Raw genomic sequence first — 357,693 nt, forward strand, 5'->3', positions numbered from 1 at the left:
ATGTGGATGATGACGGCTTAACAGTTTTAAACCTTGAAGATAAAATTCCTGAAATTGTTACTAGCACATCAGGATTAAATATAGATTTTTTTACATCTATAGACGATGCCAACAACAACACAAATGCCATAACAAACAGAACTACTTTTGAAACCTCAACTCAAACCATCTACGTTAGGGTAGAAAGTCCAGGATCTGGTTGTTATGCTATAGCAAATTTAGATATTATAGTAAACACGCTTCCCGTTATAACGGCTATTAGTAATTTTCAATTATGTGAAGATGATAACGACGAACGTACGGAATTTATATTTTCAGATTGGGATTCAGAAATTTTAAACGGTCAAGCAGGTAAAGAGGTATATTATTTTGAGGATGCGGCTTACACATCGCCAATAGATAAAACCCTACCCTACACAAACATATCTAGTCCGCAAACCATTTATGTAAGGGTGGAAAATATTACCGATGCCAGTTGTAATGCCACGGCATCGTTTTTAATTGAGGTTGGTGCAAACCCAGATTATAATGTACCTACCTCGTTTTTAATTTGTGACGATGAAAGTAATGATGGTTTTGGTGTTTTTGATCTTAACAAAAAAATTAATCAAATCTCACTAGGATCCACAACAAACCTAGATATCAACTTCTTTACAAGTGAACAAAACGCCATTGATAATACTAATGCTATTCCTTTAGAATTTACAAATACCATAAACCCGCAAACCATTTACGTTAGAATAGATAATCAAGATTCAGATTGTTTTATTATTGAAGATTTTGGTATTAATGTAGTTGCTGCCCCAGATCTTTCTGATGCTGAAATATATACGCTATGTGATGATGATTACGACGGGTTTACAATATTTAATCTAGACGATGCCCAATATGAAAACTTTGATAGAGTACAAACCGGCACCGTAGTAAGCTACTTTGAAAATATTGAAGATGTTGACAACGATGCACTAGCCATTACCAATCCAAACACATATAATTCTGATTCTAAAACGGTTTATATTAAAGTTTTAAATACGCTTACCACATGTTATACTGTATTACCCCTTCAATTAGTAGTAACACCATTACCGCCAATACAATTTAATGGCACCTATGAAATTTGTGATAATGATACTGATACTTTCGATTTAACAATAATGAACGATTTAATTGTGGAAGACCTAAGTAATGTATCTATAAGTTATTTTAGCAATGCAACAGATGCCCAAAATAATAGTAATGTGCTAAACAATACTTTTAATTACAGTGCCAGTAGTCACATTATTTATACTAGAATGGAAGATTTAAATACCGGTTGTATAGGTTATGGTAGTTTTACATTACAAATAAACCCAAACCCAATAGCTAACAAACCAAATGATTTAAGATACTGCGATGATGATTTTGATGGTATTTTACAGTTTAATTTATTTGAAACTGCTAATGAAATTTTAGGCTCTCAAAATTTTTCAGAATATGAAATCACATACCATACAACTCTAATTGATGCAGAGGAAGATACAAATCTTCTAGATTTTTCACATGAAACAAACCAAAGCGAAACCATATTTGTTAGGCTAGAACATAGAAATACTGGCTGCTACGATACTACTGAGTTTATTACTACTGTTTTACCGTTACCTGTAATTCCCGTAGAAGATGTGGTAGCATTTTGTACTGATGATTTACCTTTAGTAATAAATGCAAATACTGGAAATAGCGGCGATACCTACCTTTGGTCTAACGGAGCAACCTCACCAGAAATAACGCTTAACAGTGTTACCGAAATTGGCGATTACTGGGTTAATGTAACCAAAGCTGTAACGGGCTGTAATTTTACTAAAAACTTTTCTGTAATAGAATCTCAACAAGCCCCACTCAACCCAAGTACCACTGTTAATTTTACAGATCCTAACAGTATTACTGTAAATATAGACCAAACAGCTACTGGCGATTATAGATTTATTTTAGATAATGGTGAACCACAAACCTCCAACGTTTTTGATAATGTACCTATAGGACGCCATGAAATTACAGTAATAGACCTAAATGGCTGCAACCCAGCATACGATACGGTATTTATATTCGATATTCCTAAGTTTTTAACACCTAATAATGACGGTTTTTTTGATACTTGGCACATTACAGGCGCTAGCCAACTTCCAGGAACAGTAGTATATATTTACAACAGGCACGGTAAACTATTAAAAATGTTACCACACACCGCTCTTGGATGGGATGGCACGTTTAATGGACAGCATATGCCTGCCGATGATTACTGGTTTTCAGCAGACATTGTTCATGATGGTGAAAGCTTTAATATTAAGGGACATTTTGCATTAAAGCGATAGTAAAAACATCCTTCTATTAATATCTATTTTAAAAATTAATTTTAGTTTTTCAACACTAAAAATTAAACCTTAAACGTTTATTTCAGTCTAAGTAAATTTAATATTTTACATTAGTATCCATTTCTTTATAAACGCTTACTTATTTTAAATGATTAATAGCTATCTTTTAAAAAACATCCTAGTATGTTTGGTTGTTTTAATAAGCTACCAAGGCTTTTCCCAATTAAGTAAAAAGCACTATATACCACCATTAACAAGTTCGGAATTTGGAAATGCAAATCCAGAAGATCAATATATTTATTTATCTACCCCAAGTAGTGGTAACGTTCCCTATACTATAATACCTGTTGGTCAACCACCTAGTGGTTATATAACCGGTACGGTTTCTAATGCAAACCCAGTTGAAATTAGCTTAGGTAGCGGTAACGGACAGTTATTTATACCTTCTCCACAAACTAGTTTAGTTACAAACAACAGAGGGTATATTATTGAAGCAGACGCCCCTATTTATGTATCTGTTAGAATGAATGCAGGCAATGGAGCCCAAGCTGGTGCTCTAGTTAGTAAAGGCGCTTCTGCTTTAGGTACCACTTTTAGAGTTGGAACCTATACTAACGAAAATCCTCAAGACAACTATCTTAGTTTTGTATCTGTTATGGCTACAGAAGATAATTCTCAAATTACGTTTGATAATCTTCCTGCAGGATTGGTTATAAAAAATTATACAGGTACTTTTCCTATAACTGTAACACTTAATGAAGGTGAAAGCTATACACTAGCATGTAATAGCTTAGACCAAACAATAACAAACAGAGACGGATTAATTGGATGTTTGGTAACATCAAATAACCCTGTAGTAGTAAATTGTGGTTCTGCAAACGGAAGTTTTGGTGATGGTGGCGGAAGAGATTATGGGATAGACCAAATAGCAGGTTTATCTAAAGTTGGTAGGGAATACATTTTTGTAAAAGGCGAAGGAAATAATAATTGGGAAAATGTTTTAATTGTTGCTCATTTTAATAATACAAGCATTAGTATAAACGGCAATGCCCCAATTACAACGATTAATGCAGGAGAATACTACGTAATTGAGGGCAACTTGTTTAATACTGCTGGCAACATGTATGTGGAAACGTCGCAAGATGTGTTTGCGTACCAAGGTGTTGGCTCTACTTCTGAAGCTAATCAAGGTATGTTTTTTGTACCGCCTTTAAGTTGCGAAACCAGAGGAAACATAGATAATATTGCAAACATTGATAATATAGGAACCACCATATACAGTGGTGGTTTATCTATAGTTACCAAGGTTGGCGCTACTGTTACTGTAAATAACCTCCCACTCACAAACTTTGCTACAATTGGCCCGAGCAATGTAGACGGAAAACCAGATTATGTTACTTACAAAATCACAGGTTTGTCCAATAATATTTCGGTTCAGGGCAACGACGAACTTTATGTAGCCTATTTTAATGTAAATGGCGCAGCTACCTCAGGAAGTTTTTATTCTGGGTTTCCTTCAAATCCTGAAATAAATTTCGATGCGCAATTTGCTACCCTTGGTAATTGTATACCAAATATTACATTAGAAGCGGCTAATGCACAAAACTTTGATAGTTACGAATGGTTTTACGATGATGGCTCTGGCTACCAATCCTTAGCGCTAAATGTGCCATCAATAACGCCAACTATTCCTGCCAAATACAAATTAATTGGTATTATTACCTGTACTGGAGAAACTCTAGAATCTGTAGAAGTCCCAGTAAGTATATGTCCAGATGATAGAGATAATGATGGTATTATAGATAACTTAGACATAGATAACGATAATGATGGTATTGTAAATTGCGACGAGTCTAAAGGTGATGTTGTAATAAATTTATCCAATATAAATGCCCCCATATTAACGTTTAACGATGGCACAGTTAATACCTCGATTGCCAGTAGCAGCTACTCGCAAACCAATAGTTCTGGAAATACAAATACCTTAACAGGAAATAATTTAGGCGAATTTACTAGTACAGTGCTTGCTGGTGCTGTTGCCGAAAATAATTATAATATTAGCTTTACAGAACCTGTGAATATAAAATTTTCAGAAAATACAGCTGTATCCCACAATATTATAGCCGAAGAATTCTTTATTGCACGCATAACACCTTCAAACAAAAACATTACACTTGTTGACCCAAACGACAGGTTACTAATAGACACAAATTTTGATGGAATTTTTGAAACGGGTATCACCCAAATTTCAGGCTCTGAGATTCATTTCAAAATAAACCCAAATCCAACAGGAACCGCACCTTATGAGTTTTTTGCAAGTGAGGTTAACAGTTTCACCTTTACACACAAATCGGTAAGTCTAACCGAATCTTCCACTTATAATGGTACTCTTGCACTTACCTGTTTTAGTAATGACAATGATAGTGATGGTATAAAAGATGAATTTGATTTAGATAGTGATAATGATGGTATTCCAGATTTTGTTGAAAATCAAGGCGTATTAGTGGCACTTTCTGGAATTGATACCGACTTAAACGGTTTGGATGATATTTTTGACATCACATTAAGTCCTATAGACACAGATGCAGATGGTGTATTAGATTTTTACGATTTAGATAGTGATAATGATGGCATAACAGATTTAATTGAAACCGGAGAACTTGGTTTATTATCCGATACAGATTTAAATGGTATTGTAGATAGCCCAACAGTTGGAGTAAATGGTTGGGTAGATGCTGCTGAAACTGCTCCAGATAGCAATACTATAGGTTATATAATAAACGATTTTGATGCCGACTCTATTTTTAGCTATATTGATGCAGACAGTGATGGCGATGGTTGTAGCGATGTTATTGAAGCTGGATTTTCTGATGCAAACAACGATAATTTTCTTGGAGACATTACTCCTACTGTAGGTATTAACGGACTGGTTAATAATGCTTCAGATGGTTACACAATACCCAATGCCGATTATTTAGATACCGCCACTATACATATTGATACGCAACCTAGTGATATAGTTGTGTGTGAAGGATCAGACAATAACATTTCATTAATTTCTTCAACCTACGATAGTATTCAATGGGAAATATCAACCGATGGTATTAACTGGACTACAATAATTGATGATGCAACATATTCTAATTCTCAAACAAACAGCTTACTCATTTCAAATACTCCATTAACGTTTAACGGCAATAGATATAGAGCTTTTCTAAATTTAAACGGTAATAGTTGTGGACTCTATTCAGATGAAATGAGCTTACAGGTTGATGTTTTACCCATTGCAAACACAGCGCCTACTCTACGCTTGTGCGATAATGACAATAATGGCACAATGCCTTTTGATTTAACTTCTCAAAACAACAACATAAGCACGCAACCAAATATAACCATTAGTTATCATGAAACGCAAACTGATGCAGATGCAAACCTAAATCCTATTTCTAGTCCTTTTGAAACTGGTACTACTACTATTTATGCAAGAGTAGAAAACACAAGCAATACAACGTGTTACGCCACTTCCAGTTTTAATGTAGAAGTTTATGAATCTGCTATTCCAACTGAACCTTTAAATATGACAAGGCTTCAGGATTGCGACAATACCTCTGTAGGCACTGATGTGGATGGATTCATTACTTTCGATTTAACCCAAAAGGAAATAGAAATCTTAAACGGACAATCTGCAACAGATTTCAGTATATCATATTTTACCGATGCCGCGTATTCAAATATAATTACAACACCTTCAAATTTTAATAATACCGTTGCAGGATTACAAACCATATATGCAAGAGTTTACAATAATGCTTTTACCGATTGTTATACAGATACCGCTTTTGAAGTTGAAGTGTTTAGTTTACCTCAAGTAGCTGCTCCAAACACTTATGCGCAGTGTGATGATAATAGTAACGACGGACAAGCATTTTTTAATCTTACTTTAGATAATATAAAAACAGAAATTAACCCTAATTTTATTAATGAAAATCTAACGTTCACCTATTACGAAACTCAAACAGAAGCAGAAAATGAGGTCAACCCTATTGTTGCTCCAGAGGCATATCAAGATGCTTTAGGGTTTACACCAGAAACTAAATGGATTAGGGTAGAAAACCAAAATGGCTGTTACAGGGTTACACCAATAACCATAGAAGTTAATCCTAGCAGTGCAGCTTTAGCATCCTACAATCCCACACCAATTTACCAATGTGATGATGGTGCAGATAATCGTGATGGTACTGCATTTTTTGACATGACTCCAATAAGAAATGAAATTGTATCATCCATATTTCCAACAGTTAATGTTTCTGTACATTTTTATGAAAGCCAAACAGATGCTGAATTAGAGATAAACGAAATAGCGGATATAGCAAATCATGAGAATATAAATTCACCTAATACACAAAACATTTGGGTTAGGGTAAAGAGCGATTTGGGTAACGATTGTTTAGGTCTTGAAGAATTTCCTAACTTATTAAATGTGGAAGCTTTACCCATTGCAAATCCTGTAACAATAGCAAGACAATGCGATTACGATTTAAGCGATTCGGTTTTAAGCTACCCCTTTGATGTCTCACAACTAGAAGCTGATATTTTAAATGGTCAAAACCCATTAGATGTTACCATCACTTATTTTAATGCTAGTGGCAATCCATTACTTTATAATGATGGCACTCCTGTAATTAGTCCGATACAACCCGTTTTTCTATCAGAAAATCAAACCATAACGGTTAGAGTTACCAATAACAATACCTTAGACCCTGATGGCGCTTGTTATGATGAAACCACGGTAGATTTTATTGTAGATGAACAACCAAGAGCTTTCAATGTTACTCCGCAAATTGTGTGCGATGGAAGTGCAGGAGATATTGATGATGACGGTTTTTATCCATTTGATACCTCAACATTTACATCTGCAATTCTTGGCAACCAAACTGGTATGCTAGTATTTTATGAGTATATTGATGAAAATGGAAGTGTAAATTCTGGAGAACCCACTTTACCAAATCCATTTGTATCTGCAACCCAGAGCGTTATAGTAGAAGTTATAAATCCTAATAATCTCCTTTGTCAGGCAATAACAACAATAAATTTAGTTGTAAACCCATTACCCGAATTTACAGTAATGTCGCCACAAATTGTATGTACTTCAGATCCTACGTTCGAGATTACCTTAGAGCCTTTTGAAGATAACCCAGGAGAAGTATTCAATTACGAATGGCTTTGGACAAGTTTAGATGGTGCTACAACAAATCAATTTATATCAAACGATAGAGCTATTAATGTTTCAAATCCGGGAACTTATACCATTACGCTAACAAAAACCGATGGTACAGGTTGTTCCAGATCTAGAGAAATACGTGTTGCCGCTTCTGAACAAGCTACAATTACCATGGATGATGTTACCGTAGTAGATCTTTCAGAAAATAATTCTGTTACTATAGATCCTACAAATTTAGGTTCGGGCGATTACGATTATGCTTTAGTTGAGGCTGGTTCGAGTTTTATAAATTATCAAAGCGATCCGTTTTTCGATAGGGTAAAACCAGGGTTTTATACCATTTATGTTAGAGATGCTATTTGTGGCGTTACCACTTTAGATATTTCGGTAATTGGGTATTCTAGGTTTTTCACACCCAATGGAGACGGCTTTAATGATGTATGGCAAATAAAAGGTATTGATGAAAACAACCAAGGCAATAGCACAATATACATTTACGACCGCTACGGAAAACTATTAAAGCAACTGTTAACATCTTCTGATGGTTGGGATGGCACCTATAACGGGCAGCTAATGCCTACTGAAGACTATTGGTTTAAGGTTAATTTAGAAGATGGCAGGACATTTATGGGGCATTTTACCTTAAAACGTTAATCTTTATTTTTTCAATAGTTAAATTTCTATTCTCATCTACTTTAAGTAATTTAGATGTTTTGAATATTTAGGCAACTCCCTTTTATGAAATTTAAAATTGAATCAGAATTTAGTCCAACAGGCGATCAACCCCAAGCCATACAACAACTTACAGATGGCATTACTGGCGGTGAAAAATACCAAACGCTTTTAGGGGTAACTGGTTCTGGTAAAACCTTTACTGTAGCTAATGTTATAGAGGAAGTGCAACGGCCCACTTTAGTTTTAGCACATAACAAAACGCTTGCAGCTCAACTCTATTCAGAGTTCAAACAATTTTTCCCTAATAATGCTGTAGAATACTTTGTATCGTATTACGACTATTATCAACCCGAAGCTTATATACCAGTTTCTGGCGTTTATATAGAAAAAGACCTTTCTATAAACGAGGAAATAGAAAAAATGCGATTAAGCACAACTTCTTCGCTGCTCTCTGGAAGACGCGATGTTTTGGTTGTTGCTTCCGTTTCATGTTTATATGGTATAGGAAATCCCATAGAATTTCAAAAGAATGTGATAACTATAAAAAGAGATCAGGTTATTTCAAGAACACAGTTACTACATCAATTGGTACAAAGTTTATATTCTAGGACCGAAGCCGATTTTCGTCATGGAAATTTTAGAATTAAAGGAGATACCGTAGATATATTTCCCAGCTATGCAGATGATGCGTTTCGCATTCACTTTTTTGGTGATGAAATTGAAGATATAGAATCTTTTGATATTCAAACTAACGAAGTTTTAGAAAAATACGACCGACTAAATATCTACCCCGCAAATATGTTTGTTACCTCACCAGAGGTACTTCAAGGTGCTATAAAAGAGATACAGGACGACTTAGTTAAACAACACGACTATTTTAAGGAAATTGGTAAACATTTAGAAGCAAAACGATTAAAAGAGCGTACAGAATTTGATTTAGAAATGATTAGAGAGTTAGGCTATTGCTCTGGTATAGAAAACTATTCTAGATACCTAGATGGTAGAGCCCCAGGAACTAGACCTTTCTGTTTACTAGATTATTTTCCTGATGATTATTTAATGGTGGTAGATGAAAGCCATGTTACCATTTCGCAAGTACATGCCATGTATGGTGGCGATAGAAGTAGAAAGGAAAACTTAGTAGAATACGGGTTTAGGCTTCCTGCCGCTATGGATAATCGCCCTTTAAAATTTGAAGAATTTGAAGCGCTTCAAAACCAAGTAATTTACGTGAGTGCCACTCCTGCAGATTATGAGTTACAGAAAACCGATGGCGTTTACGTAGAACAAGTAATTCGTCCCACAGGATTATTAGACCCAATTATTGAAGTACGCCCAAGCTTAAACCAAATAGATGATTTAATTGAGGAAATTCAGCTTCGTGTTGAAAAAGACGAACGTACTTTAGTTACTACCCTAACCAAAAGAATGGCAGAAGAACTTACCAAATATTTGGAAAGAATTCAAATTCGCTGTCGCTATATACATAGTGATGTAGATACGCTAGAGCGTGTAGAGATTATGCAAGATCTACGCAAAGGTTTGTTTGATGTATTGGTTGGTGTAAACTTACTTCGTGAAGGACTAGATTTACCTGAAGTATCACTTGTTGCTATTTTAGATGCCGATAAAGAAGGATTTTTACGTTCTAACCGCTCACTAACACAAACTGTTGGTAGAGCCGCGAGAAACCTAAATGGAAAAGCTATAATGTATGCCGATAAAATAACAAACAGCATGCAAAAAACTATTGATGAAACCAATTACAGACGCGAAAAACAAATTGCCTACAATACAGAACATAATGTAAAGCCAAAAGCCTTAAACAAAAGTTTAGACAATGCACTATCTAAAAACTCGGTAAGCACTTATAGCTATGAATTAGAAGCTGCTAGAGCTGCAGAACCCGAGAGCGAATATTTAACTAAACCAGAATTAGAAAAGAAAATTCGCGAAAAACGCAAACTTATGGAAGAAGCTGCTAAAGCATTAGATTTTATTATTGCGGCACAGTTAAGGGACGATATAAAAACCTATCAAGAAAAATTAGAAAAGCTAAAAGTGTAACCTTTTAGCTTTTCCTAAAATCAGCCGAATTGCGACTTACTTTTGTCAACATTAATTAGTTATACTGTGTCTTAAAAATATCTATTAAAACATCAGGAGGGACTATTTTATTTGGAAAACTTTCCATTAAATACAATACTTTTGAGATTGACTCGTGACTTAAGCCCATACGCAATCCAAAATTATAGAGTTTTACTACACCAGCCGAAGCTTTGTTAGCACAATGCTCCTGTTCAATATTCATAAGTAAAACCAATCTATGAAACTGAACAATACGTTCGCTATGAGACTTTAAATGTGTGTAATTTATTGGATGATTGATTAAATAGTCAAAATCTTCACGAGAAATATCTAATTGTTTAGCTACTCCAAGTAAAAAATTATATTCAATTTGCTGTATGTCTTTATCATATTGCGCAAAAGCAATCATTTCTGATAAAAGACTCAATTTTTCCATTCTATTAATCATTCTTTTGAGGGTAATTTTGTTATAATATAAATTTACACAGAAAGATTTTGTACTAATCGTTGATATAGCACCTCTTATCGAAAAGCAGAACGTTATTTATCGGCTATTTTATTGTTTTTATCACATAGTATCTTTTTTTGTCTAAAAAAAACGCATGTTATCATTCTGATAATCAAGATTATTAATTCAAATAAATTGTTTTAAATATTTGGTTTTCAATATTTTACATACAAATATCACAATTAAAATTTTGAAAAAAAACTTCTAATAATTAAGGTATCTTTGAAAAAATTAAAAAAACGCTAGAAATACATACATTGCTTTACAAAATCGATGAAATGCAATAACAAAATCCAAATAAGATTAAATTATGACTAACAATGATGTTTTAAAAAAATTAAGAGTGGCTTTAAAACTGCGTGATGACGATATTGTAAAAATATTAGCGCTGGTAGACTTTAGAATTTCTAAAAGCGAACTAGGTGCTTTTTTTAGGCGAGAAGATCACCCAAAGTATATGGAATGTGGCGACCAAATTCTTAGAAATTTTTTAAATGGCTTAGTTATTCATTTAAGGGGACCAATGCCAGAGAAACAAAAATCTAAACCTAAAGGGGAGAAAAGAACACAAAAAAAGAGCGACACATAATTGGTCGCTCTTAAAATATTATAAGTTATAATTTTTTTATCCTAAAACAGCTTGCACCTTATCGGCAGCCTCTTGGAATTGAGTTGCACTAAGCACATCTAAACCAGAATTATCTATTAATTCTTTTGCTATATCTGCATTAGTACCTTGTAACCTTACTATAATAGGCACGTTAATATTACCCATATTTTTGTAAGCATCTATTACGCCTTGTGCTACACGATCACAACGCACAATACCACCAAAAATGTTAATTAAAATCGCCTTAACTGCTGGATCTTTTAAAATAATTTTAAATGCAGCTTCTACCCTAGCAGCATCGGCTGTACCACCAACATCCAAGAAATTTGCTGGTTCTCCTCCTGCTTGTTTAATTAAATCCATAGTTGCCATGGCTAAACCTGCTCCATTTACCATACATCCTACATTACCATCTAAATCCACATAATTTAAACCAACTTCCTTCGCTTCAACTTCTATAGGGTTTTCTTCACGTAAATCCCTTAAGTTAACATAGTCTTTGTGTCTGTATAAGGCATTGTCATCTATAGTAACTTTAGCATCAACAGCCATAATTTTATTATCGCTTGTTTTTAAAACAGGATTTATTTCAAATAAAGAAGAATCAGATTTTACATAAGCTGTGTATAAAGCAGTAACAAACTTTGTCATTTCCTTAAATGCCATACCAGATAAACCTAAATTAAAGGCTACACGTCTAGCTTGAAATGGTAACAAACCTACAGCTGGATCTATTTCTTCAGTAAAGATTAAATGAGGAGTTTCTTCAGCAACTGTTTCAATGTCCATACCTCCTTCAGTAGAATACATAATCATATTTCTACCAGTACCTCTGTTAAGTAGTACAGACATGTAAAATTCATCTGTCTCGGTTTCTCCAGGGTAGTATACATCCTCAGCAACTAAAACTTGGTGTACCTTTTTGCCTTCTGCTGAAGTTTGAGGTGTAATTAGGTTCATTCCAATAATTTGTCCTGCAATTTCCTCAACTTCTTTTAAGTTTTTAGCTAGTTTAACACCACCACCTTTTCCGCGTCCACCAGCGTGAACTTGTGCTTTTATAACATGCCAACTTGTACCGGTTTCTGCTGTTAGCTGTTTTGCAGCAGCTACAGCTTCATTAGCGTTTTGTGCAACGATACCTCGCTGAATACGTACTCCAAAATTGCTTAATATTTCTTTTCCTTGATATTCGTGTAAGTTCATAATTTCCTATATCGGTTTTAAGAATAGCAAAAGTAAATAATCACTATTAATTATTCTAATATTTAACGCAGTATTGAACTTTTTAAGAAAATTACATAATATTTTATATGTTAAATAATTAACAAGATGTTTAATTTGTATAATTTTTAGTTATTTGTTTGTTTTTGAAACGAAAAAAATATCTTTGCCAAAAATTATTAAAAACTGATGAAAAATAGCGAATTAGTTACTATTGCAAACGAATACGGAAGTCCTGTATATGTATATGATGCTGAAAAAATAGAATCTCAATATAAAAGACTAACTAATGCTTTTAAAGATGTAAAGCATTTAAAAATAAATTATGCGGTTAAAGCCTTATCTAACATATCTATTTTAAAACTTTTTAAAAAATTAGGCTCTGGAATTGATACAGTTTCCATACAGGAAGTACAATTGGGTTTGGCTGCTGGGTTTTCGCCAGAACAAATTATTTACACACCCAACGGTGTATCGCTTGATGAAATTGAAAGTGCTGCAACACTTGGAGTTAAAATTAATATCGATAACTTATCTATTTTAGAGCAGTTTGGGACAAAACACCCAAATACCCCTGTTTGTATTCGCATTAACCCTCACGTTATGGCTGGTGGTAATGCCAATATTTCTGTAGGGCATATAGACTCTAAATTTGGTATTTCTATTCATCAAATTCCACATTTGCTTCGTATTGTAGAAAATACCAAGATGAATATTAACGGTATACACATGCATACCGGTAGCGATATTCTAGATATTGATGTTTTTCTTTATGCAAGTGAAATATTATTTGATACTGCCAAACATTTTAAAAACCTAGAATTTATAGATTTTGGTTCTGGTTTTAAAGTGCCTTATAAAACGGGAGATATTGAAACAAATATTGAAGAGTTAGGAAAAAAACTCTCAGCTAAGTTTAATACGTTCTGTAAAAGCTACGGTAAGGATTTAACCTTAGCTTTTGAACCTGGTAAGTTTTTAGTGAGCGAATCTGGTCATTTTTTAACTAAAGTAAATGCTGTTAAACAAACTACATCTACTGTTTTTGCACAAGTAGACTCTGGGTTTAATCATTTAATAAGACCAATGTTTTATGGCTCTCATCACGAAATAGATAATATTTCTAACCCTAAAGGGCGTGAACGTTTCTACTCTGTGGTAGGCTATATTTGCGAAACCGATACCTTTGGCAACAACAGGCGCATTAACGAAATTAACGAAGGTGATATTTTAAGGTTTAAAAATGCTGGGGCTTATTGTTTCTCTATGGCAAGTAACTATAATTCTAGATTTAGACCCGCCGAAATATTATGGTACAATAACAAAGCCCACTTAATCAGAAAACAAGAAACCTTTGATGATATAATACATAACCAAATAGAGGTTAATTTTTAAATACTTTAAGCGTTACTAAATTTGGTAACGCTTTTTTTTATATCTTTAGTTTTTCCCTAAGTCATTTAATTCTAATTGTTGAAGTTTATGACTAAAACCAACCTCTCACTTTTACTTGTATGCTTATTTGTATACAACAGTTTCTCTCAATCTCCAATCTTAACGCCTAAAGATTTTCAAACAGTAGCCATAGATTCGTGTTTGTCTTGGATGCGCAATAATGCTTACACAGGAAAAGATTTAGATAATTATCATGCCATAGGCTTACAGACGCTAAAGCGAAGCTTAGCAACCAAGGAAACACAAACCATTCTACAAGTTCATGAAACATTAGCAAATTGGCATGGTTATAATGGCATTTTTCCTCCCGATTCGGTTGTATATCATTCTGAAAAAGTACTTGAATATCAATTGTTAGGTAATGACAAAAAGAAAATAGCCGATACGTACCGAACACTTGCCATAGACTATATAAATGTACGAAAGTTAGATAAATCTCAAGATGTTTTATTTAAAGCCATTGCACTCTATGAAACATTAGAAGACGAACTGGGTTTAGCCAGTGCCTACAGAACATTGGGCTCGCTTCACCAAGTTATGGAAGATTTTCAGAAATCTGTAGACTACACCCTAAAAGCCATACCTATTTTAGAAAAAAACAAAAAATATGCCTCAGTAGCAATTGCGCAATTCAATTTAATTATTGGTTACGGCGAACTTGGTGAGTTTGATAAAGCATACAATGCTGCCGATTATTGTTTAAATCTTGTAAAAACAAAAGCTTCAGAAGAAATTTTTATTCCTGTAAGAGCACACTCCTACAGAGGGGAAGTATATGTAAAAGCTAAAGATTACAAAAATGCGCTTAAAGACTTTATAAAAGCGTGGGAATTATGTGTTGCAAATATTGGAGAGGAACGTTGTGCCACCTACAGAACAGAAATAGGACAAGTTTATCTACTTCAAAATAACTATAAAAAAGCACTAGAACATCTTTCTGCTGGTGTAAAAGCATACGAAGACAAAGGACAAAGTTCTATTATACAACAGTATTTAGACCTAGCTGAAACCTACGCTAAATTAGGCAATTTTGAAAAAGCACTATTTTATAAAGATAAAGCCAATGCTAACTCACAAAAAGCACTAGAAGACAAAATTGCAAATCTAGAAGCAGAAACTATTGTTAAATACGAAACTGGCAAAAAAGACGAGGCTATAGCTAGTCAAGCCTTACTAATAGAACAAAAAAGTAAAGCCCAAAGTTTAATTTTTGCAGTTGCCCTACTATTAGGTTTATTATTATTATCGTTACTCTACTTTTTTAACAAGAATAAAAAAGCCACTAAAATAATACGTGCAAAAAATGCCGAAAACGAACTCTTATTGAAAGAAATTCACCATCGTGTTAAAAATAACCTAGAAATGGTTAAGAGCTTAATTGCATTACAATCTGCACAAATAGAAGACGCTGCAACTAAAGATGCTATGATTGCTAGCCAAAACCGCGTACAGTCCATGGGTATTATTCATCAAAAACTATATCAGGGTAATAATTTGGGAAGCATAGAAATGAAAGATTACTTTTTAAACTTAAGTGAAGGTATTTTAGATACGTTTAATGCTGAAGATAAAGTACAAATAAAATGTGCTATGGATCATCTAAATTTAGATGTAGACACAGCCGTACCAATAGGCTTAATTGTTAACGAGTTATTAACTAATGCATTAAAATATGCATTTCCTGAAAATAAAAAAGGTGAAATTTCTATAAGCTTAGAAAAATTTAAAAGCAACCATTTAAAATTAAAAGTATCTGATAATGGTGTTGGAAAAATTAATGGTATGGCACCAAAAGGCACAGGCTTTGGCTCTCAGCTGGTAAACTTACTTACACAGCAACTTAACGGAAAAATGGTTGAACGTTCCGAAAAAGGGACTTTAATAGAATTCGATTTTTTAATTGATACGGCAGCATAATGGAGGAGAAAACCAAAATATTGATTGTAGAAGACGAAATGGTTATAGCTGCCAACATTTCACTTCAACTTAACGAACTGGGTTACGAGGTTACGGGAATTGTTCCTAGAGGCGAAGAAGCGTTGCATCATATTAAAGATAATCCACCAGATATTTTGCTGCTCGATATTAATTTAAAAGGAAATTTAGATGGCATAGAAACGGCGCAGACAATGCAAAAAACGCACAATATTCCCATTATTTATTTAACAGCCAATATTGATGATGCCCATTTTAACAGAGCCAAACAAACGCATCCTTACGGGTTTATTTCTAAACCCTATAAAAAATTAGATTTGCAACGCGCCATAGAGCTTACCATAAGTCAACTCGAGCTACAACCTAAATCCCCTACAAATCATTTAAAAACAGAATCGCAATCCTTTATATTAAGCGACAGTATTTTTGTTCGACACCATAATAGCATGGTAAAAGTTGATATTAGGGATATTTTATATATAGAAGCAGAACGCAACTATTGCCGCATCTATTCAAAATCCAAAGAATATCTTTTAGTAATGACCCTAAAGGATATAGATGAAAAATTACCCACAAAGTACTTCCTAAGAATTCATAGGTCATTTATTATTAACATTTCCCAAATAGACGAAATTGCAAATAGCCATATAACCATTGGCAAAAAAGCAATACCAATTAGTAAGTCTTTAAGAAACGAATTATTTAATCGTATTCAGACTATCTAAAGGACCAGTATTATCATAATAATACTTGGATAAATAAAAACTAATGTTCGGATAGAATAAACCACTATTCGTCCTATATCGGTTTTATTTCATTCTCATTATGACGTACTTGAGAGTGGAATTTTAATCATGAATTCTTTTATCATTAACCATTTAAATACTATCAATTATGAAAATTTTTAAAACAATTCTATTAGTTGCATGTTTCACAATCATGCTACCAACCGCTACACAGGCCCAAGAAAACGAAAGTTTTATAATGAACTTAACAGAGTTTACTGTAAAATTTGGCCATAACTCAGTTTTTACCGAAGGTGTAAAAAAATGGAATAAATGCTATAAAGAAAATGGCGGAAAAGACACATGGAACGTATGGCACCGTTTACAAGGCAAAGGCAATGTTTACGTAATGGCTTCACGTATGAACAAATGGGCAGAAATGGATGAAAGCGATCCTGCAGGAAAAGCTTGCCGCTCAATTGCTTTAGATTTTATAACACCACATATTGAAAGCGCTGAATACAATACAGCTAGATCCATACCAGAATATAGCCGTAAAACTGCCCTAGAAGGTATGTCTATTGTTTGGGTAAACAGTTTTAAGGTTAAAAACAGTATGGTTTTTAACGAAATTGTTAAAGAGGTTACATCTGTTATTAAATCACAGGAAGGAGACAACCGTGGATATTGGTATCGCCAAATGGCTGGAGAGGGTGTTAATTATTTTGTTTCCACACCATTTAAAGATTTTGCAGATTTAGATAACGATAAAGACGGTGTTTGGGCAGTTTTTGAAAAAGCTAAAGGAAAGGCCAAAACTAAAGAAATACGCGAAAAGTTTTCGGCCGTTTTAGAAAATTCACAAAGCTACACTTACACCTTAGAGACTGATTTGAGCATGATGTAAAAACAGTTATAAAGCAAGTTTAAAACCTGTAAAGAGTAAATAACAGAAGACTCTCTGTTAGAAATAGCAGCGAGTCTTTAAAAAAAATTGAACATGAAGCACTATTAAATCTTAAGTGATTTTTTAGTAAACCATTCAACCAAAAACCCATAACAATGAAAAAACTAGTTTTATTAAGTTTTGCAGCGCTACTCATTATGGCATGCCAACAAAAAGATACACGCTATACACAAAACTCACCAGAGATTGATGTTGTAAAAAAGCATATAGAAAATTACAATACCAAAAATTACGATACGAGTATAATGGCTGATACTTGCAAATCCTATTTCAATACAAAAAACAAACCAATATTAAGGAAAGATATAATTGCTTACCATAAAGCCAATGATGTAAACTATACAAAGCGTGGTTTTCTTAGTGAAGATCAAGAATTTGAAATGGTAGTAACCGATAATGGCGAAACATGGGTAAATGCTTGGTTAGATTGGAGAGCTACACTTAAAGAAAGCGGAAAGGTTGTAGATATGCCCATACACCTCACCTATCGTTTTATAGATGGTAAAATAGTACGGGAAGTGGGCTTTTGGGATCCAACCGAAATTGTATTAGCACTTCAAGAAATTGAAGCCCAACGTAACATAACTGTAGAATAAATACCTATTAAATAATACCCTTTTGTTTTATAATTAACCAACCAAATTTCAGAAAACACTGTACTGGCACCAAAAGCTATAAAATTTGACTGTTAGTATGGTGTTTTTGAATTTTGAAACTAACTTAATTATACTCCATAAAAAACTCTAGATGTGCTTTAAACTCTAGTACAAAATCCACATTAAAAACATAAACAGTACAGTATTAACTATTATTAAGTATTAAACCGTGTTAAAACTAAAGCAAAACTTAAACCAGAAATTTAGCCGTAGCCTAACTACGAGTGAGTTTTCTCGTTACTTTTCGTTTTCAGCGCTATACATTGCACAAGGTATCCCAGAAGGTATTACATTTTTTGCTATACCTGCTTGGTTGGCTATGAATAACAAAACACCCTTAGAGATAGCTTCTTTTTTAGGTATTATAGGCATACCATGGAGTTTTAAAATTATAGCTGCGCCTTTAATGGATCGTTTTACTTATTTACCTATGGGTAGAAAACGTCCATGGGTAATTCTAGGCCAATTGTGTTTAATTATTAGTTTTTTAAGTATAGGCTTTGTTCCAGACCCCTTAAATAATTTAACAGGACTTTCCGTTATTGGTTTTTTAATTAGTCTTTTTGGTGCTTTTCAGGATGTTGCTACAGATGGAATGGCTGTTGATGTAATTCCCGATAATGAACAAGCTAGAGCCAATGGCTTAATGTGGGGCACTAAAATAATTGGAACATCACTATCGCTAATGGTAGGAACCGCATTAATTAATAATATTGGTTTTAAATCTGCTATTGCATCATTATCTGTAACCATAGGTGTAATTATGATGGTGCCAATTTATTTTACCGAACGTCCAGGAGAAAAAACAATGCCTTGGACTAAAGGGCAAGCCAATAAAAAATCTAAACAAACACAACTTAAGAGTTGGTCGCAAATATTAAAGAGTTTATATCGTGTTGTTAAACTAAAAGCAAGTATAGTTTTTGGTATAGCTTCATTTATCATAGGAATTATGTATGGATTAATGGATACATTGTTCCCTATTTTTACAGTTCAAGAATTGGGGTGGACTAATACATCGTTTTCTAACGTATTTTCAATCGCTTCGGTTATTGCTGGTATTTTAGGAATGTTTATAGGGGGATACTTAGTAGATTATTTTGGTAAAACAAAAATGTTATTACTATACCTTGGAATAATTGCAATTGTAATATTAGTATTTGCTTTGGCTACTAACTTTTGGAGCAATAATTTTTTTATATATGTGTTTATTGTTACTTACTACACATTATATACTTTTTTATGTGTGGCCGTTTTTGCCTCGGCAATGCATTTATGCTGGAAGACCGTAGCTGCTACACAATTTACATTATATATGGCTTTATCTAATATGGGGCGCGCTTTTGGCTCTGCGTTACTAGGTGTTTTAAAAACGAATTTTACTTGGGATTACGTATTTTTATTTATAGCAATACCACCAATAATTATGGCTATAATGATGAGGTTTATATGCTTTATAAAACACAGAAAAAAAATAGAAAGCTTTACAATTTTAGATAAGGTACTAATAACTCCACAAGTAATAAAAGATTAAATATGATGCAGGCAATATCTTAATAAAGAATCAGTAATAGCAAATCGATACACTTTAAAAAAACGTTTTTAGTGTTAGAAGTTATTGTAATTAGTTAATGATAAAACTATTACTGATTTTGCCTGTTTATTCAATGTAATAGAAATAGTGTAACTTTTCAAGATTTAAAGAACCTTAAAATTTACCTTCAATATTTTATATGGCAATAGTAAAATCTACCCGAATAGAATCTATAGACATCCTTAGAGGCTTGGTAATGGTGTTAATGGCTTTAGACCATACTAGAGACTATTTTCATTATGGCTCTTTTTTTTCAGATCCTACAAATTTAGAAACTACTACCCCTATTCTATTTTTTACAAGATTTATAACACATTTTTGCGCACCGGTATTTGTTTTTTTAGCGGGGACTTCGGCTTATTTATATGGAAGCAAAAAAACTAAGCATAACTTATTTAAATTTTTAATTACCAGAGGGTTTTGGTTAGTATTTTTAGAAATAGTTGTTAATAATTTTTTCTGGTGGTTTGATGTTACGTACAGTTTTATAGTACTACAGGTAATTTGGGCTATTGGCGTAAGTATGATAGCACTATCATTTTTAATTTTTGTTCCTAGAAAACTGCTTCTTGGTATTGGCTTGCTCGTTGTTTTTGGCCATAACTTATTAGATAATATAGAATTCCAAAGTAATAGTTTCCAAGCCATACTTTGGTATGTTTTACATCAAGGCGGACAAGTAGCAACAGGTTCTAATTCCATTATTGGAGCATATTACCCTGTTTTACCATGGATTGGTATTATAGTACTAGGCTACTGTTTTGGCTATTTGTATCAAAAAGATTTTAATGTAATCCTAAGAAAAAAATGGTTATTGGCTTTGGGCTTTGGTTCTATATCTATGTTTTTTATTATTAGAGGGTTTAATATATATGGTGATGCAGTACCATGGGTAAACTATGGCTTAAACACAAAATCTATAATGTCCTTTTTTAACGTATCTAAATATCCACCTTCTTTAGCCTACTCCTTAATAACATTAGGGCCTTCATTTATATTTCTTTACGTTGTAGAATCTTTACAAAATAAAGTGTCTCGTTTCTTTTTAGTCTTTGGAAGGGTGCCGCTCTTTTATTACTTCATACACATTTTGCTTATTCATATTTTAGCAATAATTGGTATATTAATTTTTGGAGGTAATTGGCAATATATGATAATTACCTACGATGGATTTATTAACCCTAAACTCCTAGATTATGGTTATTCGCTTTTTGTAGTGTATTTGGTTTGGATATTTGTTGTAGCATTACTTTATTTTCCAAGTAAAAAGTACATGCACTTTAAGGCAAACAATAAAGATAAGTGGTGGCTTAGTTATCTTTAAAACTAATTACGTATTTTAGTTTAAATATCTAACAAAAGCGTAAATATGAATACTCCTTCTAAATCAAATTCAGTATTAATACTATTGTTTTGGGCTCTACTAATTTTCCCTAAACTTTCTCAATCTCAAGAAACACGGTTAATGTCACAACCTGCAATAAGCGATGCACACATAGCTTTTATTTATGCAGAAGATTTATGGATAGCCAATAAGGACGGCTCTAACCCTAAACGCTTAACTATAGACGAGGGTGTGGAGTCTAACCCAATATTCTCACCAGATGGTAAAACAATAGCATTTAATGCAGAATACGATGGTAATCTAGATGTATATGTTGTACCTGTTACTGGTGGTGTGCCCAAACGTTTAACGTGGCATCCTTATGCAGATTTGGTACGTGATTTTTCATCAGATGGATCGAAAGTATTATTTGCATCGCAACGCAACACACACACAAACCGACATTTTAAATTATTTAATGTTTCTGTAGATAATGGTACAGTTACAGAATTAAAGGTGCCACATGCCTATTGGGCTTCCTATTCAAATAACGATAATTATATTGCATATACGCCAATATTTGATGCTTTTAACCAATGGAAGCATTACAGAGGAGGAAGAATTTCAAGAATTTGGATATATAATTCTAAATCGCACAATGTTGAGGAAATCTCTAAACCAGCCGGGGGAAGTAATGATAGTAACCCACAATGGTCTGGAGATTACGTTTATTTTAAAAGCGATAGAAATGGTGAGTTTAACCTCTTTAGCTATAACGTTAACACCAAGGAGATTTCCCAACTTACTAATTTTAAGGATTTCCCGGTTATAAGCTTAAATGCGAACAAAAATGAGGTAATTTTTGAACAAGCTGGATATTTACACACCTATAATATAGCAACAGGTAACACCAAAAAACTAAACCTAAATATTAAAACAGATTTATTGGAGTTAAGACCACGCTTTGTATCAGGAAACGAATATATTAGAAGCAGCTCTATTTCGCCTTCTGGAGTTCGCGCTGTATTTGATTTTAGAGGAGATATTATTACAGTTCCAGCAAAAAAGGGCGATCCTAAAAACTTAACGAATTCTACAGGAACTCACGAAAAATTCCCTGCGTGGTCTCCAAACGGAAAATTTATAGCTTACTTCTCTGACGCATCTGGAGAATATGCACTTCATATAAAAAACATTGCTAACGAAACCGTAAATAAAATTCCATTAAACGGAAATGGATTTTATGCAAACATTCATTGGTCGCCAGATAGTAAAAAGGTATGTTTTGTTGATAATGGAAGAAGCCTATATCTCACCCTTATTGAATCTGGTAAAACAACGAAGATAGCCTCAGACGAATTATACACTCCTGGTGTTTTTAGGGAGCTTTTTGGAGATTGGTCTGCAGACTCTAACTGGATATCGTACACCACTATTAACGAGGCTAATTTTGAACAAGCATATTTGTACGCACTTTCAGAAAATAAATCCTATAAAATATCAGATGGTTTATCAAATGTTACTAGTCCTGTTTTCGATCCTAGTGGCAAGTACTTATACATGCTTGCCTCTACAGATGCTGGACCAGTAGTGAATTGGTTCGACCAGTCTAATCAGGACATGGAATTAACCAGTTCTATTTATTTATTAACACTGCAAAAGGAAACCATTTCACCATTTGCTAAAGAAAATGATACTGAAGACCTAAAACCTGAAACAACCGAAGAAAACAAAAAGGATAAGAAAGATGATAAAAAACCAGAACTATTAAAAATTGATTGGGATGACATACAAAATAGAATTGTAGATATTCCAATTTCATCAGGTATGTATTACAGTTTAAGCGCTCCAAAAGAAGGAGAACTTTATTATTTGGCATACACGCCTCACGGTGGGTCAGCACACCTTCATAAATATAGTTTAAAAGATAGAAAAGATGAAACCATTATGCCTGCAGACGATTATGAAATTGCTGCAAAAGGCGACAAAATGCTTTACAGTTTAAATGGAAAAATAGGAATTACCGATACTGGCAAAAAACCAGACAATAGTGAATTAAACACCTCAGCTATTCAAGTTAAAATAGATCCTAGAGCAGAATGGGAAAATATTTTTAACGAGGCGTGGCGCGTAAATCGCGATTATTTTTACGATCCTGGAATGCATGGTGTAGATTGGGATGCCATGAAAAGCAAATACAAAATATTTCTACCACATCTAACCACTAGAAGCGATTTGTACCGAATGATGGGATGGATGTTTAGCGAATTAGCTGTAGGGCATCACCGTTTTTCAAGTAAAGGAGACCGCATGAACAACCCTAAAAAAGTAGATGGAGGCCTTTTAGGTGCAGATTATGAAGTACAAAATAATCGTTACCGAATAAAAAAGATTTATGGTGGTTTAAATTGGAATCCAGATTTACGCTCTCCATTAACCGAACCTGGAGTAAATGTTAATGTTGGAGATTATATAATTGAAGTAAACAATAAAAATGTTACATCAAAAGATAATTTATTCAGCTTTTTTGAAAATACTGCCAATAAAATTACCACACTTAAAGTAAGCCCCAATGCCAATGGTACTAATGCTAGAACAGTAAAAGTTACACCAATAAATTATGAAGGCGGTTTAAGAAATAGAGATTGGGTTGAGGGCAATATTAAAAAAGTAGATGAGGCTACCAATGGTAAAGTAGCATATGTTTATGTGCCAAATACAGCTGGCGCCGGACACGAATATTTTAAACGTTACTTTTTTCCTCAAGCTACCAAAAAAGCAATTATTATAGATGAACGCTATAATGGTGGCGGACAATTAGCCGATTATTACATAGACATACTAAAGAAACCTGAACAGGCTTATTGGAATTTCCGATATGGTAAAGATTTAAAATCACCAAGTGCATCAATTCAAGGCCCAAAAGTGATGATAACAGATGAAACTGCTGGTTCTGGTGGAGATTACTTACCTTGGATGTTTAGAAAATTTAACTTAGGAACTATTGTTGGTAAAAGAACTTGGGGCGGATTAGTTGGTGTTTTAGGCTATCCAGAATTTATTGATGGTGGTATAGTAACAGCTCCTAATGTAGCCTTTTACACAAAAGATGGTTTTAGGGTTGAGAATGAAGGTGTTGCACCAGATATTGAAGTTGAGCAATTACCTGAAGCAGTAGTTAAGGGACGCGACCCCCAATTAGAAAAAGCCATTGAAATAGCCTTAAAACAACTAAAAGAAAATCCTCCAAAAGTTATGGAGCGACCTGAATATCCTATAAAAACTAAAAACTAAAAACTAAAAACTAAAAATACTAAAATAGGCTGCCTACTAAAATCACTTAAGGGCAGCCTCTTTTTATTCCCGCAATTTACCTGCAAACACACTAACTTTAGAGTTAAACGGATTTCCAGAAGCACGACGCAATAGTACCACTTGCCCACAGTGCCATAGAGCATCGGCTATTGGTCCGTTTATAACATTCCAAAAAGGGAATTTATTATTATCGAATTTACAAATATCATCTGTCACCTTTAAAATATCAGATGCTGTTTTAAAGTTTAGCAAGGTTTGTTTCCGTTTCTCATCAAACATCATTTCTGTGCTTTCTACAGGCGTAAAATCCTTTATAATTGTGCTTAATATAAAATTAGACAATCCATATAAATGTTCTATAGTTTCTCCAGAAGTTCTTCCAGAATCACTTGCTTTATAGGCTAAATCTTCAGATCTTAAACCTTCAGTTGCCCAATAATACCTAAAGCCTAAACCATCAATCATTCTAGCAACAGAGGTACCTGCTGTATAATTTTGGGGAGCTTCTGGTATTTCATAATAAGGTAATTTTTTGTCGTGTTGCGCCATTATAGATGTGGTTATAAATATGAAGGAAATCAATATGTAAGTTTTCATGTAATTTTAAAAATTTTAGGTAAAAACACCTTTAGTATTTTAATCTTTAAGAGTTGAAGGGTTTGGAATAGGGTTTACACCATAGGTATCATAGAGGTATACTAAAGCAGTCATGGTTGCTGCGCCTAACTCTAGTTCGCGTTTGTTTACCGCATCAAAGGTATCGTTACTGGCATGGTGATGATCGAAATACCGTTGCGAGTCTGGTCTTAATCCTGCAAGCACATTAGTTTCGCTTTTTAAAGGGCCTACATCTGCCCCACTACCGCCTTTTTCAAAATAATGTATTAAATAAGGTTTAAATAAAGGTTTCCAACTTAACACTTGGTTAAAATTAGCCTCATTACAATCAAAAGAAAAACCTCTTGGTGTAAATCCTCCAGCATCACTTTCTAGAGCAAATATGTGGTTTTCACCTTTTGTTTTGGCTTCTTCGGCATATTTTTTTCCTCCACGTAAACCATTTTCCTCGTTCATAAACAACACTACCCTAATAGTACGTTTGGGAGTAATATTTAAAACCTTAAACAATCGTAATACTTCCATAGACTGTACTACACCTGCTCCATCATCGTGCGATCCATCACCTAAATCCCAAGAATCTAAATGGCCACCAACGGTGATAATCTCGTCTGGATATTCACTGCCTTTTATTTCCCCAATAACATTATAAGATTGCACATCTTTTAATTGTTTACAGTGCTGACGGAAATAAAATTTAGCACCAGTATCTAATTTAAGCATACTACTCAACAATTCTGCATCATTGGTACTAATTGCTGCCGATGGTATTCTTTTATCGTTTGGTAAATCCTCATAAGTCATACTGCCTGTATGTGGTAAGTCGTCTAACCTTAAATTCATTGAGCGCACAATAACTCCTGTTGCACCGTATTTAGCAGCTTCAACAGCGCCTTTGTAACGTTGGTTTACACAACCGCCATATGCTTGAAATGTTTGTATTAAATCGGCTTGCATTGGGCGGTTATAAAACACTATTTTTCCTTTAATATTTGCCTCACCTAATGTTGCGAGTTCTTCAAAACTCTTTACCTCTACAACCTCTGCTTTAACTCCTATACCTGGTGTTGCCACAGAACCGCCCAAAGCACAAATATTTACGGTTGTTGTTTTACCTTCACTACTCTCTATATACGCATATTCTTTAGCGCCCCTTACCCATTTTGGCACCATAACAGGTTGCAGCCATACTTTAGTTAAGCCTAATTTTTCTAGTTCTGTTTTGGTATAATTTACGGCAAGTTCTGCATTGTAAGACCCTGATAAACGTCCGCCAATTTGATTGGACAAATAGTCTAACCATTGGTAACTATTACCATTAGTTAATGAGGTTTTGTAAATATCCTTGATTACAGCTTCATCGGTTTGTGCTTGAAATTGTAAAATTGCTGAAATTACAAATACTAAAAGTAGAGTTCTGGAAAGTTTCATATGTACATTTTAAAAAAATTAAATATAAGGCTTACAAATTTTTGATAACCTAAAAGAAATCTTAAAGTTTTGTGGAATTATAGTATGCTTTAATTTTGAAGCTATATTTAAAAAAATTAAAATTGAATGGCCTATGTTGTTACCGATTTAACGATATCTTTTCATCATGATAATAAAAACAGCCAAAGCATGCTAAAAAAGCAAAAAAATAAAAAGCCCGAAAAACTAATTTCAGGCTTAATACGTGTTTTGTGGTACTGAAACTAGTTCAGCATAAAATATTGTTCTACACAAACAAAGGCTTATCCTTCATCATTGCGTTTACGCGTGCTTTAACTGAAGCTAAAACTGCTTCGTTGTCGTAATTTGTTATAACTTCATCAATTAACTCCACAATAGCTTTCATATCGTCTTCTTTACAACCGCGTGTAGTTATTGCTGCTGTACCTAGGCGAATTCCAGAGGTTACAAATGGCGATTTATCATCAAAAGGCACCATGTTTTTATTTGCAGTAATATCGGCTTTAACCAAAGCTTGTTCTGCATCTTTACCTGAAACATTTTTATTTCTCAAGTCTATTAACATCATATGGTTATCTGTTCCTCCAGAAATAATATTATAACCTTTGGCCATTAATGCTGCTGCCATAGTAGCCGCATTCTTTTTAACTTGTAGTTGGTAATTTAAAAAATCATCAGTTAAGGCCTCACCAAATGCAATAGCTTTTGCTGCAATAATATGCTCTAATGGGCCACCTTGATTACCTGGAAATACTGCAGAATCTAATAAAGACGACATTTTTCTTAAACTACCATTTTTTAACGTAATACCAAACGGGTTTTCAAAATCCCTACCCATCATAATCATACCACCTCTTGGCCCTCTTAAGGTTTTATGGGTAGTTGTTGTAACAATATGACAATGCGGTAGCGGATCGTTTAAAATACCTTTTGCTATTAATCCTGCAGGATGAGAAATATCTGCCAACAATATAGCACCAACGCTATCGGCAATTGCTCTAAAGCGCTTAAAATCTATATCTCTAGAATATGCAGACGCTCCGGCAATAATTAATTTTGGTTGCTCCTTAGTAGCTATCTCTTGAATTTTATCATAATTCAATACGCCCGTTTCTTTTTCAACACCGTAAAATACCGGGTTATATAAACGTCCAGAGAAATTTACTGGAGAGCCATGTGTTAAATGACCACCATGAGACAAATCGAAACCTAAAATGGTATCACCTGGTTTTATGCAAGCGTGGTATACCGCAGTGTTGGCTTGACTCCCAGAGTGTGGCTGTACGTTTACATATTCAGCATTAAACAAAGTTTTTGCACGCTCTATGGCAATGGTTTCAACTTCATCTACAACTTCACAACCACCGTAATAACGCTTTCCTGGGTAACCTTCGGCATATTTGTTGGTTAATACAGAACCTCCGGCTTCCATAACCTGGTCGCTTACAAAATTCTCAGATGCTATAAGTTCAATACCGTGTAATTGGCGCTCTTTTTCAGCTTGTATAAGTTCAAAAATTTGTTCGTCGCGTTGCATAAATATAAATTGTCGTTAAATAATGCGCAAAAATAACAAATACCAACTTTAAAAACATCAAAATACATATATTTACTGATGAAGTTATACACCGATTTATCAACGTAATAATGAAACTTACATTTTATTGTTTTTTCTGTAATTAAATAAAAAAAATGTGTAGGTTTGAATAGCAATTAAAAAAGAAAAATATGCCTTTATCAGCAAATAATCCAGATAGAACGTCGTGGTTACACGTCGCTAAAAATTCAGATTTTCCAATACAAAACATTCCGTTTGGTGTGTTCTTAACCCGTGATGATATTATAACCATTGGTACTCGTATTGGCGATACCGCTATAGATTTAGGTGCACTGCATCAATTAGGTTACTTTGATGGCATTCCATTAACTGATGATATTTTTCTTCAGGACACCTTAAACGACTTTATTGCTGACGGAAGAAAAACTTGGCGCGCTGTAAGAAACCGCATTGCAGAAATTTTTGATTCTGAAAATACTACTTTAAAAAATAACGTAAAAGATAAAGAAACCGTATTATTTAGATTGGATGAAATTGAAATGCAGCTACCTGTACAAATAGGAGATTTCACCGATTTTTACTCTAGCATGGAGCACGCCACCAATGTGGGTAGCATGTTTAGAGATCCAGACAATGCGTTGTTACCAAACTGGTTACACATTCCTGTTGGGTACCATGGAAGAAGCTCTTCTATTATACCTTCTGGCATTCCAGTACACAGGCCACAAGGGCAAACACTACCTAATGGAGCCGATACACCTGTATTTGGCCCTAGCAAACTAGTAGATTTTGAATTAGAAATGGCATTTATTACTACAGATGCTAACGATTTAGGCGAGCCAATTCCCGCAGAAGAAGCCGAAGAATACATTTTTGGTTTGGTATTGTTAAACGATTGGAGTGCGCGCGACATACAAAAATGGGAATATGTACCCTTGGGCCCATTTTTGGCCAAAAACTTTGCATCGTCCATATCACCTTGGATTATAACTTTAGATGCCCTGGAACCTTATCGCGTACAAGGGCCTAAACCACAAAAAAAGCAACTGCCTTATTTACAAACTAAAGGCGCTAAAAGCTTCGATATAAATTTAGAAGTTTCCATACAGCCAAAAGGCGCCAAAGAAACCGTAGTTAGTAAATCTAACTTTAAATATATGTACTGGAACATGTCGCAACAACTGGCACACCATACTGTAAACGGTTGCCCTGTAAATTCTGGCGATATGATGGGAAGTGGCACCATTTCTGGCCCTACCGAAGATAGCTACGGCTCTATGCTTGAGTTAACATGGAAAGGCGAAAAACCTCTAAAAATGGCCGATGGCACCGAGCGTAAATTCATCAACGATAACGATACCGTAATTATGCGCGGTTATTGCGAAAAAGATGGCACACGCATTGGTTTTGGAGAGGTATCAACAAAACTATTACCGGTTTACAAGAAGAAATAATATAACCTTTTAATAAACAATCCCAAAGCTTTTAGAGTTTTGGGATTTTTTTTGTCTGCCTTACTGAAAGGGGCAGGTAGGTTTTCCCGGATAAGGTTCGGGCTTTTACTGCTATTAATATACTTCCCCAATTATTATAAGGCTTAAACATACCGTTGAATACTTAAAATGGGATGTTGGTTGCTGGTAAATTGAGAGAAAAAAATCGAAATGAAAAACAAGCTAACAAACAATCTAAACCCTAACACATTCAAGGAATAGAATGCCAAGGTACAGCATGATTGTTTCCCACAAATACGAAACGAAAATAGGAGATTGAAAGTTGATAACGGTATTATTAAAGCGGTTTTTTAGCCTTATTCTAAAAGGTTGAAAAAGTTCTCAACTTAATCTTGTTTTTAGGGTTTTGTATTTTAAACGCCTTCTAAATCTTCAAAATAAAATAGTACACTAAATCAAAATGAATGAGAAAGTCCATTAATTTAAATAAAGTAGAAAATCAAATAAAATAGCAAAACAAAACTTAAAAAAGAAAGAATAAGACTTCAATAATAAATAAATTTATGCATTTCAACCTTATTTATTAGCATTTCATGGGTATTCTTAGTATTTTGGCACCACAATTGAATAGGTAACCAAAACCTTAAAATTTAGACCCCATGAAAAAAATATTACTCTCAGCGTTAGTTTTAGTATTTCTTATGTCTTGCAGCACGCGACGACAAATGGAAAAAACCATAAGTTATGGCAATTACGATCGTGCCATAAATAATGCTATTGGTAAACTAAAAATAAATAAGGACAGAAAAGGAAAAGCAGACATTATTATGCTTTTAGAAGAAGCCTATTATAAGGCGAATGCTCGCGATTTAGAAAACATTAATTTTTTAAAGAAAGACAACAACCCAGAAAGCTATCTGCGTATTTTTGACGCTTATGTTAGTTTAGATAACCGACAAGAAGCCATTAAACCCCTATTGCCATTATATGTTAAAGGTAAGGAAGTTAATTTTAATTTTAACGATTACAGCGACGAGCTTATTACTTATAGAAACAGTGCGTCTTTACAATTGTATAACAACGCACAAGCCTTATTAAACTCAAATAATAAGTTTGATGTAAGAGCAGCATACAATCAACTTCGAGACATTGAAGATATGAACCCTAACTACAAAGACACCCGAGAGTTAATGGCGGTAGCACACCAAAGAGGTACCGATTTTGTACTTGTAGATATGATTAATGATTCTGGTAAAATTATTCCGGAGCGCTTAGAAAACGATCTTTTAAATTTTAGCAGTTATGGTATCAATAATTTTTGGCTACAATTTCATAGTGTTCCAGACGATAAGGTAACCTATAACTTTAATATGAAAGTAAACCTTAGGGATATTAACATTTCGCCAGAGCAAATAAAGGAACGTCAAATTATAAAGGAGAAGCAAATTGCTGATGGTAAAATGGATTTAATTGAAAACGGTAAAGTAGTAAAAGACAGTTTAGGAAATGCTATTAAAATAGACCGTATGAAAACCGTACGTTGCGAATATTACGAATTCACCCAGTTTAAAGCCTCACAAATTACTGGGAATGTGGAATATTACAATTTAAGCAACAACCAATTGGTAGATACATTCCCTATAACTAGCGAATTTGTGTTTGAACATATTTACGCCACATCTCGAGGCGATAGAAGAGCGTTAGAAACTAATTTAGTACCATTTTTAGAACGTCGTGCTATACCCTTCCCTACCGAAGAACAAATGATTTTTGATACAGGCGAAGATTTAAAAATGCAGTTAAAACAAATTATAAATTCTTACTCTACCGCCGTAGCAGGCATTTAAAATGTAAAGAAGCCGTCTCTTTTATTAAAACGAGACGGCTTCTTTCACTCATATTTTTAACTAAATAAAAAAGCTTATTTTTTAGTTTTAATTATTATCACACCATTAGGCGCGTTATATTTTTTAATCGCTTCTTCACCCTTAAAAACACTCACACTTTCTATAGTATCGGGCGACATAGTTTCTAACGTAGCTTTATCTGTTATTTTACCATCAACAATAACCATGGGCTTTTTACTATCGGCAGTTTTTATTTTAAAGTCTTCCGATTCGCTTTTCATTTTTGTAGTAATAAACACTAAACCATTTGGGGCGTTGTATTCTTTTAATGTTTTGGTATCCTTTACCACAAATACAGCAGAAATTTTACTTTGATCTATTAAATCCAAAGGGAAATCAAACTTCTTTTCATCTACGTAAATATCGGGTTTAGCACTATCTTTTAATTTTACAAATAGCTTGCTTATATCGGTTTTGGCATCTTTTATTGTAGTTGTTTCCTGTGCTTGTACCATGGCTACAGATACTAATATTGCAAAAATTGTTGTTATTAAGTTCTTCATGTTTTTAAAAATATTTAACTGTTAGTATTTTTTAGTTTTTTGGTCTATACTTTACTCTGGTGATGTATAAACAATTACCAAATCGTCTTCGTAAAGTATATGTTGTGCGCGCTGTATCTGTTCTGTTTCGGGAAACATACTTAGGGCTTCGTCTAGTAAAGCCTGTTTCTCCGCATAGCTTAACGTTTTTGGTTGCAAACTATATATGGCAATCATAATCAACACTACTACAGAGGCTGCTGCAGATAACATTACTACACTAAACCTGCGCTTTCTAGAGGTTTTGCCTTCAAAAGATGTCCAAAGTCTATCGTTAAAATCTTTAGGTGGTGCTTTTTTATGTGCTTTTTTAAAAGCCCCCAACGCCTTAAGTTTAGGTGTTGATGTATTGCTATTTTTAAACAAAATTTGCTCTTCTTCTAAAGTACTATTACCAGCTTCGTACTTTTCCATAAGGGTTTTAATAGTCTCCTCTTTCATAGCTGTATGTGTTTTCTAATACTATACCTATTTGTTTCCTTGCGCGCGATAATAACACTCTTGCATGTTCTACTGTAATTGCCATAGCCACAGCTATTTCTGTAAACGCATAGCCATCTATATCACGCATCATAAATACCTCTTGCTGCTGTTCTGGAAGGGCTTTTAACACATTTTGAATAATAGTATTTAACTCCTCCCATTCCACGTCTTTATGGTCTTCTCCTGATTTTAAAACTTTTAGATATGGTGTAGCATCATCCACAATACTCTTATTTTTTCGCAACACATCAATACAATAATTGCGAGCCGTAAGGAATACAAAACCTGTAATATTAGGATGATGCTCAAGATGCTTGCGTTTGTCCCAAAGCCTCATCATAATATCCTGAATGGCATCTTCTGTACTAGTAGCGTTTCCAAGCATACGCGCAACCATTGGGTATAACCTTTCGGATAAGGAAAACACTTTAAGTTTAAAATCGTTCTTGTTCATTCTATTTTAATAACGCTAAAATAGATGTATACATAACAGCTTTTATTGATTTTTTTTTGAAGTAGGTAAAATGAAGGTTAAAAAGGTGCGTCGCAAACCACCTCCAAAACCTCTTGTGTTACTGGGTGGGTAAGGCTTAACATTTCTGCATGTAAATGCAAACGCTCGCCTTTTGTACCATATAAATCATCGCCAACAATAGGCGTATTTAAGCCATTTACGTGTGCCGCATGTACCCGTAATTGATGTGTACGACCTGTTATAGGGTAAAAATGAATGCGTGTTTTATTGTTTTCAATACCAACCACCTCATATTTAGTTTTGGCTGGTTTACCATGTTTATAACATACCAATTGTTGTGGGCGGTTATCTAAGTCTACACGCAATGGCAAGTCCACAAAGCCGTTAGAGGTTTTAATTGTACCATCCAATAAGGCCACATAACGTTTTGTTATGGTTCGTTCCATGAACTGCTTTTGGAGGTTTTTATGGGTTTTTTCGTTTTTGGCCACTAATAGCAATCCAGAAGTGGACATATCTAAACGATGTACCAACAATGGCCCTTTGGCCTTTGGCAAATATCGTCGCATTCTGGTTAATACCGACTCTTGAATATGTTTCCCAGGAACAGATAAAAACTCATGCGGCTTGTTTACCAAGAGTAAATATGCGTCTTCATAAACAATTTCCAATGGTGCTTTGTGTTCAACGATATGCTGAATAGGATTGTCTTCAACATTTAAACCTTGCATCATGTGCCCTAAAATAGGCTCGCATTTACTTCGGCATGAGGGATAGAACTGTTTATGTTTCCGTACTTCAGATTTTGGGGAAGCACCCCACCAAAACTCTGCCATGGCCACAGGTTTTAATCCGTTTTCATACGCAAATTGAAACATTTTTGGAGCAGCACACTCTCCTGAACCTGCCGGTGGTATTGGGGTTACCGTGTCTTTAAAAATATCCAGTAAATCCTTAGTAGTGTTATTGGCGTTTAAAAAACGGTATTGTTCGTGTAAGCGTTTTTGTAATGTGGCAGAAAGTGTTGCTCGCTTTTCCTTTAGGGTTTCTATGGTACTTTTAAAGGTATTCAGATAGTGTTCTGCCTTTTGTATTTTAGTATTCCAGTCTGCCTTTAAATCTTTCAACCTAAAATGATAGTAAATACTTTGATGTTTTAAATCGTGGTCTAACACCTTATAAGCTTCTGGTGATAATGTTTTTTTGGCTTGATCTCGCTGCGCTTTTCGTGCCTTTTTTTTAGCCTTTATATCTTGTTTAAAAGCCTTTAACTCTGCTTTAAAATTGGTTTTAGCCTCTTGTAAACCTAATTGTGCTGTTATATATTCGCTGGCTGTTTCTAAAGTTTCAATTTCTTTATTTAATGCGTTTAATTCAGCTTCACCTTTTTTATAAAACCCATTTTCATCTAAGGTATCGTAAACGGTAGGCACAAATCCTTTTACAAAATTACTTTCAGCCAGTTTTCCAGAAAATGCTGCCAAATAACCCAATGCACCTACTTTGTCTTGCACAACCATAACACCAAACATCTTACCTATTGGCAGTCCTTTTGTTTTTGAATCTAAACCAAAATTATGCTTAAAATCTGTTTGCTGTTCCAAATAATTCTGAACATCTTTTGCGGCAAGAATACACAACCTATGTGGTTTGTAATAAAAAGGAAAGGTGAATTTTTTTGGTAATTCAACCTGTTCATTTAATATCAAGGGGTGTACTAGTGTGTTTGTAAAATCTTGCATGTGGCATAAACGGATGGCTGCAAAGAAACAACTTTAATAAGTGGAAATCAATTCAAATAATCGCCAGAATAAATACGCTTTTTATCGGCAATAGAACGGTTATAAATATACACCCAAGTTTTTAAGGTGTTACCAGAGCTTAAATGGGCATTTACTGCAACACGCTTAAACAAATGTTCTTCAACACCTTCGTACCTATCTAATACTTTAAACACATTCGCCTTATTAGTAATTTTATAAATACTGCCATACACCCTTTCGGAAGCATTGGTACTTAAAATTGCACCAGGGTAATCATGGATATTGTATAGTTTTCCTATAAAATATGCTTTTCCCACGTACTCGGAATTCGCAGATAAAAACCGAGACATACTGTTTTCAATATTACTTAATAAGGTACCGTAAACAAAGAGATAATCTAATTTCAAAATGCTTAAACAATTTAAACAAGCCTATTTAAATCCACCTGATTAATTTGCCCATGGGAGGCATGCGTTACCAACTCACCATTTTTAATCACCAAAAGTTGTGGCGATTCGTGTACTAATTGAAACGCGTAACCTACCTCATTAGAGATGTTTCGGTAGCTCAAAATATCTAAATAATACAGATCTAATTCCTTTTCGCTAAAATTATAATCGTTAATAAACTGGCGTTGTACCATACTGCTAATACCACAGCGCGTAGAGTGTTTAAAGATAACTTGGGTTTTAATACTAGATTTTTTCTTTATGTAGTCAATTTGCGCCAAATCGTTTAATGGAATCCACGGCAAAACTTTTTCATCTTTCTCTACTTTTTCTCCTCCAAATAATTTATTCAATAATCCCATAAGTTGCTATTAATTGTTCTTCTTTTTTATTGAAACGTAAAGTTTCAATTTTCATTGTGAAGCATAAGTCGTAATTCAACACAACGGCTTACACCTGACTAAAAGTCATTTTATTTAGGGATATTCAAGACATTTTGTCTTAAAACACTTCACTTTTAGAATTGGTAAGGTAATTGACTTATACTAGGCGTAAAGTTAAGCAAAAAGACAAGAAAAATATAAACCATGAATTTTAATAATTATACCATAAAATCTCAAGAAGCCATACAACAAGCGCAACAAATTGCGCAAGGCTTTGGGCATCAACAAATTGAAAACGAGCATATTTTCAAAGGCATTTTTGAAGTTGATGAAAACGTACTACCGTTCATATTAAAAAAACTGAACGTAAACATTACCATTTTACAACAAGCACTAAACAAGCAACTAGAAAGTTTTGCCAAAGTCTCTGGCGGTGAGATAATGCTATCTCGTGAAACTGGAAAAACACTAAACGAAGCATCTATTATCGCTAAAAAGATGAAAGATGATTATGTTTCTATTGAGCATTTAATTTTAGCTGTTTTAAAATCTAACAGTAAAATTGCGCAAATGCTAAAAGACCAAGGTGTTACCGAAAAAGGCTTAAAAGCGGCTATTGATGAGTTAAGACAAGGTGGCAACGTTACGTCACAAAGTCAAGAGGACACCTATAACTCATTAAATAAATATGCTAAAAACCTTAATCAACTCGCTAAAGATGGTAAGCTAGACCCTGTGATTGGTCGTGATGAAGAAATACGTAGAATTCTTCAAATTTTATCGCGACGTACCAAAAACAATCCCATTTTAGTTGGTGAACCTGGAACTGGTAAAACTGCTATTGCCGAAGGTTTAGCACATAGAATCGTAGATGGCGACATCCCAGAAAACCTAAAGGAAAAGCAAATTTTTGCTCTAGATATGGGAGCCCTTATTGCTGGTGCTAAATACAAAGGTGAGTTTGAAGAGCGTTTAAAAGCCGTTATTAAAGAAGTAACCACTAGCAATGGCGATATTGTATTGTTTATTGACGAAATACATACGCTTGTTGGCGCTGGTGGCGGACAAGGCGCTATGGATGCAGCCAATATTTTAAAACCTGCATTAGCGCGTGGCGAGTTAAGGGCTATTGGCGCTACAACTTTAGATGAATATCAAAAATATTTTGAAAAAGACAAAGCTCTGGAGCGTCGTTTCCAAAAAGTAATGGTAGACGAACCTGATACCGAGAGTGCTATTTCAATTCTTAGAGGTATTAAAGAAAAATACGAAACACACCATAAAGTGCGCATTAAAGATGATGCCATTATTGGTGCCGTAGAATTATCGCAACGCTACATTACAAACAGGTTTTTACCAGATAAGGCCATAGACCTTATGGATGAAGCTGCCTCTAAAATGCGTATGGAAATTAATTCTAAACCAGAAGAATTGGATGTTTTAGATAGAAAAATAATGCAGTTAGAAATTGAAATTGAAGCTATTAAGCGTGAAAAAGACGAGATAAAATTAAAATCCTTAAGAGCAGAATTAGCTAATTTAAAAGAGCAACGCAACGATTTAAATGCCAAATGGAAAAGTGAAAAAGAAGTTGTAGACAACATACAAAACACAAAACAAGATATTGAAAACTATAAGTTAGAAGCTGAAAAGGCCGAACGCGAAGGCGATTATGGCAAAGTAGCAGAGTTACGTTATGGTAAAATTAAAGAAGCCCAAGAGCAATTAGAAATCTTGCAAAAACAACTGCAAGAACAATCTGAAAATTCTTTAATTAAAGAAGAAGTAACTTATGATGATATTGCAGAAGTTGTAGCAAAATGGACAGGAATTCCTGTTACAAAAATGTTACAAAGCGAACGCGAAAAACTTTTAAAACTAGAAGACCAACTACATAAACGTGTGGTAGGACAAGATGAAGCTATTGAAGCGGTTAGTGATGCTGTAAGACGAAGTCGTGCTGGTTTACAAAACCCACAAAAACCCATAGGAACATTTTTGTTTCTAGGCACAACAGGTGTTGGTAAAACAGAATTAGCAAAAGCACTTGCAGAATATTTGTTTGATGATGAAAACGCTATGACCAGAATTGATATGAGCGAATACCAAGAACGTCATGCAGTAAGCAGACTTGTTGGTGCACCTCCTGGATATGTGGGTTACGATGAAGGCGGACAACTTACTGAGGCCGTTAGAAGAAAACCATATTCTGTAGTGCTTCTAGATGAAATTGAAAAAGCACACCCTGATACTTTTAATATCTTATTGCAAGTGCTAGACGAAGGCCACTTAACAGATAACAAGGGTCGTGTAGCCGATTTTAAGAATACAATTATAATTATGACGTCCAACATAGGAAGCCATATTATACAAGAACGTTTTGAAGCTACAAAAGATATAGATTCGGCTATAGAAGCTGCTAAAATTGATGTAATAGCATTATTAAAACAAAGTGTAAGACCAGAATTTTTAAACAGAATAGACGATACTGTAATGTTTACACCTTTAACTAAAGAAAACATCATAAAAATTGTTGGATTACAATTAAAAGGTGTTACAAAAATGCTTGCAGAACAAAATATTACTTTTGATGCCACAACCGAAGCTGTAAACTATTTGGCCAACAAAGGGTATAACCCCGAATATGGTGCAAGACCTGTAAAACGGGTTATTCAAAAAGAAGTTTTAAACGCTCTAAGCAAAGAAATTCTAGCAGGTAAAGTAACTACAGATAGTATTATTTTACTCGATGCTTTTGATGATGAATTGGTTTTTAGAAATCAAAACGACTTAGTAAAAAACAAATAAAATTTAGTTTAGTTTGGTTGGTTAATTGAGAAGCAACGTATGCCTTTAGTTAGGTAAACGTTGCTTTTTTTTAGTACAAAAACATAAAAAAACATAACCCACTAAATTTCAAACGTTAAACTAAAACTGTAGTTCCTTTCGTCGAAAACTACCTTAAAAAAGGCAGAAACATTACAATAATGTTTACTTTTAAATGTTTATTACTATGTTGATAAAAATGTAAACCTACCGCCATTGGTTTGGCGGTTATTTTTTAATTTCACACAGTGCTTATAGCCCCAATAAGCTTAAGTAATAAGTATTAATTTTTAAAGGAAACCTACTTTTATTTTATGAATTTATCTAACTATATAGATTATACATTTTTAAAGCCCACTGCCACAGAAAGAGATATTATAAATCTGTGCAAAATAGCAAAAGCCAACACCTACCATTCAGTTTGTATTAACGGCTGCTATGTAAAATTAGCCAAAGAACTTTTAAAAGATACTAATGTTAAAATATGCACCGTGGTTGGTTTCCCGCTTGGTGCAATGTCTACTGAAAGCAAAATTTCTGAAGCAACACATGCTATTGAAGACGGCGCGGATGAAATTGATATGGTTATTAATTTAAGTTACCTTAAAAGTAGAAATTACGTTTCTGTTTTACGAGATATATCTGATGTGAAACGCGCTATTGGCAACGTTACATTAAAAGTAATTATTGAGATTTCAGAATTAAATAAAAATGAGATTGTAAAAGCCTGCGAAATTGCAGTTGATGCCAACGCAGACTTTGTTAAAACATCAACAGGTTTTGCATCTGGCGGCGCCACTTTTACCGCAGTAAAAATTATGAAGAAAACCGTAAAAGACAATGCTAAAATTAAAGCGTCTGGTGGTATTCAAGATTTTGAAACAGCTGTAAAATACCTAGAATCTGGTGCAGATAGAATTGGCACTTCAACCATGCTTAAACCAGAGAAAGATACCTTACAAAAACGAAATTCTAAAATTTACAGACGCTACATGGAAACATCGCAAAAAAGTGAAGTGTCTTTAGATGTTTTAAAGGATATAAAAGTTAATCTTTAACTTATAAGCTTAAATCCTATTAAATTTCCTGTGTATTTTTGTGCCAATATATTTATTGCAACGTCCGTTAATTGCAACACTCTAGGATAACCTCCTGTAGTTTGGCAATCTCGCATTAAAACAATTAATTTTCCCGCTGGTGTTAATTGTACCGTACCTGGCAACACAGGCGATGTAATAATGGGGTCTAGGTTATTTTGTAGTATTTCCCCAAGTTGATATGCCATACGGTTATTTTCTTTTGAAACAGTAAACGTATTCTCAAAAAGTTGTTTTTTTTGAGTTACACTTAACCTGTGAAACTCAGGACCTTTTAAAACCTCTAGTGTAGAAGATTTTAAATAAGCATCATTTACTGCTACAGTAGCATAGCGTTTTTGCTCTAAAGTGGTTTTTTGGGCAATTTCTAAAACATCACCATTTTGTATGGTTTGATGTTTATATATGTAAGGATACATGCTTTTGCTACCTAAAACTTCTCTAGTTAAAAAACCTCCAGAAACTGCCAAATAACTACGAAAACCAGAAGTTAGTTGTCCAAAACTTAAAACATCGCCTTTATTTACCGCTATCAACTTATTATTTTTTACGGTAATGCCATTTAACTTAGGACTTAAATCTCCTCCTGCGATGGCGATAACCGACGAACAATTAAACTTTAATGTAGGGCCACTCATAGTTATTTCTAATACCGCAGCATTTTCTTGGTTTCCAACTAAAGTATTGGCTACTCTTGCGGCTCTTTTGTCCATAACCCCAGAAATGGGAACACCGTAATGCTGATGTCCTAGGCGTCCAAAGTCTTGAATAGAGCTATAAAACCCAGCTTTTATTATCTTAATCATCCAACTCCTCGCTTTCTATTTTAAAAGTGTTTGTGTTAACTAAGGTTTTAATCTCTTTATAATCGTTTAAGGCAACAGGATAAAACTGGATAGCATCACCAGCTTTTGCAAAACAAGGCGCTTCTTTTAAAACATCGAAAAAGCAAATGGGGGAATTTCCAATAATGTGCCAACCACCAGGGCTTTCAACAGGATAAACTCCAGTTTGTGCGCCACCTACAGCTACAGCACCTTCTTTAATCTTTAATCGTGGTGAAGCCCTTCTTGGAGTAGTTAGTAATTCATGTAAGCCTCCTAAGTATAAAAACCCGGGCAAAAATCCTATAAAATAAACAGTGTAGATCGCACTTGAGTGTGTTTCAATAATAGTATCAATACTCATTTTCTTTTCTTCTGAAAGCCACTCTAAATCAATGCCAAAACTTAAATCGTAACACACGGGTATTTTCCATAAATGCCTTTTTGGTAGGTTTTTTACTTCTAACGTTTCATAAATCGCTTTTATGCGTTTCAGTTCAGAAGAGAAATTAAAATTTCTTCTATGGTAAGTGATTAAGAGTGATGCATAGGCATGGGTTAAACCTTCAATAGTAAAAAAATTACTGTTTTCTAGCTTCGCTTTAAAAGCTAAAATATCGTAGAGAATTGTTTTGTTGATGTTTTGAGGCCATTCCACAAGAATTGAACAGTCACCAAATTGTTTATATTTCAATTCAAATTTCATGGGCTATTGTATACGTATCCCTTTGGATTCTAGTGTTTTTTTTAATCGATTTAGCAAACCAATTGCTTTTGGATTATCGCCATGTATGCAAAAGGTTTGTGCTTTAATTTCTACACACTTCCCCGTAATTGTTTTTACCTTTCCTTCCGAAATTATCCTATAAACATGCTGAAATACAGCATCTTCATTTGTTAATACAGCGTTTTCCTTATCTCTTGAAACCAATGTTAAATCATCATTGTAATTTCTATCGGCAAAAGCTTCATAGGTAATTGGTATTTTATTTTTAATAGCAATGTCTGCAATAACCGATGCATATGGTACATAAAGATTTACTGGCAAGTGCATACTTTTCATTACTTCAACCATTATTGTTGCAATCCTCTCGTCTTTAGCTGCCATGTTATATAAAGCTCCATGTGGTTTTACATGGTGAAGAATGGCGTGCTCTTGGTTTAAAATATCTATTAACGTACGTATTTGGGTTTCTATAGATTGAAATAACGCCACACATGGCATATTCATAGGTACTCTACCAAAATTTTCAGTATCTGGAAACGAAGGGTGTGCCCCAATTTTAACACGATGTTGGTTGGCCAGCATTACTACTTTATGCATTACACTTTCGTCTCCAGCGTGTCCACCACATGCAATATTGCAAGAGGAAATTAAAGGCATAAGTTGCGCCTCATTCCCAATACCTTCACCCAAATCTGCATTTATATCTATTGATTTTGGATACATTAAAACACATTTAAGTTAAAAACCTTGTTTATAGCAGCTACTGCTAAAAGCAAACTAATTAAAAAGATAAGCCCTCCAAATATATTATTTACTTTGCTATTTTTATATGTGCCCAATAATGTATTTCTATTCATTACCCATAACAAAAACCCAACAATAACTGGTAGCAAAATACCATTAGCCACTTGAGCAAATTTAATAATTTGAATTGGTTTTAAACCAGAAGACGATAGCAACACTCCTAAAACTAAAACAATACTCCATACCGCTCTAAATCTAGCAGATTTTAAACTAGAATGCCAACCTAAGCAGCCTGTTGCCACATAAGCCGCTGCTAAAGGTGCTGTTATAGCACTTGTTATTCCCGCAGAAAAAAGCCCTGTAGCTAAAACGTATTTTGCAAAACCTCCAAATAAGGGCTCTAGAGCCAAAGCTAAATCGGCAGCATTACTAACTTCCGCGCTTGTTATTGCCGCTGCTGAAATTATTATACTCATAGACACTATACCACCCAATGCTATTGCAATAATAGTATCTTTTCTTGCATAACTTAAATCGCTTACCGCTTTCCACTTTTCTTTTACTAATGATGCATGCAAAAATAAGTTATAAGGCACAACGGTAGTACCTATTAGAGCAATGATTAAAAAGGTACTGCCCTCTGGAAACTTTGGGATTAAAGCGCCTTTAAATAATGCTGACACATCTGGTTTTGTAAGTATTGCTGTTGTTAAAAACGCTAAACTCATTAAAATGACCAAAAAAACAAGGAAACGTTCTATAATTTTATAATTACCAGTGTAGAGTAACACAAAAGCAATTACACCTATAATTAAACTATAACTGTTTAGCTGTAGATGACCAAAATTAATAGATGATGCGCCAAATAAGGTTTCTAAACCCAAAACGCCACCACTAATATTACCGCCTTGGTAAGCTGCATTTCCAATAACAATAGCAGACAATATTAAGATAATTGAAAATCCTCTAACAAGAGGTGTGCTTAGTTCTTGCCTAATAACTTCAGACAAGCCTTTTTTGGTAACCAGCCCTAACCTTACCGTCATTTCTTGGAGTACTATTGTTGCGATAACCGACAAAACCATAGCCCATAGCAAGGTAAAGCCAAATTGAACGCCCGCTAGCGTACAGACCGTAACTGTACCTGGGCCAATGAAAGCTGCCGCTACCAATGGCCCAGGACCAATATTTTTAAAAAAGGTTTTCAAATTAAAATAGTTTCCTCAATATACTATTTTAATTGACTCAATAATTCATCTACTGCTTTTTTAAGTTGCGTATCTCTATGTTTTGCCTTATCGTCAGGATTGTTATATACCACAATATCGGGTACAGCAGGCCCTAATTCCATGTTAGATTTAGTAGCTTTAACATACCAGCCCCTAAATGGCATTCTTACATAAGAACCATCAATTAAACCTGTACCACCTGTAGATATTACTGCACCAAACGTTGGTACGCCTACAAGTGTTCCAATATCTAAGGTTTTGTACGCATGCGAAAATATTTCTGCATTAGAGTAACTGTTTTGGTTACATAATGCAATTGATGGTTTTGTCCATGCCGCTAAAGGCAAACGCTCACTGTAAGGATAATGGTTGATGAATTTAGTATGTTCAGCTTCTAGATTTTTAGCTGCACCTCTTGGCACTGTATATGCATGTTGTTTTACATTCAAAACGGCCATAAGGTAATCGGTAGTCCAACCTCCACCATTAAATCTTACGTCTATAACAATACCTTCCTTACCAAGTCCCGCAGCAGTTAATTCACGCTCAAAACGCTCAAAACTGGTCCAGTTCATACCTTGAATGTGAATGTATCCTAATTTTCCTTTAGAATATACTTCGGTTAAACGCTTACGCTCTTTTACCCAAGCATTATAATTTTCTGTACGATTACTACTTTTGGGTCTAATTACAACTTCTTTTGAAGCACTACCGCGAGTTATTTCAAGGTAAATTTTCTCATTTGCAGTACCTTCTAAAAACTCGTAAATATTGGTTGATTTGTTAATGCTATTACCATTTACAGCGGTAATAATATCGCCCACTAAAATTTCACTAGCACTCCTATCCCCTGGCATTGTGGGTACTACCGAAGTTACTTTTAAAGTCCCTTTAGTTGTCGGCTCCAGTTCAACACCCAATAATCCCGTTGTTTCCCTTTGTAAATCTTCTCTAGTTTCTACACGATACAGCCCCATGTGGCTTGCATTAATTTGTCCAAGCATCCAATTAAATATGGATTGAAAATCTGTTCGGGTTGAAGCATTTAAAGCTAAAGTCTCGTACTTTTTTCTTAAAGTGTCCCAATCTTGCCCATGAAAATCTGGATCGTAAAACCCGTCTTTTATAGCTTTCCAAGCTTCGTTAAATATTTGTTGCGACTCTACATTATAATCAATATCCAACTTCGCCGAGAATGACAAAGCTTCACTTTTATCGTTAGATAAGCTAATACTAGAAAGACTTCCGCCTCTTTTGGTTAAATATAGCTTTGATAATTTTTTATCTACTGTAATATTAGAAGGTCTTGTATTATTAGTAGTTATTGCCTTTTTATCTTTACCATCCCATTGAATTTTAAACAAGTCTGATTCTACATCTGCATCACCTCTACTCCCATTTCCTGTGGTATAATAAATAGTTTTAGAATCTTTAGAAAACAATTGCCCAAACTCGCCACCTACGAAAGATGTTACCTGCACTTGACGTTCGTGTATATCTTCAAAATCAATAACCACATCCTTTACTTTTGTGGTGTTATCTTTTTTATCGCTTTTTTTGTCGTTTCCGTTTTCATCTTCATCTGCAGCTTCTTCCCAATCTTCGGTTGTTTTTTCCCAATCGGCTTTTGTTAACCAAGTAAACCAAACATCATAATCACTATTATTTCTATTTGAAGAAAACATTAATTTTTTTCCATCAGGACTCCAAACCGGACCTCTATCCTGTTTTGGATGCATTGAAATATTTACTGGTGTTTTGCTATTATCAGCTTTATGAATATAGATTTCAGAATTAAAATCTAAATCGCTTAAACTATATGCTAACCATTTAGAATCTGGAGACCAAGACACACCACTTGCTGTTGCCCAACCATCTAACAAGGTTTTTTTATTAGAGAGTTTACCTTTACTATCAATATTAGCTACCACTAATTGTCCTCTACCAAGATTGTAAGCAATTGCATTTCCATTAGGAGACAAAACCAGGTTGCTTTCATCCTCAGCTGTTTTAGTAACGCGTTCTATTTTATGCTTTAAGGTCTTAAATAAATCTGATTCCTCTTCATTGTCAGATGTTACCAAATACACATCTTTTTGTCCGTCTCTATCAGAAATAAAAAGTAATGTTGAATCGTTTAACCACGTTGCATTTGTATCTCTAAAAGACGATCTTGTTACATTAACCGTTCGTTTTTTATCTTTTGAAGTTTCGCGAATAAAGATTTCACCCCTGATATTGATAGCTGCATAATCGCCATTGGGCGAAATAGCTATTTCGTCAACATCACTACTGTAAGTTTTATGCACAACAGGATCAAACCTATAATCTGCTTCTATAGTAATACGTATTGGGTTTTGTGCTTTTGTGTTAGCATTAACCACATACACCATATTACCTTTGGTTAGCACAATATCTTTTCCGTTCTTACTTACTTGAAACGAAAAAATACCCATATCGGTAAAATTAGTAATTTGTGATATAGTGCCTTGTTTATCACCAGCATCGTTTATGGTAAGTTTATGCACATTATACTTGCCTGTTCTAGAAGATTGAAAATAAATAGTATTGTTGTCTCCCCATTGCGGGTAAAAGTCGTTACCATCATAATCGGTTAGTTTTGTGTAACTGTCTTTTTTAATGTTGTACAACCAAATGTCTCTATTTGCAGGCCCTCTATACGCTTCTCGCTCTAACCTACAACTTCCCTTAACAAACACTACAAACTTTCCGTTGGGTGATAGCGCCGCATCAAAACCAGTAGCGTCTAAAAAGCGCCTTGGTGTACCGCCATCTTCATTAACTATATGTGTTTCGTATTCGCGTTCTACTTGCACAAAGTTTCGTCTTGTTGAAAAAAGGATGTTGCCCTCTGGGGTATAATCTGTTACAATGTCAGAAGTAGAATGGTATGTTATTCGTTTGGGTGCTCCTCCTGTAGCGGGCATTACGTATACATCGTTATTTCCAAATCGCTCACTAATAAAAGCTATAGACGTTCCATCTGCACCCCAAACAGGTTTAGTATCATAAGCTTCATGAACGGTTAAACGTTTTGGGTTTTCGCCATTAATGTTTGCTGTCCAAATATCACCTTGATAGTTAAAGGCTATGGTTGTACCATCCGGACTAATTGCTGGAAAGTTAATTAAAGGATTTTGAGCCATCCCAAAACTTGTAAATACTACTATAGCTAATGTAAAGAGCTTTAAGGGTAATTTCATTTTTGTGGGTTATTTTAGTTATAGCCATAAAAATAAAACTTCCAACGTTAAAACTTTGAACAATTAAAATTTGTTTAACAAAAAACAGTTACAATTTAGAAGCGTTCAATGCATAAATAGCAAAACTCCCCAACCAATGGCCTCCCATATAGTCATCACCAAAAATGCTTGGTAATGAATAATTAATATGCTGATTTGCTACAGGTTTAAGATGATTATACTCTGGCAAATCTTCAGCTATTTTATACAAATTCCATGCTCGTGAAAAATTAACACCATCTAAATGCACCAAATGGCCATCGGTTCTATCAGATACCAAACCTACTTCAATGTTAAAATCGTGTTGTTTTAGTTGTGGCAAAAAATCATCTAACCATACTTTAAAATCTTCAAGCGGTAGTAAACGTTTCATTAATGCTGCTTCCTCAAGGCATGGCGATAAAAAATCGCTACCGCTGGGTTCCCAACTCATAGGGCAATTTTGGTCTTTTGCGTAAAAAAATAGCGCACGGTCTTTAATAGCTTTTTTTAAAGCATCATTATTAACAGTTTGGGCATAATCGTAAGCAAACGATAAACCAAAAGCAGTATTGGTATGAGTACCCACCCGTAACGGGTAATTTAATTTTGGTAAAAACTCCATGTACTTCTCAATAATTAAATTGGTAAGCGGCTGTAAGTTTTGTTCTAACTCTCTTGCGGTATCGTCATCCCAAGTATGTAATGCTTCAGCGAGTTTTAACAACCACGCCCAACCATAAGTTCGCTCGTAAGACCCATTGTGTTTTCCCTTAAAATAAGCAACTTCTGCCTCTATATTTTCTTTTGAAATGTTATTGAGCAAACGTTGCTTTATGGTTTTGGCATTACTAATGTTTGGAAACGACTTTAATAAACTTACCAAACTCCAATGTCCGTGAACCGACGAATGCCAATCGAAACATCCATAAAACGCAGGGTGTAACGTTGTGGGCGATTTTAAATCTTCATCACTTCCCAAAGTTTGTGATAAACGGTTTGGATATTCTATATTTATACAATGCAAAGGCAATTCTGCCAACTTAAGTGCTTGCTCTAAATCTAGCTTTGGGGCTGCTACACTTATATCTTTATTTATGGTTGAAGTTGTATTAGAACCCGCTACTTGATTGGTTTCTTTTTTTGAAGAATTACAGCTATACAAAATGGCTGTTAAAATGATAATGAAAGACTGTTTCATAAATATATTTTAAAAAATAGAACTTGATAAATTTACCTTACCTAGCAAGATTTAGCAAATAATTATCAACTAACATTTTTTTATTAGCAGATATTAGAGGGTTTGTTTTTAAATATTGAATAATTTTTGTGTTATAAAACTGCAATACAACTATAATAAATACCTTTGTAAAAGGCTAACAGCTTATTTGAAATAAAACCTTAATATATATGAAATCTTTAAATCGCTATATAGACCATACACTCTTAAAGGCAAACGCCACAAAACAAGAGATTATAAATTTATGTGAAGAAGCCAAAACCCATAATTTTTTCTCGGTTTGCGTAAATAGCGCTTATGTTGCTTTAGCCAAAGCACAACTAAAAGATAGTAATGTAAAGGTATGCTCCGTAATAGGTTTTCCTTTAGGTGCCGCTAGTACAAGTGCTAAAGTAGCCGAAGCTAAAACTGCTGTTGAAGATGGTGCTGATGAAATTGATATGGTGATGAATATAGGCCTTTTAAAAAGCAAAGATTTTGATGCAGTTTGGAAAGATATTGAAGCCGTAAAAAACCAATTACCCAACACCATTTTAAAAGTTATTTTAGAAACCTGTTATTTAGACGACCTAGAAATAATAAAAGCCAGTGAATTGGCGGTACACAGTGGTGCAGATTTTATTAAAACATCCACCGGTTTTGGTACAAGAGGCGCCTCAATACACGATGTTAAACTTATGAAAAGCGTGTGTAAAGACTGTGTAAAAATAAAAGCTTCGGGTGGTATTAAAGATGCTAAAACCGCCTTAGAGTATATTAACCTTGGCGTTGAGCGCTTGGGCACATCATCAGGTATTGCTATAGTTAGTGGTAAAACATCAAATTCAACCTATTAATTTAAAGTTTATGAGTATTCATATAGAAGCAAAAAAGGGAGACATTGCCGAAACCATTTTACTTCCAGGAGACCCACTAAGGGCAAAATGGATTGCAGAAACCTTTTTAGAACACCCCGTTTGTTTCAACAAAGTAAGAGGTATGTTAGGGTATACCGGCACTTACAATGGTAAACCTATTTCAGTTATGGGAACAGGCATGGGCGTACCTTCCATATCTATTTATGCACACGAACTTATTACCGATTATGGTGTAAAAAACTTAATTCGCGTGGGCAGTTCTGGTTCTTACCAAAAACACATAAAAATAAGGGATATTGTTTTGGCCATGGCAGCGTCCTCAAATTCTGGTGTTAACGAACTTCGCTTTAGCGGTGCAGACTACGCACCCACTGCAAACTTCGAGTTATTTCAACAGGCAGTAGAAACTGCAAAAACAAAACACATCCCCATAAAGGCGGGCAATGTGTTTACTTCAGACGAATTTTATGCAGATGATTTCGAATCTTACAAAAAATGGTCTAAATTCGGAGTACTTTGCGTAGACATGGAAACTGCTGGTTTGTACACTATTGCAGCCAAACACAACGTTAAAGCACTAACCATTTTAACCATTTCTGATTCTTTGGTCACAGGCGAACGTACCACAGCCAAAGAGCGTGAAACTACCTTTAAAGGCATGGTAGAAATTGCGCTAGAACTGGGTTAACTAAACCATTAAAAATTGAAGGCTACTAACTTTGAAACAGCAACGAAGTTGAAGGGTTTCAACCTTTAACCAAATAATAAACTTAAGTGTTTTTAGCGGCTACACATCTGAAATATGGCAAACAGATTACCCTATAATATCTTGTTTAAAAAGCTTTTAAAATCTCCATTGTTTTTGTACGCCAACTAAGTTTTTTCATGTAGTGCTATAGTTTTTCTACTAGCTTTATTTCTTTATTTCCCTTTCCGTAATTTCATTAAATTCTATCTCAAAAATAGGCTTGATTGCTTTCGTTTATATCATAAATAATTATTATGATAATCATTATAAATATTAATAAAAATATATGTTAAAACTTGATTAATTTAGAGTTTTAAAATAAACTATTATAAACAAAATAAAAAAAAGAAAAATCGTTATGAAAACAAAAATTATTCATCTAGCAGCATTAGCGCTAATTTGCTCTAGCTGTGCCGTAGTAAGGCCTGGTGAGGCAGGTGTAAAACAAACATTAGGTAAATTTTCAAAAAATATTTCTACACAAGGTACCATTTTCTATAATCCATTTGTAAGTAAGGTTATAAAAGAATCTACGCAAACAAATAACATAAAGCTTATTCTTAATCTGCCCACAAAAGAAGGATTAAGTGTGGAGTCTGAAATATCTATTCTATACCGGTTAGAACTTCAAAAAATACCCATAATTTTAGAAAATTTAGGTCAGGACTACGAATCCATCATTACCAGTGTTTTTAGGTCTGCGTCATCCGATGTTTGTGCAAAATTCTATGCCAAAGATATGCACTCTGGAATGCGCGCAAATATAGAAGAAGAAATAAAGCAGAAAATGCTAATAAACCTCGAAAAACAGGCTGATGGCATAGAGCTTATAGCAGTACTTATGAAGAGCATACAACTACCCAGAGGTTTAGCCAGTTCTATTGAACAAAAACTCCAAGCGGAACAAGATGCTATGCGAATGGAATTTATTATACAGCAAGCAAAATTAGAGGCAGAAAGAAAGGTTATTGAAGCTAAGGCAGAACGTGATGCTCAAAAAATTCTTGCAGAAGGCTTAACAAAAGAAATTATTCAGTTACGTAGTATTGAAGCCTTTAATAAACTATCAACATCTAATAATAGTAAGGTGATAATCACTGATGGTAAAACACCAATGTTGATAAATCAGTAGTCTTCCTCTAGTTTGCAAAAACTTTAATAGTAACTTGTAAATAACGTCTAGAACATTGTTTTTAGACGTTATTTATATTTATTTCATTCTTAAAAATTATTAAATGCACTTATTTAGATGCGCTACTTTAACAATAGGCTTGTTTTAATAACAGGGACTGTAAACTGATTCTTTAATCAGCTTTTCTACCTGCTCCAAGTAGCCCCAAAAAAATCGTAAAGCTCATTAAAACTTGTGGATATCCCTCATTTACAATTGAAGCTACAGTTAAACACAACATTACAAACGCCCCTAAATACCAATAGATTTTCTTACCATAATCCTTAGTTAAAGTGCCTTTCTTTTCTCTGTATTGTGAAAATTTGTCGATTAAAAAAGTTAATAAAATTAAAAACACACCAACAATTAAATTGATGTAAGCTGTAGAAAACCCATCGGAAATCCACAAACCTGGAAAAACAATTAGAACGTTTAAAATTCCAAGGAAATATAATATGTTGGATAAAACCTTTAACACTTCAAATTTGTCATAAAACTAAAAATATATTGATTTTGTCATTTTGAAGCAACGAGGGATATCATTGATTCTCAATAGATGCTATACTTCGTATTTAATAATAAAATATCATCATGGGTGATTGTGGAGCTTCAGTTAAACTATAATTCAAATTAGTGCTTCGTTTTTAAATGTATAAACAATCAAAAAGATTCCTGCTTTCGTAGGAATGTGTTACCCCAACCATCCCTCTCTATCCAAACTACGATACTGAATTGCCTCACTAATATGAGCGCCGTTTACCTGTTCGCTACCTTCTAAATCGGCTATGGTTCTAGACACTTTTAAAATTCTATCATAAGCCCTCGCCGATAGATTCAAACGTTCCATGGCTGTTTTTAAGAGTTCTTTTGAGGCGTCATCCAAAACGCAGTGCTTTCTTATTTGTTTCACATTCATTTGCGCATTATAATGTACGGTTTCAGAATCCGCAAAACGCTTGCTTTGTATATCTCTTGCTGCAGTTACGCGTTTTCTTATATCTACCGAAGTTTCGCCTTTTCTATCATCGCTCAATTTTTCAAAAGGAACTGGTGTTACTTCAATATGAATATCGATACGATCTAATAACGGACCAGAAATCTTCCCTAAATACCGCTGCATTTCTGCTGGACTAGACGTTACAGGTGCATCGGGATCGTTAAAATAACCACCCGGACTAGGGTTCATACTCGCCACTAACATGAAGGACGATGGATAAGTTACCGTAAATTTTGCCCTAGATATAGTTACCTCCCGATCTTCCAACGGTTGACGCATTACTTCTAAAACTTCGCGCTTAAATTCGGGCAATTCATCTAAAAATAACACACCGTTGTGTGATAACGAAATTTCTCCGGGTTGGGGATAGCTTCCTCCGCCAACAAGTGCTACGTTGGAAATTGTATGGTGAGGGCTCCTAAACGGACGTTGTGCCATTAACCCTGTGTCTTTTACGCGCCCTACAACAGAATGTATTTTTGTGGTTTCTAAGGCTTCGTGCAGTGTCATAGGTGGTAAAATACTGGGTAGGCGTTTTGCCAACATTGTTTTTCCTGCGCCTGGTGGCCCAATTAAAATGATGTTGTGCCCGCCAGCTGCCGCAATTTCCATACAGCGTTTTATGCCTTCTTGTCCTTTTACATCGGCAAAATCGAATTCTGGATAATTTAAGTTTTTTTCAAACTCTTTTCGGGTATCTATTATAGTTTGTTCTAAAGCTTCACCTTTGTCAAAAAAATGAATTACCTGTTTAATATTTTCAACACCATATACTTCCAAATCGTTTACAATGGCTGCTTCTTTTGCATTTTGAATGGGTAAAATAAAGCCTTTAAAACCTTCTTCCCTAGCCTTTACCGCTATAGGTAGCGCTCCTTTTATGGGCTGTAAACTTCCGTCTAGAGATAATTCGCCCATAATTAAATACCTATCTAAATCCTCAGCTTTTATTTGACCCGTAGAGGCTAAAATACCAATGGCTAAAGTTAAATCGTAAGCGCTTCCCTCCTTACGTAAATCGGCAGGCGACATGTTTATGATAATCTTCTTTCCTGGAATTCGATATCCGTTATTCTGAAGTGCAGCTGCAATTCTAAAATTACTTTCTTTAATGGCATTATCTGGCAATCCTACCAAATGATACCCAATACCCTTATCTACATTTACCTCAACCGTAATTGTGGTAGCCTCTACGCCAAAAACGGCACTACCAAAAACTTTTTTAAGCATATAATCTATTTACTGCTTAAATGTAAGAAATGTATTTGTAATTAAAAACTAATTAAAAGTGCCATTTGGCATCTTTTCTGCATTTTTAACTATAATAGTGTAAGATGCAATAATATCTTCATCAATTTTAGCATGCACATCAAATTCTCCTTTTTTATGAAACTGATACGCCATTTGTAATATGTTATGTTTGTAGTTCTTACCCTTAAATGACATTACTTTATTGCGTAAACCACCACTAAAAACAAAATTTACATCTTTTAAAGCAGCTTTATTTGAAATCTTAAACTTAAACATCACAGTTTCCCCAATATTTAGGGTTGTTACCAAAGTAGTGGGAAATATTGGTATAATATCATATTTATAGGTATTGCCATAAATTATTGGTGCTTCTACAAATTGTTTTAAAGTAGGTTTTTCATCTAAAAGCAGCCAATTTTCATCTAATGGATAATGGTTTTTAACAAACAATTCAGGAGTTGCTAAAAAATAGCCTTCATTATAATTCTTAACAAATGCTTCGTCGTCTAAATTATAATAACCGCTAGCTTGGGTTGTATCAGCAAAATACCATTTACCGTTTAACTTTACAACATTCCAAGAATGGTTTGGAAAATCCACAGTATTCACATTTGTTCTTACGGTACGTGCATAACCATCAACAATTTCACATTCAATATCGGCAAGATTGGTTAAAGCCTTTAAAACATAAGCATACCCAGAACAAATTGTTTTTTTATCTCTTACCAATCGTTTAAAAACTTTGGTTTGTTGTTTTGTATTCCATTTTTGAAGAGCCGACTTATTATTGAGTAATTTTCTGCGCTTTTTAAGCGTAGCTTCGCTAAAATAATGATCGCTTTCAATATTATAGCACACCCAAGTATGAATGGCCCGAAATTGTTCCACTTGGGTGTTTAAATTATTTGTGAGTTGATGTACTAACAAAGGCATGTTTTTCAAAGTCATTTCACTACATGATTTTGCTATGCTATCAGCCTTACCAAAATCAATATGCTTAAAATCAGATTTTTGTGCAGATAGTGCTATGCAAAAAAAGAAAAGTAAAATGGTGAAAAGACGAATCATAGAAATTGATAAAACGGGGCTATTTTGCTTTTCGTTTAGAGCTATACACCTCATTTACCTCAACTTCGCCCATTAAGTTGATATCGTCACCCGATAATTCAACCTTTAAAAATTTTTGATTTTTTTTAATAACAAACTTTTGGGTTTCATAACCAATATAACTTACCAAAAGCACATCGCCTTCTTGTAATACTTTTGGAAATTTAAACTTACCATCAAAATCTGCTGTTACGCCTATTTGTGTGCCTTTTAATAAAATATTGGCACCAGCAAGCGGGCCAGATTCATCTAAAACGACACCAGATAATAAATTGTCTTGAACCACCTCTTTTTTTACGGTTTTCGAGGCTACCGTATTTTCCTGGGCTTTAATAGAGTGTAAGGACAATAACGAAAAAATTGCTACTGTTGCTACTCGTAAAAAATTGAATTTACTCTGCTTTATTTTTTTAACTTCCATAGTGCTTTTTAATTGAGATGATTTGAAAATACCACAGGTGTTTTCAGGTCTATTATGTAAATAATCTAATAATGCTGTGTCGGACATTTGTCTGAAATCAACAACTTCTTTTTTACATGAATTACAGAATCCACCAATAGCTGTTTTTTTAAACGCACTGAATTGTTCTGGGCACGGGTTACTAATCGAGATACTAAAATGTGTTTTCATACTAGTTAAATTTTTATGTTATCCCGAAACTAAAAATAAGAAATATTATAGACTATTTGGTTTTAGGGAACTCCTATTATGAATGAGTAAACCATACACTAACTTGTTTTTTATATTAACACAAAAAAACAGCCTCTTTAAAAAAGGCTGTTTTAAAAATAGATAGAAAACTATATCATAATTTATTTATTAAACGTATAACTAAGCCCTACCATAACCATAGACGTAGTCATATCATAAGATACCGAAGTACCAGGAACAGCACCATTGGGATTACTAGGACTTATAAATTGTGGATTCAACATTTGCCCTGTTGTTTTGCCATCACTTGCTCCATAATGATAAACCGCATCTATTTTCCAATTATTACTTACTTCATAGCTTAAACCAAATTGATAAGCATTTTTAATTATTGCAGTTGCTGGAATGGAAAAGAATGCTAAATCTTCATTTATTGGATTTGAACTATAGGTATACCCAACACGTAATGGTAATTTATCAATTCCCTTGTATTGAAGACCAACTGAAAGAATAGAAATATTTTCCCATCCAAAACCATTAACAGCACCAGTAGGGAATCCGTTACTTGCAAATTGCCATCCGCTTGCTTCAAAACCTTCTGTATCTTCATACATTACTCTTCTAAAATCAAAAGCAAAATCAATATCTCCTTCAGAATACCCTAAACCGAGAGACATAATAGCTGGATAATCCATTTGAAAATTAACATCTGAGGCTTGAGAACCATCTAAATAAGTGTTTTTAAATTCAAACTCTTTAAATCTTTGAGCTGTTTTATAAGATGCCCCTAGTTTTAAGCCAAAACCGGAATCAAAAAACAATCCAAATTGGGCACCATAACCAATAGCTGATGCTTTATCGGTTGTTGGGTAACCTTTCCCAGTGCCTCCCATCATTGCAGGAAAATCGGGTGCTGCTAATGGATTTGGTGCCAATTCTAAAGCAGCATAGTTTATAGTTGGTTGAATACCGATAGAAAATTTATCGGATAACTCGTAAGCATAAGCTAAACCTACTTGTAATAGCATATAATCTGATTCTATATGACCAAAACCCCCATCACCATTAGGAGATTGAGGAAAGGAAATTGGATTAGTCATATTTTCAGGAAAAGTAACACCGAAGCCACTAATACCAAAAGCTGAAACACCAAAGGTATGCTTACTCTCTTCCTTACCCCAAACCATAGCTAACGCTGGCATTGGTGAAACGCCTCTGTCATCTAAAGTATTTCCACTAAATGGGCCTGCTGGTGTTGGTACTGTTGAATATAGTTCTGGTGATGAATAGAATAACCCAATGTCTAACTTTATTATTTTATCATTAAAAGTAGATATCGCAGCAGGGTTCCATTGTAATGTACCAGAAATATCTAAAGGTTGAGCTGTTGATGCGCCTCCCATAGACATATTAACCGCTCCTACCCCTTGCATAATATGGCCTGCTTGTGCAATTGCCACTGAAGAACATAATAATAACAAAAATTTTAAAGTATTAGTTTTCATAATAATATAAGTTTAGTTAGTATAATCTTATAAAATTACTGATAACCAATACATATATCTATGACTTTTATCATAAGATTAATTTTTCAAACAACATTTTAATTGCTGGGAAGTACACAAGATGCACTTAATCTGTTAAGGGCTGATGCTATACCAAGTTCTAAAGTTTGCTGCATAACTTTAGAATTATCTTTATGGCATTGTAAACAAGCACCAACAAGAAGTAGTTCTTTTTGCTCTTCTACCGTAAATGGTCTAAAATCTGATCTTGTAGAATTAACAACACCTTTATCTGTCTGTTTTAAAAAAGGAACCCAAGCATCTTCGGGCAAACCATCATTTGGGTTTAAGGCGTACTCTGGGGTAAATACCCATGTGCCTTTACCATTATTAATATTATAAACCAATGTACCATTACCATAACCTAAAGTGGCTGAATTAGCATGACAAGATTTACAATCGCGAACAGATTTAGTGGTTGTATGTGGTGCATTTGGAGCATACAATCTATGAAACGAAATATCGCTTTCTGGCTTACCAACGTAACTTCCTTTATCAATAGTTAAAATCATGCCCGGAACCGCTGGTTCAATAAGGTTTTTATCTTTATGCACTCTTACTCCTAAAGCTGGTTGTGAAGATGAAAATTCTGCCACATACTCCTTCCACGACCCTTTTACATATTTTTTTTCTAATAAATCGTAAGCATTGGGCGCTTCACTATCAAATTGATTATGGCAACCAATGCAACGGGAGGTCCAGGACGAATGGCAAGCACTACAACTCACATTTTTATGAGCATGGTCTCTAGAACAAATGGTTGATTGTGGTTTAAGTTCGTGCAAATTTCCATCTTTCTTACCAATTAAAAACGCATTACCAGTAGTGTCTACAAAAGTATTCACTAGCGGATGACCATCTTTTTCAACAGCTATAATTTGTTTGTCCTCATGCTTATAATCTCGATGTAGAAATACGAGCATGCTTTCTCCATCTAAAGAATCATAAGGCATCGTATTTGGTTTTTCTTTAAAATGGCAATCACTACATTGTAAAGTAACCGCATCTTCTTGATGAGCGTACCTAATACCATTACCCATAACTTCGTGGGATGAATGACAATCTATACACAATAAACCTTTTGCGTGATGTACATCGTCTTCTAAATGCTTATATACTCTTTGGTCTTCTAATACAGAATAGTTTTCCATGTTAACTACCTCTTCTTTTTCGAGTAATGTTTCTTGTAATCCCATATAATTTGTAGAAATTCTACTGGAACGACTATGGCACCCAAAACAATGCGTATCATTTACAAAAATATCTGTAGACGGGTGAAATTGTGGCAATTCAGTTTTATTTGAAGCTAAATAGTTTTTAAGATCTTTTTTAGCAGCATTAGAATAGTTTAAATGACAGGCGTTACAGCCACCGCCTCTGCTTAACTGGTTTATTTCTCCATAAGATGATTTTTTTGCCCCCAAATGGCAATTGGCACACAAATCCCTTAAGTGTTTATCGGCAGCAGAATATTGTATATCTTTAATATGATAGTGATAATTTAAACTATCAGCTTCTCCAAAAACAAATTTATCTACGGCAACAATACCGCTATTGGTAGTCATTAACGAATTTTCAATTTTATGTAACTCATTAGGGTGGCATTTGCCACAAGTATCTTTGGCATCAGATAAATTGCCAGGTATTAAAATCATGCCAGCATGAGCCTCTTCTTTATTATTAGAAGCTGTATTTCCTAAATGGCAACTAGTACACCCTATAAATTCTGGGTTATGATATTCTGAATACCCTTTGGTATTATTATGACATTGTAAACAAGATTCCGAAGCAACCAATTTAATAGCTGAATGCTCTGTATTGATGTAGACAGGAGCTTCAAAAAAAGTTTTATTTCTTATTAAAAAAAGTAATGCAAAAAGTAATACAGCTACTATAATAATCCAAACTGGAAATGTCTTGTTCCTCATTATCAATTAATTGCTCAAATTTACAATAATAAAATTATTTATTACCCTAATTATTTTAAAGCTTATGTAACAAATGTTACATATAACATGTTGATTTTATGACAATTATCATAATTATATAGCAGATTTAAAAATATATTTACGCTTGAAAAACAAATAGAATTATGGTCACTTCTCGACGAAAATTTATAAAAATTTCTGCACTAGGATTAGGAGGTTTGGCAGCAACTTCAACAGCGTATAAACTATTTGCAACAAACCCAATATTACAAGCTAGTAATAAAAATAATAGCAGTGATAAATTTATTAGGTCTGCCACTTATTGCGAGGTATGTTTTTGGAAATGTGCTGCTTGGACATATACTGATACGAATGGTAACATAAAAAAAATTATAGGCAATGAAACCGATCCACATTGTTACGGAAGACTTTGCCCTAGAGGAACAGGTGGTGTAGGAATGTATACTGATGAAGACCGACTAAAAACACCCTTAATTAGAACCACAATTAATGGTGAACAAACGTTTAGAGAGGCAAGTTGGGAAGAAGCGTTAGACTTAATTGCTTCAAAATTCAAACATATTAAAGATACTTATGGAGCAGAATCCTTCGCGTTATTAAAACACGGTTCTCCCGGAAAACATTTAGAACATTTGTTTAAAGCTTATGGCTCTGATACTATTGCTGAACCTGCTTATGCACAATGCAGAGGCCCAAGAGAGGCTGGTTTTGCATTAACTTATGGATCTTGGGTTGGCTCGCCAGAACCCACAGATATTCGCGATACGAAATGCTTGGTGTTAATTGGTTCCCATATAGGCGAGAATATGCATAATTCTCAAGTACAGGAAATGTCTGATGCTATTGATAACGGCGCTACCATAATAACCGTAGACCCTAGATTTTCAACTGCTGCTAGTAAATCCCAACATTGGCTTGCCATTAAACCAGCTACCGATATTGCCTTAATGTTAGCTTGGATGCATGTAATAATTGAAGAAGGTTTATACGACAAAGACTATGTAAAAAGATATACTACTGGGTTCGAAGAGTTAAAAGACCACGTTTTAAACTTCACCCCAGAATGGGCTTATGGCATTACAACCATTAAACCAGAAGATATTAGAAAAACTGCCAGAAAAATGGCCAGTGCAGCGCCTTCTGTAATTATCCACCCTGGGCGTCATGTAAGTTGGTATGGCGATGATACACAACGCGCAAGGGCTATGGCCATATTAAATGGATTATTAGGATCTTGGGGGCGACGTGGTGGTTTCTATTTTAAAGAAAGTATAAAGGTTCCAAAATTTCCACATCCAGAATATCCACACCCAAAATGGGATTGGAGAAATATTGGAGAAAAATACCCGCTGGCACAAATGGGAATTACTACTGAAGTTATTAAGTGTGCCATACCAAGTAAAACCAATAAGTACCCTGTAAAAGCTATGATGGTTGCAGGTACTAATATTACCAAGTCTATTCCTAATAAAAAACTACTAGAAGAAGCGATGAACAATCTAGAGTTTATGGTAGTAATGGACACTATGCCAATGGACGTAACTGGTTATGCCGATGTTGTATTGCCCGAATGCACATATTTAGAACGGTATGACGATATACGCTCTGCAACCAACAGAGCACCCTCTATTGCTGTTAGAGTTCCTGCTGTACCACCAAAATACAATTCTAAACCTGGTTGGTGGGTTGCAAAACAAATAGGTGAACGTATTGGTTTAGGTGAATATTTTAAATATAACGATTACGAAGAGGTAATTGAATGGCAATTAAATAAAATGGGCACTTCGCTAGAAGAAATGAAAAAAATTGGTGTTAAACATTTTCCTCGTACATCTGGCCCATTATACTTAGAAGAAGGTAAAAACTACGAATTTCCAACTGCAAGTGGTAAAATTGAATTATACTCTAACGAATTGAAAAATTTAGGGTTTGATCCGCTTCCTGTCTATACCAAGCATCCAGAACCCCCTCAAGGGTTTTATAGATTAAATTACGGCAGAGCACCTATGCACACTTTTAGTAGAACAGCGAACAATCCTAATTTAAACGATTTAAAAAGTGAAAACAATCTTTGGGTAAACCCAAAAGTTGCAAGAATTTTAGGTTTAAAAACTGGGCAATCTGTTTGGTTAAGAAATCAAGATAAAATTGTCTCTACATTCTCAATAAAAGTGAGAGTTACCGAACGTATTCGTTGGGATTCTGTATATATGGTTCATGGTTTTGGACATGACAACAAAAAATTAACTAGAGCTTTTGGCAAAGGTATTAATGATACCCAAATGATATCTAAAGTTGCTGTAGACCCTATTATGGGAGGCACAGGAATGCGAGGCAACTTTGTTGAAATTTTAACCCAAAATCCACATAAAACTGTAGAAATATGAGATATGCCATGGTAATAGACACATTAAAGTGTGTTGGTTGTAGTGATTGTGTAGTTGCATGCCAAACAGAAAACGATGTTCCTATTGGTTATTGCAGAGACTGGATTACCGAAACCGTAAGCGGCGCCTACCCTAGCATTGAGTTAGAACTAAAATCTGAGCGTTGTAACCACTGTGAAAACGCTCCGTGTGTAAGATGCTGCCCTACTGGTGCTAGCCATATTGTTGAAGGTGGTATTGTTTTAGTAACCGCGAACGAATGTATAGGCTGCGGTGCCTGTATAGAATCCTGCCCTTACGATGCTAGATATCAGCACCCAGACGGATATGTGGATAAATGCACCTTCTGTCATCATAGATTAGAAAAAGGGCAGCTACCAGCATGCGTAGCAGTTTGTCCAACAAAGTGTATGTATTTTGGAGATTTAGACAACCCAAACAGTGAAGTATCCAGACTATTAAAAAACAGAAAGTGGAAAACCTTAGCGCCAGAAGCTGGAACTAAACCACACGTATATTATTTAATTTAATATTGAGATTATGCAAGAAGAAATTTTCGTTAGCGGAAGAAACATTCCTAATATAGATCCTTCATTAGAAATTTGGCATTGGCCTATTTCACTCTATCTTTTCTTAGGTGGTCTAGCAGCAGGCATATTATTTTTTGCAAGTGTAGTTACCATTTTGGGTAAAGACAAAGACTACCCTACAACAGTTAAATATGCATCCTTGGTGCCTCCAATTGCTTTAACATTGGGGCTATTGGCTTTGGTTTACGATTTAACACACCCTTTGTACACTTGGCAACTATACACAACAATTCGTTTAGAATCACCAATGTCTTGGGGTGCATGGGTACTGTTAATCACTACACCTTTATCTTTTCTGTGGGTGTTTAGCTATTATTCTGAATTATTCCCAAAGCGGGAACTTAAGTTTAAGTTCCTTAATACTTTTGAAAAATTCTTGAAGAACAACCGCAAAAATATGGCCTATGCATTGGTGCCCTTATCAATAATTTTGGGTGTGTATACTGGTATTTTATTATCTGCTTTTAATGCAAGACCTTTATGGAATAACGCTATTTTAGGACCACTGTTCCTAACTTCGGGTTTATCAACTGGCGCTGCTACAATTATTCTTTTGGCTAAAAACACCAAAGAAATACAGCTATTTAGCAGAATAGATTTAGCATTAATAATTATAGAGCTAGGGCTTATTGTACATATGATTATGGGAATGTACGCAGGTTCTGAAGTACAACTAGATGCCATGAACTTATTGATTGGTGGTGAGTTTACACTAATGTTTTTTGGTTTTGTTGTTATACTAGGATTAATTGTTCCAGGTATACTAGAAGCACTGGAAATTAAAGGTTTTAAAGTTCCAGTTGCAATACCTGCCATACTCATTTTAATTGGTGGATTAATATTTAGGTTTGTAATGGTAGAAGCAGGACAAATAACAAGATATCTCTATTAAACATATATTATGAAAACAAAAAAACAAAACAAACACATCTATTGGAATCCGTATTTTGGAGGGTTTCTTCTAGGAATATTAATCATTTTTACATTTTTCATAACTGGTAGAGGATTAGGCGCAAGTGGCGCCATGAAAAGTAGCGTGGTAACTATTGTAGATGCAGCTGCCCCAAAACATGCAGAAAAGAATTCGTATTACAGCAAATTTGTGGAAGATGGAGAATCTCCAATGAACAATTGGCTGGTGTTTGAAACCTTAGGTGTTTTAATTGGCGCTTTTATTTCTGGATCATTATCTGGAAGAATTGGATGGCGCGTACAACACTCTCCAAAAATTACACGCAGACGCCGTTTAATTTTTGCTTTTAGTGGCGGTATTTTATTCGGAATTGGAGCTCAGATAGCTAGAGGCTGTACTAGTGGTGCTGCTTTAAGCGGAATGGCTGTATTGTCTACCGGTGGTTTTATTACCATGCTTTCCATTTTTGGTACTGCTTACTTATTCGCATATTTCTTTAGAAAAAATTGGATTTAAAAATTAAAAAATAAAAATTATGGGACCATTAATTCCTAACGATATAATTTCATTTGAATGGAGCAGCATAATAGCCATTATTATTGGCATTTTCTTTGGGTTTATATTAGAAGCATCGGGGTTTTCGTCTTCTAGAAAATTGGCTGGTGTTTTTTATGGCTACGATTTTGCTGTTTTAAAAGTATTTTTCACAGCAGCCATAGTATCATTAATCGGGTTATTATATATGGATTATTTAGGTTATGTAGATATGAGCCGTTTATATGTTCACCCAACCTATTTATGGGGTGCTATTATTGGAGGCGCTATAATGGGCATAGGATTTGTAGCTGGAGGCTTTTGCCCAGGAACTAGCTTATCGGCAGTAGCAATAGGTAAAATAGATGCCATGGTTAATGTTGTTGGTATTATGGTTGGCGTATTTATTTTTTCAGAATTATATCCGCTTTTCGAGCCAATTTACAATGGATATTTTCAGGGCAATATAACCCTAGTAGATTCCTTAGGCGTTAACCCTTTCTGGTTTGTATTTTTATTAACAATAGTTGCTATAATTATGTTTTTTGCTACCGATTTAATTCGTAAGCGCGTGAAAAAAGTATTTTACTAACAACTAAAATTACACAATATGGTAAATAGAAAATTAGTTAGGTTTTTGTCTTTCCGTTATATAATTCTCGCATCTATTTTAATAGTATTGGCTGGTGGCTTAGTATTATTACCAAAATACGAAAAACGCGAAGGCATTAGTCCAGAAACATTACTAAGTAATGTTATTAGTCCTGAGCGTTACATAACTACCGATGAACTTGCTGATAGGATAATTAATCAAGACCCGTCATTACTATTAATCGATGTTAGAGACAAGAACAACTTTAACAAATACAGTTTGCCAAATGCGGTAAACATACCCTTAAAAAATGTTTTAGATGTAGATTCTGAACCGTATTTAAATCAAGACCAATACGATGTTATTCTCTTTTCTAATGATAATTTATACTCAGATCAAGCATGGGTATTGTGCAATAGAAAAGGCTATAAAAACCTTCATGTTCTCAAAGGTGGTATCAATACCTGGTTTAGCACTATTATAAACCCAAAACAACCAACGGAGGATATGCCTTCAAACGCATTTAAACAGTATGCTTTCCGTAAAGCCGCTAGCATGTATTTTGGTGTAGCTTATCCTAAAAAAGCGCAAAAACAAGCTGTTATTACAAAAAATACAAATACTGTAAGCGTACCCAAAAAAATAGTTCCAAAGAAAAAAAAGAAAAAAATGCCAGTTGAAGGTGGTTGTTAATGTATTTGTTATTATAAAATTACTTAAGCATGAAAGAATTAGAAAAAACAAAGCGTATATCTATTGCACTAACGCTATTTATTTTGGCGATTTTAATTGGTCTTTTAACCTTCAAACGTCCAAAAAACACTTATGCTATAAATACTCAAGAAACATTACATAAAATTACCAATACAAATGTTCTTGTAACGTTAAATAGTCTAGAAAACCCCAATTATATACCAGTTGATGTAAGAAGTCCATTTGAATTTGAAAAAGGCCATCTTGAAAATGCAATAAACATTCATACACCCGATATTTTGAATGAAAAAAATATTGCTTTTTTTAATGAATTAAAAGCAACAAATAAAACAGCCATATTATATGGTAATACGCCTCAAGATGCTAATGTACCTTTTGTTTTTTTATATCAATTAGGGTATGATAACATTAAAATATTGACTATTGAAAATAGTTACGCTCAAAATAAACTTGTTTCTAAAAATTGTGAGGTTGAAACACTAAAAACAGATATTAGAGCCTTTATAGATGAATCTGTAAAAAATTCAGAGGTAAAAGTGATTCCCAAAAAAATAATTCAACCCCCAAAAAAAATTATTCCTGTGCAAAAAAAGAAGAAAAAAATTCCCGAAGGGGGTTGTTAATTCCACAAAAAAATAAAGCTGCTTAATTTTTATTAAGCAGCTTTTTTTGCTTAAAAAACGCTTTCAAAATCTCTATCTAGCGCTATTAAAACAGCTTTTACTTAAAACTACAAACTTAAATAATTTGCGCTTTTTCTTCTATTGCTTCAAATTCTTTTAAAATACTGTTTTTCAGGAAGTTACTTTGTAACAAATGTTACAGATTTTATCAATTATTTATAGGTAAAAATTGACAAAAGTCATGAAAATTTTAGGGGTTACTATCTAATTTAATTCGTAATAAAATCAAACTAATATTTTGAATCTTAAATAATTAAACCATGAAAAAAACACCTTTCTTTTTGTTAGTATTATCAATTTGTGCAACTGTTTTATTTAGCAGTTTTACAAGTTTAGATAATGTTATTGAACAAGACAATAACACGCCTCCTGATGAATTCGAAATATTGCTTAATTATCTTAAAAGCAACAACGCTTTTATTAATGGCGAATCCCTACCAATAATAATGGCAGATGAGGTTAGAAAAAACATTAAAAATCCTAAATTTCATTTAATTGACATTAGAACCGAAGCTTGGTTTGAATATGGGCATATTAAAAACGCTGCTAATGTAAAGCCAGAAAACTTACTTACCTATTTTGAAACCTCCATTAAGCCTCAAGATTTTGATAAAATAGTTTTAATATGTTATTCTGGGCAATCTGCAGCATATTATTCAAGTTTATTGCGGCTAGCTGGATATAACAATGTGCATAGTATGAAATGGGGAATGAGCTCTTGGAGGGAAGACTTTGCAGACAATGCTTGGAACAAAAACATAAAAAACGACTATGCTACAAAACTTGAAACCACAGAAAAAACAAAACCAGAACATACGTCGCACCCAAAACTAAATACTGGTAAAACAGAAGCCAAAGAAATTCTAAAAGCAAGATTGGAAACTTTATTTGCTACGCCTTACAAGGAATATATTATAAAGTCGATAGATATTTTTGAAAACCCTGATAATTATTACATAATTAATTACTGGGATGAAGATAAATGTACCGGCCATATTCCTGGAACACTTCACTTTCAACCTAACGCATCATTTAGCGATAATCTATTAACACTACCTACTAATGAAAAAATAGTTGTATACGAAGCTACTGGCCAAAAAGCAGCATATATCGTAGCATACCTAAATGTACTAGGTTATAACGCAGGTAATTTAGCCTATGGTGCTAATAGCTTTATGAATGAACTCTTAAAAGAACATGGTCTAGACGCCTTTTCTAAAAAGGAAATTAACATGTTCCCTGTAATAGAATAACAACATAAAACATAACATCATGAAAAAATTAGCAATTTACTTTATAGTATTATTAATTGTTCCTGCTCTATTTCTAACATCATGTGACAGAGGTGACGATCTTGGAGAAGATACCGCCGTTGCTACACCTGCATTTACGCTTATGACAGATTTTATGGTGCTAAACAATCGAGACATTGGTAATATACTTACTAACACAGACAATGAAAAATTTGTTGTTGGGCCACCAGCAGCTGCAGATCTTCAAACTTTCCTTGATACCTATTATATCATGGATTTAAGAAGCAGTTCAGACTTTGCAACAGCACATATTGAAGGCGCTAACAACGTAGCTTTTTCTGATATTCTCACTACTGCAGCCACTACTAGTAAACCCATATTAATGGTTTGCTACACTGGTCAAACAGCGTGTTACGCAACAGCCTTATTGAGGCTTTATGGCTATCCTAGTACAAGATCGCTTAAGTGGGGCATGTCTGGTTGGAATGCTTCAACAGCAGGACCATGGAACAGTAAAATAGGCAGTAACCTTGCAGACGGCCATAGTAACTGGTCTCATCAAGGTGCTCCAGCCACATTAGTGTTTGATGATCCTATAATTTCAACAACATTAACCGATGGCGAAGCAATTTTAAAACAACGCGTAGAGGCATTAGTTGCAGCAGGTTTTGGCTCTGTTACAGTAAGCGGATCTGATGTGCTAAACAATCCTTCGCAGTACTTTATCAACAATTATTTTAGCGAAGCAGATTATTTAGGTTTCGGACATATTAATGGTGCATATAGAATACTTCCATTAACTCTTGGAGATAATTCTTATTTAGGCTTAAACCCAGATGCTAACGCCAAAATTGTTACGTATTGTTACACTGGTCAAACCTCTGCGGTAATTACTGCTTGTTTAAGGGTTTTAGGCTACAATGCCTACACCATGACATTTGGTATGAATGGTATTTACAATACCAACCCATCTTGGACTACAAACCAATGGGGAGGCGATTCAAATCCTAAAAACTTACCTGTAACCAACAATTAATAAGCTCCAAACACAAACGATATGAAAAGCATATACAAATTGCTCATTATAGCACTGTTATTTTTTTCAAACACAGTGCTTTCTCAAGGATGCGATGTAGACGACCCCACATCAACCGATTCTACAAGTACAAGGGCTATAAAAATATTTGGTTATATACAGCCAGAATACGATTATAATTTTACCGAGGGCGACCAAGATAATACCATTAGATTTAAAAGAGCTAGAATAGGTGTTCGAGGAAAAGTCCTAAATGATTTCTCGTACTATTTTATGCTAGAAGCTAGTCCGTTTATAGGCGGAACCGCAGATACGTATTTAATGGATGCATTTGTAACTTATGAAGCTGATAATTGGGCTCGTTTTTCTGTTGGTACTTTTAAACAACCATTTAGTTTAGATGTTGCCACACCATGCCACATGCTTAAAACCATTGAACGCTCTGTAGTAGCAGATCAACTGGTTGCACCTCAACGCGATTTTGGACTTGCAGTCTTTGGCGGTAATCCATTCAATAAATTAAATTATTCAGTAGCAGTTATGAATGGTACTGGTCTTAACCAAGGAGACAATAATACCAAAAAAGATATAATGGGTAGAGCTACCTATAAAATAACGCGTTATTTAACAATAGGTGGTAGTTTTAGGTTTGGATACCCTATACCTAACAACAACGAAGACGATCGTTCCTCATACGGAGGAGAAGTATTGTTAGAATTAGATAAACTACGCGTACAAGCCGAATACATCTACGACGAGGGCGCCTATTTTGCAGGTGCTGCAGGCGGTTGCGGTACTACACCAATAGCATTGGGCCAAAAACGAGATGGTGCTTACATATTAGCAACCTACGCCGTTAATGAAAAGTTTGAACCAATATTTAAATATGAATATTTAGACCCAGACATAGAAGTAAAAAATAATATTGGCTATTTAGAAAGAATGACAGTTGGGTTTAACTACTTTGTAAATAACAAGGTAAGGTTTCAATTAAACTATCTCGCAAATATTGAAACTGTTGTTAATGTAGATAACGATCAATTACTAGCTCAAGTACAAATAAGATTTTAAAATAACACTTGTTTACTTTTTTTTTAATTTTTTTACCATGCCCTTCTAGCGCTTGCTAGAAGGGTTTATGCTATATAATTAACTATCTTTGTTTTTAACCATACTATACTAAAAATGAACAGTCAAGAATTAATACTAAAACAAAAACTCGAAGATTGTTATTCTGAAATTTTTGAAAACGAGTTAATAGATGAAATTATTAAGGTAGGCCATTTAAAGACAATTAAAGATGGTGAACTTCTAATTGATATAGGAAGCGACCTTACGCATATTCCCCTAATACTAGAAGGGGTTGTAAAAATTGTAAGAAAAGAAAAAAATGGGGAGGAAATAGTACTTCATTTTTTAGAGCGAGGTAGTACCTGTGCAATATCATTTGCCAACTGTATTAACCACAAAAAAAGTATATTTAAAGGAGTTGTAGAAACTACAATGGAGGGTGTTTTTTTACCTGTAGAACATATAGATGAATGGCTAGTAAAATATAAAACCTGGCGCCATTTTATTATAGATAGTTACCATTTTAGGTTATTAGAAATGGTGGATTCTATTGATGGTTTAGCATTTATGAAAATGGACGAAAGAACATTGAAATTCTTGTCAGACAAGGTGAAAATTAACAATAGTTTTGATTTAAGAATAACGCATCAAGAAATAGCCGACGATTTAAATACATCAAGGGTTGTTATAACTAGAATATTAAAACAACTACATGATGAAAACAAAATTTATTCAACAAGAAATAAAATTAGGGTTTTACAGTTATTTGACTAACCCTATCGCCTTTTCTCATACATAATACAGCCTTAAAACTTTATTTTAATTCAGGTAAAATCGTTATATTTGTTTATATATAACGATACATAAATGATTAGTATAAAAGACGCTGTAAACTTAGTAAAATTAAATACAAGTCCACTTTTAAAAAAAGCCACCAAATCAGTTGAAAAGGCTGGTGGTTACAAATTATTTGCAGATATTCTGTCTCCTATAAACATGCCCCCATTTAGGCAATCGGCCATGGATGGGTATGCGCTACATCGTCATGATGATTTATCATATAAGCTAATTGGCGAAGTAAAAGCTGGTGATGGGCATGAACCAGAATTAAAAAAAGGAGAAGCCGTTAGAATTTTTACAGGCGCACCTGTTCCAGATTCTGCAAATGCAGTGATAATGCAAGAGAAAGTGGTTGTTAATGGTAAAACTATTACGATTTTAGAACAGATACCTTTAGAACATAATATTCGTCCGCTTGGTGAACAAGTAAAAGCTGGAGCCATTGCTTTAAAGAAAAACACCAAACTCACCCCAGCAGCAATAGGCTATTTGTTATCCTTGGGCATTACCGAAGTTTCAGTTTATAAAAAACCAAGTATAGCAATAGTAACCACAGGTAACGAGTTGGTAGAACCAGGACAAGACTTACCGCATGGTAAAATTTACGAAAGCAACTCCAAAATGTTGTTAAGCGCCCTTTACAATCTTAAATTTTACGATGTAACGCTTTATACTGTTGAAGATAATTATCCTAAAACTGTTGAAAAACTAAACGCCGTAATAAACACAAACGATCTGGTAATTATTACTGGTGGTATTTCGGTAGGCGATTACGATTTTGTTGGAAAAGCCCTAAAAGATTTAGATGTTGAAGAATGCTTCTATAAAGTAAAGCAAAAACCTGGCAAACCTTTGTTCTTCGGAAAAAAAGAAGACACCCAAATTTTTGCATTACCTGGAAACCCAGCTGCTGCCCTATCGTGCTTTTATGTGTATGTATATATCGCATTACAAAAAATGATGAACTGCGAGGATGTAGAATTACCACGAATTACAGGAACATCTATTTCAAATTTTGAAAAGAAGGGCGACCGCCCTCAATTTTTAAAAGCTATTTACAATAAAGGCAAGGTTGAAATTTTAGAAGGCCAAAACTCATCGATGTTACAAACTTTTGCCCTATCTAATGCCTTGGTGTTTGCCCCCGAGGATATAACAAAAATTAAAAAAGGCGACACGCTTGAAGTGATACAACTGCCCATTTAAAATAACTATTATGAGCTATAAAATAAAAAGTCGCATATGGATAGAATCTAATGGCAATGTACTCCTTGGCGAAGGCCGCGTGCATTTATTAAAAGCCATTCAAGAAACAGGTTCGCTTTCTAAAGCTGCAAAATCCTTAAACCTATCTTACAAAAAAGCATGGCATCTTTTAGACTCCGTAAATAAATCTGCAAAAAAGCCAGTAACCATAAACAGTATTGGTGGTAAAGGTGGTGGTGGTGCTGAATTGACCGATTACGGAAAATCTTTAATTATTGCTTTTGATGAGATTAATAAGAATTGTTGGGACTTTTTGGATAAGGAATTGGCAAATTATGAGTGCCTAAAGTTTTAAGTACTTAAAATACTAAAAGTTATAGATATTATTTTTTATTAAAAATTCATAAAGAAATATGACCAATAAAGAATTTGCACTGAATTTAGAAAAGCGTACGGTTAAATTTGCGATAGCCATAATAAAATTATCAGCAAGTCTACAAAACACCCCAGAGGCTTTAGTGTTACGAAATCAGCTAACAAAATCTGGCACAAGCATTGGTGCAAATTACAGAGAAGCCAATCGTTCCAGAAGTCCAAAGGATTTCAAAAATAAAATAAAAATAAGCCTAGGGGAAGCAAGTGAAACAGATTATTGGTTAGAAATCATTGAAGAATTAAACTGGAAAAAGGAAAGCATTAAAGAATTAAGAAAAGAAGTAAGGGAATTTATTGCAATTTTTACTTCAATCGCAAACAAGCTCTAACTATAAACACTCACAACTTTAAATACTTTAGGCACTTTAAATACTTATAACTTTAAATACTTTAGGCACTCTAAGTACTTTTAACTTTAAAATGTTACAAAACGAAAACATATACCTTTTTTTAATCATACTGCCCATAGTATCGTTTTTATATTCTAGTGTGGGGCATGGTGGCGCGAGTGGTTATTTGGCGCTAATGGCATTGTTTTCTTTTGCACCAGAGACCATGAAACCAACAGCACTACTGCTTAATATTTTTGTGGCTGGTATTTCTTTCTATTACTACTATCGGGAAGGCTACTTCAACAAAAAATTATTTTTATCATTTGCTGTGGCTTCAATTCCACTAGCCTATTTTGGTGGTACTTTAGAAGTTAACGCATCAATCTATAAAAAGATATTAGCTGTTTTACTAATCTTCGCCATTCTAAAGATGCTAAATGTTTTTGGAAAAGAAAGCGAGAACATAAAGGAAATGAAACTTTGGCAAGGCCTTGTAGTTGGTGCTATTATTGGTTTCTTTTCTGGGCTTATTGGTATTGGTGGCGGCATTATACTAACGCCTGTTATTTTGGTGTTGCATTGGGGTAAAATGAAAGAAGCCGCAGCAGTTTCGGCATTATTTATTTGGGTAAATTCTGTGGCAGGTCTTTTGGGACAATTTCAAAGTGGTATAGCGCTAGAAAATGGTTCGTTTTTATTGGTAGCCATAGCACTTATTGGCGGTGTTTTGGGTGGTTATTATGGCAGTAAAAAAATAAATAATAAAAAACTAAGATATATTTTGGCCTTTGTGTTAAGTATTGCCTGTGCTAAATTATTTTTTACTTAGAATGATAGAAAAAAAGAACATAACAGGAATTATTCTCGCTGGAGGTAAAAGCTCCAGAATGGGAACAGATAAAGGGTTTTTACTGTTAAACCATAAGCCATTTATTCAATACAGTATAGAAGCCTTACAGCCTTTGGTTTCTGAAATTTTAATTGTTTCAGACAATACTAAATATGATACTTTTAAATTAAAACGCATAAATGATATAAAGAAAGATGCTGGTCCTGTTTCTGGAATTTACTCAGGATTAGAAGCATCAAAAACTGAATACAACTTGGTTTTGAGTTGCGATATTCCTTTAATTACTTCTCAAGTATTAAAACAATTGCTTGATGCTGTAGATGATAATTCAGAAGTTATTCAGGCTGAAAGTAATGGTAAATCCATGCCGCTTGTTGCACTTTACAAAACGTCTATTAAAAATACATTTAAAAGTGTTTTAAAAGAGGATGAACGCCGACTAAGAGTAGTTATAAAAGGATGCAACTATAAAAATGTGGTTTTAGATGAAGCACACCAAAACGCCACATTAAACGTAAACACAAAAGAAGAATTAAAACAAATTGAAGATGCTTATTACGATTAAATATTTTGGACAAATAGCAGAAGTGACTCAAAAAGATGAGGAACAAATCGAGACCTCTAAAGGTTCTATTTTAGAGCTTTTAAGTACTCTGAATGCTAAATATTCTGATTTAAAACATAAAGAGTTTCAAATAGCGCAAAATCAAGAACTAGTTGGCTTAGAAGCTAAATTAACAGGAGCAGAAATTGCGTTATTACCGCCTTTTTCGGGAGGCTAGTCATTTCGACCTAAAGGGAGAAATCACATAATTTTGATGAGATGTTTCCTATCGTAGACATGACAAAAAGAGATTAAAACAAATTAGATTATAATATAAAATTTACAATTGGCAGGATGAGATTCCTGCCTTCGCAGGAATGACAAGCAGATATAACAGACATATCATAGTATCAGAAATCGGGCAAGCAGGTCAAGATAAAATTTCCAATGCCAAAGTTTTAGTAGTTGGTGCTGGCGGTTTGGGTTGTCCTGTGCTACAATATTTAACGGCAGCTGGAGTTGGTACGCTTGGTATTATTGATTTTGATGTGGTAGAACTTTCCAATTTACAACGGCAGGTTTTATTTGGAACAAGTTCTATAGGACAAAACAAAGCTGAAGCCGCAAAAAAGCGATTAGAGGATTTAAATGATGGAATTTCTATTATCGCTTACGCGGAAAAACTAACACATAAAAACGCCATTAGCCTATTCGACACATACGATATTATCGTTGACGGATCCGATAATTTTGAAACGCGCTATTTAGTAAACGATGCTTGCATTATTACCAACAAACCTTTGGTATATGGCGCTATTTACAAGTTTGAAGGTCAGGTCTCTGTGTTCAATTACGAAAACGGACCGAGTTATCGCTGTATGTTTCCTAAACCACCACAAAGCGGCAGCGTTCCCAATTGCTCAGAAATTGGGGTTTTAGGCGTGCTTCCTGGAATAATTGGCAGCATGCAAGCCAATGAAGTTTTAAAAATTATACTAAAAATAGGCACTACACTTTCTGGTAAATTATTATGTTACAATGCCTTAACACTTCAAAATTCAATATTAAAAATCAATAGAAATCAAACCATTATACAATCTGTTTTAAAGCATAAAGCAGATTTTAATACTACTAAAACCAATTTTAACTGTGGCACTAAAATTACATCGGTTTCAATAGAAAATTTTCTATCAGAAAAAAATATTCAATTTATTGATGTTAGGGAACATCACGAACAGCCTAAAGTTGAAGCCTTACCTGTAACCCACATGCCTTTAAGCGAATTAAAAAGTAGTTTGAACAAAATAGATATCACTAAAAAGAAAGCTATTTTTTGTCAGTCGGGAATACGTAGCAAGCAAGCAGTAGAATTATTGCGAAAATTAAATATTCAAGATTGTTTTAGTATCGCTGAAGGCGCTTCAGAAATAAATAATATTTTATTATCAACAAGACCTATCTGGTCTCAAAATGCAAAAAAACTATGACACATAAAAAACCAAAAAACGTATTCCAGCAAGGTGCAATTACCTCCGAATTTATAGGCAATTCCATTTACAAACACCAAACCAAAACCAGCATTGGCGCGCATAATATTTTCTTAGGTCAAGTGAGAGCCGATGAAATAGATGGTAAAACTGTTTCGGCTATTGAATATACAGCTTATGAGGATATGGCGAATCAGAAATTTCATGAGATCCGTGAAAGTGCATTTGAAAAATTTGATTTAACCTGCATGCATATTTATCATAGTCTTGGAACTGTAAAAGCTGGAGAAATATGCTTATTCGTATTTGTATCATCACCTCAAAGAAAAGTAGTTTTTGAAGCTTTAGAATTTATTGTAGAAGCTATAAAAGCCGATGTTCCCGTGTTTGGGAAGGAAATTTTTGAGGATGAAAGTCATCAATGGAAGATTAATAATTGATTATTGACTAATTATTATTGATTATTGCCACTCAAACTGAAAAACAATACTATGAAAGAAGCTTTAAAAAAACGGACTAAATTGTTTGCACATAATTGTATTAAAATAACACAGCAGTTACCAAACAATTATCTAGCAAATCATATTAAAGGTCAGCTTATTAGATGTTCTACATCTGTTGCAGCAAATTATAGAGCTACTTGTATAGCGCAATCAAAAGCTAGCTTTATTGCTAAAATCAGTATTGTAATTGAAGAAGTAGATGAAGCGAATTTTTGGTTAGAATTTACTTTAGATGAAAATTTAATCCAGAAAAATAACATTGAAAAATTATTGAAAGAATCTAGCGAACTCACAGCAATCTTTATGGCATCCAGAAAGACAGCAAGCAGGAAATAATCAATTTTCAATAATAAATAATAAATTACTAATGGTAGATATAACAAATAAAAATACAACATTAAGAACAGCAGTTGCGCAAGCAGTAGTAAAAGTAAGTAAACCCGAAACCATTGCAGCGATTAAAAACGATACTGTTCCGAAGGGAAACGTATTCGCTATGAGTAAAGCTGCGGGACTCTTGGGTGTAAAACGCACACCTGATATTTTACCCGATTGCCACCCCTTGCCTATTGAGTTTACTAGTGTGGAATATAAAATTAATGGGTTAGAAATAACGGTGCTTTTCACAGTAAAAACCATCTACAAAACAGGTGTGGAAGTTGAAGCAATGCATGGTGCGAGCGTTGTTGCTTTAAATATGTACGACATGCTAAAACCCATAGATAAAGGCATTGAAATCCATAATATTAAATTGCTACATAAAAAAGGCGGAAAGTCTGATTTTAGAGACACATTTAGAAAAGATGTAACCGCTGCTGTTGTGGTGTGTAGCGATACCATTTCCGCAGGACATAAAGAAGATAAAGCTGGAAAAGCGATTATTAAAAAACTAGAGGAATGTGATGTTAAGGTTTTGGAATATGTTATTATTCCTGATGAAAAAGATACCATTCAAGAAAAAGCTAAATCCTATCAAAAACAGGGTTTAGATTTGGTAATTTACACTGGAGGCACCGGACTTTCTGGTAGAGATGTAACACCAGAAGCATTACTGCCTATTTTAGACAGACGTATTCCTGGAATTGAGGAAGCTATTCGTAATTACGGACAAGAACGCATGCCTTTTGCAATGCTCTCTAGAAGTGTGGCTGGAACACTTGGAGACACCTTAGTTTTGGCATTACCTGGTTCAACAAACGGTGCAAAAGAATCTATGGACGCTATTTTTCCTGCGGTGTTGCACAGTTTTAGAATTTTAAAAGGGGCAAGACATGATTAAAGTGTTTATGCGCGGAATCGTTAAATCGTTTAATTGATTAAACAGTTTAACAATTCAATGATTAAACAAAGTGAAGATATGAGCGAAAACAAAAATATATTAACAGATTCACATGGCAGGGACCACACATACCTGCGCATTTCGCTAATTGAGCGGTGTAATTTACGGTGTACCTATTGCATGCCCGAAGAAGGCGTAAAACTATCGCCCAAAAGTAGTTTAATGACCTATGAGGAAATCTACGATATTGCTAAAACCTTTGTAGAACATGGTGTTACCAAAATAAGGCTAACGGGAGGTGAACCTTTAATAAGAAAAGATATTCCCGTAATTTTAGAAAAACTGGCAGCACTTCCTGTGGAACTTTCAATAACTTCTAACGCTGTTATTATTGATAAATTTATTGATGTTTTAAAAGCAAATGGCGTTAAAAAAATAAATGTGAGTTTAGATTCCTTGGATGCTGCAAAATTTAAACATATTACCAGAAGACATGAGTTTGAAAAGGTTTATAACAATATTTTATTATTAGTAAAAGAAGGGTTTGAGGTAAAAGTTAATGCAGTGTTGATAAAAGGCTTTAACGATAATGAAATTATCGATTTTATCAACTTTACTAAAGATTTACCAATTTCTGTTCGGTTTATAGAGTTCATGCCTTTTGATGGGAATAAATGGGATATGGGTAAAATGGTGTCCTATGCTGAAGTGATGCAATATGTGAACGCTTCTTTTTCCGAAGAAAACATAGAACGTTTACAAGATGCGCCTAATGATACCTCTAAAAATTATAAAATAAAAGGCTACAAAGGTAGTTTTGCTATTATAAGCTCTGTTACCAATCCGTTTTGCGATTCTTGCAACAGATTGCGCTTAACGGCTAATGGCCAGTTAAAAAATTGCTTGTTTTCATCTACAGAATCTGATTTATTATCGACACTTCGCGCAGGAAAGTCCATTGAACCTGTTATTAAAAAAGCAGTACAAGCAAAACTAAAAATGCGCGGTGGCATGGATACTTTAGAAAAATTGCAAGAACCTATGCTACATAACAATAACAGAAGTATGACTGCAATTGGAGGATAAGATTTTTTAGCTGCATATTCTAGTAATGAAAGTTATGATGACTATTACGTTTAAAATACAAACTAAAATTTCTCAACTATTGATACGAACCAAAAACACACTTTATCTTTTATTCTCGTTAATTGTAATGCATGCTATTTAGTACCTTTAAACAGTGTTATAATTTGTCTTATTTTTAATATATTAATTATTTTTTCAGCTTTAACTAATCCAAAACGACGTATCAACTTTAATCTTTGAATAGATAGAAATGACATCCAAGCATTGTTGTAATGATGGATGGTATATGTTTTTTCTGTTATAAATATTATACCTGTTTGATGATTTTTGGGACTAAAATATTCAGAAGGAAATAAAAAGAACGAATTTTTATTTTCTATCAATTTAGAAATATTCCTTACCTCTTCTAAATTTAGTTGAATTATTTTTTTATTTCTTTCAATTTGAGATTGCATTATTTCAGGCAAAACTAGCATATCAAAAAAACCGTCTTGTTTTATAAAATGACGATTCTCATAATATTTGATACAATCTAGTAACCAATCGGATTTTTTTTCAGCACCAAAAACAGCTGCTTCCAAAAGATCATCGTATTGGCTTCCAATAAAATATGGCAAAGTTAGGAGGTCATCAAAAGTTTTTAAAACTTCAACGTCTGTGTCTAAATAAATCCCTCCATATGTATATACCGCAAGTAATCTGATATAATCTGATGCAAATGCGTATTTTTTGCTTTGATAGGCTTGTTTTGTCCAAATAGTTGTTTCTACGTTAAATTTATTAATATCCCATAGAATAAAGTCATAATCAGGTAATTTAGCTTTCCAAGATTCAATACATTTTTTTATTAGTTTAGGATACTCATCCTCACTAAGCCAACAAAAATGAATTATTTTAGGAATCATATTTTACTTTTTTTATATTTCGATTGTATATCCGTAACTATAAACAATCTGTATTGTTTGAAATAACCAACCTATAAATATGTTTTCTACAAATATCTACGATTTAGTGTGTAAACATTTTTTTAAGTATTATTTTAGATATTTCTTTTTAATTTTATGATATAATTTAACCATATTTATTTGACATAGGCTGTAGTGATATTTAACCGAAATATTTAAAAGCTAAGGTCTAAACGCCCTATCATGTTTTATATTAAATCAATTAATATATGTGCCTACTAGCTCTAATAATTAGTGTTGGTATATAAAAAAAACCAGCACTTTAAAAAAATGCTGATTTGTAAATTGCTATTAACTATAACACCTCTAAAATGATATAGATTTTTAAATTTAAAAAACATATTAATGATTAAATTTTAATTTTCGATATGTAACAATTAACTATAGATAATTAACCATTTTTTTAAGACCAATTGAATTTAATATTGTTTCATCCGCTTTAAAACTTTTAAGTCAAATAATCAAAAAAAGCTTTGTTTTAATTCTAAGTGATTTAAACTTTCACATAGAAAAAGAGAAAAAAGCACTTTTTTTAAGATAGCTTTAATCAAAGGTTTATTAATAAACAAACATTTACTAGGATGTATAATTTTAGAATGCTTTATTTCGGTCTTTTTCATTACATTCTTTTATTAAGTAAGCATTATTTAACTTTTGCGTTTATTTTACTAAAAGTCTAAATGATTTCATTGACACTTCTCAAAGTAAAACCAGTATGACACATCGTAAAAAAGAAGGTACAACAAAACTAAAAATGTATAACAATGAAGGTTTTTAGAGAAACTATAAGGACTTGGATTACACATTAACACGAGTGCCTGTTGCAATTAAAAATATAAAGGCCAATACCATGAAATATTGACCTTTGATTGCCTATAACAATATCGTCTCTCAGGTGATATGTTGACTCAAATATAAAATAAACCAATAATGATTTTTTGATTTTTCGATATATGACCATTAACCGTAGGTAGTTTGCTGTTACATAAAGTTAAATGACGTTATCTTAAATCCTTTATTGTATTTAACATTAACGATGTGTACTATCAATACTATAGTTTTCAACTAGATAATTAAAAATATTTTGATTTTTTTTACAAAATTTATAGTACGGCAAATAGTATTTTACCCCATAAAACTTAACACTTTTATGGTACTCATTCATAAGCTTGCTGTATACCTCTGATTCGTTATTGTCTACCTTTACCCCAAACTCAATTAAAAACCCAACTATAGCCTCATAACTTATAGTATTCTGTATTGCTGCGACAGGTTTTTGTACATTATTTAAATTTGTACCACATTTGCTTTCAAAATTAATCACCTCCCTATTTAAAGGAGTATTTAATTTTCTGTAACTATGAAGGCTTATAACTTTTACACCCATAACAAAACTAAATAAAAAAAATTCTTATTATGATGAACTATAATTGAGAGATTGAAACAAAAAAACCTCGATAAAAATCGAGGCTTTTATTAACACTAAAGAGTTTTTAGTTAGCTATTAATCAATATAAACTCAATTTTAGTATAAATTTAAATAACAATTTAAGGCCCTATAAAAAACTCTTAATCTACTACCTCTCATTTTAATAGGCCCCAAACCTGAAAAAAAATGTTCGATTAAGAGTTTTATTTGGATATCTCAATAATTTTATAATTCAAATATATACACTTTTGGCAACCCATAGTTTAAATATTCGACAGTTAGACACTATGTGAAGGTAAGTAAACATAAACTAGGGTTAAACGGTAATTACAAAACATCATAATTTAATGAAAATAATACTATAACAAACTAACACGTTTCATTAACTCGGTTCTGCTAGATCTACCAATAGGGTATTAGTGCTTTATTAATTAGTACGGTGTTATCTTCTATTTCTAAAATTTTATTGATATTTATTGTATAAGATCTATGTACTCTAAGAAATAGAGCGTCTGGTAATTTATTGTTAATTTTTTATGAATTTAATTGTATTTCCACTATCGAATTTTAATAAATATATTCCATTAGCGAAATTGCTAATATCAATTTGTGTATTGTTAGAAATAATTCCGTTTTTAATTTTATTACCAAAAATACTAAAAATGGTATATGACTCATTTGAATTTATATTCGAAATTTGGATAAATTGACTTGACGGATTTGGATAAATTTTAACATTATTAGTTGTAGCATTATTAATATTTAATGTTGAACTTAGTACTATGTCATCAAGACCAAATGATTCATTACCTTGTGAACTTGTTATAGTGAATGAATTGACACTTGTCCAATTCAAAGTTACTGTTGCACCTGTAGACGATGAAATAAATTGATCAACACTTGAGTTACTACCACCAGAAGGAGTAAAGGTCCAGGTTGAGCCAATAGAGGCGTCTGCATCTAATCCAAACACCGTAGCGATGTTAACTGGTGCGCTAAAAGAAACAGTTACTGAAGTAGTTTGATTAGTAGCAAAAACAACATTGCCTGAAGAACCAGCATATCCAGCTCCGTTTAAGATACTATGGCTGTTAGAAGATGTTGTAAATGTTGCTGTTATACCATCAACAGTTTGAACGACTCCGTTTTCGGTATCAATTCCAGTTTCCCAATCGAAGGTTTGTGAGAATGACATAAAACTGATTAATGCAAAAAATAAAGTTGAGTAAATTTGTTTCATTTGTAAATAATTTAATTGTTAATATATGGTTTTAATGTTTGCTAACGTTGTGTATAATCAATACTATAGTTTTCAACTAAATAATTAGAAATATTTTGGTTTTTTTTCAAAAGTTATAGTACGGCAAATAATATTTTACCCCATAAAATCTAACACTTTTGAGGTACTCGCTCATAAGCTTGCTGTATACCTCTGTTTCGTTATTGTCTACCTTTACCCCAAAATCAATTAAAAAACCAACTATAGCCTTATAACTTATAGTATTCTGTATTACTGCGACAGGTTTTTTTTTAGATTATTTAAATTGTTACCACATCCGCTTTCAAAATTAATCGCCTCCCGCTTCTTTAAAGGAGTATTTAATTTTCTTTAACTATAAAGGTTTATAACTTTTGCGCCCATAAAAAAACTAAATAAAAAGAATTATTATTAAGACGAACTAAAATTATATTATTAAAAAACCTCGATAAAAAAATCGAGGCTTTTATTAACACTAAAGAGTTTTTAGTTAGTTATTAATCAATATAAACTCTATCTTAGTAAAAATTTAAAATAACAATTTAAGATCTTAAAAAACTCTTAATCTACTACCTTCCATTTTAATAGGCCCCAAACCTGAAAAAAAATGTTCGATTAAGAGTTTTATTTTAGATACCTTAGTTTTTTCGCAGGTCAAATTTATGTGCTTTTGGCAAGGTGAAATTTAATAATTCGACAGATAAACAATATGTGGAGGTAAGTAGTCATAGACTAGGGTTAAAAGGTAATTAAGAAACATCATGATTTAATAAAAGTACCCTTATAACAAATTAATACGTTTCATTAACTCAGTTCTGCTAGATCTACTAATAGGTATTACTTCTTTATTAATTAGTACGGTGTTATCTTCTATTCCTAAAATTTTATTGGTATTTATTATATAAGATCTATGTACTCTAAGAAACAGAGCGTCTGGTAATTTATTTTTAATTTTTTTTAAGGAAGAGTGTACTATATAATTATTCTTTTCTGTTTTTAAATTGATATAATCGCCTTTAGCCTCTATTAAATAAATGCTTGGGATATCAATTTTAATAAGGCGTTTATCTATATTTACAAAAAGCTGATTCTCTGATGTTTCTATTAAATTGCTTGCTAGACTAGTTTCCGAAGCTTGATGCATATTCTTTTTAATTTTTTGAATAGCTTTATTGAAACGTAAGGGTAAAATGGGTTTTAATAAATAATCTACAACACAATCGTACTCGTAAGCCTCTATCGCAAAGTTTTTATCGGATGTTGTAAGTATAATTTTAGGAGTTTTTTCTAGTACATGTTTAAGCTCACCACTTGCCAGCGTGTTAATAAAATCGAACCCTGTAAAATCTGGCAAATGTATATCTAGTAAAATAAAATCTATTTGTTTTTGCTGTTGTTTTAGAAATGATATGCCCTGGAGAACACTATCAAATTCTCCAACAACTTTTAAATCTGATATTCCAGAACACAGTTGACTTAAAATTGTTCTAGCCGTAGCCTCATCGTCTATAATTATGCAATTCATTTTATTGTGTTAAATGCTGTTTAAATAATCTGTTATTTTGTCTAAAACCCTCTTAAACTCTTCATTAAGGCTGTTATTATGTATCCTTAAATTCTCTTCATGCTTAATAGCTAATAAATAGCCTTTTTCAAAACTTAAAATGCTTAGCTTATGTTTTAGTTTATGTACATTTTGCAATGCCATTTCAAAATTGTTTGAATTTATATTTTTATAATAAGAATGCTTTTCTACAGGAAATTCTTGTTTAATAATATCAATTAATTTTTTTGAAAAAATTTTATCGCCATTTGCTAGCTTGTTTATATATTTTAAATTTGGCACATCCATTAATCTACTTTTTAATAGTGAAATAAAATACCGTTTCTTTACCTAGCTTAGACTCTACCCAGATTCTACCTCCATAAATTTCTATTATTTTTTTTACAATTGATAAACCTATACCTGTAGAATGTTTGTTTTTAGTTATGTAATAAAATATTTTGAATATTTGATGATGATACTTTTTATCTATACCTACACCATTATCTCTTACATAAAATAGATAATACTTATTTTTCGTTTCACACCCTATTTCTATTTTCCCGTTTTCCTTGTCGTTATGAGTTATAGCATTGTTTAATAAGTTTTGAAACAATTGATTAAACTTTATTTTATCGCCATAAATAATTGGTAATTCACTACTAACAAATATATTTATATGTTTTGGAACATGAAGCGTTTTTATAATATCATGAAGCAGATGATTTAAGTTTATTAATTCATTTTGTCCTGATTCTGAATTAATACTAGAATACCTTAAAATACCTGTGATTAAAGCCTCCATGCGTTCTAAAGTTTGCTCTAAACTGTCAAAATGTTTAAGGCTTTCTTCATTTAAATTTGTATAGTTATCCTCTTTAATCCATGCTGTTAAAGCACTTATGTTTCGCAAAGGCGATTTTAAATCATGAGACACAATTTGAGCATATTCCTGCAATTCATTATTTTTATTTTTTAATACTTTTACTAAATTATCTTTTTCTAATTGTAGTTTTTTCTGGCTTGTAATATCTAAATGAATACCTATAGAGCCTATAATTTCTCCATTTAGATTATAATTTGGTGCGCCGCTTACTAACCAAGTTCGTTTTTCGCCATTTTTGATTGTTACATCTATTTCATAGGAACTAGATTGCCCTTCTATTCGCATTTTATTTTTGTCCTGAAGTATTTTTAAAGTTTCTCCATTCAAAAAAACATCACTTCCGTACTTGCCTACTAATTCATTTTCTGAATACCCAGAAATTTTAGTAAAACTTTGGTTGCACATTAGTATTTTATCATGCTTGTCTACTTCTAAAAGTCCTAAGTTCATATTGGCAATAATACCACTGTATTTTTGTTTTTGAGCTTCTAAACTTTTTCTATACTTTTTTTGTAAAGTAACGTCTTTGTAACTCCATAAATGCCCCTTGTAAACATCGTCATTGTATAGTGGAATATAATCTCTTTCAAGAACTTTACCACTTTTCATTATCAACTCATCGCCTAAAACAGTTTCCTTTTTTAACAAAATAGCTTCAATGCGTTTTACAAAACCATCTGAATTTTTAAAGAGTATTTTATTTTGCTCTGCTGCATCGGTACAATCTGCCCCAACCATTTCTTCGGGTAAAAGCGGAATATGGAACATCTCGCAAAATTTAGAGTTTGTTAAAACAATTTTTCTGTTTTCATCTTCTAAAAGTATACCACTTTCAAGACTAGATATTAATATCCTAAGCCTTTCTTCAGATTTTAAAAGTCTTTTTTGAGCACGTTCTTTTTCATTTAAGCTTATAGCATTTTTTATTTTTAATGCTATAATTCTAGCAATATTTTCAATTGTGCGAAGTTGAACTTCTGTAAAATGGTTTTTATTTGGATGTTCAGAATCTATAACGGCTATAACTTTGTTTTCAATAATGATAGGTACGGTAAGTTCTGAGTAGTTCCTAGCAATATCAACTATATAGCGTTTATCTTTGCTAGTATCATGTATTAACATAGACCTACCTGTTTTTGCAACTGTACCTACTATGCCTTTACCTATATCGAATTTTAGCCTGTTTACTATATCGCCAAAAGCACTTATTTTATCTCCACTGGCAGCTATTTGTTCTACTTGGTTTTCAGTGTGATTAACAGAATATATAACACAATCATCTGTTTTAAGGTAATTAGCTATCTTTTTTGTAATATTCAATGAAATTTCATAGATATCCATTGTCCCAAGAATGGATTGTGCAATGTCGTTAATTACTTCGGTAATTATTTCATTTTCTTTTGATATTGTAATATCTCTTAATATTCCTTGTGCAGCAACAGGTTCCCCTTTGTCATAAATAATACTGGCATTAATATGGGTTATTATAACTTTACTTTTATTATTTTTTATTTTTATTTCAAAATCTTTTAAAACACCATTTTTAAGCAACTCTTGAAACGAATTTGAAACTCTATCATAATCACCGGGGAGTACCATTTTTGCTAAATTATAGTCTACTTTATCATCTTCAAATCCTAGCATCTCGGTAGCGGACTTGTTCATTTTAAGTACATTAAAATTTAAATCCATTATGACGTAGGCATCTACTATATTTTCGAAAACGCCTTGTAACTGAGAATCTGACCTATTTAGTAAAGACTCTAAATCAGCATTTAATTTTTCTAATTTTTTATTTGTTTTATAAAGCTCTGTAGACCTAACTTCTAGTATTTTTTCGGCTTCTTTTCTAGCTGCCTTTTCGCGTTTTAAGGCGCGTTGTAATATGTCAATTTTATTTTTACTCATTAATTTTGGTAATAATAAACTTAACTTCTGTACCGTCTTGTTTTATTTTTTCTAAAACTACAGTTGCACTAGAATTAAAATACTCGAAGGTTTTATTTATTAAACCTAAACCAAAATGGTGCATGGCCCTACTAGATTTATAAACCATTATTAACACATTTTGGGTGCTTTCAACCACCTCGAAAGTTGGGAGTTCAGCGTCGGGGTATATTTTTAAAACCTCAACATGAATATGGTTTTCTATAGACGACAACATGGTTACAGGATCTTGGTACACTAAAAAAAATTCTGGATAATTTCTTTCTAATAAATCAAAAAAATGTGTGCCATAAACAAGTAATAAATCATCGGTAGAAATTTCTGTTTTAAGACTTAAATTTTGAAACAATTCTAGCATCTCAGAAAACTTATAAGTGCCTACAGCTGTGTAAGCGCCTTTAGATGGCAAATTAGAGTTTTGTATAATATCGTCAACCATTTCAAGACCATATTTTTCTTCAACCATTTCTAAAAACTCTGTAAAAACAATACCTTTCATTATTAAGCTATTTCATTAATGCTCCAATAATCTAATACTTTTTTAATTTTTGAAACATAATCTTCGTATTTTAAAGGTTTTATGATATACCCAGCGATACCAATTTTATAACACTCTATCACATCTTTAGAGTTATTGGACGTTGTTAATACAACAGCAGGAATACTTTTAAGTGTTTCTGTATTTTTTAAAATAGACAAAAACTCGATACCACTAAGTTTTGGCATATTTAGGTCTAACAGGATAATATCTGGCTTTTTATCATTTTTTTCTAAAATACCGAGTGCTTCTTCACCATTATTAGCTTCTATTATTTTGTGCTTTATTTGTAACGAAGCAATAACCCTGTTAAGTTTCATAACTTCAATCGTGTCGTCTTCAATCAAAAGTATGTTTAACGATTTTATCATTTTACGTCTTTGTAGAATTAAGTGGACTACAAATTAACGGTTTTATGGCTGTTTTTTTTTATTAATAATAGATTTATTTATAAAATCCCATAATTTAATTCTTTTATTGAGCGACTGTTTTGCAACTTGTAAACTTTCTTCCCATTTAATGTCGCTATTTCCGCAAAGCGTCCTAATCATCTCTAATGATAATGGCCCGTGCGTATCTCCATCTAGCTCAATATGTCTTTCAAGATAATAAATTAGCTTATTGTAAGTTTCACTTTTATCATTAGAATTTTTTAGAATCTCTATAAACATATCTGGAATAACATCTTCTCTCCCAAAAGTAAATGCAGATGCTATTAAATGAGTTTTTTTTGTTTCTATAACCTCAAAAGTAAACTTAATAAAATCTTCAACGGGCGCACCTATCTCTAATTCTTTTAATGTATCTATAATATTGACACCTGAAGAAATAAGGTTTATTAATAAATCTATTTGAGAAGTATCAGCACCTATTTGCCGCATTGCATCACAATACATTTCAAAATGGCTTTTAGGCTCCCCCAATTCGTTTATATCTGATTCCTCTCCATGTACAATTTCATTAATAAATCTAGCCAATACAGAATTTTTTCTTGGTGTCCAAGGTACTGCTGTATTTGTTAGTTGCAACTGTATAGCCTTTAACAGGGACATAAAATCCCAAACAGCAAAAGCATGAATTTCGGTAAAAATTTTTATATCATCTAAACACTTTAAGTTTTCATAAAGCTGATGGTTTTTTAGTTGATGCCTTAAATCTGCTATGTTAGTTTCTATATGCTCTATTCTGTCCATAATTATATGTAGTTTAAAAAGTTTTATATATTAAAAAACTATACCTTAATGGTATAGTTTTTTAAATAATCTAGTGTTTTAATAATATAACCTACCGCACTACAAATTTTTTAGTTAACTCCTTTTCGTTAGCTAACGTTACTTTTGCAAAATATATTGAGGCTTTTTGGTTTGTAAAGTTATACGTTTTTATTGTACTGTTTGTTTTAATATCAAATATGCGTTGCCCCAGTGCATTATAAATTTTAATGTTTTTTATAACGCTGTTATCATTTGTGCTAAATTGCACGTAACCAGTATTTAGCACTATAACTTCTAAATTAGTATTTGATATTTCCAGGTCTCTAGTTGATAAGGTTTGGTTTTTAAATACTATTTCAAAGCGATTGTTAAATTCTCCTGCTTCTGAACTAAACACATAAGAACTAGCAGACAAATTATGGATTGTATTAAGCAACTTGTCTTTTAAATAAATGGTGTTACCCTGTAAAAAATCGCCTTTTAGGTTTGCTATTGAAATAGAAAAAGTGTTTTCTATGCTAGCCTTAAAACCTAAACCAATAACCTCATCTAGGTTTATGCTATTACTATCTTTACCTTGCAGAACAAATTTTTTGTTTGAATTCTCAATAGTAGAATATAGGTAAGACCCTGAACCTTCACCAAATTTTGTGGCATCGTATTGCAAACCATCATCATCATTTGTTGCACCTTCTACATAACCAACTAAAATTTGACTAAACACACCATTATCTGATGTTAAGTTAAGCCATAACTTGTTGCTTTTTACTAGACCTTTTGGAGGTACACCTGCACTTTTAAAAAACTGACTATTACTTGTTGCGTCTGCCATACGCATTGCATTGGTAAATGTAGCATTACCAGCAGCCTTACTCGCTATAAAGAAACTTTGGCCAGAGGGTACAAATCCATTAACAGCCCTAGCTGAATCTGGGCTACTACTTACACTACCTGTAGCATTAAATGGTATATAATCCGTTCCGCTAAACTCCCCTCCAACAGGTGGCGTTTCTTGAGACCAGAAATAAGCTGCCCCTTCAAGAACGCTCGTATTAGTTCCTAAAAATTGATTTAAATCTATTGCTGAAGGGTATGGATTCCCTATTAAATTCCAGTTTTCTCCATTAGAAGCATTATAGTAAATAGGTGCTGTAATTGTACCTGTATTAAATTCACCTGTAAAAGATACTGTTTGTACTCCTGATGTTTTTCCGGTAATTGTATACCCTCTGGTAGGCACCATTGTACCGCCTCCCATATACATCCATCTAGAACCATCCCAATAGTATCTTCGTTTAATGTTTGGAAAAGCTATATTAACATCCATATTTTTAACTGGAGAGCTCCAGTATGTATAATGGTACCACTGGTCTTTGTTTGGCGTACTTTTGTTTACTGTTGAAGTTCCTGTTACATTAAATGTTCCGTCATTTCTTTGCACAAAAGCACCTTTAGTCTCAACAACAATATTACCTGCGCCTAATGTGTTATAGTTTACCTCAACAAAGGTAGCATCATCTACGGTTAAGGTTTTGCCTGCGTTAATAGTTAGCGATTTACATCTAAAACTTGTTTGAGTACCACCAATACTGGTATTGTAATCACCATCTATAACAGCTCTAGTCGCCAAATTAGGACCTGTAGTATTAGACCAACTAGTGCCATCCCAAATAGCATATTCTGAGATTGTGCCTTTGAAACCAAAATCCTCAAGTTCAAAATCAGCATTATCACTACTTGCGTCCCACAAATAAATTCTAAAAGTAATAGCGCCATCTACACCTTGGAAATCAGCACTTGTTAAATCAAATTCTACACCAGTATCTGGTTTTACATCACCTTCAATATTTGATGCAAAATTATCAATGCTAGACCTTAAGGCACCTTTATTTACATTACCTCCACTATCATCACCATTATAAAAAAACTCTTGAAAATTAATTTCATAACCCGTGTCTGGTTTTAAAGTGAACTCAAAATAGTCATTATCGCCAGTATTTAAAGTTCCACTAGTGCTTATACGATCTACTGTAATCTTATCATCATCTTCGCGTATTCTTAAACCACTTCCTAAAGACACTCCAGATACCGTAATGTTTGGATAAACTTCCTGCCCTCTAGTATATGGCATATCATCCTGAGTATCATCTGTACTAATTTCATTTTGCCATATAAAACCATCTATCGTTCTATCGTCATCCTCTCTATAACTTTGAGAATAATACCATATACCATTAGATACAGAATAAATACGATAATAATAACGCGTATCTAACTGCAACAAGTCATGAACATAATTATTAATAGTAGCTGCATCTACCGAGCTTAACAACACAATGTCGTTACCAATGTCGTCACCAATTTGATATAATATACCATCTTCTGGTATGCCAAAATCGTCTTCGGTGTTATAAACCAACATTAAATTATCATTTAAACTATTTGCTTGTGCACTAAATGTAACATTATTATTAAATGTACTAGAGGTAGCCGTAAAGCTTATTGGTGCTTCAACGGCTAAAGTAGTTGCATTAGCTTCAACACCTCTTGAAAAACCAGCTGAACCTATAGACCATGCCTTAAAATAATAGGTTCTGTTTTGTCTTAATTGCGGAAGCGTATTAGTATTTACAGCAGTGGCATTTCCCTCATAAATAATGGTGCCATTACCACTTAATACAATGTTATTATTAGCGTCTGTGGTTGGAGTTCCAAAACTATTCGTAGTGTTATAGGCTACCAGTATATTATCACCATCAGAATTTGCTGTGGCACTTAAATCTAAAAATGTATATGGATTTGTAGTAGAAGTACTTGCAGTAAAGGTTGCGGGATTATCACTTGCAGGGGCGATAACGGTTATGTAGTTTGTTTTGGTTTCAGTGTCAGAACCAGCAGTATTTGTAACTGTTAATGTAACTGTGTAATTGCCTGCTGCATTAAACCTAACTTCTGGATTTTGAGACGATGCAGATGTACCATTAACATAGGTAACATTACCTGGATTTGAAAAAGACCACGCCCATGTAGTTGGTGTATAATTGGAAGCGTCAGTAAAAGCAATTACATCATCTATGTAAGGAGTTACATTATCTACTGAAAATTCCGCAACTGGTTCTAGAGATGTTCCTTGAATATTAATTTTGTCAAAATATATTCTATCACTGTTTCCAGCATCAGTTTCAAATCTGATTTCAGAATCGCTATTAAAAGTATAGTTTGTTGCATTTAGAGTAATACTTACATCATAGGTTCTATTGTTGTTGCCCCAGTCTACATCATGACTATATTCTAGGACTTCTGTCCCATCTAGCTTAACCCAAAAGATATCATCATCATCATCAAAACTTCTAGATTGAAATGAAAAAGAAATAGTAACTGTTGTGTAGCCACTTAGATTGAACTCTTGGTAAAAAGATGAAGCATCACCACTATCATCTTTAAGTTCCCACGAAAAATCTCCCTGTGGCGAATTATCACTTTCTCTTCTTCTACTATCATTACCACCATCAGTCCACCCACCATCATTACTTTCAAAGTTTGTAAAGTATGGCAAATTGGTTTGTGCCGTTATAGTAGAGATTCCAAATAAAATAAGAAAAATAAATAATGCGTTTTTTAATGTTGTAGTTTTAAAAATCATAGGTTTCAATTTGGGTTTTCATTAACTTAACTTGTGTTTTATCGATGTTTTTAGCGTTTTAACGTGCTGCAAATCAATTTATTAGCAAATATATTATTTGATATGGCTGTAAAACTTATATTTCGATGAGTAGTATAAAAACCTATTTGAATAAACATTACCTGTAGATTAATGGCAACTAGAAGCAGTTTACTTCTAACCTACTAATTGGTGTTGAGCAACAGACTCAACTTTTAAGAGGAACAAACAATAAGTTAAGACCCATAAACTCTTGAATAAAAAAAATTGGGATATACGCCACAAAAACGCACATCCCAATTACCACTATTAATCTATCTAACTTATTTTAAATCGTATCTATCTAAATCCATTACCTTAGCCCATGCTGCAACAAAGTCTTTAACAAATTTTTCTTCGGCGTCATTAGCACCATAAACTTCACAAACAGCACGCAACTCTGTATTAGATCCGAAAATTAAATCGGCACGGGTTCCTTTAAATTTAACCTCTCCAGTTCTTCTATCTTTACCTTCAAAAATCTTATCGTCCTCAGAAGTAGCACGCCAAGTGTACCTCATATCTAAAAGATTTTTAAAGAAATCGTTTGTAAGCGTTCCTACATTATCTGTAAAAACGCCGTAATTAGAACCATCATAGTTAGCGCCTAAAACTCTCATACCTCCAATTAACACTGTCATTTCTGGTATAGAAAGTGTTAAAAGATTTGCTTTGTCTACCAATAAATCTTCTGCAGCAATATCTAAATTGGCGTTTTGGTAATTTCTAAATCCATCGCCTACTGGCTTTAAATAATTAAACTGCTCTATATCGGTTTGTTCTTGTGATGCATCTCCCCTTCCTTGAGAGAATGGAACTTTCACCTTGTAACCTGCCTTTTTAGCAGCCTCTTCCACACCGGCAACACCAGCAAGAACTATTAAATCTGCTATTGAAATTGTACCATTAAAGTCGTTTTTAATACCTTCAAGAACACCTAAAACACGTTTTAGTTCTTCTGGATTATTAACTTTCCAGCTACGTTGTGGTTCTAGTCGTAAACGCCCACCATTAGCACCACCTCGTTTGTCTGAACCTCTAAAGGTTGAGGCAGATGCCCATGCTGTTTTTACCATTTCAGAAATGGTTAGTCCAGACGCTAAAACCATGTGCTTTAAAGACTCTATGTCTGAATCACTTAGCTTATAGTTCACTTTTGGAATTGGATCTTGCCAAATTAACTCCTCATTGGGCACTTCAGGCCCTAAATAACGATCTATTGGCCCCATATCTCTGTGGGTTAATTTGTACCATGCACGTGCAAAAGCATCTTCAAAAGCTTTGTGGTCTTTATGAAAGCGTTGCGATATTTTTAAATACTCAGGGTCTGTTTTTAAAGCAATGTCTGCAGTAGTCATCATCAAAGGTTGTTTCCCGTTAGGATTTCCAGCTTTAGGAGCCATTCTTGCGTTTGATGCTTTAGTAGGCGTCCATTGGTGTGCGCCAGCTGGACTTTTAGTTAATTCCCAATCGTAATTTAATAACACATCAAAATAATCGGCATCCCATTGTGTTGGGTTTGGTGTCCATGCACCTTCTATTCCACTTGTGATAGCATCATCTAAAACACCAGATTTAAAAGTGTTTTTCCACCCCATACTCATTTCTTCAATAGGAGCACCGTGAGGTTCTGCTCCCACATATTTGTTAGGATCTGCCGCACCATGCGCTTTACCAAATGTATGGCCTCCAGCAACTAGCGCAACGGTTTCCTCATCGTTCATTGCCATACGACCAAAGGTTTCCCTAACATCGTGTGCTGAACCCATTGGGTCTGGGTTACCGTTTGGACCTTCTGGGTTAACATAAATCCACCCCATCATTACAGCGGCCAATGGATCTTCAAGATTGCGCTCTTCATCGTAACGATCGTCGTTTGCTCCCCATTCTGTTTCACTACCCCAGTACACATCCTGTTCTGGTTCCCATATATCTTCCCTTCCTCCTGCAAATCCAAAGGTTGGAAAACCCATAGACTCTAGGGCACAATTTCCTGCCAAAATCATAAGGTCTGCCCAAGAAATTTTACGTCCGTATTTTTGTTTAATAGGCCATAATAATAATCTTGCTTTGTCTAAATTACCATTATCTGGCCAGCTATTAATGGGTGCAAATCTTTGGTTGCCACCACCAGCGCCACCACGACCATCGCCTACCCTATAGGTACCTGCACTATGCCACGCCATACGTATCATAAATCCGCCATAATGTCCATAATCTGCTGGCCACCAATCTTGTGAGTCGGTCATTAAATTAAGTACATCTTGTTTTAGTTCAGAAAAATTAATACTGTTAAATTCTTTTGCGTAATCAAAATCTTCGCCCATAGGGTTAGACTTTGGTGCATGCTGGCGTAGGATGTTAAGTTTTAATTCGTTTGGCCACCAGTCTCTATTTTTAACACCGCCGCCCGATGTCTTTTTTTGCGTACCACTTAAAAAAGGGCATTTTCCTGCATCTGATTCGTTTATATCAAATGCTTCTCCATGTGGATTACTAGTACTCATATTTTACAGTTTTAGTTAGTATTTTAAAGTATATAATTATTCAACTTTAAATTTAAGCATTTTAACAGCTTGGTATACATTTAAAACATTTTTTAAAATTATATTAAAATAAATAAAAATTATCGTTATTAAAAAAACAATAGTTTTTTTAAATAACAAGCGTAATATCTCCCTATCTATTCTTCATAATTATTTCATAAAGATTTTGTGTATGCAGCCTTAAACATTTTAAATATTCTTATTTTAGGTGCTTTAATCAAAAACAAAAAAAATGGCAACAGTTACATTAAAAGGAGATGCAATACACACATCGGGGCAATTACCAGAGGTTGGTACAAAAGCTCCAGATTTTTTACTTACCGCAACAGATTTAAGCGTAAAAAGTTTAACCAATTTTGCAGGCAGCAATGTGGTTCTAAACATTTTTCCTAGTATAGATACGGGCACTTGCGCGCAATCGGTTCGAGAATTTAATAGAGAAGCAGGCGAATTAGATAACACAAAAGTTTTATGTATTTCTAGAGATTTACCTTTTGCCCAAGCTAGATTTTGTGGTGCGGAAGGCTTAGAAAATGTTATTAATTTATCTGATTTTAAAGATGGTAGCTTTGGTAAAGACTATGGTTTAAATTTTGTAGATGGGCCTTTAGAAGGTCTGCATTCGCGTTGTGTTATTGTTTTAGATGCAAATGGAACAGTAAAATATACCGAACAAGTAGGCGAAATTGTAGACGAGCCAAATTACAAAGCTGCTCTAGAAGCTCTACACGATGCCTAAAAAGGAATCTTTCTTAGTAAACCGTTTAAAAAGCGTAGGTTATGCTTTTAAGGGCACTATATTATTAATTACTAAGGAACCTAGTATAAAAATCCAGCTAGTTATTGCTATTGCAGTAACTATTGCTGGGTTTTATTTTGATATTTCCAAAACCGAATGGGGCATACAAATACTCGCCATTGCCCTTGTTATGAGTGTAGAAGGTGTAAATACCGCCGTAGAGGAAATTGCTAATTTTATACATCCAGAATACCACGAAAAAATTGGTTACATAAAGGATATAGCGGCAGGTGCTGTTTTTATAGCTGCTATTTGCGCCATAGCTTTAGGCTGTATTATTTACATTCCTAAAGTATTTTAAAAATACTAATCCATCTAGGATAAACGTTAGTAATTTGTATTTTTGCTGAAACTAAACGCGCATAATGGCGAAACGAACCAAAACTAAAAAGCCTACTAAATCCAAAATCAAAAAACCAAGCTTTAAGTTGTCTAGTCAACAAAAGTTGGTGTTTGGTAGTTTTTTGGTGATTTTTGGTATCATACTCTGTGTATCGTTTATCTCTTTTTTCTTCACGGGTAAAGCAGATCAAAGTACTTTATCTGAATTTGCATCGCGCAATACAGAAGCTCAAAACTGGCTAAGTAAAATTGGGGCTTGGTTAAGCGATTTTTTTATACATCGTGGCTTTGGTGTAGCTGCCTTTATAATTGCAGGTTTAGTTTTTCTGTCAGGAATTTACGTGCTCATGGACATTAACAAAACTAAACTGAGGCGACATTGGTTTTGGGGCATCTTAATCATGATTTGGTGCTCCGTGCTTCTAGGGTTTTTCGCTTCAAAAAACGATATTCTTGGAGGTACCATTGGTTTTGAAATAAATAGCTTTTTACAGGATTATATTGGCATACTTGGCACATCACTATTATTATTATTTGGCCTAATTACTTATCTCGCTATGCGATTTAAAGTAACCTTTGATAGTCTTAGGCGTTTATTTTCATCAGCTAAAAAAGATATTAAGGATGAGTTTTCTGATTTGAACGACGATATTGTACCCTTAGATAATAACCTTTCGGAAGAGGCCGAGGCCATAAAAACCGCTTTCGATATTCCTTTGGAAGAAAAAGCAAAACCAACACAGGAAACCGCAAAACCTATTGTTGAAGCTGCACCAATGGAAGTAAATATTTCTGAACCTGAACAAGAAGAAGATCCTGAGCTAGAAATAAAAGTTGAGGCCGTTAAAGAAGAAATATCCGAAACCGATAATTTAGCCAATAAGTTAGTTGAAGATTTCGGGCAGTTCGATCCTACTTTAGAGTTAGGCAACTATCAATTTCCGCATTTAGATTTATTAAAAAAATATGATACCGAAGGTATAAAAATCAACCAAGAGGAATTAGAAGAAAACAAAAACCGAATTGTAGAAACCTTAAGCAACTACAAAATTGGTATTGCTAGTATAAAGGCTACCATTGGCCCAACGGTTACACTTTACGAAATTGTACCCGAAGCAGGTATTCGGATTTCAAAAATTAAAAATCTTGAAGATGATATTGCTTTATCACTATCGGCTCTAGGTATTCGTATTATTGCACCTATTCCAGGAAAAGGTACCATTGGTATAGAAGTTCCTAATAAAAACGCTACAATAGTTTCTATGCGTTCGGTAATTGCATCCAAAAAATTTCAAGGATCTGAAATGCAACTACCTATTGCCCTAGGAAAAACCATTAGCAACGAAACATTGGTTGTAGATTTGGCAAAAATGCCGCACTTACTAATGGCAGGTGCAACAGGACAGGGTAAATCCGTTGGCTTAAATGCTGTTTTAACCTCTCTTTTGTACAAAAAACATCCTGCTGAAGTAAAGTTTATTTTAGTAGATCCTAAAAAAGTAGAGTTAACGCTATTTAATAAAATAGAGCGCCATTATTTAGCAAAATTACCAGATAGCGAAGAAGCCATAATTACCGATAACACAAAGGTTATCAATACCTTAAACTCGCTGTGTATTGAAATGGATAACCGTTACGAACTTCTTAAAAATGCCATGTGTAGAAACATTGCCGAGTACAACAAGAAGTTTAAAGCGCGGAGATTAAACCCTAATGACGGACATCAATTTTTACCATACATAGTTTTGGTTGTTGATGAGTTTGCAGATTTAATTATGACGGCTGGTAAAGAAGTAGAAACCCCAATTGCGCGTTTAGCCCAATTAGCTCGTGCTATCGGCATACACTTAATAATTGCTACCCAACGGCCATCGGTAAATGTAATTACGGGTATTATAAAAGCAAACTTTCCAGCGCGTATTGCGTTTAGGGTTACCTCTAAAATAGACTCTAGGACCATTTTAGATGGTTCTGGTGCAGACCAACTTATAGGCCGTGGCGATATGCTTTACACACAAGGCAACGATATTATACGTGTGCAATGTGCCTTTGTTGATACACCAGAAGTAGAAAAAATTACCGATTATATTGGTTCTCAAAAAGCCTATCCAGAAGCATATATGCTCCCCGAATATGTAGGCGAAGAAAGTGGCACAAGTCTTGATATAGATATATCTGATAGAGATAAACTATTTAAAGATGCTGCCATTGTTATTGTAACAGCACAACAAGGTTCTGCCTCTTTATTACAGCGAAAGCTAAAACTAGGCTACAATAGAGCTGGCCGCTTAATAGACCAATTAGAAGCCGCAGGTATTGTTGGTCCTTTTGAGGGTAGTAAAGCACGACAGGTTCTAGTTCCAGATTTAACATCGCTTGATGAGCTATTAGAAAATGAAAATTTATAATTTTGAAGTAAAATAAAAAAATGAAAAAGTTAATTTTTATACTAAGTATTGTATGCACCGTTTTTTCTGGTTTCGCACAAAATAAAGGAAAGGCGTTATTGAACGAGGTTTCTGAAAAAGTAAAAAACTACGATAATATTTCTATCGACTTTAAGTATATTTTAGAAAATACTGCCGAAAACATAAAACAAGAAACACGTGGCGATGTTGTTTTAGAGGGTGAAAAATATAAATTAAATATCTTAGGTATTACCCGCCTGTACGATGGAAAAACACTCTACACCATTAGTCCAGAAGACGAAGAAGTAACCATTACTACCCAAGCCGAAGATGAAGCAGATGCCATTACCCCAAGTAAAATGCTATCGTTTTACGAAGACGGTTACACCTATGCCATGGATATCGTTCAAAATATAAAAGGTAGAAAAATTCAATATGTGAAGCTTACACCCATTGATTCTAATTCTGAAATAACTTATATTCTTTTAGGTGTTGATGCTTCAACAAAGCACATCTACAACTTAATTCAAATAGGTAAAAACGGTACAAAAACCACACTAACCGTTAATTCTTTTAAAACGAACGAACCATTATCAAAAACCTTATTTACCTTTGATGCCGATAAATATCAAGATTATTACATCAATAAGATTGATTAGGTAGTCGCACCCTTGTGAAAATACTAGACCGCTACATACTAACTACTTATCTTAGAACTTTTCTAAGTGTGTTTACCATTTTGCTGCTCATTTTTGTATTGCAAATGATATGGCTTTACATTAAAGAACTGGCAGGTAAGGATTTAGATTTAAGTACCATTATGAAATTTATCATATATGGGCTCCCAAAATTAATACCACTGGTTCTGCCACTTACCATACTGCTTACCTCTATAATGGTATTTGGTAATTTTGCCGAAAACTACGAGTTTGCTGCCATGAAATCCACAGGTATCTCCCTGCAACGCGCCATGGCAAGCCTAAGTGTGTTTATAGTAGCATTGGGTTTTGTTACCTTTTGGTTCTCTAACAACGTTATTCCTTGGGGCGAATATAACTTCTTTAATCTTAGAAAAAACTTAGCCAAAGTTAAGCCTTCTATGGCCATTGCCGAAGGACAATTTAATGAAATAGAATCTACACCTTACAACATTAAAGTTGAAAAAAAATCAGGAGAAAAAGGTCAGTTTTTAGAAACTGTTGTTATACATAAAAAAAGTGTTGACGGTAGAAGAAACGCTACTACTATAACTGCTAAAAATGGCGAGTTGGTAAGTAGTGAAAACTCTAACATTTTAAAACTTATACTCTTTGATGGTAATTTTTATGAAGATGTATATCCTAGAAAACTTAAAGATCGTAAAAAATACCCTTTTGCTAAAAGTAGCTTTGAAACCTACACCATGAATATTGATTTATCTAACCTCAACACCGTTGATATTGACGATAAATCCTATTCTAACAAATATAACATGTTAAACGTTAACGAATTAGATTATACCATAGATTCCTTAACAATTCAACACGACAATGCTATTGAAGATTTTAGTATGGTAATGCTTCAAAGAACAAGCATAAACAAAGCTATAAATCTTGCGCGGGCACTTCCACCGGAAGAATCTGAAGAACAGTATACCAACCCTACTAATAACACACCCAACACTAAAACATTAGAAAACAAAGCACCTACTACACCTCTAGATTCTGTGTACTCTGGCGAGATAAGAGATTTGTTCAGCCCTAAAAAAAATTCGGTATTCGTAAATAGTGCCATAAGTGCTGTAAATAGTATAGACCAACTTATCGAAAACAAAAAAACATCATTAGAACCAAGAAAAAAATGGTACAATCGCCATGTTATTTCATTTCATGAAAAGCTTGCGTTACCCTTTGCCTGTATTATACTATTTTTTGTTGGAGCACCACTTGGCGCATTAATTAGAAAAGGCGGCATTGGTTTACCTATGGTTATAGCCATTTTATTGTTTTTAACCTATCACTTTATTGGTATTTTTGCTATGAATAGCGCAAAGAACGATAGCTTTAATCCTATTTTGGCAAGCTGGTTTTCAACACTAATTATGCTACCATTAGGTGTGTTTTTAACCAAACGCGCTACGGCAGATAAAGGCCTTTTTGATTTTGATAGTATTACCGTACCCCTTAAAAGATTCTTTAAAATAAAAGACAAAAACAAAGAAAATTTTAAATTTTTAACCTCTTTTACCAACGATAAACTATTTGATGCTATAACCAATTATGAATCTTTAGGGTATACAGAAGCCACCAGATACGAGGCCGTAACTTTATTAAATAACAGAGGTGTTTCTACACAAGAACTTATAGAGAAACATATGTTTAGAAGCAACGCTTTTATAACCTCGCAAAAATTAGCAAAAGATTACAAAGACCACTCAAAATTTGCTGTTACACTTTATATTATTGGTATAGCCTTACTAATCCTGTTTTTTGTTTTTAAAAATAACAAACTCCCTTCTTTAGAATCGGCATCAATTCAACTAAGTGTAGTTGCCCTTATACTTTATATTGTCTATTATATAAAATCTATACTAAACATTAATACATTTTACAAGCACATTAATATTCCTAAAAGAAAACCTAACATAGTTTTTATAATATTAGGCTTGCCTCTATACGTAATAACTTTTGTATTCTTGAGATTTAAAATAAAAGAAGACTTAAAGCTTAATTGTTTAGAGAGTTTAAAATAAGCAATATCTTTGCAAAATGATAGCAGAAAATTCCATGACCACAGAAAGTACAGCGCAATTTCAATTGAACACCATACATGATGCTATTGAAGACATCAGAAATGGAAAGGTTATTATTGTAGTAGACGACCAAAATCGTGAGAATGAAGGCGATTTTGTTGCAGCTGCTGAAAAAGTTACGCCAGAAATGATAAATTTTATGGCTACCCATGGAAGAGGATTAATTTGTGCACCTCTAACAGAAAACCGCTGTAAAGAGCTTGAGCTTAACATGATGGTAAATAATAATACCGATCCTATGGAAACTGCGTTTACCGTATCGGTAGATTTACGTGGTAATGGTGTTACTACTGGTATTTCAGCAAGCGACAGAGCTAAAACTGTAAAAGCGCTTATAGACAATAACACAAAACCTTTTGAATTGGCAAGACCTGGACATATTTTTCCTTTGGTAGCCAAAGAAGGTGGCGTACTAAGGCGTACAGGACATACCGAAGCTGCTATAGATTTTTCTAGATTAGCTGGACTAAAACCTGCGGGGGTAATTGTAGAAATTATGAACGAGGATGGTACTATGGCACGTTTACCACAGCTCATAAAAGTTGCAGAAAAATTTAATCTAAAAATTGTTTCAATTGAAGATTTGGTGGCTTACAGAATGCAACACGACTCCTTAATCGAGAAAAAAGAAGATTTTGAAATCCATACACGTTTTGGTAATTTTAGATTACGTGCTTACAAGCAAACTACAAATAACCAAATACATATTGCCCTTACAAAGGGGCAATGGATAACAAACGAACCTGTTTTAACGCGTATTAATTCTACTTTAGTTAACAATGATATTCTTGGTACACTTACCAATAACGTTGATGAACAGCTTAACGCTATGTTTAAAAAAGTAAACGATGAAGGTAAGGGTGCTATTATTTTCATAAATCAAGAAGTACAAGCTACCAATATTTTAAATAGATTATTGTTTTTAAAGGAAAACCAAAAACATAATGAAGTATTAAAAGCCCCAAAAATAAATATGGATATTAGGGATTTTGGTATTGGCGCACAAATACTTCATGATTTAGATATTCATAAATTAAGGCTAATTACTAATAGCGAAAAAACCAAACGTGTGGGGATGATTGGTTATGGCTTAGAAATTGTGGAATACGTTAATTATTAGACTTAGACTAAAAGCATATAACTTTTGCTTATAACACTACTTTTACAATTTAAAAGTATATACTTATTTAATCACTATGCGCTTTGTTGCGATAGCGGTGTTGGTAAAAATTTTAACAACATATATACCAGCATTTAAGTGTTCTATATGTACCGTTTTACTTTGTGTAGTTTCTAGAACTTTATGACCTAGCATATCGAATATTTCAATGTTTTCTATTGAATTTTTAGATATAATATTTATCGTATTACTTACCGGGTTTGGATAGATTTTAAAATCTGTATGTGTATAGTCTGTAACATCAAGTGCTGTATTTTGGTACACCCTAACATAATCTATAATCATGCTACTGTTAGTAAAAGTTGGATCTACAGTTCCTGATATGCCACCCATAGCGACATTTAATAGCATATATTGGTCTTCATCAAAAGGCCATGTATTCGCATTTTTTTCAGACGGGTTGTAGGTATAATACGCTATACCATCTACCAAAAAGGTAATTTGATTAGGTGACCAATTCATAGAATAAATATGGTAATTATTCGCTACATCGCTAATTGTTTGCGAAGCGGTATTTACCGTATTACCAAAACTTGAGGGCGTATGTATTGCACTCGATGTATGGTTTACAGCTCCCAAACCATGTTCCATAATGTCAATTTCGCCACAAGCAGGCCAATTTGTAGTGCCAAAACCTTGGTTATCCCAATACCCGCCATCTTCATTAATAGTTTTACCTAGCGTCCAAATTGCTGGCCATGTGCCATCTTCGTTAGGCAATTTTGCCCTTACATCTACCCGTCCGTAAGTAAAAGCAAATTTAGAGTTTAGTCTTGCTGAAGTATATTGCTTTGTTACACCTTGATCTGTAAAGGATTCTTTTATGGCTACAATATTTAAATTACCATTTTCTACAAACGAATTTTCTATTCTGTTCGTGTAATGCTGTACTTCGCCATTAAACCAACTTCCACCAGCTGGTATTTGTGTTTGGTGAAACCAATTTGTAGCGTTAACGGGTGTTTTTCCCGCGGTATTAAATTCATCTGCCCAAACTAAATCTGTGTATTCTACATCAATTGCATTTGGATCTGTAGGTGTAGAACCATCATCTATATCATCAATAAGATATGTACCCGATATATTACTTCCGCCATCAATAAAAATTGTTAAACGACCATAAGTTCCTGAAGCATTAACAGGCGTAGTGCCATCTGAACTCAATACTGCATTTGCAAAATTAAACTGTATGTTGTTACGCCACCCAGAAGTGTTGGTATTTACTTTTACCTCTACATCTGGATTTGCTCCAAGTTCTAATTTAAGAAGAATAGTATGCGTATTGGCATCAAATTGATAAAAATCTAGACGAATTGTTTTTAGTACATCTAGATCTATCGGTCGTATTAAATCTATATAAAACCCTTGCCATGCATTTGTACCGTCATTAAAAAATTGGCCTACGGTATCGCTAGCATCATTGGGATTATTACGGGTAGAAAAATTGCTGCTACTAAAACCAATAAAGTTATCTGAGCTATCAGAAAAGTTTATGGGCATTTGCTGCGCAAATAGTAATGTAGTTGCAAAGAAAAGTATTCCTGTTAATTTTGTGTAGCGGTAACGCATAGTTTTAGTTTAGTTACCAAAGCTATTGTTTAAACTCTAAAGCCCATAAAATTACACCACAACAAAAACCATACAAAAAGGCATGAAACAAAAATTTTAGCTAATTTACTGGTATTAACACTTTCAATTCCATAAAAATGCCTAAATACCGAAATCGAGGACTAGTTCAATACACCTCGTATAATCTCGCTCATTTTTTTAGCTCTAGCTTTCACCTCATCTTCTGTCCAAGATAATTTGATTAAGCACGATATATTTCTACCTATAAAATGGTCTGATATTGAAAAATCTTGATGTTTTAAGTTCAACAAAGCATTTTTAACATCCTCGGAAATTGGATATAACGATTTTAAATCCTTAAGATGATCCCATCGTCTTATATAATGCCAATTGTTATTGTAGTAATTCCAACAGGCATCTACACCGCGTTCCTTAAAGCCATTACTTACTTTTGATGCAGTTTCTAAATCTGGTAGAGAGAAATTTAAAAATGCGCAACTCTCTACACCACCATCGGGAACTGCTCTAAAGGTTACTTCTGGAATTTCTGCTAAGGCTTCCCTTAGGATATTAAAATTTCTTTTTTGAATATCTAAAAACTCGGGCAATCGTTTTACTTGAGCCAAACCTACGGCAGCATGCAGTTCTGAAATCCTAAAATTATAACCTAAAAATGGATGACTTTCGGCACCTCTATCATTTCCTATATGATCATGACCGTGGTCGCTGTAATGATCGGCGTTTATATAGTACTTTTCGTTATTAGTTACTACCGCGCCACCTTCGCCACAGGTTATGGTTTTTACAAAATCGAATGAAAAACAACCTAAATCGCCAATGCTTCCTAAAGGTTTTCCTTTGTAAGAACCACCAATGGCTTGACACGCATCTTCTACTACCAATACGTTATGCCTATTAGCAACCGCTTGTATCGCATCCATATTTGCCATACTACCGCACATTTGTACCACCATTATAGCTTTGGTTTTAGGTGTAATAGCGTTTTCTATGGCTTTAGGGTTTAAGCACAGTGTATCGTCTATATCTACTAAAACGGGTATAGCCCCAAGCATCATTATAGCCTCAAAACTTGCCACAAAAGTAAATGCCGGCATAATAACCTCGTCGCCTGCCCCTACTCCAGCCGAAGCTAGCGCTACCGTAACAGCCGCAGTACCGCTAGACACCAATTGTACATATTTAGATTTAAAGGTGTTTTGAAGTTCTTTTTCCAGTGCCTTAGCTTTCCAGTGGCCTTTTCGCATCCCGTCGAAACCATAGCGCATTAGCACACCATTGTCCAACACATCGTTTACTTCTTTTCTTTCTAAATCTCCAAATAATTCAAATCCTGGCATAGTTTTATTTGTTTTTATTCTAAGCTCCTCCTAGCCTCCCCATAGTGAAGGAATTGATTTTGTTAAAGGCTATTTTTATAACTTCCACTCTTACGAGGGTTTAGGGCAAGCTATTACAGTTCTATTACAGCTTCGCTTATTGGTTGTCGTACTTTTTTTAATTCTGAAAACATATCGTCTGTTGCCCTGTAACCTACCGGTAACAGTAATACTGTTTTTAAACCTTTAGGCTTTAGCTGTAATATTTCATCGTATTTTGAAGGTACAAAACCTTCCATTGGGCATGCGTCTATGTGCTCTAGAGCGCAAACCGTCATAAGATTACCTAAGGCAATATAAGCTTGTTTTGTAGACCACTGCTGGCGTTCTTCTACCGACATTTTTCCTACCATTGCCAACAACCCTTCCCTGTAGGGTTTTAAAATAGTTTCTGGTGTTTCCCTAACGGTTTTTATGTTATTGTAATAAGTGTTTACATCGTTGTCTAAAATATCATCTTGTATACAAATTACAAGTAAATGAGAGGCATTTAACACCTGCTTTTGGTTGTAGGAGTGCTCTACAAGTTTAGTTCGTATAGCTTTATCTTGTATTACCAACATTTTTATGGTTTGTAAGCCATAAGAAGTTGCTGTTAAATTGAATGCTTGTTTTAAGATATTGAGTTTATCTTCAGAAAGTATTTTAGTACTATCGAACTTTTTAGTGGCATAGCGCCATTGTAATTGTTTTATTGTGTTTGACATTACAATTATTTTTTTGCAAAAATAAGGTTTGAAAACTTGTTTTAACAAAATAACGCATAAAATAAAGTAATTGTAAAATGCCGTAAATTTATTTGCAAAAAGATACCATTTTATTTGAAAGAATTAAAAAAAGGTTGTTATATTTGCACCCGCATTCAGGTAAATAGCCTGATGAAGCACTCAAGGAGAAATGGCAGAGTGGTCGAATGCGGCAGTCTTGAAAACTGTTGAGGGTCACACCTCCGGGGGTTCGAATCCCTCTTTCTCCGCAAAAAGCCTTGTAATCTTTTGATTTACAAGGCTTTATTTTTTTGTGTTGACAGTATGATTGACAATACTATATAATTTAGTTTTATATATACCACAGTTTAAGATTTCACTTTTTATTAATAAGCCTTACATCTAAACTTCTTCAATATATAAATTATAAACAATAGGGTTCTACTTTTTCCTGATTTAATGATTATTCATTTGTTAAACCATGTAATGCTTTTCTGGTTTCAACTTTACTAAATGTTTTAAATACATCTTCTACATTATCATTTTCACTATTAGCAGGTAAATTATTTTGAATAAGGTTTTGTATAAGCTCCCTTTTGCTTCTTATTTATACTTCTGTATTTTAAATCATCAATCTGTTTTTGTTCTTTAAACATAGATATTGATTGATTTAACGTCTTTAAAAACAGAAATCATTATAAGAATAATAATAACACTATTTTTATAGTAAAACCATAAGACGTCGTTATCGTAAATCATTTTTGCATAAATTAGTAGTATGAAGCACACCATTGCAGAACGCATTTACGATTTTTTAAAAGCATTTCCACCTTTCAGTATGCTTTCAAGGGCACAATTACTTGCTATTTGTAAAGCTGTTGATGTACATTATTTAGAAAAAGATACAGATATATTTATAAATGGAAGCCCTATAAAAAATCAATTTTACGTAGTAAAAGATGGTGCTATTGGGCTTTTTAAAGCACAAACAAATGCTTTGGTTGATAAATGCGATGAGGGTGATATTTTTGGGTTACGCGCTCTTATGCGTCAAGGGGATTATAAGTTAACCGCAAAGGCTTTAGAAGAAAGTATTGTGTACAGTATTTCCCTAGATTTATTTGAGGCCTATATTGCTACAAACCCAAATGCCAGTACTTTTTTAATATCTAGTTTTGCTACTAATACCACATACATAGAATCTAGTACTCTAGAACCTGCAAAAACCGCTTTAAATGTCCCAGATTTTTTTGAAGAACAATCTGCCAACTATTCCAAGAACCCTGTGTGTTGCGCATTAAACACCAGTATAAAAGAGGCTGCCCTTGTAATGACCAATAAGCGTGTTGGCTCTATAATTATTACCAAAAACAATAAACCTTTAGGCATAATTACTGATAAAGATTTAAGAACAAAAATAGCTACAGGTTTTATGTCTATTAGCCATAGTGTTGATAAAATTATGTCTTCTCCCGTAATTACATTTCCAGAAAACATCACCGTGGCTGAAGCACAAATAGCTATGATAAAACATAAAATAACCCATTTATGTATTACAAAAGATGGCACTCCAAACTCAGAATTAAAGGGTGTGTTATCAGAGCATGATATTGTGGTAATTAGGGAAAACAACGCATCTGTTTTAGTTAAAGAAATAAAACGCGCCACAACAACACAGCAATTACAACATATTCGTAAACGTGCTCACGAAGTTTTAAAACGCTACATAGCGCAACACATACCTATTACATTTGCTACCAGAATACTATCTGCAATTAATGAGATTATAACCCAACGCATTATAGATTTAGCCATTAAAGACATGCCCACTCCGCCCCCAACCGCTTTTAGTTGGTTAACAATTGGAAGTCAAGGACGCGAAGAACAACTACTACTAACAGACCAAGATAATGCCTTAGTTTTTAAAGACGTATCGGAAGAGGCCTACGAAAGTACTAAAAGTTATTTCCTAAAACTTTCTAAAATCATCACAAACAGTTTAAATACTGTTGGGTTTGAATTTTGTCCTGCAGGAATGATGGCTAGCAATCCTAAATGGTGCTTATCCTTATCTGAATGGGATATACAATTTAAAGAATGGATTACCAAACCAGACCAAGATAACCTTATGCTATGTACCATTTTCTTTGATTTTGAATATGTATATGGCGATAAAACGCTAGTTAACGCCATGGCAGAAGGTGTTTCTAAATCTATTGCTTCTTATGATATATTTTTAAACTTTTTAGGGTTAAATGCTTTGAAAAATCCACCACCGTTAAGTTTCTTCAGGCAGTTTTTGGTAGAACAAGACGGGGCACATAAAGACCAATTCGATATTAAAGCACGCGCTATGATGCCCTTAGTAGACGCCGCTAGATTATTGGTACTTTCTAAAAACATTAAAATCAATAATACCATACTTCGCTATAAAGCATTAGCCGAAGCCGAACCACAAAACAAAGATGTTTATATAGCTTGCCAAGAAGCATTTAAAACATTACTGCGATTTAGAACAGAACAAGGCATACGCCATAAAGATTCTGGAAGATTTATAGATTTACAAACACTTAGTAAGGCCGATAGGCTAGAGCTGAAAAACTGCTTTAAAGCTATTAAGGATATACAAGATTTAATTCAAACACGGTTTAAACTAGCTCAATTTATGTAATATGCGGTGGTTAAAGAAAAAAACATATCCTGAGTTTTGGACTAGCTATCTTGAGCATTTTAAAACGAAAACAAAAGATTTTAATACACTAAGATTTATTGCTTTTGATACCGAAACTACAGGCTTAAATACAGAAACAGACAGAATATTATCTATTGGAGCCATTGCAATTAAAGGACATGTTATAAAGGTATCTGACAGTTATGAGTGCTATATAAAACAAGATGTTTTTAACGCCAAAGTTGTAAAAATAAATGGCTTATTAAAAGAAGGTAGACTTGATAAAATTGATGAAAGCACCTCTATTATTCAGTTTTTAGAATACATAAAAGATAGTATTCTGGTTGCACACCATGCAGCTTTTGATGTTGCTATGATAAATGCCGCATTGAAACGCATGAACTTACCTAAACTAAAAAATAAAGTAATAGATACTGGGCGTATTTATAAAAAAACCAAGTACGTTAAAAACGACAAACATTACAGTCTTGACGAATTATGCGACATGTTTAATATTAGAATGCACGACAGACATACAGCTTCTGGAGACGCCTACTTAACAGCGCTACTGTTTTTAAAACTGTCGTCACTTTTACGCAAAAAGAATAAAGGTTTAAAACTTAGCCACTTTTTAGATTGGATATAAAACAAGAGGCCGCCTAAAACGTGCTTTAGCATAGTACATTAAGAACGATAACGAAGAACTTTAAAGCACAAATACTATGTATTTAATATTTTAAAAGATGCTTCACCTGCACTAAGAATAACACTTTTAGACAACCTCTGTAATGTAGCCTAAACTTAATTTACAATACGTTATCCATAATATCCTGAACAACTTCTGGGTTTAATAGCGTACTTGTATCTCCTAAATTACTAGTATCGTTACTTGCAATTTTTCGTAATATTCTACGCATAATTTTACCAGAACGTGTTTTAGGCAATCCGTCTGTAAATTGAATTTTATCTAACTTGGCAATTGGCCCAATTTGCTCTGTAATAATTTGGTTTATTTCCTTGCGGAGGTTGTCTTGATTTCTGTATTCTCCTGTTTCCTTTAAGGTTACATAACCATATAGCGCATTCCCTTTAATATCGTGCGGAAATCCAACAATAGCACTTTCTGCAACTGCTGGGTGTTCGTTAATGGCATCTTCTATAGGAGCCGTTCCTAAGTTATGCCCAGAAACAATTATTACATCATCTACACGACCTGTAATTCTGTAGTACCCCACCTCATCTCTTAAAGCGCCATCTCCTGTAAAATATTTGTTATCGTAAGCCGAAAAGTAGGTATCCTTATAGCGTTGGTGGTTACCCCATATGGTTCGTGCCATACTTGGCCATGGGTACTTTATACATAATCTTCCATCAACCTGGTTTCCTTTTATTTCCTCTCCTTGTTCATCCATTAAAGCTGGCTGAATTCCTATAAATGGAAGTGTGGCGTAAGTAGGTTTGGTTGGTGTTGCAAAAGCTATTGGAGAAATCATGATGCCGCCTGTTTCGGTTTGCCACCAAGTGTCTACAATTGGCGATTTTTTCTTTCCTACGTTATCATCATACCAGTGCCACGCCTCTTCGTTAATAGGTTCTCCAACAGTACCCAAAACTTTCAATGAGGATAAATCGTGTTTTTCTAAATGCTCTACACCTTCCTTAGCTAAGGCACGTATTGCCGTTGGTGCTGTATAAAATTGATTGACTTTGTGTTTTGCTACGATTTCCCAAAATCTACCAAAATCTGGGTAACTTGGTACGCCTTCAAACATAATTGTTGTTGCTCCATTACACAACGGCCCATATACAATGTAACTATGCCCAGTTATCCACCCTATATCTGCTGTACACCAATACACATCTTCTTCCCTATATTGAAATACGTTTTTAAATGTATAGGCAGTATATACCATGTAACCTGCGGTAGTATGTACCATACCTTTAGGCTTTCCCGTAGAACCAGAGGTGTACAAAATAAACAAAGGGTCTTCGGCATCTACTATTTCTGGTTTACAATCGTGGTGTGCTTTATCCAATAAAGGTTGTAACCACTTATCCCTTCCTTCTTTCATACTGATATTGGTATTAATTCGCTTTGCCACCAAAACTGTATCTACACAAGGACAGTCTTCTAAAGCCTCATCTACTATACCCTTTAAATCTATAGTTTTTGATCCACGATATGAGCCATCGCTAGTAATTACCATTTTACATTCGCTATCATTAATTCTTGTAGCTAAAGCTGTTGATGAAAAGCCAGCAAACACCACGGAATGAATAGCGCCTATACGGGCACATGCCAAGACCGAAATTGCTAATTCGGGAATCATAGGTAGGTAAACACAAACGCGGTCTCCCTTACCTACACCATTATTCTTAAGCACATTTGCAAATTTACATACCCTTTCGTGTAACTCTCGGTAAGTAATATGCTGCGCTTCTTCTTCTGGATTATTAGGCTCGAAAATAATAGCTGTTTTATCGCCTCTTGTATACAAATGACGGTCTATACAATTCTCTGTTATATTTAATTTAGCGCCTTCAAACCATTTAATTTCTGGTTTTGTAAAATCCCAACTTAAAACGTTATTCCATTTTTTACGCCACATAAAGTGCTCTTCTGCTATTTCTTCCCAAAAGGTTTCAGGATTTCTTACAGATTTACGATACACTTGGTAGTATTCTTCTAAATGTTTTATGTGATAATTACTCATAATGTGATAGATTATTTTTTTGTTTTATTTTAATTGCATTTGCATATATTCTCAATGCTTAAAAATTATTAGGTGTAAGACTATGTTTTTATTGAAAAATTTTTGGTGAATCATGGCTACTATGTTTTAGAATTAAGTAGTCCAAACCAGTTTGGATTTAGAATTTTAAGCTTAATAAGCACCCAAATAATAAGCACAAAACAAATACCCATTACTACGGACAGTATGGGTGTTGTGTAGGTTTCACTTTCAAATTTAAACCTAAAATAAAGGGTAGCAATAGCGTAGATACTAATTATAATATCAGACGCTAATGGGTTAATACGAAATTTCATGTCTTTAAACTTTAATTAAACATTGTTTGTTTGCACACAAAACCAACATTTAATAGCTGTAAAGACTATCTTTAAGCAATAAGTTCCAGTATTTCTGAAACTATTTTTTTTACAGAAAAAGGTTTGGTTAAATATTTATCTGCTCCAAGTTTTAAACCCTTTTCTATATCTGAAGCTTTATTTTTAGCAGTTAAAAACACCACTTTAGTATTTTTTAAACTGTTTGTATTTTTAATATGTTTTAAAGTTTGATATCCGTCTACATTTGGCATCATAATATCTAACAACACCACGCTTGGTGTTTGATGTTTTAATATTTCTAAAGCCTCACCGCCATCTCTTGCTATAAACACTTCAAAATTTTGTTTTTTAAAAGTGTATTCTAACGACATTACTATATTTGGCTCATCATCTACAATTAAAATTTTCTTCTCCATTTTTTCCAGCTTCTAATTTACTTAAAAGGTATTGTAAAAACAAGCGTTGCGCCACTTTTTATGCCTTTTTTTGCCCAAATTTTTCCGTTGTGCTTTTCAACAATTTGTTTGGTTATTGCCAAACCTAATCCACTACCTTGTGGTTTAATAGTGTTTTGATGTTTTGATTGGTAAAATTTATCGAAAATATAATCGTGGTCTTCCTCTGGTATTCCTTTACCATTATCGGTTACAGAGATTTCTATGCGTTCATTTCCCAATTTATAATCCACTATAATTTTCCCCGTTTTAGGATTACAGAATTTAATAGCATTAGATAATAAATTAGTTAGTACTTGTAAGATGCGGTCTTCGTCATAATTAGTTTTAAAGGTATGTACGTTTTTATTTATAATTTTCACCTCTTTATTTGCTGCAATTTGCGAAATACTACTAATGGCCTTTGTTATGGTTTTTTGAATATCGTTGTAGGCAAAATCTAAATTTAAACGACCTGTTTCTAGTTTTTCAAAATCTAAGATGTTGTTGATTAAGCGCCCTAACCTATCAGAATCTTGAAGTATATTTTTTAAAAATTGCGCTTTCACCTCTTTTGGCATATCATCATCTTCATCCATTAATAACTCTGTAGCAGCACGAATACCAGTAATTGGTGTTTTAAGTTCGTGCGCAACTGTATCTAAAAACTCATCTTTTTGCTTGTCTTTCAATATTAATTCCTGGTTGGCATCTTTAAGTTTTAATGATAGTTGGGTTAACTGGTTAGACTTCTCTGTTAATACTCTATTACTAACTATATTTTCTTTAGACTCTTCTAAAATTTTCAAAACCTCAACCAAACTAATCTGTTCTTCTTTAACCACACTGGCAATTAATATTTTTGCTGAGGCTGATCCAATGCTACCGGTCAACAATTTTTCAGAAAAATTAATTAACCTAGCATCTGCCAATTGAGTGTCTTGTGGCAACTTATATTTTGTAAAGAAAATTTGTAGTGCCCTTGTTGCTCTCTTTTCACCTAAAAAACGAACAAGTACATTTTTTATATCCCCAACAAAAGCCTCTCCCTTCCAAACCAAAGCACTGTCCTGTAGGGTTGAAAAGTTTTTACTATCCACAAACATTTCGGCATAATTACGTTCGCGATAATTCCCTTTAGTTGTTAACGAAAACGTTAAATAACACAATACATTAAACAACATACTCCAAAAAAAAGCGTGTGCTGGAGCACTTAAAAAATCTATCCCTAAAAGCGCATGGGGTTTTAAGGCACTAACCCCCATGAAACCATGTTGCGTAAAATTGTCTGTTCCTGTGTAAGCCTGTAAAGTAAATGGTAATACCAACGTATAGAACACAATACAAAAACCTACAATTATACCTGTAATTGCTGCTTTAGATGATCCCCTGTTCCAAAATAGACCTATAAAAAAAGAAGGTGCCAATTGCGAAATAATTACAAAGGAAATTAAGCCAATTGCATATAGCGATAATTCTTTTGAGAAAGATACATAAAAGAAATAGGCGGTAATTATAATAGTAAAAATAGAAATGCGCCGAATGTTCTTTATGTATTTAGAATTACGCTCTGGTTGATTTTTTATGAATTTATCTAAAAAGCCGTAAGGAATAATTAGGTTGTTACTTACCATTGTGGACAATGCTAAAGTTGACACAATAACCATAGAAATTACGGCAGAGAAACCACCTAAAAACACAAGTGTTGCCAAAAAGGAATTTCCATGTTTTAACGGAAGTAATAAGGTATAATATTCGGCATTTTGTGTGTCCCCAAAAGTAAGCTTTCCTGCCCAGGCAATAAAAACAACGAAAATATTGAACAACAACAAGTACAACGGAAACAACCAAATGGCCTTTTTTAAATGTTTTTCCCTATTATTCTCCAACACCGATACCTGAAATTGTCTTGGTAATAAAAAAATGGCCATAAACGATAAGGCTATCATAAAAAACCAATTAAAGCCCTCCTCTACACCACCTAGTGTAACGAGTTGCTCAAAATTTTCAGTCTTTGATATTTTATCATAAATATCAGAAGTACCATCAAAAAGATAAAAGGTAATATACGCGCCAATAACTAAAAAAAACACCAATTTTAAGACCGACTCTAGCGCTACAGTGGCAACTATACCTTTGTGTTTTTCAGAAGCATCGGTATTTTGAGTACCAAAAAAAGTAGCAAATATGGCTAAAAGTAATGCCACATAAAACGTGGAGTCGTCTATAACTGTTGTAGAAATATAGCTGGTATCGTCTGAGATAATTTCAAAAGTTTCAGATACCGCTTTTAATTGTAAAGAAATATATGGCAACGTAGCAAACAAACAAACTACAGTTACTAAAGCGCCTAAAAATCTGTTATTTCCATAACGCAAGGAAATAAAATCTGCAATAGATGATATTTTATGCTGTTTAGAAATTCTTATAATTTTTCTAAGCACAATAATCCATAACGGTGCCGCTATAATTGGCCCCAAGTAAATGGGCAAGAAATTAACACCTGTGTTTGCAGCTATTCCAATACTACCGTAATACGTCCAAGCAGAACAGTAAACAGCTAAAGACAGTGTGTATACATATGGGTTATTCACCCATTTACTTTGCTTTTTCTTTTCAGCCAAAAAAGCAATGTAAAACAACACTGCTAAATAAACAATAATTATGGCTACCAAAGCGTAATTACTCATAATACCGTTTTAACACAATGTATGAAATAACAATAGACATCAACCAAAACGTGAATACCGAAAAATAAAAGGTTGGGACTCCCCATACAGCACCTTCAAAATTAAAAATAAGAATAAAAGGTATATTAAAAATTAAAAACAAAGCTATAGATAGTACAATAAGCTTTTGTTCGTGACGTTTTTTCATGGGTTGGCGATATTATAGTTAAGCGACAACAATAACAATAAGTTCCTACTAATATAGCAAATCAGCATTACAGTTTAGCAATGCTGATTTACGGGTTTTAAAACCATATGTTTTAATTACTTAAATAAAATAAACATTTAGTGGCTTGAAGCTTCTCCTGCCCCGGAAGGTATTCTAATACTTTCTACCATATCTTGTACGTCTTGAGGTGGCGCTGCAGTTAATCTAGAAACTACAACTGAAATAACAATATTTACACACATTGCTATAGTGCCAAAGCCCTCTGGAGAGGTTCCAAACCACCATTCGCTACTTGTACCGCCACCAAACATGTTAAGTTTAAACTTCATCATGTAAAACAACATTAGTACAATACCTACAACCATTCCAGAAATAGCCCCTTGACTGTTCATACGCTTATCGAAAATGCCTAAGATAATAGCTGGAAAAAATGATGCTGCCGCCAAACCAAATGCCAATGCGACGACTGCCGCTACAAAACCTGGTGGATTAATACCAAAATAACCTGCAATTAAAATGGCTACAAAAATTGAAATTCTTGCCGCGGTTAATTCACCTTTATCAGAAATATCTGGTTTTAATTGTTTTTTTATCAAGTCGTGAGAGATAGATGTAGAAATTACAAGTAATAAACCTGCAGCGGTTGATAATGCAGCTGCAAGTCCACCAGCTGCTACCAAAGCAATTACCCAATTAGGAAGGTTGGCTATTTCTGGATTTGCAAGCACCATAATATCTCTATCTACATACAATTCATTTTCCGCACTATTTGCGTTAGATATCATACGTTCTCCATATGCGCCACGGGCATCGGTATATATAGGTTTTTTACCCTCTAAAGCGCTCCCTGAAACGTATTGTATTTTTCCATCCCCATTTTTATCGGCCCAAGCAATTAAACCTGTGTTTTCCCAATTTTTAAACCATTCTGGTATTTCAGCATAAGGTTTGTTACTTACGGTTTCAATTAAGTTAGTTCTAGAAAACACAGCAATTGCCGGTGCCGTTGTATACAAAATAGCAATAAATAACAGTGCTAAACCTGCCGATTTACGCGCGTCTTTTACCTTAGGTACGGTAAAAAAACGTACAATTACATGTGGCAATCCTGCTGTTCCTGTCATTAACGCTAAAGTAATGGCGAATACGTCCCAAGTAGATTTTGTACCGCTTGTATATTCGTTAAATCCTAATTCTGTGTGAAGCTTGTCTAGTTTATCTAATAAAAATTCGCCTCCCTCAAGAGTTCCTCCCATGCCTATTTGCGGAATAATATTTCCCGTCATCTGCATGGAAATGAAAAAAGCAGGTACCATAAATGCAAATATTAGCACACAATATTGTGCAACTTGGGTATATGTAATGCCTTTCATACCTCCTAATAATGCGAAAGTTAACACCACTGCCATTCCTATAATTACACCTAAATTAATATCTACTTGCAAGAATTGAGAAAACACAATACCAACACCACGCATTTGGCCAGCAACATAGGTAAATGACACAATTAATGCGCAAATTACGGCTACTGTTCTGGCAGTGTTAGAGTAATATCTGTCTCCTATAAAATCTGGAACCGTAAACTTTCCAAATTTACGTAGGTAAGGCGCTAAGAGCAATGCTAAAAGCACGTAACCACCAGTCCAACCCATTAAATAAACCGAGCCATCGTAACCTGCGAAGGAAATAATACCTGCCATACTAATAAAAGATGCAGCACTCATCCAATCTGCTGCTGTAGCCATACCGTTGGCCAATGGAGAAACACCGCCACCAGCTACGTAAAATTCTTTTGTTGAGCCAGCTCTAGCCCAAATTGCTATTCCAAAATATAGAGCGAAAGTAAGCCCTACTAGTATCCATGTCCAAGTTTGTACACTCATATCTATTGTTTTTTTAAGTTAGGGTTACTCGTCGAAACCGTATTTTTTATCTAATTTGTTCATTAATCTTACGTAGACGAAAATTAAAATGACGAATACATAAATTGAACCCTGTTGTGCGAACCAGAAACCTAATTTAAATCCGCCAAGTCTAAATTGATTTAGTTCTTCCCTGAACAGAATACCGCAGCAATAAGACACGATAAACCAAATAGAAAGCAATATTGCTAAATATTTGATATTTTCTTTCCAATACGCCGTTGCGTGTTTTTGTTTTTCACTCATAATTGTTGGTTTTTTTAGATGTAAATCATGGCTTGTAAGGTTAGTGTACCTACAGCATCTGTATTAGCGTATTTTGTACTAAAATATTCTAATGTTAGTTTAGAGTTATGTCCACTAAAATAAACGTTTGCGCCTATCCCAAAAGATGATGCAGCATCGTTTAAAGCATCTATTTGCCTATTGTCGAATTGAAAATAAGGCTGAAATTTTGTTTTACTTTCTGAAGGAATTACGTACCCTAAATGCCCGTGAATTAAAGATCCTGTTTCATAAGTCCTTCCTAAGGTATAATTTTTTCCGTAATCGTTAAACTGGGCTAAAGCATAGGCGGTAATAGCCGCCCCATTGTCGCCCACGGGAGCGTCGTAGAATGCATCTATACCAAATATGGACACATCTTCTCCTGTTAATGCGCCAGAACCGTCTGCCGATACTGCCCCATTAGCGTGCAAAAAGAAACCAGCACCAACGTTAAATACCTTTTTTCCGCCCAAATAAGTACCTACTTTATAGGGTAAAAAATTAGACTCTTGGTCCAAGAAATTATAATCAAAATAACCTGCGTAGGTTCGACCTGCATCTTTAGAACCTAGCAAACGACGTCCGGAATACACAGCTGCTCCATTTGGTGTTGGTGTGGTATTAGCTTGTAAATTGTTTGTAATTGCATCGTTAATAGAAATACGATACTGTAATTTGTTGAAATTTCCCTTTAGGTACACCCCAATGTGGCGAACGAATTGATCTGATAGCCCTAAAGTAGCCCATGCCTGACGCTGATTATCTAGCGTTAGCATGTTTAAAGTACTCTGATTATTTAATCTTGAAATACCATTCCAATAATGTAAACCGCCACCAATAGCATGGTTATCGGTTAACCTATATTGCCCCCAAACACCATGAAAAAATAATTGGGAACGCTCTCCTGTACCAATAGCAGACATATTATCTGCATTCAAACTATTGAGACCAAAATGGGTTAGAATTAAAAAGTCCTTACTTATTTGCGCATACATGAGCATGCGCGCACGACGTAAACTAAAGTTTAATTCGCTTTGCTCATTTCCATTGGCATCTAGTGGTCTGTCAGGATTATGTTGTGCCCAGATTTGAGCCCACGAGATAATTCTAAAATATTTAGAGCCATCTTCGTTTAGGTTTACTTTTAGTCCTCCGGAATAATCAGGAGAGCCTTGGGAATACATGTTTTGCAGACCAAATAAAGCCAAACAAAACAGTAACGCATACAGTTTTTTCATAAATTATTTAGTGGTTTAGTTAGTAATTAATTGGTTTTGTGTGCTCTACTAAACTCTAAAAAACAATTCGTTAACAGAAAAACAATATATTTATTCGTTAAATTAGTATACTAATCTTTAAAACGCTCCCATTTTATAAGCATAAATTTGTCTCCAAGTTCTGTAACAATAACGCCAGCTCCTTTAATATTTTCAACATTATTAAAGTAATTTGCCAGCTCTGGGGCGTTTAGTATTTTGTATGTTGGATGATAATCAGAATTATAAGGACGTTTAATATTGTATTTCTTAACCCAATTCATGATACTAACATGCGAAATTCCCAAGATACGCTCTATTTCCCGGTAGGTTAATCCTTCTAAATACAGCTGCAAAGACTTGTTTACATAGTAATCGTCAATCTTCTTTCCTATTTTGTTTACAGAAAAAAAATAGCCACACGATTTACACTTGTAACGTTGCCTATTATTTACTATGCCACTCTTTATATAAGTATCAGAGCCACAATTTGGACATGAATTTAAAGCCATATATATTAATTTAGCATAAATATACTAATTTAGCAATATATTCAGTGTTTTATGAAGATTTTTATTCTGTAGTATCGCCTTTTAAACTGTTTTAACATCAACTCCACACTTGGAATTAATACACTGTTACAAGTGCTATAAACTCAGAATACATCAACTTAGCTCCTATTTTGAAAATGACCAATATCATTATTAGTTTGGTGCTATTTGCTTAATTTTAGAAGTATCCCAAAACAATGTATTATGAAACATATACTGTTGCTCACCGATTATTCTAAAAACTCTATTAATGCAATGCGTTATGCCTTGCAATTATTTGAACATCACATTTGTAAGTTTTACCTACTCCATGTTCAGAGTTCTTCAACATATACTACAGATGATTTAATACTTGCTGGAAATGCAAGCGTTTACAGTGCTATTGTAAAAAAAGCTAAACATAAGCTATCTAAACTTGTGACTAGCTTAGAAAAAGAGGTTAAACATGGAAATTTTAGTTTTGAAACCTTAATAGATTATGACGCATTAACTGATGCCATAACACAGGTTGTTGTATCTAAAAACATTAACTTAATAGTTATGGGGTCTAATGGTGTTACTGGTGCTAAAGAAGTTATTTTTGGGAGTAATACCATTAATGTTATACGAAAAGTTGATTGCCCTACTTTAGTGATTCCTGAAAAGTATGAATACAAAAAACCTAATGATGTTTTGTTGCCTTTAGATGTTCCTGATTCAACAAGCGGTATGGCATTTACTGCCATAGTTGAGTTTACAGAAAAATTCTGCAAAACTTTACATATTTTAAGAATACAACCCGATGCTAAGAATTCTAAAGAAGAAAAAAGAGATAGAGCACATTTGGATACTTTAAAACAAACCAATTACGTATACCATAAAATTAACAATGTGCCCATACCCTATGTAGTAGCTTGCTATTCGCAAACCCATAACATAGACTTGATTGCCTTAATTGCCAAAAGAGAATCGCTTTTTGATAGGTTTTTTTCGGGTTCGCCAACAACCCAGATAACCCATAAAATAAAAGTTCCTTTACTAGTTTCCCATTCTTAACAAAGATTACATGAGCATTTTTACTACCCCTAATGCATTTGCGACCAAGCATAGCCATAATTGGCTAACCAAATACCAAGACTACTTGGGCGAGTTTGTTTATGGTGGTATAGATGGTACCGTAACCACATTTGCCGTGGTTTCTGGTGCTTTTGGAGCTGGCTTAGATAATAAAGTTATAATTATTTTAGGATTTGCCAATTTACTGGCAGATGGTTTCGCCATGTCTGTTGGTGCTTATCTTTCAACAAAATCCGTTAAAGAAAATTATAAAAAGCACAAACTAAGGGAGTACTGGGAAGTAAATAATAGTCCTAAAAAAGAACGTAAAGAAGTTGAAATTATTTATCGCAACAAGGGGTTTAAAGGCGAATTATTGCAACAGGTTGTTGATACTATAACCAGCGATAAAGACCGTTGGGTAAATGTTATGATGAAAGATGAATTAAAAATGCATGAAGACACCAAATCGCCCGTAATGATAGGGCTTGTAACCTATTTATCTTTTGTTTCAATAGGTTTAATTCCACTAATAATATACGTTTGGGATTACTTAAGCAGTTTTTCAGGAAATCTATTTGTTTGGACAAGTATACTTACATCTACGGCATTTGTGTTTATAGGCTTTTTAAAAACTTATGTTACACAAACCAGCAAACTAAAAGGGATACTTGAAACGCTTATTTTGGGTATTATTGCTGCTACAGTTTCGTATGTTGTTGGAGATTTACTTGAAGGTATTATTACCAGTTAATTTAAATAATTTTGCTTTTTAGGAATAATTTTTTCTTTCTCTAGAGATTTTATAACAACTTCTACGTACTTGTCTATAGTTTTTGTAACGTCTTTAGGGTCTACAATATCATAGCTACCAGACCATACTAAAGATTTCACTGAGTTACTTTTTAAACTGTACAGCGATGTTTCTATGTGAAAAACATTATAGCTACTGTAATAATTTTGATTGTAATATGCCTCCTGATACAACAAATAATAGGGCGAAAAACGGCGTAAATGATAATCGGTTTTTGAAGATTCGCTAGCGTAAGACTGTTTGTTTTCCACACCTTTAACTACCGATACCAAAATAGCATCAAGCCCTTTAGAGCGTAATACATCTAACTGTTTTTCAATATCTGCTTCGGTTTGTTTAGAATCTTTAAACGAAGCCTCAAAAACCACTGCACTTTGCAACGCAATAATTTCTCGTGCATTTAACTCGCTTTTTAATTTAAATTCAAAAGCAGAACGTGCTTCTAAATTTGGGGTAACACCTATTACCAATACTTTTTTAGGTGTGTACGTACTGTAATTTGGGTTTTTCCAACTTTCAGTTAATCGTGTTGATGCACAGTTGCAAAGTATTAAAACTACTAATAAATATATTAATTTATATGTTCGTTCTATTTTCATTGAATAGCATCTTCAGTAATTTTCTCATTATAGCTTTTGGGAGCCATTAGGTTTTGTTCTTCTAAAACTATGGTAACCAATTTTACATAATCGTTTACGGTTTCTGCAACAGAATATGGATCTGTTATATCTATATAACCTTTCCAAATTAACTCCCTATCTTTTGTTGGGCACAGGCAATATAAGGAAGTTTCAGAATGGTAAATACTATATTCATCATAATAATCTGGATTATAATAAACATCTTGATATTTTAGATAATCGTCTTTAAAACTTATATGGGTTTCATTATAGCTATCGTAATTATTTCTATATGCAATTTTATCTTCTACACCAATTACTTTTGTAAACAGTACCGCATCAAAATTATTTGCTAGTAAAATAGCCTCAATTCTATTTATTGCTTCTTTTGATTGTTTTTCCAAAGTAAAATCTGGCTCAAAAACATCTAAGCTCATAACCCCTTCTATCCCTCGTAATTCATATGCTTGTTTAAGTTGTTGCTCAAATTGGCGTCTTGCCTCTGTATTAGCAGTCATACCTATAATTAAAACTTTGCTAGACTTAAAAACAGCAATATCTGGGTTTTTCCAGTTGTCTACAATCTCTACGGAAGAGCAGCCTAAAACTATAAGGGATAGCACTAATGGGATGATGCGTTTCATGGTGTTAGAATTTACGAGTTATTGTAGCAGTCGTTTTTGCTTTTCGTGTTTCATAATATCCTCAATGGTTTGAAACAATTGTTTTTTGAGCGCTCGGTATCTTTTAAAATACGCATTTATATCTATTATAAGTACTCTATGGGCCTCTTTATAGGCTTGTTCTTCTTTTATTTGGTCTACACCATCTACCATTATTAAGAGTTGGTTTTCGTGGGTTTTAACCGTTTCTATAAATGTTTTGTTTTGCTTTTGCATGTCGCTTAAAGCCTCAACTATTTTTTGACTTTCAGAAAAATGTGTTTCGTCTATTAATTGTAAGGTATACGATTTAATGAGGTTGGTAAGAAATTGTTGCTCGTCTTTTATAAAACGTAATTCTGACAACCAATTACGAGATGCTTCGTGCATAACATCTGCATTTAACCAAACTTTGTATTTGGGTGAATTTTGTGCTTCCATGATAATTATAAATTTTATTTTCTAGTACTTATGCGTGAAAGCAGAAAGTAAACTTTAAAAGTCTTGCTTTCTGCCTTTACAACATCATGCTATTTCAATTACTTTTTTTGGTAATTGTTTAGCCTCTTCCTTTTTCAATAATTTCAACTTTAAAATGCCATTTTTATAAACGGCTTTAACATCTTCGTTTGGATTTACTGAAGTTGGTAATTTTAAGGAGCGTTTAAAAGAATTATAGCTAAACTCCTTACGGGTAAACGCTTCTTCTTTTTCCTCCATTTCTTCACTTTTTTCTGCACAAACATTTAACATGTCGTCTTCAATAGTAACCTCAAAGTCTTTTTTGTTAAATCCAGGTGCTGCGAACTCAATTTCAAAATCGTCTTCATGCTCTTTTACATTCATAGCAGGCATTAAGCTGTCTTCATCAAGAAAGTCGTCGTTAAAAAATTCGTCACTGCTTAAAAAATTCTTTAAGCCATTATTCCAAGGGAACAATCTGTTTCTGTTGTTAAATCTAATAAGTGTCATGGTTGTAATATTTAAAGATTAAACTATTATTAACAACACTAACTTAATGATAAAGAATATTTTACGAAATGATATCGATCAGTTTAGATTATTTTTGAGTATTAAAAAATGTTAAATTAAAGTACCTTCTATAAATTCAAATAATCGCTGTTTTATCATGTTAGATTCTTCAAAAAGCACCAAAACATCGTAATCTAATTTTTTATGAATTTCAACGTAAAACTGGTTACAATTTGGTTTATTGTAGTGTTTCTTTCTTTCTAAATGTTCTATATGAAAGCTAACACAATCTAATAAGTTTACCCTATTATCATTTAATTCCACCAGTTCTTTTTTAAATAATTCTAAGATTTCGGATAAATTAGAAATACTATCGTTAAAAATATTTGCATCTAATACTATTTTTAAAAACGTTAATTCTTTTTCCAGAAAAGCAAGGTTAGATTTCCAATGGTTAGATTCACACTGAAGCTCTTCTATACCTTTTTCGCGATAGAAATTTTTAAATTCACTTACACTATCCATTTTATAAATATTTTAGTTAAATAATTAGTTGCACTTCATCATTTAATTTTGGACAGCAAACTTGCCAACCAAAGGTGTCCTGTATTTTAATTCTAAACGTATTTATAGCTGAAGGTTCCCCATGAATTAAAAACACCTTTTCTGGCCTGTTTTTAATGCTGCCCAACCACTGTAACAAACCATTTTGGTCGGCATGCGCCGATAAACTTTCTATACTTTTAATACGGGCTTTAACGGGGTAATATTTGCCAAAAAACTTAATTTCATGAGCGCCGTCCAATAATTGTCGCCCTCTGGTACCTTCTGCTTGATAACCTACCAAAAGCACTGTTGTAGTAGGCTCATCTATAAGTTGTTGTAAGTAGGTTAACACACGACCCCCTGTAACCATACCGCTTCCGGCTATTACTATTTTAGACCTAGTATCGTCTATAGTTTTCCATGTTTCTTTATAAGACTGAATAATGTTAATATGGTTGCACATGGCATTATACTCTGATTGTGATAGTTTATGCCACTCTGGAAACTGCTTAAACACTTCTAACACATTATTACCCATAGGGCTATCTACAAAAATTGGGATATTTGGAATACTATTTTTTTTATATAATTTCCATAAAATATACATGAGTGATTGAAGACGCTCTACTGCAAAACTTGGTATTATTAAGTTTCCGCGGGTTTGAATAACCTCTTTAATTAATGTAGCCAATGTAGTTTCTACATCTTCTTTTGGGTGTAATTTATTACCGTAAGTACTTTCAATAAACAGGTAATCTGCCCACTCGGGTTTTTTGGGGTTTTGTAGCAAATAATCGTCGTTTCTACCAATATCGCCTGAAAACACAAACCGCTTGTTATTAATATCTAACTCTATAAAAGTTGCACCAATAATATGTCCGTTTTGTTTAAAACGATAAGATATCCCTCCTGAAAGCACTTTCCAATTTCCTTCCCTTTCTACCTCAAAAAGCCTAATGGTTTTTTCTGCATCTGTTACGGTGTAAAAAGGCAATGCGGGGTTATGCTTCGTGTAGTTTTCCTTATTGGCTTTTTTGGCTTCCTCTTCGTGTATTTTGGCACTATCTTTAAGTATAATTTCTGCAATGGCTAGCGTTGGCGCCGTACCAATAATTTTTCCTTTAAATCCTTGTTTTACTAATCTTGGTAAATACCCTACATGGTCTAAATGGCCATGTGTAAGCAATACCAAATCTATTGCTGCTACATTTACAGGCAGATCGTTCCAATTTAGTTCGCGCAGTTCTTTAAGTCCCTGAAACATACCACAATCTATAAGTATGTGTTGCCCCAAGGCTTCAATAAGAAATTTTGAACCCGTTACCGTGCCTGCACCTCCTAAAAAGTGTACTTTAGCATAATCTGCCATCTTATAAAGTTTAATAATTACAAAGCTGTGTTATCTCTTTAAGTATTCTTTGTTTCCTAACATCTGAAACACCCAAGTGGTCTAGATAAAAGTCGTCACCAATTAACTCTCTACAAAGCACAATATCCCTACTTAATAAAAACTGTTTTTCTCTATTGTTTAGTAATGTAGATACTGTAATTGGATACAAACCCAACCTATCTATTCTGTCTTTTAAACCGTTGTTTTTAGGATAATCCCAACTTAACAAATACAAGCCAACACAATTGCCATAAATTAAGGCGTCTTCGGTAAAACGCGTATTTGTAACCACCCAACCCTGGGTGAGTTTATTACTGTTTTTGGAATTTCCATTCCATTTTTCCTTAACATCTAGATATCTGGAGTTTATATACAGCGGTACTTTTACATTACAATTTAATCCCTGCTCCCCATGAAACTTACACTCTACAATGGTTGTGTCGCTATTTTTAGTTGCTATAACATCTATTTCGTGTTTTACGCATTTTCCAAGTACTATTTGGTTAACTTGAATGTTATAGCCAGAATATTTTAAAATAGCCCCAACAAAACGTTCAAACGGAAAACCCGTAGGCCCTAATTCGTAAATAGCTTTTTTAAGTTTATATTTTGATGCTAAATACCGTTCTTTCTTTTTAAGCAAAGCAAAAGCCCTATTGTAGATTTCCTTAGTTGTAATGCCTGGGTATAGCTCTTCTACTACCGTTGTTATTATAGTATCTACAATTGCTTTTTCTGCGCCTGTACGCTTAAGGGAATTTTGTAATTTTTCTAATGAAAACTTAACAGTTTCTCCAGACGATTTAATAATATTTATTGATTTATTATCCATAAGGAAAACACTATAATTTAGTTTCTTAAATCGTGCATTACCAATATAGGTACTGTAGAACGGTAAGCTATATCTTTTACCAATGGTTGCGTTAACATGCTTCTAAAAAAAGTATGCTTTCTATTAATAAACGCCACCATATCACTATCCCTACTTTCTACAAAACAATTAATGGCTACAGGTATTTCTATATGACTTAATCTATGAAACGAATAAGTAAGGTCCTGTAAAATAGCTTCCAGAAGCTTTTTGTTTTCTAGTTGTTTATTATTCAGTTCATCTGCTTTTGAAACGTATAAAATGCGAACTGGCGCATTGCATGTTTTAGAAATTTCTACTAAATAATTTAATTCGCGTCTTTTAAACGGTGTTTTATAACCTGTAGGAAAAACAATTTCTTTGGGCAAGTTATGTTTTGCTTTGGCAGGTACAACAATTACTGGGCAATTTCTTACTTTTTCCATAACATTTAAGGCTGTACTGCCATAAGCTACATTTCTAGCATTGGTTACGCCCCTAGTGCCCATTACTATTATTTCTATATCCTTTTCTTCAACTATGTTTTTAATAGCCTCTAACGGATGATTAAATGTTGTAATAGGAATAAAATTATGCTTAGGGTTTTTATGCTCCCTAAAAGCAATCATATCTAACACTTTAGCCAACCCTGTTTCAGCATCGGCTTTTGCCGTTTCGTAAAGTTCACTTCCTGGATCCATGTTTATAAGACTATCCACAATATTGGAAGTTCCAGAAAATACGTTTAGCAAATAAAAATTACAAGCATCAGTTTTATACAATTCTAGTGCATAAAGAATGGCGTACCATGCATTTTTAGAAAAATCTGTAGGCAATAATATATTTCGTTTCATGGTTGTATGTTTAAGAGTTAACTGTTTACCAACTTACCTTACCATTTGTAATAAAATTAACCGGGTATAACTAAAAATGGTATGGTAGGATTAAATCCTATTTTTTTAATAACAGGTTCGTTAAAAATCTGTTCAATAACACTATGTTCATAGTTTACCATTACAAGTATATCTATATCGAGCTCTTCAATAAATTTTTTAATTTCCGTAGCTTTATTAGAATAATGCGATACTAAGTGAAGGCTATGCTTAAAAGTATCTAAATGGCTTTTTAACAATGATAGGTTACGCTTTTGCACACTATCTAATTCATCTTCTTTATTAATGTGCACTATTTGTATTTTAGAATTGAAAAGCGATGCTAAATATTTTAAAGGTTTTAATTCTTCGGCTCCATAAAGGCGATTAAAATCGGTTGGAAAAGCTATTTGTTTTGGTGTAACAAAATCATAATCCTCAGGGATTATTAAAACTGGGCAACTTCTTATTTTTTTTATAATTCTTACCGTATTGCTTCCAAAGAAAAACTCTTTTGCACCAGTTGCGCCTTTTGTTCCCAAGGCCACAAGATCTATTTTATGTTTATCTATAGCTTTTTCTATAGCCCAGTTTAAGTTTTCTAAACTTAATATTACTTGAAATTCATGATTTGCATTTGCATCTGTAGCTTCTGCTAAAGCCCTAATTTCCAACAAATCTTTCTTGGCTTTTTCCTCTGCATCCTTAAACACCTTACTGTATTTATCTGATATTGAAGACACACTAGGATATGCCGAATTTAGAATATAAAACGTACAGTTTTCGTTGGCATACAGTTTTAGTGTATATACAATAGCGCTCCATGAATTATCTGAAAAATCGGTTGGCAATAAAATATGTTTGTTGTTAGTTTTCATAATATTATTCTGTTTTTGAAGGGATTACTAAAAAGGGGGTTTTTATATGAAATCCTATATGGTGGATTAATTTTTTAAAAAATAAATTCTCAAAGAAAGAATGTTTATTATTTATCATAATCAGCATATTTATTTTGTTCTTCATTTGAAAATCTAGTATGGCTTCTTCTACATTTAAGTTGCTAACATCATGAAAAACATTAGCTACTTTAGCTAGTTTGCTTTCTAAAATATCTTTGTTTTTTTGCTGTAGTACACTCAAATCATTACCATAAGACACATGCAGTACATTAACCCTAGAGGTATGCGACTTGGCTATATCGAAAATTGGATTTAAATGGTGGCTCTTAAATTCAATTTCATAATCTGTTGGAAATAGTAATTCGTGAGGGTTTTCATATTTAAAACTGTCTGGAATTGCTAAAACAGGGCATTTTGCTTGGTTTAGCACATGTACGGTGTTAGAGCCAAAAAGCACTTCTTTAGCACCTGTTGCTCCTTTTGTGCCCATTACAATAGTATCGATTGCTTTTTCTGCTACTTGATCTTTTACTTCTGATACTAAGGAATTGAATACGGACAACGTTTTTACAGTATGATTTGGATTTTTAAATGCCTTTTGTATTCGCTCCTTAAAACTTTCAAGGTTTTTAATTGAAGTTTCCTTGGCAGAATCTACTAAACCAAATTGTGCAGGATTAACCAATACATATTCTACATGATATACTGCTGGCGTATAGGTATTAAGCAGGTAAAAGGTGCACACATCGTTTTTAAACAACTCTAGGGCGTATGTAATTGCATTCCATGAGTTTTCTGAAAAATCGGTAGGTAGAAGTATGTTTTTCATGATTGTGTTTTTTAAATTAAAAATTATCTCTCTTAATGTTTTGCAATGCCAAAAATGGGATACCAACATTTAAGCTTATCTTATCTATAGAGGATTGATATAGTATGTTTTCTAAATGAGAATGTCTTGTATTTACCATTACCAACATATCTATTTTATATTCAGCTATATAGTCGTTAATAGCTTCAGAAACATGTTTTTTGTTTACGGTGTAAAAGTGGGTATCGTTTTTACAAAGTGTTTCTTCTATAAACGCTTTATTGTCTTCTTGTCGCATTGATAGTTTATCGCTTTTAGCAACATACAGCATATCTACCCTAGCCCTAAATGGCGCTAACATTTCGCAGAGTAACTTTAACTCTCTTCTCTTATATGGGATTAAGTAATTTGTTGGAAACAGCACATGTTTTGGTTGTGTGTATTTATAGTTCCTGGGTATGGCCAGAACAGGACATTCTACATATTTTAATACTTGTAAGGTATGGCTGCCAAAGGTTAATTTTCTATTATCTGTTTTTCCTTGGGTACCCATAACTATTATATCTATATTTTCGTTGTCAACAATTTTGTCGGCCTCATCTACCAATACGTTGTTTGAGGAAATGGTACGATAGGTAAACCTTGGGTTAGGATGTTTTTCCTTTACAATTTTTAAAACATCTTCTAATTGTTTTTTAGATTTTTTACTTACAAGGTTTGTGGCTTTTTCTAGTGTTTTCCTGGTTAATAATGCTTCATTAGTATAAATATCGTCTTGGTAGGCATGCATAAAATAAAACACGCAGATTTCGTACTTAAAAAATTCTAAAGCATAGTTAATGGCGTTTAAAGCATTATCGGAAAAATCTGTTGGAACTAATACCCTTCTCATGACTGTTTTTATTTATTGCTATGTTTTAAAGTTAGCAACTACACAGAAGAGAAACAATGATATTCGTCAGATGAAAAACTGTTTTAAGATTAAGAAATACACAAAAAAAACGGTAAACCTTTTTTAGCCTACCGTTTTTCCTGAGGGTTTAATACTGTATTACTCTGTTTAAATTAAGTTTAAAAAACCTTTATCCCCAAAAATTTAAAATTCTACTAAACAAAATAACATATGTAAAAAACACTCTATAAGATTTTTGCCTTCTTACAGTGGCAAAATCTATCTTTTTTAGTTAGAAACAGGAAGCCGCAGCTTCCTGTATCCTTAAAGAGTTTAATGCTATTATTTAACCTTTATTACTATTATTATTTTATTGCTAAAAACACACTGTAATATTTAGCTAAATGGCAACGTTAAACCCTTTTCATGATTTACAAGGTCTTACGATTTGTAAATCATTGATTTTTATAACTAACCAACTTTAAAGAACGTAGAATTAATTAATGGTACTAATTTACAATAGCGCTTTTAGAAAAGTAATGACGGCCATCAGTTTTAAAAAATAAATTAACGCCTATTGAATATTGTTAAGATTAGTGATTAAAAATGGCAAAACTGATAGTTATCATTTTTAATACGTTACTAGGCCATACGCTATGTTAAGCAAAAAAACGCCCACTAAGAATAATAACATATAAATTACCTGAACAAATTTTATATTTATAAAATTTAGTAAAGCCACTGTTCGTTTAGGAAAAACAAACAACAACAGCCCCTCAAAAAGTGCCAACCAGCCAATTAATGTAATAATAAGTTTCCAGTTAGGTTCCCAAATATTATGAAACAAAATATTAAGAAGTCCTATTATTATGGCCATAAAAGCTGCAATTATTAGGAACTTTTCGTCTTTTAAATCTAAAAAAACCTGCCTGATACGCTTTGGGTTAAAACTTAATATTACAAAAAATATAATGAGATACCATCCCCAAAACTTTGCTAAAAAAATAGATGTATTTTCCATAATTTAAGGTGTTATTCATGAAGCACTAAAAAAGGGATATCTGTATGATAAGTAATTTCCTCAACAAGCGGATGAAACAATATACGTTGAAAATAGTTTAAATTTTTAGCCACCATTACTATTAAATCTATGTCTCTACTTTCAACAAAACACTGTATGGCAGCTTCAATATCTTTATTTGTTAAAAAATGGAAACTATGGTTATGATGACTAAAAAAATCTTCTAAATACGCTTTGTTTCTTTGCTGATCGTCGTTCAACTTATAATCGCGCTTATTAATGTGCAATACTCTAATTGATGCCTTTATTAAATCTAAAATTCTTAATACCGGATTTAATAATCCTGAAGAGTAAAAAGTAGAAAAATCTGTAGGGAAAGCTATTTCCTTAGGTTTTACAAAGGTTGCGTTTTCTGGAACAACCAATGTGGTACATTGTACCCTTGTTATAACACTAGCGGCATTACTGCCAATTATTAGTTTTTTTAAACCTGTGGCACCTTTGGTACCAATAACAATAAGATCTATGTTTTTTTCTCCTACATGTTTTCTAATAGATTCTATAAAAAAATTATAATCTGTTAAAGTAAAAAATCTATGATTTGCCTTTAACGGTAGCGTGCTTATGCGTTTAAGTACTTTTTTTAATTGTACTTTTGATGGTTTTACTAGAGTTTCCTCAATAATATCTTGTGTTGGGGCATACCCCACATCATTTGTAATTAAGCTACTAATGGTGTTAACATGTAATAGGTAAAAATTACAAGAATGTTGTTCGAAAAAATTGAGCGCATATTCTATGGCATTCCAGGAGTTTTCAGAAAAATCCGTTGGGATTAAAATATTTTTCATAGCTATATAGCTTAGTATTACAAATGTAAAAGCAAGTATATAGATAAAAAATGATATTGGTCATTTAGGGCATTAATATCACCCTTAGAGTATATGCTGAAGTTTATTGATATTTAACACAACAATATTTCGTCCTTGAACATCAATTAGCCCTTCTTTTTTAAACTTAGACAAGGTTCTAATAAACGTTTCTGGCGCTACTCCAGCAACACTGGCTAAATCGTTTCTAGAAATCTTTATAGGGTCTTCTGGTTTATTATTAATTTTTTCGGCAAACCTAAGTATAGTTGCGGCTGTTTTTTTATTTACAGAACTGTAGGCCATTTGCAACAATTGGCTTTTTATTGAAGAAAGATTGTCCGTAAGTAATTCTATAAGCTCTAAGGCCAGCCTATGGTTGTTATCTAAAATATCCTTAAGCTCGTGTTTAGATATGCCAACAAGTTCTGTATCTTCCATGGCGGTAGCAGATTCCTGGTATGGCAAATTGTGTGTAAAGGAGGTATAACCAAACAAATCATCTTCTTTATACAAGGCGGTAATTAACTCCTTGCCATCTTCATCTATTTTATAATTTTTTACTACGCCTTCCCTTATTAAGTAAATATAATTAGAGTTTTCGCTTTCCCTATAAATTACATCGCCTTTAGAGAACAAGAATGTTTCTCCCACATCATCAAAAAAATTCTTTAAATCGTTTAAGGTATGTAATGTATCATTTGGCAGGGGTTTACTTTGTTTTGTCTTTGTTAAATCGTCTTTTATCAAGGCTGCCTTGGCTAATCTACTCTCTATAGCACTTACCAATTCATCTTCGTTAAATGGTTTAGTTATGTAATCGTCTGCCCCAAGGTTCATGCCTTTTCTAACGTCCTTACGCTCTGTTTTTGCCGATAGGAATATAAAAGGTATGTGTTTTGTGTCTTCATTTTTAGAAAGTTCCTGCAACACACCGTAACCGTCTAGTTTAGGCATCATTATATCGCAAACTATTACATCGGGCAGGTTGCTTTTGGCCATATTTACGCCCGCTACACCGTTAGGAGCCGTAATTACTTCATAAGTATACAACTCTAATAGTTCTGCTGTGTTTTCTCTTAATACAGTATCGTCTTCTATTAACAATATCTTTTTCATAAATATTACTTCATTTTATAGAATAACTGCTTTGTTGGGTAAGGTTAATGTAAATGTTGAACCTTTTCCTTCTTCACTTTTAAATACGATAGTGCCGCCTAAGTTTTCTAAATGCGATTTCACAATATTTAAACCTATTCCTGTGCCTTGTGTGTGCAATACGTTTCCTGCCCTAAAATAACGGTTAAAAATATTTTTTTGGTCTTTTTCTGGTATCCCTATGCCCTGATCCTTAATTGTAAACGATGTTACGCCAGCTTTTTGCTTAACCTTTAAATCTATAATGGTGTTTTCTGGTGAATATTTTATGGCATTTTGTACTAAGTTAGATAAAGCCAACTCTAGTATTTTTTCATCTTGAAACAATGATATCTCATCAACATTTTCAGGATATTTTATCTGTTGCCCTTCCTTTAAAAGCATATTACAATTGTAGACTACCTCGTTAACAATTTTACTAAGTTTAAACTCAGAAAAATTGTAGTTAACCTTACCGGTTTCTAGTTTTTCAACCGATAAGAAATCATTTAAAATATTATTTAAATAGTGTACCTTATCTGTAATTATCTTTAAGTGTTTATCCCTCTTCTCTTGTTGCTCGGTTAGTTTGTATTTACCCAGCAACATAGCAGAGGTTAAAATACCGCTTAAAGGTGTTTTAAACTCATGAGAAACTAAGGATAAAAACTTGGTTTTTAAATCATTAAGCTCTATTTCCTTAAGTAGTGCTTTTCTTGTTTCCTCTTCTGCCTCAATACGCTTGGTATTTTCGTCTGCAAGTTCTTTGTTAGTTATTTTTAATGCATTTAACGCTTCGTTTAAAGCTTTGGTTCTACTTGCTACTTTTTCTTCTAAACGCGCATTTAATTCTACTATTTGAATTTCTTGTTGTTTTCGCTCCGAAATATCAACAACTATAGCCATTACATAGGTTTTTCCATAAATTTTAAACGGGTTAAGTCCTATTTCTACAGGAAAATTAGTGCCATCCTTTCGCACGCCATAAACACATCGGCCTTCGCTCATTTGCTTACGGTCGCCTTCACCCATAAAACTATTAAAATGACCTTTATGGCTACTATGGTATCTGTGCGGAATTAACAGATCTAACGGTTGCCCTACAAGTTCTTTATTTTGATAACCAAAAATAGAGGCCAAAGCACTGTTAGCTTCCATGATGTTTTGATGCATATCTACAATTAGAACACCTTCAGAAATTGCTCCTAAAAGCACATTAAAAATCTCTTGATCCTGCCCAAACATAGTGTACCAATTACAGATTGCTTAATTTAAATAAAAGTACGAATTTTAATCTGAAAAGCAGCTGTAACAACTGATTAATATCATGGTAAACCCTCTAAAAAAGGCTTATTTTTATTTATTCTAAAAAAATAAGGATGAAAACTTATAGTACAGCGTTTTATAAAGTCTTAGGCCAACTTTTTTATGGTATTGCGGCGGCAGATAAAAAAGTGCTTGCCGAGGAATACTATGCTTTAAAAAAAATACTAGAAACCGAATGGCCAATGGCCGATGCATTTAAAAACAGTACTACCTCTGTAGATATCCAACACATTTTAACCGAATTTCAAACTTTATATAAAAAAGAACAAGTAGCTCCTGAAACATGGCTTGAGGCCTTTTTTAGTTTTAAGAAGAAAAACGAAACACTTTTTACCAAAAGCTTAAACCAACTTATTTTAAATACAGCACATACTATTGCTAATAGTTTTGCGCGCAAAAACAAATCGGAGCTTATTATGCTCGCTAAATTAGATTTAGAATTAAACAAAGAATAAAATGAAACCTAGTTTTAATACCATTTTGAACACAAACGAAATAGTTCTAATAGATTTTTTTGCAGATTGGTGTGGCCCTTGCAAAATGCTTGCACCTATTCTAAAAGATGTTAAAAAAGAACTTGGAGACTCTGTGAAAATTATAAAAATAGATGTTGATAAAAATCAAGCTTTAGCTGCTAAACATCAGGTAAGAGGTGTACCTACCATGCTACTTTTTAAAAATGGAAAACAAGTTTGGAGACAATCTGGCGTATTACAAAAAAACGACCTTATTTCTATTATAAAATCGCAAATGTAGCTAGGGTGTTCTGACGAATATCATTTCATAATAACCTTATTCGCAATACATTTATGCTATCAACATAAATAGTATTGTCATGAAAAATTCAATTTTTTTACATTTTATTATTGCGTTAATATCTTTTACATGTTTATCGCAAACTGTAAAAGGTATCGATTATATTTCTCCGTTCCATGATGGCTTAGCAGCTGTAAAAAAAGGTAACATGTGGGGATTTATTAATACCGAAGGAGATTTAGTAATTAACTTTAGAGACGATCTTGTAACTACAGATTTTAAGAGCCAAAACTACCCCATCTTCAAAAATAACCGATGCTTAATTTCAGATAAAAAAGAAGGTATTACTTATTTTGGTTATATCAACAAATCTGGCGAAACCATAATTAAACCCGTGTTTTTAAATGCCTCTAATTTTAAGGATGATACCGCACTAGTTATATTGGTAGTTAAAGATACCATTGGCCATAACGATATACTAAACAAAACCGTTATTAGCCATAATTATTTTGAAGTACTTATAAACACCGAAGGAGAAACAACACATTATTTAACTCCAAATCCAAAACACATTACGCTGTCTAAAAACTTTGTAAAACAACCTCCACAATTTACAACACAGCTACTGTCTGATAATTTATTTGCTGTTTGGACGGATGATGAAAAATGGGTGATTAAAAAACTTGAATAATTTTTAATATTCCGCACCAACCTAGAGTATTAAAAAACATATGCTAACATTTAAAAATTTTAATATAGCCGATTGGTTTTCATTTTACCGCATTATTGCTGCACCATTTTTATTAGCTTTAATTTGGTATGGTGAACGCCAAATTTTTACTTGGTTTTTATTAATTAGTTATGCCACAGACGCTATTGATGGCTATTTGGCCAGAGCACTAAAAATAACAAGCCCAAGAGGTTCGCAACTAGATTCTTTTGGCGACCAAATAACCTTTATTATTGGGCTTATTGGTTTATTTTATTTTGAAACCAGTTTTATTAAAACCAATTTAATATTAATCTGTATTGCCTTTATTCCCTATGCGGTACAAATGTTTATAGCCTATTACAAATACGGGAAAGCTACAGCTTTTCATACCTATTTAGCAAAACTATCTGCGGTTATACAAAGTATATTTATACTTTGGGCGCTATTTTTTTCACCCGAATATGTATTGTTTTACGGCATGTTAATAATTGGCCTGCTGGAAACCCTAGAAGAAATCACCTTAATTTTTATGTACGACGTTTGGGCTGCCGATGTTAAAGGCATTTACTGGGCTTTTAAAGACAAACGCAGACTTAAAAAAATAAAACGATTTAATAAAAGCAAGTAAACAAGGCCATACCATTGCTTTAAACAGTACTTATTATTGTTGTTGTTCTTAGTAAAATTAATGACACAGTTATCAACAAAACGCCTACCAAAAATAAACACCTGACGATTATCATTTTTAATCCTCTTTTTATTTAGTAATATTAATTATTAAAACAAACGTCATGATACGCAACTTAAATAAACAGGAGTGTTTATTAATACTAAACACAAATTATATTGCACATTTGGCCTATTTATTTGGGGAGTGTCCTATTATAATTCCTATAACTTATTATTATAATGAAGCTGATGATTTTATTATTTGCTATTCCGCTTGCGGACAAAAAATAAATTCTATGAGAAAACACAATTATGTGTCGTTAAGCGTAGATGAGATTGAATCGGTTAATAAATGGAAATGTGTTTTAGTTGAAGGTACTTTTAAGGAACTTAAAGGGCCAGATGCTAAATACTACCTACACGAATTTGCAAAAGGTGTAAAACATATTATGGCCAACAAAGAACAAAAGGAAGCTAATTTTATTAGTGAATTTTCAAGTAAGCTTGAATCGGAAGGCACTCCCATTGTGTTTAAAATTGATATACTAGAAGTTACCGGAAAACAACGGTAGCCAATAATTACGCTTTACCTTAAATACAATTGAAAACAAATTCTATTTTTAATTGACATAACTCCCCAACAATGCACAAATATTATATAATTTTCTTTAGTATTTTTTTATATGTGTCTTGTACAAAAAACACAGACTATATTCAACCTACAAAGAAAGATGTAACAGAATCGGTTTATGCATCTGCAACCGTACAACCCGATAGTTTATACCAAGCTTATGCGGCTGTTGGCGGTATTTTAGATATTAATTTAGTTGAAGAAGGCAGTGTAGTTTCTAAAGATGAAGCTGTAGTTCAAATTATAAATACAACCCCAAAACTTAATACTCAAAACGCAAAATTAACCTTAGATTTAGCCAAAGAAAACTTTCATGGAAACGCCGCTATTTTAGCTAGTATTAAAGATGAAATTAATGCTGCCCTTTTAAAGTACAAAAACGATTCTATTAACTATTTCAGGCAAAAAAAACTATGGAACCAAAATATAGGATCTAAGGTTGAATTCGACACCAAAAAATTAAATTACGAACTCTCCCTTAACAATTTACAAACATTACAAAGTAAGTATACAAGAACAAAAAACGAGTTACAAACCACCGTAAAACAAGCCAAAAACAACTACCAAAGCGCTTTGATTAACACTAAAGACTTTACCGTAAAAAGTAAAATTAATGGTAAAGTTTATGCGCTTTACAAAAACCCGGGAGAAATCGTTTCTACATTAGAACCACTAGCAGCTATTGGTAGCGCAAACACCTTTATTATAGAGCTTTTGGTTGATGAAGTAGATATCGTAAAAATTAGAAAAAACCAAAAAGTACTTATAAGACTAGACGCTTATACCGATACTATATTTAGTGGTAAAATATCAAAAATTCTTCCCAAAAAAGATGAGCGCAACCAAACATTTACCGTTGAAGCCCTCTTTAACAAAACTCCAGAAATATTATATCCAGGACTTTCTGGTGAGGCAAACATTATTATTGGCAATAAAAAGGAGGCGCTTACCATTCCTAAAGAGTATATAATTAACGGAAATAAGGTAAAAACCAACGAAGGTGAAATTCCCATTACTGTAGGTTTACAAAATATGGATATTGTTGAAGTAACTTCAGGTATCTCAGAAAGTACCAAAATCTACAAACCCGAATAATGATGACTAACTGGAGCGTTATACTAAACATCGCAAAAACACATTTGCTTACCAAGGTTAAGCAAACCATAATTGCTGCTCTTGGGGTTACCTTTGGCATTGGCGCTTATATTACTTTGGTAAGTTTTATGACGGGTTTAAACAGTATGCTAGACGATCTAATACTTAACCAAACGCCACACATTCATATTTACAATGAAATAGAACCATCTAAAAAACAGCCTGTAGCCATGTACGATGCATTTAAAAATAGTGTAAATGTGGTACATTCTATTAAGCCAAAATTAAGTCAAAAAAAAATACATAATGCCCTACCAATTATTCATTATTTAAACAACGACGAAGATGTAAAAGGTGCCATTCCGCAAATAAAAGCTAATATATTTTACATTGCGGGCTCTATAGAAATTGGAGGTAATTTAACAGGCATCAACCCGCTAGACGAAGCTAAACTATTTAATTTTAGCGACTATGTTGTTAAGGGTTCCCCAGAAATGCTTCAAAAAACAGATAATGGTATATTACTAGGTGCTGGTGTTGCAAAAAAAATGTCGTTAACTATTGGAGACCGCGTACAAATAAGCACCAGTAAAGGCGATGTATTTCCGCTTAAAATTGTTGGCATTTACCAAAGTGGCGTAGCAGATATTGATGCCATTCAAAGTTTTGCCAATATAAAAACCGTACAACGTATTTTAGGTGAAGCCGAAAACTACATTACAGATATAAATGTAAAACTTCACAACATGAATTTAGCCTTACCCAAAGCAAAAAAAATAGAACAGCAGTTTCACCTTACCGCCATAGACATTAATACTGCTAATGCACAATTTGAAACAGGAACCACTATAAGAAACCTAATAACATATGCAGTTTCTATAACCTTACTTATAGTGGCAGGATTTGGTATTTATAATATCTTAAACATGCTTATCTACGAAAAAATGAACGATATAGCCATTTTAAAAGCTACAGGGTTTTCTGGTAAGGATGTGCAATATATTTTTATGAGTCAAGCTATAATTATTGGTTTAATTGGCGGTATTTTAGGATTATTAATAGGTTTAATTTTCACCAATATTATTAACACCATACCTTTTAAAACAGATGCGCTACCAACTGTGGAAACTTATCCTATAAATTTTGATGGCTGGTTTTATGTTATTGGTATTACGTTTGCAATGGTATCAACATTTTTAGCGGGTTATTTACCATCTAAAAAAGCAAAAAAAATAGATCCTGTTAAAATTATAAGAGGGCAATAACATGAGCACAGTACTACAAGCAAAACATATTAATAAATACTTTAAAAAGCCTGTACTTTTTCATGTGTTAAAAGACATTAATTTTAAAATAAGTAAAGGCGATTTTACATCCATAATGGGAAAATCGGGTTGTGGAAAATCTACCCTGCTTTACATTTTATCTACGATGGATACCGATTACGAAGGCGAACTTTACCTTAATAACAAGTTAATTACAAACAATAGTAAAGACCAATTATCGTACATAAGAAACAAACATATTGGTTTTGTATTTCAGTTTCATTATTTACTATCAGAGTTTTCGGTGTTAGAAAATGTGATGCTGCCCGCAAAAAAACTGGGCGAAAAATCGTTTCAGGAAATAGAACACGATGCCATGCAAAAACTACATATTTTAAATATAGACCATTTGGCAAAAAAACGGGCGTCTCAAATCTCAGGTGGTGAAAAACAACGGGTGGCTATTGCAAGGGCATTAATAAATAATCCGTCTATAATTATGGGCGACGAACCTACTGGAAATTTAGATAGCCATAATTCTAACAATGTATTCAATATTTTCAAACGGTTAAGCGAAGAACAAGGCTTATCGTTGCTTATTGTAACCCACGATGAAGATTTTGCAAAACGCACCAACCGCATCATTACAATGGAAGACGGTAAAATTATAAGCTAAAACGGTTTACATCTTAGTATTTGAAATGATATCCATCATTTTTAAAAACACAGGTATTACGTAATTTTATAACATACATGAAATGGATTCAATTTATTAGAGAATGGGTTGCAGAACACCCTTTAATTTCAAGCATTTTTAAGTATTTGCTTCTGGTTGCTATTGTGCTAATTTGTATTCAGTTTTTTAGAAGATTATTAAGAAAAAACATATTAGATACCTCAGCACGTTACAAATCGCAAAAAGGCATTGAAATTATTGGATACATTATATTAATTATTTTGTCCGCTTTATATTTTACGGGAAACACAAAAGACTTTACTGTAGCTATTGGTTTGTTTTCAGCAGGTGTTGCTTTTACACTACAAGAACTTTTTTTAAGTATTGCAGGGTCTCTCTATATTTTTATTGTTAAAGTATATAAACCTGGAGACCGCATAGAAATTAACGGTATAAAAGGAGATGTAATTGATGTTGACAGTATTTATACCACCATGATGGAAATTGGCCAATGGGTTAACAGCGACAATTACACTGGCAGAATTGTAAAACTTAGCAACGCCTTTGTTTTTAAAGGCCCTATTTATAACTATTCCCAAGACTTTCCGTTTATTTGGGATGGATTTGATTTACCTATTAGGTATGGCTCTGATATTGAATTAGCTAAATCCATAATTATTAAGGTCACTACTAATATCCTCTCCAATTTCACTACTAATTCTAAATCCCAATGGAAAGATGTGGTTAACAAATACTATATTGAAGACGCCATAGTAGACCCTTCTTTAGCAATGAAATTAACCGATAATTGGATTGAATTTAACTTAAGATATATAGTAGATTATAAAAAAAGACGAAGCACAAGAGATGCGTTGAATGACGCTATTAGAAAAGCGTTTGAAGCTACTAATGGAAAAATTATTTTAGCATCTTCAACTTTTGAGCTTGTTAAGATACCAGACTTAGATGTAAATGTAGCACCAAAACACTCAACCTTGTAAAACATCCTAAACTTAATTATAATGAGAACTGTACTTGCTTTTTTGTTGATAATACATGGTATTATTCATTTAATAGGTTTTTCTAGTTCTTATTTTTCTGCTGGCATAAATAAACAAATATTAGGTATACCTAAACCAATTGGGGCTATTTGGTTGGTTGTGTTTGTAATGTTTATGGTTTCTGCCGCTGCATTAATAACTAATAAAAAATGGTTTTATGTAGCTTTTATAGCTGCTTTTGTTTCACAAATATTAATTGTCTTGGCATGGAAAGATGCAAAATTTGGAACTATTGCCAACATTATTATTATTGTAGCAAGCTATTATGCATACAGCAACTATAAGTTTAATACTATGGTTAAAACTGAAACAGCACAAATACTGCAAAACCTAAATATTGAAAACACAAACACAGTATTAGAGAAAGAGATTTTGCACTTACCTGAAATAATTCAAAAATGGATGCTAAATTCTGGTGTTGTTGGTAAAGAAAATATTAATTCTGTAAGATTACAGCAAAAAGGTAAAATGAAAACCAAACCCAATAGCAAATGGTTAAATTTTACAGCAGAACAGTGTTTTAATGTTAAAGAACCTGCCTTTATATGGTCTACTAAAGTAGATGTTATGCCAATGCTAAAAATGGTTGGTAGAGACAAGCTTATAAATGGCAAAGGTAATATGCTAATTAAATTGGCTGGTATAATACCAATTGTAAATGAAGGCGAAAACGAGAAAATTAATTCTGCAACTATGTTAAGGTATTTGGCAGAAATAGTATGGTTTCCATCAGCGGCTCTAAACAATTACATATACTGGGAAGCAATAGATAAACTTACTGTTAAAGCTACATTAACAATAAACGAAAAATCGGTTACAGGAGTTTTTAAGTTTTCAGATGTTGGAGAGGTACAAAGTTTTGAAGCAAAACGCTATTACGGCGCAGGAGAACATGCAACATTACAAACCTGGTACATTAAAATAAGAGAATTTAAAGATTTTAATGGTTACAAAATTCCAAGTAAAAGCGACGTTTTATGGAAACTTAAAGAAGGGGATTTTAATTGGTTATATTTAGAAATTACCAAACTAAACTATAACACTTTAGAGCTTAAAAATCACTTCAATATTTAAAAACTTAATTCAGTAATTAAATAGCCTTTTATTTATTAACATAACGTATTTTTTTATTTACATAACATTTTATATGATTGAAAATCAATATATTAAAACTATTTAGGTTTTTAATATCTTTTTATCTAAAATATTAGTTTTCATGATATTTGTCATGTTTTTCATGTACAAAATTTAAGAGTTTTGCTTAGTAATTCTAAACAAACTTAAATGATGCGTAAAAACCAACTACACTTCGTTAAACTAGCCTTATTTTTTTTATTATTTGTTACTTTTCAAACTACACACGCCCAGTTAGAAATTGGCGCAGACATAAGACCTCGGTTTGAGTATCGCCATGGTTTTAACAACTTATTCCCTAACAATACAGAGCCTGCTGCGTTTGTAGTACAGCGTTCTAGATTAAACGTAAGCTATATATTAGACAATTTAGATATTATGCTAAGTGTACAAGACGTAAGTGTTTGGGGAGATACCAGACAAATTGATGCGACCGATAGTAATAACTCCTTTTCGCTTTTTAGAGCATGGGCAGAGTTTCATTTTAATGATAACTGGTCTACCAAATTAGGTAGACAAGTACTTTCTTATGATGACCAGCGTATTTTAGGAGGATTAGATTGGGCAATGCAAGGGCGTTTTCATGATGCAGCTTTAATAAAGTATAAAAAAGATAGTTTTATGGCGCATTTTGGATTTGCTTTCAGTCAGCAATCGCAAGCTAGAGAAGGCAATGTATTTACCATACAAGGGGCCTCAACTTATAAAGCTATGCAATTTGCATATTTAAAGAAGACTTGGAAAAACAGTTCTGCCAGCTTTTTATTTCTAAATACTGGGTTTCAAAATTTAACTGGCGCCAATAATAATGTTGCAGATGGTGTATTTTACAAACATACAACCGGATCATATTTTACTTTTCCAATAAATAATGTTAACTTTATGGGGTCGGCATATTATCAATTTGGAAAATCTGATGAAACAACAGACTTAAGTGCTTATCAAGTATCGCTAGAAGCCAACTACAAACCAGCAAATACATTATTTGGTTTAGGTTTAGAAATTTTAAGTGGTACAAACCAAAGCGGAGATTCTAAAAACAAATCTTTTTTACCGCTATATGGTACTAATCATAAATTTAATGGCTTTATGGATTATTTTTACGTAGGTAATCATGCAAACAATGTTGGTTTAGACGATTTTTATGCTAAAGTAGTGTTTAAAACAGGTGAAAAGTCTACGTTACTGGCTAAAGCTCATTATTTTTTAGCTAATGCAAACTTAATTGACGATGCAGATAAATATTTAGGAACTGAAATTGATTTAGTTTATACCAATAAATTAATGAAAAACGTAAAATTAAATATTGGTTACTCGCACATGTTTGCATCAGACAGTATGAGCCTAATAAAAGGTGGAATACCTAATGATAATACTAATAATTGGGGTTGGGCGCAACTAATTATAAATCCCACATTATTTAAAAGTAACTAAAAAACAACCAATGTGAACAAAAAGATATTACCTCCTAAAAAAACAAAATGGCGAACTACAGCAGTATTCTTTATTGCCGTGGTTATAGGCTTGGGCTTGTTTATGGCCAAAGAGTCTCGCGTAATATCATACATGTCTGATGATCCACAAGCTTGTGTAAACTGCCATGTAATGACACCTGTTTATAATAGTTGGATGCACAGTTCCCACAGAGAATGGGCTAATTGTAACGATTGCCATGTACCACATAACAATGTTGTGAACAAATACTATTTTAAAGCAAAGGATGGTTTGTATCACGCTTCAGTGTTTACAGCGCGTGCCGAACCCGATGTTATAAAAATGAAGGAGGCGTCGCAAGAAGTGGTTCAAAATAATTGTATACGTTGCCATGTACAACAAGTTACACAGGCAAAATATGATGGTTACATTGAAGACCATAAAGCAAATAGAACAGGACGCCAATGCTGGAGTTGCCACAAGCAAGTGCCTCATGGCAAAGTACATGGTTTGTCCACAATTAAATTTAACGTAGCACCACTACCAACAGACCAGCAGGAAACTGTAATTCCTAAATGGATGGAAAAACAAATTAAAACTAAAGATTAAACCCATAACCAAATGAAAAACAAAGTATTATTTATAGTAACCATAATCGTGGTTTTCTTATTAGGGCTTTTGGCTTCTAGTATTGTCAATAGAAAATCTGAAGCAAAATACCGATACACACCCAGTGTAAATATCGCAGAAAACGAACCCAGAAACGAAGTATGGGGAGAAAACTTTCCTTTGGAATACCAATCTTCGCTACAAACTTTAGATACGAGTTTTGCATCTATGCAAGGTGGTTCAGCAATGCGCGATGTATTAGAAGAAGACCCTAATCTTGTAATCCTTTTTGCTGGTTATGGCTTTGCTAAAGATTACAACCAAGGAAGAGGGCACGCTTATGCCATTGAAGATATTCATAATACCCTAAGAACTGGAGGTCCTAAAGGTGAAGGCGATGGCCCTATGCCAGCAACGTGTTGGACGTGCAAGAGCCCTGATGTACCTAGATTAATGAACGAAATTGGTATCGCAGAATTTTATAGCGGAAAATGGGCCGATAAAGGAGACCAAGTAGTTAACCCTATTGGTTGTGCAGATTGTCACGATTCTGAAACCATGAAACTACGTATTTCTAGACCAGCGCTAGTTGAAGCGTTTGATGCTATGGGAAAAGATATTAACCAAGCTACACATAACGAAATGCGCTCTTTAGTTTGTGCACAATGCCATGTTGAATATTATTTTGATAAAAACGTTCCTGGAAAAGAAGGTGTGCCTTATTTAACATTCCCTTGGAAAAATGGTACAACTGTAGAAGATATGGAAGCGTATTACGATAATTTAGAATTCTCTGATTGGACTCACAAATTAAGTAAAACACCAATGCTAAAAGCACAACACCCTGGTTACGAAACCTTCACAACCGGAGTTCATGCAGACAGAGGGGTTTCATGTGCAGATTGCCATATGCCTTACAAAAGTGAAGGTGGACAAAAATTCACAGATCACCATATTCAATCACCATTAAACAATACATCAAACGCATGCCAAGTGTGTCATAGAGAAGAATCTAGTAAGCTTATTGCCAATGTATACGAGAGACAACGTAAAGCTAGTGAGAACAGATTAAAGCTAGAAAACCTTCTTGTTAAAGCCCATTTAGAAGCTAAAAAATGTTGGGAATTAGGTGCAACAGAAGCACAGATGAAACCCATTTTAACTGATATTCGTCATGGCCAATGGCGTTGGGATTATTCGGCAGCAGCACATGGCGCATCATTTCACTCACCTGTGGAAACAGCACGTGTTATAGGAAGCGGATTGGTTATTGCTCAAGAAGCGCGTGTTAAATTAGCAAGATTATTAGCAGATTTAGGCCATAACCAACCTGTTGAAATGCCCGATATTTCAACTAAAGAAAAAGCTCAAGAATACATTGGCTTAGATATGGAAAAACTTAGAGCAGAAAAAGCCGAATTTAAAGAAAACGTGTTACCAAAATGGTTACAAAGAGCTAAAGAAAGAGAGGCTAAAATGCCTGTTAATACGGTATCTTCTGCACTAGAATAAACTTCAAAAAAAATATGTCTTAAAAAAAAAAGACGCCTTATACTTATAAAATAAGGTGTCTTTTTTAATTATAAATACATTTTATATACAAATGAATAAATTTTCACGCGTGTTAGCGTCGCCTATATTAGCCGTTATTTGTCTATTTACCTTTGCATTTGCTATGGCCGTTGCCACTTTTATTGAAAACGACTACGGTACAGCTACCGCTTGGAAACTTATATACAATGCTTGGTGGTTCGAGTTGGTTATGGTTGGCCTAGGGGCAAGCTTTATAATGAGTATTTACAAATACAAACTTTGGCGTAAAGAAAAATGGGCACTACTAACTTTTCATTTAGCGTTTATAGTAATTCTTTTAGGTGCTGGAATTACACGTTATGCATCCTATGGAGGCATAATGCGTGTTCGCGAAGGCGCTTCTTCTAATATAATTATCTCAGATAACAACTATTTACACATCCATTTATCTAACGGAAAAACAACAAAAACCCTAAAGAAAAATTTAGAATTTTCTCCCATAAGCAATAACAATTTTAATATTGATTCTGAATTTGAAGGCACTCCTATTTCTATTTCATACAAAAATTTTATTGCCGATGCTGTTCCTCAAATTGAAAATAATTCTGAAAATGGTAAACCCATGATAGAAATGATAGTTTCTGCCGGAAATGGAAGGGAAACCGTTTTTCTCGAAAAGGGAGAAATTGAAGCTATTGGCGCACACCAACATAAAATAGGATTTGATGTTGAGGCCGAAGATGTTATTAATATTACCGAAAATGATGGTAATTTTAAAATACAATCACCAAGAAATTTAAGCGCTTTTGTTATGGCCACCGAAACGGCTAGTACCATAAAAAAGGACAGTTTGCAAGATATACAATTAAGAACCTTATATCGTGATGGCGATGCATCGTTCGTGCCACTTGCCTACTATCCTAAAGGGGAAATTAAAATAGTTAGTGCTTCTGAAAAACCTAAGGATAACGATGAGCAAAAAGACGATGCGCTTATTGTAAATGTAGCTGTTGGAGAAAACAAGAAGGAAATAACGCTACTTTACAGAGAAGGGTTTTTACCAACAACTCACGATGTTAATTTTAATGATATAACAGTAACTTTGTCTTACGGCGCCGAACCTATTACTACGCCCTTTTCAATTTATTTAGAGGATTTTCAATTAGAACGTTACCCTGGCTCTACAAGTCCTTCATCTTATGCTAGTGAAGTAAAGGTAATTGATGGCGATAAAGAAATACCACATCGTATTTTTATGAACAACGTATTAGATTATAAAGGTTTTAGATTCTTCCAAGCTAGTTATGATACTGACGAATTAGGCACCGTTTTAGCAGTAAACCACGATGCTTTGGGTACTAATGTTACATATATTGGTTACTTTTTAATGATGATTGGTATGTTTTTTACACTCTTTGGAAAATCGTCTCGCTTCACATTAGTAAACAAAAAATTAAAAACATTGAAATTAAAAAGTACTGCTTTAGTATTGCTGTTATTAACGTTTTCCAATACAGTATTTTCACAAAACGAAAGCCAGAAACCCAACATAAACCTAGAGCTTGTAAAACAACTAGAGGTAGATAACCAACATGCTGAACTTTTTGGACGTTTAATGGTGCAAGATCTAGATGGACGTATAAAACCAATGAATACGCTTGCTTCAGAATTTTTAAGAAAACTATCTAGAAAACCCTATTTTAAATATACCGAAAATGGCAAAAGTATACGATACAGTCCAAACCAAGCTTTTTTAGCAATGCAATCCGCTCCTAATATTTGGCAATATGTGCCTCTTATTAAAGTAGATCCTAAAAAAGGAGGCGAATTATTTAGTAATTTAAGCATTAATGAAAACGGTTTGGTATCCTTCTCGCAACTATTGGAGAAAGAGGGTAAATACTTATTAGACGAAGTTGTTGAAAATGCCAATAAAAAGAAACCGGCTGAACGTAGCGAATTTGATAAGGAAGTTTTAAAGGTTGATGAACGTTTTAATATTCTTTACAATGTATTTGCAGGAAATTATTTAAAGGTATTCCCTAATAGTAACGATAAAAATAATAAGTGGCATAGCCATACACACCATTTTCAAGATTTTCCTGCAGAAGACGGCAGGTTTGCAAAACAAATTATGCCCAATTATTTTAAGGATGTAAACGAAAAAAAATGGGTAGAAGCCAGCGAAAAGTTAGGCTACATAAAAACATTTCAAGATGTATTGGGAGCAGACATTATTCCTAGCAGAAAACGTATAGAAGCAGAACTCTGGTACAACCAACTTAATTTAAACTTTTGGTTATTTCAAGTATATTTTACTCTAGGCGCTTTACTTCTTGTTTTAGCATTAATTAAAATTTTTACAAAGAAAAAATTAATAGAATTTTTATGGAACGGGCTAATTATACTTACACTTATAAGTTTTCTTATATTCACTGGAAACATTATTTTACGTTGGTACGTATCGCAGCACGCACCATGGAGTAATGGTTACGAAATGCTTGTATTTGTATCGTGGGTACTGCTGCTGTGTGGCCTGCTAACATTTAGAAAATCTGATTTTGCACTACCTCTGGCTACGCTATTTTCAGGCGCACTTTTATTCGTTAGCTATTTAGATTGGTTAAGTCCAGAAATAACCAATTTAATGCCCGTATTAAAATCGTTTTGGTTAAAGGTACATGTAGCAACTATAGTAAGTAGCTACGCGCCTTTGGCTTTATCTGCTATTTTAGGGTTTATGGCTTTATTACTTACTATTTTTAAAACTAAAACCACTAAAAAAGTTATAGATATTAAAATAAAGGAACTTACTTATATTAACGAAATATCTATGACCATTGGCTTATTTGTTTTGGCAGTGGGCACTTTTTTAGGAGGTATTTGGGCTAACGAATCTTGGGGGCGCTATTGGGCTTGGGATCCTAAAGAAACTTGGGCATTAATAAGTATAATTGTGTACGCTATTGTGCTACATCTTAGATTAATACCAAAACTTAAAAGTAACTATGTACTTAATACTGCCAGTGTGTTTGCTTTTGGCTCTATAATTATGACCTCGTTTGGAGTAAACTATTACCTCTCTGGATTACACAGTTATGCAGCAGGCGACCCCTTGCCCATCCCTACATTTATTTATGTGTTAGTGGCATTGGTAATTATTGTCTCTGTTTTGGCTTATTTTAGAAAGCGTAGTTTTAACGCTACAAATACATAATGTTTTTGGGTACGCTTTACATAACCAGTGTTTACTGATGTTTTCAATACACTAAAGGTTTGGTGTATCGCTATTTCAGGACGGAACAAAATAAATATTAAAAAAACCTGTAATTAAAATTACAGGTTTTTTTTTAAAACTATCAATCATGTAAAAACCATCACTTATTAGTAACAACTTTTTCTTTTTGGGGAGAATTTACATTTTTTAAATCCTCTTTAATAATACTAGGATCTTTAGTAATAGGATAACCTATTGCTTTTAAATGCATACGCAAACCTTCCATAGCATTGTGTGTTTTGTAATCAAAACTTATACTTTTTGTAGCTATATCTATATCTAAATTAGAGATACCACTCACCTTTTGGATTTCGGTATCCAATAAGTTTTTACAATTTTCGCATTGTAAATTATTAATAATTACTGTGGTTCTCATAAGTGTAAACCTTTTTACGGTGTAAACTTATAAAGTAAAAAAAACACAAAAGGTGATATTTGTCAGGTTTTTGAAAAAAATGAGTAAAAAAACAATTTGAATATTAAAAATCTTCAATAAACCGCTCTAGAGCAGCATTATCTACAATACCTGTTCTTTTACCAGATATTTTTATAAGACCTTCTTTTTTTAAGGCAGACACATTACGAATGCAAGATTCTAAAGCTGTTCCTACTAGACTAGCTAAATCTTCCCTAGTTAAATTAAGTTTTAAAAAACCATCATCGTCTACGCCATAATGTTCTTCTAAATACAATAAAGCTTGCGCTATGCGTTGCTTTACGTTTTTTTGGGAAAGGCTTAAAATAACATCGTTAGAGTCTTTAATATCGCTCGCTAGAGTTTTTAAGACTTCCATTGTAAATTTAGGATTAGATTTTAAAGGTGTTACAATTCTATCCTTTGGAATAAAACACACTTCCATATCGTTAACAGCAGTTGCTTTTAAATCTACATTCTCATCGGCAATTACTGAACGTTGGCCAATAACATCGCCTTTGGCAGCTAGCTTTACAATTTGGTCTTTTCCATTTGAACTTAATTTTGAAAGCTTAGATACGCCTGCCCGAATACAAAATACACCATTTAGTCGTTCTCCTTCTTCAAAAATAATGTCTCCCTTCTTTATTTTTTTGGTAATTTTTGCATTGGAAACATGCTTAAGTTCTTCTTTACTCATAGCACCTAAACTGTTAAACTGCCTTACTATACAGTTCTCGCAACGTTTTGCTTTTTCGTTTTGTGCCATTAGTACAATTTTTTATTTGGTAGCATAAATATACAAGTGATGTTATAAATATGCAAGGTGAATAAAAACTAAAATGAATAAATAATAATGTAAGCTTAAATAATAGCTTTTTTACAATGATGCTGAACGACTTAAGTAAAAATATTTTATTTACTTTTAAATACGGCCTCTCCTTTTACCAACCAAGAAAAACCAAAAGCTTCCACCGCTATGGTTTCCATCCAAAACGTTAGGTTATTTGCATTGTAAATAGGTTTAAACGGTGTATTAAAAGAGCCAATTACTATTATAAGTAAAGCTAAAATCATTATTATTCCACAAATTCTATAAACTATATTTTGTTGCTTTACTTTACTTGGGGTACAGCTTTGCGGTTCATGAATTAATTTCTCTTTATTATCGTTTGTAAAAACAAACAAACTCATTAGTGCTAAACTTCCTAAAAAAACAGCTGCACTTATATAATGAAATGTGTTTCGAAAACAATTATTCTCAATAAAGGCTATACTTACAGAGTTACATATATCGCAGCAATCTTTTATTAAGGCATTTGTGGGAAACAACAATAACAGTATTGCCCCAATAGCTGCAAGTGTTGATAATAAAAAACCACCCTTGCTTTTTTTGTACACTAGTAAAAAAATTGCAATTAGGCTTACAACAATTATAAAAATAACATTAGACCGTGTAAAATAATAATGACTTATAGATGGTAATACCTTGGTATAGCCATTTACTATCCACAAAAAAAGCCAAAGTAAAATTGGTAAAAGCATGCCTAAAACACCAATTATTCTACTTAATGTTTTGGCACTTTGTAGCCAAATATCATCTTTTGTGACATCAAAATCTATATCAAACATTTTACCCATTTTAATTATAATTTTTAGGCTATTGTAATATAACATCTAGTAATAAACCACCATAAGGTAATCATTTTATAAAAAATTAGATATTACAACAAAAAACCCAACTCAAAAAAGTTGGGTTTCTTAACTGATTGTTTGGTTTGATTGATGACAAATAAAACTATATGTTTTAATATCAGCAATTTAGAATCTAAAAAAACAGCAACATGTTAGCAGTCTGTTAAATAAATTACAATGAATGTTAATTAACACTTTTAACATATTTGCTTAAACTACAGCTGTTCCTCTAGTAATTTGTTTATAAAATTATCAAAATTTAACTTAAACTCAATGTACTTTTCCCCCGTTGCCGGCCCATTAAAACCTGTATGTATTTTTCTAACCTTTCCTTTTTTATCGATATAAATTGTGGTTGGGTAAGACAGTACATGATTTAACATTGGTAATTTTTCTTGAGCTTTTACTTTACTAGACGACCCATATTGGGCTAACAACACCGGGTAGTTAATACCAATATTTTCCTTTAGGCGCTTTATGTTATTAAATGCCTTTGCTTTGGTATTTACATATTCAAAAGCTAATGCTATAATTTCTAAATCTTCATTAGAATTTGTTTTGTAATAATTAGCATAAAATTGGCTTTCATCTAAACAATTAGGACACCATGTACCCATAATTTGAACCAGAACAACTTTATTTTTAAACTGCTTATCATTTAGCGACACCATATTTCCATTTTCATCAGGAAAAGAAAATTGTACCTTATCGTAACCTTCTTTTAAATACGTAAGTGAATCTGCATCTGGTAATTCAAAATTTTCATTACGTTTTGCCACGAATGGCTCTTTCCAATGGTTTCCTGAGTAAAACATACCATTAATTACACTATCGTTAACTTCAGCAGTAAATAAAAATGCATGGGCACCATCAAACGTAGATAGTTTCAACTTGTTACCGTTTAAAACCCCTTCTAAAAATCGATAATCGCCAGTGGTTGTTCTAAAAGTACCCGTAACCTTATTGTCGTACTGTTTAAAAACACCTTTAGCGATGTATGCATTTTCTTTAGAATTAGGACTAAATATTGTTTCCCAATTTCCTGATATATCATATTTTGGAAAATCGTCACTAGCATCAAATCTAGAATCATTTTTTTCAGCCTTAAAGGCCATAATTCGATTTAATTCTGGTTTTTTAAAACTTCCTATTAAAACGCTATCTTTAATTTTGGCAACAATAAATCCCTCGAAAACTGGGGTTTGTATGTAAACAGAATCACCTTTATATGTAATATCATTAACTTCAATAACCTCTTCGGCATTACGTATTTTTATTTTATGTTCTGAAACTACTTCAAAATTAAACGGCAAATTTAAAGTGTCATTTACCTTTAATTCTGCTCTGTATATCCCATTTTTTAGTGTGTTTTTATTTATTTTTTCTTTACAAGAAAATACAAGAACCGTTAATATTATGATAATTATATGCTTCATAAAACGAATTTAAAACCTAATAATTTAATGGTGGCAATATACCAACAAAACCTTTAGTTTTAACTTGCATTATATTATTTAGTTCTAAGTAATTTAATCTATAACTATTGGTCGGTTTATTACTGTATTACTCTTAACTACAACAAATGTTGAAATTGGATAAAAAGCGTCTTTTGTTCCGTCGCTAACCCAATCTTCTAACTCATATTCTAAGTTAAAAGAATTACCTGCCATGGAAGTGGTAAAATTATCTACTCTTAAAGGAATTTCCATTCCGGGGCACCATCCAGCTCTATTTGCTTTCCAATTTCCTGGATCTTGATTATTTAGAGGATTACTTTCACAATTTAACGGACCTAAATAATGATAAAATGTATCAGCACCATTTATTTTTATTTTATGTGTTCTGTAACACCATTCTGCACACCTTCTTCCGTTAGCATCACTTGGATTTGCTTCGCCCCACCCATTAATAAATGTTCTTAAATGTGTGCTTTCGGCATTTTCAGGTATGGTAATCTCTCGTGTTAAGTCTTTATCATGGGCAATACCATACGGAATTCCAGCAGCAGAACCATTATCGTAATTAAATACACGGGCTATGGCATAATATGGGTAATCTGGCGTGCCTTTTATATAATCAAAATCAATAGTTACCTCATAGCCTCTTGCATTCCAACACTCAGTACGTATCCTTAATTCTACCTCTCCAGTAAGTAAAGACTTAAAATCGGTGACATCAAATTCAAAACCTCTATCTAGTTGGCTATTATCATTCCAGTAGGGAGTAATATATCTCGCTAACTCATAGTCTTCACCAGATACTTGGTCTTTAATTTTTACATTTGCAAACACATCCCATTCATCACATCCAACATCAGGACACGTTAATTTTACATACATTTTTATAGTTTCTATATCTGTGACATCATCATGTAGCGTAAAAGTTTTTCTTGAATGCTGTTTATAGCCGCCACCGTTTGCAAGACGTTCTTTATCAAATGTTAAATAATTAATAATATTGCCTAAAGTAGTTTTACCTTTTACAGTAAAACTAATATTTTCTGCTTGATTGTTACTAATAGTCACCACTCCATCAACATCTGTTTTAACGGTTTCATCAGGCGAATAACGCACGTAAACAGTTGTTTGGTTGTTTGATTGATTAGCTGCAATGGTTATGGTATTAGTAAAGTTAGTATTGTTTAATGATAATTGAAAATGATTTGAAATGGAAATGGTTACATCTGTAGTCAAATCTTCCCCTTTTACAGTAAAGGGCTTAGAAATAGAAACGGCGTTTGGATCAGTATTTGGAAAACTCATTCCCGTAGACAATAAATCGTCTTGACCTCCAAGTATTAGTTTATACTCTGGCAAATCTTGTTTAATTATGTCATCATCGTTGTCACTACCACAACTCACTATTAAGAATGCCATTACAAACACAGTGTGTGCTAACTTCATGTTTCTAAACATAATTTTCTATTTTTTAATTTTTTTAAAAAATTCCAAAATAATTTTCACATAAACTTTAAATTTCGACCACCAACTTAAGTGCATCGACCAAACACAAAAACATATGTTCTTAAATTCTAATCCACTAAACTGCATAGTAATATTAGGGCTTAAATTTGAACTAAAACATACTTGTTTAGAATATAGCAACAAAGTGCTAGCCTTTGTTTGAATACTAACCTCAAAAAATTATCTTTGTCTGCTCTAATAGTATAACGATTTATGAAGATTTCATACAACTGGTTAAAGCAATTTATTAATATTGATTGGACACCAGAACAAACCAGCGCATTACTTACAGATTTAGGATTAGAAGTTGAGGGCTTGGAGAAATACCAGTCTGTTAAAGGCGGTTTAGAAGGTGTTGTAGTTGGCAAAGTACTAACGTGTACAAAACATCCAAATGCAGATAAACTTAAAATAACCACTGTAGATTTAGGAGGCGAAACGCCAGTGCAAATAGTTTGTGGCGCGCCTAATGTTGCTGTAGGACAAATGGTTCCTGTTGCTACAATAGGCACAACTTTATATACTAACGAAGGTGAAGCTTGGACTATTAAAAAAGGGAAAATTAGAGGTGAGGAAAGCCACGGAATGATTTGTGCCGAAGACGAACTTGGTCTTGGTAAATCGCACGATGGTATTATGGTTTTAGAGGAAACTGCTAAAATAGGCACACCTGCTGCTAGTATTTTTGATATAGAAAATGATACCGTTTTTGAAATTGGCTTAACACCAAATAGAGCCGATGCCATGAGCCACTACGGTACAGCTAGAGATTTAAAGGCGGGCTTATTGCAAAAAGAAGTTAAAGTTGAATTAATTACCCCATCGGTTAGTGCATTTAATGTAGAGAACAGAACATTAAAAATAGATGTTGATGTTATTAATAAAGAATTAGCACCACGCTATTGTGGTGTTACCATTTCTGGAATTAAAGTCTCAGAGTCTCCAAACTGGTTAAAGCACCGTTTGCAAGCCATAGGCTTAAGCCCTATAAATAATGTGGTTGATGCTACAAATTACGTGTTACACGAGCTAGGGCAACCACTTCATGCTTTTGATGCTAGTAAAATTGAAGGCGATAAAATTGAAGTAAAAACACTAAAGAAAGGCACAAAGTTTATAACCCTCGATGGCATTGAGCGTGAGTTACACGAAGAGGACTTAATGATTTGTGATGCCGAAAAACCTATGTGTATTGCTGGTGTTTTTGGCGGTATAGACTCTGGTGTTACGGAAAAAACACGAAGTATTTTTCTAGAAAGCGCTTATTTTAACCCTGTAAGTGTTAGAAAAACTGCAAAACGCCATGGTTTAAATACCGATGCTTCTTTCCGTTTTGAGCGCGGTATAGACCCTAACATTACAGAATACGCCCTTAAACGTGCTGCTTTATTAATACAAGAATTAGCAGGTGGTGATATTACAAGTGATATTGTTGATATTTACCCAAAAAAAATTGAAGACTTTCAAGTACGATTAAGTTTCGAGAATGCAAAAAAAATAATAGGTCAAGAAATTTCTAAAGAAACCATAAAAAGCATACTTACCTCGCTTGATATAAAGGTAAATAATGTAACTGAAACTGGTTTGGGATTAACCGTACCTGCTTTTAGAAACGATGTACAACGAGAAGCAGATATTATAGAGGAAATTCTTAGAGTTTACGGATACAATAACATAAATATTTCTAAAAAACTTAATGCCTCTATTTCTAGTATGTCTCGTTTTGAGGATTTTAAAGTACAAAATACCATAGGCAATCAATTGGCTGGACAAGGATTTTTCGAAATTTTATCCAATTCCCTCACCACACCAAATTATGCGGCATTAAGCGGCCAATTAAAAGAAGCTCACAACATAGAAATGCTAAACCCTTTAAGCAACGATTTATCTGTAATGAGACAATCGCTTATATTCTCTGGTTTAGAAGCTATAGCTTATAACATTAATAGAAAACGACAAGATTTAAAGCTTTTTGAATTTGGTAAAACCTACCATAATTATTCTGAAGACAAAACAGAACAAAAACATTTAACGCTTTTCGCTACGGGAAACCAAAATGCCGAAGGATGGAATTCTAATGCAAACCAAAAAAACGATTTTTTCTTTTTAAAAGGCATTGTATATTCTGTTCTAGAACGTTTGGGTATTACAAGATTTAATGAAACCCCAATTAAAAACGACTTATTTAGCGAAGGTGTATCTTTAAATTTAGGCAAAACTACCTTGGTTAATTTTGGTTTAGTTACCAAAAAAGTATTGAAGTTTTTTGATGTTTCTCAAGAAGTTGTGTGTGCCGATTTTAATTGGGATGCCATACTAAATATGGTAAAACACAATAAAATTACTTTTAAACCAATTGCTAAATACCCAGCTGTACGTCGCGATTTTGCTTTGTTATTAGATAAAGAGGTTACTTTTGAATCTATTTACAAAATAGCAAAACAGACTGAAAAGCAGTTGTTGAAAAACGTGAATTTGTTTGATGTATATCAAGGTAAAAATCTTCCAGAAGGTAAAAAGAGTTACGCAGTGAGTTTTACACTTCAAGATGAAAACAAAACCCTTAATGATAAACAAATTGATAAAATAATGAACAAACTCCAAGCTAATTTTGAAAAACAGCTTGGTGCGGAATTACGCTAACTAAAATGCTTTACAGCAAACTAACTTATAAAATAACTTTTTTAACAACGTTTTTAATTGGATGCTTTTTTCTGCCTGCTCAAATTATGCAGGATAGCACCAAAATTAAAGAAGATAAAACTACACTAGAACTTCTAAAACACGACACCAAACAAACCCTAAAAAGTGTTGGTTATAGCTTTACTAGACCTTTACATTGGAAAGGAAAAGATTTTGGTAAGCTTGGTGGCTTATTAGTTGGTACAATAGCACTTTCGTCTTTAGACAAAGAAACCAATCGTTTTTTTGAAAGGAACAGCGAAAACTTCCCAAAAGGTATTAGGGACTTTGGCTGGTATTTTGGTAGTCCTCAAAATTATTTTATTACTAATGCTGGGTTGTACGGTTTTGGCTTACTAACAAAAAACGAAAAAATAAGAAAAACTAGCGTGCTTGTTATTTCATCGTCTATTACAAATGGTGTAATTAATAGTTTATTAAAAGGTAGTGTAGGTCGTGCAAGACCAAATCACACAGGGGATCCTTTTGATTTTCAATTGTTTTCTTCAGAACCAGGGTATCATTCCTTTCCTTCGGGCCATACCGCCTTATCTGTAACCATGTCTCATGCCATTGCAAAACAGTTTGATAATATTTGGGTTAAAATTGGTGTTTACGGCATTGGGGCTGTTGCACCCATATCCAGACTGGTTGATGGTGCACATTGGCTTACCGACATTGCTTTTTCTGCTGCATTAAGTATTATTGTTGTAGACAGTATAGATAAATTTCTATTTAATTCTAAAGCATACAATTACACAAAGCCCCCAAAAAACATTAGTTGGAATTTTACCTTTTCAGCTAATCAAATTGGTTTAATAGGTACATTTTAATCTTGTAATTCTCACTTATTTTACATAACTTTAAGTAAAATCCTTAAAACTTTTACTTATGTCAAATTATATCAAAGTTTTTGCAGGCAGCTTTGTTCAGGTACAGCATATATTTCAATCTCTTGAAGCTGAAAATATATCAGCAATTATCAAAGACGAAGCCGAATCTGGACGAATAGCAGGTTTTGGTGGTGCTATTCACGACTTTCAAGAAGTTCATGTTCATAAAGATGAAATTAAAAAAGCCACTAAAATTGTAGAGGGTTTAATTTCTGAAATGGAAGCCTAATTTAAGCTGTTACCGCATACATTTTTTCGCGTAACTCTTTAATTTTAGCATCTTGCATGTACTCATCAAAAGTGGTATAACGGTCTATAATACCATTAGGCGTTAACTCAATAACCCTGTTGGCAACGGTTTGTGCAAATTCATGATCGTGAGTAGTAAACAGCACAGTACCCTTAAAGTTTTTTAACGAATTGTTAAATGCTGTAATACTTTCTAAATCTAAATGGTTTGTTGGTTCGTCTAGCATTAAAACGTTGGCTCTCACCATCATCATTCTACTAAGCATACAACGCACCTTTTCTCCTCCCGAAAGCACATTACATTTTTTAAGCGCTTCTTCACCACTAAAAATCATTTTCCCTAAAAACCCACGAATGTAAACTTCCTCGCGCTCTTCTTCGGTTTGTGCCCATTGGCGTAACCAATCTACTAAAGATAAGTCGCTTTGAAAATACTCACTATTATCTAGCGGTAAATAGGACTGCGTTGTAGTAACACCCCAAGCAAATTTACCAGAGTCTGCCTTTTCTTTTCCATTAATAATTTGATAAAAAGCAGTTGTAGCTCTAGAGTCTCTTGAAAAGACCACTACTTTATCGCCTTTGGCCAAGTTTAAATCTATTTTGTTGAATAACACATCGCCATCTAAAGAGGCCGACAATCCTTCTATGTTTAAAATTTGGTCTCCTGCTTCGCGATCTCTTTCAAAAATAATTGCAGGATAACGGCGACTAGATGGTTTAATGTCTGATATGTTTAACTTATCAATCATCTTCTTTCTACTGGTGGCCTGTTTACTTTTTGCAACATTTGCAGAAAAACGTCTAATAAACTCTTCGAGCTCTTTCTTTTTCTCCTCGGCCTTTTTATTTTGTTGTGCACGCTGTTTTGCTGCTAATTGCGAAGACTCGTACCAAAATGTGTAGTTACCGGAATAATGGGTTATTTTCCCAAAATCTATATCGGATATATGTGTACAAACCGCATCTAAAAAATGACGGTCGTGCGATACTACAATTACACAATTTTCGTAATTTGCTAAGAAGGACTCTAACCAAGTAATAGTTTCATAATCCAAATCATTGGTAGGCTCATCCATAATCAATACATCAGGATTTCCAAATAAAGCCTGAGCCAAAAGCACGCGTACTTTTTGCTTACCGTCTAAATCTGCCATTAAAGTATAGTGCAAATCTTCCTTTATGCCTAAATTAGATAATAAGGCAGCTGCATCACTCTCGGCATTCCAACCGTTCATCTCTTCAAACTGCACTTGCAGCTCTCCAATTTTTTCTGCGTTTTCATCAGAATAGTCTGCATACAACGCATCAATTTCAGTCTTAATTTTAAACAACGGCTTGTTCCCCATTAAAACAGTTTCTAGAACATTATGCGTATCGTACAAATTATGGTTCTGCTCTAATACAGACATGCGCTTGCCAGTTTCTAAAGATACATGTCCCGAAGTTGGTTCTTGCTTACCAGAAAGAATTCTTAAAAAAGTAGACTTTCCGGAACCGTTGGCACCAATTATACCATAGCAATTACCATTGTTGAATGTGGTATTTACTTCATCAAATAATACACGCTTACCAAATTGTACAGAAAGGTTTGAAACTGATAACATAGCCTGATTTTAAATTTCGGCAAAAGTAAAAAAATCTAAGCGTTAGTTAAAGCTTTATACACTTATTTTTTAACGCTGTTTTAACGATAACTCAACATTTAACAACGCATTAACAGGGTATTATATAAGCAAAATATATTTTTGTGTTGGTAGATAATAATGTCTACTTTCTTGAGGAGGGATATATGAAATTATATGTATACATGGCATGCATTACTTTATTGCTAATAAGCTGTGGTAAAGATTCGTGCAAGTACGCTATTATAGGAGGAGAAATAATCAATAATAATACTGATTATGTGGTTATTTTTGATTCCAAAGATGTTATTGATACCATAAAACTTGATGGCAATAACCGTTTTACTTACAAAATAGAAAATTTAAAGCCAGGGTTTTATACATTTCGCCATGGTGGAGAAATACAAATGTTTTTACTAGAACCTGGCGATAGCCTTATGTTTCGGTTAAATACTTTTGATTTTGATGAGTCTCTGGTATATACTGGTAAGGGCGCGAAAAAAAATAATTATTTAATAAACGATTTTCTTAAAAGTGAAAAAGAAGAAAAACAGGTCTTTAAGTTTTGTCAATTAAGTCCAGAAGCTTTTACCAAAAAAATTGATTCTATTAGAGCTGAAAAAAATAAGAAGCTAAAAAAATATCAAGAAAAGCACAACACATCCCAATTATTTAACAAAATAGCTCAGGCCAACATAGATTACGATTATTATTCTAGCAAAGAAATATACCCTTTTGTGCACTATGGGCGCAACAAGAAAAAAATTATTGAAGCACTACCTGCTAATTTTTACGACTACCGAAAAAATATAAATTACAACGATAATTTTTTTAAAGATTATTTTAATTACACGTCTTTTCTAAAACGTAGTTTTAACAACATAGCCTTGGAAACCCATGTTAAACATACAAAATCTCCATATGAAATTTGGACTAACACTTGTTATAACCTAGATAAAATGGCAGCAATTGATAGTTTAGTTACCAATACTGAAATTAAAAATGAACTGCTGTACCATTATGGAATGAAATTTTTGTCTAAAAACAAGAACATTGAAGACAACGAAAAAATTATAAAATATTTTCTTTCTAAAAGCAGTAATGAGAAAAACAACGAAATGGTTGTTGCCTACAATACATCTATTAATAAATTAAAACCCGGTGAAAGTTTTCCTGATATAAATGTTCGGAATTTAACACAAGACGTTATAAATATTAACGCAATAATTAATAAACCTACAGTAATATATTTTTGGTCTCATCTTTACAAAGATTATTTTGAAACCAGCCATAAACGCGTTAAGGACCTTATTATAAAATACCCCGAGGTAGAATTTATTTCGGTAAATATTGATGATTACAGTAAAGACCGTTGGGCTACAACCGTAAAAAATAAAAAACATGCACTTAAGCATGAGTATATATTAGAAACACCTGAAGAATCGGTTAAAAAGCTAGCAGTTTACCCATTAACAAAAGTTATACTTGTAAGTGAAGAGCATAAAATAGTTAATGGTCATGCCAATATGTTTTCCAACCGTTTTGAACAAGAGCTTTTAGGGCTGTTAAACCGTTAAGGCTGACAAATTTTCATTGCATCCCTAAATTTTAATTTGGAATATTTTTTGATGACTCAAAAATGATTTTTTTTATAGTTTAATCTTAAATATTTTAAATTATGGAACAAACACCTGTTAAAGTAAATTTTATTGGAAAAGAGGGAAAAAACTATCTTATTAAGTTTCCCGATTTAAAAATCCCCGTTTCAGTAAACAAAAACCTGTACTTAAAAATGCGCAACAGCAGCATGTATGAGTTTATGAATTTACCTAAACATAATAGAGTAAACTCTGCATAGGTTTAATATTTAAAATAAGATTAAATGTATGAAGGTTGCCAAATTACAGGCAACCTTTTAAGTATTCTTATAGAACAAATTCATTTATATTTGCTGCAATACAATTATTATGAGAATAGATATTATTACCGTTTTACCAGAATTACTTAAAAGTCCTTTTGAAGCGTCTATACTAAAGCGCGCTATTGAAGCTAATTTGGTTGAAATCCACTTTCATAATTTACGAGATTATACTACCGACAATTACAAATCTATAGACGACACCCAGTTTGGTGGTGGTGCAGGCATGGTTATGATGGTAGAGCCTATTGATAAGTGCATTAGCAACTTAAAATCGCAACGCGATTACTGTGAGGTTATTTATATGACCCCTGATGGTGAAACACTTAACCAAGGTATTGCAAACCAAATTTCCATTAAAGAAAACATCATTATTCTTTGTGGACATTACAAAGGTGTAGACCAACGTGTTAGAGATTATTTAATTACACGTGAAATCTCGATAGGCGATTTTGTGTTGTCTGGGGGAGAACTAGCTGCAGCGGTATTATGCGACGCCGTAATACGATTAATTCCTGGGGTATTAGGCAATGAAACCTCTGCCCTAACCGATTCTTTTCAAGATAATCTACTAGCGCCACCAATTTACACAAAACCAAGAGAATATAAAGGCTGGAAAGTGCCTGAGCTTTTATTTAGTGGCAACTTGCCAAAAATTGAAGAATGGCGCGAAGAACAAGCCTATAAACGCACTAAAGCGCGTCGCCCAGATTTATTGGAAGATTAAATAAGTACTAAAACAAAAAAGCGACTTACCCTGTAAATAGAATTAATCGCTTTTTAATGTATATGTTTCTAAACGTTTAGCCTTTTAACCAAGCCTTACGCAATGCTATTTGCTCCTGGGTTGCATCGTTTTTTTCTATGATACCTTCGCCTGTTGTATAACCTTGTGTTGTTGTGGTTTTTATTACAATTTCTTCACCATTTCTATCTAAAACAACCTCAATTTCCCTTCCTGGTTTCCACATAAAAACATCTTGTAACACTTGGTTAGCGTTCATTAATGTTAGTGCTGTACCATCAATAGATTTAATTACATCGTTAGGTTTTGCACCTTGTTCAGCCCAAAAGCTATTTTCTAAAACAGCATCAGTAAAGAAAATTGTACCTGCTTGCCCATCGCCACTAACTATAGGCATGCCATTCATCATGATATAGTTTGCCTTTATTTTTGTTTCGCCAATTTCTAAACCTACCTTTTCAAAAAACGTTTCGTACTTTATTGGTAAATCACCAACCACATGCGTATTTAAAAACTCGCCTACTGATGGGTATGTCATTTCTGTAATTTCGGCAATCAACTCATCATCTTCAAACGGTTTGTTTTTTCCGTATTTATTTGATAATTCTTTCATTAACGATAAAATACCACGATTTCCGTTACTAGCCTCTCTCATTAAAATATCAATACACATACCTATTAATGCACCTTTCTGGTAAACATTAATATACTGGTCTTTGTATGGCGCTTTTAGTACGTTTTCACTCATTATAGTAAAACTCATGGCATCGTTGTAACGTTTAGACATTTGAATTTTACTCATTATTTTATTGTAAAAATCTTCTTTTTCAATTAATGCTTGATCTACCTGAAATAAGTTGGCAAAATACTCTGTAACCCCTTCATACATCCATAAATGCTTGGAAAATGTAGGTGCGTTATAATCAAAATAATGTACATCTTCGGAGTGTACACTTAAGGGCGTTACAATATGAAAAAACTCATGCGATACTACATCTATCATACTTTCAGATAAGGCTGCTTCATCCATACTTTCTGGTAAGACTACAACTGTAGATGTATGATGTTCTAAAGCACCAAATCCCTTTGGAGAGTTATCTTTTTCTTCCGATAGGTACAAATAAATATCGTATCTCGAAGTAGAGTTTATGTCTCCTAAAAATGCCTTTTGTGCTTTCATCATTTTAAAAATAGTGCCTTTTAAAGAAGCTGCGGTGTGTACCTTATTTGGCGAATACACACTTAATACTATTTTTATATCGCCTACTTGAAATTCTTCAACATCTAAATTACCATACATCATTGGATTATCGGTAATATCAAAATAACGTGGTGCAAAATAACTTGTTGTAACAAATTTACCGTCTTCGCTTGTTTTTGAAGTCATATTCTCCAACGCAGAAGTACGCACAAAATCTGCAGGGGCTGTAACATCTAACTTATATTGATTACTTTTTAAACTATCAAAATAACCAATAAAGCCATGTAAGTTTAACACGTAGTTTTCTGGCTCTATATTAGTTCCCGATGGAGAAAAAGGCTCTTCACCACCAATGCCACCTTTGCTTTCAATATCGTAAGTATCGTTAACTTTATAGGTTATTTTATCTAAATCTTTTGCATTTTCAATACGCCAAGTATTGGTATCAACTTTACTTACGGCCATATCGTTGCCATTATAATCAATAGCCTTAAAATCTTCAACATATTTACCAAAATCGCTTACCGCATAGGTGCCTTGTACTACACGAGGTAGTCTATATGTAACAGTTTCAACGGTAAAACGCCCTGGATTTATTATTACTGGAGCTTTATCATCAGTAACTTTTGATAAATCTATGTGCGACACAATTGGGGTATTTATGGCTAAATCGTTAACCTTGTTCCTTCCTGCACCACAACTAAAAAGCATTAAGCCTAAAAAAGCTGATGCTACAAAAACTCTAATATTCATCTGTAAATTTTTAAATTTTATATAATTTCAAAATTAAGATTATGGAACGCCATGTTTTCATAAGGTTTTGTTAAAAGATGCTATATTCGCTTATGCAAAATCCACTAGTTAGCATATTAACGCCTTTTAAGAATACCGAATACTTTTTAGGTGAATGTTTAGACTCTATTTTACAGCAAACTTATACCAATTGGGAATTGTTAATAGTAGACGACCACTCTACCGATAACAGTTACAATTTAGTTGAAAATTATGCCAAAAAAGACAGTAGAATTAAACTTTTAAAAAACAGGGGCAATGGTATTATTGATGCATTAAAAATGGCTTACAAAACCAGTTCTGGCACTTTTATAACCAGAATGGATAGCGATGATATTATGCACCCTAATAAAATAGAAGTTTTAACCAATAACTTGTTTTTACATGGCAAAAAACATGTAGCGGTTGGCCTTGTGGAGTATTTTAATGCTAATGGTGTTGGGCCTGGTTATAAAAGTTATGAAACTTGGCTAAACGCTTTAACTAAAGAGGGCATAAATTACAGTGAAATTTACAAAGAATGTGTAATCCCCTCGCCTTGTTGGATGATACACAGAGAAGATCTGGATGCTTGCGGTGCATTTAGTCCTAATATGTATCCAGAAGATTACGATTTAACCTTTAGGTTTTACAAACATGGGTATACTTGTATTCCTTGTAATAAAGTTATTCATAAATGGCGCGATTACAGTACTAGAACATCACGAACGCACATACATTATGCGCAAAACCATTTTACATCTTTAAAAGTACACCATTTTTTGGATATAGATTATGATAGCTCTAAAACCATGGTGATTTGGGGCGCTGGTACCAAAGGAAAACTAATGGCTAATTTGTTTTTAGAACGCCATATTCCCTTTAAATGGATTTGCGATAACCCTAACAAAATTGGTAAAGATATTTACGGAAAACAATTATTAAACTTTAATGCTCTAGCTACAATTAAAAACCCACAAAGTTTAATTACGGTGGCTAATAAGGATGCACAAAAAGAAATTAGACGTTACTTGAATAAATTAAATTTACAACCTGTTGTAGACTACATTTTCTTTTGTTAATTTTAATGAAACTCAAAAAAAATACGTAGGTTTGATAAACAAAAAAAATAAATGCAGTTTAAATATCCCGAACTTCTTTACGCTTTATTTTTACTGGTAATTCCCTTAATTGTTCATTTATTTCAACTTAGAAAATTTGAAAAAGTTCCCTTTACCAATGTAGCTTTTTTAAAAAGTGTGGCCATAAAAACTCGTAAGAGTTCGCAATTAAAAAAATGGTTAACACTTATTACACGTTTACTACTGTTTGCTGCTATTATTTTTGCGTTTTCACAACCGTATTTTTCAAAAAATAACACATTAAACAAAACCACAGAAACTGTTATTTATTTAGATAATTCCTTTAGCATGCAAGCTAAGGGCGATAGTGGTATACTTTTAAAACGCGCCGTTCAGGATATAATAACCAACATTCCTGAAAACGAAAAAATTTCGGTAGTAACTAACTCTGAGACTTTTAAAAACACTACCATTAGCGCCATTAAAAACAACCTACTACAATTAGCGCACGCACCAAACAAAGTATCGTACAAAACAGCTACGCTAAAAAGTAAAAACCTATTTAACAAAAGTTTAAATAGTATAAAAAATCTTATTTATATTTCAGATTTTCAATATCAAAATGAAGAGTTTAATCCTGAAAGCGACTCGCTAATAAATTTTTATGCCGTTAAACTTAGCCCCGTAAACACTCAAAACGTTGCAATAGATTCGGCATATATTTCTAATGCTAACCCAACTAAACTAGAATTAACAGTTACTTTAAAAAATAGTGGTAATGCTATTGAAAACCTACCAGTTTCGCTCTTAAATAATGGCAATTTAATTGCAAAAACCTCAACACAAATTGATAATGAAGCAGTAATTACTTTTAATTTACCCGCAAACGATAGCATTAATGGTGAATTAAAAATTAGCGACACGCACTTACAATTCGATAATGCGTTGTTTTTTAACATAAACGCCCAAGAAAAAATTAATGTTTTGGTTATTGGCAACGAAAACTCGAGTTTTTTAAAACGAATTTATACCGAAGACGAGTTTGAACTCTCTAATTTTAGCCTAAACAATTTAGATTACAACCGCATTAACGAACAAAACCTTATTGTTTTAAATGAATTAGAACAAATACCAAACACATTAAGTACTGTTTTAAAATCGTTTACCAACAGTGGCGGTACTGTTTTAGTAATTCCTCCTGAAAATGTTATTTTAGAATCTTACAATAATTTTCTATCTACTTATAGTTTGGGCTTTAAAGTTAAAATCCCCTCTGTAAAGCGTGTAACAACCATAAACTATAGTCATCCACTCTACAATAATGGCGTTTTTGAAAAACGTATTACAAATTTTCAATATCCAAAAGTAAACTCGTTTTACAACTTACAATCTAATACACCATCGGGTATTCTCCTTTTTGAAGATGGCAAACCGTTTTTAACAGAAAATGCAAATACGTATCTGTTTACTGCTGCTTTAAATAATGTAAATTCTAATTTTAAAAGTTCGCCACTAATAGTTCCTACTCTATATAATATTGCTAAAAACAGTTTTAAAGTACCAAAACTCTATTATAATGTTGGAGCACAAAATAGTTTTGAAATTAAGGTTAACCTGCAACAAGATGGTGTATTAACACTAAAAAAAAATGCCGAAAGTATAATACCGAAACAGCAAACTTTTAATAACAAAGTGGTTGTTTCTACAGATGAAATACCAATACAAGCAGGGATTTACACCGTTACAAATAATGGTATTGCGCTTAAAAATGTAAGCTATAATTACGATAGAAGCGAAAGTAACTTAACTTATCAAAATATAGATAATTTAGCTCAGGTAAACACAAGTAATTCTATAACCGAATTGTTTGACACCCTAAAAAGTGAGACCAAAGTTAATGCCTTATGGAAATGGTTTGTTATTTTTGCATTAATTCTCTTGTTAACAGAAATGCTCATCTTAAAATATTTTAAATGAACATACTTATAAAATCTGCCACAATACTTGATTCAAAAAGTGATTTTCATAACACTACTCAAGATATTTTAGTTGAAGGCGGATTAATTACCCAAATAGGTAAACAGCTTAAAAACCCCAAAAAGTATAAAGAAATAGCTTTAGAAAACCTTCATATTTCCCAAGGATGGTTTGATAGTAGCGTTTCATTTGGAGAACCAGGTTTTGAAGAGCGCGAAACCATTGCCAATGGTATTAAAACCGCAGCGTTATCGGGGTTTACAGCCGTAGCCATAAACCCTAACACAAAACCGGTTATAGATTCAAGCTCTGATGTATCTTTTATAATATCTAAGGCACAGAACAACGCTGTTACTGTTTTGCCAATAGGCGCGTTAACACAAGGCGGTAAAGGTGTAGATTTAGCCGAATTGTACGATATGAAAAATGCTGGAGCTATAGCATTTTACGATTACAAGAAACCTATTACCAACCCTAATCTTTTAAAAATAGCATTACAATATGCTAGTAATTTTGGTGCATTGGTGTGTTCTTTTCCCCAAGAAAACAAAATTTCTGGTTTAGGCGTAATGAATGAAAATGTTACCAGTACATCTCTAGGTTTAAAAGGCAACCCCGCACTAGCTGAAGAACTACAAGTTGCTCGCGATTTGTTTCTGCTGGAATATACTGGAGGGAAATTACATATTCCCACCATATCAACAGCTAAAAGTGTTGAATTAATAAAAGCAGCCAAAGCTAAAAAACTTGATGTAAGTTGTAGTGTTGCTATTCATAATTTATATTTTACAGACGAATATTTAACCGATTTTAATACCAATTTTAAAGTAAAACCGCCATTGCGTACCCCTGCCGATATTGATGCTTTAATTGAAGGTGTTAAAGACGGCACTATAGATATGGTAACAAGCGACCATAACCCATTAGATATTGAATTGAAAAAAGTAGAGTTCGATCATGCGGCTTATGGCTCTATTGGTTTAGAAAGTGCTTTTGGTGCGTTACATCAAAAATTCACTTTAAAGAAAACTATAGATATACTCTCCAAAGGCAAGAGTAGATTTGGGCTAGAACAAACACCAATAACTATTGGAGCCAAGATTAACGCAACATTGTTTAACCCAAATTTAAAATATACATTTTCGAAAAAGCACATCCATTCTAAATCGCAAAACGCTATTTTTGATGGTGCTTCGCTTAAAGGAGAGGTTTACGGTATTATTTCGAATAACATTACAGTTTTAAAATAAACATGACACAACAAGATATTAAAAACGGTAAAGGTTTGTCCATCGTTAGTTACTTAGGCATTATAGGTATTATAATTGCCTATTTTATAAATAATAATAAAAGAAACCCCTTTGTTTATTTCAATATAAGACAATCTTTAGGATTGTGGGTTATGTTTCATCTATTTGCATTTGTGGCTTCAGCTTTTGATAGTTGGATGGTTACTTTAGCGTTTTATTTATGTTTTTCCATTTTAATCATTTATGCTTTAACAAATGTGGCTAACGGAAAAGCACAAACCGTCCCTTTAGTTGGTGACTTCTTTCAAAGAATTTTTTCAAGCGTAAGCCAATAATATGTTACACACCTCATTATCCTTAGACTATGTACTAAGGCCATCTAATTTAAAAGAAAACGCACCATTACTTATTATGTTACATGGTTATGGTAGCGACGAAAACGATTTATTTTCATTTGCTAATGAGCTTCCTGAAGAGCTATTAATAGTATCGGTAAGGGCGCCCTACAAAATGCAGCCTTTTGGTAATGCATGGTACGCTATTAACTTTGATGCTGAAAAGGGTAAATGGAGTGATAACGAACAAGCAAAACAATCGGTAGAATTAATTGCAAAATTTATTGATGAAGTTGCTAACGCATACAACATCAATAAAGATAGCATCACACTTTTAGGCTTTAGCCAAGGCAGTATTTTAAGTTACGCAGTGGCACTAACCTATCCAGAAAAAGTAAAAAATATTATAGCACTTAGTGGCTATATAAATCAGGATATTTTACCTAAAAATTTAAACGAACACGATTATTCTAATCTAGATTTTTACTGTTCCCATGGTAATGCAGATCAAGTAATTCCTCCAGATTGGGCGCGACAAACCCAGCCCTTTTTAAACGGGCTACACATAAAAAACACCTATTCTGAATTCCCTGTAGGGCACGGAGTTGCACCTCAAAACTTTTATGAGTTTAGAGAATGGCTGAAGAAACGCATTTAAATCAATAAAAAATCCAGCGTAGTGCTGGATTTTTTATTGATTTCATTGTAAAATTATTTTTAGCTGTTAACTACCAACCTAAACCCTTCGCCATGAATGTTTAAAATTTCTACCTTAGGGTCTGGTTTTAAGTATTTACGCAATTTAGCAATGTACACATCCATACTTCTAGAGGTAAAGTAATTATCATCGCGCCAAATTTTGGTTAGAGCCAACTCACGCGGCATTAAATCGTTTTCATGTAAGGCTAATAAGCGTAATAGTTCGTTTTCTTTTGGCGACAACTTTACGGGTTCTTCGTCATCAAAACGTAAAAAACGCAATTTAGAGTTTAAGTGAAAGCGTCCTATTTCAAATTCAAACTGCTTACTGTCGGCAATGGTCTCTGTGGCTTTACGTTGCATAATCGCCTTTATTTTCATTAGCAGTACTTCACTATCAAAAGGCTTGTTCAAATAATCATCTGCACCAACCTTGTAGCCCTTCAATACATCTTCTTTCATGGCTTTAGCAGTTAAAAATACAATAGGAACATCTGTATTCTTTTCTCGAATTTCCTTAGCCAAGGTAAATCCGTCTTTATATGGCATCATCACATCTAAGATGCACAAATCGTAATCATCTTTTTTAAATTTTTCAAAACCTTCCATACCATTTTTGGCATGTACTACATCATAATCATTCATCATTAAATAATCTCTAAGTACGGTTCCAAAATTTGGATCATCCTCTACTAATAAAATTTTCTTGTTTTGTTCTTCCATAATTTTTATGATATTAAGGGAAGTTTTATTGTAAATATACTTCCTTTACCTTTTTCACTTTCTACTGAAACGAAGCCCTGGTGATCGTCTACAATACGCTTTACGTATGCTAAACCTAAACCATGACCTTTTACGTTGTGTATGTCTCCCGTATGTTCTCTATAAAATTTTTCGAAAACACGTTTAGCAGCAGCTTTACTCATACCGCTACCTTGATCTTGTATTTTTAATATAACATTAGTACCTGCATTTTCGGTAAACACATCTATTTTTGGTGACTCTGGCGAATATTTTATAGCATTGTCTAAAATATTCACAATTACGTTTGTAAAATGTGTATCGTTCGCCAAAACAGATGTTTGTTGCGCGTTTAAGTGCGTTTTTATATAACCTTTTCTATCTTCTACAATTAATTCTACATGGGTTACTGCATCTTCTACTAAGTCGTTTAAATCTACTCTATCCTTACTAATATTTAGCTCATTTTTTTCTAGTTTAGATATTCTCAATACATTTTCTACTTGGGCATGCATACGCTTGTTTTCTTCCCGTATCATTCTAAGATATCGCAATACCTTTTCGTTATCATTTATAATTTTAGGATTTTTTATGGCATCCAAAGCTAAATTTATGGTTGCTATGGGCGTTTTAAACTCATGCGTCATATTATTTATAAAATCTGTTTTAATCTGCGATATTTTTCGTTGTCTTATCAATTGAAATAAAGCACTAGAATAGGCAATAATTATAATTGAAGTAAATACAATGGATAGTAAAACCATTCCTAATATCGTAGAGAAAATAAATTTTCCGTCTTTAGGAAAATTAACAAGAAGCTTGTAATTGCTTTGATTGTTTTCGTCGTAAAAAACAGGAATACTAAAGGTAGATTCTTGTGTTTTTTCAAAACCTTCACTATATACCTTGGTAGCTAAATCTCTGCTGTAAATAGCAAATTCAAAATCTATATCAATACCATTTTGCTTGAATTTTGTCGATAACAAATCGGCAACCTCTTCTCTAGAAACACGTTTATGTACAGGAATTGTTTTCGCAAAAGCTTTAAAATTTTTGTTGAAAGAATTTCGCTCTGCATCCTTTAATACACCACTGTTTACAATTTTTAGAATTGGGGATTCCCCAATATCTTCATCAGAAAAATCGGAGCCATCTACAACTTGCATTTCAGAATTTCCAATAATTCGTTTAATATCGATACTATCTAAACCAATGTCAAAGAGCGATGAAGACAATTTATAATTCTCTTCTAAAACATCACTTTTATAAATAAGCATGTCTTTGGTACTGTTGTTTCGCTGGTAAATGAACAGTCTTGAGACTTCTGCTGAGTCTTTTTTCTTTTCACTATCTAGCTCCTGAAAACGCTCAAAATACCTATCTAATTCCTTTTGTTCAATAGCGTTAGACACATAACTTAGGGCACTTTTAACATTAAATTTAAAACGGGCCTTTTCGTTTTGGTATGCATCATTTATAAAATATGCCTGAACAAAAATGATTCCTATAAGCGATAAGCTCATTAATACGATGGATAGGACGAATACTTTTTTGCTCATCACCCAAAATTAACATTTTAACATTTAGCCAACTTATCATTTAACCTTACATTAACAAAAATGTTAAAATTTAAGATTTATTGTATTCTTTTAAGAATCTGTTTATGAACCTTAACCACCTGAGCCATTGTTTTTTCTAGTGTTTTGTTAACTATTACAAAGTCTGAAAGCTTTACCTTTTTACTATCGCTCCATTGATTTTTCATAATAGCTTCTATTTTCTCTTTTGAAGTATTATCGCGTTTTAATAGTCGTTCTACCCTTAAGGCTTTTGGTGCTGTAACCGTTATAACGTAATCGCATGCTTTATGCCCTCCATTTTCAAATAAAATAGCTACTTCCTTAATAACGTATGGCGCATTTTGTTTGTTAGCCCATCTTTTAAAATGGCTTGCTACTTTTGGATGCACAATGGCATTCATTTTTTTTAGAAGGGTAGCATCATTAAATATAATATTTGCAACGTATGGACGGTTCAGCTTACCATCAACATAAGTATCCTCGCCCAGTAAAGCAATTAACTTTCGCTTAATAATTTTAGAGCGATTCATAAGTTTTTTCGCTTCAACATCTGCAATGTATACGGGTACACCTAAAGTTTTAAATGTTTTAGCTACTGTAGTTTTACCACTACCAATACCTCCTGTAAGCCCTACTACTGTCATTTTAAAATTATAAATTCTATTTTTTGCTGATTGAGTTTAACATGCTTTACGCCTTCTGGAGCTTTAACTAATTCTGGTATTAGTACAGATTGGTTGGTATTAACCTTATTATAATCGCAAATTACCTTAAAATCGTTTGCTTTTATTTTACTAAAATTATCTAAACTAGTGTAATAAGATACTTTTACTTCTTTTGGGAAATATTTTATTAAAACATCCTTGGGCAGATTAATGATCTGAATTGGAATTTTTACAGTGCCTTCTGTGAACTTTTCTACATTAGCGACAAAACCAACGTTTTTAGTTGAAAATTTTAAATCGTTTGTATGCTCTGGAAGCACAAGTTTTACTGTTGTAGAAATATTGGTTTTTACATTGGATAGTAACACTTTTTCTGTTTTTAAAACATTTATATTGTTAACCATTTCATGTGGGCCTATTACAGTAACAGAATCTGGTATTGCCTTATAGTTGCTCATAATATCAAAACCTGGCGCAAAAGAAATATCGGTTTCTAATGCTACTGGTACTTTTTTTACCAAGTTGGTATCGTACTTAAAAACCAAGGTATCGGGACTAATATTCAAAAGTTTTACTTCGTTTTTAAACGGTTTTGTTTCGTTTAAGTAGGATACTGATTTTGTATAAATGAAGGTATTTTGTTTTTTATATACTTCTTTAGAAAAATCTATACTTATAGTGGGGTTTCCCAAATAATATTTTAGCCATTTAAAACCGTGAGTTTTTAGTGTTATTGCAAGTTTATGGGTAGAATCGTTTAAAATTACCTTGTCTTGCGGTACATTTATTTTTTTAATATTGAAGGTAACGGTGTTTGTATATTCTTTTGAGAGCTTTGTAAATATTAAAATAATAAATGCTGAAAATAAAAACAATAAAAATACATTAAGCCTTTTACTCTTAATGGAAGTTAATAACTCTGATTTAATTTTTTTTATCATTTTAATTTAAAAAACAATTTTGGAAAATGTGTTTCTGGATCTTTTTTTAAAAAATTAATGGCAAATGTAGATTCTAAAAAACCGAGTCCGTAACCAAAAAACTGAATATAAATTGCCAAAATTGCCATTACAGCAACTTTTAAACTTTTGGTAGTGTAGAGCGCTAAAGCTAAAGCAATAAAAAAATACAAAATATACAAACCCAAAAGCCAACTTACACCAAATATTGCCAATATTATAGACACATCTAAACCTATTATGAACAAGCTAGGAAACCAATAGGTAAGCTTCTTAGTACTTGGGTGCCACTTATTTAAAATAGGACGTACTAAACCAAATTTACGTACTTGTTGTTGAAATTTACGCCAAGAAATACGCCTTTTATGGTATACAATTGCCTCTGGAATTAGTTTAGTTTTAAAACCTAAATCCCATAATCGTATGGACAAATCGGGGTCTTCGCCGGGGTGTATTTGCCCAAACCCTTTAGATGCCAAAAATGCTTTTTTAGATAGTCCCATATTAAAACTTCTGGGTTGAAATTTATCAATTGCATTTGTATTGCCTCTAATACCGCCTGTTGTTATAAACGAAGTCATAGCAAAATTAATAGCCTTTTGTAAATCGCTAAAGGATTGGTGAGCAGCATCTGGCCCTCCAAAACAGTCTACATACCCCGTTTTTAAACTTTTATCAACTTCGCTTAAATAATTTTTGGGCATAATAACATCACTATCTAAAATGATAAAATAATTACCTTTAGCGTGCTGCATCCCATAATTTCTTGAGTCTCCAGGACCTGTATTTTCTTTAAAGAAATAAGAAATTTTTAAATCTGCGCTGTATTTTTCCACAACGTCTTTGGAGGTTTCGGTAGAGCCGTCTTCAACAATTACAATTTCATAGTCTAGCTGAGTTTCCATAGCTTGAAAACTAGATAGTAACTCATCCACTTCGTCTGGACGATTATACACTGGTATTATGAATGAATAATGTAATTGCATACCACAAAAGTAACTATTCCTAACAAAAAAGACCTGTTAGGTTTTAAAAACCTAACAGGTCTAAATTTATATAAATAAGCCTGCTTACTGTTCTTTCATAAACGCTTCCATAACGGCATCGCTTACTCCCATATTACTAAAACCACCATCATTGTATAGGTTTTGTAATGTAACACGCTTAGTTAGGTCGCTAAAAAGGGTTATCGTGTAATTTGCACAATCCATAGCTGTTGCATTACCAAGTGGCGACATTTTTTCAGCATAAGAAATAAAACCATCAAAACCTTTTACACCACTACCCGCTGTTGTTGGTGTAGGTGATTGGGAAATGGTGTTTACACGTACTTTTTTATCTCTTCCAAAAAAGTAACCAAAACTACGTGCTATACTTTCTAAATAGGCTTTATTATCGGCCATATCGTTATAATCTGGGAATACACGTTGTGCAGCCATGTAACTTAAGGCTACAATACTGCCCCATTCGTTCATGGCATCTGCTTTATATAGGGTTTGCATTACTTTGTGAAACGACATTGCAGATACATCGGTACCTTTCTGTGTCCAGCTATAATTTTGGTCTGTATAATGTTTGCCTTTTCTAACGTTAATAGACATACCTATGGAATGTAATACAAAGTCTATTTTTCCTCCTAAAATCTCCATAGACTTTTCTACAAGATTTTGTAAATCTTCCTCTGAAGTAGCGTCTGCAGGAATAATTTCAGAACCTGTTTTTTCGGCTAATTCATTAATTTGCCCCATACGCATTGCAACAGGCGCATTGGTTAATACAAATTGTCCGCCTTCTTCATGTACGCGTTCTGCTGTTTTCCACGCGATAGAATTAGAGTCTAACGCTCCGAAAATAATTCCTTTTTTACCTTTTAATAAATTATAAGCCATAGTAATCGTTAGTTATAGTTTCTTTTCAAATTTCAGTGCCAAAAGTAATAAACTTTCCACTTTAATCTAGAATGTTTTTTAATTAAGTAACTCTTTAGCATGCGCAATTGCCGAAGACGATACATCTGTACCTCCCAACATTTGAGCGATTTCCACGATACGCTCGTCGTGGTTTAACCTTACCAAATTGGTTTGGGTTACATTATTTACATCTTCTTTATATACTTTAAAATGCGAATGCCCTTTTGCTGCTATTTGTGGTAAGTGCGTAATGGAAAATACTTGCATGTTTTTACTCATTTGCAACATAATATCGCCCATTTTATTAGAAATCTCACCAGAAACTCCCGTATCTATCTCATCAAACATAATGGTTGGTAACTGTGTGTAGTTAGACAGTACTAATTTAATAGCCAACATAATTCTTGATAATTCTCCACCAGAGGCTGCTTTTTTCAAGGCATTAAAGCTACCGCCTTTATTGGCTGAAAACAAAAACGATAATTCTTCTTTTCCGTTAGAAAGATACGTTTTAGTTGGCGTTAATTCTATATTAAATTGAGCATTAGGCATGCCTAGATCCATTAAAATAGCCTGTAATTGCTTAATTAAATCTGGTATTGCTTTACTTCGTTTAGTGTGTATAGTTTTCGCTAGTGCATCTAAAGCTTTTTCGGCTTTATAGATTTCGTTTTCTTTGTTTTGAATGGTGTCATCTAAATTTTCAGTTACAGCAACTTTTTCTGTGAGTTCTTCTCGTATTTCTATTAATTCTGAAACAGTAGCTACTTGATGTTTTTGCAATAAGTTATTCAGAACTTGCAATTTAGAATTTACAACATCCAATCGGTTAGGATCTGCCTCAACATCGGCTTGCAAAACATCAATCTCACTAAAAATATCATCAACTTCAATAAGCGCACTATTTACTCTGTTGTATATATCTTGGTATTTGGAAGACAATCCTGAGAGCTTCTGAAGGTTATTTTTTAAAGCTGTTAAAGATGTAACAACACCTATTTGTTCATCGCTTAATAATTGATACGCCTCAGATAAACGTTCTTTTATAATTTCTACATTATTTAAGGTTTCATATTCCTCCTCTAAAGCTTCTAATTCGTCTGAAACTAAATTTGCTTCAACCAGTTCATGCAATAAAAACGAATTGTAATCGTATTCTTTTATAGCTTCAGATTTTAAGTTTTTAAGCTCGTTTAACTCACGCTTTAATTGCTTGTAAGCTAATAATTCTCCTGAATAATCCTCAAGTTCTTTCTGGTTTCCTGCAAGTGCGTCAATGACCTGAAACTGAAAATCGTTAGTAGTTAATTGTAAGGTTTGGTGTTGCGAGTGCACATCAATTAAGCGTTCTCCCAATAACTGCAAACTGTTTAAATTTACTGGTGAATCGTTAACAAAAGCCCTAGATTTACCTGATGGTAAAATTTCCCTTCTTATTATGGTTTGTGGCTCATAATCTAAATCTTCTGCCTTAAACAGGGCTTTTAAATTATAATTGGAAACGTTAAAAACAGCTTCTATAATACATTTGGTCTTGGTATCTTTTAAACTACTTAAATCGGCACGCTTACCAAGAATTAATGATAAGCCACCTAATAGAATAGATTTTCCTGCACCAGTTTCTCCTGTAATTATGGTAAAACCGTCATTAAAATCTACCTTTAAATGGTCTATTAACGCATAGTTTTTTATAGTAAGGGATGTTAGCATAATATTTTGTTTACAGTGTGAAGTATTACATTTACACCACTAGGTATGCAGTAAATTTAATTATAAAAGTAATATAAACATGTTACGTTTTAGGAAAGATAAACTAAAACTTAATATTTCGCCATTTGCTAGAGTGCATTGGCGCTACTTTTTGTAATACATCCTTTAAGGTAGCGATGTTTACTTGCGGACCATCCGAGAAAATTTGTTCTATTTCGTCGGCTTTTGCATCAAAAAACGTTCTTAGTAGAAAGGAATTTGGCCGTCTGCTATTCATCGCCATAAACTTTTCTAGGCTAGAGGCAATTTTATCTTTTCCTTTTTTCAAATCGTTGCCCATTTCGTCCAAACCAAGCCTATGATAATCGTAAATTACAGTTCTATATTCCCTAAAGGTAGTAGATAACATGTTGTCTATTAAAATAAACCTACTTTGAAGACCATCTTCCAATTTCCAACCTTTAAAATTTTCTTGTTGTGAATAATTTAAAATAGTTTGTGCTTGTTTGTAATACTCCTGCCCGCCATTTTGCTCGAAGGAATCTGCATCTAAGCCCAATACCATGTAGACGTGGAACGCTAAAACTGAAATTAAATTAGAGGTATATTGTGTTGGGTTATAAATTAAATTTTGAAACTCTAAATATCTAAAGGTGAAGTCCTTATCGTTAAAATTATAAATAGGAGAACTGTAGGACGACCCATAAATAGGTCTTGAAGATTGCACCTGAATAGTCGCTTTAAAAAACTCTCCGCTATATTCTGAAACAATAATGTTCATGCTACAGTTAATCAACTCTTGTGGCGCAAATGTTTTGTTGGTCCACTTAGTGTTATTTATAAATTCGGTTAATTGTTTTTCTAGATTTTTAAAAATCTGCAAGTTTTCGTTCCCCGTTTGTTGTGCATTTACAACTACCGTACAATTAAGTTCTTGAGCAAAACCTAAGGTACTAATACTTAATAGTAAAATAACTAAAAAACTACGCATTAATATGTTGTATAATTTCGTTAAATAAATCTTCTGCGACTTCGGCTTTAGACTTTAATTGAAACTCTGTTATCTTGTTTTTATTATCAATAAAAGTAACTTTATTAGTGTCTCCCTTAAAACCAGCGCCTTTATCTTGTAACGAATTTAAAACAATTAAATTCAAATTCTTCTTTTTTAGTTTTTGTTTTGCATTTTCCAATTCGTTATTCGTTTCTAATGCAAAACCCACTAAAAATTGGTGCTTTTTAATAGCGCCCAACGACGCTAAAATATCTTTTGTACGCTCTAATTCTAGAGTTAGCGTATCAGACGTCTTTTTTATTTTTTGATGCGTAACTTGTTTTGGTTTAAAATCTGAGACAGCTGCTGAAAGAATTGCAACATCTACAGCATTAAAATATTGGTGCACCTCTTGGTACATTTCCTCTGCGCTAATTACAGGCAAAACATGTATTAAACTATGGGATACGTTTTGATGTGTAGGGCCAGTAACCAAGAACACTTCGGCACCAAGGTTAGCTGCTGTTTTAGCAATTTCAAAACCCATTTTGCCGCTAGAATGATTGCCTATAAACCTTACAGGATCTATAGCTTCATATGTTGGACCAGCAGTAATTAATACTTTTTTACCTTTTAGTGGTAACTTCTGCAAAATGTCGTTTTCTAAAAAAGCAACAATAGCTTCTGGTTCTGCCATTCTACCTTCTCCTACCAATCCGCTTGCTAATTCTCCGCTAGTAGCGGGAATCATAATATTACCGTAAGATTGCAGTATCTTAAATGATGCTTTTGTAGAAGCGTGCTTGTACATGTCTAAATCCATTGCTGGTGCAAAATACACAGGGCATTTAGCCGATAAATACGTGGCAAGCAACAAGTTATTAGAAGCACCGTTTGCCATTTTAGACATGGTATTTGCAGTTGCTGGTGCTATTACAAATACATCTGCCCAAAGTCCTAAATCTACATGGCTATTCCATACCGCACTATCGTCATCGTCGTTTGTAAAGGCAGTATACACGGGGTTTTTAGAAAGTGTGGAAAGCGTAAGGGGTGTTATAAAATCTTTAGAAGCGGGCGTCATAACAACTTTAACTTGTGCGCCCAGTTTTACAAACAACCGTACTAATGAGGCAGTCTTATAAGCGGCAATACCTGCAGTAATGCCTAACAGAATGTTCTTGCCGCTTAGTATACTCATAAATTAGTGATTACTGAGTGTCTTCCTCAGTATGTCTAAAATAAATTTTATCAGTTAGCCATTCTTGAACAGCTAAAGCATGAGGTTTTGGTAATTTTTCATAAAATTTTGATACCTCAATTTGTTCTTTGTTTTCAAAGATTTCTTCTAAACTATCGTTGTAAGTTGCAAATTCTTCCAACTTATCAATTAGCTCTTTTTTTATCTCTGTGTTAATTTGTTCCGCTCTTCTAGATATAATAGAAATGGCTTCATAGATGTTCTCAGTTGGTTCATCTATTTGATTTCTGTCATAAGTCACCGTATTTACGGGAGCGGTAGTTTTCTTTAAATCCATCATTGTATATTAACTTTTAGCGCTGTAAGTTTCTAATTCTTCATTTATTTCTAATACCATTTCTTGTGCCCTAGCCATATATTCAGAATTTGGGTAGGCCTTTTTTAAGGTATTAAAATATTCTTTTGCTTGTTCCAATCTATTTTTTTTCAGCCTTACTATACCTTCAGCAGTACGTTTTATTTCTATACTGTTAACAGCTAATTTGTAGGCTGCATCTAAACGATAAAATAAGGCATCTTCGCGTAGGGAAGATCCTGGAAATTCAAAAATAAAATTATCAAATGATTTTATTGATGCTTTGTAATCTGAAATAAGATCGTATTGTTTGGCTATTTCAAAAGCTTTCTTTTCAAGTTTAAAATCCAATTCCTTTATTAAGGTATTAGCTTCTGCTACGTATTGGGAGTTAGGATATAGATTAATAAATTCCTGTAACTTTTCAATAGCATCTTTAGTTTCCTTTTGGTCTTTTGAGTAAACCGGAGACAACATGTAATAACTTTTGGCACTTAAAAAAGAAGCCTCTTCACGTTTTTCACTTTTTGGATAACTTGCTGCAAAACGCTCAAATTGATACCCTGAAACATAATAATCTTTTGTTTCATAATACGACTTGGAATACAAATACATTAGCTTTTCAGCTTGTGGCTTGCCTTTGTATTTGGGCACTATTTGTGCAAATAACCTATTGGCCTTCTCGTATTTACCTGCTTGAAATAAAGAATCGCCAACTTTAAATTTTAGAGCGATATCTTCAGACTTTAAAACTTTTTGGTATTCGCTACAAGAACTTAAAATGCAGGCTAATGCTAATATGCTAAAAAGGTATTTCATAAATTTTAAACAAGATGCAAAATTACATTTAATAAACGTAATTTAAAAATATTATTTTAAAACGAATTTAAGTTAAGCACACCAATACCAGCATGGTTTAAGTAAACTTTAACACTAGTTAAATTCTGCCACAAATTGATTAATTTTTTTCTTTAAAGCGCTAGATGCAGTTACCAATGGCAATCTTACTGTAGATTCGCATAAATTTAAAGCCTCAAAAACCGCTTTTATTCCCGCAGGATTATTTTCTTCAAAAATGTAATTAATTATATCCATTAAGCGGTAATGAATTTTATAGGCTGTTTTGGCATCTCCCTTTAAGCCTAAACGAATCATTTCTGAAAATTCTTTAGGAAAGGCCTGCCCTATTACCGAAATAACGCCAGAACCACCAGCAAGCATAACTCCTAGAGCTAGATCGTCATCACCAGAAATTACCAGAAAATCTTCTGGCTTATGTTTTAATATTTGTAAGTATTGGGCAGTACTATTTCCTGCCTCTTTAACACCAATAATGTTACTAAAATCTTTAGCTAACCTAACTATAGTTTGTGGCTCTATATTTTTAGAGGTACGCCCTGGCACGTTGTATAACAAAATATCTACGGGGCAAACTTCTGATATTGCTTTAAAATGTTGGTAAATGCCTTCTTGAGTTGGTTTTGTATAATATGGTGATACCGATAAAATAGCGTCTATACTGCTAAGATCGGTTGTTTGTATTTCTTCAATAATTGCTGCTGTATTATTTCCGCCAATACCCAAAACCAAAGGTACACGCCCCTTGTTTACATCAATAATAGCAGCTGTAATGTCTTTTTTCTCTTGTTTGGTAATGGTTGCGCTTTCGGCAGTTGTACCAGAAATTACCAAATATTCTACACCATTTTCAATATTGTACGTTACAATATTTTTTAATGCAGCATAATCTACACTTAAATCTGATTTAAATGGTGTAACTAACGCAACTCCAGTTCCAAGAAACTTACTCTTCATTTTAAATTTTATTTAATACGGTTAAATACTTTACAACCTCATCACTAAAAACATCAATTTCATTAATCTCAGTTTTAATGATAATGTCGTTTAAACGTGCATCGCTTTGCAAAATTCCGATTTTAAATTGAGATTTAGACAATGCCGTTAATAACTTTAGTTCTAAATGTTCTTTCGTGTAATAACTAATTAAAGCATCAAAAGGTTCGTTTAAAAATCCTTGCAATTCTACATTTTTTATGTCGCCATTCCAACCAAAATCCTTTGTGTTAAAACAGGCATCCCAAGAGTTGCCATGGCTCTTTAAATTAGTAGTATAGGCTATTACTTTTATGTTATTGGCGTGAATTTTTAAACGAGATGCTAAAACATTAAACGCATTAAAGTCTTCAATCTCATCGAAATTCAAAATAACACCTAAGCTTTTAATTTTATTATCCCCAACGTTTACTTTACGCTGGGATAATAATTTATTCAAATACTTTTTATTAGATTTTTCCCTAAAAGCTTTTAAAAACATTTAAATTTACACTTTGCGCAAAGGTAGCAAAAGTACATTCAAATTTTAATGAAATTTAATATGGTACATTTTACCAAACCTAAATTGGTTTTTTCTGCTATAATTATAGTAATTCTTGTAAGTTGTAAAACCCAAAAACTTTACTTGATTACAGTTGAAGGACAACGTCTTGAAATTAATAATACCATTAATGCTAACCCAAATATTGAAGCCTTTATTGCTCCCTACAGAGACCGAATAGAAAGGGATTTGGATAGTGTTTTAGCGTATGCCGTAGATACATATTCTAAAAGCAACGGCAAATTAAATACCGCAATTGGCAACTTAATGGCAGACATTGTTCTTTCTGAAGGCAACAAAATTTTTAACAAAAGAACCGGAGAAAACATTGATGTTGTAATTTTAAACTATGGCGGTATTCGTGCCGAAATACCCAAAGGGCCCGTTAGTGCCAGAACTGCTTACAATGTTATGCCTTTTGAAAATGAAATTGTGGTGGCAGGTTTAAAAGGTGAAAAAATAAATGAGGCGATTAACTATTTAGTAAGTCGCAAAAGCGCTAATCCTATTGCTGGACTTAATATAGTTGTAGATAAAGACTACAATTTAGTAAGTGCCAAAATTAATAACAAAGCGATAGATTATAATAAAACTTACTATTTTGCCACTAGCGATTATTTGTATAATCGAGGCGATAACATGACGTTTTTTCAACCTAACGAGGAGTTACATGAAATAAACTATAAAATAAGAAATGCTATGATTGATTATTTTAAAAAGACCGATACCATAAACCCTGTAATTGATAACAGATTCATTGTAAAATAATACCATGAAAAGAAGAGATTTTATTCAAAAAGTATCGGCAGGCACAACTGCTTTAGCAGCGGTAGGAAGTTTTGGGCTACAGTCTTTTACAACTAAACCAAAAACTACTAAAATTACCGTTTTACACACTAATGATGTACATAGCCATATTGATACCTTTGGTCCAGATGAAGGAAGAAATGCAAATAAAGGCGGTGTAGCAAGACGTGCATCATTAATAGATGCCATTAGGAAGCAAAACCCAAATACAATTTTATTGGATGCTGGCGATATTTTTCAAGGCACACCCTATTTTAACTATTATGGCGGTGAATTAGAGTTTAAGTTAATGAGCAAACTAAAGTACGATTTAGCTACTATTGGAAATCATGATTTCGATAACGGTATAGATGGACTATATGCACAATTACCACACGCGGACTTTGGATTTGTATCCGCTAACTACAATTTTTCTAACACCGTAATGGACACACATGTTAAACCTTACAGTATATTAAAAAAGAACGGTATAAAAATAGGCGTTTTTGGTTTGGGTATTAAACTAGAAGGTTTAGTAGACAAAAAACTCTACAAGGAAACCAAATACCTAGATCCTGTTGAAATATCCCAAGATATAACTCGCAAACTAAAACAAGACGAACACTGCGATTTAATTATATGTTTATCGCATTTAGGATATAATTACAAAAGAAACCCCAATAAAATATGCGATTTAAAACTTGCCAGAGCTACTAAGGATATCGATTTAATTATTGGCGGGCACACGCACACATTTTTACCCAAACCAACCATTGTTAAAAATAGCGAAGAAAAAAATATGTTAGTAAACCAAGTTGGTTGCTATGGGCTGTATTTGGGGCAAATAGATTTTTATTTTGACAGTAATAAGAATAAAACCGCTAATGGCACTTCTATAATTGTGTAGTTTTAGTTGATGTATTTTGGTAAGTTTTTGGCTTTGTTACGTCTAACATCTTACTGAAAAACCAAACTAAAATGAAAAAACATATTCCGTTAATACTTCGCATATTAGTTGCCTTAATTTTAATTCAAACGCTTAGGTTTAAATTTCTAGCGCACCCTGATAGTGTTTATATTTTTAAAACCATTGGTCTAGAACCTTATGGCAGAATAAGTATAGGCATTATAGAGCTAGTTGCCGGTTTATTATTACTAATAAGAAAAACTGCTTGGGCAGGAGCTTTATTAAGCATAGGTGTTATTGGCGGTGCGGTTTTAATGCACTTAACTCAATTGGGCATAGAAATAAAAAACGATGGCGGCTTACTGTTTGCAACAGCTATTTTAACGCTTATATTGTCAATTATCATTGCCGTTATTTACAGAAAAGACATTCCGTTTTTAAAGCTCTAAAATGAAATTTCATCTTGTTTTTCATACTTAAGTTTAGCTTGCGCGTACAAGAAATAAAACCCAACAAGCCCTAGTGAAATAGTTAGAAAGTTTAGTAAATTTTGATGTGACACATAGATATAAGCAATATTGATAACCTCTGCAAAAACAATGCACAAAGCACCAATTAATATATAAAATGCTTTTCTATTATTTTTATAAAAGTAGTTTAAAAGTCCTAAGGACAGAATCATTAGCATAGATATGTTATATACTATCTCTAACACATACTCTGCGCCAAGTTCTAAATAAGGGTTAACAATTTGAGACAGTACATACGCTATATAGGTGTTAAGTATAAATAAAACTATTATTGAAAATAGGTTGTTCTTAAAGGTATACTTAAGAGATAAATTTCTACCTATTTCTATAGTTAAAGAAATATAAGCAAGTATATATAAGGTATTCCCTATAAAATAATCTTCATGATAGGTTAAATTATCCGAAATAATTATCATTAAATCAGAAATTGAATAAAACACCAAAAATAAAACAAAGAATATAGAGCGGTGTTTTACAGTACAAAAATATGCCAAGGTTATAATAGGTAAAAGCAATGCACTTGTACTATCTGCAAAAAACAGATTATTTGAGAACAAAAAATACACAAATAGCGCATAAATAGACCCTATTAAAAATGCTAGTACTTTGGAGCTGCACATAATAAAGGTTAATAATTATAACACAAATATAACTAAAAAATATGTAATTAGTCGATAAAAATAACTTTTAATCGTTAAAATTGATATTATTTTTTATTTTTTGTAAGAATTCAATTTCATTTATTAGTGGTATTCCTAAATTCTCTGCCTTTTCTTTTTTACTCGGCCCCATTTTATCGCCAGCTACCACAAAACTTGTTTTAGAAGAAATGGAACTACTTACCTTTCCGCCATTGTCTTCAATAAGCTTTTTTAGCTCTGTTCTAGTAACGTGTTCAAACACTCCCGAAACAACAATAGATTGCCCTTTCAACACATCTGTTTGCCCTTTTAACTCTTCTTCAGATATTTGTAATTGAACACCAAATTGCCTTAATCTATTAATAATGCTAATATTTTCTTCTGAAGCAAAAAACTGTTTTACACTTTCGGCTATTTTTATACCAATTTCGTCAACTTGCTCTAAATCTTCCTGAGAAGCATCCATTAAATTATCAATAGACTTGTAATGTTTTGCTAGCTTTTTAGCTACAGTTTCCCCAACGTAACGAATTCCAATAGCATACAATACCCTTTCAAAAGGAATAGCAACAGAGGCTTTAATACCATTTATTAAATTATCGGCACTTTTTTCTGCCATTCGTTCTAAAGGAATAACATCTTCCTTGGTTAGTTCGTATAAATCGGAATAATTCTTAATAAGCCCTGCTTTTACTAAGAGCGCCACAGTCTCACCTCCCAAGCCATCAATATCCATTGCTTTTCGAGAAATGTAATGCTGAATTCTACCTATAATTTGTGGGGCACAACCATTGTAGTTAGGGCAATAATGTTTTGCATCGCCTTCTGTTCTTACCAATTTGGTGTGGCATTCGGGACAATGGGATATATATGTTGTAGGCTTAGAATTTGTTGAACGTTTTGTAAAATCCACACCTATTATCTTCGGGATAATTTCTCCTCCTTTTTCAACAAAAACGGTATCTCCTTCCCTAATATCCAGCTTTTCTATTTGATCTGCATTGTGAATAGAAGCACGTTTAACAGTTGTTCCTGCTAGCTCTACAGGTTCTAAATTTGCAACTGGCGTAATAGCTCCGGTACGCCCAACTTGGTAGGTAATTTTATTTAATACTGTAGAGACCTGTTCTGCCTTAAATTTATAAGCCATAGCCCATCGCGGCGCTTTAGCAGTATAACCCAACTCGTCTTGGTGTTGTAAATTATTTACTTTTATAACAACGCCATCGGTTTCATAGGGTAATTCATGGCGCTTGGTATCCCATAAGTTTATAAATTCTAAAACTTCATCAACCGATGTTGCCAAAACCGCCTCATTAGGCACTTTAAAACCCCAAAATCTTGCTTTTTCCAAACTTTCAAATTGGGTAGAAACCCCCAAATTTACACCAGTTAAATTGTACAACAAACATTCTAACGGACGTTTGGCTACCTCTGCGCTATCTTGTAGCTTTAAACTTCCTGAAGCCGTATTCCTTGGATTTCTATATGGCTCTTCCCCGTTAGCAACGCGCTCTTCGTTCATTTTGTTAAACCCTTCAAAAGGGAGTACTATTTCACCTCGAATATCGAATTTAGATGGATAATCGCCTTTTAATTGTAATGGTACCGATTTAATGGTTTTTACATTGGCAGTAACATCATCTCCTTGAAAGCCGTCGCCCCTAGTTACCGCCCTAACTAATTGTCCGTTCTCGTAAGTTAAACTAATGGAAGCGCCATCGTATTTAAGTTCGCAGGTGTATTGCACATCGCCATCTACTAATTTTTTTATGCGCTTTTCCCAATCTAAGAGGTCTTCTTTAGAATAAGAGTTATCTAAAGAATACATGCGGTACTCATGCTTTACCGTTTCAAAGTTTTTGGTAACCTCGCCTCCTACCCGTTGAGTTGGAGAATTTGCATCGTAAAACTCTGGATGCGCTTCTTCTAGCGCTTGGAGTTCTTTCAACTTTATATCGAAATCGAAATCTGAAATTGTTGGATTGTCTAGAACATAGTAATTGTAGTTATGTTCCCTGAGTTCGTTTCTTAAATTAACAATGTGTTGCTTAATGTCTTTCATTAGTTATTTTTGCCTTTTACAATTCTATCTTTGCCAAAAATGTCCTGTTTTAATTCTACGGAATAATACCCGTTCTGTTTTAACAAATCAACCGTTTCTTTTCCTAAAAATTCGTTGATTTCAAAATATAATGTCCCGTTGACTTTTAAAGTTGTTTTTGCAAATTCACTTATAGCTTTATAAAACAGCAATGGATTATTATCTTCTACAAATAAAGCTAAATGCGGCTCGTTATCTAGCACGTTAGATTTCATTAATGCCTTTTCTTTTACTCGCACATAAGGCGGATTGGAAATTATAACATCAAACTCTAAATCTGTAAACAATACCTTTTTAGTGCTTTTGTTTAAAATATCCCCTTTTACAAAAGTTACATCAACGGCATTCAATTCTGCATTGGTTTTAGCAACTTCCAATGCTTTGTTGCTAATATCTAGAGCGTAAACCGAAGCGTTTTTTAAGTGTTTAGCCAATGTAATTGCTATGCAACCACTACCTGTACCAATATCCAAAATGGAGTAGGTTTTAGAATCCGTTTTTTGTTGTTTTATATCCTGAAGCACCAACGAAACAAGTTCTTCTGTTTCAGGGCGTGGAATTAATACGTTACTGTTCACTTTAAACGGCAACCCAAAAAATTCGGTTTCACCCAATATGTATTGTATAGGTTTTTGCTGTTTTAATTGCTCTAAAGCATCAAATATGCATTTATAATCTTCTATTACAATATCTGGATTAACAGCTAGATCAATACGTTTAAGGTTAAAATAAAATTCAGAAAGCATAAAAAAGAAATGCTCCACCTCCGTTTTTTCATAAATAGCATCTAAACTATCGTGAAATGTGTGTTGTATCGTTTTTAATTGCATAAATCCTTAATCATCCAAACACTACACGAACTATGGCCTGTATTTCCTAAAGGCCCCTCTAAATGTTTAAAACCAAAACTTTCGTAAACATGTATGGCCGCTTTTAATTGTGGGGCAGACTCTATATAGCATTTTTCGTATGCTAATGTTTTGGCGGCGTTTAAACAAGTTTCAAACATTTTTTTTCCAAACCCTTTACCACGAATTTTTGGTGAAAAATACATTTTTTGCAGTTCGCAGATATTACCTTTAAAATCCTTAAGCGGCTTTACGCCCGCACCTCCTAACACTTCACCATTTTTCTCAATTACATAATAAATAGCATTATTATTTTGGTAAGATTCAAACATTTGTTTAGTCTCAGGGTCTTCATAAGCTGTCCCTTTTAGAGGGATTTTAAACTCATGAAAGCAAGCTCGTATTACAGCTTCTAAAGGTGCATTATCTTGGGGCTGTATTTCTCGAATAACTATAGTATCTTTACGCACTTTAATTTAATCTTTTTCTAAAAGGTGAAGATACAGTAATTCTTAAAAAAGGATATGAAACGCTTTTTAATATTATTAACAATACTATGTACTTTTTTCAACTGTAAGGTGAACGAAAAACCACTTTTTGTAAGTGTAGAAAACATTAAAGTTGTTGAATCTAATTCTAAAAACATTATCTTATCTGCCGATGCACTATTTAGGAATCCGAATGATATTGGTGGCGAACTTAAAACCGATGAGATTAAGATTTATGTAAACAATAATGAAGTAGGTTATGTATCTACCAAAAGCTTTGAAGTACCAGCGAAAAAGGAGTTTACTATTCCGTTAACAGCTACTGTTCCTGTTGATAGCTTAATAAGCAACAAAAGTATTGGCGGACTTATTGGAAGCCTTTTTAGCAAAAAAATAAAAGTAAATTATAAAGGTACAATTGTGTACAAAGCGTTAGGTTTTTCTTATGATTATGCTGTTGATGAAACTGAGGAAGTAAAAATTAAATTCTAATCTTTGTTTTTGAAGAAGGCTTTTTTAATTTGATTTGTTATATCTGAAATTAAAAAAACCAATGCTATGGTTATCATAAAAATCCCTGATAATCTAATTTTAAACTCAGAAAGTATATTAGTATAGCTAGATGACCCAAAACCCATATTATAACCTTTTACAATGATGAAAACACAAAATGGATAGACCATTACATATATTAACAAACGGTTTATAAAATTTTTAATCATATTCAAATTTAGGAAATAAATAAAATTGACCACCCACGAAATCTACATAAAACGCTGTATTGAAATTGCCAAAAATGGTTTAGGCACCACAAGGCCCAACCCAATGGTAGGCTGTGTAATCGTGGTAGACAATAAAATAATAAGCGAAGGGTTTACTAGCGCATATGGTGGCAATCATGCAGAAGTTAATGCCATTACCGCGGTAAGAGATACTTCTGTTTTAAAACAAGCTACACTTTACGTTACCCTAGAACCTTGTTCGCATTATGGTAAAACGCCCCCTTGCAGCGATTTAATTATAAAACACAGTATTCCCCAAGTAGTTATTGGCTGTATAGATGATAACAAACAAGTTGCGGGTAAAGGTGTGAAAAAATTAATGGAAGCCGGTGTAAATGTAACTGTTGGCGTACTAGAAAAAGAATGCAAACACCTACACAGGCGCTTTTTTACATTCCACAATAAAAAACGCCCCTATATTATTTTAAAATGGGCACAGACTCCAGATGGTTTTATTGCGCCACTAAGCAAACCCCACAAAGCTCCTGTTTGGATTACAAACACTTATTCTAGACAATTGGTACACAAATGGCGTGCAGAAGAACACGCAATTTTAGTGGGAACCAATACTGTTTTAGAAGACAATCCCAGTTTAACCGTTAGAGATTATACGGGCAAACATCCTATTAGAATTGTTATAGATAAAACTAATAAACTACCCAAAAACGCAACTATTTTTAATGATGACGCTGAAACCATAATGATTGATAAAAACACCATAAATTTTAACAACCCTGTAGCGTCGCAAATTTGTAATGTGCTTTTTAAAAAAAATATAACTTCAGTAATTGTTGAAGGAGGGGCAAAAACATTGCAAACATTTATAGATGAAAACCTATGGGACGAAGCAAGGGTGTTTACTGGCAACATATGTTTTAAAAATGGTATAAAAGCTCCTAATTTTTATGGTATATCGCCAATGAAAAAAAATATAGAACATGATATATTAAATATTTACACCAATGACTAATACAATTATATTCGACTTTGGGAACGTATTTATTAATTTAGATATTGAAAACGGATTTCAGGAATCCTTAAAAACCTTGGGAATTTCTTCCATTTCCGAAGACATCATAAACATTAATGAAGATTACGAAGTTGGAGCTATTTCCACTGAAGATTTCGTTGCGTTTTATGCTGAAAAATTTCCGCACTTAAACAAAAAACAGTTAATAAACCTATGGAACATTATTTTAAAAGATTTTCCAGAACATCGGTTAGAGTTTTTAAAACGCTTAAAAGCCCAAAATAGATATCAACTTATATTATTAAGCAACACTAACGAACTTCATATTGATTGGGTAAAAGCGCAAATACCTTTTTACGAAGCGTTTAAAGAATGTTTTGATGCCTTTTATTTGTCTCATGAAATTAACCTCAGAAAACCAAATACCGATATTTTTAACTTTGTTTTAAATACACATCAATTAAAACCAGAAAATTGTGTATTTATTGACGATAACGCTGAAAATATAGAAACTGCAAATAACATGGGTATTAAAACATGGCACATTACCCCATACAAAGAAGATGTGGTAAATTTATTTACAACCCAAAAACATTTATTTTAAATTTTGGATGCCACCGATACCTACAAAACAATAGCAACAAACTCCGAAAGTATTCTTTTTAAGGAAAAGCATAGCAAATTTTTTGGGTATGCCTTTCATGTTTTAAATGAAGACGACGTAAAACAGTATTTAGAACAGATAAAAAAAGAACACCATAGCGCAAGACATTGGTGCTATGCATACCAAATAGGCACAGAACAACATACCTTTAGAGCAAACGACGACGGAGAACCTACAAATTCTGCAGGTATGCCAATTTACGGACAAATACAATCTTTTAATGTTACCAATGTTCTCGTTATAGTTGTTAGATACTTTGGCGGCGTAAAATTGGGCGTGGGCGGTTTAATACAAGCTTACAAAACTACAGCACTACTCACCCTGGAATCTTGTAACATAATTGAAAAAACTATAAATATTGCCTTTGTAATTGCTTTTGAATATAAGGATATGAATAAGGTAATGCGCGTAATAAAGGAAAAGCAATTACATATTTTAAATCAGGAACTAGAGCTAAGTTGCAAAATCACTATTTCGGTTAGAAAAAAATTGGCAAATACTATTGTCGAAATTTTTAATAGCATGTATGGTGTTGCAATTAAAAAAACAAAAAACTTACTGATTAATTAGATTTAAAATATACTGAGGCGCTCTAGTAGGCCTATTGGTTTTGGTGTCTATAAAAACTAACGTAGTTTCCGCAGTTGTTAAAATTTCACCTTTTTCATTTGTAATTTCATACTCAAATTCAATCTTCGCAGTAGGCTTATTTTTTAGTTGAGTTTTTACATTAATTAGGTCGTCATAACCCGCTGATTTTTTATAATTTATGCTCAAGGAAACTACAGGAAGCATAATACCATCTTCTTCCATTTTTTTATATGAAACTCCTAGCTTCCTTAGCCATTCAATACGGCCCATTTCTAGATATAATGCATAATTGCCGTGATACACCACACCCATTTGGTCTGTTTCACCATACCTCACCCTAATTTGTATTTCATCGAATTTCATAGCTTTATATCAATATTTTTTTGTAGTTTCGGCTAGTGCTTAAACATGAGGAAAATTTTCTAGAAATTCAACCTGATTTGATTTTTTTTTTTAGAATTTTGTTCACATATTTGCCACGTATTAAAAGGGGGATTTAAAGAGGCTCTTCTCTTTAAATATTTACTAACTAAAAACCATAACATTTCAACTAAATGACTACGACTGCGCAAACGGTATGGAATAACTGTCTTAATTTTATAAAGGATAATATCCAACCGCAAGCCTATAAAACATGGTTTGAACCCATAGTAGCAGTTAAACTTCAGGAGAATGCGCTAAGCATTCAAGTACCTAGTAAATTCTTTTACGAATGGCTTGAAGAACATTATGTAAAAATACTTAAGGTTGCATTAACAAAAGAGTTAGGGGAAACTGCCAAATTAGTTTACATTATAAAAATGGAAAACACGTATGGCAACAAACAACCCTTTACCGAAAAAATACCAAGTTCTAATAGAACGCCAGTAAAATCTCAAGAGGTAGACATTCCTTTAAACAATAAAAGCCCTGAATTAAAAAATCCGTTTGTAATTCCTGGCATTAGAAATGTAAAAATTGAATCGCAATTAAATCCTAATTACAGTTTTGAAAACTTTTTAGAAGGCGATTCTAACCGATTGGCAAGAAGCGCTGGATTAGCTGTTGCTGCAAAACCTGGTGGTACATCTTTTAATCCGTTATTAATTTTTGGGGGCGTTGGTCTTGGTAAAACACATTTGGCACATGCTATTGGTGTAGATATTAAAGACAAATACCCAGAAAAAACAGTACTTTATATTTCTGCTGAAAAATTTACGCAACAATATATAGATTCTGTAAAAAAGAACAATCGCAACGATTTTATTCATTTTTATCAAATTATTGATGTACTAATAATTGATGATGTACAGTTCCTTTCTGGAAAATCTGGTACTCAAGATGTTTTCTTCCATATTTTCAACCATTTACACCAAAATGGAAAACAGGTAATTTTAACTAGTGATAAAGCACCTGTAGATATGCAAGATATTGAGCAACGTTTACTCTCTCGTTTTAAATGGGGATTATCTGCAGAATTACAAAACCCCGATTTTGAAACTCGCGTATCAATCTTAAAAAATAAATTGTACCGCGATGGTGTTGAAATGCCAGACGAAATTGTAGATTACGTTGCCAAAAACATAAAATCTAACGTTAGGGAATTAGAAGGTGCCATTATTTCGCTAATCGCCCAATCGTCTTTTAACAGAAAAGAAATTACTATAGATCTTGCTAAACAAATTGTTGAAAAATTTGTTAAGAATACAAAACGCGAAGTATCTATTGATTATATACAAAAAGTTGTGTCTGATTATTTCCAGATGGACGTAGACACCCTTCAATCTAAAACCCGTAAACGCCATATTGTACAAGCAAGACAACTGGCCATGTTTTTTGCAAAAAAAATGACCAAGGCATCTTTAGCTAGTATTGGCTCCCAAATTGGAAAACGCGATCATGCTACCGTTCTTCATGCTTGTAAAACTGTAGATAATTTATCATCTACCGACAAACAATTTAGAAAGTACGTTGAGGATATCGCAAAAAAACTTGCTGTTTAAATTTTATTAAAATGACAAAGATTTTAATGGTATGCTTAGGCAATATTTGTCGCTCTCCATTGGCAGAAGGCATTTTAAAATCTAAACTTCCTGAAGATAAATTCACCATAGATTCTGCTGGAACTGCAGCATACCATATTGGCAGCAAACCAGATCCTCGTTCTATTGCCGTAGCCAAAAAATACGGAATAGACATTACCAACCTTAGAGGCAGACAGTTTGAGCACAAAGATTTTGAGGCTTTTGATTTAATTTATGCCATGGATGAGTCTAATTACAACCATATTATTTCAATGGCCAGAAATGAGGATGAAAAGTCTAAAATAAAACTCATTTTAAATGAAATTACACCAGGGGAGAATCTTAGCGTCCCAGACCCTTACTATGGTGGTGATCAAGGTTTTGAAAATGTATACCAAATGCTAGATCAAGCCTGCGAAAATATCAAAAAAAATAGTATTTAACTTTTTTGAGATAACACATTCGTATCTTATTTAGTAACTTTATACGAAAGGATACGTTATGAAATCACTATTTACCTCTTTATTTGCTGCACTTTTTTCAGCTTTAAGTTTTAGCCAAACTGTAAATTTGGCAACATTTGCATCAGGATTTACAACGCCTGTAGAAATTACAAATGCTGGAGATAACCGCCTTTTTGTTGTGGAACAAGCTGGCATTATAAAAATTTTAAACTCAGATGGCTCTGTTAATGCCACTCCTTTTTTAGATATTTCGTCTATTGTTGGTTCTGGAGGCGAACGTGGTTTGTTAGGGTTGGCGTTTGCACCAGATTACAGTACATCTGGAAGGTTTTATATTAATTATACCGATAACTCCAGTACAAGCACACCAAATACAGTAATTGCTAGATATACAGTTAGCAGCAATCCAGATGTGGCTAATAGCACAGGAACCATTTTGTTATCATACCAGCAACCCTTTAGTAATCACAATGGCGGAAAAATAGCGTTTGGTGCAGACGGTTTTCTATACATAGCTTCTGGAGATGGTGGAGGTGGTGGCGACCCGGGCGATAGAGCTCAAGATACCACTACGCTTTTGGGCAAAATACTTAGAATTGATGTAAGTGGCATAAATTATAGCATCCCTAGTACAAATCCGTTTTCAAATTCAGCAAACGGACCTAGTGACCCAAGACCAGAAATTTATGCCCTTGGACTAAGAAATCCTTGGAAATTTTCGTTTGATAGAGCGAATGGCGACTTATGGATAGCCGATGTTGGGCAAAATGCCTTTGAAGAAATAAATAAAGTTGTTGGTTCTGGAACTGCAGGCGACAATTATGGCTGGAAATGCTACGAGGGCAGCAGTGTTTTTAGCACAAATGGCAATTGCCCTATACCTGGAGGAATATCAAATACCGTAACACCGGTTGCAGAATATGCTCATGTTGGCAGCAGCTGCTCAGGCTCAATAACTGGAGGCTATGTATACAGAGGTAGCTTATACCCTAGTTTTATTGGAAAATATTTTTTCGCTGAGTTTTGCAAACAAACCATAGGTGTTCTAACAGATACTGGTAACAACAATTGGTCCTTAGCCTTTCAAACTCCAAACACAACCCAAAGATGGACCACGTTGGGGGAAGACAACAATGGTGAACTATATATTGCTGGCGGTTCAACCATTTATAAAATTGAAGATGCTAATTTAAGCGTTAATAATAAATCTGCTTCAACTTTTAAATTATTTCCTAACCCAGCTAAAAATAAAGTAACTTTAGAATTAACTAATACAGCGAGTAATGTTAATAGTGTTTCTATTTTTAATATTTTTGGTCAATTCGTTGAAACTAAAACCAACTTTAAAGCACGCAGAGTAACCATACCTCTTAAAAACTATAAAAGCGGTGTGTATCTTATTGAAATTCAACTTAACAATAACTCTAAAGCAGTACAACAACTATTCATAAATTAATGCAAAAAGGAAAACTTTTTTTAATACCCACAACACTTGGAGACAACGCACCTCTTGAAGTGCTACCCATTTCTGTAAAAAAAACGGTAGAAGATGTTTCTATATTTATTGTTGAAAACGAAAAATCTGCCCGTAGATTTATAAAAAAAATAAGCCCAAAAAAACCACAACCTTCCTTAGAGTTATTTTTATTAAACAAATTTACCCAATCTATTGAACTTCCCGAATTTTTAGAGCCTTGTTTAAAGGGAAAAGACGTCGGGCTATTATCGGAAGCAGGATGCCCCGGAGTCGCTGACCCTGGAGCAGATGTAGTGAAACTGGCTCATGAGAAAGATATTCAAGTAGTGCCATTAGTTGGCCCTTCTTCTATATTAATGGCAATTATGAGTTCTGGTTTAAACGGACAAAGTTTTGCTTTTAATGGGTATTTGCCAATTGACAAAAATGAAAGAAAAAAGGAGATTAAACGCTTAGAACGTATATCGTTTGATTTTAACCAATCGCAAATATTTATAGAAACACCTTATCGTAATAATAAAATGCTTGAAGATATTTGTGCAACAGTATCTCCAGACACCAATGTATGTGTGGCTTGCGACATTACACTTCCTACAGAATTTATTAAAACATTACCCGCCAAGGTTTGGGCAAAAAAAAATGTAGACCTCCACAAGAGGCCTACAATTTTTATAATTCATAAAAGTTAAACTTTAAAATATTAAAGTGTACTAACTTTTGCCTTTTTATTAGGTATTAAAAACGATGTATCATATCCTGAGAATCGTTTCATATAATTAGAAATGGTAGTACCATATCCATCTGCGAAGTTATCTAAACCATAACTCCTTAAATACTTTTTTACGCTTCCGGGACCAGCTAAATGTGCTGCTGCTAAAATTCCAGATTCAGTAACTAAAACGCCATTAATACGTTTTCCAACAAACCTGTTAATATCCCTACGTAAAATCCACTTGTTACGTTGCGCGTTGGCAATAAAAGCTTTTTCTTGAAGTTTGGGATTACTTAAAAACTTTTGGATGTTTCTTACACCAATAAGCTTTAGAGTTTCCTTACCAAATTGGTATTTACCTAAGTAACCATAAGAATTTATGGTTCTGTAATTACCTCCAGATTCACTAAAAGCAAGAGCTTCTTTAAATCCTACGAACGATTTCCCTAAAAAAGGAGAAAAGGTTTCGTATCCGTCTTTTGATGCCTTAACATGTTCCCGCATGTTTGCATCGTGGCTAACCGTGTAATTTAACACTAAGCCATCGGTTGAATACCTACTTAAGTCTACCGTTTCAACTGAGGGAAACGATACTTCTACTAGTATACATATTGTAAGTGCTAATAATAGGTAACTTGCAATATTTTTTACCATAAAGTTTAAATTTCTTCAGCAATGCTACAAAGCAAAGTTGCCTGAAAATTTGAGCGTGCAAAATTAGACATTTTTTTAATAATTTCAAAATTAATCGTCTAAGTGCTGTTTTTACTAATGGAATAGATGAAATACAGCCCCGTTTTTATTTATTTCTAGGGAAGGGAACGGTATTTTTATCATATTAAAAACGCTAAAAACAGACTTTAACAGTGCCGAATTAGTTCTAATTTTACTCAAATTTACATCTAAACTTATATAATATTGCCGGTAACGCCTATTACTTGTTAACAATTGATTGTCAGTAACTTCTATACCCGAAAACATTCCCTCTCCCCCATAGCCTAAAGCTAGGTTTAACCATTTTGGAATGTTACTCTCCTTAAAGAAGGCATGCAAATTAAAACTTAACCAATAGGTTTGTCCGTTGTAATCTTTTAAAACCTGTTCAAAAAAAGATGCACCTAGCTTATCAGGGCGCAATTCTGCATATCTTGTTTGCCTAAAACTAAATTTTACGTCAATTCGCTGCTCTTTCCACAATAATTCTTGCGATATGTATAAACCCGTTCCCAAAGCATTTGCCCCAACATCGCCCCAAGAAAAACCCCATTCGCTGGAATAGCCATCTAAAACTTCAACGGCTGTTAAAAAACCAAATCCTAGAGTTGCACCATAAATAAGTTGGTTTTGTTTACTTACCCCACTCCAATTTAAAAGATGTGCGCCTTGTTTCCCTATTTGGTAGGCACTAAACACATGCCCTACCTTGTCCATCTGTAACCATTCCGCGTTATCATTTATGGTTTGGAATTTAGAACGTTCAAAATCGGCATACCATAGTTCATTCAATCCTATAAGTGCAGCACTAGATAGTGCTACTTCTGAAATTACCACTGCATTTCTACGGGGCACATGTAAGGTATCACTAGGTGTTAGAAATTGATTTAAGGATGTTTGCGAGACACCTGTAAAGGTGCTACAAAAAAATACACCAATAATAAGCCACTGGAGACGCATTATCGGTTAATACCTTGAGAGGACAAGTAACGCTGATAAGCCCTCGCATTAACATTATGTTGTGCTAATGTTTTTGCAAATTTATGGTAACCAAAACGTTTAGCATCTGCGGCGAAATAAAGATAGTTGTGCTTTTCGTAATTCAACACTGCATCTATAGCCGAAATATCGGGCATTGCGATAAGTCCGGGAGGCAAGCCTCTTTTTTTATAAGTATTGTAGGGTGAATCTATCTCTTTGTGAACATTAAGCACACGTTTTATTACTGTGTTTTTGTATTTAGGTAGTTTGTAGGCGGCGAACTTTAAAGTTGGGTCTGCCTGTAATGGCATGCCAATACGCAATCTGTTCATGTAAACACCTGCTATTCTGGGCTGTTCAGAACGCGCTTTAGATTCCTCGTAAACAATTGATGCTAAGGCTATAACTTGAGATTGAGATAAGCCTACATTACGTGCCTTGGCCATACGCGTATCGTTCCAAAAACGCTTATATTCTTTTAGCATTCTAGCTCTAAAATCTTCAGCAGAAGTATTCCAATAGAATTCATAACTATTTGGTATGTACATACCCAAGGCGGTTTCTTCTTTAAAATTATTATCGTTTAAAAACGAGGTATTCGTCATAGCTTGCAACAATTCTAAACTATCGGCTTCTATTTGGTTTGCTACCCGTCCTGCTAATTTTTCTAAAGAATTTTGATTGTTAAATGACACTTTTACAGGAATATTATTGCTTCTTATAGAATTAATAATATCGTTATTACTCATCCCTTTTTTAATAGCATATTTACCAGGCTTAACATTATTGGTGTATTGCTTTTGTTTTGCTAGTACATCAAACTTATCAATATCCTCCAACAAAGGTTTTAGCTGTTGCCTAACCTCGTTGTAGCCATCGGTAGTTTTTACATAAATGTAAGCTTCATTATTATTGAAATTGGTATTTGGCGCCAACATAACACCATATATATAGTAAGCAAAAGCGGCAGCTGCAATTAACCCTACAATAGCAATAGCCCAAAGTATTTTTTTAATGTACATTTATTGTTTTATAAGTTGAAATAAATATTCGTTATTAAATGTTCCGTTATTAAAATTCCAATCTTTCTTTAGACCAATTTTTTTGAAACCAATCTTAGAAAAAAGCTGAATACTCGCTTGGTTATCTTCAGAAATATTACAATATAATTGATGCAAGCCTAAATGTGTAAAACTGTAATTTACTAACAATTGCAACGCCTCGTCCCCAAAACCTTTACCCCTGTTTTTTACATCTTTAATTACAATACCTACCCCTGCCCTTTTATTTTTAAAATCGAAGTCAAATATATCTATAAGCCCAAGTGAAGTTTCATTAATATCACAAATCATTAAACGCAATTGTTTAACTTCAAAAATATCTTTGTGGGCATTTTCTAGATATTGTTTAATTACAAATCTAGAAAAGGGAGTTTGCGTGTTGCTTAAATGCCAGATACTTTCGTTATTTTCAATTTCTAAAACAAACTCTAAATCTTCAGGTTCTAGAGCACGAAGCTTAATATATTTTCCGTTTAGTGTTTTCATATGGTACCTTCAAACACAAATTTAGCGGGCCCTATCAACCAAACATTCTTATAAATACCATCTTCAACATCAAAAGAAACTTGTAATGTACCGCCTTCAACTTTTAAATCTACCATAGTATTTGAGGTTTCGTTTAAAACATGCATAGCAATTGCAACTGCTGTAACTCCTGTGCCACAAGACAAGGTTTCGCCTTCAACACCACGCTCATAGGTTCTTACTCTAAATGCGTTATCTGATAATTTTTTTACAAAATTTACATTAGTTCCCTCTGTATGGTAAGGTGCGCCATATCTAATTTTAGCACCTTTGGTTCTTATATCAAAATTAGCAATATCGTCTTCAAATTGCACATGGTGTGGCGACCCAGTATTTAAAAAGACATGTGTTTTATATGTATTTACAGTATCTACGTCTTGCATTTGTAAGCTAACAATATCATCTTTAATTGTAGCATTATGTAAACCATCAACCGCCTCAAAAGTGGCTTTGTTTTTTATAATTTCTAAATGTTTTGCGAAAGCTACCAAACAACGCCCTCCATTACCGCACATGGTACTTTCGTTACCATCTGCATTATAATATACCATTTTAAAGTCTAAACTATTGTGGTTTTCTAGCAGTATTAACCCATCGCCACCTATGCCAAAACGTCTGTCGCAAAGACTTGCTATTAGTTTGGTATTATTTTTGTCGAATGTTTGTAGACGATTATCAATCATCACAAAATCGTTTCCCGTACCTTGATATTTATAAAATTTTTGTTCCATAATAATGGAGCAAATATATGAATATTCTAACGGTTTGTGTGGTGTTAAATCGTCGTTAAAGTTGAAAACAACATTCAATAAATATTTAATTTTAATCGTTTACAAATATATCTTAAACTGGAAATTATGAAGAAGATTTTAACATTAGTACTGGTTTCAGCTCTTGGTGGTATATTAACACTTGGAGCCTACAAACTATTTATACAAGAAGACAAAACTTTAGTAGTTGATACTGTAAAGGAGCAGCCGGCATTAATACCCACAGTAGCATCAAACACAGTGTACAAGCCCTATGAAACACCAGATTTTACAAAAGCTGCCGAAAATACCGTTAACGCTGTTGTTCATGTTAAGAATGTAACAATAAGTAGAGGACAAATGACTTTTGAAGATTTATTTTTAGGTAGAAGTCCGCAACGTGCACAATTAGGTACTGGCTCTGGAGTTATTATAACGCCAGATGGCTATATTATTACCAATAACCACGTTGTTGATAAATCTCAAGAACTTTCGGTTACCCTTAATAATAACAAGACCTACAAAGCTGAAATTGTAGGAACAGACCCAAAAACAGATATTGCGCTTTTAAAAATTGAAGCAGATGAAGAGTTGCCCGTGGTAACCTTTGGGGATTCTGACTCTGCTAAAATCGGAGAGTGGGTTTTAGCCGTGGGTAACCCGTTTAATTTAACCTCTACGGTAACCGCTGGAATTATTAGTGCCAAAGCAAGAGATTTGTCGGGCAACCCCAACGCCATACAATCCTTTATTCAAACCGATGCGGCCGTAAACCCAGGAAACTCTGGAGGTGCTTTGGTAAATACAAATGGCGAGTTAATTGGCATTAACACCGCTATCTCGTCGCAAACAGGCTCTTACGTTGGTTATTCTTTTGCGGTACCAAGCAATATTGCTAGGAAAGTGGTGAACGATATTATGGAGTATGGTAATGTACAAAATGGTATTCTTGGAGTTTCTGGAGTTGCACTAAACAGTAGAGCTGCTGAAGAAATTGAAATAGATGACACACAAGGGTTTTACGTTGGTGGTGTAGAAGAAGATTCTGGTGCTGCTGAAGCTGGAATAAAAGAAGGCGATATTATTAAGGAAATTGATAATGTACAAATTTTAAAATTTGCCGATTTAAAAGGGCACTTAAACACTAAAGGCCCTGGAGATATTGTAAATGTTAAGTTTTCTAGAGACGGGAATATTAAAACGGTTCCTGTTAGATTGGTAAAGAATATGACTGCAAACCTTCCATTAGTTGGACAAATTAAAAATGCTAAACCAGACGACTTAAAAAAATACAAAGCCAAAAATGGTGTAAAAATTGTACGCTTAAACGACTATTATAAAGAGTATTGGAATAAGAATGGCATAAAAGAAGGTTCTATTATTACAGCAGTTAACGACATTGAAGTTAATAATGTGGACGATGTTCAAAATATTTTAAAAAACAAATCTACAAACGAGCCATTAAGAATTGAACTTATTAACGAGAATGGCGAAAAAGAACGTTATAACTTTAGATAAAAATATAAGTACGTATCTTATAAAAGAGGTTGCTTTAAAAAGTAACCTCTTTTTTTGTTAAAACACGCTACGAAAACGTTTGAAATATGATATTTTAGCAAAATTAAACCCACTAAACTAAAAACAATGTCTACAGATGCAACTTATGAAAAAGAGTTAGCGTTTCAAGCAGATCGCAGAAGAGCTACTGTTGAATTTATCAAAGCCATTAACGATCTATGGTATGATAATTCCATCGAGTTAATTCTCTTTAAAAACCAACTTATCGACAAAAATGTAAGCGAAATTTTAAACTTACACGAATATGCCGGTAAGTTTGTTCAAAAACCAATTTCTATTTTCGATTCTGTTGAAATTGCAAAAGCCATAAAACAACTCAATATCGCTCCTGCTAAACTTGATATTGGAAAATTAACCTATGAATTTCATCTTGAAGAAAATAAATTTGACGATGCTATTCATTTTGTAGCCAACAAAATAAAAGATGCCGGTAATGGCAACAGTATAGAACCTAAAGACGTAATACTTTATGGTTTTGGTAGAATAGGGCGTTTAGTAGCCAGAGAGCTTATGGCAAAAACAGGAAAAGGTAGCCAATTACGGCTAAGAGCTATTGTTACAAGGGGTGCCATTACTACCGAAATATTGCAAAAAAGGGCATCCTTATTAAACAACGATTCTATTCACGGCGAATTCTCGGGCACCGTTTCTGTAAATGAAAAAGAAAAGGCCCTTATTATAAATGGCACTACAGTAAAAATGATTTCAGCTAATACCCCTGAAAAAATTGATTATACCAAATATAGCATTCATAATGCCTTGGTTATAGATAATACTGGAGCATTTAGAGATAAAGATGTTTTGTCTAAGCACTTAAATGCTAAAGGCGTTAAAAAAGTATTACTTACTGCCCCCGGAAAGGGCATACCAAATATTGTACATGGCGTTAACCATTTAGAATATAATCCAGATAAGATAGATATATTTTCAGCCGCATCTTGTACCACCAATGCCATTACGCCCATTCTTAAAGCTATTGAGGATTCCTATGGTGTAAAAAGCGGACATTTAGAAACTATTCATGCCTACACCAACGACCAAAATTTAGTAGATAATTTTCATAAAAAATACCGACGTGGTCGTGCAGCTGCACTAAATATGGTAATAACCGAAACTGGAGCGGGAAAAGCTGTAGCTAAAGCACTACCTAGTTTAGAAGGCAAGCTAACCTCAAACGCTATTAGAGTTCCTGTACCTAACGGCTCGTTGGCCATATTAAATTTAGAATTAGATAGAAAAACCTCTTTAAATGGAATTAATGCCACCATTAAAAAATATGCACTAGAAGGCGATTTGGTTGAACAAATAAAATACGAATTAAACGACGAACTGGTATCTAGCGATATTGTAGGGTGTTCTGCTCCAGCCATTTACGATAGCAAAGCCACTATTGTACGTTCTGATGGTAAAAATGTGGTATTATACATTTGGTACGATAACGAATATGGCTATAGCCATCAGGTTATTAGGCTAGCAAAATACATTTCAAAAGTAAGGCGTTATACCTACTATTAAAAACATCTAAATTGTTTTAATTTTCGTAAATCTATTGGAATAGCCTCAAAAAAATTGGGGCTATTTCGTAAATAACCTATTTTTTAAACTTAATTTTATATTTTCGCAGTAGCAGTTAACCTATTTAAACACAACCAAATGAATTCCTCAAAATACCTTATTGCTATAATTTTTGCATTTTTTTTTAATGCAACTTTCGCACAAACAACAGAAGAACAAGAAGCACTTTCGCTTAATAGCGGCACAATAGATAGCCAATTTGAGTTTGTTTTTAGAAAATCTGGAAATTTTAAAGGCACTAACGGGCAGGCTTATGAGGCTGTAAAAAGCAGTTGGCTATACACATTAAGAGCACATGTTAAAGACTCTTTAGACGAGATTAGAAAAGACTTAAGCGATACAAGAGCCGTAGTTGAATCGCAAGCTAACGAAATAACTGAGCTTAAATCTAATCTTAGTAAAACACAAACCGATTTAACCAATACCAATGCTGAAAAGGACAGCATGTCCTTATTTGGTATGCAAATGAGCAAAATAGGCTACAACACCTTATTGTGGAGTATTATTGCTGCTTTGTTGGCCTTTTTACTATTTTTTATTTATAAATTTAAAAATAGTAATGCTGTTACCAAACAAGCTAAACAAAGTCTTTCTGAAATAGAAGAAGAATTTGAAGAGCATAGAAAAACAGCTTTAGAACGCGAACAAAAAGTAAGACGCCAATTGCAAGACGAAATAAACAAACAGAAAAAAGCTTAAACTTACACCAATACATAAAAAGGCGCAATAGTAAAAAAATTACTATTGCGCCTTTGTTATTTTAAGAAACTTAGTTTAGTTTCCTTTTTTATAGTCTGCTAAAAATTTAGCTAAACCCATATCTGTTAAAGGGTGTTTTAATAAGCCTTCTATAGAACTTAATGGCCCAGTCATAACATCTGCACCAATCTTAGCACAATCTATAACATGCATGGTATGACGAACTGATGCTGCTAAAATTTGTGTTTCAAAACCATAATTATCATAAATATGGCGTATCTCAGAAATCAAATTTAAGCCATCGGTAGAAATATCATCTAAACGTCCAATAAATGGCGATACATATGTAGCTCCAGCCTTGGCTGCCAATAACGCTTGTCCTGCAGAAAACACTAAAGTAACGTTGGTTTTTACACCCTTGCTAGAAAAATATTTACATGCCTTAACACCGTCTTTTATCATTGGTAATTTAATTACAATTTGGTCGTGTAATTCAGCTAAGGCCTCCCCTTCTCTTATCATACCTTCAACATCGGTAGAAATTACCTCAGCACTCACATCACCATCAACAATATTACAAATATCAACGTAGTGCTTCAAAATATTATCGTGCCCAGTAATGCCCTCTTTAGCCATTAACGATGGGTTTGTAGTTACGCCATCTAAAATCCCCATATCTTGGGCTTCTTTTATTTGGTCTAAATTTGCAGTATCAATAAAAAATTTCATTTATTTATAATTATATAGATTTTACTTTATTTTTATGGCGTTACCCTAAAGGGTCGGGCTATACGCTATATCTTTTTTGAAAAAAACAAAAAAGGATGCCGCTTCTATCCCTAACGCAGCGAATTTACAACATTATGGCTTTTACTTAATTACCTTTAGGTAAAATCTATTAACAAGTTGCTAAAAGTTTTCGGAGTTAAGCTAATAAGGGAAATATTTTTTTAATTTACCGTTAAAACATAAGTTCTAGATGTACTTTCTTCACAAAGTCCATCACAATCGTTTAAGTTGTTTTCACATTCCTCATAATAATCATTTGCTTGCTCTACACTTAATGTAACCGTAAATCGATACCTACCGCGCTCTAAAGGTCTGCCTTCTATAATAACGTCTCTGTAATCAAAATATACATCAACGCCTCTTGGTATTTCACCATTAATAGAAAAATAGTAATAATAAGCGTTATCCCTAGCCTCATTTTTAATTTCCGAAGTAATTATATCGTAATAATCTTGATGAATAAAACCAGTGCGCAACCTATTATCAGACAGGATAGGTTTTCTATTAATGATACATTCTAAAATATCTTGACATCCTGTAAGTATAAAAAACAATGCAAAAAACGAAGGGAAAATAATTTTTTTATACATAAGGCCACCTTTGTGCTAGCAAACACAAATAGTATACCAAATATTATAACTTATAATGATTCATTAATAATTTCTCGTATATGGTATCTGGCAAGATTCGTTTTAATACCACAGAAAATTTTTGCATAAACTCCCCAACCTTATAATGTACTTTTGGTTTATTGGTATTAATTATTTTATATACAGCTTTCGCCATCATGTCTGGATCGCTACCTGCATCAACGTGCGCATTCATTAACTCTAAAGATTTACCATAAGTAGTATGGTACGGGGAGCTTTTTTGCAATGGCGCATGATAACGTCCTGCAGCTATGTTTGTTGCAAAATCTCCAGGTGCAACGTTTGTCATTTGTATATTAAATGGCTTTAATTCCATTCTAAAAGCTTCGGTTAAAATTTCTAAAGCGCCTTTACTTGCACTATAAATACCGCGATAAGGCAACCCCATATACCCAGCAATGGATGTTATATTAATAATTAACCCCGACTGCTGTTTACGCATCTGTGGTAATACCGCCTTAATAACATTTATGGGGCCAAAAAAATTAGTATCAAAATTGGCTTTAATTTCTGCTTCTGGAATTTCCTCTATAGGTCCAGTAATACCAGCGCCAGCATTGTTTATTAACACATCTAGTGTGCCCTCTTTCTCAATAATAGCAGCTACAGATGTTTTAATTGTAGATACATCTTTTACATCTAAGGCCAACAAGGGAAACTTGCTGCTCGAATAGTTTTTTGGAGTTCTGCTGGTACCGTAAACCTTAAACCCTTTGTTGGTTAAAAATTCGCCTATGGATTTACCAATTCCAGATGATCCGCCTGTGATTAAAACAACTTTAGACATAACGCTGTGAAATTACAATTTTTAAAAAAGATAGATTTCAAAAACTCTGAAAAATTAGAAAACATATGTCTTAACAAAAAAGAGAATCCCGCCCTCGCAGGAATGCACAAAAAAAGGCAAGCTACCTACATCACACCGCTACGACCATATACCTTTGCTGCGTTCCCGCCCTGGAGGATTCTACAGGAGCTGGTTGTGTAGGACTTGCCGATGGCAAAGATACAATCTTTTAAAATTTTCACAATGATTTTTTAAACCGATTTTTAATAAATATATTCGGCATAAATTAAGTGTTACCAATGAAAACGTATAAACAACTCACACTCATCGCATTATTATTTCTGTTGGTGTCTTGTGGCTCTAATTCCGGACAAAAGAAAGACTATTTTAGTATTGTAACTAATGCCGAAAAAGGTAATATTTCAATTAAAGAAACGCTTAAACTATCTCTGGAAAACAAAAAAAAGCATACCATAGACTCTGTAATTTATAAACTCGATGGAAAAACAATTTCTAATAGTTACGCGCTAAACAATCATAAACTGGGAAAGCACCCAATTGAAGCACTGGTGTATTTTAATGGTGAACACACACAAACAATAACTTCATCTATTACTATTTTGAATGATGCGTCACCAAAAATTTATAAATACAGAATTATTAACGAATACCCTCATGATATTACCTCCTATACACAAGGTTTAGAGTTTTATAATGGAAAGCTGTATGAAAGTACTGGACAATATAAAGAATCTAAATTGCGACAAGTTGATTATAAAACAGGAAACGTTATTAAAAACGTAAATTTAGCCGATGCCTATTTTGGTGAAGGATTAACTATTGTGAACGATAAAATTTACCAACTAACATGGAAAGCCGGTGTGGGCTTAGTTTACGATGTACAAACATTAGAAAAAACAGGTAGCTTTAAATACGGAAAAAGTAAAGAAGGTTGGGGCTTAACACACAATAATTCGCATATTTATAAGAGTGATGGTAGCGAAAACATTTGGTTGCTTAACCCAGAAACCCTAACTGAAGAAGACAATATACAGGTATACACCAATAAAGGAAAAATTACCGAAATAAACGAAATGGAATGGATAAATGGCAAAATTTATGCGAACCGGTACCAAAAAAATGGTGTTGCTATTATTAACCCCAAAAATGGAGCTGTTGAAGGCGTTATAGACTTTACGCCACTTAAAAACAAAGTAACCCAACACGAAAAACTAGACGTTTTAAATGGTATTGCTTACAACACAGAAACCAAAACTATTTTTGTTACAGGTAAACGATGGGATAAATTGTTTGAGGTTGAAGTCGTTGAATAATATCAATATTTCATTTTTATTACCATTTTAGTATAAAATTTTGAGTATTCGAATCCTCGATAGGTAAATCATCTGTACTATATAAAAATTTCTCGTTATAATAAAAGCGTACACTATATTGACCTTTTTTAAGCTGGAATTGAACCACCCCAATACTATCAGTTTTCATTCGTTGACGCTCATGAAATTCCCACATACCAAATATTGGTTTTTTTATCTCGTAGATTCTTGTTTCTAGACCAATTCTTGGTTTTTCAGTTGATTCATATAAAGTATAGATTTTTACATTAATTAATTTTTCTTTGCGACAAGAATAAATAGTCAATAAAATTATTGCTAAAAACACTTTAGTTTTCATTGTTATTAAAACTTAATTCTATAGCCTAAGATAACTACGAATACTCAAATTTATAAGTTTTATTTAAGTATTCGCAATATCTTATACATTGATGGTTTTACTAAAACCTCACCGAGACTTTTCCTCTTAAAAAGAAAGGTGCTCCTGGTGTAAAATGGATTTCCTCCACAGAATTTGCCTCATTAAATAATCTACTTTCTGTAGCAAATTGGGTTTCGTTCCATTCGCTATTAAATAAGTTTTCTATAATTACACCAAAAGTCCAATTGTTATAGTTGTAGTTTATATTAAAATCGGTAATAAAATAACCTTCCGCGACTATAGAATTATCTTCGTTTGCTGGTCTATCTTTAATATATCTATAAGTTAATCCTCCTGAGAATTTACCCAAATCCCTAAAACTAAAACCACCTGCCGATGTTACATCTGGCGCCAACGGAATATAGTCTTGTCCATTTGGTGCTTCTGTGCTTCTTGCATATGTGTAATTTATATCTGTATTGAAATATAGCCAATCTGCAATTTGATATCGTAATCCAAAATCAACACCATAACGTGCTGTTTTGCCACTAGGTTCAACAATAGCGGCATCTCCAACATACACAAACTCTTGCTGCAAAAACAACGACCAAAGTGAAGCATTAATTGCTAATCGGCTGGTTGGTTTTAGCACAGTTCCTAAATCTGTACTAAAAGCAGTTGGTAATATTTGCTCGCCATTTTGGGCAGTAACAACGCGGGTATCATTAGAGTGATAGCCCAAACCTGTCTTTAAGAAAAACTGGGTTTGCGCAGAGGCAGCGTAAATAAAATTTAGTTTTGGGCTTAATAACACCTTGTTTTCGCTCTTGCTATCGTAAGTTTCAGAAAGTAAATCTTCATAATCAAACGTAAAGTAATCTAATCGTATGCCTGGATTAAACGTCCATTTATCAACTTTATAGTTTAAGTCGGCAAAGGAAAATGCGTTAAGTTCGTCTACATTTCCAAAAGCTAGTCGCTCCAACAATTCTTTTCTGTTTTTGGTACGAGATAATTGCACATCATTTACATCATCGTATCTAAAGCCAATACCTATACGATATTTTAACTGTTGGTTCTCGTTGTTTAAACGAAACGATTTTTGATAAACACTTTTAGCCCCAATAATTGTTCTGTCCTCATATTGTCTTATTTGGTCTGCATTAACAGGATCTTCCAGAAAAAAGGTAAAGTTTGAAAATAGCTCAAAATCGTATTGCGTTATATACGCCGAGGATTCAATACTGGAATATTCATCTAAATGCTTAACATGGTTTAGCCATATATTTGTTCTACTTGTATTACCACCCTCGGTATCATCAATAGCACCAAACCTACCAATTAAACCCTGATCTACAGCACGTTGCGGTATTTGTCCCGAAGCATCCCATTTACTTTGAAAATGCGAGAGCGATAAACTAAACTCTTGGTCTTTAAAATTATTATAGTTGTAGCGCCCCATTATATTTAAACGGTTAAAGTTTTGTGGAGACTCAAAAACACCATCGGTTAGGTTCATTTCGCTTGCTACATAAGCATTACTATTTTTACCATCTAAAATTTTTAGCATACTCATGGCGCGCACCGTATTAAACTGGCCAGCTTCAACAGAAATTACATTATCATCAATAGTCTTTTTTGTTTGTATATCTACGTAACCTGCGGTATTAAAGTTTCCTTTATCTGCATAGTAAGAGCCTTTTCCAAAATCTAAATAGTCAATAGTTTCGGGGATTATAAAATGCATGTCGGCATATCCTTGTCCGTGGGCATGCGATACCATATTTACAGGCATACCGTCTACACCAATGGCAATATCGGTACCATGATCTATATCAAAGCCTCTTAAAAAAATTTGTTCTGCCTTACCACCACCCGCATGCTGACCAATAATAAGACCGGGAATTTTACGTAAAATTTCTTGTGAAGATTTTACAGGACTGGTTTTTAAATCTACATTAACAAAGTTACTTAGCACGTTTACTTTTGAAACTATTAAAACCTGATCTAAGGATGCAGATGATATTTTCATCGTTATTTCTATGCTATTATCTAAATGAGATTCGTTTACAGTAAGTTCGTAGTTCTCGTAACCTAATTGATTGAAATAAATAACGTCTCCAACCGAAACATCGGTAATTTTAAAATATCCTGAAACATTGGTATAAGTATAACTCCCTGTATTTTTATTATAGACCCCAACACCTTGTATTGGTTTACTATTTTCTTCAGATGTAACTATTCCGTTAAGTTCATGAGCGTTTACACTGCTAACAACAGCTAACAGCACAAAAAATATAATATACTTTTTCATTTTTTTTTTGGTTTTGAGGGCAGATTTGTAAGTGCATATAAAAATGCCCAGAATTTTGGTGATACTTCTATGTAATAATATTTTAGGAATACAACTTTATTAATAGCCCTTAACAAAGCTGCAAAATATAAATTTTGGGAGGCACTTTTATTTTATTAAAAAATCTTCTTGTTTTGTTTTCTCTGTAATAAATTCTATCTAACAACGGATTTAATAAATTGATTTTCATTAATTTAAGCCGAATAAAACAAAAATACTTATCAAAATCAATATTTATAATTTTTGATTTTCTAGGTTTTGTATTACTTGTTTCAGCACTTAACAAATAACTTACAAAAGCAATTATCTTGTGCTCTTGAGAATATATAGTTCTTGTTTTATGATGAGTTTCCATTCTAAAATTATGAGTATGGTGCAAAACCGCAGTATCTTCATTAAAATTATGCGATATATTATGTAAAACCACTATAAATGCTTCTTTGAATGGTATAAGCAGATATAAAACACCCATTGCTATAACTAGAAATTTTATAATATTTATTCTAAACCCTTTCATTTTGCGCTTTTATTTTCCTCTGGCTATTAACAATTAGCATAAAAGTTTATAGTTGGCAAATTAAATACCTTACACAATAAAACATTTAACTATTACAGTTTTTATATACACATACACTACTTTTTTTAAGTGTAATCTGCATATACTTCTTAATTGCTAAAAAGATTATGCCCATTTAAACTACCTACGAAAATTTTATTCAAGTGGTTTCGTTTTTTTAATAAATAAGGTTCGTTCTGGGATTAAAAAAATATATATGCTAGTCTTAATGCGATGTAAATGAAACAAATAGATGTATTCAGATATTTAATATCCTGTTACATATTTTGTTTTAAATTCTGTATTTACTTATTAATAAATAAGGATAGTAAACAAGAAACATAATATACATTGCCTACAATTTAAATTGAATACGTTTAGTAATTCGCTTTTTTAAAAAGATAGAAGATCTCACATGCTTAATTACTACATAACTACAGTCTAAATTACTGCTTTTGGTATTAAATGAATAGCAGTTAGAGCGCGGATAACCTATTTGGGTTTAAACCCCACTCTAACTTACATTTTAAGCTAGGGTTGGTTGGCTTACTAAACTATTCATTGCTTTTTAATTTTATTTCGGGTTTATAAAATTGTGTATTTCTGTTAGAGGTATATTTGGATTAGCACCTTTGCTTTGCGCTACCAAAGCACCTACAGCACAAGCAAAATCTATTGCCTCTTGTGGTTTCGAATCATTTAGTAATTTACTAATTAGCGCACCTAAAAAAGAATCTCCAGCCCCTACTGTATCTACCACCTTTATTAAATAGCCACAGTTGTAATACAGTTTACCATTATATAACAAAATAGCACCATGGTTTCCCATAGTTACACAAATATGCTTTGTATTTGTTTTTTCTGCTATATACATAAGATTCTGTTCTAGGGAATTAAAAACCGATCCCATAGATTTACTTACCTCGTATAATTCGTCATCATTAAACTTTATAAAATCCGCTTTATCCATAAGGTAAAACAGCACATCGTTAGTATAGTGTGGAGGCCTTAGGTTTAAATCAAATATTTTATAGTTAGCAAGTTCCAGAAGTGCATAAAGTGTTTCTCTAGACACTGCATCTCTTGAGGCCAGACTTCCATATACAAAAGCATCGGCATTTTTTGTGATTTTCTTGTTATCTTCGGTTAACACAATTTTATCCCAGGCTCTAGGATACTCTATATCGTAAGTAGCAGAACCTTTTTGGTTTAGTGTTACTTTTACGCTTCCTGTTGCATATGTGTTATGCAATTTAACACAACCTGTGTCTACACCATTTTTTTTAATAAAATCTAATAAAACAGTACCTTTTGTATCTGTACCAATAGCACTAATCATTGCAACGTTATTACCAAAACACTTTAACCTCATAGCAACATTTAGAGGGGCTCCACCAATATTTTCGTGGGTTGGAAAAACATCCCATAAAACTTCGCCAAAACATGCTATATTTTTTTTCACAATTATGTTTTTATATTATTTTTTAGTAGGCGCAACATAATCCCATTCTATAGATTGCATTGGCCAAATGTGTAGTTTTTTTAATGTTGAATTTGCATCAAACCCCATTAGCTCAATATGCTGCGCTTCTGGATCTGAAAAATAAATACGATCCGTTATGGAAACCTCATCATTTATATAAATCTCTATCATAGATTTATCTAAGAAAATACGCAAATTCAATATATCGCTTTCTGAAACTGGTGCTGTAAGCGGCTTAAATTTTCGCTCTGGATTGCTTTGTACTTTATTAAAAACAACCGATTTTATCTCAGGATCATAATATACCATTGCTTGTGGATTTCCTGAAATAGATTTACGAACAACTATGCCCTGTTTTACCTGTTTAGGTTTAAACTGTAATGCAATTTCTAGCTGATCGCCCTTAACCGTTTTAAGGGTTGTATTTACCTCTGAAATTTTACAATCATTACATAAAACTATTGGTTTTTTTCTTAAGCTTTCAAGTTCTGCAATTGGAGCAAAATGAAGTTTTTCCTCCTTATCTATCCACAAGTAAATTGGCAAACCTGCGTTATGCGCCCACCCCATTTTGTAATTATCTAAACTTCCATGTTTTCCTTGTGCTATGGAGAACACTATAGACCTGTTGGTTTTAGGATCTACCAAACCACTTTGCCCTGTAAAACCAAAATCGCCATAATCAAGCAATTTGGGGGTGTCGTGGTCTGGGATAAACGTTTTACTATTTTTATCGAATGCTCCTATCCAATAAAAAACTTCAACATCGGCATTATCCCTTAAAGGCAATACCATTAAAATATATTTATTGGTAGGGCTACCACTTTTGGTTGGTAGTGGTAAAAATATAGGCAACTCCCACACACCGCCCATAAATGGATATTTATTTATATCGGTTTTATAAAATGGATGCAAATATTGCCAGTTTTTAGCATCTTTAGATTCGAATAAAGCTGCTGTTCCACCTTGGTCTTTTATACCGCTACCAACAATCATATAATACGTTTTGTCTATTTTGAATATAAAAGGGTCGCGAAATTCTCTATGTAAATATTCTGATGGTTTTTCAACAATAAGGCCAGTTTTTTTCCATTGCACCAAATTCTTGTCATTTTTATCCTTTGGTACAGCTATAGAAGCATATTGGTTTTCTTTTTTACTATCGTTACCAGCAGTGTAAAAAAGCATAGGTGTATTGTTTGGACCTATGTAAGCGGATCCAGACCAAATACCATCAGGATCCAGATGCCCTTTTTCTGGCGCCAAGGCAATATCGGCATGTTTCCAGTGTACCATATCATTACTCACCCAATGCCCCCAGTGAATTTGCCCCCAATACGGACCAAAAGGATTGTGTTGATAGAAAAGATGGTATGTTCCGTTGTAAAATAAGGGTGCATGTGGTTCGTTCATCCAATGTGCTGGAGGAATAGCATGGTAATTTGGGCGGTAGTTATCGCTAACTTTAGAGTGCTTAAGCCTTAAAACTTCCTTTAAGTTTTTGTTGCTGTGCGATTTATAATCAATATAACTTGTATCAAATTGCGAAGCAATAGGTTTTATAGATAATTCATCAAGCAAACCATTTATAGTGTTGAATTTAAACTTTTCCCCAAACCCACTAGCATTGGAATTTCTTCCTATAGTAAGCAGGTAATTATCGGACTTAAATAGATGGTTTATAATATCTTTATCCAATACCGCATTTAATAATTCTTTTTCATTAACAAATACCTTGATAGTATCATCTGTTTGAATAATACTCACAAAGCTCCAAGAGTTTTTTGGTAGGAACAGCTCATCATTTGTAATATATTGTTTTGTAGCTCCTAATGAATATTGAATGGCTAATTGCCCATGTTTTAGAAACCCTACTTTAAATGAATTGATGTCCGTTTTAGCACTATAATCAATAATACTAGATATTTTATTATCTATAGCATTATCAAAAGCTCGGGGGGCAATCCAAAAGCTTAAAACAAATTGTTTTGGTAGTGTATATTCCTTAATTTCCATATAGGTAGAATAGCCATCAAAAAGAAGCGCTCCATTACCTGTTCCTACATTTTTCCAAAGTAAATGAGGTGTCTTAGAATTCAAATCGTAACTAGAATTGTACAGTTGTGCTTTATACTCTTTTTGAAATGATTTCCACCACTCTGGCCCATCAAAACTAATATCGATAGGTTGTGCTTTAATCGTTGAAAAAATTAAAAAGAAAAATAGGGTTATTTTGTAAGGAAAATTCATAGGAAAAATACTGCGTGTTATAGTAGCTTTTAGCTAAAAAAAAGGGAACAGGTAAAAACTACCCGCTCCCTCAACTAAACTAAACTACTTACTACTCAAATAATCTATACTGTTTTTATACACTTTATGTACGTTGCTTAAATATGGGTTGTCTCTGCCGTCGTTCATGCTCCATTCCATTCCACCAATACCTATGGTTATCATATACCCTTTAAATCTTTCAAAAGGATTCCAAACAATTATCCCACCAAATGCTTGTCCGTCTACTGCCCAATCCCAAGCAGCAATAGGTTCTGCATTATAAAGTGAATTAAAGGTAGCATAAGGTGCAGTTTCAATAGAATTGAAATTCCAAAGTGCATTGTGGTCTTCTTTGTATCCGGCATTAATTACAAATGCTTTGTTGGCATCGTAAAATTCTAATCCGTTTGAAATAATATTTGCTACGCTAGAGTTGGTAAACCCAATGCCCCAAGTATCTGGATTAGAACCTCCTACCCCTGTTCCAATAATATTTCTTAAACCAGAAGTATCCCTACCAAGTTCTTCCACAAGACCAGTACCTAGCAATCCTGCCACTATTTTACCACCTTGAACGTAAAACTTAGATAGTACATTTAGCTTTTCTAATAAAGCAGTTGGTTGGTTAGAGGAGCCAACTTGATCGTGCACATACACAATAACGTTTACACCATTTAAGGCATCGTCTGAAAGGGCTTCATAAGAAATATAAACAAAGTCGCTGCCATAAGTAGCTTGTGTCCATAAGGCAGCTGCTTTTACATCGTCATCAGCAATATCATCAATAGTAGCACCATCGCCTAAAAAAGCTATTTTGGAAGGTAATAATGTAGCATTTATTGTATAAGTTCTATCGGAAACACCGTTATTAACAACAAGTTCTACAGGCGTGTTTAAATCTAAGGTAGATCCGCTTTCTGGAGTTATAGTTACACCTTTTGGCGCAGTAGCCTCGAACGAGACACCACTTAAATCTGTATTACCTACTAAACTTACATTTATTTTTCCTGCTAAATGATCTATTTCGGCACTTTTATTATTTATTAAAACGCTTTCTACTATATTAAGAACCTCTGGTCCTTCCATATAGTTTTCTCTTTCATCGCAAGATTGTAGTCCTAAAACTAGAACCATAATTGCGATGGCTTTTTTTATAATTAGTTTTTTCATGCTTTTTTAATTTAATAGATAGTCAATTACATTAGCGTGCAATAAGTGAATATTACCTTGGTAATCGTTAACGGCACCGTTGTTGTCTTCCATACTCCATTCTAACCAACCACCTGTATTCACTATCATTGTGCCTAGGTATTCACCTTGTGGCTTAAACTCTGCCAGACCAATACCGCAACCACGTGCATCTAACCATTCGTACCATCTAATAAGCACACTGTTTGTTGCAGTTTCAAACTCTAAAGCTCTTTCTTCAGAACAGTGTGGTTGTGTAAATAAGCTATTGTATTCACCACCAAAATCGATTCCGAAATTGCGATCTTCCTTATAGTTTGCGTTATTCATAGGATAATAATCTGTTGTCCCTTGGTCTAAACCAGCTAAAATTGGATGATTTGCAGACGCTGCAGGACTTGGTGTTGTATAGCTACCTCTTAATCCCCAAGCATCTAAATTTTCGCCTCCAACAGGATTTGTATTGCCACCCTCGTTTGTTAATAGTGTACCATTAATGTTAATTCTTCCTATGTCGTCTAGTAAGTTTATGGCAAAACCTTCTACCATTAAATGGCCACCGGCTTTATAATAGTTTGTTATAATTTCAACCTTATCGGTAGTAATACCGCCATCTGGCATATCTTGAGACCCTGTGTTATCCCAGTATAACAAGACCATTTCTGTATTAGCTAAATCTGCACTTGTTAAAGCGCTTGCTTTTAGATATACAAAGTCTTCGGCATAATTAGCTTTTAACCATAAAGCTGCTGCTTTAGTATCTGGTTCTGAAATACTTTCTACACAATCGGCTCCACTTATAAAGGCAATTTTATTAGAAGACGTTATGGTTCTAGCGTTCACCGTATAGGTTTTGGTAATACCTTCTACATTAGTTACCGCATACTCAATAGCTCCAGCAGAAAAATCTTGTGCAACGCCAGATGCTGGTGAAAGTGTTGAGCCTTCTGTTACTTCAATAATTGGTGCAATAGCTGATAAATCTGCACCTGCTGGAAAGTCAAGATTTATTGTAGATGTTTCATCATCAATAATTCCTGTAACACTACAAACATCGGTTCCAGTTTTAAAGCTCGTAATTAAAGCTTTTTGTAATTGCGTTACAGTAACAAAATACGATTTACCAGTAAATCCATCGTTTGATAGTACAGTATATTTAACTGGGTTTGTAAAATCTTGTGCAACTCCCGATTGTGGTGTGGATGTTGTTCCTCCTGGAATGGTGTACTGAGGCGCCAATGCTTTAATATTAGCTTCACTACCAACAGTAACTTGTATGGTAGCATTTTCTTGATCTATTACACCATCGTTTTCTCCAATAGAGAATGTCATAATTTTAGGATCGCCATAGGCAGCTACCGTTGCAGTATATGGCCTAGATACACCATTGTTGCTAATGGTAAACACTACTGGGCCTTCTGAAAAATCTACTGTACTTCCAGAGGCTGGCTCTACAGTTGCGCCTTCTGGCAAAGACATATTTACTGTTAAATTACTTACATTGGTTCCTGCGGGCAATGTTAATGTTATTGTACCTGTACTGTGGTTTATTGTTGCCGATTGATTGTTGATATCAAAAGACCTAATTATAGAATATGCATAGTCTGGTACTTGATCTTCAAAAGTGATGTCATCATTACAACTTAATGTAACCGTGAAAAGCATTCCTACAAAAAGGAACAGCCCTAATTTGATAACTTTAGATATATTCTTCATTTTAATAATTTTAAATGTGTTTTTATTTAGTTAATTAGTTTTAATAGCCTGCACGTTGTTTATAAACACCGCCTGTTGCGTCTATCTCTATTTGTGGAATTGGAAGATATTCGTCTCTTCCTGCTGTAAATGAAGCGCCACTGTAGTAGCTTCGTTTTCCACTTTCGGTTAACATGTAATTATTTATCCAGTTAGCGGCTTCTCCCCATCGTACTAAATCGTAAAAATGGTGTCCTTCGTTATGAAGTTCTAACCTTCTTTCCATACGCAATGCTTTTCTAGCATAGTTTTGCGTTATGCCTATGGTTGGGTACAATTCTATACTGTAATTGGCTGCATCTACCGACGGATTGTTAAAATCGTATACACGTGGTGCATTTTTAGCTCTGTTTCGAATTTGGTTTATAATTGTCATACCAGTTTCTGTATCGTTTAGTTCTATGGCAGCTTCGGCTTTCCATAACATTACATCGCTAATTTTTATAATTGGCCAATCTAAAGCACCTTTTGCCCAAGGAAAACCACCTGATGCCCTTAAATCTGAATACGGATCGATTTGATTTTTCTTTCTTACATAATACCCATAGGTAGCAATATCCCTGTTCCAGTTATCTTGCATTGGCATAGGCTCCCACTTTTTCCAAGTTATTCCTGGTCTTCCAATAGAATGGTCTAACCTAGGGTCTACTGGTGTTGCAGTATCTCTTGGTTCTAAATCAGAGTTATTATAAGTATCTAAAAGTGGTAATCCGTTGGCATCTACCTTAAATGCATTAACTATGTTTTGCGATGGCTTATCAAAATCATCGCCGTTTAAATACGGGTGATTAGGATCGTCTGAAGGAGAATCTGGAGAGTTTAACAGACTCCCAAAATCTAAATTACCAAACTCCGATCCATCATCAATTGAATATTGAATGGCAAATACATTTTCTGGATTGCCATAACCTGGTGTTGAATACAATTTTTCTAAATCGTCTACCAATCTGTATGGGCCTGCAATTACCTTGTCGGCATTTGTAATCACTTCTTGCCATTCACCTTGAAACAGTTTTGCTTTTGCCAAATATGCATAAGCTACAAGTTTATTAATTCTACCTAATTCTGGCTGTGTTTCTGGTAATACGGGTATTGCTGCATTTAAATCGCCTTCTATTTTGCCCCATAGATAATCTGCATCAAATGAGTTTTCTATGCTTGCTACCTCATCTACAGGCGTGTTTTCATCTAAATACACAAAAGATCCAAAATTCTTCATAGCCTCGAAATAAAAATGCGCTCTTAATACTTTAAGTTCTGCAATTCTTAATGCTGCATTTTCAAAATCTGGATTATCGTTTATGGCCCGTATAGCACTATTAACCCTGAATACTGAGAAATAAAGTGCTCGCCATAAATTATATACATTATCAGAAGAAGGAAATACTTGATGTATTTCTAGAGCATGCATTCCACCTCCTGGGTTATCACCAACACCACCGCCACCTTTGTAGGCGTCTCCACTTCTTATATCTGAAAAACACCAATTTGTAGGTGCATGATCGAACGGCCAATTGTCTCTAAACTCGCCCGTATTGTATCTGTAATCTAGCGTACTGTATGCGCTTACAACCAATTGCTCTAAATCTAGATTGTCTTCAGAAATTACATTTTCTGGACTTACTTCTAAATAATCTTCGGCGCATGACGTCATGGTGAATACCACCATTACTATAGCTGCTATTTTATTATATATTTTCATAATTATTAAAATTGTAAGTTAAACCCTAAACTAAATGTCTTGGTATGCGGATATACACCCATACCGGCAATACCTATACCTGTTCTACTTAATCCAGGAACTTCATAATCAAAGCCTGTAAAAGAAGTTATGTTTATTAAATTCTCTGCTTGTACATATATTTTAGCTCCTGTAAGCCCTAATTTGCTGATGTTTTCTGCACTAAAATCGTATGAAATATTTACGTTTTTAAGTCTGAAGAACGATCCATCTTCTACAAAATAGGTTGAAGGACGTCTTTGGTCATTCGTATCTGTAGTACTTAATGCGGGAATGTTTGAATTTGCATTACTTGGCGACCAAGCATCTAAGGTGTTTAAACCATGGTTAAAGCCAAAGTATGGAAAATCCAACAGTTCTCTTTGAGCATTATACATATCGTTGCCTTGGCGCCCATCGAAGAACATCCCAAAATTCCAGTTTTTATATGATGCCGTTAAATTAATACCATACACAAAATCTGGGTGTGGATTGCCTATTATAGTTCTATCGTCTTGATTAATAACACCGTCGCCATTTAAGTCTCTGTAGCGAATATTACCAAGTGCTTTTCCTGTTTGTTCTGCATGAATTGCTACTTCCTCTGGTGTTCTAAAAAGGCCGTCGGCTACAAAGCCAAAATAAGACCCTATAGGGTGTCCCGCACCAGTGTAAGACACACCCTGGAGAATAAACTTATCGGCGTTGTTTAAACTAGTAACCTCATTTTTGTAAGCAGAAAACGTTAAATCTACACCGTATTTAAAATCGTTTTTTCGTTTAGAATCATACCCTAAAACAATATCGATACCTCTGTTTACCATATCACCTGCATTAAAAAACAAAGTACTTCCTGCTTCTCCTAACACTGCGGGTTGAATGGTTTGCAACAATAGATCTGATGTTGTTTTTTCATAAAGATCTACAACAAGGTTTACGCGGTTATCAAACAAATTAGCATCTAATCCAACGTTGGTTTGGTAAGATTGCTCCCATTTTAAATCTGGATTGCCAATTTGGTTTGGAGACACACCCTGATCTATAGGTCCTGTGCCATCTCCATCAAAATCGTAATTACTATTTTCTATAGCTTCTTGATAAATTGAATATTGTGCATACTCTAAAATATCAGCGTTTCCGTTACCACCCCAAGATGCTCTTAATTTTAAATTATTGAACACTTTGGAATTTTCCATGAATGGCTCGTTACTTATAGTCCAACCTACCGAAGCTGTTGGAAAAATACCGTACCTGTTATTTTTACCAAATCGAGAACTACCATCTCTTCTTACACTTGCCGAAGCATAGTATGTGTTTGAATAATCATAAGATACTTTAGCAAACATAGATTCTCGTTTACTATCTGGCCCAATACCATAAGCATCTAGAATAGTATTGTCTGCTATAATATCGTATTGTTCAATATTTTCGAAATCTACATTAGTCCCAAAAGGTACTTGTACTCTGGTAAAATCGTTAGTTTGAGTTTTGCTGTAGGTTTCATGCCCAACAAAAGCATTAACGGTGTGCTCATTAAAATCTTTATTGAAGGACAATAAATTGGTGAATATAAATACATCGGTTTCATTTCTATTACGAGCAAAGCGTTGGTAATCTTCACCATCGTTAATAAAAATATTACCTAAAATACTTCCGTTTTGGTTAAACGCTCCGGTTTGCTCATCAAACTTATATCTGTTAAAATCAAAATTAAATTTTGAACTAAATGTTAGTCCGTTAGCTATATTTACATCAGCATATATATTACCAAAAGTTCTCCATGTTTTTTGTATGTTATCTCTGTTAATCTGTAAAACAGCTAGAGGATTCCACTTATCCTGAAGTCCTGCCCCTGTAGGGCCACCAAACGAACCATCTTCAGCATATACAGGAATTAATGGATTTTGAAGTAGTGCATCTTCCATAGAGTTTGCCTTTACTTCCCTAAAATTTGCAACAGTAAGATTTTCTCCAAGTTTTACTCTATCGTTAAATAGTTTTACACTAGCGTTAAGTCTAAGTGTAGCCCTGTCGTAAAATGTATTTGCAATAATACCTTCGTCTTTGGCATAACCCAAGCCCGAAAAAATATTCCACTTATCATTGGCATAAGAATAGCCAAAATCTGTTGTGGTAGAAATTGAGTTTCTGGTAATAACATCAACCCAATTGGTGTTAGAGGTTCTTAAATTTCTTTCAGCATCTAAAAACTCTGGTAATTCTGTACCGGGCGTATACACAATATTTCCAGCAACAACAGGAACACCACCATTGGCAGCATACCTTACATCTAACCAATCTTGCGAACCTAATACACTAAAATCCTCTCTTATTGTATTTAAAGTTACACGAGAATCTAATGTTATTTTTCTAGTTCCGCTTTTAGCCTGTTTTGTAGTAACAATTATAACACCCCTTGCGGCTTCGGTACCATAAATACCTGCCGAGGCAGCATCTTTTAATACCTGTACGCTTTCAATATCATTAGGGTTTAAACCTGCTGGACTATTGGTTTGTACACCATCTATAACCCAAAGAGGTCCTGTTCCTCCAAACACAGAAGTTAACCCACGAATGGAAATTTGAGTATCATTACCTCCAGGAACACCCGAAGATGTTAAACTTAAACCAGGCACTCTAGACTGCAGTTTTGTTATTACGTTAGGTGTGGCAACAGCATCTAATTCTTCAACATCTACTACACTTATAGCCCCTGTTATGTCTCGTTTTCTTTCTTTGGCATAACCAGTAATAACAACTTCATCTAGTTTAGCTACATCTTCTTGGAGACTTACGTTATAATTTGCCTGTGGAGACACGGTAAGCGTTTTTGATTTATAGCCCACATAAGAAATCACTAGAATATCACCTTGATTTGCTTCTAACTGATATTGTCCGTCAAAATCAGTTACCGTTCCTTTACTTGTTCCTTGTATTATTATCGAAGCACCTGGTAGTGGAAACCCATCACTTTCAGAAGTAATAACTCCATTAATTGTGATTTCCTGAGCAAACGATAACTTTACTAATAAAAGCAAGCTTATATAAAATAGTTTGTTCATTTGAATTAAGAATTTAGTTGAATTAAAATTAATGTCGGTTTCATAATCGTTTTTGTTTTATTGGTTTAGTTGTTGATGTTATACATTTTTATATCTGCTGTTGCAGTACCTCCAGAAGCAAATACATCTACTCCTGTAGCATTACTAAATGTTGGGTAAAAGCGTCCTGTAAAATGTGCTTTGTTATCTACAAATACTTCTAGAACAGAACCATCTATAAATACCCTAACCTGAATGGTTTGTCCTGGTGTAATTGGGTAATTGCCTTTTCTTATATCTCTTCTTGCCTGAGTATTTAAGGAAGATTTAGAAGCATCGACAACCCACTCTTGGTTGGCCATATTGTAGTACACCTTGTAGAATTCTTCGTTATTAGGTGTTTTTCCGAAAATGAAACCTATTTCGTTTGCATTACCTGTATTTATGGTAGCTTCCATTTCAAAATGGCGTCCATTAAAGCCGCTTAAATAGTTTTCGCCTCCATCTTCTATAGATAGCCCGTTAAACTCAGTTACATCTCCTCGTAAATTATTCAAGTTAGGATGAGGACTTATGCGTATGTCGTTGTTTGCATCGAGTGTCCAAACCTGTGGCACACTAAATAAATTAGCCCATCCTTGTTCTCTTTGAAATTGAGCATTTACCTCATCTGGTATTATACCTATAGCCGTTATATTTCCACTAGTATCGGTAGTAACCGTAGGTGATAAAAAGCCGTTAACCACTTCTAGTGTTTTGGCTTGTTCAAAATCTGGTGTAAACACGCCATTATTAAAATCACCAATCCAATAGGTTGTTACCGCTGGTGTAGCATCTGGTGTTTTTTGAACTAAAAGCATGTCTTTGCCATTAGGAAACTCGTACACTACAGGCATTTCCCAAAATTGTCCTTCTCCCTGATTTTTTTGTCCTTGATATGCTATACCACCATAAGTCCAATTTTCAAAATCAGCACTACTATAATACACTATATTTCCACCTATTGATGAAATACCACTACCTACAACCATATGGTACGTATTATTTTCTGTCCAAATGTATGGATCCCTAAAATCCATATTAACATCACTTGGCGCACTTGGTATTACTGGGTTGCTTGAATTTTTGTTTAATGTTTGATAATTATCGGAAGACGTTGCGGTACCAATACCTGCCTTTACACCATCAACCCCAGTATAGGCAACCGCAGGGGTGCCATCTTTAAGAATTATGGCACATCCAGACCATATGCCAAAATTATCCCAGCCTTCCGTAGGCCACAATACTGCATTTTGTTCTTCCCAATTCACTAAATCTGTACTGGTAAAATGTCCCCAATTTTGTTGTGCTATTCCTAAGAAAACATCATTCTTTTGGTAAAACATATGGTACTTACCGCCTTGGTAAATGAGCCCATAAGATTCGTTGGCCCAACCATAATCTGGAATAGCATGAAATGTTGGTCTATTGCTATCATCAGAATAATCTATATTAAAAGTATAGTTTACGCTACTTGGAGCATTGTAACTGTTATGTATTTTAGTAACATTTTCTTGCGTAGCCTCACCTGCGTAAATTTTAATATCGTCTATAGCTCCAGAAAAATAATCTACGTCGAAAACACCAAGCTTTTCTCCCATGGTATTTTTACCAATAGTAACAGGTATGTTGCTAGACGGCCAAACAATATCTCCAGATGGTACATTTACCGTTTTAAGTGCCACATTATTTAAATAAATAATAAGATACCTTTTAGCGGGCGTTAAACCCACAACAATATGGTTCCACGTATTTCTGTCTAAGCTCTCTGAAGTTATTTCCTCAAACACAGTACCGTTAACATTATACTTAAACACTATTTGCCCAAACTTATTTATACCTATAGTAAGTCCTGGGTTTGTACCTTGCGATGACAACGCTAGTATAGCCGCCGTACCAACTGGGTACGATTTAGGTGAAGCCCAAAGCGATACCGCTAAGTTTCTGTTAGGCATTAAGTTGGTGGGTAAAGTACCTTCTACTTCATTAGAGAGGCCATCAAAAAACAAACTGTTTCCTTGCACACCTTGCATACGGTTTACGGCAGTTCCTTTTATACTAAATTCATTACCCGAATTAGTTTCGTAAGTAACGGCACCGTTTGTTTCGTTAAAATCAAATTCAAAAACCTCCCTTAATTCGTTGCTAGGATTAGGGTTTGGGTCTGGATCTACAACAGGGTCGCTAGAATCCTTACTACAAGCCGTAATGCTTATTAGCAAGAAAAGTGCGGTTGTATAATTTAATAATATGTTATAAAATCTATGTTTCATTTTATTTTTTCACCTCCTTAAATTCAAAATTGTTGATGGTTATGCCTTTAGGATTTTTAATTTCAAAATTTGTGAAATCACTATTAGGAAATACTTGTGTGGTCATTACATACTCACCGTTATTTATAAATATTTCTACAGATGATGCATCTAAAACCATGGTTATAGAAAGCTGTTCCTTTGTACCAATTTGCATTGTTTGATACGCTGATTTCTTGTAGTTCTCATTAAAATCTACATGTCCAGACTTACCCCTGTTAACAAAAAACTCTCCTGTGTTTTTATTATAGCCAACTGTATATGTATCGCCGTCTTTATTTGATAATTCTAGTGACAATTCTGTGTTGATAGTAGCATTAAAAGCTACTACGCTATGCTGTAAGTTTGAATAACTAAATTTTGTTGGGTAAGTACCTGTAATTTGTGCTTCTGGTACTTTTGTAGTGAGGTTATCAAAGCCACCAATTAGTTCACTTTTTACAAGATAACCGTTATCATTTTTTATTAGTTTTAACTCTCTAGGCAATGTCATAGCACTTCTCCATGTTTCAGTTGGAGTAACGGTAGCATAGTTCCAGTTGCTCATCCATCCTATAAAAATGCGTTTGTTATTTGGAGTGTTATTGTACGTTACCCCAGCATAATTATCTGTACCATAATCTATCCATTTATTTACCTTTTGTTTAGTTGTGATGGTTGTACCATCATAATCGCCTACAAAATAACGTGTACCCGAGCCTCCATTTGGAGAGCTTTCGCCGCCATGACTAATTATAAGCACCCATTTTTCTTCCGTACTACCTTCAACTTTAAGTTTGAATAAATCTGGGCACTCCCAAACCCCTAAAGGTGGATTGTCATTTAACCTAAACTCACTAATTTTTGCCCAGTTTTTTAAGTTATTCGATTCATAAATTTGAATGTGGTCTTTTGCTGCTAAAAGCATTTGCCATTTTAGCTTATCTACATTCCAAAATACTTTTGGATCTCTAAAATCTTTAATCCCTGGGTTGTCCAACACAGGGTTGTTTTTATATTTTGTCCATGTTTCACCTTTATCTGTACTGTAGGCAATACCTTGGGTTTGGTACAGTATGCTATTTTCCTTCTCTAAATTAACGTTGTGATATGTGTAAACGGCTACCATAGCGTTTTCACCAAAACCAGCTGTATTCTGTTTATCTATTACAGCACTACCAGAAAAAATATAGCCATGTTTATCTGGATATAAAGCTATTGGTTTATGTTCCCAGTTTAACAGATCTTTACTTACGGCATGTCCCCAGTGCATAGGTCCCCAAACCGTACCGTGCGGATAGTATTGATAAAATAAATGGTACGTATCATCAAAATATACCAAACCATTTGGATCGTTCATCCAGTTTGCTTCTGGTGTAAAGTGGAACCTAGAGCGGTATTGTTCTACATTATTGTTTGCATCGTCAGATATTGTAGTATCGGTATTAGTATTAGTTTCAGATGCATCTTTACATCCAAAAACCACTAATGCCACAATTGCTAATAGCCAAAATCTTCTCATAAATATTTTATTACTCATTAATTAATTTCTTACTTAGTTCTTCAAGAGATACCCCTTTTGTTTCTGGCATCATGTATTTTACAAACACTAGCTGTAACACCATCATTATTGCAAAAAATGCAAATACAATTCCTGCACCAACAATAGAGAACAATGCTGGAACGAAAGAAGGTACAATTGCTGCTAAAACCCAATGTACAGAACTCCCAAACGATTGCCCGGACCCTCGTAAATGATTTGGAAAAATTTCTGAAATAAATACCCAAATAACAGTACCTTGACCAATAGCATGAGCCGCAATAAACATGAATAAAAACACTGGCATTGCGCTACCTTCCCAGTTTAAAAAGAAAGCCGCCGATACTAACGATAAGGATATTATATAACCAAAAGAACAGATATACATAAGTTGCTTTCTACCTAATTTATCTATTAAGAAAACACCTAACAATGTAAAAAGCATATTTGTTAACCCAACGCCAATACTACTTAGTAGCGCTGTGCTTTCCCCTAGCCCAGCTTCCTCTAAAATTCGGGGCGCATAATATAAAAAAGCATTAATGCCCGATAATTGGTTAAACGCAGCAATAAAAAAAGCAAGCATTAAAGGCAGTCTATATTTCTTAATAAAAATGGTTTCGTTAGCTACAGTATTTTTCATTTCCTGTTTAATCTCGTCCATTAATAGTTCTGCATCTGCATTAGGGTTTACAGTTTTAAGTACCTGTTTAGCTTCAGAATTCCTGTATTTAATAAGTAACCATCTTGGGCTTTTTGGTATGCCCAGAACAAATACAGTGTAAATAACTGCTGGTAAGGCTTCGATACCTACCATCCATCGCCATGCATTGTCCCCCATGTTGTTAAGCAGATAATTAGATAAGAAGGCAATTAGAATACCAAATACAATATTAAATTGGTAAAGCCCCACAAGTTTTCCGCGATCTTTCGCTGGAGCTATTTCTGAGATGTAAGCAGGTGCAGCTATTGTTGATGCGCCTACTCCTAGCCCTCCTATAAACCTAAAAAAGGCAAATGTGTAGGGGTCGTTTGCTAAACAAGATCCTAGTGCAGAAACGGTATATAATATTCCTATCCAAAAAAGTGTTTTTTTACGCCCTAGCTTATTGGTAGGAATTCCACCAAAAATGGCTCCAATTACTGTTCCCCAAAGCGCCATACCTATAACCACAACACCATGAAAAACATCGGAACTATTCCAAATGGATTGCAATTCCTTTTCTGCTCCTGATATAACTACGGTATCAAATCCAAAAAGAAATCCAGCTAATGCAGCTGTAACAGACCAGATTAAAATTTTTTTATCCATTATAATATAACCATTTCGTTTAATTACTGCAAGTTAGAACCAAGCCCCAGATACTTGTTTTACCAATGTTGCAAAAAGTTTCAAATTTTGTTCAGAAAAACAAATACACTTTAAGTAACTGATTTACAGTTACATAAATCTGTTTTAGAAGTGTTTTATAATATGCTACTTTTTAAAATTGTTACTTTAATTTTAAAAATTGTTACCTAAAGTTTGAATGAAAAAGAAGATTCTGTTTAAAAATTGACACGTCTGTTTTATTAAAAAAACAAAATAGACCACCAAAAAATACAGAACACTTAAAAAAGCAACCTAAAAACTAAGAATAAAACAATGCGTTTTTAGCTTTTTTTTATTTGTTACTTCTGTAAGCCTTGGGTGTTTTGCTATACTTATTTTTAAAACTTGTGGAAAAATAACTAGGTGAAGAAAAACCAGTTGCATAGGCAACTTCTGAAATAGTTAGGGTTGTTTCATTAAGTAAAACTTTTGCTTTTTCTAGTCTTATATTCTGAATATAATCGCTTATACTTATTCCAGAAATAGCTTTCATTTTTCTGTATAGCTGTATTCTTGAAATATTTAACTCATCGGCCAATTGCTCTACAGAAAAATTAGAATTATCTAAGTTGTTGTTTATAAGCTCATTGATGTTAGAAATAAAATTTTGCTCAAAAGGTCCAAAATTGTCTTCACTATTATCTAATCTATAAATATTATTAACGTAGTAATAACGCAGCTTCTCCCTATTATAAAGTAAGGACTTAATAGATTGTAAAAGTATAGCATAGCTAAAAGGCTTTGTTAAGTAAAGGTCTGCACCAGATTGTAATCCTTGAATATAAGACTCTTTACTACTTTGTGCCGTAAGAATTATGGTTGGAATGTGCGATGTTCTTAAATCGTTTTTTAGTGTTTTACATATATCGAAACCACTTTTTTCTGGTAAATTAACATCACAAACAATAATATCGGGAATATGCTCTAGGGCTTTATCTATAGCATCTGTCCCATCTGAAGTATACACCAAGTAATCTGCTGCTAGTTTCCCTTTTAAATAGGTAACTAAATCTAAATTGTCTTCAATAATTAAAATAGAATAGTGTTCTTCGTTATCTTTAGTTTCGGTTTCAGTAAAATTTCCTTCATGGTAATCAACATCATCCGTATACCTAATTAGGGAATCGTCTACCATATCTGGCTCGTAAATAATTTCTTCAGACTTTAAGTGGTCGCTCCCCTTATGAAGAGTTACAATAAATTCTGTTCCGTGTTTAGAATGTACATTTAAAGCTCCTTTATGAAGTTCTACAAACTCTTTGGAAAGAAACAACCCTATACCCGAACTAGATTGATTGTTATTAGAGCCTTGGTAAAAGGCTTTAAACACGCTATTTAATTCTTTGTTGGGAATACCAATACCAGAATCTTTAAAGTGAATATTTACCGTATCTTTTTCAGGGTTATCCACAATATTCATACTAATAGTACCATTATTTGGCGTAAATTTAAATGCATTAGAAAGCAGGTTAAAATATACCTTATCTATAAGGTCTCTATCGAGGTAAATTTTTAAATCCTTATTATTTGCATGTAACGAGAAGTTAATATTTCGTTTTTCGGCCTCTCGTTCAAAATCTTTGAAAATATGATTTGAAAATTCATAAAGATTAACTTCGGAAGCTTTTAATATGAACTTACGGTCTTCTATCTTTCTAAAGTCTAGCAATTGATTGATTAACCGCAATAACCTTTTGGAGTTGTTGTAAATTAAAGCCACATCTCTAGAAAGTTTGGTTTCCTTTATGGCTTTATTTTCAAACATAGATTCTACCGAAGATAATATTAGCGTTATTGGTGTTTTAAACTCGTGCGATAAGCCCGTAAAAAAATTAGTTTTTGCTTCATTGCTTTTTTTAACCTCTTTGGCAATACTTTTTATTTGATTTCTTTGAACGGTTATTTTTTTATTCTGAAGCTCTAGGGTACGCTTTTTCTTGTTTAGTTTGTATTGGGAAAAAATACTGTAAGCCGCAAGTAAAATACTTATAATTAAAAGTCCTGCTAGCCATTTTAAAATATTAGACTGTGTTGAATAGGTATTCTCTAATTCCCGAATAACGTTTTGTTGCTTTTCTATATCAATTTGGTGCTTATTAATTCTTTCATATTGCTTTTCCATTATTTTTGCATTCCTGTAATCTATTACAGTTGTGTTTAAGATATTCTCTTTGAGAACCGTTTCATCCTGCAAAATTTTCATGGCTATTTTTATGGCTTCATCGCCACCTGTAGGATACAATATTGTTGCTGCCAAAATTCCTTTTTGCACCAACTGAATACCATTATCTAAACCGCTTAAACCGTCTACACCTATAAAATTAATGCGCTTTTCTACGCCTTTTTCCTTTGCAACTTTCCAAGCATCATAAGCAATATTATCGTTAAATGCATACACATAATCTATTGGGGTTTTATGTATAGAATCCAATATTTGTGATACACGCTCAAAATCTTCAACATCAAAGCTATAGGGAACTTTTATATTGGGCTCATTATCAACCACCTCATGAAACCCAAGGTGTCTTCCCATTTTAGGAAAAGCATTACCACTACCTCTTATTTCAAGAACATTAGCATTATTTGTACTTGAAGAAGCTATAAAATATCCCGCGTTACGGCCAACCTCCATATTATCAGCCCCTACAAAAGCAGTGTATTTATCTGTATTAATTTTTCGGTCTACGATAATTATAGGAATGCCTTTATTAAAAGCTGTTTCTATAATCTCAACAAGAGGATCGGATTGTGCTGGAGAAATAATTATCACATCAAAATCATTGTTTATCATGAATTGAATGTGCGATTTTTGCGCCTCTATATCTCCGTTGGCCTGAAAAATAGTTAACTCTAGTTCTGGATGTAATGATGCCTCTACCATCATTTCATAGTCCATGGCTTTACGGTAATCGTCTTTACTAATACACTGCGAGAAGCCTACTTTATGTTTTTCGGTGTTTTGTTTTGTACACGATAAAAAACATAGAGCCAATACTATAAATAAGAGTACGTTTTTTTTAATCATTAAATGCTAAAGTGAGATTATGGAAAAAAGTAATGTACAAAAATAGCTTAAATAACTCTTTTGCGAAAACATTTTATTAGTGCTATTTATGTTGAAAAATTATATTTCACTAAGAAAATATGACTTACAATCTGCAAAAAATATACCTCTTAAGCGAATAAAATTTATATGTTTTATTGTATTCTTTTAACAAATGTAAAAATAACAAACATTAGGTTTCAACAAAACTGTAACCAAAATACGTTACAACTCTACTCATCTATACAAAACCACTTTTTAACAACAGGTATATGGTATTTATCTAAAAATTAAAATAGCGCGCTTTACTTTTATGTAATTTTGTTTTTTTTTACCTATTGAAGCATACAGTACACCCCAAAAACCAGTTGAACTAAAAAAATTAAAGTAAATAAACAATGTATTTATAATTCTATAAAGCCCTACCCAAAGCCCTAAACCCAATTATATACATTATTTTTAATGGAATTGAACAAAATGTTATACATAACCTAATTATAGTTGGTATGCTTTATTTTTAATTTCCAGATATAACCGCTACAACGTTAAAAATATCGTTCCAATTCAAGGCTTAGTTCTAGTTACTATCGTTTACGTAAAAATCATATTAAATTTCTAAAAATTCCTTTTTTCAAATCAAAACTCAAATATTTTACACTTATGAAACAAACCTATTTTAAAACCCAAAAAAATATAGGGTTAAAGTTAAAAAGCTTTAGTTGCATAGCTTTAATTATGGCGGTTGGCCTTTTTAATATCAATGCCCAAGAATCGCTAAATACCACTGGTGGTGATATTTCTAATTTTAACGGTAGTGTAAATTACTCTGTTGGCCAAGTATTTTACAGTACTATAACTACTGGTAATGGCAGTGTGTCGCAAGGGGTGCAATACGCATTTAATCTTAAAACCTTAACAGGCAATTCGTTTCGTGTACAACTCGATGTTATGGTGTTTCCCAACCCTACCACATCTCAAGTAAACCTTAAAACAAAAATGACAAACGTTAATGCGCTGCGTTATGAACTGTACGACGTTATGGGACGTAAAATAATGGAAAAAACCATAACTAACGAAACAACTATAATAAACATGGAGGCTTTAGATATAGCTACATACCAACTTAATGTTGTTGGAGCTAACTATGAACTTTTAAAATCTTTTAAAATCATTAAAAACTAATTAGAATGAAAAACAACAACAACCTACTTTTATTTTTTTTAAGCATACTATTTACCACACAAATATTTACTCAAACCCCAGAAAAATTAAGTTACCAAGCCGTAATACGTAATGCCAACCAAGAGTTGGTAACAGAAACTAATGTTGGTGTGCAAATAAGTATTTTACAAGGTACTGCTACTGGCAATAGTGTATACACAGAAACCCACACTGCAACCACCAATACCAATGGTTTGTTAAGCATTGCTATTGGTAACGGAACAACTACCGATAATTTTGCTACCATAGATTGGAGCCAAGGCCCGTATTTTATAAAAACCGAAACCGACCCTACAGGCTACAGCAATTACACCATAACAGGCACTAGCCAATTGCTAAGTGTGCCGTTTGCACTTCATGCTAAAACGGTAGCCTCTATAAGTACACAAGACGAGGTGAACCTTAGCAATTTATCGGGCACAAATACTGGCGATCAAGATATTTCTGGGATTGCTACAAATGCAGATGCAATTCTTGTTAATTCGAATAGTATTTCAGCTAACAGTACCAAAATTACTGAAGCGAATACCGAAATTATAACTGTAAAATCAGAAGTTACCTCTAATACATCAACAATTGCTTCACTAAATACAACCATTACCAACCTACAAACTACCATAAACAATATGGTGCAAATACCAGCTGGCACCAAAAAAGGTGATTTACTAACTTGGAATGGCAGTGCTTGGGAGTTGTTGCCTGTTGGAGATAGTTCGAGCATACTCTCTGTTAGTGAAGGCGTGCCTAGTTGGTCTAATAGCGTTATTTCCGATAATAATTTGGTAGCATTCGGTTATGAAAGTGTTTATAATGAGTTATCAGTAGAAATGCGACAGATTTATAAAAATGAATTAGAAATTGAAGTTAAAACAAAAAGGAGAGAATACCAATTAGACCCCAATGTTACTTCGTTAGCATTATTGTATTCTACCAGTTCAAACCCAATTCCATCTAATTCTGAGGTCTCAAGTATAAATTTAGCTGAATTTAACAATCCTGATTCCGATAGGATTCAATTAAATCTAACGAATTTAAAAAGCGATACCCGTTATTATTTTCGTTTGATCATAAATGATAAATTTATTTCTCCTAATGCAGATATTATATCTAGCACAACTCACCCTAAAGAAATTGGAGACACTCACGCAGGAGGTATTATTACTTACATAGCACAGCCTTATAATGATGACTATATAGAAAATCAATTTCATGGCTATGTTGCTGCAACCGAAGATATTGGCGTTTCTGCACCTTGGGGATGTGCAGGTACAAGTATCTCGAATATGATTACTGGTGGTTCTCATAGTAGCACTAAATCACAAAATACGGCTCTACTTGCAGGATGTACTACAAGTGGTATTGCAGCTAAAATTTGTGCAGATTGGACGTTTAACGGGTATTCAGATTGGTTATTGCCATCTAAAGACCTGCTTAGCTCATTTAGAGATGGTAGGGTTAAAGATAAATTTACGTTTTCAAATGAGTTTTATTGGTCTGTTACACCGGTTTCAAATGATTTAGCATGGGCATCAAACCCAACTACTGGGAAGTTTGAAAAACTTTCTAAGAGCAATAGTTACCGTATTAGAGCAGTAAGAAAGTTTTAATTTCTTTCGGTAAAAATTTTAAACAACCTTATAGATTAATAGTCTATAAGGTTGTTGCTAAAAAATAACAACATATTTCCTATGAAAAAGTTATTCCCTCTTTTTATTTTTGTGCTTACTTCGATTTATAGTTTCTCTCAAGCTCCCGAAAGCATAAGTTACCAGGCTGTAATACGCAATGCCAACCAAGAGTTGGTAACAGAAGCTTCTGTTGGTGTACAAATAAGTATTTTACAAGGTACTGCTACTGGCAATAGTGTATACACAGAAACCCACACGGCAACCACCAATGCCAATGGCTTGTTAAGCATTGCTATTGGTAACGGAACTACTACCGATAATTTTGCTACCATAGATTGGAGCCAAGGTCCGTATTTTATAAAAACCGAAACCGACCCTACAGGCGGCAGCAATTATACCATAACAGGTACTAGCCAATTGCTAAGTGTGCCTTTTGCGTTGCATGCTAAAACGAGTGAAAGTCAATTACCAGGGCCTAAAGGAGAAAAAGGTGCTCCGGGTATAGACGGTAAAAATGGTAAAGATGGAGAAAACGGACTTAGTACCTACCAAATATGGTTAAATTTAGGAAATACCGGTACTGAAACCGATTTTATAAATTCGTTAAAAGGACCACAAGGACCACAAGGAGTAGAAGGTCCAGAAGGACCAACAGCACAAGTGCACCTTACACAAGCGTTTATACCGTTGCACCCAGACAGTACCGAAAGACTAAGTTTAGCTTTTGTTACAGCGGCTACAGGTCCGAGTAGTTATTCGGAAGGCGCCTCCCCACCAGAGCAAGTATATGATTACGATATTTTAGATTCTGATGGACATTCTATTTTTACCGATGATGTTGCCCTTAAATCGCCTGATAATGCAAAAAGGTTTCGTGAAGATGAAACTAATTTAAGAATTGCACCAGAATCTTATAGCGTAGTGATTATAGGAAGCTCTGAAGAAGAACCTGTGGCACCAGCTAGAGTAGATATTTGGGTAAGTGATATAGTATCAGATATAGAAAGTATTGTTTTCTCAAGGATTCTGTACCAGTTTTCATGGTCGGCATCCAAAGAATGGATATTCGAGCGTTGGAGAGAAAATGGAGGTAGCTATATAGGTCTTAATTACCCTAAGGGCATTCCGCTTTTAATTAATACAAACCATACTTTTAAACCCTAATATACATAACTATTACCACACCAGTATGTGGTGTCGCATTATTTATATCCGCTTTAATCAATGTAAAAAATCATTAGTGCGGATACAGTAGTTATTGTGGGGGTTTTATAAATTATAAACCAGTTTTAGCATAAAAACTTTTAACCGATGGAACTTTACATAGCCCTTAGCCTAATTTAAAACGCTTCCTAACTACAAATACGGTTTATGTATCGAAAAACCAAACTGTATACTTTGTTTTTGTACATATTAGAAAGAAATTTTGCAAAATCACAAAACCTGTAATATAATTAATATTATGTGTCCGCTCACGTACAAGCCCAATAAGAATAAAAGTGTTTTATATGGTAATTACAAAAGGTTATTTTGTTTTAAAGTTTGCTTTATTTCTTTGTGGTCTTCCCAAAATTTATCCTTTATACTCTGTATTACCTTATGGTATTCGTTATGCGATTGTAGTTTTTTAATCAGTGGATCTTGTTGTAAGAAAACAACCATCCAATATTGAAAGTTACTCTTATTGGAAAAAACCTTAAACTGTGCTATAGCATCATCATAATTACCATTATAAATATGTTTAAAGGCTAAACTAGCCGATTTATAAATAGATTTATCGTTTTTACAATATACAGAGTAGCTATTATAAAATTGCTTAGCTGCTTCCTCTAAACCCATATTCTCGTAACATATAGCCATTTTTAAGCTTTCATGTGGAAACACATCTATTTGGCGCTCTGCTTTTATAGTATTTAATATCTTATAGAATTTATACGCTTTTTTGTAGTTTTCTTGATAATAATTTAGTTTGGCTACTTCGTTTAAAATATCAAGTCTAGTAGTGTCCTTTCGCCATTCATTTTCAAGTAATTCGGTAGTTTTTTCTAAGTTTTTATACTTGGCGTACTCTATAAAAATTTTAAGAAAAGGCGCATATTCGTTGTTTGGGTTATAACGGAGCGATTTATCAATGTTTTCTAGGGCTTCGTCTACAAAGCCTGTTTGTATTAGTGCATTACTTAAGTGAAGATAGATATAACTTTTTCCTATGGAATCATTTGCTTCTATATTAAGCTGAATACCCTTTAAGGCATATTTTAAATACTTAGCAGTATTTGGTACGGCACGAGCATACAAATCAGACAAAAATAATACGACACCGGCCGAATTAGGATTGTATTCCAAAGCTTTTTCTAGGTGCGGAATGGCCAAATTAAATTCATGTGTAGCAACATAGTACAGAGCTTTTGCCATAAGACTTATATCAGACTTAGCATCATACAATAAGGCCTTATCGGCATTTTCATTAAGCTCATTAACATACTTCTTTTTAATTTTAAATTCATCTAGATAATAATACGCTATGGCTTTATGTGCATAGGCCATAGCAAACTCGGGGTCTAGACTAATGGCTTTATCATAATATAAAATCGCTTGCTGTAAATTTTCGGCAGTTTTATTTTGGCTTATTTCATAACCTTGCAAAAACATATCGTAGGCTTCGATATTTTTAGTGGGTTTTTTATCTATTCTAGCAAGTTCTTTTGGTGTTATGTTGGCTTCTACAGCTAGAGCAATTTTTTTTGCCACCGTATTCTGAAGCTCAAATATATCATCTAATTCATAGTTGTATTGCGCAGTCCATATAGGCGTATCTGTAGTAGCATCAACAAGTTGAATATTTAATAATACCTCGTTCTTATTTTTTTGTCCACTACCCTCAACAATGTACTTAACATTTAATTCTTTGGCAATCTCAACAACAGATTGTTTTGAAGCCCTATATTTTTCTACCGATGTTCTACTAATAACTCTTAAGTCTTCAATTTTTTGAAGATTGCCCAAAGAGGCTTCCATAAGACCGTTTACAAAATAGAGATTGGATGAATCTGCACTCATATTTTTAAATGGTAAAACCGCTATTGATTTTTGAGTATTGGAAATCGCCACTGCATCTTCAGAAGTACTGCCTAAATAAAAACTAATATATGCAATTACCAATGCTGCTATTACAATGATGATTTTGTGCTTATGCCTGCTTAGAAATGATTTAGAAGGCTTTTGCAATGATGCTGTTTCGTTGGAAGGTTTTGTATTTAATACCTCTTCATCATTTTTTTTACCTGGTTCTTCTTTGTATTCTTCAAGGTGTTTTCTGGATTCCCCTGGCGGAAAACCAAACTCTTCCCTAAAACATTTTATAAAATAAGAAGTATTGCTAAATCCAACCTTATAGGAGATTTCAGAAACGGTAAACTCAGTTTCCTCAAGTAGTATTTTTGCTTCTTCCAAACGAACTTTTCTAATGAATTGACTTGCAGATAACCCTGTTTGCTTTTTAATTTTTCGCAGTAAACTCGATCTGCTCATGTTCATAACAGCCGCCAATTCCGAAACACCAAACTGTTCATTAGAAATTTCATCTAACACCAATGTTTTTGCTCGGTTTAAAAAGTCGCTAGAATAAGAAGTTTGAGACATAAATAATGAAAAGAAAACAAGATAAGTATTTTCAAGAAATAGTTAATAAAATCTATTCATTTTATGGTTTTCAGTATAAACTCATCTTCATTTTTTCTTAACCGAAAATGAGTTAGAATTTGTTGAGATGAGCCTCTTTTTTTTTGATGTGCATAGTGGCGATACGAACAAGACAAGTAACTAACTATGTAAAGTTTCAGCCATTTTTCAGGAAATAAAATTTAAGATGAATTTAATGTATTTGCGTCATAATTTATACCGATGCATCATAATTTATACCCACGCCGAAAACTTCATATAAGTTGATTCACAGTTATTTAAACCTGCATCAAGACTTATGGGATATTTGTACCATCAAATAAAAACAGTATAACTATTAAAATTTAAAACTATGAAAACTTTAAAAATCAATTCCATTAAAACAGTATTACTTTTTTGTTTATCTCTAGTATGTTTTGCAACATCTTGTATAAACCAAAACAAGGATGTATCATCAAAATCAGGGATAACCTCTAAGATAGAAGTCCCAAAACAAAACATTCATGAGGCCATTATCAGTAATAATTTTGAAGCCTTAAAACAGCATATTAAAGCTGGCAGGGATATTAATAAAAAAGAGCCTATGGGTGGATCTACCCCAATTATTACCGCAATTACATTTAACAAACCAGAAATGGTAAAAGCACTATTAAAAGCCAATGTAGATTTATCTATTAAAAATAATGATGGCTCTACCGCATTACATACCGCTGCTTTTTTTGGAAAAGTAAAAATGGTACAAATGCTTATTGATGCTAATGCAGATACAACAATTAAAAACAATTATGGTGCTACTCCACGAGAAGTAGTTTTAGGTGATTTTTCGCAAATTAAACCTGTATATGAAATGATGATGATGCAGTTAGAACCAATGGGATTCGAATTAGACCTTACCGAAGTTGAAAAGGCTAGACCTGTAATTGCAATAATGCTTCAATAATTTTATTAATTAAAACTTAAATACGATGGAAAGACGGTATGATATAGATTGGCTAAGGGTAATTGCAATTGGTTTGTTATTAATCTACCATATTGCTATTGTATTTCAGCCATGGGCTATGTTCTTAGCCTTTATTAGAAGTGAAAATTTATCCACAAATCTTTGGAAACCAATGACCTTGCTAAATGTGTGGAGGATACCTATTTTGTTTTATGTATCTGGAATGGGACTGTTCTTCGCTATGAGAAAAAGAAATTGGAGTGAGTTAATTAAAGAACGAGCAAAACGTATTTTGGTACCATTTCTCTTTGGCATAGTAGCCGTTACGCCTTTACATATGTTTGTTTTTCAAAAATATTACAACATGGCTTTAAATTATTATCCCCATATGGGACATTTATGGTTCTTAGGGAACATATTTACTTATGTAATTTTATTATTACCAGTATTCTTATATCTTAAGAAAGCGAAAAATATAAGGGTAAAGCTGTTTTTACAAAAGCTTATGGCCTACCCATTAACGCCTTTACTTGTAACTGTATTTTTTATTGTAGAGGTTATAGCATTTAAACCTACAAATTTTGCGTTGTACGCAGAGACTTGGCACGGTTTTTCCTTAGGGTTTTTATGTTTCTTTTTTGGGTTCTTATTTATGTATATAGGACCATCTTTTCGGCAGAATGTTTTAAAATGGCGCTGGTTATACCTTGGTATTGCCGCAATTTTATTTACTATTAGGTTTATACTTTATGCCACTGAAGCACCTGGTTATTTAACAGTGATGGAATCCAATAGTTGGATTTTAGCGATATTTGGATTTTGCCATAAATACTTAAACAAACCAAGCCAATTATTATCTTATTTAAGCACAGCAGCATATCCTGTTTATATTATTCATATGCTAGTACTCTATACGGCTTCTGCTTTAATTTTACCCCTTAAGTTTCCTGTATATATATCTTTTCCTTTGCTTGTGGTAATAACATTTATTGGATGTTTTATTATATATGAATTCGTTATAAGAAGAATTAATCTATTACATCCGCTATTCGGACTAAAGTGGAATTTTAAATACTTAAAACGCAAAAAGAAACAGCCTTTAGCAACTAAAACAGTGGACGAATGAAAATTTTTAGAAAAATAAGATTTCAACTTCTTAAGAAAGGAAAAACTACCGAATATTTAAAATATGCCTTTGGTGAAATATTATTAGTAGTTTTAGGGATACTAATTGCTTTACAGATTAACAATTGGAATGAGACAAAAAAGACAAATAGTATTCTAAAAGACTATTTGGTGAAAATAAAGTCGCATACCAAAGAAGATTTACGACAATTGGACACCATTACCATTGGAAGGAAACAAATAGCAGATGTATGTAAAAAAGCAAGAGTAGCAATGCTAACCAATACTGAAGAAAAAAATATTTATACCATGATGATAAGCGGTACTGCTTTTGCAGATTTTTTCTTTAAACCCAAAACCGATGGATACGAATCGCTTAAGAATTCATCGTCTTTTGTAAAAATTAACAATACAGTGCTAGATTCCTTGTTAATTCAATACCACGGCATGATAGAAAATATTGCTGAAAATGAAAAAAGCTATAACGACTATATTTTAACACAAGAAGCACATATATCTAAGGAGTTTGATAGAAGTTTAATTCTAGCGTCGGCATTTATGCCACAAGACTCATTGGCACAATTAGCCATATCGCAATCAGAGTATATAGAGACGTATAAAGCCTATACATCATTAGCGCCCTTTAAAAATGTTGTAAGTCTTGCTGCTTTTCAATTCGATATTATGATAGATCAATACGAGCAATTACAGCACACTGGAAAAAACATCATTAAAGAAATAGATATGCTTACATCAAAAACATTTAATAACTAAACATCAATTAAAAAAGTGAAATTATTGAAACGCTTATTCAAAATTGTGCTAGCTTTTATTGGAGTTATGGTAATTACTGCTATAATTACAATTTGGGTTGATTCGCAAAAAACAAGCTATCTGCATGTAAACAAGAATGAACCAACATTTAATGATTCTTATCTTATTACCAATGCCAATATAATACCAATGCATAAAGACACCGTTTTAAAAAATAAAATGGTACATATAAAAGAAGGGATAATTACAAAGATTGCAGACACAATTAATGTGGATAACGTTAAAATATTTAATGCAAACAACAAATACCTAATGCCAGGTCTTATTGATATGCATGTTCACGTTTGGGATAAATACGAACTTGGTCTTTACTTGGCTAATGGAGTTACTACAGTAAGAAATTTATGGGGCATGCCAATGCACATGCGCATAAAAAACGACATTGTAAATAATGCTATTTTTTCTCCTTTATTTTTCACAACAGGACCAAAACTAACAGGTCCAGAATTTATTGGGGATGATAATTTGAACCTAACTAGTCCAAATGAAGCTAAAAAAAAGGTGATTTCTTATAAAAACAGAGGTTACGATTTTATAAAAACATACTATGGTTTAGATAAAAACATTTTTGATGCCGTGATTGAACAAGCCGAAATTTCTGGTATGGATATCGTTGCACATCCTTCGCAAAAAGTACCGTTTTCTTATCATTTACATCCACAAATTAAATCCATTGAACACGCTGAAGAAATTGTACAACAACCTTTACAGTTTAAGTTAGACACAGTTAAATTAAAACCTATCATCAACTCTATTTCTATTTCTAAACACACTAGTTACTGCCCTACTATTACTGTATTTAATAACATCTACCAAATGATGATTAATGATTCTATTTTAGATTCCGAATCATTAAATTACATAAACCCACTCATTAGAAAGGTTGATAGTAAAAATCAATTTAACCGTTGGTTTAATGCAAAACAAAACGATTCGACTGTAGTAAGTAGAATAAAAAACCAACACGATTTTCACCTAACCATTGTAAAAAAACTGCACGAAGCTGGTGTAAATATAATTTGTGGTACCGATGCTGGCATTGGCGTTACGGTTCCTGGTTTTTCAATACACAAAGAATTAAAATTTTATAAAGAAGCTGGCTTAACCAACTACGAAGTATTAAAAACAGCCACCGCAAATGTTTCTACTACACATAAAATTATGAAAGCATTGGGAACTATTGAAGAAGGTAAAATTGCCAATTTACTAGTACTTGATAACAACCCTTTAATATCCTTATCTACACTTGAAAATCCGACCTATGTTTTTATAAAGGGACGAAAATTAAATAGAGCGACTTTAAAGCGTTTTAAAGAGAAAGCAAAGGGGCGAAAAAACCTAATGGCTTCTGCCCTAAGGTATTTAGAAAATTTAATATTAAAAAAATAAACAACTTTTAAAAAAAGGGCGGTTTAATAAAAATGCCTAACACTAAAAGTATTTGAGATCATGACAAAAAAACGAATCAAGCAAATATTTAGAATTGTATTATTACTAGGCACAGCTATATCCTTATTCTATGTACCATGGATTTTGGTAAAGGCGTGGATTTTGCCACTACCAGATACAGTTCAAGAACAAGTTAATGAAGCTATTGGTCATGGATTTGATGGAATGATTGTTTATATAGACGAAGCAGGAAAACCACCAGCGTTTTATACAGGTGGTTGGAAAGACAGAGAACATAAAATACCCGCAGACCCAAAATCATTATTTAAAATTGCCAGTATTAGCAAGTTATATGTTGCTGTAGCAATCACCAAACTTGTAAAAGAAAAGTCCCTATCTTTAGATGAAACGCTTGCCGATTACTTTCCAGAACTTATAGGTAGAATTGAAAATGCAGAAAAAATTACCTTGAAAATGATGGTTCAACATCGGTCTGGTATTCCCAATTTTACAGATAATCCTGCCTTTTGGGAAAACGAGCAGGAAAATGGAAAAAAAGCCCTTGAATTTGCCCTTGATTTACCAGCCAGTTTTAAACCAGATGAAGGCTATGAGTATTCAAACACTAATTATTTATTGCTCCGTAAGGTTATTGATAATGTATTAGGATATAGCCACCAGCACTATATAAAGGAAAAAATATTAATACCACTAAAGCTGAATAACACTTTTTTTTCGCTAAACGAAGTTGATTTAGATGATGTAATGAGTGGCTACTATGTTGGATATGACAAAGATTTTAAAGCAAATGAATACGGAATGCTTGCTACAGCAGAAGATGTTGGTACATTCTTGCGAGCACTAAACGATGGCTCCATATTTAATGAAGGTGAGCAAGACATCTATCCTTACGTTTACGACCATGGAGGTTTAGTTATTGGTTACCAAAGTCTCGCAGAATACCATAAAGATATAGATACAGTTATCGTTCAATTTATTAACACAACAGATTTTAATGGATATGAATGGAACTTATCGGAAATAATTATAAACCGTATTGTAAAAATATTGAGAAGGCAAAACTCCTAACGATGTATACGGTATTAAATTTTAAATGAAGCCTAATAGGCTAAAAACCTATTTTAACCAAGTGAACGTTTCAGAATAGCTAAAAGCAAATAGATATGAAAGCAGTAATTTATGAAAAATATGGCCCACCGGAAGTTCTTAAATTAAAGGAAATTAAAAAACCCAAACCAAAAGATAATGAAATTTTAGTAAAAATTTATGCGGCCACTGTTACCTCAGGAGATGTAAGACTTCGCAGTTCAAATTTCCCTCCTTTATTTTGGCTTCCAGCTAGATTAATATTTGGGGTTTTTAAACCTAAAAAGACAATTTTAGGACACGAATTATCTGGAGTAATTGAGGGAATAGGAAAAGATGTGTCTAAATTTAAGGTAGGAGATGAAGTCTTTGGCACAACTACCATGCTGAAAACGGGGTCTTATGCAGAATATATTTGTTTACCCGAAAAATGGAAAAACGGTGTAATTAGTTTAAAACCCAAAAACCTATCTCATGAAAAAGCTGCCGCTTTACCTGTGGGAGCAATGACAGCGATATTTCTACTCAACAAAGCAAACTTAACCAAGAACAGCAATACATTAATCTATGGTGCTTCTGGAAGCGTTGGGAGTTATGCTGTGCAAATTGCAAGTAAGCAAGGAGCTAAGGTAACAGCTGTTTGTAGCTCCTCAAACTTTGAAATGGTAAAATCGCTAGGAGCTAAAAGTTGCTTGGACTATAAAAAACAAGACTATTCTAAATCTAACGAAAAATTCGATATCGTTTTTGATGCAGTAGGTAAAACAAAGAAATCTAAAGCTAAAAAGGTTTTAAATGAAGGTGGAAAATTTGTTTCTGTAAATATGCTTACAAAAGAGAAAATTGAGAATCTTGAACTGATAAAGGATAACGTAGAAAAAAATCAATTAGAACCTTTTATTGATAAAACATTTAAGCTTGAAGAAATAGTAAAGGCGCATAAATATGTTGATAAAGGCAGGAAAAGAGGGAATGTAATTATTAAAATTCAGTAAAAATGAACACATGTCGACAGTTTAGAATACCTAATTCGTCATGTAGCTTAGTATTTAATCTAGACAACAAGCAAAATCACATATTAGGAAAAGTGGTTATTATTAAAAATTGAAGAAACCAGATAGTGTAGCAACTATTTACCGATACGTATTCTTTACTTTTTTGAAAAACTACTAATTCCAACTTCTGCTTTTCCGACTTGTCCGTTTCAGGGTCGATATAGACAATGGTAAAATCACGTTCCATATCATCTAAATCGAAACCATATTCTTCGTTTTACATTAAAATAACCGATTTTAGGTTGTTTTCTTTAGCGCTTATTTTTTTAGCTTGATTGGTCTAATATGCAGAGTAATTGGCTATCCTCTAAAACAGTACTGTCCTTTTTTTCTTTTATTTCTGTTGCCATTGATTGACTATATTGTTATTTGGTTGTTTATATTTTCTATGCTGTTTAAAACCTCATCGTAGCTTAAAACTTTATGGGTTTCTAATATTTGATTAATGAGTCTGCTTTCTTCTTGTTGTTCCACTTCCGTAACTAAAATTTCTTTAAGGCTTTGTTTAGACTCTGGATAATCTTTTAATAATTGATTGATATGAATACCTAATAAGGTTGCACCTCCTTTAACTATGGTATGGTCGTCTGTATAGACAGCTTCAAAATGTTCTAACGATCCATCCCGATGGATTTCCAGATAGTTTTGCAAGATAAAAGCGATATCATCCGCATCCTTATTCGTTTTATGGTTGCGGTCTCTCCAAGCTACTATTTTTAAAAGCCCTATACCTGCCAAGGATGCGATTTGAACGTCGATATCTAAATCGATACTTACCTTTAATGACGCCTCATTTACCGCAGGAAAACCAAGGACTGACATCGCGAATTCCTCTTCTGGTGGCCAGAAGATTTTATCATTTTCTTTCATGATGTTCCCAAAAGGCACAATGTCTAAATCGAATTTCCCCAAGTATTGAAAACGTTGTTTTTGGTCTGGGTCTTTAGTAAAATTAGGTAGTTGTGTAATGCCTTCTTCCACGGTTTTATATTGTTCCCAATCGTTGATGGTGATGGCTATATCCAAGTCATGCGTTAAACGTCCGGAACTTTCATCATGCAACTCCATAATAATATCGCGAGCTGTGGCTCCAATGACAAAAAAGGAAATACCCGATGCCTTGAAATAGTCGGTTAATTCCTGAAGAATAGGCTTTAATAGCGGATGGTTGAACTTTTTACTGGATATGCTGTAACTCATTTTCAAATATTTGGTTAGCGATTTCCACATTTCTACCATAGCCGCTATTCATTAAATCGGTATAAATCAATAAGGCTGGTACAGTATTTTTATTCCAGTTATTGTTTTGCCAAAACTTTTGGCGCACTTCTACATTACCCGTTTTATTAGGAACTAAACGCAATGTTTTTGCGATTTCAGGTAATTCCAAATTACTATAGATGGTAAATTCTTGCGGTCTTAAATTATCAGTTAGGATTGCTCCCGCAGGTTCACCTCCCAAAAGGATTTCACCACCTGTTTGATTTAACAGTTTGTGACGCCAATTTTGAGCCATATCAGAGTCTATAAACTTCATTCGGCTTCTTATAATTCGAGGTTTTAAAACGGTGTTGAACTCCACTAACCATCGTTCCAAAAGCTCTTCCTTGTTTTTAAGCACTCTTTTGTCTTTGGTTTTAATCAAATAATTTAATTCTTCCAGTTCAGCCATCACATTACTTACAGAACCTAGAGATACACCTACTTTTTGAGCAATAGTTCGATATGAATCCTGTAAGTTATCGGATTCGCTTAACAAATGAAAGATGATTTTAACTCCAGCTTCCTGAAAGGCTCGAGATTGATTGGTTAAGGTAGCCGTTCTTCTCTTTTGACCTTCAATGTAAATCACTAGGTCGTCTTTTTTAACAAAAGCATTGCCTGCAATATCTACATAATTAAACTCCCTCTCCTTTAGCTGATTTGCCGCTTCTTTAGATATATATTGTGCAATTAATATAATTGGTTTATTGCTTCGATTTCTAATTTTTTCAAGCTGTGATAATACCAGTCCCTGATTAGAGCTTCTCATAGCTGATTTTGCTTCTACTACAAACTGTATGTTTTTGATTTTTAAAATGGCATCATAATTAGTCCTTGATGTTTCAATATCAATTGGAATATCAATTAATTTTTCAAGGTTAGTAACAGCTTCGTATATAAAATCCTGATTTCGATACATCATCTTTTGTTCATTATTTTTAAGTGTTCAGTGACAATGAACATTCAAATATATTGAACATTAAATTTAAAAACAAGTAAAACGTAAATAAAAGCAAACAGGGTTACATTTCATTGCGGAAAAGCGTATTTGCGGATTTAGGAATTATCATATCTTAAAATATAACTACGATCAATCTAAAAATCCGACATATATACCATATTGATGTACCTGCTTGCCAGAAGGAAGATATACCATATTTGGCGTTTATAGTTTAAAGATATATATAACTGTAGGTTATATTAAAAAAAATTTTGAACAAAAAGGAACTTTAAAAAAAACATAATCAAAATGTAATCTCATGAAAACCAACACCAAATGTTTCCCAAATGTAATTACTTCCCGATACAATATTTAACTATCCTTATGTCTATTGACGTTAAGGCATTTGGGCAACAAATAGGGTGCAAAAAATACATAAAAAGAATAAATAAAGAGTAAACATCAATAAATTGAGCTACTAATATAGCACAAAAAAAACCGCTCGATTAGAGCGGTTTCCAAATAAAAACACCAAGCATTAATTAGCTGTACCAGAGCCTAAATAAATACTGTTTGATACTTGACTACCATCAGCAGTAATAAACGCCATAAATAACTCTACCGTATCTCCTGCATAAGTTGTTGGGATTGAAACAATTTGAGAACCTACTGTTCTGTCTGCTCCATCAAGTAAAGAAATAGATTCCTTTTTTGAGGGATTGTAAACCAACAACATCGCTTTATCAGTTGCATTTGCGTTACCTTCGGCAGAGTTATCATCCCACCCAAAAGTTACTTCTCCAGCAGTTGCTAAATCAGTCGTCGGGTTTAACGCACCAGATAAACCTCCGCGACTTACTAAAGCGTTTGGATAGTCAACAACAAAGTTAGGTTCTGTACCTGTAATCGCATTATTCAACACATACGACATTGCAGCATTAAATTCTGTTTTCTTAACTGCTAATCCTTTATACCCTAACTTAATAAAAGGCTTTACAGCCTGTAAAAATTCTAAAGTGGCAGTAAACTTTGTTCTTTGGTTTACTTGACCAACAGTTCTTGGATTGGCTACACTTGAGGGTTTAATTCTAATGTAATCAATTCCTTTCCAGCTTCCACCGATAACGTTTCCAACCTTACCTGAAAGCCCTCCTAAAATACCTTGGGAAATTTTACCCATAACATAAATAATTTAAATGAAACTTATTTTTCTTCGGACTTGGTACGGACTTAACACGAAGTTGTACCTTCCGACTGAATATATGGCAAGTTTTATGCTATTCGTTAGATATGGATTTTGTTGCTTTAGATTGCTTCTTTTTGCATTTTAGAAAATAAACTTTGAATGTATGATACTTTCAAATCTGCCATTTTTGAAATGACTTTTTGAAGTTCGGCTTCTTTTTTACTAATTGCTGACACCATATTAATATGCTTTTGCAATTGAAATTCATTATTTATTAATGATATAAAACTATTTTTTAGAGTATTTCTGCAATCATATATTGAGATAAATGGAATTACACTTCCTTTTAAATAGTAAGCGTAAAAACCGCCTATTTGTAGCATCATAGACAAATGATACAACGTATTTTTTTCCTTTTCGGTTGAAGTAGTAACTACGAAACAATTAGGGCAAGGATTTGAGAGCGGTTTTCCGCTGTTTAGCCCTTTGTTTAGTATAAAAAAATGAGGGTTTGAGTAAGCTTTTCCGACTTGGTGTGTTTTTAGTTCAAAAGTTGACATAGCTATCCAATTTAAAATTGCTTCGCTACGCTTCGCGCCATTATTTTTTTTTGAAAAGAAAAAAGATAGCCATAGTTGTTGTGGCGTGGGTAAGGCTGTCAAGGTTTTTGGATAAAAGTTTTTTTATTGAATGACTAAATCAAAAAAAAAGGTATTGAAAAAAGTTTTATTCAAAACCCGTAGGGCTTGACCTTTATAGCCTTGTGCGGTTGGCAGAGGTAGCCACATATATTTGCCATCTTTTTTTATTTTAATATTTCAAATTGGTTTAAACTTGATTGAAATTGCCTTTAACTTTTCTGGGGAATTAACACTTAAAAAAATAGGTTGCATTTTGTTATTAAGTGTTGGATGAAGCGTTTGTATGGGTAGCGTTTTAAATAGTTGTTTGATAAAACAGCATTTAAACAAGCTACTTATACAGGACTTTTAGACAATAGCTAATTGCTTTTTTTGAGGCACGAGAAAAAGCAATATGCTATGGGGTATTACTACACTTTATAAACCTATTTTTTTATAACCGCTGACTTGGGTGGTGGGGAAAAGTGGACTTTTATATTTGTTAACGAAATGAAACAAACAAAGACTTGAGGTAAGGAATACTTGGACTTAACGATGGTTTTGTGCAGCTTGAATGAGGTAACGAATATTATTATCAATTAACGGAAACCTTAAAATGTTCAAATGTTTAATGTTAGTTCAAAATGTGGTTTAATGTACGGAAGTGCGCGTTGGAATAGCGGATATTTTACATAATACCAGTTATAGCTACAAAATGCATTAATACTGCGATAGCAAACCTTTGAAAAGTGCCGTTTGCTACTATAACTTGTATTATGTAACATAGCTTGGGTGAGTTTAGGGTTTTATGATAAAATAATAACAGAATAGCTTTTTGCAGTTTGGTTTGATTTTATGAAAACCAAAGCTGTAATATGCTATTACCTTAAAGACAAAAAAACGCTAAACTTGTTAGGTGAGCGGAACAACACAAAAGACAGAGGATTTTGAGCTTTCGTCAGGCTCAAGACAAGGCAAGCGAAAAAACTGGGTTTTGGGTTGTGGGGAATAAAAAAGAGCCTTCCGAAAAAGACTCTTTCATTATTGCTTAATGGTCGTGATTTGAATGGTCATCACTTTTTTCTTCACCAGATTGATTCATCATCATTTCGTGGTCGTATTTACAACAACCTGGTAAACCATCATATGCTTCTTCATCACCTGCTACTTTTTCAGTATCATACCCTGAAGCTGCAATAGCTTTGTGAATTGTCATAGCATCTGTTTTGGTATCATCAAAAGACACATCAATCTTCTTTTTATCGACATCCCAATTAGCACTTGCAACACCTTCAACACCGTTAGCTGCTTTTTCGATAGTGTTTTTACACATTCCACAATTTCCTCTCACACCAAAAGACAGGTCTGTCATTGCCATATCTTTAGACATTTCAGTAGTTGTGGTTTCTGTTTCTTTTTTGGTTTCGTTTTTACAACTTGTTAAACCTAATGCTGCTATTACAGCTACACTTAAAATTACTTTTTTACTCACGTCGATTACATTTTTGTTTTTGTGTTCGTGATTTTTCTTTGAAAAATTCATTGTTTAAAATTTAATTGTTATTACTTGATTTATTATTCTATTACTTGTTTTACTTCACCACAGGTTAGCATTGCTTCGCCAAAATATGGATTGATTACTTTTTCTTCTTTGCTTAACCAATAAGCACCATTATTGTTATCTGCCATTGGACAAAATTCTACATAGACCTTTTCATTGATACCAAATAGTTGTACAGCATTGATTAGATGTGATGATAAATGTTTAAAATGGTCTCTTTGTGATTTTATATCGGACGTTTCAGAAATTGAAGTTGCAGAAGATTTTATTTCGCCTTCTAATGACATCCAATGGTTATGCGCCTTATTATCTGGCAACAATTTCATATCTACTTTGTTCAATTTATTTAATAAAGTTGTTGCGTTTGCTGAAGTACTTATTGAATCTTCTTTTACTAAAGCATCTTTTAAATTGATATACGCATTGTAAACACTATTTAACTGTTGTTGAAATTTCTCTGATACTTCCAAACGCTCATTCATATTAGTGTGGTCACTTTCTTTGTTAGATGCATTGTTATCCATACCTAAATGACCTTCGTGTCCAGTCATTACTTTACCACCATCTTTATTCATCATAGACTTTTTGCCTTGTAGTTGTGCAGCAGCATCTACAGTAAATGTTCCGTTGGTCACTATTTCATTTCCAACAAATAAACCTTCTACAACTTCATATTCATTACCAATTTGATTGCCTAATTTAATTTCACGCATTTCAAAAATAGGTTGGTCTGGATTTGTTTTAAGGTACACCACAGAACGTTCACCTGTCCATAATACGGAAGATGCAGGAATTGATAATACTTCATCATTTTTAGCTGTACTGCCTTCAATATTTGCGGTTACAAACATTCCTGGTTTAAATACATCGTCCTTATTGCTTAAAACAACACGTAAGGTTACAGTTCTTGTTTTCGTGTTTAAAACTGGGTCAATGAAATCAACTTTACCTTTAAACTCTTTATTAGGATAAGCATTGGTTGTTATCATCACTTCCTGTCCTTTTTTAAAGCGGTCAATCTGATTTTCATACACATCAAAGTTTCCCCAAACTGTGTTGAGATTGGCAATTTTTAATAAGGGTTGTCCTTGTTTGATGTAATCGCCTTGCTCTACCAATTTTTCTGTAACAGTACCCGAAACGGTTGCATAAACAGGAAAGTTTTCTTTTACTTTTCCTGTTTCTTCAATCTGGTTGATTTGATTTTCAGAGAGTTTCCATAATTTCAATTTATTACGGACTGCTTTGTATAAAGCAGGTTGAGATTCTTTTAAAGAAGCTGCTGTGATTAATTCTTGTTGTGCTGCATAGAGTTCTGGCGAATAAATGGTTGCCAATAATTGACCTTTACGAACTTCTTCGCCTGTAAAACTCACATTCAAACGTTCAATTCTTCCAGCGAAATAACTTACCTGTACTGCATTGGCTTCTTCGTTTTCAGCAATTTTACCAGATAACTTTATGGTGTTGCCTTCAACATTTCCCTTGCCTACAACAGTTGTTTGAATATTGGCTAATGCCATCGCATTTTCTGTTAGTTTAAATTGGTCTGCCATTAAGCCATCACTTCCGCTTTCCGCAGGAATTAAATCCATACCACAAATAGGACAATCGCCTGGTTCTGGTTGCATAATTTGTGGATGCATAGAACACGTCCACATTTGATTGGTTGCTGCAACCGCATCGTGATTATGGTCTATTTCTTCATTTGATGAGCCACCAAAAAGCAACCAACCCAATAACACACCTACTACGAGTATGCCAATATATATGACTATTTTATTATTTTTCATTCTCTAATCGTTTTATCATTGCTTTCATTTCTTCTATTTCTTTACGTTGTGCTTGTATAATGTCTTCTGCTAATTTTTTAACTTCTGGGTCTTGAATATCTGCTCTCTCACTTGTTAAAATAGCGATAGAATGATGTGGTATCATTGCTTTCATCCAAAGGACATCACCAATAATGGGTGCTTGTGTTCTTACCAACCCTAATGCACCAACAAACAGAATGAAACTACTTGCGAGTATTGCGATATTCTTCTTTTTATCATTATACATTTTTCGCATAAAAAACCACATTATTACTGCCATTGTTGAAATTCCTAAACACGTCATATAGAATCGTGTTAGACTAAACCATACGTGGTCTATGGAATAGGTGTTTAAATACATCGTTATGTACATTGCTACAAATGAGCAAGCCAACATTATAAAGAAGGTTTTGTAATTTCCTTTGTTTGAGTGTTCTTTTGAATTTTCCATAATTTTTGATTTTATAGTTAAACTTTTTACTTACTTAATTTTAATATCCTGAATGCACCTTGTATCACCAATCCAAATACAATGATTCCTATAATTAAATCTGGAATACCAGAATGCAGCCAATTGACTAAAACGCCTGCTGTAATTACGCCAAGATTTATTATAATATCGTTAGAGGTAAAAATCATACTGGCACGCATATGTGCTTCTTGACTTTTAGATTTTTGTAAGAGGTACAAGCAAATGCCATTTGCAATCAAAGCAAATACTGAAACTATAATCATTGTTGAAAATACAGGTAAAGCTTCATAGCCTAAAAATCTACGTATTACCTCAACGATTCCGATAATTGCAAGTGTTATCTGAAAATAGCCTGCATATTTTGCAATCCGTTTCTTTTTTAAAACTGTACCACCAACCGCTATTAAACTCAATCCGTAAACAAATGAATCTGCCAACATATCTAAACTATCAGCAACTAATCCCATTGATTTTGAAATAAGTCCTGTACTCATTTCGATAATAAAAAATGCAAAATTGATGATTAGAACTGTCCACAACAGTTTGGATTGACTCCTTGTAGATTCAGTAATAATTGTGTCTGTATCTTCTGAACTGATTAAACTTTCATTTAATTTTAATTCATTTAAGGCATTACCAATTTCATTTACATTTGAATTATGATATAGTGTTAAGATTCTTTCTTCTAAATTAAAATCAAGTTGTTTGATACCATCTATATCAGATAGCTTCATCTTAATTAGATTTTCTTCAGAAGGACAATCCATTTTTGATATTTTGAAAACTGTTTTCTGCATATAATTAAATGTTTTTTGTTCTTAATCGTAATGCGTTACCTATTACCGAAACCGAGCTAAAACTCATTGCTAAAGCTGCTATCATTGGCGAGAGTAGTATTCCGAAGAATGGAAACAACACACCTGCTGCAATAGGTACACCTAAAGTGTTGTAGATAAGTGCAAAAAATAGGTTTTGCTTAATGTTCTTCATTACAGTATTACTCAAATTTTTTGCTTTTACAATACCGTGTAAATCGCCTTTTACTAAAGTTATCATAGCACTTTCTATCGCTACATCTGTTCCTGTTCCCATTGCAATACCTACATCACTTTTTGCCAATGCTGGTGCATCATTAATACCATCACCTGCCATAGCAACCACTTTCCCTTTTTCTTGCAGTTTCTCTACTTCTTTGAGTTTATCTTCTGGTAGCATACTGGCTTTAAAATCTGCGAGATTAAGTTCTGATGCTACTGCTTTTGCAGTATCGTGATTATCGCCTGTTAGCATTATTACATCAATGCCTTTATCTTGAAGTGCTTTAATGGCTTTAGCACTTGTTTCTTTTATTTTATCGCCTATAACTACATATCCAACTACGGTTTCATCTATTGACAAATAAGAAACTGTTTTACCCTGTTCTTGGTAAGATTTAGCTTCGTCTTTCATTTTAGAAGTAATATCCGCTTTAGCATATTCCATCATTTTAGGATTACCTAATGCTACATTTTTTCCATCAATTTTAGCTTCAACACCTTTTCCTGTAACAGCACTAAAATCTTCGGACTTTAAAATTTCTGCGTTGTGTTCTTTGCCATATTTAACTGTCGCTTCTGCCAAAGGATGTTCACTATTGGTATTTAATGAAACTATGTATTGTAACACTTCTTTTTCGCTTAAAGCAGCATTAAAAGCTCCAACGGTTTCAACTGTTGGTTTTCCTTCGGTAATTGTTCCTGTCTTGTCAACGATAAGCGTATTTACCTTATCCATTTTTTCAAGAGCTTCAGCATTTTTAATCAATACACCATTTTGAGCACCTTTACCCACACCAACCATTACAGACATTGGTGTTGCTAAACCTAAAGCACAAGGACAAGCAATGATTAGTACTGCAATTGCATTGACAAACGCATACACATAAACTGGTTCTGGTCCCCAAATAGACCATACAATAAATGTGATAATAGAAATAAGAACTACAACTGGCACAAAATAGCCTGAAACTTTATCTGCTAAATTTTGAATAGGTGCACGACTTCTACTGGCATCATTAACCATATGAATGATTTGTGATAATAAAGTGTCACTTCCTACCTTTTCTGCTTTCATTAAAAAGGATTGATTCCCATTAATGGTTCCGCTACTTACTTTATCTTCTTGAGATTTGTTTACAGGAATGGGTTCACCTGTAATCATAGATTCGTCAATGGTTGTTTCACCTTCGGTTATCATACCATCTACAGGAATTTTATCTCCTGGTTTTACTTTTAGAATATCATTAAGTTCTATCTCGTCAATACTGACTTCAACTTCTTCACCATCTACTATTTTTATGGCCTTATTAGGTGCTAATTTCAACAGTTCTTTTACTGCCGAATTGGTTTTACTATGGGCACGAGCTTCTAACAACTGACCTAAAAGCACTAACGTTAAAATCACAGTTGCTGCTTCAAAATAGACGTGAACTGCGCCTGATTCAGTTTTAAATTGTTCAGGAAATACATCTGGAAACAACATCCCAAATACACTAAATAACCAAGCCACACCTGCACCGATTCCAATAAGTGTAAACATATTGAGATTCCACGTTTTTATGCTTCTATAAGCACGCTCAAAGAACATCCACGTAGCGTAAAAGACAACTGGAATGGATAAAACAAACTGAATCCAGTTCCAATATTTCTGTTCCATTATATCGTACAACGGATTGTTATTGAGCATTTCGCTCATAGCCATTAAGAAAATGGGCAAGGTAAATGCTGTGGCAATCCAAAATTTCTTTAATAGCTTTTTATACGTTTTTTCTTCTGCTGAACTATCTGCTTCCATTGGCACTAAATCCATCCCACAAATAGGACACGAACCTGCTTCGTCTTTGACAATTTCTGGATGCATCGGACACGTCCATTGTTCCTTTGAAGTTGCTGATAGATTTTGTTCTTCCACCAAATCCATTCCGCAAACAGGACAATCGCCTGGTTTATCATAAGTTTTATCGCCTTCGCAATGCATAGGACAATAAAATGTGCCTGTACCTTTAGGTTGCTTTTCCTTTTTAGCTTCTGAATGCTGATGGTGTTCACCTTGTTTATGAATGCTATATGTACCACCATCTTTTTTTAAGGCTTCTTGAAATGTTTCTATGGGAATATGTGATTCCATTTCTATGTTAGCTTCTGCCTTATCTAAATCGACTGTTGCTTTTGAAACACCTCCTACTTTAGAGAGCGTTTCCTCAACGTGACTGCGACAACCGTTGCAGGTCATTCCGTGTATGTGATATGTGTGTTTCATTGAATTTATTTTTTCTTTTCTTTAAAGAAAAATGAACTAATCCATTCTACTTATATCAGAATTTTAATTTAAACTATCTTTAATTTGTTTCATATAACCAATTATAAGTTCTTTTTCACCTGTCGATAAAAGGGCATTTTTGTGAATTAGCGTATAAGACCAAAGGGGCATTTCGCCATTTTCAATTTGATTGATGATGGATTTTAGTTTACTGTTTTTTCTTCTATTTGAATAATCATCCCATTCATTAAAATTTAATTCTGCCTTGCCTTCTTTGATATGGTCTTCAAGAAACCAGGCTACCGGTTGCACCTTATTGTACCAAGGATATATTGTATTGTTACTGTGGCAATCATAGCAAGAGACTTGTAATTTGTTCTTGATATCATTTGGGACATCATTTACCAACATAAAGTCGGTTTTTGGAACAACTTCACTTTGGTTGCGCGTTGTGGGGATAAATTGAATCCCCACAAACGCCACCAACAACACTATTGCTATGATTTTTAAAATCTTCATTTAGTTAATTTCCTTTTGGACTTTTCCACAGTTCAACATCTTGCTTCCATAATAGGGATTCTTAATATCCTTGCTCATACTTAACCAAGCTGAACCACCATCGTACATTGGACAAAATTGCTCATATAGTTTTACTTGTGTTCCTGTAATAGCTACCATATCAGTAATATCCTTACTTAAAACTTTAAAGTGCTCACGTTGATGTGCTATTGGACTTTCTGAAATATGTTCTGCGTGTTCCGTAGCATCTTCGATAATGTCCTTTAATTCTGATTGCTGGGCATCTGTAAATTTTGAAATGTCAAGCTTTCCTAATGACGTTGCGAGGGTTGCACCCAATTCTTTAGCTTTGGCATTATCATCTACCACTAAGGCATCCTTTAAGTTGAAATAGTCATTTAATATTGTTTGAGAATTTGTATCTCCATTCATTGCCATTTTCTTTTTCTTACCATCGTGATGACCATCGCTATTGTCGTGATTCATTTCTGTATTATGACCTTCATCGTTGTTATGTTCTTTTTTTGCGTCTTTACAAGACATTGTTGTTAGGCTTATAAAAGCCATTACCATAATTGTTGTTATTAATTTTACTTTTTTCATTTTGACTTACTTTTAAGATTAATATTTGTTTATATAAAATTGTTATTTATTATTAAAATCGAACTAATAGTCCGCCACCCCAACCATATCGGTTGTTATAATTCCCTTGAATTGAAAAATTTCGAGATAAGATGTACGATGCTCCAATTAGCCATTGAGTTTCACCTTCATAAGATTTGTTGTTTTCTAACTCATTAACCCATCCAAAATCTGCTCTGTACTCATATTCTCCTTCCAAGAAAATTCTTGGAAAAATCAATAATTCCCTGTCCAGACGTATTCTTGGGCGCAATTGATGGTCCATACTCACATCTACATTAAATCTATAGGGTGTAAAATATTTTATACCAATCAACCCTACAGTATTAAACTCATCATACGAATTTGGGATTTCGGTTTCAGTATTTACACCAACATATAAACGAACCCAATCATTGAGGTATCTATTGTAACTAACTTCAGCTTCAAGATTTTTATCATAATCTAACTCGGCTCTTAAACCAAATTCATTTCTGATATTACTTGTGGTTAAAAAAAGTTCATTGAAGTTTGAACCTGTTCGAGCCATTCCCCAAGAATAATAATGGTCTGTCTCGTCAATTAGGTTTTGTACTGGATAAGGCTTCATCCTTTCATCTCGTGGTGTATCATAACTAAATACTCTTGCCATACCACCCATCATATGATATAACACGTGACAATGAAAGAACCAATCACCATATTCTTCGTTATAAAATTCGATGACCACTTTTTGCATAGGTGGTACATTGACGGTATGTTTTAATGGGGAACGTTCGCCATTTTCATTGATGACCCTAAAGTAATGTCCGTGTAAGTGCATTGGATGATGCATCATTGTTAGGTTATTCAAAGTAATTCTAGTAACCTCTCCACCTTTAATTTTAATTTTGTCTGTTTCCGAAAGTGGTATGCCATTCAAACTCCAAACATAACGTTGCATATTACCTGTTAGATTAAGTAAAAGGTCGGTTACAGGTATGTCTGCCTTATAAGTCGTGTTTTCTTTTGCCTTTAAAAAATCATAATTGAAATAGGTTTTACGTGTGTCATAATTAAATGAAGTGGTGTCCTTTTGCATCATCTTATGATTCATTGGCATCACATCCTTTTTCATTTCCATATTCATTTCATTCTCCATCTGTCCATCTTTCATATCCATATTCATCTTCATCCCATATTTCTGCATTAGGACTTCTGGTGTGTTACTGTTTTTATTTCCTACTAAAGCAGGTGCACCCATCTTCATATCCATTTTTGCCATTTGCTTCATCATAGCTACTTTATCTGGTCTGTCTATAACTGTTGCTGGATACAGTTTTCCGCTACCTAAACGAATGGACATATTACCAGAACCATCTTGTGCTGTTGCGGTAATTTCCAATGTGCCTTCTGGAATGGTTACAATCACATCATAGGTTTCGGCAATTGCAAAAAGAAATCGGTTTTTATATTTTGGTGTTACATCCACACCATCACTCGCTACAATCATCGGGTTACCACCACCAAAATCCAGCCAATAATAAGATGAAGCAGATGCATTAATAAAACGTAGTCGTACTTTTTCACCTGCTTTAAACTCTGGATATTCTGCAACTTTTTTACCATTGGCTAAAAACGCAGGATAGTAGATATCTGCAATATCTGCACCTTCCATTCTATCGCGCCAAAATTTGAATTGTGCGCCTAATGCATCTTCTTTTATAACTCTGCTTAATGGTACCGCTGTTCCTTTTTTAACCTGATACCACTCATTTCCTCGTTTAAGGTTTCGCAGTACATTTATTGGTTTTTCATTTGTCCAATCGGAAAGGACTACGACTAAATCCTTATCATAGTCCAAGGTCTTTTCTTTAGGATGAATGACTATTGAGCCATAAACTCCTTTTTGCTCTTGCAACATCGTGTGGGAATGATACCAATATGTGCCAGATTGGTTTATAGGTATTCTATATTGAAATGTAGTGTTTGGTTTTATAGGTGGCGTAGTTAAATAAGGTACACCATCATAAAAATTAGGAAGTATTAAACCGTGCCAATGTACAGAGGTTTCTTCATCCATTTTATTGGTTACGTTAATAATAGCGAGGTCACCTTCATTAAATTCTAATGTAGGACCTGGAATTCCACCATTAATTGTCATTCCTTTGGCGGTTACACCTGAAAGAGTTATTTCATTTTCTTCTATAGTAAGGTTATACTCTTGTATGTTTCGGCCTTCTTCTTTTCTATCTTGACCATTTGTACCAACTTGGGCAAATGCCATTGAAGTTAGAAACAAGAGAAATATTGTGTTAAATGTTTTCATTGTTTACTGAATTAAATAATTAATGATTGTACTTTGCACATAGTAGGTCTTCACAGATTCTATTTGGTTCATTTGAAACTTTAGCTGCAACTCTTGAATATCCAAAACATCATTAAAATCAATCGTTCCTGTTTCATAGCTTTTGATTAAAATGTCTTCTGCATCTTTGGCTTGCTGTAGGTTTTTGGTTTGGGTAGCATAACTTATTCTTGCAGAAATGCGTTCGTTATTCGCTTTGTCTAAAAGCGTTTCCAATGCATTTAAACGTTCCTGTTTTTGAGCAGTAATTTCCTGCTGTTGCAAATCATTTTGTTTGGTTTGGGATTTATATTTCTTATTGAAAATTGGGATAGATACCGAAACCATTGGCATTACAATATCCTTTCCGTTATCGCTGAAATCCATATTTGGTCTTTCAGCAACATTGATGTAATCTAATCCGAAACCAATCATTGGACTACTTTCTTTTTGATTCAATAATTCTGATTGCTCTATGGATTGATAGAGTTTATCATATTTTAGTAATTCAGGATGTACCGATAGATTTTCAGTATTGATTTCAAAATCTTCAATCGGAATTGTTAAGCTATCTACCACAGTAACTACAACATCATTTTTCCTATTCAAAAGGTTATTAAAATTAGTTCGTTCTGCTAAAAACTGTTGTTGCAACACGTCTTTTAATTGCTGTAAATCGTTTTGTCGCATTTGCAAACGCAATACATCTACTGCTGACGCATTACCAACCTCTACTGAAGTCAACGCCATAGTTTCATAGGTTTTTAATAGTTGGATATTTTGAGCTAATACGTCTTGTTTGGCTTTATTGGCGTATAACTTGTAATAAGATTGTGCTACTGATGCTATCAGTCTTCGTTTGGCAATAACAATATCTTCGTATTTAGCATCTGCCAATGCACTTACATAATTTTCTCTTGATGTTATTGTACCAAACCAAGGCAACATTTGTTTTGCTGACACTTTAAAACGCTGTGCTCCTGTTCGTGTTTCTGGCTCACTCACAAAATAACCAACACCAAATTCGGTATTAGGAATGGTGTTGACCTCGTTTACCTTTTCGGAAGCTCTTTTGTATTGTAACTCAAACTTTTGAATTTCTGGATTGTTTGTTAAGGCTTCATCGATAAGTATTTCTAATTGTTGAGCATTCGCAAAAAGACTCAAGAAACAAGAGCCAAGAGCCAAGACGATTTTTATTTGTATTGATTTATATTTCATTTTGATGTTCTTTTAAGTTGAACTTCTGCTTTCCAGCTATACAATACTGGTACAACAAACAAAGTGATTAAGGCTATAAGCATTCCACCAAAACTTGGTATTGCCATAGGTATCATAATATCACTACCTCTTCCTGTAGATGTTAATACTGGTAATAATGCTAAAATGGTCGTAGCTGTAGTCATTAAACAAGGTCTGATACGTTTTTCTCCTGCTTCTACAACAGATGCTCTTACTTCCTTTTTATTATCCGGTGTATTTCTACCGAATGTTTGAGTTAAATAGGTTGCCATAACTACACCATCATCGGTTGCAATTCCGAATAGTGCAATAAACCCTACCCAGACTGCAACACTTAAATTAATTGGGTGTATTTGGAATAAATCACGTAGATTTTCGCCAAAGAAATTAAAGTTTAAAAACCATCCTTGACCATACAACCAAATCATAATAAAACCACCTGCAAATGCTACTGCAATACCTGTAAATACCATTAATGACGTACCTACAGAACGGAATTGGAAATACAGAATTAAGAAAATAATTGCTAATGCTAAAGGCACAACAACCGACAAGGTTTTTTCGGCTCGCAACTGATTTTCGTATGTTCCTGTAAATTGGTAGTTAATACCTTTTGGAACTACTAATTCGCCACTATCTATCTTTTGCTGAATTAGAGCTTGTGCGCTTTCAACTACATTGACTTCGGCAAAACCATCTAGTTTATCGAACAATACATAGCCAACTAAAAAGGTATCTTCACTTTTAATGATTTGTGGACCTTGTTCGTAACTTATAGTTGCCAATTCGCTTAAAGGCACAGGACTTCCTTTTTCAACTGGCACATAAATCTGTTGTAAGTCTGTTGGGTTTGCTCGTAATTCTCTTGGGTATCGTACTCGTACACCATATCGCTCTCGACCTTCTACCGTTTGGGTTAAGACCATACCACCAACTGCTACTTTTAATACATCTTGAACATCTTGTATCGAAATGCCATAACGTGCAATTTTCTCTCTATCAATATCAATTAACAAATAGGGTTTACCAACAATACGGTCTGCAAAAACAGCTTCTTTTTTAACACCTTCAGCTTCCTTGATGATGTTTTCTAATTGCACACCAAACGCTTCAATCTGCTTTAAGTCTTGACCTTTTACTTTAATTCCCATAGGTGCTCTCATTCCTGTTTGAAGCATTACCAATCGGGTTTCAATAGGTTGTAGCTTTGGTGCAGAGGTTACGCCTGGCAATTTGGTAACTTTTACAATTTCATTCCAAATATCATCTGGTGATTGTATTTCAGGTCTCCAATTTCGATAGAACTCTCCATTATTGTCTGGAATGAGTTGAGACCTTTCGACTGTGCTCAAGGTGACATTTTCTGTATTATTTGGATTTGCGATAAATCGACCATCTTTTAATTCAAACAAGCCATCATTATTCACTTTGTAGCGTTGGCGTACTCCGTTTTCATTCAGCATATATTCTGGTTTATACTGAATGATATTTTCATACATCGACAAAGGTGCTGGGTCTAATGCAGATTCTGTACGACCTGCTTTTCCAACTACAGTTTCGATTTCAGGAATACTGGCAACTGCCATATCTAACTGCTGTAAAACACGCTTATTTTCTTCTACACCAGAATGTGGCATAGAAGTAGGCATCAATAAAAAAGAACCTTCATTTAACGATGGCATAAATTCTTTGCCTGTGTTTTTCATAATGAAAAAACCAGCAATGACAATTGCAGTTGGAATAGACAAAAACAATAATTTATTATCTAAACACCATCTTAAAATTCGAGTATAATACCTGATAAACAATGAGAAAACACCCAATAAGCCAAAGCAAATGACACCAACAAAGATGAGGTTCCAGAAGATACTTTTATCAACTCCTAAAGGTCTCCAATATTCCGCTAACAGAAATACTATTGCAGTTGTACATATTATGATATTAATTAAGTTGGATTGTTTTTCTGTTATTTTATTTTGAGTACTTAACAATGCTGTGATACCAAAAGCTATCAATATTAATCCTAACCAATAACCATAGATTATTGCTATTATCCCTAATACTATTAAAACGCCATTTAAAGCATATTTAAAATGCGTTTTTATGCTTTTCTTTCTGAATAAAAACGCTGCAAAAGGTGGAATTAAAAACAATGCTACAATTATTGAAGCTGTTAATGCAAAGGTTTTTGTGAATGCTAATGGTCTGAATAGTTTTCCTTCCGCTCCAATCATTGTAAATACAGGAATGAAACTGATAATAGTTGTCATAACTGCGGTTACGATTGCACCAGACACTTCAGCTGTTGCGTTATAGACTACTGTGTTTATGGGTAACTTTTTATGAGATTCCTCGTCGCTCGTTCCTTGCTCTGTCGGAATGACATTTTCGTTTTCATCCAAATGCCTTATAATGTTTTCTGATAGTATGACACCTACGTCGACCATTGTACCAATAGCAATAGCAATACCTGATAATGCCACAATATTAGCATCAACACCAAAGAGTTTCATCGCAATAAACACCATTAAAACCGCTACTGGTAAAAGTCCAGAAATTAGTATGGAAGCTCGAAGATTAAATACCATAATGATAATTACCAGGATGGTAATTAAGATTTCTAAAGTCAATGCTTCATTGAGTGTACCTAAAGTTTCTTGTATCAGTTCTGTTCTGTCATAAAATGGGACTATTGTTACTTGGGAAGTTCTACCATCCGCCAATACTTTTGAAGGTAATCCTGCACTTAATTCATTAATCTTCTCTTTCACATTATTGATTACTTCCATTGGGTTTGCGCCATAACGAGCCACCACAACAGCACCAACAACCTCTGCTCCTTCTTTATCTAATAAACCACGTCTTGTTGCAGGACCTAATGAAACTTTACCAATATCCTTTATCCTAATTGAAGTATAATCTTCTGAAGTGACTACTGCATTTTCGATGTCTGAAATGGATTTCACATAACCCAAACCACGCACTAAATATTCGGCTTGGTTAATTTCCAAAGTCTGTGCACCAATATCCTTATTACTTTCCTTAACTGCTTTTACAACGTGATGTAATCCAATATTATACTGACGCATTAGTTCTGGATTTACGTCCACTTGGTATTCCTGAACATAGCCACCAATAGAAGCGACTTCCGAAACACCACTTGCAGAGGACAACGCATACTTTACATAGTAATCCTGAATACTGCGTAACTCTTGCAAATCCCAACCACCAGTTACATTTCCGTTTTCGTCACGACCTTCTAAAGTGTACCAAAATATTTGTCCTAATCCTGTTGCATCTGGACCCAAAGCAGGATTAACACCTTCGGGCAATAAACCACTTGGTAAGGAATTAAGTTTTTCGAGAATACGACTTCTGCTCCAGTAAAATTCTATATCCTCTTCAAAAATGATATAGATGCTTGAAAACCCAAACATAGAGGAACTACGAATGGTTTTCACTCCAGGAATACCCAATAATGATGTGGTTAATGGATAGGTTATTTGGTCTTCTATATCTTGTGGGGAACGACCATCCCACTTGGTAAATACGATTTGTTGATTTTCACCTATATCGGGAATAGCATCTACTGCTACAGGGGTACTTGGCAAAAATCCTGTATCCCAATTAAAAGGTGCATTAACAGTTCCCCATCCAATAAAAAGGACAAGTAGTAAAACTGCAACGAGTTTGTTTTCTATTAAAAATTTGATGCTTTTATTTAGCATATGATTGATTTTAAACAATTAGACAATAGTGTTGTAAAAACACCGAATACAGTAAATTATCCTTACGACATTGCAGTCATAGGATAAAAGAGTCTATTGTTTAAAAATCAAATTAAGTATGTCTCGTCAATCTTGTAGAGTTGCCTTATGACGAGTGGTGGTTTGTATTCTTCGTAGGTAGATACATTACTGTCTAAACCTTCAAAAAGGTTAATGTAAGTATAAACAAATGAAGCGATGAATACTTGTTGCTCAAACGTGATTTTGTCAACTTGCAATTGTAATTCGTCTTGACCTTCAATTGCTAATTGTTTATCATCACAACAATTTTTCTTGGTAATAGAACATTCTTCGGTTGAAGGCTTTTCCATTTCCATTCCGCAACCTTTGGCTTTTTGAAAGATAGCAGATTCTACTAAAGTATCTCCACAATAATGCATATTCACAGTAAATGACATTGTAGAGAATAACACTACAAAAGTCATTGCTAAAGACATTATTTTATGGAAAATCTGCTTCATATTGATTGCGAAGTTACGAAATTTTAACAACTATTGATTTTGTTTAACAGAAGTTTAATTGATTAATCTGCTTAATCCCATTTCATTTTCTGCAATCGAACTGCATTTAAAATTGCTAATAATGCTACTCCTACATCTGCAAAAACAGCTTCCCACATTGTGGCTAAACCACCTGCTCCTAATATCAAGACAATAACTTTAACTCCAAACGCTAAAATGATATTCTGCCAAACTACTTTGCGTGTAGAACGACTAATTTTAATGGCTCTCACTACTTTTGATGGTTGGTCTGTTTGAATAATGACATCTGCTGTTTCAATAGCTACATCACTACCTAAACCACCCATCGCAATACCAACATTACTTGCTGCTAAAACAGGTGCATCGTTAATACCATCACCTATAAAAGCTACTTTATTTTCAGGATTCTTCTTTAAAGATTCAACTTCGTTTAATTTATCTTCTGGTAGTAAACCACCTTTAGCATTTTCAATATTTAACTCTTTAGCGACTTGTTGAGTTATAGAATCTTTATCACCAGAAAGCATCATAATATTTTTAATGCCTACTTTATGTAAATCTGTAATTGTTTCTTTTGCATCCTCTTTTAATTCATCTGCTATGACTACATAACCTGCAAATTGATTATCGATTGCAACTAATACTATCGATTCTACAATAGATTCCGTTTCAGTTGGAACATTTATATTATTCGCAGTCATTAAGGCTTTGTTACCTACTAAAACAGTTTTACCGTTTACCATACCTTTTAATCCTTTACCTGCAACTTCAGAAACTTCTTTTGCTTCATAGCTATTTTCAGTTCCTTTATATATCATTATAGCTTTAGCAATGGGATGCGTGGACTGTTCTTCCATCGCCATTAAATATTGCATAAATTCGGTTTCTTTCCAATCAATTGCTTTTACTTCTTTGATTTTAAAAACACCTTTAGTTACGGTTCCTGTTTTGTCCATTACCAAAGTATTTATCTTGGTCATTGCATCTAAAAATGAAGCACCTTTAAATAATATTCCATTTTTTGAAGCTGCTCCCAATCCACCGAAATATCCTAATGGAATTGAAATCACTAACGCACAAGGACAAGATATTACCAAGAATATTAATGCTCTGTATAACCAATCTCTAAATATATAATCATCTACAAAAAAGTAAGGTATAAAAGTAACACCAATAGCCAAGAACACTACAATTGGTGTGTAGATACGAGCAAACTGTCTAATGAATAATTCTGTTTTAGACTTACGAGCTGTAGCATTTTGAACCAAGTCTAATATTCTCGCAATAGAACTATCTTCAAACTTGTTGGTTACCTCAACTTCAATAACACTTTCTAAATTGATACTACCTGCGTAAACCTTTGCTTCTTTCTGAATGGAATCTGGTTTGCTTTCGCCTGTTAACGCTGCGGTGTTTAGAGATGCTTTTTCGGATAATAAAATCCCATCTAACGGTATTTTCTCACCTACTCGAATTTGTATTTTTTCACCAATATTTACAGCTTCTGGCGACACACTAACATAATCACCATCACGAAATACATTGGCTTCTTTAGGTCTAACATCTAATAATGCTTTTATATTTCCTTTTGCACGATTTACAGCAGCACTTTGAAATAATTCGCCTACTGCATAAAATAGCATTACTGCAACACCTTCGGGATATTCACCAATAACAAATGCACCAATGGTTGCTATAGACATTAAAAAGAACTCTGTAAAAACATCACCTTTTTTAATACTATTCCAACCCTCTTTCACAACAGGAAGGCCTACAGGTAAATATGCAATACCATACCAAGCAATACGAATCCAATCCTTAAAGAAGGAAACATCAAAATAATCTAAACCTATACCAATGATAAGCATTGTAAAACTTATGATTGCAGGTACATAGGTTTTGAATGCACTACCATTACCGTGATTATGACCATCATCGTGAGAATGTTGTGCTTCTGAATTTGGTTTTAAATCTCTTAAATTGACTTTCTTTTTTTTCATTTAGTTTTGTTTTAGCAACAACTTTTGTTTTGTTGAATTGGTGGACAAGGAACTGTACCATAAGAACAATACACACAACAATCACCTTCGTTTGGTTTTAGAACCGTTTTACAATGCTCACACTCGTAAAAGAATTGACAAGCGTTAGTTGGCATATCTTCCACTTTTTTATGACCGCAGTTAGGGCAAGTGATTTCCGATTTTAATATGGTTTGCATCAATTTTCTTTTTTATCAGTTACTTTATAACCTGTAGCATTAATTGCTTTCTCAATCTCCAATTCATTGGTTTTAGTTTCGTCAAACTCAATGATTGAGTTACCATTTTCGTATGATGTTTTTGAGTTTACAATTCCGTTAAGTTTATTTACTTCGTGGTTTACGTGAGCTTCACAACTGGCACAGGTCATACCACTTATTTTATACTCTGTTGTTTTGATATTTGAGTTATTAACTATTATGATTTGTTTTTCGGTTTTTGGATATAACATACTTGAGTAGTATGGGAAAGCCAACATCACAATTGCAAATGCTGTTACCACTCCTAAAAAGGTTTTTGAATGCATAAATTTTGGTTTTTCATCCGTTTCACATTCGCCGCAGTCTATTTCTTTTTCTGGCTTGAATTTTTGATACCAAGCAAAGAGAAGAACTACTATTGTTAGCCCAATTAAGTAAGGTCTAAATGGTTCTATCCAAGAAAAAGTTGAAGCTACACCGCTTGTTCCTGCTATTAAAGCCAAAACAGGTGTTATACAACATAATGAAGCTGTAATTGCTGTAAGCAAACTTGTTATCGCTAATTTACTTTTCATAATTACTTAATTCTTTGATTACAAAAATGCAATTAAAAAGCGTGCAATGGAAGTGCATTTATTATCCACTACACTTATCACATATACCTTTTACAACCAAGTTTACATTTTCTGAAACAAATCCATCAGGCACTTTAATTTGTGGAATTTTATGTTCTGTTAAGCAAATGGTTTCATTACAATTATTACAATGGAAATGTAAGTGCAAATCGGTTTTTATATCACAATTACATCCCTTTTCGCATAAAGCATATTTTGTAATCCCTGTACCATCGTCAATTTGATGCACAATATCCTTTTCTTCAAAGGTTTTAATAGTTCTGTACAAGGTAGTTCTATCTGCTTTTTCAAAAGCATTTTCAATATCACTTAATGTTACCGCTATCTCTTTTTCTGCAAGAAACTTATAAATTAACATACGCATTGCTGTAACACGAATATTTTTTGACTCTAATACTTGTTCTATTGTTTCCATAATTAATCGTGGTCTTCCGCTTCTCCTTTTTTCATTTCTGCCATAAGATAATAAGCATTGTTATAAGCGAATTTTGTGTTTTCATCTATTTCTTCAGTAAATTTAATTGCTACCCATTTGCCATCTTTTTCTCCAACAATCACTTCAACAGGTTTAAAGCTCCAATCATCATTTTCTTTTTCTCCTGAAAATATATAATGTTTATCTCCTTCTTTAAAAATGGCACTTTCCGGTAATGCTTTAGTTTGGGTATTATTTACTTGAATTTTACCTTGAATATACATCCCAGGAATTAAATTACCTTTTTTGTTTTCTATTTCTGCGTGAACGTGAACTGCTTTCGGGCTGTCTTCAAACGTTTTACTCACGGAATAGATTTCTGCGGTAAGTTCTGTATCTGGTATAGATTGTACCGTAAAGTTTACTCTTTGACCCTTCTGTACTTTATGGACATCTTTTTCAAAGACCATAAAATCTGCGTGAGCGTGATGCGTATTTACTACCTCAAACAACTCTGTTTGTGGCTCTACATATTGTCCTGTTTTTACTTCAACTTTTTGTACGAAACCCTCTATTGGACTTCGCAATGCTATGCGCTGTGAAATTGTGCCATTACGAACAGAAGTTGTATTGACGTTCAATATTCTTAATTGTGCTTGCAGACCATTTACTATTGCTTTTGAAGCATCATATTCTGCTTCTGCCTTTTGAAAATTAGCACCAGAGCCAACGCCTGCTTCATACAGCTTTTGTTGACGTTCATAATTCTTTTTTAGAAAATTACTATTGCTATAAGCGTTTAAATAATCCGTTTGTAATTTTATAATATTTGGGTGCGATAGATAAGCCACTACTTGACCTTTATTAACCTTATCACCTTCAATCACTTCAATTGAAACGACATTTGCACCAACAACAGTAGTAATAGCTGCTTCGTTTTGTGGTGGTACTTCTAACGTTCCGTTTGCTTCTACATAGCCGCTCATATTACGTAATGCCAACGTATCTATTTTCATTTTTAAAGCATCGAATTGCTGTTGTGATAGCATTACTTCTTCGCTTTCATTATGTTCTTCATTAACTTCTGTTTTTTCTTCCTCATCGTGGGAATGGCCATCATTCTCGTTATGATTTTCTTTATTTCCGCAAGCTGAAACAAAAATGGTTAACACCATTACGGTAAGAATTTTATATATTTTATTTTTCATTGTCTTATTGATTAAAATATTGTAATTGAAATGTGCTTTCTAAATAGTTTACTAATGCAGTCTGTGCTTCAAGTTCCGATTGAATTGCTTCTTTTATCAACTGCGTAAATGCAGTATAATCAATTTCGCCTTCTCTATATGCCAGTAATGCACCTGTTTTTTGCTCTTTTGTTAATGGTAAAACTTGGTCTTTGTAAAACTCCCAAGACGTTTTCCATTTGAAATAATTTTCTTTAGCCTGAACAAACCTTGATTGTACTTCCTGTTTTTTGAACGCTACGTTGGTTTCTGCTATTTCTTTATCAATTCTGGCACTTCTAACTTGTGCTTTGTTAGAACCTGATAAAAACGGAATTGAAATTCCTGCTTGATAGGTGTAAAATCCTGAATTGCCATTGACACGCTGTAAGCCACCTTGAAGATTGAACTTCGGTAAATTATCTGCCTTTGCAGCTTTATATTTGGCTTCTGCTTCATCTACAATGTTCTGCGACATACTGTACAATGGATGATTTTCAATACTGAACGTTTCCATATCATTCTCCATCACTACGTCAAACTCATCTGAAACTGTAAAAACTTCTTCTGATACCAACCACAAATTGAATTGTTGTAAGGCAATAAGATAATTACTATAGGCTTGCGCTTTTTTATTCTGAATTTGAAACGCTTGATTTTTTGCTGCTGAATATTCTAATTTAGAAATGGCTTCGACTTCATAATTTAAAGCTACTGCTTGTTCAAATTTGGAATAAATGGAATCCAGTTCTTTATACAAGTTATAGTTCCGTTTCATTTGATAGCATTTAGACCACGCTTTTTTTACTTCCAATTCCAGTTCCAATTCGGAAAGTTGAAAGGCTTTTTGTGCTAACTGAATGCGTTGTTCTTGTAACTTCCTTTTTGAACCAATACCAAACACATCAATATTAGATTGACCAATACCTATGGTTGTATAAATACCATTGCCACTATTAACTTCTTCTCCACCTGTAAAAATTTGAGTCGTTCCGAAATCATAGGCAGTCGCTTTTAATTGTTCTTGTTTTGTAATTTCCAACTGCTTTTGCTTCAATAATGGATAATTACTTTTTGCGAGTTTAACAGCTTCCTGTAATGAAATTTCGGGAATTGTATCATTCAACTCTTGTGCATTACTTTGTGGTGAAAAGCCAAATAGTAATAATACAACTGCTGTTGCTGTTACTAACTTTTTATTTGGCTTAAACGTAAAAGATTTGTTTTCTACCCAATGATATAAAATTGGTAAAACAAATAAGGTAAGCAAAGTTGAAGTTAATAATCCACCAATAACTACAGTTGCCAAAGGACGCTGTACTTCTGCACCAGCTGATGATGAAATAGCCATTGGTAGAAAGCCTAATACATCTGTAAAAGCAGTTAGCATAATAGGTCTGATTCTTCGTTTAGTACCTTCAACTATTCTATCCTTTAAATTGGTTACACCTTCTTCTTTTAATTCGTTGAGTCCGCTTATCATTACCAATCCATTTAATACCGCAACACCAAACAACACAATAAAACCAACACCTGCCGAAATACTAAATGGCATATCACGCAACCATAAGGCTACTACACCACCAATAGTTGCCATTGGGATGGCTATATAAATCATTAAGGTTTGAGGTAGTGATTTTAATGCAAAGTATATTAGTATAAATATGAGTAATAAGGCGATAGGAACAACGGTTTGTAATCGGTTGCTGGCACGTTCCAGATTTTCAAATGCACCACCATAGCGAATAAAATAACCCGATGGTAGTTCCAATTGTGCATCTAATTTTGATTTTATTTCAGTTACCAACGATTTTACATCTCGACCTCTGACATTGATACCTACATAGGTTCTTCTGTTGGTATTGTCTCTACTTATTTGCATTGGTCCTGCTTTGTAACTTACATCAGCTACTTCGCGAAGTGGAATCTGTGCACCAGAAGGTAAGTTGATAAACAAATTTTGCACATCTGTTATGTCTTTACGATTATGAGAACTTAACCTAACCACCAAATCAAATCGCTTTTCTCCTTCAAATATAGTACCTGCTACTCCTCCTGCAAAAGCTGATTGCACAATTTGATTTAACGTGTTTATTTGAAGTCCGTATTGTGCCAATTTATTTCTATTGTAAGTAATGGTCATTTGTGGCAATCCTTTCGTAGCTTCTGCTCGCATATCACCTATACCTTCAGTATCTGCAATAATTTTTGATATTTCCTCTGCTTTTTGAGCGAGGATGTTTATATCTTCGCCATAAAGTTTAACAGCAATATCTTCTCTAATACCTTCAAGCAACTCGTTAAAACGCATTTCAATAGGTTGGGTAAACTCATAATTAACGCCAGGAATAATTTCGACTGCCTCTTTTATTTCTTCAATGAGTTCATCTTTTGAAGACACTGTTGTCCATTCGCTTTTAGGTTTTAGGATTACAAAAATATCCGCAAAATCCATCGGCATTGGGTCTGTAGGCACTTCGGCAACACCAATACGACTAACAATTTTTTCTACTTCTGGAAATTTTGCTTTTACTATTTGCTCTATTTTAGTGGTAGTTTCAATGGTTTCAGTAAGGGAACTACCTGGTTTTAAAATAGCGTGAAATGCAATATCACCTTCATCGAGTTGCGGGATAAATTCACCACCCATTCTTGAAAACATAAAAACGGTTATCCCAAACAACACAACTGCAATACCAATTACCCATTTACCTTTTCGCAAGGCTCTAACCAATAAAGGTTGATATTTGTCTTCAACCCAATGTACAAATCTATCTCCATAAGATTTTTTATCATTTTTTGGTGCTCTTAACACTAAAGCAGACATCATTGGCACATAGGTTAAACACAGTACCATTGCACCAATCATAGCAAAAATAAAGGTCAATGCCATTGGTTTAAACATCTTTCCTTCAATACCTTGTAAGGCTAAAATGGGTAGAAAAACGATAAGGATAATCAACTGACCGAAAAACGCAGCGTTCATCATCTTTTTTGAAGCATTAGACGCCACTTTATCTCGCTCTTTGGATGTAAGCTGTTTCTTTTTTAGTACTTGTGATGCAATGAGAAATACTGTACTTTCTACAATAATTACAGCGCCATCAACTATAATACCGAAATCTATTGCTCCCAAACTCATTAAGTTTACCCAAACATCGAACACGTTCATTAAAATAAAAGCGAATAATAAGGATAATGGTATTGTTGAAGCAACGATTAAACCACCTCGCCAATTACCCAATAAGAAGATAAGCACAAAAATAACTATCAATGCACCTTCAATAAGATTTGTGGTTACAGTAGAAGTTGTTTCGCCAATTAATTTACTTCGGTCTAATAATGGTTCAATAATTACGCCTTCTGGTAATGACTTTTCAATTTGAGCCATTCGCTCTTTTACATTGGCAATAACATCATTGGAATTTGCACCTTTTAGCATCATCACCAATCCACCTACAACTTCACCTTCACCATCTTGGGTTAATGCACCGTAACGTATGGCAGAACCGAATTGCACAGTTGCAATATCATTAATAGTTACAGGAATATTATTAACGGTTTTTACCGTAATTTTTTTAATGTCTTCTAAACTCCGTACCAAGCCTTCTCCACGAATAAAATTAGCCTGATGGTTCTTTTCAATATATGCACCACCTGTATTTTGATTATTGGCTTCAAGTGCATTAAAGACATCTGTAATGGTCAATCCAATTGCGTTTAAATCGTTTGGGTCAACCGCGACTTCGTATTGTTTAATTTTACCGCCTATAGCGTTAACCTCAACCACACCTTCTACCATTGCCATTTGACGTTGTACAATCCAATCCTGCATTGAGCGTAAATCTGCAATGTCGTATTTGTCTTTATACTCTGGTGCTACTTTTAAGGTGTATTGATAAATTTCCCCTAATCCTGTGGAAATAGGTCCCATAGTAGGTTCTCCAAAACCAGCTGGAATTTGTTCTTTGACTTCGTTTAGTTTTTCGGCTACTAATTGACGAGGTAGATATGTTCCCATATCATCGTCGAATACGATGGTAACAACCGATAAGCCAAAACGAGAGATTGACCTAATTTCCTTTACATCAGGCAGGTTGCTCATTGCAACTTCCACAGGGTAGGTTACAAATTGTTCAATATCTTCTGTACCTAAATTAGGTGCTTGTGTAATAACCTGTACTTGGTTATTGGTAATGTCTGGAACAGCATCGATTGGCACTTTGGTCATACTCCAAATACCTGCTCCAATTATGGTAAGCGTAAGCAAACCAATAATGAATTTGTTATTGATTGAAAAATCAATGATTTTATTAATCATAGTAAAATTTTAATTCAGTTAAACATATCATTTTGCGCTTCGCGCAAAATAAAAGCGAAGCAATGCTTTTGTTAAAAAGCATTGCGTAAGGATATAGCTATCCTTTAAAAAACTGAATTATGCCTGTGGTGGCTGTAAAATGGAAGTGGTAAAATCTTTTTTTATACCGTTTAAGTAGAGAAAATCTTGAGAAGAAATGTATTTAAACTCAAATTTTATTTCTGCGAATTTGAAATAAGTTGCGTTTATATGGCAACATTGGCAAATACAAAATGGGGAACATAAATCTGCATCTTGATGTTGGTGGTTATCACCTAAATCTTGAGAAATTTTTTTTTTAACTTCATTGTCAAAAGTACCTGTATCTTCACAAGGCACTAAATTTAGTGTGAAGATATAGATTGACAATATGAATGCTAAAAATTTCATTAAGGCAAATATAAGAATTTTTTAATGCAATGGTTGTGCAAATAAATTGATTGGTAAATTATAAAAACCATAACGCATCTTTAGCATCGTCTGGAACGCCATTATTAAAACGTGGTGCTATTTGTGCTACCATTTCTGGATATTTTATAGTGATTGGAACATTTTGTTGTCGAAGTGATTTCCAATACAATCTGCTAAACTGATACACTTGTGTTAATAATTCTAACACTACATCTGCATCTTCAAAAGCATCTTCATCTGGACTGCTTATTTTTATCTTTATTGGGAATGGATAACCATCTGTATCTGAATAAAAACGGTCACTTGGATAACGTGCATTATTAAACAATAGGAATTGATTTTCGCTAATTCGTATGTATGTCCCACTAACTGGCATTAGCTTTTTATTCCAATTAAGGTCGTAAGCAATAATATCTTCTGCTTCTGTTTTATTGATATTTAGAATGTAGAGTGGAATTTTTAAGCCTAATGTATGCATCCCTCTAATAATTGGTTTTAGTTCCTCGTAACTCATTTCCTTATAAAAGTGAATCACTACTTTATCTGCTTCTGCAACCGATGTAAAATCTCTTATGGCTTTACATATACTTCCTGCCAATAGGTCTGTTTCGCTTTGGTCGAAATACTCGAACTTTCTAAACAAGCCATTGTTTTGAAAACTAAAAGCACTTGCAATATACCGTCTGTTTTCGCCTTGATTGGTAAATGCACCAACACCAATTACTAATTCCTTTTTATCAGTTACTGCGAGTTTCCAAGGTGCACCACCTAATTTGGCGTGAATTGCCAACGCCATATTTTGCAATGAAAATTGGAAGTTGTATTGATTCTCGATATTGACCACCATTTTTTCATAATCTACAACTTGTGTAACAATGCCTTCGTTTAAAAAGAGTTCTTTGATTTGAATATAGATTTCTCGGTCTTCGGGATTTGGTGTATACTTATCGAAAGGACTTAAATAGAAAGCTGCATAACGCACATTATCGTGGTCAAACGAAAGGTTTTCTAATTGCTCTGTTATTTCTGGTATTGGGTTGTTTTCGTTGGTAAACTCAATAAAATGTTCTTTAGAAGTTGAAGCCTTAATATTTACATAAGCCTCAATCCCTTTAAAATATTTTTTATCCGCAGTAACACCAGTTTTGAGGTTATTGTAAAAGGTTTTAATTGCTTCTTTATGTGACGTATGGTACACAAAGAAAAACTTAATGTTTTGGTTGTTGGGTCTTTTGTAAGGGTTGAGGTTATTCATTGCCAATTTAGGCACTAAATGGGTTTTCTTGTTACCGTATTGGTCTTTACCAAATTCTAATAATCCTACTTGTGGGTCAATGTGATTGATACGATTGAGTGGCACATCAATAAACGCATCATTCTTAAACGGAAATATGGCTTTAAAGTCTTCTGTAAATAGATAGTTGGTTGCAAAATTATTAATAAGTGCTACATACTTTTGGTATTTGTTGGCTGGTCTTACTGGTTCTTCAATAGGTATATCTAATGCTCGTGCTAATGGTAAACTAAAAATTGGGAATGCTTGGTCAAACTGAATAGCATTGTAAAATTCTTGTTTTTCCTCTGTGTCGAGGTCCATTTGGTAATTGAACGTTTTTTGACCATATACACAACGCCTTATTAACTCTGAATCCTCTATATCCTTAACCGACGTTGTAAGGACTTTTGAAGTACCATCGTATGATACAATTAACTCTGGTAAGTCTGTGAGTTTTGCAAACTGTATTTTAAATGAAAATTTATAGTAGAGGTTATAGTCTGCTGTATTCCCTTTTTTTGAAGGCATCCACACTTGTACATCACCAACGAAGTTTTTTACTACTATATAGTCTTTAGATTTAAAATAGCTTCTTAATTGATGTTTAAGGAATTGCTTGTAAATTCTTAATTCTCTACCATCTACTAAATTTAGCTTAATGCTTGGTGCATCTGGTATTTCTGTTGTAAATGTTGTAAATATTTGGTCTGTGTTAGATAAGTCTGTATCTGGAAACACCTCTTTAATCTGCCTTGAAAATTTAGATTTATGGATAGGATGACTACCTTCCATATCCTCTAAAGTTAAATAAATAGTAGGCGCACTATTAGGCCATTTAAAGTTGAGTATGTTGGTTTTGAGGTGTTCTTGCATTGGTAATGAGGTGTTTTTGGGTTTTACATATTTATTTTTTTAGTTTCAATTTAAAAGATTGCCACGTCGCTGCGCTTCTCGCAATGACAAGTATTATTAATTTTTATGAATTTTCAACAATCTCTCGTTCTTCTTGTGTTAAGCCATATAAATCGTACACCATAGTATCAATTGTTTTTTCTGTTTGGGTGATTTGGGTTTGTAACTCTTGGGCTTTTTTCTTGTTATCCTCGAAGAGTTCTAACCACTCAAACTCGTCTTTTTTGGTAAGCGGTGTGCCACCTGCTTTTTTAATGGCTTTGTTGAGTTCTTTTATAAAGTCTGCAAAGTCTAATTCGTGCCAGTTATCGAGTTTGCGTGTTAGTTTTTCTAAACTAAATTGTGATGATATGTAGTTCTGAAACCTTGATGCTAAAATTTGAAAGTCATTTACAAGTTCAATTACGGTATTAGCTTTACTTTCTAATGCAGACTCATTTTTAATTTCTGGAATTGGAATTTGTTCAAAGTATTGCGGTTTTACCTCAATATAACCACCACTTCTTACAACACAAATAGATTTAAGAAACTCCCAAACTATTTTGGAATTTAGAACACACAATAATGCTTTACTGTTAACAGGAAGAAAGACTGCTGGTGCATTAACAAATGTTCCTATTGAATCAAAACAGAATTTATTAGTGTTTTGAAGATTGGGGAAAATTATTTTTGGTTTCTCAAATAAATCATAATAAGCACAATTTCTTAATTCCCACCAATAATCACCTTGGTCATAACGTTTTATTGCTCTTTCTTTAAAAGACAACAAATGATTGAAAATTTGAGGAAAATCTTTTATTAAACTTTCAAGTTTTTCAGTCTCTGAAGATTGATTAGCATAAACTTCATTAGTCCATTTACTTTTAAACAAAATTAGCTTTTGCTCTACCTTTTGAACATTCCATTTTTTTATTTCCTTTCCTTCTAAAATTGGCTTTATATGTTCTGAAAATGACCAATTATTATCAATTATAAAAGCATCATTTAAGGCAGTTTTAACACCATAATAACATTTTCCATATTTGTCTCTTAAATTAGTATGTTGTAAAATTTTGTTGAAAATATTAGCCATTCCAACAGATAAAAATGACCAAGACTTTGAATTTAAAGAAGATTGTAAAACTTGTATTTCATTTTCATTATCAATATCAATTACTCTACTTTGAGCAATTTTGGGAATTTTAATGTATTTAAAATTGCAATCCTTTCCTACTCCGTTTTCCAGAATAATTATAACAGGATATGTGGTCGCTCCTTCAAATATTTGTACTTCTGTAAAGTCAATATATTCTTTTAGGCTTGTTTTATTGGTTAAATATTCTCTTAATACTTTCCCAGCTGTTGTTTTATCAAAGGTATTTGATATGTAACCCATTAATCCATTGTCATTAATGATTTTTGAACCTAACTCATAGAAATAAGCAAATAAATCACTTGCTGAATGGTAAACTGAATAATTCTTTTCAAAATAGCCTAAATAGTTTGTAAGCAATTCTGCTCTCACATAAGGTGGATTTCCAATTATTACATCAAATCCTTGTTTTAAATCAGCAGATTGCTTCGTTGTGCCTCCTCGCAATGACGGATTGAATATCTGTGGAAATTCTTGTTGCCAATTAAAGGCTTTATCTCCTGCAACGGTTTTGCTATCAATTAATGAGTTGCCACATTTTATATTGTTGCTTAAATCGTTTAGTTTCCGGCGTGGTTGTGCGGTGCGTAACCATAGCGATAGTTTGGCAATTTCTACAGATTCTTCATTAAGGTCTACGCCATAAATATTGTTTTCTAAAATGGTGTTTTCTATATCGCTTAATATAAGGCCACCACCTAATACTTTTGCTTTTAGCTCATCGATGTAACGGTGTTCTTTAATAAGAAAATCTAACGCTTGGTTTAAAAATGCACCAGAGCCACAAGCTGGGTCGCAAATGGTTATTTGCAGTAACCACGCTCTGTAATTATCTAAAACTTCTAATAGTTGCTTTTTGGTGTTTTGGTGTGTTCCCTTTTTAATCTCGAAATAGGCTTCTTCCTTAAAACCTAATTGGTCTTTTTTCTCTTGGCAAAGTTTACCAACGGTATTTTCTACAATGTATTTGGTAATGTATTTGGGTGTGTAGAACACGCCATCTTTTTTACGCTTACTCTTTTGCTTATCGAACTCGCCACCTTCAATTTCGGCATTAACACTTTCTATTTCGTTAAGTGAGTTTTCAAAAATGTGCCCTAAAATATTGACATCTACCTGACTGCTAAAATCGTATTTAGCGAGTTTATAGGCGTGTTTGTAAAGCAAGTCATCATCAATCTCCAAACTATCTAAAATGGCATCCGGTTTAAACAATCCGCCATTGTAGGCATATATTTCAGCTCTTGATGTTGTGCCTTTTCTACCTTCATCTAAAAAATGAAAATATTGTTTAAAAAGGTTATACAATGGGCGTTCGTCTCCAAAATCGATGTCGGCTTTCCACTTATCTAATATCTGTATGGTTGAATTTGGTGGTAATAGGTCTCTATCTTCGGCAAAGAAAATGAACAGAAAACGGTCTATGAGTTTCTGTGATTTTTTGAATAGGGATAGTTTTACGTTTTTTTCGAGTGCTTTTAGTTCGGTGCTATCGTCTCCATTATGAGATTGCCGCGCTTCGCTCGCAATGACATTTTGTTTTAGGCGTTTGGCATTTCGTTTTACGAGGTCTCTAAAGAGTTCGCGTTTAAATACGGAATAGTCGTTGTAAAACTGTTTGGTAATCTTGTCTTCCTCAACTAAAGACGCTTCTTTAATGGTTAATGGTAGATTGTTGAGAATGTTATCCTTTTGTAAGCACAGGTGCATTAAAGCAAATTCTTCGGGCGCTAACTGAAAGAGATTAAACTCTAAAAACTCGGTAGCATCATTGATGTAAAACCGCAACTTCTCAAAGTTGGATGTGATGACATACACACAACCCTTTTGGTTGGCTTTATAGTCGAATGCCTGTTTACGGATGCTTTCTAAATCTTTGGTGTTGGTTCCCTTTAGCTCAATAACTCCAATAGCTTTGGTTTCCTTTAAAATAGCTCCATCTGCTTTTCCTGCTCCTTTTTGGTTTTTAAACTCGGTAGTGATATTAAAATCAGGCTTTGGATTTAGCGTATAACCCAAGACATTGACAAACAGCTCATCCAGAAACTTTGCCTGGTACTGTTCTTCTTTAGAGTTTTTAATATTCTCTTGAATGGTAGCATTGTGAAAATACTTGGTGTATTTTTTATAGGCACGCTCAACTACTGAATTATCTTGTTGCGCCAGATATGTTTTTAATACTGATGTTTGAAATAATGCCATTTAAAGCTACTTTTTTTGGTTGGTTAAGTTCTTAATTTCTTCTTCTACTTTTTTGAGGATTTCCGTACTGTTGGATTCATCTTTAAGCATATTGACAATTTTATCAGCCATCCAAAACTTTAGTAACTCACTTTCACTTTTGTTTAAAGCCTTTGCTAAATCTTCTACTTGTTCCTTTCTGGCAATACGAGTCCCACGTTCAATTTTACTTAATAAGGCGGTATCAATGTTCATTTGAGAGGCAACCTCACGCAGTAATAGTTGCTTTTCTTCCCTTAACTTCCTTATATAATTACCAAATGTCATTTTAGAGATATTTTGACTTGTCAATATTTGTCTAATTTAATAAAAGGAAACAAAAGGAAAGTAAAAAGATATAAACAGTTATTAACAGGTAATGAGGAAGTTGAGGATTTGAGGAAATCCATTTAATCATTTCCTTAAATCCTCGAAATCCTTAACTATGTCTTTGCAGGATTTGAGTAGTTATTGTGTGCTTCTCTGTGTATTAATCCTGCATCAACAAATTTGGTAATATAACCTTCTGCGGTTTTATGTGGTATGCTCTGTTTTGTGGCTAAATCTAAATACTCTTGTCTGCTAAACTGCTTTGGTAAACTTTCTAAAAAGCGTTCCTTTCTATTTAATCGTTTTGTTGCTTTTTGCTCAATAGGTAAGTCGTTAAAAACTTTACTACTGTGTTTTACTAAAATTGAAATTATGGTTAGTGCGTTTTTAAAATCCATATCCTCACATTCTTTAGTTGCGTTTACATCACCATCTTCCATAATACGAAATGCTGTGAATAGCATCATTATCCTAAACGCAATTAAGCCTAAACGCCTTATCGTTGCGATGTACTCTTCGGGTTGTAGGTTGATGTATTTGGTCTGTAAAGATTCAAAAAACGTATTGAATTGCTGTTGTTGGGTTGTAGTTAACCGTATTTCAATCTCTGGATTGTTTTTCAGGGTTTTGTACAGTTCTAAAAACTCGCTACCCAATTGGTTATAGTAATCGTCTAAACCTACTTTATTGCTATTTTGAAACACGTTTTTCCAAGTTGGTTTGATATTCATATAGTAGAACATAAAGCGACTGAACAAGCCATTTTCGGCATTGGGTATTAAGGTTGCCACTTGTTTTGGTGTCCCTGATAATACTGTTGATAAACACGGTTTCTCAATATCTACATATTCTCTATCGGTTCTACGATAATAGCTTATGGTTTCGTGATGAAAGGCTTTACGAAATCCATCGGAATAATTACCATAATCGCTTTTAAAGGCTTGTGCTAATGTATCTCCTTCGGTTTCAAAAATTAATCCTCTACCATCATTATCAGAAATTAATTGATATACGCCTGTTACACTATTGTTAGCAGGAATAAACAGCATTCGTTCTGGTGGTTTACTCGGTTTTTCCAAGTTTTCATCTTTGCCTTTGTTCATATTGTAAGTAGCAGTTTCTGCTTGAAATTGCTGTTTTAATACTTTGGCTTGTTCCCGTTTTAACTTGTGAACAGGTTCTACCAAATTTTTAATTTGGTTAAGTCTTCCTTTACCTGCAGATGCAGGTGCTGTAACAAATAGATATAAATTACAAAACACTTTACGTTGGTCATAGATTCCGAAGAGTTTAGGAAAGCACGCACTAAATGCTGTTAATGCGCCTAATAACAAAATGTCCTTTTCTTCCTGACCATTAGCAGGGTTTACAACTTGTTGTAAAAACTGTGGCAAATTCTCATATACCTTTTCTGGTATTGTTGGCATTGCTTGGTTGGGTGTATCAACAATAGTTGCAACGTTTGTTGCAACTTCGTTGTTGTTTTGTTGTTTGGTCGGTTTGATACCTGATTGATGTGCGTAATGGTAAAAGGTAGCAATTGTAATTCCGTGTCCTTTTGCGTTTAGGCATTTGTTGAATTGTGCGTCACACTCTTTGGCATCGTAACCTGCATAATTTTTACTTATACGGTGAAAATAATCCCTTCCTGTTTCTCCATACTCTTCTGCTAAAGCAAAGCCTAAATCTCTCCAAGTGGCATAGCCTCCTGTTATGTCTGTACCTGATTGCTCGATTGCTGAAATGTAGGATTCAATATCGTTATCAGCAACAGCAACAACTTGAGTTATTGTCTTGTTGCTTTTTGGTTTTATTGGCTCTTTAGGAACTTCTAACCAATCTTTTGGGTTAAATATTTTAGTCATAATGCTTGATGTCTTTTATGTAAAAAGGCTGTTGGGTCGTATGGTAAAAAACACGCTCTGGAAACGTCTTTACCTGACTGGTCAACCTCAATGTTATAATTGTGTTTAATGTAATTTGCTACTGCTGTGAAATATTCTGAATGTGATACTTCTGAAATATCTATTCTAATAATCCATTTTAAACCATCACCAGATGGTGATATGAATAGCATTTCGGTTTCAAAATATTCATCATTTAAGAGTTGTGTTCTTAACTCTTGTAAATTCTCTAAATGGTCAAAATCAATCGTTAATAGATTAGAATGCTTTAGCAAATTGTTATCACTTCGTTTTTCAAATGTTCCTGAAAGTGTTACGTAATCAAAGCGATTTGCTTTGAATTTACGTGCTTCTTTTACATTGGTAATTGCTCTTAATTCTTCAGTAATCCTTTTGTATTTATCACTTGTGATTAATGCAAATATTTGATGCAGTCGCAATGTTTCCGCAGGAAATACATTACGAACAGGTGCTTTGAAAAAGCTACAGTAAGCATACCAGGTATCGTCTGGTTCGTTTAACCATTCTAACTCGTCATTTTCTTTGATTTCTAAATTCAGATGTACTGCTTCATTTATTTTCTGCAATAAATCAGCTTCATCAATAGTTTTAAAATGATATTTGGCAAATTCAAATACATCACCGTTAAAGGTTTTTAGTTCGGTATCTCTATGGGTTGCAATCACTCCATCAATATGAATCCGTAAAGTTTCTTTTCCACCATTAAATGGGTTACGAGTTATCCCGCAGTCCCTTCCTTTTACGGAAAGGACTGTTGTATCAGGATAATACTGTCTTAACACATAGGCATAAATCTTTAAGCCATAATGTGTTTTGTCTAAAATTGCTTCTCTACTTATTTCCATCTTGCTTGAAATTATGGTTGTAGTAGTTATCTTGAAGCAATTGCTCTATGTCAGCAACTCTATAGTAAAATTTACCTTTTACTTTGCTGTAAGGCAAAGTGCCATTGGTTCTTAAAGTTTGCAACGTACGCTTACTAATATGTAAAGTCTGCAATACATCTTGATTGTCTATCCACGTATCCTTTAATACTTCTGCTCTCGATTGTCGCAACAATTCGATACGTGCTTTTAAGTCCTTGATATCTTGCGAGAGTGCCAAGATTAAATCGATTATTTCAGTCATAACTTCACCGCTCCTTTCTTAATTAGGTAATCGGCAGCTTGCTGTTCGATTTCATCTTGTGAATCAACACGGTTACTTAATAACCATTCTTCTAATTCGACTCTGTTAAAATAAATTTTCTTTCCATTCGGTTTATAATGTGGAATGGTTCCTGTACTTGTAAGTTTGTATAAATGGGATTGTGATAATTCCAAAAACTTACACGCTTCGTTGAAGCTCAATACGTTTTTTACAATAATGTTTCTGTCTAAAACGTGCTGTTCAATAATTTTGAGACGTTCTAATATTTCGTCCATAACTAATAAAATTTTAGTTTATAGTAAATGGACATCTGGCCAAATGTCATTCTTGGTTTTCAAGAACAGGACAAAGGTTCAAAATTGGCTTCTCGATTTTAGTAAGAGTGTAAAACAAGGGTAAGACAACAGTAAGGTTTCTTACTATTCTTACTGTTTTTTATTGCAGTTGTTGGATAATTTTATCTATTTCTTCCTTTTCTTTTGGGTTATGAACTTTGTTTTTGTGAAGATTATTAGCCTTTAATAGCGTACCTGTTTTGGTAACAAATTTTCCAGAACGTTCTATTGCCGTAGGATTGAAATAAATAAAAAATGGTTTAAGTTTTGTTACAAGGTAACTAAACTGTGTCGTCTCGCATTGAAGATAAATTTGCGATTCTGTATTTGTGAAATCTTTTGCTAATAAGAGTTCGTGCAACTGTTCTACAGTTGTACGGTTATCTAACAAATCTATTTTTAGATTTACCAGTTTGAGCACAGTTAGCAAAGTTGAAGTGTCATTACTTTTATATCCGAAAGAAGTCTTTGGTTTTGCTTTCGTTTTTGATGTTTTTTTGGTAGCAACTTTTTTAGTGGTGCTCTTTTCTATCACATTAACATCAAAAGTTTCATCATTAAAGTATTTTTCTGCAATTTCTGAAATAGAAAATGTTGTGTTTTCTGAAAACTGACCGTATTGCTCTTGTAGTTCAGCATACAATCTTATAGCAGACACTTTTAAGTAGTTTATGATATAATTATCATCATTATTTAAATCTGCTGTTATTCCTCTCTTATTGATATAAGTTGCAATGTCATTTAAGTACTTATCAAATTTATTAAGTAGAATAGTATAGCTATATTTATTTTCCGGTGTAGTTGCATTTACGGGAAATTCTTTTGAAAATGATGCTACTGTATTTTCTGTTTCAATAAAGATTAGCTTTTGGTAGTATTCTTTTTTCGCATTTAAAGGCTTTTTAAAGTTTACTTTAAAAACTGCATTATTGGCTTTTGGATTCAATTTAAAATCAGACAGTAGGTATTTAAAATCCTTTTTTTGTCTATTATCTCTATGTAAGCCATTGGTTATAGAAACCAAACTTGAAAATACACTTCCTTTCATTATAAATCCAGTTGAATACGGTTAGCAGCTTCTTTCTTTTTATCGTCAATTACTTTAGCATATATCTGTGTAGTGCGTAATTCTTTATGACCTAATAATTTTGATACTGTATATATGTCTGTACCCAATGTTAATTGTAAGGTAGCGTAGGTATGGCGCGCGCAATGGAAGGTTATATTTTTAGTAATACCTGCTTTCATCATCCATTGTTGTAGCTTTAAGTTAGACCAGGCACTATAATGTAAGCCATCAAACACTTTATCATCTGGATTACCTTTTTCTCCTAATAGATTTCTTGCTTGGTCTGATATTGGTAAGGTTTCTACACCTTTAGTTTTCTTTTGTCTAAATCTGATATAATATCCCATTTCTTTAGAGTGCTGGATTTCTGACCATATTAGTTTTTCAATATCTGACCAACGTAATCCGGTTAAAGCTGAAAAAATAAAAGCATTTTTTAAAATAGGTAGTTCACATTCTGTATTAACTGCCTTTTGTAATTCATCAAGCGTTAAAAATTCTCGTTGAGGTTCGCCTTGTTTAAAGTATTCAACACCATTTGCAGGATTTACTTTTAATATACCATCCTTTACAGCCTGTTTTAATGCTGCTGAAAATTTCCCGAAATATGAATATTTTGAATTTTGAGACAATTGCTTACCTGCTCTACCTATTGCATCTTTATCTAAATACTCTTTGAAACGCTCAACAAATGATTTGTCTATATCTTGAAAACTAACATCAGTTGGACAAAACTTTTTTAAATGTTTTAGCATACTATTCCAATTACCATAATTGCCAGAGCTTGTATTTTTCTTTTCTGCTAAAGCTGTGATATAAGTAATAAAACTGCCTTTTAGCTTTTCAATATCTTGAAAGCCATAAATACCGTTTTGAATTTCAATCTGTCGTTGTGCACAAATAGTTTCTGCAAGTTGCTTCGTTTTCCTGTTTACCTCTCTTTCCGTTTTGGTTTTAGGATTTGGTGTAAGGTATAAGCGTAAGTATTCGGTTTTACGTTTACCTTTATGATAGTAATCTAAATACAGGCTTATTTTGTCGTTTTTCTTGCGTTGTCTTAATGTTACTTTCATAATGGAATTAATTAAAGAGGTTTTCTATTTGCCATCTGGCCACAATACGCTTTCTACCAAAAGGAACTGCTTTTAAACGTCCTTGTTGAATCATTCTTTGAATGGTCCATCTACTCACACCAATAAGTTGTGAGGCTTCTGTAACGCTTAAAAAATCCTTGTTATTTACAGCATTAGGATTGTGAACTTCAACAACTTGTTTTTGCTGTTGCATATCTTCAGTAAGAGTAGCTTGGATTTTTTCTTTACGCTTACGTGCCTTATATGCTCTTTTTGCACAAGTATCGCCACAGTATTTAGTAACTGTTGTACGTGCTGTGAAGGCATTACCGCAATGCTTACAAGTTTTAGGAATGAATAAATTACTGCTCATAAATGGTGCTTTATGTAGCGTAATGGTGCAACGTGGTGCGTTATGGTGCATCATTTCGCCTTTATTTTCGCCAACAGATTTGGGCAACAAATCCATATTTAAGGCAACAGATATACAACAAATTTAATCAAAAAAGAGTAAATAAGCAACAAATAAAAGAAGATAAAACACTATAAAACCAACAATAACAAAGGATTAACAAATAAAAGAAAGTAAGTTACTTCCCAATACAAAAATTAGCAAAAATATTACCTAACAAATCATCGTTGGTAATCTGCCCTGTAATCTCTCCAAAATGGTAAAGCGCCTGACGGATGTCTATGGCTAATAAGTCGCCAGACAACCCAGTTTCTAATCCCTCTTTTACTTTTTGAATCTCTTCAAAAGCCTTTAAAAGCGCATCATAATGCCGCGTGTTAGTTATAATGGTCTCGTTATTTCGTAATGCGCCTGTATTGATGAGGTTTAATAAAGTATCCGTTAATTTTTCAACACCAAACGAAGTTTTAGCAGATATAAACTGTAATTCTGGAATTTGTGTATTAAGGTCTAAGATTTCGTGTTCGCTTATCTTATCCACTTTATTAGCCAAAACTATAAGTGGTTTTTGCGGATATTTATTCTTTATTTTTTCTACTTCCAACCTTATAGCTTTAGATTTTTCAGTATCTCTAGAAATAACATCGGCCTCAAAAAGATATACCACTACCTGTGCCTGCTCTATCTTTTCAAAGGTTTTTTTAATACCTATACTTTCAACTACATCTTTTGTTTCTCGAATTCCTGCGGTATCTATAAACCTAAATCCTATACCTCCTATTGTAATTTCGTCTTCTATAGTATCGCGAGTGGTGCCTGCAATTTCTGAAACTATGGCGCGCTCTTCATTTAACAGGGCATTTAATAATGTAGATTTTCCAACGTTGGGTTCACCAACTATGGCCACAGGAATACCGTTTTTAATTACATTTCCAACAGCAAAAGAGTCTATTAAACGTTTTAACACAAAGGTTATTCTGTGTATTAAATCCTTAAATTGAGTTCTATCGGCAAACTCTACATCTTCTTCTGCAAAATCTAGCTCTAGCTCTATTAATGATGCAAAATTTAAAAGTTCTTCTCGCAATTTCGCAATTTCAGAAGAAAACCCACCGCGCATCTGTTGCATAGCAATTTGATGTGAAGCGGCATTATCACTAGCAATTAAATCGGCTACGGCTTCGGCTTGACTTAGGTCTAGTTTACCATTTAAAAAAGCTCTTAAAGTAAACTCTCCAGCATTTGCCATTCTACAGCCTTTTCGTAAAAATAATTGAATTATTTCTTGCTGGATGTAATTTGAACCATGGCACGATATTTCTATTACATCTTCACCTGTATACGAATTTGGATTTTTAAAAACCGATACCAAAACCTCATCTAAAGTAATATTACCATCTACAATATGCCCTAAATGTATGGTATGCGTTTTTTGCTCTCCCAAACGTTTCCCTGAAACAGATTTAAACTGTTTCTCTACTAAAGAAATGGCTTGTGCTCCCGATAAGCGAATTACGGCAATAGCACCAGCACCAGATGGTGTTGCTAAAGCTACTATGGTATCTTTTATAATCATAACGCAAAAATAATCAATTTGAAATGCACTTTTAAGATGTTATTAAAAAACAATAAAATACTTGATTACCAGCGAATTAACTGCTTTTTCAACTACACTAACATAGTTAAACATTTAATTTTTTATGAGTGTTGTGACTATTTTATTTGGTATGTGTCTTAATACTAGACATTTAAAAAGTTTAGTAATTTTAATCCACCTAGCGCAACGAGGTAAAGATTTGCATAATAATGAGAATACTAGAGTCTGATTTTTCAAATCAAATTATAGAGTTTGTACAAAACAAATTAGGAAACATATTTTTCTTTAACCACATAGCTGTGGTTGAATTAAATGAAGGTATACATTTTGATGTTAATAATGCGCCATTAATTATAGACGAACTAAAATCTTATTTTGGAGAAACTAAGCCTTTTGGCGTTGTGGCAAACAGAGTTAATTCTTATTCTGTAGATTTATTGAGCACTCCTACATATCGGGAAAAAGTAAGTAACTTAAAAGCTTATGGTGTTGTGGGTCATGACTTAGCTTCGAAGATGAACGCAACAATGGAAAACGATTTTTGCATTTCGGAAAAGGTAGACTACGACACAATTTACGATGCCATAAATTATGTTTATAATAGAGTAAAAAACAGCAGCTTGTTTTCTTTAAACTAGATAAATACCATCTGGTTTAATCTCAATTTGGCGCTGCTTATATAAACTACCAATAGCTTTCTTAAAATTTTTTTTGCTCATTTGAAGTGTGTCTTTTATGAGCTCGGGATTAGATTTATCGGTAAGATTTAAAAACCCACTATTATCTTCTAATTCTTTAAGAATACGTTGTGCGTTAGGCTCAATATTTCTATATCCTATTTTTTCTAATGTAATATCTAGTTTGTTACCAGGGCGAATTTTTTTTACAATGCCTTTTAACTTATCGCCAACACTAATATCTCTAAAAATATTATCCTTATAAATTAACCCTATATGTTTTTTATTTACAATAACGTTCCAACCAATATCTGAAGGATGAGATACTATTAAATCTACTTCTTGGAACTGTTCTACGGTTAACTCTTTATTGTCTAAAAAACGATTGGTTTTACTAGAAGCTACTAAACGCTCTGTTTTTTCATCTAAATAACAATGTACCAAATACCAACCACCAGGTTTCATTTTAAAGGCCTGCTCCTTAAAAGGACAAAATAGCTCCTTAACTAATCCCCAATCTAAAAAAGCACCAAAATCTGTTACTTGATTGCATCTTAATAAAGCAAATTCATTGCGCTTTATATATGGTATATCGGTTGTTGCTACAAGTCGCTCTTCATTATCAAGATAAATAAAAACATCTATTTTATCCCAAATTTTAAACTCAGAAGGCACATATCTATTAGGTAATAATACCTCGTTATCTTCATCATCAATTAAATACACGCCGTGATCTGTTTCACGTAGTATTTCTAGAGTATTTATTTGTCCTAATTCCATAGTAGGCAAAGGTAACATTTTATTATTATGGCACAACGCAAAAAGAATGGGCTTTCTTTAGTTTACTAAATACTTTCGCTACACAGTATAAGTTTAAATACCTAAAGTAACTCTTTGCTAAAACCAATAGTGAAAGTAGAAGCAACTAGCGTGTTTACATATAATAAAGTACAAAAAAAAGCGCTGCAATTGCAACGCTTTTAAGTTTTGTTATTTATCTACTAGTAAACAGACTCTTTACCAAAGTGTTTTGTTAACAAATAATAAACTACAGCTCTGTATTTATTACGGTTAGATTGTCCATATTTATCCATAACGGCGGCAATAGCACCATCTAAATCATCACTAGCGCTTAATCCTAGTTTTTTTATTAAGAAATTGTTTTTTACAGTTTCTAACTCAGAGGCATCTGATCCTGAAACAGTTGAAGCATCGGCATTATAGATTGATGGTCCACAGCCAATGGTTACCTTGGTTAACAAATCCATATCGGCATTAACACCACATTTGTCTTTTAAATCTGCAGCATACTTTGCAATAAGCTCGTCACGTTTACTCATGATTAATAGTATTTTTTTAGGTTAATATATTTATTTCTTAAATATAATCAATTTTTAGACACATTAACTTATGTTAAGTCACATTGGGTTATTTAATAAATTTAAAATAATCTAGGAGTATTTCATCATTAAGTGCCTTGGGAGTAAAAATTTCTAAAAGTTTTGGTGTGTTAGAGTCTGAAAAAAATGTGTTTAATTCTTGTTTTAATGAAGTATCATCAGTTGCGGTATGGTATTCAAAATTAAACATCTTACATAAATGTGCTGCGTTTAACTGATGTCTGGTCTCAAAATATGTATCGAAATTTTCTGTATTTTTGTGCCCAGGTAAAATTCTAAATATACCACCGCCCTCGTTATTTACAACAATAATCCTAAAGTTAGTTGGAATGTAATTATTCCAAAGCGCGTTACTGTCGTAAAAAAAGCTTAAATCTCCTGTTATAAAAACGGTTTGTTTTTTATTAGCAACAGCACAACCAATAGCTGTAGATGTACTGCCATCTATTCCGCTAGTGCCTCTATTACAAAACACCTCTAATGTTTTATTTATACTAAATAGTTGTGTGTACCTAATTGCTGAACTATTACCTACCTGCAATACTGTATTATTGGGTATATGTTTTAAAACGGTGTTAAAAACAGTAAAATCGCTAAATGGTATTTTGCTAAGATATTGCTCATGCTTTTTTAGGCGTTTCTGTTTTACTTTTAGCCATTTAGGTTTATAATCGCTCTTTTTATAATGCGCCACCTTGGTTAATAACGATTTAAAAAATAGTTCTGGAGATGTTTCAATGTGTTTTGTTAAACAGAAAAAAGTGTCGTTAGCTTGTTTTTCATCTATATGCCAATGCTGTTTTGGTTTAAATTTTCTAAGTATTGCTTTTATCTTTTTTGAAACAATTAAACCGCCAAACGTTAACAAAATATCTGGTTGCAGTGCTTTTTGCTCTTCTTCTGATAATGGTGCTATAATTTGATCTATACTTGGTAAAAAGCTTTTATGATGCAAATTAGATGTGGTTTCGGTAAATACTATAACACTATCATCTTTTGCTAGTTCTTCTAGCCACTGTTTTTGTATTTTATTTGGTGAGTGTACACCTACTAAAATCATTTTTTTTGATGCGACACTCCAATCTTCAATACATTCCTTCAGTATATAATCATCTACCTCTTGTGGCTCCTTTACAATTACATTATTTTTTGGACTAACAGAAAGTGTTTTAACGGTTTCATACAATGGTTCATCAAAAGGAATATTTATATGAACAGGGCCGTTTTTAAGTTTAGCAAAATTAATTGCTGTATTAATTTCTTGTTCGTTATGCTCTTGTATATCTTTTTGTAGTCCTAAAAAACGTTCCAATTTACTTTCCAAGTTTTTCATGATGGGCAATTCATCGTTACTCGGTACTTTTTTTTCGTCTTTTAAATCTAACTTAAGATTTGCTGAATACAGAATATGATTTTCGTAAACATTTTTTTGGTTAATAGTTTGCCCATCGCCAATACCTACCAAATGCTTTGGTCTGTCTGCTGATAAAACCACAAGCGGAATATCGCTATAATAAGCCTCTGCTACTGCTGGATAATAATTTAATAACGCACTACCAGATGTACATACCAAAGCTGTAGGCGCTTTAATTTGTTGTGCGATTCCCATAGCAAAAAAAGCAGCACAACGCTCGTCTACAATACTGTAGCACTTAAAGAAATCATCATTTGTAAAACCAATTGTTAATGGAGCGCTACGGCTTCCCGGTGAAATAATTATATGCTGTATGTGTTTCGCTTTGCACAATTGTATCACTGTTTGTGCCAATGGAATTTTTGGATATATCATCTAGCTTCAATCTTATTGCAAAAATAATGAAATACCTTGCAAAAGCCTTTAGCTATAACACCTTTTTAACTACCATAGATTTTGATACCGTTTCCTCCCACTCGCTTTCCGGGTTAGATGTATCGGTTATACCTCCACCTACATAAATAAAGGCTTCGTTACCATTTATCTCCATACAGCGTAAATTTACATATAGCTGAGTGCTCTTCCGTTTTAAAGCATATGCCCTATTTTCAATATTACGCTTACCGGTTCTAGGAGTTACAGTTGCCTCTATATTCAACTCTCCCAAAAAACCTGTGTAAAATGTTCTATTGTAGTTTTCGTTTTCTAAAATAAAAGTTTTGGCCAATGCTTTGGGTAAGCCACAAACGGCAGGTGTTGGATGTAGATCGTAAAGTAACTTTTTTAAATTAAAATTTTGAGAACTTAAACGGCCTTTTATTAAAGTGCGTAAATGTAGAAGGTTACCAGCTTTTACAGTTTCAACATTAGAGACCTTTATGTTTTCTACTCTAGATTTTATATTATTTAATATAAAATCTGTAACAAATTGTTGCTCTTTTATTTCTTTATTTTGCCAAACCACGTTTAAAGTGCCGTTGTAATTTTGCGTACCAGCCAAAGCCATTATAGAAAAATTTCTGTCTTCAATTTTTAATAGTGTCTCTGGAGTTGCTCCTAACCACAACCCTATTTCTGGATGATACCAACAATACACAAATGCAGATGTATAGGTTGCTAGCAACTTTTGAAATATGGTGAATATATCTTCATTTTGAAACGCCACCGTTTCTTTTCTAGATAGCACTACTTTTTGTAATTCTCCTTTTTTGATAAGGTTAATTCCTTTTTTAACTAAATTAATATGAAAGCTTTTCTCTTTATCGTAAGTATTGAACGTTTTACTACTATAACTTGTGTTTAAATTTGATTGTTTGTATGTAGTTAATATCTGTTTAGAGTATTGAACGGGTAAAATAATAGCAGGAAACTTATCATCAAAAGGAGCAAAAACAAATCCTGAAGCTTTGAAATCTTCAGTAATATGCAATGCTGTATCCTTTTGAAGCATACCTTTTACATCAAGCGTATTGGGTTTTCGGTAAATTACAAACGGAAGTTTATTTTTGTACTGCTGCGCTACAGCTTTAAAAAAATCGTCTAAAACCATGTAACTATGATGTTTTAGGCAATGTAATTGTAGATAACTTGCATATAGATATTAAGTTATCATCATCATCAGTAACTTTTATATCTAACAATTGTGTGGTACGGCCTTTGTGCAAAAAAGTTGCCTTAGCATAAACGTTGCCTGTTTTAACACTTTTAATGTGGTTTGCAGAAATCTCTATACCTCTTACAAAATATTTTTCCACATCGGTAAAAATATGCGATGCAAAACTACCTACACTTTCTGCCAAAGCTACAGTTGCTCCTCCGTGTAAAACACCATCGGGCTGATGAACTCTTGGTGTTACAGGCATTTTTGCAATTAAAAAATTATCACCAAAATCTACAATTTCAATATGTAACGTTTCCATTAACGTGTTTTTACAAGCTGAATTAGCTTGTTTTAAGACCTCTGCTTTCAACATGTGCTACTACATATTTTATTAATTCTAATATTTGTAAAAATACGAAATGTTGGACACTATCTAAGAAAACTGAAGAGTAAAATATTGACCGATAAAATTAAAGAATGAAGAATTTATAACACCAAGGTTTTATTGATATGTTAAGCGAAAAAGTTTTAGCGTTACAGGTTGCAATCGAAACAGGCTATTAAATCTTTTGGTAAATTTTCATCTTCCGAACCTTTTATAGCCTTGTTTAGCGCCCCCAATTCATCAATGGTTTGCTTGAATTTTTTAGCGTATGCTTTCAAATGTCTTCTTCTGCCTTTTAGCTTTTCTGTAATTTCCTGTTGGTCTAGCTGCGCAATAGGTTTTGGCCATACCTTAAAAGCATTATCTATTACACTATCGGTTAAGCTATTTTGAAGTTCTTCAGCTTGTTGTACAAACACCGATGTTTCTGTGTTTAAAAGAAAATACCGATCTATGGGATACACTAAACCTTCAAAAAAATCAATATCATTTTCAAAAGGTCGCATTTCTGGAACCAAGTATTTATTAGAAATTAGTATAGGCACTATTCCATCTATGTTAAAAAATGCATTATCGCGGTCTCCTGCTAGAGGATGCGCTATAAAACTATCGTTTTTTTGTTCTACAATCCATCCCCATTGTTTGCCATGTCTGTCCCAATCTCCAATCACCATATCAAACAAGCGTGTTTTTATAAATTCAGCTTTATTAATGGCTACTTTATCACCGTGTTCGTGTTTTAGTTTTTGTAAATCATCAGAATCCATAATTTCTATAACGTTGGGTATATCTGTCCAGTTTATTTTACCTTCAGTTTCGTATTCCAAAAGGAATAAACGGTTACCATACTCCTCATTATATTTCCCAAGGTTTTCCTGTTTTGGCAGAAAAACCGCTTTAGGGCTTGTATGTCTTATACCTACGGCATCGGCCAATTCTGCAGCTAGAATTGCACCGTAAGGATGTTGTGCCGAAATACCATCTATTACCACATTTTCTAAATTTAAAACTCTTAAAACCTCTGGAACAAGTGCTTCAGGGTCTTTATTTATACTTCTTAATGTATACACAGTACCATTGGCATCCTTTATATCTAAAGAATGTGTTTGCTTTCCTCCGCCTTCTTCTAAAACTTGAACTCCTCCCTGAAATTTATCTAAAAAAAGTATTGGAAATTTTACTGGAGTAGACCACGCTTTTCTATACTGCTGACCTTGAATAATGTCTTTTACCTTATCACTTTTATACATATCGTTAGGTATGAGTAGAACAGAATCGTATTTAAAAAAATCTACCTCGTTTATATTTTTATTGCCCAATAAACTGCAGGTGTTAAAAACCTTATCTGTACTACTAGTAGACCAATACACCAAACCAATAAAAACCACCACTACAACCAATATAACAGCCAATACTTTCTTCATGTTCTTTAAAACGTTTTAATGTTTTAAATATAAAAAGCTTTAATTGTTAAAATGTGCCCAAAACAAAAAAATAGGTAGCCAAATGCATTTACTTTTTTTAGTAAAATGTATGATGTAAGTGGTAGGGCATTTAACCTTTTTACCTCATCACTATTAAAGTGAAGGTAAAAACTTAAACCAAAATTTTAAAACATATTTTTTACAGCAATGATATGCAGAAAACCAAATTTTCTAGTAATGAGAGTAAAAGAACGAATTCAATATCCCCTTTTTAGACATATTGAATGGACGACTAAAATTTTAGTTTGTAAGCCATAACCCTATTATGAAAAAATGTTGGCACCAATAAGGTTTGGGTAGCTGCTATATAATCTATATCTGCGGCATGTATAGATTGTTCTGTAGTGTCTAAAAGTTTTGTTTTAGTCCATGTTTTGGCATCAACATAAAACAAGGCACCTTTCCATCCAGAAACAATAAAATCGCCATTATCTAATCTAATGATGCCATCGGCATCATTTAAATCTTCAATGTAAGCTTTAAAGGTTTGATCTTTATGGCTTACTAGTCCAAAAACGGCTTTTGCAAAATCTGCATAATAAATACCTTCTTCTTGCCATAATAAACCGTTTAGTCTTTTGCCTTCTGGGTTTGTGGCTGCAACAGTTATAACTCCATTTTCTAATTTATGAATTTTATTAGAGTTAGAACCAGAACTGTAAACTATACCATCAGAATCTACTGTTAAATCATTCAATTGGGGGTTATCTTCTATAGTATACCTGTTGGAAATTATGCCCTTGTCTATATCAATTTCAACTATATCATCTATGTCATTAACATACAATTTTCCATCATATAGCCCCATACCTTTTGGCGCACTTAAGCCTTCTACCCATTTTAATTGTGTTATTTCTCCTTTAGTATTTATGGTAGAAATAAAACCATTGTTATCTTTTACCCAAGGCCCATCATTAATATTAGCCACATATATGGTTTGTGTATTTTTGTCGTATAAAACTGATTCGCAAGTCGTTAATAAAGAATCTGTTTCCCAAAGCAATTCTAATGTAGGGGTAACTGTAGCTGTTTCGCTAGTAGTGCTGCTGTTTTCCTTTTTCTTTCCACAAGATGTAACTATTACTAAAACAACAAAAAGAGACAATAAAGATTTAAACATAACTGAAATAATTAAAGGATTGTGTATTTAAAACTAAAGATACTAAAATTTTGAAGCCAATAATCAATGAAAAACAACACTTTGGCTAAACACTTGTGCAACATTACATTATTAAACTTATGTGTTAAACCTATAGAACATATTATATGAGATTACTACTCTACTTTTTTTCTTTTACACTTAAAGTATGCTATTCGTAAAGCATATCAACTTACGATAAATTACATTTTACTGTGGGAGCAATAATTTTTGGTGGTACGTATGCTGTTGTATATGCATCAACCAAAAACAAGAAAAAAGTATTTAGGTATAGCCTAGTTGCTGCTACACTTGCTGGTTTAACAAAGTAAGTTTACGATAGCCAACAAAAAGACAATACATTTAATACTGGCGAGTAGTGGTTAGCTACAACTGCATGAGGACTAACTGTAAGCACCACCATAAATTTATCTACCGGTGAAACTAGAAAAAAACGTAAAACCGCTATGTTATTAAATTAAATACGTTCTATTTTAGCACCTATAGCACGTAAACGCTCATCGATATTCTCATACCCACGATCTATCTGCTCTATATTTTGAATGGTTGAAGTGCCTTTAGCAGACAACGCAGCAATTAACAACGATACACCAGCCCTAATATCTGGAGATGTCATAGTAGTAGCTTTAAGGGTTGATTTAAAATCGTGACCAATAACTGTAGCCCTATGCGGATCGCAAAGAATAATTTTTGCCCCCATATCTATCAGTTTATCCACAAAAAACAAACGACTTTCAAACATTTTTTGATGAATTAAAACACTGCCTCTAGCTTGGGTTGCTACTACCAAAATAATACTTAACAAATCTGGTGTAAACCCTGGCCAAGGTGCATCAGAAATGGTTAAAATAGAACCGTCTATAAAGCTTTGTATTTCATAACCATTAGTATGTGCAGGAATATGTATATCGTCTCCTTGTTTTTCAACAGTAATACCCAGTTTTCTAAATACATTGGGAATTAGGCCTAAATCGTTCCAACTTACATTTTTAATGGTAAGCTCGCTTTTAGTCATAGCCGCAAGACCAATCCAACTCCCAATTTCAATCATATCGGGAAGCATAGTATGTTCTGTACCTCCTAAACTTTCAACACCATCAATAATTAACATGTTAGAGCCTACACCACTAATTTTTGCGCCCATTCTGTTCAGCATTTTACACAATTGCTGTAAATAAGGTTCGCAAGCTGCATTGTAAATTGTAGTTTGTCCTTCAGCTAAAACGGCAGCCATTACAATATTTGCAGTACCTGTTACAGAAGCCTCCTCTAAAAGCATATAAGTGCCTTTAAGTTTTTTGGCTTCCACACCGTAGAACTGCTCCTCTCTACTATAACCAAATTTAGCACCTAGTTTTATAAGACCTTCAAAATGGGTATCTAAACGACGACGCCCAATTTTATCGCCTCCTGGTTTTGGAATGTAACCTTTTCCAAATCGCGCTAGTAATGGCCCTACAATCATTATGGAGCCTCTAAGTCCACGACCATCTACCTTAAATTGATCTGATTCTAAATACTTTAAATTTACATCGTCTGCTTGAAAAGAATAAGTCCCTTTAGATAATTTTTCGACTTTAACACCTAGCTTTCTCAATAAATTAATAAGCTTGTTAACATCAATAATATCTGGAATATTGTTAATGGTTACTTTCTCTGGAGTTAATAAAACTGCACATAAAATTTGTAAAGCTTCGTTTTTTGCTCCTTGAGGCTGTATGCTCCCTTTAAGTTGGTGGCCTCCTTCAATTTTAAATGTTCCCATAAAAGATTTAGTGGCGTTTTCTAGAACGGTGGCTAGTGTTTTTCTTCTTTTTGTTACTGTATTTAGTTTTAGAACGCATTAAACTGCTAGAATCTGATAAATCTTCTTCAGAATTTCGCAAATCTATTTTTCCGTTGGAAAGTTCATATAAATGATCGTAAATAACGGCATCTTCAACCGTATCTTTATTCCAATTTAAGAAACACTTTTTCATGTGGTTAGCAATAGTGTAGAGTAATGCTTCTTTTAACTCACCTTCTTCCCAAGTGTTAGCCACATCAATCATCGTTTTAATATTATTACCATAAAAACGATACTTTGGATGGTTTTGTGGATATTTTAAAGGATCTGGACGTTCAGAAAGCACCTCTTTGGATGGTTTTGGATATGGAGAATCTACATCTAATTCAAAATTAGACATGATAAATAACTGATCCCATAACTTATGCTGAAAATCTGGAACATCACGTAAATGCGGTTGCAAATTGCCCATTACAGATATAATGGCTTTTGCTAATTTTTCGCGCTCTTCTTTTGTTTCTCTGGTTTTAGCATGGTTAATCATTTTTTGAAGATGACGCCCATACTCAGGAATAATTAAGTGCTCTCGTTCTGTATTGTATTCTAAATTATCTATCAAAATTTTTGTGTGGTATTAAAATTCTATGAAGTAGCTCGCAAAATACAAAAAAACATATTACACAAAAAGTATGTTAGTGTTTATTTAGCATATTTATCAATTAAACGTACTAATAAGCTATTTAAAAACTCTACTTCGTATGCCCCAACTGTTGGTTCTAAATGGTCGTTACCAATTCCACTATCATTAGTTATAAACACATAAGTACCGTTTGTAGCTATTGCAAAATTACGCATTAAAAACTCGGTGGACTTATCTATACCACTAGCGGTTATTGGTATAAGTTTAACGCCTTTTTGAGCCGCTAAATTTAAAGAGGTTTTTAAACTTTCATATATTTCTTGAGTTCCATGAGGTGGCGCATCTAAAAGTAAAAATGCAATTCTGGTTTTAGCATTATCGCTCCATTGTAATTCGGTTATTGTTTCTTTTAAGGCTTCATCTACTGCTTCTTCATAATCGCCACCACCACTGGCATATTGGGCCTTAATGAATTTTGAAGTGGTTTCTATAGATGCTGAAAAATCTGAACGCCTAGTAACATATTGGTCGCCATGATCTCTGTAAAATACTGTTGCTGTTAATATAGATGTATTTTGATTGTTTGTCTGTACTTTATTAATCACATCGGTTAAGTCATTTTTTAAAAATTCCAGCTCATCTCCCATAGAGCCCGTAGCATCAACCATAAAAGCTATTTCTATTTTGTTCTCTACATCTATATTTTGGTTTAGGTTGTAAACATTTACGCCCTCACCAAACATCAAAATACTTTTATCCATTTTTATACCATTAACCATAATGGCATATTGGGTAAGATTAATACCAGTGGTGTTGTCGTTAAAAAAACCAACAAAAAAATTTGTTTCACCAAAATTGTCCGTTCTTGTTTGGCTAATTAATTCATCGCCTTTGTATAATGCTACTTTTGCGTTATTAAGTGGTGTATTATTTACATCTAATACTTTTATGGCAATACGCTTAGATGTATTAAAACGCCATAAATCTTGTTGAGAGATAGAATTTTTGGAGTTCACCAAATCGGTCCAGAAATCCCAATTTTTTAAATCGTTCCATTCTCCTGCTGTAATTTGTCCTGCTTGGGTGTTTCCGTTACCGCCGCCAGAATCGCTTTCCGAAAAGGTTAAAGCAGGTTCTCCACCGAATTCGCCAGAAGATTCGCAACCAAAACAAATAACCACTAAACTTAAAAGTATAACTATTTTCTTCATATCTCTATTTTATAGATAGATGCGAAAACAGTAAAAAGGTTGCTTAAATAAAGTTATAAACTTATAACGCCTTCAATTTTTTGTGCCACAACTTTATATTTTGTAATAACGGCATCTGGGTTTTTCATTTTTACGTTTATAGAAACGCTGGTATATTTTCCGTTTTTAGAGGCTTTGGTGTGTATTACCGCACCCATGTTATCAAAAAGTTTTTGGATTTTTAAAATTTCCTCTGTATCGGTTTTTATAATAAATTTAAATAAGTACTCACTAGGCCACAACGCTGTATCGTACAATTGCGACTTTAGCTTATCGTAAAATTTATCTTCATTTGGTGTTTCTGCCATAACTTTTTTTTAGGCTGCAAATATAGCGTTTCCTATGCATTTTTTTTATAGAAGTTAAATTACGAATTTTACAACCAAATTATACAACTATTGGATTCAAAAAAAATTGTAATCACAGGTGGCCCAGGTACTGGAAAATCAACTATTATTAACGAACTTTTAAAAAGAGATTACACCTGTTTAGAAGAAATATCTAGACAAGTAACGCTTAATGCGCAAAAAAAAGGGATAGATCAACTCTTTTTAACCAACCCCTTGCTTTTTAGCGAATTACTCTTAAAAGGACGTTTAGAACAGTTTGAAACTGCTAAAATGTACAATAGCAATATTGTTTTTTTTGACAGAGGCGTACCTGATGTTTTAGCCTATATGGACTATATTGGAGACACCTATCCTAAAAACTTTATAGACGCAACTAAAAGTACTGTTTACGACGAAGTTTTTATTTTAAAACCATGGAAAAGCATATATAAAAGCGATAATGAACGTTACGAAAGTTTTACACAGGCTGAAAAAATTCATGACTATCTTCTAGAAACGTATCAAAATTATAATTATACCCCTATTGATGTCCCTTTTGGAACTGTTAATGAACGTACCAATTTTATTTTAAACACTCTAGATATTTAACTTGAACAAGCACCCCTTAAACATATTAGAACAATATTGGAAATTCACCGCGTTCCGTGGTAAGCAAGAGCACATTATCAATGCGGTTTTAGAAGGCGATGATGTGTTTGCCTTAATGCCAACCGGTGGGGGCAAGTCTATTTGTTTTCAAATACCCGCTTTAATTAAAGAGGGCATTTGTATAGTTGTATCGCCGCTTATTGCTTTAATGAAAGACCAAGTGCTAAACCTAAATAATAAAGGTATTAAGGCTTTAGCCATTACAAGTGGTATTTCTAAAGGCGAATTAGATACACTTTTAGACAATTGTATTTATGGCAACTACAAATTTTTATACTTATCGCCAGAGCGTTTACAGCAAGAATTAGTACAAGACCGCATTAGGCAAATGCACGTAAATTTAATTGCTGTAGATGAAGCGCATTGTATATCGCAGTGGGGCAACGATTTTAGGCCCGCATACAGCAATATACTCACACTAAGAGAATTACAACCATCAACTAATATTATAGCACTTACTGCTACTGCAAAACCAAAGGTTGTAGACGACATAATGAAACAGCTGGATTTTATAAGTCCAAAAATTTTTAAACAGTCCTTTTTCAGAGAAAACCTAGGGTATCTTGTTTTGCATGAAGAAGACAAATATTACAGGCTAGAAACTATTTTAAAAAAATACACAGGGGCATCTATAGTTTATGTGAGAAACAGAAAAGCTACCAAAGATATAAGCGCTTTACTAAACTCTAAAAATATAAGTGCAACATTTTATCATGGCGGTTTAAATACCACAGAAAAAGACACGAACATGAGCGCTTGGATGCATAATAAAAAACAAGTTATGGTAGCTACAAACGCTTTTGGAATGGGTATAGACAAGCCAGATGTAAAAACCGTAATTCATTTAAACTTACCCGAAAGTATAGAAAGCTATTTTCAAGAAGCTGGTAGGGTTGGTAGAAATGGAGATAAAGCATTTGCCGTAATTTTAAAAAATAAGAACGACGAGGTTTTAGTAAAAAACCAATTCTTAAAAGTATTACCATCGGTTGATACCGTAAAGCATGTTTACAGAAAACTTAGCAATTATTTTCAAATATCTTATGGTGAAGGTGAATACGCTACCTTTGATTTTGATTTTAACGACTTCTGTAAAACCTATAATTTTAATGGTATTTTGTGCTACAACGCGCTATTGGTTTTAGATAGAAACAGTATTATTGCCTTAACCAAACAGTTTAAAAACAAAGTTTTAATACAGTTTATAGCAAACAACACTTCTATATTTAAGTATTTGGAAAACCATGCGGAATATGATGTTGCAGTAAAATCTATATTAAGATCTTATGGTGGCGTTTTTGATCATGAAACCAACATCAACACTTTAAAAATTGCAGATAAAGCATCTATATCAGAACATGCATTAATTCAAATTTTAAAGCAATTAGCAAAAGATGAAATTATTACCCTAAACCATTCTAAAACCGATGCACAAATTACGTTTATAGAACCAAGGGAAGACGATAAAACTATCAACAGGATTTCATCAGTTATACATCAGCAAAACAAACTTAAAGAACGCCAAGTTAAAGCTGTAATAGACTATATAAATAACGATAGCGTATGCAAAAGCATGCAACTTCTAAATTATTTTGGAGAAAAAAACACAACACCCTGTGGTATTTGTTCTGTGTGTACCAAAAACAAACAAAACACCACCTTTACAAATGTTAAAACATTAAAAAATAAAATAGTTACATTGTTAGAAACTGGAGAAAAATCATCTAGAGATATCGCTAGTACGTTATCGTGTAATGATGCCGAAATTAAAAAAGTACTAAAGTTACTTTTAGAACATCAAATTATTACCATTACTAAAACAAACACATATAAATTGAGCCATTTGTAAAAAAGCGAACCAAAACACTCAATTAATTTTAAAATTTTGTTGCGATTTACATTATACCCAATAAACATAACACAAGTTAACAAATGAAAGATTTAAGAATTGTATTTATGGGAACACCAGATTTTGCTGTGGCTACCCTAAAAGCACTTGTTGAAGAAAATTATAATATTGTTGGAGTTATTACAGCCCCCGACAGACCCTCTGGTCGTGGTAGAAAACTTAATGAAAGTGCCGTAAAACAATATGCTAAATCAGCAGGCTTAAACATATTGCAACCTACCAACCTAAAAAATAAAGATTTTATAGATACGTTAAAAGCACTACAAGCAAATTTACAAATAGTAGTAGCCTTTAGAATGCTACCTAAGGTTGTATGGCAAATGCCCGAATATGGCACTTTTAATTTACATGCATCGTTACTACCAAATTACCGTGGTGCAGCGCCTATAAATTGGGCTATTATTAATGGTGAAACAAAAACTGGAGTATCTACCTTTTTTATTGACGAAAAAATTGACACAGGCGAAATGATTCTACAAGAAGAAGTAACCATAGCACCAAATGAAAACGTTGGAAGCCTACACGATAAACTAATGCACTTGGGTAGTGCTTTGGTATTAAAAACGGTAGCATTAATTAAAACTGGCACTGTTAAAACCACTCCACAAGTTGAAACTCATAACATTAAAACAGCTTACAAATTAAATAAGGATAACTGTAAGATTGATTGGACAGACAATATCCATAACATCTACAACAAAATAAGAGGCCTAAGCCCCTATCCTGCTGCTTGGTGCACATTAATAAATGGCGCTGACCAACTAGATGTAAAAATTTATGAAGCCAAAAAAGAAATAGAACAGCACAATGATGCCATAGGATTAATAACCTCTACTAAAAAAAATATAAAAGTTTCGGTAGCTGAAGGTTACATACATATTTTAAAAATTAAGCTTCCTGGAAAGAAACTTATGGACGCCACGTCACTTTTAAACGGTTACAAATTTGAAAATGATGCCAAAATGCGCTAAGCCCTTAGTATTACTCATTTTATAAAAAAATCGACAAAATACAGTTCCTTTATTAACAAATGCTGTAAGTTATCAACAAAACCCTGTATTTCCCTTGCTATTACTTGCATGGAAGCATAATCCGTATAAATTTGTAAAGGATTTAACAAAAAGTTTAACCAATTTATTAATAATTAAAATTTACATTATGAACAAAACAGATTTAATCGATGCAATGGCAGAACACGCAGGAATCACTAAAGCAGCTGCTAAGAAAGCTTTAGAGTGTGCACTTATTGAAATAGAAGGTGCTTTACAAAAAGGAAACAGAGTTTCTTTAGTTGGTTTTGGTTCTTGGTCTGTTTCTAAAAGATCTGCAAGAGAAGGAAGAAACCCACAAACTGGTGAGACTATCAAAATTAAGGCTAAAAACGTTGTTAAGTTTAAAGCTGGATCAGATTTATCAAATGCTGTAAACTAAATATTAGCTGCAGAAAAAAATAGAAAAATACCTTCCAAAACGGAAGGTATTTTTTTTATGCCTATTCCAAAAGTTGTTTTTCTAACAAAATAATCTTAGATTTAGTTACTAATTATATAAAATATGACGAGCACTACACCCAAAAAAGGTGATTTGTTAATTGCAGAACCAGCCATAATTGGAGATGTGTCCTTTAACCGCTCCATTGTTTTGTTAGCAGACCACACTAAAGAAGGTTCTATTGGATTTATACTTAACAAACCTCTAGAATATACCATTAAGGATTTAATCCCTGAAGTTAAAGCTGCTTTTAAAGTATATAACGGCGGCCCTGTAGAACAGGATAATTTATATTTTATACACAAAGTGCCAGAGCTCATCCCTAACAGTATAGAAATTTCTTTAGGTATTTACTGGGGAGGCGATTTTAAAAAAGTGGCAGAATTAATAACACAAAATACTATAAGCGAGAACGATATCCGTTTCTTTTTAGGATATTCGGGTTGGGATTCCAGTCAGTTAGAAAACGAACTTAAAGCCAACTCATGGTTAGTATCAGAAAATATTTATGAGCAAAATATTATTGAAAAAGACTATGCATCGTTCTGGAAAGAAAAAATGCTAGAACTAGGTGGCGAGTATAGTATTTGGTCTAATGCACCAGAAAACCCAAACTACAACTAAGCCAACCTTACTGCTACGTTTAGTTTTTCTATTAAAGTTTTGGCAACGGTATTTGTAAATTGCTTTTTTCTATATTTTGAAATAGGCTGAATGCCAACAATTACATTGGTAACAAACAATTCGTCTGCCTTTTGAAGTTCAAAAGGAGAAATTGATGCTTCCTGTAATTCAAAATCATTTAATTGCTTAATAAACTTTAATAGTTGAGTTCGCATTACACCTTTTAAACAGCCATCAGACAAAGGTGGTGTTTTAATAATATTGTCTTTTACCAAAAATAAATTACCGTTAAGCGCCTCTACAACATGTTTATTTGTATTTAACAGCAAACAGTTATCCAATGCGTTCTCTTTGGCAAAAATACTTCCAATAACGTTTAATGCCTTGTTATTTGTTTTTAGAGTAGACAATAAGCTAGGAGCTACGTAATAATCTTTAAATAAATCTACTTCGTATTTAGTTTCATTTAATTCAAAAATAGTAGCATCTAAAGGTTTAACACTAATGTTATAACCTATAGCATTTTGTTTTGGTAGGTATAACCCACCTTCATTTCTGTGTACTGTTAGTTTAACGCGAGCATCACTACCACCTAATTTATTTGCACTTAAAGTGCTGCTTATTTGGCCTTCTAGATATTCCATTGTAAAATTCATTGGAATTTCCATTCGCATAATACGCATAGATGCCATTAATCTAAAATAATGGTCTTCCCAAAATAATAATTTACCGTTTGCTACTTTTATCGTTTCAAAAAGCGCATCACCATAAGCATAACCACGATTATGTATAGAAATATAAGTGTTATCGTCTAAAATTGTACCGTTAAAATTTGTCATAAAAAAGTCCCGAAGTAAATTCGGGACAAATATAAAATTAAATTAGGTTTTCTTAAGCAGAACCTAACACTTGTTTTAAATCGGAAATTTGATTTTCCCAAAGCATTTTAGCTTCATCAATCTCATCGTCTTCTGCAAAATCTGTAATCATTAAAGATACATCTTTAGTGATTTCATCTACTTGAATTCTAATTTCAAAATAACACGAAGCGCCGTCTTCTTCATCGGCAATCCATCTAAATTTAATACGTTCACCGCTTTTCTTGCTTAATAATTTAGCCTTTTCTTCGCTATCGTCCCAAATAAAGGTAAATAGTTCACCCCGAGAGTTCACATTGTCTGAAAACCATTCAGACAAACCAGATGGCGTTGATATGTATTGATAGAGTAATTGCGGCGATGCATGTATTGGGAACTCTATTTCAAATTTAATTTTATCGTCCATAAATGTCATTAAAATTTAGTGATGCTCAATATATACATTAATTGATAAGATTTACAATTATTTTTCATAATATTTTGCACAACTTATGCTTGCGCACATAAATTTTGTTTTTATATTTGCAACCTCAAAAAGGCGAGGTAGCTCAGTTGGTTAGAGCGTCGGATTCATAACCCGGAGGTCTCGAGTTCAAATCTCGATCTCGCTACAGCTAAAAAACCCAAGATTCTTAGTCTTGGGTTTTTCTATAAAATACTTCTAAGATTACAACCAAAACTATTTAATAATTGACATTTTTTAAGTATCAAAAAAAAAACAAGTACTTAAGATTAATTGTTTAGAGCATTATTTAATTAAACTATTATTATTGCTTATTATTTATAATACGTAAATTGGTATTAATTCTGTACATACAACTATCATGGAAACCCATTACAATATTGTCATTGCAGGTGCTGGTGGTATTGCCGAAGCAGCAGCACTTATTTTAGTAGAATGGAGTGCTATAACACCAACCATTTATATTGGTAATCGCAATCTTTATAAAGCCCGTAAGGTAGCTGATTGGGTTGTAAAAGGTACAAATAAACCTTGTAAGGTTATTCCATTTCATTTAGATGCGTTACACATTTCTAGTGAAGCAACAAGTATTTTTAAAAATAGTAATGCTATATTAGATTGTTTACCTGGTAGTTTAGCACCAACTATAGCAAAACTTGCTTACAAATATCACCTCCATTACGCTAATCTTACGGAATATGTTGCTGAGACCAATCAAATTATAGCGCTTGCCAAAACTGCAAAAACAGGGTTTGTGCTACAAACGGGTTTGGCGCCTGGTTATATTAATATATTGGCAAACTTTATGTTTCAAGAATTTTGTAAATCCAATAACGTTGATAAGGTAGATATTTTAGAATTTAAAGTTGGAGCGCTAACCAATAATGCTGTAGCGCCACATTTTTACGGTTTTACATGGAGTCCTGTTGGTGTAGCAACAGAATATATAAAAGATTGTATTGTGATTCGTGATTTTAAAAAATCCTCGCTCCCTGCTTTATCTGAAAGACGCCCTATTATAATCAACGGAATAACCTATGAGGAAGACCTCACCTCTGGAGGTGCTGCAGATCTACCTGATGCTTTAAACGGTAAAGTAAAATATTTAGATTATAAAACCTTACGCCATCAGGGACATTACGCTTGGATTGAGAGGCAATTGAATAATTTAAAAAATACTAAGAATCCTATTTCTGGCTTACAAAAAGCAATGCAGGAGTTTATTCCTCATGTTCAAGACGACCAAATTATACTTTATGCTGCTGTTGAAGGTAAAGACGCTAAAAACATCTTACGAAGGAAAGAAATTACCAAACATATAAAGCCAATGCTAGTAGGCAAACATACGTTACGTGCTATTCAAACTACTACAGCGGCTCCTTTGGTACAAGCTATTCAACTATTACTGGAAACTAAACCTACAGGGGTTTTTCTACAAAGTGAACTGGATACAAAAACTTTTTTAAATGGAGCTTTTGTTACGCCAGTTTATGGAAAGGTATACTGATGCTCTATACAGTTTTCGATAAAAATTTAAATTAAGAATTTATTGAAACCAAACATCATTTAAACAAACCACTAAGGTATTTCTTAGATTTTATTTAGGTGTCTTGTCCTAAATAACCGATACAGGTTATTTATATTTATAACAGATATTATTTTTGGTTAGAAATTTAATTTTGAAACAGGTGGAAGCGGTACATTATTTGTTTTACGCCACTGCATAAGTTCGTTTAATAATTCAGATGTTTTGGCTCCGTTTTGGTCTGCTAAATTTTCAGTTTCTTTTAAATCGTTTTTAAGGTTATACAACTCCAATTTACCATCGTTTAAAAACTGAATTAATTTCCAATCGCCTTTTCTAATAATGGAACATGGTGGATTTTTATAGGTGCTTGCTAAATGCCAAAAAAGAGGACGTTCTTTAAAAGATTCGTTTTTCAATAAGGGAACAATGGAAGTTCCATCCAAAACTCCTTCATAATTTTTTATTTGTGCCAAGTCTAAAAAGGTTGGAAAATAATCCATACCACAAATAGGAGTTTCTGAAATTCCAGCTGCTAATTTTCCTTTCCAATTTATAAAAGCAGGAACTCTAATGCCACCTTCGTAAATAGTACCTTTGGCGCCTCTCAAACTATTTGTATTACTTTGCAAACCATTAAATCCGTTGTCTGAAGTGAAAATAACAATGGTGTTTTCTCTTAAACCTTGTTCATCCAAAAAATCAAAAATGCGTTTTACGTTTTCGTCAATTGAAGCAATCATCGTCGCGTAACCCGCTATTTCTTCCAATCGTTTTTCGCCTTGTCCTGTAACCGCATCTGGGGTTTTATTCAAAAATTTTTGGTATTGTGCTTTACTTCTTGGAACCGTTGGCCTATGTGGTGCATAGTAATGTAAATTCACAAAAAATGGCTCGTTTTCATTTCGTTTTATAAAATAAATCGCTTCATCTGTTAGCCTATCGGTTAACCATTCGTCATCTTTTTTATCTTCAATAAAAGGATTTTTAAAAGGTGCTTTGTATCCGCCACTTACAGAATTATACCCTTTGTCATAACCACGCGCAGGGTCTCCCCACCAGGTTCCACCAACGTTTTCATCAAAACCTTTTCCTGTTGGGTAATACTGATGAATTTCAGCCGATTGATGTTCTTGTAACCAGTTTAAATTGCCGTTAGCTGGTTGTTTTAAAGGCTTTTTAAACGGATAAATTGTTTCTTCCTTTGGGTTTGGCCCAACCACATGCCATTTGCCTAAGTGAATGGATTTGTATCCTGCATCTTTTAAAGGTTTTGCATACATGGTATGCTCCAATCCCACCGTCCATCGAGAAAAGATATTATGCTTGCTATCTCCCTTTTCCAACACAGGCACGTTGTAAACACCTGTTCTAAAAGACTGCTTTCCCGTTAACAAAGCTGTTCTAGAAGGCGAACACGTAGGATACATGTAAGCGTCTGTAAACACCATACTTTCTTTAGCTATGGTATCTAAATTGGGGGTTTCAAACCAGTTACTGCCCATAAAACCCACATCTTGCCAACCCAAATCATCGGCCATGATAAATATAATATTTGGCTTTATTTTGACATTATTTTGACTTTTACATCCAAATAAAATAAAAAGATACACACAAAGTAGACCCGTTATTTTCAATATACTTCTTGTTTTAGTTAAAAGCCGTTTTAATATCATTAATAGTTACATCAAAAAGCTCTTGTACAATTGGGTTTAAAGTAGCTTCATCTCCTTCAATATGAAAGGTGGTTTGAATATGTGTACCACTTTCACCAGGCTTTAATACCAATGCAGGAGAAGAGGTTTCCAACTCATAAAAAGGGCCTAAGGGTTCAGCTCTAGGCTCTGGGGCACCATCATTATAGGCATTAATGACATCACCACTAAATGGTTCCTGCTGAATTTCCCACATAGAGTTTACGTAATCTGTAACATTTTTAGGTTTGTTGTATTTTACAATAGTTAAAATTCCGTTTGCCGAATCATAAGATCCCGCAATATCTTTTGCTCTCATCGGAGTTAAGCCTATTTTACCACGATATTCTCCATCGCCCTTAAAGAAAATGGCACTATCTTTTACCACCAATCTATCCGATGGTACTTTACCAAAATACGCATCGTTAACAACAGCTCCTAATTCGGTTTCATCCCCTTGAATGAAAGGAATAACAATAGTTGTACTTGGAGAATGATTGAACATACCCAACATCCAAATAGATAGTAATCCTGTTTCTTTTTTCCATGGTTTCTTACCGATGTTTGTTAAGGTATTTGTAGTTTGATATGCTACGGTTTTTAGTTGATTAGATAATTCTGAAATGCCTAATTTTTTTTGAATTGCTTCTTTAGAAAGTATAGATACTTCTCTTTTAATTTCCATATCAAACTGAAACCCTGAGTAATTTTTTAAAGATGCTGTTTTTGTAAACGTAGCCGATGTTTGTGATACTTTTTTTATATCAAAAGGTTCTAAATCTATTAGTTTTGGTGTATACCAATCTTTTAAAGTAAACTCAGCGCCTTTTTTAAAAAAAATAGAGTATTGACCGCCTTCTGGTCCTAACCAAAACCGTTCTTCGCCTCCAAATACGTTTATATGCTCCAAGGTGTCTTTAGACTTAAATAATGCCTTGTTAATCCATCCATAACTTCTGCCTTCGTCTCCAAAAGCACTACTTGTCATTACCCTACCTTGTAATGCAGCAGCAACTGCAACTTTAGATTGATTAGAATCTTCTTTTAATTCAATTACTTGAATGTAATCTTTCATAAAACTAACGTCATCTCCATAACTATTTTTTTCCATTTGTTCTTCTTTATTTACTGTTTGATTTAATATGCTTATTTTGGATTTATTTTTTGAATTGCATGCAGCTAAGAGTAGTAATTGGCATGCAACAATTACAACTTTACTAACTCCAAATCTTTTATTTACTTTCATGACTTCAAGTTTATTTAATTTTGGTTAGGACTATTCTTCTTCTATATCTAGTGTTTACTTTACTAATAAGTAGTATCTGTTTAAAACTTTGTTTTACCATTTCAAAAAGTTGATTGAACATATTAGCTGCTCTATACTTATAATTTTCTAAGTTATAACCTTTGGCAATGAGTATTTGTATGTGTTTTTCATACATTTCTTACTCTCTCTAAAATTGTTTTCTATTTAAAACAAACGCTATTTATTTCGACAAACTACAACCATTAAACGACATAAATATGTGATGCCATGTTATAAAATAATCGTAAAAAACTAATTTATTTAAAAATTTCTTTTCTTATTTATACTTTAAAATCCTAAAACTAACATAACTATAAATAAGTATCCTTTAACTTTTTTTCCATATATAATTTTAGTCTTTTGGCCTGTAAGTATCTAAAATAGCTTCCATTTCTTTGACTACTTCAGGAAATTTATTGTAAACATTCGTGGTTTGATATTTATCTTTTTCTAAATCGTACAACTGAGCAACTTGAGCAGTTTCTTTTAGCTTTCCGTTTTCCATTTCGCTGTTTTTTCCTCCTACAAAGTTTACTGCTGCTGCTCCACCCCATGCATGATGATGTGGCTTGGAACCGCCAAAACCACCGCTTCCTTTAGCAGGAATGTACATCCATTTTCCTTTACGAAGTGATAAATGTGTAGACTTATGGGGAGCAAGAAGTAATTCATCTCGAATAGGTTCACTAGGGTTATCAATAAACGCAGGTAATACATTTATACTATCTGAATTTTCTAAATTATTTGGATTTTGCCCTGTAACCACCATAAATGTTGCCAACATATCTACATTACAAATCAATTGATCTGATACTGTTCCTGCTTCTATTTTTCCTGGCCATTTGGCTATAAATGGAATTCTATGTCCGCCTTCCCAAACACCAAATTTAAACCCTAACAAATCACCATTAATTTTATGTCCCGCTTTTACAGCGTTGCGACCTCCTAAATTTAACATGGCACCGTTATCGCTCGTTAAAATGATTAAAGTATTGTCTGCAACACCTTGTTTTTCTAAGGTAAACGTAACTTGACCAACCATCCAATCTAACTCTTGAATAAAATCTCCATAAAGTTCAGCATCGCTTTTTCCTTGAAAATTAGTCCCTGGTGTAAAAGGATGATGAATATGCGTCGTGGCAAAGTATAAGAAAAATGGGGTTTGTTTATTGCTTGTAGTTCGTTCCGTAATCCAATCCACAGCTTTACCAGCCAAGACTTGACCTACTGTGTAATCGTTATATAATTTGTGGGCTTTAACAGCTCCTTTAAACATATTTTGTGTTCTTTGCGATGCTTCTGGAGGAATAGGTGTGATTGGAGTAACTTCTTTGTCTTTTCCTCTACCTACAAAAACCAACGGATCTTTTGGATCACTTCCTACCACATGTGTATTTTCAACATATACATAAGGTGGCGCACTATTTACCAAGGGTACTCCATAATAATAATCGAAACCTAAATCGTTAGGACCTGGACTTAAAGGTGCTTGCCAGTCATTTTCGCCTTTTTTAAAGCCTAAATGCCATTTTCCTAAAGCTGCCGTAGCATAACCGCTATTTTTAAACACATCGGCAATGGTAACTTGTTCCATATTTATTAATAATTCAGAAGTTACAGCCGCTGGTCCCCAAATGCCTTTTCCGTTATTACCGCGAACAGGATATTGCCCTGTTAGCAAAGCATAACGAGACGGAGTACACACTGCAGATGCCGAATGCGCATCGGTAAACATTTTTCCTTCGTTTGCCAGTTTATCAATATTGGGTGTTTTTACTTTGGTGGCGCCGTAACAACCTAAATCGCCATAACCCAAATCGTCTACCAAAATGTAAACGACGTTGGGTTTGTTTTGTGCTTCAATGTCTAAAGTGCCCATAGAGCACAATAACGTTAATAAGGCACTTAGTTTTAGTGTAAAAAAAACATTGTTTTTCATAGTCATATCTTACAATTTAGTTTATTTTGAATTTCTAGTTGACTCTGTAATGCGGGCTTCCCTTCAGCCATTCGTAATCTTTGTATTGGTATTCATCTGATAATTCCTCTTTTTTACTTAGAGGTTGCCAAAGTGGAGGTTTACTATCCATGTTCAATTTTTTCCACCGTGTTAGCATTTGCTCAACCATTTTAGGATGACTTTTAGACAAATCTTTGGTTTCAGACAAATCTTCTTTTAAGTTATATAACTCTATTTTCTTGTTGTTTACAATTAATTTATAGTCTCCCACTCTAAGCACACCACTATTTTCTTTGTAATTTCTACCAATTCTCCAAAACAATTCCTCATGAGGTTCTTCTTTGGTTTCTCCTGTAATATAAGTTGTGATATTTTTTCCATCTAACTCTTTATTAGAAATATCACCACCAGCTAATGCTACAGAAGTAGCTCCAATATCTAATGTGGTAACAGGAGCATTTAGAACACTACCCGATTTAATTTTACCAGGCCAACTTACTACCAGTGGTACACGAAGTCCACCCTCATAACTACTCCATTTTGCTCCTTTTAGAGGTCTATTATCACTGGTACGTTTCATTCCGCCATTATCACTTAAAAACCAAACAATAGTATTCTCGGTAAGATTCAATTTTTCTAAAGTTGCCATTAGCTTTCCAACTCCTTTATCAAATTCAAAAGTCATTGCTGCATACACAGAACGGTTTTTAGGCTTTACTCCTGGAATCTCAGTCATTTTTTCTTCAGGAAACATGGCTATCGTTTCTTCTGGTGCTTCTAAATATTCATGAGGAGCGTTATAAGACATAAATAAGAAAAATGGCTTTTCTTTATTTTTTTGAATAAAATTCACCCCTTGCTCCGTTAACTCATGAGTTAAATACTGATTCCATTCTACAGGTTGATTGTTATGAATAATTGGCAAACTATGATGCATGTCTCTCATTGCCCACGGTTTTGGTGTATTGAGGTACTTCCCGTTATAGGATGGATGATTCATGGGATAATATAAATGTCCGCCACTTAAAAAACCATACCATTCATCGTACCCCATGTTATTGGGATGTTGATGAGGAGCGGTTCCCATATGCCATTTTCCTACTCCCCCTGTTACATAACCTTGCTCTTGCATATATTGAGCAACAGTACTAACATTGTTTGGTAAACCTTGTTTTTCATCTAATGGTGTTCCCGGATTTCCATACCATCCAAAAGAAGATTGCATTCTACCTGTTATAAATCCTGCTCGTGAAGGTCCACACATTGGTCCTGACACATAACCCGATGTAAGAATTGCTCCATTTTTAGCTAGTTCATCAATATTAGGTGTTGGAATATCTTTACACCCATTATAACCTACATCTGCATAACCTAAATCATCAGCCATAATTACTATAACATTTGGTTTTTGGGCATAGGTATAACCAAACAGAAACATGCAAGTAACTAATGAGCATATGGTTTTTATGGAATTGAATTTTATTAACATCTTCAGTATTATTTTTTTTCTTGAATATTTTCAAACGGTGGCACTCTTTGATCGGTTCCTATCACATTAATATCTCCTAATTCTTTTCTTACTCTTTCAGCTTCTTTTAGAAACTCTTCTACAATTTCAGGATGCTTTTTAGAAACATCTGTTAACTCTCCCATGTCGTGTTCCAAATCAAATAATAACGGACGACCTAAAGCAATCAATCCTCTACACCCAATATTCTTTAAGTTACTTCCGTTAAATGGCTTTTCGTTTTTGTTTTTAGACCAAAAAGGTTGATCTTCTGAAGTTCTCGGTAAATGTAACTTCCATGGTCCTTTTCTAATGGCTTGTAAATTGATTCCATTATAGTAGTACATGTATTTGTGTGGAGAGGTTCCTTTTCCTGTTTTTAAAATAGAGGTGATGTCTTTTCCATCAATCACTCTATCTTTTGGGAGTTTTGCTCCAGCCAAAGAAGCCAATGTTGGTAATAAATCCATAGATGATAAAAACGTATTATTTACTCCTGTTGCAAATTTTCCTTTCCATTTGATAATAGCCGGAATACGAAAACCACCTTCCATAGTCGTATATTTCCCCCCGTTTAAAGGTCCTGCAGAACCTCCAAAGTGACAAATAGCGGGACCGTTATCTGACAAGAAAATAACAATGGTATTTTCATCTAATTTTTTATCTGTAAGTGCTTGGGTTAATCTACCAACATGGTAATCCAACTCCTGAACATAATCTCCGTACAAACTTCCTTTAGAAGTTCCTATAAATTCCTTGCTAGGTTTGATGGGTGAATGCACCGAATGATAAGCTAAGTATATAAAGAAAGGATTCTTTTTATTTTCTTCCATATACTCTATGGCTTTATTAGTATAATCCCCTATTAAAGTTTCAAAAGCTACATTTTCTTTTACTACTTTTCTGTCAAAATAAACATCGTCTAAATCTGGATGTTTTGTATGCCAATTGGATTGTAATCCATAAAAATGCTGAAAACCATGGTCTATAGGTTGATGTCCTTTATTAAACCCTAAATGCCATTTTCCTATAGCCAATGTTGCATACTTTTCTTTTAAAAGCACATCTGCAATAGTCATTTCATCAGCATGTAAGCCATAATCTTTATGCTTTTTTATTTTTCCTTGAGCCACAGGAAATCCGTTTCGCATAGGATAACGACCTGTAAGCAATGCTGCTCTTGATGGGCTACAAACAGATGATGCTACCTGAAAATCGGTAAATCGCAATCCTTCTTCTGCCAACTGATCAATATTAGGAGTGTTTACATCTTGCGCTCCATAGCAACTTAAATCTCCATACCCTAAATCATCAGCAAACAAAATGATGATATTCGGTTTTTCTTGAGCCCAAGTAAAACATGCCGAACAGATGCAACAAACAATAAATTGATAAATTTTAGTTTTCATTTTAATTTATTGGAATTAGGTTATTTGGTGTGTGATAAGGTTCATTTCCAACGGGTCTTGCATTTTCTCCACGTTTGTTTATATCTCCAATGTCTTGTTTTGCCCAATCTAACAACTTAAGTAATGCTGCAACCACTTTAGGATTTTCATCAGCAAGATTGGTAGTTTCAGCAATATCAGTTTCTAAATTGTATAGCATAGGTTTGGTAAATAATTCTCTATCTTTTGGAGCGCTATGAATTGGCCATTTTCTATAAACTATAGATTTTGGATAAGATTCATGAGCTAAGTGTAACTTCCATTTCCCTTTTCTAACAGCACGTAAAATATGATGTTGGTAATAAAAAAATGGTCTATCCAATTCTGTTGATGTTCCATGAATAATCTCTGAAACATCTACTCCATCAATCACTCTATCTTTTGGAACTGTTGCTCCAGCAATTTTTGCAATGGTTGGTAACAAATCTATAGTGGCTACTATATTTTCTGACGTTTTTCCGGCTGGCACTTTTCCTGGTGCACGTATAATGGCAGGAACTCTAAATCCGCCTTCCCAAGCCGATGTTTTTGCTCCCCTTAAAGGTTCTGCATGTCCTCCGTGCTCTTTTTTAATCCACCACGGTCCATTATCACTAGTAAAGATTACGTAAGTGTTTTCATCTAACCCCGTTTGTTTTAAATGATCTAAAACCCTACCTACATTATAGTCTATTTCTTCAATAACATCACCATACAAACCACCTTCTGATGTTCCTTTAAATTCATCAGAAACAGCTAATTTGGTATGTGGCATGGTGTGCGCTAGATATAGAAAAAAAGGTTGTTTTTTATTTTTGTCGATAAAACTAATAGCCTCGTTGGTATATCTTTTTGTTAATGTAGACATGTCTGCATTCTTTTCTACCAACTTATTATTTCTGATTAAATGTACTCTTGCATCGTTACTTCCTGGAGTTAAGAAAGATTCATCGAAACCCTGATGCATAGGCAGTAAATCTGGATTAAATTTTTCTGGATTATGTCCTGCCAAATCCCATTTTCCAATCATACCTGTTTTATAACCTACGGGTTTTAACACCTCAGCAATGGTAACTTCGCTCAATGCCAATTTAGGATGCGGATTATCGCCATTATCATTACGTGCATTTCGCATTGGATAAGACCCCGTCATTAGTGCAGCTCTTGAAGGTCCACAAACGGTTTGGGCGTAAAAGTTGGTAAACTTCATCCCCTCAGATGCCATTTTATCTATATTCGGAGTTTTTATGTTGGGCGAACCAAAACAACCCAAATCTTGATACCCTTGGTCATCGGTAAAAATGATAATAAAATTAGGTTTGCTACTATCCTCGTTTTGTCCTTGTGAGCAAGAGCTAAACAATAATGAAACTAATACTATAAATGCAAATCTCATATTTTAAAAATTAAGGTGTCATTAGTGTTATTATAGTTACATATTATTTATTTCAAACCTAAACAAATGCGCTTCGCCTTTGCTTTGTCTCATACAAATTCCCCATCCTGGAATGCTGCTTCCTACATTCCCATTTTCTAGATGCGAACGGTATAAACCTGGAGCCATCGGTATGTTTTCTAAATTTTCTTGTAGTGGATTAAAATCTAAACCATCTTTTGCCCAATGAATAGACTTACTTAGAGAAGCCAAAGAGGCTACACCGCCATTATGATTCCATATTAACACCTCATGACCTTTTTCTATTAAAGGTTTTGAGTATTTTACAAAAGGGCCTTCGGGTGTATCGGCCATAGCTACGCCCATTTGGGTACGTTTCGGCCCTTCCTTACCATGCTCGATACATCTTCCTTTATAATACAGCCAAATTTTTCCATCTCGAACCAACATACTGGCATCGTCAACTCGATAACTATCAAAATCGGAAGAAACTTCGCTATGCGCAATCACAGGTTCTTTCGAAACCCGTTTAAATGGGCCGTCTGGACTATCGGAAACCGCCACACCTATACCTGTAAAATCGGTTGTGCTATTACCTTCAAACTTGCCTTCAGGATTTCCGGGAGTTGGTTGCACACCGGTATAGTAGAGATAGTATTTGTTATTATATGCCAAAATATTTGGGGTAAATACCGAATGACTATCAAACGTGCCCTTTTCGCCAATATTTAAAGCCATACCTTGCTCTTGCCACGTATGGCCTTCATCTTCTGAAGTGGCGTACCAAATAGTACCCCAATATCCAGACCTTACAGGCTTATCCATCCTAGTGTACCACACATAATACTTCCCGTCAACCTTAATGATGTCGCTGGGATCTCTTCTGTTGTAGACGGAATCTTTTCCTATTCCTGTAACTTCAGAATATGAAAAACTTACCGCTTCTTTCTTACTTTCATTGGTTGAAACCTCTTGTGGTGTTTCCGCTTTTTTGGTTCGTTTATTGCCACAAGCTGTGAAAAGCAAAAAGGATAGTATAGCAACAGACAAATAAGTACTTCCTTTTTTTAAATTGATTTTCATATTTCTATTATATTTTAATGTTGATTGATTCTCCTGATTTTATGGTTTTATTCTTCATTTTTTTGGTACCAACTCCATTTAAAGTGAAGCGCTCCAACTCCAAGCTTCCTGAAACAACAGAAATATTAGCTTGCTTATCTTTTACTTCAATTGTACCGTAACTGTAACCGTTGCTCCAAAAATATTTCCCCGGCTTAGATGTAAAACTCATGGATTTTTCAACCGCAGAATACTGAAACTCTGTAACAGCCAAAATACCAGCCCATGCCATCATGCTTCTGGCGTAATGGTGTCCTGCCTCGGCTTCGTTAAACGGACTTCTTTTTTTGCCATCATATCGGTCTCTAATATTTCGAATACACAATAACCCGTCTTCCATTAAGCCTTCCTGTAGCATGCCAACAGCCGCAGTGTACTCAAAGCCCGTCATGACTTCGGTATAATACGGAAATGGTTTTTCGGGACGTTCATTGGGGTAGGCCGCCATCAATAAAGCAGACTCGTCGCCCAAAGCATACGAACGATGATAATTGGCATGAGAGATCATATTCTCAACATAATTGTATTTCATTATGGACTCAAGCGTTTTTTTGATGTTTTCTTCATCAGCCAAATATCCCAAACCTACAATATGTGAAAACACCTGACCTACCAATTGATCGACCAACACCCCTTTTCCCAACTGAAAATCGGGAGAGGTAAGGTCTACTGCTTTACTTCCACTAGTTGCACCAATTAAAGACGGCGCTACATTATCTACCGACATTGGTGGTTGAATATGCTGTTCGTAATATTCACCGTTGAACAAATTATCATCCATCCATTCCGAGCCATTTTCGTATAGTTCTCTGCAAGTTCTCGCAAATGCCTTTTCACCTAAATAATTGGCCATTTCCTCAGAAGCTTTTAAAGCACCCAAATACCAAAATCCCATTTGTGGATTGGGGCCAAAATATTCTACATCCATGGTGTTGTGTTGAGAACCTTCCATCACACCATTTTTATCGGCATCCCAACCTCCGGGAATCCAACAAAACTCCAAGGACTTTTTCACCTTTGGCCAATGTTGTTTTAAAAAGGCATCATCTCCAGATAATTGCCAATCCCGATAAAATTTCATGATGCTTCCCATTTGTCCATCAGCTGCTGCCTTTCCCCATTTTTGTCCTTCTTCCAAAGGTAAATACACGCGAAAGCTCATCAACCCTTCATCATCAGTCGCATATTTATATTCTACCTCACGCATGGTTTTGGCTAACTCTCCAAATAAAAATGCTGTGGTTTGTTCGTAATTCCAAACGTGGGTACAAGATCCAAAACACGATCCATAGGTATCAAAAAGTCCTTCCCACCCTAATAATTGTCCGCTTTTAATACGGAAAGCCAATTGGGTTCTAAGATGTGCTAAATTGAAAAGTGCGGATTCTTTTATTTCTTCAGGTATATCACTATTAATAAGTGCATTGACGAAGGTTTTAGTGTTGTTTTCTAAGGCATCCAAACGAGGTAAGGTTTTGGTGATTACATCCCATGAATCACTATACTTCGTGGTGTAATAATTTCCAACCGTGGCTTTAATTAATTTTTGAAACCCTGGTTTATCCCAAGTTTGTCTGTTTGGGAAATGCCAACTGATTAAAAAACGAAAAGTTCTTTCTTCACCTGCTTTTAAAGTCGTTTTTTCTGCCAAGGTCCCCATTGGCGCGTTGGCTTTCTCATTGACTCTTTTTTCTAAAATCCCATCAGCACTAAAATCGTCCCAAAAATCGAGACGTTTTTTATCCCACCTGTTCGTTTTTGGTTGCCATGCGGTTCGGTACGTGGTGGTACCTTTATTTAAGGATACAAAACTCATGGTTCCCCATTGCTCACTTTCGGGGTCTACGCCATTACTTGTGTAGTGAATACCTTTAATACCGTTTTCTTCGCGAATGGTATTGATATTTTTTATGGCTTTTCCTCGAGTACCGTCGAAACCAATAAAGTTTTGAATTGTACCAGCGATGGAAATAGTAATTTCCTTAGCACTGGTGTTCTTTACCGTATAATTTAAAATTGCCATAGGAATACTGCTATCGTCAATATTTCCAGGAATCAGTGGATTATAGGCTCCAACAACAACCTCTACAGGAAGGTTTTCATCACTTAAATACACTTGCCCGAACGGATAAGCTGTTTTAAACATGGCATTACCAAATCGAGGTAAACCATGATGGTTTGAAGTAGCACCCCAAGCCCCTTCGTAATAGGATTCATCTGGCGGACCTTCTAACAAACGGGTTTGTTTTTTACCTTCACCATCTTCTATAAAAATGACAAAAAACGGTCCTTTTTGTTTTGCGGGCCCCCAATTTTCTAAAGTAGGATTGAAGCCTTTTGCAGGACGGTTCATGATTTCCCAATCTTCCAAAGAACCCCGTCCGGTAAGCGAAATGGTTCCTGTACCAATACCACCCACAGGCATTTTTATTTTTTGAATATGGTCTTGGTCATAGGTTTTTAATACGGGCCAATCATTGCTCTTGGTTTGAGCAACTACCATAATACATACCAACTGAAAAATTACGGTTAACTTTAGATGCTTCATCTTAATCATTTATTTTTTTGTTTCGTTTTTCCAAACCTTGATATCTCCTGCTTTCAAAGTAATAACTTCACTTAGTTTTCCTTCTGAAAATATCCTGAAGTTTCCATTTTGAGTGGCTTGAATTCTTGCTTCTACCAGTTTCTCATTTTCCCAAATAATATCCACCTCAAAACCACCACGGGCTCTTAAGCCTTTGATGTTTCCATTTTGCCATGCGGAAGGTAAGGCTGGTAATAGATGTAAAATATAGGGTGCTTCAGCTAAGTTTTCTTGGGGAACAACTGGTACAAAATGATTGGGATTGATGTTATCTTTTTGGTATGCTACAAAAGCGGCTTTTTCGATGGTTTCCGCTGAATCATCGATGCTTCTCAAATGACTTTGCAATAACATTTCACAGACTCCGGCAGTGCCTCCAAAATTTCCATCAATTTGAAAAGGTGGATGAAAATCGAACAAATTAGGATAGGTACGTTCTGAAGTTAAAAACTTATAGAATTGATGTGCCTTATCGCCATTGTGCAACCTTGCCCAAAAGTTGGTTTTCCACGCCGTACTCCAACCTGTTGAAACATCGCCACGGTGTTTCATGGTCACCAAAGCTGCATTGGTCAATTCGGGAGTGGTTAATGGTGAAAAATCGCGACCTGGATGTAGGGCTATTAAATGCGAAATATGCCGGTGTTGGTCCGTTGGGCTATCCCAATCTTCTGGCCATTCCTGAACTTGTCCGTACTGACCGATTTTTTGGGGAGTTAGTTTAGGGATGATGTTTTTAAGCTGCGTTCTAAACGCTTCATCTCTATTTAAAACCACTGAAGCTTCAATACAATCGGTAAATAAATTCAATACTAATTGCTGTTCGAATGACGCGCCATAGGCCTGCTTATTTAATTTCCCAAACTGCTCCACCAAATACGCATTTTCGGGCGACCAAGTGGGATACACCAATAAGGAACCATCTTTCCATGGCGATAGAAATTCTAAATAAAACTCAGCTGCGCCTTTTAAAATGGTGTAAACTTCTTCTAAATAAGTTTTATCTTGACTAAAGGCATAATGCTCAAATAAATTCTGGCATAACCACGCACCCGATTGCTGCATACGCCGACCGTGAACATTTGGAGCGCTAAATCCAAATACATTACCATTCAATCCGCTGCTCCAACCTTTGTCTATACCATAAGTTTCTTTAGCGACGTGTTGCCCGGACTCTGCCATGACTTTCATCCATTCCACATAAGGCCTGAACGCTTCTGGAAGATTAGCGGTTTCTACCATCCAATAATTCATAGCCAGATTGATATCGGTGTGGTAATCGCAATTCCAAGCGGGTTTTAAATGCCCGTTCCAAAGTCCCTGTAAATTGGAAGGCACGGGTGCAGAACGTGAACAACTTAACTGTAAATAGCGAGAGTAGTTAAAATAAAGGTTTTCCAATTCTAAACTAGGCCCGCTTTTAACCAATTCATCCGTTGTAAGATGTTTAGGCTCGTAATCTAAATTCAATTCGCAATTATCCATTAAACAGGATACATCTTTTACATGTGACTGTTTTAGAGCATCGTACCCCAACTCAACAGCTTCCTTTAGTATCTTTTCTGTATCCGTTTTAAAATTCTGACCTTTAAACTCAGGATATACCGGCAAATAATCGGTGTATGCCGCTATGTAGATTTTAACCTCTTTTGCGTTTTCAACCTTTAAGGTTCCGTCGTCCTGAGAAGTAATCTTCGCTTTACCCGCATCTACATAAATCCTTTTCTGAAATTGAATTAGGTCGTTTTCCTTGGCGGCTTCGCCATTTAGAACAAGCACATTCCCTTCAGAATTTAGACCAGTTATTTTATGTAAAGTACTGGATTTGACAGTGAGATTCATTACGGCATTGTCCGCTTTGTAGCGCATGGCTACAACATCGTTGGGGTAACTACAAAAATATTCGCGATTAAAAGTGGCGTTACCAATATTGTAATTTACATAGCCCACGCCCGTAAATGCATCTAGGGAACGTGTGTAATTTGAAACTTCCTCATGGCTATGTTCTGTTGAAATATACACATCTGTAAATGGTGCATAATTACCCAATGGTTGTTGGCTACTCAGGTATTTGGTAGACATGGCTTCCATACTATTTTCGCCCGTACCATAATTTTCATTGCGGTAAACCTCCCGAACTTTTTCGAAGTTTTTATAAGCCCCAACCCGTGTTCCAGATTGTTCCACTTCACTCAAACCTCTTTTGCTGTTCATCCAAAGGGTAATATCATTCAGCATGAGGTGTTCTTCTTCAATGCCTCCTGAAAACATAGCTCCTAAACGTCCATTTCCCAGAGGCAGTGCTTCTTGCATGAAGCCCGGTTTATTGTAGTCCTCCCTTTGTTCAACAGTAAACTTACTGGCAGGTTCATCATAAGTCAATACAAACTGTGCATGATTTTGTACTGACATTAATAGGAATATGGTAATAACTATGATTCGTGCCACGTGATATTATACTTTTATTGGTTTTTATTTTTTTTAATGAACTTCTTGTTCTTTCTCCCATTTGAAAAGCGCCTTTTTAAGCTCCGTTATTTTAAAATCATGACTAGTGCTGTTTATAAGGTTATTCATTTCTTCTGGGTCGTCATTGAGATTGTACAACTCAAATTCAGGACGTTTTCTATAGCGTTTAACAATGTTGCTTGCCTTTTTATCATGCCCGGCTTTGGCTAACCAAGAAAGGTACATTTTGCGTACATGGCGGTCTTCTATTTTATCGATATACCCATAATCAAATCCATTTATAACACGAACGGCATAAAGATTATTTGGTAACTGATTCCAGACCAGTTTAAACTGCCCATCGGTTACTGCCCTTATTTTATATTCTGGCCCTTCTCTGTTATTATTATATAAGAAATAGGCATACTTTCTATGTTTTGCTTTAGTTTGCTTTATTATTGGTAGCAAACTTTTACCATCAAAGTTAGCAGGAACTTCTCCTCCGGCGGCATCAATTAGTGTTGGTAAAATATCGCAATATTGTGTTATTGCATCTGTTTCAAGAGTATTGTTATAGGGTTTTGGCCATTTCATAACACATGCAGACCTAACCCCAAAATCATAGGTGGTCCATTTACCACCAGGCATTCCCGCACCATTTTCATCCAAGATTATAAGCGCTGTATTGGAATCTAAATCGTTTTTTTCAAGAAGCTTTCTAGCTTTGCCCACCTGCTCATCAAAAAGTTTTATTTCGGCTAGGTATTCAGTAAAGTACTTGCGCGTTTCTTTTGTATCTACCAAATTACCTGGCAGAATAACATTATTTGCATCCCAAAGAGAATTGTCACCTGCATTCCAAGGTGCATGGGCATGAACGGAACATATAACTAAGCAAAACGGCTGTTTTTTATCCCGATTTATAAATTCCTTAACTCCGTTCCAATCCTCAGGAGGCAATCCATTGTAATTAGCGTTTTTAGTAAATCCATCAATAATTTCAAAAGGATAAACAGATGCTGGTTTAAAATGGGTTTTACCCGTTAACCCCACTCGATAACCCAGTTTACTTAAATGCTGAACAATACTAAGCGTTCCTTCTTTAGTCGCAGCATGATTAAAGTTACAACCATTTCTGTTAGGCATTAACCCCGTAAACAACTCTGCTCTTGTTGGAGCACAAATAGCTTCGGATACGAACATATTCTTAAACAAAATACCTTCATTTGCTATCTGATCTATGTTTGGAGTTGTATTTTGGTTTTTGGCCCCGTAGCACCCTGTATTTTTGGCACTTATATCATCCCCTAGAATAATCAAAAAATTTGGTTGCTGTGTTTGTCCAGGTATTTTATAGCTTGATGAGAAGCTAACAAGTAAAAGGAATAAAATGCTTAATTGATATTTTTTCATCTGCTAATATTTATTGTTTTTTGTGGCCAGCTGTAATGCCATAATTATTATTTCGGTTGGTTTACAACGAATTGTTAATGGACATTTCATGTTATTTTAATTTACTCTTCAATGGCTCTAACAATGGTATAAACCCTATCCACATTCGGTTTGATCAGTTTCCCCAACCACAAACCATTGGCTTGTTTTTCAAATTCAAAATTGTTGGAGACTGGGGTTTTATTTTCTGTCCAAATTAATAACGGACCATCTTCAACCATTTGAATTTTCACAGATTTATCATCTATTTCCAATAATTCGAAAGTGGCTGCTGAAAGGTATTTATCGGGTCTACCAATGATAGACCAACCGTGTTGTATAGGGCTTAACAACAACAAACGTTCTTTTCTAGACCCCAATGTAAACTGATAATTGTCTTCAAGAATTTGGGCTGAACCTTTATAATAATCATAAAGTAAAATGCCTTCTTTTGGAACTTCCAACAGACCTTGATAAGGTTGTATCATGCCACCAGCCTGTGGATAATCCTTTAAAGAAACTTGGGTAGACACCTCGTTATCATCCTGATTCATATTCACAGCCATAATAGCAGCGGTTTTGTTTTTTAATGGTGCTATGACTCTGAAAGCCTTTCCATCAAAATAGGGGTCTTGCATTAAACTTTCGGGTAAGGGAACAGCTGGTGCTAGTGTTCCTAAAATCCGTCCATCGGCATAAGTTAATGGTTTTAAAACGGTATCATCTATATGCTCTGGCACATCTGAAAGGTAAATAGGTCCACCAGACATCGCTCTGGCTACGGCCATTAACTGTGCGGTTTCTTTAAAATTTGCAAAGAACATATCTTGATCTAGCCAATGCGTGTGCCCCAACCAAAAGGCATTGGCAAAATTTTGTACCAAGGTTAAATCCAATCGGTCTTTAGTGGTTTTATAATCTATACTTCCACGGATAATGGCACTATGCCTGTGATTAAACACATTAAAGTTTTGTTGGGCAATACAATTTAGCAACATCAAATCTTTTTCTTTGCAGTTTTCTTCTAAAGCGATGTTGTTGTAATGCACGCCTAATATTGCATTACTAGCTCCTGTGTTGTTTCGGAAATTATCTGATTGAAAATCGACTTTAATAATATCAAAACCATTGTCTGTAGTGTTTTTTGTCATTTCATGAAAAAACGCATTGGCTGATTCCTCTGAAATTTTTGGTGTTAAAATGGTTCTTTTACCGCTAGGGTTGCGCTCTGCCAAATGCTCATTTAAACTTGGCATATTGTGCTCGGGTGATACTGCACCAAAATAGCCATTGAAATTTCGCCAAATACCCATCCATTTTATTTTTTCATCTTTCTGACTGGTAATAGGCTCCCATCCGTTTGGAAACTTCTTTTTATCAACTCCAAAAGATAATAATTGGTTTTTTTTATGGTCTAAATACCCATCATCAATCAACATCCATCTAAAAGGAATTGTGCTTTCTTTCATGCCTTTTAAAGCATCCAAAATCACCTCCTCGTTAATCTTGTGCTTGTAATGTTCCCAAGAACACCAGCCCAAGTATTTGTAAGCCTCAGGATATTCTTTATCAGACCTCCAATTAATATTTTCCTTTACATTTTCGGTGTTCATTGCTCCTTCCCAAGCCATTCTAGCAGCCTCATACGGACTCTTGGATTGCCCATAACTCATTAGAGGCACCGCTACATTTTCAGTATCTGTACCATAGGTAGCAACCGTTAAATAAGCTGTTTTATTACGAATGGAAAACGTATTTCCTATACGATTAGACACCAATGGCAAAAGCGCTAAATAATTACCATTTTCCTTTTGAAGCATCATAAAAGCCCCGAGGTTGATATGGCTGTCCATTCTTGGTTTTAGATGCTTGTAACTGTCCAATTCTGCAATATCATCAAACCAAAGCGGTTCAACACGATTACCAGCAGCCAATTTTTCTGAAAATGGACGGTAGTAAATGCCTTTTTTGTACTTTGGCAATTCTAATTTAATTTCAGAGATAATACCTAAAGAATCTGGTGTTAATTCTTGTTTCTGAACAGAAACTACCCCGTTCCCGCTAAAGGATGATACATCTAACGTTAGTGGAATTACCTCAAATGGCACATCTTGTTTTTTAACTTTGGCTTGTTCCGAACACGACAATATACAAGAGATTCCAACAATAAAAAGAAATACTTTTCGCATTATATAGTTTAGTTTGAATGGTTTTACTTTTGAAACTTTTATTTAGCTAATTATTGGCTGGATTTGCTTCCACCCTTCCATATCTTCGTTTTCCTGAACAGCTCCTGGTGTACTTCGTCCATCAAGAATTATTTTTTTAAAGCGGCTTTTAATTCTGTGGCTTTTTCAGGAAATATATTTATTGGATTTCTGGTTTCGCCAATAATTAAAATTTTAGGTTTCGGTTGCTCAAAACTTGAAAAGGCAACCACTAAAATCCATAAAACAAACGCTATTCTAAAGTTTTTCATCCTATTAAAAATCAATGATTAAACTTTCTCCTTTTGAAATATTTTTTGCTTTCAGTTTCTTTTTTCCAACATTTTGAAGCGTAAAACTTTTAAGCTCCAATTGCCCGAAAAGCACGTTTATTTTTGCCTGCCCTTTTTTTACTTCACAAGTGCCCCAACCACAACCATTGCTCCAAAAATAGGTGCCCGGTTTTGAGGTGAAACGCATCGACTTTTCAACTCCCGAATAGTGAAATTCTGTACTCGCTAAAACACCTGCCCAAGCCATCATACTTCTGGCATAATGATGCCCATATTCTGCTTCATTAAAGGGGTTTCGTTTTTTGCCATCATAACGATTTCGGATATCTTGTATGGTTCTCAATGCTTTTTCCGTCTGTCCTTCATACATCATGGCAACTGCCGCTGTGTGCTCAAAACCGGTCATCACCTCGGTAAAATAAGGGAATGGTTGTTTGGGTCTGTCCTTGGGATAGTGAGCCATCAACAAAGCCGATTCATTTCCGTAGGCATAAGAGCGCATAAAATTGGGGTGCTTCATTAAATTTTTGCGGTAGTTGTATTTTAAAATAGATTCGTTGGTCTTTTTGATATTGTCTTTATTTACCAAATAGCCCAAATCTAAAATATGAGCCATAACTTGCCCTACCAACTGGTCGACTAAAACACCTTCACCCAATTGATACTGCGGATCGTTGGGCACAAGTCTTCTTTTTACACGGATGAGTCCTTTTGCAATACTATCCAAATGTTTTGGTGGCACAATTTCTTGAATGTAGTATTCGCCATTGAACAAATTTTCATCCATATATTTCGAACCGTTTTCATATAATGAGCGACATGTTTTTACGAATTTTTTATCTCCCAAGTAGCTTGCCATTTCTTCGGTAGCACGTAAAGCTCCCAAATACCATAAGCCCATTTGAGGATTTGGGCCGTAATATTCTACATCCATGGTATTGTGTTGAGAGCCTTCCATAACGCCATCTTTATCGGGGTCCCAACCTTTAGGAATCCAACAGAATTCCAATGCTTTTTTTACATTTTTCCAGTTCTTTTTTAAGAAATCATCATCACCTGAAAGTTGCCATTCGCGATAATACTTCATAATACTTCCCATTTGTCCGTCGGCGGCGGCCAAACCAAAACTTGTGGCCTTAGTTTCCAATGGTAAATGAATACGGTAGCTCATCAATCCGTTTTCATCAGTAGCAAAACCAAATTCTACTTCGCGCATATTTTGGGCGATATCGCCAAACAAAAACGGAATGGTTTGTTCGTAATTCCAAACATGTGTACATGTTCCCGTGCCGCTGCCATCGTTATCCTTGATGCCTTCCCAACCCAAGTAGTATCCTGATTTGGTTTTAAAAGCCAATTGCGTCCTAAAATGCGCCAAATTAAATAAAGCGGCTTCTTTTACAATTTCTGAGATATCACTACCAATAAACGCCTCTACAAAAGATTGGGATTGTTGTTCCAATTCTGGAATTCTTTTGACATGTTTCTGCGCCACTTCCCATGAATCGGCATATTGTGTAGCATAGTAATTGCCCACATTAGCCTTTTGATTACCCCAGGCTGGACGATTAGGAAAATGCCAAGTGATAAAAAAACGAATATCCTTTTCTTCGTTAGGAGCCAAAGTGGTTTTTACAGCTAACGAGCCCATGTTATTTTTTTGGTTAGAGGTTCTTTCTTCTAATAAACCATCATCTGTATAATCATCCCAAAACTCCAAAGTACTGTTCCCCCAGTCACCAGGTTCCCATGCCGTTCGATAAGATATTTCGCCTTCGCTGTTTGTGGTTAGGCTAAACGTACCATATTGATAGCTTTCTTTTTCAACTTCTTCACCGGCCGTAAAGTGGATGCCTTTCAAACCATTTTCTTCCTTATAGGTGTTGATGTTTTGATAAGGTTTTCCTTCTTTTCCATCATATCCTATAAAATTAGGAATGTTTCCCGCTAAAGAAATCGTCACGGGTTTATCGCTCGTGTTTTTCACCTTGTAACTTAAAATAGCCATAGGCAAACTACTATCTGCTGTGTTCCCCGGAATTAAGGGGTTGAAGGCTCCAACAGTTACTGTTACAGGCAAATTTTCATCGCTTAACAAGACTTGTCCAAATGGATATGCGGTTTGAAAAGTAGCCTTATTAAAACGAGGTAAACCGTGATTGGGAGCCTTAGAACCATAAAACCCTTCGTCGTATTTAATAGGCACAGGACCTTCCAATAAAAGTGCTTGGGCTTCTTTGTTTTCTTCTCTTAAATAAATTGAGAAAAATGGTGCTCGATTGATAACTTCTACACCGGTATACAACGGATTAAAACCTTTGGCAGGGCGACTCATAATTTCCCAATCTTCCAAAGCGCCTCTTCCTGTTAACGAGATGGTTCCTGTTCCTATGCCTCCAACAGGCATAGCAATGCGGTCGGTATGGTATTGGTCGTAGCTTTTTAGTACGGGCCAATCTGTGTTTTGCGCTAGTATGCTACTCGAAAAGAGTAAAATCAATAATCTTAATTTATCTAGTTTCATTTAGTTATATTTTTTAACGGATACTTAGTGGTTTGGGATTTTCAACATGCCCTACAGGACGAGCATTTTTGGTTACTTCAGTATCAAAATCTAGCATGGCTTTTTTAAGTTGTGAAACGATTTCAGGGTATTGTTCGATAAGATTTACTTCCTCAGAAATATCATTCTTTAAATTATAAAGGGCTTCTTCTTCATTTATGATTCGAAGTTTCCAATCTTTCCACCTTACAGCTTCTAAAGTCCCCCAATGTGAATAAAAAAAATATTCATGGGGACTTTCGGCTTCATTCATAAGTACCGGTATGATATTTTTTCCATCAATAATACGGTCTGTTGGCGCTTCTGTCTCCATCAAATTTGCAAAAGTTGGTAGTATATCCATGGCGGTTAAAAGCTCATCAATTTCAGTACCCGCCTTAATTTTTCCAGGCCACCTAACTACGGTTGGCACACGCATACCTCCTTCTAAGGTTTGCCCTTTATGACCTCTCAATGGCTTTGTTGAACCTCTTCTGTTTGCAGATCCATTATCACTAGTAAATAAGACAATAGTATTTTCATCAAGACCTTGTGCTTTTAGAGTTTTAAGAATTTGACCAACCGACCAGTCGATCTCATATATCGCGGTAGAATATAAATTAGCGTCGGCCGAAACCCCGCTTTCCAAAATTTTCTGGTACTCTTTCTTAATTTCTTTTGATGCTGCCAGTGGTCCGTGAGGTATAGGATGCGGTACATACAAAAAGAAGTTTTCATCTTTATGGTCTTTAATAAATTTAACTGCTCGTTCGGTAACCCGCCGTGTGAGGTAGTCGGGGTCGGGATCCATTTCAATAACTTCTTCACCTTCTAAAAAAGGTAGCGACGGAAACTTAAAGAATTCTTGTCGTCGGTGTGTGGGTGCAATATCGTGGCTGTACGGCAATCCATAAAACTCATCGAAACCTTGTTTGGTAGGTAAAAATTCAGGTTGGTCTCCCAAATGCCATTTTCCGAAAATGCCTGTTTTATAGCCTGCAGATTTTGCCACTTCGGCAATGGTAATTTCATCAGGATTTAGTCCATTGCCATCACCCGCTAAACAAACAGGGAACCTTTTGCCATCGGGAACATTGGGTAAATCTATAACTAAACTCGAAGGCGGCTCCATACCAACCCGTCGTGGGTAACATCCCGTCATAAGTGCAGCTCGTGACGGCGTACACAATGGCGCCGCAACGTAAAAGCTTGTTAGTTTTGCACCTTCTTCTGCCATTTTATCAATATGAGGTGTATGAACATGTTCGCCTCCAAAACAGCTTAAATCGCCATAACCCTGATCATCGGTAAAGATGATAACTAAATTAGGACGTTCCGTTTTTTTGTTATTTTGAGAAACGATGCAAGAGCTAACCAAAAAAAAGCAACCCAATATGAACAGTAACCTCATAATGTTATTCTATAATTAATTAACCTTTAAATCATTTGATTTCACTTCACTGCCCCACCAATCATCGTTAGGTTGCCAATCTGGACTTAGCATTTGTTTTCTTTGTTTTTCAAGTCGCGGCATGAGTTTGGTTCTATGGCTTTCCAATCGTTTTCTTCGAGCTTCTTTATCCCATTCGGGGTCTTCGGTGGCGTATTCGGTATTCATAGATTTCAACCAATCCATCAATTGTGTGTGCAAGTTTTCCGCTAACTCATTGTTTTCTTTAGATACATCATTGCTTTCCTTCAAATCTGAATTTAAATCATACAATTCTATGTGATTATCTTCCCAATAATGAATGAGTTTCCAATTATCCTTTCGAATGATAGATACCGGTTCGCCTCCTTGATTTCCATAATGCGGATAATGCCAAAACAACGGTCTGTCATCAATTCTCTCTCCATTTAGAAGTGGCTTTAAACTAACCCCATCGGCATGCGCTTCGGGTTTTAAAGGAATATTTGCCAAATCCAACAAGGTTGGGTATAAATCTGCTCCAGAAACAGGTTTATCAATTCTATTGCCTTGTGCCTCCATCCAAGGCACATAGATAAAATACGGTACACGTAAACCACCTTCCCATTGGTAACCTTTTCCGCCTCTTAACATTAATTGATTGGTAGAAAAGTTATCCCCAGAGGTTACCCCTCCATTATCGGATGTAAACACTACAATAGTGTTTTTATCCAAACCATTATCTTTTAATGTTTGAAGCACACTACCAATGGCTTCATCTACCTGTTCAATCAATCCAGCATAAACTGGGTTGTCCTGATATTTTCGTGCAGGTAAAATGCGTTCCATTTCGAAACCTTTTTCAGCAATGCCCATTTGTTCTGCCTTATCTCTGTACTTTTCCCATTTTTCTTTTGTGGTTTGAATAGGGGAATGCACTGCATAAAAAGATAAATAAGCCAAAAATGTGGTGTCCTTATTTTTCTCAATGAATTTTGAAGTTTCTTTCGCCAATTTCATTGAAAACGACATGCCCTTTTCGTCTTCATGGTCTTCCATTTGAGGATTGTTAAACGGTGAAAAATACCCCCCACTGTAAGGCCCACCACGTTCATAGCCCGCTATATTAATATCGAAACCATGATCGGTGGGCAAAGATTTATCTGCTGCGCTTCCTAAATGCCATTTTCCAGCAAAAAAGGTTCTATAACCGTTTTCCTTTAATGCTTCTGGAAGTGTAACGTCATCATGACTTAAATGATGCTTGTACTCTGGTGGCAATAATTTGGTATGCCTGTTCTTTTCTTTCCATTCCAATCCCGATGGGGCTCCGTCGAATTGTGTCAACCCATGTCTGGCCGTAAACTGTCCATTGAGTAAACTAGCTCGCGACGGACTACAAACGGCACAAGTGGCGTAACCATTGGTAAAAATGTTTCCCGATTTCGCAATCGCATCAATGTTTGGAGTTTCATAAAATTTACTACCCATCACGCTTAAATCGGCGTAACCCAAATCGTCAACCACAATAAACAGGATGTTTGGTTTGGCCGTTTTAGTTATTTCTTGGGTTTTGGTTTTACAAGAACTTAATACCGCTAAAATTGTGCTTATGTATATTATTTTTTTCATTGGAATTTTCATTTTTTATTCTGGTCTTATCCACATACAATGACCACCACCGGCTACCATTTTAGCTTTTACTATATCGCCCTTTTTTGCTGTACCGATTCTTACTTGATATGCTTCAGGGTTCGATTTGCTGTTGGTAACTTCGGTATCTTCGTAATAGGTAATAATGTAATTTTTGTCGTCTTCAAGAAAATCCAAATTGATATCCAAGGTTCCGCCATCGTTGTGCACCGACCCAATAAACCATTGGTCGCCGTAGCGTCTTGCTGTAGAAATATAGCCATCCATTTTGGCATGCAATATTTTAGTTTCATCCCATTTTCCAACGGGCATTTCTTGAATAAATTCAAATAAATCCTGCTTTTCGGTATAAGCTTCAGGGGCATCTGGAATACAAACCAAGCCACTAAATATAATCAAGGTTCTGGCAGCTTCTGCGGCAACCGTGGTATGTAATGAATTAAGCTTTTTGGGTCCTTTCTCTCTTTCCCCGGCGTTTACACTGGAAATATCGAAAATACCATTATTCATATCCAACGGTCCTTGAAGGGCGTTAATCAATGCCATTCTAATGAAGGTTTTTTGGGTAAACGCTCTTCTGGAATCTTGTTGTGCATGGCAAAATTCTCGTGTAATGGCATTAGGATAGGTTCTGGTTACTCCTGTAAATGGCACGGGACCATCATGAAAATCAATCAACAAATTGCTTTTGGCGCTCATTTGAATAGCGTTTCTAGTAAAAGGTACATTTGAACCCATAAAACCATATTTAATCCCTTTCATCCCTAAAGATTGGTAATATGGAAACAAAGCTTCGTCGCCATAATCGCCCTGACGCCTGTCGTAATATAAAATCAGTTCTACTCCTTTTTCTTCAGCATAGGCCGCTACTTTGTCTAAATCCAATTTTTCAGACATGGTCATTTTTCCTGGTTCTACCTTGGTGTACCAAGCATCATCAATTAGGAAGTATTCAATATCATTTTCGGCTGCAAAATCTATAAATCGGAAATAGCTTTCGTTGTCTATACCGTACGTAAATCCATCTTCAGTGGTAAAACCATGTACTCGCCAATCCCAAAGGGTTTTTCCTGGTTTAATCCAAGAAGCATCTTGAATTTGGTTGGGTGCCGCCACATTTAAAGGTACTGTATTGGTTAACAAGTCACCTATTTGGTCTTCCAAAAGAATAAGGCGCCAAGGCGTGATCAAACGTTTCTCCTCGGATTTAAACGGGTTGTTTGCAACCAGTTTTTTCTTCTGTTCGTCATAATTGAATTTAATGACATCAAACCCCGGAGCACTAATTAAATCGGACTCCAAAAGCGATAAAAACTTATGTTCTTTATGCTCGACTACCAAAGGCATTTTAATTTTATGCTTTTTACCATCGGCTTTAGCCTGTCCTAAATCAGCTATGGCGATAGGACCATAAGGCTGCCCTTCGCCTGCGGGAGAGTACACGCCACTGGAATGCGGCATACCGTATTCCACGAAGAATGCTGCGTTATTTTCTGGTGTAATCCCTTCTGCCTTAAAGCGAAAAGCAACTCCACCGTTATATGCCCTTACTAGAAGTGTTGCTGGTGTGCCCTCATAATCCAACGATACTTCCAATTCTTTGTAATGGTCTTGAATTTCACTAAACTGTCCCCATACGGGATTCCAAGTGGTATTCACTTCTTGTACCTTGCTTTCCAAAACTTCCACTTTTACATTTTGAAGAATCGAAATTTCAGAGTTTAAAACCATCGCCATTTCACCATCATAAAGGTTATATTTTAATTGGTTTTCCTCGTTGTTCAATACAATCTTAATTTTTTCGTCTGGTGAAGTGACTTCCAGATTTTTGGATGGCTTGCAACCGAACAAGCTTAGAACAAAAATTAGTGTGAATACGGTATGCTTCATTTTTTTAAGTTTAATTTTATTTTGATAATGGCTTTGGGTTTTTAACAACTCCTGCTGGCCTAATATTGATTTTAAGTTTGTTTTCAAATTCGGTAGCTGCACTTCGTAGCCGCGTCTCAATATCGGGGTGTGCGGCTATTATATTTTTTGTTTCGCTAATATCATCTTCTAAATTATAAAGAGCAGGCGACTCTTTTCCAGCGATACGGAGCTTCCATTTTCCAGATCTAACTGCTTGTAAAATGTTTTTATTGTAATAATAAAACACCTCATGTGGGCTTTTGCTTTTGCCTTGCAATACCGAAAAAACATCTTTCCCGTCTAAAACGCGATCCGTTGGCATTTCTGCACTAGCCAACTTTGTAAAAGTGGGTAGTAAGTCCATGGCTGTTAACAATTCATTAGTTACTGATCCTGCAGGAATTTTACCTGGCCACCATACAACAGTTGGCATACGCATACCACCTTCAAACGTACTCCCTTTTTTGCCTTTTAAAGGAGCTGCGCTTCCTACCATAGGGCCATTATCTGAGGTGAAAATCACAAAGGTGTTTTCATCTAATCCGTTTGTTCTTAATGCTTCTAATATTTGACCAACCGACCAATCAATTTCAGCAATGGTTTGCGGATAAATTTTGTCTCTTGTTTTATAATCAACGCTTTCTCCTTCATTTTTTAATATGGCTTTCACATCTTCTGGTGCGTTTTTCATAAATTCAGGGGAAGCCAACATCGGACGATGCGGACTTGTGTGTGGCATGTAAACAAAGAAAGGTTCATCTTTATGCTGTTCAATAAAACTCAATGTTCTTTCGGTTATTCTCTTAATCAGGTAATCGGCATCAGGGTCTAATTCTACAACCGTTTCACCATCCAATAATGGAAGCGATGGAAAATTGAATTTTTTTTGATTGCCATGGAAGGGATGAATATCGTGACTATAGGGAATACCAAAAAATTCGTCGAACCCTTGTTTTGTAGGAAGAAATTCCGGTTGATCGCCCAAATGCCATTTACCAAACATACCTGTTTTATATCCGGCAGATTTTAATACTTCTGCAATGGTTACCTCATTTGGATTTAATCCTAAAGAATCTGCAGCAAGTAATACGCGTTTTGCCATTCCTATTCTTTTGGGATAACTGCCTGTCATTAAAGCTGCCCTAGATGGGGTACAAAATGGTGCCGCCACATAAAAACTTGTTAATTTGGCGCCCTCGGCAGCCATTTTATCTATTTCTGGTGTATTTACATGAGTGCCCCCAAAACAACTTAAATCTGCATACCCTTGATCATCTGTAAATATGATGATGAAATTGGGTTTACTTATTTTCTCTTTGGTTTTTTGTGAATATGCTACAGATAAGGAAAAGCACACAAAGAAACATACAAAATAGACTGAGCTATTCGTAAATACTTTGGCTTTTTTATGTATTGTATGTAACACCTACCTATTGCTTGTTTATTCAAAATTTCAACACTTTAAGCTTACTTGTTGATTATATGTTTTACTATACACAATGGTAAATTACTTTAAAGTCTATTTTTAACGATTTTGAATCATCTCATAATACTTTCATAGCGAAAGAAATACCACTAAATTAGCTAAAAACAGTTGCAATGAGCGTTTTTCACACCATACAAATTTAAAACCTCACAAAGATTTATTTTAACACCTATTGTTTATCCCTTAATTTAGTTTTCCTTTAGAAATACAGACAAACTTAACGCACCATGTGCTCCTATAACTAATGACTGTTCAATGTCTGCTGTTTTAGAAGGTCCAGAAATGAACACACCAAAATCTGTATCGTTAGATGATAATTTTTTATAAGCTTGGTGCATGAACGTAACAATAGAGTCTTTGTTGAGTACTAAAACCAAATGTTTTGCTATAAAAGGTAAAACCCGCATAGGCAACTGAGAATCGGCAACCCAAATTGCACCATTTTCAGCTACTCCAAAACTGCTTTCTAAAACCAATACATCTAAATCTTCCAAATCATGAGGTTTGTTTATCTTCTCTATATTTAAAGTATTGAAATTTTTGGTGTGTTTTAGTGTTGAAAAATTAACTTTTCCATCGGGGAACATGGATTTTACCTTACTAATAACATCATCATCCGAAGTAGCTTCAAATACATTACCTCCTGCTGTTTCTACTTTCAGAGTAAATTCACTTAATATATTTCTTGAATCATCAAAAACACTTACATCTATTTTTGGCAATGCAATAGCTTCTGGTTTATTTGCTTTAGCGCGTTTTAGAATATAATCTCTACTGCTCATCTTTATTTCTTTTTTTATACCAGTCTTCAAAACTCTCTTTTGGCCCTAAAGGCAAATCTCTGGCTTTTCCCCAAACGTTTGGCTTGGAATTTATCATACCTTTAGGTAAATTTCTTAAAGACCAGCGTGCTACTTTCCCAACCTTATCAAATTGTGATGGTTTAGAAAAAATATTTCCCATCATTTTCATTGACGTTTTTTTAATAAAAGGTTGTGGTGTTTCTTTAGTTATAATTTGGCGCCATTTATAAAGCTGTGTATGTATATCGATTTTTACGGGACAAACATCAGAGCAAGAACCGCATAATGTGGAGGCAAATGGCAATGTGCTGTGTTTTTTTAAATCTTTTCCTGGTGAGAGAATAGAACCTATTGGTCCTGGAATTGTTGAATCGTAACTATGCCCACCACTACGCCTGTAAATTGGGCAGGTATTCATGCAAGCACCACACCTTATGCAATGTAATGAAGCTCTAAAATCTGGTCTGCTTAATTGCTCCGTTCTACCATTATCTACAATAACAATATGCATCTTAGCTCCGTTTCGAGGTTTTTTAAAATGTGACGAATAGGTAGTAATATGTTGCCCTGTTGCGCTTCTGCCAAGTAATCTTAAAAAAACACCCAAATGCTCTTGTTTGGGTATTAGTTTTTCTATGCCCATACAAGCAATGTGTACGGGAGCTAAATGCACACCCATATCGGCATTTCCTTCGTTTGTACACACTACAAATCCGCCTGTATCTGCAACGGCAAAATTAACACCTGTTATGGCTGCATCTGCTTGAATGAATTTTTCTCTTAAATGTTTACGAGCTTCTCCTGTTAAATATTGAGGATCTCCATCACAGGGTTTGGTACCTAAATGTTCTTGAAATAAAACATCTACTTCTTCCTTTTTTTTGTGAATTGCTGGTAATACAATATGGCTTGGTGGCTCTTTTGCTAATTGTACAATACGTTCACCCAAATCGGTATCAATAACCTCAATATCATTAGCTTCTAAAAATGGGTTTAGATGGCATTCTTCAGTAAGCATAGATTTGCTTTTTACTACTTTTTTAGCATTATGCGCTTTTAAAATGCTTTGTACTATTTTATTATGCTCGTCTGCATCTGCAGCCCAATGTACTTGAACCCCGTTTTTTATAGCATTTTCTTCAAATTGAATTAAATAAGTGTCTAGGTTTGATAAAGTATGTGCTTTTATACCATGACCTAAATTACGCAGTTCTTCCCACCCTTTTACAGAGTGTGCAGATTTATCGCGTTTATGGCGAACAAACCAAAGCGCCTTATCATGCCAATTAACTTTCTTTTCGTCTTTATTAAATATTGTTGCCGCTTTTGAATGACTCATCTTCTTTTAATTCAATTTACACTATTTAAAATTTCAGCAATATGAAGTATTTTTAAAGGTTGTTTATTTCTGGTAACCAAGCCTTCTAAATGCATTAAACAGGATGTATCTGTAGCTGTAATTACTTCCACGCCATTATCTAAATGGTCTTTTATTCTATCTTTTCCCATTTTAACGGAAATAGCTTCCTCTGTAACAGCAAATGTACCTCCAAAACCACAACATTCATCTGCTCTGGTAAGCTCAATAACCTCTGTTCCTGATACTTCTTTTAGTAACTCGCCAATATATGAATACGCTTCAGTAACCTTTTCTGAACAAGACCCAAGCCTTAGCCCCCGTAAACCGTGGCAACTTTTATGAATTCCTACTTTATATGGAAATTTAGCACCAACATTCTTTACTTTTAAAACATTTAAGATAAAGTCGCAAAGTTCGTAAACATTTTCACGCACTTTAACAACATCATCTGTTTGCGGTATAATATCATAGTGTTTTTTTACGTGGTATGCACAACTTCCTGAAGGTGTAACGATATAATCGAAGTCTTTAAAATTTGATACAAAATTATTGCAACTCCCTACAGATTCGTATTCATAACCAGAATTTGCCATGGGTTGTCCGCAACATGTTTGTCCAAGAGGGTACATAACATCTACATTTAGCCTTTCTAAAAGTTCGAGTGTTGCTTTTCCTACCTGAGGGTATAGTTGGTTTATGTAGCAAGGAATAAATAGTCCTACTTTCATTTTTAATATTTTAATTTATTTGGCAATAGCAATAAAAACACACTATTGTAAAAAAGCTCTTAATCTTAGTTTTTATTATGTTTTCAACTAATCGCTATGAACCTTAAGTGTTCTATAACCATAAACTGCGATGAAAGAAAAGCATAGTAAAGGTAATATAAATGAAGCATTTACAGCGGCAAATGACCCTACTGTTTTCATATCTATTATGGTACCTTGTAAAATAGGCATTAACGCGCCCCCTACAATAGCCATTACCAAACCTGCTGCTCCTAGTGTAGAGTCTTCTTCACTTAAGCCGTTTAGCGCAATACCGTAAATAGTTGGGAACATTAATGACATAAAAGCCGAAGTTGCAACTAGTAAATATAGCCCCATCATACCTTCAATTAATATAACACCCGAAATTGTTACCATAGCGCACAAGGCAAATATGGTAAGTAGTTTTCTAGAATTTACATATTTCATTAAAAACGTACTTATAAATCTACTTGATAGGAATATAGCCATTGCTACAATGTTATAATTCTGTGCTGTAGCTTTAGATATTCCTAAATTATCGGCATATTGAATAATAAACGTCCAACACATAATTTGTGCAGCTACATAAAATAACTGTGCAAAAACCCCTTCTCTATATTTCGCATTTTTAAACAATCTCTTAAAGGAATCGGCGGCAGGCCCCTGTTTGTCGTTCTTAGTGCGTTTTGGCATTTTAGCTAATGAAATAATAATAAACATTATAATAACCACAACACCAAGAATAACATATGGGTTTCTAATAATTGCTAAGTCGTTTGTTCTTATTACTGCTTTTTGAGCTTCATTTAAGCCTGTAAAGATTAATTCGCCCATTTCGTTTCTTTTATCAGAATCTAAAGCAGTAAGAATAAATTTTGAAGCTACAAACATTCCAAAAAGAGAGCCAATAGGATTAAATGCTTGGGCCAAATTTAAACGTCTTGTAGCTGTTCGCTCGTCTCCCATTGATAAGATGTAAGGATTTGCTGTTGTTTCTAAGAAAGCTAATCCGAATGTTAAGATATAAAGCGATACTAAAAAGAACCCGAACACCTCGTAACTAGCTGCCGGATAAAATAATAATGCGCCAAACGCGTAAAGCCCAAGCCCCAATAAAATACCTTTTTTATAACTGTATTTTCTAACAAAAAGTGCTGCGGGTATGGCCATAGTTGCGTAACCACCATAAAACGCAAATTGAACTAACGCTGCTTTTGCAGTAGAAATTTCCATTACAGTACCAAATGCAGCAACCATTGGGTTTGTAATATCATTTGCAAAGCCCCATAGCGCAAATAATGATGTTATTAAGATAAACGGTACTAAAACCTCTTTTGATACTACAGGTACTTTTTCTTTACTATTCATTTTTTTGTTTTACTGCTTTAATAACATCTTAAAAAAAAGCATACTATATTTTAGATAAATTACTTTACTATATAGTATGCTTTACTGATTAAAACAAATTACTTATTACTTGTGTCTATTTATTGGTACTGTGCATACACAACCTTAGTTTGAAGGTATTCCTCCATACCGTGTTTTCCATCTGCACCTCCTATACCTGATTTTTTCCAACCTGCATGAAACCCTTGTATGGCCTCGAAATGCTCTCTATTTACGTAAGTTTCCCCAAATTCTAATTGATCGCATGCGTGCATAACTTTATTAAAATTCTCTGAAAAAATAGAGGATGTTAAACCATATTCACAATCATTTGCTAATGCAATAGCTTCATCTAAGGTTCCAAACTTCATAACTGGAAGCACAGGGCCAAAAACCTCTTCTTGAATAATTTGCATATCCTGTTTTACATTGGTAAGCAATGTTGGCTGGTAAAAATACCCCCTGTCGTGATTTGCCGAACGAGCGCCACCAAGAACAACTTCTGCGCCTTCTTTCTTAGCAAACTCAACCATCTCCTCTACTTTGTCTATTTGATCTTTAGACACCATGCTACTCATATCTGGATTGTTTTCAGAAAAAGCATCTTCCACTTTAACTTCAGACATTCTTTTTGTTACTTTATCCATAAACTCATCATAAATAGAATCTTCTACATAAACACGTTCTGCACAATTACAAACTTGTCCACTAAAAATTACTCTAGAGTTTACCACAGCATTTACAGCTAAATCTAAGTTAGCGTCTGCACAAACAATAGCTGGTGCTTTACCGCCTAACTCTAAAGATACTTTTGTGATGTTTTCTGCTGCTGCTTCCATAATTTTTTGACCAGCACCAACACTTCCTGTTAAACTAATGATACCAGTTATTGGGCTTTTACAAAGTGCGTTACCAACAATACTACCTTTACCGCATACAAAATTTAATACCCCAGCAGGAACATTTATACTTTCTATAAGTTTAGCAAATTCCATAACTGTATTTGGCGCCACAGAACTAGGGTTAATTATACAGGTATTACCCGTTACTAATGAAGGTGCAATTTTACGAGCCATTACAAAAAACGGAAAATTCCATGGTAAAATACCCACAGCTACACCAATAGGAGCTTTATGTAAAAAAATATGTTCTTTTTTACGATCACTTTGAATAATTTCTCCTTCTATACGTCTAGCCCAACCTGCATTATAATCAAAATAATCTGCTGTAACATCTATTTCTACCTGTGCCAAACCTATTACTTTAGCTTGTTCTTTTGCTAATGTTTCAGCCAAAAACACTCTATTGTCTCTAATTACATCGGCCATTTTATGCAAGTAATTAGCTCTTTCAACAGCTGTTAGCGATTTCCAACCGTGTTGTGCTGCTTTTGCTGCTTCTAGAGATTGGTTAGCATCTTCAACAGAGCCTTTTGGTATAACCGACAAGACTTCTTCGGTACATGGGTTTAACACCTCTATAGTGTCTGTAGAGGTAGATTTTACAAATCTTCCATTAATGTATTGATTAAATTCTTTCATGACTTATATAGTTTTTGATAGTTTTTAGATGATTTTAAATAAGCAACAAAAACATTACTTAATTAAGGTTTAAAATGCACCTATAAATTACAAAAAATAGAAGCTATTACTTTATTTTCACTGTAAAAATGAGATGCATACCACACAAAATTATACTATATCACTGTTAAATTTTTTATCCATATTAATCTACTTTATGTATAATTTAAACATAAGCTTATTGTATTGCTAGTATATTTAAAGAAACAAGTAAGTATTGATATAGTGTAATAGCCGTTTGAAGGCTAACAGTTTAAACCAAAATATAAGAAAGAAATAAATTTAAGTATATCCGCCCGATTTATATGCTGCTGGCGAAATTCCAGTAATAGATTTAAAAACTCTTGAAAAATGATAACGGTCTGAAAAGCCCAAATTATGCGAAATACTTTCTATAGTTTCATTTGTATGTTCAAAAATCTCGCATGCTTTGGCTATTTTTCTGTTTTGAATAAAATTATGCAATGTAATATTCATTTCTTCTTTAAATAACCTTGCAAAGGAATTTGGAGCCATATTAACTAGAGCTGCCAGTTCTGGATTGCTTAATTTTCCATCAATATTTGCTTCAATAAACCTATGCACCTTCAATACCCTATCGTCTATATTTATAGTTTTCCATAATTCGGGGCCCATATTAGAAATAACCTCTTTTATGAAAGATTGCAACTTTAGGTTGAAGGTTAACTTAAAATCATGGTTTTCAATCTTTAACCTATCTGTTAAATAAATCAATCGGTCGTAAAGGTGGTTTGTCAATTCAATCTTAAAAATCCCAGGAAACACATTATCAAAAGGAGTGCCTAAATTAAAATGCGTAAAAAAATGGAGAAGGTATTTTTCTTTATAATGAGATTCGTTATGCTTTTCATTTAAATTTTTTCCTAAAACATGTATTCCAGAATTATATTTAGAATTATTTGTATATCGTGTTGAAAAGGAAGTAAAAGGAGAAATAACATATAAAAAGTTAGGAGTCATTTTATAAACATCATTTTGCAACTCTAATTCCCCTCCTTCATTTTTATTCCAATATATCCTCCAAAAAGGAAATACCATATCATGACAATCCCACAGTTCTAAGTACCAATACCTGCAACATAACAGCTTCAATTTCAAATCTATAAAGTTTTGTTTATTAGAAGACGGATCTCCTAATTCAATATTTTTTACAAATTTCATTTAGGGGTTATGTTTAAATTATACACAAATATACAAATTTTGAATATCTGATTTTAAGACAAGGTGCTATACATTTACACCATTATAATAATTAAACTAATTTTTGTTATGAGCGATATAAAACTACCTATTGAAGTACAAAAGGAATTAAAAAAAATCTCTAAGGTAGCCAGTTATTTATGGCAAAGAGAATGGGCAGAAAGAAATGCTGGAAATATCTCTATGAATTTAACGTCTTTTTTTAAAAAGGAAGACATTATTGAAATTACTAAAGGTAAGGAGTTTACCCCTTTTGATTTTCCTAAAGGAACAGAAGGTTACGTGCTATTTATCACTGGAACCGGTTGTTACCTTAGAAGTTTAATTGATGGTATTGAAGAAGCCGCATGTATTTTATATATTAACGATGATGCTACAGGCTATAGAATAATATGGGGAGGCAAAAGGGAAGGTTTTGGGCCAACTTGCGAATTAATATCCCACTCTAGCATCCACCTGTTTAATACAGAACACAACCCAACACATTTAGCTATTGTACATACACATCCTTTAGAATTAATTGTGATGAGCCACCACCCGCTGTTTAATGACGAAGAAGAATTAAACAGGCAAATATGGATGATGTGCCCCGAGGTTCGTGTTTTTGTGCCCAAAGGTATTCACTGTACGCCTTATGCTTTATCTAGTACAGCTGCATTAGCCAAAGTTACCATAGAAGCCTTTAAAACAAGAAATGTTTCGCTTTGGGAAAAACATGGTGCTACTGCTACAGGCGAAGATGTAGAAAGAGCTTGGGATTATTTAGATGTAGCAAACAAAGGTGCTAAATTATTATTAATGAGTTGGGCTGCTGGATTTAAACCAGCAGGCTTAAGCGATGCACAATTAAAAGAATTAGAACAATTTACATAAACCTCTAAAAACATTATAATGAATAGATTAATAGGAAGATTACCAAAAATAGGTATTCGCCCAGTAATAGATGGACGTGAAGCAGGTGTTAGAGAATCATTGGAAGGCCAATGTATGGATATGGCAAAAGCTGCTGCTAAATTAATTGAAGACAATTTACGTTTTCCTAGTGGAGAAAAAGTAGAGTGCGTTATCGCAGATACAACAATAGGTGGTGTAGCTGATGCTGCTGCTTGTGCAGATAAATTTAAAAAAGAAGGCGTAGAAGTATCGTTAACCGTAACGCCTTGTTGGTGCTATGGTACCGAAGTTATGGATACAGATCCTTTAATACCAAAAGCCGTTTGGGGGTTTAACGGTACTGAAAGGCCTGGTGCAGTTTACTTAGCTGCAGCTTTAGCTGGCTATTCACAAAAAGGGCTACCAGCTTTTGGAATTTATGGCAGAGAGGTACAAGATGCTGGTGATATGAGTATTCCAAAGGATGTAGAAGAAAAATTATTACGATTTGCAAGGGCAGGATTAGCCGTAGCACAAATGAAAGGCAAATCTTATTTATCTATAGGCTACAGTTCTATGGGAATTGCCGGCTCTATGGTAGATGTTAATTTTTTACAAGATTACTTTGGAGTTCGTGCAGAGTTTGTAGAGTCTGTTGAATTATTGCGCAGAATGGATGAAGGCATTTATGATAAAGAGGAATTTGAAAAGGCTTTAGCATGGACCAAAGCAAACTGTAAAGAAGGTAAGGATTACAATAGTCCCGAAGCTCAAAAATCGGCCGAAGCAAAAAACAAGGAATGGGAAAAAGTTATTAAAATGACACTTATTTGTCGTGATTTAATGATTGGAAACCCCAAGCTAAAAGAACTAGGCTTTGGAGAAGAATCTAAAGGAAGAAATGCTATAATGGGTGGTTTTCAAGGACAACGCCAATGGACCGATTACCAACCCAATGCCGATTTTACTGAGGCCATTTTAAATTCATCTTTCGATTGGAATGGTATTCGTCAAGCCTTTGTTTTTGCTACCGAAAATGATTGTTTGAATGCTGTATCTATGCTATTCGGACATTTATTAACAAACACTGCGCAAATATTCTCGGATGTTAGAACTTTTTGGAGTCCAGAATCTGTAGAACGTGTAACAGGAAAAAAATTAACAGGTATTGCCAAAGATGGTATTATTCACTTAATTAATTCTGGCTCTACTACTTTAGATGCTACTGCGCAGCAAACAGACAAAGATGGAAATCCTACAATGAAACCTTATTGGGAAATTACCGAAGAAGAAGCGCAAAAATGCTTAGATAACACCAAGTGGCCTGCCGCTATTAGCGAATATTTTAGAGGTGGTGGGTTCTCTTCGCAATTTAAAACAAAAGGCGAAATGCCTATGACGATGTGCAGAATAAATCTTGTTAAAGGTATTGGCCCTGTATTACAAATTGTTGAAGGCTGGAGTGTAGAATTACCTGAAGACATACACTCCATATTAGACGAAAGAACAAACCCTACATGGCCTACTACTTGGTTTGTACCAAGAGTTACCGGAAAAGGGTTCTTTAAAGATGCCTATTCTGTAATGGCCAAATGGGGTGCTAACCACGGTGCTATTTCATACGGACACATTGGTGCAGATTTAATTTCATTAGCGTCATTATTAAGAATACCCGTAAACATGCATAATGTTGCAGACGAGGATGTTTTCCGTCCAAGCGCATGGTCTGCTTTTGGAGAAAATTTAGAATCTGCAGACTACAAGGCCTGTACTACTTATGGCCCTTTGTACGGGTTTAAATAGTTAATATAAAATTGTAGATTATTAGAGTTAGTCATCCTTTTATCTATGAATTTAATTTCTTTTTTAGTTGTTAGTTTAAGTTTTCCCTTTGGCGTGTTGAATTGCTAAAGGGAAATCTTTTTTCATGTAACTAAAAATTAAAATTGCTTAAAACAAAATAAAGTCTAGTAAAAACAATTCTCTTATTGGTTTTTAATCTCATACAAACAATTTGAAACACACTTTAAAATAAAACATAAATGAAAAATGTCATAGCTGTTTTTGATATTGGAAAAACAAACAAAAAACTATTTTTATTCGATAAGGATTTTAATGTAGTTCATACAAGTTCCATTCGTTTTGAAGAAATTGTAGATGATGATAATTATCCGTGTGATAATATTGAAGCCATAGAAGAATGGATAAAAAAAGAGGTTAAAACCATTCAAAAAAGTAATGAATTTAAACTTAAGGCTATTAACTTCTCTACCCATGGCGCCACTTTGGTGTATTTAAATGAAGAAGGCAAAAGAATAACACCCCTGTACAACTATCTTAAACCTTTAGATATTGATTTTACTTCGCTTTACGAATCTAATGGAGGTGTTGAAGAATTCTCAAGAAAAACCGCATCGCCAGCTTACGGAATGTTAAATTCTGGCTTACAAATGTATTGGTTAAAACATAACAAGCCTCACTATTGGCATAAAGTAAAAACCATTTTACATTACCCGCAGTACTTAAGTTACTTGTTTTCAAATAAAATTACAGCCGACTTCACATCAGTTGGTGCGCATACTGCCATTTGGGATTTTGATAATATGCAATATCACAACTGGTTAAAAAAAGAAGGCATTACATTACCTGAACCAAAACCAGGAAAAAATGCAGATTTAGCTATAGTAAACGAACAAGAAGTAGCCATTGGAAAAGGCTTGCACGATAGTTCTTCATCTATTATACCTTTATTAGAAGACAATCAAAATTCAAAAGATGAATTTGTATTACTATCTACTGGAACTTGGATTATTTGTATGAATCCTTTTAGTAAGGAAACGTTAACGGCAAATCAATTAAAAAATGATTGCCTATGTTTTATGACACCCGATAAAAAACAAATAAAATCTTCAATGCAATTTTTAGGAAAAGTTCATGAAGTTAATGCCATAGAATTAAGCAAATATTTTAGTGTGGATAAAAGCTACTTTTTAGAATTAACCTTGAATAAAAAACTTTGTTCAGATATTATTTCTACTTCAAAAGCTACTTTTTTTCCTAACAAGATAGCCGACGATTTTAAGGGTAATTTAAATTGCCTTAATACTTTTGAAAATTACGAGCATGCATATTATCAACTTGTTTTTGAAATTACCCAGCGTGTTCAACAAGGTATAAATCGAATTTTAGATACAGAACATAACTTAAAAAATATATTTATCTCTGGAGGGTTTAATAGAAATGAGATATTTGTAGAATACTTGCGACAAATGATGCCAGAACAAACTATTAAGTTTCCTGAAGGAAAAAATGCCAGTGCTCTCGGTGCTGCTATGTTAATGAAGGCTTATATAGAATAAAACATTTTTAACTAATTGATTTTTATTAGTATGTTGTGTTTACCTGGATTTAATGCAATTGGCTTTTCCGTGGACGATAATGTTTCTCCATTGTGTATTAATTCTTTACCTTCTAGATCATCTAAAGAAAAATAGGCCGTCATGTTACCTGGTATGTCAATTACATAAGTTTGTAAATCTTTACCATTGCTAGAATACTTTCCTTTAATTTTACCTCTTACAGTAGGTACTGTTATTTCACTAGATTTTAGCTTGCTCATTTGTGGCTTAATAGTGGCCTCAGCAAAACCAGGTGTTTTTGGCATTATACCCCACAAACGCCTTGGAATTATATTGGCTGGTACAGCACCCCAAGCGTGATTCCAATCTAAATTATTTTTATACTTGTAATCCCAAGCTTCTAAAGTAATTGTAGAGCCAATACGAATCATATTATACCAACTTCTCTCAGCAGTACTTACCAATAAATCTAAGGCATAATCTTCTTCACCTGCTTTATATAATCCGTCCATTAAAAACTGGGCACCGTAAACACTGCATGCCATACCTCTAGATTTAATATAATTAACAACAGACCCATAATGCTCTTCTGGCACTAAACCAAACGCTAAAGGCATCATGTTTGCGTGTAAAGAAGCATGGTCTGTACCAATTCCATCTATATAAATTCCGCGTTCTTTATCAAACATTTGCTCGTTAATAGCTTTTTTTGCTTTAGCAGCTCTTAACTCAAAATCTAACACCTCATCAGTTTTACCAAGAATTTTGGCAAACTCTATCATAATCCTCATATTCTCATAAAAGAAAGCGTTAATCACTGTATTGTAAGGCCTAAATACAAATCCATCACGTTCTCCTTTAATTTTATTACCGCTACTAAAACTGGCTGGTGGCCAATCTACAATATCAGTAAGTGGTTTTTTATATCCTTCTTTAAAACCAAGTTTTAACATAAATTCATGATCTACTTTGGTAGAAGTAATTAAGCCATCTTCGTTAGATAGTTCGTATAGTGTTTTATGTTTAAGTGCTTCATAATAGCGCTCTATGAGTTCTGTATTACCTGTATACATATAGTCGGCATGTATTAATAACGCTACATGCTGTTGCCATTCGGTTGGCCATGTTGGGTTTTTCATAAAATACTCTATAGTTCGTCTTGCCATAGCGTATTCCCTGTCTGTTGTATAATGACTTAATTGGTTTAAATAAGCATCAGCTTCATAAGGAATACGTTCTCTATCTCCATCAACATATAACCCGTTGAATGTTGTGGCTTTTATAGAATATTTACATAAATCCCAAACTTGATTTAAAATATCATTATCACTTTTAAAGCTACTCGCGATCTCGTCCCAATAAGTATGAAATGCTAACTGTTCAATATGTTTAGCCAAAATGGGTTCTTGAGCTCCTTGTATTTCTGCATATCTAAATGGTACAAGTGTGGGAAAACCTTTAGGCAAAGGAACTGCTTTATCTGGTTGGGTATTTCTTTTGTCCTTTTTTACGGGAATTCTATATTTTTCTTGACCTGGCTTTACATTAACTTTTAATTCTTGGTAACGAATAGTACTTTTTTTAGGTGGAATTCTGTTAATGTTTCCTTTTTCATCAGTCATTTCTCCAACTCTAATTGTTAAAGTATGAGGCGTTTTAGCATGGTATGTAAAATCCATAGTGGCAAAAGCGGCCTTTCCAAAATCTATAAAATAAAAACTGTCTCTTTTCTCAAATTTTACAGGTTTAATTTTACTAATTATATATCTATTTTCGGTAGAAACCATATAACTATCGCTTTGTCCCGTAGTGAATTTTTGAACTTCGGAATAATCGACCAATCTGTTATTTTCATCCCAAATTCTTACCTTCCAGTAATACGTTTTTCCTACTTCTAATACCTTTCCATTATATTCAACATTCGTTGATGCTGTTGAACGTATTTTTTTGCTATCCCAAACATCTCCATTATTATTATCAATACTCTGTTTATTTGAAGCTACCAAGATTTGATAAGCAGATTGAAATTTAGAACCTAACGGTACTGTCCATCCAAATTCTGGTTTTAAATCGAAAATCTCAACATTTTCAGAAGGCTCCCTAACCAATTCAACAGTTAAATCTATGGGTGCAGCCCTATAAAAATTGCTGTTCTTCGTAATTAGCTCATTAAGTTTTTTGCGAAGTTTATTGGCTACTTCTTTATATTTTTTGTTGTCTATCAGATTTTTTGCCTCTAGTGGATCCTTTTTTAAGTTATAAAGTTGTTCTATAGATTTATCGTTTATGTATCTAAAATATTTCCATTCTTTAGTGCGTACACCTTCACTGGGTGGAATTTCACTAAAATCCCAAAGATGTTCTATTAATATCGTATCTCTTTTTATGGCTTTTGTTTGTTTTTTAACAATAGGCAGTAAACTTTTACCTTGCCAAGATTTTGGAGGTTTTAATCCTGCTAGGTCAACAATAGTTGATGGTATGTCTATATTCAAAACCATATCATCAACATCTTTGTGTTTTTTTTCTCTTGGGTCGTAAATAATTAAAGGTACTCTAATAGAATTATCATACATTAACCATTTTCCAGCAAATTGGCGTTCTCCTAAGAAATACCCATTATCGCCCATAACAATAATCACAGTATTTTTTTCAAGGCCTTTTTCTTTTAATTTTTTCCGAATTTTAGCTATTTCTATATCTATACCAGATATCATACGGTAATAGCCTTTTAAACTATGTTGGTATTTTTCTGGTGTATTGTAGCGCCAGGTCCAACGTAATCTATTAAACCCATCTCTAACAATTTTAGGTTGTTCCAGAAAATATTTATCATCTCCTAGTTTTGGCTCTGGAATTGTTGTGTTTACTAATAAATTATCAGTAGCCTCCTGCCAAAAGTATTGCTCTACAGCAGCATCGTGTGCATGTGGTGCGCTAAAGCTTAGCGATAGGCAAAATGGTTTTTCTTTAGATGCATTTTTATCGATAAAATCTAGTGCTTTTTGTCCCGTATATCTTGTTAAGTGTACCGTATCATTATCTATAGTTTTATAATAATAACCTCTTTTATCTTTAAAACGATTATTTCTATCGTAATCTTCATACTCATGAAATTGTTTATCTAGCTCACTATATCGCACACCATATTTACCGTAAAATCCTGTATAATACCCGTTATCTTTTAAAAGTCTTGGATAAGAATTTACCATGTATTCGCTTCTTATATTTCCTGTTTGAAAATTGTAGTTATGCGAACGTTCATGAAGTCCTGTTAAAATACTTGCTCTACTTGCAGCACAAATTGGTGTTGTAACTATTGCTGTATTAAAATAAATTCCAGATTTGGCCAAATCGTCCATTTGGGGCGTTTTAACAAATTTATTACCTGCATATCCAATAGCATCAAAGCGTTGATCGTCTGTAAGGATGAAAATTATATTGGGTTTTTCTTGTTTAGTACTTTGCTGAGCATAAGCAAAACTAAAGCTGTAGAACAAAGAAAATATCGTTACCAGAAAGCTGTTTTTAAACATATCTGTTATTAAATTTATTGATTTATTTTATGTTATTGAAGCATGTAAAAATCAAAATTAAAACTTTGTGCTTAAAAATCTATCCTACTATGTCCTGCTCTAACTAACAAAAAAGCTCAATTGAAAAACTACGCCTGTAGGATAAAAAAACTATCTTACAACTAGTAGCTATAACATAGTCTTTAACTTAGATGAGCTTTAGTTACAAAACACCTGTAAACTACAAAATCCTTACATCATTAAGATTGAGGAATAATCTTTACAAATCAAACAACCTTGGTAAAAACATTGATATTTCTGGTATAAAACTTATAAGCATTAATACTGCTACCATAATGGCTAAAAACGGTAATAAGGGTTTTATAACTTGTGTGACCGATACTTTTGCAACACCGCTTCCAACAAATAGCAAGGTGCCTACAGGAGGCGTACATATACCTATACATAAATTAAGTACAATTACAATTCCGAAGTGAACAGGATCCATCCCCAGAGTAGTAACAACAGGAAGAAATATAGGTGTAAAGATTAAAACTGCGGGCGTCATATCCATAAAGGTCCCGATAATTAATAAAATAAGATTAATAGCTAAAAAGATAGCAAATTTGTTGTTTAACGATTCTAATAAAAATGCACTAATCATTTCTGGAATACCTTCAAAAGAAAACAACCACGACATAGCCATAGATGTACAAATTAAAAACATTACCACAGCTGTAGTTTTAGCACTAGACAATAAAACCCCAGAGAAATCTTTTATTTTCATATCGCCATAGGCTAAGGATAATATTGCGGCATATAGCACAGCAATAACCGATGCTTCTGTAGCTGTAAAAATTCCAGCCACAATACCTCCAACTACAATAACCAACAGTAATAAACTAAAAAAAGCTTTTCTAAAGTACATCCAAATTTCTGAAAATGTAGCTCGTTTTCCTTTAGCATAGCCTTTAGATATTGCAATAAAGGCAACATAGCCCATTATTGCAAAGCCTAATAAAATACCAGGTAGGTAACCTGCAATAAATAAAGCTGCAACTGATGCTGTTCCGCCACTCGCCAGAGCATATACTATTAAAATATTACTTGGTGGTATTAATAACCCTGTAGTAGACGATGTAATATTTACCGATGCACTTAATGTTCTTGGGTAACCTTCTTCTTCCATTCTATCCGTCATAATACTACCAATTGCAGATGCGGCAGCAAGTGCTGAACCCGATATAGCTCCAAATAACATAGATGCCAGAATATTAACGTAAGCTAATCCTCCTGGTAAGCTTGCTACCAAAGATTTGGCAAAATTAATAAGCCTATTTGCAATACCACCGCGTTTCATAATATCGCCAGCTAGAATAAAGAAGGGAATTGCTAATAGTGCAAAACTGTCTATTCCCGTGGTCATACGTTGAGCAATGGTGGTTAAACCTGGTAGCTTATCAATGTTTAATAATAGGCTTAATGTTGTTGCAATCCCAATACTATAGGCAACGGGTACTTTAAGTAATAATAACGTAAAGAAACTAACAAACAAAACGATAATACTTATAATTTCTATACTCATAACTATTCTATGTTTTTATTTTTTAAAAAATTTGATATGTGATATATTGAAAAGCACATAATTAAAAAGCCGCTAAATGGCATAATGGCGTACACATAACCTAGCGGAATACGTAATGTCCCTGATAACTGTTCTAAATGTAGTGTTGTGTAAACTAAATTTAATCCACCAATTACCATTACTATTAGAGCAAATAAAAATATTAACACTTCTATAAGTATAGAGGCTTTACGCTTATTGGTTTCAGAAAATTTTTGATATAAGAAGTCCATTGATAAGTGTTCTTTTTTTCCATTAAGGTAGGCAGCACCTAAAATTGTCATCCATATTAATGCAAATCGAGCAAACTCTTCTGTCCACGTAAAAGAAGTACCTAAAAGATACCTTGAGAATACTTGAAACAATACATCTAATACCAAAAGTGCAAAAATCACTATCATAAACACCTCAAGAATTCGGCTTACTCTATTAAAAATAAGATCTACTTTGCTCATAATTATTTATTTTTAATTTGATTTACTATGGGTTCCATTTCTGGAAACTCCTTTACAAATTCTTCGACAACTGATTTTGATTTTTCAGCAAACAACGATTTGTCTGGAATAATAATTTCTACTCCAGCTTCCCTAGCTATTTTCATTGATTCTTCTACAGATTCATTCCAGAACTTCTTTTGAGCCTGGGCAGACTCATCAGCAGCCTCCTGTACCCATACTTTTTCTTCTTCAGATAGTTTATCCCAAAACTTCGTACCTATTAAAAGCACATCTGGAACAGATGAATGTTGATCTAAGGTGTAATATTTACTAATTTCATAATGATTCGAGGATACAAACGAAGGCGGATTGTTTTCAGCACCGTCTACTACCCCCTGCTGGATAGCTGTATATAATTCGCCATAAGCTAATGGTGTTGCAGAACCACCCATGGAATTTACCATATTAATAGCCATTTGGTTGTTCATAACCCTAATTTTTAACCCCTTTAAATCTTCAGGGGTTCTTATTGCTTTTTGGCTGGTATAAAAACTTCTGCTTCCAGCATCATAATAACAAAGGCCACGTAACCAAAACTTACTACCCTTTTGTAATATTGATTTGCCAATTTCGCCTTCTAAAACTTCAAACTGATGATCTTTATCCCTAAACAGATAAGGGATCCCCAAAATATGATATTCTGGCACAAAGTTAGATAAAGTTGCTGCACTAACTTTAGTAGCAGCCACAGAGCCTATTTGCAATAGCTCTAATACTTCTCGTTCTGATCCTAACTGAGCATCAGGAAAAATTTTAACCTTTAAAGTACCATTAGACTTTTGCTCTAAAGCCTTTTGAAATTCTAAAATCCCTTTATGTACAGGGTGTGTTTGAGGCAGGGTATGGCCTAAATAGAGTACTTTAGTACCTGTTTCCTCTTTGCAAGATGTAATACCTATACATAGGATTACTAAAAGAATTAATTTGTATCTCATTGATAACTTTTATTTAATTAAAATTAAAGTAGTTTTTGGCATTATAGTAACATATATCTTGTACCATTTTACCTAAAAATTCCATATCGTTAGGTATAAGACCTTGTTTTACATCCTCAGCTAATAGATTACATAAAATGCGTCTAAAATACTCATGTCTAGGGAAAGATAAAAAGCTTCTGCTATCTGTTAGCATACCTACAAATCTACTTAACAACCCCATATTAGATAAGCAATTTATTTGCTTTTCCATACCATCTTTTTGGTCCAAAAACCACCAACCGGAGCCCCACTGCATTTTACCAGCAACATCAGAACCTTGAAAATTTCCCATCATTGTTGCAAATACTTCGTTGTGCGCTGGATTTAAATTGTAGGTAATGGTTTTAGCTAATTGGTTTGTAGATTCTAGCGTATTAAATAATTTAGACATAAAGGTTGCCATAGGAAAATCTCCAATAGAATCTACGCCTGCATCTAAACCTATTTGGTCTAATAACCTAGAATTGTTGTTACGAATAGGCCCTAGGTGATATTGCTGTACCCAATTATATTCATGATATTTTTTGCCTAAATAAATAAATAGAAAAGACCTGTATTGATTTACTTCGTTTTGTGATAACTGTGCTCCAGATATTTTTTTTGAAAATACTGCTGCAACCTCTTCCTCAGAGACTTCTACGATACTTAAAGCTTCACCAACCCCAAAATCTGATAATTTACAACCTTGTTCATTAAAAAACTCTAAACGCTTATCGATAGCATTCAAAAATGCGTCAAAACCATCTATTGTGCAATCTGTTACTGCTTCAAGCTTTTTTAAATATCCTAAAAAACTTTGTTTATTAATAAAAAACAGTGCATCGGCCCTAAACGTTGGAAACACTTTTACAGAAAATCCTTTTTCGGCAATTTCCATATGATATTTTAAATCGTCTACCGGATCATCGGTAGTACACACCACTTCTACTCTCATGTCTTCTAAAAGTTGGGCTGGTGTTTTATTTTCTAAAATAGCATTTGCACGTTTATAAATAGATTCTGCTGAACTAGGCTGTAACAAATCATCTACATCAAAATATCTTTTAAGCTCTAGATGTGTCCAGTGAAACAAGGGATTTCTTAAAGTGTAGGGTACAGTTTCTGCCCATTTTAAAAACTTTTCTTTTTTAGATGTTGCAGAACCTGTTACAAAAATTTCGTCGATACCATTGGCACGCATTGCTCTCCATTTGTAATGGTCGCCATCTAACCATGCATCCGTAATATTCTTTATGGGCTTATTTTCTGCAATTTGTTTTGGCGATAAATGGTTGTGGTAGTCTATAATTGGCAGGTCTTTAGCATACGTGTGATACAAAGTTTCTGCAATTTCAGATTGTAAAATAAAATTATCGGTTATAAAGTTGGTCGCCTTCATGTTTAAATTTAATTACCTAAGTAAGGTTTTATAAATTTTAGTGCAACTAGTGTTGAAAATAAGCTGTTTAAAAAGTGTTATTCTTAATTTCAATTTGAATTGTGACTAAGATGCTTCTATCTCTTTCGTAACAAATAATACTACTTTTTAAACAGCCATTACTAAAATTTATATTTTTTTAATTCTGTAAATTTTAAAATTCGCAACAGAGCTAGTTAATAGTAACCTTTAACGGGTTATTAACTTTTAAAGCAAATGCTTCTATATGCTTTTCCCAAGCTTCTTTAGAAGTAATCTCTTTTGCTTTTTTCCATCCAAAACCTGCATAGTATATTGCCTTACCGTTGTTTACTTTAATTTTTGCAAACAAGTTACTCCAATCTTTTACGGGTGTATCAAATAATTCACTAGAAATCATATTATTATTAGGAACTATAATAGCTGTACCGAGTTCTGAATCGAAATGAGGTTCCCAATAGGAAATATATCCAAGTGATTCGTTTTGAGTTGGAATACCATTTTTTTCATGCAATGTTAAACCTGCATAAATGGCATCTGTACCTGTAAGTTCAATTTCAAATCTAGAAAAATTACTTCCGTAATCTAATGAGATGTGTTTAGTTTCTGTAATGGTTTGTCCGTTCGCATCCCAGTTGGCATACTCTAAAACAAAACTTGTTCTTATAGGCCCTGTTGTTATTGTTTTCCAACTTGTGAAATTTTTAGATGTGTAGTATGTAGTGTCTATCTTTATAGCAATGCCGCCTACTCCACGAGATACTCCTACGTGAAAATTATCGAGTCCTTCACCAGAATCTATGTGGTACGCCCCTGGTTTTTCTTGTTCGTTCTTATACCATTTGTTAATAATAGGATACTCTACACGTTTTAACCATGCATCAATTCCACTAGACAATGTACCGCCTTTAACCCCTTCCTCAACCATTTTTTGGGCAGTAGGCCCATAGGTTCTAAAAGCAACTTTATTGTTTTCCCACGCATAATCGTCGGTTCTTTCTGGAACGAATCTTGAATAGCAATGCTCTGCAACTTCAGGCTTAGATGAAGCCTCTACTTGTAAAAGTTGAAACTGCTTTTCTGAATTTGCATTAATTTCTGGCTGAAACAACAGCACATCTGCATTTCCATCATTATCTACGTCTACAAATTGAGATACTAAAACTGTATTTGTACTTAAATCTTTAATACTTAAGCTTTCAAAAGTTTGGCCTTCTTCAAGTTTAATATCAGTTTTATTAATTTCAACGGTTTCGAAACTACGAGACACGTTTAAGTTATTTGTTACTGTTATAATTTGCTCTGTTGTGCTATTACAGCTAACAACAAAGCAAAATATAAATAATACAGCGTAGAAAAATAGCGTTTTCATAATTAGTCTTCGTTTGAAGGTTTACCTATGGTTGCTAATATTCCGCCGTCTACATAAAGTACATGTCCGTTTACAAAATCGCTTGCCTTAGATGACAAGAATATTGCTGCTCCTTGTAAATCAGTCGGATCTCCCCAACGTGCTGCTGGAGTTCTGCTTATTATAAAATCGTTAAATGGATGCCCGTCTACTCGTATTGGAGCCGTTTGGGAGGTTGCAAAATACCCTGGGCCAATACCATTGGTTTGAATATTGAACTTTGCCCATTCTGTTGCCATATTTTTGGTTAGCATTTTTAAACCGCCTTTTGCAGCAGCATAGGCACTTACAGAATCTCTACCTAATTCACTCATCATAGAGCAAATGTTAATAATTTTTCCGCCTCCTCTTTCAATCATACCTTTAGCTACCGCTTTAGATACTATAAAAGGAGCTACAAGATCTACCTGAATAACAGCATTAAAATCTGCTACTTCCATATCAATCATTGGTGTGCGCTTAATTATTCCCGCATTATTTACCAAAATATCAATTGGCCCTACTTCTTTTTCAATCTTAGCAATAGCTTCGTTTACTGCTTTTTCATCAGTAACGTCAAATACGTACCCATGGGCATTAAGGCCTTCTGATTTGTATTCCTCTACTGCGTCATTTAATTTATCTTCAGAATAATTATTTACTACTATAGTTGCTCCTGCGTGACCTATCCCTTTGGCCATAGCCATTCCCAGCCCATGTACAGCGCCTGTTATTAAAGCTGTTTTTCCTTTTAAATCAAATAAGTTTATCGACATATCTTTTTTATGTTTTACTTGTTATTATCTTAATTCTGTTATTTTGGCAACATCCATATCGCCATAATCTAAATTTTCTCCTGCCATACCCCAAATAAATGTATAGTTTGAAGTTCCTGAACCTGAATGAATAGACCATGGTGGAGAAATAACAGCTTGATGGTTTTGCATCCAGATATGACGTGTTTCTTGGGGTTGCCCCATAAAATGACAAACGGCTTGGTCTTGAGGAATATCTAAATAATAATACACTTCCATTCTTCTATCATGAACATGCGCTGGCATAGTGTTCCATACACTACCTGTTTTAAGCTCCGTCATTCCCATTTGAAGTTGACATGTATCAACAATACCACCAATAATTTGTTGGTTTACTGTACGGTGATTTGCTGTTTCTAAAGATCCTAATTCTATTTTATTGGCATCTGCTTTACTTACCTTTTTTGTTGGGTAGTTTTTATGTGCAGGTGCAGAATTGATGTAAAACTTGGCAGGATTAGTTTTATCTATACTTTTAAATACTACATTTTCGTTACCACTACCAATGTAAAGTGCATCTTTTAATGTTAGTTCGTAAACATCTCCGTTTACTTCAACAATACCATCGCCACCTACATTTATAATACCTATTTCGCGTCTTTCTAAAAAATAGTTTGCTTTTAAAGGATCTATTGTTTCTAATGTAATTGGTGCTTTAACAGGAACCGCAGAACCAGCAATATACCTATCATAATGCGTGTATACCAATACTAATTGGTCTTCTTGCATTAAATTATCGATTAAAAATTCATCTCTTAATTGCTTCGTGTCGTAAGCTTTTACAGTTTGCGGACTGGAAGCATAACGTGTTTCGTACTGTGTTTTCATTTTTTAATTTATATGTATGTTATAATATATGTTTTAAACCGTACTCTAGCCCTCTTAATTCGGCTAAACCACGTAATCGTCCAATACCAGAATATCCTGGGTTGGTTTTTTTATGTAAATCGTCCAGCATTTGATGACCATGATCTGGCCTTACAGGAATAGCAAAATCTGCGTATCCTTCTGCTTTACGTCTTTTTTCTTCGTTAAGAATTTCTTTAACAACGCCGTACATGTCTACGTCGCCTTCTAGATGGTTAGCTTCATAGAAATTTCCGTGTTTGTCACGTTTAGTGCTTCTTAAGTGCAAGAAATGTACACGGTCTGCAAAACGTTTAAAGATTTGCACTAAATTATTATCTGCCCTTACACCTAGCGATCCTGTACAGAATGTAATACCATTCGTTCTATCTGGTACATTATCAAACAAATAAGCATAATCTGCCTCTGTACTTACTACTCTTGGCAGACCAAGAATAGGATATGGCGGATCGTCTGGATGGATGCACATTAGCACTTCATTTTTAGAAGCTACGGGAATAATTTCTTTTAGAAATAACACCAAATGTGCTCTTAATGTTTTAGCATCTACATTCTTATATGTGTCTAATATATTTTGAAATTGCTCTAAAGTATAGCCTTCCTCAGCTCCTGGCAATCCTGCGATAATATTATTTACCAGAGTTGTTCTAGACGCTTCAGAAAGATTCTCAAAATAGTCTTTGGCCGCTTTTTGTTGTGCTTCGGTATAACTATTTTCAGCCCCTGGCCTTTTTAACAAAAACAGCTCAAAAGCTGCAAATGCAATAACATCAAAACGTAAAGCTTTAGAACCATCTTCAACTTCAAACTCTAAATCGGTACGTGTCCAGTCTAAAACAGGCATAAAATTATAGCATACAATGTTTATACCGCATTTTGCTAAATTTTCAATGCTTTGTTTATACGTTTCTATATATTTTTGAAAATTACCAGAACGCGTCTTTATGTTTTCATGTACAGGTATGCTTTCTACTACACTCCAAGACAATCCTGCGTTTTCTATTGTATTTTTACGTTTTTGTATTTCATCAACAGTCCACACATCGCCGTTTGGAATATGATGCAACGCCGAAACAACACCTGTTGCTCCCGCTTGTTTTATATCTGATAACGTTACGGGATCGTTTGGCCCATACCACCTCCATGTTTGTTCCATAATTTAATTTTATTTGTTAAACACCGCTATAGGCTGAAAAACCACCATCTATAGGAATAACTACTCCAGTAACAAATGCTGCGCCTTCACCACATAACCACAATGTGGTACCAACTAGGTCTTCTGGCTCACCAAATTTACCCATTGGAGTTTGATCTATAATTTGATTGCCTCTTGGTGTTAAACTACCATCACTTTTCGTTAACAAGCTTCTATTTTGATCTGTCAAGAAAAATCCTGGAGCCAACGCATTTACACGAATTCCTACTTTAGAGAAATGTACCGCCAACCATTGTGTAAAATTAGAAACTGCAGCTTTGGCACCACTGTAGGCTGGTATTTTTGTTAGTGGCGTAAAGGCATTCATTGATGAAATGTTTAAAACACTACACCCTTTCCTGCCAACCATATCCTTTGCAAAAACTTGTGTAGGTATTAATGTTCCAAGAAAATTTAAATTAAATGTAAACTCAACTCCTTTTGCGTCTAAATCAAAAAACGTTTTAAAGCCTTCTGCCTTGTTATTAAGGTCTTCCATTTCAAAAAACGGATTACTGGTAGTTCCCAATGGATGATTTCCTCCAGCACCATTAATTAAAATATCACACAACCCTAATTTGTTGTTCACTTCAGTCTTAGCTAAATCTAACGACTCTTTTTCTAAAACATTTGCAGCAACTCCTATGGCCACACCTCCTGCTTCATTTATTTCATTTGCAACACTATCGGCAGCTTCTTTTCTTAAATCCAGTACCGCTATTTTATGCCCTTCTTTAGCTAATGCTTTTGCTAAGGCTCCACATAAAACACCACCTGCCCCTGTTAAAACTATTACTTTGCTCATTGATTAAACTGTTACTTAAATATTAGAATAATAACTCAATTATGTTGCGTTTTCGTGTACGCACACACAAATATAGAAAATAAAATAGTGTACGCACACGAAATGACAAAATTTTTACTAAATTGCTTGAAATTTTTCAACTGCTTATTCTTTTAATTACAAGTTTTAAAAGCACATCTCAAGGTGAAAATAATATTATGATTACAATTAAAGATATTGCCAAAGAAGCCAATGTCTCCGAGGGCACTGTAGACAGAGTAATACATAACCGTGGTGGTGTTTCTAAAAAAACAGAGGCTAAAATTAAAAAAATTCTAGAATTCCATAATTTTAGCGTAAATCCAGTTGCTAGTGCTCTTGCAATGAAAAACAAACATTTTATTGCTGCATTAATTCCTGAATATAATGACTCTGATTTATTTTGGAAATCTCCATATTTAGGTATTTTAAAAGGTGCTAACGATGTTAAAAGTTTTGGAGTTCAGGTAACAACTTTTACTTTTAATCAATATGATCCTCATTCTTATTTAAACACTTTTAACGTATTGTTAGAAACCAAGCCTACCGCAGTAATTATGGTGCCTAATTTCTCTAAAGAAACAAAGCGAATTGTAAACAAGTTAGAATTTTTAAATATCCCTTACCTGTTTTTAAATATTGATATTGATGGTTTTAACAACAAAGCATTTGTTGGACAAGATTCTTATATGGCTGGATATATTGCAGGTAAACTTATAAATTTAAGTATACCTAAACCCTCTACTTTCTTAATTGTTCAAGCTAGACATAATATTACAAAAAACAATGCTGTATCTAATAGAATTAAAGGTTTTAACGATTATTTTTTGAAGAACAATATTAGTTCTGAAACATTAACATTAAAAATTGAAAACTTAAATAACTCTTCTGAAACAAAACAAAAAATAAACTCATTTTTAAAACAGCATCCAGAAATAGAAGGTGTTTTTGTGCCTTCTAGTAGAATTTATATTGTTGTTGATTGTATGGACTCCAATTATTTAGATAAACTCGAACTTATTGGTTTCGACAATACACCACAAAATATTGAATGTTTGAAAAACGATTCTGTTGCGTTTTTAATTTCCCAAAAACCGTTTGAACAAGGCTATGAATCTATTAGGTTAATGACGGACTATTTAACATTAAAAAAGAATATGCCCAATACTAAGATACATTTACCTATTGATATTTTAACTAAAGAAAATGTTGATTATAACGAAAGAAACGAGTTTGTTATTGAATATGATAACACTAAAATTAACTCTTAAACTTATTTATTACTTTAGTTTTCCAACAATTTAAATGTGTAATAACCTGTTTAAAACCTAAAAACAAGAATTAATTTGTGAGCTACAATTCACCTACCTCTTAAAGTAATAAGACAACCATAAATCATTAGTTTTACCTTGTTACAAATATTGCAAGACTTACTATTACCTATTTTTTTAATCCTGTTTAATGGATATCTGATTAAAAACAATTATGAAACTTTTGTTGAATAAAAGCTATTATAATAATTGTTAATCTACAACATAACTTTCTTAAGATAATTGGCTCATTTATAGTCAAATTTTAAGATTATTCTTATATATAATTGTATTTCGTCGATTTTTTATGCTTTTCATGGAGTTGTATTTTGTAAAATTATATATTAGCCCCAATAATTCATTAACCCCCAAACCTAATGAAAAAAATTACTTTGCTAAGTGTGTTATTATTTTTGATGACACAGTTTAACTTCTCTCAATCCCTTTCAGGAAAACGAATCAAGATTGCTAA

299 protein-coding genes, 2 tRNA genes and 1 other RNA gene (1 of these 302 only partly in view) are annotated in these 357,693 nt (G+C 33.9%); 113 read left to right on the forward strand and 189 right to left on the reverse strand.

Annotated elements, in window-relative coordinates; all coding sequences use genetic code 11:
* The 3 genes from CLV33_RS04570 to uvrB all read left to right on the forward strand — a co-directional run.
* Positions 1-2,348 carry the final stretch of a T9SS type B sorting domain-containing protein gene (locus CLV33_RS04570; protein WP_244906381.1) on the forward strand. 2,500 nt of this gene lie to the left of the window's left edge, so 2,348 of the gene's 4,848 nt are visible here — the last part of the coding sequence; its start codon lies off the left edge, out of view; the stop codon is at positions 2,346-2,348.
* A 148-nt stretch (positions 2,349-2,496) separates the two neighbouring features.
* Positions 2,497-8,223: a T9SS type B sorting domain-containing protein gene (locus CLV33_RS04575; protein ID WP_105472901.1), complete on the forward strand. Its 5,727-nt coding sequence runs from the start codon at positions 2,497-2,499 to the stop codon at positions 8,221-8,223.
* Positions 8,224-8,307: 84 nt separating this feature from the next.
* Positions 8,308-10,311, forward strand: coding sequence for an excinuclease ABC subunit UvrB (gene uvrB / locus CLV33_RS04580; protein ID WP_105472902.1), 2,004 nt, complete (start codon positions 8,308-8,310; stop codon positions 10,309-10,311).
* 55 nt (positions 10,312-10,366) lie between these two features.
* Here uvrB and CLV33_RS04585 read toward each other — a convergent pair whose 3' ends face one another.
* Complete coding sequence (locus tag CLV33_RS04585; RefSeq protein WP_105472903.1) at positions 10,367-10,780, reverse strand: hypothetical protein; 414 nt, start codon at positions 10,778-10,780, stop codon at positions 10,367-10,369.
* Between the two features lie 370 nt (positions 10,781-11,150).
* Between CLV33_RS04585 and CLV33_RS04590 the strand changes: the two genes are divergently transcribed.
* Complete coding sequence (locus CLV33_RS04590; protein WP_105472904.1) at positions 11,151-11,429, forward strand: DUF1456 family protein; 279 nt, start codon at positions 11,151-11,153, stop codon at positions 11,427-11,429.
* A gap of 36 nt (positions 11,430-11,465) precedes the next feature.
* On the opposite strand, the gene sucC is transcribed toward CLV33_RS04590, so the two are convergent.
* Positions 11,466-12,656, reverse strand: a complete 1,191-nt coding sequence (sucC, locus tag CLV33_RS04595) for an ADP-forming succinate--CoA ligase subunit beta (RefSeq protein WP_042245790.1) — start codon at positions 12,654-12,656, stop codon at positions 11,466-11,468.
* Positions 12,657-12,863: 207 nt separating this feature from the next.
* On the opposite strand from sucC, the gene lysA reads away from it, so the two are divergent.
* The 8 genes from lysA (at position 12,864) to CLV33_RS04635 (ending at position 24,624) form a co-directional block, all read left to right on the forward strand.
* The gene (gene lysA, locus CLV33_RS04600) at positions 12,864-14,069 is read left to right on the forward strand and encodes a diaminopimelate decarboxylase (protein ID WP_105472905.1); all 1,206 of its coding nucleotides are present in this window, start codon (positions 12,864-12,866) and stop codon (positions 14,067-14,069) included.
* 87 nt (positions 14,070-14,156) lie between these two features.
* The gene (locus CLV33_RS17590; RefSeq protein ID WP_105472906.1) at positions 14,157-16,046 is read left to right on the forward strand and encodes a tetratricopeptide repeat-containing sensor histidine kinase; all 1,890 of its coding nucleotides are present in this window, start codon (positions 14,157-14,159) and stop codon (positions 16,044-16,046) included.
* The gene (locus CLV33_RS04610; RefSeq protein ID WP_105472907.1) at positions 16,046-16,789 is read left to right on the forward strand and encodes a LytR/AlgR family response regulator transcription factor; all 744 of its coding nucleotides are present in this window, start codon (positions 16,046-16,048) and stop codon (positions 16,787-16,789) included. The genes CLV33_RS17590 and CLV33_RS04610 overlap by 1 nt, the downstream gene beginning before the upstream one ends.
* 169 nt (positions 16,790-16,958) lie before the next feature.
* Complete coding sequence (locus CLV33_RS04615; protein ID WP_146109710.1) at positions 16,959-17,696, forward strand: hypothetical protein; 738 nt, start codon at positions 16,959-16,961, stop codon at positions 17,694-17,696.
* A 155-nt stretch (positions 17,697-17,851) separates the two neighbouring features.
* Positions 17,852-18,352: a nuclear transport factor 2 family protein gene (locus tag CLV33_RS04620; protein ID WP_105472909.1), complete on the forward strand. Its 501-nt coding sequence runs from the start codon at positions 17,852-17,854 to the stop codon at positions 18,350-18,352.
* A gap of 229 nt (positions 18,353-18,581) precedes the next feature.
* Positions 18,582-19,946, forward strand: coding sequence for an MFS transporter (locus CLV33_RS04625; RefSeq protein WP_105472910.1), 1,365 nt, complete (start codon positions 18,582-18,584; stop codon positions 19,944-19,946).
* Positions 19,947-20,145: 199 nt separating this feature from the next.
* The gene (locus CLV33_RS04630; RefSeq protein WP_105472911.1) at positions 20,146-21,330 is read left to right on the forward strand and encodes a DUF1624 domain-containing protein; all 1,185 of its coding nucleotides are present in this window, start codon (positions 20,146-20,148) and stop codon (positions 21,328-21,330) included.
* Positions 21,331-21,375: 45 nt separating this feature from the next.
* Positions 21,376-24,624: a S41 family peptidase gene (locus CLV33_RS04635; RefSeq protein ID WP_105472912.1), complete on the forward strand. Its 3,249-nt coding sequence runs from the start codon at positions 21,376-21,378 to the stop codon at positions 24,622-24,624.
* A 63-nt stretch (positions 24,625-24,687) separates the two neighbouring features.
* Here CLV33_RS04635 and CLV33_RS04640 read toward each other — a convergent pair whose 3' ends face one another.
* The 3 genes from CLV33_RS04640 to glyA all read right to left on the reverse strand — a co-directional run bounded on the left by CLV33_RS04640 (position 24,688) and on the right by glyA (position 28,252).
* Positions 24,688-25,242: a hypothetical protein gene (locus CLV33_RS04640; protein WP_211297536.1), complete on the reverse strand. Its 555-nt coding sequence runs from the start codon at positions 25,240-25,242 to the stop codon at positions 24,688-24,690.
* A 39-nt stretch (positions 25,243-25,281) separates the two neighbouring features.
* Entirely contained in the window at positions 25,282-26,694 is a 1,413-nt protein-coding gene (locus tag CLV33_RS04645) for a M20/M25/M40 family metallo-hydrolase (RefSeq protein ID WP_105472913.1), read from the reverse strand.
* 286 nt (positions 26,695-26,980) lie between these two features.
* Positions 26,981-28,252, reverse strand: coding sequence for a serine hydroxymethyltransferase (glyA, locus tag CLV33_RS04650; protein ID WP_105472914.1), 1,272 nt, complete (start codon positions 28,250-28,252; stop codon positions 26,981-26,983).
* A gap of 191 nt (positions 28,253-28,443) precedes the next feature.
* On the opposite strand from glyA, the gene fahA reads away from it, so the two are divergent.
* Together fahA and CLV33_RS04660 are read left to right on the forward strand one after the other, a co-directional pair.
* Positions 28,444-29,727: a fumarylacetoacetase gene (gene fahA / locus CLV33_RS04655; protein WP_045371233.1), complete on the forward strand. Its 1,284-nt coding sequence runs from the start codon at positions 28,444-28,446 to the stop codon at positions 29,725-29,727.
* A 659-nt stretch (positions 29,728-30,386) separates the two neighbouring features.
* Entirely contained in the window at positions 30,387-31,574 is a 1,188-nt protein-coding gene (locus CLV33_RS04660) for a hypothetical protein (RefSeq protein ID WP_105472915.1), read from the forward strand.
* 74 nt (positions 31,575-31,648) lie between these two features.
* Here the strand turns inward: CLV33_RS04660 and CLV33_RS04665 are convergent, their stop codons facing one another.
* The 6 genes from CLV33_RS04665 to ytxJ all read right to left on the reverse strand — a co-directional run bounded on the left by CLV33_RS04665 (position 31,649) and on the right by ytxJ (position 35,708).
* Complete coding sequence (locus tag CLV33_RS04665; protein WP_105472916.1) at positions 31,649-32,137, reverse strand: hypothetical protein; 489 nt, start codon at positions 32,135-32,137, stop codon at positions 31,649-31,651.
* Between the two features lie 51 nt (positions 32,138-32,188).
* Positions 32,189-32,617, reverse strand: a complete 429-nt coding sequence (locus CLV33_RS04670; protein WP_105472917.1) for a hypothetical protein — start codon at positions 32,615-32,617, stop codon at positions 32,189-32,191.
* Positions 32,598-33,113, reverse strand: coding sequence for an RNA polymerase sigma factor (locus CLV33_RS04675; RefSeq protein WP_042248963.1), 516 nt, complete (start codon positions 33,111-33,113; stop codon positions 32,598-32,600). Before CLV33_RS04675 ends, CLV33_RS04670 begins: the two co-directional genes overlap by 20 nt.
* Positions 33,114-33,190: 77 nt before the next feature.
* The gene (locus tag CLV33_RS04680) at positions 33,191-34,876 is read right to left on the reverse strand and encodes an RluA family pseudouridine synthase (RefSeq protein WP_105472918.1); all 1,686 of its coding nucleotides are present in this window, start codon (positions 34,874-34,876) and stop codon (positions 33,191-33,193) included.
* A 47-nt stretch (positions 34,877-34,923) separates the two neighbouring features.
* On the reverse strand, positions 34,924-35,304 hold the full coding sequence (locus CLV33_RS04685) for a gamma-glutamylcyclotransferase family protein (protein ID WP_146109711.1): 381 nt from the start codon (positions 35,302-35,304) through the stop codon (positions 34,924-34,926).
* A gap of 14 nt (positions 35,305-35,318) precedes the next feature.
* Positions 35,319-35,708, reverse strand: coding sequence for a bacillithiol system redox-active protein YtxJ (gene ytxJ / locus CLV33_RS04690; RefSeq protein ID WP_105472920.1), 390 nt, complete (start codon positions 35,706-35,708; stop codon positions 35,319-35,321).
* A 225-nt stretch (positions 35,709-35,933) separates the two neighbouring features.
* On the opposite strand from ytxJ, the gene clpB reads away from it, so the two are divergent.
* Complete coding sequence (gene clpB, locus CLV33_RS04695; protein WP_105472921.1) at positions 35,934-38,537, forward strand: ATP-dependent chaperone ClpB; 2,604 nt, start codon at positions 35,934-35,936, stop codon at positions 38,535-38,537.
* Positions 38,538-38,869: 332 nt separating this feature from the next.
* Positions 38,870-39,613 (forward strand): deoxyribose-phosphate aldolase, encoded by a 744-nt coding sequence (deoC, locus tag CLV33_RS04700; protein ID WP_042245843.1) that lies wholly within the window; start codon positions 38,870-38,872, stop codon positions 39,611-39,613.
* Here deoC (CLV33_RS04700) and CLV33_RS04705 read toward each other — a convergent pair.
* From CLV33_RS04705 to CLV33_RS04730, 6 genes are all read right to left on the reverse strand, one after another.
* Positions 39,610-40,458: a 5-oxoprolinase subunit C family protein gene (locus CLV33_RS04705; RefSeq protein WP_042248956.1), complete on the reverse strand. Its 849-nt coding sequence runs from the start codon at positions 40,456-40,458 to the stop codon at positions 39,610-39,612. The genes deoC (CLV33_RS04700) and CLV33_RS04705 overlap by 4 nt on opposite strands.
* A complete protein-coding gene (pxpB, locus tag CLV33_RS04710; protein ID WP_105472922.1) occupies positions 40,451-41,182 on the reverse strand; it encodes a 5-oxoprolinase subunit PxpB in 732 nt (243 codons plus the stop codon). The genes CLV33_RS04705 and pxpB overlap by 8 nt, the downstream gene beginning before the upstream one ends.
* Before the next feature lie 3 nt (positions 41,183-41,185).
* Positions 41,186-41,926 (reverse strand): 5-oxoprolinase subunit PxpA, encoded by a 741-nt coding sequence (gene pxpA, locus CLV33_RS04715; protein WP_105472923.1) that lies wholly within the window; start codon positions 41,924-41,926, stop codon positions 41,186-41,188.
* A complete protein-coding gene (locus CLV33_RS04720) occupies positions 41,926-43,155 on the reverse strand; it encodes an Nramp family divalent metal transporter (protein ID WP_105472924.1) in 1,230 nt (409 codons plus the stop codon). Before CLV33_RS04720 ends, pxpA begins: the two co-directional genes overlap by 1 nt.
* 23 nt (positions 43,156-43,178) lie before the next feature.
* Positions 43,179-46,400, reverse strand: a complete 3,222-nt coding sequence (locus CLV33_RS04725) for a S41 family peptidase (protein ID WP_105472925.1) — start codon at positions 46,398-46,400, stop codon at positions 43,179-43,181.
* Between the two features lie 88 nt (positions 46,401-46,488).
* Complete coding sequence (locus CLV33_RS04730; RefSeq protein WP_105472926.1) at positions 46,489-47,619, reverse strand: DUF2891 domain-containing protein; 1,131 nt, start codon at positions 47,617-47,619, stop codon at positions 46,489-46,491.
* Positions 47,620-47,828: 209 nt separating this feature from the next.
* Here CLV33_RS04730 and deoC (CLV33_RS04735) point away from each other — a divergent pair, with 209 nt between their 5' ends.
* From deoC (CLV33_RS04735) to CLV33_RS04745, 3 genes are all read left to right on the forward strand, one after another.
* The gene (deoC, locus tag CLV33_RS04735; protein WP_105472927.1) at positions 47,829-48,494 is read left to right on the forward strand and encodes a deoxyribose-phosphate aldolase; all 666 of its coding nucleotides are present in this window, start codon (positions 47,829-47,831) and stop codon (positions 48,492-48,494) included.
* 10 nt (positions 48,495-48,504) lie between these two features.
* On the forward strand, positions 48,505-49,203 hold the full coding sequence (gene deoD / locus CLV33_RS04740) for a purine-nucleoside phosphorylase (protein WP_105472928.1): 699 nt from the start codon (positions 48,505-48,507) through the stop codon (positions 49,201-49,203).
* A gap of 418 nt (positions 49,204-49,621) precedes the next feature.
* The gene (locus CLV33_RS04745) at positions 49,622-50,395 is read left to right on the forward strand and encodes a prohibitin family protein (protein ID WP_045371251.1); all 774 of its coding nucleotides are present in this window, start codon (positions 49,622-49,624) and stop codon (positions 50,393-50,395) included.
* Between the two features lie 172 nt (positions 50,396-50,567).
* Here CLV33_RS04745 and CLV33_RS04750 read toward each other — a convergent pair whose 3' ends face one another.
* The 6 genes from CLV33_RS04750 to CLV33_RS04775 all read right to left on the reverse strand — a co-directional run bounded on the left by CLV33_RS04750 (position 50,568) and on the right by CLV33_RS04775 (position 57,934).
* Complete coding sequence (locus CLV33_RS04750; protein WP_105472929.1) at positions 50,568-50,912, reverse strand: hypothetical protein; 345 nt, start codon at positions 50,910-50,912, stop codon at positions 50,568-50,570.
* Between the two features lie 213 nt (positions 50,913-51,125).
* Positions 51,126-52,661, reverse strand: coding sequence for a YifB family Mg chelatase-like AAA ATPase (locus CLV33_RS04755; protein WP_105472930.1), 1,536 nt, complete (start codon positions 52,659-52,661; stop codon positions 51,126-51,128).
* Between the two features lie 48 nt (positions 52,662-52,709).
* The gene (locus CLV33_RS04760; RefSeq protein ID WP_146109712.1) at positions 52,710-53,804 is read right to left on the reverse strand and encodes a transglutaminase domain-containing protein; all 1,095 of its coding nucleotides are present in this window, start codon (positions 53,802-53,804) and stop codon (positions 52,710-52,712) included.
* Positions 53,770-54,420, reverse strand: coding sequence for a carboxypeptidase-like regulatory domain-containing protein (locus CLV33_RS04765; RefSeq protein WP_105472932.1), 651 nt, complete (start codon positions 54,418-54,420; stop codon positions 53,770-53,772). Before CLV33_RS04765 ends, CLV33_RS04760 begins: the two co-directional genes overlap by 35 nt.
* A 182-nt stretch (positions 54,421-54,602) precedes the next feature.
* On the reverse strand, positions 54,603-55,946 hold the full coding sequence (locus tag CLV33_RS04770; RefSeq protein ID WP_105472933.1) for an OmpP1/FadL family transporter: 1,344 nt from the start codon (positions 55,944-55,946) through the stop codon (positions 54,603-54,605).
* A 98-nt stretch (positions 55,947-56,044) separates the two neighbouring features.
* A complete protein-coding gene (locus CLV33_RS04775; RefSeq protein ID WP_105472934.1) occupies positions 56,045-57,934 on the reverse strand; it encodes a hypothetical protein in 1,890 nt (629 codons plus the stop codon).
* A 164-nt stretch (positions 57,935-58,098) separates the two neighbouring features.
* On the opposite strand from CLV33_RS04775, the gene CLV33_RS04780 reads away from it, so the two are divergent.
* From CLV33_RS04780 to moaA, 22 genes are all read left to right on the forward strand, one after another.
* On the forward strand, positions 58,099-60,342 hold the full coding sequence (locus CLV33_RS04780) for a molybdopterin-containing oxidoreductase family protein (RefSeq protein ID WP_045371260.1): 2,244 nt from the start codon (positions 58,099-58,101) through the stop codon (positions 60,340-60,342).
* Positions 60,339-60,872 carry a 4Fe-4S dicluster domain-containing protein gene (locus tag CLV33_RS04785; RefSeq protein WP_042241290.1) on the forward strand — a complete coding sequence of 178 codons (534 nt, stop codon included), beginning with the start codon at positions 60,339-60,341 and terminating at the stop codon, positions 60,870-60,872. The genes CLV33_RS04780 and CLV33_RS04785 overlap by 4 nt, the downstream gene beginning before the upstream one ends.
* Before the next feature lie 10 nt (positions 60,873-60,882).
* Positions 60,883-61,824 (forward strand): NrfD/PsrC family molybdoenzyme membrane anchor subunit, encoded by a 942-nt coding sequence (gene nrfD / locus CLV33_RS04790; RefSeq protein WP_105472935.1) that lies wholly within the window; start codon positions 60,883-60,885, stop codon positions 61,822-61,824.
* Between the two features lie 9 nt (positions 61,825-61,833).
* The gene (locus CLV33_RS04795) at positions 61,834-62,361 is read left to right on the forward strand and encodes a YeeE/YedE thiosulfate transporter family protein (protein WP_042241285.1); all 528 of its coding nucleotides are present in this window, start codon (positions 61,834-61,836) and stop codon (positions 62,359-62,361) included.
* Positions 62,362-62,380: 19 nt separating this feature from the next.
* Entirely contained in the window at positions 62,381-62,971 is a 591-nt protein-coding gene (locus tag CLV33_RS04800; protein WP_042241282.1) for a YeeE/YedE thiosulfate transporter family protein, read from the forward strand.
* A gap of 18 nt (positions 62,972-62,989) precedes the next feature.
* A complete protein-coding gene (locus CLV33_RS04805) occupies positions 62,990-63,664 on the forward strand; it encodes a rhodanese-like domain-containing protein (protein WP_105472936.1) in 675 nt (224 codons plus the stop codon).
* Positions 63,665-63,693: 29 nt separating this feature from the next.
* Positions 63,694-64,308 (forward strand): rhodanese-like domain-containing protein, encoded by a 615-nt coding sequence (locus CLV33_RS04810; RefSeq protein WP_105472937.1) that lies wholly within the window; start codon positions 63,694-63,696, stop codon positions 64,306-64,308.
* 320 nt (positions 64,309-64,628) lie between these two features.
* Positions 64,629-65,621, forward strand: coding sequence for a rhodanese-like domain-containing protein (locus CLV33_RS04815; RefSeq protein ID WP_105472938.1), 993 nt, complete (start codon positions 64,629-64,631; stop codon positions 65,619-65,621).
* A gap of 19 nt (positions 65,622-65,640) precedes the next feature.
* Positions 65,641-66,657, forward strand: a complete 1,017-nt coding sequence (locus CLV33_RS04820; protein WP_105472939.1) for a rhodanese-like domain-containing protein — start codon at positions 65,641-65,643, stop codon at positions 66,655-66,657.
* A 21-nt stretch (positions 66,658-66,678) separates the two neighbouring features.
* A complete protein-coding gene (locus CLV33_RS04825; protein WP_105472940.1) occupies positions 66,679-67,728 on the forward strand; it encodes a porin in 1,050 nt (349 codons plus the stop codon).
* Positions 67,729-67,842: 114 nt separating this feature from the next.
* Positions 67,843-68,502, forward strand: coding sequence for a Crp/Fnr family transcriptional regulator (locus CLV33_RS04830; protein ID WP_042248666.1), 660 nt, complete (start codon positions 67,843-67,845; stop codon positions 68,500-68,502).
* 93 nt (positions 68,503-68,595) lie between these two features.
* Entirely contained in the window at positions 68,596-69,774 is a 1,179-nt protein-coding gene (locus CLV33_RS04835) for a molybdopterin molybdotransferase MoeA (RefSeq protein ID WP_105472941.1), read from the forward strand.
* A gap of 10 nt (positions 69,775-69,784) precedes the next feature.
* Positions 69,785-70,129: a winged helix-turn-helix domain-containing protein gene (locus CLV33_RS04840; protein WP_105472942.1), complete on the forward strand. Its 345-nt coding sequence runs from the start codon at positions 69,785-69,787 to the stop codon at positions 70,127-70,129.
* 58 nt (positions 70,130-70,187) lie between these two features.
* Positions 70,188-70,538: a four helix bundle protein gene (locus tag CLV33_RS04845; RefSeq protein WP_105472943.1), complete on the forward strand. Its 351-nt coding sequence runs from the start codon at positions 70,188-70,190 to the stop codon at positions 70,536-70,538.
* A 91-nt stretch (positions 70,539-70,629) separates the two neighbouring features.
* Positions 70,630-71,370, forward strand: a complete 741-nt coding sequence (locus tag CLV33_RS04850; RefSeq protein ID WP_105472944.1) for a sulfite exporter TauE/SafE family protein — start codon at positions 70,630-70,632, stop codon at positions 71,368-71,370.
* Position 71,371: 1 nt separating this feature from the next.
* Positions 71,372-71,956 carry a molybdenum cofactor guanylyltransferase gene (gene mobA, locus CLV33_RS04855; protein WP_105472945.1) on the forward strand — a complete coding sequence of 195 codons (585 nt, stop codon included), beginning with the start codon at positions 71,372-71,374 and terminating at the stop codon, positions 71,954-71,956.
* Positions 71,940-72,173, forward strand: a complete 234-nt coding sequence (locus CLV33_RS04860; RefSeq protein ID WP_105472946.1) for a MoaD/ThiS family protein — start codon at positions 71,940-71,942, stop codon at positions 72,171-72,173. Before mobA ends, CLV33_RS04860 begins: the two co-directional genes overlap by 17 nt.
* A 139-nt stretch (positions 72,174-72,312) precedes the next feature.
* Complete coding sequence (gene moeB / locus CLV33_RS04865) at positions 72,313-73,422, forward strand: molybdopterin-synthase adenylyltransferase MoeB (protein ID WP_105472947.1); 1,110 nt, start codon at positions 72,313-72,315, stop codon at positions 73,420-73,422.
* The gene (locus CLV33_RS04870) at positions 73,419-73,862 is read left to right on the forward strand and encodes a molybdenum cofactor biosynthesis protein MoaE (protein ID WP_105472948.1); all 444 of its coding nucleotides are present in this window, start codon (positions 73,419-73,421) and stop codon (positions 73,860-73,862) included. Before moeB ends, CLV33_RS04870 begins: the two co-directional genes overlap by 4 nt.
* Positions 73,863-73,913: 51 nt before the next feature.
* A complete protein-coding gene (locus CLV33_RS04875) occupies positions 73,914-74,261 on the forward strand; it encodes a four helix bundle protein (protein ID WP_105472949.1) in 348 nt (115 codons plus the stop codon).
* Between the two features lie 31 nt (positions 74,262-74,292).
* Positions 74,293-75,204, forward strand: a complete 912-nt coding sequence (gene moaCB, locus CLV33_RS04880) for a bifunctional molybdenum cofactor biosynthesis protein MoaC/MoaB (RefSeq protein WP_105472950.1) — start codon at positions 74,293-74,295, stop codon at positions 75,202-75,204.
* 78 nt (positions 75,205-75,282) lie between these two features.
* Positions 75,283-76,290 (forward strand): GTP 3',8-cyclase MoaA, encoded by a 1,008-nt coding sequence (moaA, locus tag CLV33_RS04885; protein ID WP_105473132.1) that lies wholly within the window; start codon positions 75,283-75,285, stop codon positions 76,288-76,290.
* 134 nt (positions 76,291-76,424) lie between these two features.
* On the opposite strand, the gene CLV33_RS04890 is transcribed toward moaA, so the two are convergent.
* The 12 genes from CLV33_RS04890 to katG all read right to left on the reverse strand — a co-directional run bounded on the left by CLV33_RS04890 (position 76,425) and on the right by katG (position 92,277).
* On the reverse strand, positions 76,425-77,195 hold the full coding sequence (locus CLV33_RS04890; protein ID WP_105472951.1) for a glycosyltransferase family 32 protein: 771 nt from the start codon (positions 77,193-77,195) through the stop codon (positions 76,425-76,427).
* A gap of 1,090 nt (positions 77,196-78,285) precedes the next feature.
* Positions 78,286-78,642, reverse strand: a complete 357-nt coding sequence (locus tag CLV33_RS04895) for a hypothetical protein (RefSeq protein ID WP_105472952.1) — start codon at positions 78,640-78,642, stop codon at positions 78,286-78,288.
* 444 nt (positions 78,643-79,086) lie between these two features.
* The gene (locus CLV33_RS04900) at positions 79,087-79,215 is read right to left on the reverse strand and encodes a LytTR family transcriptional regulator DNA-binding domain-containing protein (RefSeq protein ID WP_317045154.1); all 129 of its coding nucleotides are present in this window, start codon (positions 79,213-79,215) and stop codon (positions 79,087-79,089) included.
* Positions 79,211-79,879, reverse strand: coding sequence for a T9SS type A sorting domain-containing protein (locus CLV33_RS04905; protein ID WP_170063975.1), 669 nt, complete (start codon positions 79,877-79,879; stop codon positions 79,211-79,213). The genes CLV33_RS04900 and CLV33_RS04905 overlap by 5 nt, the downstream gene beginning before the upstream one ends.
* An 844-nt stretch (positions 79,880-80,723) precedes the next feature.
* Positions 80,724-81,467, reverse strand: a complete 744-nt coding sequence (locus CLV33_RS04910) for a LytR/AlgR family response regulator transcription factor (RefSeq protein ID WP_105472954.1) — start codon at positions 81,465-81,467, stop codon at positions 80,724-80,726.
* Positions 81,468-81,476: 9 nt separating this feature from the next.
* Positions 81,477-81,794: a histidine kinase gene (locus CLV33_RS04915; protein WP_105472955.1), complete on the reverse strand. Its 318-nt coding sequence runs from the start codon at positions 81,792-81,794 to the stop codon at positions 81,477-81,479.
* Positions 81,795-81,798: 4 nt separating this feature from the next.
* Positions 81,799-84,279 carry a PAS domain S-box protein gene (locus tag CLV33_RS04920; protein WP_105472956.1) on the reverse strand — a complete coding sequence of 827 codons (2,481 nt, stop codon included), beginning with the start codon at positions 84,277-84,279 and terminating at the stop codon, positions 81,799-81,801.
* A complete protein-coding gene (locus CLV33_RS04925) occupies positions 84,272-84,817 on the reverse strand; it encodes a heme NO-binding domain-containing protein (RefSeq protein WP_105472957.1) in 546 nt (181 codons plus the stop codon). The genes CLV33_RS04920 and CLV33_RS04925 overlap by 8 nt, the downstream gene beginning before the upstream one ends.
* A 2-nt stretch (positions 84,818-84,819) precedes the next feature.
* Complete coding sequence (locus CLV33_RS04930) at positions 84,820-85,227, reverse strand: response regulator (RefSeq protein ID WP_105472958.1); 408 nt, start codon at positions 85,225-85,227, stop codon at positions 84,820-84,822.
* 42 nt (positions 85,228-85,269) lie between these two features.
* Entirely contained in the window at positions 85,270-86,049 is a 780-nt protein-coding gene (locus CLV33_RS04935) for a DUF3050 domain-containing protein (protein ID WP_105472959.1), read from the reverse strand.
* 91 nt (positions 86,050-86,140) lie between these two features.
* Positions 86,141-89,713 carry a PKD domain-containing protein gene (locus CLV33_RS04940; RefSeq protein WP_105472960.1) on the reverse strand — a complete coding sequence of 1,191 codons (3,573 nt, stop codon included), beginning with the start codon at positions 89,711-89,713 and terminating at the stop codon, positions 86,141-86,143.
* Between the two features lie 341 nt (positions 89,714-90,054).
* Positions 90,055-92,277: a catalase/peroxidase HPI gene (katG, locus tag CLV33_RS04945; protein WP_105472961.1), complete on the reverse strand. Its 2,223-nt coding sequence runs from the start codon at positions 92,275-92,277 to the stop codon at positions 90,055-90,057.
* A 271-nt stretch (positions 92,278-92,548) separates the two neighbouring features.
* On the opposite strand from katG, the gene tpx reads away from it, so the two are divergent.
* The 6 genes from tpx to ribB all read left to right on the forward strand — a co-directional run bounded on the left by tpx (position 92,549) and on the right by ribB (position 99,776).
* Entirely contained in the window at positions 92,549-93,055 is a 507-nt protein-coding gene (gene tpx, locus CLV33_RS04950; RefSeq protein ID WP_105472962.1) for a thiol peroxidase, read from the forward strand.
* Complete coding sequence (locus CLV33_RS04955) at positions 93,048-93,416, forward strand: diacylglycerol kinase (RefSeq protein ID WP_042241175.1); 369 nt, start codon at positions 93,048-93,050, stop codon at positions 93,414-93,416. The genes tpx and CLV33_RS04955 overlap by 8 nt, the downstream gene beginning before the upstream one ends.
* Before the next feature lie 64 nt (positions 93,417-93,480).
* A complete protein-coding gene (locus tag CLV33_RS04960) occupies positions 93,481-95,865 on the forward strand; it encodes a DNA translocase FtsK (RefSeq protein WP_105472963.1) in 2,385 nt (794 codons plus the stop codon).
* A gap of 20 nt (positions 95,866-95,885) precedes the next feature.
* Positions 95,886-96,524 carry a LolA family protein gene (locus tag CLV33_RS04965; protein WP_105472964.1) on the forward strand — a complete coding sequence of 213 codons (639 nt, stop codon included), beginning with the start codon at positions 95,886-95,888 and terminating at the stop codon, positions 96,522-96,524.
* 14 nt (positions 96,525-96,538) lie between these two features.
* The gene (locus CLV33_RS04970) at positions 96,539-98,596 is read left to right on the forward strand and encodes an LptF/LptG family permease (protein ID WP_105472965.1); all 2,058 of its coding nucleotides are present in this window, start codon (positions 96,539-96,541) and stop codon (positions 98,594-98,596) included.
* Between the two features lie 16 nt (positions 98,597-98,612).
* Positions 98,613-99,776: a 3,4-dihydroxy-2-butanone-4-phosphate synthase gene (ribB, locus tag CLV33_RS04975; RefSeq protein WP_394340398.1), complete on the forward strand. Its 1,164-nt coding sequence runs from the start codon at positions 98,613-98,615 to the stop codon at positions 99,774-99,776.
* Between the two features lie 63 nt (positions 99,777-99,839).
* Here the strand turns inward: ribB and CLV33_RS04980 are convergent, their stop codons facing one another.
* The 3 genes from CLV33_RS04980 to CLV33_RS04990 all read right to left on the reverse strand — a co-directional run bounded on the left by CLV33_RS04980 (position 99,840) and on the right by CLV33_RS04990 (position 103,509).
* On the reverse strand, positions 99,840-101,405 hold the full coding sequence (locus CLV33_RS04980; RefSeq protein WP_244906382.1) for a family 16 glycosylhydrolase: 1,566 nt from the start codon (positions 101,403-101,405) through the stop codon (positions 99,840-99,842).
* Positions 101,406-101,566: 161 nt separating this feature from the next.
* A complete protein-coding gene (locus CLV33_RS04985; protein WP_105472966.1) occupies positions 101,567-102,763 on the reverse strand; it encodes a DegT/DnrJ/EryC1/StrS family aminotransferase in 1,197 nt (398 codons plus the stop codon).
* Positions 102,764-102,876: 113 nt separating this feature from the next.
* The gene (locus tag CLV33_RS04990) at positions 102,877-103,509 is read right to left on the reverse strand and encodes an NAD(P)H-dependent oxidoreductase (RefSeq protein ID WP_042241367.1); all 633 of its coding nucleotides are present in this window, start codon (positions 103,507-103,509) and stop codon (positions 102,877-102,879) included.
* Positions 103,510-103,693: 184 nt separating this feature from the next.
* Between CLV33_RS04990 and CLV33_RS04995 the strand changes: the two genes are divergently transcribed.
* The 3 genes from CLV33_RS04995 to CLV33_RS05005 all read left to right on the forward strand — a co-directional run bounded on the left by CLV33_RS04995 (position 103,694) and on the right by CLV33_RS05005 (position 106,826).
* Positions 103,694-103,778, forward strand: a tRNA-Ser gene (locus CLV33_RS04995).
* A 509-nt stretch (positions 103,779-104,287) separates the two neighbouring features.
* Positions 104,288-106,180, forward strand: coding sequence for a DUF294 nucleotidyltransferase-like domain-containing protein (locus tag CLV33_RS05000; RefSeq protein WP_105472967.1), 1,893 nt, complete (start codon positions 104,288-104,290; stop codon positions 106,178-106,180).
* A gap of 1 nt (position 106,181) precedes the next feature.
* Positions 106,182-106,826 carry a 3'-5' exonuclease gene (locus CLV33_RS05005; RefSeq protein WP_105472968.1) on the forward strand — a complete coding sequence of 215 codons (645 nt, stop codon included), beginning with the start codon at positions 106,182-106,184 and terminating at the stop codon, positions 106,824-106,826.
* A gap of 160 nt (positions 106,827-106,986) precedes the next feature.
* Here the strand turns inward: CLV33_RS05005 and acs are convergent, their stop codons facing one another.
* The 9 genes from acs to CLV33_RS05050 form a co-directional block, all read right to left on the reverse strand.
* Positions 106,987-108,894, reverse strand: a complete 1,908-nt coding sequence (gene acs / locus CLV33_RS05010) for an acetate--CoA ligase (protein ID WP_105472969.1) — start codon at positions 108,892-108,894, stop codon at positions 106,987-106,989.
* Between the two features lie 119 nt (positions 108,895-109,013).
* Positions 109,014-109,229: a hypothetical protein gene (locus CLV33_RS05015; RefSeq protein WP_042241099.1), complete on the reverse strand. Its 216-nt coding sequence runs from the start codon at positions 109,227-109,229 to the stop codon at positions 109,014-109,016.
* A gap of 71 nt (positions 109,230-109,300) precedes the next feature.
* Entirely contained in the window at positions 109,301-109,666 is a 366-nt protein-coding gene (locus tag CLV33_RS05020; RefSeq protein WP_042241352.1) for a response regulator transcription factor, read from the reverse strand.
* A gap of 17 nt (positions 109,667-109,683) precedes the next feature.
* A complete protein-coding gene (locus tag CLV33_RS05025; RefSeq protein ID WP_105472970.1) occupies positions 109,684-112,374 on the reverse strand; it encodes a sodium:solute symporter family transporter in 2,691 nt (896 codons plus the stop codon).
* On the reverse strand, positions 112,367-112,561 hold the full coding sequence (locus tag CLV33_RS05030) for a hypothetical protein (RefSeq protein WP_105472971.1): 195 nt from the start codon (positions 112,559-112,561) through the stop codon (positions 112,367-112,369). Before CLV33_RS05030 ends, CLV33_RS05025 begins: the two co-directional genes overlap by 8 nt.
* Before the next feature lie 137 nt (positions 112,562-112,698).
* Entirely contained in the window at positions 112,699-114,465 is a 1,767-nt protein-coding gene (locus tag CLV33_RS05035) for a sodium:solute symporter family protein (RefSeq protein ID WP_105472972.1), read from the reverse strand.
* A 24-nt stretch (positions 114,466-114,489) separates the two neighbouring features.
* A complete protein-coding gene (locus CLV33_RS05040; RefSeq protein ID WP_105472973.1) occupies positions 114,490-114,750 on the reverse strand; it encodes a DUF4212 domain-containing protein in 261 nt (86 codons plus the stop codon).
* 14 nt (positions 114,751-114,764) lie between these two features.
* The gene (locus CLV33_RS05045) at positions 114,765-116,009 is read right to left on the reverse strand and encodes a hypothetical protein (RefSeq protein ID WP_105472974.1); all 1,245 of its coding nucleotides are present in this window, start codon (positions 116,007-116,009) and stop codon (positions 114,765-114,767) included.
* A gap of 110 nt (positions 116,010-116,119) precedes the next feature.
* Positions 116,120-116,539 carry a transposase-like zinc-binding domain-containing protein gene (locus tag CLV33_RS05050; protein WP_105472975.1) on the reverse strand — a complete coding sequence of 140 codons (420 nt, stop codon included), beginning with the start codon at positions 116,537-116,539 and terminating at the stop codon, positions 116,120-116,122.
* A gap of 243 nt (positions 116,540-116,782) precedes the next feature.
* On the opposite strand from CLV33_RS05050, the gene CLV33_RS05055 reads away from it, so the two are divergent.
* Both CLV33_RS05055 and CLV33_RS05060 read left to right on the forward strand, forming a co-directional pair.
* Positions 116,783-117,613 carry a universal stress protein gene (locus tag CLV33_RS05055; protein ID WP_105472976.1) on the forward strand — a complete coding sequence of 277 codons (831 nt, stop codon included), beginning with the start codon at positions 116,783-116,785 and terminating at the stop codon, positions 117,611-117,613.
* A gap of 10 nt (positions 117,614-117,623) precedes the next feature.
* Positions 117,624-118,367 carry a VIT1/CCC1 transporter family protein gene (locus CLV33_RS05060; protein ID WP_105472977.1) on the forward strand — a complete coding sequence of 248 codons (744 nt, stop codon included), beginning with the start codon at positions 117,624-117,626 and terminating at the stop codon, positions 118,365-118,367.
* On the opposite strand, the gene CLV33_RS05065 is transcribed toward CLV33_RS05060, so the two are convergent.
* The 15 genes from CLV33_RS05065 to CLV33_RS05135 all read right to left on the reverse strand — a co-directional run bounded on the left by CLV33_RS05065 (position 118,364) and on the right by CLV33_RS05135 (position 131,210).
* Positions 118,364-119,026, reverse strand: coding sequence for a hypothetical protein (locus tag CLV33_RS05065; protein ID WP_105472978.1), 663 nt, complete (start codon positions 119,024-119,026; stop codon positions 118,364-118,366). The two genes, CLV33_RS05060 and CLV33_RS05065, sit on opposite strands and share 4 nt — an antisense overlap.
* Complete coding sequence (locus CLV33_RS05070) at positions 119,023-119,691, reverse strand: hypothetical protein (protein ID WP_105472979.1); 669 nt, start codon at positions 119,689-119,691, stop codon at positions 119,023-119,025. The genes CLV33_RS05065 and CLV33_RS05070 overlap by 4 nt, the downstream gene beginning before the upstream one ends.
* An 18-nt stretch (positions 119,692-119,709) precedes the next feature.
* The gene (locus CLV33_RS05075) at positions 119,710-120,150 is read right to left on the reverse strand and encodes a hypothetical protein (protein WP_042241070.1); all 441 of its coding nucleotides are present in this window, start codon (positions 120,148-120,150) and stop codon (positions 119,710-119,712) included.
* Between the two features lie 84 nt (positions 120,151-120,234).
* Positions 120,235-120,681 carry an Hsp20/alpha crystallin family protein gene (locus CLV33_RS05080; RefSeq protein ID WP_042241067.1) on the reverse strand — a complete coding sequence of 149 codons (447 nt, stop codon included), beginning with the start codon at positions 120,679-120,681 and terminating at the stop codon, positions 120,235-120,237.
* Positions 120,682-120,792: 111 nt separating this feature from the next.
* On the reverse strand, positions 120,793-121,206 hold the full coding sequence (locus tag CLV33_RS05085) for a hypothetical protein (protein WP_042241064.1): 414 nt from the start codon (positions 121,204-121,206) through the stop codon (positions 120,793-120,795).
* A 16-nt stretch (positions 121,207-121,222) separates the two neighbouring features.
* Entirely contained in the window at positions 121,223-122,596 is a 1,374-nt protein-coding gene (locus CLV33_RS05090; RefSeq protein WP_042241062.1) for an MBL fold metallo-hydrolase RNA specificity domain-containing protein, read from the reverse strand.
* A gap of 10 nt (positions 122,597-122,606) precedes the next feature.
* Positions 122,607-123,449, reverse strand: coding sequence for an ATP cone domain-containing protein (locus CLV33_RS05095; RefSeq protein ID WP_105472980.1), 843 nt, complete (start codon positions 123,447-123,449; stop codon positions 122,607-122,609).
* A 17-nt stretch (positions 123,450-123,466) separates the two neighbouring features.
* Positions 123,467-124,321: a universal stress protein gene (locus CLV33_RS05100; protein WP_045371320.1), complete on the reverse strand. Its 855-nt coding sequence runs from the start codon at positions 124,319-124,321 to the stop codon at positions 123,467-123,469.
* A gap of 56 nt (positions 124,322-124,377) precedes the next feature.
* Entirely contained in the window at positions 124,378-125,217 is an 840-nt protein-coding gene (locus tag CLV33_RS05105; RefSeq protein WP_105472981.1) for a universal stress protein, read from the reverse strand.
* A gap of 4 nt (positions 125,218-125,221) precedes the next feature.
* Positions 125,222-126,067 (reverse strand): universal stress protein, encoded by an 846-nt coding sequence (locus tag CLV33_RS05110; RefSeq protein ID WP_045371323.1) that lies wholly within the window; start codon positions 126,065-126,067, stop codon positions 125,222-125,224.
* A gap of 16 nt (positions 126,068-126,083) precedes the next feature.
* Entirely contained in the window at positions 126,084-126,938 is an 855-nt protein-coding gene (locus tag CLV33_RS05115) for a universal stress protein (protein ID WP_105472982.1), read from the reverse strand.
* A 631-nt stretch (positions 126,939-127,569) separates the two neighbouring features.
* Positions 127,570-127,959 carry a hypothetical protein gene (locus CLV33_RS05120; protein WP_042241052.1) on the reverse strand — a complete coding sequence of 130 codons (390 nt, stop codon included), beginning with the start codon at positions 127,957-127,959 and terminating at the stop codon, positions 127,570-127,572.
* 11 nt (positions 127,960-127,970) lie between these two features.
* The gene (locus CLV33_RS05125; RefSeq protein WP_105472983.1) at positions 127,971-128,810 is read right to left on the reverse strand and encodes a universal stress protein; all 840 of its coding nucleotides are present in this window, start codon (positions 128,808-128,810) and stop codon (positions 127,971-127,973) included.
* Between the two features lie 84 nt (positions 128,811-128,894).
* The gene (locus CLV33_RS05130; protein ID WP_105472984.1) at positions 128,895-129,947 is read right to left on the reverse strand and encodes a response regulator; all 1,053 of its coding nucleotides are present in this window, start codon (positions 129,945-129,947) and stop codon (positions 128,895-128,897) included.
* Between the two features lie 15 nt (positions 129,948-129,962).
* Entirely contained in the window at positions 129,963-131,210 is a 1,248-nt protein-coding gene (locus CLV33_RS05135; RefSeq protein WP_105472985.1) for a PAS domain-containing sensor histidine kinase, read from the reverse strand.
* A gap of 134 nt (positions 131,211-131,344) precedes the next feature.
* Between CLV33_RS05135 and CLV33_RS05140 the strand changes: the two genes are divergently transcribed.
* The 14 genes from CLV33_RS05140 (at position 131,345) to ccsA (ending at position 146,083) form a co-directional block, all read left to right on the forward strand.
* Complete coding sequence (locus CLV33_RS05140; RefSeq protein WP_105472986.1) at positions 131,345-131,746, forward strand: hypothetical protein; 402 nt, start codon at positions 131,345-131,347, stop codon at positions 131,744-131,746.
* A 1-nt stretch (position 131,747) separates the two neighbouring features.
* Positions 131,748-132,047 carry a thioredoxin gene (trxA, locus tag CLV33_RS05145; RefSeq protein ID WP_105472987.1) on the forward strand — a complete coding sequence of 100 codons (300 nt, stop codon included), beginning with the start codon at positions 131,748-131,750 and terminating at the stop codon, positions 132,045-132,047.
* Between the two features lie 79 nt (positions 132,048-132,126).
* Positions 132,127-132,738: a WG repeat-containing protein gene (locus CLV33_RS05150; RefSeq protein ID WP_105472988.1), complete on the forward strand. Its 612-nt coding sequence runs from the start codon at positions 132,127-132,129 to the stop codon at positions 132,736-132,738.
* A 40-nt stretch (positions 132,739-132,778) separates the two neighbouring features.
* A complete protein-coding gene (locus CLV33_RS05155; RefSeq protein WP_042241041.1) occupies positions 132,779-133,387 on the forward strand; it encodes a CDP-alcohol phosphatidyltransferase family protein in 609 nt (202 codons plus the stop codon).
* Between the two features lie 163 nt (positions 133,388-133,550).
* Complete coding sequence (locus CLV33_RS05160; RefSeq protein WP_105472989.1) at positions 133,551-134,000, forward strand: pyridoxamine 5'-phosphate oxidase family protein; 450 nt, start codon at positions 133,551-133,553, stop codon at positions 133,998-134,000.
* A 71-nt stretch (positions 134,001-134,071) separates the two neighbouring features.
* Positions 134,072-135,154 (forward strand): efflux RND transporter periplasmic adaptor subunit, encoded by a 1,083-nt coding sequence (locus CLV33_RS05165; protein WP_042241035.1) that lies wholly within the window; start codon positions 134,072-134,074, stop codon positions 135,152-135,154.
* Between the two features lie 2 nt (positions 135,155-135,156).
* The gene (locus CLV33_RS05170; protein ID WP_105472990.1) at positions 135,157-136,419 is read left to right on the forward strand and encodes an ABC transporter permease; all 1,263 of its coding nucleotides are present in this window, start codon (positions 135,157-135,159) and stop codon (positions 136,417-136,419) included.
* Position 136,420: 1 nt separating this feature from the next.
* Entirely contained in the window at positions 136,421-137,095 is a 675-nt protein-coding gene (locus CLV33_RS05175; protein ID WP_042241033.1) for an ABC transporter ATP-binding protein, read from the forward strand.
* A 77-nt stretch (positions 137,096-137,172) separates the two neighbouring features.
* Entirely contained in the window at positions 137,173-138,096 is a 924-nt protein-coding gene (locus tag CLV33_RS05180; RefSeq protein ID WP_105472991.1) for a mechanosensitive ion channel family protein, read from the forward strand.
* Between the two features lie 21 nt (positions 138,097-138,117).
* Positions 138,118-139,230: a DUF6544 family protein gene (locus CLV33_RS05185; protein WP_105472992.1), complete on the forward strand. Its 1,113-nt coding sequence runs from the start codon at positions 138,118-138,120 to the stop codon at positions 139,228-139,230.
* A gap of 210 nt (positions 139,231-139,440) precedes the next feature.
* Positions 139,441-140,724, forward strand: coding sequence for an alginate export family protein (locus CLV33_RS05190; protein ID WP_244906383.1), 1,284 nt, complete (start codon positions 139,441-139,443; stop codon positions 140,722-140,724).
* 12 nt (positions 140,725-140,736) lie between these two features.
* Entirely contained in the window at positions 140,737-141,333 is a 597-nt protein-coding gene (gene nrfH, locus CLV33_RS05195; protein ID WP_042241022.1) for a cytochrome c nitrite reductase small subunit, read from the forward strand.
* Positions 141,334-141,345: 12 nt separating this feature from the next.
* Positions 141,346-142,845 (forward strand): ammonia-forming cytochrome c nitrite reductase, encoded by a 1,500-nt coding sequence (gene nrfA / locus CLV33_RS05200; RefSeq protein ID WP_045371334.1) that lies wholly within the window; start codon positions 141,346-141,348, stop codon positions 142,843-142,845.
* 91 nt (positions 142,846-142,936) lie between these two features.
* Positions 142,937-146,083: a cytochrome c biogenesis protein gene (ccsA, locus tag CLV33_RS05205; RefSeq protein ID WP_244906384.1), complete on the forward strand. Its 3,147-nt coding sequence runs from the start codon at positions 142,937-142,939 to the stop codon at positions 146,081-146,083.
* Between the two features lie 160 nt (positions 146,084-146,243).
* On the opposite strand, the gene CLV33_RS05210 is transcribed toward ccsA, so the two are convergent.
* The 5 genes from CLV33_RS05210 to CLV33_RS05230 form a co-directional block, all read right to left on the reverse strand.
* Entirely contained in the window at positions 146,244-146,519 is a 276-nt protein-coding gene (locus CLV33_RS05210; RefSeq protein ID WP_052415092.1) for a heavy-metal-associated domain-containing protein, read from the reverse strand.
* A gap of 103 nt (positions 146,520-146,622) precedes the next feature.
* Positions 146,623-147,327, reverse strand: coding sequence for a Crp/Fnr family transcriptional regulator (locus tag CLV33_RS05215; RefSeq protein ID WP_045371404.1), 705 nt, complete (start codon positions 147,325-147,327; stop codon positions 146,623-146,625).
* A gap of 146 nt (positions 147,328-147,473) precedes the next feature.
* Complete coding sequence (locus CLV33_RS05220) at positions 147,474-148,199, reverse strand: hypothetical protein (RefSeq protein ID WP_244906385.1); 726 nt, start codon at positions 148,197-148,199, stop codon at positions 147,474-147,476.
* A 269-nt stretch (positions 148,200-148,468) separates the two neighbouring features.
* The gene (locus CLV33_RS05225) at positions 148,469-149,689 is read right to left on the reverse strand and encodes a peroxiredoxin family protein (RefSeq protein WP_105472994.1); all 1,221 of its coding nucleotides are present in this window, start codon (positions 149,687-149,689) and stop codon (positions 148,469-148,471) included.
* A 93-nt stretch (positions 149,690-149,782) separates the two neighbouring features.
* Positions 149,783-151,156 carry a peptide-N-glycosidase F-related protein gene (locus CLV33_RS05230; protein ID WP_211297537.1) on the reverse strand — a complete coding sequence of 458 codons (1,374 nt, stop codon included), beginning with the start codon at positions 151,154-151,156 and terminating at the stop codon, positions 149,783-149,785.
* Positions 151,157-151,429: 273 nt separating this feature from the next.
* On the opposite strand from CLV33_RS05230, the gene pheT reads away from it, so the two are divergent.
* The 3 genes from pheT (at position 151,430) to CLV33_RS05245 (ending at position 155,020) form a co-directional block, all read left to right on the forward strand.
* Positions 151,430-153,859 carry a phenylalanine--tRNA ligase subunit beta gene (gene pheT, locus CLV33_RS05235; RefSeq protein ID WP_105472995.1) on the forward strand — a complete coding sequence of 810 codons (2,430 nt, stop codon included), beginning with the start codon at positions 151,430-151,432 and terminating at the stop codon, positions 153,857-153,859.
* 86 nt (positions 153,860-153,945) lie between these two features.
* Positions 153,946-154,731 carry a phosphatase PAP2 family protein gene (locus tag CLV33_RS05240; protein ID WP_170063976.1) on the forward strand — a complete coding sequence of 262 codons (786 nt, stop codon included), beginning with the start codon at positions 153,946-153,948 and terminating at the stop codon, positions 154,729-154,731.
* A 58-nt stretch (positions 154,732-154,789) separates the two neighbouring features.
* Positions 154,790-155,020: a putative signal transducing protein gene (locus CLV33_RS05245; protein ID WP_105472997.1), complete on the forward strand. Its 231-nt coding sequence runs from the start codon at positions 154,790-154,792 to the stop codon at positions 155,018-155,020.
* 1 nt (position 155,021) lies between these two features.
* On the opposite strand, the gene CLV33_RS05250 is transcribed toward CLV33_RS05245, so the two are convergent.
* Complete coding sequence (locus CLV33_RS05250; protein ID WP_042241004.1) at positions 155,022-156,647, reverse strand: ABC-F family ATP-binding cassette domain-containing protein; 1,626 nt, start codon at positions 156,645-156,647, stop codon at positions 155,022-155,024.
* Between the two features lie 203 nt (positions 156,648-156,850).
* Between CLV33_RS05250 and CLV33_RS05255 the strand changes: the two genes are divergently transcribed.
* The 3 genes from CLV33_RS05255 to trmD all read left to right on the forward strand — a co-directional run bounded on the left by CLV33_RS05255 (position 156,851) and on the right by trmD (position 159,310).
* A complete protein-coding gene (locus tag CLV33_RS05255) occupies positions 156,851-158,242 on the forward strand; it encodes a TlpA family protein disulfide reductase (protein WP_105472998.1) in 1,392 nt (463 codons plus the stop codon).
* Positions 158,243-158,343: 101 nt separating this feature from the next.
* Positions 158,344-158,523 (forward strand): hypothetical protein, encoded by a 180-nt coding sequence (locus CLV33_RS05260; RefSeq protein ID WP_042240994.1) that lies wholly within the window; start codon positions 158,344-158,346, stop codon positions 158,521-158,523.
* 109 nt (positions 158,524-158,632) lie between these two features.
* The gene (gene trmD, locus CLV33_RS05265) at positions 158,633-159,310 is read left to right on the forward strand and encodes a tRNA (guanosine(37)-N1)-methyltransferase TrmD (RefSeq protein ID WP_105472999.1); all 678 of its coding nucleotides are present in this window, start codon (positions 158,633-158,635) and stop codon (positions 159,308-159,310) included.
* Positions 159,311-159,386: 76 nt separating this feature from the next.
* Here trmD and CLV33_RS05270 read toward each other — a convergent pair whose 3' ends face one another.
* Positions 159,387-161,282 carry a M61 family metallopeptidase gene (locus tag CLV33_RS05270; RefSeq protein WP_105473000.1) on the reverse strand — a complete coding sequence of 632 codons (1,896 nt, stop codon included), beginning with the start codon at positions 161,280-161,282 and terminating at the stop codon, positions 159,387-159,389.
* Positions 161,283-161,374: 92 nt separating this feature from the next.
* On the opposite strand from CLV33_RS05270, the gene CLV33_RS05275 reads away from it, so the two are divergent.
* The 5 genes from CLV33_RS05275 to CLV33_RS05295 are packed head-to-tail and all read left to right on the forward strand — an operon-like array spanning position 161,375 to position 166,602.
* Positions 161,375-162,382: a glycosyltransferase family 2 protein gene (locus CLV33_RS05275; protein WP_105473001.1), complete on the forward strand. Its 1,008-nt coding sequence runs from the start codon at positions 161,375-161,377 to the stop codon at positions 162,380-162,382.
* Positions 162,383-162,433: 51 nt separating this feature from the next.
* Positions 162,434-164,359 (forward strand): BatA domain-containing protein, encoded by a 1,926-nt coding sequence (locus CLV33_RS05280; protein ID WP_105473002.1) that lies wholly within the window; start codon positions 162,434-162,436, stop codon positions 164,357-164,359.
* Positions 164,356-165,609 carry a dihydroorotase gene (locus CLV33_RS05285; protein ID WP_105473003.1) on the forward strand — a complete coding sequence of 418 codons (1,254 nt, stop codon included), beginning with the start codon at positions 164,356-164,358 and terminating at the stop codon, positions 165,607-165,609. The genes CLV33_RS05280 and CLV33_RS05285 overlap by 4 nt, the downstream gene beginning before the upstream one ends.
* 2 nt (positions 165,610-165,611) lie before the next feature.
* Entirely contained in the window at positions 165,612-165,944 is a 333-nt protein-coding gene (locus CLV33_RS05290) for a hypothetical protein (protein WP_045371343.1), read from the forward strand.
* Between the two features lies 1 nt (position 165,945).
* Positions 165,946-166,602, forward strand: coding sequence for an alpha/beta hydrolase (locus tag CLV33_RS05295; RefSeq protein WP_105473004.1), 657 nt, complete (start codon positions 165,946-165,948; stop codon positions 166,600-166,602).
* Positions 166,603-166,661: 59 nt separating this feature from the next.
* On the opposite strand, the gene CLV33_RS05300 is transcribed toward CLV33_RS05295, so the two are convergent.
* The 13 genes from CLV33_RS05300 to CLV33_RS05360 all read right to left on the reverse strand — a co-directional run bounded on the left by CLV33_RS05300 (position 166,662) and on the right by CLV33_RS05360 (position 179,093).
* The gene (locus CLV33_RS05300) at positions 166,662-167,366 is read right to left on the reverse strand and encodes a response regulator transcription factor (RefSeq protein ID WP_042240977.1); all 705 of its coding nucleotides are present in this window, start codon (positions 167,364-167,366) and stop codon (positions 166,662-166,664) included.
* 5 nt (positions 167,367-167,371) lie between these two features.
* Positions 167,372-168,943, reverse strand: coding sequence for a sensor histidine kinase (locus tag CLV33_RS05305; RefSeq protein WP_170063977.1), 1,572 nt, complete (start codon positions 168,941-168,943; stop codon positions 167,372-167,374).
* A 77-nt stretch (positions 168,944-169,020) separates the two neighbouring features.
* Complete coding sequence (gene coaE, locus CLV33_RS05310) at positions 169,021-169,608, reverse strand: dephospho-CoA kinase (RefSeq protein ID WP_105473006.1); 588 nt, start codon at positions 169,606-169,608, stop codon at positions 169,021-169,023.
* A complete protein-coding gene (locus CLV33_RS05315) occupies positions 169,605-170,570 on the reverse strand; it encodes a CdaR family protein (RefSeq protein ID WP_244906386.1) in 966 nt (321 codons plus the stop codon). Before CLV33_RS05315 ends, coaE begins: the two co-directional genes overlap by 4 nt.
* Positions 170,567-171,574 (reverse strand): glycosyltransferase, encoded by a 1,008-nt coding sequence (locus CLV33_RS05320; RefSeq protein ID WP_105473007.1) that lies wholly within the window; start codon positions 171,572-171,574, stop codon positions 170,567-170,569. Before CLV33_RS05320 ends, CLV33_RS05315 begins: the two co-directional genes overlap by 4 nt.
* A gap of 84 nt (positions 171,575-171,658) precedes the next feature.
* On the reverse strand, positions 171,659-172,477 hold the full coding sequence (locus tag CLV33_RS05325; RefSeq protein ID WP_105473008.1) for an enoyl-ACP reductase FabI: 819 nt from the start codon (positions 172,475-172,477) through the stop codon (positions 171,659-171,661).
* A gap of 78 nt (positions 172,478-172,555) precedes the next feature.
* On the reverse strand, positions 172,556-174,208 hold the full coding sequence (gene recN, locus CLV33_RS05330) for a DNA repair protein RecN (RefSeq protein WP_105473009.1): 1,653 nt from the start codon (positions 174,206-174,208) through the stop codon (positions 172,556-172,558).
* 103 nt (positions 174,209-174,311) lie between these two features.
* Positions 174,312-175,199, reverse strand: a complete 888-nt coding sequence (porD, locus tag CLV33_RS05335; protein ID WP_105473010.1) for a type IX secretion system protein PorD — start codon at positions 175,197-175,199, stop codon at positions 174,312-174,314.
* Complete coding sequence (coaBC, locus tag CLV33_RS05340) at positions 175,192-176,403, reverse strand: bifunctional phosphopantothenoylcysteine decarboxylase/phosphopantothenate--cysteine ligase CoaBC (RefSeq protein ID WP_105473011.1); 1,212 nt, start codon at positions 176,401-176,403, stop codon at positions 175,192-175,194. The genes porD and coaBC overlap by 8 nt, the downstream gene beginning before the upstream one ends.
* A gap of 10 nt (positions 176,404-176,413) precedes the next feature.
* The gene (locus tag CLV33_RS05345) at positions 176,414-176,740 is read right to left on the reverse strand and encodes a DNA-directed RNA polymerase subunit omega (RefSeq protein WP_193744353.1); all 327 of its coding nucleotides are present in this window, start codon (positions 176,738-176,740) and stop codon (positions 176,414-176,416) included.
* Positions 176,741-176,749: 9 nt separating this feature from the next.
* A complete protein-coding gene (locus tag CLV33_RS05350) occupies positions 176,750-177,577 on the reverse strand; it encodes an outer membrane protein assembly factor BamD (protein WP_042240952.1) in 828 nt (275 codons plus the stop codon).
* Positions 177,578-177,691: 114 nt separating this feature from the next.
* Complete coding sequence (dapA, locus tag CLV33_RS05355) at positions 177,692-178,573, reverse strand: 4-hydroxy-tetrahydrodipicolinate synthase (RefSeq protein ID WP_105473012.1); 882 nt, start codon at positions 178,571-178,573, stop codon at positions 177,692-177,694.
* 1 nt (position 178,574) lies between these two features.
* Positions 178,575-179,093, reverse strand: coding sequence for a DUF6913 domain-containing protein (locus CLV33_RS05360; protein ID WP_105473013.1), 519 nt, complete (start codon positions 179,091-179,093; stop codon positions 178,575-178,577).
* A gap of 48 nt (positions 179,094-179,141) precedes the next feature.
* Here CLV33_RS05360 and CLV33_RS05365 point away from each other — a divergent pair, with 48 nt between their 5' ends.
* From CLV33_RS05365 to CLV33_RS05375, 3 genes are all read left to right on the forward strand, one after another.
* Positions 179,142-179,921 carry a 5'-nucleotidase C-terminal domain-containing protein gene (locus CLV33_RS05365; protein WP_244906387.1) on the forward strand — a complete coding sequence of 260 codons (780 nt, stop codon included), beginning with the start codon at positions 179,142-179,144 and terminating at the stop codon, positions 179,919-179,921.
* A 4-nt stretch (positions 179,922-179,925) separates the two neighbouring features.
* Entirely contained in the window at positions 179,926-180,846 is a 921-nt protein-coding gene (locus tag CLV33_RS05370; RefSeq protein ID WP_042240941.1) for a metallophosphatase, read from the forward strand.
* Positions 180,847-180,917: 71 nt separating this feature from the next.
* Positions 180,918-181,295, forward strand: a complete 378-nt coding sequence (locus tag CLV33_RS05375; RefSeq protein WP_105473014.1) for a DoxX family protein — start codon at positions 180,918-180,920, stop codon at positions 181,293-181,295.
* Here the strand turns inward: CLV33_RS05375 and CLV33_RS05380 are convergent.
* From CLV33_RS05380 to CLV33_RS05395, 4 genes are all read right to left on the reverse strand, one after another.
* A complete protein-coding gene (locus tag CLV33_RS05380) occupies positions 181,292-181,996 on the reverse strand; it encodes a hypothetical protein (protein WP_105473015.1) in 705 nt (234 codons plus the stop codon). The two genes, CLV33_RS05375 and CLV33_RS05380, sit on opposite strands and share 4 nt — an antisense overlap.
* A gap of 67 nt (positions 181,997-182,063) precedes the next feature.
* Positions 182,064-184,082 carry an NAD-dependent DNA ligase LigA gene (ligA, locus tag CLV33_RS05385; protein ID WP_105473016.1) on the reverse strand — a complete coding sequence of 673 codons (2,019 nt, stop codon included), beginning with the start codon at positions 184,080-184,082 and terminating at the stop codon, positions 182,064-182,066.
* Positions 184,082-184,951 (reverse strand): peptide chain release factor N(5)-glutamine methyltransferase, encoded by an 870-nt coding sequence (prmC, locus tag CLV33_RS05390; protein ID WP_105473017.1) that lies wholly within the window; start codon positions 184,949-184,951, stop codon positions 184,082-184,084. The genes ligA and prmC overlap by 1 nt, the downstream gene beginning before the upstream one ends.
* Positions 184,942-185,439 carry a GNAT family N-acetyltransferase gene (locus CLV33_RS05395; RefSeq protein WP_105473018.1) on the reverse strand — a complete coding sequence of 166 codons (498 nt, stop codon included), beginning with the start codon at positions 185,437-185,439 and terminating at the stop codon, positions 184,942-184,944. The genes prmC and CLV33_RS05395 overlap by 10 nt, the downstream gene beginning before the upstream one ends.
* A 54-nt stretch (positions 185,440-185,493) precedes the next feature.
* Between CLV33_RS05395 and CLV33_RS05400 the strand changes: the two genes are divergently transcribed.
* The 4 genes from CLV33_RS05400 to CLV33_RS05420 all read left to right on the forward strand — a co-directional run bounded on the left by CLV33_RS05400 (position 185,494) and on the right by CLV33_RS05420 (position 188,443).
* A complete protein-coding gene (locus CLV33_RS05400) occupies positions 185,494-185,949 on the forward strand; it encodes an NDR1/HIN1-like protein (protein WP_105473019.1) in 456 nt (151 codons plus the stop codon).
* A gap of 255 nt (positions 185,950-186,204) precedes the next feature.
* Positions 186,205-187,209 carry a bifunctional diaminohydroxyphosphoribosylaminopyrimidine deaminase/5-amino-6-(5-phosphoribosylamino)uracil reductase RibD gene (gene ribD, locus CLV33_RS05410; RefSeq protein ID WP_105473021.1) on the forward strand — a complete coding sequence of 335 codons (1,005 nt, stop codon included), beginning with the start codon at positions 186,205-186,207 and terminating at the stop codon, positions 187,207-187,209.
* Positions 187,202-187,813 carry an HAD family hydrolase gene (locus tag CLV33_RS05415; protein WP_105473022.1) on the forward strand — a complete coding sequence of 204 codons (612 nt, stop codon included), beginning with the start codon at positions 187,202-187,204 and terminating at the stop codon, positions 187,811-187,813. The genes ribD and CLV33_RS05415 overlap by 8 nt, the downstream gene beginning before the upstream one ends.
* Positions 187,814-187,816: 3 nt before the next feature.
* Positions 187,817-188,443, forward strand: a complete 627-nt coding sequence (locus CLV33_RS05420) for an IMPACT family protein (RefSeq protein WP_105473023.1) — start codon at positions 187,817-187,819, stop codon at positions 188,441-188,443.
* On the opposite strand, the gene CLV33_RS05425 is transcribed toward CLV33_RS05420, so the two are convergent.
* A complete protein-coding gene (locus tag CLV33_RS05425) occupies positions 188,429-188,827 on the reverse strand; it encodes an acyl-CoA thioesterase (RefSeq protein WP_042240918.1) in 399 nt (132 codons plus the stop codon). The genes CLV33_RS05420 and CLV33_RS05425 overlap by 15 nt on opposite strands.
* Positions 188,828-189,018: 191 nt before the next feature.
* On the opposite strand from CLV33_RS05425, the gene dnaA reads away from it, so the two are divergent.
* The 4 genes from dnaA to CLV33_RS05445 are packed head-to-tail and all read left to right on the forward strand — an operon-like array spanning position 189,019 to position 193,097.
* Positions 189,019-190,446: a chromosomal replication initiator protein DnaA gene (dnaA, locus tag CLV33_RS05430; protein WP_045371352.1), complete on the forward strand. Its 1,428-nt coding sequence runs from the start codon at positions 189,019-189,021 to the stop codon at positions 190,444-190,446.
* Positions 190,447-190,457: 11 nt separating this feature from the next.
* On the forward strand, positions 190,458-190,910 hold the full coding sequence (locus CLV33_RS05435; protein ID WP_105473024.1) for a low molecular weight protein-tyrosine-phosphatase: 453 nt from the start codon (positions 190,458-190,460) through the stop codon (positions 190,908-190,910).
* A gap of 58 nt (positions 190,911-190,968) precedes the next feature.
* On the forward strand, positions 190,969-192,387 hold the full coding sequence (locus CLV33_RS05440; RefSeq protein ID WP_105473025.1) for a PQQ-dependent sugar dehydrogenase: 1,419 nt from the start codon (positions 190,969-190,971) through the stop codon (positions 192,385-192,387).
* The gene (locus CLV33_RS05445) at positions 192,387-193,097 is read left to right on the forward strand and encodes an SAM-dependent methyltransferase (RefSeq protein WP_105473026.1); all 711 of its coding nucleotides are present in this window, start codon (positions 192,387-192,389) and stop codon (positions 193,095-193,097) included. Before CLV33_RS05440 ends, CLV33_RS05445 begins: the two co-directional genes overlap by 1 nt.
* A gap of 11 nt (positions 193,098-193,108) precedes the next feature.
* Here CLV33_RS05445 and CLV33_RS05450 read toward each other — a convergent pair whose 3' ends face one another.
* From CLV33_RS05450 to dapF, 5 genes are all read right to left on the reverse strand, one after another.
* Positions 193,109-193,774, reverse strand: a complete 666-nt coding sequence (locus CLV33_RS05450) for a lysozyme family protein (protein ID WP_105473027.1) — start codon at positions 193,772-193,774, stop codon at positions 193,109-193,111.
* Between the two features lie 114 nt (positions 193,775-193,888).
* Positions 193,889-194,794, reverse strand: a complete 906-nt coding sequence (locus CLV33_RS05455) for a DUF2279 domain-containing protein (RefSeq protein ID WP_105473028.1) — start codon at positions 194,792-194,794, stop codon at positions 193,889-193,891.
* Positions 194,794-195,837, reverse strand: a complete 1,044-nt coding sequence (gene mltG / locus CLV33_RS05460; RefSeq protein ID WP_105473029.1) for an endolytic transglycosylase MltG — start codon at positions 195,835-195,837, stop codon at positions 194,794-194,796. Before mltG ends, CLV33_RS05455 begins: the two co-directional genes overlap by 1 nt.
* Complete coding sequence (locus CLV33_RS05465; RefSeq protein WP_105473030.1) at positions 195,838-196,362, reverse strand: GNAT family N-acetyltransferase; 525 nt, start codon at positions 196,360-196,362, stop codon at positions 195,838-195,840.
* Entirely contained in the window at positions 196,359-197,132 is a 774-nt protein-coding gene (dapF, locus tag CLV33_RS05470; protein ID WP_105473140.1) for a diaminopimelate epimerase, read from the reverse strand. Before dapF ends, CLV33_RS05465 begins: the two co-directional genes overlap by 4 nt.
* Positions 197,133-197,258: 126 nt before the next feature.
* Between dapF and CLV33_RS05475 the strand changes: the two genes are divergently transcribed.
* The 3 genes from CLV33_RS05475 to CLV33_RS05485 all read left to right on the forward strand — a co-directional run bounded on the left by CLV33_RS05475 (position 197,259) and on the right by CLV33_RS05485 (position 201,002).
* Positions 197,259-198,668, forward strand: coding sequence for a trypsin-like peptidase domain-containing protein (locus CLV33_RS05475; protein ID WP_042249199.1), 1,410 nt, complete (start codon positions 197,259-197,261; stop codon positions 198,666-198,668).
* Positions 198,669-198,794: 126 nt separating this feature from the next.
* A complete protein-coding gene (locus CLV33_RS05480) occupies positions 198,795-200,243 on the forward strand; it encodes a glyceraldehyde-3-phosphate dehydrogenase (protein ID WP_105473031.1) in 1,449 nt (482 codons plus the stop codon).
* A gap of 138 nt (positions 200,244-200,381) precedes the next feature.
* Complete coding sequence (locus tag CLV33_RS05485) at positions 200,382-201,002, forward strand: tRNA (guanine-N1)-methyltransferase (RefSeq protein WP_105473032.1); 621 nt, start codon at positions 200,382-200,384, stop codon at positions 201,000-201,002.
* Positions 201,003-201,077: 75 nt separating this feature from the next.
* Here CLV33_RS05485 and fsa read toward each other — a convergent pair whose 3' ends face one another.
* From fsa to ffs, 4 genes are all read right to left on the reverse strand, one after another.
* Positions 201,078-201,731, reverse strand: coding sequence for a fructose-6-phosphate aldolase (gene fsa, locus CLV33_RS05490; RefSeq protein ID WP_042240889.1), 654 nt, complete (start codon positions 201,729-201,731; stop codon positions 201,078-201,080).
* Positions 201,732-201,952: 221 nt separating this feature from the next.
* Positions 201,953-202,381, reverse strand: a complete 429-nt coding sequence (locus tag CLV33_RS05495; protein ID WP_042240886.1) for a hypothetical protein — start codon at positions 202,379-202,381, stop codon at positions 201,953-201,955.
* Positions 202,382-202,424: 43 nt separating this feature from the next.
* On the reverse strand, positions 202,425-203,228 hold the full coding sequence (locus CLV33_RS05500; RefSeq protein ID WP_105473033.1) for an SDR family oxidoreductase: 804 nt from the start codon (positions 203,226-203,228) through the stop codon (positions 202,425-202,427).
* 111 nt (positions 203,229-203,339) lie between these two features.
* An RNA gene (gene ffs, locus CLV33_RS05505) (signal recognition particle sRNA small type) lies at positions 203,340-203,438 on the reverse strand.
* Positions 203,439-203,527: 89 nt separating this feature from the next.
* Here ffs and CLV33_RS05510 point away from each other — a divergent pair.
* Positions 203,528-204,562, forward strand: coding sequence for a glutaminyl-peptide cyclotransferase (locus tag CLV33_RS05510; protein ID WP_105473034.1), 1,035 nt, complete (start codon positions 203,528-203,530; stop codon positions 204,560-204,562).
* Positions 204,563-204,581: 19 nt separating this feature from the next.
* On the opposite strand, the gene CLV33_RS05515 is transcribed toward CLV33_RS05510, so the two are convergent.
* The 13 genes from CLV33_RS05515 to CLV33_RS05575 all read right to left on the reverse strand — a co-directional run bounded on the left by CLV33_RS05515 (position 204,582) and on the right by CLV33_RS05575 (position 227,575).
* Entirely contained in the window at positions 204,582-204,920 is a 339-nt protein-coding gene (locus CLV33_RS05515; protein ID WP_105473035.1) for a hypothetical protein, read from the reverse strand.
* A gap of 100 nt (positions 204,921-205,020) precedes the next feature.
* The gene (locus tag CLV33_RS05520) at positions 205,021-207,255 is read right to left on the reverse strand and encodes a TonB-dependent receptor (RefSeq protein WP_105473036.1); all 2,235 of its coding nucleotides are present in this window, start codon (positions 207,253-207,255) and stop codon (positions 205,021-205,023) included.
* A gap of 109 nt (positions 207,256-207,364) precedes the next feature.
* Complete coding sequence (locus CLV33_RS05525; RefSeq protein WP_105473037.1) at positions 207,365-207,811, reverse strand: hypothetical protein; 447 nt, start codon at positions 207,809-207,811, stop codon at positions 207,365-207,367.
* A 613-nt stretch (positions 207,812-208,424) separates the two neighbouring features.
* A complete protein-coding gene (locus tag CLV33_RS05530; protein ID WP_105473038.1) occupies positions 208,425-209,312 on the reverse strand; it encodes a carbohydrate kinase family protein in 888 nt (295 codons plus the stop codon).
* A 15-nt stretch (positions 209,313-209,327) separates the two neighbouring features.
* A complete protein-coding gene (locus CLV33_RS05535; protein ID WP_105473039.1) occupies positions 209,328-211,583 on the reverse strand; it encodes a GH32 C-terminal domain-containing protein in 2,256 nt (751 codons plus the stop codon).
* Between the two features lie 84 nt (positions 211,584-211,667).
* Positions 211,668-212,774 (reverse strand): DUF4960 domain-containing protein, encoded by a 1,107-nt coding sequence (locus CLV33_RS05540; RefSeq protein WP_105473040.1) that lies wholly within the window; start codon positions 212,772-212,774, stop codon positions 211,668-211,670.
* A gap of 6 nt (positions 212,775-212,780) precedes the next feature.
* Positions 212,781-214,508 (reverse strand): DUF5018 domain-containing protein, encoded by a 1,728-nt coding sequence (locus CLV33_RS05545; protein ID WP_146109713.1) that lies wholly within the window; start codon positions 214,506-214,508, stop codon positions 212,781-212,783.
* Between the two features lie 40 nt (positions 214,509-214,548).
* A complete protein-coding gene (locus CLV33_RS05550) occupies positions 214,549-216,249 on the reverse strand; it encodes a RagB/SusD family nutrient uptake outer membrane protein (protein WP_105473042.1) in 1,701 nt (566 codons plus the stop codon).
* A gap of 5 nt (positions 216,250-216,254) precedes the next feature.
* Entirely contained in the window at positions 216,255-219,329 is a 3,075-nt protein-coding gene (locus tag CLV33_RS05555) for a SusC/RagA family TonB-linked outer membrane protein (RefSeq protein ID WP_045371359.1), read from the reverse strand.
* Between the two features lie 65 nt (positions 219,330-219,394).
* Entirely contained in the window at positions 219,395-221,620 is a 2,226-nt protein-coding gene (locus tag CLV33_RS05560; RefSeq protein ID WP_105473043.1) for a GH32 C-terminal domain-containing protein, read from the reverse strand.
* 1 nt (position 221,621) lies between these two features.
* On the reverse strand, positions 221,622-223,178 hold the full coding sequence (locus CLV33_RS05565) for a glycoside hydrolase family 32 protein (protein ID WP_244906388.1): 1,557 nt from the start codon (positions 223,176-223,178) through the stop codon (positions 221,622-221,624).
* A complete protein-coding gene (locus tag CLV33_RS05570) occupies positions 223,171-224,490 on the reverse strand; it encodes a sugar porter family MFS transporter (RefSeq protein WP_105473044.1) in 1,320 nt (439 codons plus the stop codon). Before CLV33_RS05570 ends, CLV33_RS05565 begins: the two co-directional genes overlap by 8 nt.
* A 352-nt stretch (positions 224,491-224,842) precedes the next feature.
* The gene (locus CLV33_RS05575; protein ID WP_105473045.1) at positions 224,843-227,575 is read right to left on the reverse strand and encodes a substrate-binding domain-containing protein; all 2,733 of its coding nucleotides are present in this window, start codon (positions 227,573-227,575) and stop codon (positions 224,843-224,845) included.
* A gap of 678 nt (positions 227,576-228,253) precedes the next feature.
* Here CLV33_RS05575 and CLV33_RS05580 point away from each other — a divergent pair.
* The 3 genes from CLV33_RS05580 (at position 228,254) to CLV33_RS05590 (ending at position 231,606) form a co-directional block, all read left to right on the forward strand.
* On the forward strand, positions 228,254-228,775 hold the full coding sequence (locus CLV33_RS05580) for a T9SS type A sorting domain-containing protein (protein ID WP_105473046.1): 522 nt from the start codon (positions 228,254-228,256) through the stop codon (positions 228,773-228,775).
* Positions 228,776-228,780: 5 nt separating this feature from the next.
* Positions 228,781-230,421: a DUF1566 domain-containing protein gene (locus tag CLV33_RS05585; RefSeq protein ID WP_105473047.1), complete on the forward strand. Its 1,641-nt coding sequence runs from the start codon at positions 228,781-228,783 to the stop codon at positions 230,419-230,421.
* A gap of 81 nt (positions 230,422-230,502) precedes the next feature.
* Positions 230,503-231,606 carry a collagen-like protein gene (locus tag CLV33_RS05590; RefSeq protein WP_105473048.1) on the forward strand — a complete coding sequence of 368 codons (1,104 nt, stop codon included), beginning with the start codon at positions 230,503-230,505 and terminating at the stop codon, positions 231,604-231,606.
* 351 nt (positions 231,607-231,957) lie between these two features.
* Here CLV33_RS05590 and CLV33_RS05595 read toward each other — a convergent pair whose 3' ends face one another.
* Positions 231,958-234,084: a helix-turn-helix domain-containing protein gene (locus tag CLV33_RS05595; RefSeq protein ID WP_105473049.1), complete on the reverse strand. Its 2,127-nt coding sequence runs from the start codon at positions 234,082-234,084 to the stop codon at positions 231,958-231,960.
* A gap of 391 nt (positions 234,085-234,475) precedes the next feature.
* Here CLV33_RS05595 and CLV33_RS05600 point away from each other — a divergent pair, with 391 nt between their 5' ends.
* From CLV33_RS05600 to CLV33_RS05625, 6 genes are all read left to right on the forward strand, one after another.
* Positions 234,476-235,063 carry an ankyrin repeat domain-containing protein gene (locus CLV33_RS05600; protein ID WP_105473050.1) on the forward strand — a complete coding sequence of 196 codons (588 nt, stop codon included), beginning with the start codon at positions 234,476-234,478 and terminating at the stop codon, positions 235,061-235,063.
* A 25-nt stretch (positions 235,064-235,088) separates the two neighbouring features.
* Complete coding sequence (locus CLV33_RS05605; protein WP_105473051.1) at positions 235,089-236,189, forward strand: acyltransferase family protein; 1,101 nt, start codon at positions 235,089-235,091, stop codon at positions 236,187-236,189.
* On the forward strand, positions 236,186-236,962 hold the full coding sequence (locus CLV33_RS05610) for a DUF6090 family protein (RefSeq protein ID WP_105473052.1): 777 nt from the start codon (positions 236,186-236,188) through the stop codon (positions 236,960-236,962). Before CLV33_RS05605 ends, CLV33_RS05610 begins: the two co-directional genes overlap by 4 nt.
* A gap of 15 nt (positions 236,963-236,977) precedes the next feature.
* The gene (locus tag CLV33_RS05615) at positions 236,978-238,411 is read left to right on the forward strand and encodes an amidohydrolase family protein (RefSeq protein ID WP_105473053.1); all 1,434 of its coding nucleotides are present in this window, start codon (positions 236,978-236,980) and stop codon (positions 238,409-238,411) included.
* 60 nt (positions 238,412-238,471) lie between these two features.
* Positions 238,472-239,500 (forward strand): serine hydrolase domain-containing protein, encoded by a 1,029-nt coding sequence (locus CLV33_RS05620; RefSeq protein ID WP_105473054.1) that lies wholly within the window; start codon positions 238,472-238,474, stop codon positions 239,498-239,500.
* A gap of 95 nt (positions 239,501-239,595) precedes the next feature.
* Complete coding sequence (locus tag CLV33_RS05625) at positions 239,596-240,513, forward strand: NAD(P)-dependent alcohol dehydrogenase (RefSeq protein ID WP_105473055.1); 918 nt, start codon at positions 239,596-239,598, stop codon at positions 240,511-240,513.
* A gap of 417 nt (positions 240,514-240,930) precedes the next feature.
* Here the strand turns inward: CLV33_RS05625 and CLV33_RS05630 are convergent, their stop codons facing one another.
* The 33 genes from CLV33_RS05630 to mnmE form a co-directional block, all read right to left on the reverse strand.
* Complete coding sequence (locus CLV33_RS05630; protein ID WP_105473056.1) at positions 240,931-241,773, reverse strand: nucleotidyl transferase AbiEii/AbiGii toxin family protein; 843 nt, start codon at positions 241,771-241,773, stop codon at positions 240,931-240,933.
* Entirely contained in the window at positions 241,751-242,758 is a 1,008-nt protein-coding gene (locus CLV33_RS05635) for a type IV toxin-antitoxin system AbiEi family antitoxin (protein ID WP_244906389.1), read from the reverse strand. Before CLV33_RS05635 ends, CLV33_RS05630 begins: the two co-directional genes overlap by 23 nt.
* A gap of 556 nt (positions 242,759-243,314) precedes the next feature.
* Positions 243,315-243,956: a DUF6266 family protein gene (locus tag CLV33_RS05640; protein WP_054851354.1), complete on the reverse strand. Its 642-nt coding sequence runs from the start codon at positions 243,954-243,956 to the stop codon at positions 243,315-243,317.
* Positions 243,957-244,081: 125 nt separating this feature from the next.
* A complete protein-coding gene (locus tag CLV33_RS05645) occupies positions 244,082-244,522 on the reverse strand; it encodes a DUF6943 family protein (RefSeq protein ID WP_105473142.1) in 441 nt (146 codons plus the stop codon).
* 1,108 nt (positions 244,523-245,630) lie between these two features.
* Positions 245,631-246,125 (reverse strand): heavy-metal-associated domain-containing protein, encoded by a 495-nt coding sequence (locus CLV33_RS05650; protein ID WP_105473058.1) that lies wholly within the window; start codon positions 246,123-246,125, stop codon positions 245,631-245,633.
* A 32-nt stretch (positions 246,126-246,157) separates the two neighbouring features.
* On the reverse strand, positions 246,158-247,936 hold the full coding sequence (locus CLV33_RS05655) for an efflux RND transporter periplasmic adaptor subunit (protein WP_105473059.1): 1,779 nt from the start codon (positions 247,934-247,936) through the stop codon (positions 246,158-246,160).
* Positions 247,926-248,408, reverse strand: coding sequence for a DUF305 domain-containing protein (locus tag CLV33_RS05660; protein ID WP_105473060.1), 483 nt, complete (start codon positions 248,406-248,408; stop codon positions 247,926-247,928). Before CLV33_RS05660 ends, CLV33_RS05655 begins: the two co-directional genes overlap by 11 nt.
* A 26-nt stretch (positions 248,409-248,434) precedes the next feature.
* On the reverse strand, positions 248,435-249,226 hold the full coding sequence (locus CLV33_RS05665; RefSeq protein WP_027879802.1) for a cation transporter: 792 nt from the start codon (positions 249,224-249,226) through the stop codon (positions 248,435-248,437).
* Between the two features lie 4 nt (positions 249,227-249,230).
* Positions 249,231-251,726 carry a heavy metal translocating P-type ATPase gene (locus tag CLV33_RS05670; protein WP_105473061.1) on the reverse strand — a complete coding sequence of 832 codons (2,496 nt, stop codon included), beginning with the start codon at positions 251,724-251,726 and terminating at the stop codon, positions 249,231-249,233.
* Positions 251,727-251,789: 63 nt separating this feature from the next.
* Entirely contained in the window at positions 251,790-252,245 is a 456-nt protein-coding gene (locus tag CLV33_RS05675) for a heme-binding domain-containing protein (protein WP_027879800.1), read from the reverse strand.
* On the reverse strand, positions 252,246-252,848 hold the full coding sequence (locus CLV33_RS05680; protein ID WP_105473062.1) for a DUF3347 domain-containing protein: 603 nt from the start codon (positions 252,846-252,848) through the stop codon (positions 252,246-252,248). It abuts the gene before it with no gap.
* A 52-nt stretch (positions 252,849-252,900) separates the two neighbouring features.
* Positions 252,901-255,174, reverse strand: coding sequence for a multicopper oxidase domain-containing protein (locus CLV33_RS05685; RefSeq protein WP_105473063.1), 2,274 nt, complete (start codon positions 255,172-255,174; stop codon positions 252,901-252,903).
* Positions 255,175-255,177: 3 nt separating this feature from the next.
* On the reverse strand, positions 255,178-256,413 hold the full coding sequence (locus CLV33_RS05690; RefSeq protein WP_105473064.1) for a TolC family protein: 1,236 nt from the start codon (positions 256,411-256,413) through the stop codon (positions 255,178-255,180).
* Positions 256,410-260,162 carry an efflux RND transporter permease subunit gene (locus CLV33_RS05695; protein WP_105473065.1) on the reverse strand — a complete coding sequence of 1,251 codons (3,753 nt, stop codon included), beginning with the start codon at positions 260,160-260,162 and terminating at the stop codon, positions 256,410-256,412. Before CLV33_RS05695 ends, CLV33_RS05690 begins: the two co-directional genes overlap by 4 nt.
* A gap of 107 nt (positions 260,163-260,269) precedes the next feature.
* Positions 260,270-260,683, reverse strand: a complete 414-nt coding sequence (locus tag CLV33_RS05700; protein WP_036122971.1) for an HYC_CC_PP family protein — start codon at positions 260,681-260,683, stop codon at positions 260,270-260,272.
* Between the two features lie 71 nt (positions 260,684-260,754).
* Positions 260,755-262,704, reverse strand: a complete 1,950-nt coding sequence (locus CLV33_RS05705; protein ID WP_105473066.1) for a heavy metal translocating P-type ATPase — start codon at positions 262,702-262,704, stop codon at positions 260,755-260,757.
* An 11-nt stretch (positions 262,705-262,715) separates the two neighbouring features.
* Entirely contained in the window at positions 262,716-262,922 is a 207-nt protein-coding gene (locus tag CLV33_RS05710) for a GDCCVxC domain-containing (seleno)protein (RefSeq protein ID WP_081653185.1), read from the reverse strand.
* Positions 262,922-263,518: a mercuric transport protein MerTP gene (merTP, locus tag CLV33_RS05715; protein WP_027879793.1), complete on the reverse strand. Its 597-nt coding sequence runs from the start codon at positions 263,516-263,518 to the stop codon at positions 262,922-262,924. The genes CLV33_RS05710 and merTP overlap by 1 nt, the downstream gene beginning before the upstream one ends.
* A gap of 61 nt (positions 263,519-263,579) precedes the next feature.
* Positions 263,580-263,993 carry a Fur family transcriptional regulator gene (locus tag CLV33_RS05720; protein ID WP_079738441.1) on the reverse strand — a complete coding sequence of 138 codons (414 nt, stop codon included), beginning with the start codon at positions 263,991-263,993 and terminating at the stop codon, positions 263,580-263,582.
* A 2-nt stretch (positions 263,994-263,995) separates the two neighbouring features.
* Positions 263,996-265,201 (reverse strand): efflux RND transporter periplasmic adaptor subunit, encoded by a 1,206-nt coding sequence (locus CLV33_RS05725; RefSeq protein WP_027879791.1) that lies wholly within the window; start codon positions 265,199-265,201, stop codon positions 263,996-263,998.
* A 4-nt stretch (positions 265,202-265,205) separates the two neighbouring features.
* Entirely contained in the window at positions 265,206-269,540 is a 4,335-nt protein-coding gene (locus CLV33_RS05730; RefSeq protein WP_027879790.1) for a CusA/CzcA family heavy metal efflux RND transporter, read from the reverse strand.
* Between the two features lie 117 nt (positions 269,541-269,657).
* Entirely contained in the window at positions 269,658-269,969 is a 312-nt protein-coding gene (locus tag CLV33_RS05735; RefSeq protein ID WP_027879789.1) for a DUF6660 family protein, read from the reverse strand.
* A 58-nt stretch (positions 269,970-270,027) separates the two neighbouring features.
* On the reverse strand, positions 270,028-272,139 hold the full coding sequence (locus CLV33_RS05740) for a Piwi domain-containing protein (RefSeq protein WP_105473067.1): 2,112 nt from the start codon (positions 272,137-272,139) through the stop codon (positions 270,028-270,030).
* Between the two features lie 103 nt (positions 272,140-272,242).
* Positions 272,243-275,512: an Eco57I restriction-modification methylase domain-containing protein gene (locus CLV33_RS05745; RefSeq protein ID WP_105473068.1), complete on the reverse strand. Its 3,270-nt coding sequence runs from the start codon at positions 275,510-275,512 to the stop codon at positions 272,243-272,245.
* Between the two features lie 6 nt (positions 275,513-275,518).
* Positions 275,519-275,818, reverse strand: coding sequence for a helix-turn-helix domain-containing protein (locus tag CLV33_RS05750; RefSeq protein WP_105473069.1), 300 nt, complete (start codon positions 275,816-275,818; stop codon positions 275,519-275,521).
* A 155-nt stretch (positions 275,819-275,973) separates the two neighbouring features.
* Positions 275,974-277,725 (reverse strand): DUF3987 domain-containing protein, encoded by a 1,752-nt coding sequence (locus CLV33_RS05755; RefSeq protein WP_105473070.1) that lies wholly within the window; start codon positions 277,723-277,725, stop codon positions 275,974-275,976.
* Positions 277,722-278,630, reverse strand: a complete 909-nt coding sequence (locus CLV33_RS05760) for a BT4734/BF3469 family protein (RefSeq protein WP_105473071.1) — start codon at positions 278,628-278,630, stop codon at positions 277,722-277,724. The genes CLV33_RS05755 and CLV33_RS05760 overlap by 4 nt, the downstream gene beginning before the upstream one ends.
* Positions 278,617-278,913: a helix-turn-helix domain-containing protein gene (locus CLV33_RS05765; RefSeq protein WP_027879784.1), complete on the reverse strand. Its 297-nt coding sequence runs from the start codon at positions 278,911-278,913 to the stop codon at positions 278,617-278,619. The genes CLV33_RS05760 and CLV33_RS05765 overlap by 14 nt, the downstream gene beginning before the upstream one ends.
* Positions 278,910-279,209: a helix-turn-helix domain-containing protein gene (locus CLV33_RS05770; protein WP_036122936.1), complete on the reverse strand. Its 300-nt coding sequence runs from the start codon at positions 279,207-279,209 to the stop codon at positions 278,910-278,912. The genes CLV33_RS05765 and CLV33_RS05770 overlap by 4 nt, the downstream gene beginning before the upstream one ends.
* A gap of 160 nt (positions 279,210-279,369) precedes the next feature.
* Complete coding sequence (locus tag CLV33_RS05775; RefSeq protein WP_105473072.1) at positions 279,370-280,317, reverse strand: DUF6617 family protein; 948 nt, start codon at positions 280,315-280,317, stop codon at positions 279,370-279,372.
* Positions 280,317-281,411, reverse strand: coding sequence for a site-specific integrase (locus tag CLV33_RS05780; protein WP_105473073.1), 1,095 nt, complete (start codon positions 281,409-281,411; stop codon positions 280,317-280,319). The genes CLV33_RS05775 and CLV33_RS05780 overlap by 1 nt, the downstream gene beginning before the upstream one ends.
* A gap of 7 nt (positions 281,412-281,418) precedes the next feature.
* Positions 281,419-281,880 (reverse strand): helix-turn-helix domain-containing protein, encoded by a 462-nt coding sequence (locus CLV33_RS05785; RefSeq protein WP_244906390.1) that lies wholly within the window; start codon positions 281,878-281,880, stop codon positions 281,419-281,421.
* Positions 281,881-282,001: 121 nt separating this feature from the next.
* Positions 282,002-283,399, reverse strand: coding sequence for a tRNA uridine-5-carboxymethylaminomethyl(34) synthesis GTPase MnmE (gene mnmE, locus CLV33_RS05790; RefSeq protein ID WP_105473074.1), 1,398 nt, complete (start codon positions 283,397-283,399; stop codon positions 282,002-282,004).
* A 230-nt stretch (positions 283,400-283,629) separates the two neighbouring features.
* Here mnmE and CLV33_RS05795 point away from each other — a divergent pair, with 230 nt between their 5' ends.
* On the forward strand, positions 283,630-284,058 hold the full coding sequence (locus CLV33_RS05795) for a hypothetical protein (protein WP_105473075.1): 429 nt from the start codon (positions 283,630-283,632) through the stop codon (positions 284,056-284,058).
* Here the strand turns inward: CLV33_RS05795 and CLV33_RS05800 are convergent.
* From CLV33_RS05800 to CLV33_RS05850, 11 genes are all read right to left on the reverse strand, one after another.
* Positions 284,050-284,877: a CvfB family protein gene (locus CLV33_RS05800; RefSeq protein WP_105473144.1), complete on the reverse strand. Its 828-nt coding sequence runs from the start codon at positions 284,875-284,877 to the stop codon at positions 284,050-284,052. The genes CLV33_RS05795 and CLV33_RS05800 overlap by 9 nt on opposite strands.
* A gap of 221 nt (positions 284,878-285,098) precedes the next feature.
* Positions 285,099-285,437 carry a DUF2853 family protein gene (locus tag CLV33_RS05805; protein ID WP_042240839.1) on the reverse strand — a complete coding sequence of 113 codons (339 nt, stop codon included), beginning with the start codon at positions 285,435-285,437 and terminating at the stop codon, positions 285,099-285,101.
* 88 nt (positions 285,438-285,525) lie between these two features.
* Positions 285,526-287,286, reverse strand: coding sequence for a 2-succinyl-5-enolpyruvyl-6-hydroxy-3-cyclohexene-1-carboxylate synthase (menD, locus tag CLV33_RS05810; protein WP_105473076.1), 1,761 nt, complete (start codon positions 287,284-287,286; stop codon positions 285,526-285,528).
* Positions 287,287-287,338: 52 nt separating this feature from the next.
* Positions 287,339-288,460, reverse strand: a complete 1,122-nt coding sequence (locus tag CLV33_RS05815) for a chorismate-binding protein (RefSeq protein ID WP_105473077.1) — start codon at positions 288,458-288,460, stop codon at positions 287,339-287,341.
* A gap of 4 nt (positions 288,461-288,464) precedes the next feature.
* Positions 288,465-288,830 (reverse strand): PaaI family thioesterase, encoded by a 366-nt coding sequence (locus tag CLV33_RS05820; RefSeq protein ID WP_244906391.1) that lies wholly within the window; start codon positions 288,828-288,830, stop codon positions 288,465-288,467.
* A 215-nt stretch (positions 288,831-289,045) separates the two neighbouring features.
* Positions 289,046-290,320, reverse strand: a complete 1,275-nt coding sequence (locus CLV33_RS05825; protein ID WP_105473079.1) for a hypothetical protein — start codon at positions 290,318-290,320, stop codon at positions 289,046-289,048.
* Positions 290,321-290,612: 292 nt separating this feature from the next.
* Positions 290,613-291,500, reverse strand: a complete 888-nt coding sequence (locus tag CLV33_RS05830; RefSeq protein ID WP_105473080.1) for an NHL repeat-containing protein — start codon at positions 291,498-291,500, stop codon at positions 290,613-290,615.
* A gap of 496 nt (positions 291,501-291,996) precedes the next feature.
* Positions 291,997-293,304 (reverse strand): UDP-N-acetylglucosamine 1-carboxyvinyltransferase, encoded by a 1,308-nt coding sequence (murA, locus tag CLV33_RS05835; RefSeq protein ID WP_105473081.1) that lies wholly within the window; start codon positions 293,302-293,304, stop codon positions 291,997-291,999.
* 7 nt (positions 293,305-293,311) lie between these two features.
* Complete coding sequence (locus tag CLV33_RS05840; RefSeq protein ID WP_105473082.1) at positions 293,312-293,944, reverse strand: DUF4290 domain-containing protein; 633 nt, start codon at positions 293,942-293,944, stop codon at positions 293,312-293,314.
* 80 nt (positions 293,945-294,024) lie between these two features.
* Complete coding sequence (locus CLV33_RS05845; RefSeq protein ID WP_105473083.1) at positions 294,025-295,176, reverse strand: vWA domain-containing protein; 1,152 nt, start codon at positions 295,174-295,176, stop codon at positions 294,025-294,027.
* Positions 295,177-295,229: 53 nt separating this feature from the next.
* Complete coding sequence (locus tag CLV33_RS05850; RefSeq protein WP_042240821.1) at positions 295,230-295,523, reverse strand: YbeD family protein; 294 nt, start codon at positions 295,521-295,523, stop codon at positions 295,230-295,232.
* 90 nt (positions 295,524-295,613) lie between these two features.
* Between CLV33_RS05850 and CLV33_RS05855 the strand changes: the two genes are divergently transcribed.
* From CLV33_RS05855 to CLV33_RS05875, 5 genes are all read left to right on the forward strand, one after another.
* A complete protein-coding gene (locus CLV33_RS05855) occupies positions 295,614-296,153 on the forward strand; it encodes an AAA family ATPase (protein WP_105473084.1) in 540 nt (179 codons plus the stop codon).
* 1 nt (position 296,154) lies between these two features.
* Entirely contained in the window at positions 296,155-298,062 is a 1,908-nt protein-coding gene (locus CLV33_RS05860; protein WP_105473085.1) for a RecQ family ATP-dependent DNA helicase, read from the forward strand.
* A gap of 83 nt (positions 298,063-298,145) precedes the next feature.
* The gene (gene fmt, locus CLV33_RS05865; RefSeq protein WP_045371373.1) at positions 298,146-299,093 is read left to right on the forward strand and encodes a methionyl-tRNA formyltransferase; all 948 of its coding nucleotides are present in this window, start codon (positions 298,146-298,148) and stop codon (positions 299,091-299,093) included.
* 187 nt (positions 299,094-299,280) lie between these two features.
* Positions 299,281-299,553: an HU family DNA-binding protein gene (locus CLV33_RS05870; protein WP_042241317.1), complete on the forward strand. Its 273-nt coding sequence runs from the start codon at positions 299,281-299,283 to the stop codon at positions 299,551-299,553.
* Positions 299,554-299,676: 123 nt separating this feature from the next.
* The gene (locus CLV33_RS05875) at positions 299,677-300,237 is read left to right on the forward strand and encodes a YqgE/AlgH family protein (protein WP_042240815.1); all 561 of its coding nucleotides are present in this window, start codon (positions 299,677-299,679) and stop codon (positions 300,235-300,237) included.
* Here the strand turns inward: CLV33_RS05875 and CLV33_RS05880 are convergent.
* The gene (locus CLV33_RS05880) at positions 300,234-301,076 is read right to left on the reverse strand and encodes an aminotransferase class IV (RefSeq protein WP_042240812.1); all 843 of its coding nucleotides are present in this window, start codon (positions 301,074-301,076) and stop codon (positions 300,234-300,236) included. The two genes, CLV33_RS05875 and CLV33_RS05880, sit on opposite strands and share 4 nt — an antisense overlap.
* 52 nt (positions 301,077-301,128) lie before the next feature.
* On the reverse strand, positions 301,129-301,521 hold the full coding sequence (locus CLV33_RS05885) for an START-like domain-containing protein (RefSeq protein WP_105473086.1): 393 nt from the start codon (positions 301,519-301,521) through the stop codon (positions 301,129-301,131).
* A gap of 131 nt (positions 301,522-301,652) precedes the next feature.
* Here CLV33_RS05885 and CLV33_RS05890 point away from each other — a divergent pair.
* A tRNA-Met gene (locus CLV33_RS05890) sits at positions 301,653-301,726 on the forward strand.
* Between the two features lie 213 nt (positions 301,727-301,939).
* Complete coding sequence (locus CLV33_RS05895) at positions 301,940-303,085, forward strand: saccharopine dehydrogenase family protein (RefSeq protein WP_105473087.1); 1,146 nt, start codon at positions 301,940-301,942, stop codon at positions 303,083-303,085.
* Positions 303,086-303,243: 158 nt separating this feature from the next.
* On the opposite strand, the gene CLV33_RS05900 is transcribed toward CLV33_RS05895, so the two are convergent.
* The 23 genes from CLV33_RS05900 to CLV33_RS06010 form a co-directional block, all read right to left on the reverse strand.
* Positions 303,244-304,740, reverse strand: coding sequence for a sulfatase (locus tag CLV33_RS05900; protein ID WP_211297538.1), 1,497 nt, complete (start codon positions 304,738-304,740; stop codon positions 303,244-303,246).
* Positions 304,741-304,753: 13 nt separating this feature from the next.
* Positions 304,754-306,043, reverse strand: coding sequence for a DUF6786 family protein (locus CLV33_RS05905; protein ID WP_105473089.1), 1,290 nt, complete (start codon positions 306,041-306,043; stop codon positions 304,754-304,756).
* Between the two features lie 412 nt (positions 306,044-306,455).
* A complete protein-coding gene (locus CLV33_RS05915) occupies positions 306,456-308,042 on the reverse strand; it encodes a sulfatase family protein (protein ID WP_105473145.1) in 1,587 nt (528 codons plus the stop codon).
* A 34-nt stretch (positions 308,043-308,076) separates the two neighbouring features.
* Positions 308,077-309,552, reverse strand: a complete 1,476-nt coding sequence (locus CLV33_RS05920; protein ID WP_211297539.1) for a sulfatase-like hydrolase/transferase — start codon at positions 309,550-309,552, stop codon at positions 308,077-308,079.
* Positions 309,553-309,560: 8 nt separating this feature from the next.
* A complete protein-coding gene (locus CLV33_RS05925; RefSeq protein WP_105473092.1) occupies positions 309,561-310,979 on the reverse strand; it encodes a sulfatase family protein in 1,419 nt (472 codons plus the stop codon).
* Between the two features lies 1 nt (position 310,980).
* Positions 310,981-312,393, reverse strand: coding sequence for a sulfatase family protein (locus tag CLV33_RS05930; RefSeq protein ID WP_105473093.1), 1,413 nt, complete (start codon positions 312,391-312,393; stop codon positions 310,981-310,983).
* A gap of 36 nt (positions 312,394-312,429) precedes the next feature.
* Positions 312,430-313,476 (reverse strand): glycoside hydrolase family protein, encoded by a 1,047-nt coding sequence (locus tag CLV33_RS05935; protein WP_105473094.1) that lies wholly within the window; start codon positions 313,474-313,476, stop codon positions 312,430-312,432.
* Positions 313,477-313,483: 7 nt separating this feature from the next.
* Positions 313,484-316,063: a GH116 family glycosyl-hydrolase gene (locus CLV33_RS05940; protein ID WP_105473146.1), complete on the reverse strand. Its 2,580-nt coding sequence runs from the start codon at positions 316,061-316,063 to the stop codon at positions 313,484-313,486.
* 9 nt (positions 316,064-316,072) lie between these two features.
* Complete coding sequence (locus CLV33_RS05945; protein ID WP_105473095.1) at positions 316,073-318,514, reverse strand: glycoside hydrolase family 95 protein; 2,442 nt, start codon at positions 318,512-318,514, stop codon at positions 316,073-316,075.
* Positions 318,515-318,583: 69 nt separating this feature from the next.
* Entirely contained in the window at positions 318,584-319,963 is a 1,380-nt protein-coding gene (locus CLV33_RS05950; protein ID WP_105473096.1) for a sulfatase family protein, read from the reverse strand.
* Between the two features lie 101 nt (positions 319,964-320,064).
* Positions 320,065-322,170: a Sip1-related alpha-galactosidase gene (locus CLV33_RS05955; protein ID WP_105473097.1), complete on the reverse strand. Its 2,106-nt coding sequence runs from the start codon at positions 322,168-322,170 to the stop codon at positions 320,065-320,067.
* A 128-nt stretch (positions 322,171-322,298) separates the two neighbouring features.
* Positions 322,299-322,460 (reverse strand): hypothetical protein, encoded by a 162-nt coding sequence (locus CLV33_RS17505; protein WP_170063978.1) that lies wholly within the window; start codon positions 322,458-322,460, stop codon positions 322,299-322,301.
* A 4-nt stretch (positions 322,461-322,464) separates the two neighbouring features.
* Positions 322,465-325,005: a GH116 family glycosyl-hydrolase gene (locus tag CLV33_RS05960; RefSeq protein ID WP_105473098.1), complete on the reverse strand. Its 2,541-nt coding sequence runs from the start codon at positions 325,003-325,005 to the stop codon at positions 322,465-322,467.
* Between the two features lie 13 nt (positions 325,006-325,018).
* Positions 325,019-326,434: a sulfatase family protein gene (locus CLV33_RS05965; RefSeq protein WP_105473099.1), complete on the reverse strand. Its 1,416-nt coding sequence runs from the start codon at positions 326,432-326,434 to the stop codon at positions 325,019-325,021.
* 15 nt (positions 326,435-326,449) lie between these two features.
* A complete protein-coding gene (locus CLV33_RS05970; RefSeq protein WP_211297540.1) occupies positions 326,450-328,063 on the reverse strand; it encodes a sulfatase in 1,614 nt (537 codons plus the stop codon).
* A gap of 15 nt (positions 328,064-328,078) precedes the next feature.
* Entirely contained in the window at positions 328,079-329,974 is a 1,896-nt protein-coding gene (locus tag CLV33_RS05975; RefSeq protein ID WP_105473147.1) for a glycoside hydrolase family 97 protein, read from the reverse strand.
* Positions 329,975-329,990: 16 nt separating this feature from the next.
* Positions 329,991-331,421: a sulfatase family protein gene (locus tag CLV33_RS05980; protein ID WP_105473101.1), complete on the reverse strand. Its 1,431-nt coding sequence runs from the start codon at positions 331,419-331,421 to the stop codon at positions 329,991-329,993.
* 248 nt (positions 331,422-331,669) lie between these two features.
* On the reverse strand, positions 331,670-332,263 hold the full coding sequence (locus tag CLV33_RS05985; RefSeq protein WP_105473102.1) for a LutC/YkgG family protein: 594 nt from the start codon (positions 332,261-332,263) through the stop codon (positions 331,670-331,672).
* Positions 332,253-333,623, reverse strand: coding sequence for a lactate utilization protein B (locus CLV33_RS05990; RefSeq protein WP_042243670.1), 1,371 nt, complete (start codon positions 333,621-333,623; stop codon positions 332,253-332,255). Before CLV33_RS05990 ends, CLV33_RS05985 begins: the two co-directional genes overlap by 11 nt.
* 11 nt (positions 333,624-333,634) lie before the next feature.
* The gene (locus tag CLV33_RS05995) at positions 333,635-334,372 is read right to left on the reverse strand and encodes a (Fe-S)-binding protein (RefSeq protein ID WP_105473103.1); all 738 of its coding nucleotides are present in this window, start codon (positions 334,370-334,372) and stop codon (positions 333,635-333,637) included.
* A gap of 87 nt (positions 334,373-334,459) precedes the next feature.
* Complete coding sequence (gene fucP, locus CLV33_RS06000; protein ID WP_105473104.1) at positions 334,460-335,761, reverse strand: L-fucose:H+ symporter permease; 1,302 nt, start codon at positions 335,759-335,761, stop codon at positions 334,460-334,462.
* Positions 335,762-335,880: 119 nt separating this feature from the next.
* Positions 335,881-337,320, reverse strand: a complete 1,440-nt coding sequence (aldA, locus tag CLV33_RS06005; protein WP_105473105.1) for an aldehyde dehydrogenase — start codon at positions 337,318-337,320, stop codon at positions 335,881-335,883.
* Positions 337,321-337,641: 321 nt separating this feature from the next.
* Positions 337,642-338,541 carry a helix-turn-helix domain-containing protein gene (locus CLV33_RS06010; RefSeq protein ID WP_105473106.1) on the reverse strand — a complete coding sequence of 300 codons (900 nt, stop codon included), beginning with the start codon at positions 338,539-338,541 and terminating at the stop codon, positions 337,642-337,644.
* Between the two features lie 108 nt (positions 338,542-338,649).
* Between CLV33_RS06010 and rhaD the strand changes: the two genes are divergently transcribed.
* From rhaD to CLV33_RS06025, 3 genes are all read left to right on the forward strand, one after another.
* The gene (gene rhaD / locus CLV33_RS06015) at positions 338,650-339,453 is read left to right on the forward strand and encodes a rhamnulose-1-phosphate aldolase (RefSeq protein WP_105473107.1); all 804 of its coding nucleotides are present in this window, start codon (positions 338,650-338,652) and stop codon (positions 339,451-339,453) included.
* An 18-nt stretch (positions 339,454-339,471) separates the two neighbouring features.
* Positions 339,472-341,256: an L-fucose isomerase gene (locus tag CLV33_RS06020; RefSeq protein WP_105473108.1), complete on the forward strand. Its 1,785-nt coding sequence runs from the start codon at positions 339,472-339,474 to the stop codon at positions 341,254-341,256.
* A 239-nt stretch (positions 341,257-341,495) separates the two neighbouring features.
* Complete coding sequence (locus CLV33_RS06025; RefSeq protein WP_105473109.1) at positions 341,496-342,812, forward strand: FGGY family carbohydrate kinase; 1,317 nt, start codon at positions 341,496-341,498, stop codon at positions 342,810-342,812.
* An 11-nt stretch (positions 342,813-342,823) separates the two neighbouring features.
* On the opposite strand, the gene CLV33_RS06030 is transcribed toward CLV33_RS06025, so the two are convergent.
* The 10 genes from CLV33_RS06030 to CLV33_RS06075 form a co-directional block, all read right to left on the reverse strand.
* Positions 342,824-346,348, reverse strand: a complete 3,525-nt coding sequence (locus CLV33_RS06030) for an alpha-L-rhamnosidase-related protein (protein ID WP_105473110.1) — start codon at positions 346,346-346,348, stop codon at positions 342,824-342,826.
* A gap of 259 nt (positions 346,349-346,607) precedes the next feature.
* Complete coding sequence (locus tag CLV33_RS06035; RefSeq protein ID WP_211297541.1) at positions 346,608-347,912, reverse strand: TRAP transporter large permease; 1,305 nt, start codon at positions 347,910-347,912, stop codon at positions 346,608-346,610.
* Between the two features lie 2 nt (positions 347,913-347,914).
* Entirely contained in the window at positions 347,915-348,406 is a 492-nt protein-coding gene (locus CLV33_RS06040) for a TRAP transporter small permease (protein ID WP_042248280.1), read from the reverse strand.
* A 2-nt stretch (positions 348,407-348,408) separates the two neighbouring features.
* Complete coding sequence (locus CLV33_RS06045; protein ID WP_042243665.1) at positions 348,409-349,383, reverse strand: TRAP transporter substrate-binding protein; 975 nt, start codon at positions 349,381-349,383, stop codon at positions 348,409-348,411.
* Between the two features lie 13 nt (positions 349,384-349,396).
* On the reverse strand, positions 349,397-350,803 hold the full coding sequence (gene uxaC, locus CLV33_RS06050; RefSeq protein ID WP_105473111.1) for a glucuronate isomerase: 1,407 nt from the start codon (positions 350,801-350,803) through the stop codon (positions 349,397-349,399).
* A 211-nt stretch (positions 350,804-351,014) separates the two neighbouring features.
* The gene (locus CLV33_RS06055; RefSeq protein ID WP_105473112.1) at positions 351,015-352,193 is read right to left on the reverse strand and encodes a DUF4861 domain-containing protein; all 1,179 of its coding nucleotides are present in this window, start codon (positions 352,191-352,193) and stop codon (positions 351,015-351,017) included.
* Positions 352,194-352,195: 2 nt separating this feature from the next.
* Positions 352,196-352,987 carry a gluconate 5-dehydrogenase gene (locus CLV33_RS06060; protein WP_105473113.1) on the reverse strand — a complete coding sequence of 264 codons (792 nt, stop codon included), beginning with the start codon at positions 352,985-352,987 and terminating at the stop codon, positions 352,196-352,198.
* A gap of 24 nt (positions 352,988-353,011) precedes the next feature.
* Positions 353,012-353,854 carry a 5-dehydro-4-deoxy-D-glucuronate isomerase gene (gene kduI / locus CLV33_RS06065; RefSeq protein ID WP_042243659.1) on the reverse strand — a complete coding sequence of 281 codons (843 nt, stop codon included), beginning with the start codon at positions 353,852-353,854 and terminating at the stop codon, positions 353,012-353,014.
* A gap of 19 nt (positions 353,855-353,873) precedes the next feature.
* Positions 353,874-355,049: a mannonate dehydratase gene (gene uxuA, locus CLV33_RS06070; RefSeq protein ID WP_105473114.1), complete on the reverse strand. Its 1,176-nt coding sequence runs from the start codon at positions 355,047-355,049 to the stop codon at positions 353,874-353,876.
* Positions 355,050-355,065: 16 nt separating this feature from the next.
* Entirely contained in the window at positions 355,066-355,893 is an 828-nt protein-coding gene (locus tag CLV33_RS06075) for an SDR family oxidoreductase (RefSeq protein WP_105473115.1), read from the reverse strand.
* A gap of 197 nt (positions 355,894-356,090) precedes the next feature.
* Here CLV33_RS06075 and CLV33_RS06080 point away from each other — a divergent pair, with 197 nt between their 5' ends.
* The gene (locus CLV33_RS06080) at positions 356,091-357,182 is read left to right on the forward strand and encodes a substrate-binding domain-containing protein (RefSeq protein WP_146109714.1); all 1,092 of its coding nucleotides are present in this window, start codon (positions 356,091-356,093) and stop codon (positions 357,180-357,182) included.
* Positions 357,183-357,693 lie beyond the last annotated feature (511 nt).

Origin of the sequence: Jejuia pallidilutea (assembly GCF_002973595.1) — a bacterium.
Classification (GTDB): Bacteria; Bacteroidota; Bacteroidia; order Flavobacteriales; family Flavobacteriaceae; genus Jejuia; species Jejuia pallidilutea.

Coding starts and splice junctions, on each gene's coding strand:
- CLV33_RS04575 (WP_105472901.1), top strand. CDS start 2,497: ATGATTAATAGCTATCTTTTAAAAAACATCCTAGTATGTTTGGTTGTT.
- uvrB (WP_105472902.1), top strand. CDS start 8,308: ATGAAATTTAAAATTGAATCAGAATTTAGTCCAACAGGCGATCAACCC.
- CLV33_RS04585 (WP_105472903.1), bottom strand. CDS start 10,780: ATGATTAATAGAATGGAAAAATTGAGTCTTTTATCAGAAATGATTGCT.
- CLV33_RS04590 (WP_105472904.1), top strand. CDS start 11,151: ATGACTAACAATGATGTTTTAAAAAAATTAAGAGTGGCTTTAAAACTG.
- sucC (WP_042245790.1), bottom strand. CDS start 12,656: ATGAACTTACACGAATATCAAGGAAAAGAAATATTAAGCAATTTTGGA.
- lysA (WP_105472905.1), top strand. CDS start 12,864: ATGAAAAATAGCGAATTAGTTACTATTGCAAACGAATACGGAAGTCCT.
- CLV33_RS17590 (WP_105472906.1), top strand. CDS start 14,157: ATGACTAAAACCAACCTCTCACTTTTACTTGTATGCTTATTTGTATAC.
- CLV33_RS04610 (WP_105472907.1), top strand. CDS start 16,046: ATGGAGGAGAAAACCAAAATATTGATTGTAGAAGACGAAATGGTTATA.
- CLV33_RS04615 (WP_146109710.1), top strand. CDS start 16,959: ATGAAAATTTTTAAAACAATTCTATTAGTTGCATGTTTCACAATCATG.
- CLV33_RS04620 (WP_105472909.1), top strand. CDS start 17,852: ATGAAAAAACTAGTTTTATTAAGTTTTGCAGCGCTACTCATTATGGCA.
- CLV33_RS04630 (WP_105472911.1), top strand. CDS start 20,146: ATGGCAATAGTAAAATCTACCCGAATAGAATCTATAGACATCCTTAGA.
- CLV33_RS04635 (WP_105472912.1), top strand. CDS start 21,376: ATGAATACTCCTTCTAAATCAAATTCAGTATTAATACTATTGTTTTGG.
- CLV33_RS04640 (WP_211297536.1), bottom strand. CDS start 25,242: ATGAAAACTTACATATTGATTTCCTTCATATTTATAACCACATCTATA.
- CLV33_RS04645 (WP_105472913.1), bottom strand. CDS start 26,694: ATGAAACTTTCCAGAACTCTACTTTTAGTATTTGTAATTTCAGCAATT.
- glyA (WP_105472914.1), bottom strand. CDS start 28,252: ATGCAACGCGACGAACAAATTTTTGAACTTATACAAGCTGAAAAAGAG.
- fahA (WP_045371233.1), top strand. CDS start 28,444: ATGCCTTTATCAGCAAATAATCCAGATAGAACGTCGTGGTTACACGTC.
- CLV33_RS04660 (WP_105472915.1), top strand. CDS start 30,387: ATGAAAAAAATATTACTCTCAGCGTTAGTTTTAGTATTTCTTATGTCT.
- CLV33_RS04665 (WP_105472916.1), bottom strand. CDS start 32,137: ATGAAGAACTTAATAACAACAATTTTTGCAATATTAGTATCTGTAGCC.
- CLV33_RS04670 (WP_105472917.1), bottom strand. CDS start 32,617: ATGAAAGAGGAGACTATTAAAACCCTTATGGAAAAGTACGAAGCTGGT.
- CLV33_RS04675 (WP_042248963.1), bottom strand. CDS start 33,113: ATGAACAAGAACGATTTTAAACTTAAAGTGTTTTCCTTATCCGAAAGG.
- CLV33_RS04680 (WP_105472918.1), bottom strand. CDS start 34,876: ATGCAAGATTTTACAAACACACTAGTACACCCCTTGATATTAAATGAA.
- ytxJ (WP_105472920.1), bottom strand. CDS start 35,708: ATGGGATTATTGAATAAATTATTTGGAGGAGAAAAAGTAGAGAAAGAT.
- clpB (WP_105472921.1), top strand. CDS start 35,934: ATGAATTTTAATAATTATACCATAAAATCTCAAGAAGCCATACAACAA.
- deoC (WP_042245843.1), top strand. CDS start 38,870: ATGAATTTATCTAACTATATAGATTATACATTTTTAAAGCCCACTGCC.
- CLV33_RS04705 (WP_042248956.1), bottom strand. CDS start 40,458: ATGATTAAGATAATAAAAGCTGGGTTTTATAGCTCTATTCAAGACTTT.
- pxpB (WP_105472922.1), bottom strand. CDS start 41,182: ATGAAATTTGAATTGAAATATAAACAATTTGGTGACTGTTCAATTCTT.
- pxpA (WP_105472923.1), bottom strand. CDS start 41,926: ATGTATCCAAAATCAATAGATATAAATGCAGATTTGGGTGAAGGTATT.
- CLV33_RS04725 (WP_105472925.1), bottom strand. CDS start 46,400: ATGAAATTACCCTTAAAGCTCTTTACATTAGCTATAGTAGTATTTACA.
- CLV33_RS04730 (WP_105472926.1), bottom strand. CDS start 47,619: ATGAAACAGTCTTTCATTATCATTTTAACAGCCATTTTGTATAGCTGT.
- deoC (WP_105472927.1), top strand. CDS start 47,829: ATGAAATCTTTAAATCGCTATATAGACCATACACTCTTAAAGGCAAAC.
- deoD (WP_105472928.1), top strand. CDS start 48,505: ATGAGTATTCATATAGAAGCAAAAAAGGGAGACATTGCCGAAACCATT.
- CLV33_RS04745 (WP_045371251.1), top strand. CDS start 49,622: ATGAAAACAAAAATTATTCATCTAGCAGCATTAGCGCTAATTTGCTCT.
- CLV33_RS04755 (WP_105472930.1), bottom strand. CDS start 52,661: ATGCTTAAAAAAGTTTTTGGTAGTGCCGTTTTTGGCGTAGAGGCTACC.
- CLV33_RS04760 (WP_146109712.1), bottom strand. CDS start 53,804: ATGAGGTGTATAGCTCTAAACGAAAAGCAAAATAGCCCCGTTTTATCA.
- CLV33_RS04765 (WP_105472932.1), bottom strand. CDS start 54,420: ATGAAAACACATTTTAGTATCTCGATTAGTAACCCGTGCCCAGAACAA.
- CLV33_RS04770 (WP_105472933.1), bottom strand. CDS start 55,946: ATGAAAACTAATACTTTAAAATTTTTGTTATTATTATGTTCTTCAGTG.
- CLV33_RS04775 (WP_105472934.1), bottom strand. CDS start 57,934: ATGAGGAACAAGACATTTCCAGTTTGGATTATTATAGTAGCTGTATTA.
- CLV33_RS04780 (WP_045371260.1), top strand. CDS start 58,099: ATGGTCACTTCTCGACGAAAATTTATAAAAATTTCTGCACTAGGATTA.
- CLV33_RS04785 (WP_042241290.1), top strand. CDS start 60,339: ATGAGATATGCCATGGTAATAGACACATTAAAGTGTGTTGGTTGTAGT.
- nrfD (WP_105472935.1), top strand. CDS start 60,883: ATGCAAGAAGAAATTTTCGTTAGCGGAAGAAACATTCCTAATATAGAT.
- CLV33_RS04795 (WP_042241285.1), top strand. CDS start 61,834: ATGAAAACAAAAAAACAAAACAAACACATCTATTGGAATCCGTATTTT.
- CLV33_RS04800 (WP_042241282.1), top strand. CDS start 62,381: ATGGGACCATTAATTCCTAACGATATAATTTCATTTGAATGGAGCAGC.
- CLV33_RS04805 (WP_105472936.1), top strand. CDS start 62,990: ATGGTAAATAGAAAATTAGTTAGGTTTTTGTCTTTCCGTTATATAATT.
- CLV33_RS04810 (WP_105472937.1), top strand. CDS start 63,694: ATGAAAGAATTAGAAAAAACAAAGCGTATATCTATTGCACTAACGCTA.
- CLV33_RS04815 (WP_105472938.1), top strand. CDS start 64,629: ATGAAAAAAACACCTTTCTTTTTGTTAGTATTATCAATTTGTGCAACT.
- CLV33_RS04820 (WP_105472939.1), top strand. CDS start 65,641: ATGAAAAAATTAGCAATTTACTTTATAGTATTATTAATTGTTCCTGCT.
- CLV33_RS04825 (WP_105472940.1), top strand. CDS start 66,679: ATGAAAAGCATATACAAATTGCTCATTATAGCACTGTTATTTTTTTCA.
- CLV33_RS04830 (WP_042248666.1), top strand. CDS start 67,843: ATGAACAGTCAAGAATTAATACTAAAACAAAAACTCGAAGATTGTTAT.
- CLV33_RS04835 (WP_105472941.1), top strand. CDS start 68,596: ATGATTAGTATAAAAGACGCTGTAAACTTAGTAAAATTAAATACAAGT.
- CLV33_RS04840 (WP_105472942.1), top strand. CDS start 69,785: ATGAGCTATAAAATAAAAAGTCGCATATGGATAGAATCTAATGGCAAT.
- CLV33_RS04845 (WP_105472943.1), top strand. CDS start 70,188: ATGACCAATAAAGAATTTGCACTGAATTTAGAAAAGCGTACGGTTAAA.
- CLV33_RS04850 (WP_105472944.1), top strand. CDS start 70,630: ATGTTACAAAACGAAAACATATACCTTTTTTTAATCATACTGCCCATA.
- mobA (WP_105472945.1), top strand. CDS start 71,372: ATGATAGAAAAAAAGAACATAACAGGAATTATTCTCGCTGGAGGTAAA.
- CLV33_RS04860 (WP_105472946.1), top strand. CDS start 71,940: ATGCTTATTACGATTAAATATTTTGGACAAATAGCAGAAGTGACTCAA.
- moeB (WP_105472947.1), top strand. CDS start 72,313: ATGACAAGCAGATATAACAGACATATCATAGTATCAGAAATCGGGCAA.
- CLV33_RS04870 (WP_105472948.1), top strand. CDS start 73,419: ATGACACATAAAAAACCAAAAAACGTATTCCAGCAAGGTGCAATTACC.
- CLV33_RS04875 (WP_105472949.1), top strand. CDS start 73,914: ATGAAAGAAGCTTTAAAAAAACGGACTAAATTGTTTGCACATAATTGT.
- moaCB (WP_105472950.1), top strand. CDS start 74,293: ATGGTAGATATAACAAATAAAAATACAACATTAAGAACAGCAGTTGCG.
- moaA (WP_105473132.1), top strand. CDS start 75,283: ATGAGCGAAAACAAAAATATATTAACAGATTCACATGGCAGGGACCAC.
- CLV33_RS04890 (WP_105472951.1), bottom strand. CDS start 77,195: ATGATTCCTAAAATAATTCATTTTTGTTGGCTTAGTGAGGATGAGTAT.
- CLV33_RS04895 (WP_105472952.1), bottom strand. CDS start 78,642: ATGGGTGTAAAAGTTATAAGCCTTCATAGTTACAGAAAATTAAATACT.
- CLV33_RS04905 (WP_170063975.1), bottom strand. CDS start 79,879: ATGTCATTCTCACAAACCTTCGATTGGGAAACTGGAATTGATACCGAA.
- CLV33_RS04910 (WP_105472954.1), bottom strand. CDS start 81,467: ATGAATTGCATAATTATAGACGATGAGGCTACGGCTAGAACAATTTTA.
- CLV33_RS04915 (WP_105472955.1), bottom strand. CDS start 81,794: ATGGATGTGCCAAATTTAAAATATATAAACAAGCTAGCAAATGGCGAT.
- CLV33_RS04920 (WP_105472956.1), bottom strand. CDS start 84,279: ATGAGTAAAAATAAAATTGACATATTACAACGCGCCTTAAAACGCGAA.
- CLV33_RS04925 (WP_105472957.1), bottom strand. CDS start 84,817: ATGAAAGGTATTGTTTTTACAGAGTTTTTAGAAATGGTTGAAGAAAAA.
- CLV33_RS04930 (WP_105472958.1), bottom strand. CDS start 85,227: ATGATAAAATCGTTAAACATACTTTTGATTGAAGACGACACGATTGAA.
- CLV33_RS04935 (WP_105472959.1), bottom strand. CDS start 86,049: ATGGACAGAATAGAGCATATAGAAACTAACATAGCAGATTTAAGGCAT.
- CLV33_RS04940 (WP_105472960.1), bottom strand. CDS start 89,713: ATGATTTTTAAAACTACAACATTAAAAAACGCATTATTTATTTTTCTT.
- katG (WP_105472961.1), bottom strand. CDS start 92,277: ATGAGTACTAGTAATCCACATGGAGAAGCATTTGATATAAACGAATCA.
- tpx (WP_105472962.1), top strand. CDS start 92,549: ATGGCAACAGTTACATTAAAAGGAGATGCAATACACACATCGGGGCAA.
- CLV33_RS04955 (WP_042241175.1), top strand. CDS start 93,048: ATGCCTAAAAAGGAATCTTTCTTAGTAAACCGTTTAAAAAGCGTAGGT.
- CLV33_RS04960 (WP_105472963.1), top strand. CDS start 93,481: ATGGCGAAACGAACCAAAACTAAAAAGCCTACTAAATCCAAAATCAAA.
- CLV33_RS04965 (WP_105472964.1), top strand. CDS start 95,886: ATGAAAAAGTTAATTTTTATACTAAGTATTGTATGCACCGTTTTTTCT.
- ribB (WP_394340398.1), top strand. CDS start 98,613: ATGATAGCAGAAAATTCCATGACCACAGAAAGTACAGCGCAATTTCAA.
- CLV33_RS04980 (WP_244906382.1), bottom strand. CDS start 101,405: ATGCGTTACCGCTACACAAAATTAACAGGAATACTTTTCTTTGCAACT.
- CLV33_RS04985 (WP_105472966.1), bottom strand. CDS start 102,763: ATGCCAGGATTTGAATTATTTGGAGATTTAGAAAGAAAAGAAGTAAAC.
- CLV33_RS04990 (WP_042241367.1), bottom strand. CDS start 103,509: ATGTCAAACACAATAAAACAATTACAATGGCGCTATGCCACTAAAAAG.
- CLV33_RS05000 (WP_105472967.1), top strand. CDS start 104,288: ATGAAGCACACCATTGCAGAACGCATTTACGATTTTTTAAAAGCATTT.
- CLV33_RS05005 (WP_105472968.1), top strand. CDS start 106,182: ATGCGGTGGTTAAAGAAAAAAACATATCCTGAGTTTTGGACTAGCTAT.
- acs (WP_105472969.1), bottom strand. CDS start 108,894: ATGAGTAATTATCACATAAAACATTTAGAAGAATACTACCAAGTGTAT.
- CLV33_RS05015 (WP_042241099.1), bottom strand. CDS start 109,229: ATGAAATTTCGTATTAACCCATTAGCGTCTGATATTATAATTAGTATC.
- CLV33_RS05020 (WP_042241352.1), bottom strand. CDS start 109,666: ATGGAGAAGAAAATTTTAATTGTAGATGATGAGCCAAATATAGTAATG.
- CLV33_RS05025 (WP_105472970.1), bottom strand. CDS start 112,374: ATGAGTAATTACGCTTTGGTAGCCATAATTATTGTTTATTTAGCAGTG.
- CLV33_RS05030 (WP_105472971.1), bottom strand. CDS start 112,561: ATGAAAAAACGTCACGAACAAAAGCTTATTGTACTATCTATAGCTTTG.
- CLV33_RS05035 (WP_105472972.1), bottom strand. CDS start 114,465: ATGAGTGTACAAACTTGGACATGGATACTAGTAGGGCTTACTTTCGCT.
- CLV33_RS05040 (WP_105472973.1), bottom strand. CDS start 114,750: ATGAGTGAAAAACAAAAACACGCAACGGCGTATTGGAAAGAAAATATC.
- CLV33_RS05045 (WP_105472974.1), bottom strand. CDS start 116,009: ATGAAAAAACTGTATGCGTTACTGTTTTGTTTGGCTTTATTTGGTCTG.
- CLV33_RS05050 (WP_105472975.1), bottom strand. CDS start 116,539: ATGGCTTTAAATTCATGTCCAAATTGTGGCTCTGATACTTATATAAAG.
- CLV33_RS05055 (WP_105472976.1), top strand. CDS start 116,783: ATGAAACATATACTGTTGCTCACCGATTATTCTAAAAACTCTATTAAT.
- CLV33_RS05060 (WP_105472977.1), top strand. CDS start 117,624: ATGAGCATTTTTACTACCCCTAATGCATTTGCGACCAAGCATAGCCAT.
- CLV33_RS05065 (WP_105472978.1), bottom strand. CDS start 119,026: ATGAAAATAGAACGAACATATAAATTAATATATTTATTAGTAGTTTTA.
- CLV33_RS05070 (WP_105472979.1), bottom strand. CDS start 119,691: ATGAAACGCATCATCCCATTAGTGCTATCCCTTATAGTTTTAGGCTGC.
- CLV33_RS05075 (WP_042241070.1), bottom strand. CDS start 120,150: ATGGAAGCACAAAATTCACCCAAATACAAAGTTTGGTTAAATGCAGAT.
- CLV33_RS05080 (WP_042241067.1), bottom strand. CDS start 120,681: ATGACACTTATTAGATTTAACAACAGAAACAGATTGTTCCCTTGGAAT.
- CLV33_RS05085 (WP_042241064.1), bottom strand. CDS start 121,206: ATGGATAGTGTAAGTGAATTTAAAAATTTCTATCGCGAAAAAGGTATA.
- CLV33_RS05090 (WP_042241062.1), bottom strand. CDS start 122,596: ATGGCAGATTATGCTAAAGTACACTTTTTAGGAGGTGCAGGCACGGTA.
- CLV33_RS05095 (WP_105472980.1), bottom strand. CDS start 123,449: ATGGATAATAAATCAATAAATATTATTAAATCGTCTGGAGAAACTGTT.
- CLV33_RS05100 (WP_045371320.1), bottom strand. CDS start 124,321: ATGAAACGAAATATATTATTGCCTACAGATTTTTCTAAAAATGCATGG.
- CLV33_RS05105 (WP_105472981.1), bottom strand. CDS start 125,217: ATGAAAACTAACAACAAACATATTTTATTGCCAACCGATTTTTCAGAT.
- CLV33_RS05110 (WP_045371323.1), bottom strand. CDS start 126,067: ATGAAAAACATACTTCTACCTACCGATTTTTCAGAAAACTCATGGAAT.
- CLV33_RS05115 (WP_105472982.1), bottom strand. CDS start 126,938: ATGAGAAGGGTATTAGTTCCAACAGATTTTTCCGATAATGCTTTAAAC.
- CLV33_RS05120 (WP_042241052.1), bottom strand. CDS start 127,959: ATGGAAAATACATCTATTTTTTTAGCAAAGTTTTGGGGATGGTATCTC.
- CLV33_RS05125 (WP_105472983.1), bottom strand. CDS start 128,810: ATGAAAAATATTTTAATCCCAACGGATTTTTCTGAAAACTCCTGGAAT.
- CLV33_RS05130 (WP_105472984.1), bottom strand. CDS start 129,947: ATGAAAAAGATATTGTTAATAGAAGACGATACTGTATTAAGAGAAAAC.
- CLV33_RS05135 (WP_105472985.1), bottom strand. CDS start 131,210: ATGTTTGGGCAGGATCAAGAGATTTTTAATGTGCTTTTAGGAGCAATT.
- CLV33_RS05140 (WP_105472986.1), top strand. CDS start 131,345: ATGAAAACTTATAGTACAGCGTTTTATAAAGTCTTAGGCCAACTTTTT.
- trxA (WP_105472987.1), top strand. CDS start 131,748: ATGAAACCTAGTTTTAATACCATTTTGAACACAAACGAAATAGTTCTA.
- CLV33_RS05150 (WP_105472988.1), top strand. CDS start 132,127: ATGAAAAATTCAATTTTTTTACATTTTATTATTGCGTTAATATCTTTT.
- CLV33_RS05155 (WP_042241041.1), top strand. CDS start 132,779: ATGCTAACATTTAAAAATTTTAATATAGCCGATTGGTTTTCATTTTAC.
- CLV33_RS05160 (WP_105472989.1), top strand. CDS start 133,551: ATGATACGCAACTTAAATAAACAGGAGTGTTTATTAATACTAAACACA.
- CLV33_RS05165 (WP_042241035.1), top strand. CDS start 134,072: ATGCACAAATATTATATAATTTTCTTTAGTATTTTTTTATATGTGTCT.
- CLV33_RS05170 (WP_105472990.1), top strand. CDS start 135,157: ATGACTAACTGGAGCGTTATACTAAACATCGCAAAAACACATTTGCTT.
- CLV33_RS05175 (WP_042241033.1), top strand. CDS start 136,421: ATGAGCACAGTACTACAAGCAAAACATATTAATAAATACTTTAAAAAG.
- CLV33_RS05180 (WP_105472991.1), top strand. CDS start 137,173: ATGAAATGGATTCAATTTATTAGAGAATGGGTTGCAGAACACCCTTTA.
- CLV33_RS05185 (WP_105472992.1), top strand. CDS start 138,118: ATGAGAACTGTACTTGCTTTTTTGTTGATAATACATGGTATTATTCAT.
- CLV33_RS05190 (WP_244906383.1), top strand. CDS start 139,441: ATGATGCGTAAAAACCAACTACACTTCGTTAAACTAGCCTTATTTTTT.
- nrfA (WP_045371334.1), top strand. CDS start 141,346: ATGAAAAACAAAGTATTATTTATAGTAACCATAATCGTGGTTTTCTTA.
- ccsA (WP_244906384.1), top strand. CDS start 142,937: ATGAATAAATTTTCACGCGTGTTAGCGTCGCCTATATTAGCCGTTATT.
- CLV33_RS05210 (WP_052415092.1), bottom strand. CDS start 146,519: ATGAGAACCACAGTAATTATTAATAATTTACAATGCGAAAATTGTAAA.
- CLV33_RS05215 (WP_045371404.1), bottom strand. CDS start 147,327: ATGGCACAAAACGAAAAAGCAAAACGTTGCGAGAACTGTATAGTAAGG.
- CLV33_RS05220 (WP_244906385.1), bottom strand. CDS start 148,199: ATGGGTAAAATGTTTGATATAGATTTTGATGTCACAAAAGATGATATT.
- CLV33_RS05225 (WP_105472994.1), bottom strand. CDS start 149,689: ATGAAGCATATAATTATCATAATATTAACGGTTCTTGTATTTTCTTGT.
- CLV33_RS05230 (WP_211297537.1), bottom strand. CDS start 151,156: ATGAAGTTAGCACACACTGTGTTTGTAATGGCATTCTTAATAGTGAGT.
- pheT (WP_105472995.1), top strand. CDS start 151,430: ATGAAGATTTCATACAACTGGTTAAAGCAATTTATTAATATTGATTGG.
- CLV33_RS05240 (WP_170063976.1), top strand. CDS start 153,946: ATGCAGGATAGCACCAAAATTAAAGAAGATAAAACTACACTAGAACTT.
- CLV33_RS05245 (WP_105472997.1), top strand. CDS start 154,790: ATGTCAAATTATATCAAAGTTTTTGCAGGCAGCTTTGTTCAGGTACAG.
- CLV33_RS05250 (WP_042241004.1), bottom strand. CDS start 156,647: ATGTTATCAGTTTCAAACCTTTCTGTACAATTTGGTAAGCGTGTATTA.
- CLV33_RS05255 (WP_105472998.1), top strand. CDS start 156,851: ATGGCATGCATTACTTTATTGCTAATAAGCTGTGGTAAAGATTCGTGC.
- CLV33_RS05260 (WP_042240994.1), top strand. CDS start 158,344: ATGGAACAAACACCTGTTAAAGTAAATTTTATTGGAAAAGAGGGAAAA.
- trmD (WP_105472999.1), top strand. CDS start 158,633: ATGAGAATAGATATTATTACCGTTTTACCAGAATTACTTAAAAGTCCT.
- CLV33_RS05270 (WP_105473000.1), bottom strand. CDS start 161,282: ATGAATATTAGAGTTTTTGTAGCATCAGCTTTTTTAGGCTTAATGCTT.
- CLV33_RS05275 (WP_105473001.1), top strand. CDS start 161,375: ATGCAAAATCCACTAGTTAGCATATTAACGCCTTTTAAGAATACCGAA.
- CLV33_RS05280 (WP_105473002.1), top strand. CDS start 162,434: ATGCAGTTTAAATATCCCGAACTTCTTTACGCTTTATTTTTACTGGTA.
- CLV33_RS05285 (WP_105473003.1), top strand. CDS start 164,356: ATGAACATACTTATAAAATCTGCCACAATACTTGATTCAAAAAGTGAT.
- CLV33_RS05290 (WP_045371343.1), top strand. CDS start 165,612: ATGACACAACAAGATATTAAAAACGGTAAAGGTTTGTCCATCGTTAGT.
- CLV33_RS05295 (WP_105473004.1), top strand. CDS start 165,946: ATGTTACACACCTCATTATCCTTAGACTATGTACTAAGGCCATCTAAT.
- CLV33_RS05300 (WP_042240977.1), bottom strand. CDS start 167,366: ATGGAAGAACAAAACAAGAAAATTTTATTAGTAGAGGATGATCCAAAT.
- CLV33_RS05305 (WP_170063977.1), bottom strand. CDS start 168,943: ATGAGCAAAAAAGTATTCGTCCTATCCATCGTATTAATGAGCTTATCG.
- coaE (WP_105473006.1), bottom strand. CDS start 169,608: ATGACAGTAGTAGGGCTTACAGGAGGTATTGGTAGTGGTAAAACTACA.
- CLV33_RS05315 (WP_244906386.1), bottom strand. CDS start 170,570: ATGATAAAAAAAATTAAATCAGAGTTATTAACTTCCATTAAGAGTAAA.
- CLV33_RS05320 (WP_105473007.1), bottom strand. CDS start 171,574: ATGCAATTACATTATTCATTCATAATACCAGTGTATAATCGTCCAGAC.
- CLV33_RS05325 (WP_105473008.1), bottom strand. CDS start 172,477: ATGGCTTATAATTTATTAAAAGGTAAAAAAGGAATTATTTTCGGAGCG.
- recN (WP_105473009.1), bottom strand. CDS start 174,208: ATGCTAACATCCCTTACTATAAAAAACTATGCGTTAATAGACCATTTA.
- porD (WP_105473010.1), bottom strand. CDS start 175,199: ATGCGTAGTTTTTTAGTTATTTTACTATTAAGTATTAGTACCTTAGGT.
- coaBC (WP_105473011.1), bottom strand. CDS start 176,403: ATGAGTATACTAAGCGGCAAGAACATTCTGTTAGGCATTACTGCAGGT.
- CLV33_RS05345 (WP_193744353.1), bottom strand. CDS start 176,740: ATGGATTTAAAGAAAACTACCGCTCCCGTAAATACGGTGACTTATGAC.
- CLV33_RS05350 (WP_042240952.1), bottom strand. CDS start 177,577: ATGAAATACCTTTTTAGCATATTAGCATTAGCCTGCATTTTAAGTTCT.
- dapA (WP_105473012.1), bottom strand. CDS start 178,573: ATGAAGAGTAAGTTTCTTGGAACTGGAGTTGCGTTAGTTACACCATTT.
- CLV33_RS05360 (WP_105473013.1), bottom strand. CDS start 179,093: ATGTTTTTAAAAGCTTTTAGGGAAAAATCTAATAAAAAGTATTTGAAT.
- CLV33_RS05365 (WP_244906387.1), top strand. CDS start 179,142: ATGAAATTTAATATGGTACATTTTACCAAACCTAAATTGGTTTTTTCT.
- CLV33_RS05370 (WP_042240941.1), top strand. CDS start 179,926: ATGAAAAGAAGAGATTTTATTCAAAAAGTATCGGCAGGCACAACTGCT.
- CLV33_RS05375 (WP_105473014.1), top strand. CDS start 180,918: ATGAAAAAACATATTCCGTTAATACTTCGCATATTAGTTGCCTTAATT.
- CLV33_RS05380 (WP_105473015.1), bottom strand. CDS start 181,996: ATGTGCAGCTCCAAAGTACTAGCATTTTTAATAGGGTCTATTTATGCG.
- ligA (WP_105473016.1), bottom strand. CDS start 184,082: ATGAAAGACATTAAGCAACACATTGTTAATTTAAGAAACGAACTCAGG.
- prmC (WP_105473017.1), bottom strand. CDS start 184,951: ATGCAATTAAAAACGATACAACACACATTTCACGATAGTTTAGATGCT.
- CLV33_RS05400 (WP_105473019.1), top strand. CDS start 185,494: ATGAAACGCTTTTTAATATTATTAACAATACTATGTACTTTTTTCAAC.
- CLV33_RS05415 (WP_105473022.1), top strand. CDS start 187,202: ATGACTAATACAATTATATTCGACTTTGGGAACGTATTTATTAATTTA.
- CLV33_RS05425 (WP_042240918.1), bottom strand. CDS start 188,827: ATGAAATTCGATGAAATACAAATTAGGGTGAGGTATGGTGAAACAGAC.
- dnaA (WP_045371352.1), top strand. CDS start 189,019: ATGACTACGACTGCGCAAACGGTATGGAATAACTGTCTTAATTTTATA.
- CLV33_RS05435 (WP_105473024.1), top strand. CDS start 190,458: ATGACAAAGATTTTAATGGTATGCTTAGGCAATATTTGTCGCTCTCCA.
- CLV33_RS05440 (WP_105473025.1), top strand. CDS start 190,969: ATGAAATCACTATTTACCTCTTTATTTGCTGCACTTTTTTCAGCTTTA.
- CLV33_RS05445 (WP_105473026.1), top strand. CDS start 192,387: ATGCAAAAAGGAAAACTTTTTTTAATACCCACAACACTTGGAGACAAC.
- CLV33_RS05450 (WP_105473027.1), bottom strand. CDS start 193,774: ATGGTAAAAAATATTGCAAGTTACCTATTATTAGCACTTACAATATGT.
- CLV33_RS05455 (WP_105473028.1), bottom strand. CDS start 194,794: ATGCGTCTCCAGTGGCTTATTATTGGTGTATTTTTTTGTAGCACCTTT.
- mltG (WP_105473029.1), bottom strand. CDS start 195,837: ATGTACATTAAAAAAATACTTTGGGCTATTGCTATTGTAGGGTTAATT.
- CLV33_RS05465 (WP_105473030.1), bottom strand. CDS start 196,362: ATGAAAACACTAAACGGAAAATATATTAAGCTTCGTGCTCTAGAACCT.
- dapF (WP_105473140.1), bottom strand. CDS start 197,132: ATGGAACAAAAATTTTATAAATATCAAGGTACGGGAAACGATTTTGTG.
- CLV33_RS05475 (WP_042249199.1), top strand. CDS start 197,259: ATGAAGAAGATTTTAACATTAGTACTGGTTTCAGCTCTTGGTGGTATA.
- CLV33_RS05480 (WP_105473031.1), top strand. CDS start 198,795: ATGTCTACAGATGCAACTTATGAAAAAGAGTTAGCGTTTCAAGCAGAT.
- CLV33_RS05485 (WP_105473032.1), top strand. CDS start 200,382: ATGAATTCCTCAAAATACCTTATTGCTATAATTTTTGCATTTTTTTTT.
- fsa (WP_042240889.1), bottom strand. CDS start 201,731: ATGAAATTTTTTATTGATACTGCAAATTTAGACCAAATAAAAGAAGCC.
- CLV33_RS05495 (WP_042240886.1), bottom strand. CDS start 202,381: ATGTATAAAAAAATTATTTTCCCTTCGTTTTTTGCATTGTTTTTTATA.
- CLV33_RS05500 (WP_105473033.1), bottom strand. CDS start 203,228: ATGTCTAAAGTTGTTTTAATCACAGGCGGATCATCTGGAATTGGTAAA.
- CLV33_RS05510 (WP_105473034.1), top strand. CDS start 203,528: ATGAAAACGTATAAACAACTCACACTCATCGCATTATTATTTCTGTTG.
- CLV33_RS05515 (WP_105473035.1), bottom strand. CDS start 204,920: ATGAAAACTAAAGTGTTTTTAGCAATAATTTTATTGACTATTTATTCT.
- CLV33_RS05520 (WP_105473036.1), bottom strand. CDS start 207,255: ATGAAAAAGTATATTATATTTTTTGTGCTGTTAGCTGTTGTTAGCAGT.
- CLV33_RS05525 (WP_105473037.1), bottom strand. CDS start 207,811: ATGAAAGGGTTTAGAATAAATATTATAAAATTTCTAGTTATAGCAATG.
- CLV33_RS05535 (WP_105473039.1), bottom strand. CDS start 211,583: ATGAATTTTCCTTACAAAATAACCCTATTTTTCTTTTTAATTTTTTCA.
- CLV33_RS05540 (WP_105473040.1), bottom strand. CDS start 212,774: ATGAAAAAACTAATTATAAAAAAAGCCATCGCAATTATGGTTCTAGTT.
- CLV33_RS05545 (WP_146109713.1), bottom strand. CDS start 214,508: ATGAAGAATATATCTAAAGTTATCAAATTAGGGCTGTTCCTTTTTGTA.
- CLV33_RS05550 (WP_105473042.1), bottom strand. CDS start 216,249: ATGAAAATATATAATAAAATAGCAGCTATAGTAATGGTGGTATTCACC.
- CLV33_RS05555 (WP_045371359.1), bottom strand. CDS start 219,329: ATGAACAAACTATTTTATATAAGCTTGCTTTTATTAGTAAAGTTATCG.
- CLV33_RS05560 (WP_105473043.1), bottom strand. CDS start 221,620: ATGAAACATAGATTTTATAACATATTATTAAATTATACAACCGCACTT.
- CLV33_RS05565 (WP_244906388.1), bottom strand. CDS start 223,178: ATGAGTAATAAAATATTTATGAGAAGATTTTGGCTATTAGCAATTGTG.
- CLV33_RS05570 (WP_105473044.1), bottom strand. CDS start 224,490: ATGGATAAAAAAATTTTAATCTGGTCTGTTACAGCTGCATTAGCTGGA.
- CLV33_RS05575 (WP_105473045.1), bottom strand. CDS start 227,575: ATGATTAAAAAAAACGTACTCTTATTTATAGTATTGGCTCTATGTTTT.
- CLV33_RS05580 (WP_105473046.1), top strand. CDS start 228,254: ATGAAACAAACCTATTTTAAAACCCAAAAAAATATAGGGTTAAAGTTA.
- CLV33_RS05585 (WP_105473047.1), top strand. CDS start 228,781: ATGAAAAACAACAACAACCTACTTTTATTTTTTTTAAGCATACTATTT.
- CLV33_RS05590 (WP_105473048.1), top strand. CDS start 230,503: ATGAAAAAGTTATTCCCTCTTTTTATTTTTGTGCTTACTTCGATTTAT.
- CLV33_RS05595 (WP_105473049.1), bottom strand. CDS start 234,084: ATGTCTCAAACTTCTTATTCTAGCGACTTTTTAAACCGAGCAAAAACA.
- CLV33_RS05600 (WP_105473050.1), top strand. CDS start 234,476: ATGAAAACTTTAAAAATCAATTCCATTAAAACAGTATTACTTTTTTGT.
- CLV33_RS05605 (WP_105473051.1), top strand. CDS start 235,089: ATGGAAAGACGGTATGATATAGATTGGCTAAGGGTAATTGCAATTGGT.
- CLV33_RS05610 (WP_105473052.1), top strand. CDS start 236,186: ATGAAAATTTTTAGAAAAATAAGATTTCAACTTCTTAAGAAAGGAAAA.
- CLV33_RS05620 (WP_105473054.1), top strand. CDS start 238,472: ATGACAAAAAAACGAATCAAGCAAATATTTAGAATTGTATTATTACTA.
- CLV33_RS05625 (WP_105473055.1), top strand. CDS start 239,596: ATGAAAGCAGTAATTTATGAAAAATATGGCCCACCGGAAGTTCTTAAA.
- CLV33_RS05630 (WP_105473056.1), bottom strand. CDS start 241,773: ATGAGTTACAGCATATCCAGTAAAAAGTTCAACCATCCGCTATTAAAG.
- CLV33_RS05635 (WP_244906389.1), bottom strand. CDS start 242,758: ATGATGTATCGAAATCAGGATTTTATATACGAAGCTGTTACTAACCTT.
- CLV33_RS05640 (WP_054851354.1), bottom strand. CDS start 243,956: ATGGGTAAAATTTCCCAAGGTATTTTAGGAGGGCTTTCAGGTAAGGTT.
- CLV33_RS05645 (WP_105473142.1), bottom strand. CDS start 244,522: ATGTCAACTTTTGAACTAAAAACACACCAAGTCGGAAAAGCTTACTCA.
- CLV33_RS05650 (WP_105473058.1), bottom strand. CDS start 246,125: ATGAATTTTTCAAAGAAAAATCACGAACACAAAAACAAAAATGTAATC.
- CLV33_RS05655 (WP_105473059.1), bottom strand. CDS start 247,936: ATGAAAAATAATAAAATAGTCATATATATTGGCATACTCGTAGTAGGT.
- CLV33_RS05660 (WP_105473060.1), bottom strand. CDS start 248,408: ATGGAAAATTCAAAAGAACACTCAAACAAAGGAAATTACAAAACCTTC.
- CLV33_RS05665 (WP_027879802.1), bottom strand. CDS start 249,226: ATGCAGAAAACAGTTTTCAAAATATCAAAAATGGATTGTCCTTCTGAA.
- CLV33_RS05670 (WP_105473061.1), bottom strand. CDS start 251,726: ATGAAACACACATATCACATACACGGAATGACCTGCAACGGTTGTCGC.
- CLV33_RS05675 (WP_027879800.1), bottom strand. CDS start 252,245: ATGAAGATTTTAAAAATCATAGCAATAGTGTTGTTGGTGGCGTTTGTG.
- CLV33_RS05680 (WP_105473062.1), bottom strand. CDS start 252,848: ATGAAAAAAGTAAAATTAATAACAACAATTATGGTAATGGCTTTTATA.
- CLV33_RS05685 (WP_105473063.1), bottom strand. CDS start 255,174: ATGAAAACATTTAACACAATATTTCTCTTGTTTCTAACTTCAATGGCA.
- CLV33_RS05690 (WP_105473064.1), bottom strand. CDS start 256,413: ATGAAATATAAATCAATACAAATAAAAATCGTCTTGGCTCTTGGCTCT.
- CLV33_RS05695 (WP_105473065.1), bottom strand. CDS start 260,162: ATGCTAAATAAAAGCATCAAATTTTTAATAGAAAACAAACTCGTTGCA.
- CLV33_RS05700 (WP_036122971.1), bottom strand. CDS start 260,683: ATGAAGCAGATTTTCCATAAAATAATGTCTTTAGCAATGACTTTTGTA.
- CLV33_RS05705 (WP_105473066.1), bottom strand. CDS start 262,704: ATGAAAAAAAAGAAAGTCAATTTAAGAGATTTAAAACCAAATTCAGAA.
- CLV33_RS05710 (WP_081653185.1), bottom strand. CDS start 262,922: ATGCAAACCATATTAAAATCGGAAATCACTTGCCCTAACTGCGGTCAT.
- merTP (WP_027879793.1), bottom strand. CDS start 263,518: ATGAAAAGTAAATTAGCGATAACAAGTTTGCTTACAGCAATTACAGCT.
- CLV33_RS05720 (WP_079738441.1), bottom strand. CDS start 263,993: ATGGAAACAATAGAACAAGTATTAGAGTCAAAAAATATTCGTGTTACA.
- CLV33_RS05725 (WP_027879791.1), bottom strand. CDS start 265,201: ATGAAAAATAAAATATATAAAATTCTTACCGTAATGGTGTTAACCATT.
- CLV33_RS05730 (WP_027879790.1), bottom strand. CDS start 269,540: ATGATTAATAAAATCATTGATTTTTCAATCAATAACAAATTCATTATT.
- CLV33_RS05735 (WP_027879789.1), bottom strand. CDS start 269,969: ATGAAATTTTTAGCATTCATATTGTCAATCTATATCTTCACACTAAAT.
- CLV33_RS05740 (WP_105473067.1), bottom strand. CDS start 272,139: ATGCAAGAACACCTCAAAACCAACATACTCAACTTTAAATGGCCTAAT.
- CLV33_RS05745 (WP_105473068.1), bottom strand. CDS start 275,512: ATGGCATTATTTCAAACATCAGTATTAAAAACATATCTGGCGCAACAA.
- CLV33_RS05750 (WP_105473069.1), bottom strand. CDS start 275,818: ATGACATTTGGTAATTATATAAGGAAGTTAAGGGAAGAAAAGCAACTA.
- CLV33_RS05755 (WP_105473070.1), bottom strand. CDS start 277,725: ATGACTAAAATATTTAACCCAAAAGATTGGTTAGAAGTTCCTAAAGAG.
- CLV33_RS05760 (WP_105473071.1), bottom strand. CDS start 278,630: ATGGAAATAAGTAGAGAAGCAATTTTAGACAAAACACATTATGGCTTA.
- CLV33_RS05765 (WP_027879784.1), bottom strand. CDS start 278,913: ATGACTGAAATAATCGATTTAATCTTGGCACTCTCGCAAGATATCAAG.
- CLV33_RS05770 (WP_036122936.1), bottom strand. CDS start 279,209: ATGGACGAAATATTAGAACGTCTCAAAATTATTGAACAGCACGTTTTA.
- CLV33_RS05775 (WP_105473072.1), bottom strand. CDS start 280,317: ATGAAAGGAAGTGTATTTTCAAGTTTGGTTTCTATAACCAATGGCTTA.
- CLV33_RS05780 (WP_105473073.1), bottom strand. CDS start 281,411: ATGAAAGTAACATTAAGACAACGCAAGAAAAACGACAAAATAAGCCTG.
- CLV33_RS05785 (WP_244906390.1), bottom strand. CDS start 281,880: ATGGATTTGTTGCCCAAATCTGTTGGCGAAAATAAAGGCGAAATGATG.
- mnmE (WP_105473074.1), bottom strand. CDS start 283,399: ATGATTATAAAAGATACCATAGTAGCTTTAGCAACACCATCTGGTGCT.
- CLV33_RS05795 (WP_105473075.1), top strand. CDS start 283,630: ATGAGAATACTAGAGTCTGATTTTTCAAATCAAATTATAGAGTTTGTA.
- CLV33_RS05800 (WP_105473144.1), bottom strand. CDS start 284,877: ATGGAATTAGGACAAATAAATACTCTAGAAATACTACGTGAAACAGAT.
- CLV33_RS05805 (WP_042240839.1), bottom strand. CDS start 285,437: ATGAGTAAACGTGACGAGCTTATTGCAAAGTATGCTGCAGATTTAAAA.
- menD (WP_105473076.1), bottom strand. CDS start 287,286: ATGATATATCCAAAAATTCCATTGGCACAAACAGTGATACAATTGTGC.
- CLV33_RS05815 (WP_105473077.1), bottom strand. CDS start 288,460: ATGGTTTTAGACGATTTTTTTAAAGCTGTAGCGCAGCAGTACAAAAAT.
- CLV33_RS05820 (WP_244906391.1), bottom strand. CDS start 288,830: ATGGAAACGTTACATATTGAAATTGTAGATTTTGGTGATAATTTTTTA.
- CLV33_RS05825 (WP_105473079.1), bottom strand. CDS start 290,320: ATGAAGAAAGTATTGGCTGTTATATTGGTTGTAGTGGTGGTTTTTATT.
- CLV33_RS05830 (WP_105473080.1), bottom strand. CDS start 291,500: ATGTTTAAATCTTTATTGTCTCTTTTTGTTGTTTTAGTAATAGTTACA.
- murA (WP_105473081.1), bottom strand. CDS start 293,304: ATGGGAACATTTAAAATTGAAGGAGGCCACCAACTTAAAGGGAGCATA.
- CLV33_RS05845 (WP_105473083.1), bottom strand. CDS start 295,176: ATGAAGAAAATAGTTATACTTTTAAGTTTAGTGGTTATTTGTTTTGGT.
- CLV33_RS05850 (WP_042240821.1), bottom strand. CDS start 295,523: ATGGCAGAAACACCAAATGAAGATAAATTTTACGATAAGCTAAAGTCG.
- fmt (WP_045371373.1), top strand. CDS start 298,146: ATGAAAGATTTAAGAATTGTATTTATGGGAACACCAGATTTTGCTGTG.
- CLV33_RS05870 (WP_042241317.1), top strand. CDS start 299,281: ATGAACAAAACAGATTTAATCGATGCAATGGCAGAACACGCAGGAATC.
- CLV33_RS05875 (WP_042240815.1), top strand. CDS start 299,677: ATGACGAGCACTACACCCAAAAAAGGTGATTTGTTAATTGCAGAACCA.
- CLV33_RS05880 (WP_042240812.1), bottom strand. CDS start 301,076: ATGACAAATTTTAACGGTACAATTTTAGACGATAACACTTATATTTCT.
- CLV33_RS05885 (WP_105473086.1), bottom strand. CDS start 301,521: ATGGACGATAAAATTAAATTTGAAATAGAGTTCCCAATACATGCATCG.
- CLV33_RS05895 (WP_105473087.1), top strand. CDS start 301,940: ATGGAAACCCATTACAATATTGTCATTGCAGGTGCTGGTGGTATTGCC.
- CLV33_RS05905 (WP_105473089.1), bottom strand. CDS start 306,043: ATGAAAGTAAATAAAAGATTTGGAGTTAGTAAAGTTGTAATTGTTGCA.
- CLV33_RS05915 (WP_105473145.1), bottom strand. CDS start 308,042: ATGAAAAACAATGTTTTTTTTACACTAAAACTAAGTGCCTTATTAACG.
- CLV33_RS05920 (WP_211297539.1), bottom strand. CDS start 309,552: ATGTTAATAAAATTCAATTCCATAAAAACCATATGCTCATTAGTTACT.
- CLV33_RS05925 (WP_105473092.1), bottom strand. CDS start 310,979: ATGAAAACTAAAATTTATCAATTTATTGTTTGTTGCATCTGTTCGGCA.
- CLV33_RS05930 (WP_105473093.1), bottom strand. CDS start 312,393: ATGAGATTTGCATTTATAGTATTAGTTTCATTATTGTTTAGCTCTTGC.
- CLV33_RS05935 (WP_105473094.1), bottom strand. CDS start 313,476: ATGAAAATCAATTTAAAAAAAGGAAGTACTTATTTGTCTGTTGCTATA.
- CLV33_RS05940 (WP_105473146.1), bottom strand. CDS start 316,063: ATGAAGCATCTAAAGTTAACCGTAATTTTTCAGTTGGTATGTATTATG.
- CLV33_RS05945 (WP_105473095.1), bottom strand. CDS start 318,514: ATGTCAGTACAAAATCATGCACAGTTTGTATTGACTTATGATGAACCT.
- CLV33_RS05950 (WP_105473096.1), bottom strand. CDS start 319,963: ATGAAAAAATATCAATTAAGCATTTTATTCCTTTTACTTGTTAGCTTC.
- CLV33_RS05955 (WP_105473097.1), bottom strand. CDS start 322,170: ATGCGAAAAGTATTTCTTTTTATTGTTGGAATCTCTTGTATATTGTCG.
- CLV33_RS17505 (WP_170063978.1), bottom strand. CDS start 322,460: ATGAAAAACTTTAGAATAGCGTTTGTTTTATGGATTTTAGTGGTTGCC.
- CLV33_RS05960 (WP_105473098.1), bottom strand. CDS start 325,005: ATGAAACTAGATAAATTAAGATTATTGATTTTACTCTTTTCGAGTAGC.
- CLV33_RS05965 (WP_105473099.1), bottom strand. CDS start 326,434: ATGAGGTTACTGTTCATATTGGGTTGCTTTTTTTTGGTTAGCTCTTGC.
- CLV33_RS05970 (WP_211297540.1), bottom strand. CDS start 328,063: ATGAAAAAAATAATATACATAAGCACAATTTTAGCGGTATTAAGTTCT.
- CLV33_RS05975 (WP_105473147.1), bottom strand. CDS start 329,974: ATGAAGCATACCGTATTCACACTAATTTTTGTTCTAAGCTTGTTCGGT.
- CLV33_RS05985 (WP_105473102.1), bottom strand. CDS start 332,263: ATGAGCAGTAGAGATTATATTCTAAAACGCGCTAAAGCAAATAAACCA.
- CLV33_RS05990 (WP_042243670.1), bottom strand. CDS start 333,623: ATGAGTCATTCAAAAGCGGCAACAATATTTAATAAAGACGAAAAGAAA.
- CLV33_RS05995 (WP_105473103.1), bottom strand. CDS start 334,372: ATGAAAGTAGGACTATTTATTCCTTGCTACATAAACCAACTATACCCT.
- fucP (WP_105473104.1), bottom strand. CDS start 335,761: ATGAATAGTAAAGAAAAAGTACCTGTAGTATCAAAAGAGGTTTTAGTA.
- aldA (WP_105473105.1), bottom strand. CDS start 337,320: ATGAAAGAATTTAATCAATACATTAATGGAAGATTTGTAAAATCTACC.
- CLV33_RS06010 (WP_105473106.1), bottom strand. CDS start 338,541: ATGAAATTTGTAAAAAATATTGAATTAGGAGATCCGTCTTCTAATAAA.
- rhaD (WP_105473107.1), top strand. CDS start 338,650: ATGAGCGATATAAAACTACCTATTGAAGTACAAAAGGAATTAAAAAAA.
- CLV33_RS06020 (WP_105473108.1), top strand. CDS start 339,472: ATGAATAGATTAATAGGAAGATTACCAAAAATAGGTATTCGCCCAGTA.
- CLV33_RS06025 (WP_105473109.1), top strand. CDS start 341,496: ATGAAAAATGTCATAGCTGTTTTTGATATTGGAAAAACAAACAAAAAA.
- CLV33_RS06030 (WP_105473110.1), bottom strand. CDS start 346,348: ATGTTTAAAAACAGCTTTCTGGTAACGATATTTTCTTTGTTCTACAGC.
- CLV33_RS06035 (WP_211297541.1), bottom strand. CDS start 347,912: ATGAGTATAGAAATTATAAGTATTATCGTTTTGTTTGTTAGTTTCTTT.
- CLV33_RS06040 (WP_042248280.1), bottom strand. CDS start 348,406: ATGAGCAAAGTAGATCTTATTTTTAATAGAGTAAGCCGAATTCTTGAG.
- CLV33_RS06045 (WP_042243665.1), bottom strand. CDS start 349,383: ATGAGATACAAATTAATTCTTTTAGTAATCCTATGTATAGGTATTACA.
- uxaC (WP_105473111.1), bottom strand. CDS start 350,803: ATGAAGGCGACCAACTTTATAACCGATAATTTTATTTTACAATCTGAA.
- CLV33_RS06055 (WP_105473112.1), bottom strand. CDS start 352,193: ATGAAAACGCTATTTTTCTACGCTGTATTATTTATATTTTGCTTTGTT.
- CLV33_RS06060 (WP_105473113.1), bottom strand. CDS start 352,987: ATGTCGATAAACTTATTTGATTTAAAAGGAAAAACAGCTTTAATAACA.
- kduI (WP_042243659.1), bottom strand. CDS start 353,854: ATGAAAACACAGTACGAAACACGTTATGCTTCCAGTCCGCAAACTGTA.
- uxuA (WP_105473114.1), bottom strand. CDS start 355,049: ATGGAACAAACATGGAGGTGGTATGGGCCAAACGATCCCGTAACGTTA.
- CLV33_RS06075 (WP_105473115.1), bottom strand. CDS start 355,893: ATGAGCAAAGTAATAGTTTTAACAGGGGCAGGTGGTGTTTTATGTGGA.
- CLV33_RS06080 (WP_146109714.1), top strand. CDS start 356,091: ATGATTACAATTAAAGATATTGCCAAAGAAGCCAATGTCTCCGAGGGC.